This window comes from Mucilaginibacter ginkgonis (assembly GCF_009754905.2).
Classification (GTDB): Bacteria; Bacteroidota; Bacteroidia; order Sphingobacteriales; family Sphingobacteriaceae; genus Mucilaginibacter; species Mucilaginibacter ginkgonis.
The window spans coordinates 3,108,618-3,569,990 of the sequence record NZ_CP066775.1 but is presented as its reverse complement, the minus strand read 5'-3'; the positions used below and the strand labels follow the sequence as shown (position 1 = coordinate 3,569,990).

The 461,373-nt window shown below is 44.8% G+C and carries 428 protein-coding genes and 3 tRNA genes (2 of these 431 running past the window's edge); 215 read left to right on the top strand and 216 right to left on the bottom strand.

Annotated elements, in window-relative coordinates:
* On the top strand, window positions 1-875 hold the 3' portion of the coding sequence (locus tag GO620_RS16585; RefSeq protein ID WP_157525014.1) for an aspartyl protease family protein. The gene continues 313 nt to the left of window position 1, outside the view; 875 of the gene's 1,188 nt are visible here — the last part of the coding sequence; its start codon lies beyond the left edge, outside the window; the stop codon is at window positions 873-875.
* Window positions 876-949: 74 nt separating this feature from the next.
* Window positions 950-3,538, top strand: a complete 2,589-nt coding sequence (locus GO620_RS16580) for a zinc-dependent metalloprotease (RefSeq protein ID WP_157525011.1) — start codon at window positions 950-952, stop codon at window positions 3,536-3,538.
* 63 nt (window positions 3,539-3,601) lie between these two features.
* Here the strand turns inward: GO620_RS16580 and GO620_RS16575 are convergent, their stop codons facing one another.
* The gene (locus GO620_RS16575) at window positions 3,602-3,874 is read right to left on the bottom strand and encodes a hypothetical protein (RefSeq protein ID WP_157525008.1); all 273 of its coding nucleotides are present in this window, start codon (window positions 3,872-3,874) and stop codon (window positions 3,602-3,604) included.
* 363 nt (window positions 3,875-4,237) lie between these two features.
* Between GO620_RS16575 and GO620_RS16570 the strand changes: the two genes are divergently transcribed.
* On the top strand, window positions 4,238-7,240 hold the full coding sequence (locus GO620_RS16570) for a TonB-dependent receptor (protein ID WP_157525006.1): 3,003 nt from the start codon (window positions 4,238-4,240) through the stop codon (window positions 7,238-7,240).
* 16 nt (window positions 7,241-7,256) lie between these two features.
* On the opposite strand, the gene GO620_RS16565 is transcribed toward GO620_RS16570, so the two are convergent.
* Together GO620_RS16565 and GO620_RS16560 are read right to left on the bottom strand one after the other, a co-directional pair.
* Complete coding sequence (locus GO620_RS16565) at window positions 7,257-7,640, bottom strand: response regulator (RefSeq protein WP_157525003.1); 384 nt, start codon at window positions 7,638-7,640, stop codon at window positions 7,257-7,259.
* Between the two features lie 83 nt (window positions 7,641-7,723).
* On the bottom strand, window positions 7,724-8,281 hold the full coding sequence (locus GO620_RS16560; protein ID WP_157525001.1) for a biliverdin-producing heme oxygenase: 558 nt from the start codon (window positions 8,279-8,281) through the stop codon (window positions 7,724-7,726).
* 88 nt (window positions 8,282-8,369) lie between these two features.
* Between GO620_RS16560 and GO620_RS16555 the strand changes: the two genes are divergently transcribed.
* From GO620_RS16555 to GO620_RS16500, 12 genes are all read left to right on the top strand, one after another.
* Window positions 8,370-8,804 (top strand): lysozyme family protein, encoded by a 435-nt coding sequence (locus GO620_RS16555; protein WP_157524998.1) that lies wholly within the window; start codon window positions 8,370-8,372, stop codon window positions 8,802-8,804.
* A gap of 39 nt (window positions 8,805-8,843) precedes the next feature.
* Entirely contained in the window at window positions 8,844-9,389 is a 546-nt protein-coding gene (gene lspA, locus GO620_RS16550) for a signal peptidase II (RefSeq protein ID WP_157524995.1), read from the top strand.
* A 43-nt stretch (window positions 9,390-9,432) separates the two neighbouring features.
* Entirely contained in the window at window positions 9,433-9,855 is a 423-nt protein-coding gene (locus GO620_RS16545) for a cobalamin B12-binding domain-containing protein (RefSeq protein WP_157524992.1), read from the top strand.
* A complete protein-coding gene (locus tag GO620_RS16540; RefSeq protein ID WP_317198308.1) occupies window positions 9,828-10,640 on the top strand; it encodes an enoyl-CoA hydratase/isomerase family protein in 813 nt (270 codons plus the stop codon). Before GO620_RS16545 ends, GO620_RS16540 begins: the two co-directional genes overlap by 28 nt.
* Before the next feature lie 96 nt (window positions 10,641-10,736).
* Window positions 10,737-12,149, top strand: a complete 1,413-nt coding sequence (locus GO620_RS16535) for a sigma-54-dependent transcriptional regulator (protein WP_157524986.1) — start codon at window positions 10,737-10,739, stop codon at window positions 12,147-12,149.
* A gap of 1 nt (window position 12,150) precedes the next feature.
* Window positions 12,151-12,339, top strand: coding sequence for a hypothetical protein (locus GO620_RS16530; RefSeq protein WP_157524983.1), 189 nt, complete (start codon window positions 12,151-12,153; stop codon window positions 12,337-12,339).
* Window positions 12,340-12,431: 92 nt separating this feature from the next.
* Window positions 12,432-13,475 carry an AI-2E family transporter gene (locus GO620_RS16525; RefSeq protein ID WP_157524980.1) on the top strand — a complete coding sequence of 348 codons (1,044 nt, stop codon included), beginning with the start codon at window positions 12,432-12,434 and terminating at the stop codon, window positions 13,473-13,475.
* A gap of 109 nt (window positions 13,476-13,584) precedes the next feature.
* Window positions 13,585-13,851 (top strand): YtxH domain-containing protein, encoded by a 267-nt coding sequence (locus tag GO620_RS16520; protein ID WP_157524977.1) that lies wholly within the window; start codon window positions 13,585-13,587, stop codon window positions 13,849-13,851.
* Between the two features lie 44 nt (window positions 13,852-13,895).
* Window positions 13,896-14,252, top strand: coding sequence for a phage holin family protein (locus GO620_RS16515; RefSeq protein ID WP_157524974.1), 357 nt, complete (start codon window positions 13,896-13,898; stop codon window positions 14,250-14,252).
* The gene (locus GO620_RS16510; protein WP_157524971.1) at window positions 14,252-14,677 is read left to right on the top strand and encodes a hypothetical protein; all 426 of its coding nucleotides are present in this window, start codon (window positions 14,252-14,254) and stop codon (window positions 14,675-14,677) included. Before GO620_RS16515 ends, GO620_RS16510 begins: the two co-directional genes overlap by 1 nt.
* A 41-nt stretch (window positions 14,678-14,718) precedes the next feature.
* Window positions 14,719-15,369, top strand: a complete 651-nt coding sequence (trmB, locus tag GO620_RS16505; protein ID WP_200230382.1) for a tRNA (guanosine(46)-N7)-methyltransferase TrmB — start codon at window positions 14,719-14,721, stop codon at window positions 15,367-15,369.
* 3 nt (window positions 15,370-15,372) lie between these two features.
* Entirely contained in the window at window positions 15,373-15,702 is a 330-nt protein-coding gene (locus GO620_RS16500) for an MGMT family protein (protein WP_157524969.1), read from the top strand.
* Window positions 15,703-15,805: 103 nt separating this feature from the next.
* Here the strand turns inward: GO620_RS16500 and GO620_RS16495 are convergent, their stop codons facing one another.
* Window positions 15,806-16,165, bottom strand: a complete 360-nt coding sequence (locus GO620_RS16495) for a VOC family protein (RefSeq protein WP_157524967.1) — start codon at window positions 16,163-16,165, stop codon at window positions 15,806-15,808.
* Between the two features lie 59 nt (window positions 16,166-16,224).
* On the opposite strand from GO620_RS16495, the gene GO620_RS16490 reads away from it, so the two are divergent.
* The 4 genes from GO620_RS16490 to GO620_RS16475 all read left to right on the top strand — a co-directional run bounded on the left by GO620_RS16490 (window position 16,225) and on the right by GO620_RS16475 (window position 22,633).
* A complete protein-coding gene (locus GO620_RS16490; RefSeq protein WP_157524965.1) occupies window positions 16,225-16,788 on the top strand; it encodes a DNA-3-methyladenine glycosylase I in 564 nt (187 codons plus the stop codon).
* A 142-nt stretch (window positions 16,789-16,930) separates the two neighbouring features.
* On the top strand, window positions 16,931-19,744 hold the full coding sequence (gene polA / locus GO620_RS16485) for a DNA polymerase I (RefSeq protein WP_157524963.1): 2,814 nt from the start codon (window positions 16,931-16,933) through the stop codon (window positions 19,742-19,744).
* Window positions 19,745-19,946: 202 nt separating this feature from the next.
* Complete coding sequence (locus GO620_RS16480; protein ID WP_157524961.1) at window positions 19,947-21,371, top strand: glycogen synthase; 1,425 nt, start codon at window positions 19,947-19,949, stop codon at window positions 21,369-21,371.
* Window positions 21,368-22,633: a glucose-1-phosphate adenylyltransferase gene (locus GO620_RS16475; RefSeq protein WP_157524959.1), complete on the top strand. Its 1,266-nt coding sequence runs from the start codon at window positions 21,368-21,370 to the stop codon at window positions 22,631-22,633. Before GO620_RS16480 ends, GO620_RS16475 begins: the two co-directional genes overlap by 4 nt.
* A 53-nt stretch (window positions 22,634-22,686) precedes the next feature.
* Here GO620_RS16475 and GO620_RS16470 read toward each other — a convergent pair whose 3' ends face one another.
* The 4 genes from GO620_RS16470 to GO620_RS16455 all read right to left on the bottom strand — a co-directional run bounded on the left by GO620_RS16470 (window position 22,687) and on the right by GO620_RS16455 (window position 25,874).
* Window positions 22,687-23,364, bottom strand: a complete 678-nt coding sequence (locus tag GO620_RS16470; RefSeq protein ID WP_157524957.1) for a metal-dependent hydrolase — start codon at window positions 23,362-23,364, stop codon at window positions 22,687-22,689.
* A 21-nt stretch (window positions 23,365-23,385) separates the two neighbouring features.
* Window positions 23,386-23,697 carry a YbaB/EbfC family nucleoid-associated protein gene (locus GO620_RS16465; protein ID WP_157524955.1) on the bottom strand — a complete coding sequence of 104 codons (312 nt, stop codon included), beginning with the start codon at window positions 23,695-23,697 and terminating at the stop codon, window positions 23,386-23,388.
* Between the two features lie 104 nt (window positions 23,698-23,801).
* A complete protein-coding gene (locus tag GO620_RS16460; RefSeq protein ID WP_157524953.1) occupies window positions 23,802-25,016 on the bottom strand; it encodes a serine hydrolase domain-containing protein in 1,215 nt (404 codons plus the stop codon).
* A gap of 84 nt (window positions 25,017-25,100) precedes the next feature.
* Window positions 25,101-25,874 (bottom strand): DUF817 domain-containing protein, encoded by a 774-nt coding sequence (locus GO620_RS16455; protein WP_157524951.1) that lies wholly within the window; start codon window positions 25,872-25,874, stop codon window positions 25,101-25,103.
* A 98-nt stretch (window positions 25,875-25,972) separates the two neighbouring features.
* Here GO620_RS16455 and fumC point away from each other — a divergent pair, with 98 nt between their 5' ends.
* From fumC to GO620_RS16430, 5 genes are all read left to right on the top strand, one after another.
* The gene (fumC, locus tag GO620_RS16450; protein ID WP_157524949.1) at window positions 25,973-27,370 is read left to right on the top strand and encodes a class II fumarate hydratase; all 1,398 of its coding nucleotides are present in this window, start codon (window positions 25,973-25,975) and stop codon (window positions 27,368-27,370) included.
* 54 nt (window positions 27,371-27,424) lie between these two features.
* Complete coding sequence (locus tag GO620_RS16445; RefSeq protein ID WP_157524947.1) at window positions 27,425-27,931, top strand: fumarate hydratase; 507 nt, start codon at window positions 27,425-27,427, stop codon at window positions 27,929-27,931.
* Between the two features lies 1 nt (window position 27,932).
* Window positions 27,933-28,724, top strand: a complete 792-nt coding sequence (locus GO620_RS16440) for a S1/P1 nuclease (RefSeq protein WP_157524945.1) — start codon at window positions 27,933-27,935, stop codon at window positions 28,722-28,724.
* Between the two features lie 385 nt (window positions 28,725-29,109).
* Window positions 29,110-31,515, top strand: a complete 2,406-nt coding sequence (locus GO620_RS16435; protein ID WP_198173549.1) for a TonB-dependent receptor — start codon at window positions 29,110-29,112, stop codon at window positions 31,513-31,515.
* Between the two features lie 3 nt (window positions 31,516-31,518).
* A complete protein-coding gene (locus tag GO620_RS16430; protein ID WP_157524943.1) occupies window positions 31,519-32,670 on the top strand; it encodes a PepSY-associated TM helix domain-containing protein in 1,152 nt (383 codons plus the stop codon).
* Between the two features lie 115 nt (window positions 32,671-32,785).
* Here the strand turns inward: GO620_RS16430 and GO620_RS16425 are convergent, their stop codons facing one another.
* The gene (locus GO620_RS16425) at window positions 32,786-35,005 is read right to left on the bottom strand and encodes a transferrin receptor-like dimerization domain-containing protein (protein ID WP_157524941.1); all 2,220 of its coding nucleotides are present in this window, start codon (window positions 35,003-35,005) and stop codon (window positions 32,786-32,788) included.
* A 320-nt stretch (window positions 35,006-35,325) separates the two neighbouring features.
* Between GO620_RS16425 and ypfJ the strand changes: the two genes are divergently transcribed.
* Window positions 35,326-36,189 (top strand): KPN_02809 family neutral zinc metallopeptidase, encoded by an 864-nt coding sequence (ypfJ, locus tag GO620_RS16420; RefSeq protein ID WP_157524939.1) that lies wholly within the window; start codon window positions 35,326-35,328, stop codon window positions 36,187-36,189.
* Window positions 36,190-36,524: 335 nt separating this feature from the next.
* On the opposite strand, the gene GO620_RS16415 is transcribed toward ypfJ, so the two are convergent.
* The 4 genes from GO620_RS16415 to GO620_RS16400 form a co-directional block, all read right to left on the bottom strand.
* Window positions 36,525-37,136, bottom strand: coding sequence for a superoxide dismutase (locus GO620_RS16415; protein WP_157524937.1), 612 nt, complete (start codon window positions 37,134-37,136; stop codon window positions 36,525-36,527).
* Window positions 37,137-37,208: 72 nt separating this feature from the next.
* Window positions 37,209-37,685 (bottom strand): nucleoside deaminase, encoded by a 477-nt coding sequence (locus tag GO620_RS16410; RefSeq protein ID WP_200230363.1) that lies wholly within the window; start codon window positions 37,683-37,685, stop codon window positions 37,209-37,211.
* A gap of 486 nt (window positions 37,686-38,171) precedes the next feature.
* Complete coding sequence (locus tag GO620_RS16405; RefSeq protein ID WP_157524935.1) at window positions 38,172-38,507, bottom strand: tRNA-binding protein; 336 nt, start codon at window positions 38,505-38,507, stop codon at window positions 38,172-38,174.
* A gap of 27 nt (window positions 38,508-38,534) precedes the next feature.
* Window positions 38,535-39,986 carry an ATP-dependent nuclease gene (locus GO620_RS16400; RefSeq protein ID WP_157524933.1) on the bottom strand — a complete coding sequence of 484 codons (1,452 nt, stop codon included), beginning with the start codon at window positions 39,984-39,986 and terminating at the stop codon, window positions 38,535-38,537.
* Between the two features lie 107 nt (window positions 39,987-40,093).
* Between GO620_RS16400 and GO620_RS16395 the strand changes: the two genes are divergently transcribed.
* Window positions 40,094-41,284 (top strand): class I SAM-dependent rRNA methyltransferase, encoded by a 1,191-nt coding sequence (locus tag GO620_RS16395; RefSeq protein WP_157524931.1) that lies wholly within the window; start codon window positions 40,094-40,096, stop codon window positions 41,282-41,284.
* A 425-nt stretch (window positions 41,285-41,709) separates the two neighbouring features.
* Here GO620_RS16395 and GO620_RS16390 read toward each other — a convergent pair whose 3' ends face one another.
* The 7 genes from GO620_RS16390 to GO620_RS16360 all read right to left on the bottom strand — a co-directional run bounded on the left by GO620_RS16390 (window position 41,710) and on the right by GO620_RS16360 (window position 48,226).
* Window positions 41,710-43,101: a hypothetical protein gene (locus GO620_RS16390; protein WP_157524929.1), complete on the bottom strand. Its 1,392-nt coding sequence runs from the start codon at window positions 43,099-43,101 to the stop codon at window positions 41,710-41,712.
* Entirely contained in the window at window positions 43,082-43,648 is a 567-nt protein-coding gene (locus tag GO620_RS16385; protein ID WP_157524927.1) for a hypothetical protein, read from the bottom strand. The genes GO620_RS16390 and GO620_RS16385 overlap by 20 nt, the downstream gene beginning before the upstream one ends.
* The gene (locus GO620_RS16380; protein WP_157524925.1) at window positions 43,645-44,205 is read right to left on the bottom strand and encodes an RNA polymerase sigma factor; all 561 of its coding nucleotides are present in this window, start codon (window positions 44,203-44,205) and stop codon (window positions 43,645-43,647) included. Before GO620_RS16380 ends, GO620_RS16385 begins: the two co-directional genes overlap by 4 nt.
* Before the next feature lie 358 nt (window positions 44,206-44,563).
* Window positions 44,564-45,100, bottom strand: a complete 537-nt coding sequence (locus GO620_RS16375; RefSeq protein WP_157524923.1) for an AAA family ATPase — start codon at window positions 45,098-45,100, stop codon at window positions 44,564-44,566.
* Between the two features lie 3 nt (window positions 45,101-45,103).
* Window positions 45,104-45,730, bottom strand: a complete 627-nt coding sequence (gene pnuC, locus GO620_RS16370; protein WP_157524921.1) for a nicotinamide riboside transporter PnuC — start codon at window positions 45,728-45,730, stop codon at window positions 45,104-45,106.
* A gap of 114 nt (window positions 45,731-45,844) precedes the next feature.
* A complete protein-coding gene (locus GO620_RS16365) occupies window positions 45,845-47,893 on the bottom strand; it encodes a M13 family metallopeptidase (protein WP_157524919.1) in 2,049 nt (682 codons plus the stop codon).
* 90 nt (window positions 47,894-47,983) lie between these two features.
* The gene (locus GO620_RS16360) at window positions 47,984-48,226 is read right to left on the bottom strand and encodes a helix-turn-helix domain-containing protein (RefSeq protein WP_157524917.1); all 243 of its coding nucleotides are present in this window, start codon (window positions 48,224-48,226) and stop codon (window positions 47,984-47,986) included.
* 421 nt (window positions 48,227-48,647) lie between these two features.
* Here GO620_RS16360 and GO620_RS16355 point away from each other — a divergent pair, with 421 nt between their 5' ends.
* Genes GO620_RS16355 through GO620_RS16345 form a run of 3 tightly spaced genes read left to right on the top strand, consistent with a single transcriptional unit; the run spans window position 48,648 to window position 52,329 of the window.
* Complete coding sequence (locus GO620_RS16355) at window positions 48,648-49,787, top strand: acyl-CoA dehydrogenase (RefSeq protein ID WP_157524915.1); 1,140 nt, start codon at window positions 48,648-48,650, stop codon at window positions 49,785-49,787.
* Between the two features lie 44 nt (window positions 49,788-49,831).
* Window positions 49,832-51,064 (top strand): peroxiredoxin family protein, encoded by a 1,233-nt coding sequence (locus tag GO620_RS16350; protein ID WP_157524913.1) that lies wholly within the window; start codon window positions 49,832-49,834, stop codon window positions 51,062-51,064.
* Between the two features lie 20 nt (window positions 51,065-51,084).
* A complete protein-coding gene (locus tag GO620_RS16345; protein WP_157524911.1) occupies window positions 51,085-52,329 on the top strand; it encodes an arsenic transporter in 1,245 nt (414 codons plus the stop codon).
* A gap of 132 nt (window positions 52,330-52,461) precedes the next feature.
* Here GO620_RS16345 and pepT read toward each other — a convergent pair whose 3' ends face one another.
* Entirely contained in the window at window positions 52,462-53,700 is a 1,239-nt protein-coding gene (gene pepT, locus GO620_RS16340) for a peptidase T (protein WP_394368542.1), read from the bottom strand.
* A gap of 57 nt (window positions 53,701-53,757) precedes the next feature.
* Between pepT and GO620_RS16335 the strand changes: the two genes are divergently transcribed.
* From GO620_RS16335 to GO620_RS16320, 4 genes are all read left to right on the top strand, one after another.
* Window positions 53,758-54,114, top strand: coding sequence for an MmcQ/YjbR family DNA-binding protein (locus GO620_RS16335; RefSeq protein WP_200230352.1), 357 nt, complete (start codon window positions 53,758-53,760; stop codon window positions 54,112-54,114).
* A 117-nt stretch (window positions 54,115-54,231) separates the two neighbouring features.
* Window positions 54,232-54,531, top strand: coding sequence for a GIY-YIG nuclease family protein (locus GO620_RS16330; protein ID WP_157524907.1), 300 nt, complete (start codon window positions 54,232-54,234; stop codon window positions 54,529-54,531).
* A gap of 62 nt (window positions 54,532-54,593) precedes the next feature.
* A complete protein-coding gene (locus GO620_RS16325; protein ID WP_157524905.1) occupies window positions 54,594-56,339 on the top strand; it encodes a M14 family zinc carboxypeptidase in 1,746 nt (581 codons plus the stop codon).
* Window positions 56,339-56,953, top strand: coding sequence for a rhomboid family intramembrane serine protease (locus GO620_RS16320; protein WP_157524903.1), 615 nt, complete (start codon window positions 56,339-56,341; stop codon window positions 56,951-56,953). The genes GO620_RS16325 and GO620_RS16320 overlap by 1 nt, the downstream gene beginning before the upstream one ends.
* Before the next feature lie 43 nt (window positions 56,954-56,996).
* On the opposite strand, the gene GO620_RS16315 is transcribed toward GO620_RS16320, so the two are convergent.
* On the bottom strand, window positions 56,997-57,980 hold the full coding sequence (locus GO620_RS16315; RefSeq protein ID WP_157524901.1) for a hypothetical protein: 984 nt from the start codon (window positions 57,978-57,980) through the stop codon (window positions 56,997-56,999).
* A gap of 99 nt (window positions 57,981-58,079) precedes the next feature.
* Here GO620_RS16315 and GO620_RS16310 point away from each other — a divergent pair, with 99 nt between their 5' ends.
* The 5 genes from GO620_RS16310 to GO620_RS16290 all read left to right on the top strand — a co-directional run bounded on the left by GO620_RS16310 (window position 58,080) and on the right by GO620_RS16290 (window position 63,094).
* Window positions 58,080-59,234, top strand: a complete 1,155-nt coding sequence (locus tag GO620_RS16310) for a dipeptide epimerase (RefSeq protein WP_317198307.1) — start codon at window positions 58,080-58,082, stop codon at window positions 59,232-59,234.
* 68 nt (window positions 59,235-59,302) lie between these two features.
* The gene (locus GO620_RS16305; protein WP_157524899.1) at window positions 59,303-60,040 is read left to right on the top strand and encodes a DUF6515 family protein; all 738 of its coding nucleotides are present in this window, start codon (window positions 59,303-59,305) and stop codon (window positions 60,038-60,040) included.
* A gap of 190 nt (window positions 60,041-60,230) precedes the next feature.
* The gene (locus GO620_RS16300) at window positions 60,231-60,911 is read left to right on the top strand and encodes an OmpA family protein (RefSeq protein ID WP_157524897.1); all 681 of its coding nucleotides are present in this window, start codon (window positions 60,231-60,233) and stop codon (window positions 60,909-60,911) included.
* A gap of 152 nt (window positions 60,912-61,063) precedes the next feature.
* The gene (locus tag GO620_RS16295) at window positions 61,064-62,125 is read left to right on the top strand and encodes a hypothetical protein (protein ID WP_157524895.1); all 1,062 of its coding nucleotides are present in this window, start codon (window positions 61,064-61,066) and stop codon (window positions 62,123-62,125) included.
* Window positions 62,126-62,176: 51 nt separating this feature from the next.
* Window positions 62,177-63,094: a Gfo/Idh/MocA family protein gene (locus tag GO620_RS16290; protein WP_244139431.1), complete on the top strand. Its 918-nt coding sequence runs from the start codon at window positions 62,177-62,179 to the stop codon at window positions 63,092-63,094.
* 146 nt (window positions 63,095-63,240) lie between these two features.
* Here the strand turns inward: GO620_RS16290 and GO620_RS16285 are convergent, their stop codons facing one another.
* A complete protein-coding gene (locus GO620_RS16285) occupies window positions 63,241-63,720 on the bottom strand; it encodes a DUF6702 family protein (RefSeq protein ID WP_244139430.1) in 480 nt (159 codons plus the stop codon).
* A gap of 54 nt (window positions 63,721-63,774) precedes the next feature.
* Between GO620_RS16285 and GO620_RS16280 the strand changes: the two genes are divergently transcribed.
* Together GO620_RS16280 and GO620_RS16275 are read left to right on the top strand one after the other, a co-directional pair.
* Window positions 63,775-64,365, top strand: a complete 591-nt coding sequence (locus GO620_RS16280) for a HupE/UreJ family protein (protein ID WP_200230339.1) — start codon at window positions 63,775-63,777, stop codon at window positions 64,363-64,365.
* Window positions 64,362-66,695 carry a M1 family metallopeptidase gene (locus GO620_RS16275; protein ID WP_157524891.1) on the top strand — a complete coding sequence of 778 codons (2,334 nt, stop codon included), beginning with the start codon at window positions 64,362-64,364 and terminating at the stop codon, window positions 66,693-66,695. Before GO620_RS16280 ends, GO620_RS16275 begins: the two co-directional genes overlap by 4 nt.
* A 179-nt stretch (window positions 66,696-66,874) precedes the next feature.
* Here GO620_RS16275 and GO620_RS16270 read toward each other — a convergent pair whose 3' ends face one another.
* Window positions 66,875-67,267 carry a DoxX family membrane protein gene (locus GO620_RS16270; protein WP_157524889.1) on the bottom strand — a complete coding sequence of 131 codons (393 nt, stop codon included), beginning with the start codon at window positions 67,265-67,267 and terminating at the stop codon, window positions 66,875-66,877.
* Window positions 67,268-67,344: 77 nt separating this feature from the next.
* Between GO620_RS16270 and GO620_RS16265 the strand changes: the two genes are divergently transcribed.
* The 3 genes from GO620_RS16265 (at window position 67,345) to GO620_RS16255 (ending at window position 71,940) form a co-directional block, all read left to right on the top strand.
* Window positions 67,345-68,013: a hypothetical protein gene (locus GO620_RS16265; protein WP_157524887.1), complete on the top strand. Its 669-nt coding sequence runs from the start codon at window positions 67,345-67,347 to the stop codon at window positions 68,011-68,013.
* A gap of 38 nt (window positions 68,014-68,051) precedes the next feature.
* Entirely contained in the window at window positions 68,052-70,118 is a 2,067-nt protein-coding gene (gene ispG / locus GO620_RS16260) for a (E)-4-hydroxy-3-methylbut-2-enyl-diphosphate synthase (protein WP_157524885.1), read from the top strand.
* A gap of 85 nt (window positions 70,119-70,203) precedes the next feature.
* Entirely contained in the window at window positions 70,204-71,940 is a 1,737-nt protein-coding gene (locus GO620_RS16255) for a thiamine pyrophosphate-dependent enzyme (protein ID WP_157524883.1), read from the top strand.
* On the opposite strand, the gene ispF is transcribed toward GO620_RS16255, so the two are convergent.
* Window positions 71,937-72,419: a 2-C-methyl-D-erythritol 2,4-cyclodiphosphate synthase gene (gene ispF / locus GO620_RS16250; RefSeq protein ID WP_157524881.1), complete on the bottom strand. Its 483-nt coding sequence runs from the start codon at window positions 72,417-72,419 to the stop codon at window positions 71,937-71,939. The genes GO620_RS16255 and ispF overlap by 4 nt on opposite strands.
* On the bottom strand, window positions 72,416-73,597 hold the full coding sequence (gene porV / locus GO620_RS16245) for a type IX secretion system outer membrane channel protein PorV (protein ID WP_157524879.1): 1,182 nt from the start codon (window positions 73,595-73,597) through the stop codon (window positions 72,416-72,418). Before porV ends, ispF begins: the two co-directional genes overlap by 4 nt.
* 225 nt (window positions 73,598-73,822) lie before the next feature.
* On the opposite strand from porV, the gene GO620_RS16240 reads away from it, so the two are divergent.
* The gene (locus GO620_RS16240; RefSeq protein WP_157524878.1) at window positions 73,823-75,472 is read left to right on the top strand and encodes an SUMF1/EgtB/PvdO family nonheme iron enzyme; all 1,650 of its coding nucleotides are present in this window, start codon (window positions 73,823-73,825) and stop codon (window positions 75,470-75,472) included.
* Between the two features lie 68 nt (window positions 75,473-75,540).
* Here GO620_RS16240 and GO620_RS16235 read toward each other — a convergent pair whose 3' ends face one another.
* From GO620_RS16235 to GO620_RS16090, 30 genes are all read right to left on the bottom strand, one after another.
* The gene (locus tag GO620_RS16235; protein WP_157524876.1) at window positions 75,541-76,041 is read right to left on the bottom strand and encodes an acetyl-CoA carboxylase biotin carboxyl carrier protein subunit; all 501 of its coding nucleotides are present in this window, start codon (window positions 76,039-76,041) and stop codon (window positions 75,541-75,543) included.
* Window position 76,042: 1 nt separating this feature from the next.
* Window positions 76,043-76,702: a DUF4159 domain-containing protein gene (locus tag GO620_RS16230; RefSeq protein WP_157524874.1), complete on the bottom strand. Its 660-nt coding sequence runs from the start codon at window positions 76,700-76,702 to the stop codon at window positions 76,043-76,045.
* Window positions 76,699-77,406 carry a 16S rRNA (uracil(1498)-N(3))-methyltransferase gene (locus tag GO620_RS16225; protein WP_157524872.1) on the bottom strand — a complete coding sequence of 236 codons (708 nt, stop codon included), beginning with the start codon at window positions 77,404-77,406 and terminating at the stop codon, window positions 76,699-76,701. Before GO620_RS16225 ends, GO620_RS16230 begins: the two co-directional genes overlap by 4 nt.
* Window positions 77,407-77,456: 50 nt before the next feature.
* Complete coding sequence (locus tag GO620_RS16220; RefSeq protein WP_157524870.1) at window positions 77,457-78,794, bottom strand: hemolysin family protein; 1,338 nt, start codon at window positions 78,792-78,794, stop codon at window positions 77,457-77,459.
* Window positions 78,795-78,803: 9 nt separating this feature from the next.
* Entirely contained in the window at window positions 78,804-79,349 is a 546-nt protein-coding gene (locus tag GO620_RS16215) for an inorganic diphosphatase (RefSeq protein WP_157524868.1), read from the bottom strand.
* 19 nt (window positions 79,350-79,368) lie between these two features.
* Window positions 79,369-80,013 (bottom strand): DedA family protein, encoded by a 645-nt coding sequence (locus GO620_RS16210; RefSeq protein WP_157524866.1) that lies wholly within the window; start codon window positions 80,011-80,013, stop codon window positions 79,369-79,371.
* 54 nt (window positions 80,014-80,067) lie between these two features.
* Window positions 80,068-81,453: an NADH-quinone oxidoreductase subunit N gene (locus tag GO620_RS16205; protein ID WP_157524864.1), complete on the bottom strand. Its 1,386-nt coding sequence runs from the start codon at window positions 81,451-81,453 to the stop codon at window positions 80,068-80,070.
* Between the two features lie 38 nt (window positions 81,454-81,491).
* The gene (locus tag GO620_RS16200; RefSeq protein WP_157524862.1) at window positions 81,492-82,973 is read right to left on the bottom strand and encodes a complex I subunit 4 family protein; all 1,482 of its coding nucleotides are present in this window, start codon (window positions 82,971-82,973) and stop codon (window positions 81,492-81,494) included.
* Window positions 82,974-82,988: 15 nt separating this feature from the next.
* Window positions 82,989-84,896, bottom strand: a complete 1,908-nt coding sequence (gene nuoL / locus GO620_RS16195) for an NADH-quinone oxidoreductase subunit L (RefSeq protein ID WP_157524860.1) — start codon at window positions 84,894-84,896, stop codon at window positions 82,989-82,991.
* Between the two features lie 173 nt (window positions 84,897-85,069).
* Complete coding sequence (nuoK, locus tag GO620_RS16190; RefSeq protein WP_157524858.1) at window positions 85,070-85,399, bottom strand: NADH-quinone oxidoreductase subunit NuoK; 330 nt, start codon at window positions 85,397-85,399, stop codon at window positions 85,070-85,072.
* Window positions 85,399-85,896 carry an NADH-quinone oxidoreductase subunit J family protein gene (locus GO620_RS16185; protein ID WP_157524856.1) on the bottom strand — a complete coding sequence of 166 codons (498 nt, stop codon included), beginning with the start codon at window positions 85,894-85,896 and terminating at the stop codon, window positions 85,399-85,401. Before GO620_RS16185 ends, nuoK begins: the two co-directional genes overlap by 1 nt.
* 60 nt (window positions 85,897-85,956) lie before the next feature.
* Window positions 85,957-86,454, bottom strand: coding sequence for a NuoI/complex I 23 kDa subunit family protein (locus GO620_RS16180; RefSeq protein WP_157524854.1), 498 nt, complete (start codon window positions 86,452-86,454; stop codon window positions 85,957-85,959).
* A gap of 5 nt (window positions 86,455-86,459) precedes the next feature.
* Complete coding sequence (nuoH, locus tag GO620_RS16175; RefSeq protein ID WP_157524853.1) at window positions 86,460-87,509, bottom strand: NADH-quinone oxidoreductase subunit NuoH; 1,050 nt, start codon at window positions 87,507-87,509, stop codon at window positions 86,460-86,462.
* Window positions 87,509-88,507: a 2Fe-2S iron-sulfur cluster-binding protein gene (locus tag GO620_RS16170; protein WP_157524852.1), complete on the bottom strand. Its 999-nt coding sequence runs from the start codon at window positions 88,505-88,507 to the stop codon at window positions 87,509-87,511. The genes nuoH and GO620_RS16170 overlap by 1 nt, the downstream gene beginning before the upstream one ends.
* A 43-nt stretch (window positions 88,508-88,550) precedes the next feature.
* Complete coding sequence (locus GO620_RS16165; RefSeq protein ID WP_157524850.1) at window positions 88,551-88,907, bottom strand: four helix bundle protein; 357 nt, start codon at window positions 88,905-88,907, stop codon at window positions 88,551-88,553.
* A gap of 34 nt (window positions 88,908-88,941) precedes the next feature.
* Window positions 88,942-90,294 carry an NADH-quinone oxidoreductase subunit NuoF gene (gene nuoF, locus GO620_RS16160; RefSeq protein ID WP_157524848.1) on the bottom strand — a complete coding sequence of 451 codons (1,353 nt, stop codon included), beginning with the start codon at window positions 90,292-90,294 and terminating at the stop codon, window positions 88,942-88,944.
* Complete coding sequence (locus tag GO620_RS16155) at window positions 90,294-90,821, bottom strand: NADH-quinone oxidoreductase subunit NuoE family protein (RefSeq protein ID WP_157524846.1); 528 nt, start codon at window positions 90,819-90,821, stop codon at window positions 90,294-90,296. The genes nuoF and GO620_RS16155 overlap by 1 nt, the downstream gene beginning before the upstream one ends.
* Entirely contained in the window at window positions 90,814-92,025 is a 1,212-nt protein-coding gene (locus GO620_RS16150) for an NADH-quinone oxidoreductase subunit D (protein ID WP_157524844.1), read from the bottom strand. The genes GO620_RS16155 and GO620_RS16150 overlap by 8 nt, the downstream gene beginning before the upstream one ends.
* 5 nt (window positions 92,026-92,030) lie before the next feature.
* Window positions 92,031-92,537 carry an NADH-quinone oxidoreductase subunit C gene (locus tag GO620_RS16145; protein WP_157524842.1) on the bottom strand — a complete coding sequence of 169 codons (507 nt, stop codon included), beginning with the start codon at window positions 92,535-92,537 and terminating at the stop codon, window positions 92,031-92,033.
* Window position 92,538: 1 nt separating this feature from the next.
* Window positions 92,539-93,081: an NADH-quinone oxidoreductase subunit B gene (locus GO620_RS16140; protein WP_157524840.1), complete on the bottom strand. Its 543-nt coding sequence runs from the start codon at window positions 93,079-93,081 to the stop codon at window positions 92,539-92,541.
* A gap of 115 nt (window positions 93,082-93,196) precedes the next feature.
* Window positions 93,197-93,568, bottom strand: a complete 372-nt coding sequence (locus GO620_RS16135; protein WP_157524838.1) for an NADH-quinone oxidoreductase subunit A — start codon at window positions 93,566-93,568, stop codon at window positions 93,197-93,199.
* A gap of 73 nt (window positions 93,569-93,641) precedes the next feature.
* Window positions 93,642-95,312, bottom strand: coding sequence for a tetratricopeptide repeat protein (locus tag GO620_RS16130; RefSeq protein WP_157524836.1), 1,671 nt, complete (start codon window positions 95,310-95,312; stop codon window positions 93,642-93,644).
* A gap of 28 nt (window positions 95,313-95,340) precedes the next feature.
* Complete coding sequence (locus GO620_RS16125; protein WP_198173548.1) at window positions 95,341-96,258, bottom strand: PstS family phosphate ABC transporter substrate-binding protein; 918 nt, start codon at window positions 96,256-96,258, stop codon at window positions 95,341-95,343.
* Window positions 96,251-96,484, bottom strand: coding sequence for a hypothetical protein (locus tag GO620_RS16120; RefSeq protein ID WP_157524832.1), 234 nt, complete (start codon window positions 96,482-96,484; stop codon window positions 96,251-96,253). The genes GO620_RS16125 and GO620_RS16120 overlap by 8 nt, the downstream gene beginning before the upstream one ends.
* Before the next feature lie 10 nt (window positions 96,485-96,494).
* A complete protein-coding gene (locus GO620_RS16115; RefSeq protein ID WP_157524830.1) occupies window positions 96,495-97,322 on the bottom strand; it encodes an energy transducer TonB in 828 nt (275 codons plus the stop codon).
* 37 nt (window positions 97,323-97,359) lie between these two features.
* Window positions 97,360-97,890, bottom strand: a complete 531-nt coding sequence (locus tag GO620_RS16110) for an ExbD/TolR family protein (protein WP_157524828.1) — start codon at window positions 97,888-97,890, stop codon at window positions 97,360-97,362.
* A 4-nt stretch (window positions 97,891-97,894) separates the two neighbouring features.
* Window positions 97,895-98,509: an ExbD/TolR family protein gene (locus tag GO620_RS16105; RefSeq protein WP_157524826.1), complete on the bottom strand. Its 615-nt coding sequence runs from the start codon at window positions 98,507-98,509 to the stop codon at window positions 97,895-97,897.
* A gap of 78 nt (window positions 98,510-98,587) precedes the next feature.
* Window positions 98,588-99,424: a MotA/TolQ/ExbB proton channel family protein gene (locus tag GO620_RS16100; RefSeq protein ID WP_157524824.1), complete on the bottom strand. Its 837-nt coding sequence runs from the start codon at window positions 99,422-99,424 to the stop codon at window positions 98,588-98,590.
* A 275-nt stretch (window positions 99,425-99,699) separates the two neighbouring features.
* Complete coding sequence (locus tag GO620_RS16095) at window positions 99,700-100,038, bottom strand: translation initiation factor (protein WP_157524822.1); 339 nt, start codon at window positions 100,036-100,038, stop codon at window positions 99,700-99,702.
* Window positions 100,039-100,044: 6 nt separating this feature from the next.
* The gene (locus tag GO620_RS16090; RefSeq protein WP_157524820.1) at window positions 100,045-100,929 is read right to left on the bottom strand and encodes a diacylglycerol/lipid kinase family protein; all 885 of its coding nucleotides are present in this window, start codon (window positions 100,927-100,929) and stop codon (window positions 100,045-100,047) included.
* Window positions 100,930-101,142: 213 nt separating this feature from the next.
* Between GO620_RS16090 and metK the strand changes: the two genes are divergently transcribed.
* Window positions 101,143-102,393, top strand: coding sequence for a methionine adenosyltransferase (gene metK / locus GO620_RS16085; protein ID WP_157524818.1), 1,251 nt, complete (start codon window positions 101,143-101,145; stop codon window positions 102,391-102,393).
* Window positions 102,394-102,446: 53 nt separating this feature from the next.
* Here metK and GO620_RS16080 read toward each other — a convergent pair whose 3' ends face one another.
* Complete coding sequence (locus GO620_RS16080) at window positions 102,447-103,307, bottom strand: restriction endonuclease (RefSeq protein ID WP_157524816.1); 861 nt, start codon at window positions 103,305-103,307, stop codon at window positions 102,447-102,449.
* Window positions 103,308-103,335: 28 nt separating this feature from the next.
* Here GO620_RS16080 and GO620_RS16075 point away from each other — a divergent pair, with 28 nt between their 5' ends.
* A complete protein-coding gene (locus tag GO620_RS16075; protein WP_244139429.1) occupies window positions 103,336-103,929 on the top strand; it encodes an NUDIX domain-containing protein in 594 nt (197 codons plus the stop codon).
* 291 nt (window positions 103,930-104,220) lie between these two features.
* Window positions 104,221-104,955: a lysophospholipid acyltransferase family protein gene (locus tag GO620_RS16070; RefSeq protein ID WP_157524814.1), complete on the top strand. Its 735-nt coding sequence runs from the start codon at window positions 104,221-104,223 to the stop codon at window positions 104,953-104,955.
* A 46-nt stretch (window positions 104,956-105,001) separates the two neighbouring features.
* Here GO620_RS16070 and GO620_RS16065 read toward each other — a convergent pair whose 3' ends face one another.
* Both GO620_RS16065 and GO620_RS16060 read right to left on the bottom strand, forming a co-directional pair.
* Window positions 105,002-105,727, bottom strand: a complete 726-nt coding sequence (locus GO620_RS16065; RefSeq protein WP_157524812.1) for a LytR/AlgR family response regulator transcription factor — start codon at window positions 105,725-105,727, stop codon at window positions 105,002-105,004.
* 2 nt (window positions 105,728-105,729) lie between these two features.
* On the bottom strand, window positions 105,730-106,743 hold the full coding sequence (locus GO620_RS16060) for a sensor histidine kinase (RefSeq protein WP_157524810.1): 1,014 nt from the start codon (window positions 106,741-106,743) through the stop codon (window positions 105,730-105,732).
* Window positions 106,744-106,949: 206 nt separating this feature from the next.
* Here GO620_RS16060 and GO620_RS16055 point away from each other — a divergent pair, with 206 nt between their 5' ends.
* Window positions 106,950-107,156, top strand: a complete 207-nt coding sequence (locus GO620_RS16055; protein WP_157524808.1) for a hypothetical protein — start codon at window positions 106,950-106,952, stop codon at window positions 107,154-107,156.
* 254 nt (window positions 107,157-107,410) lie between these two features.
* Here GO620_RS16055 and GO620_RS16050 read toward each other — a convergent pair whose 3' ends face one another.
* From GO620_RS16050 to GO620_RS16035, 4 genes are all read right to left on the bottom strand, one after another.
* Entirely contained in the window at window positions 107,411-107,761 is a 351-nt protein-coding gene (locus GO620_RS16050; RefSeq protein ID WP_198173547.1) for a transposase, read from the bottom strand.
* Window positions 107,762-107,841: 80 nt separating this feature from the next.
* Window positions 107,842-109,200 (bottom strand): M20/M25/M40 family metallo-hydrolase, encoded by a 1,359-nt coding sequence (locus GO620_RS16045; RefSeq protein ID WP_157524806.1) that lies wholly within the window; start codon window positions 109,198-109,200, stop codon window positions 107,842-107,844.
* A 136-nt stretch (window positions 109,201-109,336) separates the two neighbouring features.
* On the bottom strand, window positions 109,337-111,013 hold the full coding sequence (locus GO620_RS16040; RefSeq protein ID WP_157524804.1) for a M56 family metallopeptidase: 1,677 nt from the start codon (window positions 111,011-111,013) through the stop codon (window positions 109,337-109,339).
* Window positions 111,014-111,015: 2 nt separating this feature from the next.
* A complete protein-coding gene (locus tag GO620_RS16035; protein WP_157524802.1) occupies window positions 111,016-111,387 on the bottom strand; it encodes a BlaI/MecI/CopY family transcriptional regulator in 372 nt (123 codons plus the stop codon).
* A gap of 142 nt (window positions 111,388-111,529) precedes the next feature.
* On the opposite strand from GO620_RS16035, the gene GO620_RS16030 reads away from it, so the two are divergent.
* A complete protein-coding gene (locus GO620_RS16030) occupies window positions 111,530-112,924 on the top strand; it encodes an MBL fold metallo-hydrolase RNA specificity domain-containing protein (protein ID WP_157524800.1) in 1,395 nt (464 codons plus the stop codon).
* Between the two features lie 26 nt (window positions 112,925-112,950).
* Here GO620_RS16030 and GO620_RS16025 read toward each other — a convergent pair whose 3' ends face one another.
* Together GO620_RS16025 and GO620_RS16020 are read right to left on the bottom strand one after the other, a co-directional pair.
* Window positions 112,951-113,325 carry a DoxX family protein gene (locus GO620_RS16025; protein ID WP_157524798.1) on the bottom strand — a complete coding sequence of 125 codons (375 nt, stop codon included), beginning with the start codon at window positions 113,323-113,325 and terminating at the stop codon, window positions 112,951-112,953.
* Window positions 113,326-113,335: 10 nt separating this feature from the next.
* Entirely contained in the window at window positions 113,336-114,079 is a 744-nt protein-coding gene (locus GO620_RS16020; RefSeq protein WP_157524796.1) for an SDR family oxidoreductase, read from the bottom strand.
* Window positions 114,080-114,168: 89 nt separating this feature from the next.
* On the opposite strand from GO620_RS16020, the gene GO620_RS16015 reads away from it, so the two are divergent.
* Entirely contained in the window at window positions 114,169-114,519 is a 351-nt protein-coding gene (locus tag GO620_RS16015) for a winged helix-turn-helix transcriptional regulator (protein ID WP_157524794.1), read from the top strand.
* A gap of 9 nt (window positions 114,520-114,528) precedes the next feature.
* Here GO620_RS16015 and GO620_RS16010 read toward each other — a convergent pair whose 3' ends face one another.
* A complete protein-coding gene (locus tag GO620_RS16010; protein ID WP_157524792.1) occupies window positions 114,529-115,950 on the bottom strand; it encodes an SDR family oxidoreductase in 1,422 nt (473 codons plus the stop codon).
* Window positions 115,951-116,045: 95 nt separating this feature from the next.
* Between GO620_RS16010 and GO620_RS16005 the strand changes: the two genes are divergently transcribed.
* The gene (locus GO620_RS16005; protein ID WP_157524790.1) at window positions 116,046-116,465 is read left to right on the top strand and encodes an acyl-CoA thioesterase; all 420 of its coding nucleotides are present in this window, start codon (window positions 116,046-116,048) and stop codon (window positions 116,463-116,465) included.
* Window positions 116,466-116,506: 41 nt separating this feature from the next.
* Here GO620_RS16005 and GO620_RS16000 read toward each other — a convergent pair whose 3' ends face one another.
* Window positions 116,507-118,741 (bottom strand): FG-GAP-like repeat-containing protein, encoded by a 2,235-nt coding sequence (locus tag GO620_RS16000; RefSeq protein ID WP_157524788.1) that lies wholly within the window; start codon window positions 118,739-118,741, stop codon window positions 116,507-116,509.
* A 157-nt stretch (window positions 118,742-118,898) separates the two neighbouring features.
* A tRNA-Phe gene (locus GO620_RS15995) sits at window positions 118,899-118,971 on the bottom strand.
* A gap of 144 nt (window positions 118,972-119,115) precedes the next feature.
* Between GO620_RS15995 and GO620_RS15990 the strand changes: the two genes are divergently transcribed.
* Both GO620_RS15990 and GO620_RS15985 read left to right on the top strand, forming a co-directional pair.
* Window positions 119,116-120,411 carry a (Fe-S)-binding protein gene (locus GO620_RS15990; RefSeq protein ID WP_157524786.1) on the top strand — a complete coding sequence of 432 codons (1,296 nt, stop codon included), beginning with the start codon at window positions 119,116-119,118 and terminating at the stop codon, window positions 120,409-120,411.
* A 108-nt stretch (window positions 120,412-120,519) separates the two neighbouring features.
* Entirely contained in the window at window positions 120,520-121,287 is a 768-nt protein-coding gene (locus GO620_RS15985) for a (Fe-S)-binding protein (RefSeq protein ID WP_244139497.1), read from the top strand.
* On the opposite strand, the gene GO620_RS15980 is transcribed toward GO620_RS15985, so the two are convergent.
* Window positions 121,288-121,767, bottom strand: coding sequence for a hypothetical protein (locus GO620_RS15980; protein WP_157524782.1), 480 nt, complete (start codon window positions 121,765-121,767; stop codon window positions 121,288-121,290).
* Window positions 121,768-121,815: 48 nt separating this feature from the next.
* Between GO620_RS15980 and GO620_RS15975 the strand changes: the two genes are divergently transcribed.
* The 3 genes from GO620_RS15975 to GO620_RS15965 are packed head-to-tail and all read left to right on the top strand — an operon-like array spanning window position 121,816 to window position 123,066.
* On the top strand, window positions 121,816-122,301 hold the full coding sequence (locus tag GO620_RS15975; RefSeq protein WP_157524780.1) for an ABC transporter ATPase: 486 nt from the start codon (window positions 121,816-121,818) through the stop codon (window positions 122,299-122,301).
* A gap of 2 nt (window positions 122,302-122,303) precedes the next feature.
* Complete coding sequence (locus GO620_RS15970; RefSeq protein ID WP_157524778.1) at window positions 122,304-122,591, top strand: YciI family protein; 288 nt, start codon at window positions 122,304-122,306, stop codon at window positions 122,589-122,591.
* Window position 122,592: 1 nt separating this feature from the next.
* Window positions 122,593-123,066 (top strand): OsmC family protein, encoded by a 474-nt coding sequence (locus tag GO620_RS15965; RefSeq protein ID WP_157524776.1) that lies wholly within the window; start codon window positions 122,593-122,595, stop codon window positions 123,064-123,066.
* A 404-nt stretch (window positions 123,067-123,470) separates the two neighbouring features.
* Here GO620_RS15965 and mtgA read toward each other — a convergent pair whose 3' ends face one another.
* The 5 genes from mtgA to GO620_RS15940 form a co-directional block, all read right to left on the bottom strand.
* Window positions 123,471-124,166, bottom strand: a complete 696-nt coding sequence (gene mtgA / locus GO620_RS15960) for a monofunctional biosynthetic peptidoglycan transglycosylase (RefSeq protein WP_157524774.1) — start codon at window positions 124,164-124,166, stop codon at window positions 123,471-123,473.
* 160 nt (window positions 124,167-124,326) lie between these two features.
* The gene (rplI, locus tag GO620_RS15955) at window positions 124,327-124,770 is read right to left on the bottom strand and encodes a 50S ribosomal protein L9 (protein ID WP_157524772.1); all 444 of its coding nucleotides are present in this window, start codon (window positions 124,768-124,770) and stop codon (window positions 124,327-124,329) included.
* Window positions 124,771-124,786: 16 nt separating this feature from the next.
* Window positions 124,787-125,047, bottom strand: a complete 261-nt coding sequence (gene rpsR, locus GO620_RS15950; protein WP_157524770.1) for a 30S ribosomal protein S18 — start codon at window positions 125,045-125,047, stop codon at window positions 124,787-124,789.
* On the bottom strand, window positions 125,047-125,409 hold the full coding sequence (gene rpsF / locus GO620_RS15945; protein ID WP_157524768.1) for a 30S ribosomal protein S6: 363 nt from the start codon (window positions 125,407-125,409) through the stop codon (window positions 125,047-125,049). The genes rpsR and rpsF overlap by 1 nt, the downstream gene beginning before the upstream one ends.
* 291 nt (window positions 125,410-125,700) lie before the next feature.
* The gene (locus GO620_RS15940; protein WP_157524767.1) at window positions 125,701-125,895 is read right to left on the bottom strand and encodes a hypothetical protein; all 195 of its coding nucleotides are present in this window, start codon (window positions 125,893-125,895) and stop codon (window positions 125,701-125,703) included.
* Here GO620_RS15940 and GO620_RS15935 point away from each other — a divergent pair.
* On the top strand, window positions 125,885-126,880 hold the full coding sequence (locus tag GO620_RS15935; RefSeq protein WP_157524766.1) for a zinc-binding dehydrogenase: 996 nt from the start codon (window positions 125,885-125,887) through the stop codon (window positions 126,878-126,880). The genes GO620_RS15940 and GO620_RS15935 overlap by 11 nt on opposite strands.
* A gap of 128 nt (window positions 126,881-127,008) precedes the next feature.
* On the opposite strand, the gene ffh is transcribed toward GO620_RS15935, so the two are convergent.
* Window positions 127,009-128,337 (bottom strand): signal recognition particle protein, encoded by a 1,329-nt coding sequence (gene ffh, locus GO620_RS15930; RefSeq protein ID WP_157524765.1) that lies wholly within the window; start codon window positions 128,335-128,337, stop codon window positions 127,009-127,011.
* A 138-nt stretch (window positions 128,338-128,475) separates the two neighbouring features.
* On the opposite strand from ffh, the gene GO620_RS15925 reads away from it, so the two are divergent.
* On the top strand, window positions 128,476-130,941 hold the full coding sequence (locus GO620_RS15925; RefSeq protein ID WP_244139428.1) for a DUF5916 domain-containing protein: 2,466 nt from the start codon (window positions 128,476-128,478) through the stop codon (window positions 130,939-130,941).
* On the opposite strand, the gene GO620_RS15920 is transcribed toward GO620_RS15925, so the two are convergent.
* From GO620_RS15920 to ruvX, 6 genes are all read right to left on the bottom strand, one after another.
* Window positions 130,942-131,994, bottom strand: a complete 1,053-nt coding sequence (locus GO620_RS15920; protein WP_157524761.1) for a DUF3078 domain-containing protein — start codon at window positions 131,992-131,994, stop codon at window positions 130,942-130,944.
* Window positions 131,995-132,044: 50 nt separating this feature from the next.
* Entirely contained in the window at window positions 132,045-132,803 is a 759-nt protein-coding gene (locus GO620_RS15915) for a hypothetical protein (RefSeq protein WP_157524759.1), read from the bottom strand.
* Between the two features lie 58 nt (window positions 132,804-132,861).
* A complete protein-coding gene (locus tag GO620_RS15910; RefSeq protein ID WP_244139427.1) occupies window positions 132,862-133,776 on the bottom strand; it encodes a glucosaminidase domain-containing protein in 915 nt (304 codons plus the stop codon).
* Between the two features lie 173 nt (window positions 133,777-133,949).
* Window positions 133,950-134,477, bottom strand: coding sequence for a glucosaminidase domain-containing protein (locus GO620_RS15905; RefSeq protein ID WP_157524757.1), 528 nt, complete (start codon window positions 134,475-134,477; stop codon window positions 133,950-133,952).
* 3 nt (window positions 134,478-134,480) lie between these two features.
* Window positions 134,481-135,119 carry an O-methyltransferase gene (locus GO620_RS15900; protein ID WP_157524755.1) on the bottom strand — a complete coding sequence of 213 codons (639 nt, stop codon included), beginning with the start codon at window positions 135,117-135,119 and terminating at the stop codon, window positions 134,481-134,483.
* Between the two features lie 106 nt (window positions 135,120-135,225).
* Complete coding sequence (ruvX, locus tag GO620_RS15895; protein ID WP_157524753.1) at window positions 135,226-135,642, bottom strand: Holliday junction resolvase RuvX; 417 nt, start codon at window positions 135,640-135,642, stop codon at window positions 135,226-135,228.
* Window positions 135,643-135,784: 142 nt separating this feature from the next.
* Between ruvX and GO620_RS15890 the strand changes: the two genes are divergently transcribed.
* The 5 genes from GO620_RS15890 (at window position 135,785) to rmuC (ending at window position 141,030) form a co-directional block, all read left to right on the top strand.
* On the top strand, window positions 135,785-136,924 hold the full coding sequence (locus GO620_RS15890; RefSeq protein ID WP_157524751.1) for a DNA polymerase III subunit: 1,140 nt from the start codon (window positions 135,785-135,787) through the stop codon (window positions 136,922-136,924).
* A 2-nt stretch (window positions 136,925-136,926) separates the two neighbouring features.
* Complete coding sequence (locus GO620_RS15885; RefSeq protein WP_157524749.1) at window positions 136,927-138,432, top strand: PSP1 domain-containing protein; 1,506 nt, start codon at window positions 136,927-136,929, stop codon at window positions 138,430-138,432.
* Between the two features lie 71 nt (window positions 138,433-138,503).
* Window positions 138,504-139,025, top strand: a complete 522-nt coding sequence (locus GO620_RS15880) for a gliding motility lipoprotein GldH (RefSeq protein ID WP_244139426.1) — start codon at window positions 138,504-138,506, stop codon at window positions 139,023-139,025.
* A 44-nt stretch (window positions 139,026-139,069) separates the two neighbouring features.
* Entirely contained in the window at window positions 139,070-139,321 is a 252-nt protein-coding gene (locus GO620_RS15875) for a hypothetical protein (RefSeq protein WP_157524747.1), read from the top strand.
* Between the two features lie 344 nt (window positions 139,322-139,665).
* On the top strand, window positions 139,666-141,030 hold the full coding sequence (gene rmuC / locus GO620_RS15870) for a DNA recombination protein RmuC (RefSeq protein ID WP_157524745.1): 1,365 nt from the start codon (window positions 139,666-139,668) through the stop codon (window positions 141,028-141,030).
* Window positions 141,031-141,279: 249 nt separating this feature from the next.
* On the opposite strand, the gene GO620_RS15865 is transcribed toward rmuC, so the two are convergent.
* Complete coding sequence (locus GO620_RS15865; RefSeq protein WP_157524743.1) at window positions 141,280-141,753, bottom strand: DUF4920 domain-containing protein; 474 nt, start codon at window positions 141,751-141,753, stop codon at window positions 141,280-141,282.
* A gap of 209 nt (window positions 141,754-141,962) precedes the next feature.
* Here GO620_RS15865 and GO620_RS15860 point away from each other — a divergent pair, with 209 nt between their 5' ends.
* From GO620_RS15860 to GO620_RS15845, 4 genes are read left to right on the top strand one after another with little or no spacing between them, the layout of a single operon-like run.
* On the top strand, window positions 141,963-144,770 hold the full coding sequence (locus GO620_RS15860) for a TonB-dependent receptor (RefSeq protein ID WP_157524741.1): 2,808 nt from the start codon (window positions 141,963-141,965) through the stop codon (window positions 144,768-144,770).
* 11 nt (window positions 144,771-144,781) lie between these two features.
* On the top strand, window positions 144,782-146,176 hold the full coding sequence (locus GO620_RS15855; RefSeq protein ID WP_157524739.1) for a hypothetical protein: 1,395 nt from the start codon (window positions 144,782-144,784) through the stop codon (window positions 146,174-146,176).
* Window positions 146,177-146,193: 17 nt separating this feature from the next.
* The gene (locus GO620_RS15850) at window positions 146,194-147,534 is read left to right on the top strand and encodes a histidine-type phosphatase (protein ID WP_157524737.1); all 1,341 of its coding nucleotides are present in this window, start codon (window positions 146,194-146,196) and stop codon (window positions 147,532-147,534) included.
* Between the two features lie 6 nt (window positions 147,535-147,540).
* Complete coding sequence (locus GO620_RS15845) at window positions 147,541-148,185, top strand: DUF47 domain-containing protein (protein ID WP_157524735.1); 645 nt, start codon at window positions 147,541-147,543, stop codon at window positions 148,183-148,185.
* Here the strand turns inward: GO620_RS15845 and GO620_RS15840 are convergent.
* Both GO620_RS15840 and GO620_RS15835 read right to left on the bottom strand, forming a co-directional pair.
* Window positions 148,182-149,381, bottom strand: a complete 1,200-nt coding sequence (locus GO620_RS15840) for a GAF domain-containing sensor histidine kinase (RefSeq protein WP_198173546.1) — start codon at window positions 149,379-149,381, stop codon at window positions 148,182-148,184. The genes GO620_RS15845 and GO620_RS15840 overlap by 4 nt on opposite strands.
* Window positions 149,382-149,480: 99 nt before the next feature.
* Window positions 149,481-149,909, bottom strand: a complete 429-nt coding sequence (locus GO620_RS15835) for an SRPBCC domain-containing protein (RefSeq protein ID WP_157524732.1) — start codon at window positions 149,907-149,909, stop codon at window positions 149,481-149,483.
* Between the two features lie 211 nt (window positions 149,910-150,120).
* Between GO620_RS15835 and GO620_RS15830 the strand changes: the two genes are divergently transcribed.
* Window positions 150,121-152,664 carry a zinc-dependent metalloprotease gene (locus GO620_RS15830; RefSeq protein ID WP_157524731.1) on the top strand — a complete coding sequence of 848 codons (2,544 nt, stop codon included), beginning with the start codon at window positions 150,121-150,123 and terminating at the stop codon, window positions 152,662-152,664.
* Window positions 152,665-152,716: 52 nt separating this feature from the next.
* Here GO620_RS15830 and GO620_RS15825 read toward each other — a convergent pair whose 3' ends face one another.
* Both GO620_RS15825 and GO620_RS15820 read right to left on the bottom strand, forming a co-directional pair.
* Complete coding sequence (locus tag GO620_RS15825; RefSeq protein WP_157524730.1) at window positions 152,717-153,409, bottom strand: response regulator transcription factor; 693 nt, start codon at window positions 153,407-153,409, stop codon at window positions 152,717-152,719.
* The gene (locus GO620_RS15820; RefSeq protein WP_157524729.1) at window positions 153,409-155,253 is read right to left on the bottom strand and encodes a sensor histidine kinase; all 1,845 of its coding nucleotides are present in this window, start codon (window positions 155,251-155,253) and stop codon (window positions 153,409-153,411) included. Before GO620_RS15820 ends, GO620_RS15825 begins: the two co-directional genes overlap by 1 nt.
* A gap of 135 nt (window positions 155,254-155,388) precedes the next feature.
* On the opposite strand from GO620_RS15820, the gene GO620_RS15815 reads away from it, so the two are divergent.
* Window positions 155,389-156,270 (top strand): hypothetical protein, encoded by an 882-nt coding sequence (locus GO620_RS15815; RefSeq protein WP_157524728.1) that lies wholly within the window; start codon window positions 155,389-155,391, stop codon window positions 156,268-156,270.
* 612 nt (window positions 156,271-156,882) lie between these two features.
* Here GO620_RS15815 and GO620_RS15810 read toward each other — a convergent pair.
* A complete protein-coding gene (locus GO620_RS15810) occupies window positions 156,883-157,248 on the bottom strand; it encodes a DUF3127 domain-containing protein (protein ID WP_157524727.1) in 366 nt (121 codons plus the stop codon).
* A gap of 75 nt (window positions 157,249-157,323) precedes the next feature.
* On the opposite strand from GO620_RS15810, the gene GO620_RS15805 reads away from it, so the two are divergent.
* The 4 genes from GO620_RS15805 to GO620_RS15790 all read left to right on the top strand — a co-directional run bounded on the left by GO620_RS15805 (window position 157,324) and on the right by GO620_RS15790 (window position 161,131).
* Window positions 157,324-158,496 carry a THUMP domain-containing class I SAM-dependent RNA methyltransferase gene (locus GO620_RS15805; protein WP_157524726.1) on the top strand — a complete coding sequence of 391 codons (1,173 nt, stop codon included), beginning with the start codon at window positions 157,324-157,326 and terminating at the stop codon, window positions 158,494-158,496.
* Complete coding sequence (locus GO620_RS15800) at window positions 158,497-158,997, top strand: hypothetical protein (RefSeq protein WP_157524725.1); 501 nt, start codon at window positions 158,497-158,499, stop codon at window positions 158,995-158,997.
* Window positions 158,998-159,128: 131 nt separating this feature from the next.
* Window positions 159,129-159,533: an RNA recognition motif domain-containing protein gene (locus GO620_RS15795; RefSeq protein ID WP_157524724.1), complete on the top strand. Its 405-nt coding sequence runs from the start codon at window positions 159,129-159,131 to the stop codon at window positions 159,531-159,533.
* 230 nt (window positions 159,534-159,763) lie between these two features.
* Window positions 159,764-161,131, top strand: a complete 1,368-nt coding sequence (locus GO620_RS15790; RefSeq protein ID WP_157524723.1) for an NHL domain-containing protein — start codon at window positions 159,764-159,766, stop codon at window positions 161,129-161,131.
* 3 nt (window positions 161,132-161,134) lie between these two features.
* On the opposite strand, the gene radA is transcribed toward GO620_RS15790, so the two are convergent.
* The 4 genes from radA to GO620_RS15770 all read right to left on the bottom strand — a co-directional run bounded on the left by radA (window position 161,135) and on the right by GO620_RS15770 (window position 165,685).
* Complete coding sequence (gene radA / locus GO620_RS15785; RefSeq protein WP_157524722.1) at window positions 161,135-162,598, bottom strand: DNA repair protein RadA; 1,464 nt, start codon at window positions 162,596-162,598, stop codon at window positions 161,135-161,137.
* Between the two features lie 156 nt (window positions 162,599-162,754).
* Window positions 162,755-164,305 carry an Rne/Rng family ribonuclease gene (locus GO620_RS15780; protein WP_157524721.1) on the bottom strand — a complete coding sequence of 517 codons (1,551 nt, stop codon included), beginning with the start codon at window positions 164,303-164,305 and terminating at the stop codon, window positions 162,755-162,757.
* Window positions 164,306-164,519: 214 nt separating this feature from the next.
* Window positions 164,520-165,380: a tetratricopeptide repeat protein gene (locus GO620_RS15775; RefSeq protein WP_157524720.1), complete on the bottom strand. Its 861-nt coding sequence runs from the start codon at window positions 165,378-165,380 to the stop codon at window positions 164,520-164,522.
* An 8-nt stretch (window positions 165,381-165,388) separates the two neighbouring features.
* Window positions 165,389-165,685, bottom strand: a complete 297-nt coding sequence (locus GO620_RS15770; protein ID WP_157524719.1) for an HU family DNA-binding protein — start codon at window positions 165,683-165,685, stop codon at window positions 165,389-165,391.
* 160 nt (window positions 165,686-165,845) lie between these two features.
* On the opposite strand from GO620_RS15770, the gene mutY reads away from it, so the two are divergent.
* From mutY to GO620_RS15755, 3 genes are all read left to right on the top strand, one after another.
* Window positions 165,846-166,910 carry an A/G-specific adenine glycosylase gene (mutY, locus tag GO620_RS15765; protein ID WP_157524718.1) on the top strand — a complete coding sequence of 355 codons (1,065 nt, stop codon included), beginning with the start codon at window positions 165,846-165,848 and terminating at the stop codon, window positions 166,908-166,910.
* 12 nt (window positions 166,911-166,922) lie between these two features.
* On the top strand, window positions 166,923-167,318 hold the full coding sequence (locus GO620_RS15760; protein ID WP_157524717.1) for a single-stranded DNA-binding protein: 396 nt from the start codon (window positions 166,923-166,925) through the stop codon (window positions 167,316-167,318).
* Window positions 167,319-167,478: 160 nt separating this feature from the next.
* A complete protein-coding gene (locus GO620_RS15755; protein ID WP_157524716.1) occupies window positions 167,479-168,291 on the top strand; it encodes a trypsin-like peptidase domain-containing protein in 813 nt (270 codons plus the stop codon).
* A 4-nt stretch (window positions 168,292-168,295) separates the two neighbouring features.
* Here the strand turns inward: GO620_RS15755 and GO620_RS15750 are convergent, their stop codons facing one another.
* Both GO620_RS15750 and GO620_RS15745 read right to left on the bottom strand, forming a co-directional pair.
* A complete protein-coding gene (locus GO620_RS15750) occupies window positions 168,296-169,582 on the bottom strand; it encodes an MFS transporter (RefSeq protein ID WP_200230328.1) in 1,287 nt (428 codons plus the stop codon).
* Between the two features lie 110 nt (window positions 169,583-169,692).
* A complete protein-coding gene (locus tag GO620_RS15745; RefSeq protein WP_157524714.1) occupies window positions 169,693-171,870 on the bottom strand; it encodes a S9 family peptidase in 2,178 nt (725 codons plus the stop codon).
* 57 nt (window positions 171,871-171,927) lie between these two features.
* Here GO620_RS15745 and GO620_RS15740 point away from each other — a divergent pair, with 57 nt between their 5' ends.
* Window positions 171,928-173,454, top strand: coding sequence for a serine hydrolase (locus GO620_RS15740; protein ID WP_157524713.1), 1,527 nt, complete (start codon window positions 171,928-171,930; stop codon window positions 173,452-173,454).
* A 362-nt stretch (window positions 173,455-173,816) separates the two neighbouring features.
* Here GO620_RS15740 and GO620_RS15735 read toward each other — a convergent pair whose 3' ends face one another.
* The 7 genes from GO620_RS15735 to GO620_RS15705 form a co-directional block, all read right to left on the bottom strand.
* Window positions 173,817-174,059 (bottom strand): hypothetical protein, encoded by a 243-nt coding sequence (locus tag GO620_RS15735; RefSeq protein ID WP_200230313.1) that lies wholly within the window; start codon window positions 174,057-174,059, stop codon window positions 173,817-173,819.
* A gap of 109 nt (window positions 174,060-174,168) precedes the next feature.
* On the bottom strand, window positions 174,169-175,470 hold the full coding sequence (locus tag GO620_RS15730) for an amidohydrolase (RefSeq protein WP_157524712.1): 1,302 nt from the start codon (window positions 175,468-175,470) through the stop codon (window positions 174,169-174,171).
* Between the two features lie 52 nt (window positions 175,471-175,522).
* On the bottom strand, window positions 175,523-176,638 hold the full coding sequence (locus GO620_RS15725) for a PepSY-associated TM helix domain-containing protein (RefSeq protein WP_157524711.1): 1,116 nt from the start codon (window positions 176,636-176,638) through the stop codon (window positions 175,523-175,525).
* 9 nt (window positions 176,639-176,647) lie between these two features.
* Complete coding sequence (locus GO620_RS15720; protein ID WP_157524710.1) at window positions 176,648-178,807, bottom strand: TonB-dependent siderophore receptor; 2,160 nt, start codon at window positions 178,805-178,807, stop codon at window positions 176,648-176,650.
* A 105-nt stretch (window positions 178,808-178,912) separates the two neighbouring features.
* A complete protein-coding gene (locus GO620_RS15715) occupies window positions 178,913-179,296 on the bottom strand; it encodes a hypothetical protein (protein WP_244139425.1) in 384 nt (127 codons plus the stop codon).
* Window positions 179,297-179,399: 103 nt separating this feature from the next.
* Entirely contained in the window at window positions 179,400-181,487 is a 2,088-nt protein-coding gene (locus tag GO620_RS15710) for a prolyl oligopeptidase family serine peptidase (protein ID WP_394368563.1), read from the bottom strand.
* Between the two features lie 293 nt (window positions 181,488-181,780).
* Complete coding sequence (locus GO620_RS15705) at window positions 181,781-182,209, bottom strand: SRPBCC family protein (RefSeq protein WP_157524708.1); 429 nt, start codon at window positions 182,207-182,209, stop codon at window positions 181,781-181,783.
* A 102-nt stretch (window positions 182,210-182,311) separates the two neighbouring features.
* Here GO620_RS15705 and GO620_RS15700 point away from each other — a divergent pair, with 102 nt between their 5' ends.
* From GO620_RS15700 to GO620_RS15665, 8 genes are all read left to right on the top strand, one after another.
* The gene (locus tag GO620_RS15700; protein WP_157524707.1) at window positions 182,312-182,998 is read left to right on the top strand and encodes an HAD family hydrolase; all 687 of its coding nucleotides are present in this window, start codon (window positions 182,312-182,314) and stop codon (window positions 182,996-182,998) included.
* Between the two features lie 580 nt (window positions 182,999-183,578).
* Complete coding sequence (locus GO620_RS15695) at window positions 183,579-185,144, top strand: M20/M25/M40 family metallo-hydrolase (RefSeq protein ID WP_157524706.1); 1,566 nt, start codon at window positions 183,579-183,581, stop codon at window positions 185,142-185,144.
* Window positions 185,145-185,324: 180 nt separating this feature from the next.
* Window positions 185,325-186,269 (top strand): GLPGLI family protein, encoded by a 945-nt coding sequence (locus tag GO620_RS15690; protein WP_157524705.1) that lies wholly within the window; start codon window positions 185,325-185,327, stop codon window positions 186,267-186,269.
* Window positions 186,266-188,938 carry a TonB-dependent receptor gene (locus tag GO620_RS15685; protein WP_157524704.1) on the top strand — a complete coding sequence of 891 codons (2,673 nt, stop codon included), beginning with the start codon at window positions 186,266-186,268 and terminating at the stop codon, window positions 188,936-188,938. Before GO620_RS15690 ends, GO620_RS15685 begins: the two co-directional genes overlap by 4 nt.
* A gap of 17 nt (window positions 188,939-188,955) precedes the next feature.
* Window positions 188,956-189,339 carry a ribosomal maturation YjgA family protein gene (locus GO620_RS15680; protein ID WP_157524703.1) on the top strand — a complete coding sequence of 128 codons (384 nt, stop codon included), beginning with the start codon at window positions 188,956-188,958 and terminating at the stop codon, window positions 189,337-189,339.
* A 68-nt stretch (window positions 189,340-189,407) separates the two neighbouring features.
* Window positions 189,408-189,914: a GbsR/MarR family transcriptional regulator gene (locus tag GO620_RS15675; RefSeq protein ID WP_157524702.1), complete on the top strand. Its 507-nt coding sequence runs from the start codon at window positions 189,408-189,410 to the stop codon at window positions 189,912-189,914.
* A 63-nt stretch (window positions 189,915-189,977) separates the two neighbouring features.
* Entirely contained in the window at window positions 189,978-190,886 is a 909-nt protein-coding gene (locus tag GO620_RS15670) for an SRPBCC family protein (protein WP_157524701.1), read from the top strand.
* A 111-nt stretch (window positions 190,887-190,997) separates the two neighbouring features.
* Window positions 190,998-191,312 carry a luciferase domain-containing protein gene (locus tag GO620_RS15665; protein WP_244139424.1) on the top strand — a complete coding sequence of 105 codons (315 nt, stop codon included), beginning with the start codon at window positions 190,998-191,000 and terminating at the stop codon, window positions 191,310-191,312.
* A 73-nt stretch (window positions 191,313-191,385) separates the two neighbouring features.
* On the opposite strand, the gene GO620_RS15660 is transcribed toward GO620_RS15665, so the two are convergent.
* Window positions 191,386-192,564: a glycoside hydrolase family 88 protein gene (locus GO620_RS15660; RefSeq protein ID WP_157524699.1), complete on the bottom strand. Its 1,179-nt coding sequence runs from the start codon at window positions 192,562-192,564 to the stop codon at window positions 191,386-191,388.
* 219 nt (window positions 192,565-192,783) lie between these two features.
* Here GO620_RS15660 and tkt point away from each other — a divergent pair, with 219 nt between their 5' ends.
* The 8 genes from tkt to pgi all read left to right on the top strand — a co-directional run bounded on the left by tkt (window position 192,784) and on the right by pgi (window position 202,704).
* Complete coding sequence (tkt, locus tag GO620_RS15655; RefSeq protein WP_157524698.1) at window positions 192,784-194,796, top strand: transketolase; 2,013 nt, start codon at window positions 192,784-192,786, stop codon at window positions 194,794-194,796.
* A gap of 4 nt (window positions 194,797-194,800) precedes the next feature.
* Complete coding sequence (locus GO620_RS15650) at window positions 194,801-195,259, top strand: RpiB/LacA/LacB family sugar-phosphate isomerase (protein WP_157524697.1); 459 nt, start codon at window positions 194,801-194,803, stop codon at window positions 195,257-195,259.
* On the top strand, window positions 195,256-196,383 hold the full coding sequence (tal, locus tag GO620_RS15645; RefSeq protein WP_157524696.1) for a transaldolase: 1,128 nt from the start codon (window positions 195,256-195,258) through the stop codon (window positions 196,381-196,383). Before GO620_RS15650 ends, tal begins: the two co-directional genes overlap by 4 nt.
* Complete coding sequence (locus GO620_RS15640) at window positions 196,380-197,003, top strand: HAD family hydrolase (RefSeq protein ID WP_157524695.1); 624 nt, start codon at window positions 196,380-196,382, stop codon at window positions 197,001-197,003. The genes tal and GO620_RS15640 overlap by 4 nt, the downstream gene beginning before the upstream one ends.
* Before the next feature lie 264 nt (window positions 197,004-197,267).
* Complete coding sequence (gene gndA, locus GO620_RS15635; RefSeq protein ID WP_157524694.1) at window positions 197,268-198,662, top strand: NADP-dependent phosphogluconate dehydrogenase; 1,395 nt, start codon at window positions 197,268-197,270, stop codon at window positions 198,660-198,662.
* A gap of 22 nt (window positions 198,663-198,684) precedes the next feature.
* Window positions 198,685-200,196, top strand: a complete 1,512-nt coding sequence (gene zwf / locus GO620_RS15630; protein WP_157524693.1) for a glucose-6-phosphate dehydrogenase — start codon at window positions 198,685-198,687, stop codon at window positions 200,194-200,196.
* Entirely contained in the window at window positions 200,196-200,927 is a 732-nt protein-coding gene (gene pgl / locus GO620_RS15625; protein WP_157524692.1) for a 6-phosphogluconolactonase, read from the top strand. The genes zwf and pgl overlap by 1 nt, the downstream gene beginning before the upstream one ends.
* Before the next feature lie 127 nt (window positions 200,928-201,054).
* Window positions 201,055-202,704 carry a glucose-6-phosphate isomerase gene (gene pgi / locus GO620_RS15620; protein WP_157524691.1) on the top strand — a complete coding sequence of 550 codons (1,650 nt, stop codon included), beginning with the start codon at window positions 201,055-201,057 and terminating at the stop codon, window positions 202,702-202,704.
* 34 nt (window positions 202,705-202,738) lie between these two features.
* On the opposite strand, the gene GO620_RS15615 is transcribed toward pgi, so the two are convergent.
* Window positions 202,739-203,629, bottom strand: coding sequence for an SH3 domain-containing protein (locus tag GO620_RS15615; protein WP_157524690.1), 891 nt, complete (start codon window positions 203,627-203,629; stop codon window positions 202,739-202,741).
* A 165-nt stretch (window positions 203,630-203,794) separates the two neighbouring features.
* On the opposite strand from GO620_RS15615, the gene GO620_RS15610 reads away from it, so the two are divergent.
* Together GO620_RS15610 and GO620_RS15605 are read left to right on the top strand one after the other, a co-directional pair.
* Entirely contained in the window at window positions 203,795-204,709 is a 915-nt protein-coding gene (locus tag GO620_RS15610; RefSeq protein ID WP_198173543.1) for a sugar phosphate isomerase/epimerase family protein, read from the top strand.
* A gap of 66 nt (window positions 204,710-204,775) precedes the next feature.
* Window positions 204,776-205,486, top strand: coding sequence for a ThuA domain-containing protein (locus GO620_RS15605; RefSeq protein WP_157524689.1), 711 nt, complete (start codon window positions 204,776-204,778; stop codon window positions 205,484-205,486).
* Here GO620_RS15605 and GO620_RS15600 read toward each other — a convergent pair.
* From GO620_RS15600 to GO620_RS15590, 3 genes are read right to left on the bottom strand one after another with little or no spacing between them, the layout of a single operon-like run.
* On the bottom strand, window positions 205,473-206,072 hold the full coding sequence (locus tag GO620_RS15600; RefSeq protein ID WP_157524688.1) for a nucleotidyltransferase family protein: 600 nt from the start codon (window positions 206,070-206,072) through the stop codon (window positions 205,473-205,475). The genes GO620_RS15605 and GO620_RS15600 overlap by 14 nt on opposite strands.
* Window positions 206,059-207,201, bottom strand: coding sequence for an XdhC family protein (locus GO620_RS15595; protein WP_157524687.1), 1,143 nt, complete (start codon window positions 207,199-207,201; stop codon window positions 206,059-206,061). The genes GO620_RS15600 and GO620_RS15595 overlap by 14 nt, the downstream gene beginning before the upstream one ends.
* A gap of 13 nt (window positions 207,202-207,214) precedes the next feature.
* Window positions 207,215-208,108, bottom strand: a complete 894-nt coding sequence (locus GO620_RS15590; RefSeq protein WP_157524686.1) for a UbiA family prenyltransferase — start codon at window positions 208,106-208,108, stop codon at window positions 207,215-207,217.
* Window positions 208,109-208,168: 60 nt separating this feature from the next.
* Here GO620_RS15590 and GO620_RS15585 point away from each other — a divergent pair, with 60 nt between their 5' ends.
* From GO620_RS15585 to GO620_RS15550, 9 genes are read left to right on the top strand one after another with little or no spacing between them, the layout of a single operon-like run.
* Complete coding sequence (locus GO620_RS15585) at window positions 208,169-208,699, top strand: YceI family protein (protein ID WP_157524685.1); 531 nt, start codon at window positions 208,169-208,171, stop codon at window positions 208,697-208,699.
* Between the two features lie 5 nt (window positions 208,700-208,704).
* A complete protein-coding gene (locus GO620_RS15580; protein ID WP_157524684.1) occupies window positions 208,705-209,808 on the top strand; it encodes a type III polyketide synthase in 1,104 nt (367 codons plus the stop codon).
* 3 nt (window positions 209,809-209,811) lie between these two features.
* Complete coding sequence (locus GO620_RS15575; protein ID WP_157524683.1) at window positions 209,812-210,936, top strand: NAD(P)/FAD-dependent oxidoreductase; 1,125 nt, start codon at window positions 209,812-209,814, stop codon at window positions 210,934-210,936.
* 7 nt (window positions 210,937-210,943) lie between these two features.
* Window positions 210,944-211,642, top strand: coding sequence for a methyltransferase domain-containing protein (locus tag GO620_RS15570; RefSeq protein WP_157524682.1), 699 nt, complete (start codon window positions 210,944-210,946; stop codon window positions 211,640-211,642).
* A 9-nt stretch (window positions 211,643-211,651) separates the two neighbouring features.
* Window positions 211,652-212,716, top strand: a complete 1,065-nt coding sequence (locus tag GO620_RS15565) for a sensor histidine kinase (protein ID WP_157524681.1) — start codon at window positions 211,652-211,654, stop codon at window positions 212,714-212,716.
* A gap of 46 nt (window positions 212,717-212,762) precedes the next feature.
* A complete protein-coding gene (locus GO620_RS15560; protein ID WP_157524680.1) occupies window positions 212,763-213,413 on the top strand; it encodes a DUF47 domain-containing protein in 651 nt (216 codons plus the stop codon).
* 1 nt (window position 213,414) lies between these two features.
* On the top strand, window positions 213,415-214,428 hold the full coding sequence (locus GO620_RS15555; RefSeq protein ID WP_157524679.1) for an inorganic phosphate transporter: 1,014 nt from the start codon (window positions 213,415-213,417) through the stop codon (window positions 214,426-214,428).
* Window positions 214,429-214,454: 26 nt separating this feature from the next.
* Complete coding sequence (locus GO620_RS17245; protein WP_244139423.1) at window positions 214,455-214,616, top strand: hypothetical protein; 162 nt, start codon at window positions 214,455-214,457, stop codon at window positions 214,614-214,616.
* Between the two features lie 23 nt (window positions 214,617-214,639).
* Entirely contained in the window at window positions 214,640-215,182 is a 543-nt protein-coding gene (locus GO620_RS15550) for a DUF4197 domain-containing protein (protein ID WP_244139422.1), read from the top strand.
* A gap of 3 nt (window positions 215,183-215,185) precedes the next feature.
* Here GO620_RS15550 and GO620_RS15545 read toward each other — a convergent pair whose 3' ends face one another.
* The 7 genes from GO620_RS15545 to pdhA all read right to left on the bottom strand — a co-directional run bounded on the left by GO620_RS15545 (window position 215,186) and on the right by pdhA (window position 223,817).
* Window positions 215,186-215,950 carry a hypothetical protein gene (locus tag GO620_RS15545; RefSeq protein ID WP_157524677.1) on the bottom strand — a complete coding sequence of 255 codons (765 nt, stop codon included), beginning with the start codon at window positions 215,948-215,950 and terminating at the stop codon, window positions 215,186-215,188.
* A gap of 29 nt (window positions 215,951-215,979) precedes the next feature.
* A complete protein-coding gene (locus tag GO620_RS15540; RefSeq protein WP_157524676.1) occupies window positions 215,980-216,549 on the bottom strand; it encodes a DUF6252 family protein in 570 nt (189 codons plus the stop codon).
* 153 nt (window positions 216,550-216,702) lie between these two features.
* Window positions 216,703-218,481, bottom strand: a complete 1,779-nt coding sequence (locus tag GO620_RS15535) for a DUF885 domain-containing protein (RefSeq protein ID WP_157524675.1) — start codon at window positions 218,479-218,481, stop codon at window positions 216,703-216,705.
* A 52-nt stretch (window positions 218,482-218,533) separates the two neighbouring features.
* Window positions 218,534-220,375: an energy transducer TonB family protein gene (locus GO620_RS15530; RefSeq protein ID WP_157524674.1), complete on the bottom strand. Its 1,842-nt coding sequence runs from the start codon at window positions 220,373-220,375 to the stop codon at window positions 218,534-218,536.
* Window positions 220,368-220,937, bottom strand: coding sequence for an RNA polymerase sigma factor (locus GO620_RS15525; protein ID WP_157524673.1), 570 nt, complete (start codon window positions 220,935-220,937; stop codon window positions 220,368-220,370). Before GO620_RS15525 ends, GO620_RS15530 begins: the two co-directional genes overlap by 8 nt.
* A gap of 153 nt (window positions 220,938-221,090) precedes the next feature.
* On the bottom strand, window positions 221,091-222,791 hold the full coding sequence (locus GO620_RS15520) for a pyruvate dehydrogenase complex dihydrolipoamide acetyltransferase (RefSeq protein WP_157524672.1): 1,701 nt from the start codon (window positions 222,789-222,791) through the stop codon (window positions 221,091-221,093).
* A 30-nt stretch (window positions 222,792-222,821) separates the two neighbouring features.
* On the bottom strand, window positions 222,822-223,817 hold the full coding sequence (pdhA, locus tag GO620_RS15515) for a pyruvate dehydrogenase (acetyl-transferring) E1 component subunit alpha (protein ID WP_157524671.1): 996 nt from the start codon (window positions 223,815-223,817) through the stop codon (window positions 222,822-222,824).
* 275 nt (window positions 223,818-224,092) lie between these two features.
* Here pdhA and GO620_RS15510 point away from each other — a divergent pair, with 275 nt between their 5' ends.
* Window positions 224,093-224,653 (top strand): C40 family peptidase, encoded by a 561-nt coding sequence (locus GO620_RS15510; RefSeq protein ID WP_157524670.1) that lies wholly within the window; start codon window positions 224,093-224,095, stop codon window positions 224,651-224,653.
* 79 nt (window positions 224,654-224,732) lie between these two features.
* On the opposite strand, the gene GO620_RS15505 is transcribed toward GO620_RS15510, so the two are convergent.
* The gene (locus GO620_RS15505) at window positions 224,733-224,921 is read right to left on the bottom strand and encodes a hypothetical protein (protein ID WP_157524669.1); all 189 of its coding nucleotides are present in this window, start codon (window positions 224,919-224,921) and stop codon (window positions 224,733-224,735) included.
* Between the two features lie 63 nt (window positions 224,922-224,984).
* Here GO620_RS15505 and GO620_RS15500 point away from each other — a divergent pair, with 63 nt between their 5' ends.
* Together GO620_RS15500 and GO620_RS15495 are read left to right on the top strand one after the other, a co-directional pair.
* Window positions 224,985-225,926, top strand: coding sequence for an SPFH domain-containing protein (locus GO620_RS15500; RefSeq protein WP_157524668.1), 942 nt, complete (start codon window positions 224,985-224,987; stop codon window positions 225,924-225,926).
* 426 nt (window positions 225,927-226,352) lie between these two features.
* Window positions 226,353-226,919, top strand: coding sequence for a DUF922 domain-containing protein (locus GO620_RS15495; RefSeq protein ID WP_157524667.1), 567 nt, complete (start codon window positions 226,353-226,355; stop codon window positions 226,917-226,919).
* Between the two features lie 101 nt (window positions 226,920-227,020).
* On the opposite strand, the gene GO620_RS15490 is transcribed toward GO620_RS15495, so the two are convergent.
* Window positions 227,021-229,705: a ligase-associated DNA damage response DEXH box helicase gene (locus GO620_RS15490; protein WP_157524666.1), complete on the bottom strand. Its 2,685-nt coding sequence runs from the start codon at window positions 229,703-229,705 to the stop codon at window positions 227,021-227,023.
* 45 nt (window positions 229,706-229,750) lie between these two features.
* On the opposite strand from GO620_RS15490, the gene GO620_RS15485 reads away from it, so the two are divergent.
* Entirely contained in the window at window positions 229,751-230,386 is a 636-nt protein-coding gene (locus GO620_RS15485) for a hypothetical protein (RefSeq protein ID WP_157524665.1), read from the top strand.
* Between the two features lie 49 nt (window positions 230,387-230,435).
* Here GO620_RS15485 and GO620_RS15480 read toward each other — a convergent pair whose 3' ends face one another.
* The 4 genes from GO620_RS15480 to GO620_RS15465 all read right to left on the bottom strand — a co-directional run bounded on the left by GO620_RS15480 (window position 230,436) and on the right by GO620_RS15465 (window position 237,789).
* Entirely contained in the window at window positions 230,436-233,270 is a 2,835-nt protein-coding gene (locus tag GO620_RS15480; protein ID WP_157524664.1) for a M16 family metallopeptidase, read from the bottom strand.
* A 53-nt stretch (window positions 233,271-233,323) separates the two neighbouring features.
* Window positions 233,324-234,448 (bottom strand): acyltransferase family protein, encoded by a 1,125-nt coding sequence (locus GO620_RS15475; RefSeq protein ID WP_157524663.1) that lies wholly within the window; start codon window positions 234,446-234,448, stop codon window positions 233,324-233,326.
* Window positions 234,449-234,632: 184 nt separating this feature from the next.
* A complete protein-coding gene (gene nagB, locus GO620_RS15470; protein ID WP_157524662.1) occupies window positions 234,633-236,552 on the bottom strand; it encodes a glucosamine-6-phosphate deaminase in 1,920 nt (639 codons plus the stop codon).
* A gap of 43 nt (window positions 236,553-236,595) precedes the next feature.
* The gene (locus tag GO620_RS15465) at window positions 236,596-237,789 is read right to left on the bottom strand and encodes an ROK family transcriptional regulator (protein ID WP_157524661.1); all 1,194 of its coding nucleotides are present in this window, start codon (window positions 237,787-237,789) and stop codon (window positions 236,596-236,598) included.
* A 143-nt stretch (window positions 237,790-237,932) separates the two neighbouring features.
* Here GO620_RS15465 and GO620_RS15460 point away from each other — a divergent pair, with 143 nt between their 5' ends.
* Window positions 237,933-238,781, top strand: a complete 849-nt coding sequence (locus GO620_RS15460; protein WP_157524660.1) for a beta-1,6-N-acetylglucosaminyltransferase — start codon at window positions 237,933-237,935, stop codon at window positions 238,779-238,781.
* Window positions 238,782-239,121: 340 nt separating this feature from the next.
* Window positions 239,122-240,198 carry an AAA family ATPase gene (locus GO620_RS15455; RefSeq protein ID WP_157524659.1) on the top strand — a complete coding sequence of 359 codons (1,077 nt, stop codon included), beginning with the start codon at window positions 239,122-239,124 and terminating at the stop codon, window positions 240,196-240,198.
* A gap of 907 nt (window positions 240,199-241,105) precedes the next feature.
* Here GO620_RS15455 and GO620_RS15450 read toward each other — a convergent pair.
* Both GO620_RS15450 and GO620_RS15445 read right to left on the bottom strand, forming a co-directional pair.
* Window positions 241,106-242,428 (bottom strand): amidohydrolase family protein, encoded by a 1,323-nt coding sequence (locus tag GO620_RS15450; protein WP_157524658.1) that lies wholly within the window; start codon window positions 242,426-242,428, stop codon window positions 241,106-241,108.
* A 19-nt stretch (window positions 242,429-242,447) separates the two neighbouring features.
* On the bottom strand, window positions 242,448-245,585 hold the full coding sequence (locus tag GO620_RS15445; RefSeq protein WP_157524657.1) for an amidohydrolase family protein: 3,138 nt from the start codon (window positions 245,583-245,585) through the stop codon (window positions 242,448-242,450).
* 693 nt (window positions 245,586-246,278) lie between these two features.
* Between GO620_RS15445 and GO620_RS15440 the strand changes: the two genes are divergently transcribed.
* Window positions 246,279-246,725: a cytochrome B gene (locus GO620_RS15440; RefSeq protein ID WP_157524656.1), complete on the top strand. Its 447-nt coding sequence runs from the start codon at window positions 246,279-246,281 to the stop codon at window positions 246,723-246,725.
* An 8-nt stretch (window positions 246,726-246,733) separates the two neighbouring features.
* On the opposite strand, the gene GO620_RS15435 is transcribed toward GO620_RS15440, so the two are convergent.
* Window positions 246,734-247,318 (bottom strand): hypothetical protein, encoded by a 585-nt coding sequence (locus tag GO620_RS15435; RefSeq protein WP_157524655.1) that lies wholly within the window; start codon window positions 247,316-247,318, stop codon window positions 246,734-246,736.
* 287 nt (window positions 247,319-247,605) lie between these two features.
* On the opposite strand from GO620_RS15435, the gene GO620_RS15430 reads away from it, so the two are divergent.
* The 4 genes from GO620_RS15430 to hflX all read left to right on the top strand — a co-directional run bounded on the left by GO620_RS15430 (window position 247,606) and on the right by hflX (window position 252,150).
* Complete coding sequence (locus tag GO620_RS15430) at window positions 247,606-249,015, top strand: anthranilate synthase component I family protein (RefSeq protein WP_157524654.1); 1,410 nt, start codon at window positions 247,606-247,608, stop codon at window positions 249,013-249,015.
* 37 nt (window positions 249,016-249,052) lie between these two features.
* Window positions 249,053-249,757: an anthranilate synthase component II gene (locus tag GO620_RS15425; RefSeq protein WP_157524653.1), complete on the top strand. Its 705-nt coding sequence runs from the start codon at window positions 249,053-249,055 to the stop codon at window positions 249,755-249,757.
* A gap of 139 nt (window positions 249,758-249,896) precedes the next feature.
* Complete coding sequence (gene trpC, locus GO620_RS15420; RefSeq protein ID WP_157525149.1) at window positions 249,897-250,679, top strand: indole-3-glycerol phosphate synthase TrpC; 783 nt, start codon at window positions 249,897-249,899, stop codon at window positions 250,677-250,679.
* 286 nt (window positions 250,680-250,965) lie between these two features.
* Window positions 250,966-252,150 (top strand): GTPase HflX, encoded by a 1,185-nt coding sequence (hflX, locus tag GO620_RS15415; RefSeq protein WP_157524652.1) that lies wholly within the window; start codon window positions 250,966-250,968, stop codon window positions 252,148-252,150.
* 144 nt (window positions 252,151-252,294) lie between these two features.
* Here hflX and GO620_RS15410 read toward each other — a convergent pair whose 3' ends face one another.
* Both GO620_RS15410 and mqnB read right to left on the bottom strand, forming a co-directional pair.
* Window positions 252,295-253,185, bottom strand: a complete 891-nt coding sequence (locus tag GO620_RS15410; protein WP_157524651.1) for a menaquinone biosynthesis family protein — start codon at window positions 253,183-253,185, stop codon at window positions 252,295-252,297.
* Window positions 253,186-253,244: 59 nt separating this feature from the next.
* Window positions 253,245-253,970: a futalosine hydrolase gene (gene mqnB, locus GO620_RS15405; RefSeq protein WP_157524650.1), complete on the bottom strand. Its 726-nt coding sequence runs from the start codon at window positions 253,968-253,970 to the stop codon at window positions 253,245-253,247.
* Window positions 253,971-254,044: 74 nt separating this feature from the next.
* On the opposite strand from mqnB, the gene GO620_RS15400 reads away from it, so the two are divergent.
* Together GO620_RS15400 and folE are read left to right on the top strand one after the other, a co-directional pair.
* Window positions 254,045-254,461 carry a 6-pyruvoyl trahydropterin synthase family protein gene (locus tag GO620_RS15400; RefSeq protein WP_157525147.1) on the top strand — a complete coding sequence of 139 codons (417 nt, stop codon included), beginning with the start codon at window positions 254,045-254,047 and terminating at the stop codon, window positions 254,459-254,461.
* 5 nt (window positions 254,462-254,466) lie between these two features.
* On the top strand, window positions 254,467-255,108 hold the full coding sequence (gene folE / locus GO620_RS15395; protein WP_157524649.1) for a GTP cyclohydrolase I FolE: 642 nt from the start codon (window positions 254,467-254,469) through the stop codon (window positions 255,106-255,108).
* Here the strand turns inward: folE and GO620_RS15390 are convergent.
* Window positions 255,052-255,342, bottom strand: a complete 291-nt coding sequence (locus GO620_RS15390; protein WP_157524648.1) for a hypothetical protein — start codon at window positions 255,340-255,342, stop codon at window positions 255,052-255,054. The genes folE and GO620_RS15390 overlap by 57 nt on opposite strands.
* Window positions 255,343-255,471: 129 nt before the next feature.
* Window positions 255,472-257,271 (bottom strand): M61 family metallopeptidase, encoded by a 1,800-nt coding sequence (locus GO620_RS15385; RefSeq protein WP_198173542.1) that lies wholly within the window; start codon window positions 257,269-257,271, stop codon window positions 255,472-255,474.
* A gap of 125 nt (window positions 257,272-257,396) precedes the next feature.
* Between GO620_RS15385 and GO620_RS15380 the strand changes: the two genes are divergently transcribed.
* From GO620_RS15380 to GO620_RS15355, 6 genes are read left to right on the top strand one after another with little or no spacing between them, the layout of a single operon-like run.
* Window positions 257,397-257,828, top strand: a complete 432-nt coding sequence (locus tag GO620_RS15380) for a MarR family winged helix-turn-helix transcriptional regulator (RefSeq protein WP_157524647.1) — start codon at window positions 257,397-257,399, stop codon at window positions 257,826-257,828.
* A gap of 14 nt (window positions 257,829-257,842) precedes the next feature.
* Window positions 257,843-258,928, top strand: coding sequence for an efflux RND transporter periplasmic adaptor subunit (locus GO620_RS15375; protein ID WP_157524646.1), 1,086 nt, complete (start codon window positions 257,843-257,845; stop codon window positions 258,926-258,928).
* Window positions 258,929-258,932: 4 nt separating this feature from the next.
* Window positions 258,933-262,055: an efflux RND transporter permease subunit gene (locus GO620_RS15370; RefSeq protein WP_157524645.1), complete on the top strand. Its 3,123-nt coding sequence runs from the start codon at window positions 258,933-258,935 to the stop codon at window positions 262,053-262,055.
* A gap of 4 nt (window positions 262,056-262,059) precedes the next feature.
* Entirely contained in the window at window positions 262,060-263,382 is a 1,323-nt protein-coding gene (locus GO620_RS15365; RefSeq protein ID WP_244139421.1) for a TolC family protein, read from the top strand.
* Window positions 263,383-263,424: 42 nt separating this feature from the next.
* Window positions 263,425-263,796 (top strand): response regulator, encoded by a 372-nt coding sequence (locus tag GO620_RS15360; RefSeq protein WP_157524644.1) that lies wholly within the window; start codon window positions 263,425-263,427, stop codon window positions 263,794-263,796.
* Window positions 263,797-264,645, top strand: a complete 849-nt coding sequence (locus GO620_RS15355; protein WP_157524643.1) for an N-acetylglucosamine kinase — start codon at window positions 263,797-263,799, stop codon at window positions 264,643-264,645. It begins immediately after the preceding gene.
* 110 nt (window positions 264,646-264,755) lie between these two features.
* Here GO620_RS15355 and lnt read toward each other — a convergent pair whose 3' ends face one another.
* Entirely contained in the window at window positions 264,756-266,381 is a 1,626-nt protein-coding gene (gene lnt / locus GO620_RS15350) for an apolipoprotein N-acyltransferase (RefSeq protein ID WP_157524642.1), read from the bottom strand.
* 403 nt (window positions 266,382-266,784) lie between these two features.
* Between lnt and GO620_RS15345 the strand changes: the two genes are divergently transcribed.
* The 3 genes from GO620_RS15345 (at window position 266,785) to thrC (ending at window position 271,254) form a co-directional block, all read left to right on the top strand.
* The gene (locus GO620_RS15345; RefSeq protein ID WP_157524641.1) at window positions 266,785-268,425 is read left to right on the top strand and encodes a TldD/PmbA family protein; all 1,641 of its coding nucleotides are present in this window, start codon (window positions 266,785-266,787) and stop codon (window positions 268,423-268,425) included.
* Window positions 268,426-268,429: 4 nt separating this feature from the next.
* Window positions 268,430-269,770 (top strand): TldD/PmbA family protein, encoded by a 1,341-nt coding sequence (locus tag GO620_RS15340; RefSeq protein WP_157524640.1) that lies wholly within the window; start codon window positions 268,430-268,432, stop codon window positions 269,768-269,770.
* A 173-nt stretch (window positions 269,771-269,943) separates the two neighbouring features.
* Window positions 269,944-271,254: a threonine synthase gene (thrC, locus tag GO620_RS15335; RefSeq protein ID WP_157524639.1), complete on the top strand. Its 1,311-nt coding sequence runs from the start codon at window positions 269,944-269,946 to the stop codon at window positions 271,252-271,254.
* A gap of 74 nt (window positions 271,255-271,328) precedes the next feature.
* Here the strand turns inward: thrC and GO620_RS15330 are convergent, their stop codons facing one another.
* From GO620_RS15330 to GO620_RS15310, 5 genes are read right to left on the bottom strand one after another with little or no spacing between them, the layout of a single operon-like run.
* Window positions 271,329-271,538: a hypothetical protein gene (locus GO620_RS15330; RefSeq protein ID WP_157524638.1), complete on the bottom strand. Its 210-nt coding sequence runs from the start codon at window positions 271,536-271,538 to the stop codon at window positions 271,329-271,331.
* A gap of 11 nt (window positions 271,539-271,549) precedes the next feature.
* Window positions 271,550-272,212 carry a phosphatidylserine decarboxylase family protein gene (locus GO620_RS15325; RefSeq protein ID WP_157524637.1) on the bottom strand — a complete coding sequence of 221 codons (663 nt, stop codon included), beginning with the start codon at window positions 272,210-272,212 and terminating at the stop codon, window positions 271,550-271,552.
* 19 nt (window positions 272,213-272,231) lie between these two features.
* Window positions 272,232-273,068 carry a phosphatidate cytidylyltransferase gene (locus GO620_RS15320; protein ID WP_157524636.1) on the bottom strand — a complete coding sequence of 279 codons (837 nt, stop codon included), beginning with the start codon at window positions 273,066-273,068 and terminating at the stop codon, window positions 272,232-272,234.
* Window positions 273,065-273,283, bottom strand: coding sequence for a putative signal transducing protein (locus GO620_RS15315; protein ID WP_157524635.1), 219 nt, complete (start codon window positions 273,281-273,283; stop codon window positions 273,065-273,067). The genes GO620_RS15320 and GO620_RS15315 overlap by 4 nt, the downstream gene beginning before the upstream one ends.
* Window positions 273,273-274,208, bottom strand: coding sequence for a CPBP family intramembrane glutamic endopeptidase (locus GO620_RS15310; RefSeq protein WP_157524634.1), 936 nt, complete (start codon window positions 274,206-274,208; stop codon window positions 273,273-273,275). Before GO620_RS15310 ends, GO620_RS15315 begins: the two co-directional genes overlap by 11 nt.
* A 39-nt stretch (window positions 274,209-274,247) precedes the next feature.
* Between GO620_RS15310 and dusB the strand changes: the two genes are divergently transcribed.
* Both dusB and apaG read left to right on the top strand, forming a co-directional pair.
* Window positions 274,248-275,237 carry a tRNA dihydrouridine synthase DusB gene (gene dusB / locus GO620_RS15305; RefSeq protein ID WP_157524633.1) on the top strand — a complete coding sequence of 330 codons (990 nt, stop codon included), beginning with the start codon at window positions 274,248-274,250 and terminating at the stop codon, window positions 275,235-275,237.
* A gap of 38 nt (window positions 275,238-275,275) precedes the next feature.
* A complete protein-coding gene (gene apaG / locus GO620_RS15300; RefSeq protein WP_157524632.1) occupies window positions 275,276-275,662 on the top strand; it encodes a Co2+/Mg2+ efflux protein ApaG in 387 nt (128 codons plus the stop codon).
* Window positions 275,663-275,723: 61 nt separating this feature from the next.
* On the opposite strand, the gene GO620_RS15295 is transcribed toward apaG, so the two are convergent.
* From GO620_RS15295 to GO620_RS15285, 3 genes are all read right to left on the bottom strand, one after another.
* Window positions 275,724-277,790, bottom strand: a complete 2,067-nt coding sequence (locus tag GO620_RS15295; RefSeq protein ID WP_244139420.1) for an LruC domain-containing protein — start codon at window positions 277,788-277,790, stop codon at window positions 275,724-275,726.
* Between the two features lie 383 nt (window positions 277,791-278,173).
* Window positions 278,174-280,312: an LruC domain-containing protein gene (locus GO620_RS15290; protein WP_157524630.1), complete on the bottom strand. Its 2,139-nt coding sequence runs from the start codon at window positions 280,310-280,312 to the stop codon at window positions 278,174-278,176.
* A gap of 268 nt (window positions 280,313-280,580) precedes the next feature.
* Window positions 280,581-281,306 (bottom strand): zinc metallopeptidase, encoded by a 726-nt coding sequence (locus GO620_RS15285; protein ID WP_157524629.1) that lies wholly within the window; start codon window positions 281,304-281,306, stop codon window positions 280,581-280,583.
* Window positions 281,307-281,355: 49 nt separating this feature from the next.
* On the opposite strand from GO620_RS15285, the gene GO620_RS15280 reads away from it, so the two are divergent.
* Window positions 281,356-282,522, top strand: coding sequence for an NAD(P)/FAD-dependent oxidoreductase (locus GO620_RS15280; protein WP_200230298.1), 1,167 nt, complete (start codon window positions 281,356-281,358; stop codon window positions 282,520-282,522).
* A gap of 245 nt (window positions 282,523-282,767) precedes the next feature.
* Here GO620_RS15280 and GO620_RS15275 read toward each other — a convergent pair whose 3' ends face one another.
* Window positions 282,768-284,075, bottom strand: a complete 1,308-nt coding sequence (locus GO620_RS15275) for a UDP-N-acetylmuramoyl-tripeptide--D-alanyl-D-alanine ligase (RefSeq protein ID WP_157524628.1) — start codon at window positions 284,073-284,075, stop codon at window positions 282,768-282,770.
* A gap of 135 nt (window positions 284,076-284,210) precedes the next feature.
* Here GO620_RS15275 and GO620_RS15270 point away from each other — a divergent pair, with 135 nt between their 5' ends.
* Complete coding sequence (locus tag GO620_RS15270) at window positions 284,211-284,546, top strand: hypothetical protein (protein WP_157524627.1); 336 nt, start codon at window positions 284,211-284,213, stop codon at window positions 284,544-284,546.
* On the opposite strand, the gene GO620_RS15265 is transcribed toward GO620_RS15270, so the two are convergent.
* Window positions 284,541-284,873, bottom strand: coding sequence for an eCIS core domain-containing protein (locus tag GO620_RS15265; protein WP_198173541.1), 333 nt, complete (start codon window positions 284,871-284,873; stop codon window positions 284,541-284,543). The two genes, GO620_RS15270 and GO620_RS15265, sit on opposite strands and share 6 nt — an antisense overlap.
* A 70-nt stretch (window positions 284,874-284,943) precedes the next feature.
* Here GO620_RS15265 and GO620_RS15260 point away from each other — a divergent pair, with 70 nt between their 5' ends.
* From GO620_RS15260 to GO620_RS15240, 5 genes are all read left to right on the top strand, one after another.
* On the top strand, window positions 284,944-287,448 hold the full coding sequence (locus GO620_RS15260; RefSeq protein ID WP_157524625.1) for a M14 metallopeptidase family protein: 2,505 nt from the start codon (window positions 284,944-284,946) through the stop codon (window positions 287,446-287,448).
* Between the two features lie 401 nt (window positions 287,449-287,849).
* Window positions 287,850-288,698: a methylated-DNA--[protein]-cysteine S-methyltransferase gene (locus tag GO620_RS15255; RefSeq protein ID WP_157524624.1), complete on the top strand. Its 849-nt coding sequence runs from the start codon at window positions 287,850-287,852 to the stop codon at window positions 288,696-288,698.
* Entirely contained in the window at window positions 288,698-288,964 is a 267-nt protein-coding gene (locus tag GO620_RS17390; protein ID WP_157524623.1) for an Ada metal-binding domain-containing protein, read from the top strand. The genes GO620_RS15255 and GO620_RS17390 overlap by 1 nt, the downstream gene beginning before the upstream one ends.
* The gene (locus GO620_RS15245; RefSeq protein ID WP_157524622.1) at window positions 288,954-289,550 is read left to right on the top strand and encodes an alpha-ketoglutarate-dependent dioxygenase AlkB family protein; all 597 of its coding nucleotides are present in this window, start codon (window positions 288,954-288,956) and stop codon (window positions 289,548-289,550) included. The genes GO620_RS17390 and GO620_RS15245 overlap by 11 nt, the downstream gene beginning before the upstream one ends.
* A 19-nt stretch (window positions 289,551-289,569) precedes the next feature.
* Window positions 289,570-290,031, top strand: a complete 462-nt coding sequence (locus tag GO620_RS15240; RefSeq protein ID WP_157524621.1) for a DUF4268 domain-containing protein — start codon at window positions 289,570-289,572, stop codon at window positions 290,029-290,031.
* 43 nt (window positions 290,032-290,074) lie between these two features.
* On the opposite strand, the gene GO620_RS15235 is transcribed toward GO620_RS15240, so the two are convergent.
* The gene (locus tag GO620_RS15235; RefSeq protein ID WP_157524620.1) at window positions 290,075-290,389 is read right to left on the bottom strand and encodes a ferritin family protein; all 315 of its coding nucleotides are present in this window, start codon (window positions 290,387-290,389) and stop codon (window positions 290,075-290,077) included.
* A 74-nt stretch (window positions 290,390-290,463) separates the two neighbouring features.
* On the opposite strand from GO620_RS15235, the gene GO620_RS15230 reads away from it, so the two are divergent.
* Window positions 290,464-290,913 carry a phosphatidylglycerophosphatase A family protein gene (locus GO620_RS15230; protein WP_157524619.1) on the top strand — a complete coding sequence of 150 codons (450 nt, stop codon included), beginning with the start codon at window positions 290,464-290,466 and terminating at the stop codon, window positions 290,911-290,913.
* A 41-nt stretch (window positions 290,914-290,954) separates the two neighbouring features.
* Entirely contained in the window at window positions 290,955-292,838 is a 1,884-nt protein-coding gene (locus GO620_RS15225) for a sensor histidine kinase (protein ID WP_157524618.1), read from the top strand.
* On the opposite strand, the gene GO620_RS15220 is transcribed toward GO620_RS15225, so the two are convergent.
* The 4 genes from GO620_RS15220 to GO620_RS15205 are packed head-to-tail and all read right to left on the bottom strand — an operon-like array spanning window position 292,822 to window position 294,726.
* Window positions 292,822-293,049, bottom strand: a complete 228-nt coding sequence (locus GO620_RS15220; protein WP_157524617.1) for a hypothetical protein — start codon at window positions 293,047-293,049, stop codon at window positions 292,822-292,824. The genes GO620_RS15225 and GO620_RS15220 overlap by 17 nt on opposite strands.
* A gap of 54 nt (window positions 293,050-293,103) precedes the next feature.
* Window positions 293,104-293,403 carry a hypothetical protein gene (locus tag GO620_RS15215; RefSeq protein ID WP_157524616.1) on the bottom strand — a complete coding sequence of 100 codons (300 nt, stop codon included), beginning with the start codon at window positions 293,401-293,403 and terminating at the stop codon, window positions 293,104-293,106.
* A gap of 28 nt (window positions 293,404-293,431) precedes the next feature.
* On the bottom strand, window positions 293,432-294,565 hold the full coding sequence (locus GO620_RS15210) for an AI-2E family transporter (protein ID WP_157524615.1): 1,134 nt from the start codon (window positions 294,563-294,565) through the stop codon (window positions 293,432-293,434).
* Window positions 294,565-294,726 (bottom strand): hypothetical protein, encoded by a 162-nt coding sequence (locus tag GO620_RS15205; RefSeq protein WP_198173540.1) that lies wholly within the window; start codon window positions 294,724-294,726, stop codon window positions 294,565-294,567. Before GO620_RS15205 ends, GO620_RS15210 begins: the two co-directional genes overlap by 1 nt.
* A gap of 106 nt (window positions 294,727-294,832) precedes the next feature.
* Here GO620_RS15205 and xth point away from each other — a divergent pair, with 106 nt between their 5' ends.
* Complete coding sequence (xth, locus tag GO620_RS15200) at window positions 294,833-295,603, top strand: exodeoxyribonuclease III (RefSeq protein WP_157524614.1); 771 nt, start codon at window positions 294,833-294,835, stop codon at window positions 295,601-295,603.
* On the opposite strand, the gene GO620_RS15195 is transcribed toward xth, so the two are convergent.
* The 6 genes from GO620_RS15195 to gap all read right to left on the bottom strand — a co-directional run bounded on the left by GO620_RS15195 (window position 295,604) and on the right by gap (window position 306,058).
* Window positions 295,604-297,751, bottom strand: a complete 2,148-nt coding sequence (locus GO620_RS15195; RefSeq protein ID WP_157524613.1) for an ATP-binding protein — start codon at window positions 297,749-297,751, stop codon at window positions 295,604-295,606. It lies immediately after the preceding gene.
* A gap of 85 nt (window positions 297,752-297,836) precedes the next feature.
* Window positions 297,837-300,353: a PAS domain S-box protein gene (locus GO620_RS15190; RefSeq protein WP_157524612.1), complete on the bottom strand. Its 2,517-nt coding sequence runs from the start codon at window positions 300,351-300,353 to the stop codon at window positions 297,837-297,839.
* A gap of 80 nt (window positions 300,354-300,433) precedes the next feature.
* Complete coding sequence (locus tag GO620_RS15185; protein ID WP_157524611.1) at window positions 300,434-302,707, bottom strand: ATP-binding protein; 2,274 nt, start codon at window positions 302,705-302,707, stop codon at window positions 300,434-300,436.
* 180 nt (window positions 302,708-302,887) lie between these two features.
* Window positions 302,888-304,078: a phosphoglycerate kinase gene (locus GO620_RS15180; protein ID WP_157524610.1), complete on the bottom strand. Its 1,191-nt coding sequence runs from the start codon at window positions 304,076-304,078 to the stop codon at window positions 302,888-302,890.
* Between the two features lie 499 nt (window positions 304,079-304,577).
* A complete protein-coding gene (locus GO620_RS15175; protein ID WP_157524609.1) occupies window positions 304,578-305,012 on the bottom strand; it encodes a GNAT family N-acetyltransferase in 435 nt (144 codons plus the stop codon).
* A gap of 35 nt (window positions 305,013-305,047) precedes the next feature.
* Window positions 305,048-306,058, bottom strand: coding sequence for a type I glyceraldehyde-3-phosphate dehydrogenase (gene gap, locus GO620_RS15170; protein ID WP_157524608.1), 1,011 nt, complete (start codon window positions 306,056-306,058; stop codon window positions 305,048-305,050).
* A 90-nt stretch (window positions 306,059-306,148) separates the two neighbouring features.
* On the opposite strand from gap, the gene GO620_RS15165 reads away from it, so the two are divergent.
* Window positions 306,149-307,723, top strand: coding sequence for a hypothetical protein (locus GO620_RS15165; protein ID WP_157524607.1), 1,575 nt, complete (start codon window positions 306,149-306,151; stop codon window positions 307,721-307,723).
* A 68-nt stretch (window positions 307,724-307,791) separates the two neighbouring features.
* Here the strand turns inward: GO620_RS15165 and hemA are convergent, their stop codons facing one another.
* Window positions 307,792-309,018 carry a glutamyl-tRNA reductase gene (gene hemA / locus GO620_RS15160; RefSeq protein WP_157524606.1) on the bottom strand — a complete coding sequence of 409 codons (1,227 nt, stop codon included), beginning with the start codon at window positions 309,016-309,018 and terminating at the stop codon, window positions 307,792-307,794.
* Between the two features lie 147 nt (window positions 309,019-309,165).
* Between hemA and GO620_RS15155 the strand changes: the two genes are divergently transcribed.
* Entirely contained in the window at window positions 309,166-309,579 is a 414-nt protein-coding gene (locus GO620_RS15155; protein ID WP_157524605.1) for a DoxX family protein, read from the top strand.
* Here the strand turns inward: GO620_RS15155 and GO620_RS15150 are convergent.
* From GO620_RS15150 to GO620_RS15120, 7 genes are all read right to left on the bottom strand, one after another.
* The gene (locus GO620_RS15150; RefSeq protein ID WP_157524604.1) at window positions 309,576-312,935 is read right to left on the bottom strand and encodes a glycosyltransferase; all 3,360 of its coding nucleotides are present in this window, start codon (window positions 312,933-312,935) and stop codon (window positions 309,576-309,578) included. The genes GO620_RS15155 and GO620_RS15150 overlap by 4 nt on opposite strands.
* A 78-nt stretch (window positions 312,936-313,013) precedes the next feature.
* On the bottom strand, window positions 313,014-313,157 hold the full coding sequence (locus tag GO620_RS15145) for a FeoB-associated Cys-rich membrane protein (RefSeq protein ID WP_157524603.1): 144 nt from the start codon (window positions 313,155-313,157) through the stop codon (window positions 313,014-313,016).
* Window positions 313,158-313,219: 62 nt separating this feature from the next.
* Complete coding sequence (locus GO620_RS15140) at window positions 313,220-313,600, bottom strand: VOC family protein (protein WP_198173539.1); 381 nt, start codon at window positions 313,598-313,600, stop codon at window positions 313,220-313,222.
* A gap of 77 nt (window positions 313,601-313,677) precedes the next feature.
* Window positions 313,678-314,601 carry a ribosome small subunit-dependent GTPase A gene (gene rsgA / locus GO620_RS15135; protein ID WP_157524601.1) on the bottom strand — a complete coding sequence of 308 codons (924 nt, stop codon included), beginning with the start codon at window positions 314,599-314,601 and terminating at the stop codon, window positions 313,678-313,680.
* Window positions 314,602-314,625: 24 nt separating this feature from the next.
* On the bottom strand, window positions 314,626-315,873 hold the full coding sequence (locus GO620_RS15130; protein WP_157524600.1) for a multidrug effflux MFS transporter: 1,248 nt from the start codon (window positions 315,871-315,873) through the stop codon (window positions 314,626-314,628).
* A gap of 64 nt (window positions 315,874-315,937) precedes the next feature.
* Window positions 315,938-316,291 carry a type II toxin-antitoxin system PemK/MazF family toxin gene (locus GO620_RS15125; RefSeq protein WP_157524599.1) on the bottom strand — a complete coding sequence of 118 codons (354 nt, stop codon included), beginning with the start codon at window positions 316,289-316,291 and terminating at the stop codon, window positions 315,938-315,940.
* Window positions 316,284-316,541 carry a hypothetical protein gene (locus GO620_RS15120; protein WP_157524598.1) on the bottom strand — a complete coding sequence of 86 codons (258 nt, stop codon included), beginning with the start codon at window positions 316,539-316,541 and terminating at the stop codon, window positions 316,284-316,286. The genes GO620_RS15125 and GO620_RS15120 overlap by 8 nt, the downstream gene beginning before the upstream one ends.
* 245 nt (window positions 316,542-316,786) lie before the next feature.
* Between GO620_RS15120 and thrA the strand changes: the two genes are divergently transcribed.
* On the top strand, window positions 316,787-319,237 hold the full coding sequence (gene thrA / locus GO620_RS15115) for a bifunctional aspartate kinase/homoserine dehydrogenase I (protein ID WP_157524597.1): 2,451 nt from the start codon (window positions 316,787-316,789) through the stop codon (window positions 319,235-319,237).
* The gene (locus tag GO620_RS15110) at window positions 319,237-320,175 is read left to right on the top strand and encodes a homoserine kinase (RefSeq protein WP_157524596.1); all 939 of its coding nucleotides are present in this window, start codon (window positions 319,237-319,239) and stop codon (window positions 320,173-320,175) included. The genes thrA and GO620_RS15110 overlap by 1 nt, the downstream gene beginning before the upstream one ends.
* On the opposite strand, the gene serS is transcribed toward GO620_RS15110, so the two are convergent.
* Window positions 320,172-321,443 (bottom strand): serine--tRNA ligase, encoded by a 1,272-nt coding sequence (gene serS / locus GO620_RS15105; protein ID WP_157524595.1) that lies wholly within the window; start codon window positions 321,441-321,443, stop codon window positions 320,172-320,174. The genes GO620_RS15110 and serS overlap by 4 nt on opposite strands.
* 117 nt (window positions 321,444-321,560) lie before the next feature.
* Here serS and rsmI point away from each other — a divergent pair, with 117 nt between their 5' ends.
* From rsmI to GO620_RS15090, 3 genes are all read left to right on the top strand, one after another.
* Entirely contained in the window at window positions 321,561-322,235 is a 675-nt protein-coding gene (rsmI, locus tag GO620_RS15100; protein ID WP_157524594.1) for a 16S rRNA (cytidine(1402)-2'-O)-methyltransferase, read from the top strand.
* Between the two features lie 2 nt (window positions 322,236-322,237).
* Window positions 322,238-322,831 carry a GNAT family N-acetyltransferase gene (locus GO620_RS15095; RefSeq protein WP_157524593.1) on the top strand — a complete coding sequence of 198 codons (594 nt, stop codon included), beginning with the start codon at window positions 322,238-322,240 and terminating at the stop codon, window positions 322,829-322,831.
* A gap of 187 nt (window positions 322,832-323,018) precedes the next feature.
* Complete coding sequence (locus tag GO620_RS15090) at window positions 323,019-323,792, top strand: IclR family transcriptional regulator (protein WP_157524592.1); 774 nt, start codon at window positions 323,019-323,021, stop codon at window positions 323,790-323,792.
* A 4-nt stretch (window positions 323,793-323,796) separates the two neighbouring features.
* On the opposite strand, the gene GO620_RS15085 is transcribed toward GO620_RS15090, so the two are convergent.
* Complete coding sequence (locus GO620_RS15085) at window positions 323,797-325,971, bottom strand: T9SS type B sorting domain-containing protein (RefSeq protein WP_157524591.1); 2,175 nt, start codon at window positions 325,969-325,971, stop codon at window positions 323,797-323,799.
* Window positions 325,972-326,311: 340 nt separating this feature from the next.
* On the opposite strand from GO620_RS15085, the gene GO620_RS15080 reads away from it, so the two are divergent.
* From GO620_RS15080 to GO620_RS15070, 3 genes are all read left to right on the top strand, one after another.
* Window positions 326,312-328,741, top strand: coding sequence for a TonB-dependent receptor (locus GO620_RS15080; protein ID WP_244139419.1), 2,430 nt, complete (start codon window positions 326,312-326,314; stop codon window positions 328,739-328,741).
* 115 nt (window positions 328,742-328,856) lie between these two features.
* The gene (gene pafA / locus GO620_RS15075) at window positions 328,857-330,524 is read left to right on the top strand and encodes an alkaline phosphatase PafA (protein WP_157524590.1); all 1,668 of its coding nucleotides are present in this window, start codon (window positions 328,857-328,859) and stop codon (window positions 330,522-330,524) included.
* A gap of 89 nt (window positions 330,525-330,613) precedes the next feature.
* A complete protein-coding gene (locus GO620_RS15070; protein WP_157524589.1) occupies window positions 330,614-331,237 on the top strand; it encodes a thiamine phosphate synthase in 624 nt (207 codons plus the stop codon).
* Here GO620_RS15070 and GO620_RS15065 read toward each other — a convergent pair.
* The 3 genes from GO620_RS15065 to GO620_RS15055 all read right to left on the bottom strand — a co-directional run bounded on the left by GO620_RS15065 (window position 331,231) and on the right by GO620_RS15055 (window position 334,441).
* Complete coding sequence (locus tag GO620_RS15065) at window positions 331,231-332,334, bottom strand: AI-2E family transporter (RefSeq protein ID WP_157524588.1); 1,104 nt, start codon at window positions 332,332-332,334, stop codon at window positions 331,231-331,233. The two genes, GO620_RS15070 and GO620_RS15065, sit on opposite strands and share 7 nt — an antisense overlap.
* 72 nt (window positions 332,335-332,406) lie before the next feature.
* On the bottom strand, window positions 332,407-333,660 hold the full coding sequence (locus GO620_RS15060) for a pyridoxal phosphate-dependent aminotransferase (RefSeq protein ID WP_157524587.1): 1,254 nt from the start codon (window positions 333,658-333,660) through the stop codon (window positions 332,407-332,409).
* A 43-nt stretch (window positions 333,661-333,703) separates the two neighbouring features.
* Window positions 333,704-334,441, bottom strand: a complete 738-nt coding sequence (locus GO620_RS15055; protein ID WP_200230285.1) for an acyl-CoA desaturase — start codon at window positions 334,439-334,441, stop codon at window positions 333,704-333,706.
* A gap of 174 nt (window positions 334,442-334,615) precedes the next feature.
* On the opposite strand from GO620_RS15055, the gene GO620_RS15050 reads away from it, so the two are divergent.
* Window positions 334,616-335,200, top strand: coding sequence for a hypothetical protein (locus GO620_RS15050; RefSeq protein ID WP_157524586.1), 585 nt, complete (start codon window positions 334,616-334,618; stop codon window positions 335,198-335,200).
* Window positions 335,201-335,260: 60 nt separating this feature from the next.
* On the opposite strand, the gene GO620_RS15045 is transcribed toward GO620_RS15050, so the two are convergent.
* On the bottom strand, window positions 335,261-335,650 hold the full coding sequence (locus tag GO620_RS15045) for a hypothetical protein (RefSeq protein WP_157524585.1): 390 nt from the start codon (window positions 335,648-335,650) through the stop codon (window positions 335,261-335,263).
* 311 nt (window positions 335,651-335,961) lie between these two features.
* On the bottom strand, window positions 335,962-336,324 hold the full coding sequence (locus tag GO620_RS15040; RefSeq protein ID WP_157524584.1) for a hypothetical protein: 363 nt from the start codon (window positions 336,322-336,324) through the stop codon (window positions 335,962-335,964).
* 81 nt (window positions 336,325-336,405) lie between these two features.
* On the opposite strand from GO620_RS15040, the gene dtd reads away from it, so the two are divergent.
* From dtd to GO620_RS15000, 8 genes are all read left to right on the top strand, one after another.
* Window positions 336,406-336,864, top strand: a complete 459-nt coding sequence (gene dtd, locus GO620_RS15035) for a D-aminoacyl-tRNA deacylase (protein WP_157524583.1) — start codon at window positions 336,406-336,408, stop codon at window positions 336,862-336,864.
* 7 nt (window positions 336,865-336,871) lie between these two features.
* Window positions 336,872-337,198, top strand: a complete 327-nt coding sequence (locus tag GO620_RS15030; protein ID WP_157524582.1) for a nucleotide pyrophosphohydrolase — start codon at window positions 336,872-336,874, stop codon at window positions 337,196-337,198.
* Between the two features lie 85 nt (window positions 337,199-337,283).
* Complete coding sequence (locus tag GO620_RS15025; RefSeq protein ID WP_157524581.1) at window positions 337,284-338,084, top strand: SDR family oxidoreductase; 801 nt, start codon at window positions 337,284-337,286, stop codon at window positions 338,082-338,084.
* Between the two features lie 2 nt (window positions 338,085-338,086).
* Window positions 338,087-338,278, top strand: coding sequence for a hypothetical protein (locus GO620_RS15020; RefSeq protein ID WP_157524580.1), 192 nt, complete (start codon window positions 338,087-338,089; stop codon window positions 338,276-338,278).
* The gene (locus GO620_RS15015) at window positions 338,279-338,740 is read left to right on the top strand and encodes a 3-hydroxyacyl-ACP dehydratase FabZ family protein (protein WP_157524579.1); all 462 of its coding nucleotides are present in this window, start codon (window positions 338,279-338,281) and stop codon (window positions 338,738-338,740) included. It abuts the gene before it with no gap.
* Window positions 338,737-340,008, top strand: a complete 1,272-nt coding sequence (locus GO620_RS15010; protein ID WP_200230273.1) for a beta-ketoacyl-[acyl-carrier-protein] synthase family protein — start codon at window positions 338,737-338,739, stop codon at window positions 340,006-340,008. Before GO620_RS15015 ends, GO620_RS15010 begins: the two co-directional genes overlap by 4 nt.
* Entirely contained in the window at window positions 340,008-340,259 is a 252-nt protein-coding gene (locus tag GO620_RS15005; protein WP_157524578.1) for an acyl carrier protein, read from the top strand. Before GO620_RS15010 ends, GO620_RS15005 begins: the two co-directional genes overlap by 1 nt.
* Window positions 340,259-340,894 (top strand): 4'-phosphopantetheinyl transferase family protein, encoded by a 636-nt coding sequence (locus tag GO620_RS15000; protein ID WP_157524577.1) that lies wholly within the window; start codon window positions 340,259-340,261, stop codon window positions 340,892-340,894. Before GO620_RS15005 ends, GO620_RS15000 begins: the two co-directional genes overlap by 1 nt.
* A 40-nt stretch (window positions 340,895-340,934) precedes the next feature.
* Here GO620_RS15000 and GO620_RS14995 read toward each other — a convergent pair whose 3' ends face one another.
* The gene (locus GO620_RS14995; protein ID WP_157524576.1) at window positions 340,935-341,903 is read right to left on the bottom strand and encodes a c-type cytochrome; all 969 of its coding nucleotides are present in this window, start codon (window positions 341,901-341,903) and stop codon (window positions 340,935-340,937) included.
* A 132-nt stretch (window positions 341,904-342,035) separates the two neighbouring features.
* On the opposite strand from GO620_RS14995, the gene GO620_RS14990 reads away from it, so the two are divergent.
* Window positions 342,036-342,233 (top strand): KTSC domain-containing protein, encoded by a 198-nt coding sequence (locus GO620_RS14990; RefSeq protein WP_157524575.1) that lies wholly within the window; start codon window positions 342,036-342,038, stop codon window positions 342,231-342,233.
* A 23-nt stretch (window positions 342,234-342,256) separates the two neighbouring features.
* On the opposite strand, the gene GO620_RS14985 is transcribed toward GO620_RS14990, so the two are convergent.
* Window positions 342,257-343,537 carry a replication-associated recombination protein A gene (locus tag GO620_RS14985; protein WP_157524574.1) on the bottom strand — a complete coding sequence of 427 codons (1,281 nt, stop codon included), beginning with the start codon at window positions 343,535-343,537 and terminating at the stop codon, window positions 342,257-342,259.
* Between the two features lie 38 nt (window positions 343,538-343,575).
* Between GO620_RS14985 and GO620_RS14980 the strand changes: the two genes are divergently transcribed.
* Together GO620_RS14980 and miaE are read left to right on the top strand one after the other, a co-directional pair.
* Complete coding sequence (locus GO620_RS14980; RefSeq protein ID WP_157524573.1) at window positions 343,576-344,220, top strand: DNA-3-methyladenine glycosylase family protein; 645 nt, start codon at window positions 343,576-343,578, stop codon at window positions 344,218-344,220.
* Complete coding sequence (miaE, locus tag GO620_RS14975) at window positions 344,217-344,816, top strand: tRNA-(ms[2]io[6]A)-hydroxylase (RefSeq protein WP_200230265.1); 600 nt, start codon at window positions 344,217-344,219, stop codon at window positions 344,814-344,816. Before GO620_RS14980 ends, miaE begins: the two co-directional genes overlap by 4 nt.
* Here miaE and GO620_RS14970 read toward each other — a convergent pair whose 3' ends face one another.
* From GO620_RS14970 to GO620_RS14950, 5 genes are all read right to left on the bottom strand, one after another.
* Window positions 344,817-345,182, bottom strand: a complete 366-nt coding sequence (locus GO620_RS14970) for a response regulator transcription factor (protein WP_157524571.1) — start codon at window positions 345,180-345,182, stop codon at window positions 344,817-344,819.
* Window positions 345,183-345,260: 78 nt separating this feature from the next.
* On the bottom strand, window positions 345,261-346,865 hold the full coding sequence (locus tag GO620_RS14965) for an FAD-dependent monooxygenase (RefSeq protein ID WP_157524570.1): 1,605 nt from the start codon (window positions 346,863-346,865) through the stop codon (window positions 345,261-345,263).
* Window positions 346,866-347,576 (bottom strand): SAM-dependent methyltransferase, encoded by a 711-nt coding sequence (locus GO620_RS14960; protein WP_157525133.1) that lies wholly within the window; start codon window positions 347,574-347,576, stop codon window positions 346,866-346,868. It lies immediately after the preceding gene.
* Between the two features lie 202 nt (window positions 347,577-347,778).
* Window positions 347,779-350,940 carry an ATP-dependent helicase gene (locus GO620_RS14955; protein ID WP_157524569.1) on the bottom strand — a complete coding sequence of 1,054 codons (3,162 nt, stop codon included), beginning with the start codon at window positions 350,938-350,940 and terminating at the stop codon, window positions 347,779-347,781.
* Window positions 350,941-351,000: 60 nt separating this feature from the next.
* A complete protein-coding gene (locus tag GO620_RS14950) occupies window positions 351,001-351,714 on the bottom strand; it encodes a hypothetical protein (protein ID WP_157524568.1) in 714 nt (237 codons plus the stop codon).
* Between the two features lie 102 nt (window positions 351,715-351,816).
* Between GO620_RS14950 and uxaC the strand changes: the two genes are divergently transcribed.
* The gene (uxaC, locus tag GO620_RS14945; RefSeq protein WP_157524567.1) at window positions 351,817-353,217 is read left to right on the top strand and encodes a glucuronate isomerase; all 1,401 of its coding nucleotides are present in this window, start codon (window positions 351,817-351,819) and stop codon (window positions 353,215-353,217) included.
* A gap of 147 nt (window positions 353,218-353,364) precedes the next feature.
* On the opposite strand, the gene GO620_RS14940 is transcribed toward uxaC, so the two are convergent.
* Together GO620_RS14940 and GO620_RS14935 are read right to left on the bottom strand one after the other, a co-directional pair.
* A complete protein-coding gene (locus tag GO620_RS14940) occupies window positions 353,365-355,179 on the bottom strand; it encodes a serine hydrolase domain-containing protein (protein ID WP_157524566.1) in 1,815 nt (604 codons plus the stop codon).
* Complete coding sequence (locus GO620_RS14935; RefSeq protein ID WP_157524565.1) at window positions 355,166-356,812, bottom strand: amidohydrolase; 1,647 nt, start codon at window positions 356,810-356,812, stop codon at window positions 355,166-355,168. Before GO620_RS14935 ends, GO620_RS14940 begins: the two co-directional genes overlap by 14 nt.
* Window positions 356,813-356,918: 106 nt before the next feature.
* Here GO620_RS14935 and mutL point away from each other — a divergent pair, with 106 nt between their 5' ends.
* The 5 genes from mutL (at window position 356,919) to cysS (ending at window position 363,459) form a co-directional block, all read left to right on the top strand.
* Window positions 356,919-358,775, top strand: a complete 1,857-nt coding sequence (gene mutL, locus GO620_RS14930; protein WP_157524564.1) for a DNA mismatch repair endonuclease MutL — start codon at window positions 356,919-356,921, stop codon at window positions 358,773-358,775.
* Between the two features lie 131 nt (window positions 358,776-358,906).
* Window positions 358,907-359,662, top strand: a complete 756-nt coding sequence (locus GO620_RS14925; RefSeq protein WP_157524563.1) for a rhomboid family intramembrane serine protease — start codon at window positions 358,907-358,909, stop codon at window positions 359,660-359,662.
* Between the two features lie 266 nt (window positions 359,663-359,928).
* The gene (locus GO620_RS14920) at window positions 359,929-360,822 is read left to right on the top strand and encodes a rhomboid family protein (protein WP_157524562.1); all 894 of its coding nucleotides are present in this window, start codon (window positions 359,929-359,931) and stop codon (window positions 360,820-360,822) included.
* Complete coding sequence (locus tag GO620_RS14915; RefSeq protein WP_157524561.1) at window positions 360,823-361,935, top strand: endonuclease/exonuclease/phosphatase family protein; 1,113 nt, start codon at window positions 360,823-360,825, stop codon at window positions 361,933-361,935.
* A gap of 63 nt (window positions 361,936-361,998) precedes the next feature.
* Window positions 361,999-363,459 (top strand): cysteine--tRNA ligase, encoded by a 1,461-nt coding sequence (gene cysS, locus GO620_RS14910; RefSeq protein ID WP_157524560.1) that lies wholly within the window; start codon window positions 361,999-362,001, stop codon window positions 363,457-363,459.
* Window positions 363,460-363,661: 202 nt separating this feature from the next.
* Here cysS and GO620_RS14905 read toward each other — a convergent pair whose 3' ends face one another.
* The 4 genes from GO620_RS14905 to GO620_RS14890 are packed head-to-tail and all read right to left on the bottom strand — an operon-like array spanning window position 363,662 to window position 368,292.
* Window positions 363,662-365,203: a DHA2 family efflux MFS transporter permease subunit gene (locus GO620_RS14905; RefSeq protein ID WP_157524559.1), complete on the bottom strand. Its 1,542-nt coding sequence runs from the start codon at window positions 365,201-365,203 to the stop codon at window positions 363,662-363,664.
* 10 nt (window positions 365,204-365,213) lie between these two features.
* A complete protein-coding gene (locus GO620_RS14900) occupies window positions 365,214-366,272 on the bottom strand; it encodes an HlyD family secretion protein (protein ID WP_157524558.1) in 1,059 nt (352 codons plus the stop codon).
* A gap of 27 nt (window positions 366,273-366,299) precedes the next feature.
* A complete protein-coding gene (locus tag GO620_RS14895; RefSeq protein ID WP_157524557.1) occupies window positions 366,300-367,652 on the bottom strand; it encodes a TolC family protein in 1,353 nt (450 codons plus the stop codon).
* Entirely contained in the window at window positions 367,636-368,292 is a 657-nt protein-coding gene (locus GO620_RS14890) for a TetR/AcrR family transcriptional regulator (RefSeq protein ID WP_157524556.1), read from the bottom strand. Before GO620_RS14890 ends, GO620_RS14895 begins: the two co-directional genes overlap by 17 nt.
* A gap of 182 nt (window positions 368,293-368,474) precedes the next feature.
* On the opposite strand from GO620_RS14890, the gene GO620_RS14885 reads away from it, so the two are divergent.
* Window positions 368,475-370,946, top strand: a complete 2,472-nt coding sequence (locus tag GO620_RS14885) for a PIG-L family deacetylase (protein WP_157524555.1) — start codon at window positions 368,475-368,477, stop codon at window positions 370,944-370,946.
* A 392-nt stretch (window positions 370,947-371,338) separates the two neighbouring features.
* Here GO620_RS14885 and GO620_RS14880 read toward each other — a convergent pair whose 3' ends face one another.
* The gene (locus tag GO620_RS14880) at window positions 371,339-372,190 is read right to left on the bottom strand and encodes a fumarylacetoacetate hydrolase family protein (RefSeq protein ID WP_157524554.1); all 852 of its coding nucleotides are present in this window, start codon (window positions 372,188-372,190) and stop codon (window positions 371,339-371,341) included.
* 197 nt (window positions 372,191-372,387) lie between these two features.
* On the opposite strand from GO620_RS14880, the gene rimP reads away from it, so the two are divergent.
* The 3 genes from rimP to infB are packed head-to-tail and all read left to right on the top strand — an operon-like array spanning window position 372,388 to window position 377,038.
* A complete protein-coding gene (gene rimP / locus GO620_RS14875) occupies window positions 372,388-372,855 on the top strand; it encodes a ribosome assembly cofactor RimP (RefSeq protein ID WP_157524553.1) in 468 nt (155 codons plus the stop codon).
* Window position 372,856: 1 nt separating this feature from the next.
* A complete protein-coding gene (gene nusA / locus GO620_RS14870) occupies window positions 372,857-374,101 on the top strand; it encodes a transcription termination factor NusA (RefSeq protein WP_157524552.1) in 1,245 nt (414 codons plus the stop codon).
* A 57-nt stretch (window positions 374,102-374,158) separates the two neighbouring features.
* A complete protein-coding gene (gene infB / locus GO620_RS14865) occupies window positions 374,159-377,038 on the top strand; it encodes a translation initiation factor IF-2 (protein ID WP_157524551.1) in 2,880 nt (959 codons plus the stop codon).
* 74 nt (window positions 377,039-377,112) lie between these two features.
* On the opposite strand, the gene GO620_RS14860 is transcribed toward infB, so the two are convergent.
* From GO620_RS14860 to GO620_RS14820, 9 genes are read right to left on the bottom strand one after another with little or no spacing between them, the layout of a single operon-like run.
* Window positions 377,113-377,622: a DUF4142 domain-containing protein gene (locus GO620_RS14860; protein ID WP_198173538.1), complete on the bottom strand. Its 510-nt coding sequence runs from the start codon at window positions 377,620-377,622 to the stop codon at window positions 377,113-377,115.
* Between the two features lie 10 nt (window positions 377,623-377,632).
* Window positions 377,633-378,634 (bottom strand): SDR family oxidoreductase, encoded by a 1,002-nt coding sequence (locus GO620_RS14855; protein ID WP_157524549.1) that lies wholly within the window; start codon window positions 378,632-378,634, stop codon window positions 377,633-377,635.
* Window position 378,635: 1 nt separating this feature from the next.
* Complete coding sequence (locus GO620_RS14850; protein ID WP_157524548.1) at window positions 378,636-379,418, bottom strand: alpha/beta hydrolase; 783 nt, start codon at window positions 379,416-379,418, stop codon at window positions 378,636-378,638.
* 15 nt (window positions 379,419-379,433) lie between these two features.
* Window positions 379,434-379,613 carry a DUF6496 domain-containing protein gene (locus tag GO620_RS14845; RefSeq protein WP_157524547.1) on the bottom strand — a complete coding sequence of 60 codons (180 nt, stop codon included), beginning with the start codon at window positions 379,611-379,613 and terminating at the stop codon, window positions 379,434-379,436.
* A 4-nt stretch (window positions 379,614-379,617) separates the two neighbouring features.
* Entirely contained in the window at window positions 379,618-379,782 is a 165-nt protein-coding gene (locus GO620_RS14840) for a DUF3606 domain-containing protein (RefSeq protein ID WP_157524546.1), read from the bottom strand.
* 18 nt (window positions 379,783-379,800) lie between these two features.
* A complete protein-coding gene (locus GO620_RS14835; RefSeq protein ID WP_157524545.1) occupies window positions 379,801-380,385 on the bottom strand; it encodes a DUF4142 domain-containing protein in 585 nt (194 codons plus the stop codon).
* Window positions 380,386-380,419: 34 nt separating this feature from the next.
* On the bottom strand, window positions 380,420-381,199 hold the full coding sequence (locus GO620_RS14830) for an SDR family NAD(P)-dependent oxidoreductase (RefSeq protein ID WP_157524544.1): 780 nt from the start codon (window positions 381,197-381,199) through the stop codon (window positions 380,420-380,422).
* Between the two features lie 26 nt (window positions 381,200-381,225).
* The gene (locus GO620_RS14825) at window positions 381,226-382,080 is read right to left on the bottom strand and encodes an SDR family oxidoreductase (protein ID WP_157524543.1); all 855 of its coding nucleotides are present in this window, start codon (window positions 382,078-382,080) and stop codon (window positions 381,226-381,228) included.
* A 17-nt stretch (window positions 382,081-382,097) separates the two neighbouring features.
* Complete coding sequence (locus tag GO620_RS14820) at window positions 382,098-383,255, bottom strand: zinc-dependent alcohol dehydrogenase (RefSeq protein ID WP_157524542.1); 1,158 nt, start codon at window positions 383,253-383,255, stop codon at window positions 382,098-382,100.
* 121 nt (window positions 383,256-383,376) lie between these two features.
* On the opposite strand from GO620_RS14820, the gene GO620_RS14815 reads away from it, so the two are divergent.
* Complete coding sequence (locus GO620_RS14815) at window positions 383,377-383,862, top strand: YetF domain-containing protein (protein ID WP_157524541.1); 486 nt, start codon at window positions 383,377-383,379, stop codon at window positions 383,860-383,862.
* Between the two features lie 2 nt (window positions 383,863-383,864).
* Here the strand turns inward: GO620_RS14815 and GO620_RS14810 are convergent, their stop codons facing one another.
* Window positions 383,865-386,129 (bottom strand): sensor histidine kinase, encoded by a 2,265-nt coding sequence (locus GO620_RS14810; RefSeq protein ID WP_157524540.1) that lies wholly within the window; start codon window positions 386,127-386,129, stop codon window positions 383,865-383,867.
* A 165-nt stretch (window positions 386,130-386,294) separates the two neighbouring features.
* Here GO620_RS14810 and GO620_RS14805 point away from each other — a divergent pair, with 165 nt between their 5' ends.
* The 5 genes from GO620_RS14805 to GO620_RS14785 all read left to right on the top strand — a co-directional run bounded on the left by GO620_RS14805 (window position 386,295) and on the right by GO620_RS14785 (window position 388,367).
* Complete coding sequence (locus tag GO620_RS14805) at window positions 386,295-386,963, top strand: response regulator transcription factor (protein ID WP_157524539.1); 669 nt, start codon at window positions 386,295-386,297, stop codon at window positions 386,961-386,963.
* A gap of 124 nt (window positions 386,964-387,087) precedes the next feature.
* A complete protein-coding gene (locus tag GO620_RS14800; RefSeq protein WP_157524538.1) occupies window positions 387,088-387,405 on the top strand; it encodes a hypothetical protein in 318 nt (105 codons plus the stop codon).
* Window positions 387,398-387,682 carry a response regulator transcription factor gene (locus GO620_RS14795; protein ID WP_157524537.1) on the top strand — a complete coding sequence of 95 codons (285 nt, stop codon included), beginning with the start codon at window positions 387,398-387,400 and terminating at the stop codon, window positions 387,680-387,682. Before GO620_RS14800 ends, GO620_RS14795 begins: the two co-directional genes overlap by 8 nt.
* Before the next feature lie 104 nt (window positions 387,683-387,786).
* Window positions 387,787-388,119, top strand: coding sequence for a single-stranded DNA-binding protein (locus GO620_RS14790; RefSeq protein ID WP_157524536.1), 333 nt, complete (start codon window positions 387,787-387,789; stop codon window positions 388,117-388,119).
* Between the two features lie 26 nt (window positions 388,120-388,145).
* Entirely contained in the window at window positions 388,146-388,367 is a 222-nt protein-coding gene (locus GO620_RS14785; RefSeq protein ID WP_244139418.1) for a helix-turn-helix domain-containing protein, read from the top strand.
* Window positions 388,368-388,442: 75 nt separating this feature from the next.
* Here the strand turns inward: GO620_RS14785 and GO620_RS14780 are convergent, their stop codons facing one another.
* From GO620_RS14780 to GO620_RS14770, 3 genes are all read right to left on the bottom strand, one after another.
* The gene (locus GO620_RS14780; protein ID WP_157524535.1) at window positions 388,443-388,625 is read right to left on the bottom strand and encodes a hypothetical protein; all 183 of its coding nucleotides are present in this window, start codon (window positions 388,623-388,625) and stop codon (window positions 388,443-388,445) included.
* Between the two features lie 62 nt (window positions 388,626-388,687).
* Window positions 388,688-390,415 carry a S41 family peptidase gene (locus GO620_RS14775; protein ID WP_157524534.1) on the bottom strand — a complete coding sequence of 576 codons (1,728 nt, stop codon included), beginning with the start codon at window positions 390,413-390,415 and terminating at the stop codon, window positions 388,688-388,690.
* Window positions 390,416-390,436: 21 nt separating this feature from the next.
* Complete coding sequence (locus GO620_RS14770; RefSeq protein WP_157524533.1) at window positions 390,437-390,652, bottom strand: hypothetical protein; 216 nt, start codon at window positions 390,650-390,652, stop codon at window positions 390,437-390,439.
* Window positions 390,653-390,769: 117 nt separating this feature from the next.
* Between GO620_RS14770 and GO620_RS14765 the strand changes: the two genes are divergently transcribed.
* On the top strand, window positions 390,770-391,351 hold the full coding sequence (locus GO620_RS14765) for a porin family protein (RefSeq protein WP_157524532.1): 582 nt from the start codon (window positions 390,770-390,772) through the stop codon (window positions 391,349-391,351).
* 77 nt (window positions 391,352-391,428) lie between these two features.
* Here GO620_RS14765 and GO620_RS14760 read toward each other — a convergent pair whose 3' ends face one another.
* Together GO620_RS14760 and GO620_RS14755 are read right to left on the bottom strand one after the other, a co-directional pair.
* Window positions 391,429-391,626: a hypothetical protein gene (locus GO620_RS14760; protein WP_157524531.1), complete on the bottom strand. Its 198-nt coding sequence runs from the start codon at window positions 391,624-391,626 to the stop codon at window positions 391,429-391,431.
* 72 nt (window positions 391,627-391,698) lie between these two features.
* A complete protein-coding gene (locus GO620_RS14755; RefSeq protein ID WP_157524530.1) occupies window positions 391,699-392,394 on the bottom strand; it encodes a 3-keto-disaccharide hydrolase in 696 nt (231 codons plus the stop codon).
* Between the two features lie 110 nt (window positions 392,395-392,504).
* On the opposite strand from GO620_RS14755, the gene GO620_RS14750 reads away from it, so the two are divergent.
* Complete coding sequence (locus GO620_RS14750; RefSeq protein WP_200230257.1) at window positions 392,505-393,404, top strand: glycosyltransferase family 2 protein; 900 nt, start codon at window positions 392,505-392,507, stop codon at window positions 393,402-393,404.
* Here GO620_RS14750 and GO620_RS14745 read toward each other — a convergent pair.
* Together GO620_RS14745 and GO620_RS14740 are read right to left on the bottom strand one after the other, a co-directional pair.
* On the bottom strand, window positions 393,391-394,479 hold the full coding sequence (locus GO620_RS14745; protein ID WP_157524528.1) for an acyltransferase family protein: 1,089 nt from the start codon (window positions 394,477-394,479) through the stop codon (window positions 393,391-393,393). The two genes, GO620_RS14750 and GO620_RS14745, sit on opposite strands and share 14 nt — an antisense overlap.
* 93 nt (window positions 394,480-394,572) lie before the next feature.
* A complete protein-coding gene (locus tag GO620_RS14740) occupies window positions 394,573-395,241 on the bottom strand; it encodes a porin family protein (RefSeq protein ID WP_157524527.1) in 669 nt (222 codons plus the stop codon).
* Between the two features lie 117 nt (window positions 395,242-395,358).
* Here GO620_RS14740 and GO620_RS14735 point away from each other — a divergent pair, with 117 nt between their 5' ends.
* Entirely contained in the window at window positions 395,359-397,077 is a 1,719-nt protein-coding gene (locus tag GO620_RS14735; RefSeq protein ID WP_157524526.1) for a glycoside hydrolase family 3 protein, read from the top strand.
* A gap of 11 nt (window positions 397,078-397,088) precedes the next feature.
* On the opposite strand, the gene GO620_RS14730 is transcribed toward GO620_RS14735, so the two are convergent.
* The 3 genes from GO620_RS14730 to GO620_RS14720 all read right to left on the bottom strand — a co-directional run bounded on the left by GO620_RS14730 (window position 397,089) and on the right by GO620_RS14720 (window position 401,232).
* Entirely contained in the window at window positions 397,089-398,759 is a 1,671-nt protein-coding gene (locus tag GO620_RS14730) for a glutamine--tRNA ligase/YqeY domain fusion protein (protein WP_157524525.1), read from the bottom strand.
* A gap of 150 nt (window positions 398,760-398,909) precedes the next feature.
* A complete protein-coding gene (gene pdeM, locus GO620_RS14725) occupies window positions 398,910-399,572 on the bottom strand; it encodes a ligase-associated DNA damage response endonuclease PdeM (protein WP_157524524.1) in 663 nt (220 codons plus the stop codon).
* A gap of 106 nt (window positions 399,573-399,678) precedes the next feature.
* Window positions 399,679-401,232 carry a trypsin-like peptidase domain-containing protein gene (locus GO620_RS14720; protein WP_157524523.1) on the bottom strand — a complete coding sequence of 518 codons (1,554 nt, stop codon included), beginning with the start codon at window positions 401,230-401,232 and terminating at the stop codon, window positions 399,679-399,681.
* Between the two features lie 176 nt (window positions 401,233-401,408).
* Between GO620_RS14720 and dapF the strand changes: the two genes are divergently transcribed.
* The 17 genes from dapF to GO620_RS14635 all read left to right on the top strand — a co-directional run bounded on the left by dapF (window position 401,409) and on the right by GO620_RS14635 (window position 418,916).
* Window positions 401,409-402,194, top strand: a complete 786-nt coding sequence (gene dapF / locus GO620_RS14715) for a diaminopimelate epimerase (protein ID WP_157524522.1) — start codon at window positions 401,409-401,411, stop codon at window positions 402,192-402,194.
* 144 nt (window positions 402,195-402,338) lie between these two features.
* Window positions 402,339-405,233: a DEAD/DEAH box helicase gene (locus GO620_RS14710; protein WP_157524521.1), complete on the top strand. Its 2,895-nt coding sequence runs from the start codon at window positions 402,339-402,341 to the stop codon at window positions 405,231-405,233.
* Window positions 405,234-405,297: 64 nt separating this feature from the next.
* Window positions 405,298-406,143 (top strand): dienelactone hydrolase family protein, encoded by an 846-nt coding sequence (locus GO620_RS14705; protein WP_157524520.1) that lies wholly within the window; start codon window positions 405,298-405,300, stop codon window positions 406,141-406,143.
* Window positions 406,144-406,220: 77 nt separating this feature from the next.
* Entirely contained in the window at window positions 406,221-407,180 is a 960-nt protein-coding gene (locus GO620_RS14700; protein WP_157524519.1) for a hypothetical protein, read from the top strand.
* A gap of 62 nt (window positions 407,181-407,242) precedes the next feature.
* Window positions 407,243-408,307, top strand: coding sequence for a glycosyltransferase family 2 protein (locus GO620_RS14695; protein WP_157524518.1), 1,065 nt, complete (start codon window positions 407,243-407,245; stop codon window positions 408,305-408,307).
* 40 nt (window positions 408,308-408,347) lie between these two features.
* The gene (locus GO620_RS14690) at window positions 408,348-409,583 is read left to right on the top strand and encodes a PP2C family protein-serine/threonine phosphatase (protein WP_157524517.1); all 1,236 of its coding nucleotides are present in this window, start codon (window positions 408,348-408,350) and stop codon (window positions 409,581-409,583) included.
* A 33-nt stretch (window positions 409,584-409,616) separates the two neighbouring features.
* Window positions 409,617-410,225, top strand: a complete 609-nt coding sequence (locus GO620_RS14685; protein ID WP_157524516.1) for a ribonuclease HII — start codon at window positions 409,617-409,619, stop codon at window positions 410,223-410,225.
* An 83-nt stretch (window positions 410,226-410,308) separates the two neighbouring features.
* Window positions 410,309-411,388, top strand: coding sequence for a glycine cleavage system aminomethyltransferase GcvT (gene gcvT / locus GO620_RS14680; RefSeq protein WP_157524515.1), 1,080 nt, complete (start codon window positions 410,309-410,311; stop codon window positions 411,386-411,388).
* 66 nt (window positions 411,389-411,454) lie between these two features.
* Window positions 411,455-412,168, top strand: coding sequence for a 2-phosphosulfolactate phosphatase (locus tag GO620_RS14675; RefSeq protein WP_200230249.1), 714 nt, complete (start codon window positions 411,455-411,457; stop codon window positions 412,166-412,168).
* A 93-nt stretch (window positions 412,169-412,261) separates the two neighbouring features.
* Window positions 412,262-412,744: a hypothetical protein gene (locus tag GO620_RS14670; RefSeq protein WP_157524514.1), complete on the top strand. Its 483-nt coding sequence runs from the start codon at window positions 412,262-412,264 to the stop codon at window positions 412,742-412,744.
* Window positions 412,745-412,756: 12 nt separating this feature from the next.
* Window positions 412,757-413,656 (top strand): hypothetical protein, encoded by a 900-nt coding sequence (locus GO620_RS14665; RefSeq protein WP_157524513.1) that lies wholly within the window; start codon window positions 412,757-412,759, stop codon window positions 413,654-413,656.
* Window positions 413,657-413,659: 3 nt separating this feature from the next.
* Complete coding sequence (locus tag GO620_RS14660) at window positions 413,660-414,808, top strand: beta-ketoacyl-ACP synthase III (RefSeq protein WP_157524512.1); 1,149 nt, start codon at window positions 413,660-413,662, stop codon at window positions 414,806-414,808.
* Between the two features lie 401 nt (window positions 414,809-415,209).
* Window positions 415,210-415,617: a hypothetical protein gene (locus GO620_RS14655; RefSeq protein ID WP_157524511.1), complete on the top strand. Its 408-nt coding sequence runs from the start codon at window positions 415,210-415,212 to the stop codon at window positions 415,615-415,617.
* On the top strand, window positions 415,607-416,617 hold the full coding sequence (locus tag GO620_RS14650; protein WP_157524510.1) for a BtrH N-terminal domain-containing protein: 1,011 nt from the start codon (window positions 415,607-415,609) through the stop codon (window positions 416,615-416,617). The genes GO620_RS14655 and GO620_RS14650 overlap by 11 nt, the downstream gene beginning before the upstream one ends.
* Window positions 416,611-417,366, top strand: coding sequence for an ABC transporter ATP-binding protein (locus GO620_RS14645; protein WP_157524509.1), 756 nt, complete (start codon window positions 416,611-416,613; stop codon window positions 417,364-417,366). The genes GO620_RS14650 and GO620_RS14645 overlap by 7 nt, the downstream gene beginning before the upstream one ends.
* Window positions 417,366-418,643 carry an ABC transporter permease gene (locus tag GO620_RS14640; RefSeq protein ID WP_157524508.1) on the top strand — a complete coding sequence of 426 codons (1,278 nt, stop codon included), beginning with the start codon at window positions 417,366-417,368 and terminating at the stop codon, window positions 418,641-418,643. Before GO620_RS14645 ends, GO620_RS14640 begins: the two co-directional genes overlap by 1 nt.
* 9 nt (window positions 418,644-418,652) lie before the next feature.
* Complete coding sequence (locus GO620_RS14635) at window positions 418,653-418,916, top strand: phosphopantetheine-binding protein (protein WP_157524507.1); 264 nt, start codon at window positions 418,653-418,655, stop codon at window positions 418,914-418,916.
* 8 nt (window positions 418,917-418,924) lie between these two features.
* On the opposite strand, the gene GO620_RS14630 is transcribed toward GO620_RS14635, so the two are convergent.
* The 3 genes from GO620_RS14630 to GO620_RS14620 are packed head-to-tail and all read right to left on the bottom strand — an operon-like array spanning window position 418,925 to window position 421,538.
* The gene (locus tag GO620_RS14630; protein ID WP_198173537.1) at window positions 418,925-419,299 is read right to left on the bottom strand and encodes an ApeI family dehydratase; all 375 of its coding nucleotides are present in this window, start codon (window positions 419,297-419,299) and stop codon (window positions 418,925-418,927) included.
* Window positions 419,299-420,339, bottom strand: coding sequence for a beta-ketoacyl synthase chain length factor (locus GO620_RS14625; protein ID WP_198173536.1), 1,041 nt, complete (start codon window positions 420,337-420,339; stop codon window positions 419,299-419,301). The genes GO620_RS14630 and GO620_RS14625 overlap by 1 nt, the downstream gene beginning before the upstream one ends.
* Complete coding sequence (locus GO620_RS14620) at window positions 420,339-421,538, bottom strand: beta-ketoacyl-[acyl-carrier-protein] synthase family protein (protein WP_157524505.1); 1,200 nt, start codon at window positions 421,536-421,538, stop codon at window positions 420,339-420,341. Before GO620_RS14620 ends, GO620_RS14625 begins: the two co-directional genes overlap by 1 nt.
* Window positions 421,539-421,668: 130 nt before the next feature.
* Here GO620_RS14620 and def point away from each other — a divergent pair, with 130 nt between their 5' ends.
* Window positions 421,669-422,238 (top strand): peptide deformylase, encoded by a 570-nt coding sequence (def, locus tag GO620_RS14615; protein WP_157524504.1) that lies wholly within the window; start codon window positions 421,669-421,671, stop codon window positions 422,236-422,238.
* On the opposite strand, the gene GO620_RS14610 is transcribed toward def, so the two are convergent.
* The 3 genes from GO620_RS14610 to GO620_RS14600 all read right to left on the bottom strand — a co-directional run bounded on the left by GO620_RS14610 (window position 422,235) and on the right by GO620_RS14600 (window position 424,449).
* The gene (locus GO620_RS14610) at window positions 422,235-422,876 is read right to left on the bottom strand and encodes a hypothetical protein (protein ID WP_157524503.1); all 642 of its coding nucleotides are present in this window, start codon (window positions 422,874-422,876) and stop codon (window positions 422,235-422,237) included. The genes def and GO620_RS14610 overlap by 4 nt on opposite strands.
* Window positions 422,877-422,993: 117 nt before the next feature.
* A complete protein-coding gene (locus GO620_RS14605; RefSeq protein ID WP_157524502.1) occupies window positions 422,994-423,272 on the bottom strand; it encodes a NifU family protein in 279 nt (92 codons plus the stop codon).
* A 94-nt stretch (window positions 423,273-423,366) separates the two neighbouring features.
* On the bottom strand, window positions 423,367-424,449 hold the full coding sequence (locus GO620_RS14600; RefSeq protein WP_157524501.1) for an Mrp/NBP35 family ATP-binding protein: 1,083 nt from the start codon (window positions 424,447-424,449) through the stop codon (window positions 423,367-423,369).
* 126 nt (window positions 424,450-424,575) lie between these two features.
* Here GO620_RS14600 and GO620_RS14595 point away from each other — a divergent pair, with 126 nt between their 5' ends.
* Both GO620_RS14595 and GO620_RS14590 read left to right on the top strand, forming a co-directional pair.
* A complete protein-coding gene (locus tag GO620_RS14595) occupies window positions 424,576-426,753 on the top strand; it encodes a transglycosylase domain-containing protein (protein WP_157524500.1) in 2,178 nt (725 codons plus the stop codon).
* Window positions 426,754-426,907: 154 nt separating this feature from the next.
* On the top strand, window positions 426,908-427,537 hold the full coding sequence (locus GO620_RS14590; RefSeq protein WP_157524499.1) for an NAD(P)H-dependent oxidoreductase: 630 nt from the start codon (window positions 426,908-426,910) through the stop codon (window positions 427,535-427,537).
* A gap of 245 nt (window positions 427,538-427,782) precedes the next feature.
* Here the strand turns inward: GO620_RS14590 and GO620_RS14585 are convergent, their stop codons facing one another.
* Together GO620_RS14585 and GO620_RS14580 are read right to left on the bottom strand one after the other, a co-directional pair.
* Window positions 427,783-428,115, bottom strand: a complete 333-nt coding sequence (locus tag GO620_RS14585) for a hypothetical protein (protein WP_157524498.1) — start codon at window positions 428,113-428,115, stop codon at window positions 427,783-427,785.
* Between the two features lie 167 nt (window positions 428,116-428,282).
* Entirely contained in the window at window positions 428,283-428,735 is a 453-nt protein-coding gene (locus tag GO620_RS14580) for a 3-oxoacyl-ACP synthase (RefSeq protein ID WP_157524497.1), read from the bottom strand.
* 92 nt (window positions 428,736-428,827) lie between these two features.
* Here GO620_RS14580 and GO620_RS14575 point away from each other — a divergent pair, with 92 nt between their 5' ends.
* Window positions 428,828-429,409 carry a YdeI/OmpD-associated family protein gene (locus GO620_RS14575; RefSeq protein WP_157524496.1) on the top strand — a complete coding sequence of 194 codons (582 nt, stop codon included), beginning with the start codon at window positions 428,828-428,830 and terminating at the stop codon, window positions 429,407-429,409.
* Window positions 429,410-429,414: 5 nt separating this feature from the next.
* Here GO620_RS14575 and GO620_RS14570 read toward each other — a convergent pair.
* The 3 genes from GO620_RS14570 to GO620_RS14560 form a co-directional block, all read right to left on the bottom strand.
* Window positions 429,415-429,491: transfer RNA gene (locus GO620_RS14570), tRNA-Pro, on the bottom strand.
* A 50-nt stretch (window positions 429,492-429,541) separates the two neighbouring features.
* Window positions 429,542-431,308: an ATP-binding protein gene (locus GO620_RS14565; RefSeq protein ID WP_157524495.1), complete on the bottom strand. Its 1,767-nt coding sequence runs from the start codon at window positions 431,306-431,308 to the stop codon at window positions 429,542-429,544.
* A gap of 39 nt (window positions 431,309-431,347) precedes the next feature.
* Window positions 431,348-433,363: a PAS domain-containing sensor histidine kinase gene (locus tag GO620_RS14560; RefSeq protein ID WP_157524494.1), complete on the bottom strand. Its 2,016-nt coding sequence runs from the start codon at window positions 433,361-433,363 to the stop codon at window positions 431,348-431,350.
* 291 nt (window positions 433,364-433,654) lie between these two features.
* Between GO620_RS14560 and GO620_RS14555 the strand changes: the two genes are divergently transcribed.
* Window positions 433,655-434,464 carry an SDR family oxidoreductase gene (locus GO620_RS14555; protein WP_157524493.1) on the top strand — a complete coding sequence of 270 codons (810 nt, stop codon included), beginning with the start codon at window positions 433,655-433,657 and terminating at the stop codon, window positions 434,462-434,464.
* A gap of 91 nt (window positions 434,465-434,555) precedes the next feature.
* Window positions 434,556-435,881 (top strand): MFS transporter, encoded by a 1,326-nt coding sequence (locus tag GO620_RS14550; RefSeq protein WP_157524492.1) that lies wholly within the window; start codon window positions 434,556-434,558, stop codon window positions 435,879-435,881.
* A gap of 116 nt (window positions 435,882-435,997) precedes the next feature.
* Here the strand turns inward: GO620_RS14550 and GO620_RS14545 are convergent, their stop codons facing one another.
* Entirely contained in the window at window positions 435,998-436,441 is a 444-nt protein-coding gene (locus GO620_RS14545) for a hypothetical protein (RefSeq protein ID WP_157524491.1), read from the bottom strand.
* Between the two features lie 98 nt (window positions 436,442-436,539).
* Here GO620_RS14545 and GO620_RS14540 point away from each other — a divergent pair, with 98 nt between their 5' ends.
* The 9 genes from GO620_RS14540 to GO620_RS14500 all read left to right on the top strand — a co-directional run bounded on the left by GO620_RS14540 (window position 436,540) and on the right by GO620_RS14500 (window position 447,923).
* Complete coding sequence (locus tag GO620_RS14540; RefSeq protein WP_157524490.1) at window positions 436,540-439,866, top strand: DUF4175 family protein; 3,327 nt, start codon at window positions 436,540-436,542, stop codon at window positions 439,864-439,866.
* A 1-nt stretch (window position 439,867) separates the two neighbouring features.
* Window positions 439,868-440,290, top strand: a complete 423-nt coding sequence (locus tag GO620_RS14535; RefSeq protein ID WP_157524489.1) for an ATP-binding protein — start codon at window positions 439,868-439,870, stop codon at window positions 440,288-440,290.
* Window positions 440,290-440,724, top strand: coding sequence for an rRNA maturation RNase YbeY (ybeY, locus tag GO620_RS14530; protein WP_157524488.1), 435 nt, complete (start codon window positions 440,290-440,292; stop codon window positions 440,722-440,724). The genes GO620_RS14535 and ybeY overlap by 1 nt, the downstream gene beginning before the upstream one ends.
* Window positions 440,725-440,789: 65 nt before the next feature.
* On the top strand, window positions 440,790-441,305 hold the full coding sequence (locus GO620_RS14525) for a glutathione peroxidase (RefSeq protein ID WP_157524487.1): 516 nt from the start codon (window positions 440,790-440,792) through the stop codon (window positions 441,303-441,305).
* A gap of 192 nt (window positions 441,306-441,497) precedes the next feature.
* Window positions 441,498-442,151 carry an NAD-dependent epimerase/dehydratase family protein gene (locus GO620_RS14520; protein WP_157524486.1) on the top strand — a complete coding sequence of 218 codons (654 nt, stop codon included), beginning with the start codon at window positions 441,498-441,500 and terminating at the stop codon, window positions 442,149-442,151.
* Window positions 442,148-444,013 (top strand): ABC-F family ATP-binding cassette domain-containing protein, encoded by a 1,866-nt coding sequence (locus GO620_RS14515; RefSeq protein ID WP_200230238.1) that lies wholly within the window; start codon window positions 442,148-442,150, stop codon window positions 444,011-444,013. The genes GO620_RS14520 and GO620_RS14515 overlap by 4 nt, the downstream gene beginning before the upstream one ends.
* Window positions 444,014-444,268, top strand: a complete 255-nt coding sequence (locus tag GO620_RS14510; protein ID WP_157524485.1) for a CBU_0592 family membrane protein — start codon at window positions 444,014-444,016, stop codon at window positions 444,266-444,268.
* 36 nt (window positions 444,269-444,304) lie between these two features.
* Entirely contained in the window at window positions 444,305-446,167 is a 1,863-nt protein-coding gene (gene mnmG, locus GO620_RS14505; RefSeq protein ID WP_157524484.1) for a tRNA uridine-5-carboxymethylaminomethyl(34) synthesis enzyme MnmG, read from the top strand.
* 265 nt (window positions 446,168-446,432) lie between these two features.
* The gene (locus GO620_RS14500; RefSeq protein ID WP_244139417.1) at window positions 446,433-447,923 is read left to right on the top strand and encodes an Ig-like domain-containing protein; all 1,491 of its coding nucleotides are present in this window, start codon (window positions 446,433-446,435) and stop codon (window positions 447,921-447,923) included.
* Here the strand turns inward: GO620_RS14500 and GO620_RS14495 are convergent.
* Window positions 447,910-448,425, bottom strand: coding sequence for a gamma carbonic anhydrase family protein (locus GO620_RS14495; RefSeq protein WP_157524482.1), 516 nt, complete (start codon window positions 448,423-448,425; stop codon window positions 447,910-447,912). The genes GO620_RS14500 and GO620_RS14495 overlap by 14 nt on opposite strands.
* 89 nt (window positions 448,426-448,514) lie before the next feature.
* On the opposite strand from GO620_RS14495, the gene GO620_RS14490 reads away from it, so the two are divergent.
* Window positions 448,515-448,587, top strand: a tRNA-Gly gene (locus GO620_RS14490).
* 5 nt (window positions 448,588-448,592) lie between these two features.
* Here the strand turns inward: GO620_RS14490 and nadB are convergent.
* Window positions 448,593-450,185, bottom strand: a complete 1,593-nt coding sequence (nadB, locus tag GO620_RS14485) for an L-aspartate oxidase (RefSeq protein WP_157524481.1) — start codon at window positions 450,183-450,185, stop codon at window positions 448,593-448,595.
* Window positions 450,186-450,595: 410 nt separating this feature from the next.
* On the opposite strand from nadB, the gene nadA reads away from it, so the two are divergent.
* Window positions 450,596-451,588 (top strand): quinolinate synthase NadA, encoded by a 993-nt coding sequence (nadA, locus tag GO620_RS14480; protein ID WP_157524480.1) that lies wholly within the window; start codon window positions 450,596-450,598, stop codon window positions 451,586-451,588.
* Between the two features lie 14 nt (window positions 451,589-451,602).
* Here nadA and GO620_RS14475 read toward each other — a convergent pair whose 3' ends face one another.
* Together GO620_RS14475 and GO620_RS14470 are read right to left on the bottom strand one after the other, a co-directional pair.
* Window positions 451,603-452,175, bottom strand: coding sequence for a hypothetical protein (locus tag GO620_RS14475; RefSeq protein WP_157524479.1), 573 nt, complete (start codon window positions 452,173-452,175; stop codon window positions 451,603-451,605).
* 89 nt (window positions 452,176-452,264) lie between these two features.
* The gene (locus tag GO620_RS14470) at window positions 452,265-453,692 is read right to left on the bottom strand and encodes a DNA/RNA non-specific endonuclease (protein ID WP_157524478.1); all 1,428 of its coding nucleotides are present in this window, start codon (window positions 453,690-453,692) and stop codon (window positions 452,265-452,267) included.
* A 139-nt stretch (window positions 453,693-453,831) separates the two neighbouring features.
* Here GO620_RS14470 and thiL point away from each other — a divergent pair, with 139 nt between their 5' ends.
* Window positions 453,832-454,869, top strand: a complete 1,038-nt coding sequence (gene thiL, locus GO620_RS14465) for a thiamine-phosphate kinase (RefSeq protein ID WP_157525125.1) — start codon at window positions 453,832-453,834, stop codon at window positions 454,867-454,869.
* Between the two features lie 120 nt (window positions 454,870-454,989).
* On the opposite strand, the gene carB is transcribed toward thiL, so the two are convergent.
* Complete coding sequence (gene carB / locus GO620_RS14460) at window positions 454,990-457,809, bottom strand: carbamoyl-phosphate synthase large subunit (RefSeq protein ID WP_157524477.1); 2,820 nt, start codon at window positions 457,807-457,809, stop codon at window positions 454,990-454,992.
* A 307-nt stretch (window positions 457,810-458,116) separates the two neighbouring features.
* Here carB and GO620_RS14455 point away from each other — a divergent pair, with 307 nt between their 5' ends.
* Window positions 458,117-459,511, top strand: coding sequence for a Gfo/Idh/MocA family protein (locus GO620_RS14455; protein ID WP_157524476.1), 1,395 nt, complete (start codon window positions 458,117-458,119; stop codon window positions 459,509-459,511).
* A gap of 6 nt (window positions 459,512-459,517) precedes the next feature.
* Here the strand turns inward: GO620_RS14455 and GO620_RS14450 are convergent, their stop codons facing one another.
* The 3 genes in view from GO620_RS14450 to GO620_RS14440 are tightly spaced (at most 54 nt apart) and all read right to left on the bottom strand, a layout consistent with a single transcriptional unit that may run on beyond the window.
* Entirely contained in the window at window positions 459,518-460,513 is a 996-nt protein-coding gene (locus GO620_RS14450; protein ID WP_157524475.1) for an energy transducer TonB, read from the bottom strand.
* A 54-nt stretch (window positions 460,514-460,567) separates the two neighbouring features.
* Window positions 460,568-461,053, bottom strand: a complete 486-nt coding sequence (locus GO620_RS14445) for an energy transducer TonB (protein ID WP_157524474.1) — start codon at window positions 461,051-461,053, stop codon at window positions 460,568-460,570.
* Window positions 461,047-461,373: the 3' portion of a toxin-antitoxin system YwqK family antitoxin gene (locus GO620_RS14440; protein ID WP_157524473.1), read on the bottom strand. It continues 231 nt past the right edge of the window; only the last 327 of its 558 coding nucleotides appear in the window; its start codon lies off the right edge, out of view — the gene reads right to left on this strand; its stop codon occupies window positions 461,047-461,049. Before GO620_RS14440 ends, GO620_RS14445 begins: the two co-directional genes overlap by 7 nt.

Genomic DNA, 461,373 nt, shown 5'->3' with positions numbered 1-461,373 from the left:
AGAACCTTTCTGCCGCAGTGCTGCAAAAAGACAGGTTTGGGTTATCCAACTACGCCGGCATGCCAATACATGGTTTGTTAGGATACGATTTCTTCAACAGTTTGGCAGTCAAATTCAGCTTTTGGGATAGCACCATGATTGTAGCGCGCACTGGCGCTATAAAAGCTTTGCGTAAAGGTTTCAAGTTGCCAATAATTATAGACCAAAATAAACCTTACGCTACGGCAAAAGTACAATATGCTGAATACCCGGAAACAGATGCCAAATTGGTTGTGGATTTTGGCGCAGGCCATTCATTGCTGCTAGATAATTATATCCGCAATAATACCCTTCCTCAAAAGTATATCAAGGCAAATTTAGGTGTAGGGTTGACCGGCCCGCTGGAAGGTTTGCTTAGCCGTGTAGCAATGCTCAAAATCGGCAAATATGAATTCAAGAATGTGATAACGTCCTTTCCAATTGTTGATACCGCCGCCAACCGGCGTTCCATTGACCGGGATGGTAACCTGGGTTTAGGGATATTAAAGCGGTTTACATTAATTGTCGACTACCAGGGTGGATTTATTGACCTTAAACCTGCCAAAGACTTTAAAGCAGCTTTTGAGCATGATATGAGCGGCCTTGAGTACTATGGCGATGGTGATGATTATAAAACGATCATTATCAGTCGTGTCGAACCCGGGTCTGCTGCAGATGACATTGGTCTAAAGAAAGATGACGCCATTGCGGCCATAAATTTTAAATCCGTTGCTGACCTGTCTATCGAGCAGATAGACAGTTACTTTAAGTCGGGCGACGACCGCAGCTTGTTGCTTGACGTATACCGGAATGGTAAACGCGGCAAATTCATTTTGACGCTCAAAAAACGTATCTGAAATAATACATCTAAGCCGTTGCATTTTTTTGCCCGATAATATATTTTTACGGTTCTGGTTAATTTAAACTTTACATGAAATTAAGATCAACCCAAGTGTTTTATAGCGCTGCTGCTGCCGCGCTTCTATTTGTAGCGGCTTGTGCTACCAAAAAACAAGCAAATCAAACCTTAACGGTACGGACAACCGCTACTCCTACAGGAACTACAGCTACCGCGACCGTTGGTCCCGGTAAAAAAGAAGGCATCAAAAAATTTGGCGATGTTATCAACGGAAAGGTTGTTGGCGACAAAGGCCTGTTTACCGTTTACAAAGCTGACGGTAAATACTACTACGAAATCCCGGATTCTTTATTGGGCCGCGAAATGCTGGTAGTAACCCGCTTTGTTAAAACTCCAGCACGGTTAAAAACCTTTGGCTCGCAGTATGGCGGCGAAGAAGTGAATAATCAGGTTTGGAAATGGGAACGCCACGACAAGCAGATCTATCTACGCGTGCCAAGCTATTCTGTGCGTGCAGACAGCACCAGCGACATGTACAGGTCTGTAAAAAATTCTAACCTCGACGCTGTTTTAGCAGGCTTTGACATTAAAGCTTATAATAAAGACACTACCGGTGTTTTAATCGATGTTACTGATTTCTATAACGGTGATATCCCTGCAATAGGTATCCCTGACGAAATCAAGAAAGCGTACAAAGCAACTGCTATTGATGCAACGCGTTCTTATATCGACACCATTAAAAGTTTCCCGATAAATACCGAGACACGCACACTTAAAACGTATCGCGCGGCAGAGTCGCCAACGGATAACAGCAATGCTTCAATTACATTTGAATTGAATACTTCAATGCTGCTGTTGCCAAAAACGCCTATGAAAGCGCGTTTATTGGATCCGCGTGTTGGTTTCTTCGGCCAGCGCCAAACAGATTATGGCACAGACGCGCAACGCTCTGAAGTTACTGCTTACATCCACCGCTGGCGGTTAGAACCAAAAGACCCTGCTGCTTATGAGCGTGGCGAATTGGTTGAGCCTAAAAAGCAAATTGTTTATTACATAGATCCGGCTACACCTAAAAAATGGGTACCATATCTTATAATGGGTATCAATGACTGGAACAGGGGTTTTGAAGCGGCAGGCTTTAAGAACGCTATTGTTGGCAAACCTGCACCAACACCCAAAGAAGACCCTGAATTTAGCACAGAAGATGCGCGTTATAGTGTAGTGCGTTACTTTGCTTCTGACGTTCAGAATGCTTACGGTCCGCATATCTCTGACCCACGTACAGGCGAGATATTAGAAAGCCACGTGGGCTGGTACCACAATGTAATGAGCCTGGTACATGATTGGTTTATGACCCAGACCGCTGCAGTTAATCCAAATGCTCGAGCTGCTAAATTTACTGATGAGCAAATGGGCCAGCTGATCCGCTTTGTGTCATCACACGAGATTGGCCATACCCTTGGTTTACCGCATAACTTTGGTTCAAGCTATGCATATCCCGTAGATTCTTTGCGTTCTAAGCATTTTACAGATAAACATGGCACCGCGCCTTCTATTATGGACTATGCACGCTTTAATTACGTAGCTCAGCCCGGCGACGGTGTAACACACATGTACCCGCAAATTGGCGAGTATGACCTTTGGGCTATTAAATGGGGTTATAGCTGGTTCCCGGGCAACAAAAATGCCGAGCAGGAAAAAGACATCCTTAATCAATGGACCATCCAACGCGCAGGTAACCCGTTATACTATTACGGTCGCCAAGGCACAAGCTTAGATCCGCGCCTGCAAAGCGAGGATCTGGGCGATAATGCTATGAAAGCAAGTACTTATGGTATTGCCAACCTGAAACGCATTTTGCCTAACCTGGAAAAATGGACCTACCAAAAAGGCGAAGATTATGATGACCTGCAAACCATGTACGGACAGGTAATTACCCAATACGGCCGTTATATGGGCCACGTAACCATGAATATTGGCGGCTTAAGCGAAAACTTTAAAACTTATGATCAAAAAGGCGCGGTTTACACCCCGATCGCTAAAAACTTACAGCATGATGCAGTAGACTTTTTAAACAAGCAATTGTTTACTACACCTTACTGGATGATCAACAATGCCGAGTTAGCTAAATTTGATAATGGCGTTGTGCTTAACCGTATTAAATCTATTCAGGTTAATACATTGGGCAGCGTGTTATCATCGAGCAGGTTAGCCCGTTTATATGACAACCAGGCAAAATATGGTTCAACAGTTTATTCTGTTGCCGATCTATTTAACGATTTACGTGGCGGCCTGTTTACCGCAGGCAAACCTGACGCGTTTAAACGTAACCTGCAACGCGGTTATATAGAGCAATTAAAAGGTTTGCTGAATGAAAATACCAGCCCAAGCTTCCCCGGTGCAACACCTGCTCAACTGGCTAACGCCGGCCTTACCCCTATTAATACAGACCTGTCTGATATTAAACCAATGGTACGCGCCGAGTTAAAAAAACTTGATGCTAGCTTGCCTAAAGGCGGTGACGCCATGACTGCTGCACATTATGCAGACCTGCATGGCCGTATCAAAGAAGCGCTTAACCCAACAAGACCAATAGTTAACGTTGGCCCGGGCGGTGCACAAAGAGGCATCCAGGCTGCAGAACCTGATACTGAGTTTTAATAAGACTAATCGCTTATAGAAAAACGCCCCGCAAAAACGGGGCGTTTTTTATTTATATATATGCTATTTTAACTGACTAAGATTTTCATAGAATGCCGACTGCAGATCGAGCAGTGAGCGCACTTTCAGCTTTTCACCATAGGTGTCAAACGCAAGAAAGCGTGCTTTGTCCGGCGTTTTGTTGTTTTGTTTTTCAATGAAGTTAAACGTCTCGAAAAAGTAGTGACGCGTGGTGGTATCGCGTTTTTTGTCTACATCCGTACGGTTTAATCTAAAACCAACGTTTTCTATCCAGCTATGCACACGGGTTTGCAATGAAGCGCCTAAATGTTTCATAATTAACTGATTGAACTTTACTTAACGGTACTATCAATAAATGGTTTCGTTCATTTTTAAACCATTTGAGAGTTTCATTAAGTAGTAGTTTTATCATGCGTGCGCTTTTGATTTAAACGGTCAAAATATTCACACTGTATAATCAAGACGCCTTAATTTTCTACTCCGTTAAACTCCGCGATTAGTTTTTCATAAAAATCATAAACTTTTAGTATTGTTTTTTGCTTATCAGTCAATAAGTTATAAAGCCGTCTCGAAAATTGTGTAACAATAATATGCAGCGGACATTTAATATTAAACAAAATCGAATTTTTGCAGTCAAGCTGATATTAACCATAAAAGCTTAGTGCGCAATTGAACAAAATGAAAAAGATTATACCCCTGCTGATAGCAATTATTTCTTTAACCGCCTTTAACAGCATGGCCCAAACCCGGGCAGTAGTCGGCACTGTAATAGACACTACAAAACAAACTGTGATCGGTGCCGTGGTGACATTAACTTCTGACCAAAAAGACAGCACCAACACCACAACAGATGTTAACGGCAAGTTTAGCTTCTCTAATATTAAAGGAACAAGGATTAACATTACCATAAAATCTATAGGCTATACCGGTGTACTTAAACACTTTACGCTTGATGTTGCAAACCCTACTGCTAACGTGGGTACTATTGTGATGCACTCATCAAGCACTGCGCTTAACGAGGTAAAAATTGTAGGGCAGACAGTGCCTATTGTAGTTAAGGAAGATACGGTAGAGTATAAGATAAGTTCATTAAACCTGCGTGCAAACGCAACGCTTGAAGACGCCCTTAAAAAAGCGCCGGGCGTTGACGTTGACCCAAGTACAGGCGCTATTACCGCGCAGGGGCAGTCTGTAACTAAGGTACGTATCAATGGTAAAGATTATATGGGTGGGGATGTAACATCACTCACCAAAAACATCCCTGCCGATCTGTTAGAGAACGCCCAGATCATTGACGACTACGGCGATCAGGCCAACCTTACCGGCATCAAAACCGGCGACCCAACTAAGATACTTAACGTAACCATTCGTAAAGACCGCAACTACGGTACGTCATTACAGGCAACAGCCGGCGATGGCAGCGACTTGTTGCCTTCACCGCAAAAAAACGGCAACCGCTTTTTGGGTTCTTTAAACCTTTTTAACTTTAAAGGCGACAGGCAGATCACCGTTTTAGGTAACCTTAACAACACTAATCTTAGTTTATTTTCTTTCGGCACCGTTGGTGGTGGCGGCGGTAACTTCGGTGGCGGCGGTGGTGGCGGCCGTGGTAATGCTGCCCGTACAGGCGGCGGCGGTGCAGGTGGCTTTGGTGGTGGCTCGCCTGTAACGCAAACAAATGGTATCAATACCACGCGTTCTATAGGTGTAAACTTTAGGGACCAGTGGGGTAAAAAGGTATCGGTTTATGGCAGCTACAGCTTCCAGGATAATGATGTTTTTACAACCAGTATCTCTCAACAAAAGAACACTTCGCAATTCCCCACTAACACTAATCAGAATAGCGTAGAGCGCGATAACAACATTAACCACCGCTTTAACTTTAACGTCGAGTGGCGCCCTGACACTTCTAACTACTTTAAGTTTACGCCAAACTTTACTTATGGCCGCACCAAAACAAACTCTGTAGACAGTTTGGTTAGCCAGCAAACATCGCGTACTACAGGCAACCTGTATACGGCCAGCCAGTACAGTTCAGTTACTAATGCGACATCAACCGCGCCAAGCGGCGGTATCACGTCGCTGTACTTCCATAAGTTTAATGGCAAGGGTCGTAATATGTTTATCAATTTTGCTTTTAATGCAAGTAAAAGCGACTCGTATCAAAATCCTATATACACTTACGCGGTAGGTATACCACTTGCGCCACTAAATCAGCAGGTAACCAATAACTCTACTACCAGAACTTTCAGCACTAGCCTTTCTTATAACGAGCCTTTAAGCAAGGTATCCTTCCTGGAATTCAATTATGCCTATAACCACTCCTATACTTCAAGCGATAGAGAGACAGATACGTTAAGCACAGGTGGTACGTATAATTTTTACCAGAGGTTGAGCAATAACTATAATTACACCTTCACTACCAACCGTATAGGGTTAAACTATCGGGTTGTAGAGAAAAAATATAACCTTGTTGTTGGTGCCGGTATCCAGCCAAATACCCTGGACGGGCACTCCGTAACTACCAATACATATACACACGTTACCACACTTAACTTCTCGCCGCAGGCCAGGTTTGTGTATAACTTCGCCCGCAGCAATTCCCTTAGCTTTAATTACAACGGTACAAGTAACCAGCCAAGTTTTAACCAGCTGCAGCCTGTAATTGATTACTCCAACGCGCTGTATCCGGTGCAGGGTAACCCTAATTTGAAGCCATCGTTTGATAACAACTTTTCGCTTAGGTATAACAAGTTTAGTCTGCAAACCGGCAATGTTTTATTCGCCAACCTTACTTTCGATGCAATAAGCAATAACGTAGCAACCAACGTAATTACAATACCTAAGAGCGCGGCTATTGCGGCTAGCCCAACTTATCGAACATTACAAAACACCAACTTAACTACCTATCAAAACGCGGATGGTTACTACAGTGCACGTGGTTTCTTCGCCTACTCTAAACCATGGAGCAACCGCAAATACACCTTATTTGGCAACATCAACGGATCTTTCACCAATAACGTTGGTTACGTAGGCAACGTCGACTCTGCCACTGCGGTGCTGACCACTCAAAAGAACATTGCAAAAAACTGGAACGTCACGCCAGGCCTCCGTTTCCGCGTCGACCTGACCGACATTTTAGATATACAAGCGGTGGGTAGCTACGGTATCAATAAAACCAGCAATACCGTAAACAGTGCATTGTTAAATGCAGCGTCAAACGTACGTACACTTACGCTGGGTGTGAACGGCAAAAACTACTTCTGGAAAGACTGGACCTTGAGCTATGATTTCCAGCATTTAACCTATTATGGGTATACGATACCGGTTAAAAACCCTAACCTGCTTACCGCGTATGCAGAACGCCGTTTTCTTAAAAACAACGCGGCAACCATACGCTTGACAGTAGTAGATATCTTTAATCAGAACACCGGTTTTTCAACCACAACAACAGCTACGGCTATCACACAAACCAACACCAACCGTTTGGGCAGATACGCTTTGCTAACATTTACTTACAGGCTGCAAAAATTCTCTGGGCGTAGCACCATGCCAACAAATGATGGTAACCGTTTTAGAAGAGATGGCAATGGCGATCGTGGAGGTGACAGGGGCGGACAAGGAGGCCCTCCGGGTGGAGGTTTTGGCGGCCCGCCTCCGGGCGGCCCGGGGATCGAATGATCCCCGCTTTAAGACTTTAAACTTGTTTAGATTTTTGAAGAACGTTGTTGATCACATTGGCCAACTCGTCCAGGTCGAAAGGTTTAGCCAGGTAGGTTTCTGCACCTGCATGCTCGGCTAATAATTGGATGTCGCTGTTTGCAGAAAAGTAAATAACAGGGACATCTTTAAATTTTTCTGATTTCTTGAGGGTTTGCGTAGCGATAATGCCACCTGTATCCGGGATCCAGTTATCCATCAAAATAACCTGCGGCTCAATGCTTGCTACCTTCTCTACTATGTTATTGCAATCTGTAAAAGTGTGTACCTGCCAACCCTGTTCTTCCAGGATGTAAGTGCAGATAGATAGAATGTCCTCATCATCATCAAAAATGATGATCTTTTTAGTAGAGTCCGCCATAGGTAGTATTAGATGAAAACAAAACTAATTATTAAATTTAAAAGATAAAATTTTTTGTAGCGGGCACGACTTAGCCGGATTGATCAGGCAACCGACTTTTTAATCCATGCATCAAACCCTGCAAAGGTATCGTTGGCAGACCGGATGATCTCTTGTCCATCGTTTTCAGGCAGGTTGTTCAGCGCCGCTTTGAAAATGCCCCACATTTTGTGACTGGCTTCGCCGTACCCGTTAAAGAAAGACAAACCGTTCTGCAAGCCCAACTTACTCGATATCATTTTACTGATGATGCTTCCACCAAGTGTTGAACCTTCTATTACGTATAACGCGCCGAATGCCTTTGCAGTATCGTCGATCAGTGGCAGGTCGGCACCGGTAGCTTCTTGTACAGGCGTACCGCCAAGGCTGGCGATATCATCAGCAATTGCATCAGTTTTACGGCGATGATTGTAATCTGGTAATTGGTCTTTTCCAATGTATTGATCTATCACCTTCTCTAATCCGCCAAAATAACCATAGAACAGTTGCAGCAGGTTAATGTAATCTTGTTCTGTGGCGACGGATTTAATTTTGCCGACAAGTAATTTTTCTAATTGCTGGTGATTAGCTAAGGTTTGTTCTTTGAGATTATCGCTTAACATTTTTCAAAAGGTAAGCCGCTAAAATAAATACAATAACTTTAATGCACGAGGCGCCAAACTTGGTTAACTTTAAGCAAGGATAATTGAGATGGAATTCGACCCGGAAAATCACGTAAATAAACTTTGCGCTCAGGGAATGCTGCTGGAAGGCGAAGGCAAGCCGGAAGAAGCTGCAAAACTTTTTACCCGGGCGTGGAACGAAGCAACAAATGACCGCGAGAAATTTACTGCGGCACATTACGTTGCCAGGCATCAAAACACAGTAGCCGATAAATTGTACTGGGATACAACAGCTTTGCAATTTGCACAACGCATAGACAGTCCCGAGGTTAAGGCAGTGTTACCGTCACTGTATCTTAACATCGCGAAGGGTCACGAAGACCTTGCTGATTTCAATAACGCGCGCAAAAATTATGATCTTGCTTTAGCGCATGCACAATTTTTACCTGCCGACGGTTACGGCGACATGATACGGTCCGGTATAACCCGCGGGTTAACGCGCGTGAAGGATGCGACACGCTAAAGCATTTCTTAAATTGCCTCATGTACTGTAATTTGCGCCATGCGAGCTAGAAAAGTGTTACGAAGCGTCCTCATCATTGCGCTTATTGCAGTAAACATCGGCTGCGACCAGGTGTCTAAAAGCATCATCCGCGACCGGGTATCTATTGACACCAACCTGCGTTATCTTAACGGGCACTTTTTAATTACCCGTGCCGAAAATACCGGCGCCTTTTTGAGCCTTGGCGACAACACCACCGGCCCTTTGCGGATAGTGTTTCTGTCGCTTATACCCGCCTTGCTGCTTATATTCAGCATCAGCTACCTCATCAGGAATAAAAACGTACCGGCTGTTACACTGATCGGTATCTGTTTTATAGTAGGCGGTGGCATCGGCAATATTTTCGACAGGATAGTGCACGGTTCGGTAACAGATTTTCTATACCTCGATTATCATCCCTTCCATACGGGCATTTTTAATCTGGCCGATGTTTCCATCACGGTGGGCGCGCTACTTATCCTCATAGGCATCAATTTGAAGAACCCGCCGAGGTTTCTGGCAGGCCGTAAACAAGAAACGGTTACAGCAGATAGTTTAAGCGAATAATAGTTTTGTATTTTTATCCTGTACCAAATCAACTCGTTTTTACATGAGTGAACACCAATTTAACCGTCCTATACGGGTTTTAGTAGCTAAAGTAGGCCTTGACGGTCATGACCGCGGGGCACGTGTTATTGCCACCACGCTTCGCGACGCAGGTATGGAAGTGATCTACACCGGCTTGCGCCAGACACCCGAGATGGTGGTAAATACTGCTTTACAGGAAGATGTGGACGCCATTGGCATCTCCATTCTTTCTGGCGCGCACATGACTGTTTTTCCAAAGATCATTAAGCTGATGAAGGAGAAGCAACTGGATGATGTGCTGCTAACAGGCGGTGGCATCATCCCGGATGATGATGCGGCAAAGCTAAACGACATGGGCGTGGGCCGGTTATTTCCCCCGGGCACAACCACCACCAGTATAATAGATTACATTACCAGTTGGGTACGTCAGAACCGCAATTTTTAAGCAAAGCCATGAGCTACCAGAATATACTTGTTGAAACTAACGATCGCGTTTGCGTAATCACCATTAATCGAGAAGCAAAACTAAACGCCTTAAATAAAGATACACTCGCAGAATTGCACACCGCTTTTGAAGCAGCGTTCGCAGATGCGCAGGTTGGCGGAATCATCCTGACAGGCGCAGGCAAAAAAGCTTTTGTTGCAGGCGCAGACATCAGCGAACTTACCGAGCTAAATACATACAGCGCCACCGCCATGGCTACCGGCGTGCATGATGATGTGATGAACCTGATAGAGAATGGCCCCAAGCCCGTAATTGCAGCCATTAACGGTTATGCCTTGGGGGGAGGTTTGGAACTGGCAATGGCCGCGCACATCCGCATTGCTGCTGATAATGCCAAAGTGGGCTTACCCGAAGTCACACTGGGGCTTATTCCCGGCTATGGCGGCACACAGCGATTAACGGCATTGGTTGGCAAAGGCAAAGCGCTGGAAATGATCCTGACTGCCGATGCCATCGACGCGCCGACAGCGCAAACTATAGGTTTGGTAAACCAGGTTGTGCCTGCCGATGAATTGCTGCCTAAAAGTGAAGAAATACTGCGTAAGATATTGTCACGCGCGCCCTTAGCTGTCGCGAATGCGATAACTGCCATTAACGCCGCCGGAACTACAGATGGCTACGCTACAGAAATTTCGGGCTTTGCAGGCTGCTTTAATACAACGGACACACGAGAAGGCATAGCCGCTTTCTTAGAAAAGCGCAAACCGGTTTTTACAGGGAAATAAAAGTTATGCCGGGTTGAATTTGCTTGCATAAAAAAATTTGATAAACTTGTAAGCATACAACAGTGCCATCCCCCTTGGCGCGTATTTATAGCTGATATGAAGAAGATCCTCATCGTAGATGATGAAGTAAGTGTTGGATTGCTGCTTTCTAAATTCCTTACCAGAAATGGTTTCGAGGTTGCGGCGGCTACCAGCGGCGCCAGCGGCATGGAGTATTTGCAGCAGGGTAACTTTGATCTTGTTCTGTGCGATTTCAGGCTGGAAGATACAGACGGGCGCGAGATGCTTAAAAACATTAAATCGCAATACCCGCAAACTGGGGTAATTATCATCACCGGGTATTCTGATATCAAAATGGCGGTCGAGCTCATAAAAATGGGTGCTTACGATTACATCACAAAGCCATTATACCCCGATGAGATCCTTAATACCATTAACAAAGCGATAGAAACCCACCATGCCTTGTTTGAAGAACCGCAGCAGCAGCCCGCGGCAGTACGGCCATCTAAAAGCGATGCAGATAAACCCGATCTTTTAGGATCTGAGTTTGTGGTTGGCAAAAGCAAAGCATCAAGGGAGTTGCTTAAACAAATAGAGCTGGTTGCTCCAACTAATTACAGCGTAATTATCCTGGGCGAAAGCGGTACGGGTAAAGAGTCGGTAGCGAAAAGTATACACCTTAACAGCCCGCGCCGCGATGAGCCTTTCATAGCGATGGATTGCGGCTCGCTCACTAAAGAGCTTGCTCAAAGCGAGTTCTTTGGCCACGAAAAGGGCTCATTTACAGGCGCTTTGTATACTAAAATTGGCCATTTCGAGATGGCTAACGGCGGCACGCTGTTCCTGGATGAGGTAGGCAACCTGTCTTACGATATCCAGGCAGCTTTACTTCGTACCGTGCAGGAGCGCAAGGTAAAACGCATTGGCAGTACCAAGGAGATAAATCTTGATGTGCGCATTATCGTTGCCACTAATGAAAACCTTACTGAAGGCATCCAAAAAGGTAAATTCAGGGAAGATTTGTACCACCGGTTTAACGAGTTCTCTATTTTTATGCCACCGCTTAGAGATCGCGAAAGCGACATTATGTTGCTGGCGGAGCACTTCTTACGCATATCGAACCAAGAGTTAGGGCGTGATGTAATGGGTTTTTCTGACGATGTGGTAGAATGCTTTATGAATTATCGCTGGCCGGGCAACATTCGTGAAATGAAGAATGTGATCCGCCGCGCCGCATTACTCACAGAGGGCGATATGGTACAGGTAAAAGCCTTACCGCTTGATATATCTACCTACACCAAGTCTGTAGTGGCCGAGCGTGCCGTTGTTGAAGAAACCGCATCTGTTAACCGCAGCGATCTTAAAAATGCCGCGCTCGAGGCAGAATATGACACGATTTTACGCGTGCTGCGCGAAGTGAACTTTAATAAATCTAAAGCGGCAGAAATATTAAACATCGACCGTAAAACGCTTTATAATAAAATGAAGGCTATAAACCTGGGTAAATAAGATGGCAACCGAAGGCACTAACGAATTTCTTATCCACGAGATACGCAACCAGCTATCAAATATAACCCTGTCTGCAGTACAGCTAAAACACGAATTGCCTACCATAGATACCGATATGGCTTTTTATGTAGACACCATTATGGCAGGCTGCAACAAGATAAATGATCTGTTAAAGGACATGAACGAGTAGCCGCCAACAATAAGGCAGTTTTCTTGTTATCGTAGCATTCAGTTTATTTTCCTGAACTTAAGAGCGAATTATTTTCATTTGCCCGCACAGGCATGTCGGTTTTTAACTACCAACAACGTAATAACATCATACTGGTCAGCATAATTGTGCTTGGCTGCCTGCTGCTTTACGCGCTTAGCTCAATATTCAGCGCCATACTGGGAGCGATAGTATTGTTCACCATTTTCAGGCCGGGCTATTTGTACCTTACAGAAAAACGCAACTGGAATCCGGCCATCACGGCGCTGTCTTTCATATTCGTATCGCTCATCGTGATCGTGATCCCTTTCCTGCTGCTGAGTTTTATGATCATTGATAAGATCTCGGCATTGCGCGACAACCCCGAATTTGTAAATGATCTTATTGCAAGGGCCAACAAGTTTGCCGGCTCTACTTTTAATAAACCCCATTTGGTAGACAATTTTATAGGCAAGATCAGCACCTATGCTTCAGATCTGTTTCCGTCTGTACTGAGTGGGGCTGCCAATATTTTGTTTACACTGCTGGTATTGTACTTCCTGCTATACTTTATGTTTACTCAGATACGCCAGTTCGAGGCAGGCTTACTCAAATACGCGCCGTTCCGTGAGCAGGACGCATTGAAATTCGCGACCGCGTTAAAAAGCGCAACCTATTCCAGCGTATTAGGTCAGGGCATCATATCGGTAGTTCAGGGCGTGTTATTAGCTAACGGGTTTTGGATTGTGGGTATCCCCGATGCTATTTTCTGGGGCGTTATCGGCACATTTATATCTTTTTTGCCTGTGGTGGGCGCGCCAACACTGTCTATCCCCGCCGGGTTATATTTAATGATGACAGGGCATAATTTCGCGGGAATTGGTATTATGGTTTACGGCCTGCTGTTTATTGGCAACGTTGATAACGTATTGCGCATGATGATCAACAAGCGCATCGCCAATACGCACCCCATTATTTCTATAGTCGGTGTATTTATCGGTTTACCATTATTCGGTATTTTGGGGCTGGTATTTGGGCCGGTACTGCTTTCTTATTTCCTGCTCCTTGTGGAAATTTATGAAACTAACCGTTTAGCGGCCGATAGGTTGGAAAGGCTGAAAACCGGATCGGACACTTAGCGCTTTTAAGAATAATATATTTATTATACCCAAGTGGTGATACGTCTTCGGCGAAGAAAATTACCTTGCTTACCAAACAATTTTTCAACTTAAAAATTATACATATACTATGAAGGACAATTCAAAAACCGTTTTAGCACTGCTGGCTGGTTTAGCAGCGGGCGCGATCTTAGGCGTTTTATTTGCACCGGATAATGGTTCTGATACACGCGAAAAATTATCAGATTCTTTAAAAGACATTACAGATTCAATTAAAGACACCGCCGGCCGCGAGCTGCAAAATTTGCTGGGTGTTAAAGACCGTATAGTGTCTGATATTAAAACTAAAATAAACGGCGCAGACGAAGAGTATCAAGACGATCTTGAACACGCCTAACCAATAATAGATATTGCTTTAAAAGCACGCTTACCTGTTAAATAATGGAACAAGAGAAAGAAGAGAAAAAGCAATATCCGCCTATTGTTGATCAATTGCGTGAGTATGCCGAAACGCGCATAAAACTTGGCAAGTACAAGTTTATTGAAAAAAGCACATCGGCAGTGGCAGGTTTGATCACCCAGTTGGTTGTAGTAATATGCCTGTTGCTAACTTTCCTGTTTGCAAGCTTTACGCTGGCACTTTTTCTGGGAAGTTTGCTGCACTCCTATTGGCAGGGTTTTGGCATTGTGGCTTTGCTATATCTTATTATAGCCTTAATTTTTATCGCAATGAAAGAGAGGATAAAAAAGCCTTTAATAAACATGTTTGTGAAAATGTTTTTTAGCGATAACGAATAATGGATTTAGCCGTAAAAAATATAACCGACCTGCAAAGCGAGATCATTCGCCTGGAGAAACTAAAACAGCAGCAGGAGATGGACTTAAAGGAGCGTTTTAACAGTCCGTCGTCTATTTTCTCTGCTTTTAAAAGTTTGTTCCCCGAGCATAACGGGCCAAAAACTGGCAGCATTTTTAATCAGGATATCTGGGGGCTGCTGTCTCGTGTTGTTCTACCATTTGCGCTAAATAAAACGCTGTTTAAGGGTCAGGGCGTATTAGTTAAAACTTTGGTTGGTCTGGTATCGCAAAAGGCCTCGTCTTATATCAGCGAAGATTCTGTAACCGGCGTTTGGGATAAAGCCAAAGATTTGGTGACCGGTATTTTTAAAAAAGCAACTCACAAAGCCGAACAAGAACATCCTGTTAAATCGGCAGTGTTGTAAACGCCTGCTAAAACTTTACTTTTGCACTTTTTAAACTAAGAGTGGGAAAAGATAAGTTAAAGCGATTTGCAGAGATTAAAACCTTTGCTAATGTATTACAGCTGGACGCCGGCAAACCCTTTAAGGGCAATTGGGCAAAAGATTTTTTCAAGAACAACAACCCTGTAGTTTTAGAACTGGCTTGCGGCAAAGGCGAATATACTGTTAACCTGGCACAGCTTTTCCCTGAAAAAAACTTCATAGGAATAGACTATAAAGGCAACCGAATTTGGCGTGGTGCCAAAACCGCTGTAGAAGAAAATATCCCTAATGTTGCTTTTTTGCGCATACAAATAGAAAACATTAACGAGTACTTTGCGCAAGATGAGGTGGATGAGATATGGATCACCTTTCCCGATCCGCAGCCGCAGATCAGCCGCGAAAAGAAACGCTTAACCTCTCCGCGCTTTCTTAATTACTACAAGCAACTGCTAAAACCCGGTGGATACATTAATCTTAAAACCGATAATGACGGCCTGCATGCTTATACCGCGGAAGTGATCGAAAACAATGGCTTGAAACTTTTCGCCAAAACCGAAGATGTGTATCACTCAGAGTTTTTAAACGAAGTGCTGTCTATCAAAACCTATTATGAAAAGAAATATTTACAGCACGATAAGAACATCAACTATTTAAAGTTCTCTTTAACTTAGTGCATGGCTTACGATAAATTCTTTGAGCACATTTACGAAGTTACCCGCCAGATACCCGAAGGCAGAGTTACCTCTTATGGTGCCATTGGCAAGGTGCTCGGAGCAGGAAATTTATCGCGAATGGTGGGCCGCGCCATGGGCGAATGCGGCAAAGCGCATCCCCCGGTACCCTATTATCGTGTGGTTAACAGTACCGGCGTTCTAACCGGCGACCCTTCGGCCGCGCACCGCCGTCAGGAATTACTCGAGGCCGAGGGAATTGTGATCAAAAACAATAAGGTTCAGGATTTCAAAAAAGTGTTTTGGGACCCGGCAAAGGAGTTGGATTATTAGTTGATTTTGATTGTCATGCTGAGGCCCTCGAAGCACAACAATCAAAATTTCCCTCAGCGCTTATGCTTCGAGAGCCTTAGCATGACGCAATGGGTGATTACCCTCACGCATACTCCAGCAGCTCCATTCTGTTACCAAACGGATCGACAAATGAAAAACGGTTGCGGCCCGCGATTGGCCTTTGTTTTTGAATTATCACGCCACGCGCTTCTAAAAGCTGCCTGGCAGCCTCAAGATCAGTTATTTCCATAGCAGTGTGGCGTATGGTTAAGGGTAAAGTTTCTTCTACGCCAATGTGCAATTCTATATCTGCCAGCGCAAACCAAATACCTTGATCTTTTAACTCAGGCGGGCGGGTAATTTGCATTAGCCCCATCACATCCCGGTAGAAATCGCGTGCCTCTTCCAGCCTGCTTTCAGGCACGCAAATATGGATATGGTCGGCGCGCTTAAATTTTATCATTAGGCAAAGATAAATGTTGATGTTTATTGGTGCTATGCAAACGATAGCTATCTTTAGCTATGACTAAATCTGCCAAAGAACCTGTCCGTTGCGCCTGGTGCGGTACCGACCCGCTGTACATCAAATATCACGACGAAGAGTGGGGCAAGACCACGCATGATGATAAAACACTTTTCGAATTCTTAATACTGGAAGGTGCGCAGGCAGGCTTAAGCTGGATCACTATTCTGCGCCGCCGCGAAGCCTACCGCAAAGCGTTCGCCAACTTTGATGCAAAAAAAATAGCGAAATTTACAGAAGGCGACGTTGAGCGACTTATGAATGACGAGGGCATCATCCGCAACCGCGGCAAGATCACATCCGCGATCACAAACGCTAAACTGTTCCTTGAGATTCAGAAAGAGTTTGGCTCATTTGATAAATACCTGTACAGCTTTATGCCCGATGGTAAACCCATCAATGAAGTTCCGGATGGCCTCAAGGCTACCTCTCCCCAATCTGACGCGATAAGCAAGGACATGAAAAAGCGTGGCTTTAAGTTTTTTGGCTCAACAATTTGCTACGCGCACATGCAGGCTACGGGCATGGTAAACGATCATATTGCCGGGTGTAATTTTAGGTAGTATCAGATTTCCCCGTTTGGATTTTTGATCACACTGATTCCAATTGATAATACCTATTTTAATAACTTTACCGCTCACAGCTTATCGGATCAATGTCTCACAATCGGTGCGATCATTAGATAATCGGTGTAATCCTTAAATCATGAAGAAACTTTTTTTACTGGATGGCATGGCGTTGATGTACCGCGCCCATTTCGCGTTAAGCAAAAACCCGCGCTTTACATCCGGAGGGCTAAATACTTCGGCAGTGATGGGCTTTACCAATACCCTGCTTGATGTATTGAAAAAAGAGAACCCAACGCACATGGCCGTGGTTTTTGATACCGACGCGCCAACCGAACGCCATACAGATTTTACGGACTATAAAGCACACCGCCAAGCCATGCCCGAAGACCTTTCGGCAGCTATGCCTTATGTGATCAAACTGATCTTAGGTTTTAATATCCCTGTGATCACTTCTGATGGTTATGAGGCTGACGACATTATTGGTACACTGGCCAAAAAAGCCGAGCAAAAAGGCTACCAGGTATATTGTATGACGCCCGATAAAGACTTTGCCCAATTGGTGTCTGATAATATCTTTATCTATAAGCCGTCGCGTATGGGCAGCGACATTGAGATATTAGGTGTAAAAGAAGTGAAGGCCAAATGGGAAGTTGATGATGTTTGCCAGGTAATAGATATACTTGGTCTTTGGGGCGACGCGGTTGATAATATACCGGGTATCCCGGGCGTAGGTGAAAAAACAGCCAAATTACTGATCAAGCAGTACGGTTCTGTAGAAAATATTATAGCCCACAGCCACGAGCTTAAAGGCAAGTTAAAAGAGAATGTAGAAACCTATGCAGAACAAGGCCTGCTTTCAAAAAAGCTTGCTACAATTTTATTGAACGCCCCCGTTGAACTAGACGAGGCCGGCCTGGAAATCTGCGCACCAAGCAAGGATTTGCTTGAGCCATTGTTTGCTGAGTTAGAATTCCGTACGCTGGGACGCCGCGTATTTGGTGATGATTTTTCAATTACAGAAATAAAAGCAGTTGGTGTACAGACAGATCTTTTTGGCAACGCAGTAGCCGCCGGCCGTACTACTCTCACTGTTGATGTTGCAGACATACATACCCCAGAAGAACCTGTTGTTGCAGGCAAGAACATCGAAAATACAGAGCATACTTACCATTTGGCAGATACGCCCGAAGCACGGGCAGAACTTGTAAATCTTTTAAAGCAGCAAAACAGCTTTTGCTTCGATACAGAGACTACCGGTACCGACGCCAATCATTGCGAACTGGTAGGCTTGTCATTTTCTATCAAGGCAGGAGAAGGCTGGTATGTTCCTATCCCGCATGATCAAACAGAAGCTAAGACTATTGCACATGAGTTTAAAGAAGTGCTGGAAAATGAGCAGATCGCAAAGACAGGTCAAAATATCAAGTACGATATTTTAATGCTTAAATGGTACGACATTAACGTAAAAGGCGATCTTTTCGATACCATGATGGCGCATTATGTGCTTGACCCGGATACACGCCATGGCATGGATATTTTGTCTGAAAATTATCTGGGCTATAAACCAGTGTCCATTACAACACTCATTGGGCCCAAAGGTAAAAACCAGTTGAGCATGCGCGATGTGCCCATCGAACAGATCAAGGATTATGCTGCCGAAGATGCTGATATTACCTTACAGCTGAGAACCGTTTTCGAGCCGAAGATAAAACAGGCCGAGGCCGAAAAGCTAATACACGAAATAGAACATCCTCTCATTTACGTATTGGCTGATATGGAGTTTGAAGGCGTGCGTATAGATGAAGAAACGCTTCGCGATTTTTCAAAGCAGCTGGAAACAGACTTGGTGGGTTTAGAAAAAACAGTTTATGACAAGGCAGGTGTTAGGTTTAATATTTCGTCGCCAAAACAATTAGGCGAAGTACTATTTGAGAAATTACTGCTCGACCCTAAAGCCAAGAAGACAAAAACAGGCCAGTACCAAACCGGCGAGGATGTGCTGCTGGCCTTAGCAAACAAGAGCGACATCGTTCGAGACATTCTCGATTTCCGTCAGCTTCAGAAACTTAAGTCAACCTATGTCGACGCGTTACCTCAATTGGTCAACTCAAAAAGCAAGCGTTTACATACCTCTTATAACCAGGCTGTCGCCGCTACAGGCCGCTTAAGTTCAAACAATCCTAATTTGCAGAACATCCCTATCCGTACAGAGCGCGGTCGCGAAGTGCGTAAAGCATTCATTCCGCGGGATGACGACCACGTATTGGTTTCTGCCGATTATTCGCAAATAGAGCTTCGTTTGATCGCCGAGATCAGTAAGGATGAAAACATGCTCGACGCCTTTGCCAAGAACCTGGATATCCATACCGCGACCGCTGCAAATGTTTATGGCATTCCGCTGGAAGAAGTAGACAGCACGCTGCGCCGCAACGCAAAAGCCGTAAACTTTGGTATCATTTATGGGCAGTCGGCATTTGGCCTGTCGCAAAGCCTGGGCATTCCGCGTAAAGAGGCCGGCGATATCATTCAGCAATACTTCGAACAATTTTCGGGCATTAAACGCTACATGAGCGACACCATGAATTTTGCCCGCGAAAATGGCTATGTCAAAACCCTTATGGGCCGCCGCCGGTACCTGCGCGATATCAATTCGGCCAACCAAACGGTACGCAGTTTTGCCGAGCGAAATGCCATAAACGCGCCTATACAAGGTTCGGCCGCGGATATGATCAAGATAGCTATGATCAACATCCATAAAGAACTAAAAGTGCAGAAACTAGATTCCCGCATGACCATGCAGGTGCATGACGAGTTGGTTTTCGACGTTCCGAAACACGAAGTGGAAACGGTAAAGCCGATAATAGAGCATTTTATGAAAACGGCGATAAAAACCGAAGTACCAATTGTAGTGGAAATTGGTGTTGGCACCAATTGGCTCGAGGCGCATTAATCTTTAGTGTAATAACTAAGTAAGTGGTGTGCTGTTACAACCAACAAAACAAATGTCATGAAGAGGCTCTCGGAGCACAACATTTGTTTGTTTTTGCTTTTGACATGCCTCGAAACCCCATTAAAATCTTATTGGGTGACCATGTTACTCCTATTTGTTTTTGTATAAAACTTTTCTACCTTGACAGCATTATAACCTGTAAATGAGAGTTTACCACCTTAGTGCCGAGTGCTATCCTATTGCCAAAGTGGGTGGCCTTGGAGACGTTGTCGGCGCGTTGCCGAAGTACCAAAAACTGGCCGGCATTGATGCGGCCGTTGCCTTACCATACTACAATCGCAACTTTGTACAGGAACATAGCTTTGACGTTGTTTTTCGCGCTTCAACGCTGATGGGCGGCCGCAGGTATGAATTCGAGATACTAAAGGAAAAGCATGATACACTTGGTTTTGAGCTTTATCTCATCTACGTTCCCGGGTTGTTAGACCGAACAGAGGTTTACAGTTACCCCGACGAGCGCGAGCAGTTTATCATTTACCAACTGTGCTTTTTAGACTGGATCAATTGGTCGCAGCAAACGCCCGACTTAATCCATTGCCATGACCATCATACCGGTTTAGTGCCTTTTCTTTTACAGCATTCGGCGTTGTATAAAAGGCTGGCAAATGTGCCAACGGTTTTCACGATACATAACGGGCAATACCATGGCGCATTTGGCTGGGAGAGGGTAAACCTGCTGCCCGAAATTGACATGTGGAAAGGCGGACTCCTGGAATGGAGTGGTGGCATTAATCCGCTGGCATCTGCCGTGAAATGCTGCAGCAGGTACACAACAGTATCGCCAAGTTACTTGCAAGAATTGCAGGTAAACAGCAATGGACTTGAATACCTTTTCTGGGTAGAGCGTGCAAAAGGGCAAGGAATCATCAACGGTATAGATACCGAAGTTTGGAACCCGGCGACAGATAGTATGATCGCCGCTACTTATACAGCCGACAAACCTGACGCCGGCAAGAAGAAGAATAAGGAAGCATTGTGTAAGAGGTTTAACTTATCCACAGACAAACCCTTGGTATCTTTCATCGGCAGGTTAGTTGGCGAGAAAGGCGCAGACATGATACCCGAAGCGTTAGTACGTAGTATTGAGCAATACGCGGGCGCCTTAAACTTTGTGATACTGGGCACAGGTGAGGTGGATGTCCAGGAAGCATTAAAAGCGGTGTCAGAACGTTACCCTGAAAATTGCCAGGTATTCATTGGGTATAACGAAGAACTGTCGCATCAGATCTATGCAGGCTCAGATTTTTTGCTGATGCCCTCGCGTGTAGAGCCATGCGGATTAAACCAACTATATGCGCTCCGTTATGGCACCGTGCCGATGGTACGTAGCACAGGCGGCTTAAAAGATACGGTGATAGATTACAGCCAGGCAGACGGCTATGGCATCGCCTTTGCAAACGCAAGCGCCGATGATATGATAACAGCGGTTGGCCGTGCTTTAGAACTTTATAAGAACACAGCGCAATTACAGTTGTTATGTAAAAGAATGATGGCGCTTGATTTTTCATGGAACAAATCGGCTGCAGAATACATCCAGTTATACCAATATTTAACACCGAATTTATGATATCAAAAGTAATGAGCATTGTGCTGGGAGGTGGTCAGGGAAGCCGCCTTTCGCCATTGACAGCCACCCGGTCAAAGCCGGCTGTGCCAATCGCGGGTAAGTATCGCCTGGTCGATATTCCTATCTCAAACTGTTTGCACTCGGGGCTGCACCGCATATTTGTGCTCACGCAATTTAATTCGGCGTCGCTTAATAAGCACATCAAAAACACTTATCACTTCAGCAGTTTTAGCGAGGCATTTGTAGACATCCTTGCCGCGGAGCAAACACCTAACAGCGCTACCTGGTTCCAGGGAACTGCAGACGCTGTACGCCAAAGCTTACACCACCTGGCGGTACATGATTTTGAGTATGTATTGATCCTATCGGGCGACCAGTTGTACCAGATGGATTTCGAGGACATGATCGCTAAGCATATCGAAAAAAAGGCAGAGATATCTATCGCGACCATCCCGGTTAGCGCCAAGGATGTACCGGGGTTCGGTATCTTAAAGGTAGACCATGATGCCAATATTACAGCATTTATCGAAAAGCCAAAATCTGACTTCGAAAGCTGGGCGGCAGAAGTAAGTCCCGAGATGCAGTCGCAGGGCCGTATTTACCTGGCATCTATGGGTATCTACATTTTCAACAAAAGCGCCTTATATGATCTGCTGAATTCTGACCCGGACCGTACCGACTTTGGTAAGGAGATAATCCCGCAGTCTATTGAGACGCATAAAACCGTAAGCTATCAGTATGAAGGCTATTGGGAAGATATCGGTACTATCCCTTCTTTCTTTGATGCAAATCTTGACCTGACGGACGACATCCCGAAATTCAACCTGTTCGATAAAAACCATATTTACACCCGTTCGCGCATGTTGCCGCCATCCAAAATATCAGGCACGCACATGGAGAAAACTATCATCGCGGACGGCTGTATCATCAGCGCGGCGAAAATTTATCGCTCTATAATCGGTATCCGCATGCGTATCGGGGTTGATACCAACATCGAAAGCTGCTATGTGATGGGCAGTGACAGCTACCAAACGCTGATAGAAATAGCAGAAGCGAAAGAAAAAAACCTGCCGATTATGGGCATTGGCGACCGTTGTATTATCAAAAACGCCATCATAGATAAAAACTGTTACATAGGTAACGATGTACGCATCAATTGCGGCCCCCCGCTTGCCGATGGCGATTACGGTGATTACACCAGTCAGGACGGTATAGTGGTGGTTAAAAAACGCGCAGTGATCCCTAACGGAACTGTGATATAATCGAATTCTCTGGTAATATAAAAAGGCTCATCATTTGGTGAGCCTTTTTTATTTTACAATTCCAGAGACGTGCCGATATCCGGCAACTGCAGGTTTAAACCTGCTTTTATGAATTTAGAATGCGCCTGTTCCTTATCGATCTTTATCACAGGGAATGAGTCGTAATGCACACCCATAACATTTTTGCAGTTTACAAAATCGGCGGCCTTAATCGCATCATCAATGCCCATGGTGTAGTTATCGCCAATAGGAAGAATAGACCAGTGCAGGTTTTCGTCTTCCAGCAGTTTCATATCATAAGTTAGCGCTGTGTCGCCGGCAAAGTAAATATTCTTGCCCTCGTTGCTGTAGATCACAAAACCTGCAGGGTTGCCACCGTAGCTGCCATCGGGCATGCTGCTTGAGTGTATGGCATTTACCATTTTAACCCGCCCAAAATCGAAATTAAAGCTGCCGCCAATATTCATGCCGTGTGCTTCAATGCCTTGCTTGCCCAGCCAAGTAGCTATTTCGGCAATACAAACCACTTTCGCACCGCTTTGCTTTTGGATGGCAACAAGGTCGGCAACGTGGTCGCCGTGTCCGTGGCTTAGCAAAATATAATGTGGCGTAATAGTGCTCACGTCAATGTGTTTGGCCAATTCGTTAGGGGTAATAAACGGATCGAACAATATTTTAATGCCATCGGTTTCTAACTCAACCGTAGATTGGCCATAATAGATAGCTTTCATAAGTAGATGGTTTTGTAGATTTTATTTAAACAGGTCGCCCAGGTTGCCCAAGCCGCCAAGCATATCTTTTGCCATAGCGGCTTGTTCAGATTGCGCGATATTGTCGGCTTGTTCCATGGCTTTATTAAGGGCTACTACCAGTAACTCTTCCAGTTCTTCACGGTCTGCCTGTTGGTAAAACTGGTCATCGATAGTAACCAACTGAATCTCTTTATTGGCTGTCGCGGTTACCGTAATTTTACCGCCTTCGGCCGTGCCGATAACAGTTATCGCGTCGAGTCTTTTTTTAGATTCTTCGGCTTTTTGCTGCGCCTCAAATAGTTTGTCGAACATATATATAGTGAGTAGTTGATTATGTTATTAAGTTGATTGGTTTTAAAAAGTTTTCAGATTTGGCAGAAACCGTTTACCATTCACCGCTCACTACTCACCCCTTCTTACTGATCATCCGTAGTTTCACCTGTGCCTGAGTACGCCCCCTTGCGGATTATCGGCGTACCTACCATTTTGTACAGGTCGTCGAGATGCAGCAAGCTGCCGTTTACTACGTTGCCTAATAATACAATAACAATGTCGCGCTTTAGATCGCGTACAAATATGTGGCGGAACCCATGCCACCAGCCGGTATGGTAAACCACTTTTTCGCCGGGTGCATCAAATGTGCGCCACCCGTAACCGTAACCGAAATGGCCGTGTACCAAAGGGTTGCGGTTAACATATGCAGAATCTTGCGTTGCCTTGCTGATGAGCCTGTTTGCCCGCATAGCGCGATCAAACATATATAAGTCGCCAACAGTGCTGTAGATGCCTTTATCGCCCACGGGGCCATCCAGAAAATTTTGTGCGACAGAATATTTCCAGCTGTTGCGATCATGCCCTACAACATCAACCGGGATCTTATCATACGTAGCTTTTGAGTATACATCGGTATGATCCATGCCCGATGGTTTAAAGATGTTCTCTTTCATGAACTGGGCGTACGGCACACCGCTTACTTTTTCTATGATAGAACCCAGCACCATAAAGTTGGAGTTATTGTACAGAAAGCGTTTGTCGGGTTTATTAAATGGTGCAGGTTTGTATTGCGCAATCATATCCATTGCCTGCTGGTTGGTAATGCCCTTACGCTGATTGCGGTGCTCGCTGCGGTATATACCGTCTATGAAATACACGTAATTCATCATGCCCGACCGGTGCGTAAGCAGCAACCTTATAGTAATTCCGGCGTAAGGAAAATTAGGAAAGAAATCCCCCACGTCCTGGTCCAGCTTGAGTTTGCCGCGTTCCATCAGCATCAAAATAGCGGTAGAGGTCATGGTCTTTGATACCGATGCCAGTTCAAACCTCGAATTGATCTTCAGACTGTCGCGGGTAAGGTGGTTGGCCCAGCCAAGCGCGTTTTCATAAATGATCTTACCGTTTTTTGCAACCAGCACGTTACCGTTAAAATTGCTCACTTGGTGCAGGTGCTTCATAAAGGCATCTATCTGCGGGTCGGCCTTTTTAGGGTCATAGCGCAGCGTTTTGATCGGGTCTGGCGGCGGCAGTGATTTACCATCGGGCGCGGTGCCGGTTTTGGGTGCAGATGAGCAGGATAAGAACAGGAGAACGCTGCAGGTTGCAGATATAATTTTTGAGGGGTAAAATGTCATCGAAAAATACGTCGCGTTTTAACTAATGCGAAAGTGGGAATTTATAAAGGGGATAAAAAGAATTGCCTTAATAAGTTTTTAACATTATTGCTGATAGCTAATGTCCTTTTTTAACATTTTAAGTTCTGCAACTATGATGTAGCTAACAATCACTAAAAACGCCCACGAGCTTATTTTGTGATAATCTACCATCGCCCAGGTCTTGTGCTGATAAGCATACTTCCAGGCGCCGAAACGCGTGGCAACATTTTCTGCCAGCCAAATAAAAAACCCAATCAACAAAAAGCTAACTATAACCGGCATGCGGTAAGGTTTTTTGTTAATATGGAAGATAACTTTTGCCCGGAAAAAGAGCAATAAGATCAACACGCCGATGTAATAGCGTAGATCAATGATATAGTGGTTGGTGAAGAAGTTTATATAGATCATGGCGCCAACAATTCCCACGGGCCAATGCGGCGGCCACTCAACCATTTGTAGATTAAAATTACGCCACGCCTGGCATAGGTAACTGGCAACGCTGGCATACATGAATCCACTGTACAAAGGTACCCCGCCAATTTTTGTGTAAGCGAACTCGGGATATGACCATGAACCTATCCTGACTTTGAACAATTCCATGCACAAACCCAATAGATGGAACACGCAGATCACCAGCACCTCATCCTTTGTTTCTACTCCTGTGTAAAACAATATAGACTGGATAAGCAGGCATGCGATCAGCATAAAATCATACCGTGGAATGACACCTGCAAACAAATGCGACACCGCCAGGCAACCGAACACCAGGAAAGGAAATATGCATGAGCAAACCTGCAGTTTAAAAAAGGTGAAAAACCATTTTAGAGACTCGGACATATTTGCCAGCAAGATATGATTTAAGCAAATTCCTTGTTTCTATATTCTTGATTCTTGCGTCTATTCGGCTAACTTTACCGCGCAAACTGCTATCAATTATGAATTTCAGAACAGAACATGATACCATGGGCGAGGTACAGGTACCTGCCGATAAATACTGGGGCGCACAGACAGAACGCTCGCGAAATAACTTTAAAATTGGGCCAGCGGCTTCTATGCCGAAAGAGATCATAGAGGCGTTTGCTTACCTGAAAAAAGCCGCGGCTTATACCAATACCGACCTGGGCGTTTTGGCTGCTGAAAAGCGCGATCTGATAGGCCAGGTTTGTGATGAAATATTAGCCGGAACACTCGATGCAGAGTTCCCGTTAGTGATCTGGCAAACCGGCTCAGGCACACAATCTAACATGAACGTGAACGAGGTGGTGGCCAACCGCGCGCATGTGCTGCAAGGCAATCAACTGGGTGAGGGTAAAACCTTTATCCATCCTAATGATGATGTGAATAAATCGCAATCGTCTAACGACACCTACCCTACTGCCATGCACATAGCGGCATATAAGGTAGTGATGGAAACAACCATCCCCGGTGTGGAGAAACTGCGCGATGTATTGAAGGCAAAATCAGAAGCATTTAAAAATGTGGTTAAGATTGGCCGCACGCATCTGATGGATGCTACCCCCTTAACTCTTGGCCAGGAATTTTCGGGGTACGTTTCTCAATTAGATCACGGCTTGAAGGCTTTGCGCAACACGCTTGAGCATCTTTCAGAATTAGCCCTTGGTGGTACCGCTGTGGGTACCGGTATCAATACCCCAAAGGGTTATGACGTTAAGGTTGCTGAATATATCGCACAATTTACAGGTCTTCCGTTCGTAACTGCTGAGAATAAATTTGAAGCACTGGCCGCGCATGACGCTATTGTAGAAACGCATGGCGCACTTAAGCAGATCGCGGTTTCGCTGATGAAGATCGCCAATGATATCCGTATGCTGGCATCAGGGCCGCGCTCTGGTATTGGAGAGATACACATCCCCGACAATGAGCCGGGATCTTCTATTATGCCGGGCAAAGTGAACCCAACGCAGAACGAAGCGGTTACCATGGTGGCTGCCCAGGTAATGGGTAATGATGTTGCGATTTCTATCGGCGGTTCTAACGGTCATTACGAGCTGAACGTATTTAAGCCGGTGATGGCCGCTAACTTTCTACAATCGGCAAGGCTGATAGGTGATGCATGCGTTTCCTTTACCGACCATTGCGCCGTTGGCATCGAACCGAATTACGATGGTATCAAAAAGCACCTGGAAAACTCATTGATGCTTGTAACCGCGCTTAACCCACATATAGGTTATGAGAACGCAGCCAAGATCGCTAAAACGGCTTTGAAAGAAAATAAATCGCTGCGCGAAGCCGCCATTGGCTTAGGCTTACTAACCAGCGAGCAGTTTGACCAATGGGTTAAGCCTGAAGACATGATCGGTAGTTTGAAATAAAAAAGCCTCCCGCCTCACCCTAATCCCTCTCCAAAAGGAGAGGGACTTTTTTAAATGTATACAAGACCTTTAGCCCTTTACCTTTCAGTTTTAACCTTGCTGCTTACCCAAGCCTGCTCGTTCAATCCGCCATTGCAGCAAAAGGGCGAAGCGGTAGTACAGGGTATCTGGCAGCAGGATACTTCGGCGGTTAATAAAGTATTGGTCAACTTTCAAACCTATAACTTCAAGTTCAGCTGCGATTCTTTTTACGTCGAACAACATAATTTTAGCAAGGTAAACTATGGGGCGGATACCTGTATGCGCAGTGGTAAATGGACCGAGTATGCTAAAGGGACGTATGAGTTGAGGCATGACACGCTTACCCTTAAAGGCCAGTTTTGCAATCCCAATTTTAGCTTGAAAAAAGAAGGCGGCTGTTTCCGCTTTGGCAATTATGAAGAGTCTTTTAAGATTAAAAAAGAAGCAGATTCTGTTTACCAATATTTAAATTTGTCGGCAACAAACGCCTTCAAAATCCATCGTACAAAAAACATCACCTGCATACCAAAACCATTGTAAAATGAAATTATCTATCAAAAACATTATCGCGGCAATCGCCATCATGTACCTGCCGCTTCAAAGTATGGCATGGGGACAAGAAGGCCACCGCATTTGCGGCCAAATCGCCGACAGCTATTTATCACCAAAGGCGCGCAAAGCGGTCCAGGCTATTTTAGGGAACGAGTCGGTTGCGATATCAAGTACCTGGGCCGACTTTATCAAGTCTGACCCTGACTACAGTTATTTGTCGTCGTGGCATTATATCGACTTCGATTCGCCGCTTACCTACTCGCAAATGGTAGATTTTTTGGCGGCTGATAAGAACGTCGACGCGTACACCAAACTACAATTCATGATAGGCGAGTTAAAAAAGCCAAACTTGCCGAAAAAAGAAAAGCTGCTTTATTTACGCATGGTTATCCATGTGGTAGAAGATATCCACCAGCCAATGCATACCGCTAAAACCAGTGATAAAGGCGGCAATGATGTTAAGGTAAACTGGTTTAACGAGCCCAGCAATCTCCATTCTGTTTGGGACAGCAAGCTGATAGACTTCCAGGGATTAAGCTATACGGAATATGCCAACTGGATAAACCACACAACAACTGCAGAACGTGCCGCGTGGCAAAAACAGCCCATCAGTCAGTGGATATATGATTCGTCGGTTATAGCTAACAAGATATATGCTGAAACTAAGCCCGAAGACACACTTAACTATAAATACAATTTTAAGTTCATTGATACGGTTAACCAGCAAATGTTAAAGGCAGGTGTTCACCTGGCAGGTTTGCTTAATCAAATATTCGGATAAGCGATATCGATTAGAAAATTACGGAGGCGAACTATCACAGGTTCGCCTTTTTTATTTCGTTTAGCGTAATCTGCAATTATCCCTTTATTGACCCGTCAGCTAACGGACGGGTGTAACATGTTACACTTTCCCGCTAAATGCCGACTTATTAGTATCTGACATGATATTGTCAGCACCGTAACTGGTTGACAATCAGTAAGGCATATTCTTGTCAGTGTAACAGGTTTACGAATTTTTTGCTCAAAATTGTCACATGCTGTAACATGATGTGACACTTTTTATTGGTTGTTCGAAGCCAAATTCTGTAGAAATCCTGAATATTTTATTTGCGTTTTTAAACAATAAACCTACTTTTGCGCCATTGTTTATAATTAGTCTAAATAAAATGAATTCGACTTTTACCAAATTTACACACGCGCTAATGGTGATCATGCTGTTTATGGCATCGGCATCATTCGCTCAAAAACTCAGAGGAACTGTTAAAGGATATATCTTTACCGCAGACAACAAACCGGCAGACAACGTAAGCGTTGCATTGCGCGGCACGTCATATGGCACCATCACCAATACCGATGGCTATTTTGAATTAAAAGCTCCAGAAGGGTCATACCAGATTACGCTTACCCACGTAGGCGTACAGCCAAAAACCTATAATGTGCAGATCTACTCAGGCCAGACCGTAACCTTGCCAAACACCGTTATCAACGCAGATAATGCTTCGCTTCGCGAAGTAAGTGTGAGCGGCAGCAAGATCAACAAGTTTAAATTTAAACGCAGCGAAACCGTAGCCAAGATGCCTTTGGATAATCTTGAAAATCCGCAGGTATACAGTACCATTGGTGCCGATCTGATGATAGAGCAATCGGCCTTTACCGTTGACGACGCGGTTAAAAACGCGCCCGGCTTACAAACCATGTGGAATGCCACAGGCCGTGGCGGCGATGGCGGCAGCTATTACAACTCGCGCGGTTTTATCCTGCAAAGCCAGCTGCGCAACGGCGTGGCAGGTAACGTAACCAATACCATCGACGGGGTAAATATAGACCGTATAGAGGTGATAAAAGGCCCTTCTGCAACGCTGTTCGGCAGCACCTTAACATCATATGGTGGCTTGATCAACCGCGTCACTAAAAAACCTTATGACACTTTTGGCGGCAGCGTTTCTGTAACCGCGGGTAACCTCGATTATAAACGCGCCAGCTTTGATGTGAACACACCGCTTAACGCGAGCAAAACTCTGCTGTTCAGGTTAAATGGCGCTTACACTTACCAGGAAGGCACACAAGACAACTATTTTAACCGCAGCGGCGCAATTGCCCCGGTATTTCTCTACAAGGTAAACGACCGTCTGAGCATACAAGCCGAAGCGGAATTACTTTATGGTAAAAACTCTGCACAAGCGTATTTCTTTTTCCCTTACGGTGTAAATGTATCAGCGCTGGGCGCAACCACGCCTGAGGGTTTGGGCATAGATATTCATAAATCGTACTTCGACAGAAGCCTTGCTCAGAATACCCGCAACACCAACTTTGTAGGTACGGTTAATTACAAGATATCTAACAGCTTTACCTCACAAACGGTAGTAACAACTACCCAAAGCTACTCTAACGGTTTTAACCCATACTTTTACCTAAGCCCGGGAAAGATCATTGGCCGTTACGATCAGTCTACCCTTAACAGCATCAGCAATAACACAGAGGTACAAGAAAATATTAATGGCGATTTCAGGATTGGCGAATTACGCAACCGTTTATTGATCGGCCTGGATTATTTCCATGTAAATTCTAAACAAATGTACCTGGAAGGCTTTTTTGATAATGCACCGTTGAACAATACTTTCAACTACAGCAATTTTAATTATGCCAACTTTGGCAGTGTGTATGCCGGCGGCGCTACACCAACTAACTCATATCCTTACTATTACAAAACCAGCACTTACAGCGCTTATGTTTCTGATGTGCTGAACCTGACAGATCAATTGAGCGCGCTTGCCGCATTACGCGTTGACAATTTCCATAACAATGGCAGCCAGAACCCTTTTACAGGCGCCATCAGCGGCAATTATAACCAAACCGCGCTTTCTCCAAAATTTGGTTTGGTGTTCCAGCCGGTTAAAGACCAGGTTTCTTTATTCGCCAATTATCAGAACGGTTTTACCAACGTAACCGGGACAACTTTTGACGGTAAGACCTTTAAACCACAGCAAGCAAACCAGGTTGAAGGCGGTGTGAAACTGGATATCTTTAATGGCAAATTAAGCACTACCCTAAGCTACTACAGTATTAACGTAACCAATTTGGTTAGGGCCGATGTTGCACACCCTAACTTCTCTATTCAAAACGGAACGCAACTGAGCAAAGGTTTCGAAGCCGAAGTTATTGCCAACCCTTTTGCAGGTTTCAACCTGACCGGTGGTTTCGCTTACAACGACTCTAAACTAACCGCTGCCGATGCAGACGTAGAAGGTCGCAGGCCAAGTACCGCTATGTCGCCATACTCTGCAAACCTATGGGTAAGCTACCGCTTACAAGACCCTGTGCTTAAAGGTTTAGGCGTGGGCTTTGGCTTAAACTACGCGAGCGAAAACCACATTGTAAACAGTGTTAGCCAGGGTGTGTTTAGCTTACCGGCATACACTATCTTAAGAGGTTCACTGTTCTATGATCAGCCTAAATACAGATTAGGTTTAACCGTTAATAACCTTACAGACAAGGCTTATTATATTGGCTACACCACCATCAATCCGCAAAATTTAAGGCAATTCCTGGCAACTGCTACCTTTAAGTTTTAAAAGTTGACAAGAACTAAAAAGTCCATATTATTTATTCATCGCTGGCTCGGTTTCATTACCGGGCTGGTGGTGTTTATAGTGAGTATTACAGGTTGCATTTTTTGCTTTCAGGACGAGATACAGGATGCCATGCACATCTATCGAAAGGTGGAAGTGCAGAGCAAGCCTTTCCTTCCGCCCTCGATCCTTAAAAAGAAAGCCATTGCCATGTACCCGGGCTCTACGGCAACCTATATTTACTATCTGGCAAATAACCGGCCGGCATACGTGTTGGTGTCATCAAAAAAAGATGGTTACATGGGCGTTTATTTTAACCCGTACACTGGGCAGTATACCCATACAGAAAACTACGCCAAAAACCTGTTTATCATCGTAGAATACATTCACCTTTACCTGCTGCTGCCGCCTAAGATAGGCCAGATGGTGGTTGGTGTATCGGTGCTGATATTTGTGGCGATCATGATCACCGGTATTATTTTGTGGTGGCCTAAACGCAAAAGCGACCGTAAGCGCAGCTTTACCATAAAGTGGGGCGGCCGCTGGCGCAGGGTTAATTATGACCTGCATAACGTGCTGGGCTTCTATGCTACCTCAATCGCTATTGTACTGGCCGTAACGGGATTATCCATTTCATTTCAATGGGTAACAAAGGGTATAAACAAAGCGGTTAATTTAGGGAAAGACTATCCTGTCGAAAGTTTGTTCCCTGTATCCGATTCGCTTGGCAAAGCTAAAGCTGTAAAGCATTCCGTCGCGGATAGCGCGTTTAGATATGTGCAGAAACGTTCGCCAAACGGACAGATGTTTTTGATTGCCGATGACGAGTCTGCCGCCGGAACGGTGAGCCTGACCGCTTATCAAAAGTCCATGAATTTTGGCTGCCAGGACAATTATATATTTGACCGTTATAACGGAAAATTGCTTAAATATTTGCCGAATGCAAAAAAGAGCCCAGGCTTGAAGCTTAACGACCTGAATTACGATATCCACGTGGGCCAGGTTGGCGGCATTACCACCAAGATCATCGCATTTTTAGCCAGCCTGATATGCGCGTCTCTGCCGATAACAGGCTTTATTGTTTGGCTGGGCAAACGTAAAAAGAAACCAAAGGGCAAGGCCTTAAGGCACCCGGTGAAAGCGAAAATTACAGTTTAGTCTGCCAATCTTCTTTGTGAGCCCGCGATAATGGGAGAAGCAATCTCGTAAGATTAACCCTATACCGTTTGAGATTGCTTTGTCGTTTACTCCTCGCAAAGATGTTTTGTTGATATCACGGAGCCGGATTCGCACCCAGATAATTAGCCAGTTTGGTAATAGCCCCTGCAGCCCCGTCTATTTGTTTCTTGGCTTCCGCCCAGTCGCGTTGCTCAATTGCTTCGCGGATACCGGGTAATGTTTTTACGCCGTAGCCGGTATAAAAGCCCGGCGCATACAGCGCATGCTTGAACCATGGGCGCTTAGGCAATCCGTCAACCATTAGCAATTTCTGCTCTGCATGATACAGTTTTTGGTTAAGCGCGTCATCATCTTTACCGGCAGCAACAGCTTTTTCGTAATTAATGCCCAACTGATCTGTGCTTTGTTTCAGTGCTTGCAATGCGGTTTTCAGCGGACTAAAATCTATCGCAGGTACTTCAGACTTCGTCTCGGGCTGCGGCAGATGTTTGTCGGGGTCGTAAGACAGGCTGTAATTGTTTGCCTTGATGAGCTCGTTGTTCATTTTTGTAGTCTCGCGCATTTGGTTAGCCAGCTCTGCAACCTCTGTGCTGTAACCATCAATGGTTTTGTACAAACTGCGAAAATCAAATGGCAGCACATCAGCATCTGCAATGCGCAACGTCGCGCGCCCCGCGACAGACGCCAAAGCCGGGCCATACATAAAATTGTGGTCCTTAAAACGCGAGTAGCTATCGTAAGAGTCATAGATGGAATGGTAGTCACCGCTGCCCTCTTCACCGCCAAAGCCCAGGTCGATAGTAGGGATCGCCAGGTGTTGCAAAAACCCAGTATAGTCAGACCCTGAGCCCAATGCTTCCATGTGGTCGATATCGTCGGCTAGCAGCTCTTTCTTCTTTTTCACGGATGACGCCGCCACCACTTCGCGCGCTTTTTTGCGCTCAAAAACGCTCACTTTATATTGCGGGTCTAAAACTGTTTTCTCGATCTCGGTCATCATATCCTCCAGCGCGTGCGAGCCGCCCGCATTAAGGAAACCGCGGCCGTTGCTATCAGAGTTGATGTAAACTACTGCCTTTTGCTGCAGCTCTTTGGCATGCTCTTCAGCATACTCTGTAGACCCAATGAGGCTTGGCTCTTCTCCGTCCCAAGAACAGTAAACGATAGAGCGCTTTGGCCGCCAGCCTGTTTTCAACAGGTCGCCCATGGCTTTTGCCTCATCAAGCATGGCCGCCTGACCGCTGATGGGGTCGCTGGCACCGTTTACCCAGGCATCGTGGTGATTGCCGCGCATTACCCACTCGTCGGGATATTTTGAGCCTTTAATTTTGGCGATCACGTCATAACAAGGCACCATATCCCAGTTAAATTCAAGCTTTAAATGCACGGTTGTTTTACCCGGGCCTACGTGATAGGTAATGGGCAAGCCGCCGCGCCAGTCGGCCGGTGCGACAGGGCCCTGCAACGCTGCCAGGAATGGCTGCGCATCGTGGTAACTGATTGGCAGCACCGGTATTTTCAATATGGTTGGCGCCTGCAGGCGGTCTATACGTTTGGCATCTTTTGTTGCACCCTCGCCAGGGGTAAGCGGGTCACCGGGGTAGATCACCATATCCAGCACCGATCCGCGCTGTACACCATACTCACTTTTGTAAGCGCCTTTTGGATACACATCGCCCTGCGAGTAACCGTCATCTTTCGGATCTGAATATATGATACATCCAATAGCGCCATGCTCATAAGCCACCTTTGGTTTTATACCGCGCCATGAGCGGCCGTATTTAGCGATCACTATTTTGCCCTTTACATCCACTCCCATTTTTTGCAGCTGGTCATAATCATCGGGCAGGCCATAGTTTACAAAGACCAGCTCACCGGTCACGTCACCGTCGGCACTCCATGCGTTATAGGTAGGCAACTGCCCTGCCTGGCCCGATGTGGCATCTTCTGCCAAAGCAGGTTCTTTCAATACGGCTGTGTAGGCAGTCGGGCCGGTCATTTCCAGTACCCGTGTTTTTGGCGTAGGGAACAAAACGTTATAGGTTTCTATGTGCGCGTCTAACCCGTAGCTTTTATATTTCTGCAGAATAGCGTCGGCAACCGCTTTACCACCCGGCGAACCCAAATGGTGCGGAACGGCGGCCAGTTGTTTGATATTTTGACCGATACGTTCGGCGCTTAGTGATTGATCGAATTGCTTTTCACGGATGACTTCTTGCGCCGAAGAAGCCGCCGAAAAGCCCGTAATGGGCTTGTCTTGTGCTTGTGCAAGTGTGCCTAAAGCCAGTAAACTAAGGGTAAATATCTTTTTCATGTGCCGGTATGAGTTGAGAAAGCTGAATTTATTGATTTTATGGCAGTTAGCAAGCGGCACTGGGATTTTTGCAAAATTTGCAATTATATGAAGCAAGAATCAAAACGAATAAGGTACGTGCGTTAGCGATTGAAACGGATAGCCCGCAATGAAGCGCAGCGCAGTGAGGACTATGAGTGGAAAGCGCGGGCTCGTCAGTTGACGGGCAACGCCCAAAAATGAACGAACGTTTATTCAAATTGATAATATCCGTTGCGACGCCCTAATTGACCCTCAACAAAAACACCGCATCCCTGTTATCCTAAAAAATCCTGAAAATTATGCAATGGTTCGGCGGTCGCGAGAGCGATAATGTAGAAGAAGGCAGCAGCAGCGGCGGTGGTCGCGGGTTTGCCTTTGGCGGCGGTATTTTAGGCCTTATTGGCGTGGTGATCTATATTTTTACCGGCATTAACCCAAGCGGCCTGTTAAATGGCGGTAGCAATAATAACAGTCAGCAACAGGTTAACGCACCCGTTACCGGCCCCGAGAGTGCCGAGAAGAAACAAGCGCGGCTGGTACTTGCCGGTACAGAAGAAGTTTGGGACAGCCTGTTTACCGCGCGAGGAAAAACGTACGAAAAACCCATACTGCATTTCTTTACCGGGCAGGTTGACGCGGGCTGCGGCTTCGCTACCTCTGCAACGGGCCCATTCTATTGCCCGCAAGACCGCAAAGTTTATATAGACCTGGACTTTTATGACGAATTAAAGAACCGCTTCGGCGCACCGGGCGAGTTCGCGCAGGCTTATGTGATAGCGCACGAGGTTGGCCATCACGTGCAAAATTTGTTAGGCACTTCGCAAAAAGTAGAAAATGCCGAGTCGCAGGCCGGCAGCGATGCCGAGCGCAACCGCTACTCGGTAGCCTTAGAATTGCAAGCCGACTTTTATGCCGGTGTTTGGGCGCATTACGAAAACCTGTACCACCAGAATGGCTTAGTGCTTAACAGCAGCGACATTGCATCGGCGTTAAACGCTGCCAAACAAATTGGCGACGACCACCTGCAGCAGCAGGCCGGCGGCAGTGTAGAACCGGATAGCTTTACTCACGGAAGTTCTCAGCAGCGCATGTACTGGTTTAAAAAAGGTTTTGATACCGGCGACCTAACCCAGGGGAATACGTTTAAGGAGATGGGGTTGTAAGGCCTCTCCCCAACCCTCTCCAAAGGAGAGGGAGTTAAAAAGCCGGTCTGCGTTAGGGACAGAAGCACTTCGACAAGCTCAGTGTAAACTCCTGCGCAGTAGACACAGCGTATAGCCCGACCCGGTCACGATAACCATCGGGGAGAGGGTAACGTGGATTAATCCTTACGATAAATTCTTACGGCTATTAAGCTACAGCACCGGCGGGATTGCCGTGTCGTTGAGATTAAACGCTGCAATTCCTTGCAATGACTTCAATTTCATATTTGTATTAGGCCAAAAAAAAGCCACCCGCTTTTGACGGATGGCTTTCTCTGTTATTTTGAGCTGCTTAATTAAGCAGTTGCTTTTTTGTACAGCTCTGCTACGTGGTTCCAGTTTACTACGTTCCAGATGGCTGCCAGATAATCGGGGCGGCGGTTTTGGTATTTTAGATAATACGCATGCTCCCAAACGTCAATACCGAAGATCGGTGTGCCCTTAACTTCGGCAATGTCCATTAACGGGCTGTCCTGGTTTGGGGTAGAAATCACAGCCAGTTTTTTATCGGCAGTGACGATCAGCCATGCCCAGCCAGAACCAAAACGGGTAGCACCCGCCTCGTTCACTTTGGTCTTAAAATCGGCAAATGAACCGAAAGTGCTTTTAATGGCATCGCCCAAGGCACCGCCAGGTTCGCCGCCACCGTTTGGTGTTAGCAATGTCCAGAACAATGAGTGGTTATAATGGCCGCCGCCATTGTTACGCACAGCAGCCGGGTACTTAGATATATTTTTAACGATCTCTTCTATGCTGCTGTTAGCCTCTGGTTTACCTTCCAATGCTTTGTTAAGGTTGGTAACATAAGCCTGGTGGTGTTTGCCATGGTGAATTTCCATGGTCATTTTGTCGATATGCGGTTCAAGCGCGTCTGTGGCGTAAGGTAACGCAGGAAGTTCAAATGCCATAATGCTATTTTTAAAGGTTAAAGAATGTTCACAAATATAATGGCCTGTGGCACTTATTTGTTCTAATAAATGTCAAGTTTTGTTGCGCCTGCTTTTAAAGAAATCGCGCACCAGTTGGGCACATTCGTTCTCGCGGATGCCACCTGTGATCAGCGTTTTTGGATGGGTAATTTTCTGATTGATACGGCCGAAACCCATACGTGCATCGTAGGCGCCAAACACTATCCGCCCAACCTGGAACCAGTAACTTGCACCGGCACACATTACACAAGGCTCCAGGGTTACATAAAGCGTACAGTCAGGCAGGTATTTGCCGCCTATGTAGTTGGTGGCCGCGGTTAGCGCCTGCATTTCGGCATGTGCCGAAACATCGTTGAGCCGCTCTGTCAGGTTATGCCCCCTGCCAATGATCTGCCCTTTACAAACCACAATGGCACCAATGGGTATCTCGTCCTCGGCGAGGGCCAGTTTAGCCTCGCGAAGCGCCTCATTCATAAAAAAATCGTCGGGCGAAACGGTAGCGTCGTCTTCAAAATTGATGTATCGCACGGTGGATGTTGATAGTGGTGGTAAAAATAATAAGAATTATATATGCTGTGAGACTATAAATTGGAGGTGCTTTGTTGAAGATGAGTTTGCTGGTGGATGTAATTGAAGATTTTTGATTTTTACAAAGTGTGAGATAAAATTGTTTAAGGTTTATTGTTTTGGCAATATGATCTTGTATAGGATTTAAAAAAAAAGATAGCGCAGCATTAACAGGTTAATATTATGGCGTTACCCTCCGTCTTCGGGTCGCGCTATTCGCTGCAAGTCCTCTCCCGCTATGCAGCGGGATGCGGGCTTTTCGCTACTATCGCTAACGCGGCTTTGCACGCCATAACGACAACATTAAGGGTTTAGGGACAGCCGGGCCATCCGCTGTATCTGCTGCGCAGGAGTTTATCTGAGCTTATCGAAGTGCTGCTGTCCCCAACGCGGCTTGTTTGAAGGATTTTTGTCCCCTCTCCTTCGGAGAGGGCTAGGGTGAGGCTTCTATATCAACCTGCTCCCATTTGGCACAGGCCGCTCAATAGCAGCCAGTACGATCTCTCCGTTCTCATCCGCCAGGCCGGTCACCAAAAACTCCGAGATAAACTTACCGATCTGCTTAGGCGGGAAATTGATGACCCCTAATATCTGCCTGCCAACAAGTTCTTCTTTTGTGTAACGTTTAGTAATCTGCGCACTGCTCCACTTTACTCCGTGTTCGCCAAAGTCTACTTGTAATTTGTAGGCAGGTTTACGCGCCTCGGGGAAATCGAGCACTTGCAGGATAGTGCCCGCGTGGAGCGCTACTTTTTCAAATTCGCTCCAGGTAAGGAAGTGCATGGTAGTCAAATGAAAAGCGAATAATCCCTACAAAGCAGCCTCCATAATTTCAATTGATGTTCTTAGTTCTTCATCTGTATACACATTTGTAGAAGTGGGATGGTGTATACCATTACGCACAAAAGTAGGTAAACTACAGCTATTGGCTTTTCCTTTCCAAGGTTTATTTTTAGCCAACGCTAAGTGTTTTATAAAAAACTCGGTGTCGAAGTTTTTTAGATTGATCCTACTTTCATCTTCTAAATTTCTCTCTTGAAACGCTTCGTGCAATCTCGAATATAATTCGTTATGATAATCACTACTTGGTATGTCAAACACTTTATAAGTCGCGCCAGCGTAAGTTGTGATTTTTTCATCAAATTTTTCTATAACAGTTACTTCTTTACCGTCTTTGTCATCATGAACCTTTGATACTTTGTAATTCCTGCTCATATCCTTTTTATCGGCCATGTAGTTAGAATGAGTGGCAAAAAAAACTATGTTATTTCGCATGTTTTTCGTAATTGTTATTAACTCATCTAATAAATCGATTTGTGCTCTAGGGTGAAGGTGAGTTTCTGGTTCGTCAATCAATAAAATAGTGCTATTAAGATTTTGAGTTTTATTTTCAGCTGAAATCGTAAGTAGAAATGAAACGAATTGCGCAAAACCATCACTTCGTTGATCAGCTGTTTTTGCTATTGCTTTACTATTTAAGTCGCGAACATGAAAATTTATCTGTCCGTCAGAAATATCGAAAGTTATTTTAATTGGATGCTTTTTCCATATGGCATTTATATGCGCTGATACTGCATCACTCAAATTATCTTTAAGCTGCTCTCGTTCTGTCGATTCACTGATTAAGGCGATTCTTTCTTGTATTTCTAGTGGGGACTTCATGCCTGCCAGCGCAAAACAATTTTGTAGAGGCACAGATACCGCATTTGGGTCGGCAGCAAATTGTGATAAATTAATTGGTTTAGAAATTAGAAATCGCTCATCGGGAGTCCAAAAGACTGTATCATGTGCTTTTTCGAAAACAAAATCTGTCAAAGCCGCCTCGATACTTTCTTTTACTTCTGATGACGCATTAAGTCTAAAAAAATCTATATCATAATTATATAAAGTGTCACGATCATTATAATCATGTCTTATAATAAGTTTCACATCTTCCAAATAGCTATCCTCACTTGTAAAACTGGTCACACTGGAAAGATGCTTTTCCTTTGCGATTTTGACTTCGCTTTTACTAAGTCGATAACTAAAAATTATTTGTATTGATTTAGATCTATCTCTAAAGTCCTTCTTTAAAGGCAACAATTCCCCTTTTTCATTTTTCAGGCCGCTATTATAAGCGAGTGCTTTCAGTAGAGTTGATTTTCCCGCTTCGTTGACTCCTAATAAGCCGTAGGTATAACTCTTATCAGTTAACTCGTCAATCGTGATTGTCAAGTCTTTAATACTTCTGTAATTTAGGATTTGTACAGATATTAATTTCATGACTTAAATATAGTTATTTCTTGATCTGATTAATAATAGAATAAAAGACTCAAGGGACTTTAACACCTTTGGTGAATTATAAAAACTTAACCCCTTACCTTTGCCCCATGATCGATGTCATCCTTAAAAAAGGAAAAGAAAAAGCTGTATTACAAAAACACCCCTGGGTATTTTCGGGGGCAATAGATAAAGTTAAAGGCAAACCTGCCAATGGCGATGTTGTTCGGCTTATTGATACGCAAGACCGCTTTATGGCGTATGGGTTTTATAATGATCAGTCGCGGGTGGCGTTGCGACTGCTGGAGTGGAACGAGGATGTGCAGATCAATGCCGAATGGTTTCGCAATAAGGTGGCAATAGCAGTTAAGAGTAGGCAGGAGCTACTTGCCGACGGCACTACCAACACTTGCCGCTTGATCTTCAGCGAAGCAGATTACTTGCCAGGGTTGATCGTCGATAAGTATGCGGATTATCTTTCACTACAGATACTGACATCGGGCATAGAGAATAATAAAGCGACCATCATCAATGCGCTGCAGGAACTGTTAAATCCGGCGGGCATATTTGATAAGAGCGACGCGTCATCGCGCGGGCATGAAGGTATGGACGCCTCAGACGGAGGCGTACTGGCCGGCAACCATCCGCCCGAAATTGTGGAAGTAAAAGAAAATGGTATCACTTATGGCATCAACATCGCCGAAGGCCAGAAGTCGGGCTTCTATTGCGACCAGCGCGACAACCGGCATATTGTAGCCACGCACGCCAAAGGCAAAAAACTGCTTGATTGCTTTTCTTACACCGGCGGCTTCTCGCTCAACGCCTTGAAGAATGGCGCGGCGCAGGTGATTAGTGTAGACAGTTCTGCATTGGCCATTGAAACGCTGAAGAAAAACATCAGCCTTAATAATTTAGACGATTTGAGATTTACTGCCATACAATCTGACGTTAACAAGCAACTGCGCCGGTTTAAGGAAGAAAGCGAGACATTCGACGTGATCGTACTGGATCCGCCAAAGTATGCGCCATCACGTTCCGCGCTCGACCGTGCATCCCGTGCTTATAAAGACCTTAACCGCATAGCTATGCTGCTGCTTAACAAAGGCGGGCTGCTGGCCACATTCTCGTGCTCGGGTGCTATGGACATCGACACATTTAAACAGGTGCTGGCCTGGGCAGCGCTCGATGCCGGCAAAGAAGTGCAGTTTATCTATCAATTCTGCCAGCCGGAAGACCACCCGGTAAGGTCGTCTTTCCCTGAAGGGGAGTATTTAAAAGGGTTGTTGTGTAGAGTGATGTAGCGGAAGTGTGTAATTGCAAAGAGCGAAACTACACAGCATTACCTTAGACTTCTTTACAGCGCTCATTCGCCGCTAAGGCTCGCTACTTTTTTCTTAGATAAAAAAGTAGCCAAAAAATCAAGGCAGAAAAACGCTTCAGCCCGCTCTGTCGTTTTTTAACGCTTTTTCGGTTACGGCCCGAAAAAGCTAAAACGCCATTCACCCCATCGCGGGCCTGCCTTTTCTGCCGCCCCCACCGCTCGTTATGTTAGTTCTTTTCACTCAAACCCGTTGCTCATGCTAAGTTTTGTTCCCTCTCCTTTGAAGACGGGTTTGGGGTGCGGTAATTATCATGAAGAGAATCGTGGGTTAGGCCATGACGAACCAACCCCGCGGAGCATCGCGCGCCGCGGGGTTTTAACTAATTATATAACGCTGAGAAAAAATTATTGGGGGTCGTCGAACTTCACGTCGGTATAGTGCCCTTTAATCGTAATGGTTTTGCCGGTACTGCCTTTGCCAACCGTGCCCTTGTAAGTTTTGGTTGAGGAATATCCCCTCGTTACGTCAGGAGTGGTTTCTGTTACTTTAACACCATCATTACCATCGTAAATAAAGTTGCCCATTTTGGTGTTCACGTCAAAGTTGTAGTCGTCTTTAACATTTACCAGCACTTTGGTATAAGCGGCATCAACGTTAAGGTTCTTTACATTCACCAACTGGCCTACCTTAAACCCATTGCCGTACCTTACAGATATATCTCCTGCCGACTTTAACTTATTAACCACGCCGGATGACGAGTTCAACTTTGCATTCAGGTTATCCGCCGTGCCAATGTTCATATTTCCGTAGCTCACGCTAACTGCACCGCTATTCAGATTCTCTATGTTGGCATCCCCAAATCTTACGGTCACGTTGTTCTGCGGGTTGGTTAACTGTGCAGCATTTAAATTGCCGTAGCTTAAATTCACCGATACTTTGCCGCTCAGGTCGGGCGTTTTGATACTTCCAAACCTGTTTTTGATCACTATGGGGCTTTTGGCAGGCATGTAAACAGTATAATTAACTTCTGTTTTACGGATATGGTTATTGCCCGACCAATTGTTGTTATTATCATCATCAATAACGGTTTTGAAAGTCACTGTTGACGATGTCTTGCTGTCTGCTATACTTACGCCGTCAAGCAGTTTCTGTGCCTTGGCATCATCATCGCCTACGGCTTTGATCTCCACATCTACCTTAACTTCGTTCTTGTTCCAGGTGTTTATGGTTACCCTCCCGTATGAGTTATCGATAGATATATTATCGTCACGGTCTACTGAATAAGATTTGGTGTAATTTTTAACCTTCTCTTTAGCCTCGCCGCTGGCTATTCGCTTGCGAATGTAATCGTCGCCTTTAGTGCCGTTGTAATAAAAATTCTGCCGGTTTGAGGTGATGCCCAAGCCCTTAGACTGTCCCGAAACATTGTTGTCATCAAAATGGTACTGAAAATTTTTAAGCGACTCAAAGCTTTTGTCTTTTAACTTGATCCTCATTTCAGACATACGTTCCGAGTTTTTGCGTAACTCATCTGTACGCAGTTTACTCATCTTGGCGCGCAAGTCGTTCATCTGCTGCTGCAACTTCTGGTACTCTTTACGATAAGTGCTATCCTGCGGCGAGAATACTTCTATCGCCATCGGCGTGTCAAACGTGCTGTTAAAAGCGAACACCTGCGCCGGTTTAACCGTCATGGTTTCTGTTACGGTATCAATGCGTTTCTGGGCCACTGCCATGCTTGCTGCCGTTACGCCGATAAGCGTGATAATGGCTTTGTTAAATATTTTTAGATCCATTGTCGTTTTGATTTTTATAGTCACTAAACTGTTGTATAACCTGCAGCTGCTGATTTAAAACCTCTGTCTGTATCTGCAAGTTCCGGATCATTGCACGTAACACACGCTCCTGGTTTGGAGAGGTTTTCAGCTGGCTGGTTAGCTTTTTATATGACGAGTCCATTTTGGCTATCTCGCCGTTAAATTCTTTATAAAGTTGGGGGTCTATTTTAGCCACCTCTTTTAATTCGTTCCGCTTTTCCTTTACAAGTGATGCGTAATGCACCTGCTGTTTGGCGTACTCGGGGTTAATGGCCGCAAGGTTTACGTTTGCCGTTTTGCTCTGCGTTTTTAAGTATATACCAAAGCCAACACCCATAACTACTATGATCGTCGCGGCTACGCGCAGCACAAACCCAAGCGAAAACGTTTTGGCTTCGCGCTTTTTAGCTCCATCAACGCCTAAATCAAGCTTGCTTTCTATGCCTTCCCAAAGGCCCGGGCTTGGTTCTAAATCGTCAAACTCTTCGCGGTTGTCATGAATAAAATTGTCTAATCGCTTGCTCATGCTACCTTTCCTTTCTGCTTTAATATGTCGCCAAGTTTTCTTTTGGCCCTCAGGAATTGCGTCCTCGAGGTGTTTTCTGTTATGTTTAAAATTTGTCCTATTTCCTCGTGGTCGTAGCCTTCTAATAAATAAAGCGACAGCACCACCCTGTACCCTTCGGGCAATAGCTTCATGGCCTCTTTTACCTGCGCCACCTGGTATTGCATATCTTCGTCGTCAAAAACTTCTTCATCGGCGATATTCTCCATCTGCTCGCCATCCATATCTACCAGTTCCAGCCGTCGCTTGCGCAATAAGTTGATGGACCGGTTAACCACAATTTGCTTTATCCACAGCCCGAATGTGGTTTCCTGCCTGAAGTCTTTCAGCTTGTTAAACGCGTCCAGGAAAGATTCCTGCAGCACGTCTTCCGCTTCGGCGACATTACCAACAATCCGGAAGGCCACATTAAGCATCGCCTTGGCATACAAACGGTAAAGTTCGTAGCATGCCTTTTTACTTCCCTGCTTGCACTCGGCAACCAACTGGTAATGCTTGTCTATGTAAACTGCTTCCAACTGTGATATTTAAGCTTTCTGAGATAAGAGACACGCCGATTTTTACGACGTTGCATGAAAGCTAAAAATAATTTAAGAAAATTGGTACAGCCGTTTAAGCCTAAAGTTGAGGCATATTCAAATGTGTAATCATAGGGTGAAATGAAAATGATCCTAGTGATTACCTTAAGCAGAGGGAGTAGTAGAAGGTTAAAGAATAAAAAGGGTTGAAAAATTACAATTTCATTTTGGGGCGTTGCCCTCGTTGCACTCGGGTCGGGCCATCCGCTGTATCTGCTTCGCAGGATGACGCTACTGTCCCTAACGCGGGCACAACTTATGAGTAGTTCTTTGGTATGTTGTCCTCAACTAACTTCGGTTAAGTTGATGCCGACTTTAAAAACTGTTGGATTGCCCCTACCGCACTATCGTACCTGTGTTGCCCGGTACCGGATATCAATCGGTAATCAACTTTTAAGTCATTCAATTCCTTATACCAGACCGACATGAAGTGCTCACGCATGTGCGGGAAATCGCGCAGGGGGTCTTCTTCCCAGGGCAGGTCGATGTTGAGCAACAGATAAAAATCGTAATGGTGGCGGGCCAGTTCATCTATCACTTCTTGCGGCGAGCGACCGAATGTGTAATCGCTCCAGATCTTTACAGTGATGAAGGTGGTATCGCAGATAAGTATCTTATTGGCTTGCGGCAGCAATTCCTTTTCTAAAGCTAGTTGGCCATGAAACATGTTGATCTCGTCCTGCCAGGTGGGCGGCTCGGTCAGTTTTGCGCAGTAATCGCGGGCGTACTCAGGCACCCAAACCGTATTGAAGTGCTTAGCCAGATAGGCAGACATGGTAGACTTACCCGTCGATTCCGGCCCTACAACGGCTATTTTGTAGATTTTGTCGCTCATCCTTTATTTAGCGATTTGCTTTTTGTAATCCTTCCGCCAATCAACAAAGCCTAATATAGCGATCAACACATAAACAGCGTACATAAATGCGGTAGGCTGCAGGTCTTTTACAATGTAAACGCCCACGTATATTACATCTACAAAGATCCATATTAGCCAGGTTTGCAACACTTTACGCGCCAGGAAAATCTGACTTACTATACTGCAAGCGGTGCAAAAGCTATCCAGGTACGGGAATGCTGCGGGTTGATAATGTAATACCGGCGCTAGGGTAATTAGCGTATATCCTAATACCGGTGTAACAACCAACATGGCAATTACAGACCAAACGATCTCTTTCCTGGTAATCCATGCAACGGGGACTTTCACGGCTGTTTTCGGTCGCCTGCTCCAGTAATACCAGCCGTAAATGTTAGTGCCTAAAAAATAAACCTGCAAACCCATATCGGCGTAAAGACGCGCATCGTAAAATATAAAGATGTACAGCACTACGCTGATTATGGCTAGTGGCCAGTTCCAGATATTGTTGATGGCCGCTAAATAAACACACAGCAAACCGGTGATTACCCCGGCGAGTTCTATGATGCTTTGGCCCTGCCACCAGGCAACAAATGAGTGAAAGAAGTGCATTGTCTTCGATGTGCAGATTTGATGATGTGCAAATGTGCAAATTTTTGAAAGTGCAGATATTTATTATTCAATCAACGGCACTTCTTTTCATTTGCAGATTAGCACATCAAATGCTTACCAGATCTTTACCCTTTTATCCGGATCAACCCACATCTTGTCGCCTTTCTTTATATGGAAAGCGTCGTAAAATTCGGGCACGTTGCTCATAGGTCCGTTAACGCGTAAAAACGCAGGCGCGTGAACATCGGTCACTATCTGGTTCTTCAACGCTTCTTCACGCTCGTGGCCTAGCCAGCCTAAGGCGTAACCTAGAAAGAAACGCTGCATAGGGGTTAGGCCGTTTATCTTTTTGCCCTCTTTATATTGTTCTGTCTTTTTAAATGCATCCACACCTATAACTATACCCCCCAAGTCGGCAATGTTTTCTCCCTGCGATGCTTTGCCGTTAACGTGCAAGCCAAATACTTCGAAGTTATTAAACTCGTTGATGATGCCTTGCGCGCGTTGGGTAAACTTAGCCGAATCCTGCGGCGTCCACCATGCCTTTAAATTACCTTTAGCATCGTACTGTCGGCCTTCGTCGTCAAAGCCGTGCGTTATTTCATGGCCGATGGTTGATGCTGCCGCATAGCCATACACTACCGCGTCGTCCACGTCCTCGTCCCGTGCACCCGGAATGGTAAACTGCGCGGCAGGCAATACAATCTCATTATTAGACGGGTTGTAATACGCATTATAGGTTTGCGGGGTCATGTCCCATTCAGTACGGTCTACAGGTTTGCCTAATTTAGCAGCTTCGCGTTTATGCCAGAAGACATTGGCATTGATCACATTACGCACGTATGGATTTTTGACGATCTGCAAGTCAGAAAAATCTTTCCATTTGTCGGGATAACCCACCTTAGGATTAACGGCAGACAGCTTGTCTAATGCCTTTTTCTTTGTCTCCGGGCCCATCCAGTCCAGTTTCTCGATATGCTCTTTAAAACTGGTACGGATAGCATCAACCAATTTCACATAACGCTCTTTGGTTTTTGCCGGGAAATATTCTTTCACAAAAAGCTGACCCAGCACTTCGCCCATCAGGCTGTTCTCGGCATCTATCACCTGTTTCCAGCGTGGCAACTGCGCCTTGCGGCCAGATATCACGCCGCCGTAAAAACGGAAACTTTCATCCCGAAACGGTTTACTTAACTGGTTGCTAAATTCAGAAACCAAATTCTTACGCAGATAAACTTTCCAATCGGCAATGCTGTAAGTAGTTAATGCTTTAGATAACGCACGATAATATTCGGGCTGGCCAACTATTACGGTGTCCACGCCTTTATAGTCCATCTTGTCGAACAGATCCTTCCAATCGATTTGCGGAACCAGCTTAGTCAGTCCGGCAAGCGGCATTTTGTTATAGTTCTTATAGGGGTCGCGCAGGTCTTCAAGCTTGCGCGAGCTATCTGCTAAAAATTGCTCAAGCGCATAAGTTTTGGCGGTACCGGCAGTTGCGGCACCCGTTTCCAGACCCGAAAGTTTCAAGACTGCAGGTAAATGTGTTTGCTGATAATCCGTCCTTATCTTAACACTTTGCGCATCCTTGTTAAAATAGTAATCGCGGTTAGGCAAGCCAATTCCGCTTTGATACAGCTGGAGCATCATCTTATTACTATTCTTTGCGTCCTGCCCAACATAAGCGCCTATTGGCGTGGTTACACCCATGTTGCTTAGGTGTGCAAATTCATCAAGCAGGCCTTTGAGGTCTGTTATCTTATCTATTTGTGCTAATTCGGGACTTAGCGGCGAGATACCTTGCTTTTCAATTTCAACGGTATCCATACCGCTATAGTAAAAGTCGCCGATCTTTTGGGTGTTACTTCCCTTGGCGGCATTGGCTTTCAAAGCATCCTCATTAATTTTTTTAAGCCGGTCGCGCAACTCATCATTTACTAAGTTGCCAATGCCCCAGCGGGCATATGCAGCCGGAATAGGATTTTTCTTTATCCAGCCGCCATTGGCGTATTTGTTAAAATCGGCGCCGGGGCTTACTGTACTGTCGATGTTTTTGATAAGCACATCATGCGCAGCATAGTTTGCATCATTGTTTCCATTTTTACAAGCAGCCAAAAGCGAGGCCGCTACGAATGCAAATGACAAACAAACGTTTGTTTTCATATACAATGTAGTTAATTGTGTACAGATTTTTTTGAGCCTGTATAGTAAATAGGATTTAGAAACAGGCTTGGGTACTAAATGTAGTCAATATTAATAGATGCCCTCAAAAAATCCGGCTAAAGAAACATCAAAAAAGTAACAGATCTTGCGTAAAGTATCCAGGCGGATATCAATTTTCCCTGACTCTATGCGGGCAATATTGATATTTGTTTTGCTATAAAATTGATCTTGTGTAACCTGGCTTTGTTTACGCAGGCGCTTGATCTGTAGTGCAACTTTTTTCTTAAACGCTTCCTCGGATGTTGTAAGATATTCAGAATCAGTTAATAACATAAGGGGTATGTAAACTCATAATTAATGAAAGGTATCAGCTTTGCAAGTGCTATGATTGTTATTATAGCTAACAACTCATATTTAAAGTTAAAATAAAATTTTATTCATCGTATCTATCATATTCGTTACGAAACTAAATTTTTTTTGGCTTCACTTTTGTATATATCATCCCGACTCTACATCTCAAGTAAAAACAAACGACCCTGCATCTACCTGTAGAAAACGTTTTTTAACTGTAGAAGAATTTAAGTTTTGAATTCTCAGACGCCCAAGCTGAGGTTTTTTTGTTCTTTGTTTTGGGTTTAATCAATAGTTTAAATTAATTAGGGGAAAGGGAGCTTCGCAAGAGCTCTCTTTTTTTGTTTACACCTTTTTACTATGCATACATAGTATTACATTTGATTTTGAACCAATACAAACCATGGATTTTAATTATACCGAAGAACAATTAATGATACGCGATGCTGCCCGCAACTTTGCGCAGCAAGAACTTAAACCCGGCGTTATAGAGCGCGACGAACATCAAAAATTTCCGGCAGAGCAGGTTAAAGCCCTGGGCGAACTTGGCTTTTTAGGTATGATGGTATCGCCTCAATACGGCGGTGGCGGCATGGACAGTATCTCTTATGTACTGGCTATGGAAGAGTTGTCTAAAGTAGACGCATCCGCATCTGTTGTTGTTTCGGTAAACAATTCCCTGGTTTGTTACGGCATAGAAAAATACGGCACAGAAGCCCAAAAAGAAAAGTACCTGGTACCGCTGGCCAAAGGCGAGGTCATCGGTGCCTTTTGTTTGTCTGAGCCCGAGGCCGGTTCTGACGCCACTTCGCAGCATACCACGGCCGAAGACAAGGGCGACTACTACCTGTTGAACGGCACCAAAAACTGGATAACCAACGGTAACTCTGCATCGGTTTATATAGTTATCGCCCAAACGCATCCCGAATTAAAACACAAGGGTATTAACGCTTTTATTGTTGAGAAGGGGATGGAAGGATTTACAGTTGGGCCCAAAGAAAATAAGATGGGCATCCGTGGATCTGACACGCACTCGCTTATGTTCAGCGATGTAAAAGTGCCAAAAGAGAACCGCATTGGTGATGATGGTTTTGGTTTTTCATTCGCTATGAAGACTTTGGAAGGCGGCCGTATAGGTATTGCTGCACAGGCTTTGGGTATTGCCGCGGGTGCCTATGAGCTGGCTTTGGCTTATTCTAAAGAACGCAAAACCTTCGGTAAGCAATTATCAGAGCATCAGTCAATACAATTTAAGTTAGCCGATATGGCTACCGAGATAGAGGCGGCGCGCCTGCTGTGTCTGCGGGCGGCATGGTTAAAAGACCATCATCAGCCATACGGGCATGCCAGCGCCATGGCTAAACTTTATGCTGCGGAAACAGCCATGAAAGTTACCACAGAGGCTGTGCAAATACATGGCGGTTACGGCTTTGTTAAAGAGTACCATGTAGAACGGCTAATGCGCGACGCTAAGATCACCCAGATATATGAAGGCACATCAGAAATTCAGAAGATTGTCATATCGCGCGAGGTGTTAAAATAAGATTGTCTATTTATTACCTTTGAGATGCATACATCTCAAATCCTATGAAAAAAAGCCTATATCTGCTGCTGGCAGCTACACTTATATTTAGCGCCTGCACAAAACCGCATCACCTTAAAAAAGGTATTTGGCGCGGTGTGTTAACCACAAAAAACGGTGACGGCATTCCTTTTAACTTTGAAATAAAGGATACCGGGGGCCATAAGCAGATGGTGATCTTTAACGGTACTGAAAGGTTTAAGGTTGACAGTATAAAGCAGGACGGCGACTCGGTGTTTATTAAAATGCCCTTATTCGATTCTGAATTTAAACTACAGTTTGCCGACCATGGACTACAAGGCAAATGGATAAAACACCTGGGGCAAAAAGATGTGGCTATGGATTTTAATGCAAAGCCCGGCCTTGACTACCGTTTCTTTAAACATGCGAAAGAGCCACGCATTGTCACGGGGCGCTGGTCGGCAATATTTGAAGGCGATAAGCCGGATACCACAGTTGCTGAATTTAAACAAAGCGGCGATAATGTTACGGGAACCTTTCTGACCACTACCGGCGACTACAGGTATTTAGAGGGAACCGTTCATGGCGGCAAATTGCTGCTATCCTGCTTCGACGGAGGCCACGCATTCCTGTTCAAAGCCGATTTAAAAGGCAGGGATACCCTGGTCAACGGTCAGTTTTTTGCAGGTTATACAAGTAAAACTGCCTGGAACGCTGTACGAAATGAGAAAGCAAAACTACCCGACGCATATAGTCTTACCGCGTTAACGCCGGGTTATAAAAAACTTGACTTTTCTTTCCCTGATGTAAATGGCAAAAAGGTGTCGTTAAGTGACCCGCAGTTCAAAGATAAGGTAGTAATTGTAGAGATCATGGGATCATGGTGCCCTAACTGCATGGACCAGACCGCTTACTTGGTAGACTATTACAAAAAGTATCATTCACGCGGCGTGGAAGTTCTGGGTCTGGCTTACGAGCGTACAAAAGATTTTAACAAGTCTAAAGCATCTCTAGAAAGAGAGATACAGCACTTCAACATCCCTTATCCGTTGCTGATTACAGGATACACAAACGACAAAAAAGAGACTGCCGCAAGCTTGCCAGCCATCAGTAATTTTATTGGTTTTCCTACCACTTTGATCATTGACAAAAGTGGAAACGTGCGCAAGATCTATGCAGGTTTTAGCGGCCCCGGTACCGGTAATTATTACACCGAATTTATTGCGGGTTTTGAAAAACTAACTGACGATCTGCTGGCAGAGAAAACACATGGATAAATTTGTGGTTATGCACACCTATGCATAGCCTCATCTTTATAATCTCTTTTTTAGCCGTAGCCGGAATTTTAATTCGCCCGTTTCACTTACCCGAAGCAGTTTGGCCTGTTTTGGGATCTATAGTTTTAATAACCTTTCAACAAATTTCTTTTAGGGATGGCCTAAACGGCATCTCTAAAGGCTTGGATGTTTATTTGTTCCTGACAGGAATGATGCTGCTGGCCGAAACCTCTCGCGAAGTCAGATTATTTGATTGGCTGGCAGCACATGCCACAAATGCCGCCAAAGGCTCGCCCGCCAGGCTATTTCTTTTAATATACCTGGTGGGAATTGTTGTTACAGTATTTCTTTCTAACGATGCCACCGCGGTTGTGCTTACTCCGGCTGTCGCAGCTGCGGCACGAGCAGCGAAAGTTAAAAACCCATTACCCTTTCTATTGATATGCGCTTTTATTGCTAATGCCGCTTCGTTTGTGCTGCCGATAGCTAACCCCGCAAACCTGGTAATCTATGGCGAGCATATGCCTGCGCTATCTCAATGGCTGTCACTATATTTAGTGCCATCTGTGGTGTCAATTATCGCCACTTACATTTTATTGAAATTCACGCAGCGGAAACAACTTGGTACCTCAATCGAAAATAAAATTGATGTACCCGAACTTAGTCCCGGAGGTAAAACAGCGCTTGGGGGCATTGGTGTAGCAGCAATAGTGCTATTGATCGCTTCTGCCTTGAACTTACAATTGGGTCTGCCAACAATTATAGTGGGTGTCACCATATCCGGCATAGTGGTTTTGATATCAAAGCAACACCCCATCACCATCATCAAAGGGGTATCGTGGTCGGTGTTGCCGTTGGTTGCAGGGCTGTTCGTTATCGTAGAGGCATTGAACAAAACACCACTGATACATGATATAACAGCCATGATCAGTACAGGCGCTGCGCATAGCATTACATTGGTAACCTGTGGAAGCGGTATCGGTATCGCACTGGTTTGTAACGTGGTCAATAACCTGCCGGCCGGACTTATTGCCGGGAACATTGTACAATCTGGCCACCTGCCGGGGATTGTGAAGCAAGCTGTACTAATTGGTGTCGACCTTGGGCCAAACCTTTCTGTAACAGGCTCGCTTGCCACCATCCTATGGCTTGTTGCGCTCCGCCGCGAAAACCTGATGTGCAGTGCATGGCAGTTTTTAAAGATCGGGGCGGTGGTAATGGGTGGCGCGTTGATCGCAACGTTAGGGGTATTGTTCTTTAGTTGATGCGTCTTCTTTACGTCATGCCGAACTTGTTTCGGCACCCCACTCGTTTAATTATCCGGCTTATGCAGCGACTTGTCTTTTGGAGTGCCGAGAAAATCTTCAATAGCTATCGGGACGGGATGGTTTCAATATCTAACTATACTCTTCCCACACCTGCACCAGGTTTATAATTACCTCTACAGCCTTCTGCATGTCCTGAACAGAAACCCACTCTTGTTTACCATGAAAGGCATGTTCACCGGCAAATATATTGGGGCATGGCAAACCCATAAAAGATAAACGCGACCCATCTGTGCCGCCACGGATGCTTTTTAACAGCGGTGTAAGCCCCGACCTTTGGATGGCCTCCAAACCATAGTCAGTAATGTTTGGGTATTGGTCAAGCACCTTTTTCATATTGCGGTACTGTTCTTTTATATCTAACCGGTAAGTTGCTCCCGCGAAATCACTGATAACATTGTCTGCAATTTGCCTGATCACATCAGCATGTTCTTTCAACTTATCATCTTCAAAGTCGCGAATGATAAAGTCAATAACCGCTTGCTCGGCATGACCCGAAACTCCGACAGGATGCACAAAACCTTCAATGCCTTCCGTACCCTCAGGCGATAGTTCGAAGGGTAATGTGGCGATGATCTTACCGGCAATTTTAATGGCGCTTTGCATGTTACCTTTCGCAAAGCCAGGATGGGCGCTAATGCCATTGATGGTAAGCCTGGCACCATCGGCAGAGAATGTTTCGTTTTCAAAATGCCCCGCGCTTTCACCGTCCATAGTGTAGCCAACCTCGGCGCCCAGTTTTGTAATGTCAACCTTATCTACTCCCCTGCCTATTTCCTCGTCGGGTGTAAACAAAATCCTGATCTTGCCGTGCTTTATTTCGGGATGATTAACTAATTGATAAGCCGCGTCCATGATCTCCGCCAAACCCGCTTTGTTGTCTGCACCTAACAACGTAGTGCCGCTGGCGGTGATAATATCATTGCCGATCTGGTTCTTCAGATCGGGGTGGTCTTTTTGTCTTAACACCTGGCTGTTGTCATCAGGCAAAACCAAATCTTCACCCTGGTAATTACTATGAACAATTGGCTTCACGTTTTCGCCGCTGCAATCAGGCGAGGTATCCATGTGCGAGCAAAAGCATAGCACAGGCACATCTTTGTCTGTATTAGACGGAATGGTGGCGTATACGTAACCATGATCATCCAATTCGGCATCGGCAATACCAATTTCCTTTAGCTCTTGAACTAGCAGCCTGCCCAAATTCTTTTGCTTTTCTGTAGATGGGCAGGTTGGCGAGTTTGGGTCGCTCTGAGTATCTATGGTTACGTAGCGCAAAAAGCGATCGGCTACTGTGAAAATGAAAGGCATGCTCATAGGGTAAATATATTTGTGCAAATTAGGGCATTATTATTTTAAAGAAAACCGGTGAACGTAGAAACATTGCGCAATTACTGTCTTAGGAAACCTTCGACAGACGAAGGCTTGCCATTTGGTGAAGACACGCTGGTTTTTAAAGTAGCCGGCAAAATCTTTTTGCTTATAAGCCTAAGCGAAGGCAACCGGTTTAATGTAAAATGCGACCTCGAACTAGCCGTAGAACTGCGCGACCAGCACCCCGAAGTCATCCCCGGCTACCACATGAATAAAAAGATGTGGAACACCGTTTATATGGATGGCAACCTTACAGATAAACAGTTGAGAGGGATGATAGACCATTCTTATGACGAGGTAGTGAAGACTTTGCCAAAGAAGGTTAGGGAAGGCATTGTAAATACTGAGTAAAGACCGTTGATTGTTAGATGATTACAAATTTGTTAAGACATAAACCGAGATGTCATTGCGAGGAGTTCCGATATTAATCGGAACGACGCGGCAACCTCGTAGCTATAAAAGTTAGCGATGTTAAACGAGTACCATACATACATAATAACAAACAAGGCTAACACTGTTTTATACACAGGTGTTACAAGCGACTTACGGACAAGAATTTGGCAGCATAAACAAAAACTACATGTCAAAAGCTTTTCTGCAGGGTACAATTGCAATAAATTAGTTTACTACGAGACCTTCATTGCTACTGATGAGGCCATAACAAAAGAAAAACAACTAAAAGCAGGTTCGAGAAAAAGGAAAATTGATTTAGTATTAAAATCAAATCCTGGCTGGAAAGATTTGAGTGAAACTTGGTACAACGATTAGCTAACTACGAGGTTGCCGCGTCGCTACGCTCCTCGCAATGACATATTTTAGAAATTATCATTATGAAACAATTATTAGCTCTAATAATAACGATCCTATTCTCAACCATTACTTTCGCCCAACTCACTCCATTTGAGCAGCACGCCGATAAAAACTATACTGCCAACTACAGCGAGGTAATCACTTACTATCGCCAACTGGCCAATAAATATCCGCAGATGAAAATGATGGATATCGGCTTGACAGATGCCGGTAAACCGCTGACGTTAATTGTACTGTCAAGGGATAAGGCGTTTGATCCGGCACTGATCAAAAAGCAAAACAAACGGGTGCTGCTCATCAACAACGGCATCCACCCGGGCGAGCCTGAAGGCATCGACGCCAGCATGATGCTGACCCGCGACCTGCTGAAGAATAACAAACTGCCAAAAGATGTAGTGCTATGTTTTATTGCCGTGTACAATATCGATGGTATGCTGAACCGCGGCGTATCGCGCATCAGTCAAAACGGACCGGTGGCTTATGGCTTTAGGGGCAATGCCCGAAACCTTGACCTTAACCGCGATTTCATTAAAGCAGATAGCAAAAATGCTTTGGCCTTTATGCAGATCCTGAATACCTGGCAACCCGAAGTTTTTCTTGATAACCACACCAGTGACGGCGCAGACTATCAGTACGTAATGACGCTGATTGAAACTCAAAAAGACAAACAGAACCCCATATTGGCAAAATATACGGCAAAGACCTTATCGCCCGAACTGTACCGCCGTATGAAGACAAGCGGTTACGAGATGATCCCTTACGTAGAAAGCGAAAAGGGTACCCCAGACTCAGGAATTGTTGCATTTATTGAAACGCCGCGCTTTTCTACAGGCTATACGGTTCTACATAACATCATTAGCTATGTGACGGAGACGCATATGCTAAAGCCTTTTGACAAGCGGGTGTATTCTACCTACTATTTTATGCAGCATCTGATCGACGTTTGCGAGCGCGACCATGAACTGATTGGCAAATTAAAGAAACAAGCAGATGACGCCGTTAGTAATCAAAAAGAGTTCGCCCTGAACTGGGTTTTGGATGAGAAAAACTATGATACCATCACTTTTAAGGGTTACGAAGCCGGGCACAAAGCCAGCGACATTAGCAGCTTACCACGCTTGTATTATGATCGCTCCAAACCGTGGACCAAAACCATAAAATATTACGACAACTATAAAGCGACTACCAAAGCAGATAAACCAATTGCCTACGTAATTCCGCAGGCATGGTGGAAGGTGATTGACCTGCTGAAAATAAACAAAGTGGCTATGAGCCGCCTGGCACATGACACTACTTTACACCTGCAGATGTATAGCATCGCCGACTTTAAAACTTCGCCACGGCCTTACGAGGGGCATTACATCCACAGCAATGTAACGGTGATAGGCAATAACGCTGATATTAAGTTTCATGCCGGCGATTACGTGGTGTACACCAATCAGCCAATAAACCGCTACATTGTAGAAACATTGGAGCCGCAGGGTGTCGACTCGTTCTTTGCCTGGAATTTTTTCGATTCGGTTTTAGGGCAGAAAGAACACTACTCCGACTATGTTTTTGAAGACATCGCCGCTGAATATTTAAAGAACAATTCGGAAATGCGCAAACGCCTTGACCAGGAAAAAGCCTCCAATCCTAAACTGGCAGCAAGCGCTTCCATGCAATTAGAGTGGGTTTACCACAACTCGCCATGGTTCGAAAAAACCTATCTTCGCTACCCGGTAGGCCGTTTGCTTACCAACATTAAATTGGACCTGACTAAATAATGCAAGAGTATTTTACCTACGCGCCGGTAGCTTCGGTCATTTTCGCGGCAACACTAATAGCTTCATTGCTGGCATTTTATAACGAAGAACTGCATCTTAAATGGATGCTGCATCCCTACAGTATCAATCGCGGTTCTAAATTTTACACCGTGATCACCAGCGGCTTCATTCACCGCGACTGGAGCCACTTGCTTTTCAATATGATCAGCTATTATTTTTTCGCGTTCAGGCTCGAGACGCGGTTAGGCCATTGGCAGTTCGCCGTCCTTTATTTTGCAAGCCTGGTGTTAAGTGATCTGCCATCTATCCAAAAACATAAAAACGACATTTGGTACCACAGCCTTGGTGCATCCGGGGCCATTAGTGCAGTGATCTTTAGCGGGATACTATTCGATCCATTGGCTGGCATGTACCTCATGTTTATCCCTATCGCCGTACCTGCAATCATCTTCGGGGTATTGTATTTAATTTATTGCTGGTGGGCTTCAAAAGCCAGCCGCGATAACATTAACCACGATGCACACTTGTTTGGCGCCTTAAGCGGCATAGCTATTACCATTATTTTAATGCCCGGGGTGATACCTTTGTTTTTAAGGCAATTGGGTGCGAGGTAACGTGCGTTATTCCAGCCCTTTCTAAAGGAGACGGCATAACAAACTACTTCGGTAAGGCAACCTCTGCCCTAAACCCACCTTCATCATCAAACAAAAAGCTCATAGGCCGGTCGGGGTCTTTGATGATCTCAAATAGTAAGATGTTCCATTTTTTCCAGAAACTCTCCAGCACCTGGCCATAGGTTTTAGTTTGCCATTCGTCAAAGATAGGTTTCATGCTATCGCCGCGTAACGACGTTGCTTCTATATAGACATCATCTCCTACCGGCATAATATCATAATTAGGCAGTCGGTTAAACAGGTAAGCTGAGTAAAATACCCTTGCCGAAAACTCTTCGAACTGAATTGGGTGCAGCTTCTGGTGTTTTATGTTTTGGTAAACCTCGTCTTGGTAACGGCTGATCACGCCGTTATCCTGCAGGCAGATGACGATGCCAAAATCGTTTATTCGCAGCGAGTAGGTAACGGTGCTTATCTCATCGCGGTAATTGAAGTCGCCCTGTTCATTGTCTACTTTAAAGATGAATAGGCTAAAGGGTTTAAAATCTTCAAATATCACCGGCAGATTAAGGCTTTGCAGCATAACGTGCAGATTGGTAAAGCGCTGCAATATGGATTGCGACACGCTGAACTCTTCGCCCTCGGCGTGCTGTTGGGTACGGGCAGCATGCAGCTCATTAAAGATGACCCCGAAAAGCCACTTCCCTATCCATTGAAACAACTTCAGTTCATCAAGCTTTACTACGGCGTCATAACCCGCTGCAAAAGCTGCTTTTATCTCGCGCTCCAGCGGCTCAACGTATTGCTCATTGGCAGCAGCGCTGCAAGGCAGCATTAACTGTTTATAGGTACTAAAACTATCATCCAGCAGTTTAAACGGCTTATCCTCCAGGTTATATTTGGTCATCAGCCATTGCGGAAACACATGCACATGCTCTTCAGAACTGGTTAATGGTTTGCCCGTGAGAAAGCAATGTTTTTTACTGGCGGCAAAATTTTGAAGAGGATAATAAAGTTGCGGAGGCATGCGGCAAAGATAGGGTCATTGACGATAGAGACAAGAAGTTTGAGTTGTGGAAAAGAATAAAGTGACTCATCAAAAAAGTACATTAATAATTTTGAGACCATGCAAAATGGTTTGGGCGTTCCCACCTTCGGTGGATCGGGCTATCCGCTTTATCTGCTTCGCAGGATGTCGCTGCTATCCCTAACGCGCTCAAACATTCGCCTCAATTATCTACATTTGAAACCAATCATGAAACTCAGCTACCAACCCTTTGAACTGGAGCTTCGGCACCGTTTTACCATAGCTAAATTTTCCCGCACTTCAACCCCGCTTATGCTGGTGCAGGTAGAGCACGAAGGGCAGATAGGTTACGGCGAGGCATCAATGGTGCCTTACATGGGCGAAAGTTATGATACCGCCACCGCTTTCCTCAATAAATTAGATATGGGGCGGATAAGGTTTCCGTTTAGTTTTGACATGATCACCAGCTATCTGGATAGCATAGCGGCAGGTCAGCCTGCTATCAAAGCAGCTATTGACATTGCCTTGCATGATCTGGATGGCAAACTGCAAAATAAACCCTGCTGGCAACTCTTAGGAACCGAACCCGCCCGAATGCCCGATACCAGTTTTACCGTTGGGATTGACACGCCAGAGGTATTGCGCGAGAAAATAAAGGGCGGCGACGATTGCGAAATCATTAAAGTTAAACTGGGCAGAGATAATGATAAGGAACTAATTAACACAATCAGGTCTATCACTGGTAAGCCGCTTTTTGTAGACGCCAACCAGGGATGGACGGACAGGCAGAAAAGCCTGGAGATGACGCATTGGCTGCATGAACAAGGGGTGCTTTTAATTGAACAACCCATGGCAAAGACCGACCCGGAAAGTAACGCATGGTTAAGCGCCCGCAGCCCCGTCCCTATTATTGGCGATGAGGCTGTACAGCGTTTGGCAGATGTTGGCCCTGCAGCAAACGTTTACAACGGCATCAACATAAAGCTAATGAAATCCGGAGGGACGCACGAGGCTAAGCTGATGATCAATAAAGCCCGGGAATTGAATTTGAAGCTGATGATTGGCTGCATGAGCGAGACCAGTTGTGCCACCTTAGCCGCAGCAGCCCTTGCCCCGCAATGCGACTGGGCCGACCTTGACGGGCCTTTCCTTACAGCGAATAACCCTTATAAAATGCCTCAGTTTACTGATGGTAAATGGGTGTTAAATAACCATGCGGGTTTGGGCCTTGAGCTTGCAGAAAATATCCATTAAATATTAAAAGCGGTTAAACCTTTTGTTAATCGCATCGTCTAATAAGTAAACAATTCTATAATACCCCAATGAAAACTTTTTCTTCTTCCATTTTTAAGATCGGCCTTGCAATGCTGATCATGTTTGCTATATCTACAACTACAATGGCTCAGCGTGGCGGCCGCGGGGGCGGTGGTTTCCGTGGCAGTGTTGGCATCCGTGGCGGTTTTGGCGGCGGCTACCGTGGTGGCTTTGGTTATGGCGGCCCACGCGTAGGCGTAGGGTTTGGCTACGGCGGTTTTCGTTCGTATCCAAGAGTTGGCTTGTCAATCGGTGTATTACCATATGGCTACTACCCATTTAGCTGGGGCGGCAATCCTTACTTTTATTATGGCGGTGCATTTTATGCGCCTTATGGTTCATCATACCAGGTGGTAGCTCCGCCGGTAGGCGCAGAGGTACCTTCGCTTCCATCAGGGGCTAAGCCTATTAATATCGATGGTGTTCAATATTACGAGTTCAACGGCGTTTATTACAAAGAGGCTATTACCCCCGACAATAAAAAGGTATATGTAGTATCCGGCAAAGATGGTGTGTTGAACACCAATGCAGATGGCACAGTTAGTCCGGATGTAACGGTAGACCAGCCTCAGGACCAGATGCCGCACGTGGGCGACATGACTGACAAATTACCCGACGGATCGCGCAAAGTAAGCCTTAACGGTAAAAGGTATTGGATAACACCGGAAGATATTTACCTTGAAGAGGTAAAAACCGATAACGGCACAAGCTATCGTGTGGTAAGCGTTCCGGGTAACGAGCAATAAAAATCCCAGTAAATTATATCAAAGGAGCATCAGCAGGGTGCTCCTTTTTGTTATTTTCCGCTTGTCCATTTAAGCATCAGTACAACTAAGCGGACGACACTTGCAACTCATACCTGATACCCGATATTAAAAGATAAAACCCTTTGGCATTTAGTTTGTACTTGTAACTAATATTTCAAGATACTTACCAATGAAAAACAGAACAATCAAAACAGCATTCTTCGGCATAGCGATAGCTTCGGCATGTGTTATAGGCCAGGGCTGTAACTCTTTTACAAAGACACAAAAAGGCGCAGCCATAGGCGCGGGCGCGGGTGGCGCTGTAGGCGCATTTATAGGCAAAAGCGCGGGTAACACCGCCTTAGGTGCTATTATTGGCGGCGCTTTAGGCGGTACAGCAGGTGCTTTAATAGGCCATAAGATGGACAAACAAGCCGCGGAAATTCAGCAAACTGTGCCCGGTGCAACGGTATCCCGCGAAGGCGAAGGCATCGTAGTAAAATTTGATTCGGGTATATTGTTCGATGTAAATCAAACCGCGCTTAAGGGTGCAGCGCAAACTAACCTGGATAAGCTGGCAACATCACTGCAGAACAACCCGCAAACCAATATCATGATCATTGGTCATACCGACAATACGGGTAGCGACGCTTATAACCAGGATCTGTCGGTTCGTCGTGCCGAAGCGGTTAAAGCATTCCTTACATCTGACAGGGTAAGCGGTTCACGCTTGTCTACTACCGGTAAAGGTGAATCCGAGCCGATAGCCGATAATACAACTGCCGATGGCCGCGCTCAAAACCGGCGTGTCGAGATTGTGATTGTGGCAAATGACCAAATGAAGTCAGAAGCGAAGCAGCAAGGACAATAATTGTTAATGGTAAAATGACATGTAAACCCTGCGCTGTATGCGTGGGGTTTTTTGTTAAAACACAGGCGTTATTATCTTTCAACATCCCGCCGAACTATTAAAATAAATTAGGCATATTGCCGCATATTAATTCAACCTCCATTCAAAAAAGCATGAGTGTAAAGTCTTACCTCTTATCGGGCTCTTTAGCCCTTGCCACCGTAGTATTATTTAGCAATTGCAGCAACGGCAGTAGAAGCACTACCACTAAAACAACTGAGAAAACTACCACAGAAACCAAGGTAGTTGAAACCGATACACTGGGCGTTGTGAAAGAGCATTACCCGCCGCTCGATAAAGCTAAATATGATACTTTGATGAAGCGGTTAGCCAACGGCGATACCAGCGGAAAGTGGCCTGTTAAAGGCGCTCCTTACCCGATGGATGGCGCGATACTACCGTTTAAGCGGGTGGTTGCATTTTACGGTAACCTTTATGCTAAGAAGATGGGCATTTTAGGTGAGTTACCGCCTAACGAAATGCTGGCTAAATTAAAAGGCGAAGTAAAAAATTGGGAACGTGCCGATCCCACTACTCCTGTACAGCCTGCCTTGCATTATATAGCGGTGGTTGCCAGCGGCAATGCCGGCAAAGACGGTAAATACCGTAATCGCATGCCATTTAAACAGATAGACAGCGTGTTGGTGCTGGCTAAAAAAGCGCATGCCATAGTTTTCCTTGATGTACAGGTTGCATTGAGCAATATCCATACAGAACTTCCTTTATTGGAGAAATACCTGATGATGCCGCAAGTGCATTTCGGCATGGATCCCGAGTTTTCTATGAAAGACGGCAGCCTGCCGGGCAAAAAGATCGGCACTTATGATGCCGCTGACGTTAACTACGTATCTGGCTACCTGGCTAACCTGGTGACTAAATACCACCTGCCTCCAAAAATTTTAATCGTACACCGCTTTACTAAAAAGATGCTGACAAACTATCAGAATATTAAACTGCGTAAAGAAATACAGATGGTGATAGATATGGATGGCTGGGGTGAACCTGATCTGAAGACAGGTACCTATCGTTACTTCATTCACCACGAGCCTGTACAGTTTACCGGCTTCAAACTGTTCTACAAGAACGACATCAAAAAGAAACCAAACCACATGCTGACACCGGCAGAGGTGATGAAAAACTACAAACCACACCCTATTTATATCCAGTACCAGTAAATAATGGTGAGGTGGGGCGTTATAGGTTGCGGCCGAATTTCGCACCGCTTTATGGAGGGGCTAGCAACCTTGCCGGAAGCTAAATATGTTGGTGCATGGTCTCGGAGGGAAAGTTCTGTAAATGACTTCACAGGAAGGTACGGCGGCAAAGGGTATCCCTCACTCGAGGCACTTTTAGGCGATACTGCGATCGACGCTGTGTACATCGCTACCCTCCCTGATAGCCATATGTATTACAGCATCGCTGCATTACAAGCGGGCAAGCATGTGCTTTGTGAAAAACCGGCAGCGGTAAACGTTAAGCAGCTCGACGCAATTTTAAACGTTGCAAAACAAACCGGCAAGCTATGGATGGAAGGCATGAAAACACCTTTTTTTCCGCTTTATGAAAAACTTAAGACGCATCTGGAAAACGATCCAATAGGTGATGTCGGCTTTGTGCGGGCCGGGTCATCCGTTGCAGGCCTGGAGCCAAACCACCCGAATTTTAGTTACCAGGGAGTAGGCGGGAGCATCATGGGCGTTCTCCCCTACGAGGCGTTTTTAGCTTTCGATTGGTTGGGAGAGATGACGCAGATCAACACCATGGGTCAGTTTAGTGGCAAAGAGATCGATATGTTTGCCGTAGTGCAGTCAAGGCACCTTGATGGCTATGCGCAGCTTTATTGCGGCTTCGATCTTCATGGCAAAGGCGACGCGTTAATCAGCGGCACTAAAGGCCACATCACAATCCATAAAAACTGGTGGAACCCGGTAAAGGCTACGATAGATTATCTCGACGGCCGCATTGTGGAATTGGAAGAGCCATTTAGATCGGGCGGGTTGCAATACGAAACCGGACACTTTTGTAAGGCAGTAGCCGACGGACGGACAGAAAGCCCTGTCATCACCCATCAACTTTCGAGGCAAATGCTTGGTATGCTCGATGCTGCCCGTCAGCAGATTGGGTTGAAATTTGAGGGGGAATAAAAAGAAAAAATTATAGTTTCCGCTTCCTGTAATTCAAAGCGAAGCGAAGAATCTTATTCAGTGTTATGTTCTAAATCAACGCATCAAATGCTTCGACAAGCTCAGCATGACAACGCGGGGTGCCATTAGAAACAAACTCGTGAACGTTAAAAACTAAAACTTGCATCCGCGTCAGGGTTATCTAGCTTTGTGCTTTTCCGCTGGCCGTTAACCGTTGCATGGATCATGTTGATCTGCTCGGGATGGGCAGTAAACAGTAAGTCGTCATGTACTGTCACCGTTTTCGCTTTATCTACGCCCTTCACCTCAAAGTAGCTCCATGCGCCGTCTTCCTGTATTTCATAACCCACGAAATTTAAAGGTAAAGGCTTACCATCAGCTCTAATTTCCAGGTGCTTTTTTACATAATCGGTAATCAAACGGTTTACCGCGGCTTTGTCAACAGGTTTAACAATGTCTATATGCGTATGATTTATCCGGTTTAATTCGCGCTCCAGATCGTCATAAAACATGCGGCAGCTTACTTCAACAGCTTGGGTTTTGGGGTTGAAATTAATTTCGGTAACGCTTACATAAAATGGGTGCAAGAGCAAAAGCCAAAAAGTATTTATAAAGGAGATTATCATGTGTGTTATCAAACTTAAATCAAAATACGCTAATATTAAGCTTTAATTATACCCGTGCAGGATTTTGGATTATATTTCGAGTTAGGCTGGCAGCACATTTGTAACCTGCAAGGCTATGATCACATTATGTTTGTGGCTGTTTTGTGCGGTACATATTTATTAAAGGATTGGCGCAAAGTACTTATACTTGTTACTGCATTTACCATTGGGCATTCCATAACCCTGGCGCTTAGCGTCCTCAGTATCATCCGCATCAACAGCTCAATAATCGAATTTTTAATTCCGGTAACCATAGTGATAACCAGCTTACTCAATGTTTTTAAAAAACAAAAGAGCAATACCACCATGAAGATCACTTATGGCCTGGCTTTATTTTTCGGGCTTATCCATGGGCTTGGTTTTTCTAACTACTTAAAAAGCTTACTGGGTACAAGTACCAACATTACTGCCCAGCTGTTTGCCTTTAATGTTGGTTTAGAATTTGGGCAGGTAATAATTGTGCTGGCTACACTATTCATCTCTTATTTGTGTATCAATCTTGTTAAAATGAACCGTCGCGATTGGATAGTTTTCCTTTCATCGGCTATATTTGGTATTGCACTAACGATGTGCATAGACCGTTTTCCGCTTATAAAATTCAGATGAAGAAATTTTACATTTTCTTTCTTGCTTTAACCGCTGCCGGCAGTGTTTTGGCACAGCCAAACAACAATCCAAAATCTAACCACGGCAATAAGTTCGAGCAGTTGGGCACTATGCTCAGCACGCCAAACGAGTATCGTTCGGCCTCCGGTGCGCCCGGTCCAAAATACTGGCAACAAAAGGCCGACTATGATATCACTGCAACGCTTGACGATGATAAGCAACGCTTAGACGGCTCTGAAACAATTGACTATTACAACAACTCGCCCGATCCGCTCACATACCTGTGGATACAACTAGATGAAAATCAGCATAAAAAAGATGGCGAGAGTGCTAAGTTTGATGAGAGCCGCATGAAAGACAAGATGACCTTGCGCGAGTTGCAGGGCATTATGGGCCACAACCTTGATCTGGGCGATCATATAGTAAGTGTAAAAGACGCACAGGGAAACGCGCTTGACTATACCATTAATGAAACCATGATGCGCATTGAGATGCCGCACACGTTAATGCCGGGCGAGCGTTTTAAATTCAAGATCGTTTGGTGGTATAATATTTCTGACCGTTTGACCATTGGCGGACGTGGTGGTTACGAGTATTTCCCTGAGGATAAGAATTACCTGTACACCATGGCCCAATGGTATCCGCGCATGGCCGTGTACAGCGATTTTCAGGGCTGGCAAAACAAGCAGTTTACCGGCCGCGGCGAGTTTGCTTTAACGTTTGGCGATTTTAAGGTAAGTCTTAACGTACCCGCAGACCATTTTGTAGGCGGAACAGGCCAATGCTCAAACTATGCGCAAACGCTCACAGGCGCGCAGCTTAAACGCTGGGAGCAAGCACAAACCGCTAAAGAGCCTGTGGAAATTGTAACCCTTGCAGAAGTAAAGAAGCAAATGCAAGGCCATGCCACAGCTCGGAAAGTGTGGCAGTTCCATGCAGAAAACGTACGCGATTTTGCTTGGGTATCGTCGCGCCGTGTGGTTTGGGATGCTATGAGCACCCAAATAGATGGCGGCAAAAAGGTTATGGCCATGTCTATCTATGGGCCGGAAGCATACCCGCTGTACCGTCGCTATTCAACCAAACTGGTCGCACATACATTAAAAGTATATTCTAAACATACCTTCCCTTATCCATATCCGTGTGCCACATCCGTTGAAGCATCAAATGGTATGGAGTACCCAATGATCTGCTTTAATAACGGCCGTGCCGATAAGGACGGCACGTATAGCGAAGCAGTTAAATACGCCATGACGGGTGTTATCATCCACGAGGTAGGTCATAATTTCTTCCCGATGATCGTTAACTCTGACGAGCGCCAATGGACCTGGATGGATGAAGGATTGAATACTTTCTGCCAGTTTTTGGCAGAGCAGGAATGGGATAACCACTACCCCTCTCAGCGCGGGCCAGCATATAAGATCGTTGATTACATGAAGCTGCCGCCGAACGAACTGGAGCCGATCATGACCAACTCTGAAAACATCGTTCGCTTTGGCCCGAATGCCTACTCAAAACCTGCAACTGCCTTGAATATTTTACGTGAGACGGTTATGGGCCGCAAACTGTTCGATTATTCGTTTAAGACCTATTCGCACCGGTGGGCATTTAAGCACCCAACACCTGAGGACTTTTTCCGTACCATGGAAGATGCATCTGCCGTTGACCTGGACTGGTTTTGGCGCGGATGGTTTTATGGTATCGATCCGGTCGATATTTCGCTGGACAGCGTGAAGTATTACCGCATGAATACCAAGAACCCGGAAGTTGAAAACACTTACGACCGCGCACAATTCGATCGCAACCTCGACAACATTAGCTCAAAACGTAATAAAGACGAGGGTATCAAATTCGCTGTAGAGGCAGACACATCTTTAAAAGATTTCTACGGTAAATGGGACCGTTTTGCAGCAACACCGCTAACCAAGCAAAGCTACCAGGCCATGTTTGACGCCTTAACCCCTGCAGAGCGCGCTATGTATCAATCGAAAAATTATTTCTACCAGTTAAGCCTGAGCAATAAGGGCGGCTGTGTTATGCCATTGATCATCGAGTGGACGTACGCGGATGGCACAAAAGAAGTTGAGCGTATCTCGGCCTACATATGGCGTAAGAATGAAAGCAATATAACCAAGGTGTTTGCAAAATCTAAAGAGGTAAAGAATATAAAGATTGACCCTTACCGCGAAACCGCGGATATCGATGAGAACAACAACTCATGGCCAAGGGAATACGCGCCATCAAGGTTCGAGCTTTTCAAAAGCCAGGAAGGCATAAGGGGCGCATCATCAGGCACCAACCCGATGAAAGAATCTATGAAGAAACCATAACAAGAAAGGCCGCTGATCAGCGGCCTTTCTTGTTTAATTAGAAATTGTCTTCCTAAACTTGTTTCGGGATCTCATAAGCAAGTTTTTAGATTCTACTTTGGGACGCCGGGTCAATCTTGATAATTATCAGGACGGCATGACATTTAAAGTTAGGAAAGCCCTTTCCTTTAAAGCAGGCACTATACAGTCGGATTCGTTGTAAATATCGGCTTGTAATATTTGCCGTAAGCAAATCCTAAAAACAAATGGATCAGCAATAAAACTACGCCCATCGGCATACCCGCAGGTGCCAATATGGTGTGGTACAGAAAGATGTTAACCGTTATTGGAAAAAGCACCAGAAGAAAGAACGCGGTACAACGATTGATCAGTAGAAAGATTCCGCAAATGATCTCAATTACTTTCATGTATTGAAAGAAGTACCCACTGCCAAATAATCCGCCCGAAAATGCTGCGGCTTTGGCAGGTAACACCGGCTGCGGCATTGGTAAAAAGTGAAAAAAGAATTGCAGGCCGAATACAAGAAATACCAGCCCCAACAGTGTTCGCAAAATAATTACAGTGATCTTCATGTCGAAAAGTTAGTAGTTGTTAGTGTTAATTCTTAAAGGTAAAAAGAACTTGCTGTAAATCAATATATTTGGTTGCCATGGAAAATCAAAAACCCTACCGATCTAAAAGAAAAGACATTCCCGCAGGCCACCACCCAAATGAAGTTTATGTGCTTCGGGACTGGAAAGAATATATCGGCGAGTCGCTGCTTATTGTATTCAGCGTGCTGCTTGCTTTAGGCGTTACAGAAGTGATCAACTATTTTCATGAAAGAAGTGAACGGCATGAAATGCTCGTTAACATAAAAGATGAGTTGATCAAAAACAGGCATAACACAAAACTTCAATATGCCTATCAGACCAAAGTTTTGGCGACGATAGATTCGGCATTAAAAGATAAAAGATTTCAGCAGGAGATTGTAAATGACGACCATTTTTTCGTCAATAAGATCGCTCCGGAAGGCATCATGTACAAAGACCTGGACGATGTTGCCTGGCAGGTCGCCAAAAGCCATAACATTGCTTCAAAAGTGAGTATCAATACAATGACCATGTTTTCTGACATCTATGATAACCAGGCTAGGATAGTTAAATTGGAAGATGAAGCTGCTCACGTATTATTAGCTCCCGAGTCGAGAAACCCTGCCAACGCGCATCTTACCCTTACAATTTTGAGAGATGAGTATAAAGGCTGGTCTTACGAGCGTACACCGTCGCTCATAAAAAAATATGACGAAGCGATAAAATTACTGGAAGACAATCTTTAAGTGTTTGCCCCTGGCAATCATTATCTTTGCATCGCGTTATGGATGCAACATCAGTAAACATACTTCCCGGCAAGTACTGCAATTCTTTAACAGATTATTCGCGCTTTGTTACGCGGGAAGTTAAGATAGGCGATGTGGCAATGGGTGGCAATAACCCTATCCGTATCCAAAGTATGACCACTACCGATACCATGGATACCATTGGTACTGTAGAGCAATCCATCCGGATGATCGATGCCGGCTGTGAGTATGTACGTATTACCGCGCCGAGCATAAAAGAGGCGCAAAACCTGGCTAATATTAAGGCCGAACTGCGCAAACGCGGCTACTCCACTCCCCTTGTTGCCGACATTCACTTTACCCCTAACGCTGCAGAAATTGCCGCGCGCATTGTTGAAAAGGTGCGGGTAAACCCGGGCAACTACGCCGACAAGAAGAAATTCGATCACATTGAATATACTGATGCCGAATACCGTGCGGAATTAGAGCGCATAAACCAGAAGTTTACGCCGCTGGTTAACATCTGTAAGGAATACGGCACTGCGATGCGCATTGGCACTAACCATGGTTCGCTAAGCGACCGCATCATGAGTCGTTATGGCGATACCCCGCAAGGTATGGTTGAGTCGGCGATGGAATTTATGCGCATGTGTGAGGCGCTTAACTATTACAACCTGGTCATTTCCATGAAAAGCAGCAACCCGCAGGTGATGGTACAGGCATACCGCTTGCTGGTGCAAACCATGGTTGCCGAAGGTATGAATTATCCGCTGCACCTGGGCGTAACAGAAGCCGGCGATGGTGAGGATGGCCGCATTAAATCTGCAGTTGGTATAGGTACTTTGCTTGAAGATGGTTTGGGCGATACCGTTCGCGTTTCTCTTACAGAAGAACCCGAGGCAGAGGCGCCTGTTGCCATTGCGCTTGTAAATCGTTATTCATTGCGCGCTAAGAAGATTCAAGAATTAAGAAACAAGAATCAAGAGGTCAACTCCCTCCCTCCTGGGGAGGGATGGGGTGGGGCTAGTCACTCTCCTTACGAGTATAAAAAACGCGAAACGTACGAAGCCAACGCTTTCATAGGTGATCACATGGTTCCTCGCGTGGTGCTCGACTTATCTAAAGCACATCTTAAAGACCCGGCAGTTTTAAAAGATGCCGGTTATCTATACTCTCCTGTTCTTGACAAGTATAACATGGCCGACCAGTCGGTAGATTTTGTTTACATGGCCGACGAGTTACCCTCGTTTAACTTCCCGGGCAATTTAAAGCAGCTCTATAATTACGCAACCTGGAAAACACTTAAGAACAAAACCAATTGTCACCCGCTGTATACACTACAGGAGTTTGTTGACGCGGATGACAGATGTTCGGCGTTAAACTTTGTCCGGATAACCAATGCTGATCTGGATAATGACCTATTTGGCCGCATACCACTCGCTAAAAATCTGATCTTCGTTTTAGAGACCACCGAACTTCATGGCATGGCAGACCAGCGTCAATTCTTTTTCAAGCTGGAAGAGTTTGGTTTAGATTTACCGGTGATCGTAAAACGGAGCTATGCTTTTGAGACGGAAAGACCGGAAGACGGAAAGACGGAAAGCAATGAAGCCCTCTCCTTCAGAGAGGGTTTGGGTGAGGCGGTTACAGAACTTCAACTCTTCGCCGCTACAGACCTCGGAGCTTTATTGATAGATGGTTTTGGGGACGGTATTTGGATAGACGCACCGCAGTTGCCTCCATCGGTTATCACATCAACTGCTTTTGGGGTATTACAGGCTACCCGATCAAGAATTTCTAAAACAGAATACATCAGCTGCCCAAGCTGCGGCCGCACATTGTTCGATCTGCAAGAAACTACTCAACTGATCCGCAGCCGTACCAGTCATTTAAAAGGACTGAAGATCGGCATTATGGGCTGCATCGTAAACGGACCAGGCGAAATGGCTGATGCTGATTATGGCTACGTAGGCGCCGGCCCGGGTAAGATCACCCTTTACCGTGGCAAAGAAGTGGTAAAGAAAAACGTGAATACAGCAATCGCTGTCGATGAACTGATAGACATCATTCGTGAGGATGGCAATTGGGTTGAACCGGCAATTTAACATCCTGAGTTCACTTACTCCTAATCATTCTGCAATATTCAAAACCCCATCCTGCTTTCCGGGTTGTTCTATCAAAGAATAACACATGGCACAAACAGTTGCAGAGCAGTTGGTAGATATGCTGGTTAAAGCAGGCATCAAACGCATATACGCCGTTACAGGCGACAGCCTAAATGAAGTTAATGATGCGGTTCGCCGTAATGGCGAGATCCAATGGATCCACGTTAGGCATGAAGAGGCAGGCGCTTACGCCGCCGCAGCAGAAAGCGAATTGAGCGGATTAGCCTGCTGCGCCGGCAGCAGCGGCCCCGGCCATGTGCACCTTATTAATGGTTTATATGACGCGCACCGAGCAGGGACACCCGTTATTGCCATCGCTTCAACCGTAATGTCTACCGAGTTTGGCACCGAATATTTCCAGGAAACCAATACCATAAAGCTGTTTGAAGATTGCAGCTGCTACAATCAAATAGCCACAACGCCCGCGCAATTGCCACGCATGCTTCAATCGGCTATTCAAAACGCCTTAGGAAAAAAAGGGGTCGCGGTGCTTGGCTTGCCGGGCGATCTGACTAAGATGGATGCCGCTGAGATCACATCGTCCACCATAAACTTTGTAACAAAACCGGTGATCCGCCCCGCTGATAGCGAACTGGCTCAGCTTGCCGCCCTGATTAATAAATATGATAAGGTGACTATCTTTTGCGGCATTGGGGCCGTTGAAGCGCATGACGAGGTGGTGGCTTTATCTCAAAAGGTTCATGCACCGGTAGGTTATTCATTCCGCGGAAAAATGGGTATCCAGTACGACAATCCAAATGAAGTGGGCATGACCGGCCTTCTTGGCCTACCATCGGCATTTCATGCCATGCACGAGTCGGAGTTGTTGTTACTTTTGGGTACCGACTTCCCATACGCGCAGTTTATTCCGGATAACATTGCTATCGCTCAACTGGATACCAAGCCCGAGCGTATAGGCCGTCGCGCAAAAGTTGAATTAGGTTTGTGCGGAACAACAATTGATACTTTGCAAGCATTACTGCCACTCATCGAACAAAAAAGCGATGATAGCTTTTTAAAAACGCAATTAGAGTTTTACGGCAAGGTAAAGGACAACATGCAAACTTACGTGGATGACAAGGGCGGAAAGGAATTGATCCATCCCGAATTTGTTGCCGCAACTATTGATAAATTGGCTAAAAAGGATGCTATCTTCACGGTCGATACGGGCATGTGCTGCGTATGGGGCGCAAGGTACATCAACGCTACAGGCGGGCGAACCATGTTAGGTTCTTTTAATCACGGCTCGATGGCAAACGCTGTTCCTCATGCTATTGGGGCGGCGTTAACCTGTCCCGACAGGCAGGTAATTGCCCTTGCGGGCGACGGCGGCGTGTCTATGCTCCTTGGCGATTTAGCAACAATAGCGCAATACAAATTGCCGGTTAAGATCGTGGTATTCAATAATCGCTCTTTAGGAATGGTTAAGCTGGAAATGGAAGTTGCAGGTCTTCCCGACTGGCAAACCGACATGGTTAACCCCGACTTTGCATTGGTTGCCCAAGCCATGGGTATTAAAGGCGTTACTGTAAAAGATCCTGATCAGGTTGAACAAGCCCTGCGTGAAGCGTTCATGTACCCCGGGCCAGTTTTATTAGATGTCTACACAGACCCTAACGCGTTGGCCATGCCACCAAAAATAGAATTTGAGCAGGTAAAAGGTATGGCGGTTGCCATGAGTAAAATGATATTAAACGGTGATATGAAGGAGGCACTTGATACCGTCAAGTCTAACTACAAGCACATAAAAGATTTGATCTAAGCTTTCTCGATGAGGCATACCGCGTAAGCAACAACGCCTTCTTCACGGCCTATAAAGCCAAGTTGCTCATTGGTAGTAGCTTTAATTGAAATATCTTCGATGTCAATTCCTGCAGCTTTGGCGATGTTTTTTTTCATGGCATCGGCGTGAGGATTTATCTTCGGGGCCTCCAGGCAGATCATGGCATCTATATTACCAATTTGCCAGCCTTTGTCGTTTAGCAAAGCAACAACGTGCTGCAGCAATATTAAACTGCTGATGCCTGCCCAACGCTCATCTTTGTTAGAGAAATGGTAACCTATATCGCGTAAGTTGGCCGCGCCTAAAAGCGCATCACAGATGGCGTGTAATAAGACGTCCGCGTCCGAGTGCCCAAACGCTCCCTTGTGGTAATCAAGGCGTACCCCGCCTACAACAAACGGATGATTTTCTTTGAGCTGATGAACATCAAACCCAAAACCTACACGTATTTTACTCATCTGTTACGTCCCGAAGGGAAATTAACCAGCAGGGTAAAACGCAAGGTGGAAGCAAGCGGACTTTTTTGCTGGCTTGCAGCTATGTAAGCAAAATCAAGGTTGAAAGCATTGTACCTGAAACCTGCGCCAAGGGTTAAGTATTGCCCTGTTCCTTTCAGTGGATTTTGATAAAAGTAGCCTGCACGTAAAGCAAATTGCTTGTTGTACCAATACTCTGCGCCCGGCGATATGGCAATCTCTTTTAACTCCTCGCTAAAGCCGCCTGGTGCATCGCTGAATGAGCCGAAAATACCCGATACCACAGAACGGTCGTCGTTCTTACCGCTGGTAATGTTGCCGTTCGCATCGCGGATCGGTGGCGTTGGCACCAATAGCTTGTTGATATCAAAAGTAAACGTAAACTGGTTGTCCTCGTCTATGTCCAAAGTTTCTGCCGCACCAATTTTCAGATTAGTTGGCAAAAAGTATTTTGGACCGTTGCTGCTATAGCTTATACGGGGGCCTATATTAGAAATATTTGTCCCAAAAGTAAATTGCGACGGCACGCCGAACAATTGCCCCGGCTTACGATAATATAACGAAACATCGGCAGCCACATCATTACCCGGCGTAGTTTGCGGGCCACCGGTGACAGAATTATTGTACAAGCTGGAGTGGATATAACGCAGCGTTAAACCTAATGAAAAGTTGTTGCCAAACTTTCGGGCAAAGGATCCATCAATAGAAAACTCATTAGGTGTATATGTACCCTGATCCTGCTGAAACTCATCTGTTAACTGTATCGCACCTAAGTTGAAATACCTTACAGACATGCCCAAGGTATTGCGCTCATCCAGTTTGTGGGCAAAGCTTAAAAAAGAGAGGCTGATATCGGGTACCAATGTGCGCAACCAGGGATTGTACGATAAAGATACTGCATTGTTATCTTCCAGAAAAGCGAGTTTAGACGGGTTCCAAAAGTTGGCATTTACATCCGGTGAAAGTGCTACGCCGGCCTCGCCCATAGCTCCGGAACGTGAATCGGGGGTAACAGCTAAAATAGGCACGCCTACAGCAATCGCGGTTGGTGTTGTACCAGAAGTTGTTGTACCTGTGGTTTGCGCGCTTGCCGCAAAAGGAAATGCTGTAATAACAGCTGCAACCAAACCCTTAAAATTACCTCTGTAAAACTTTTTCAATGACGATCAAAAATTTTTAAGCCGCGACAAACAATATTATCCTTAATTGTTCAGTTTATCAAAGATAAATTAAACAATTAACTTTCGTACACGGTAATTTATTGTGCTTTAATAACTAAATGTAATATTTTCATATTGGTCGGTGCAATGTCACCGTTCATCGCAGCTATTAATTAATAATTGAAATTTGACTATCTTTACGTTCCGATTGATCATATATAAACTATGAAGATTCAATTTACAAAGCTTGCCATAGTGCTGTTAGGAGTGGTGGCCTTTATGAGCAGCTGTAGTAAGAAACAAAGTTCGCCTAAAACCGGCATGCGTTATAACGACCCTAATAACGGCGGTTTCCAGGTTTTCAAGAAAACACACCCGGCTCCCGGTCCGGGTTTGGTTGCGATTGAAGGCGGTACATTTGTTTTAGGTGGCAGTGCCGACCAGGATGTAACTTATGAATACAATAATGTGCGCCGCAGAGTAACTGTAGGTTCTTTTTATATGGATGAAACTGAGGTTTCTAACGTAGATTGGTTAGAATACCTGCACTGGGACGCGATCAATTTCCCTCAGGACCGCGAATTGTATTATGATGCTTTGCCTGATACGTTAGTATGGCGTCGTCCGTTATCTTATAATGAACCTTTTGTGTATAACTATCTTCGTCACCCTGCCTACCAGGATTATCCGGTTGTAGGTGTAACCTGGGACCAGGCACAAGAATATTGTATATGGCGTACAGACCGCATGAATGAAAACATTTTGCGTAATGGCGGCCAGTTAGCAAGCTGGAAAGACGCTGCCGGTAAAGGCGGTAACGGCACACAAGCTGCGCCCGCAGGTGGTACACCTTTTAACACAGACATCTATCTTAACGGCCAGATCAAAGGCCAGGGCATAGATGGCAAAAAAATGATGCCGGACCTTAATCCCCGTGCGACAGCGGGAACGGCAGGTGGTAAACCTAAACGTACAGTTATTATGGAGGATGGTATACTTAAGCAAGGCTATCGTTTACCTTCTGAAGCTGAATGGGAATATGCCGCCTTAGGTTTGATAGGCAACACCGATTACGAAAACATTACTGATGGCAAAATGTACCCTTGGAATGGCATGGGTGTACGCTCGCCAAAGAAAAAGACACGTGGTTTAATCCTTGCTAACTTTAAACGCGGCGAAGGTGACAATATGGGTGTTGGTGGTTACTTGAATGATAAAGCCGATATCACTGCCCCTGTACGTTCTTATGTACCTAACGATTTTGGCTTATATAACATGGCCGGCAATGTTAATGAGTGGACAGGTGATACTTATCGCCAAACGTCATTTGAAGAGGTTGAAGATTTTAACCCTTTCCGTGGTAACGAATTTAAGGATAAACGCTTAGAAGATCCAACCAAAGGTCAGTTAGCAAAAGATAAATACGGTCGTCCTATTTACGACCCGGCGAAGGCGGGTAAAAAGCAGAAATGGAGTGAATTAGTTGCTCAGCAAAATGGCACCGCTACCCAAAATAATGCTACTAATTTGCCTGCAGGTATTGCTACAAATCCGGTAGGTGCTGCAGGTACCTCGCCGCAGGCAAACAAAAGTGACTTAGCCGGCAAGCCTTACAATCCAGACTTCAGAGGGTATGCTGATACCGTAAGTTCTGTGCTTTACGGCACTACAACTTTAGCTAATGATCATTCTAAAGTTTATAAAGGCGGTTCATGGAATGACCGTGCTTACTGGTTAAACCCGGCAACCCGCCGCTTTATGAATGAAGATGATGCCAGTGCCGAAGTTGGTTTCCGCTGCGCCATGTCTATGGTTGGTGCAACGCAGATCCATCCAAACTCGGGCCCTAAGTTTAAGGTACGCAAAAGCAGATAAGCCTGCCTTTACATATAAACAAAGAAGCCCGTTCAATTGAACGGGCTTCTTTGTTTATAATAGTCTGATTATTGATTGAAGGCGATAAGCACTTGCCCTTTCTCCACTTTGTCGCCCGGTTTAATTTTGACAGATCTTACAACAGCTTCGCCCGGCGATTTAATGATATTTTCCATTTTCATCGCTTCAAGTACAAACAGGTTGTCGCCTTTTTGTACAGTATCACCTTCGGCAACCAGCACTTTCAATACCAGGCCTGGCATCGGCGCCTTCAGATCGTCAACCTTGGCAGAATTTAGATTGCTCATACCCATTTGCTCCAGCAGCAGATCAAATTGGTCTTTAGCTGTAACCGGGTAAGTATTGCCATTTACTTTTATTACGGCTGTTTTTTGAGTCGTGTCGAAGCTTACCACCTCGGCATTGTAAGATTTGTTATGACTGATGACATGAAAGCTGTTATTGCCCGTTTGAGCGATGTCTGTCAAAACAACTTCGTCGTTTATTTTAAGAACGCTGTTATTTTTTTCAACATCAAACTTCCGATCATTGATGGTAATTTGTAGCATACTATTTTGTTAAAGCATATTGAACTAAATTAGCACCCATTTTGAGAGCCTTCGTACGTGTCTCCTGCGTATCACCGGGATAGGTGCCATAATCTTCCCAACCATTGCCTAAATCGCACTGATAATCATAAAAGCAAACTATTCTGCCTTTGTATATCAACCCAAATCCCTGCGCCCGTTTGTTGTCATGTTCATGCACTTTAGGCAAACCGTTTGGAAAATCATATTGCTGATGATAGATAGGGTGATTTAGTGGAAGTTCCACAAAATCCAGTTCGGGAAATACCTTTTTCATCTGCGGGCGGATGAACTGATCCAGGCCGTAGTTATCGCAGATGTGCAGAAAGCCACCACCCGTTAAATACTTGCGCAGATTGCGCACCTCCAGGTCAGAGAAGATCACATTGCCATGCCCCGTCATAAATATAAACGGGTAGTTAAACAGTTCGGCACTGCCGGCATCGACTGTTTCTTCCTCAGCAGCAAAATTTGTACGCAGGTTTATGTTACAGAACTTAATGAGGTTGGTTAAAGCGGTGCGGTCACCGTACCAGTCGCCACCACCATTATATTTCAGGCGTGCCAGTTTGTACGACGGCTTATTCGTGAAGCTTAGCAATGATAAACACGCTATTGTCGATATAATAGCAAACTTCCTCATCGGTTTAAAAAATTGACCTCGAAACAGGCTTCCAGCGCAGCAGTTTCGGTCCGCAAGCGGCTTGTTCCTAAAGTTATGGCTTTGTAACCGTTCTGCAATGCTCTATCTATTTCGGTCGGGCTAAAGTCGCCCTCCGGCCCTATCAATATTAATGACTTGCCTCGGGGTTGTAGCACATCGCGCAAATTAAATTTTTCACCTTCTTCGCAATGTGCGATAAATTTTTGACCCTCAAATTTTGTGTTTACAAATTGATTGAATGCTAAGGCCTTGTTTAACACCGGGTGGTACGCTTTCACCGATTGCTTAATAGCCGAAGTGATAATTTTGTTAAGGCGTTCGATGTTTGCTTCCTTACGTTCCGACCGCTGGCAGATGATAAGGGTTATCTCATCTATACCAATTTCGGTAGCCTTTTCAAGAAACCATTCCGTACGCTCAATATTTTTCGTTGGCGCAATAGCAATGTGCAGATAGTGGTTGCGCTTTTGATATTCTTGTTGTTGAGCGGTAATTTGCAGCAGCGTGCGTTTTGGGTGCGGATCCTGCACAACGGCTTCATAAAAACCACCTTTGCCATCTATTAATTGCAACGCGTCGCCTGCAACCATGCGCAATACACGTATAGCGTGTTTACTTTCTTCTTCGCTAAGCTGACAATGAGATTGAGAGGGTGTAATATCCGGCGTGTAGAACAACTGCATCAAAAGTAAATATAGACTTTATCCTAACACCCCGAGCGTTTAGGAGAGTATTAATGCTCGTCGTTAGTATCTTCTTCGTTAAGGAGCAACTCCAATTTAACCGACTCTATATTCTGTTCAGATTTACGCAATACAGTTATATTGTAGCCGTCCGCTTCCCGGTGCTCACCCACATCCGGTATCTTACCAAACACCTCGCCCAACCAGCCCGATACAGTGTCAAAGTCGCCGTCCTCGGGTAGATCATGTGGCAGGTGGCTGTTCACATCATATATAGATGCAAGCGCGTTGATGATAAACTCGCGATTGTTGATCTTCTCAACAATGGGCTTCTCTTCGTCAAACTCATCCTGGATTTCGCCGACCAATTCTTCAACGATATCTTCTAACGTCACCATACCCGCAGTACCGCCAAATTCATCGAGTACGATGGCAATCTGTATGCGCTTTTGCTGCAATTCGGCCATCAGATCATTTATCTTCTTAGTCTCCGGAATAAAATACGGCTTGCGGATGATCTCTTTTAATTCTACAGGCTGGTTGCGTGCCAGTAGGGCAAGCACATCCTTAGCATGTAAAATACCGATGATCTTATCGATAGTCTCATCATAGACAGGCATACGCGAGTAACCTTCTGTAATGATCATTTCTAACAGATCTGTGCCTGAGCTTGTGCAATTGATGCCCGAGATCTTGGTACGCGGCACCATGATATTCTTAACTACACGTTCGTTAAAATCAAACACGTTTTTGATCAGTTCGTGCTCATTTGAATCCAGCGCACCACTCTCTTTACCTTGTTCAAGAATATATTGCAATTCTTCGTTGCTGTGATGCGCTTCCTCACCTTGTATCGGTTTTACACCAAATAGACTGAGAATAAAATTGGCAAATGTATTAAGTGCCCAGATAAACGGCCTGAATACCACAAAGAAAAATCTAAGCGGTAGCGACACCGTCATTGCGGTGCGTACAGAACGCTGTATGGCAAGGGTTTTAGGTGCCAGTTCGCCAAATACAATGTGCAAAATCGTTATAGAAATAAACGCCACAACATGACTGGTACTAATGATAAATGACGACGTAATAGTTAACCCAAATAATGAGAACAGGTTAAGCATCACATTTGTGGCAACACTTTCGCCGGCCCAGCCCAAACCAAGCGAAGCGATAGTAATACCCAACTGGGTTGCAGCCAGATAGCCGTCCAGATTATGTACAATACCACGGGTAATTTTGGCCAGCCGGCTTCCGGCCTTTGCTTGTATCTCTATCTGCGAACCGCGTACACGAACGATGGCAAACTCCGCGGCCACAAAAAAGCCGTTGAGTAGCACCAGGAAAATGGTAAGGAATATCTGAAAACCGCTTATCTCGAGGGGGCCCATTAACTTATTTTATCGGTGATCAGGATAAGTCTTAGTGTACAATTCAAGACTTTCCTGTATTACTTTATGCGCGTAACGCCTGCCTAGCAGATGTTCAATGGTCACGCTCTTGCCTTCTAAAGATTTATAATCCTGGAAAAAGCGTACAATTTCTTTCATAGTGTGCGGCGGCAACTCGTTCAAGTCGTTAATATAGTTAACAGACATATCATTTTTAGCAACAGCGATAATTTTATCGTCCTGCTCGCCATTATCTACCATGTGCATCACACCAATAACCTTAGCCTCTATCATAGACATAGGATAAACATCGATAGAGCATAGAACCAATATGTCTAAAGGGTCATGGTCATCGCAATAAGTTTGAGGGATATAGCCGTAATTGGCCGGATACATTACTGATGAAAAAAGAACACGGTCTAACTTTAGTAGGCCCGACTCTTTGTCTATCTCATATTTCGCTTTAGATCCTTTCGGGATCTCGATGATTGCATTTACTACTTCGGGTAATTCTTCGCCCGGTGAAACCTGATGCCAGGGGTGTTGTGTACTCATTTATATATTAAAACTGTTATTATGCGTGTTCTTCATCCTTGCTTGCAAACCCTTTTCTGAAGAATGTTAGCAAGAGCGGGATGGTAGTAACTGTAATCAATCCCAGCACTATGTACTGCAGATAATTTTTTAATTCGGGGTATCGCTTACCTAAAAAATAACCTGTAAGTGTAAGCGTTACTACCCAGGCCAAACTTCCTATAATGTTGTATAAAGTAAATTTCCCGAATTTAACTTTTACAACACCTGCAAAGATAGGCGCAAATGTCCTTATTATAGGGAAAAATCTGCCCAATATTAACGCCATGCCGCCATACTTCTCGTAAAAATGCTCTGCTGCCACAACGTATCGCTTCTTAAAAAAAAGTGAATCATCGCGCTTAAATAGCATCGGCCCGGCCCTGTAGCCAAACCAGTAACCCATATAATTGCCTAAAATTCCTGCTATGATCAGCGATGATACCAGTACATAAACTGATACATCTAACACACCTGTGGCGCAGAAAAGGCCTGCCATAAACAGCAAGTAGTCGCCCGGTAAAAAGAAACCGAAAAACAAACCTGTTTCTGCAAACACAACTATAAGTACCAGGTAAAAACCACCCTGGCTTATAATAGTTTTGGCATCGGTTATATTATGCAGGTGTTCCCAGAAGCTTTCCATTCACAATATTCGTAAAACTACAAATATTAAATCGAAATGTTGGGTAAGCTATTGTTAAATGAATGACGCGATGAAGCCGGGATATACACCAATGATAAGCGTAAGCAATGCCGATAGGCCAAGCACGAAGCTGAAATAACCGGGCACTTCTATCTCTGTTTCATTACCTACCCTAAAGTACATGGCTATGATAACCTTAAAATAGTAATAGATACTGATAATCGCGTTTAATACTGCTAATACTACCATCCATACATGCATACGGCTAAGCGCCGCAGAGAACACAAAGAATTTGCCGATAAAGCCGGCTGTAAGCGGTATACCGGCAAGGGACAGCATGGCAATGGTCAATACAGCTGCTAAAAAAGGATTGCGTTTGCCTAGGCCATCAAAGCTTTCGAAGTTATCATTACCATGATTCTGCTGAATAAGCAGCAATACGCCAAACGCAGCAATAGACGCTATAGAGTAAGCAGTTGCGTAGGTAAAGACAGCGCTGTTAGAACCCGAACTTATGGAAACCACCGCAAATAATAAATAGCCCGCGTGCGATATACTCGAATAAGCTAGCATACGCTTGAAGCTATGCTGATACAGCGCAGTGATGTTGCCGACAAATAAAGTAATAACGGTTATGCCTGTTAACACGGGTACCCAGTAATCGGACACGGTTACGAAGCAAACGGTAAACAATCTCAAAAATGCTGCTATGCCTGCGGTCTTAACAACTGTTGACATAAAGGCTGTAATCAAAGTAGGCGAACCTTCGTAAACATCGGGTGTCCAGAAGTGAAAAGGCGCTGCGCCCAGTTTAAAGCTTAAGCCGATGATGATCAGCAATATGCCGGTGTAGAAAAGATATACAAATTCGCCGTCGCGCGGATGGGTGATGATCCAATCGCGGATTACCGTCAAATCAAAAGAACTGGTTGCGCCATAGATAAGCGTTATACCGAACAGCAAAAAACCGGTTGAAAACGCACCCATCAAGAAGTACTTTAATGAGGCCTCGTTAGATGCAATGTCGCGTTTACGGATACCTGCCAGGATATATAAACTCACAGACATGATCTCGATACCGATAAACAGCATCACCAGGTTGTTATATGATACCATTACGATGATACCCGCTAAAGCGAAAAGTATGATGGCATAATACTCGGCAACATTGCTGCTTATCTTCTCAAAATAATCTTTTGATAGCAATAAAATTAGTACGGTACAGAAGATGGTAATTACAGAAAAGGCTATCGCGTAATTGTTAAACAACATCATACCGCTGTAAACAGGTGCCGGGAAGGTATTCCACTCTTTGATGGCCAAACCTGCAGCCGCAAGCAAGCCTATCACCGTAACAGGCAGCAATGCATTTTTGGCTTTATACAAACCTAAATACAATAACAGTATGGGTAAAACAGATATCAGTATTAAGGTATTCATTCTATAATTTTCGCAACAAGCTTTATCTGTTGATTTCCTTATTTAGTAATTGCCTCAAGGGCGCCATTAACAATCTTAGTATTTACGGTCTTCACCAGGTCCATAACAGCAGCGTCTGACAGGTGCATTACCGACTGCGGGTAAATCCCTAAAAAGATGATCAACGCGCTGATGCAGCAAAGCACCAATTTTTCATTTCCGGTTAAATCTGTGAAAAGCACAGTTAATTCATTCGTTTGGCCCTGCATTACATTTTTGTACATGCGCAGCATATAAACCGCACCAAAAATGATAGTTAAGCCGGCAGCTGCACTTAAAAATATGTTGTATTCGTAAACGCCGTTAAGCAGTAAGAATTCGCCGATAAAACCATTAGTTAAAGGCAGGGCTACAGTTCCCAGAAGGACGATCAAAAACGCGATAGCAAATTTAGGCGCAGCAGATGCGATGCCGCCCATTTGGCCAATATCGCGGGTATTTAGCCTGCGGCTGATGATGTCCCAGATGAAGAACATGCCCACAACGTTTATGCCGTGGTTTAAACTTTGTATCAATGCACCTTGTACGCCCGACGCGGTCCATGCAAAAATACCGGCAGCAATAAGGCCAACGTGCGCAATGGACGAGTAAGCAACCAGGCGCTTACCGTCGCGCTGTTTAAATGCGATGATAGAAGCATATATAATACCAATAACGGCGAGTGTAATGATGATATACTGGTATTTATCAAAAGCATTTGGTGCAACGGGTATCATCCAACGGATGGCGCCATAAACACCCATCTTTAGCATAATGCCTGATAGCATCATAGTGCCGGCTGTAGGTGCTTCAGTATATGTATCGGGCTGCCACGTATGGAACGGAAACACAGGCATCTTTATAGCAAATGCCAGGAAGAAAGCCCAAAATACAAACGACTGTTCCTTTAATGATAAATGCAGGTCATAGAAATGATTGATATCATATGTACGCTGCGGGGTTTGCAAGTGCAGGTAAATAATTGCCAGCAGCATAAATAGAGAACCGGCAAATGTGTAGATAAAGAACTTAAGTGTGATCCTGATCCTGTTCTCGCCACCCCATAAAGCGCAGATGAAGTAAATTGGTATCAGCGCGGCTTCCCAGCCAACGTAGAATAGGAAACCATCTAAAGCAGTGAATACAACCAGCATGCCGGCCTGCATAAACAGTATCAAGGCATAAAAGATATTGGCGTTCTGCTGCGGGCGGTTAAAGCTTGATAAGATAATAATGGGCACTAATAACACATTAAGCAGCACCATTATTAAGCTGATACCATTCACACCTGCAGTAAAATAAATGCCCAGTTTAGGCATCCACTCTGCATCAGTAACGAACTGGACACTACTATCCGGAACAAACTTAGTGATCATTACCCCGGCAACAACCAGCTCTGCTACCGCGAAAAACAAAGCAGCGTATTTGGCCGCGTCATTCTTCAGCAGGTAAACTATTACAGCTGCTACAAGAGGTAAGAAAATTAATATACTAACTGTCATTTCTAATACGCGTTTCTAAAATTTTAAACGGTAAAATAAAATGGCAATGATACCTATCACCATCATAAATATGTAAAAGCCCACATTACCGGCTTGCAGTAAACGCAATCCCTTACTCGACTCTACGGTACCATTTCCTAAGCCGTTCACCAACCCATCGATACCCATTTTATCAACCACTTTATAGAAGAAAACAGATAAAGCATCAAGCGGCTTGCGGATCAAGAAATCATACAGTTCGTCTATGTAAAACTTATGGTAAGATAAGTTCGCCAAAAGCGGGCGCTCTTCTGTATCAGCAACAGGCACGTGCTTGTTCTTTATGTATTTAACATAGGCATAGAACAACGCTATAAACGCCGCGCCAACAGAGATACCCATTAAAAGCCACTCTGTAGATGGCTCGGTTTCGGTATGTGCCAGCAAAGGTTCAGACAGTTTGAATACAGGTTCAAGCCAATTTTGCAGCCAATGGTTGCCCCCCATAATGTGCGGCACGTTAATGAAACCACCAACTACCGAAAGTATAGCTAACACGATCAACGGAACAGTGATGCTCCACGGCGACTCATGCAAATGATGTTCTTGTTCATGCGTTCCGCGGAAACTGCCTGAGAATGTCAGGAACAACATCCTGAACATATAGAATGATGTAAGCATAGCACCAATAACACCCAGCACATACATGGTATGGCTGCTCTCAAACGTATGCGCTAATATTTCGTCCTTAGAAAAGAAACCGGAGAACGGCGGGATGCCGGAAATAGCAATAGTTCCCATCAGCATCGTGGCAAAGGTGATGGGTAATTTAGTACGTAAACCGCCCATTTTGCGTATATCCTGCTCATTGCTCATGGCATGTATTACAGAGCCTGCGCCCAGGAACAATAAAGCTTTAAAGAACGCATGGGTAATGACGTGGAAGAACGCCCCTGTATAAGCTCCAACACCCAAACCCAAAAACATATATCCCAACTGCGACACCGTTGAATAGGCCAATACTTTTTTAATATCTGTTTGCGTAAGCGCAATAAGCGCGGCTAATAACGCTGTTGCTAAACCAACAATAGCTATTACATGCATGGTAACCGGCGACATGCTGAAAATCACGTTCGCTCGAGCGATCATATAAATACCCGCGGTTACCATGGTAGCAGCGTGGATCAATGCCGAAACAGGCGTTGGACCAGCCATCGCGTCGGGCAGCCAGGTGAATAACGGTATCTGTGCAGATTTACCTGTTGCTCCTACAAACAGCAACATACTGATCAGCGTAATACCCAAAGCAACATGCGGACCTTGCAGGCCACGGACTTTAGGAAAAATATCAGCGTAGCTTGCGCTGTTAAAGAAGTGTATCAGCAGGAATATAGCGATGAGAAAACCCAGGTCGCCAATGCGGTTCATTACAAAAGCCTTTTTGGCTGCATCAGCATAATCACCGCTGGTAAACCAAAAGCCAATAAGCAGGTAAGAGCATAAGCCTACACCTTCCCAGCCGATGAACATTACCACAAAGTTTGACCCCAATACCAGCAGCAGCATGAAGAAAACGAAAAGGTTCAGGTAAGCGAAGTACTTACCAAAACCTTTGTCGTGGCTCATGTAACCGGTAGAATACAGGTGGATCAAAAACCCAACTCCTGTAATAATCAGCAGCATAATAGCGCTTAACTGATCTACCAGGAACGCAAACGGAATATTGAATACGCCAACCTTTATCCAGGTAAAATAGGTTACGTTAATAGGCTGACCTGTTGAGTTGATCTGTGCAAATGCAGAAACGCTTAAGCAAAACGACGCCAGGATCACCAGACTACCAATAGTACCAATTACGCCTTTAGAAAGCACATTACGCCCAAGTCCGTTGATCAGGAAACCTGCCAACGGCAAAATAGGTATAAGCCATAGATAATTGTTCATTTGTATATGCTGCGCGTATTACTTTTATTTTATTCTCTTAACTGTCATCCATATTCTGTAAGGAATCTTATGCATAAATGCACTTACTGAATAAGATTCTTCACTCAGTTCAGAATGACAAACTTTTATTTCTCACTTGGCTCCCTCTCCTTCGGAGAGGGTTGGGTGAGGCCTTACCATTTTAACCTGTTCAACACATTTATATCTGTCGAATTAGTGTTGCGGTATATCATTACAATTATGGCTAAGCCAACCGCAACCTCCGCGGCAGCAAGCGCCATTACGAAAAATACAAATACTTGTCCCGATGCATCACCCTTATACACCGAGAATGCTGCTAAAAGCAGGTTCACCGCGTTCAGCATCAATTCAACCGACATAAAAATCACGATGGCATTGCGGCGGATCAATACGCCTGTAACGCCTATCGCGAATATGATAGCGCAAAATAAAATATAGTGATTAAGCGGAACGGCCTGTATAGTTTGTGTGATGTTTCCCATTATACAGTTGCTTTTTCTTTTTTAGCTAATAAAACGGCGCCCACCATTGCTGACAGTAACAGCACCGATGATACTTCGAACGGCAATAAAAACTCGCCGAATAATACTTTACCTAAATTCTTAACCAAACCCAAATCGGGGTTGGTTAATATTACCGGCTGCGATGCGCCTAAAGCTTTAACAGACGCGATGATAGTTACAAGTAAACATCCGCCTGCTACAACACCTGCAATTTTTGCCAGATAGTGCTTACCGGGCTCTGTATCTTTGTTCAGGTTTAGAAGCATCATTACAAATAAGAATAACACCATAATGGCGCCCATGTAAACTATAAAGTTTACAATGGCCAAAAATTGCGCGTTCAACAAAATGTAATGGATGGTGAAAGTAAAGAAGGTGAGGATGAGGTACAGTACGCTATGCACAGGGTTCTTGGCAAAAATTACCAGGAGTGCAAACACGATAGATAAAAACGCGATGACGTAAAATGTACTCATTAATCCTATTTAAAACTCAACTCGCCGCCTTTTTAAAAGACGGGCAAATTTATAAACTTCTTATTGATTTAGCGGCGCTTCAACCAATTTGTCTTTTCCGTAGATAAAATCTTTCCTTAAAAAATCTGTCGGCACTATGTCGCCGTCTAAATATATAGCCTCTTTTGGGCAAGCTTCTTCGCACAATCCGCAGAAAATGCAGCGCAGCATATTTATCTCATACACAGCCGCGTATTTTTCCTCGCGATATAAATTCTCTTCGCCAACCTGGCGCTCTGCAGCCGTCATGGTAATTGCCTCAGCCGGGCAAGACAAAGCGCATAAGCCACATGCGGTACAACGCTCGCGGCCTTCTTCGTCGCGTTTAAGTGAGTGCATCCCTCTAAAATTTTCAGAGAACTCACGCTTTTGCTCAGGATACCGTATGGTCACATCCTTTTTAAAGAAGTGGCTAATGGTGATACCCAAACCCTTTAATATAGCAGGCAGATAAGCACGCTCCCAAAAATTGAGCGGCTTTACATCCAATACTTTTCGTTTACTGCTTAATGGTTCCATCTATGCTATTTAAGAAAAGTAATTACTAATCCGGTTAATACAATGTTAGCGATAGCCAACGGAATTAATGTGCGCCAGCCCAAATTCATCAGCTGGTCATAGCGGAAACGTGGTATTGTCCAGCGTATCCACATAAAGAAGAAGATAAACGCGAACACCTTCCCGAATAAAATAACTACACCCAGTATAGCAGATATATTGCTACCAGCGTGCGCTGCAACCCAATCCATAAACGGATAGTTGTAACCACCAAAATAAAGCGTCGCCATTACTGCCGATGATATGAACATGTTGATATACTCAGCAAAAAGGTAGAAACCTAACTTCATTGATGAGTATTCGGTATGGTAACCGCCAACCAGTTCAGTTTCGCACTCAGGCAAGTCGAACGGGCTGCGGTTAGTTTCGGCGAACGCGCAAACCATAAATATTAAAAAGCCAAGCGGCTGTTTAAAGAAGTTCCAGCTGAAGTAGCCGTTTTGCCAAAAGCCATGTTGCTGCTCGGTGATCTCTTTTAAGCTAAGCGTATTTGTCACCAGCAATAAAGCTATGATAGACAAACCCATCGAAATCTCATAGCTGATATTTTGCGACGCTGCACGTATAGCCCCAAGTAAAGAGTACTTGTTGTTTGACGCCCAGCCACCTATCATAATACCATAAACACCCAGCGATACAACTCCAAAAATGTAAAGAATGCCTACGTTAATGTCTGTAACCTGCAGCGGGATCACCCGGCCTGCAATTTCAATCGACTGCCCCCATGGAATAACCGCGGAACCGATACAAGCCGTCATGATGGCTAATGACGGGCCCACAATGAAAAGCAAACCGCTTGCGCGTGTAGGGATGATCTCTTCTTTCATGAACATTTTAGCACCATCTGCCAAAGGCTGAAGGATACCAAACGGGCCGGCACGGTTAGGGCCTACCCTGTCCTGAAGAAATGCTGCAACTTTACGCTCAGCGTAGGTAGAGTACATGGCTACCAGTAAGCTTATCAGGAATATAACGATGATAAGCCCGAATTTTATAAGAATATCTGCAACTTCCATTATAGCCTGGTCTCCCTGTCAAATTGTTCTTTATTTGCCTCTTGCAGCAGCGGATTGGTTTTCACCACTGGCAGCGGCTTTAATGTATCGTAATGGTTAGATGAAATAACCGACTTGTTTGAAATCTTACGCGGCCCTTCAATTACCCAATCAGCTGTTTTCTTTTTGTCGAAACGGCACTCATTGCAAATGAATTCCTCGACCTCGCCGTAAACATCCTTGCGGGCAGTAACGCGGATCACATCCTCCCCTTTGTACCAAAGTGTAACCTTACCATTGCATTTTTCGTGATTGCAATCGCGGTGTGCCTCAACAGGTTTGGTAAACCAAACACGGTTTTTAAAGCGGAAGGTTCTGTCCGTTAATGCGCCTACAGGGCAGACATCGATTACGTTACCGGAAAAGTCGTTGTCGACAGCCTTTTGTATATAGGTTGATATTTCTGAATGGTCGCCGCGGTTTAACACACCATGTACGCGTTGCTCTGTAATTTGGTCTGCAGTAAACACACAACGGTAACATAGGATACAGCGTGTCATGTGCAACTGTATCTTATCGCCGATGTCTATTTTTTCAAACTTGCGGCGGTCAAACTCATAACGGGTTTTAGCAGCACCGTGCTCATAACCTAGATCCTGTAAGCTGCATTCACCTGCCTGGTCGCAGATAGGGCAATCCAACGGGTGATTGATCAGTAACATCTCTACCACACCTTTGCGCGCTTCGATCACTTCGGGCGAGGTAATGTTTTTCACCTCCATGCCGTCCATAACAGTTGTACGGCAGCTGGCTACCAGCTTGGGCATAGGGCGCGGGTCTTTTTCAGAACCTTTGCTTACCTGCACCAAACATGTACGGCATTTACCGCCACTGCCATCCAATTTAGAATAGTAGCACATGGCCGGCGGCACCACATCGCCACCTATTTGCCTTGCAGCATTAAGGATAGTTGTGCCCGGCTCAACTTCAACAGGTATACCGTCTATTGTTACTTTCATTATCTTAATTCAAAAGGAAAAAATCAAAATTCAAAAGCTTCCTTTATCGTTGTGTATTTATGACTATCGAAGCGATGATCTTTGAAAGCTCATCGGCTTCTTCAATCAATATATTTAACTCTTGTTTTCTCTCTTTAAGTACTGTGTCTCTCACAAGACAAAGCCAATATTTAGTTTCATTGGCAGACTTCAAAGCAATGATGTAAAACTTTACAAAGTCCCTTTGCGAACTGCCGGATTTCGCTTCCACTATGTTAGCTCCTATCGAAGTTGCACTCCTAAGAAGCTGATCAAACATCGAAAAGTAAATTCGATCATAACTTAACGTTGAAATGAAATTTACAATGTCTTTCGAAAATCTGTAGCACCGGTGCTTTATATCGAAAGGCTTTTCACTCAATGTTTATGCTATTTTGAATTTTTACTTTTTAATTTTAAATTTCCGTTACCAACGGATCTGCGTAATGCGCTAAACCGTAATTGCGCGTTGTCGCTTCCGAAGCATTGGTCACATGCCATTCAAACTCGTCCCTGAAATGGCGGATAGCACTGGCCACCGGCCATGCTGCCGCGTCACCCAGCGGACATATTGTATTTCCTTCTATTTTCTTTGATACATCAACCAGCAGGTCCATGTCGCTCATTCGGCCTTCACCATGTTCTAAACGGTGTAGTACCTTCTCCATCCACCCCGTGCCCTCACGGCATGGCGAACATTGTCCGCAACTCTCATGGTGATAAAAACGGGTAAAGTTCCAGGTATTGCGCACAATGCACTGGTCTTCATCAAAAGCAATAAACCCGCCCGAACCCATCATGGTACCGGTAGCAAAACCACCGTCGGCCAGCGACTCGTAGCTCATTAAGCGTGCTTCATTGTTCGCCGTTTTGAAGAACAAGTTGGCAGGCAAGATCGGTACTGATGAACCACCGGCTACAACTGCCTTTAAACGTTTGCCGTTGGCAATACCACCGCAATACTCGTCAGAGTAAACAAACTCCTCGCAAGATAAGCCTAGGTCTATCTCGTAAACGCCCGGTTTCTTCAAATTACCACCTGCAGAGATCAGCTTGGTACCTGTGCTGCGGCCGATACCTAATTTTGCATACTCGTCGCCGCCATCACGAATGATAGGCACAACGGCCGCGATCGATTCCACGTTATTTACCACAGTTGGGCAACCATATAAACCTGCAATTGCAGGGAACGGGGGCTTAATGCGCGGGTTGCCACGTTTACCTTCAAGCGATTCTAACAAAGCCGTTTCCTCACCGCAGATGTAAGCACCACCACCCGGCTGCACGTACAACTCAAGGTCGTAACCGCTGCCTAAGATATTTTTGCCTAAGAACCCCGCGTTTTTAGCTTCAGCTATAGCCTTTTCAAGGATGCGTATTTGCGGCATCATTTCGCCGCGTACATAAATGTAAGACACATTAGCGCCCAACGCAAAGCTCGATATGATCATTCCCTCTATCAACAAATGAGGGATATAGGTCATCAGATAGCGGTCTTTGAAAGTGCCGGGTTCAGATTCGTCAGCGTTGCAAACCAGGTAACGTGCTACACCTTCGGGTTTAGCCAAAAAGCTCCACTTCATACCCGTTGGGAAACCTGCACCACCACGGCCGCGTAAACCGGATTTTTTAACCTCCTCTACGATCTCGTCCGGACTAAGCGTTTTCAACGCTTTGTCAACGGCATCGTATCCGCCTTTAGAGCGATAAACATCAAAAGTATTGATGCCGGGCACATTGATATGTTCAAGTAATAATTTGCGTGCCATCAGTTATTCGCTTTTGCTTTAAGATCAACAATTAACTGGTCTACAGACTCAGGCGTTAAATTTTCGTAGAACGTATATTCGGGGCCTATCTGCAACACAGGGCCAAAGCCGCAGGCTGCAAGGCACTCCACACCCCGCCAGCTAAACAAACCGTCGGCGGTAACTTCACCTTCCTTAACACCCAGCTTTTCTTCCAGGTGGTCCATTATCTTTTCGGCGCCCACCAGGCAGCAAGGGCCGGTACGGCAAACTTCTAATAAATATTTGCCTTGCGGGCGCAACAGGTACATAGTGTAGAAAGTAGCAACTTCATACACTTCTATAGGTTCTATTTGCAGATATGCGGCAACTTTATCCATTGCCGGAACGCTAAGCCAGCCAAATTCGGCCTGTACATCGTGCAGTATTGGCAACAAAGCAGACTTCTGCTGCTTTTCGGGATAACGGCTTACCTTATCTGCAAACTTGCTTAACAGATCTGCCGAAAACTCTGCATTAACATTTGTATTGTGTTCAACTTTAAGCATCTAATTCTCCGGCTATAACGTTTAAACTACTCATGTTAATAATCGCATCAGATAATAGCATACCACGGCTCATTGGCGCATACATCTGGTAATTTATAAAACTTGGCCTACGGAAGTGCAAGCGGTACGGTGTACGGCCGCCATCATTCACCAGGTAAAAACCTAACTCGCCATTAGCACCTTCTACGCTGTGATAAACTTCGCCAACAGGCGTTTCTATCTCGCCCATCACAATTTTAAAGTGATAGATCAGCGCTTCCATGTTGTTGTACACTTCCTCTTTTGGAGGCAGGTAAAACTCCGGCACGTCCGCGTGGAAAATAGCAGGGTCTTCTTTAGCGATCTTGTCAAGGCATTGCTGTATCATGCGCATGCTTTGCCACATTTCTTCGTTACGCACCAAAAAGCGGTCGTAAACATCGCCGGTATTGCCTACGGGAACTTCAAAGTCCAGATCGTCATAAGAACAATATGGATTCATCGCCCTTACGTCATAGTCTACACCTGTAGCACGTAAAATCGGGCCGCTCCAGCTGTAATCCAAAGCAGTTTCCGCACTTGTAGCTGCGACACCGCGCGTACGGTCTATAAATATCCGGTTACGGTTAAACAAGTTTTCAAACTCCTTTAATACTTTCGGAAAATCGTCCAGGAACTTGCGGATCTTGTTAAAAGCGATATCATTAAAGTTGCGCTCGAAGCCGCCTATACGGCCAATATTGGTCGTAAGGCGCGAGCCGCAAACCTCTTCGTAAATTTCATAGATGGCCTCACGGTACTCCATCATATAGAGGAAACCGGTAAACGCGCCTGTATCTACACCCAATACACCGTTACAAACAATGTGGTCTGCCAAACGGGCCAACTCCATTACAATAATGCGCAGGTAATCTACACGTTTTGGGGTTTGAATATTCAATAGCTTTTCTACAGTCATGTGCCAGCCCATGTTATTGATAGGCGACGAACAGTAGTTTAAACGATCTGTAAGCGGGGTGATCTGGTAAAAAGGGCGGTGCTCTGCGATCTTTTCGAAAGCGCGATGTATGTAACCAATGGTAGATACGCCGCTCACGATGCGCTCGCCGTCTAACTGGATCACGTTCTGGAAAACGCCGTGCGTAGCCGGGTGCGTCGGGCCCAGGTTAAGGGTCGATAGCTCGGTCTGCGGGTCGTTATCGTTAAATACGAGTTGGTTTTCCATTTATATTATCTTCCGAAAAAGTAATCTTTTTTATCAACACGGTTCGGGTCTTCCAGCGGATATTCGCGACGCATCGGGAACACTGTCATATCGTCTACATTCAATATCCTGCGCAGATCCGGGTGGCCTTCAAAATTGATCCCAAAGAAATCATAGGTCTCACGTTCCATCCAGTTGGCGCCGCGCCAAACCCGTGTCGCCGAAGGGATGTTCAGGTCGCCATCGGCCATAAACACTTTTATGCGTAAACGTACATTATTTACCAGGCTATGCAGGTGATAAATAACGCCTATCTCTTTACCGGTTTGCTCGGGCAGGTGGATAGCGGTCAAATCTGTGAGGTAAATAAATTGCAGAACGGCATCTGTTTTTAACCAGGCCAGCAATTCAATAATATTTTCGCGTGTAGTTTCAAAGGTAAGCAGGTCATACGGCATGCTTACGTTGGTAACAGTTTCACCAAATTGGGCGGTAACTTTTTGCAGTAATTCTTCGTTAGTTATTTTACCCATTTTACTGTATCCCGTATTTAGCTAGTAAGGCCTGGTATTCAGGCGTGTCGCGGCGGCGCAAAGATTCGGTCTGTACCAGTTTCTGGATATTCATAAAACCATCGATAATCCCTTCGGGACGCGGCGGGCAACCCGGAACGTAAACGTCTACAGGTATAACTTCATCAATGCCCTGCAAAACAGAGTAGGTATCAAATATACCACCGCTTGATGCGCAAGCGCCAACGGCCATTACCCAGCGCGGTTCTGCCATTTGCAGGTATACCTGACGAAGAACAGGAGCCATTTTTTTAGAAATGGTACCCATTACCATCAGTAGGTCTGCCTGGCGCGGCGAAAAACTTAAACGCTCTGCACCAAAACGCGAAAGGTCATAATGGGAACCCATTGTGGCCATAAACTCTATACCGCAGCATGATGTCGCGAATGGTAAAGGCCATAATGAATGTGAGCGCGCCATGCCTATTGCCTTATCCAGCGATGTGGCAAAAAATCCTGCTCCCTCTACTCCCGGTGGTGCGTCAACTATTTTTATATCACTCATTGAAATGTTCCAAAAACGATATTATACCTCAAAAAAGGCATGCCAAAATTACGAATAATAAGAAAAGATAACGGCGGTTTAGCCGTTGTAACTGATATTTAGAATTAATCTAAACTTACTCCCAGTCGAGCGCACCTTTTTTGATGATGTAGATAAAACCCAGCAGCAAGGTGGCCATAAAGATGAACATCTCGATGAGCCCGGTCTTACCCAAGTCGCGAAAATTTACAGCCCAGGGATACATGAAGATCACCTCGACATCGAATAATACAAATAAGATGGCGACCAGGAAATATTTGATAGAAATAGGTGTGCGCGCGTTACCGATTACCTCGATACCCGACTCAAACGGAGTCAGTTTATCTTGTGTGTTACGCTTTGGACCAAGTTTATGGGTAACAAACATGGTGGTAACCACAAAACCAATAGCCACCAGCATTTGAAATATGATAGGCAGATAATTGATCGGTAAACTTTGTACTTCCATGGGTGCAAATATAGCAATGCCTTGTAACAAAAAAAGGCCTCTTTTCAGAGGCCTTTAAGATTATATTGATGTTTTATTTCTTCAGGAAAGCTTTAGCCTGACGATTGGTTGGATCATACTCGTAAGCTTTATTAAAGTTCTCTGTGGCTTTGGCCATATCTTTTTCTTTGTACTGAGCAAAGGTACCCAGGTATGCATAAGCATTAGCCAGATTTTTCTTATCTGCATCAGTAACACCCTTTGTAGTTACTATCTGAATGTATTTTTCGTAGAACGGCTTAGCCAAACCTTTGATGTTCTGACGATCTGCATCCTTAGTATCATTTACATAGGCTCTGTAAAGCGCCACAGCCGCGATAGGCGTAGTAGCCACTTTTTCGATATGTGAAAAAGCAGAATCAGCTTTGGCTAAATAAACTGTATCGGCCGGTTTGTGGGTTTTGTCGTCATAAGCGTAATAATAGCTTAGGCCTTCGTTCAGGTAATCCTGCAGTTTGGCACCTTTAGTATTATTGATATAGCTTTCATAAGCCTGGCCGGCTTGTGCATATTGTTTTTTCCCGTAGTAGTTCTTCGCTATTTCGGCAAATACATCAGCGTTTGTAGAATCCAAGCTGTAAGCCTTACGCAGTGACTGTATGCCTAACGAGTCGGCACCAGTTTTAAGTTGCAGGCGGCCAAGGTACAAGTAGTCGCGCGGGATTACACGTTTTGGATCTGCCTTGCTTAACCAGTTGTTCATGGCGGTTAAGCCGGCCTGGTAGTCACCATTCTCATAAGCTGAATAACCTAAGTAACGATAGATACGCAAGTTAGAGTTAGCAGATGATGACAACGCGGCCGCTTCTGTTTGTAAGGTCTTGTAATCACCAGACAAAAGCAAGAAGTCGGCATAACGCATACGCGATTCAACCGAAAGGTCTGTCAAGCTTAAATATTTACGATAGTTGTCAGCAGCTTCCTTGATCTTAGCAGATGCCATTTTAGGATCTGTTTGCGCCCAGCGTAAGTCGGTTTCAGCCCATTCACGATAAGCCGGGCCAAAGTTTGGATCAACGCTCAGCGCTTTTTGAAATTGCTTTTCAGCATCTTCAAAGTTGTTTGCGTATTTCCAAAGCACACCCACAGATACGTTAGCCACTGCAGAATTGCCATTTAAAGTAAGCGCGTCTGAATAATATTTGTAAGCCTCATTGCTTTTTAACTGGCTGCGGTACGCATCGCCCAAGGCAATATCAACGTCGGCGTCTTTGCTGTTTACTGCCAATCCTTTTGATAATACCGCAATAGCCGCGTTAGCATCAGCTGCAGGAACAGCGGTTGCACCTGCAACAGGTAGCAGGTATGCTTTGCCTACATAAACAAAGGGCTTGCTGTCTTTTCCTGCCAGGGTTGTTGCCTGGTTAAAGTTAGTGGTCATAGCCGCACGGTCTTTCTCCAGACGTGCAACTGCACCTAACCCTGCATAGTTAAGCGCGGATTTTGGGTTGGCAGCTATACCTTTATTGAACACTGCTTTTGCAGAGTCTGAGTAGTCTTGCAGTGCGTAAACCCAGCCTAAGTAAAAGAAATTATCTGCGTTTGTCGCTTGTGTATTGGTCAGGTTTTTAAGCATTGATTTAGCCTTTTGATACTGTTCTGCATCAATGGCTTTCTTTGCATCGTTAAGGCTCTGGGCGCTAACGGTAGAGCCTGCCAAAAGCAGGGACGCCGCGCTGTAAGCTATTTTACTGTTTAGTTTCATGTTTCGTCCTTGTATGTATAGTTAGTTGTTAGTTCTCTTTCACGTTTATGTTTCGCTGCGGAATGGTTACCGGCAGCAAGCCCGATTTCAGGATGATACGCTGCCCCCTTTCGCCTGAAAGGAAATCCTGAAAACCGCGGCCCAGGCCTAATTTGCCTGTGCAATTTATCACATATAATTTACGGCTAAGCGGATATTGATTAAGGTCGAGGGTTGATTGCGAAGGTTTATAATATTCCTTGCCAAAATCTTTGCTGCCTTCATCCTTAACGCCCACGATCTGGACGTTGTCTACCGCTTGCTTATAATCTTCGTCGGGGTCGTTTAACCAGCTAAAACCAATTATACCAATAGCATCGGTATGTAAGTTTACATAGTTAAGCACCTCTTTGTTTGATTTTAACGCGTAAATATTTTTACCGTTAAAATTGATATTTCCTGCAAACGTCTTTAAATATCTTACCAAACTTCCGTTCGGGTTATCAAAAACGATATTCTTAGTTCCTTTAGTATCACCGTTCAGCATCTTTTTAAGCTGGCTGACAGTGATGGTGGTATCATTTGAATTTTTGTTGACAATTAATGCCACCGCATCCACCGCGAACGGAACAACCTGCGCCGTTAATGTGCGCTTCTTTATAATGTGCACTTCATTGCTGTCCAGCCCACGCGAAAGTATACCCACCCTTACACTATCATTGAGCAACTGACGGAGAACGCGGTTCTCTGTCATGTAGTTTATTCTAGGATCCGCTGCGGTATAAATGGCCTTGAACACATAAGCCTCTTCATCCAATATGGGTTTAAAAGACTCATCAGCAGCAATGGCTACAGAGCCACTGTTTACGGTATCTTCCGCGTCAGACTTACTTTTCACCTTCTGTGTACAGCTAATTATTACTGTTATGACAGTTGCGAAAGCCAGTAGTTTAATTCCCTTATTCATCGGGGTCTTTCTTAAGCAGGCGTGAAAATCTAAGTATTGCATAAATGATAATGAGTATACCAATGCCTACACGCTGCCAGGTTTTAAATGGCAAACGGTCTGCCATTGGCCCCCAGAATATTACCATAAGGCCAAATGCTAGAACGCAGACAAAAGTAGTTGCGCCTAAAATAAGCAAAAATCGCCTTTTGAGCGATTTTTGCTTTTCATCCATTCTGTATGACATGAAGATTTTATTACTGATCCTGTAGCGCGAAGCTGATAGGAATAGTATACTGTTGCCTTACCGGCTTACCGTTTTGGATACCCGGTTTCCATTTAGGCGATGATTTTAATACACGTACGGCTTCCTCGTCGGTACCGCTGCCTAAACCTCTTACCACTTTAATGTCTGTAAGAGAACCGTCGCGTTCAACAACAAACTGGCAGATTACACGGCCTTGTACGTTATTTTCGCGGGCAACGGCCGGGTAGCGGATGTTATTACCCAAGAATTTGTAGAACTTATCCATACCACCTGCAGGTTCTGCAGATTGCTCTACCGAGGTAAAGATCTTGTTAGGGTCTTCTTCTACAACTTCTTTGATGTCTGATTTACCCACCGGCTCGTCGATACGGATCTGCGCGTTAGGATCACCTTTAACATCCTGCTGACCTGGATCGGCAGTTTTTAACTCTGTGATAGTTGGTGGATCTTTCTCACGCACCTCATTATCCGGCTTTACTACCGGAGGCGGGAAACGCACCTGGTCTATCTTCGGTTTTGGTGGTTCCGGAGGCGGCGGAGGTGGCTTTTTGGTTTGATCTACCGGTGGCGGCGGCTGCAGCACCACGTCTGTTATCTTTACTTTTTCATCCGGTTTTGGGATGAACCCCTTAATGATATTTATAATGGTTGGCGCAGAGATCAACAGCACAAATACAACTATCGCTATTACCAAAGACTTGTTGGTGTTCTTTGGGTTTTCTTTACGTAGTTCATATGCGCCATACTCCTTGTTCCGACCTTTAAATACCACATCAAGCCACTCGGGGTTTAATATGTCTAATTTTGATCCTAACATGTTTTAGGCTTTTAAATTTTATTGTTAACTGATACGGTTAGTATAACCCTTGTTTTTTAAGCTCGGCAACCTCGGGTTCTGATATATCAACTATACCATAGCTTTGGATGTTGGTGATAGCCATCTCGTCAAGTATGTTAACCATGTTCTTGTAAACAGATTTATCACTTGGTTTAATGATTACAAACATGTCTTTGCCAGACGCCGCTTTTACTTTAGCTATATTATCTAACAGGGTTTTACGGATACCGTTTTTCCCAAAGTTATCAACCGTTGGTGCAGATTTGCCTGGCTCGCCAATGTACCACTCTATCTTGTCATTGCTGCCAAGTAAGATGGTCATGGTGCGCGACGCTGCTACAGCCAGCTGGTCTGTTTTCTTCTCGTCCTTATCAGGCATGGCAAGGTCCATTGCTTGCGGCTTGTTAAGGGTGGTGGTAAGCATAAAGAAGGTGATAAGCAGGAACGCTAAATCCACCATAGCGGTTAGATCCACACGTGTCGAAGCTTTTTTACTTCTAACCTTACCGCCTTTATTGTCCTTGGAGGAGGTGTCTAATTCTGCCATGTCTTTATTTTTTAGGAGCCTGTTTTAAAGAGGTAATTAAACTAAACTTGTTAACTTTTTGCTTTTGCAAAATGTCTATTACCTTTTTAATGGTAGGATACTCTTCTTTACTGTTACCTTTTATAGACAAACGCATCTCCTGGTTGTTCAACGCAACGTTGGCAATGCGCGATTCGCGGATCCAGTTAAACAACTCGTTGCTTACAGAGTCTGTAGGGATACCCGGTTGCTTATAAGCTTCTGCCTTGTCACTTTCCAGGTCAAGGTATTGTTTCATCTGGTTCATTGGTACGCCAACCGCCTGTAAGTTGCTATAGCGTCTTTTTTCGGCATCTGTAAAAGTGATACCATATTTAGACCCCATTTGCTCAAGGGCTTGTACACGTACCTTAGCACCGGTAATGTCATAAAACACTTTACCAGAGCCTACAACCAGAGTGGCAATATTTGTTTCGGGCAGTTTAATGGTAACCGATGAGTTTGGAGTATCAACCGGCACCGGCTCTTCTGCCTTAGGTTTTGCTGTTAATATGAAAAACGTAAGCAACAAGAACGCAACGTCGCACATGGCAGTCATGTCTGTTACCGTACTTTTTCTTTTGATTTTTACTCTTGGCATAATCTCTTTAGTTAAATATTAGGTTTAAGGATAAAATATCCCGCCCCGCAAGGGGCAGGATCAAACTAAACTCTAATATTATTTTTTGTGAGACGCAGCAAATGTTTGAACGATGCTGAAACCTGTCTCGTCAATTGCGTAAGTCAATTTATCAATTTTAGATGTAAAGATGTTATACATGATAATTGATAAACATGAAGTTAAGATACCGATAGCGGTATTGATCAACGCTTCTGAGATACCAGATGCTAACTGGGCAGAGTTACCGGCACCACCGCCGCCGCCTAATGAAGCGAACGCCACGATCATACCACGTACTGTACCTAACAGACCTGTCAATGTACCAATTGATACCAAAGTAGCAAGGATAGTTAAGTTTTGCTCAAGCATTGGCATTTCTAACGCAGTAGCTTCTTCAATGTCTTTTTGGATAGCCAAAGTTTTTTGGTCAACGTCAAGATTTGGCTCTACTTCCATTTCCTGGTATTTTTTAAGACCTGCTTTGATAACGTTAGCAACAGAACCTTTTTGTTTGTCGCATTCAGCTTTAGCAGCTTCGATGTTACCGGTGTTTAAGAAGCCCTGGATACGTTTAACGAACGCGTCAACGCTGCTTGTACCAGATGCTTTACCGATAACGATAAAACGCTCGATAGAAAAGATAAACACTAATAACAGGTACGTGATCAGTACCGGTACAATTTGACCACCTTTGTGTATAACGCCAAAGTAATCGCCTTCTGCCGGCTCACCTTCCGGGTTACCGCCTTTAAAGTGGCTTGGATCGCCAAGGATGAACATGTAAATTAAGATTGCCACAACTAAGGCAATAGGGATAACCAGTGTAGCGAATGCCGCCGATGTTCCTGAGCTTTCCTTTTTAACCGGTGTAGTTGGTTTTGGTGCGTTTGCCATTACTTTTAATTTTAGTTTAGTTTTTGTTTATAAATGTGTAGTTAATTAATGTGCCGTTTATAAGGCCGAATAACAAATCTAATATTTTAGTGCGATAAAAGTTGCAAATGAAATTTCTTAATAATTATTTATCACAAACTTAAATCGGGCACAAATAGATAAACATACCGGCCTGCAAAAAATTGTTTGTTACATCAATTTTTTACAATGAAAACTATTTTTTTTAAAAATAGCAAGCTAATAGAGATAAAAACTCTGTAACTATGGTGATATAGTTATCCGCCCGCTTTTTTAGCCTTATATTTTTCTTGTACCAGCATGTTGAGCACTTTATCCCTAAAGTCGCCCTGTATCAATATCTCGCCGTCTTTAACAGCGCCGCCTGTACCACATTTAGATTTTAGCGCTTTGCCCAATGCTTGCAGATCATCGTCGGCACCAATAAAACCGCTTATCCTGGTTACCAGTTTGCTGCCTCCCTTTCTGTCGAGATATATTTTAAGGTTTTGCTGTTGCGGAGGTAGTGTCTCCTGATCACCAGTATGTTGTTGCTGATAGGCAAAATCCGGATCGGTGGAATAGATAACTCCCGTAAAGTTCTTGTTTTTGGCCATTTTTACTTAACTGAAATCTTTACCAACTATTATATTGAGTGATGCGGGCTTTATTTGCACTTCAATTTCCTTGCCCAAGGTTATTGGCTCGCCGTCAATATGTACCGGACCAGGCTCATCGCGTGTTACCGTGATCTGTTTTCCCTTTATCACCTTAACATATTTAGAACTTTCGGCCTTTTTAAAAAACATACGCAATCCCATTTCAACGAACCGGTAAAGCGGGAAGGGTTTGATAACGCATACATCTATCAATCCGTCTTGTACAGATGCTGTCGGCGATATATGCGCGTTATTGCCGTATTGTGAAGAATTGGCAAAGCTGAGCATAAACGCATATGTGCTTTGTACATTACCATCTATATTGATATTATACCTGTGCGATTTATAATTAAGCACTTCGCTGAATGCCGAGCGTACGTAGGTAAAAAAACCGCGGTGTTTATGGCGCGCAAATACATCTGCAATGTGCGCATCAAAGCCCATGCCCGCCACATTGAAGAACCACTTGCCGTTCAATTGTGCCCCGTCTATAGTTTGGGTATTTAAGTAATTAAAGCTTTTGATAGCCCCGGCCGTGTCCATTGGGATCTCCAGAAACCTGGATAAGCCGTTGCCGGACCCGTAAGGCAAAATGCCGAATGTTTTACCGGTACCAACCATAACAGATGCGATTTCATTCACTGTGCCATCACCCCCAACAGCAACTATGATGTCAAATTTGTAAATATTTTCTAATGCGATTTTTCCGGCTTGCTTTGGTGCATTTGTAAAAATAATATGATGTTCAAATATATTACTATCAAGGTTTTCACTGATCAATCCCGGCACCTGATCTTTAGATTTACCGCCCGATATGGGATTAATAATGAATAAGATATTTTTTTTCAAGGGATATATTTAAGCGCCAAAAGTAAACCTTATTTGGGTTTAAATAAAAGTGTTTTAATTTTGCCCACGGAAGTGGACTGATTTAAGTGTAAAGGCTGTTACAACGCTTTGCCCGAATTGCAACCACATTAAAAAGTGCTAAAATCGCTTCTTTTTCAGATTGCCCTGCAGATCTCTTCCCAGTTTTTTTCGTATATCTGATTTATTAAAATTATGCCGTACTTATTTACCTCAGAGTCTGTATCAGAAGGGCACCCGGACAAAGTAGCCGACCAGATCTCAGATGCTTTAATTGACAATTTTTTGGCCTTTGATACAGAATCTAAAGTTGCTTGCGAAACGTTGGTAACCACAGGCCAGGTTATCCTTGCCGGCGAAGTAAAATCAAAAGCTTACTTGGACGTTCAAAAGATCGCGCGCGAAGTGATCAACAAAATAGGCTATATCAAAGGCGAGTACATGTTTGACGGCAGTTCTTGCGGTGTATTATCTGCAATACATGAACAGTCGCCCGATATCAATCAGGGTGTAGACCGCCAGGCAAAAGAAGAGCAGGGTGCGGGCGACCAGGGTATGATGTTTGGTTATGCCACCAGCGAAACTGATAATTATATGCCTTTGGCCTTAGACATAGCTCACGCTTTGTTATTAGAACTTGCAGCCATCCGCCGCGAGAATGGCGAGATCAAATATCTGCGTCCTGATGCTAAATCGCAGGTAACACTGGAGTATGACGACAATAATCAACCTGTACGCATCGACGCGATTGTGATCTCTACCCAGCATGACGACTTTGATGAAGAGGCTGCGATGCTTAAAAAGATCAGTGACGACATCATCAGCATCCTAATCCCACGCGTAAAGGCACGTTATCCAAAATACGCGCATTTCTTTAATGACGCGATCAAATACCACATTAACCCAACCGGTAAGTTTGTGATAGGTGGCCCGCACGGCGATACCGGCTTAACAGGCCGCAAGATCATTGTTGACACTTACGGTGGCAAAGGCGCTCACGGTGGTGGCGCGTTTTCTGGTAAAGACCCGTCAAAGGTTGACCGTTCTGCAGCTTATGCTACCCGCCACATTGCCAAGAACCTTGTTGCTGCCGGCGTAGCAGAAGAGGTACTGGTACAGGTGTCTTACGCTATCGGTGTTGCACAGCCAATGGGTATTTACGTGAACACTTATGGTACAGGCAAAGTTGGCCTGTCTGACGGCGAGATCGCTAAAAAGGTAGAGTCTGTATTTAATATGACGCCTTACGCAATCGAAACCCGCTTTAAACTGCGTAACCCGATCTACAGCGAAACTGCAGCTTACGGCCACTTTGGTAAACCAAGCACAACAGTTACCAAAACCTTTACCAGCCCCGACGGCCAGTCTGTAACAAAAGAGGTAGAATTATTTACCTGGGAAAAATTAGACTATGTTGATAAAGTGAAAGCCGAGTTCGGTTTGTAATTTTATCTCTGTTGATATAGAAAAGGCACTCAGAAATGGGTGCCTTTTTTGGTTTAGTTGAATTGGTCGAACCAATTACCGTTAATTGTTATATTTTCAATAAGTTCAATTTCAACACCTAATTTTAATTCCTTTAATTTTTCACACAATAAATCGCCGTTTATCAAATCAATGGCAGGTGCTCCATCCCGAGTTGCTTCTTTTTCAGCATCGCGAGTAAAAGTTCCTGTAGTAATAAATAATCCTTTATCTGCGCGCCCTTGCATTGCACCTCTAAAATCTCTTAACTGGCTTGCGCTTACGGAACTTTTATATCTCTTGCATTGAAAAATTACGTGAAAACTTAAAAATCCGTTAATTCTTACAATTCCTTTTCCATCTATCCCTCCATCACCGGTTTTGCCCTTTACTTCTACCTGAATAAATCCACTTTCTCTTAAAAGGCGTTGAGTTAATCTTTCAAATGCGGATGGTGTGATTTGATAAAGCTTATTTAATAACTCACCTTTCCAATCTAAAATCTCGTTGTCGGATTCGGTGTCTAATTTGACTTTTATTAGGGCATCATCTACAATAGTGGTTTTATCATTTGATCGCCGCCTCTTCTCAATATCTAAAATATTAATATCACTTAGTTTTATGTTTGGATTTTTTAAAGCCCAGACACTTCTCGCCGAATTTTCTAAATATCCATCCATTTTTAATACCGACCTTGCCCAAGCAAGACGATATTCTAATTTAGTACGTCCGTCGGTATGTTGTATCGAGAGAACGCGTTCGGGCAGTTTCATATCCTCATATACCTTTTCATTAATCTCTTCAATGCTACCTGATCCTCCTAATTGCATCAAGGCTTTCACAACGGGTTTGTATAAATCATGAACTTGTGGCAATCCGGGATACTTCTTTTTCATAACAGTAAATATATATCTATCTTTTGAAATGGCTACTAACAGGACTTATCTTCGCCCCATGCATCACCTTAAAGAAAACCCCTGGAAGATCAACAGCGAGAAAGTTATTTATGACAACAAGTGGATCGGTCTTACAGAATACGATGTGACCAACCCCTCCGGCAACCCCGGTATTTATGGCAAGGTGCATATGAAAAATAAAGCCATTGGTGCGCTCCCGCTCGATGAAGAGATGAATACTTACCTGGTTGGTCAATACCGCTTTACGCTGAATCAATACAGTTGGGAGATGCCCGAAGGTGGTGGCGATTTTGATGTGCCGCCGCTGGAAAGTGCAAAACGCGAATTACTTGAGGAAACAGGGCTGAAAGCCAAATACTGGACCGAGATACAGCAAATGCACTTGTCAAATTCGGTTACCGATGAACATGCCATAATATTTCTTGCCCGCGGGTTGGAACAGTTTGAAGCTGAGCCTGAAGACACAGAACAATTAATTATTAAGAAGATTCCCTTCGCCCAGGTATACCGCATGGTTTGCAACGGCGAGATCACCGACAGTATGACCGTAGCTGCTGTGCTGCGTGTGCAATTATTAATACTGGAAAACAAGCTTCCATAAATACTCGATTTCTAAAAAGGAACTGTTTCAGCAGGTGTTTCACTGGCAGCAGTTTGTCAGTGTTTCACTGCGTTAAAAGTGCGGGTTTTGTGGTCTAGTGACAAAGTAGTGCTTGCAGGTAAACGCTGCAACAAACTGTTAATCAATAAAAAGCGATATAGTGTCACATACTTAAAAGTAAGGACACATGTGTTTCAACTGTTTCAGGTGAAACAGTGAAACAGCAAGGTGTTTTACAAACGCTTATACTCTTTTTCATTTAGTACAAAAGCATAACTTTGAGCCGTCGAAATGAGAAGAATTGCCGGAATTATACTTACGCCGATACACTACCTGGTGTTTGGTTTGCTGCTGGGTATTTTTGAACCTGTGCAACGCCTGGTTTATAAGTTTGGTGGCTATAATGCACACAAAAGGATTGTAGATACGCTTAACGCCTGCCTAACGTCTACTTATTATATCCTTTTCAACAGGGTAACATTTAAACGGCTGGAGTTGCCTAAAGGCCGTTCTTTTATATTTGTAGCCAACCACCAAAGCATGTATGATATTTCGCCGTTGATCTGGAAACTGGGGCCTTACCATGCCAAGTTTATTTCTAAGATAGAGTTGGCCAACGGCATACCCTCTATATCCTATAATCTGCGTGTGGGCGGTGGCGCGAACATTGACAGGAAGGATCCGCGCCAGTCGATCAATGAATTGATGAAACTGGGCAGCCGTATGAAAGAAAATGGCTGGTCTACCATTATATTTCCCGAAGGCACCCGCTCTAAAACCGGAAAGGTAAAAGCTTTCCAATCCGCAGGTATCGCTACCATCCTAAAAAAATGCCCCGATGCATTAATCGTTCCCATCGCTGTAGAAAACTCATGGAAGATGGTGCGTTACGGCATGTTTCCACTCAGTACATTTGAACATTTAAAGTTCACCATGCTGCAGCCTATAGAGCCTCAAAAAGGCGCTGTAGAAGAAGCCGTTAAACATGCAGAAAACCAAATCAGGGAGTTTATCGGGCAAGCTTAGCCCTCAATATATCCGTGCAATCACTTAAAAATCAGTGAAATCTTAATCAGATATTCCTGTCCTCTATCTGCTTGAAGAACAGGTCGCGGTAGGTATCGCCAATAGGAATAATTTTATCGCCGATGCTGATGCGGCTACGTTCAATGCTATCGATCTTATTGAGCGCCACTATGTAAGACTTATGCACACGGATAAAGTGCTTTTCGGGCAGAGCATCTTCCATCTTCTTCATGTTCTGAAGGGTAATGATGCGTTCGTCTGGAGTAAATATCGAAATGTAATCTTTCAAGCCTTCTATAAACAGGATATCGTGCAGATAAACCTTTTGAATTTTATGCTCGGTTTTGACAAAGATAAAATCGCTTAAAAAATCATCATAAGCGGCGGGGCTATCGTCTTTAGATTTAACAACTGCCGGGCTTATCACCGACTGTGCCTTTTGCGCAGCCTTGTAAAAACGATCGAAAGCGATAGGCTTAAGCAAATAATCAATAATGTCCAGTTCGTAGCCGTCAAGGGCATATTGCGGGTAAGCCGTGGTAAGGATCACCTTAGTTTTACCATTGGCTATCTTTAGAAATTGCAGGCCGGTTAGTTCGGGCATTTGCACATCCAGAAATACCAGGTCAATGCCGCCCTCTTGTACCAGGGTAAGCGCCTCTATAGGGTTGGTCATCGCTTTAACCAATTCCAGAAACGGCACTTTGGCGATATAATCCTCCAGTATGTGCAGCGCAAGGGGCTCGTCGTCAACAACCAGGCATTTTATCATGGCTATAAAACTAAAGATAATTCAGAAGAATAAGTGTCGTCGCCGTTCTCAATATCTAATTGGTAGCGGCCGGGATACAAAAGCTTCAGCCGGCGTTGTACATTGTTTAAACCAATGCCCCCCACCGCGTCGCGGTTGTGCGCATGCTTTTTGTTAAACACGTAAAATGTGAGGTGCGAATCGGTCACCGTTAAACGGATAAATATAGGGTGCTGCGGGTCATTCACAATGCCATGCTTAAAGGCGTTTTCTACAAAGGAGATAAGAATGAGCGGCACTATTTGCTGGCTGGTGATCGCCCCTTCGACGGTATATTCTATAAATGCTTTTTGCCCATAGCGGATCTTCTGCAGTTCGATGTAATTTTCCAGGTATTTTAGTTCCTTGTCCAGCTCCACTTTATTGTCATTGCTTTCATAAAGCATATACCGCATTATTTCAGACAGTTTCAATACAGCCTCGGGCGTAGTTTCAGACCTTTGATAAGCCAGCGAATAAATGGTATTGAGCGAGTTGAAAAGAAAATGCGGATTGACCTGCGATTTTAGAAAAGAAAGCTCAGCTGTTAGGCGCTGGTTTTCCAGGTCACGCTGTATACGCTCGTTGGTAAACCAATCTGTACCGAATTTGAGCAGTACGCTAAAGAAAATAAAAGTTAATCCCGTTAAAACCGTGTTGAGCATATAAAAGCCCATGGTGATCACTTTACCTCGCTCTGTGATCAGCAAGTAAGACCTGAATGTTAGCGCAATTCCATACTTACCAAATCCAAGCAGTATTAATGTAACCAATACTACCAAGGCATACTGACCAAATTTTTTGCGGTTGAAAAAGAATGGGATATATACCAGCAGGTTTAAATAGAAAAGACCAATATTGATAATGCCGAAGCCTACAAAAACTATCGCAGTTTCTTCCCAGCCCATCTTGCTATTGCCATGGATCACCAGGGAGAAAAAAGAAACTATGGCGACCCAAAAGAGGCTGTGCCACGCAACCTGCTTACCTGCTTTCATTGGTTTAAATATACGTTAAGGCCCTTAAGCACGGTTTTATATTATATCTACCACTCGGTTTGACCGACGAACGCCCCATTTGTTACGACAAACCTTTTTGTGGTTGCTGGTGCCCGTTCATCTATAATTAGTGGCTGTTGGTATAATAGATTTTAGCAGGAAATTATTTAGAAGTTCCTTTGTTGAGTCAAATCACAACAAACAAAATGAAAAAGTTTATTAGCTCTCTTAATCCATTTATCCTTTTACTGATCCCGGTATTGGTTGCATTGGTTATGGGTATCAACTACCAGTTTGAGCAAGCTAAAGAATTTACCGCCGGCAGTAACATTGCACACGCAACATCACTTTTCCAGAAAAGTGTAGGAGTTGTTAAATTGGTGTGCGAAGTTGCTCAGCAAAAAATGTGGTAACTATATCAACCTACATTTTTTGATAATATCATGTAGAGACGCAATAACTTGTGTCTCTTTTTTATTTCATCTTTATTTAAACTGCGGGTCGTTTTTCCCTTTTTCTAACCAATTGCGAGGGTTTTGATATATATAATGCTTTACATTTTCATGTTCGGCGGCATCTCTTATAATTCTGTCGTAATATTTTGATTGCCAGCTAAAGTCGATATTATTTTTTGTAGCTTATGTTTTAATGGACGCTTTGTATCCTCTTACGATCGATGCAAGATTATTACTTTGGCTACCAAACTTGTTGACATTCCAATTTGCTTTATGAGGTTTATGATGAATAATATGCCATGCAGGTGATTCGGCATAATTACAAAATCATCCAATTCGACAAATGAAAAATGTTTAGGAATTTCAAGCCAGTTTTTAAAGGCAATATTTGCAATTTCCGTTTTCTGTAGAGACACAATATGTTGTGTCTCTACGATGTCTCCGAAATAATGAGTTTTATCTTTTGTACAAATGGTGACGAAATACAATCCGTTTGATCCATAATCCCAGTTAGGTCTTCTAAAAGATGTAGTTCTATATTTATCACGAAATTTTTCGCCCATTTCTTGTAGAGACTTAATATTTTGTGTCTCGTAATTTGAATTTTTGAATGCGGTGACGTGACACGCAAGGTATTGCGTCTCTAACGCTCGGGTTTCGGGTAAACCATCTGGCTTTCATGGCCTTCGGCGTCTACCGCCTGCACCGCGAACAAATAATTATCTTTAGAATAATCAACTGTGGCGGTATTACCTGTAAAATAGAATTTCTTTTCCCAATACGGGCTTATCGTTTCGCGCATCAGTACATAATAGCCTGCAGGCTTTTTGCCGGCCACCGGCGTTTCCCATTTTAGGGTAGTTTTATTAGTGAGACCTTTAGTTGTGACCACAACGTTTTGTGGCTGCGCAGGTGCCATAGCCAGGTTGGCTAGTACCGAGAGGTTCATTCGCGCCACTTTCTGAATATAATCATAATCGGCAGCATCCGGCACATCGCCGTAGTCCACTCCGTTCTCTTTGCGCACGTTCTGGTGCTGGCGGTTAAAGTCTTCATTCATTTCCGTAAAGCGCACCGCCGCGAAACCGTTTTGCAAAAAAGGTGTGTGGTCGCCGCCGCGCAAAAAGCGGTCGCGGCGGTAGATCATCTTCACGTCCAGCTGCTGTACGTAACGTTCGCCAATTTCTTTAATGTAACGGGCCAGTTCGCGTGAGGGGCTGTCATTCTCGCCGCCGTTGCTGATCAATGCCGCGAGTGCACGGTCATTCCCCGGCTGACTCAACACAGAGGGCACACCATCGCTGAACACACGCACACTGCGGTTATCTTTCAACCCGGTTTCAAAGCCATAAGTATTGCCAACTATATCGTTGTTCAGCATGGCGTCAATCATCCAGCCCTCGGCCTTGGCACGCTTAGCCAGATTGCCCGAGCCATTCAAGCCCTGCTCCTCACCCGCCACAGTGACGAATATGATCGTGGCCGGGAAACTATGTTTGCTCAACACCCTTGCGCATTCCATTGAAACTGCTGTACCCGAGGCGTCGTCAACAGCGCCGGGGGCGTAAGACTTCGCGTCCATCACATCATTAACCCGTGAGTCATAATGACCGGATACCATAAAAATACGCTTGTCATTTGGGTCAGAACCCTTTAAAATGGCCAGCACGTTTTTCAGGATGGTTGGTTTGTCGAACCTTCCGCCTGCCGGCGTCTCGAATGTATCAAATTCTACATGCATGCGCCCGCCCGATGCTTTGGCGTATTGTTCAAATTCGCTTTTTATCCAATTACGTGCGGCACCAATTCCTTCTGTTTTGCTGGTAGTGTCGCTCAAGGTACTGCGGGTTTTAAAACTCACCAGTTTGCGCACTGTAGCTTCTATGTTTTTTGACGACACCTCATCTACCATTTGTGAAATGGCAGCATCGGGCTTAATAGTAACAGGTTGCGCAAACGCAGGTGCGGCAAACAACAGCGGAAGTAAATATTTGAATTTCATGACTTTGCAAAGATTGATCTGCAAAATAATATTTACGTTTCAGAAACGCTATCCGAAACAAGAATTTTACCAAGCCTGCAAAACAAAAAAGCCAGGCACCCTGCCTGGCATATACCATACTATTAAAGGTTAATTGCTATTTCTTCAGCGTGATCCTGATTTGATCTTTTGTAACGTCACTTCCTGGTTTAGCTTTAATGATATTTATACTTTCAATATGATTCGGGTCGATGTCTTTCATGCTTTTCACTTCAACACCATCAACAAAATAAACCGGGCTATATGGGCCTGTAAGGCTCATATTATATCGCTTACCTGTAGTGTCAACATAAATGCTCATCGGCACTCCTGAAGGTGAGGCAGGCGGCGGAGGGGCATCACGACGAATAATGGTTACTATCTCGGCGGGTCTTCTGTTTGTCGGTGGTGCAGGTGGCGGCGGCGCATCATGAGTGTTATTTGTCGAAGGCTTAGGCATGTCCTGTAGTGAAAATTGAATTGGGATGGTGTATTGTTGACGAACAGGCTTGCCATTTTGCTTGCCTGGAGTCCATTTAGGGGCAATTGATAGCACGCGGACCGCTTCTTCATCTGTACCGCCACCAAGGCGCCTTACTACTTTCATATCACTGAATGATCCATCTTTTTCAATAATAAATTGACAGATTACCCTTCCCTGAATATTATTCTTTCGCGCTTCAGCCGGGTAATGTATATTACTACCTAAAAAACGGTAAAACTCTTCCATGCCATTTGCTGGTTGAGCTGATTGCTCAACAGAAGTAAAAACACGGTTATCTTGAGTGGTATCTGCATCGGCAACAGGCTCTGCGAGACTTAACGTTTCATTGGCGTCGGTAACAAGTTTTTGCTCGGTTAACTTAAGAGGTTCGTCAGACAACAAAGGCGCTATAACTTGCTGCGTTACTGCTTGTGGTTTAAGGTTTAACACTTGCGTGGCCCTTTGCGAAACTTTATTAACGATAACATTTGTTTTAGCTGTTGCGGATGACAGGATCACCATCAGGGCAAACAGCGGCGCAGACAGCCCGTATTTAAACAAGGCTGTGCGCTGCGAAGGATTTTTGTGTAACATCATGATACGTTGTTTTAGTAAACTATGGTTAAAAAAAGAGTTAGCTAATTGGTTAACCGGCAGCCCCACGGTCTGGCTAAGCAGCAGCATGGCATAGGTTTGCTTTTCTGTACCGCTATTCACTATTTCGCTGTCAGCAATAAATTCATGGATGGTTTTTATAGCCTTACGGTACAGGTATACTATCGGGTTAAACCAGTTAACGATGGCAACAAATTCTATCAACAGCACGTCTGCAGAGTGCCATTGCCGGGCGTGCACATTCTCGTGGTCAGAAATTATGCCGGCCTCGGGCAAGTTCTTGTCCAGTTTCACTTTATTAAAAAATGAAAAGGCGGCACCGGTCGAAAGCTTATTGAAGGCATACCTTAGTTTCAGAAAATATACGCACAGCCTTGTGATTAGCACCAATACGCCAGCTACGTATAAAGCGGCAAGGGCCTGGCCTAAGCTAAAACTACTATCAACCTGTGTATTACCGCTAGTAATGTTCACCACATTAAGCATGTATATGGTCTGGTTAATGCGCTGCGTGATGAACAGGTTTCGCAACCAGTCAGCTTGAATAACAGGTATTACAAACGACAGCACAGCAGAACCGATAAGGTAAAGCCGATTGAGCCTAAAAAATGTTTCGCTGCGCAGCAGCAATGCATAAAAGCCGTAAAACAACAGCAAATACACATTCACGAGTAAAAGATATTGCCACCAGGTCATGATTATTTTTGTTTAAGTTCTTCAATCAGTTTTAAGATCTCATCGGCCTCTTTCATGTCAATCTTTTCCTTTTTCACAAAAAAAGAGAACATGCTCTGCACCGAGTTGTCGAAGTAGCCGCTCAGCAATTTATCCGTCGCGAAATTCTGATACTGTTCTTTACTCACCAGCGGATAATACTCGTGGCTTTTGCCGTATGCTGTATGGCCTACAAATCCTTTGGTTTCCAATATGCGGATGAACGTCGAAACCGTATTGTAAGCAGGCTTTGGCTCGGGCAGTTGTTCTATCACATCTTTTACATAACCTTTTTCAATATCCCAAAGCACTTGCATCAGTTGCTCCTCGGCGCGCGTTAATTCTTTTAGTTCCATAGCTTTAAGTATGCTGTTCTTTAACAAAAACCGAATCTACTAAATAATTAGTTAAAGCTAAAACTAATATTTTAGTTGTGCAAATTTTTTTTCACAGAACTTTTATTTCGCTGTGCAGTTTAATACAGACCAATTTCAACCTATGTATATAACTTTTCATGGCGCCGCGCGGCACGTAACCGGCAGCAAACATTTAATACACTTAAATAACGATACCCAAATACTATTAGACTGTGGCATGTTTCAAGGCATGCAGAATGCCGACGACCTGAACGGACATTTTGGCTTTGTGCCCGAGAAGGTAGATTATATGGTACTCTCTCACGCGCATATTGACCATTGCGGATTGATTCCGCGATTGGTTGCCGAAGGTTTCAAGGGCCCAATATTTTGCACCCCGCCTACCATGCACCTGGCCAGGATATTACTGGCCGACTCGGCACGGATACAAGAAAGTGATGCCGAGTTTGATAACAGGCATCGGCATGGCGGTGACGAAACGCCCCCACTTTATACCGAAGAAGATGCCATGAACGCGCTGCACCAATTTAAGGTAGTTGAGTATGGTGAAGACTTTGACATTTCGCCGGATATAAAACTGCGCTTTACAGACGCGGGTCACCTGCTGGGCAGCGCTGCTGTACACCTTTCCATTAATGAAGATGGCAAGACTACCAATATTACTTTTAGTGGCGATGTAGGCCGTTATGGTGATATGATACTGCGCAGCCCGGCTAAGTTTGAGCAGGCTGATTATATACTATTAGAATCAACTTACGGCGATTCGCTGCATAAAGACCTGAAGCCTATAGAGAATGCTCTGCACGATGTGATACAACACACTTGTATGGTTAGGCATGGCAAGGTGATCATCCCGGCTTTTAGTGTAGGCCGTACCCAGGAATTGCTTTACGCTTTAAACGCGCTGGAACTTGATGGCCGCTTGCCCGATGTGCCTTACTATGTGGACAGTCCGCTGGCTGATGAAGCTACGCAAGTACTTAAAGAACACCCAGAGGTTTATAACAATGAGGTGAAAAAGGTAATGCAAACCGATGCAGATCCTTTCGACTTTAAAGGCTTGCACTTTATAAAAAGCACGCAGGAATCTATAGCGCTTAATGACGACCCGCGACCATGTGTCATCATATCCGCGTCGGGTATGGCAGAGGCCGGCCGGGTGAGGCACCACATCAAAAACAACATCGGTCAGGAAAAAAATACCATTCTGATTGTTGGCTACTGTGAACCATCATCGCTGGGCGGGCACTTGCTTAACGGCGACAAAGTAGTGCGCATTTTCCATGAAGAGGTTGATGTGAAAGCCGATGTGCGATCCATAAAATCTATGAGCGCGCACGGCGATTATGAAGACTTGCTAAAGTTTGTATCGTGCCAGGATCCGGCTAAAGTAAAGCAGCTGTTCCTTGTTCATGGCGAATACCCTGTGCAGCAGCACTTTGCAGATAAGCTAAAAAAGGCAGGTTTCGAAAATATAGAGATACCATATCAGCATCAAAAAATAGAATTGGAGTAGGCATTCGCCTACTCCAATTCCGTCTGTTAGAATTTCCGCGCTAACAGCCTTTGGCTTAATTCGTCAAATCTTATAACCGCTGCTATCCAGATCACGGCTTCGATAGCCATTGGAAAAAGGATGTTTTGCTGATGCTGCAAATGGGTAGCTATGGCTCCGCCCAGGTAAGACGATAGCAGCAAGGTGCCTAAAATCCCGGTACGCGGTATAGCAAACAGGATAACGGAACTTATCTCGATCAGTCCGAGGATACGATAGGTTTCTGCCGAGATACCAAACGATTTGGTCATCACTAAAGCATGCTCACTCCCAATTATTTTATCAGAAGCAGAGGCAGTCAGCATAAACGAAATGATTGCGGTTAATACCCAGCCTGTAATTTTCTTCGTTTTCAAATTCATGATAATCATATTAAAGGGCCATACCGCCGTCGATAAAAAATTCGGCGCCGGTAATAAATGATGAGGTGGTGTTATCAGATAAATATGCAACCAGCTTGGCCACATCATTTGGCGTACCCATTTTGGCCAGAGGCACCTGGCCAATGATCATGTCGCGCATACTTTTTAGCGTAGCATCGTCCATACCAAATTTGCCTTGCATCTCTGTTTCGGTTGGCCCCGGATTTACTGTGTTGACCCTTATTTTACGAGGTGCCAGTTCCTTTGCGGCTATCTTTGCCAGATGGCTCATTGCCGACTTACTTGCGGAATAGACCGAACTATTTGGCATATTGAGTGCTGTATTGCCAGATGCCAGGAAAACTACAGACGCGCCATCGTTTAAAATCGCCAAAAACTTTTGAAGCGTGAAAAAGCTGCCTTTAAAGTTTACATCCATCATTGTATCAAATTGCTCTTCAGATGTATGCGCTATCGGCATGAAAAAAGCGACGCCGGCATTAATGAATAGCACATCTACTTTTCCAACAGTGTTGCCAACTTCTGTTACTAGTTTGTCGATGTCAGTTAGCTTAGATTGATCTGCCAACACGCCTTTTACACCCAATGTTGCTGCAGATGCATCAAGCGCATCTGCGCGTTTGCCTGTGATTATCACTTGGGCGCCTGCATCCTTAAATTCTTTTGCTGTTGCGTAGCCTATACCGCTGTTGCCGCCGGTTATTACAACCACCTTATTCTCAAAATTTTTCATATCTGTAAATTTTATACAAAGATGCAAGACGGGTAGTGTATACTTGTAATCAATTACAAAAAGGTAAGTAGTTACACAGAGGATAGTATATGAAAGAAAAAGGTAAATCGCATGATGATTGCAGCCATGTTCATTTGGCAATTCAAGACACGTTATATGTGGTTAACGGCAAGTGGAAGCTGCTGATACTCTCCATTCTGATAAATAACGGCACAAAACGTTTTGGCGAATTATCACGCGAATCGGGCATTTCACCACGCATTTTATCTAAAGAATTACAAGAATTGGAATTGAACCAACTGGTTACGCGCAAAGTGTGCGATACTAAGCCTGTTACCGTAGAATACAGTGCCACCGCCTATGCCGGAACATTGAAAGAAGTAATAGATGCCATGATCCGCTGGGGCGAGAACCACCGGAAAAGGATATTGAGCCAATAACCCGTGTACTTACTCCACAATCTTGCTCAGCATGCCTTTAAATATAAAATGGTGAAAAGGCAGCATGCTGTACCAATACAACCTGCCGGCAAGCCCTAACGGGCGAAAGGTTGCGGTTTGGGTCATGCAGTTGTTTTTATCCATCTTAAACTCAAGCCAGGCTTCGCCGGGAAGTTTCATTTCGGCATAAAGAAGCAGGCGTTTGTCTTCACGGCTGGATAATATTACCCGCCAAAAATCCAGGGCATCGCCCGGCGATACCTCTGCCGCGTTTTTGCGCCCGCGGCGCAGGCCTACCCCGCCAAACAACCTGTCCAAAAATCCACGGAAACGCCATAGCCAGTTGGCATAGTACCAGCCGTTACGGCCACCGATGGCGAACATGCGGTTCAAAGCCTTTTGCGGATCTTTTGCTTCCTGTATCTGGTTATCAGTAAAAACCCCGAACTTGGGTATTTCTATGTGCTTGCTCAAGCCTTTGGCAAATATGCGGTTATCGCCCGCGTCATTCCAGCTGGACAGCACCAGGTTTTGCTCAATCTTTTCGAACGCCATGTTAATGGCTTCTTTATAAGGGATAAGTTCGATATTCAGACGACTTGCCAGGTCGTTCTCTTTAGGAATAACATCTACTTTCATGCTATCGACCAGATTTTTAGCCAGCGTGTATGAAGTAGATGTAATAAAATACAACCAAAACGAGGACAACTTTGGGGTAAAAAACGGCACGGTTATGATCCTCCTTTTTAGCTTTCTCACTTCGGCAAACTGCATAAGCATTTGCTTATAGGTAAGCCTGTCGGGGCCGTAAATATCATAGTGCTCATTGTAAGTATCCTCTTTATTCAACACGCCCGATAAAAACTGGATTACGTTGCGTATCGCGATAGGCTGGCACCTGGTCTCTATCCATTTTGGTGCGATCATCAAAGGCAATTTTTCTACCAGGTCGCGAATGATCTCGAAAGATGCACTGCCCGAGCCGACAATAATGCCTGCCCTTAACGCGGTAACTGGCACCTTGCTCTTACGCAACTCTTCTTCAACCGCTTTGCGGCTGGCCAGATGCTTACTCAACTTATCTTTATTAACAATACCGCCCAGGTAAATGATCTGCCGCACATTGGTCGAATCTATAAAATTTACGAAGTTCTGCGCTGTTTTTTGCTCTTCCTCGCTGAAATCGCCGCTTGCAGCATCCATGGAATGCACCAGGTAGTAAGCCGCGTCTATGTTTTTAGGCAGATCTTTCAATGAAGACGGATCAGAAAGGTTACCTTCTGCAACCTCTACCTGTTCTGGTTTGTATTTTTTGACGTCGAGACGGTCCTTATCGCGCACAAGACAAACTACCGTGTGCCCGTCTTCCAATAGTACCGGCAATAACCTACGGCCTATGTAGCCGGTGGCGCCTGTAAGCAGTATCTTCATAACTGATTAACAGCGGGATGCAATAAATGTTAACACGTGGCAGATTATTGATTTTTATGTGTAGTGACCGGCTATCTTAGCGGTACACATTTATTATGCTACCAAACTATCAGATAAAGCTTCGCTGGTCAGACCTCGACCCTAATTTCCATTTACGGCATAGCCGTTATTATGATCTGGCATCGCAATGCCGGTTAGAGGTACTGGCTAACTACGGACTGACCGTGAAGGTAATGGAAGATCAGCATTTTGCACCGGTGCTGCTCCGCGAAGAATGCGTTTTTATGCGTGAGATAAAATTTACAGACACCGTCTATATCAAGCTGACGATTGTAAGCGTATCCGAAGATGGCTTGAAATGGACCATCCTGCATGAATTTATTGACGATAAGAATAAAACCAAGGCCAAACTCACTGTCGATATCACCTGGCTTAACGTACAAACCCGCCGGCTGGCTAAACCGGTACCGCAACCGGCTTTGGATATGTACCACGCCCTGATGGCGGATCAATAATTGTAGTACCAACAGGAATGGTAAGCTGATGGGGCATTTATCTACATAGGCATAGACATACCCATCTGCTGTATCTTCGACTTAAACGTTAGCTTATTCAATTTTATCACCTTAAAATTTGATTCGCCTTCTACCAGATGTAAATATTGATTCGGCTTGATGTTTTTAAAATGTTGCGAGGTGTTGCTGCCCGCCCAGGTAATGTCGATCTCATCTATGATCTTAGCCGTGCCGATGCCAATTTCTTGCCGCAACGGCGACGAACCGAAGCTGCCACCGGAGTTTACGTCTTTATAAACAGAACGCTTTTTACCGTTTTCTGTAAACGTTACTTTAATGTGGCTCCCAATTGCTGCCTTATTTGCCTTTTTCCCTTCTAGCTTCAGACTAATCCAGTTATTATTATTTTGGCCGGGATTTACATACAATGAGCTGGTATAAGAGTCGCCTTTATAAGCACCGCCCATTTCAATAAAAATATCCTGCAGGCCTGTATTACGTAGATCTGCAAACGCGACAGCGTGGCCTTTTTGCAGGTTACCGATGCGCGATGATGTGGTTACATCTGCAAATTTTTTTCCATCTATGTTCATGAACAATTTATTTGGCACAAGTGATTTGAAGCTGGGGTTACCGGTTCCGAAATACATATCCGGCCACCCGTCGTTATTGATGTCACCAAAATTGGTACCCATTGCAAATACCACTTTATCAAGGCCGGCGCTTTTTGTAACGTCTGTAAATGTGCCGTCGCCATTATTCTTAAAAAGATTTTCATAACCAGCGCCAGGTACCTGATCTCCACTTGCCTCTGCCCCGGCAAAATATCCAAGGTTTTTTTCGTTATTGAAGTCCCCGGCAATGATATCGGGCCAACCGTCATTATTGTAATCAAAGAAAAAAGTGCTGAAGGTTTTAGACACGGTATTATTTATACCTGCTTTAACAGTTACGTCTTCAAAATCTACCAGTTCACCTTTCTTTCTTTTATTTTTAAGTAAGCGTTTACCATCAAGGCACGATAAAAAAATATCGGGCCAGCCATCTTTATTAAAATCAGCAGACACCGCACCTTTCACATACATCAACATATCGCAATGCGCCTGCGCCGCCTTATTAGTGAAAGTCCCATCATGGTTATTTATAAAAAGCGCACACGGGTGGGGGCCGCCCTCGTCTAACCATCCCAAATTTTCGTAACCCACAAAAAGATCAAGCCACCCATCGTTATTAAAATCGGCCCAGGCACACGTTTGCGTAGGATGAAACGCAAGCAACCCGCTCTCAATGGTGACATCGGTGAAGGTGCCGTCACCGTTATTTCTTAGTAAAGAACTTGGTTGGTTCCCATACCCCTGGCCGCGCCATGCGCCACGCATTACGTAGATATCAATGTTGCCGTCGTTATTATAATCTGTTTGGGTAATATTTAGTCCACCGGTGATACCTGTAAGCCCGCTATTCTTAGTAACATCTGTAAACGTCCCGTTTTTATTACTTCGGAAATAATGCATTGGGTCGCTCAATCCCCAGCCCGAAGTAATAATGTCCAGGTAGCCGTCATTATTAAAATCATCAACTATAACACCACCAGACATGCCGTTAATATCAAGGCCAAGGTCTGCAGCCATATCCTTATATGGCTTTACTTTATAAGCGCCATCGTTGTTCAGGCCTTTTAACAGAAATTGAGCGGGTACGTCTTGCGGATAACCACCCAGCGTCATGTATGCAATATTCAGCAGCCACTTTGACTCATAGTCCTTAGGGTTATCTGTGAGCAGTTTCTTGTAAATTTCTATTGCCTTGCGCGATCCGGTTTGGATTTTATGCAGCCCGCCGTCTTTGATCGGGAAAATACAGGACGAACCATTGTGGTTTTGCATACAATTGGTACGTTCGCCTAATCGCATGTATGCAATTGCCATATCAGAAAGTGCCTGCGTTTTGTACATAGGCGGCACCTTATTTATTACACTTTCATAAATGTTTACGGCGTCTTGTTCACGGCCCGCTTTTAGCAATAATTGGCCCTTTGTAAGCTTTAATTGAACGTTATCCTTATTTTTTGCTAACATTAACAGCGAGTCTGTTTGCTTTAGCAAACTCTCATAATTAAAAGGATTTTTGGGATTAGCATCTAACGCAGCCTGGTGCTTCAAGATCGCGATCATTTGCTCATGCGATGATTTTTTACAGCTGAACAAAATGCCCAAAACAGCTATGCCTGCCAGGATAAAAAATTTATTACAAATGCCTTTCACGAGCGATTGCATGGGGTTGTACAATCCGCTAAAAATAACGGCACGGCGAACGATATTAAAACAATTGAGGTAACAATTTCATAGATGAAATTTTGAATTATAAAAAGTTATATTGAAGAGAAGGCATAAAAAAACCCCTTAGTGATAACTAAGAGGTTTGCGGTTGCTGTGGTACCAACTGGGATCGAACCAGTGACACAAGGATTTTCAGTCCTTTGCTCTACCATCTGAGCTATGGTACCGCCCTTTTGGGGACTGCAAATGTAGCGTCTTTTTTTGTTTATCTCAATTTTTTTTGAATTTTCATCAAATCACAAATCAACGCGTATCTGTTAGTGTTGGCAAATTGGGGCTAATAGTTAACTTAGCACATTGTAAACCTTTTGATGATAGGCCAGATCCTGTTTTTATTAATCCTTGCTGCTGCCGTTGCGTTTTTTACGCGTAATGCCGGTAAGATACGTCGTAACATTAAATTGGGCCGGCCGCTTGACCGAAGCGACAACCCTGCCGAGCGATGGAAAACAATGGCGCGTGTAGCCCTTGGACAAAGCAAAATGGTTAAGCGCCCTTTTGCGGCTTTACTGCATGTATTTGTTTACGTGGGCTTTGTGATCATCAATATAGAGGTGCTTGAAATATTGATCGATGGTGTATTTGGTTCGCACAGGGTTTTTTCTCAACCATTAGGCAGTTTATATGGCTTGCTTATTGGCGGTTTTGAGGTGCTGGCATTATTGGTGCTGATATCATGCCTAATTTTCCTGGCAAGGAGAAACATTGTAAGATTAAAACGTTTTACAGGCATTGAAATGACGGCCTGGCCAAAAGGCGATGCCAACTATATTCTCATAACAGAAGTATTGCTCATGGCCGCGTTCCTGACCATGAATGCCGCCGACCACAAGCTTCAGCTATTGCATTTCGGCCATTATTTACAGGCGGGCAGTTTCCCGGTAAGTGACCTGCTGTCGCCTTTGTTGCCTGCCGATACTAAAGCTTTGGTGATTATAGAGCGCGGCTGCTGGTGGTTCCATATTATCGGTATCCTGGTATTTTTAAATTACCTGCCCTACTCTAAGCATTTTCACATCCTGCTGGCATTCCCAAACACGTACTACTCAAAACTGACACCTAAGGGCCAATTCAATAATATGGCATCGGTAACAGGCGAGGTAAAAGCAATGCTTGACCCATCATTCGTTCCGGAAACCGCAGAGGCATCGCGTTTCGGCGCAAAAGATGTTACCGACCTTACTTGGAAAAACCTGATGGATGCCTATACCTGCACCGAGTGTGGCAGGTGCACCAGTGTATGCCCTGCAAATATTACGGGCAAACTACTTTCGCCGCGAAAGATCATGATGGACACCCGCGACCGTGTTACCGAAATTGGAAATAACATTGACAAGCATGGCAAAGACCATCAGGACGGGAAAACATTATTGCATGATTATATCACTGCCGAGGAATTATGGGCCTGCACAACCTGCAATGCATGCACAGAGGCTTGCCCCGTGAATATAGACCCGCTAAACATTATCGTAGAGATGCGCCGTTATCTGGTAATGGAAGAGTCACAAGCGCCAACAGGTCTCAATAACATGTTCGGCAACATTGAAAATAACGGCGCGCCATGGAAATACGCTGCCGCGGATAGGTTTAACTGGAAACCCCTTTAATTCCCCTAAAGGGGAGGTCATAAAATGGATAATATTATAAAATCCGAAATTGCGAACAGCCCCCTCTCCTTTGGAGAGGGAAGGGGTAAGGCCCTAACTGTTCCCACCATGGCCGAAATGGTCGCGGAAGGCAAAACGCCTGAAATTTTGTTTTGGGTGGGTTGCGCAGGCTGTTTCGATGAGCGTGCGCAAAGTATTACGCGCAGCATCTGTAAAATATTGCAGCATGTAGGCATCAGCTACGCGGTGTTGGGTACAGAAGAAAGTTGTACCGGCGACCCGGCCAAACGCGCCGGTAATGAGTTCTTGTTTCAGATGCAGGCCATCACCAACATCGAGATACTAAATGCTTACGAGATCAAGAAAATAGTAACGGGCTGCCCGCACTGTTTCAATACCATCAAAAATGAATATCCGCAATTGGGCGGAAGCTATGAGGTGATCCACCATACGCAGCTGATACAGCAGTTGATAGACGAAGGCAAACTTAAAACCGAAGGCGGCGAAAGCTTTAAAGGCAAGCGCATTACCTATCACGATGCTTGTTACCTGGGTCGCGGCAACAACGTTTATGAAGCACCCCGCAGCGCATTAGAAATTCTGGATGCCGAACTTATTGAAATGAAGCGCTGCCGCAGCAACGGCTTGTGCTGCGGCGCAGGTGGAGCGCAGATGTTTAAAGAACCCGAACGCGGCAACAAAGACGTAAACATTGAGCGTATGGAAGACGTGCTGCAAGCTAAGGCAGATATAGTAGCCTCTGCCTGCCCATTTTGCATGACCATGTTGCGCGATGGTGTGAAAAACAAAGAGAAGGAACAAGAAATACAGGTACTGGATATCGCTGAGATAACTGCGCAGGCAAACGGTTTGTAGCTATCTCCTCTCCTTAAAATAGATCAACGCCTTTCTTAAGCTATCTAACCTATCGGGATCCATATTTTTTACAGGAATGCTGAGCGTAGTTGCCATTGAATCTACGTTACCTTTAGGATCGTCGTAGGTTTGAACGATGATGTCGTCTGCATTTGCCTTTAATTTTAAGACACCCTCATTTACGTTACCAAGGTAGTCCATATCCTTAAAGCGGTGCAGCTGAAAAGAATAGTACTCCTGCTTCCCATTAGTGTAGGTTTTACGGAAACGAACAAAAGCGTCACTAGTAAGCGTTAGCTCCCACTTCTTTAACTTTACTTCGGCGGCGGGGTCATAAGCGTAAGTCAGACATTTATTGCCCCAGGTGATCCACTTCTGCTCATCGGGGGTTACAATAAATGATGCAAACGATACTCCAACGCCCAAAATGAAAATGGTGTAGAACAGGTAGTTGTATCTGCGTAAAACTTGCTTCAGCATGGTCATGGACACGATAAGTCCAAATTAATAATTTGATAACTTTGCGATATGGAATTTTCTCAACAATCCAGGGTTTGGGTCTACCAGGCAAACCGCGAATTTACCGTTACCGAAACGAATGAAATTCAGCAGTATCTTAACCAGTTTACTGCAGGCTGGGCCGCGCATGGCAATCAACTTGCCGCGGGTGCAGAAATACGCTACAATAGGTTTATTTTGCTTTTTGTTGATGAAACACAGGCTGGCGCAAGCGGCTGTTCCATAGATAAGTCGGTTAACTTTATAAAGCAATTGGGAGAGCGCTACCAGATCGACTTTTTCGACCGGTTTAATCTGGCGTATCGCGATGTGGATAAAATCAAGTCGGCGTCGCGTGATGAGTTTGAACAGATGGTAAAAGATGGTACTATTACGCCGGATACCATTGTCTTTAACAACACCATCCAAAACGTTGACGAGCTTCGTACGAAATGGGAAGTGCCTTTCAAAGAAAGCTGGCATGCCCGTCTATTTGGCAACCTAATCCCGGCTTAATCATGTTCATTATCAGCATTACCTACGTTAAACCGCTCGAAGAGGTAGACAAGCATATGGATGCGCATTGGGCATTTTTGGAGAAGTATTATGAAGCAGATGTGTTTCTAATATGGGGACGCAAAGTCCCGCGCGTTGGCGGTATCATAATCGGTCAGGCTGATAGCCTGAAGATCATGCAGAAGATCGCGAATGAAGATCCGTTTGTTACAGAGGGCGTGGCCACTGTTGAAGTAACAGAATTTAATGTTTCTAAAGCCAAGCCTGGTATTAAAGAATTGCTTAGATAATATGTCTGGGCAGCATACTTACTCAATAAGCACTAATTGGACAGGTAACAAAGGCATCGGTACCAGCGGGTATCGCGATTACGATCGCAACTTTGCCATTTCCGCAGAGAATAAAGCCGTCATCAACGGCTCCTCGGATCCGGCGTTCTTGGGCGACCCGACCCGCTACAACCCGGAAGAAATGCTGCTGATGTCGCTCTCAAGCTGCCACATGTTGTGGTACTTGCATTTATGCTCTGCGGCCGGTGTTGTTGTAACCGATTACCAGGATAAGGCCACCGGTATTATGGAAGAAACTGCTAACGGCAGCGGGCACTTCACTTCAGTCTTACTAAAGCCGGTTGTTACAGTTGCAAATGAGTCGATGGTAGTTAAAGCGAATGAACTACACCACAAAGCCAATGAAATGTGCTTTATTGCCCGGTCGGTAAACTTCCCGGTGAAGCATGAAGTGAAATGTATGGTTAGGATTTAATAAAACAGCCTATAAAATCTATAAGTTCTTTTGTCTTAGCAACAAAAGAACCAAAAGTGCCAAGTCAGCGCAAGGCTTCTTTTGCCGCACAAGGCCTTTGCCCTGCAAAATATTTTTGCAGGCCCTCATCACACAAGCCCTCAGTAGCGCAAAATATTTATCACCGAAGCTGCGCGCTGACTTTTAAAAGATGGAGAATTGTTGGCACTGGCTTTACAGCACCGAATAATGCGGCCTCAGTCTGTGCGGCGATCACAGGCCCTGAAAACTGCAAACCCATTGTAGCACAGGGTGCAGCCGCGAGTTCTTTTGGTTACTTTTCTTGACGGTCAAGAAAAGTAACATTAAAAAAACTATTCAGCAAATGAAGAACATCACAGCGCAATATAAGTGCAATACTAATCTTAAAAATCCAATGGCCCCAATCTTCTCATATTCTTCCTGATCAGATATTGTCGGTGCCGCACATAAGTACTGGGATTAGTGGGCGACCATTTCAGCGGGTCAGGAAATATTGACGCGATAGCCGAAGCCTTGTACTTATCTAACTGGGCAGCGTGCACATGAAAGTAAGCTTGTGATGCTGCCTCCACACCATATATACCGTCGCCCATTTCAATAACGTTGAGGTATACTTCCATAGTGCGCCGCTTGCTCCAGAATACCTCTATCAGCATAGTAAAGTAAGCCTCAAACGCTTTACGCACGTAAGACCGGCCCGGCCATAAAAAAACGTTTTTAGCGGTCTGTTGGGTAATGGTACTGCCGCCAATTAATTTATGGCTGTGCTTACTCATGTTGTTGTCAATTGCCCGCTCCATGGCTGCAAAGTCAAAACCGTAGTGATCCAGAAATTTCTGGTCTTCGGCGGCAACGGCTGCACGCTTCATCGGGTCGGCAATGCTATCAAAGGCTACCCACTTCTTGTCAATTTTCCAGTCTTTACCATCGGCCTTGCGCTCAAAACCGCGGGTGATCATTAACCAGGTAACCGGCGGATTTATCCAGCGTGTAAGCACCACCCACAAAATGGTGATGCCGAAAAACAGCAGGAAAAACAGCTTTAGGAAATATAATACTAAACGGCCTATGCCTTTCATTGAGCCCCCTCTAAATCTCCCCGGAAGGGAAGACTTTGATTTATTGTGCTAAAATAAAAAAGGTGCTTAGCAAAATGCTAAACACCTATAATTTTATTTAAGCCCTGCCTCTCGGAAAGATCCCGATGACTATCGGGACGAGATTCGAAATGCTTGCTAATTACTCAGCAACTACCTCGAAAGGAACTTTAACCTTAACTTCTTTGTGCAGGTTTAAGTTAGCGGTGTATTCACCAACCATCTTAGGCTCCTGGTCAAAAGTAATACGGCGACGGTCAACGTCAAAGCCTTGTTTCTTCAAAGCATCAGCCACCTGGATGGTGTTGATCGCACCGAAGATCTTACCGCTCTCGCCTGCCTTAGCACCAATAGTTAATTTAACATTCTCCAGTTGAGTAGCCAACGCGTCGGCATCCTTGCGGATCTTGTCTTGTTTAAATTGTGCTTGTTTAAGGTTTTCTGCCAAAACTTTACGAGCAGATTCTGTTGCCAGAATAGCTACACCCTGAGGGATCAAAAAGTTACGGCCATAACCTGGTTTTACTTTAACGATATCGTCTTTTTCGCCCAGGTTTTTTACATCTTGTTTTAAAATAACGTCCATTTTGTAATCCTCCTGTTTATTTTAACGAATCTGTAACGTAAGGTAATAAACCAATATGGCGTGCACGCTTAACAGCTTGTGCCACCTTACGCTGAAATTTTAAAGACGTACCTGTTAAACGGCGTGGTAATACTTTACCTTGGTCGTTAACGAATTTTAATAAGAAGTTAGCGTCTTTGTAATCAATGTATTTAATGCCATTCTTTTTAAAACGGCAATATTTTTTACGGTTGTCCTCTACTTTAGGGGCGGTAACGTATTTAATTTGCTCTGCCATTAGTTTGCCTCCTCAGTTTTAGCCGGTTTTTTGTTGAATGCACCACTGCGTTTTTTGTCATTGTAAGCAATGGCATGCTTATCTAGCGCAATAGTTAAGAAACGCAAAACGCGCTCATCACGTCTGTATTCAACTTCAAGTTTGTTAATTAAATCACCCGGAGCCTTAAATTCAGTTAAGTGATAGTACCCTGTAGATTTTTTCTGGATAGGGTACGCTAGTTTTCTCAAACCCCAATTATCCTCCTGGACAATTTCGGCTCCGTTATCTTTTAAAAGTTTGCTGTATTTGGCTATTGCCTCTTTAGCTACTTCTTCTGATAACAACGGGGTAAGAACGATCACGGTTTCGTACTGTTGCATTGTGTTGCTATTGTTTTTAATTATTTACCCGCTCTAAACGGGGTTGCAAATGTAGGCATAAGTTTTTATTTCTCAAAGCGTTGCTTAGAAAGGTGAACGGTAAATGGCAGAACGGTGAACGGTTTGAAAGGTAAAGGGTAAATGGGTAACGGTAATATTCTATAATCATTAAGACGAGCTCATGTCATGTAACCCTTCTCAACACTTCGACAGACTAAGTGTGACATTCCCGGGAGGAAGAGTTCTAAAAAGCGGCTATTCCCCTCTCGAGAGGGGTTAGGGGTATGTTTATTATGGCGTTCCCTTCACTTCGCTCGGGTCGGGCCATCCGCTGTATCTGCTGCGCAGGATGCCGCTCCTGTCCCTAACGCAAATTCCCTTAAATAATTCCCTCTCCTTTGGAGAGCGTTGGGGAGAGGTCAAACCGCCATCTATTAATTTTGTATTTACTTTATACTTGCTACCCAAACTCCCTATGAAAGCCATCGTTCTGGAAAGTGCCGAAAACCCTATCGTTTATAAAGACGTAGAAACGCCAAACCTTACGCCGGGCGAAGCATTGGTCCAGGTTAAAGCTGCGGCGTTAAACCGCCGTGACTTCTGGATCACCATTGGCAAATATGCAGGAATAAAATACCCTTCTATTTTAGGGTCGGACGGTGCTGGTATCGTTACCGAAGTTGCCGACGAGAAAGACAAGAATTGGATAGGCAAAGAAGTGATCATCAATCCGGGTAATGACTGGGGCGACCACCCCGAATACCAATCCAAAGACTTTAAAATATTAGGTTTGCCGGATAACGGCACTTTTGCGCAGTATGTAAAAGTTAAGGTCGACAATCTGTATGACAAACCGGTCCACCTCAACTGGGAACAAACAGCCGCATTGCCCTTAGCCGGGCTGACGGTTTATCGCGCTTTATTCACCAAAGCCCGCGCTAAATCAGGCGACAGGGTTTTAATAGTCGGCGTGGGCGCAGGTACCGGCAGCGTCGCTTTGCAGTTAGCTGTTGCCGCGGGCTGTAAGGTTTTCGTCACATCTGGCAGTGGCGACAAAATAAAACAAGCCCGCAAACTAGGTGCGGCAGCAGGCGTGAACTATAAAGCGCAGGATTGGGCCGAAGAGTTGAAACATCTTGCGGGCGGTTTCGACGTGGTGATAGACAGCGCCCTTGGCGATGATTTTGAAAAAGTGATAGGCTTATGCAATCCGGGAGCGCGTATCGTTTTCTTCGGCGGTACGGCAGGAAACATACCGTCTATTAATGCCCGTCCGTTGTTCTGGAAGCAGATTCAACTGATCGGTACCACCATGGGTAACAAAGAGGATTTTGAAGGCCTACTGCAAATGGTAAACGACCATAAGATTATACCTGTTGTTGATGAGGTATTTGCGCTTAAAGATGCAGCGAAAGCTTTTGACAAAATGAAGGAGTTAAGCCAGTTTGGGAAATTGGTGTTGACTGTTTAAAATTGCGAACCAATATGTCATTGCGAACCAACGAAGTTGGTGTGGCAATCCGAGCATAAATTAATGTCCTTAAAGATTGCCGCGTCTCTGCGCTCCTCGCAATGACAAATAGGTGGTATCCCCGTTCGTTACATCTTCGGCATCCTACGCATCATATTCGCCATAGCAGCCGGGTTGCTCATTTGCTTCATCACTTTACGCATATCTTCAAACTGTTTTATCAGGCGGTTAACTTCTGTTAAGTCTGTACCCGATCCTTTTGATATACGTACGCGACGGCTTTGATTGATACTGTCAGGGTTTTCCTTTTCGAATGGCGTCATTGAATTAATGATAGCTTCAATTGCTTTGAACGCGTTATCGTCAACTTCAACATCTTTCATCATTTTACCTACGCCCGGTATCATACCCATCAGATCTTTCATGTTACCCATTTTTTTGATCTGCTGTATCTGACCGTAGAAATCGTTAAAGTCGAACTTGTTCTTACGGATCTTCTTCTGAAGCTCGGCTGCTTGTTTCTCGTCGAATTGCTGTTGGGCGCGCTCAACCAAAGAAACCACGTCGCCCATACCAAGGATACGCGAAGCCATACGGTCGGGGTGGAAAACGTCAAGCGCTTCCATCTTTTCGCCGGTACCAATAAACTTAATTGGTTTGTTAACGACAGATTTAATAGACAATGCAGCACCACCACGTGTATCGCCATCTAGTTTGGTTAACACCGCGCCGGTAAAGTCAAGGCGGTCGTTAAATACTTTTGCAGTGTTTACGGCATCCTGCCCTGTCATGGCATCAACCACAAATAATATCTCGTGCGGGTTAGTGGCAGCCTTAACGCGCTCTATCTCCTGCATCATGGCTTCGTCAACAGCTAAACGGCCGGCAGTATCAATGATCACTACGTTGTTACCATCTTGCTTCGCTTTAGCAATACCTTCGAGCGCAATGGCAACTGGGTCTTTAGATTCGCGGTTGGCGTAAACCGGCACGCCAATCTGGCCACCTAAAACTTCTAATTGATCTATCGCTGCAGGGCGGTAAATATCATCAGCAACCAGTAGCGGCTTCTTTTTTAACTGCGTTTTAAGATAATTAGCCAGTTTACCGGTAAAGGTGGTTTTACCTGCACCGTTAAGGCCGGCTATAAGTATAATGGTTGGTGATGATTTAAGCTCAAGTTCTGCCGTGCTGCCGCCCATCAGTTCGGTCAACTCATCGTTCATGATCTTGGTAAGCAACTGGCCCGGCGATATGGAGGTAAGTACGTTTTGGCCCAAAGCCTTTTGTTTGACGTCATCTGTAAAGGCCTTTGCGGTTTTATAGTTAACGTCGGCATCAAGCAATGCCTTGCGGATCTCTTTCATGGTCTCTGCCACGTTGATCTCGCTAATAGTACCCTGACCTTTTAATACCTTAAACGCCCTGTCGAGCTTATCCGAAAGATTTTCAAACATATCCTAGAACCCTAATTCACTAATTTTTGGCTTGCAAAGTTATCATTTTAAATCAACCTGTAACGCAGCCAGTGTCGGGGACGCCTCAGATGTTAAATTTTACGCACGCTGTAACTTTCTCATTCGCAAAAGCATCTTATGGACACATTGTCCATGAAGCTGAAAATATCTCTCACTTTTTTGCTGACACTTTTTATAGCAGCGGCTTTTGCCCAAACAGGCAATAGAAAGTATGCTGCCGTGAAAACTTCGCTTGTGCCTAAAATTGATGGTGTTTTAGACGATGAGGCTTGGAAAAATATTCCAATAGCTACCGACTTTGTACAGCTACAGCCTAGTGCCGGCGTTCACGAAGCGCATGACGAACGTACCGAGGTGAAGATCATGTACGATGATAAGGCTGTCTACGTTGCCGCGCGCATGTACGAGAAATCGATGTCGGCTGTAGCAGCCGAGTTATCCGCCCGCGACAGCATCGCCAATGCGGATATTTTCGGGATATTTTTGGATACCTATCTTGACCGCATCAACGCCAGCGGGTTTATTGTTTCTTCTTCGGGCGTGCAATTCGATGCCAAATATTCGCAGCAGGGAAATGAAGACCCATCATGGAACGCCGTTTGGTACAGCGCCACAAAAATAGACAGCCAGGGCTGGACCTGCGAAATGCGTATCCCCTACTCAGCTTTGCGTTTTTCTGAAAAAGATGTGCAAACCTGGGGCATGAACCTGATCCGCCGCAGGCGCTTTGCCAATCAACAGCAATTATTCTGGAACGACATCGACCCAAAAAAAAACGGCTTCATCAACCAGGAAGGCGAGATGACCAACATCCAGAAAATACACCCTCCTGTACGTCTCGGCTTTTACCCCTACGCTTCAGCTTTCGTAAATCATTATCCCTATAATACGGCAGGCATAAAAAACACCACCAGCTCTATCGGTGGTGGCATGGACATCAAATACGGCATCAACGCTGCCTTCACGCTCGACTTAACGCTCATCCCCGATTTTAGCCAGGTACAGTCTGACAACAGGATCTTGAACCTTACGCCCTTCGAAGTGAAGTATGCAGAGAACAGGCCCTTTTTTACTGAAGGCACAGAGTTGTTTAACAAGGGCAACCTATTTTACTCCCGAAGAATTGGCGGCCAGCCTATAGACTATAATACTGCTTATAACAACCTGGGCAAGAATGAGGCTGTGCTGAGTAACCCTTCGGAAACGAAATTGTATAATGCCATCAAATTTTCCGGGCGCACAGCTAAAGGTTTGGGTATCGGTGTGTTTAACGCCATTACGGGCACCACAAATGCTGTTGTACAAGACACGGTTACAGGCAACACACGCCTGGTGCAAACAAGTCCGTTGGCAAATTATAATATCATCGTACTTGATCAGAACCTGAAGAATAATTCGTCGGTTACGCTTATCAATACCAATGTTAACCGTTTTGGCAAGGATTATAATGCCGATGTAAGCGCGTTCCTGTTCAGCCTTAATAACAAAAAGAACTCATACAATTTTAGCGGTTTCGGCAAGATGAGCAACCTTTTTTATCCTGACCATACATCGACGGGATATGCTTATGAACTTGGCGCAGCGAAAACCTTAGGAAACTTCACCTGGACATTTAAGCAGGACCTTGTCGATAGCAAGTTTAGCCCTAATGATCTGGGCATCTTGTTTAACAACAATTTCCTGGACCACGACCTGCAGTTTATCTATAGCAATTACCATCCGAAAAAATATTTTACGAGCTGGTACATTTACACAGAGCTATATTATTCGCGCAGGTACTTGCCAACTGCCTACCAAAACTTCAACTACTTTAATGAGCTGGGGCTGACGTTCAAAAATCAATTGCAGGCCTATTTAGATTTGAGTATAAAAGCCGCGGGCAATGATTTTTATGAGCCCAGGGTAGCAAACTTGATGTTTATACAACCGGCAAGCCAGGGAACAGGCATCACGTTAAGGACCAACGCTGCTAAGAGATTATCCGGCGGCATGCAATATTTTTATCGTGCGTTTAATACGTACGGTGCGTACGGTTACGATGCGCGATTATACTATTCTTACAGGGTAAACAATCACTTCTCCTTTGGGCAGGATGTTACTTACAGTCCGCGGGTCAACAATACCGGTTTCGCTACGCTTGATTCTGAGGGCACAAATCCAATTTTTGCTTTGCGCAACGTACAAACTATCCAAAATATTTTTAAGGTGAAATACACCTTTACCAGCACCATGGGCATTACATTAAGGGCACGGCATTACTGGTCTAAACTGGATAACAAGCAATTTTTGAACCTGGCTTCAGATGGCAACCTTACCGAAATCGGCCTAGCCAAATTCAATCATAACGTAAACCAGAACTATAACATCTGGAATGTTGATATGCTGTACTCGTGGGTATTTTCGCCGGGCAGCGAACTAAGCATCTCTTACAAGAATTCGTCTTTGACAAATATCCTCAACCTCAGAAACAATTACTTTTCTAATTTAGGTGACACCTTCACCGCCCCATCAAACAATAACTTTTCCGTTAAGGTGCTTTATTATATAGACTACCAGGATCTGCGCAAAAGGAAACATTCCTGATCAGGGGAATTTATAGATCACGCCCAAAGCTAAACTCTCTGAAGCCTGTATCCGTTCTGATGTATTTTTATCGTAAAGCGCAGTTCCGTTTATTGTTACAGCGATCAGCTTGTTAACATTTGCTGTAAGCACCACATCCAGGCGATGGTCAATATTCTCGGGTAACCGGGCGTACGGGATGAACAAGGTATACCGGGTGTTAAGGTGCATATTGGTAGCAATGTTCTTGTCAAAAATAGCCACAGCCTGAAAAGCCAGTTCATTTAAAAAAGTCTTACCCGGCGTAACACCGTAATTAGCAGGCTGATTATGATAAATGGTAGTATCTAACACGAAAGTTTGCCTGGCAGTACCGGTGCCTAAACGCAGATCGAAAACCTTACTGGGTTTATATTCCACACCGACAGATTCTGTAAGATAGCCGGGAGCCATGAAACGCGAAATGAGGGCGGGAGGTGTTACGCCGTCATCAAAATAGGTAAAGCCTTTATCAAATTGCGATTCAAAGCTTACAGAACCGAAAAAGAACCACGTTTTTGACAGTTGCGATGAGAACTTGTTATCAAAAAATATCCTGTCGTTTGTTTTGCGGCTCTCACTGCCCGCGTTGCGCGCGCGGCCATAAAGCAATAGCAGTTCGCCGGTATAATCAAAAGACCCCTTTTGATACTCTGTTTTGTAGTCAAAGTTGCCGCTAAGTGCAAGGGAGTTTACACCGCCGGCAGCCCAATTGTCGCTAAAAGCCGCCTGGTTAAAGTTTAAGCCAAAAATTATCCATTTGCGCCAATAGGAAACTTTGTAGTCAAGCAGCGAAACAGGAATGAGGTTGGGTTCTACCTTGAAGGGCTTTACAGGTATTGGCAACCTGAACTTGCTAATATTGATACGGTACCTGTTGAGCAAGTTGGTGTCTATCTTGACCGTGTCGACACGCTTCAGGCTATCCACAACGCGCAAACTATCTGCCCGGCGAAGACTATCCGCAATCTGGGCGTTAGTTTTAATTGAGAAAAAACACAGAACAACAAAAAGTAAGGCAGTACTTTTTAACATTAAGGCAAAGAAACGCAAAAACAGGTTTTATTAAAAGTTAAATTCAAACTTCAGGGTTTTGGCGCAGGTTGTGGGGTTACTAATTTAGGCAGCGTGAACGCGCGCGGGTTACGCTGATACCTGCGGTAATTTATCTTGATAGCTTGTATATAGTCGTAATCGTTGGCGCTCATGGTTAAGTAATAACTCGGGCGGTATTTTTGCATAAAGTCGGTAAGGCGGGGCTCCTTTAAGCCGGTCACATTAGCCACCAGTGTTTTGGTAAACCGATAATCAACTAAATTGTCGTGGTAATCGCGCTCAATGATTGTTCGCAGATGGGCCGCGTTTCTGCCGCTGCGGCTCAAGGCATTCCAAATCGCGTCAATACCTATACCCGCTCCGCCATAAGGCGATACATTCAGATAATCGTGCGTATCCAGGGAGCCGTAAACCTTATTGTACTCCTTTTTGGTAGCAGCTAATCGCTGCTTGGGCGATGCCATGGTATCAAATATGTCTACCTGTTTCAGCATAATACTGTTAGGCTTCAGAAAAACCAATAAAGGGCCGTAGCTTTTTACCGTTACCGTATCGGTAACGTAGTTAGTTTTGAAAAATGCAAGTTTATCGCCGGGACGGGCAACAATATGAAATTCTGCTTTAAGACTGTTATAGACAGCTGTTTTTGTACGAAGATTTGTGATGTTCACCAGCGCGATACGACCCTTGGTGTCGGTATCATATATAATGCCATCTATCTGCTTATCCTGCGCAAGGGCCTTAAAAACACAGCACAGAACACAAAACAGAAGAACGTATTTTCTCACGGCACTAAGCTACTATAATGGGGTAAAACGTTATCAGCTTTTAACAATAATTAACAGGCTATGGCGCTACCACCAGCTTTTGACCGAGTTTGATATTGTTATCGGTCATGTTATTCAATGCTTTTAGCTGATCAATTGTAACACCAAAACGGCGGGAAATGTTGTATAGTGTATCTCCTGCTACAACTGTGTAAACTTTGTTGGCAGGCAATGGCGCATTGGCTGTAGCGATGGAATCTTTGGCAGCCTTGCCGATATTGTTGTTGATCTGGCTAAGCACACGGTCTTCGCGTCTTATCTTTTGGATCTCACCTTCCGGACGGTCGTACGCGTCGAGGTTGTATTTCTGGATAATGTTGGTGATCAGCTTTGGATAGTTTGGGTTGGTTGCATACCCGGCATCTTTTAAACCTTGCGCCCAGCCTATGTAGTCGTTTTTGTCTAGCTCGAACAAGTGCGCGTAACGCTTTCGTTGTAAAAATTCTGAATGATCGCGGAAAGAAGATTCGGGGTTTTTGTATACCCGGAAACAATCGTTATGCTGATCGTCATCTTTATAGTAGCCTTCTCCTTTCCAGTCGGTAGTGCATTTAATACCGAAATGGTTATTTGCATAACGGGCCAGGTCGCCATTACCATTACCCGATTCAAACAGGCCTTGTGCCAGTGTAATACTTGCGGGTATGCCATATTGGTTCATCTCCTGAATGGCGATGGTCTTAAAGCGGTCGATATACTGCAGGGCGGTATAAGTAATATAGCCGCCGCTTGGCTTTTCGGCTTGCTCACGGATGCGCTCATTATTCTTTTCGGCAAAGTTATCGGCCACAGGAGGCTCTGCCGATGGATAATTTGGCCTGTTGGTATGCACCAGTTTGCGGTGCGACGAGCAGGAGGTGAAGAGGAGAAAGAGACAAATAACTGCAACCCCCCAACCCCCTGAAGGGGAAGTATGTTTTATAGATAAATCCATTTATTGAAAATCACGCCCCGGCAAATTAAAAACAAAAAATGTCATCTCGAACATGGTGAGAGATCTTCTAAAGCAGCCTAAGCATTTTCAGAAGATTTCTCCTCATACTTCGTCAAAATGACATTGTGTTATAATAGCAAGCTATGTTCCCCCTTTAGGGAGTTAGGTGGCTCTTACTCCACGTTCTTAGCCGGCTGCTCTGCTTCCGGCTTCTCATCGTAGTCGTTAAGGTTATACTTGCGAATCAAACCTAAAACCTGCGCACCCCATTTACGGCTCGCAGCATAACCACTGTGTTGTATGCCTTTAACCCAACCTAAATAATCATAATGGGTAAATTTATCGGCCAGGTGGCTAAATTGCTTACGCTGTGTCATTACACGGGCAAAGTCTGCAAAAGAGTCGTCGTCAGAATCATACTGCTTGTATGACGAATGGATCTTCTTTTTACCTACAAGTGAGGCCTGGCTTTTACCCTTCATGCCGAAGTGATTATTCATGGTACGGGCAATTTTGCTGTTACCATTACCACTCTCATGCATGGCAATTGCCAACACGATACTTGCAGGCACACCACTTTCATGCATAATGCGCACCGCATTATCCTTAAACTTTTGAATGTATGACTGTGAAGTGTTTTTTTGCGCGAAAGCGCCAAATGAGGTTACTAATAGAAATACAAACAGTAAGATTTTCTTCATAATTTACTTTTTTCGAATGAGCAGTATGCCATCGCGGACAGGAAGTATCAGCTTCTCTACCCTTGTGTCTTTGGCTACCAGGTCATTCAGTTTGCGGATATTTTGTGTATCGGCATCATTTGCTTCGCCATACACCTTTCCCTTCCACAGAACGTTATCAATTATAATTAAACCTGCCGGTTTTACTTTTGGTATAACGCTTTCAAAGTAGTTGATATTGTTCTTCTTATCGGCGTCGATAAAAACAAAGTTAAACAAATTGTCTTCGAATTTCAAAATCCTGGGCAGCGCTTCGCCCATGTGCAGCCTTATCTTGTCGCCGGTTTTGGCCAGTTCAAAGTTCTTACGGATCAGCGGTTCCATCTCCGCATTCGCCTCTATCGTATCTAAAACGCCGTTTTCTGCAAGCCCTTCAGCCAGGCAAATAGCCGAGTAACCGGTATATGTTCCGATTTCTAAAATTCTTTCGGGCTGCATCATTTTACTCAGCATACTTAGCAGCCTGCCCTGGTAATGGCCCGACAGCATGTGCGGCTTAAGCACCTTCACATACGTTTCGCGGTTGATGGTCTGCAAAGCCTCAGGTTCAGCGTCACAATGGTTATCAAGATAGTTTTGAAGATTTAGATCGAGGATTTCCATCCTACAAAGATAAAGCCCCGTCCCGCCTGCTTCAAAGGAGAGGGCTTTAATTTATTTTGGGACAGCGTTCAACTCCCTCTCCTTTGGAGAGGCTCGGAAGAGATCTCTATAAATATGCTTTCCTCTCCAACCACCCCTGCAGCAATATCGTCGCCGAAATATTATCCACCAGCGCCTTGTTCTGCCGGGCTTTTTTATTGATGCCGCTTTGCAATATCGCTGCCGATGCCATTTTAGAGGTAAAGCGTTCGTCGAACATTTGCACCGGAATATCGGGGAAGGTTTTCTTTAATAAATTCACAAATCCCTTAACATGTGGCGCCGACTGTGAGGGTGTGCCATCCATTTGTTTCGGATCGCCCACGACAAAGGTTTCTACCTGCTCTGTTTGCAGGTACCGCTTCAAAAAATCAATGATCTGATTTGGGTGAATGGTATCCAATCCGTTGGCTATCATCTGCAGCGGGTCTGTCACCGCTATGCCTATGCGCTTTGTGCCGTAATCAAATGCCATTACTCTCATTAGAGAAGATATGAGATTTGAGATGTGAGATTTGAGATAGCTATCGGCATGCTATCAAAGATAAACAACCATTGTATCGTAAACTAATTTTTGTCTTGGTTCCCGGCTCTTGATTCTTGGCTCTATTTGCTACCTTGCACCAATGCAGTTCAAAGAAATAGTCGGTCAGGATGCAATTAAACAACGTTTAATTAATTCGGTTACAGAGAACCGGGTAAGCCATGCGCAGCTATTTTTAGGTCCCGAAGGTGCGGGCGCTTTGTCGCTGGCCGTAGCGTACGCGCAATATTTATCGTGCGAAGACCGCCAGCCTGGCGACTCATGCGGGGTATGCAATTCGTGCCGCAAATACCAGAAACTGGTACACCCCGACCTGCATTTTTCTTACCCGTTTTTTGCCAAACATAAAGAGGATACGGCTATTACTTTCATCGAGCAATGGCGCGAAGCTTTTTTAGCCAATCCGTATCTTAATCTGGATATCTGGCGGGGATACCTGGATGCCGAGAACAAGCAAGCCAACATCAATATTGCCGAGTGCCATCAGATCATCAAGAAATTAAGTTTTAAGCCGTTCGAGTCGCAATACAAGATACTGATCCTGTGGTTGCCCGAGTACCTGGATAAAACCGGCAACTCACTGCTGAAGATCATAGAGGAGCCCCAGCCAAATACCTTGTTCTTGCTGGTTGCCCAAAACCAAGACCAGATATTGAATACTATCCTGTCCCGTACGCAACTGATAAAGATCCCTTGCTTAAGCTACGGCGAGGTTAAAGATTATCTCGTAGAGAACGGTCAGCCGCAGGGATTGGCAGAACAGGCAGCTTACCTGAGTAATGGAAACCTTACAGAGGCTATCCAATCGCTGCAAAGCCATGACGATAACCACCACACCTTATTTTTACAGTGGTTGCGTTTATGCTTTGCCAACAAGGGTTTAGAGATGATAAAACTGGTCGATCAGATGGCAAAACTTGGCCGCGAAAACCAAAAGAACTTCTTGCGTTACGGCGTCAGCTTTTTGCGTGAGTGTTGCCTGTTGCAAACCGGTGGCGAAAAATTAGTGCACCTGCCGGCAGAAGAATTAGATACGGCACAAAAAATGGCGAAAGTTATTTCTGTCGACGCGGCTGCGGCTATCACTAAAGAATTGGAAAAGGCGCATTATCACATCGAAAGAAACGCTAATCCAAAAATCTTATTTTTAGATGTATCTTTACAGATTGTAAAGTGCTTACATTTTAAATCGCTCCCGAAAGGGACTCAATATATAACCTAAATATGGGATGTGGAAGTTGCTCAACAGGCGGTTGTACGCCTGCAGGGTGCAAAAGTAACGGCTCATGCCTCACCAATGGCTGCAGCAAACTGGATGTTTACGATTGGCTGTCTAACATGGATATGCCATCAGCATATAAAGCCTTTCCTATTGTCGAGATCAAATTCAAAGGGTCACGCAAGGATTTCTATTTAAATACCGACAACACTTACCTGGAAAACGGCGAACTGGTGGTGACCGAAACGCCAACCGGCGGCTTCGATGTGGGCCACGTTTCTGTGACCGGCGAACTGGTGCGCATGCAAATGGTTAAACGCCGCGTTAGCGAAGAAAGCGTTTCTAAAAAGATACTCCGTAAAGCTACCCCTGCCGACGTTGATAAATGGAAAGCGGCTAAAGACCTGGAGTGGGAAACCATGCACCGGGCACGCAAATTGGCTTTAGAACTTGGCTTGCAAATGAAGCTGAGCGACGTTGACTACCAGGGCGATAAATCAAAGGCAACGTTTTATTATACTGCCGAAGGCCGGGTGGACTTTCGTGAGCTGATCAAACGTATGGCAGAGGCATTCCGCATACGGATAGAGATGCGCCAGATAGGTATGCGCCAGGAAGCAAGCCGTTTGGGTGGTATCGGATCATGCGGCCGCGAGTTGTGCTGCTCTACCTGGCTTACCGATTTTAAAACGGTATCTACATCCGCGGCACGCTATCAAAACCTGTCGCTTAATACCCTGAAACTTGCAGGGCAATGCGGTAAGCTAAAGTGCTGTTTAAACTATGAGTTAGATACTTACATGGATGCGCTAAAGTACATCCCTGATAATGTAAATTACCTGAAAACTAAGAAAGGCGATGCCCGCCTGCAAAAGACAGATATCTTTAAAAAGCTGATGTGGTTTACTTACCCGGGCGGCGAGGATTGGATTCCCTTGCATATTGATAGGGTAAAAGAAATTCAGCGGATGAATAAAGAAGGCGAGTTGCCCGAAGATCTGGGCGAGCCTGTTCAGCTGGAAGAGAAAGCAGCCGTTAAAGTATTTGATTACGAAAATGTGGTTGGCCAGGATAGCCTTACCCGCCTGGATGATCGCAACCGTAACCGCAATAAGAATAACAACAACAACCGCAATGGCAAGCCGGGCAACAACCAGCCCCGCGACGGCCAGCGTAATGACCGAAACCAGCGCGGTGGTAATAACGAACGGCGCGCAGATAACCGCAACCAACAGCGCGACCAACGCCCGGCGGATGGCGAAGCAAATCAGCAACCGCGTCAGCAAGGCGGCGGACAGCAAGGCGGCGGAAATAACCGTAATCAACAACAGCAACGCCGGGGCGACGAAAACCCTAACCAACAGCCACGCCAGCTAAATGCAGGTCAGCAGCAAGGGGGCGAACGCGCAGAAGGGAGCAATAATAACCGACGAAATAACAACCGCAGGCATCGCGGCAACCGTAATAGGCCAAGGCCGGGGGGCGGCGGCACACCGCCTGCAAGCAATTAAATTACTTTCGTCATCCCGAACTCGTTTCGGGATCCCACCAGATATACAAGTAATGTTATCGAGATAAGAATATGGAAGACCTAAGAATGGGATGCCGAAACAAGTTCGGCATGACCTTTATTCCTTGCAAATCTTTAGCAATCATATTATTGTCAATGACAGGGTTCCTTTCAGGCTGCACCGATCCAAACGTGGTTATAGATCAAACCAAAGAAATAAGCAATCGCAACTGGTCTTATGTCAATAAGATCAAATACGATGTAAACATTACCGATGCTGATGCCCGTTATAACCTGTACCTGAACTTGCGGGTAACCGGCGATTACAAATACGCAAACCTTTTTACGCTTGTAAGTCAGCGCGGACCGGATGGCAAGAAAAGTGTTGTCCGTTATGAATTTAAATTGGCCAACCCCGATGGCGAGTGGCTTGGCAAAGGCACAGGCAATATTTACAATTACCAAAAACTGTTTCTGCCCCAATACAAATTCCCTGCAAAAGGTATTTACCATATAGAGATAGAGCAGAACATGCGCGATAATCCGTTACGCGAGGTAAGCGATGTGGGCTTGCGTGTCGAGAAAATAAAGTAAAACTGTTTTCCGTAAATGGCTGTTGTCTTTTGAAATAAACTGCCATGAAAAAGCTGCTGATAATCGCTTCTGCCGTAATTACAATAACTGCCACCGCTTGCAACGGCAGTAATAAAACAGGCGGCGCAACCCGCGATTCAAGCGCGAGCCACGGCTATTCGGGCCCCTCAAATAACGGCGGGGCAGGTGGCAGCAGCGCATCAATAGGAGCGTCGAGCGTTGGTACGGATACCAGCAAAACCGGCAAATCTACCACAGAACCAACTGTTGATACCGCGGTAAAAAAGAAACCATAAACACTACCATTTTGGCAGCACATGTACGGGTGGCCATCGCCATAGGGGCGGCTATTTGTTATGTTAAGTAGCAATTGCAACTCGCTTATAATCAATGATATACAACTACGTTACTGGTTTTGTCGACTACAAATTTGACTTATAAGTCATATTACTTGCGTTCATCGCCATACTATCGCCACCCCATCGCCATGTGCGGCTCCTGCAACCGTTAGGCTACAAAATCTTTACAGACAAAAGTGGACGCTTGCAGAGTGATATAAAATCCTGTATGCCTGAACGATTCCTAAAATTTTTATTAAGTACGATTTATAACTACATTCGTTTGCTAATTTTATTATCAAATGGATGTGACCATACTAATTGTTGCGGCTTTGGTTTTGGTAGCGGGGATAATCCTTATGCTGCGATCTGCCAAGGGTTCTGATAAGGACGAAGCGAGCCGTTTAATTGCCGATAACAATAACCTTCAGATCGCGCTGGCCCGGGCAGAGGAAAAGGCAACTGCTTTTCAAAATGAGCTTATAAAGAATGAAGGGCGTTTTGAAAACGAGAAGAGCAGCCTTATAGCAGACTTGAGTAACGAACGTTCAAAACTTGCGCAAGCATTGCAAGCCATTGAGCGCGCAGAGGCTACACAACAGGCTCAACAAGAAAAACTGCAGGAACAAAAAGCCGAAGTAGAAAACACACGTCTGCACTTTCAGCGCGAGTTTGAAAACATTGCAGAAAAACTGTTAAAGGAAAAATCAAAGGAGTTTACAGATGCTAACCGCCTAAACCTGGATAACGTCCTCAGTCCCCTGAAGCAAAATTTAAAAGCCTTTGAAGAGAAGGTTGAGAAGGTTTACAATGTTGAAGCCGCCGAGCGGAATATCCTGAAAGGCGAGATCAATAAATTGATGGAGCTGAACCGACAGATCAGCAATGAAGCCAGCAATTTAACCAAAGCACTTAAAGGCGATAACAAAAAGCAAGGTAACTGGGGCGAGTTTATTCTCGAGAAAGTTCTGGAACGCTCGGGCCTGACCAAGGACCGCGAATACCGGCTGCAGGCGGCGCACCAATCGGCAGATGGCAGCCGATATCAGCCCGACGCTATCATTGACCTGCCCGACAATAAGCACCTTGTCATCGACTCAAAAGTTTCCCTCATTGCCTATGAGAAACTGGTGAATTGTGAAACTGATGATGACCGTAAGCTATTTGCCCGCGCACATGTAGAATCGCTGCGTGGCCACGTGCGCAATTTGTCAGACAAAAATTACCATGGCTTGGATAAAGTCAATTCGCCCGACTTTGTGTTGCTCTTTGTGCCGATCGAATCGTCATTCAGTTTTGCAATACAGGTAGATGCCGACCTGTTTACCGATGCTTGGGAGCGCAGGGTAGTAATAGTTAGCCCGTCTACCCTATTGGCAACCTTGCGTACCATTGCCGGGATGTGGAAACAAGAGCACCAAAACCATAATGTGATGGAAATTGCCCGCTTAAGCGGCGATATGTACGATAAGTTTGCCGGGTTTTTAAAGGACTTTGAAATTGTTGGACGAGGTATAAGAACAGCACAAGACAATTACGACGAGGCCGTGAAGAAATTATCAACCGGTCGCGGCAACTTGACAAGTACTGCTGAAAGGATTAAAAACCTTGGTGCTAAAACGAATAAACAGATCGATAGCAAGTATCTGATTGAGGAAGCGGAGTAATTGGCTTTGTAAGTTTCATTGTTGGTGACAACACCAACAATGGCTCTGATAGTAAAAATTTGTCATCTCGAACGCAGTGAGAGATCTTCTGCTTAATACATTTTCGCGCTATATTACAGAAGAAGATTGCTCCTCGTGCCTCGTTGAATGACAAATTTAGTGAAGAGATCTTCTGCTTAATACACTTTCGCGCTACACTAGGGACGAAGATTTCTCCTCGTGCCTCGTCGAAATGACAAACTTTATAAGTCATCTATTCACCATCAACCCTTTAACTTCAAAAGTTAAACGTCGCTTTGGGTCGGTTTTATTGTGGTGCTGTTGTTTACCACGCACTGTGTCACCAGCCATGTGCTGCAGGTCGTCTGCTATAAAATCTTTTTGAGCTACGCCCTCAATGATCACTTCGCGCCCTTTAATATCTTTTGGCAGGTTTACGTTCGCATCTTTAAAATGGGCCGCGATAACTTTGCCGTTCCCCGCGTCCATATCAAACCAGCCCCCTGCACTTTTGGCCACGTTCAATATCTTGCCTATGATGACTGTTGTTGTGCGTGTGCGCTTACCCATAAAAGTTTCAATTTTATCAGCTGGCATGCCGCCTGTTACAGATGGCTTAGTGCCAAAAACCATCCCATGAGGCAACGGTGTATGGTGCTGCGCAAATGCGCAGTTTGCCAGAAATATGATGAAAAGGATGAGAAAAGTATTTTTCAAATTCATATGCGGTTAACAACAAGCCATTTAAATCGTTTTTACATTTTAATGCGTCAAACAGACACTTGTTTCCAAAATGTTAATTCCATGTTTTTTTTATGTAACCTACCGCTCTTAATTGTCCGGCAATCTTATCTATAATTTATAATTGGTTAACACACTGTTTATTATGAGCATATACGTGCAGCGTTTCTTTGCGGGTATTAAACGCCCTTATGAAACGTATTTACCCCCTACTAATTTTATTACTACTAGCTACTGTAACTCAGGCGTTTGCCCAGGGAGTTATTAAAGGTAGCGTGATCGACCAAAAAAACGGAGAACCCCTGATTGGTGCTACTATCTCCGTTAAAAATGAATCGACCGGAAAAAAGATCTCAACCAGCGTTGGCCTTGACGGAAGCTTTGTTTTCCGCAATCTTAGCGCGGGCAGTTATGAAGTTGAAGCGCACTATGTGTCTTACAAAGACGAGAGCAAACACGTAACTGTAAGAGACAATGAAACTGCTACCGTAACCTTAAACCTTGGGGTTAAGAGCCGCGAGCTTACAGAAGTAAGTATTAGAGGACGTGCTGCCGGCGGCTCAGACCAATCTGCCCGACGGGTAGAACAACGCTCTGACCAGATGCTGAACGCGGTATCCGCGCGCAGTATCGAAGTATCGCCGGATATTACGGTTGCCAACGTTACCCAGCGTGTATCGGGCGTTTCCATTCAGCGCAGCAACAACGGTGAAGGCCAGTACGCCATCATCCGCGGTATGGAGAAACGGTATACCTATACGTTGATCAACGGTTTTAAGATCCCGAGCCCGGATAATAAGAACCGTTACGTACCGCTAGATATCTTCCCGGCCGACATTATTGACCGCCTGGAAGTAAACAAATCGCTAACCCCAGGCATGGAAGGCGACGCTATTGCCGGTGGCATTAACCTGGTACTAAAAGAAGCCCCCGAAGATTTCACCGTTCGCGCTAATTTGGGCGTTGGCCTTGCACAAAGCAATATTGACCGTGGTTTCACGAAATTTGGCGCTAACAGCAATACATATCGCTCGCCACGTATTTTAAACGGCGACAATTACAATGCTAATATTGGTGATTTCTCAAACGCTGGTCAGCGGTTTAGCACCTCTAAATTACCCATAGGCGCCATAGGCAGCCTAAGTATAGGTGGCCGTTCTGCCGATAAAAAATTCGGTGCATTGGTATCGCTAAGCTATCAGGATGTAAACAAAGATACACGTGGCGTATTCTTCCAGGGCGATGTTGACCCGGTAACAAACGCCCCTGTCTTGACAGATATCATCGCGCGTCGTTACAGCACCCAGCAAGAACGCACAAGCGCCATAGCCCGTTTAGACTACCGTTTTAATAACCGTAACAAATTGATTTTCGACGGTGCATTTATTAATCTGGCACAAAACCAGTACCGTTATTCTTCTGATACCAGCCTAAACCTGGCTCGCACAGGGATTGGTCAGGGCCGTGTTACAGAGGCGCCCCGCAGTATCCGTAACGTGCAAAAGATCTACAATTTCTCTTTGCATGGCGAGCATAAGCTAACCGATAATTTGGCCATTAATTACACCGGTATTTATTCAAAGGCGACCAATATCGAAAACAGGTATTCGCTGGCGCTCATTACCGGCCGTACATTACAGGCGAACGGCTCTGTATTGCAGCAGCCCACAACGATCGACGCGTTAAAGGGTCAAACGCAAACCTTTGCTTATAACACAGACCAGGACAAAAGCGGCTTCCTGAATTTAGTTTACTCGCCGAAAATCGGCAACACTGTTGTTGATTTCACTTTCGGCGGGATGTATCGTAACAAAACCCGCAACAGTACCTATGACCAATATACTTTAGGCTTGCCGCTAAGCAACTCTACCCAAACTTATAACGGTAACATAGATGCAAATACATTCGCGGTATCAAGTTTACAAGGAACGGCGTCAGACGCGCTGAACTACAATTTCACCGAAAATATCGGCGGCGCTTACGCCCAATTCAAATTCCAGGTTGGCAAATTGCAGGCTATAGGTGGCGCTCGTTATGAGCATACCAGTCAGAATTTTGTTGACGGACTTCCGGTTACGCAAGCGGGCAAAACAGGTTCTATCAGTTATTATGATGTATTACCAAGCTTAAACTTGAAATACATGATAGACAGCCGCCAAAACCTTCGCGCGTCTTACTACTCTGCCATAAGCCGCCCTAACCCATATGAGTTAGTGCCGCACACAACCGGCGACCCCGACGCGGATTACCAGGAAGTTGGCAACCCCTCATTGAAACGCGCTACGGCTGATAACTACGACATCCGTTATGAGTTTTTCCCTAAAGGTTTAGACCAGTTCCTTGCAGGTGTGTTTTATAAACGCATTTCAAACCCAATTGAATACTCATTGGTAAAACCGGGTACCGGCCTTGATTACGTATTACAGCCTGGCAACTTCGGTAACGCAAATAATTACGGTTTTGAATTAGATGTGACCAAGTATATCCGCCACTTCGGGGTACGCGCGAACTATGCTTTTACCCAATCTGATATTACTACAAGCAAACAGCAGAAATTTAAAGACGCTAACGGTAATAATACATTCCGTTTAGTTGACCAAACCCGCCCTCTGCAAGGCCAGTCTAAAAATATAGGCAACCTGTCATTCCTGTACAAAGACACCAAAAGCGGTTTAGACGCGCAGGTATCGGCGGTTTACACAGGCGAACGCATCAACAGCGTTTCACCTTACCTGGATAATGATGTATGGCAAAAAGGTTTTGTAACGCTCGACGTTTCTGCCGAGAAGAGGATCACCAAACACTTCTCTATTTACGCTAAGGCTACCAACTTAACCAACACACCTTTCGAGCTATTTATTAAACAACCTTATCCGCCGCTAGGCCCTGCAGGCACTACCGGCCAGGCAATTGAGTTACAATCGGCAGGTAAGAACACATTTGTTCGTAAAGACACCTATCAGCAATACTACATACTTGGGGTACACTATAAACTTTAAGAGTTAACAACATGAAAAAGAATTTACTTTACATTATCGCTGTGCTAACCCTGGGTTTAGCATTCAGCGCATGCCACAAGGCCGAGTTAGTAAACATCTCTCCGGCGTTGGTATCTACGGCAAACGCCATCACTTCTGATACCTTAAAAGGTACCATTAAAGGCACATTGCTTAAAAACAAAACCTATTACTTTAAAAGCGATATCACTGTTAATGATGGTGATACCCTTTTGTTGCAAGATGGGGTGCACCTTATCGCTATTGGCGATGGCCTTACCCCGGCTACTTCGCCCGAGATATTTATGCACGGCACATTCATCAGCTTAGGTACTTCTGATAATCCGAACTTCATTACCACTAAAAATGCAGCAACATTGCACGCCGAGGCTGCCGCTCAAAAGTATGATAACGCCTTATTTGGCTGGTGGGGCGGTATAACTTGTACCCCTGCCGCAGCGACTGCATCGAAACCTAACCCGCAGGGTGGCGACGCGATCATCAAGTGGACGCATATCGAATTTGCAGGCGCGAACGCTGGCAGCGCTGATGATCAGTCTTTTTACGCAACCGGCTCGCCACGTTATAACATGTATTTCGCGAACATTACCAAAAACCTGATCATTGAGGATTCCTGGTTCTTTGGCGCGAAGGATGATAACATCCGTGTGTCTGGTGGTAAAGTGTCTATTATGCGTAACACCTTTGAACTTTGCGGCGGTGTAGGCGGCGAGTTTTTTAACATGAAAAGCGGTACTGTTGGCGACCTTGCTTATAACATGTGTATTGGCGCTGCAACAAACGCTTTAAAAGCATCAGACGCGGGCACTACAGGTGTACAATGTAATGTAAATATGTACAACAACACCATGGTTAATTGTGGTTTCCGCCAGACTAAGACAGGCCGTGGTGGTTCTATCAATTATGAAAAAGCCGCACGCGGAAAGATATATAATAACCTGATCGTTAACTGCCGCTTTGGCATCCGCATTACCAGTGACGCCGACGTGCCAAACGTTGCTTACAACAATACCGGTTTTTACGCGTACTCTGCTGCTATTGCTGCTCAGTTTTATTCTGTGGACGGCATAGGCGTTAAACAGTCAGGCGATATTCTATCAACCACACCACAAGCCAACAACCCAATGTTCTATGGTTACGATGTAAACACCTATAACTTTACAGCTAACCCGGGCCCAATTGTTGCCAACCTGCAGCCTTATTCTTTAATTGCCATTAACACCGGCAACTTTAAGTTGCAAGGCAGCTCGCCCGAAATTGGTAAAGGTAAAACAGATTTTACACCGCTTGGCTCTGTAACTACAACAGGTATTTATGGTACAACCATCACCGCTCCGGGTAAAGACATTGGCGCTTACCAAAATGACGGTACCGGCAATCAGCACTAAAACCTGATATTTGCTTAATGGCAAAATTTAAAATATTAGTGGTGATATTACTGGGCAGCTGCTTTCACAAAGCAACTGCCCAGTCTTGTAATACAGCATACCTGGGTACAAAGACGCTTTATAAGACACCGTCAAAAGCAAAGCGAGATATCCCTTCAGGTTTTAAGGTTGTATTTGTTAACCACCTTAACCGGCACGGTGCGCGGCATTTAACAAAGGATGTAAATACCAGCTTTGCCTGGGGATTTTTAAAAAAAGCAGATAGCCTGCAAATGCTTACCCCCGATGGCGTACGCTTGTGGCAAACTATTGTAAAGCTAAACAAGGTTGAGCATGGCAACGTTAAAAACATATCCGGCGAAGGCAAAACAGAGTTGTATGAACTTGGCGAACGCTTATACAATAACTACTCCGAAGCATTTAATAAGCCGGTTAAGATCAACTTCGCCATCACTAAAGAGATACGCACCCGCCAAAGTGCAGATGCTTATTTAAAAGGCCTGAAAAGCAAAATTAAAGACAGTATAATTATCACCGACCGGGTTGATGACACTAACCTTCGCTTTTATGATCTGTCGCCTGCTTATACCAAATACGAAACTGAAGGTGCTTGGATTGCCAACCTTGACAGCCTTAAAGTACAACTAAAATTGGCTGACATGGAGCAACGCATAGCAGCCCGGTGGCTAAAGCCTGCATTGCTACAGGATTTAAAAATTGCGCAGACGGATAAGCTGATCAGCGATGTGTTTGGCTTTGAAAGCATTGTTTACTCCGTAAAGGATGAGATAGGCGCGGCAGGATTTAGCTTTACTGACGTAGACCTATCGACGTTTTTCACTTGCGATGAACTTACTGCCTTAGGCAAAATTGACGCGGCTGAGGGTTACTATCAAAAAGGCCCCGGCTTGGACAATAATGGCATACAGGTAAAGATCGCTGCCCCGCTGTTGGCCGATTTCATTAAAACTACGGACGCCTTTATCAAAGCGCCTAAATACAATGCCGAACTACGTTTTGCTCACGCGGAGACAGTTTCGCCGTTTGCCGCGATAATGGATGTAGAAAACGCAAGCAAACATGCGGCGTCATCTTTGGACATAGATAAGACATGGAAACCCGGCGATATCATCCCGCTAAGTGCAAACATAGATTGGGTACTTTACAAAAATGCTAAGGGAAAGTATCTTATGAAATTTTTGCTCAATGAAAAGCCGGCTAAGATCAACGGTATAAAGCCCGCCACCGGTTATTACTTTGACTGGCAGATCGCAAAGCAGCATTACCTCAAAAAATTAATAGCCCTGGGCGCTTTTTTAAATGGTAATATGAATGAGTATCTTTCGGGACTCAAATAATTGCTGATGAAGACAAGCTTATTCGGGCGGATAATGCCCGGTAACAATAAGACATTTTTTAACCTGTTTGATGACGCGGCGGCGACGGCGCTGGAAATGGCCAGCCTGCTTTATCAGTCTGTTTCTTCAGCAAACCCGCAGGACCTGAAGATGAACTTTAATGTCATCAGCCGCTTAAAAGAGAAAGGCAATAACATTAAGCGCGAAATGTATGCGCTGTCCGGCCAGGCTTTCATATCTCCATTTAGCCGCGATGATATGTACGCTTTGTCATCAGCACTGAATACGCTTTCAGATTTTATAGATATCGCTTCCCGACGGGTTAACTTTTACAATATTGTTGTGACCGAGCCTGTAAAGGAATTGGCCGGGCTGATAGTGGATTGCTGCAGCGAGTTAACAAAACTAATTGTCGAGCTACAGGACATTTCACAATCTGAAGTGATCGAAGCCCACGTAGAAAACATCAAAAAATTAGAGCACCAGGCAGACATTGTCAACAATAAAGCCATGTCCGCACTTATAGAAAAAGAAACAGACCCGCTGGAGATCATGAAATACAGCGAAATATTCTCGGTCTTAGAGCGCGCTACCGACAAGTGCGAACTTGTGGTGAACGTTATCGAAACGGTTATCGTTAAAAACTCTTAAGTCAGGTTTTCGGGCTGTGGCAGGCTTACGGTAAAGGTGCTCCCCTTGCCAGGCGCGCTTTCAATGCGCATAGTGCCGTCAAGGGTATCAACTAAATGCCTTACCAGGTTAAGCCCAAAGCCGAAACCCTGTTCGCCGCCGGTACCATCTGTAGATTTGCCTTTACCTTGCAGTATTTGCGCAATTTTTTCCTGGCTCATGCCTACACCGTTGTCAGTTATCGATATCAGCAGGGTATTTTGATCTGCCGCGGTTACCATGCTCAAATCAACAGTTATCCGCCCATTTTCGGGGGTAAACTTCATCGCGTTAGAGATGATATTGCCAATGATTTGCAGCAGTTTGTTTTTCGAAAAAGGAATGTTCTGTCCTTCGGGATGTACTACTATTTTAAAGTCGATATTTTTATTCACCGCCTGTGGTTCATATAACTCCCACAGTTTTTCTTTAAGTAAACCTAAATTAAATTCATATTGCCCGGGCTGTGCGGTTTGCATTTTACGCTGGTCGGCAGTTAAAATATCATTAGCTAATTCAAGTACGGAATTGGCGCTTTTATCAATCATCGACACGTATTCCAGCACCTCGTCCATGGTGCCGTCTTCGCCCTGTTCCTGTATCATGTTAGCGAGTCCGATAACACCACTCAGCGGTCCGCGTATGTCGTGTGCCACACGGCGCTTACTCTCATCAACCTCTTTTAAACGGTAATGAAGGTCTTTGATGATCTTGGCGGTTTTTAGCCGCGTTACAATTTCTTGCGCAATGATCTTCAGCATTTCGGCTTTCTCGCCGCTTATCTGGTGTTCTTGTGCATCTAAAACACAAAGTGCGCCAATGTTTTGACCATCAGCAGTGAGCGGTACGCCGTAGTAGTATCGTAACTGATCGCCTCCTTTTACGTAATCTTTATCTGCAAAGCGGTCGTCCCCGGCAAGATCTTTCACTTCAAATGGATCATCACCGGTTATAGTGTATTGGCAAACGCTGTCTTCGCGCGGCATGGAGCTAACGGCAAAACCTTTGCCCGAAACAGACCACTGCGTGTAATTGTCGATAAGATTAATGATGGAGATAGATGTACCGGCAATCTTAGCGGCCAGCGTGCTTAAGTCTTGAAAATCATTTTCCAAACTGGTATAATCAACATCCAGTTCGGCTAGAGTTAGTACCCTGTCCATTTCGTTTAAGGGCATAGGCGCTGTAGTATTCATCATAAAAGGTAGTGTCGTAGTAGCTAAATACTAACGATTGTAAAAGCAAAGTAGTTTCAGCAACACTAATTTACAAAATTTTTAATTGTCCGTGTTCTCTATGTATCGTTTAAAACTCTGATGCACCGCCTCGCAGAATTTCAGCTGCATTGCGGATGGAAGCTCTGCAACGGGTTCAAAATGTTCGGTTATCGTGACCGGATTGTAGCCGCTAAAGTGTACCTCACTCTTGCGGCCGTCTGTAAGTGTGTAGGTTAGTAACTGTTGCGGGATCACCTTATCGTAATAGCCTTCAAAATTAAAATGTTCACCGCCGTCTTTCTTCGCCATCGCAAACAGAAATCTACCGCCTTCGCGAACGTCGTTTTCTACGTGCAAATTTTCCCAATCGGCATCGCAGTTATTCCATTGTTTAATATCGTCGGGATCATTCCAGCAATTCCATACTTTTTCAAGCGATGCTTTAATTTCAACAATGGCTGTCAGAACGTTTCGGCCTGGTTTGTTCATAATTTATGTAGTTTAAAGCAAATATAGTCCGCTGTTCAACCACGATTAGGGGAAAATACCGACAAACTAAGCAGTCAAAAGCGACAAGATTTGAATAATTTGTAACTGATTGCCCAAAACCGTAACATTTTCAATAGAATAAATTGATATATAATCTTTTAAAGCAAATAATTTCTATTTTTCCTAAACACAACTAAACTAACTATTGACAATGAAGCATTATTTACCCTTAACAGCGCTTGCTATACTATCCTTCAGCGCAACAGGTTATTCGCAAAACCGCGGCGGCGGTGGCGAAGGCGGTCCACGTACTACGGAAAACCGTCCGCCTGCATCCATCGGTTCATTCACCCAAAACTTCAAGAAGTATGATGGCTTCTTTAACTTTTATTATGACGAGAAGAGCGGTAAGGTTTACCTGGAAATAGATAAGTTTGGTACAGACTTTTTGTATTTCCGGTCGTTGGTTGATGGTGTGGGCAACGGCGGACCTGAACGCGGACAGGCTTCATCTGTCATCACTCGTTTCACACGCGTGGGCCCGAAGATATTTCTGGAGCAGCCCATAAGCAATTACCGCGCAGTTAATGGCAATGAGGATGAAAAGAAGGCCGTAGAAAACGCTTTTGCCAAATCTATTCTCTGGGGCTTTACCCCTGCGGCGGTTGACGGCGATAAGGTTTTGGTAGATTTCACACCATTCCTGGTTCGCGATGCAAGCGGCATAGGTGCAACTATCGGTACCGGGCGTGGTAACCTGGGTAGCGCGATCGCGGCGGGTAACAGAGGCGGAGGCGGTGCCGCAGGTGGAGGTTACCGTTTAGACGACAGCCGGTCTGCCATTTACATCGACAATACAAAAAACTTCCCCAAAAACAGCGAGTTCGAGGCGGTGCTTACCTTTACGGGCGGTAGTGCCGGCGGTGGTTTTGGGCGCGGAGGAGGTGTAGCCGCCGACCCTACAGCGGTTACCTTCCGTATGCACCAGGCACTTATACAACTACCTGATGATAAGTTTAAGAAACGCAAGTTTGACCCGCGAAGCGGCTTTAACCAGTTTAGTTATTATGATTTTTCTGCTCCCATTACCGAGCCGATCCTTAAACGATTTACTGCACGCCACCGGTTAGAAAAAAAGACCCCCGGCGCGGCAATGAGCGAACCTGTTGAACCGATAGTATACTATATTGACCGTGGAGCGCCTGAACCTATCAAATCTGCTTTAATTGAGGGTGGGTCGTGGTGGAACCAGGCGTTCGAAGCGGCCGGTTACAAAAACGCGTTCATCGTTAAGGAACTACCTAAAGATGCAGACCCGATGGATATGCGCTACAATGTGGTGAACTGGGTTAACCGCTCGGGTAGTCCGGAGAGGGCATTCTCTTACGGCTCGTCATACATAGACCCGCGTACCGGAGAAATACTAAAAGGTGTAGTGACCCTTGGCTCTGACCGTCACCGCCAGGATTACCTGATAGCCGAAGGCTTACTGCAGCCATATGCCGATGGTAAGCCGGTTTCGAAAGCGATGGAGCAAATGGCGCTGGCGCGCATCCGCCAGTTATCAGCGCATGAGATAGGCCATACACTTGGCCTATACCACAACTTCACCAGCAGCACACATGACCGTGCGTCTGTAATGGATTACCCGTTCCCGCGCTTTAGCATGAAAGCAGATGGCACAATAGATGTCTCGAACGCTTATGCGAAAGGCATTGGCACTTGGGATAAGCGAGCGATAACCTGGGGCTATTCTGATTTTCCAAAAGGATCTGATGAAAATGCCGCGCTTGACAAGATCATGAAGGAAACGCTGGCACAAGGACACATCTTTATACCGGATATCGGCGGCGGCGTTCATCCGCTATCGCACCAGTGGGATGATGGCGTAAACTCCGTTGATCAGCTGACTAAATTGATGACCATCCGTCGTCACATCTTAGATAATTTCTCAGAGAAGGCCATCCGCGAAGATGCGCCCATGGCAACCCTCGAAGAAGTATTGGTACCGATGTACCTGCTGCACCGTTACCAAATAGAAGCGGTAGCTAACTCCATTGGCGGACTGTATTTTACACATGCGCTAAAAAACGATGGCGAAACCGTTACAAAAATGGTAGAGCCGGCTGAACAATGGCGCGCTATCGACGGACTTATCGCTACAATAAGCCCAGATGCCTTGGCTTTACCAGAGGCTTTGATCGCTAAGATTCCGCCGCGCCCTGTAGGCTACCCATCTACCGTTGAAACTTTTGGCGGCCATACAGGGGTAACCTTCGATCCTATTGGTGCCGCCGAAACCGCAACCAACGCGACTTTAGGCTACCTGCTCGACGCCAATCGCGCGGCAAGATTAATAGAATTTCAGTCGCGCAACGGCGAGCAGCCGGGCTTTATGCCAATGGTAGATAAATTATTAGCTGCCACCTGGAAGGCACCGCTTGAACCGGGTTACAAAGGCGAACTACACATTTTGGCGAATAACCTTACGTTAAAATATCTGCTGCAATTGGCGGCAAACACCCGTGCAGGTGAAAACGTACGTGGTGAAGCGTTGCTTAAAATAGCCGAGCTAGCCGAATGGATGGGTGGCAAAGCATCAACATCATCACCTAAGCAAAAAGCTGCAATGTACTTTGCACTGTCGCAAATAGATGAGTTTAAAAAGAACCCTGACAAATTTCAGCCTGCCGATGCTTTAGACATGCCGCCGGGTGCACCTATCGGTATGCCGAGCAACGAATTTGAATGGTAGCCCTAAAATGATTACAGAATATTTTAAACCCCTTTTCTATGAAGAGGGGTTTTTAGTTTACCAGAAGTTTGTAGCCCCGGCCATGCACGTTGATGATCTCAACAGCCGGGTCTTCTTTAAGAAACTTGCGTAGTTTACTCAGAAATACGTCCATACTGCGACCGTTAAAATAGTTATCATCGTGCCAGATGTTCAATAAAGCTTCTTCGCGGGTGAGCACCTCGTTTTTATGCAGGCATAACAAACGCAGCAATTCTGCTTCTTTGGTGGAAAGCTTTTGCTGATTGCCGTTATTGGTAATTAACTGCTGCGTAAAGTCGAAATGATATTTACCGATGTCGAATTGTGACTGCTGTTGTACATCCTTTTTGTCAGGCGACGAAGCGCGTTTCAGCAGCGCGTTTATGCGTAACAGCAATTCCTCTATGCGAAAGGGTTTGGTGATGTAATCGTCGCCCCCTAAGCCAAAAGCCTGGGTTTTATCTTCTATCATGCCTTTCGCTGTCGCGAATATGATAGGCACATCAGCGTTTATTTTGCGTATTTCTTTGCCTAAAGTGAAGCCATCTTTTTTGGGCATCATTACGTCGAGGATCAACAGATCATAGCTTGATTTAGTAAACTCACGCAGACCCTCATCGCCGTCTTTGCTTAGTACCACGTCGAACTTGCCTTTTAACTGCAGGTAATCCTGTAACAGCAAACCCAGATTAGGATCATCCTCCACCAGTAGTATTTTCTTCATTAAGCAAGCGCAAATTTTAATTCAAACTCAGACCCTTTATCTTTTTCAGACCGTACCCCGATGCTGCCGTTCAATCGCTTAACAATGGTGTTCACATAACTAAGCCCCAAACCGAATCCTTTCACGTCATGCAAGTTGCCGGTAGGCACGCGGTAAAACTGCTCAAAGATCTTGGTCTGCTGGTCGCGGCTCATGCCAATGCCTTCATCTGCTACACAAACCACAATCTGGCCATCGGCATTCAACGTGCTTATGGTAATCTTCGGATCCTTGTCACTGTATTTTAACGCATTGTCTATGAGGTTGTATAACACGTTTGAGAAATGCAGTTCATCGGCCATAATAATGCTGTCGTCAGCTTCTAAGTGCATTGTTGTCTGAGCATTGTACTTTTGCAACTTCAGCTCCATGCTATCAAGCACGGCAGCCACCATCTCGTTCACATCAACCGGTTTAACATCCAGTTTAAAGTCGTTCTTTTCTATACGGGCAATATTCAGCACGCGTTCTATATGGCTGCCAAGGCGCGCGTTTTCTTCATAAATGATGCCGGCAAGTTTGGCCACCCTCGTCCTGTCTTCGGCAATTTCCACATCTTTTAGCGCTTCGCTGGCTATCATGATTGTGGATACAGGCGTTTTAAACTCGTGGGTCATGTTGTTGATGAAATCTGTCTTCATCTCTGATATCTTCTTCTGTTTTAATATAGAGAAGATGGTATAACCAAAGCACAATATTAGCACCAGCATCAATGCCCCGCTTGTAGCCATGCTGTAAGTCATGCGGCTAAGTAAGAAAGAACTTTTTTGAGGAAACGTGATCCTGATTTTACCCGGGTCACTTACTACTTCCTTACCAAAAATTGGCATCTCATAGGTATTTGCCGCCAGGAAAGAAGGCTTGCTGCCGGTGTCAAGCGCGCGGGAAAATATCAGCGAATCATTATTAGCCGTGCTTACTTCGTAACTGAAAGGCAGAGTTATACCCTTATTTTGCAGTTCCAGGCGTAAGACAGAATCTATCCAAACAGAGTCGATACGTTTCTCAAGCGGTTTACCTGCGCGCTGGTATTCCATAGCCAGATTTTGTATAACACTTGGCTGCTGCTGCGGCTTTTGTGATCTTGGCAGGTTGGCTAATGAGTCTGTCGCTAGTATTTTTTTTACCTGACGAATTTGCCGCTCCTTTTCTTTACGCATTTGCAAACGGGCCCACTCGGGGTTAATTTGCGGTATGATCATAGTTTGCGGGCCAAACTGCGGGTCTATATATTGATAACGTATCGTATCGAATTTAGAAAGCTTGATATGACGCTTCTGCATGGCATGCAGCGGCGAAATGATTTCGGGCATCATCCGCCGATGTACTATGCCGTACTCATCTATAAATTCAGAGACGTTTATCTTATAGTTTACAGAACCCTCCTGTGCTAAAGTGTAGATTTCGTCGTCCAGCTTATTACTTAAAATAATGTGCTTTAAACTATCGCGAAGCAAAGCGATGTGCCGCTGATGCGCGGTGTTTTTTTTGCGCAAAGCAGAACTATCTGAGATAACGGTTTTGTTGCCTAACGTACTGCTGTGTATACTGCGCACCATCAAATTATAATTGCGCTGGCGCATATCCCGCTCATCATTGGCACGGGCTTTTTCGTTTAAAAAGTTTATAGCATCAACGCGGGCAACTTTGTTTACAACTGTGTTAAGTGCTTCTTTTACAGAATGGTCAAACAAGTCTACCTGCAGGGAATAAGCCTGGCGCAGAAAGTACAGCTGCATAAACAGCACGCCTAACAGCGCGAAGCCCATGAGTCCTATAATTAAAACAATGCTTTTCTTCTTCATTATTTGCCAAACAAAAATATTTTAAAAAGCTGTGGCACAGATTAGCTTTAACAAATTTTAACATTTTTAAGCAGCCAGTTTAACACATTGGCGTTATGTTGTTTGTTACATTTGAGAAGTAAAACTATATACAACATGAAATTACCCCAAATAACCGCGAAACCAGGCTTCGAGCTTGTTTTTGCATTGAGCATTGCCGCCATCTTCGTTATCCCATCGGTCGTGATGGCACAAAGCCAAAAGAATACAGAGATCGTTATTACCAACGGCGATACTGTTATTAACGGAAAGAACATTAAAACCTTATCGCCGGCAGAGCGCGCAAGCGCAATGACCGACATGAATAAGCTAAAGGGCGATGGCCAGCGCAGACGCGTGATTATTGAGCGCCGTATGGATGGCGTTCCGGGACAACCGCCTATGATTGCAGGCGATGGTATGGCGCACCAATATGGCGACTACGTTGGCGGTGCTGCAGTACAAAGGCCAATGCACTTGAGACCTTTAAAGGATAGCGTTAAAACAATGACGTTTTCTTTCAGGACAGATGGAGACAATATGATGCCACCGCCGCCTGCAGGTGATCGCCCGATGCGCTTACGTTTTGACCGGAATGACGGACCAGTCCGTAACCGCGATTGGAGAATGAGCCGCCGCAACAGCCAGCGCTTTAGCTATTCTAATACGGATGCTAACGGTGTAAGCACAAACATCAATTACAGCGTTACAGAGCCAATGACCGATGAAGCAAGTGATGATAAAAAAGTTTTGGCGATAAGCGACATTAAGTTGGTGCCTGATTTTTCTACCGGTAAAACCACATTATCCTTTAACCTGCCTGCAAAAGCAGCCACTACAATTGAATTTATCAACAGTGATGACAAGATAGTTTGGAGCGACAGGGTAAATACTCAAAGCTTTAGCCGCTCATTTCCATTGCCATTAAATGGCATGTATAAGCTTGTTGTTAAACAAGGCAGCAAATCGGTGACTAAAAATATAATGAAGGAGGAGTAAAAGCCTCACCCAACCCGTCTCTAAAAGAAGAGGAACAAAAGCCTACAGCAAAGCCCTTTAAATTTTAAATGGCTTTGTTATAATAATCATGTCAAAGGATATCTTCAAATTTCCGCTTAAAAGATTCTCCCTAACATCTTTGCAATCCAACTTACAAATGCCACAATGAATACAGTAATTAAAGGATAAACCACTAAAAGTACATATCCATATACGACGGAGACTGAAGATAATGTTATAGCAGAAATTAAATAAAAAACCCATGATTTTATTTGCTTCCGCGTATAAATAAGGCCTATGAGTGAATAAGCATATAGATAAATAAACAAAAACAATATTGCGGTAATTATAAGGGTATACAATCCTCCAGTGAAGTAAATACCTGCGCCGAAAATTAAAATAACCCCGCCATTTAAAATTTTGAGTTTTTTTTCATCAGACAATAAAGACATAGAACCAAGATAAAGATTAATAATAAAGAACCTCCCCCTTTTTTTTTTTGGGGGGGGGTTGGGGAGAGGTCAAACTTATAAAAGCAAAGCCCTTTAAGAAGATCTTAAAGGGCTTTTTATTTTAAAGTCCTCTCCTTTGGAGAGGATTTAGGTGAGGCTGTTAAAACGGCAGATCGTCGTCATCTGCAGATGAGGTTAAATCTACAGGCGGAGCATATTCCGGAGCAGATGAACCTGCAGCGCCACCGTCAATTTTATTGATCTTCCATAACTGCAAAGAGTTAAAGTACGTTTTTTTGCCGGTTTTATCTGTCCATGGGCGGCCTTTTAAGTTAAAAGACACATCAACGTTATCACCCACCTGAACATTATCAAGCAAATTGCAACGGTCTTGTATCGCCTCAAATTTCAGATACTCAGGGTATTGAGGATTTTCTATATATTCTAAGATCAGTTCTCTTTTCTTAAGGGTCTCTGTAACCTGTTGGGTTGGCGACACTTCGTGTACTTTGCCTTTAATATCCATCTATGAAACTTTTAAAATGTAAAGTTAGCGTTTAACAAATAAAGCTATAAATTTTTAATTATAAATTCGCCGTTAATGAATGTTTTTGATACAGAGAGTAAGATCATTATTACCTGCAATAAAAGGTTATCGCCTTACTTGCAGAGCGAAGTTGAGGGTCTGGGTTATACGGTTGATCGCGCTTTTGCAACCGGGGTTGAGCTTAAGGGCACAGTGAATGATTGCATCCCGTTAAATCTTAACCTGCGCTGTGCAAGCCAGGTGCTGTATTTACTTAAAAGTTTTACCGCAGCCGATCCCAAAGAACTTTATGACAACCTGGTACAGATCGAGTGGGAAAAACTGATCGATTTTTCCGGCTATTTTTCGATCACATCAAACGTAAATAATGAGCATATTTTAACACCGCTTTTCTCTAACGTAAAAGTCAAAGACGCGGTAGTAGACAGGATAAAATCTGTAAAAGGCATCCGCCCAAATTCTGGTGCAGATCAAAACAAAGCGGTGCTGCATCTTTATTGGCAAGACGACCGCGCGGATATATTCATCGATACTTCCGGCGAAACTTTAGCAAAGCATAGTTACCGCAAAATACCAGGTAAAGCGCCTATGTTGGAGGCTTTGGCCGCTTCAACAATTATGGCTTCTAAATGGGACAGAAAAAGCAACTTCATTAATCCCATGTGCGGATCGGGGACTTTGGCAATAGAAGCCGCCCTGCTGGCGACTGAAAAGCCGCCGGGTTTCTTCAGGATGAACTTTAGCTTTATGCACTTTCTGGGCTATGACGAGCAGGTTTTCTTTGAGCAACGGCGTGTCTTAAAGGACAAGGCTATTAAACAACTTGACTTTAAGATCATCGCGACGGATATATCTGATGATGCAATAGAAGTGTCGCGTAAAAACGCAAAAACAGCGGGTGTAGAACATTTAATAGATTTTGCTGTTTGTGATTTTGCCGATACCGAAGTGCCTGAGGGTACAGGAGTGGTGATGTTTAACCCCGAGTATGGCGAGCGGTTAGGAACACACACCAAACTCGAGATCACTTACAAACGCATCGGCGACTTTTTAAAACAAAAATGCCGTGGTTACACCGGATATGTGTTTACCGGCAACCCTGATCTGGCGAAGAAGATTGGCCTTACAGCCAAACGCAGGATAGAATATTATAACGGAAAGCTTGATTGCCGTTTGCTGGAATATGAATTGTACGATGGCAGCAAACGAGAGCCCAAAGTAATTTAAATGAAGAGATTAGTAGTATTGGCAGCCGCCGTTATGGTTTCAATATCGGCAATGGCGCAAAAAGAATTGGCTTTTCCGTTTCAGGGAGGCCAGGAGGTGATGAATTCGTTCTTTAAGCAAAATTTTGAGCCGACAAATGATATTACTAAAAACGTTGCGGCCGGCCTGGTGATGCTAAAGTTTACTGCTGACATAGATGGCAACATTAAACGTATTGTGGTCTATTATGCCGATGATGTAGCCATGGCGCAGCCAGTTGCAGATCTGCTTAAAAAGACAGACAAAAAATGGATCATTCCGGATCATGAAAAGCAGCATGATTTTTTATTGCCCGTAAGCATCAATTATAATTTACCGGCTATAGGTCAGCAAGCCATCAAAAGAAAGTATCTGCAGTTCTACGCAAAGCGCAGCCCGCTGTTGACTAATAACCAGATTCCGCTTGATGCAGCAACTTTATTGCCCACTGTTACATTAAGTTACGATGCAGTTTTGCAATGAACTGAAAGTGAATGGCATTATTCATCTAAAAAAATTGTTAAAAAATAAATATTAAGTTTTTTAATCAAGTTTATCTATATATTGCAACCGAAAAATGGCCTGAAAGCCGAAAACGTATTAAACTAAAATTAATGAACATTTTTGTAGGAAGTCTGCCTTACTCGTTAAAGGAAGAAGATTTAAAAGAATTATTTGAAGCTTATGGCGAAGTAAGCTCTGCTAAAGTTATTATAGACAGAGAAACCGGACGCAGCAAAGGTTTTGGCTTTGTTGAAATGAGCGATGACGAAAGCGGTCAAAAAGCTATCGACGGCCTTAACGGTGTTGAAGTGAGCGGTCGTAGCATTGCTGTAAGTCAGGCCGAAGAACGCAAAGCGGGCGGCGGTGGCCGTAGCGGCGGTTTCGGTGGTGGCCGCAGCAGCGGTGGTTACGGCGGCGGCAGCCGTGGTGGCAACGGCGGCGGTTACGGTGGCGGCAGCCGCGGCGGTAACGGCGGTGGTTACAATAAAGGTGGCAACGGCGGCAGCCGTTACTAAATAACAAAGCCCGGTAATGAAAATTGCCGGGCTTTATTCTTAAACTCTGCCCGGTGCAGATATTGACGCTGTTGTAATCACAACGGCTTTTTTTATTTAAGGGCGATGCTGTTTTGTTAAAATTAGTTAAAGCAGATTTTTATAATCTCTATAAAAGCTTTAAATGTTATTTTTGAAGCACTATTAGGTATGGTAAAATTATGCCATCCCTTTAATTCAAAACAGATACAGTGAGACAATTTTTACCCCTCCCTATAAAGCTTGCAACCCTTGTAGCTTTTTTCGCATTAACTATTACTGCTTGTAAAAAAGATAGCACTACTACAACAGCGCCGACCATCTCAACCGGAACGCTGCTTACAGATGTGACAACTACAAGCTTCACGAGCGCTGGTGTTGTAACAGATTTAGGCACAAGTGCCATAACGGAAGTTGGCTTGGTTTACAGCTCTGCAAACCAATCGCCTACTACCTCTGATACCAAAGTAGCAAATGCCGCTTTGGTGGCAAACTATGCCATAACTATCAGCAACCTTACGCCGGGTACAACCTATTACGTACGTGCTTATGCAACCAGTGCGGCCGGTACATCTTATGGCAGTACAGTAAAAGTTACCACTCAAACTGCAGCTACCGCAACCGTTGCAACAGTTAGCACTTTTGCCGGAAGCGGCACAGCCGGATATGTAGATGGTGGCGCACTTGCCGCACAATTCAACAATCCGCAAGGTATGGTGGCAGATGCCCAAGGGAATATTTATGTATGCGATCAGTTTAACCACCTAGTTAGAAAAATTACCCCGGCCGGCGTGGTAAGTACTTTTTGCGGCAGCGGCGCGCTTGGCCATACAGACGGTCCCGCAGCAACAGCAGCTTTTTACAGCCCGTATGCGTTGGCAGTTGATAAACAAAACAACCTGTATATGACAGACCAGGGCAATAACCTGGTTATCAAAATAACCCCTGCAGGTGTCGCTACTACCTTGGCCGGATCTGGTATTGCGGGCTATGTTAATTCTAACACCGCTTTAACCGCGCAATTTAATGCACCACGCGGTATTGCTGTAGACGCGTCGGGCAATATTTACGTGGCCGATTCTAATAACAGCCGCATCCGCATGATCTCGACAGCCGGTGTGGTAACTACTTTTGCCGGTGGTGGAATTGGTTTTACAGATGATACCGGCGCCCTGGCGCTTTTCAGAACACCAACAGGTTTGGCATTTGATACTAACGGCAATTTATTTGTAGCCGATTATGGAAATTACGCCATTCGCAAAATAACCAGCGCAGGTGTAGTAACTACGGTTGCAGGTAACAGGTCCATCACTACCCTTATCGGCAACCCTAACGCCATCGCGATAGATGCTGCCAATAACCTATACATTGCTGATGGTACCGGCCGTGTGCTGCGCTTACAAAACTCGTCAGGTATCTTAAACAGCATAGCAGGCAGCGCCAGTGTATACGGTTTTGCCGACGGCACAAACACTGCTGCTAAATTTAATGTTCCGACTGGCATTGTTACTGTTGGTGGCGCGCTATATGTTGCCGATTACAACAATAACCTCATCCGTAAAATAACGATCACTAATTAAGGGTTAACCGAATAATAGGTTAAATACCTCATCGATCCCGGCAACAGGAATGATCTCGATGGTGTAGCGGGAAAGATCTATCCGTTGTTTATCTTGTTTGGTAGAGGGTAAGTTGTATTTCGAGATAAATATTTTTTCGAAGCCGAGTTTCTGTGCTTCAGCAATACGCTGTTCTACGCGGTTGACCGCGCGTATCTCTCCCGACAGTCCCAACTCACCTGCAAAACAAGTTTTAGATGGGACGGCAATATCTTCGTGAGAGGATATAATGGCCGCGGCAAGTCCCAAATCTATTGCGGGGTCTTCTACTTTTATACCACCGGTTATATTCAGGAATACGTCTTTAGCACCGAGTTTAAATCCACACTTTTTTTCAAGGACCGCTAAAAGCATGTTCATTCGGCGAGTGTCAAAGCCTGTAGCCGACCGCTGCGGCGTTCCGTATGGCGATGTACTCACAAGTGCCTGCGTCTCGATCAGCATTGGGCGCATACCCTCAAGCGTTGCTGATATGGTAATCCCGCTCAGAGCTTCATCTCGTTGAGAAAGCAATATTTCTGAAGGGTTAGATACCTCCCTCAACCCTACCCCTAACATTTCATAAATACCCAATTCTGATGCCGAACCAAAACGGTTTTTGATGCAGCGCAAAATACGGTATACATGGTGCCTGTCGCCCTCGAACTGTAGAACCGTATCAACCATGTGCTCCAGTATCTTGGGGCCGGCTATCATGCCATCTTTGGTGATGTGTCCAATTAATATTACCGGCGTGCCGCTTTCCTTTGCGAAACGCAGCAGTTCGGCCGTACATTCACGCACTTGAGATACGCTCCCCGGCGTCGACTCGATATGCGATGAGTATAGCGTTTGTATCGAATCGATTACCACCAGATCCGGCTCTGTTTGCTCTATTTGTTTAAAGATGTTTTGGGTAGAGGTTTCGGTAAGGATGTAACAACCCCCTCCGCCCCCTGAAGGGGGAACCGCATTTCCGCTTCCAAATTCAACTCCCCCTTCAGGGGGTTGGGGGGTAGCGTTTAGCCTCTCAGCTCTCATCTTTATTTGCTTTTCGCTTTCTTCGCCGGATACATATAGCACTTTAAGTCCCGGCATATTCATGGCCAACTGTAACATTAGGGTAGACTTGCCTATCCCTGGCTCGCCGCCGATCAATACCAGCGACCCGGCTACAATGCCGCCGCCAAGCACGCGGTTAAATTCCTGATCGGGTGTGGCAAAACGGTGCTCATCTTGTACAGCTATATCGCCAACCGCGACCGCTTTGTTAGACCGTTGCTGAGACGTCGAATTGGTGGCTTTCCAATCGGGCACAGATGAGTTTGGCTTTTCAATAACTTCTTCTACAAAAGTGTTCCACTGCTGGCATGCAGGGCATTTGCCCAGCCACTTCGGTGTTTCGTAGCCGCAGCTCTGACAGAAGTAAGTTGTTTTAGTTTTGGCCATTCTTTAAATGTTCAGATTTGAAGATGTGCAAATGTGCGGATTAAAGATAAGATAATTGCTAATTATTTTAGTTAGATTACGCTGCATTAAAAATAAAAAGCCTTCCGTTTCCGGAAGGCTTTTATTTGCACATCTGCACATATTCTCATTTGCACATCAAAGCTTGATCTCTTCTTCTTTCGAGTTGAAGAAGTGAAATTCTGTGATCTGATAAGCAGGGCTGCTTTTTACTTTGATCCACTGGTGATATTTAAAGTACCATTTCATCTGGCGGTTAACCAGTCCTTTTTTAATGTAGGCTTCTAAATAAGGGTGCACGCAAAGCGTAATATTTTTCTCATTCTGTTCTACGAGAATGTAATTGAAATTGGTTTCGATATCGTCTAACAACAATATCGACGGGCGAATAGCGCCGGTACCATGGCAGGTAGGGCAAACTTCGCTGGTAACGATGTTCATCTCGGGCCGCACACGCTGACGGGTAATTTGTACCAGACCAAACTTACTTGGCGGCAAAATGGTATGTTTCGCACGGTCGTGCGCCATTTCATCGCGAAGAAAGTCGAACAGATCTTTACGGTTTTGCGGCTTATGCATGTCAATAAAATCGACTACCACAATACCGCCCATATCGCGCAGACGCAATTGACGCGCAATTTCTCGGGCTGCCTCTTTATTTACCTGGAAGGCATTTTCTTCCTGGTTTTCTTTATTAGCAGTACGGTTACCGCTGTTCACATCTATAACGTGCAGGGCTTCTGTATGCTCGATAACCAGGTATGCGCCACCAGGCAGATTTACGGTTTTACCAAAAGCACCTTTGATTTGCTTTTCGATACCGTAATGTTCAAATATCGGGTCCTTGTGCTTATGCAGGCGGACAATGTCTTCAAGATCCGGCGATATCTCATGAACATAAGACTTTATCTCTTCAAAGATGCTGGTCTCGTTTACATAAATACGCGCAAAATCGGGGTTAAGGATATCCCTTAACAGGGTCGAGGTACGGTCTATCTCGCCCAATATTTTTTTAGCCGGTTCTGTTGCCGGCAACCGCGTCATAAAGGTTTCCCACTTCGATATCAGATCGAGCAGGTCCTTCTGTAATTCTACTACGCCCTTATTTTCGGATACTGTACGGATGATAACGCCAAAATGCTTTGGTTTTATACTTTCCACTATTTTACGCAGGCGGGTACGTTCTGTATTGCTCTTTATCTTTTTAGAGATAGAGATAGTTTCTGAGAACGGCACCAGCACCACGTAGCGGCCGGCTATAGATAAGTCTGAGCTTAAACGAGGCCCTTTGGTAGAGATAGGTTCTTTAGCTATCTGCACCGGTATGACTTGGTTCTTTGCTAAAACCTCTGATATTTTGCCCGATTTGCTGATATCAGCATCAAGCTTTATCTGATCGAGCAGTTTAGACTGGTAGCTGCCGCCGCGGACCTGCTTGGTAAGTTTAAGCAAGGTTTGTACCTGCGGGCCTAAGTCAAGGTAATGCAAAAACGCATCCTTATCATAACCTACATCAACAAAAGCAGCATTAAGGCCCGGCATAATTTTCTTTATGCGGCCCAAATAAATATCACCAACAGTATAATTGTTGGTGGCTTGCTCTTTATGAAGCTCTACGAGTTGTTTATCCTGTAATAATGCAATAGTAGCCCCGTTGGGGGTTGAATCGATAACGAGTTCTTTTATCAACTGCTACTCCATTTCTTTAATATGCAGCCTTGCCGCATAGGTAAAACAAATACATAAAAAGTTTACCTGCCTAAGGGGCAGGTAACAAAGCTAAAATAGCTTATTTCTTTTTGTGTCTGTTTTTTCTAAGACGCTTTTTGCGTTTGTGGGTAGCCATTTTATGGCGCTTACGTTTTTTACCGCTTGGCATAATTGTAATTTTTTTATGGGTTAACTAATCTTTTAATTCTTTTATAAACTGATCAATGCGCTGGCCAAATGCCGGGTCGGGCATCAGGTCTTTACATCGTTCATAGGCTGCAATGGCCTCTTTTTTCATGCCCAGCTGTTTATAGCTTTCGGCAAGATAAAACAAAGGTTCAACCTCTGCCTTTTGCGCGATAACGGTTTTAAAACGCGCTACTGCTTTATCATACTGCCCGCTCTTCATGGCAAACTGGCCAAGGTTAATGTTGGCGTTGCGGTTAGCAGGATCTTTCTTTACCACATCGAGCAGTAAGCTGATACCCTGCATCGGGCTGGCGGCACCACCATTTACATAAGCGATACCTAGACCTGTTTCCGCGTCCAGGTTTTCAGGCTGCAGTTTACGCGCATGCTCAAATGACTCTACCGAGTTTTGTACATATGCAGGCTGCACTAAAGTGTCTTGCGTAAACTTATACGCGTCATTAAACCTATTACCCGCGTTTAACCAGTTGGTAAAACTGTTGTCTTTGCGGGCAAGGTCCAGGTAATAAAAACCTGCAGGGGCCGGCTGGTTAACATCGTCCCATTGCTGGGCCAGTTGTTTTTGCAGGGCAGTTTTGGCGTTAGCATCGGGCGCCTTACTTAGCTTTTGTTCAAGTTCGGCAATTTTACCTGCCAGCGAAGGGCCTATGGCCGCTTTAGCCGATGCCGAAATCGCTTCGACATTTACCTGTGTTACCGGCCTCACAGCCGTGGCACCTGTGGCAACACCATTGCGGTGGCTGCTGTCATCTTTGGGCTTTACAAGCCCTTTAACAGGTAAAGAATACAAATAGCCCATTACAGCCACAACGGCTACAACTACAACTATTTGTTTCTTATTCATCACCTAAATTATTTTGATTTGGTTTTGTTACCGGTCTTCACCTTCTCTACGAAAGTTTTGGCAGGTTTAAAACTTGGTACAAAATGTTCCGGTATTATTATGGCAGTATTTTTAGAAATATTACGGGCTGTTTTCTTAGCTCTTTTCTTAACAACAAAACTACCGAAACCTCTCACATACACATTCTCGCCACTAACCATCGAAGTTTTTACAACCTTGAAAAATGCTTCGACAGTCTCTTGCACATCAATCTTTTCTATACCGGTCTTGGTTGAGATCTCAGTTATTATTTCTGCCTTGGTCATACTCTATTTTCCTTTATTTTTTTGTTAACTACTTAACTGTTTTGGGGTTGCAAAAGTATGGGTTTAAACGGAAACGCCGAAATAAAACCCGCATTTTTTTTGAAGCGTAACAAAATGCATACAAGCTCTTTTAGGGCGCAATAAGTAAATTTGTTATTCTATGAATTTTTCTGACACGCTGATCAACTGGTACCAGTCTAACAAACGCGATCTGCCCTGGCGCAACACTACAGACGCATACATTATCTGGCTGTCAGAGATCATCTTACAGCAAACGCGTGTGGAGCAGGGCATGCCCTATTTCTATCGCTTCGCAGAAAAATATCCAACCGTTACAGATTTTGCCGCCGCACCGGAAGATGACATTCTAAAACTGTGGCAAGGCTTGGGGTATTACTCGCGCGGCCGCAACATGCTGGTTACCGCCAAACTAGTGAAAGAACAACATGGCAATGTATTCCCTAACAGATATGACGAGCTGATCAAACTTAAAGGCATTGGCGAATATACGGCTGCAGCTATATCATCCTTCGCGGCTAATGAAGCAAAGGCGGTGGTAGACGGAAACGTTTACCGGGTGCTGTCGCGATATTTTGGAATAAATGAGCCTATTAATTCAACAACGGGCAAGAAGATATTTCAGCAAACAGCGAATGATGTTTTAAATAAAGAACACGCAGGACTTCACAACCAGGCGATAATGGAATTTGGCGCAATGCTGTGCAAACCTAAAAACCCAGCTTGCGGCATATGCCCCGTAAAAGAAGGGTGTTATGCATTTATGCACAATGCTACCACGGCACTGCCGGTTAAACTAAAGAAGCTTAAAATACGGGAGCGATTTCTCTACTATTTCCTTGTAACGGATGGCACCCGGATATTGCTTAATAAACGGGGCGATAAAGACATCTGGGCAAACATGTATGATTTACCATTAATAGAAACAATAGAGCCAGTAGTTGTAACTAAGATGGTACAATCAAACCAGGTAAAAGACAGGTTTGGTAACAAAATATATGTAAAATCTGTGGAAGGGCCTCACAAACACTTGCTTACCCACCAAAGATTAATGGTAACCTTTATTACTACTGATACAAAACCGAATAAAATGGAAGAAGGGTGGTTTTATACAGAAGTAGAAAATTTAAATAAATTGGCTTTGCCTAAAATCATTTTTATATTTTTAACTAAATTTTTTAAATTCAAATTTAATTCTCCCGGTTAAGCGTAAACGATAATGTCTGGAATAAACAAAGTAATACTTGTTGGTCACTTAGGTAAAGATCCCGAAATACGGCAGTTAGAAGGTGGAGTATCTGTAGTAAGTTTCCCTTTGGCAACTTCTGAAACCTTTAACAAAGACGGCCGTAAGGTAGAGCAAACAGAGTGGCATAACATAGTAATGTGGAGAGGACTTGCTGAAGTTGCATCTAAATACTTAAGCAAAGGCAAGCTTGTTTATCTGGAAGGAAAGTTGCGCACCCGCTCATTTGAAGATAAAGAGGGGATCAAGAAATATACAACGGAAGTTGTGGCCGAAAATTTTACAATGCTGGGCCGCAAAAGCGATTTTGAGGGCGAAAGCCAAAAAGCAGATAAAACCGAAGAGTCTAACCAGGATTTGCCTTACTAACTAACCAAACATAAACCGAAGCCCTTGCCTGATCTGGCAAGGGCTTTTTTGTTATGACTATTCCTGGTCGTTTTAAAAAAAGACGTCATCCGCGTAACCTTTGAAAAAGTGTAGGCGTATACTCCTTTTACAATTATACACACGCCAAATTAAACTGAACATGAGGAAGGTTATTTTAGCAGTATTACTGCTGGGGGCTTGTCGGCTTTATGCACAGCCAGTAAAAGATTTGGGTAAGTACAGCTACCTGTGCTTTGCGGTTAATAATAATAAAACCATTAATGGTACCTGTTTCTTCTACAAGTCTAACAAAAACTTATACCTGGTTACCAACTACCACGTTTTTTACGGCGCTGATATTTTAAACCATACCCGCATGCTCAATGTGGATACGTTGCGGATAAGCTACACCTCTACTAAAACCAATGAGCAGAAATTTTTTAAAATAGCAAACCGCACAGACTCTGTTCAATACTTTAACCACTATGACTCGCCGGACCTGATGGCAAAAAAGATCGTCACTGTTCCGGACGATATGGACGTGAATTGCATTAATGATTTGGTGGAGCCATCCTTCTTTAAAGAAAAGCCTGAATCGGTTGTTGTGTTCGGTTATCCTGCATTGATGAACAAGATCAAAGCTGCAGATGCCGTTGATGTGCAGAAGTGCTATCTTACAGGAAACATCGGGTCGGGCGATGTAAACAGCTTTGACCAGGCGCTTTCGACATGTTGTGATCAAAAGAATTTGCGTAAAGTGAAACGAAAGATAGACGGAAAAGAATTTCAAATGCAGATGACCGCTTTGCCCGGCTTCTCGGGTTCGCCGGTATATGGTAAATTCTACAAGAATGGCACCTATCAGTATAAGTTCATTGGGGTAATGTTCGCTTCGGACATCGTCAACAACACCTCGGTGGCCATTAACGGAAAGACATTTGCTGATTATATGAAGACATGCTCTATGGAATAGGCGGCTACGTTGCTAATTGTTTAGCTGGCCTTAGCAGCCATTGAATACAGAGCGCAGTCGAGATTACCAATCCGCAAGTGACCCCTATTACCGGTGCAGTTGTGACACGCATTGCCAAACCGGATATGTAAGCACCCAAAACATCGCACAAATTTACTACCGCCATGTAGGTTGTAAATTGTGATGCCTCAACTTTTTTAAGGCATAAGGCCATTAAGACTGGTATAGCTGCGATGCTGTACATAGGGTCGGCAAGGCTGTAAATGAGCATGCCGGTTACGCTTAAGCTTTTGTAGTGCCACCACATGCCCAACAAGCCAAAGAACAGCAGAAATCCGCAGATGGCATAAGTGACAATGCGCAGCATGCGCGGCGCGCCAAGCCTGTCTGCAAATACACCGCCGCACAACACCACAACAACTGTTACCAGGCTTCCCCAAGTGCCTTGCAATATAGACAGGTTATTATCGTCCCAGTGGAGGTTGTGGATAAGATGGAAAGAAAACGACTTTATAAAAACGCTAAGGCACAAATAAATCAGCGCGATGACGCTAAACGTTTTTAAGCTTATCTTATTTACAAAACCATTGTACAACTGTCTGAATAGCCATTTCAAATCGGGGTTATCATCTGCTGATACCGCCGCTTTCTCTATAGGTTTGGTATGAAATGATGGTATGTAACTATCCTCGCGGTCAACTTTAATGATGTAAGTAACAACAGTGAAGATCAATAGAAATATTACCTGCGCAGCGGCGGCATAGTAAAAACCATAAAAATGTACCAGTGTAGAAAATACCGCTGCACCGATAGCCACGCCGCAAACCATACCTACACGCATAAACGCGTTGATGCGGCCCTGTTGGTTTACGGGCACTATCGCTATAGCAAGCGCGTCTACACTGGCGTCCTGAACAGACGCAAAAATGCTGTGCGTAAAAAAAATGGCAAGAATGACGTGCACCTGCTTTACAGGGTCATGAACGAACAATAACGAGGTAAGTGTTAGCAGGGCCAGAAACTGGGAAAAAATGATCCAGTGCTTGCGCAAACCCATCAGCGAAAACTGGTAACGGTCTATCACCGCGCCCCAGATGAAGTTAATGATCCACGGGATGCCGATGATGGCATCAAAAGAGCCGATCGTCAATGCGTCTACGCCTTTACCAATAAGATAATTGGCCAGCGCCGTCAGCGCGAAGCCGGCCGGCACGCCCTGCATGGCATACAGATAAAAGAAAGTGAAATAACGCAAGGGAGCGCTATTCCTCAGTATTGGAAGGCTTATCAATTATAATTGGTATATATCTGCATATTAAGTATTCCTTTTCAGAAATCTTTTAAACGCATAATATAATTACAAGCAAATTCACCCCTTTAAGTTGTGCAGGGGAGGTTCGCTTATCGCGCCCCCGGCGGACAGTGTTCTTTTAGATAATTAGTGTAAAGTATTCTCAAATGCGCAGTAGTACCCGCTCCTTCAGAAATAGAGTGGGTGCGGTTTGGATAAGACATCAGCTGAAATTGCTTATTGTTTTTCACCAACTCATTTATCAACTGCTCCGCATTATTGTAATGCACATTGTCGTCGCCTGTGCCATGTATATACAACAGATTACCCCTTAACCCCTTAACGTGACTAATAGGTGAACCTTTTATGTAAAATGAGCGGCTTTGTTCGTCTGTAGGCACGCCCATGTAACGCTCCTGGTAAATGTCATCGTAAGTCAGCTGGTTTGCCACCGCGGCAATGGCTATACCCGTTTTGTAGATCTCGGGATATTGAAACATCAGGTTAAGGGTTGACGATCCGCCGCCGCTCCATCCCCAAACTGCTACGCGGCTGGTATCGGCATAAGGCCATTTTAACACTTCTTTTGCACCCATCGCCTGATCGCGAATGTTTACCACGCCGATGTTTTTATAAATCGCTTTACGCCATTCGCGCCCTTTTGGAGCGGGCGTGCCCCTGTTGTCCAGCGAGACATATAGGTAACCATCTGCTGCCATGCTGCCCTGGTATAAACGGTTAAGCGGATTGTAGTAGATGTCTGATACCGTTTGCGAAGCAGGCTCGCCGTAAACATAAAATACTACCGGGTACTTTTTAGCCGGATCAAAATCTTTGGGTTTTACCACCCATCCGTCAAGCGTTACTCCGTCTACGGTAGTTACCTTAAAAAACTCGGCATTGCTTTTAACAGGGCTTTTACCAGGTATAATCTCGTCGCCGCTAATATGGTTATGATCCTGCAGGCTAACATATTCTTTCACCGGCATAGTGGTTATATTGGTAAAGCTGTGAACAGCTACCGCATTATCCGGTGAAATCTCATACCGGTGATAACCGTTCTGCGAAACAGGTGAAACTCGCTCGGCCTTGCCGCCACTAAGGCTTGTTTTGTAAAGGAAGCGTTGGGTAGCATTTTCAGGCGAGGCAATAAAATAAAGTAACTGATTCTTGTTATCAACAGAGACAATTTGCATTACATCATAATCTCCCGGTGTTAAAAGTTTTGCCTGCCCCTCGCGGTTTATGCGGTAGGCATGCTGCCAGCCGTCTTTTTCGCTCAACCAAACAAATGATTTGCCATTATCTATCCAATCCCAACCCATTACTTTATTACTCACTTCTACCCAGGATTTATCCTCATCGCGGAAGATCACCCGTGCAGTAGCGTTAGAAACATTGCAAATAATGATGCGGCTTTGGTTTTGTGCGCGGTTAAGTTGCTGTAAGATCAATTCGTTTGAATTACCGGCCCACTCCATGCGCGGGATATAGTTTTGTATAGCATCGCCGGGCACGTTCATCCATTTGTTTTTCCCTGTAGCTACATTCACTACACCAATGCGGCACGCGCTTGGATTAACACCCGCTACAGGATATTCAACCGGTACGGTATGCGAATAAACCGAGTCAGTAGTGTTCAGCATCAGGTAGTTGGGTATAGTTGTAGCATTGATTTGCCAGTAGGCGATAGACGTCCCATCGGGCGACCAACGGAACCCATCACGGCAGTCAAATTCTTCCTCATAAGCCCAATCGAAAGTGCCATTTATCAGCTTTTTTGTACCACTGGTTGTAAGCGGTTTAATGAAGCCCGTCCTCAAATCCTCAACGTAGATGTTATGCTCACTTACATAGGCAACCTTCGACCCGTCTGGCGATAGCTTGGCAAACATCAATGACGACGAAGGTTTGCCTTTACCCAGCTGTTTCATGGCACCATTTTTTACATTGTATAGCCAATAGTCACCGCGTGTGTATTGTCGCCAAACTTTCCTGGTGTTGGTATTGATCAGCACATTGTCGCCGGCATCGGCAACCCTGAAGTTTTCGATACCGATAGTATCACCTTTTTTTATAACCAGCTTACTACGGTTAAGAAAGATTTGCGCGTTTTTAGGGTCGCGGACGTCTTCATAAACCAGGTTGCCCTTTTTTACATCATAGTAATGATAACCATCTTTGCCCCATTGAAAATTGCCTACCTGTGCATATAATTGTGTTTTGCTTATAGTCAGCATCATAATAAAGCTTAAAAGCGCGCCGATCTTTAAATTTTTTTTGTGCATTACATCAAATAAAAGAGATAACCGTTATAATTTGGAAGGATTTACTGCTAAATATAGATGAAAAAATTTGCTCTGCTTTTCCTGCTTTCATTTTTTGGTTTAGTTGCCGGTGCGCAAAATGCGAATCGCAGCAAGTTCGTTTCAGACAGCCTTGACAACTACATTAACCGTGCATTGACCAACTGGCGCATCCCTGGCGCAGCTGTTTGTATAGTTAAAGACGGGCGCATTGTAATGATGAAGGGTTATGGCATCAAAGAGTTAGGTGTGCCGACTAAGGTTGATCAGAACACGCTTTTTATGATCGGCAGTAACACAAAGGCTTTTACCGCCACCGCGCTTGCCACCCTGCAAGCCGACCGTAAATTATCCCTCGACGAAAAAGTGACCAAATACATTCCTGAGTTTAAACTGGCGGACCCCTTGTCGACTCAAATGATCACCGTACGCGACTTGCTTTGCCACCGATTGGGATTCCGCACCTTTCAGGGGGATTTTACCTACTGGACCAGTAGCCTCACACGAAACGAGGTGATGGAAAAAATGGACCATGTAAAGGCGCCCTACGCGTTCCGTACCAAATGGGGGTATACCAACGCCGCGTTTCTGACGGCAGGCGAGATCATTCCGCGGGTTACAGGTAAAACATGGGAACAATACATCCGCGAAAATATTTTTGTGCCCCTGGGCATGAGCAATACACTTGCCCTTAGCGCAGACTTGCCAAAGGCGATCAACAAGGCATCGGCACATACCATTACCGATGGCAGGCTGATAGCTATCCCATTCCCGCAATTGGATAACCTTGCCCCTGCGGGTGCTATCAGTTCTTCGGCACAAGACATGAGCAAGTGGGTGATGACTTTGCTGAATGATGGGAAAGTGGGCAGCCGTCAATTGATACCGGCGGATGCTATCGAAGCTACTCGCGTTCCGCAGGATGTGGTATCAAGCGGCAAGCGATTGACAGGGGAAAGCTTCTTCCAATTATATGGACTTGGCTGGTTTTTGCAGGATTACGAAGGCAAACGACTGGTGATGCATGACGGTGGTGTTAATGGGTTTGTCTCATCGGTAACCTTGGTGCCGGAGGACAAACTTGGCATCATTATCCTCACCAATTCAGACCAAAACGAATTGTATGAAGCCCTGCGCTGGGAAATTTTGGACGCTTATCTAAAACGGCCATACCAGGATTACAGCAACAAATATCTGGAAGGCTTTAAGGCAGACATGACTAAAGAACTGCAGCGGACCAATAAACTGCGCGATTCTGTGGCATTGAACTTAAAACCGTCTTTGCCGCTGCGCGAATATGCAGGCAAGTACACTAATGACCTTTATGGCAACATGACCATAACACAGGGCGAGAACAACGAATTAGAAATGCGCTTAGAACATCACCAGCGAATGTTTGTCAAACTGCAATCGCTGGGAGGCAACCGCTTCTACGCAACTTTCTCTGACCCCGAATTTGGCAAGGCTGTTTTCCCTTTCGAAGTACGTAACGGTAAAGTGGTTGGCGTACGCGTCAAAGTAGCCGACTTTATAGAGTACGGGCCATATGATTTTAAGAAATTGTAAGGTGATGTGCAGATGGGAAGATGTGCTCTTTCATTTGTCATTGCGGGGCACGAAGCAATCCCAGCATAAAATCATCACAAAAGATTGCCGCGTCGCTGCGCTCCTCGCAATGACAAGGTGGAAATTTGTCGTATAAGGTATTACGCGCATAATCCGGAAATATTGAAATTGCATCCTGAGCGCAGCGAAGGATCTTATGCGCTGGTGCTAATAGGTGGCCAATCCATTATTCCTTTTTAAGAACTTCTTTTCGCTACCACAAGCGTCCCTGCTTGTGGTAAATCGCGAGCAGTTTAGTGAAGGCAAAAGTTTAAAGCAAATATCTACATCATGATTAAATTCAATGTTACTTTCTTTGACCGTCAAAGAAAGTAACCAAAGAAACTCGCGGCTGCACCCTGTGCTACAATGGGTTTGCAGTTTTCAGGGCCTGTGATCGCCGCACAGACTGATGCCGCATTTTTCGGTGTTGTTAATTCAGTGCCAACAATTTCCGCGTTCGAAGCGTCAGCGCGCAGCTTCGGTGATAAATATTTTGCGCCACTGAGGGCTTGTGTGATGAGGGCCCGCAAAATATTTTGCAGGGCAAAGGCCTTGTGCGGCAAAAGAAGCCTTGCGCTGACTTGGCATTTTTGGTTCTTTTGTTGCTAAGACAAAAGAACGAAATAGACCAAGAAAAATGGTTCGTTAATATGCTATAATGAATTAGACTTATTACTTCCCTCCCATATAATCAATCGTCAAATCGCATAACGCTTTAACACCAAGAGTAAATCCGCTTTCATCGATATAAAAATCAGGAGTGTGGTGCGAAGGTGCCTTTAACGGGTCCTGGCCTTTAGGCATGCCGCCCAGGAAGAAGAAAAGCCCCGGCACCTTTTGCTCAAAAAAGCTAAAATCCTCTGCACCGGTCACCGCAGGGCGCAGCAACACGTTTTCTTTGCCTGCAACGGCCTGCAAAGTCGGCAGCATTTTATTGATCAGTTCGGGGTTGTTGTAGGTAACCGGGTAGTGGTTGCTGTAAGGGATCTTTACTTCGGCAACGGCGCCGTTGGCTTCAGCGGTTTTTGTTGCAATGCGTTTTACATTCTCTATCAGCATCTTTTCGTCCTGGTCACTCAGCGCGCGAATGGTACCAAGCATTTCCACCTTCTCCGGAATAATATTAGAGCGGTTGCCGCCATTGATAGCGCCAATGGTTACCACCGCGCCGTTCTCAGTTACATTAAGGTTACGGCTCACAATGGTTTGCAGGTTGTTGATGATCTGTGCCGATGTAACTATCGGGTCAATACTACTCCATGGATAGGCACCATGAGCCGAACGGCCTTTTACAATGATCTGCATATCGTTAACAGCAGCCATTGTGCCGCCCGGGCGGTAGCCTATCTTTCCTACTTCTGTCTGAGAATTGATGTGCAACCCAAAAATAACATCCACTTTGGGGTGCTCTAATGCGCCTTCCTTGATCATTAGCTCCGCGCCGCCCTGCTCACCCGCCGGCGGGCCTTCTTCTGCAGGTTGGAAGATAAACTTCACTGTACCATGCAAATCATTTTTCATGGACGACAGCACAGATGCCACACCCATTAATATAGCCACGTGGCTATCATGCCCGCAGGCCGCCATTACGCCAAATTCGTTGCCGTTATACATGGTGCGCACTTTAGACGCGAAGGGAAGGTTTACCCTTTCTGTAACCGGCAATCCGTCCATATCTGCACGAAGCGCCACAACCGGACCAGGTTTTCCGCCTTTTAATATTCCGATAACGCCTGTTTTAGCCACGCCGGTTTTCACCTCGATACCCAGAGATGTAAGGTGTTTGGCGATGATGTCAGCAGTACGTACTTCGTGGTTACCCAACTCCGGGTGTTCATGAAAGTCGCGCCGCCAAGCAATCACCTGCTTCTCCAGCTCGTTTGCTTTTTTGTTTACAACTGCTTGCAAAGCACCTGTTTGCGCAATCGCGCTTGCAGCGTGTAACGTGAATATCAGTAAGCAAAATTTCTTCATATCTATTAGTGGTTAGCTAACCCGTAAGATATGGATTAATTTGAAAATGCAATTATCCATTTACTTTTGTACGGTAACGCCTGCGTCGTTTTTTTAACCACAATAACGCGCCTGTAACAGACAGTATTCCCGGCAGTAATCCAAAGAATACGTACAACCAGCGCACGGCATTGCCGCCATAACTGCCTATGTGCAGGTTGTATATTTCCGTGTCTATCCGCTTGTCATAGTTCTGCTTATCAATGTCTATCACCTTTTTAAACGCACCCGTTTGCGGGTCGAATGTTACCGCGCTGGCCTTTCCTTTTAACAAGCAGAACCGGGTATCTGGCATTTGCCCCCGCACCAAAATCTCCTGGCCCGTGACGCATGGAATGTTTACCGCTATGGGCTTAAACCCGGGCGCGATCTGCAACGAACGCTTAACCAAATCATCTATATTAGCCTTTACCAAATGATTTGAATGCGGCTTTTGCAGCTGCCAGGTTTTGGCGGAGAAGTGTTCCTTATTCATCCAAAAACCGGTGATGAACAATATGGCCGTAGATATAATAGCCCAAACCCCGACGATGCGGTGCAGCGAAGATATTGCCGAGCCTGTATTCTTAAACCTCAGGCCCGCTCTGAACCTTAATGCATCCCAAAAGTGTTTTCGGTAAATAATAATACCTGTAACAAGCGAAAGCAGCATAACCAACCCTATCAAGGCGGTAAACAGCATACCGGGCATGCCTAATTGCAAACTGTAATGAAAAGAATATAACCATCTAAAAAACGACGGGCCTAAATTGCCGTAACTACCTTCGCTTAATACCTTTCCGGTATAAGGATCTACAAAAACGAAGTACAAATAATTGTCGGTAACATGCTGCTGATTTTTGTACAGCATAAACTCGTAAGTGTCATATTTATCGCTCGGAAAATCGTGCAGAACGATCTTTTTTAGGTTTGGATGTGTGCGTACCAACTGACGGTAAATGCTATCTGCCGATACGATAGTAGCTGAGGGCTGCACATGATGCAATTCCGGATTACAATAGCGGTCAAGGTCGGTGCGGAACATGAGCATACTGCCGGTTATGCCAAACAGCAGGAAAAATATTCCTGCTGTTATGCCCAGCCAGCCATGCCACTTAAAGGCCAGTTTGGTGATCTGTGATTTGGTCATGGCCAAAAGTTAAAAACTGTAACCAATACTTACCCTGTACTCACGCGGAGGGTATGGTACATAAGCATATAAACCTGTTGGATTAATAGCTACCGGCGTTATCCACGCACTGCCGTAATTAAGCCGGTTCAAAATATTGTTTACAATGCCATTTACTGAGAACCTGCTGTTAGACCAGCCGATGCCACCATCAAGCCTGAATATGGGCGCTATGTTCAACCCATTTTCCTGCGAATATCGCCCGGCCCTGCCTGTCTGCAATTGATAGCCTCCTGAAAGCGCAAACCCGCTAATTGATTTTAAAGGCAGCTTGTAGTTAAGCCAGGTATTTTGGATATGCTTAACACGATAAGGCGCAGGTAACCCGATAAGTGTGGCGTTGGCATCTTTAGAGATATAGGCATCGGTGTACGCGTAATTTATCACGCAGTCAAGCCCTTTTACGATCTCGCCCTTCAGGTCGAATTCTATACCTTTTGAGATCGTTTGCCCTATTTGCGATTGCAGATTAGTTGCCGGGTCCGTCACAATAATATTATTGCGCGTGATGCGATAAACCGATAACGTGGTATTCCACTTGCCATTTGCCCAATCCTTCTTTAACCCTGCTTCAAGGTCTTGCCCTCTTAATGGCGCAAAAAGTCCGCCGGTAGCGCTGATGCCGCTTTGCGGCGTAAAGGTTTTATCGAACAATGCATAGGCAGAGAAATTATTGGTGAGTGAATAATCGAGGCCGAGCCTTGGCGTGACAACCGTATTAGATACGCCTGTCACCGTTGGTATGGCTATGCTGCTTGTTGATGTAGTTAGGCGGGCAGCAATGGTAACGCGCAATCTGTCATCCAGCATATTCAGTTCGTCCTGCGCATATGCTGCGCCATATCGCACTGCCGACTTGTTGGTAGCAATGTCTGCAAGTTTTCCCTGCTTAACATTCGCGTCGAAAGGTATTCCGTAAACGGGGTTGTTTACGTCAAGCGGGTACAATGCCTGATTAGCGGTAGGGTCATTATAACCCGAGTAGGCCAGCAGGTTTTTGTTGTTGTAATCCAACCCGGCAAGTATTTTATGGGTGATGGCACCGGTTGCAAATTCACCATTCAGAAATGCTTGCGCGGCAAAAACACTAGTGTTGAACTTCTCGTAAGTGACCCGCCTTTGCAGCAGGTTTGGTGTCGCGGGCGTATACTTCGACACGAAAAAATAACTGCCGGTTAAGTTATCTGCCACGTATGTTGCCTTTGCCGTTAGCTGCCATTTGCTGTTAAAGCTATTGTGGTAAGTTAGGAATGCGTTGTTTTCAAATGCCTTTGTCGGCGTGTTGTTGGGGTCGGTTATACTAAAATCAGTTGGCAAAGATCCAAAGCCGTAAGGCGTAAATACCGTTAGCAGGTACTGCTTAAATTGCTGCTGAGTGTAAATATATTCAGCAGAAATATAGGAGTGCTCATCGATGTTATATTTCAACACCGGGTCGATAACAAGTTTATCATTGAAAGCAAACTTTTGAAACGACTTAGCCTTTTGGCCTGTTACATTCAGGCGGTATTGCCATTTTTTATCGTCGTTTAGGTTATCGTCCAAATCCACAGAAAGCCTGTACAGGTTAAAGCTTCCTGCAGTGAAGTTAATATGGTTATTATTTGTGCCGGTGGGTTGTTTGGTCACCAGGTTAAAAGATCCTGCGGGGTCACCAATGGCGTTTACATACCCGGCCGGGCCTTTTATGAATTCCATTCGGTCTATGATCGAGGCGTCTTCGGGCGTTGGGCCATAATAGATCATAGATACATCCATGCCGTTGCGCAAGGTGTTCACGGCAGCGCCACGCATAAATATGAATGGGTTGTAAAAATCGGCGGTGTTGTTACGCATGGCGCCGCTCACGTTGCGGGTAATGCTTTCGCTGATGTTGATGGCCTGCTGATCGGTCAGCACATCCTTGTCAACTTCCTGGATATTCTGCGGAAGTTTGAGCAGCGGCGTTGTCAGCTTAAGTGTATTTGACGACCGATCTATCTTATAGGTTTTGTAATAGCGCGTGGTAACCGTAACTTCTTTGAGATTATGGTTTGTAGAATCTTTTTTAGTTGTGTCCCGTTTGGTCGACTGCGCTAAAAGAATATTAAAAAAGAATACTAATGGTATGGTAGATAAATATTTGTACATAATGAGATAGTATCCCGCGAAGCGGAAATAATAATAAAGCAAACGGCTTTAGCCGATGCAAATAACAGATGGATTTGATTGACCCTTAAGCCGGATGGCTTAGAATTACGCTATCGCCTTTGGCGGACGGAAGATACTATCGAGGTAATGGTTGGTATACAGATAAGTATAAGCGGCAAAGTGTTGATGCGCTTGGCTTATAATTTTTGGCTGAATAAATCCAATGATTATTGGCTGCTGGAAAAACGAAACCTCTAAGCGGTTAAGATTATCTTTTGCCGATTGCTTGCGGTCTTCTTCTTCGGCTTGCTTAATTTTTTTGATGAAATAGCAGCGACCGTTGCAATGCAGCCATGGCCTGTTTTTATTGATACACAGTTTTTCTGCTATGTACTTTTGGTTTAGCTCGAAACCTGCATATACAAAGTACCGCGAAAAATTGCCGCCGATAAGCGACAGCAGTACGATGATAGCGATGAGCTTTTTCACGCCGTAAAGGTATGGTTCAAAGAAGCAGGAATCAAGATGCAAGAAACAAGATAAATTAAATCTGTCTCTTGGTTCTTGGCTCTTGGTTCTTGGCTCTAAATAGCTACCACTTCACGCCCATGTTTTCGAACATAAACGCCCACTTGTCTGCCTGCTGGTTGATCACCTGCTGGGTAGACTGTCCTGCGCCGTGCCCTGCATTAGTTTCAATGCGGATAAGTACCGGTGCCGGGCCTCTTTGCATTTCCTGCAAACGGGCAGCAAATTTGAACGAGTGCGCCGGAACTACGCGATCGTCGTGGTCTGCGGTGGTGACCATAGTGGCCGGGTAATTAGCAGGTTTTATATTATGGTACGGCGAGTAGTGATACAGGTAGTTAAACATTTCTGCATTATCTTCGGCGGTGCCATAATCATAAGCCCAACCGGCACCTGCAGTGAATTTATTATAGCGCAGCATGTCCATTACACCAACCGCGGGGAAGGCAACCTTGCACAGGTCGGGGCGCTGGGTCATAGTAGCGCCTATGAGCAAGCCACCATTACTGCCGCCCGAAATCGCCAGGTAATCTTTAGAGGTGTATTTATTTTTGATGAGGTATTCTGCAGCGGCAATAAAGTCGTCAAACACATTTTGCTTTTTAAGTTTGATGCCTGCACGGTGCCAGGTTTCGCCGTACTCGCCGCCGCCGCGAAGGTTTGGCACGGCATAGATGCCTCCATGCTCTAACAGCACAATGTTACTGGTACTGAATGCGGGGGTAAGGCTTACGCCAAAACCACCGTAAGCATACAGCATGGTTGGGTTATGGCCGTTCATTACCGTACCTTTTTTATACGTGATCACCATCGGGATGCTGGTGCCATCTTTTGATTTATAGAATACCTGTTTAGATTCATACAGCGTTGGATCGAACTTTACATCTGGTTTTTTAAATACTGTAGATGCGCCGGTAGTAATGTCGTATTTGAAAATGGTTGGCGGGTAAACGTAGTTGGTAAAGGTGTAGTACATTTCCTTTTCATCCTTTTTTGAACCGAAGCCGCTTGCGGTACCTACTGCCGGCAGCGCAATGTTATGTTCCAACTTACCGTTCATGTCGTACTGCTGCACCAGCGAGGTTGCATCCTGCAGGTATTCGGCAAAGATCTTTCCGCCACCGGTACTTACGCTCAATGCATTTTTGGTTTGGGGGATCAGGTCTTTCCAGTTGTTAGGTTTTGGGTTGGCAAAATCTACAGTTACCACGCGGTGATTGGGTGCGTACAAATTGGTGTAGATATACAGCTTGCTGCCCACATTGTCTATCACGTTATGTTCATTGTCGAAGTTATTTACCACGGTGACAATAGCACTGTTGGGCTGGCTCAGGTCCTGAACGTACAGTTCATTACCCGTTGTGCTGTTGGCAGCTGTGATCACCAGAAAGCGTTCATCTTCGGTTAAATAGGCGCCAATATACCGGCGCTGGGTTTGCTTCCCGCCGAAGATCAGTTTATCTGTACTTTGCGATGTGCCCAGTTTATGGTAATACAATTTATGATATTGGGTCATGCCGCTTAGCTGGCTGCCTTCTTTTGGTTTGTCATAACTGCTGTAGTAAAAGCCATCATTTCCTTTCCAGGCAATGCCGCTGAATTTTACATTGCGCAGGGTATCTCCAACCTGTGTAATGTCTTTTGTATTGAGCACTATTACTTTGCGCCAGTCGCTGCCGCCTTCTGATATCTGGTAGGCCGACAGGCTGCCATCCTTGCTGAAGTCGAGGCCTTGCAGTGAGGTAGTACCATCCTTTGAAAATTTGTTGGGGTCGAGAAAAACCTCAGGCGCGCCGCCGTTTTTTTGACGATAAACCACACTCTGGCTTTGCAGCCCGCTATTGCGCGAGTAGTAGGTCCACTCGCCTTGTTTACTTGGCGCGCTGAACTTCTCGTAGTTGAGCAGCACTTCCAGGCGCTGGCGAATGGCATTGCGGAACGGGATCTGATCCAGGTAAGCGTGCGTCACCTTGTTCTCTGCCTGCACCCAGGCTTTGGTATCTTCGGCGCGGTCATTTTCTAACCAGCGGTATGGGTCGGGCACGGTAGTGCCGAAATACGTATTCACGGTATCCACTTTACGGGTTACCGGGTAAGGCAAAGTTTTGATCATGTTTTGGGCGAAGGCGCTGCTGCCGATGATAGCCAACATAGGTAAACAAAGCAGGTTTTTGGCGTTCATGGTTTGTTTGATTAATTGTGAAAGCGGCGGTAATTTAGAAAAAATACTGACATGATGCTTCGGGTGTAACATGTGACAGTTTCTCTACAAATACTGACTTATTAGTATCTGACAAGGACTTGTCAGGGCTGCAAACGCCTCATTTTCAACCATGCACAATGGTGTCAGTGTTTCAGATTCGCCATTTTTTCTCGAAAACTGTCACACATTGTCACAGGGTGTGACAGTAGTAAATTGGTGGAAGTGGGGAAATAAACGTTATCTTACCCCGCCTTCTCCAAAAAGTCCGGTAGTGATTTACCGACGATATAGTTCCAGCCTTGCGAAAAGCTTTCGCGGGCAAAGTCTTTTTCTTTAGGGAAGGTTTCCAAACCGGTATGTATCAGTTTTACGCGCGTAGCCTTGCCGTATGGCGTGAGCAGCCAGCTTACTATCGAATAGCCGGAATATCCGTCGTAGGTCCATGTATGGCTTAGCTTAGCGCCGCGTTCAACTTCCAGCACTTCGCATTTGTGCAGGTAGGTTTTGTCTTCAGAACCGCCGGTGAACTCAAACTTATAACCAACCTCGGGCTTAAATTCGGCCAGGTCAAAATACCACTGCTTCATTTCATCCTTATCGGTAATGGCTTCCCAAACTTTATCTGCCGGGGCGTCCATAGTATGCTCAATAACAAAAGGTTGTGCTTCCATAAGGCTAAGCTACCTTATAGCTGCCACGTTAAAAAACCGAAAGTAAATTTTATATCACAGGCACTATGCAAAACGGCTTATTAGTATACTTGCAGCGTGGAAATGAAACACATAAAAGTGGTGGCGTTCGACGCCGACGATACGCTTTGGGTTAATGAGCCATACTTCCGTAAAACTGAGGAAGCATTTTACAAACTGCTGGAAGGTTACGCCTCGCTGCATGACATGGAGCGCGAACTGCTGAAGACCGAGCTGGATAATATCCCGCTGTATGGTTACGGGGTAAAGGGCTTTGTGCTATCCATGATAGAAGCGGCCATGCGCATTACCAACGGGACGCTTACCCAGGAAACCATTGCGCAGATCATTGTACTGGGCAAAGCCATGCTTAACGAGCCGATCGAGTTACTGGATGGCGTTGAAGATGTGCTGAAGAACCTGCAAGGCAGGTACAAGCTGGTTGTGGCCACCAAAGGTGACCTGCTCGACCAGGAACGTAAGCTGCGCAAGTCTGACCTTACCAAATATTTTCACCATGTAGAGATCATGTCGGAAAAGGATGATGCCAATTATTTGAAACTGATCAGACATCTGGATATTCAGCCGCAGGAACTGCTGATGGTGGGTAATTCCCTGAAGTCGGACGTGCTGCCCGTGCTCAACGTTGGCGGTTATGCCATTCACGTGCCTTACCACATTACCTGGGTGCATGAGACGATTAATCACACGGTGGAAAATAAAAGGCTTGCAACGGTTGAAAGTATCGGTGAAGTGCTGAAGTTTTTGTAAGCCCATTAGATCGTCATTGCGATACGCTGCAAGCGGAGAAGCAATCCCCGACCTACAGGGCCGGTTTGCTGTATTTAGATTGCCACGCAGATTGGATCAATAGATGCTCATAATCGGATACTACTTGCGCACATTGACCCCTCCCTAACCCTCCCCAAAGGGGATGGAACTAAAAACTGCCTGGCTTATTTGTTTAAAACGGTTTGGGAAGCGGTTGGCCTGCGTTAGGGATAGCAGTGAAAACCCCGCAAGCCGCAGAGCGGCTGAGGAGTTGCAACGAATAGCCCGATTGCGCAGCGGGAACGCCCAAAATCTTCAGCTAGTACAACAATTCTAATTTTAAGGTCTATAGTTTTTGTTGAAGAGTGTATACGTAAAGAGATCACACCACCCTATAACTTATTTAGCGCATAATCCCGATAGCTATTGGGATTCGCTCTGCTCCTGAATGACATTTATTTTTTTGCTCATAATTGCAACCATCTCTCCCCGGCAAATTTGTAACACATTTGTTAGCGCTGTCCCTAAATTATTGACAGCTAATTTGATATGTTTGTTTTCGCACATTAACTAACTTAACATGAAGAGAAATCTACTTTTAACAGCGCTCTTAGCAGCTTCGGTATTTACCGGCGCTTACGCGCAAGAGGCTGTAGACCAGGATATGGTCAACAAGATCCGCGAAGAAGGCTTAAACCATTCGCAGGTAATGAACACGGCTTTTTACCTAACGGATGTATCAGGTCCGCGGTTATCAGGTTCGCCGGAGCTGCGCCACGCGCAGGAATGGGCAATGGGCCAGTTGAAAACCTGGGGCATGAGCAATGTGGCCTTAGAGCCCTGGGGAAAATTTGGTAAGGGCTGGGACGTTCAGAAAAACTATGCTGCCATTACCGTTCCGTATTACCATGCTATAATCGCTATCCCTAAAGCATGGACACCGTCTACCAACGGCCCTATTAAAACTGACGTGGTTTTGTTGAAGGTTGATACCGTTACAGACCTTGACCAATACAAAGGCAAGCTGAAAGGCAAGATAGTGATCATGGATACCAAGACCACTTTGGCCCAGGGCTTAAAACCCGATCTGACCCGTTATACCGACGAGGAACTGGATAAAATGGCGAAAGCTGGTCCGGAGCAGCCACGCGGCCCGCGCCCGGGTAATGCAAATAATTTTATTGAGACCCGCCGCCGTATGATGGCTATGCGCACAGCCGTGTCGACTTTCCTGATGGACGAAGGTGCAGCACTGATACTTAGCCAGGCCCGCGGGACAGACGGCACGGTGTTCACTACGAACGGTGCATCTTATGCAGAGGATGCAAAACCTGTTCTTCCTGAATTGGAAACCAGCGGCGAAGATTACCTGCGCATTGTGCGTTTGCTAAAAGGCGGCATCAGCGTACAAATGGAAGCCGATATCCAAACTAAGTTTTATACAGACGACCTGCAAGGTTATGACGTAGTAGCTGAAATACCGGGTACAGATAAAAAACTGAAAGACCAGTTGGTAATGCTTGGCGGCCACTTTGATTCTTGGCATGGCGGAACCGGCGCGACTGATAACGCAGCAGGCAGCGCAGTAATGATGGAGGCTTTGCGTATTTTAAAAACAATTGGTTTTAAACCAAAACGTACCATCCGTTTAGCATTATGGACTTCAGAAGAGCAGGGTTTATTCGGGTCACGCAACTATGTGTTAAACCACTTTGGCGATCCAAAAACCATGACTTTGAAGCCCGAGCAGGCAAAAGTTTCGGCATATTATAACCTGGATAACGGTACCGGAAAGATTCGCGGCATTTACCTACAGGGCAACCAGGCGGCCGGACCGATATTTCAAAGCTGGCTGGCTCCGTTTAAAGACTTAGGCGCAAGCACGGTAACCATCGGCAACACAGGCGGCACGGACCATTTGTCTTTCGACGCGGTTGGCATCCCCGGCTTCCAGTTTATCCAGGAGCCTATGGATTACAACACCCGTACACACCACAGCAACCAGGATACTTATGACCGTTTAAGCGCCGACGATCTGAAACAGGCAGCAACTATAATTGCTTCGTTTGTTTATAATACATCGCAGCGCACAGATATGATACCCCGAAAAGAGTTACCTAAACCGCCACCGGCAGCAGGTAATTAAACCAGAATAACAATCGAGAAACCCGGCATAGTCCGGGTTTTTTTATGCCCTTAACTTTCGCGAGGCGAGCCGCTGCGAATGTTAAATTTTGTTAAGGAATGTTAAAGCGCTTTGTTTAACTAAACCATTAGTTATATTTGGTTTCAACTTAATTTATTTGAAACCAATTAATTATCACTAATGAAAAAACTCAACCTAATTTTTGCGGCACTATCTTTAGCCGGCACCGCATTGGCACAAAAGCCTGAAATGGCCCAGGCAATAGTACATTATAACTTTACACATGTAAGGGACACTACCAACCGCGAACATCCTTATACAGAAAAGATGACGCTCTTTTTAGGCCCTACGGCAAGTGTGTACAGAAGTTACGACAGAAAATTGCAAGACGCCATGATGCGCCAGCAAGCCGCAGAACAAATGGCGGCACAAAAAGGCAGCGGGCAGGTTACCTTAAAACTTACCGGCAACCGGCCGACTACCCGCGCGGAAATATTCCAATTCCCGACAGTGCATAAAATGTACCGAAAAGAACAATTGTTGGCCACCATGTACCTGATAGAGGATCAACTACCGATTATTAACTGGAAGATAAGCGCTGACACTACCTCATTCGGTACGCTGCATTGCCAAAAAGCAACAGGCCATTTAGGCGGGCGTGATTATACGGCTTGGTTTTGCCCCGATCTGCCGTATCATACCGGCCCGTGGAAATTAAGTGGCCTGCCCGGACTTATCGTGGAAGCGTATGACGCAAAAAAGGATGTAATATTTAAGTTCGATGGCATGGAAGAGGCGAAAGCAACGCCGGTAACTGAAACTACTACAAGCGCCAACCCCGACCAGATAAAACTAATCGGAAGCGATAGTAACAAAGACCCTAATCTGATCGCGCTGCCCGCCGACGCCGCTAAGACCACAGACAAGGAGTATACCAAATTGCAGGAAGCGATGCGTAAAGACCCCCAGGCATTTATGGGCAGTATGGGCGGCGGTATGCGTATGATGCCGCAGGGTGGCGCACCATCTTCACCCTCACCCGGCATGCCTCAATCTGTAAATATAATATCGGCGCCGCGAACTGCTGCTACAAACAATCCGTTAGAATTACCCGAGAAGAAATGACCTGCATCATAAAACATCTTGCTGTACTCATTTTTTGGGTGCTGATGGGGATGGTTTGCCATGCGCAAACTGTTAAAGGCACTGTGCAGGATAGCTTGGGCAAACCTGTACCCTACGCCACCATCAGCCTTAAAAATACGGGTAACCTCATCCTTTCTTACACCACAACTACAGAGAAGGGGAATTTTGAAATATCCGTTCCGAAGGGTGCAGACAGAACAGGTTTGCGTTTAGAGGTAACATCTGTCGGCTTCAAAAAAGAAACCAGGCAGGTGCAGGACCTTTCGATCGCCTATAACTTTAAGTTGGCTGCAGCCATTCACCAGCTGCAAACAGTCACCATAAAAGACAAGAACCCAAGGCTGCGTGTAAGCGGTGATACATTGAGTTACAAGGTGTCTGACTTTACCAACCCCCAAGACCGCGTAATCGGCGATGTCATCAAAAAACTGCCGGGAATAGACGTTGATAAGAACGGCAAGATAAGCTATAATGGTAAGGCTATATCAAACCTGTACATTGGCGGCGATAACCTGCTTGATGATAAGTATAACATCGCCACCAGCAGCATCCCGCATGGTGTGGTAGACCAGGTGCAGGTAATGCAAAACCACCAGCCTATAAAAATGCTGCAGAATAAAGTGGTGAGCGACGATGTCGCACTAAACCTTACCATAAAAAAAGAAGCCAAAATGCAGGTGGTCGGTCAGGAAACCATAGGCGCGGGGCTGCCCGGTAATTACTATGCAGACCTTAATGCCATGGCTTTTAAAGACAAGTATAAAGCCATCAATTATTTTAAGGGTAACAACGTGGGTATCGATGTAAGCAACGATCTGATCGCCCATAACCAGGAGGCTTTCATGTCGAGGTTAGATAATGACAGGCCTGGAACAATTTTGTCTTTAGGCACCGCCGGGGATCCCGACCTGCCGCGAAGCCGTTACCTGCTCAACCGTTCGGGTTTGCTTAATCTCAATAACCTTGTCACCATTAAAAAAGAAGTGCAGCTGCGCGCAAATATTTCTTATTTCCGCGACAGTCAGCGGCAGGATTATCGCAAGCTGAGCGAGATCTATTTGCCAAATGATACGGTGCGGTATTCGGAAACTCAGGTTAATAAAAACCGGCCAGACATTTTGCACGCGCAGTTTATGCTGAACATGAACAAGAGCAAATATTATCTTAATGATAACTTCTCTGCCGATTATAGTCATTACAAAGGCTACTCGTCGCTGGTGAGCAACGGCATACCCGTGAACCAGGTACTGAGCGATAACCTAACCAATTTTAGCAATGAGTTTGACTACCGGCAAACCTTAAAGGGCAATACCATTGTAAATCTGTACAGCTACATTAACCACTCCACGGAACCGGAAAACCGCGTCATCGACCCCAACCTTAACCCTTCGGTCTTTAATAACAATATTGCCTATAATCAGCTTACCCAAACGGCCAATATCCCAACCTGGTTCAGCAATAATTATCTATCCTTAGCCATTCCGCGCGATTGGGTAACGCAGACCTATAAAGCGGGAATAACATCACAAAGCCAACAATTAAACTCGGCACTCTCTGTTACGCAGTTAAATAACTCAGTGAACCTGCTGTCAGACAGTGCATTGAACCATTTAAACTGGTCGAGGCAAAAATTTTACACTGAAGCGGTTTATGACTTCCCCGGTACGAAACTTAAAGCCAATATTACACTGCCGCTTAGCCTGCAAAACACCAGCTACAATGACAGCTTTTACAATTTGGATGAACGGCTGACAAGGCTGTACTTCAGCCCGACCTTGTTTGTGAAGTACATGACCGGGATTGAAAATTTTGTTACGGCAAATTATTCGCTTCGTAATAATATCGGCAATATCCAGGACGTGTACCGGGGTTACATACTCACCAATTACCGCAGCCTGTATGCCAACAACGCCGATCTGAGCGAAAGGCAAACCCAAAACGCGTCTGTAGGGTTTAACTATCGCAAGGCTATTGTACTTTTTTTCTTTAGTCTTAACGCGGGTTATACACATGTTAATATCAACAATATCGCCTCGAGCGTTATCACCAATAATATCACCCGGCGCATTGTGCTGCCGTTTGATAACAACATCAACAGCTGGAATTTTAGCGGCAATATCAGCAAATATGATTTCGGGTTGAAAACTACATTCAGCGCCGCGGCAAGTTATCAAACCACAAAGCTCAACCAAATTCTCAACAGTCAGATCTTGCCCTACACAACCAGGTCAACGCTGCTGTCCTTCGGTGCCGACACCCGCATCAGCCCGAAGGTGAACACGTCGTATCATGCCGATTATCTGATCACAGAAAGTAATTCTTCGGCAGTGGCGGGCAGCAACAAATTTCAGCGGCTTACGCAAAGGGCGTCAGTAAACTACAACCCAACGAATAACTTATTTTTATCGCTTTCCGGCGACTATTATTATACCCATCAACCGGGCGCGAATGATCTGAAGTATCCGTTCGCAGATGCCAGTCTGCGCTATCACTTCCTGAAAACTAAGCTCGATCTGGAAGTAACCGCGCAAAACCTCCTCAATACGCAAAACTACACGGCCGTTTATCTGTCGGCCAACGTATATTCGGCAAGCACTTATACCATACCCGGAAGAATCTTGTTAGCTAAAGTGCTGTTCAATCTTTAAACTGATCGACTGAGACTATGATGTTTCGATTTAACCTCAAATATTTCCTCTGGACTGTAGCGCTCTTCCTTACCGAGGTGGCTATCGCGCTTTACATACACGACGCGTTTATCAGGCCTTACTTCGGCGATTTCCTTGTGGTAGTATTGATCTTTTGCTTTGTAAGATCGTTCTTTAAAACACGGCTCGTGCCAACACTCATCGGCGTTTTATTATTTGCCTATCTTATTGAAACAGCCCAATACTTTCATATTGTAAATGCGCTTGGCCTGCAGGGAAACCGGCTTGCAGAAACCGTTATCGGCACCGGGTTCTCATGGGTAGATATGCTGATGTATACGCTTGGGGGGATGTTTCTTAAGGTGATCAACGTTAATGATAAGAACCATTTGCCCGCCTAAAAACCCTTATTTATAAATTTAATTTTCAATATTTTTTGAAAGTTCAATTTTGATAATTAGGTTTATACATGGATCTGCCAGAAGCGAAACATAAATTTATAGAGGCCTGGGGTAAGCTAGGCTCTGAATGGGGCATTAACCGCACCATGGCACAAGTACATGCTTTACTATTGATAACACCCGGCGAATTATCTACAGAAGGAGTAATGGCCGAACTAAGTATATCTCGCGGTAACGCTAATATGACTCTTAGGAATTTGATCGGCTGGGGACTGGTAGAGAAAAGACTGCGTCCGGGGGAACGTAAAGAGTATTTTTGTTCGGATAAAGACACCTGGACAATTGCCCGCCAGGTTGCTAAAGAACGCCGAAAACGTGAGCTTGACCCTGTTCTTAAAATATTAGGAGAGTTAAGTACACTTAAAGGGGACAATAAGGACCCTGTATTTAAAACCTTTCATAAATCTGTGACTGACATTAACAATCTTGCTAAAAACGTCGATAAAACTCTAGATATAATGCTAAAGGCAGAAGAGAGTTGGTTTTGGGGCTCAATTGTAAAAGTTTTTAAATAACTTTTTTAATGATGTCTTTCAAGAATTACTGAAAGTTTAATATTTACCTAACATCTTTATTACATGCAAGTTTTAAATTCAAGAGCAGACGGTTATGTTTTCGCTAACCTTTTTGCAGTGGTGGTGATCAGCATAACAAAACATTTTATGCCACCCTACATAAATGGTGTCCTTATCTTTTCAGAGTTTATTATCATTCCGTTGGTCATGGGGATTATAAGCTCGTGGTTTTGGCGTGATCTTAATTTATCCAGCCGTCAATTATTGATGTCCGGCTTTTACAACACACTACTAGCTATTGCCTTTAGTGCCATGTTTTTAGGCGAAGGAGTTATTTGTCTAATTATCGTGTCACCGTTAATATGGGTTTGCATAAGTGCCGGCACTTTCGCGGGGCGTTATATGTTTAAGAGGGACAACAATAATTTGAATTTCAGCATACTATCGCTGCTGCTTTTCATTTATATGATGGATGTGCGTTCAACGCATGACTACCAAAACGAGGTTTCCGACGCAATGGTTATAAACGCACCTGTGAGCGAAGTTTGGTCGCATGTTGTCGCATTCAAACGTATCAATAAGGAGAATAATTTTTGGCTATTTAAGGTTGGGATGCCAAGTCCGGTTCAATCAACTGTTGACGGGTATTACCTCGGCGCAAAACGCAAATGTATTTTTAGCAATGGTTACACTTTCGATGAAAAAATTTCGACGTTTGAGATTAACAGAAAACTTACCTTCGATGTAACGCACCAACCCCGTGATCCCGAAATAATGGGCCATATAGACATATTACGTGGCCAATTTTTGTTAAAGGACAACGGCGACAACACCACAACACTTATTGGCAACAGTTGGTACAAGCTATACGTCTTCCCTGTTTGGTATTATGATATTTGGGCAAAAAGCATTACGCGCAATGTGCATTTACGCGTAATGGAACATATAAAAGAACTAAGCGAAGCAAAGTAAATGTTCAATTTTATAGTTCGGCATCTTGGTTTCCTAAAAATCTTTCCTGGCTTAGCCATCCTTTTTGATAACTGGCTAAAGATATATACATTAATAACGCAGCCACACCTCTTGGACTGGCTTGATGAAATTAAGCTAGAGGTTAGCGAATGGGATGGTGTAACGGTTTGCACACATAAATATGGTGGTATACAGTTTAATAAAGGCGATAAAGAATTAGGGCATATCCATAGTAATGGGTTGCTCGATATCCTACTAAATCGCGCCTTGAAACAACAACTAAAGACTGGCAATAGAATACAAGACCATCATAAATTCAAAAATTCCGGATGGATAAGTTTTTACTTACGCGAAAAAGACGACATTACTTATGCGCTTAAACTTTTAAGGCTTGCAGAGAATAAAATAACAAAGCCGGTCGAATAGTGTAAAAAGGATTATTAATTGATTTAACGCCACTTGCATGCCTCAATAAACAGATCTGAACGTTGCAATTGCTTTAATGATCTATTTCTACACCCTTCAACCGTGTCAATGCCTCCATATAGTAATAGTCTGCATAGGTAAGCGGCACGTCAACTTCGCTTTTGGCGGGCAAGTGTCCAACGCTGTGCTGCAGGATAAACCCGCCATTAGTCCCCCCAGGTGCCAGGTACGGCGACGAAGACAAGGTTTTCAATATCGCTTTTGCATTGCTTAGATATTTTTGAGCTATTGCCCCACTGTTATACTTTCTTAATTCCAGCAATGCCGATGCTGTTATAGCTGCAGCAGATACATCACGCAAAGCATTGGGTATGTTAGGCGCGTTATAGTCCCAGTAAAGTATTTTGTCTGATGGTAAATTAGGATTATCTAAAATAAACGATGCGATATGGTTCGCCTGGTCGAGGTATTTTTGATCATGCGTTTCGCGATACATCACCGTATAACCATATAAACCCCAAGCCTGTCCTCTTGCCCACGCCGACTCATCCGCATAACCCTGTGCGGTACCCTTATGCTTCACTGCACCGGTTTGCTCATCGTAAGTCAGCACATGATATGAGCTATGATCCGGCCGGAAGTGGTTCTTCATGGTTGTGTTGGCATGGGTAACGGCTATTTTATAAAAGCTAGAATCGCCGGTAACCTTTGTCGCCCAAAACAGCAGTTCCAGGTTCATCATGTTATCTATGATCACCAGAAAATCGCCGGGCTTGCCGTTCCATGAGCGTATGCAGCCCACCTTTGGGTCAAACCGTTTGGCAAGCGATTTTGCACTGTTTATCAATATTTGCTTGTATTCGGGCCTAGGATCTATTTTTAAAGCATTCCCAAAACTGCAATACATCATAAACCCTAGGTCGTGCGTGCCTGTATTATATTGCTCTTTGGCAAGCAACCCTAACATGCGATTGGCCTCAGTTAGGATTGCCGGATCCTTTGTTTCCCGGTAAAGCTGCAGTAAAGTGCCCGGATAAAAACCACTGCACCACCAACCCGAGTCGCTGGTGCCTAAACTATCGTTCACCGCAAAGTAAGTCTTAGGAAACCTTTCTGCAGGCAGACGCCTCATCAAAACTTTGTACTGGGCGGCGGCGGCCCTAAAACGCTCTGCGTAGTTTACCTGCGCATTCGATGAGGCAATCGTTGCTAAAAATAAAAATACAGCCGCAACAGTTACTTTTAATGTCATGTTCAAATCACTTTCAGTTGGTCTTTTTTACTCGTTGGCTGTCTCAAACCGCCATTGCGTCAATTAAACACATTACTAGTACTAAAAGCGCTATGGTGATTATATTTAAATGACAAGCCCGTAAAACAAGATAAATTTTACGCGGTTAAACATAGATATAAATAGTATAAATTAGCCACTTCAAAAAGTTTTAACATTCTACCATAATCCCCCTTTTTTATGTCGACCGACAATTCGAAGAATATTGCAGAGTTAAGTGTAAATACATTACGGATGCTGTCCATAGATATGGTACAGAAAGCCAATCAAGGCCACCCCGGCTTACCTTTGGGTGCCGCGCCAATGGCTTATGTGCTATGGAATAACTTCTTAAGGTTTGATCCGAAAGAACCTAAATGGCCAAACCGCGATCGCTTTGTTCTATCGGCGGGCCACGGCTCTGCATTGTTGTACAGCTTGCTGCACATGTATGGTTATGATCTTTCTATGGAAGATCTTAAAGGGTTCAGGCAATTAGGCTCACGCACTGCAGGACACCCCGAGTCGACGTTGACACCTGGCGTAGAAGTTACTACCGGCCCGCTGGGGCAAGGTTTTGGCAACGGTGTAGGTATGGCAATGGCTACCCAGTTTTTGGCAGCCACTTACAATAAAGAAGGGCACGACCTTGTTGACCACTATGTTTACAGTATTGTAAGTGACGGCGACCTGATGGAGGGCGTTGCTTCTGAAGCAGCATCACTTGCAGGCCACTTGAAACTTGGCCGTTTGGTCTATTTATACGATGATAACTCTATCTCTTTAGACGGTCCAACCAGTGAAGCATTTACTGAGAACGTTCCTGAAAGATTTAAAGCTTACGGATGGCATGTGTTAACCGTAGACGATGGTAACGACCTTGATGCGTTAAAAGAAGCTATTGAAACAGCAAGAGGTGTGCTTGACCAACCGTCATTGATCTGCGTAAAAACAGTTATCGGTTTTGGCAGCCCGCAGGAAGGTACCAATAAGGTTCATGGCGCAGCATTGGGCGAAGAAAACGTTAAAAAGACCAAAGAGTTCTTTGGCTGGGACCCTAATAAAACATTCTTCATTCCCGATGGTGTGCAGGAGCACATGAGCGAAGCTGGTAAACGTGGCGAAGAACTGCATAAAGAATGGAAAAATAAATTCGAAGAATTTAAGAAAGCATATCCTGACGAAGCTGAGCTATTTGCGCTGAGCGAAGACGGCAAATTGCCCGAAGGCTGGGACAAAGACATGCCTACATTTGACCTGGCTAAACCTTTAGCAACCCGCCAGGCATCGGGCAAAGCGCTTGAGCAGCTACGCGTAAATATTCCATGGTTACTAGGTGGTTCTGCCGACCTTGCAAGTTCGAACGAAACACCGGGTAAAGACGGCAGCGGCGCGTTCCAGCCGGGTAATTATGGCGGCCGCAACCTTTGGTATGGCGTGCGCGAGCATGGTATGGGTGCGGTAATGAATGGTATTGCCTCTTATGGCGGCACTAAAGTTTATGGTGCAACCTTTTTAACGTTCTCAGATTACATGCGCGGTTCGATCCGCCTGGCTGCTTTAACCAAGGCGCCAGTAACTTATATATTCACTCACGACAGTATCGCTTTAGGTTCTGACGGGCCAACCCACCAGCCTATAGAGCAGATATCATCTTTGCGTTTAACACCAAACTTAACCGTGCTACGCCCTGCTGATGCTTACGAAACCGTTGAGGCCTGGAAAATAGCTGTCAGCAGATTAAAAGGGCCTGTTGCTTTGATCTTATCCCGCCAGGTGTTGCCCGTGTTAGACCAGAATAAATACGCACCTGCCAGCAATGTTTGGAAAGGTGGTTACATTTTAAAGGACAGCGATGGCCAGCCCGATGTAATTCTAATTGCTACCGGCTCTGAGGTACACCTGATCCTGGAAGCACAGGAAAAGTTAGCCGCCGAAGGTATTAAAGCCCGCGCGGTAAGTATGCCGTCATTTGAGATATTTGATCAGCAGGATGAGGCTTACCGCGATTCTGTTTTGCCGCCAAACCTTAAAAAACGCGTGTCTGTAGAGGCCGGTGTTACTTTAACCTGGTACAAGTACGTTACAGAAGAGGGAACCCCGATCGGTATCGATCGATTCGGAGAATCAGGCGACGGCGATGCAGTAATGGAACATTTCGGTTTCACTACAGACCATGTGATTAAAGCAGCTAAGGCTTTGCTAAAAAAATAACAAAATGGAAATAGGCATAGCTGCAGATCATGCCGGTTTTGAGCAAAAGAACTTACTTTTGCCTTTGTTAACCGCCGCCGGTTACCAGGTGAAAGACTACGGCGCGTCTGTGTATAATGCAGACGATGATTATCCTGACGCGGTTTTGCCTCTGGCTCAGGCTATTTCCACGGGCGAAATAAAACGGGGCATTGCCATCTGCGGCAGCGGCGTAGGCGTTTCTGTGGTGGCTAATAAACTCCCCGGCGTTCGCGCGGCCTTGGTTACAGAAACGTATTCGGCACACCAGGGGGTTGAGCATGACGACATGAACCTGCTTTGCCTTGGCGGCAGGGTTATTGGCCCTTCACTTATCTGGGACATTATAGAAACCTATCTTAAAGCAACTTACATTGGTGGTGGCCGCTTTCAGCGCCGCCTCGATAAAATAATAGCGATAGAAAATAAACACATAAAACCATGAAAAATCCATTAGCACGTATACCCGATTTTGGGCAGAGTATCTGGCTCGATTATATAAAACGCTCATTCACCCGCGATGGCAGCTTAAACAAAATGATTGATGAAGATGGCCTTCGTGGCGTAACTTCAAATCCTGCTATTTTTCAGGAGGCATTTGCCAAAGGCGATGATTATGATGAGGCCATTTCGACCTACGGTAAAGAAGACATCTCGGCCGAAGACCTTTTTCTGAAAATTGCAATTGAAGACGTGCAGGAAGCTGCCGACGTTTTCAAAGGCGTTTACGCCGACACCAACGCATTAGACGGCTACGTTAGCCTGGAGGTGTCGCCATCTTTGGCTTTACAGACAGAAGGTTCTCTAACAGAGGCCCGTTCGTCATGGAAAGCGCTTGACCGCAAAAATGTGATGATAAAGATACCGGCTACCAAAGAAGGTATACCTGCCATAAAACAGCTGATCAGTGAGGGTGTTAACATCAACGTTACCTTATTGTTTAGCTTGCAACGCTATAAAGCTGTTGCAGAAGCTTACGTAGAAGGTTTGGAGCAGCGTTTAGAACAAGGCGGATCTTTGGAGAACATCGCTTCGGTTGCCAGTTTCTTTTTGAGCCGTATAGATACCGCGATAGACCCGATGCTGGAAAAAATAGCTGCAGAAGATCAGCAAAAAGCTTTAGTAGCTAATCAGCTTAAAGGTAAGATCGCCATTGCCAGCGCCCGCGATGCTTACCAGATCTATAAAGACGTTTTCAAAAGCGAACGTTTTGCCAAACTTGAAGCACATGGCGCTAAACCACAGCGTTTACTTTGGGCAAGTACCAGTGTAAAAAACAAGGCTTATGACAGCCTGATGTATGTGGAAGAATTAATAGGCCCTGATACGGTAGATACTGTTCCAAAAGACACGTTGGATATTTACCGTGAAAAAGGTCAGCCTGCATCACGCTTAGAAAATGGGCTGGAAGAGGCCCGCTACCAACTTTATCAATTAGAGACAGTTGTGGGCATAAACCTTAATGACGTGACTAAACAACTGGAGGAAGAAGGCATAGAAAAATTCATCAAGCCTTTTGATACCCTGATGGATACGCTTAAAGAAAAACGCAAACAGGTTACTTCATGAGCAACAGCCCTTCCATAAAATCATTGTTTCTCGATTTTGGCGGGGTGTTGCTTACCAATGGCTGGGACAGGAATTTAAGGGCAAAAGCCGCTGAACATTTCTCGATCGACCTGGCGACGATGAACGACCGTCACCGCGTGATATTCGATGCCTACGAAGCGGGAAAGATGACGTTAAATGAGTATCTGCATTTATTGTTGTTTTTTGAACCGCAGAGTTTCAGTGCCGAAGAATTTAAGCAGTTTATGTTGGCAGGTTCGGTAGAATTCCCGGATATGGTGCAGTTGATAAAAGACGTTAAGCAAGCTAATGGCTTAAGTACCGTAGCTGTTAACAATGAAGGCCGCGAACTAAACCAGTACCGCATCGCAAAATTTGGTATGAGAGAGTACATAGATGTATTCGCATCGTCTTCTTTTGTTGGTGCCCGCAAACCCGATAAGAACATTTACCTCATCGGCTTAGACCTGGCGCAGGTAAAGCCGCAAGAGGTGGTCTACCTTGACGATCGGGACGTCTTTATACAAGTGGCTAAACAGTTAGGCATAAATACAATTCATCATACAGACATCGAAAGCACAAAAAAACAATTGCAGGACTACGGGCTCAAATTAAATTAATTGAAAACAAAATAGCGTTAGCGATAGCAGTCCTTCAACAGGCTCAGGATAGACTCCAAGCCCATCGAGGAAAGCGCGGGCCGCGAAGAGGCAACGCCAAAATTAAAACTATAATTATCGATTTGATTATTTATTAGATAAATAAAAATTATCGACACGTAACATAAATTCATTCTTACATCAATTATAAATCATACGACAAGATTGCCGCGCTATTGCTCGCAATGACATAACAAAATATTAACCTCCCTATAAATACCTACCATGAAACAATACGAATTTGGCATAGTTGGCCTTGGCGTTATGGGCCGCAACCTGCTTTTAAACATAGCCGACCACGGTTACGCGGTGGCAGGCCTGGATCTTGACCAGGGCAAAGTAGATGCTCTGGCAAATGAAGCAACAGAAAAGCAGGATGTGAAAGGCACTACGTCTGACAAAGAATTTGTTGAGATGCTGAAGACACCCCGGGCTATACTATTGCTGGTGCCGGCAGGGAAACCGGTTGATTCGGCTATTGCCGGGCTTGTACCATTACTGGCAGAGGGTGATATCATTATTGATGGTGGTAACTCTTACTTCCCCGATACAGACCGCCGCATAAAAGAACTTGATGAAGAAGGCTTGCATTTCTTCGGAATGGGAATCTCTGGTGGCGAAAAAGGCGCGCGTTTTGGGCCAAGCATGATGCCGGGCGGCGATCAGGACGCTTATAAACGCCTGCAGCCGATTTTCGAGTCTGTAGCAGCCAAGGTAAACGGCGAACCTTGTGTTACCTACCTGGGAAGCGGCTCGGCCGGCAACTATGTTAAAATGGTGCACAACGGTATTGAGTATGGCATTATGCAGTTGATATCAGAGGTGTATGATATTATGAAACGCGGGCTGGGTTTTGATGACACCAAGTTGCAGCAAACTTTTGCCCAATGGAATGAAACAGAGTTACAATCATTCCTGATAGAGATCACCGGCATTGTTCTAAATAAAAAGGATGATGAAACGGGCCGTCCGCTCATCAATATCGTGTCTGATGTTGCGCGTGCAAAAGGTACAGGTAAATGGACATCGCAAAACGCGATGGACTTACAGGCGCCTATCCCTGTGATTGACGCGGCGGTTGCCATGCGCGATCTGTCTAAGTACAAAGAAGAACGCGTTGAAGCGTCTAAAAAACTAACCTGGGATGGCAGCGAGGGCAGCATCGATTTGGATCATATTAAACATGGCTATTACTTTGCCATGTTAACAATTTACGCGCAAGGCCTGGAACAGTTGGCCATTGCCGACAAGGCTTATAACTACGGCCTAAATCTGGCAGACATTGCTAAGATCTGGCGGGGTGGCTGCATCATCCGCGCGACTTGCCTGGAAGATTTTATGCAGGCTTATGTGAAAAACCCTTCGCTGCCAAACATAATGCTTGATAACAAGATAGGCAAAGACCTGTTAAACCGCCAGGAAGCAATAAGGGCTGTAGTGAAATATGCAGCCGGTAAAGGTATTCCGGCCTCAGCATTCATGTCGGCTTTGAGTTATTTTGATGCCTACCGCAGCGAAAAATTACCTACTAACCTGGTGCAGGCACAGCGCGACTATTTTGGCGCCCACACTTACGAGCGCACAGATAAACAAGGCACCTTCCATACCCAATGGGATTAATTAGCTGTTACACACCCCTACCATGAAAAAAGAAAAAGAAGTATCGCCTACCATCATAGTCATATTTGGCGGCACGGGCGACCTTGCAAAGCGAAAGCTGATACCGGCTTTCTATAATTTATATAACGACGGCTGGATGCCCGACAAGTTCGCGATAGTTGGTTTGGGCCGTACCGAACTTAATGACGACCAATACCGCGACCGTTTGTTTGAAGGCCTGACAGATTTTTCGCGCAGCGGCAAACCGGCCGACGATAAATGGAAGGTATTCAAGGAAAGTATTTCTTACTACATATCAGACATAGATCACCCGGCCTCATACAAAGGTTTAGCAAAAAAGCTCGACGCCATTGACAAAGAGTGGGGCGGTCGTGCAAACCGACTGTTCTACATGTCGGTGGCACCACGATTTATCGCCGCTGTGGCTACGCACCTCAATGAATCCGGGCTAACCTCTATTCCCGAGCAAGACCGCATCGTGGTTGAAAAACCTTTTGGCCATGATAAAGAAAGTGCCATCGAGCTCAACAAGTTACTGGTAAGCAAATTCCAGGAGCAGCAGATCTACCGCATAGACCACTATTTAGGTAAGGAGACGGTACAGAATATCCTGGCCTTCCGTTTTGCCAACGCGCTGTTCGAGCCGCTTTGGAACCGCAGCTATATCGATTATGTGCAGATAACTGTTGCCGAGCAGGTAGGCGTTGAAGAACGCGGCGGTTACTATGAAAGCGCGGGGGCGTTAAAAGACATGATCCAGAACCACCTGCTGCAATTAGTATGCATGGTAGCTATGGAACCCCCCATATCTTTCGATGCTGAAGAAATACGAAACCGTAAGGTAGATGTGCTGCGCGCTATCCGCAGGTTTACTGCCAATGATGTAAGCACCGATGCCGTACGCGGGCAATACGCTGCAGGCTGGATGGAAGGCAAAAAAGTAGTTGGCTATCGCGAAGAGCCTGAGGTAGCGCCTGATTCTAATATTGAAACCTTTGCAGCCATAAAATTTTTCATTGATAACTGGCGCTGGCAGGGGGTTCCGTTTTACCTGCGTACCGGCAAACGCCTTCAGGAAAAAACATCTTCAATCACCATACAATTCAGGCCGGTGCCGCACTCAACCTTCCCGCAAATGCAGGCAGAGGCGTTGTCGCCGAATAGGCTGACCATCAACATTCAGCCGCAGATGGACATTCGCTTAAGGTTCATAGTCAAGAAAACCGGCATCGAGATGGAATTGAATCCCGCAGAGATGGTATTCGATTACAACAGCTCAAAGGAATCGCCTGAGGCATATGAAACCCTGTTATTGGATGTAATGACCGGCGATACCACCCTATTTATGCGTTCTGACCAGGTGGAAGAGGCTTGGGACGTAATAACCCCGATACAAAAAGCATGGGAAGGCCGCACCTCATTGTCTTTCCCTAACTATGCTGCAGGAACCTGGGGGCCAGAAACTGCGGAAGCGTTGATCGCCCGCCAGGGCCATACGTGGGCTATCAATTCGCACCCAAAAACAGAAAAATAATGGCATCAACAGTAAAGATATTCGACGATAAGAACGAGATCAGCACGGCATGTGCTAAAATGTTCACAGACCTTGCGCAGAAAGCCATTGCAGAAAACGGCAAGTTTGTTGTAGCGCTGACAGGTGGCAGCTCGCCGGAGACGTTGTACAAAGATCTGGCAGAGGCATCCTACAAAGAGCAGATAGACTGGAGCAAAGTTTTTGTGTTTTGGGGCGATGAGCGGTGGGTGCCTTTAACCGATGATAAAAGCAACGGAAAGATGGCAAACCGCACGCTGCTTAATAAAGTCCCTGTACCAAAAAACCAGATCTTTTACATGTGGGCAGATAAGGATGTGAGCCAATATGCAGAAGAATATGAAAATGCTATTCGGGAGGTTTTGGGTGACGGAATGAGGTTCGACCTGATCCTATTGGGCATGGGCCCGGAGGGCCACACCGCGTCGCTTTTCCCATATGAGCCTGTTCTGCACGAAGAGACGAAATTGGTGGATGCCTATTATTTGAAGTCGCAAAACATGTACCGCATAACATTTACCGCTCCGCTGATCAACAAAGCTAAAGAGATCATCCTGATGCTGTACGGTAATGAAAAAGCCGAAGCTTTATATGAAGTTTTGGAAGGCGAGCGTAACCCCGACCTGTATCCGGCACAACTGCTAAACCCCGTAAACGGGAATATTACCTGGCTAATAGATAAAACAATAGCTAAGGATCTAAAAAAAGAATAATTAAGACATGACTCCCCTCTTGAGAGGGGTTTGGGGGTGTGTCCTTTTACAATGATTACACACCCCTACCACTACACTGCCCACTGCGCTGCCCTCTCAAGAGGGGAATTTAAAAATAGAACACAACATGTTACCTATAAAAGACCCAACCACCACTGCCGCCTGGAAAGCATTGCAGCAGCATTTTGATAAAAATAAAAGCCAAAAAATTGCCGACCTTTTTGCCGGCGACGAAAAGCGCTTTGATAAATATTCGTTTCAGCTCGACGACATCTTTGTAGATTTTTCAAAGAATCGGGTATCAGACGAAACGCTTGGCTTGCTCATACAACTGGCAGAACAGTGTGAAGTGAAACAGGCTATCAACGCCATGTTCAGCGGAGATCTGATCAACCAAACTGAAGGACGATCTGTATTGCATACCGCTTTGCGCAACTTCTCGGGTAAACCGGTCATGTCTGAAGGTAAGGATGTAATGCCCGACGTATTAGCATCGCAAGCTAAAATGAAGCAATTTTGCGAAGAGATACATAACGGCACCCGCACAGGCTACACAGGTAAAAAGATTAAGTACATTGTAAATATCGGCATTGGCGGCAGCGATTTAGGCCCGCTAATGGTAACCGAAGCGCTTAAACCCTATTGGGTTGAAGGGATGGAAGCGCATTTCGTGTCGAATGTAGATGCCACCCACATTGTTGAGGCTTTGAAACTTGTCGACCCTGAAACTACACTTTTCCTAATCGCGTCTAAAACATTCACCACACAAGAAACCATGACCAATGCCGAAACGGCCAAAGAATGGTTTCTACAAACCGCTAAAGATGAGAAGTTCGTGGCGAAGCATTTTATTGCCTTGTCAACTAACGAAGAGGGTGTTACCAAATTTGGTATCGACAAAGAAAACATGTTTGTGTTTTGGGATTGGGTTGGCGGTCGTTACTCTTTGTGGAGCTCCATCGGGCTTTCTATCGCTTTAATGATCGGTTACGACAATTTTGAGCAACTGCTTAAAGGCGCTTACGCGACAGATCAGCACTTTCAAACCGCGCAATTTGGCGAGAACATTCCGGTATTAATGGCGCTGATCAGCCTGTGGTACTTAAACTTTTATGGCGCACAAACTGAAGCTATTTTGCCGTATGACCAATACATGTACCGCTTCTCTGCTTACTTTCAGCAGGGTAACATGGAAAGTAACGGAAAGAGTGTGGACCGTGCAGGCAACCATGTACACTATCAAACCGGGCCTATCATCTGGGGCGAACCGGGCACCAATGGACAGCACGCGTTTTACCAGTTGATACATCAGGGTACTTTATTGATCCCTTGCGATTTTATCGCTCCGGCTATTTCGCATAACCCCGTTCGCGATCATCATCAGAAACTAATCTCTAACTTCTTTGCGCAAACGCAGGCCCTGATGAACGGTAAATCAGAAGATGAGGTTATTACTGAATTACAGAAGCAAGGCAAATCTGATGACGAGATCAAAAAGCTGGCACCGTTCAAAGTATTTGAAGGTAACCGCCCAACCAACTCTATCCTGATAAAAGAAATTACGCCATTCTCGTTAGGCGAGCTGATCGCGCTTTATGAGCATAAAATATTTGTTCAGGGGATTATCTGGAACATCTTCACGTTCGACCAGTGGGGAGTAGAACTGGGCAAGCAGTTGGCTAGTTCAATTCTGCCTGCTTTAAAAGACGATGGCGAAGTGTCATCTTACGACGCGTCAACCAATGGCCTAATCAATAAGTATAAGAGTATGCGATAAAATTGTAGAGTCGCAAAATTTTGCGCCTCTACATTTATTGTTTTACTAGCGCCCATTTAGGCACATAACCGGTCCCATTTGCCAAGGCCACTTTATAAAACAGGCGGCCTTTTTGCAACACCTTTACTTTAGCATTAGCGGCCAAAGTAGAGACAACCGGCGACATGTAATCTGCCAGTTGGTGCATGTAAACAGAGTCGCGCAGATTATTTTTTAGGTAAGTAACATAGCTGCTATCGCGTTGGGTTGTTGATTTTACCAATATCAAGTGTTTAATTGGCGCTTCTGCAACTACTGGTTTTGGCCTGGCAGTATCTTTCTTTATTATCACGGGCTTAATTGCAGCAACTGTTACCGGTTTAGCAATGGCAGGCTCCGCCGGTTTAATTTTATTAATGCTTTGTTTTGCCATGTTTGCCGTAACTACCGTGGCTAAGGCTGCTGTTGCAGGCTGTGGGGTAATTTTTGCCGGTGCAGTAACCTTAGGGCGATTACGAGCGATCAAGGCCCTTGTATGTTTCTTATGCTTGTGATGTTTCTTTAGTGCCGGCATAGCAGCGGCGGTCTCAGGCTTTGCGTCCACCTTGGTGGATTTGTGGCTATTGATCAGGTTCACCAGGTAAAACCCAAGCAAGCCTGCAATTAAAAGTATCGAAATCGCGATGAAAGCATTTGTAGTCTTTGCCTTAAAACGGGCTAACTGCTTCAGGTGCGCCCGCTTTAATGTTGCGTCATAGGCCTTGCGTTTCCCCGGATTGCTTAAAATGGAATAAGCATCGGTTATTTCGTTGAAATGATTTTGAAGAAAGCCGCTGTTGTCACCTTCTGCCGGCTTTAACTTGGCCGATAAAGTTTGATAAGCGGCATCTATCTCCGCCGCGCCCGCAGTTTTCGCAATGCCCAGAATATAGTAAAGGTCTTTCATCTTGATTAGTCGGATTAATTAGTTTCTGTATGATTAAAAATATTGCGCTTAGTTTAATCGCCCCCTAAGGTATTTTATCATTTCCTGAAAAAATATACGGTTACCTATTGCGTATTTAAGACACAATGTTGATATATTTAGCTTTCTCAATTAAAACCTAACATTGTGATAAACAGAAGAAACTTCCTGAAACAGGCTGGTATGCTTGGTGCGGGCACCCTTGTACTACCGGGCGCGGCCAAAGCATTTTTCGCGGCCCCGCCACATGCCCTTGGTGTACAATTGTTCACCTTATTTAACACCATAGATGCCGACGTTGCCGGCTCATTGGCCAAGCTAAAGGCTATCGGCTACACAGAGATCGAGTCGGCATTCAGCAAAAAGCCCAACTACTACGGTATGTCGCCAAAAGAATTCGCGGCGCTTTGTAAAAGCCACGGATTAAGCTGGAGATCGCATCACGTGCTGGGGGCGCCATTTAAATTACCTCCGGGAACCAAGATGCCATTAGACGCGCAAGGCAAACCACTTAAGATCACCGGACTTAAAAACCTGAAGGAAGACATGCAGGAACTGGTTGACCAGGCCGCAGAAGGAGGCATACAGTATTTAGTTTGTGCTAATATACCGACAGCATCGATGGCAGAGCTACATGACGCGCAGGAGATATTGCACCGCACCGGCGAGGCTTGTAAAAAAGCCAAACTGCAGCTATGTTATCACAACCACGATATGGAATTTGTGCAGGTTGAAGGCAAATTGCCTTATGACATGCTGCTGGAAGTTGACGCAAGCCTGTTGAAAATGGAACTTGACCTGGCATGGGCTACCTATGCTAAAGTAAACGTACCCGAATTGTTTAAAGCACATCCCGGCCGTTTCCCGTTACTCCACGTAAAAGACATTAAGGCCGACAAAACTTTAGAGCCGGTAGGTGAAGGTATGGTTCCGTTCAAAACCATTTTTGCACACGCGGCGACAGGTGGTGTTAAGCATTATTTTGTAGAGCATGACATGCCTGCAGATGCTTACGCCAGCTTAAGCACCAGTTATAAAAACTTACGTGCAATGGGCATATAAAATGCCTCTTGCTTAAGCCCCTCTCAAACAGAGGGGCTTTTTGATTTTCCAAACAAACCCACCATTATGAAAAGGTGCATTTTTGTAGGCGCGCTTCTGATCTGCTTAATCGGCACTTCATACGCGACTTCCGTATTGGTGTTCAGCAAGACGAAAGGTTTTCACCATGCCTCGATACCGGCAGGTATAGAAGCAATCTATAAATTAGGCCGTGAGAATAATTTCTCTGTTGATACCACGACCAGCGCTGATCTTTTTACTGCCGACTATCTTAAAAAGTATGATGCAGTTATATTTTTAAACACTACGGGCGACGTACTGAACGATACGCAGCAGGTCGCGTTTGAGGTATACATTCGCAACGGACATGGTTATGTAGGTGTGCACGCCGCTTCAGACACGGAGTACGGCTGGCCATGGTATGGCAAACTTGTTGGCGCATACTTCACCAGTCACCCAAACCAGCAGAACGCAACGTTTCACATTACTGACCGGAATTTCATCGCCACAAAAAACCTGCCCGAGCATTGGCAACGGTTTGATGAGTTATATAACTTTAAAGACATTCAGCCTGACTTGCATGTGCTGATCACCATAGATGAGTCGACCTACACCGGTGGCACAAATGGCAAGTTTCATCCTATGAGCTGGTACCACAATTACGATGGCGGCCGTGCATTTTACACCGCCTTAGGCCACACCGACGAATCTTACAGCGACCCGCTCTTTCTTGGCCATTTGCTGGGTGGAATTAAATATGCTGCTAAGATGAAGTAAGATTGATGAGTTGACGATAGTCGCTTTCGGTATCTATGTCTAAAGCCGCGCCTTCAAAAGCTATCGCGATGACGTCCTCTCCATTATCAGCGATTAATTGCCTTGCGCCCTGATCGCCGCGCAATGTCGTGAGCTTATCAAAGTAACGTTCCGGGAATAGTGCAGGAACACCTTTGACCGACTCATATTGTGTTGCCACTATTTTGTCCGGGTTTGTGGTAAACGTCGAGGCAAGCTTCTTTAGGTGGTCTGATGTGATGAGGGGCTGGTCGCAGAGCATTATCAAAACACCTTTCGATTGACCTTCCATTGCAAATTCAACCCCTGCTTTTACAGATGACGCCATCCCAGTTTGCCAGTTCCTATTTTCAACTACAACCACATCTTCTGACGAGATCGCCGTTGCCACTTGATCATGATTGGCACCCGTTACCACCACAACCTCATTGCAGCCGCTATCTGCCGCGGTTTGGACTTCGTGACCAATAAGTATCGTGTTATTGTACGTAAGCAATTGCTTTGGCTTTCCCAATCGGGACGAGTTACCTGCCGCCAGGATGACTATGGTGAAGTTATCTGGCTGCATAAGCTATAACCGATTCCGGCTTGTGGATAGGGCCGTCTAAATCGCGGAGAAAGCCTGCCGGGTGCCCGTTTCTTATTGTTACCAACTCCGCCATAATCGCGACTGCTATTTCCTCAGCAGCCTCTGCGCCTATATTTAAACCAACCGGGCCAAATACCTTATCGACAAACCCGGAAGGAATGATATGGCCTTCGTTGTGCAAATCGTCAAGCATTCTGTCCTTCTTCTTCTTAGGCCCTAATATTCCGATGTATTGAACTGAAGGCTTATTGATGAGTGCTTTTAAAACGGCAAGGTCATAAATGTAATTATGGCTCATCAATACAGCGAAACCGAAGCTATCAACTCCCTGTTCTAACTCACCCACTTTGACACAGCGTAAATTGGCTGCGCCCGGAAATCGCTCAGGTGTGACCAGGTTTGCCCGGCCATCAACGATATTCACTTTCCAGCCTAAGTTTACAGCAAGCTTCAATAATGGCTGCACGTCATTACCCGCACCGTAAATGGTTAGCTGTGGAGCCGGTTTAAGATTTTCAAAGAAAATCTCTATTTCTTCTCCATCTATTGAAAGGCTTTGCACTACAGATTGCCCGCGGGCGAGTGCCTGCCTTGCTTCAATAGTTAGCAGTGCTTCTAATTGCTTATTCAGTTCGCTTTGTGTAAAGATTGCACCTGCGGTAACAAGCATTACCGCCCCTGAATTATCCTCCGGCTGCTGGCGCTTTAAGAAAGTTGTCAACACTGCCGGCTCATTCGCGTCTGCAGCGACCCGAAGCAACTCCATTGCTTTATCACCGGTTTCAACGGGCTCTATAAGCACATGTACTAGCCCCTGGCAGCCTAGCTGGGCGCCTTGTTCCAGGTCATCGTCCAGGTCAAGGCTGTCATAAATTACAATTTCGGGCTTGCCTTGCTGCATTACCTTCAGCGCCCTGCGGCGGGCATCGCCTTCCAGGCAACCACCGCTTATGGTGCCCGTAAGCTGGCCCGTATCTGTGATAAGCATACGCGCACCCGGCCTGCGATAGGCCGAACCCTCTACCTGCACAACTGTAGCCAGCGCACATTGCCGCCCTTGCTTTAGTTGCTCGTCGCAAGCCAATAAAAGTCGCTGCAGTTCGGTCATGTAATAAATGTAGTTAATTACTTGTTAACCTGATGGCCATAAGCCCCCCAAAGTAGAGGAGCATACATCCCGCGCTGATAAAATTCATGCGCATCGCGTATTTAAAATTTGCGTTCGATGTTGATTTACCCACCTTGTAAAACCAGTAATTGAAATAAACAAAAATTGGTGCAGAACAGATTAAAAAGCAATACAACGGCATTAACGATACTTCGCGCCAGTATAAATATGTAAGCAATATCGCGGTAGCGAACAGCGCCCCCGAGAACATGAACGAACCTTTATATCCTAATAATATGCTGATGGTTAGGTCGCCGCGGCGGCTGTCTTCATCATGCTGATAAACCTGCGTTAGCGGGTATGATGCACCGATCAGGCAAGAACATATCGCGCCGGCTATTATAAAGTGGGCATTCCACCCGCTAAAAACACTGGTCCCGGCCAAAGCGGCAAAGGTGCTCCAATAAATGAAGCACCCCTGAAAAATAAATACCGTAAGAAAACTCACAATGGGATATTTCTTTAACCTGGTTGCCGGGTGGCTATATAACTTCGACGTGATGCCATAGAATAATACGGCGAAAGCAAACTCAACACTAACCAGAAAACTTAATCCAAAAGCCAGTACTTCAATAAAGATGGAAAAATAATATAGGCTGATATCTACTTTGGGCGGCTTTTCTAACAGACCTATACTTTGTTCATCGCGGTCAAAATAACTGTTGTAACCATTGCTTGCAGGGAATGCCAGCGCGTGCCAGATAAAGAAAATGAGAATGGCTTTAAACGCATCAAACTGCGGAACCTGGCTAAGCGCGAAACAGAATACCGGCATTAAAAAAAGCGAAAACACAAAACGTAAATGCGCGATAGCCGACCTGCTGGGCAATAAATGTTTCAGCACCATTAAACTAAAGTAACAATACTTCCGTCAATTATTTATTAAGTTTGAAGCCAATCCTACAACATGAAAAAATACTTTTTTATTGCGATCATATTCATTGCCGCAGCATCTTTAGCTCAAGTTAAACAAACAGTAACTAAATCGACTGTCACCTATGAGATCAAAAATATGGGAATTAACACCCATGGAAATTTCAGCGGGTTAAAAGCCGATATCAATTTCGATGAAAAGCATTTAAGCACTAGCAGCATAGAGGCCAGTATAGACGCTACCAGTATTAATTCTGACAATACAATGCGCGATAACCATCTTAAAAGCGAGGATTATTTCGATGTAGCTAAATATCCAAAGATCACCATGAAATCCGTTTCGTTTAAAAGTAAAGGCGGCGGCAACTATACCGGCATTTTTAACGTAACTATTAAAGACAAAACAAAACCTGTTGAAGTTGCATTCTCTTATACAGACGGTAGCAAAACAGGTGTTTTTAAAGGCAGCTTTACGCTAAACCGCAAAGACTTTGGTGTTGGCGGCAGCAGCATGATGCTGGCCAATGAAGCCAAGGTTGACATAACCGCAGAAACGAGTAAATAAAAAACATGAGCAGCTGCATAAGCGCAATTGGAACAGCAAATCCTAAAAATAAGCTTAAGCAGCAAGATGTGTTCGGTTTTATGGCGAATGCTTTTGGCCTTGACGATACAAACCGTGCGCGCTTACAGTCCATCTATGATCATGCGGGCATAGACACCCGCTACTCTGTCATCCCCGACTTTGCTTTTACAGATGTAAGCGACTTCACCTTTTTTGAAAAGAACGAAGCCTTAGAGCCATTTGTGTCGACCGATAAAAGGTTGCAATTATATCAGCGCGAAGCAATAAATATTGCGGCAGCAGCTGTTGCAGACTGCCTGGCAAATTACAGTAAAGACATTTATAAAGAAATCACACACCTTATTACGGTAAGCTGTACAGGCATGTACGCCCCGGGGCTGGACATAGATCTGGTTGAAAAATTAGGATTGAACCGACATACCGAGCGTACCTGCATTAACTTTATGGGTTGCTATGGCGCTGTAAACGGGCTTAAAACTGCAGACTATATTTGCCGCGCCAATCCACAAGCAAAGGTACTCCTGGTAAGCGTTGAGCTTTGTACGCTTCATTTTCAGAAGGTTAATACATTGGATAATTGGGTGGCCAACTCTTTGTTTTCTGATGGCGCCGCTGCGGCATTAGTTCAAAATAGTGATTTGTCGGAAGGATTGGTACTTGAACTGGAAAGTTTTTACACCGAGTTTTTGCCCGAAGCGAGCGCCGAGATGGGCTGGTATGTGGGCAACACCGGTTTTGAGATGCGCCTTACCTCAAAAGTATCTAAGCAAATCAAAAAGCATATTGGCACAATTACTAATAACCTGCTTGCGCATGTCGGTTTAACTTATGCTGATATTACTTCCTGGGCTATTCATCCCGGCGGAAAAAAAATATTAGAGGCCGTTGAAGAAGCACTTAATCTGCCCGAAGAAAGTAATGCAGCCGCCTATGAAGTGTTGCGCAATTATGGAAACATGTCGTCGGCCACAATCCTTTTCGTACTTAAAGAGATGCTAACCAAACCGTTTGTAAAAGCGGGAAAGGTTCTTAGCTATGCTTTCGGCCCCGGTCTCACTGTCGAGGGCATGGTTTTACAAAAGCGCTAAACAATGGCAGATGTTATCATTGTCGGCGGTGGATTGGCGGGTTTATTTAACGCTATTTTGCTGAACCGTGCCGGCCTTGTTGTAACCCTCATTGAGCGGAAATCTTATCCCTTTAACCGTGTTTGCGGCGAATATATCTCTAATGAAGTTTTGTCTTTTTTTTACTCGATGGATATTGATGTACACGCTTTGGGTGCATCTTCAATTAAAAAACTTGAGGTTACGGCGGTATCAGGCACAAAGCTAAGCCAGAAGTTAGACCTTGGCGGTTTCGGCTTGAGCCGTTACCGTTTCGACAATTTCCTGTATGAAAAAGCAAAAGCCGCCGGAGTAAATTTCTTAACAGGAACGCGCGTCGAAAATATAGAGTTTAATCAAGGCACCTTTGAGGTAACCGTTCCCGGCCAAACGTTAACCTCACCTTTGGTGATCGGCGCGTTCGGCAAACGCTCAAACCTGGATCAAAAACTTCAGCGCAAGTTTTTTTACAAACGCAGCCCATACCTTGCCGTGAAGTTTCATGTTAAGGTCGATTTTCCGGATGATCTTATCCAATTGAACAATTACCATAACGGCTATTGCGGTATAAGCAAGATAGAGGAAGACCGTCATTGTATGTGTTACCTAGCCCACCGTGATGACCTGCGCAAGTATGGTTCGCTGCCGGCTTTAGAACAGAACGTAATCCTTAAAAATCCTTACCTAAAGGAGATATTTGACCATGCTGATTTTCTGCTTGATAAGCCAGAAGTGATCAACGAGATATCGTTTCAGAAAAAGTCGCCGCTCGACGGTCATATTTTAATGAGCGGCGACACCGCAGGTATGATAGCTCCGCTTTGCGGCAACGGCATGACCATGGCCATCCATTCTGCAAAGATCTTATCAGAGATCATCATCAAACATCATCGCAAAAACAATTTCACAGACCTGGCACGAAAGTCAATTGAAACCGAATACCTTAAAGCCTGGGATGAGCAATTTGCTAAAAGGTTATGGACTGGCCGGCAGTTGCAGAAACTATTTGGCAATAACCGCATGACTGCTATCACCTTAAATGTACTGAACGCGCTGCCGCCTTTGACGCGTTATATCATCGGTAAAACACACGGGCAACCGTTTGTTTAATACCAATATGGTCAATCTAACACACCGGTCGGTAGAAAAAGAAGTAATGGACGATTTCGGGCTGCCTTCGGCAGAGATCGACCCTGTGTTGCAAGGCCTTGGTCAAATGAACAAATTATTTGGCGGCCATAAGGCGATCATTAAGGCGTTAAAGAAAGTTCCTTTACAAAATGGCGACGTCATTGCCGATTGGGGCTGCGGAGGCGGGGATATGCTGATAGCTATTGCAGATTGGGCACAAAAAAATAACATAAACATAAAGTTGCAGGGCATCGATGCAGCGCCCGCTGCTATTAAGTTTGCGCAGCAGCAGTCTGTTACTTACAACAATATAAGCTACCGGCTGGCAGATGTACTTGTTGATGAGTTTAACGAAGCAATTTGCGATTACGTGATCTGTAATTTGTTTAGCCATCACTTTACAAATGATGAGTGGATAAAGTTGGTTACCGGGATGAAGTTTGCTGCCAAGAAGGCGGTTATCATCAATGATCTGCACCGGCACAGGGTTTTATATTATGCAGTGATCGCTATAACCCGTCTGTTTACAAGCAACAAAATGGTGAGGATAGACGGTCCTCTGTCAGTAAAGAAAAGTTTTAAGCGCAGGGAGTTGGTCGATCTGTTAAATCGTGCAGGAATCAAAAATTACAGCCTGCGCTGGTTGTGGCCATTCAGGTGGCAGATCGTTATTTATAAAAGCTAAATTTAAAGCATGAAATTCAGGGTGCTCATATTCATTAACGCGCTGGCTGTGGCTATCACGGTGTCGTGCGTTAATTACTATTTCAAACATAGCTGGTACGATTTATCTATCGCTTTTGGCGTAACGTTTATCAGCAGTTTCGTTGTATTTTATTACTTAATTGAAAAATACGTTTACTCAAAGATCAAGCTGATATACAAGCTCATACATAACCTCAAACTCGGCCGCGATCTGCGCGACGCGCTAGGAGAAGGCACCAGTGCCGACCCGATAAATGATGTAGAAAAAGAAGTTCAAGAGTGGGCGGTTCAAAAAAAAAGCGAGATAGACGTTTTGCGTGGCCAGGAGAAATATCGCCGCGAGTTTCTATCAAACATCTCGCACGAGTTTAAGACGCCGCTTTTTGCCATTCAGGGTTACATAGAAGCCATAGAAGACGACGACTTGGAAGATCTGGACATGACGCGCCAGTTTCTGCGAAAAGCAGCAAAGAATGTCGACCGGTTATCTCAGCTAATCAAAGAACTGGATGAAATATCTAAGCTCGAATCCGGAGAGATACCTATCAACTTTACCCGGTTTAAAATAAATGACCTGATAAAAGAGGTTTTTGAAAGTTTGGAATTGAAGGCTCAGAAACATGATATCAAGCTCGTGTTCAAGCAAAAATATGACGATGCCACCTGGGTAAATGCGGATAAATCCAAGATCAACCAGGTGCTGGTGAATCTTATTGACAACTCATTTAAGTACGGCAAACCTGGCGGCACTACGGCTGTTAGCCTGTTTCAACTACATGACCAGGTGCTGGTAGAGATAACTGACGATGGTAATGGAATTGAGGAAAAAAACCTGCCGCGTTTGTTCGAAAGATTTTACCGTACTGACGCGAGCCGTTCACGCGATATTGGCGGCTCCGGTCTCGGTTTGGCAATCGTAAAACACATTATCGAGGCGCATGAGCAAACTATAAGTGTTAGAAGTACTGAAGGAATTGGCTCTACTTTTAGTTTCACTTTAGAAAAAATTAAACCACAACTGCCATTTCCTAATATCCCCGGCCTTAACAGTTAACATTAAATTAACATTGTTGGCGTACCTTTGAACAAATTGAATTACAATGTCTTTGAACAGCATATTCCAGTACTTTGTACCAAAAGATCAAAAAATATTCTTTCCATTATTTGAGCAGGCTGCAAATAACGTTGTAACAATGGCTACCGTTTTGGTAGAAGCTGTCAATTCCAATAACCTGGCAACGCGCGAGGAGTTATTCAAGCAAATAGATAAACTGGAACACAAAGGTGATGAAATAACCCACCAGATCTACCTGGAGTTGGGAAAGAACTTTATTACTCCTTTTGACCGCGAAGATATACACGCTCTTGCGTCCGCGGTTGATGATGTGGCAGACAATATACAAGGATCTGCAAACCGTATGCTGCTTTACCGGGTAGAAGAATTATCAGACCCAATGCTTAAGCTGTCTGACCTTGTTTTGCAAGCGGTTAATGACTTGGAAAAAGCTATCCGCGAATTAAAAGACCTTAAAAATGTTAGGGCTATTGCTGATTCATGCATCCGCATCAATAGCGTAGAAAACCAGGCCGATTATATTTTTGACCGTGCTGTTGCCGATCTTTTCCTGTATGAGAAAGACGCGCTTAAAGTGATCAAGCATAAAGAGATCTTATCTGCATTGGAAACTGCTACAGACATGTGCGAGGACGCGGCAAACGTGATGGAATCTATTTTGGTTAAAAACGCGTAAGATGGCCCAGGTTACTACGCTTCTTGTTGCCGTTATTTGTCTGGCGCTCATATTTGATTTCATCAATGGTTTTCATGACGCGGCGAATTCTATTGCCACTATCGTATCTACCAAGGTGCTCACGCCATTCCAGGCCGTGTTATGGGCAGCCGCGTTTAATTTCCTGGCTTTCTTCTTAGTAAAGGACCATAAGGTTGCTAACACGATAGCCAAAACGGTGGTAGAACATTACATAACCATGCATGTAATTTTAGCCGGACTTATCGCGGCTATTACCTGGAATTTAATTACGTGGTGGTTTGGTATACCGTCAAGTTCATCACATACGCTAATAGGGGGCTTTGCCGGCGCAGGTATGACACATGCGCTGTATATGCACGGTAACCCGCTTGCGGCGGTCGATTTAAAGCCCATTTTGGTGATCATCGCTTTTATATTCCTGGCACCGATCATTGGCTTGCTGATAGGCGTTGTCATTAATATTATCATATTGCATATCTGTAAACATGCAAGGCCTGTAACAGCCGAACGCTGGTTTAAAAGATTGCAGCTGGTTTCTTCAGGTGCGTTGAGTTTTGCCCATGGCACCAATGACGCGCAAAAGGTAATGGGTATCATTTACGTGGCGCTGGTGTCTCAAAAAGTAATTGGCAGTGGCGCTGCTATGCCCGAGTGGATACCACTTGCCTGCTACTCAGCAATCGCCTTAGGCACCATGTCCGGCGGTTGGAAGATCGTAAAGACAATGGGCACCAAAATTACAAAAGTTACTCCGCTGGAAGGTGTAAGTGCCGAGACCGCAGGCGCCATCACACTTTTTATAACCGAGAGGTTCGGTATCCCGGTATCAACCACACACACCATCACCGGTTCAATCATTGGCGTGGGCTTAACCAAAAGAGCTTCTGCCGTGCGCTGGGGTGTTACCATCAACCTCATATGGGCATGGATCATTACCATTCCTATTTCGGCTTTGGTAGCGGGGTTGGTTTACGCGCTTATTCAAATATTTTAAGCGGCTGTTAAACCAAGGGATAGTAAATGCGTTTTGTTTACTATGAAGCATACAACGCGTTGTCTCGCAGTTTACCTGATACTAGCCATCTGCAAACCATTTACCAAAACATTCGCGCAGCTATCCATCCCCGGCAATACAGAAATAGTTGCAGGCTTAAAGCAGGCGCTACAGCAGGGAACCGTTAAAAGTTCTGATCAGCTATCCGCTGTTGACGGTTTTTTTTGCGAATGCCGCGGTAAAGATCCTGCTTCCGCCGGAAGCCCAAAAAGCAGAAGCCACATTGCGCCGGCTTGGCTTTGGCAAGTTATGCGATAATGCCATACTCTCTTTAAACCGTGCTGCCGAAAGTGCCGCCGCGCAAGCCAAGCCAATATTCATTGATGCCATTAAGCAAATGACCATTCAGGATGCTTTAAATATTTTGACCGGCAACAAAGACGCTGCTACGCAGTATTTCAGGCGGGCAACTACAATAGCTTTGACAGCTAAATTTAAACCTGTAATCCATACCAGTCTTTCTACCGCGGGCGCGGCAAACATTTACGGCCAATTAGCAACCCAATACAACCGTATACCGTTTACCTTCAACAAGATTAACCCCGATCTTGATGACTACGTAACTGCAAGATGTATCGACGGCTTGTTTTACGAAATAGCGTTGGAAGAACTAAACATCAGGCAGAACCTGTCGGCGCGAACAACGCCGCTGCTGCAAAAGGTTTTTGGCTACTTTGATAAAAGAAAGCAGTAAGCGCTAGAAAGAGAAATCGATCCCTAACGTGGTTTGGAATGCATTGTAAGGCTGTCGCGTTACGTACCGGGCTGCTGCGGGGTTATTTATGGCATCGCTGTTAACATGCGGCCCTTCAGATTGCAGGTAATTGCCTTTTAACACAAAGCTAAAGGTATCGTCAACACGATAACGAATTGCTGCGCTGCCCCCGTAAGCCAGTGAACTGCCTTTAGCGCTTCTTTGATAAAAAGCTGCTGTCTGTGCAGGTGCACCGTTCAACTGCATGGTAATTTCTGGAGTAGTAGTGGTTGTCAGCGCTCCGCCAAATGCGCGTAAGTCAACAACAAAACCTTTCCAAACCGGGATAGAATATTGTGGACCTATCAAAAACGCATAGCTTTGGTAGCGGCCTGTTATACTGCCTGTAGCGCCGTCAGCTTTGTAGGATACTGCATAACCTGTAGAAATGTTGGTAGCATCATCCTGGCTAAACTGGCCCTGATCCTGATAAGAAACGGTGGCGCCAATGGCCAGATTTTTATAGAAATACACAGCTCCGTCAAGACCAAAGTTGATTCCCCTTTTGGCATAACCTGATTTATTATTGTTGTAATCAGTCGACTTAAAATCGCCAAGCGGCGAAGACAGCCCGCCAAACAAACCTATATAACTATGTACATATTCTTTTACCTCTTTTGCTTTAGCGGGCGGCGGGGTTGTAGTTTGCGCCATGGCATTAGCACCTGTTAACACAGCAATAGAGAATAATATATGGGTAAACTTCATGCGTAAGCGGAGTTGAGAATTGAATAGCATTAGTTGCTGGTGTAGGTATAAGGCAATTTGTTAAACACACCGCTGGCCACGTTAGATACATCTACCGAAGTAATATTGCCGCTGGCATCTGTGTTAACCTTCCTGGTCACAAAATTAAAGGTGCCGGTAATTACTTTCGCTACAGAGTCAACAGCAGTAACTACTATGGTACCGTCGCCGGGGCTTACGTTACCGCGTTGTATAAAAGCGTAGTTGCCGCTTGCATCCTTTTGCTGCAAAAATAATTGTGTTACTACGTTAGATGTGTTATCAACCGTATAAGTGCCAATATTAAAACCCGGTGTGTTAGAATTATTGTTGATGCGTACAGCCAGGTTCACGCGCTTTTGAGCAACTGTGGCAACGCAGTTGAACACTTTGGTTTTTGCCGCGGCGCTAAAGGCGACAGTAGTGCTAATAGTATCCGTTGGTGCCCAAGTTACACCATCAATTACTGCCTGAAGCTTTATGTTTGGATTACCAACTGTTGCCGTAACAGTTGTTTTGGTGCAACTCTGAAAAATGGCTGCCGAGGCAAGGAATATGAAAACAAGTAAAAATCTATTCATTACGTAAGTATGGCCGGCCTTATGATGGCAAAAACCATTGATTTGCAAAAATATGAATGTTAAGTGAACTACGCATGAATAAAACGCAGTTTTAACATTTAATAACAAATGCAGCCCGCTATCGAGTGGCACATTTGTTACACTTAAAGCAACTTACTTCTGCGTTTTGATCCAGTCGTTCATCTTGGCGTCCAGTACTGCTAAAGGCATAGACCCGTCTTTTAATATCTGGTTATGAAACTCTGCAAGGTTAAACTTTTTGCCCAGTTGGGTTTCTGCCCTGTTGCGCAGCTCGCGGATCTTTAATGCCCCGATCTTATAGCCTAGTGCCTGGCCGGGTATAACCATGTAGCGCTCTATTTCGGCAGTAGCGCCTTGTTCGCTTATGGCTTCATTATCCATCATATATTTAATGGCTTGCTCACGGGTCATGCCTTTGGTATGGATAGCAACGTCTACCACTAAACGTATAGCGCGGTGAATCTCGTCGCCAAGCGCGCCCATGTACTGATACGGATCTGTGTACAAACCCAGCTCTTTTCCTAAAGACTCGCAATACAACGCCCAGCCTTCTACATAGGCATTGTCAAACCCAAAACGGCGGAACTTAGGCAGCGATGTATTTTCTTGTGTAAGTGATATTTGATAGTGATGGCCCGGAATGGCTTCATGCAAAAACAGCGACTCCATACCCGATGTAGTATTGAACTTTGTCGCGTCTAAAATCGGCACATAGAAAATCCCCGGCCTGCTGCCATCCGCGCTCCCCTGGTTATACTCTGCACTGGCGGAAGCGGCACGGAATGCCTCTGTCTGCCTGATCTCAAAAGGCGTTTTTGGCACATGGTTGAACATCTTCTTTAGATTAGGCTCCATGCGCTTGTGGATATTTTCAAAAGCAGCTAATACCTGGCCTGGCGTAGTGTAAGGCATAAATTTCTTATCTGTCTTCATGTATTCGAAGAATGCCTTGAGGTCGCCCTTAAAACCAACGGCGTTTTTGATGCTGTCCATCTTTCCGCGGATGCGCGCAACCTCGCTCAAACCTAATTGGTAAATGCTATCCGGAGTCTTCTCAGTTGTAGTCTGTTGCCTTACCAGGTATCGGTACATTGCCGGCCCATCGGCAATTGACCCATAACCAGAAGTTGATCTTGCATGTGGCAGGTAAGTGCTTTTTAGATAAGCCGCAAGTCCTTTGTATGTGGGAATAACGATGCTGGTGATCGCGCTTTTATAGGCGCTGGTCAAACGTTTTTTGTCATCGTCAGAAAAAGACTTCGGGAGTGAATCTATCGGCCCGTAAAATAAACTTTTCTCGGGCGCGGCAACAACCATCGCTTCCATCTGCGGGATCATTTTTACTACCAGGCTTTTAGGCAGCACATCGCCGGCTTTAACACCTTTATCGAAATTAGCTTTCGCGGTATCGGCCCAATTTTTAAATGCGGCTAAACGCTTAAGCCAGTTATCATAATCCTTAACGGTCTTGAATGGCTGCGCACCTGTGCCTGAACCAAACTGTCCGATGGTTATTGGCAGTGCATAGAACTGGTTAAAAGGCATATATTCAAAATGGTGCTTAAAACCATCAAGGTTAATATTCATCTGGTACAGAAAAATATCATACGACAGTTTATCACCGTCATTCAGATCGTCGCGTTTATAAAGTTTTATCCTTTCCAGGTAGTTGCTATAAAATCTTTTGGCTTTTTGGATAAACGCAGCGGATCCGTCATTGGGCAATTGATCGTTATAGCGGTTATCTCCGGCGGCAGTAGCTTCTAAAGGATATAACTTTAACCGGTCTTCATAATACTCATCAAATAGCTTTGCCAGCTCTTTATTGTTAGATGACAGGTTGATCTTAGCGGGATGCTTGCACGAGGCAACGACGATTGCCAGCATAAGGAGAATGAATAACTTGCGCATTCGGGTGTTTATTTGGTCAGGTAATTATACAACAACGGTGACAGTATAACAACTAAGGCGTTACCTTGAACTTTACTGTTATCGTTTCGGGCTGATTATTAGTGTTGTGTACCCACTTCAGCTGGTCGCGTATTACATGGACGGCTTGCGTATCGGCCAGCGCGCTAACACTATCTTCTACCTTGATGTCAGACAAAGAATTATCACGATTGACGGTAAACTTCACTTTAACGGTACCTGTCTTGCCGTCGGCCGATTTGATCTTTTGATAGTTTGACAATTTATCCCAACCTATAGCCGGATGAGCACTGTCATCAAATGGTGTGAAATTTAAGCCATGTATATAACCATCGTATAAAGAAGAGTTTTTTTCTTCTAAAATGATATCGAAACGTTTACGGCTTTTAACGCGCACTTTTTGTGTTTTATAACCACTGCGGCCAACGTATAGTTCATCATCTTTATGCGCTACGATGTCGAATTCGCCATCGGCCTCTAAACGGTGCTGAATGTCTTCGGTTTTGTTCCACATTACCACCTTGGCAACAGGTTGTCCCGTTAGTATAGACACCACTCTGCCTTGAAGTAAAATAGGTGGGCCTGTACGTTTTGCCTTCCGTGCGGCAGCGGCTTTTCTGTTAGCCTCAAGTATGGCACTGTCTGCAGGGTTCATCTTATCCTTTAACGTTGACGAGGTTGTAAAAGGGATATCATCAAAGCGGTCTTTAACAGGCGTTGGTTCGCTGTTTAATGACGAAATATCGCGGCCACGCATGTTAGCACCTGCTGATCCGTTGACAACTTTTGGTTGAACCGGGCCACCCGTTGCGGCTTTCCTGGAGTTTAAATTCTTTTGCGCGACCAGTGCTGAGTCCGGCTTGGCAATACCCGCAGGAACTTTCGTAATGACCTGCGCTGGTGGGGCTGATTTTTGCACGCTGACCGTAGACACCACCACATCGCTCGCCGGCGGAATGATCACTGTTGTTTCGTTATGTTTTTGTATCAGCTGCTGCATGGCAGTAGGCTTTTTTTTCGACTCGATCACTACAGGTTTCTGCTCCTTTAGCACAGGAGGCGACACCGTAATTGGTTTCGTAGCAGCGCTATTGAGTGCTGTGCCCGGGATATTTTTTGCTGTATTAGCTGCCTGCTTATTTGCAACTTTCGTGGCCGGTGTATTGACAAGCGCCGCAGTTGTTATTGTAGCAGGCTTTAGTGTGAGTGACCTGGTTACAGCTATTTTGTCTGTCGATGGCTTTTCTGCAGATAAGGACTGCGTGCTGGGTTGAGTTGCCTGCCCGGCCGACATCCTTTTTCGCAAAGCATAAGGCATCCTGTTTAAATCGGCGATGACCGTGGATGGATGTACGCTGCCGGCGGTCGGGTCTGCTTTGCGGGCAGGTTGTGATTGTTTATTTAACGTATCCTTTTTTTTTTCGGCAGAGTCACGCCTGAGTGAATCGAGCGTATGCAGGCTGACATCAACCTTTCTGACCGTATCTTTTTTAATCGTATCGACCGGCACAACGCTCATAACAGCGGGACCTTGTATCACAGGCGGAATTTCTGCTTTTTTGTGTTGCGGAACGCCGACCAGTATCCACCATGCAGCTACTAAGGCAAAACCTATTACCGCTATAGTAGCGATGATAAGCAGGCGCAAATTAAATGGCCGCTTTTCTTCTTCATCAAACCCTATCCTGATCTTCAACCTTTGCTTAAGTACATCAAGGTTCTCTAATTGGCTCTCGCACGCTGAGTAGCCTTCAACAGCATCCGCCAAAAAGGGGTCATTCAGCGTAGCACGCTCAAATAGGTGCATGGCATGCGCGTCCAGTTCGCCACGCAGGTACTGCTCTATAGTTAATATGTCGTTACTGCCGTTAACCACCGTTGTTCTCCATGCAAATTTTTAGGTTGCGCTTACCATTTTGAATAAAGCTTTTAACCTCATTCATGCTAAAGCCCGTATTTTCTGCAACCTGTTTATAGGTTTTCTCTTTTAAATAAAACAAGCTTACACATTGCTGCTGCTGCTCATTTAGCTTGGCCATGCACTTGTCTAAACTCATAAAGTAACCTTCCTTATCGCCATCTTCAAGATGCTTTTCAAAGGCAGATTCCATAACGTCGTCCAAATTTTCGAACTTAAACCTGTAACCCGCCCTTATCTGCATTAGGCAATGGTTACGGGTAAATACGTAAAGCCAGCTCTTAAAATTTTTGATCTCGAACTTATTTACCTTAATGGTAAGTCCTTCAAAGATCTGCATTACCGCGTCTTTACTCACCTCTTCGTCGCCCAGGTATTTAAGGCACACACCAAATACAAGCGGCATGTATTTTTCAAAAAGATCACCCAGGTAAATAAGGTCGCCGCTTTGCCGGAAATGCTCCAGCAACACTTCGTCACTTACCTCGGTAGGTTTCGATCTTTTGCCAAACCAACTCATTTACAGCGTAAAATAATTTTTTTCGGTGGTTTATGAAAATCGGCTGTAACTTTTGCCAATGGATTGCGTATGCGATGCCTCAATCAAGAAATATCCGGCAATAAAAAAGCCCCGTCTATTTGGACGGGGCTCTGATATTTTAAGCGGTTCAGCTTATATAAGCAACCTTACCGGCTCTTCTAACAGATTTTTAAGGGTTTGCAGGAATTGTGCAGCAGTAGCGCCGTCAACCACGCGGTGGTCCGAACTTAGCGTTACTTTCATGACATTACCCGGAACAACCGCGCCATTCTTAACAACCGGTATCTGCTGTATACCGCTTACCGCCAGGATACAAGCGTTAGGCGTGTTAATGATGGCAGTAAATTCGTCAACACCGAACATACCCAAGTTTGATATGGTAAAGGTTGAGCCTTCCATCTCGGCAGGCTGCAGTTTTTTGCCTTTAGCCTTCTGCGCAAACTCTTTTACCTCAACAGAAAGGTGGCTCAAAGTTTTACCATCCGCAAATTTGATAACAGGTACCAATAGGCCTTCGTCCACAGCTACGGCAACGCCAATGTTTACATGCTCATTAAAACGGATCTTATCTCCTAACCAGGATGAGTTAATTGCCGGATGTTGTTTCAATGCAACCGCGCAAGCCTTAACTACAAAATCGTTAAATGATATTTTAACAGGAGCAACCTCGTTTATTTTGCCACGTGCCGCAATAGCCGCGTCCATATCGATAGACATAGTCACATAGAAGTGCGGAGCCGTAAACAAGCTTTCTGATAAACGCTTACCAATGGTTTTACGCATTTGCGTAACCGGCTTCTCGGTAAATTTCTCTTCGCCTAAAACGGTTGGTAAACTTATCGGCGCTTTAGCTTCTTTCGCAGGGGCAGCTTCTTGTTTCTGTGCTTCTTCTGCGTGCTGTTTATTTATGGTTTCGGTAGATGGTGTGAACTCTTCTACATCTTTTTTTACAATTCGGCCATTCTCTGCGCTGCCTTTAACATCATTTAAGTTAATGCCTTTATCCTTTGCGATCTTACGCGCAAGCGGAGAGGCTTTAACACGGCTATCATCGGCATTAGATGTTTCTTTTGCAGGTGTTGCAGCCGGCGCAGCATTGTTTTGAGCAGCAGGTGCTTTATCTTCTTCTATGGGTGCTTCCGCAGGGACCGCAGCGGTCTCACCGCCGCTTTGAAGCAAAGGAGTAATATCGGTACCTTCTTTACCTACTATAGCAATGATACCATTTACAGGAACACCTTCGCCTTCCTTTACACTCAGATATAATAAGGTACCTTCTTCATAGCCAACCACTTCCATGGTGGCTTTATCGGTAGCTACATCAGCTAAAGAATCGTCAGACTTGATTTTATCACCAACCTTAAAGTTCCACTTTTCAATAACGCCTTCAGTCATGGTGTCGCTAAGGGCCGGCATGCGGATCACCGTTGCCGGAATGCTTGAAAGATCGACCGCAGGCTTTGCAGCTTCTGCAGGCTGTTGTTCTGCGGGTGCAGATGAGTTTGCATCTGCCGATGGTTGCGGCGCGGGAGCTGCTGCAGTATCGGCAGACTTAGCAGCGCCTTCGCCCTCAAGGGCAGCTTTGTAATCTTCGCCCTCTTTACCAAGAACGGCAATTACCTTGTCAACCTCGGCAGCAGCACCTTCTTCTACGCCAATATATAACAAAGTACCATCCTGGTACGACTCGAAGTCCATTGTTGCCTTATCGGTTTCGATTTCGGCCAACAGGTCTCCTGATTTTATTTTATCGCCAACTTTTTTATGCCACTTAGCAATAACACCTTCGGTCATGGTGTCGCTCATTTTGGGCATCTTTACTACTTCGGCCATTTCTTACAGATAAATATTTGTAGGGTGTTATTAGTCCATTATATAAGGGTAATCTTTCTGCACATACACATCTGTGTACAACTCAGAAGGATCTGGCCATGGCGACTCTTCAGAAAACTTGACTGACTCGTCTACCTGTGCCTTTACTTTAGCGTCTATCTCTTCAAACCATTTCTCGTCGGCATAACCCTCCTTTTCAATGGTTTGTTTAACTATCTCTATAGGGTCTTTAGCTTTATAGCTTTCTACCTCTTCTTTAGTACGATACTTTTGCGGGTCAGACATGGAGTGACCTTTGTAACGATAGGTACGTATCTCAAGGAAAGTTGGGCCTTCGCCTGCGCGTGCACGATCAACTGCCTCATTCATGGCATTGTGGACTGCAACCGGGTCCATACCATCAACCGGAGATGACGGGATGCCATAAGGTATACCCAATTTGTAAATATCAGTTTCTATAGATGTACGCTCAACAGAAGTACCCATGGCGTATCCGTTGTTCTCGCAAACAAAGATCACCGGCAGTTTCCATAAAGCAGCCATGTTAAAAGTCTCGTTCAAGGCACCCTGGCGTACGGCACCATCACCCATGTAAGCAACACAAACGTTATCTGTACCGGCATATTTCTCGGCAAAGGCTATACCTGCACCCAGCGGGATTTGGCCGCCCACAATGCCATGACCGCCAAAGAACTTGTTCTCTTTGTCGAACATGTGCATCGATCCTCCTTTACCTTTAGAGCAACCGGTTGCTTTGCCATATAATTCGGCCATTACAGCATTAGGATGAGTTCCTTTTGCCAAAGCATGAGCATGGTCGCGATAAGCAGTGATCAGGCTGTCTTCATGTTTCAACACAGACATAGTACCGGCCATAACAGCTTCCTGACCTATATATAAGTGGCAAAAGCCCCTGATTTTTTGCTGTCCGTATAACTGACCCGCTTTTTCTTCAAATTTGCGCATCAGCAGCATAGACTCATACCATTTAAGATAGGTGTCTTTATTTATCTCGATCGAGCTCATTTGCTAAACAATTGTGTTATTCTTTATAAAGGAAGGCAAATCTAAATATATCCGCCGAATAATCGAAACTGCATTAAGTTTGTTATTAAATATATACACAGGTGACAATCGCCTGCCGGCTATTTAACTAAAAGCTGTGGATAATTAACCTAAAATTTATTTTCTTTCTGATTTGCATTGTTAGGGGAAAACTATAACTTTGTACTCAACAATAGACACCAGTGTCCAGTTTAATAAACGAATTGTTGTTACTGACCCAACAAACTACTGATTAAATGAAGAAAATTGTCCTTGCTATTGCTCTGTTTACAAGCGTTTTAAGCGCTCAAGCCCAAACAAAAAGCGTTCCAGTTGAGAAACCTGCCGAAGAAGAACAAAGCCTTGCTAAAGACTATTTTTCACAAGTAATGGGAGTTGCCCTTTCCGCAACATCAAACGTTAAGCTGTTTCAATTTGTATACGACTGGATAGGTACCCCTTACCGTTTCGGCGGGCAGACCAAAAGAGGTATTGATTGCTCTGCCTTTACCAAAGAACTTTATACCAACGTTTTTAACTTAACCATCAAACGCAGTTCACGCGACATTTTTAGCATGGTTAACCCTGTTGGTAAAGATGAGCTGAAAGAAGGCGACCTGGTTTTCTTTAAAATACACAGCCGCAGCATATCACACGTTGGTATTTATTTAGGCGATGGCCGTTTTGCACATGCATCTATGAAAGGTGTGGCCATTAGCAACCTGCAAGACCCATATTACAGCCGTTATTTTTATAAAGGCGGCCGCTTGTTAGATACCTTTAAAGACCAGCTCGAAAAATCAAGCGACGTGCAGTAATTGCATACATTATCCAGACCTAATTATAAATCTGATATATACCATTAACCCTCTCTGCCGAGAGGGTTTTTTTATGGAATTATTTGGCGTTATCCGTAGTATTGCGCACCAAGCCCATACCGGAGAAGAAGAAGATTATTGAGATGATACCTACTACAATAAGTGTGGTGTATTGGCCGCTGTGCTGAATGATCTCCACACCGGTGTAGATCAAGCCAATAATACCTAAAATGGTAAGGATGGCGCCGAATGTACGTTTTAAGTTCATAGTGATTTGTTTGAAAATGATTAACTTAACTGAAATTATAGATATAAAATTCAATAGCATATAATGACAACTTCTGCAATTTTGTTTTACTTATTACTGGTGATTATTATTGTCACTTTATACTCTTGCGCGGTAACCATTCAGCAAGGCACCATCGGCGTAATAACCGTGTTTGGCAAATACCGCCGCATAATGCTGCCCGGCTTAAACTTTAAGGTTCCGTTTGTAGAGCAATTGTATACCCGCATTTCTATACAGAACCGTTCCGTGGAGCTGGAATTCCAGGCCGTCACTATAGACCAGGCCAATGTATATTTTAAAGCCATGCTGTTGTACTCAGTCCTTGATCAGCAGGAAGAAACCATTAAGAATGTGGCTTTCAAATTTTTAGACGATCGTAACCTCATGCAGGCCCTGATACGCACCATCGAGGGTTCTATCCGTGCTTTTGTGGCAACTAAAAAACAAGCAGATGTACTGATCCTCCGCAAAGACATCGTTGAGCATGTAAAGGAACAGATAGACCAGATACTGGAAGGCTGGGGTTACCACCTGCAAGACCTGCAGTTGAATGACATTACCTTCGACGAGGTGATCATGAAATCTATGAGCCAAGTGGTGGCTTCAAACAACCTGAAAGCCGCTGCCGAAAATGAGGGCCAGGCGTTGCTAATCACCAAAACCAAAGCTGCAGAAGCGGAGGGTAATGCTATAAAGATAGCCGCCGAGGCCGAGCGCCAGGCATCGCAACTGCGTGGGCAGGGAGTGGCCTTGTTCCGCGAGGAAGTGGCTAAGGGTATGACCGTTGCCGCCAAAGAAATGTCGCAAGCCAATATGGATACTTCTGTGATCCTGTTTACCATGTGGACCGAGTCGATCAAGCACTTCGCGGAAAACTCGCAGGGCAACGTGATCTTCCTGGATGGCAGTGCCGAAAACATGGAGCGTACCATGAAGGAGATGATGAGTTTGAATATGCTGCATCAGACGCAGGAGAAGAAGTAGCTGTTGTTGCATATTATTAGAGCTGAATGAAAGGGTCGCTTGTATTGCTGGTGATGTATGTTGGCATAGTGCTTTTATCAATAGCTGTAAGGCGGTTAACTATCAACATAAAATCTTATTGGGCATACTTAATTCTACCTCTTTACTTAATTGCCATTGGTATTTATGTCTATCTTATGTTCTGGCTGACGGAGTATCTAAGAGATAAAAAAATCTACTTAGATATGGGGCATGCTGACATTGGCATATTTTTACTCTTTATAATTAGCTGCGTTACTTCACTAGCCTTTATAATCAATATAATCTTAGTGCGGCAAAATAAAAAGGTGTAATAAAAGATTTATCGCTTTTAAACGTTCTTCATCAAACGGAGTCATAACAAGGCTACGCTACCTGATTAATTTAATTTTTACTATTGATTAAACAATGACGTTGAGATTTGTGAGGGTGATCTGTGTGATCGCTGTTGTGTTTTTTGCCGGCTTGCGCTCCGTAAACGCGCAAGCCTACCGCCAACTTTCCTCTTTTGATTTTAAGGGCACGCCTATGCCCGGGGGCTATATCGCTTACACCAATTGTTCTATAGATTATACCTACCAACCCGTTTGGATGGATGGTTACTACAAGCTTAAGATCAACGTAAACGTGCAGGTAAATAAAAACCGCAGCTGGATAGACCGCAGCAGAGTGAATAACCCCGAGATGCTTGCCGAAGTGCTGAAACATGAGCAGGGCCATTACATTTTCGCTTACATGATGCAGCAGGAAATGATGGATGCCGGAAACAAAATGCGCTTTGGTAATGACTATGACAAACAGGTTTCCCTGGTGCTAAACCGCATCAAAAACAAATACAAACAGCTTAACGACGATTACGACGACGATACCGAGCACATGACCAACCACGTGCAGCAAAAAAGCTGGGACATGTATTTCAGGCAGTCGCTGGGCAACCGCTATGCTAACGTGGTTACGGTAAGCCAAGCCAGATAACATTTATATAGGCGTCATTGCGAGACCGGGACGGGAGAAGCAATCTCATCATAGCCAAAGAGTTTAAGTCGGGAATTGCCACCCTACGCGTGACCTTGGGTTTATCCTTTCTTTTTAATACTCCTGGTCCTCAGCGTGTAACCCCGTGGCGCAGTAAAGCCATGGCGTTTCGGCTCTTCGGGGCGCTCCTCTTCGGCTTTGTTCTTTTTGCGCGGGGTTACTTCCACGTCATAATCGCGGGCCATTTTAGTTACCCGGTCTTCCAGGCTTTCGGTGGTAAGTTTCTCGCGCAGGCTGTCAACCATTATCGGGAAGGCAAACGGCGTTGGCCGTTCAATTTCTTTAACAACCACGTCTTGCTTACTGATACGCTGCAAGGCGATGCGCAACCGGAACTCTTCTAACTGGAATGCCAGGGCCTCGTTGTACGCCTGACGCACCAATAGGTTGTTTGGCTCATATTCACTAAAAACATCAAACAACAATGAAGTTGAGGCCTGCAAATGCCTGTTTTTAACCGGCTGTCCCGGGTAGCCCGTAAACACCAGCCCACCAATGTGTGCAATATCCCTGAAACGGCGGCGCGCCATTTCATTGGCGTTCAGGCTGTGCTGTATATCTTCTAACAGGTTATGGATAGTAAACAGGTCCTGCTCCAAGGCTTCCTGAAGCCAAACGTCGTCATCGGTCAGCAACTCAAAGCCATAATCATTCATGGCGATGGAGAAAGTCGCCGGCTTTATTTTCGAAATACGGTAGGCAAAAAGTGACGCCATACCCTCATGTACCAGCCTGCCTTCAAAAGGATAGAATAACAAATGGTGCCCTTCGCGCGACTTGAACGACTCGATCAAAAACTGATGGCTTTGCGGCAACACCGACAGTTGCGACTGCAGATCGAAAAGTGGTTTAAGCGCGATAACTTCTTCGTCTTTCTCAATGCCACGTGCAACCTCGTCCAGCTTATCACGAAATACCGCCGCCAGTTGTGATGATAAAGGCATCCGCCCGCCCAACCAACTTGGTATCAATCCCTTTTTAGCATTAGACTTTTTGACGTTCGCAGTCATCTCCTTTACGTTCACAAACTCCAGACTGCGGCCGGCAAACCAGAACGTGTCGCCCGGTTTAAGTTTAGAAATGAAGTATTCTTCAATGTTACCCAGTGAACCGCCATGCAGCAGTTTTACCCGTAAACTTACCTCGCTGGTGATAGTACCGATGCTTAAGCGGTGCCGCATAGCCACCCGGCGGTTGTTTACTTTATAAACGCCATTCTCTACTTCTACCTTTAAGAACTCGTCATACTGCGATAATGTGCTGCCGCCGGTAGTAATGAAGTCCAGCAGTTGGCCGAATTCTTCGCGGCGCAGGTCGGCGAAGGCGTAAGTACTTTTTATTTCCTCGAACAGTTCATTAGCGCGGAAACCATCAGACACGGCCAGCGTCACCATATACTGGATCAGTACGTCCATTGCCAGCAATATTGGGTCGCGGCTTTCGAAATTGCCGTTAATCATGGCCTGTTTCAGCGCCGCGCCTTCTAATAATTCTAGTGAGTGAGTCGGAATAAACCATACCCGCGAGGTCGCTCCCGGGTGGTGCCCGCTGCGGCCGGCACGCTGCATAAACCTGGCAACGCCTTTTGGACTGCCCACCTGTATGACAGTATCAACCGGTCTGAAATCGACACCCAAATCCAGGCTTGATGTGCACACCACCAATTTCAATGCTTGCGCGTGTAAGGCCTGCTCTACCCAATTACGCAGCTCGTTGTCCAGCGAGCCGTGGTGCATGGCCATGATGCCTGCATATTCAGGATAGTTATCTAATATGGCATGGTACCAAATCTCCGACTGGCTGCGGGTATTGGTAAAGATCAACGTGGTATTGCTTTTAGCAACAATGTCCATCACCTCGGGCAATAACGCTAAACCAATGTGCCCCGTCCACGAATAGCTTTCTATATTCTGCGGAATTACAGATTTGATGACGATATTCTTCTCAATATTAGCCCTGACCATCCGTATCTGCTCAGGCGGAAAGCTATTACCTAATAGCACTTCGGCAGCTTGCTCCAGGTTACCAATGGTAGCAGAGATACCCCAGATCTTGAGCTGGGAATTGTGAGTGGTGAGCTGTGGATTGTTCGCGAAAAATGGGTTATTGCTGATGCTTACCTCAGCACCTTCTCCTTTAGAGAGAGCAGAGGGAGAGGTCAGATCTCTTATTAACCCTGCCAGTTTCCTTATTTTACTCAAGCCAAGCTCTACCTGCACGCCGCGTTTTGTTCCTAACAACTCGTGCCATTCGTCTATAACTACAACCTCCAGGTTTTGAAAGATCTTTGGGTAATCTTTTTGCGCCAGCATCAGGTGCAGGCTCTCGGGGGTGGTTAACAGCACTTCCGGCAGTTTACGTTTTAGCGCTTGCTTTTCAGCCAATGGTGTGTCACCTGTTCGGGTGCCTATCACCCACGGAATATCCAGTTCATCGCAAACTTCCTGCATGGCCTTGCGGATGTCGTTTGTCAAAGCGCGCAATGGCGTTATCCAGAGCATACGTAAACCATTGTTGGTGCGCTTTTGATAGGCGTCGGGATACTTGTTGATATAACCTTCCAGAAATGGCAGAAATAACCCGAATGTTTTACCGCTTCCTGTAGGTGCGTTCAGCAGGCCAGAATAGCCATTCAGGTACGCCTCTTCCATTTCTAACTGAAACGGAAATTGCTTCCACTTTTTGGCTTTGAACCAATCTCGTATAACCTGCTGTCCTTTAGTCATCAACTCTAAATACATAAACGGTACAATACTTGTTTATGTTGAGCCATGTTACGCAAATTTTTCCTGTTCGCCACATTGCCTTTAATAGCAGCATGCTCGTCTGCCCACAACGAGAAGAAAATTACGGATACCGACTCGACCGCTGTAGCAGCGGTAGAAGCCAAAATTGAAGCACCGTCTCCCGCGTACCTTATCATTCCGGGAAAAAGCATCGGCAACACGCGCCTGAATGAAAACTTAGATTCTGTTATGGATAAGTTAGGCCGCCCCGACAAGAGCGACGCGGCAATGGGCTCGTCATTCCATACCTGGTTTGCCAAACATGATACGGCAGATTATCAGACAGATATATTTGCCCATCACAATTACGACGGCAAACATGACGATATCAGCTATGTCAAAGTGATCCGCGTTACATCGCCTGCATTTAAAACCGCCGAAAATTTACATACCGGCTTAGCCATACAAGACATTGCCCGGCATTTTAAGCTAAATCATGTTGCTACATACACCAGGGGAGCAGACAGCCTAAAGGTTTATTACGACAGGCAAGCGGGCATCTCTTTCGAGATCGATAATACAGGGAAATGTACGGGCATAACAGTCCATCAGGCCGGGGACAGCACCATGACTTACTTATCTCTATATCCCGACAGGAAACGGGTAGATATAAAAAAGTAAAAGAGGCGCATTCGCGCCTCTTTTACTCAATAACCTGTGCGGATATTTTTTACTTCTTCTCCGGATATAATACAAGATTGATTTGGTTCGCGCCAAAATATTTGTTGGCCGCATCCTTGACAGTTTGCGGTGTAACCTGATCCAGGTTTTTGATATGATCGTTGATCAGATCGGGATTTGTGCCATTTTGAGCCGACCCTGTTAAATAGGTAGCCCAGAAATTGTTCTCTTTCAACTGCACTTCGGTCGAACGTTTTTCTTCGGCAGCGAATTTTTCGATGTCGACTTTCTCAGGCCCGTTTTGCTTGATCTTGGCGATCTCTTCCATCGCGGCGTTGATCAGCTTATCAACGTTAGCCGGTGCACAGCTAAAACTGATAGTAATATTATAACGGCCAACCGGGATTTTGCTGTAAGATGCCTGTATGCGGGGTGAATAAACACCGCTTTCCTTCTCGCGCAGGCGTTCTATTAATTTAATATTTACAACCTCTTCTAAGGCATCTAATTGCAGGTTGTTGGCTTCGTTATAATCGTAGTTGCCGGTCCACACCAGGTCGACAACGCTTTTATCGCCAATGCCTTTGTAAACACTTTTGGTAAACTTGCCCATTGGCGTGCGTATGCCCAGGTCTTTATACGACTGATGTTTTGCATCGGCAGGTAAACTGCCCAGATATTGTTCAAGCAATGGCTTTATTTTCTCCGGATCGAAGTTTCCTACAAACGTAAATGTGAAGTCGCCGGCATCTGCGAAGCGCTCTTTGTAGAAATTATAAGCCTTGTCCAGGCTTACTTTATCCAACTGGTTAGCGGTAGTGGTCATCCGGCGGAAGCTATGATTGCTCAGTACAGCGGTAACCGTATCGCTAAATACAGACTGCGGGTCGAGGCTGCGGTTTTGCAAAACACTGCGGTATTGCTCCACATTAGATTGCCAAACATCAGCATCTTTGCGCGGCTGTGTAAAGTACAGGTACACCAATTGCAACGCAGTCTCCAGGTCTTTCGGTGAAGTACTGCCGGCAATGCCCTCGGTAGTTTCGTTTATAAACGGCGTGATGGAAACATTTTTACCTGCCAGCATTTTACTTAATTGAATTTGCGTAAGCTGCCCAACACCACTGCTGGCAATAACGCCATCCGCAAAATTATCAGACACAAAATCGGCATCAGGTGCCAGAGACGTGCCGCCGAAACTAAACCCGCGGATCAATATTTCATTGTTTTTAAAGTCTGTAGGTTTCAGGATCACCTTTACGCCATTGCCAAGCGTAAGCATGGTAGTACCTACAGCGGCATCTTTTGATTCCGACGCCACCTTTCCGGGCGCCGGCAGCTTCTCTATTAAAGGTTTATTGCTCACATTATCTACATAAGCTGTCACCTTGTTACGGCTGTTCACCCAGCTTAAAACAGTAGCCTCTGCCGGTAGTTTATCTTTGTCTTTGTCTGCAGCCATGATGATCACATCGCGGTTTTGGTCGCTGATAAACTTGCCGGCAAGTGAGTTGATATCGGCTAATTTGATACCGGCCAGGTGTTGTTTGTAGAAATTATATTCCCAATTGATACCGGGTATGGGTTCTTTTTGCAAGAAGTTACGCTGATATTCGCCGACAAAAGACACGGATGGTGTCTTGTCACGCTCGCGCCATTGATTTTCCATGGCGGTCATTGTCGACTCTTTTGCACGGGCCAACTCAGTTTCGGTAAACCCAAACTCGCGTGCACGCTCTGTCTCGTCGAGTACGGCATCGATAGCAGTCTTTAATTTATCTGCCGATTTTGCCACGGCAAATTCTGTCAAGGCATCTTGCCCGCCCAAAAATCCACCATAATTTACCTGACCGAATAGATAAGGCGGATCTGCTTTTTGCGTCAGTTCGCTTAAACGGTTGTTAAGCATCGCGTTAAAAAGGGCAACTTTTATGTCGCGCAGGTAACCGGTTTCCGTATTGTCTTCAACCTTAGCATGCTTAATAAAGATTTGCGCCATAGTGTAAGGGAATTCCTTATCGGTGGCGATCTTTACCTTAGTTCCGGCGCGGAAAGGCACGTTGTATTTGGTCCTCAGTTTTTCTTTTGCCGGATTTTTTAAGGCCGAAAAATTTTGTTTGATCAACTGCTCAACCTGCTTAGGATCAAAATCACCTACAGCCACAACAGCCTGCAGATCGGGCCTGTACCAGTCGTGGTAAAAGCTCTTTATCGTTTCGGGTTTGAAGTTATTCAGGATGTCTACTTTTCCTATCGGCAAACGCTGCGCATAGCGCGAGTTGTTTAATACCACAGGCAGCCATTGCTGCTGCAAACGCTGCTGTGCGTTTTTCCCGCGCAGGCGCTCCTCTTCCAAAACCACACCGCGTTCGCTATTGATCTGGTCTGTGTCGAAGCTTACGTAACCTGCCCAATTGGCCAGGATCGAAAATCCTTTTGCAAATACCTTCGCACTGTCTGTTGGCAATGGTAATTGGTATACTGTCTCGTCAAAGCTGGTATAAGCATTTAAATCCGCACCGAATTTTACACCCGATTTCTGCAGATAATCTACCAACTGGTTCTTCGGAAAATCGCGGGTTCCGTTAAATGCCATGTGCTCTGTAAAGTGCGCAAGGCCTTGTTGTGCATCGTTCTCTAAAACAGAGCCTGCCTTATTTACCAGGTAAAGCTCTGCACGGTTTTTTGGCTGAACGTTTTTGCGGATGTAGTAAGTTAAACCGTTTGGCAAATTGCCAATGATAACCGCGGGGTCAACCGGTATTGGCTTACCTGTATTTCCAATAGCAACTTTTTTAATTGTAACAGGTCTTTTTTGCGCGTATGCGCCTGTTCCTGCTACCAGTAAAACAGCAGCACAAGCATATAAACTTTTAAGATTCATTTGTATTGGGTCGTTTTAATTAAGGTCTAAATAACGTGATTCAGTCGGGACAATTACACGCGTATCAAAATTTTATTGCGATATAGCGGGTACATGATCAGCCAGGTGATAATTACCAGACTAAGCGCAAAGAACATAGACGCGTTTATAGGAGAAAAATTCGGCGCGAACACAACCTGGTTATAGTAAGACATCGCCTTTACAACCTTACCATCGTGATGTACTTTTATCAGGTTGATCAATCCCGGCCAGATGTCTATCAGGATATAAGCCGCTATAGAATTGGTGCCAAATACCAGGAATGGCCACAACAATTTATTATGCTTGTTAACATCGACCACCCAATAGCAAAGTGTTAATCCTAATGTTGACAGGCCGCCGGCATACAGCACAAACGAACTGGTCCAAAGCGCTTTGTTGATGGGGAAGAACAGGTCGATGAGCATACCTAACAATACGGCTACAATTCCGTAAACAAACAGCCATACGGTTTTGGTTGTCTCGTCGCGGTCGGTGCGTTTTATCCAGGTGCCTACACGTATACCGAATATTGCGGTGCCAATTGCCGGCAGTGTACCCAGCAACCCTTCGGGGTCCCAGGTTTTTGATGACCGCCATAGGTGGTTGGTGCCAAACACTAACCTATCCAGCCATGCACCCATGTTAGTTTCAGGGTCGAGGTTAGCTGCATGACCATCCGGAACCGGGATAAATGTCATGATGATATAATAGCCAACCAAAAATATCCCGAAGAGCCAATCCTGCGTTTTTTGATTTGTTTTTACATAGATAACAGTGGCTATAAAATATACTACAGCTATGCGCTGCAACACGCCCGGGAAGCGCAGGTGGGCGAGATCTGGGTGGTAAAACATTTGAATGCCCCAGGCAATGAGGATCAGCATCACCATACGCCTGAAAGCGTTTAAGATCAGCTTGCTATGGCTTATCGTTGCACGCTTGTTTTGCATAGCATAAACAATGGCTACGCCAACCATAAACAAGAAGGATGGGAAGATCAAATCTGTTGGTGTACATCCATTCCACACCGAATGCTCTAGCGGCGCATAGACATGGTCATTACCGGGGTTATTTACCAGTATCATTGCGGCAATAGTAATACCGCGGAAAATATCGAGAGAAAGCAGACGGGGGGCTTTAACAGTTGTTCCGGCCATAATTAGGGTTGGTTTAATCAGGTGTAATGTAAGGGATTTGGAGGGATTTGTCAAGCGCTGTTATGACCGGTCATGCCGAAACAGTTCGGCATGACAAGATGGGCATTACATGGAATAGTAGATATCCGGGCGGCAAGCACCGGTCACAAATTCAACCAGCGCCCGCCCGGGTGAGAGATCTTACTTAAAATTTATACCGCACAAAGGCTTCCATCGCGGCATATTCTGCCAGGCCAAGTTCGTCATAACAGCGTGCGGTTTCGCGGTTGCGGTCCTCGGCACGCACCCAAAACTCGCGGGCGTCATCGCCCGGGAAAACCGGTCTGTCCTTTTGCGACTGATGTTTAAATATGGCGTTGCGTTTGCGCAACACCTCCTGCGGAGAAAGTGGCACCGCCATTTCAATTTCGTATGTTTTAAACTCGTGCCACGCACCGCGATATAGCCACATCCAACAATCTTTAACCCACTCTTCTGTTTGTGCTAACCTTTGTAAAGCTTTTAAAACTATGTTAAAGCACACTACGTGGGTGCCGTGCGGGTCTGCAAAGTCGCCTGCTACAAATACCTGGTGTGGCTTTACTTTTTGGAGCAGTTCCATGGTTAACTCCACATCCTTGTCACCAACAGAATTTTTTTGTGTTTTACCGGTTTCATAGAAAGGTAAGGCCTGAAAATGGATGTTTGAATCGGGCAAGCCTGCAAAACGCGCGCCTGCGATAGCTTCACTTTTGCGTATAAAACCCTTAACGTTACGTATCTCCTGAGTGTCTATCTGGTTAGGCTGCTTAACAGCGAAAAAAGACCGCATGCCATCATAAACTTTATGCAGGTCTGCGCTGTCGTCGCCGCGGCTCTCGGCAAAGTCAATCGCGAATTCCATATAGCGCAGCACATCATCGTCCCACACTGCAGTATTGCCAGATGTTTGATAAGCCACGTGCACATCGTGGCCCTGGTCTACCAAACGGATGAAAGTACCACCCATAGAGATCACGTCATCGTCCGGGTGCGGAGAAAAAACTATCGAACGTTTTTTTGCCGGATTAGCGCGTTCCGGCCGTTGCGAATCGTCGGCGTTTGGTTTACCACCCGGCCAGCCGGTAATGGTATGTTGTATCTGGTTGAAGATGTCTATGTTGATGTCATATACCGGCCCCTGCTCTACAGCAAGTTGTGCCATGCCATTATTATTATAATCATCTTCGGTAAGCTTTAAAATTGGTTTTCTGACATTTGTAGCTAACCAGATGACGGCTTTCTTTTTTAGCAGGTTGTGCCAGACACAGTCCTTAACCAGCCATGGGGTATCAAACCGGGTAAGTTCAGAAGCGGCACCCTCATCCAGAACAAACTCTACATTATCTGATAATTGCAGATACGTTGCAGGAACCTCTCCCGAGATTTCTCCCTCAACTGCCTTTTTAACTATAGGTGCCTTCTTTTGGCTCCAGGCCATCAGGATGATCTCACGGGCCTTAAAGATTGTTCCCACACCCATGGTGATGGCTTTTGTAGGTACGTTTTGCTTGCCACCGAAATCGCGGGCGGCATCGCTGCGTGTCAGGTCGTCGAGGGTAACCAGCCTGGTGCCCGAATTTGGCGCCGAGCCGGGCTCATTAAACCCGATGTGGCCTGTACGCCCTATACCCAATAACTGGAAATCCAGTCCGCCATACTCTTCTATCAGCCTTTCATAGTTAAGACAAAATTCGGCCACGTCTTCCTGCGGCAAGGTGCCATCAGGGATGTGTACGTTGTTTTTATCGATATCGACATGATTGAATAAATTTTCATTCATGAACGTCACGTAGCTTTGGGCAGCGTTTGGCTGCATCGGGAAATATTCGTCGAGGTTAAATGTGATCACATTCTTGAAGCTAAGCCCTTCTTCTTTGTGCAGGCGTACCAGTTCTGCATAAACCGCTATTGGGGTTACACCGGTAGCCAAACCCAAAACTGCCTTCTCGCCACTCTCGGCTTTAGCTTTGATCAGTTTTGCAATACGGGCTGCGACAGTAACTGATGCCGTACGCTGGTCGGGGTAAACGGTTACCGGCAGTTTCTCATACCGGGTCTCTTCAAGAAGATTTAAACGTGCCATAATTTTGTTTTTGTGATCGTCTTCGCGGCAGCTTACCGGCTGCCTATTTATTCAATTTAAAGTTATCCATTACTAAAACTGCCGCACCAATCAGCTCCGCATCAAAGCCAATTTCTGATATTTTGAGCGATGTGTTACTCACCAGCCGCGGAATGCAATATTTATTCATGGCCTGCTGAATGGGCGCCTGCAATATCTTGCCTACCCGGGCTCCACGGCCGCTAAGCACAATGGTCTCGGGGTTCATGATGTGCGCCAGTATCGCCAGCGCCTTGCCGATTTTATACCCGGCTTCAGCTAACAAGTCTATGGCGAAATGGTCGCCGCTGTTGGCGGCATCCATAATGGCATCTCCGGCAAGTTTATGCGGGTCGTCTGTAATATGTTTCAGGCTGGTGATCTTGCCTTCTTTAATACCTGCTATCGCCTTTTGGGCAACCGCCAGCATAGACGCTTCAACCTCCAGGCACCCGCGTTTACCGCAGTTACATAGTTCGCCATTTTCTGATAAGGGGATATGGCTCAGTTCGCCTGCAAAGCCATCATGACCACGGAATAACTTGCCGTTGATGATCATCCCCAGGCCGATGCCCCACCCCAGGTTGATTACCATTACTTCTTTTTGATCTTTTGCCGCGCCAAAGCGCTGTTCTGCAAGGGCCACCAAACTCGAGTCGTTATCAATAACCACAGGCAAACCCGTTGCCTGGCCTATTACCTCTTTAAGGTCCTCGCCCTCGGCATCCAGGTAAGAGTAATTGATCCCCTCTTTAATGTTTACAAAGCCCGGCATGCCAATACCAATGCCGGCTATTTTACTTTTGGCTACGCCCGAACTTTTGATGTACTCGTTAATGATCTCAATTAGCCGTTGCAGCGACTTGGTATTTTTAAAGAGGGTAAGCTCTACCTGCTGCACATCGGCGACAGGTTTGTTGTGCATATCCAAAAGGCCAATGCGCAGCGATAACTGGTCCATTGCAACGGCCAGGACATATATAGCGTCAGGTTTTATGGAATATAGTAACGGGCGGCGGCCTCCACTCGACTGCGCGAGGCCCTGTTCTATGACAAGGCCGCCGGCAGTGAGCTCGTTGATTGATTTCGTAATCAGGGGTATGCTTTTATTCAGCCTGGCGCTGATATCGGCACACGACAATTCATGGTTAAAATAAAATTGCTTTAAAACTTTATCGGTCAAGCCGTCTTGTTTCTTAGCCTTTGCTTTCGCTTCCATGTATCACAAACTTAACAAATCATTTTATCAACTTCAAAATACTTTTTAAAAAAATTTAAAAAGTATTTATTTGTTACCGAATGAACAAAACATTGGTTTTAAAAAGTTGTACTTTGTAACACTATCTAATTCAGCCTTTAACTGTGAAAATTGCTCATCTCATTTTAGCCCATAGAGACCTGGCGCAGGTTGCCCGTCTTGTAAAACAAATTGCCCATCCCGGAAGCTTTGTTGTTATCCACATTGACAAAAAGTGCGACATGCAGGGCTTCCTGGAACTTGAAAAGCAACCTGACGTTTACTTAATGAAAAACCGCATCGACGTAAATTGGGGTGGGTACAGCATTGTTGAGGCTACGATCAATGGACTAAGGGCGATCGTAGAGTTGAGGAGGGAGTTTGACTTTGTAAACCTGATCAGCGGGCAGGATTATCCTATAAAACCTATCGCCGAATTCAACGCCCTGCTTGAAGAGAACAAAGGCAAGTGCTTTTTTAACTATTGCCTGCCGGGCGAACCCTGGCTGGAAGAAGCGCAGCAAAAGATCAACACCTACAACCTTACCGATTGGAAACTGAAAGGAAAATACGCCCTTCAAAAATTGCTGAATATAGCATTGCCAAAAAGGACAGCGCCTGCCGGTTATACGGTCATCGGTTTCTCTGCCTGGTTTACTATTGATGCAGAGGCTACGCGATACATCCTTAAATGCTGCGACGACAAGCTGCCGATCACCGGCTTCTTTAAATATAGCTGGGGCAGCGACGAGATGTTCTTCCAGACGCTTATCTATAATTCGCCCTTGAAAGATAAAATGGTTAACCACAATTACAGGTATATCGACTGGAGCGAGAAAAACCCGCGGCCTAAAACCCTTACCATGGCAGATGCACCTGCTTTAAAAGCAAGCGACGCATTCTTTGCCCGCAAATTCGACCAGGATGCCGAAGTGCTGGATTACATCGACCAAAACTTATTGAGCAATAGTTAGTTATAACCAAACTTATCTTATATTTATAATTCCACTCGCCGACACCGGGACAATACATAAAACGAAACGCCGCCCAACTATTGAGCGGCGTTTTTTTGTTCGCAACGTTGGGGTGTTTCACTGTTTCAAGTGAAACAGTTGAAACACTTGTCCCCTACTTTTAAGTATGTGACACCATCTTGCTCTTTGCTAATTTTCAACGCTTTACAGCGTTTACCTGCAAGCACTACTTTGTCACTACCAAGGCAAAAACGGGCTTTGAAACAGCTGCAGTACTGACAAAACACCGCCACCGAAACACACCAAACCGCGTGGTAACTTTGGAGACATCCAATTACAAATGTCGCACAACTACACTCCGCCTCACCATTATTTTGAACGCCCTATGGAGATAGAGCTCATCCGTTCCATGTGCCAGAAACGGCCAGCACCTGTAAAAGCCGAACCGATCGGTACGGCAGAAGATGGCTTTATCACCAAGAAAGCTTCGGAATGGCTTGCCGAATCCGATAAACTACCCGATGCCAAAATGCTGTTCGACAGGTTTTGGTATGAAAATGAACTTTGCATCCTTTTTGCCGATACCAACACGGGCAAATCTATACTGGCCGTGCAGCTGGCAGATTCGATCAGCAGGGAAAGCTGCGTAGGTAATTTCGAGTTGACCGTTAGCACGCAAACGGTTTTGTACATCGATTTCGAATTGTCTGCCAAGCAGTTCAGCACCCGCTACTCGGACGGGGTTTATGGCATGTACCGTTTCGGCGATAATTTCTTACGCTCGTCTGTAAACCCCGATGCCAAAGGCGCCCATCGCTTTAAGAACCGGGGCGAGTATATCATCAACGCGCTGGAGAATGCCATCCTGAACGCCAAGGCCAAAGTGCTCATCATCGATAATATTACCTGCCTGGGCTCGGGCACGCATGGTGCATTGCCTGCACTGAACCTCATCAGCCAGTTGCAGGACATTAAAAACAAATACAAGATCTCCATACTGGTTCTGGCGCACACCCCCAAACGTAACGGCAGCAAACCCATATCTCGCGACGACCTGCAGGGCAGTAAGATGCTCATCAATTTTTGCGACAGCGCGTTTGCCATTGGCGACAGCGCTACACAACCCGGCCAGCGCTACCTTAAGCAAATAAAACAACGCAACACTGCAGAAACCTATGGCCCCGACAACGTTTGCCTGTGCAGGATAGTGAAGCACTACAACTTTCTGCAATTTGAGTTTACAGACCAGGGCATAGAAACTGACCATTTGCGGCCAAGGTTAATAAACCTGACCGCCGAGGTTGAGCAAAAAATAATAGAACTGCACGCCGAAGGCCAAAGCATACGCCAGATAGCCGCGCAAACGGGATATTCTGCTTCGCATGTGTATAGGGTGTTGAAGGGGGCGGGGAAGTAATTGGCTAACCATACTTCTTTCCGGATGTTGCCACTTTAATGTGAAATGCAAATCAAATCGGCAAATACCGAGGTTGTCATTGCGAGGCACAAAGCAATCCGTTAGTGACATTCTTAAGATTTTATGCTCGGATTGCCGCGTCGGCTACGCTCCTCGCAATGACATAACTAGTGATTTGTCCTTTGAGATTGCCGTACTTCGATAAACTCAGTAAAGGCTCTGATTCGCTCGCAATGACGCATTGGGGGATTAATGTTGGCACTGCATTAACGCCACCGACAAATGCCGCATCAGTCTGTGCGGCAACTACAGGCTTTGAAACAGCACAACCATTGTAGCGCAGGGCGCAGCGGCGAGTTTCTTTGGTTACTTTCTTTGACGGCCAAAGAAAGTAATGAGCCCAAGCGGCAAATGAGCGCTCATTGATTTGATTGTCCTTTGAGATTGCTTCGCTCCGCTCGCAATGACGAACTGGGTTTCAATGTTGGCACTGCACTAACTCCACCAACAAATGCAGCCTCAGTCTGTGCGGTGAATACCACACTTGAAAATAGCAGAACCATTGTAGCGCAGGGTGCAGCGGCGAGTGTTATTCACCGTTGTTTATTTTTGAAGGCGTTCATGAGATCGCTCCGCTAAGTTCTTTGTTGCTTTCTTTGACGGTCAAGAAAAGTGACAGAAAGATTTTACTGCATTAGCGCATAAGATGCTTCGACAAGCTCAGCATGACAAGGAGGATTATTCTTTGAGAAGTAATTCTGTTCCCTCCCTTCCGGGGAGGGTTAGGGTGGGGCTTCATCGATGAGATGCTTCGACAAGCTCAGCATGACATAACGGTTTTAAATATTCAAGCCAACAAAAAAGCCGCCCTGATCTACAGGACGGCTTTCTATATTGCGATTACGGATTACATCTTAGTCGGTATGCCGTATTTATCGCTGTAGCGTTTGTACAGCATTTTATGCCAACTGTTTAAGTCTATGCTTTTGCCTTTTATGTAAGCGTTCTTCACGTCAAGAGTCAGCATGTCTAAAGCGTCGCCGTCAGAGATAAACAGGTTAGCGTCTTTGCCGGTCTCTAAAGTTCCGGTTGTTTTGTCTATACCTAATATCTTGGCATTATTCAGGGTGATCATAGATACCGCCTGCTCTTTGGTAAGGCCGTAACCAACTGCTTCGCCTGCTTCGAACGGCAGGTTGCGCTGGCGCCAAAAACCAATACCGGTGAGCCCGTACAAAACACCGCCTTCCTGCAGCAAGTGCGGCAATTTATAGGGCAGGTATACGTCGTCTTCATCCTTATCGGGCAGTGTCTGAGTTTCTTTAAGGATAACAGGAACATTGCTTTGACGCAGCAGGTCTGTCACCAGGTAAGATTCCTTACCGCCAACTATTACCGCGCTTATACCGAACTTTTTAGCGAAAGCAACCGCCTGCTCAATTTCCTTTGCGCCATCAGCGTTTACGAAAAGCTTTTTAGTGCCATTGAACAAACCGGCCATAGCGCCAAGGCGCAGGTTGTTAACATCGTGCTTAGGGTCTACCGAGTAAGCCTGCGCTTGTGTAAACAAAGATGTTAAGTTATCTATCGCTTTTTGAGCGATCTCTGAAGGCGACTCGGCAGGTGCAGCGCCCGGGAATTGGAAACCACCCCTGCGGCCACGGCCTGCGCGTGCCACCGGCCAGGTAATGTGCATGCCGATGTCTTTTTTGTAAGCCGCGTCTTCCCAGTTCCAGCCGTCGAGCATCATTACCGATGACTGGCCAGCTACGATACCACCTTCGGGAGTTGGCTGTGCCAGCAAGATACCATTCGCGCGAACGGTAGGGATCACTTTCGAGTCGGTGTTATAGGCGATCAATGAGCGAACATTAGCGTTGATATCGCCTGTTTCAGAATCATCGGCAGTTGCACGTACGCTTTCTGTTTCTACCAAACCCAAAGTTGTGATAGGGCAAATAAAGCCGGGATAAACTTGTTTACCTGTTGCGTCAACGATGGTAGCGCCTGCCATTGATGGCGCGGCACCCTCGCCAACCGCGGTGATTTTACCTTTGTCAAAGGCAACGTAACCATTGTTTATCACTTTGCCATTGCCGATGTGTATAGTTGCGCCGGTAACCACAACAGGGCCTGCCTGCGGTTTAGCCGGAACAATGTTTGGCTGTGCCAGTGCAACCGCTGCACCTAAAAGCATCCCGCCAAAGCTTAATAATATTTTCTTTTTCATGTGTTTGTCTTGTGAAGGTTTACTTTTTGTTTTGCTCTGACAATAAGTTAGCAGTTTGCGTTGCCGCGTTGATCATGCCATTGTAGCTATCAGCCACAACGTATGCGCTTTCTTCCACGTCGTCGCAAGTGTACATCTGGCGGCGGCGAGGCGCACCAACACGTTGTGTAGCACTGCCTGCACTTTTAGAAGCCAGCATTTTCTGAATGATACGGGCCTCTTCGCCTTTCAGCTCTTTCTGGCGGGCTTCGTCCTGCGCGTAATCCCAATAAGGCACGCCATCAACATAAGTTTTCTCTGCTACCGCGTAAATTGACAGCGGGTTGGCAGACCAAACCACCAGGTCGGCATCTTTACCAGCTTTTAAGCTGCCCACACGGTTATCAATGTGCAGCATTTTTGCCGGGTTAAGGGTTACCAGTTTCAAAGCGTCTTCTTCGCCCATTTTACCATAAGTCACAGATTTACCTGCTTCCTGGTTAAGGCGGCGCGCCATTTCGGCATCGTCAGAGTTAATGGCTACGTTTATACCTTCAGAAGCCATGATGTTGGCATTGTAAGGGATAGCGTCCTGCACCTCCATTTTATATGCCCACCAGTCAGAGAAGGTAGAGGCGTTGATACCGCGGGCCTTCATTTTGTCGGCCACTTTGTAACCTTCTAAGATGTGGGTAAAGGTGTTGATCTTGAAGCCCATGGTGTCTGCCACGTGCATCAGCATGTTAATTTCAGACTGTACATAAGAGTGGCAGGTAATGTGGCGGGTATCGTCAAGGATCTCGGCCAAAGCTTCCAGCTCCAGGTCGCGGCGCACATTGTTACCTTTTACTGCACGTGCCGCTTTGTATTCTTTCGCACGGGTAAAGGCGTCTACATACACTTGCTCAACACCCATACGTGTTTGCGGGAAACGGATGTTAGGGCCGGTTGGGGTAGCACCGTTACTTTGCTTAACGTTTTCGCCCAGCGCGAATTTGATGAATTGCGGAGCATTCTCATATTTCAATTGCTCCGGAGTAACGCCCCAGCGGTGTTTGATGATATAGTTTTGCCCACCGATCGGGTTTGCAGAACCGTGAAGGATCTGAGAGATGGTAACACCACCCGCCAGCTGACGGTACAGGTTAACGTCGGTTGCATCCAGCACGTCGCCGATGCGTACTTCTGAAGTTACCGCTTGTGTACCTTCATTGATACCGCCTGTAGCCGCGATGTGGGAGTGTTCATCAATAATACCCGGCGATATGTGTTTGCCCGTAGCGTCGATAACTTTGGCACCACCTGCAGCCAGGTTTTTACCTACCGCTTTGATCTTGCCGTTTTCGATCAATACATCCGCGTTTTGCAGGATGCCTTCTTTCTCGTTGGTCCAAACGGTAGCGTTTTTAAACAGAACGGTCTCGGCTTTTGGCACATTTACGTAACCATATGCCGCGAACGGATAAACCACAGGACCAACAGGCGCGGCAACACGCGCGCCGCCTTGTCCGCCCGGCATATTCATGCCTGCAGGGCCAAAGCCCGGCCGGCCATTGCCACCTGCCGGAGCAGGGCCGCTGTAAACCGCGCTCCAGTTGAATGAGCTGCCGTCAGGGGCAACACCGTTACCGCTTAAAGTAACCGGTTTGTTGTCTGCTAAATAGCCGCTTAAGCGGATGACGCCATTCGGTTTATTTTTTAGGTCAAAGTAAATGTTTACCAAATCGCCATTACGAACAATGGTTCCTTGCGCGCGGGCGCTGTCTGCACCTGTACGCTCAATGCTTACAGTGTATGATCCCGGTGTACCACCGATGCGAAGATTAGTATTGGCAAAAAACGGATTGTTGAATGCGTAGGTGCCGCGGATATCCTGCACATCCATTTTAGCAACTACATATTGGCGGCCTTCTATCCAGTTTTCGTAGATGATGTTATCGCCTTTAAATAGGTCGTCAGAAGTGATGATGAAGTTAGCCAGTTTACCTTTGGCTATCGTACCCACGCGGTCGCTTACGCCAAGCATTTCGGCCGGAGTTTCTGTCAACGCTTTTAAAGCGGTGGTTTCTGTAAGTCCATTGGTTATCGCGCTGCGAACGTTGGTCCAGAACTCTTTAGCGCTGGTTAAACCATAAGAGGTAAGCGCAAACCTGATGCCTGCTTTTTCCAAAGCTGCTGGGTTGGTCGGCGCCAGTTCCCAGTCTTTTAGTTGCTCAAATGTAATGTTACGCGCCTCGATAGGGTCCTCAACATCATAAGTTGCCGGGAAGTTAACCGGGACGATAAAGCTTGCACCGGTAGCCTTTACAGCAGCAATGTCCTGGTATTCTTTACCGTCAGACTTCATGATATATTGCTTGCCGAATTCTTTGGCAATTTTATCGGCACGATAAATGCTTTGCAGGTCACTCACTTCAAATATTTGCGGGATATCCTGCGTGCGGTTAAACTCCTGCAAAGAAATATTATACTCTTCCTTTTGGTTTTTGTACCAGGCAGCGTCAAGGTATGTCTGGCGGATCAACGCGATGGTACCCATCAATGAAGACGGATAGTTGGTTGCAGCAGTACCTTTGCTGAAAGAGTAGTGCGCGGCAGCGCGGTCGCTGATGATCACCTCATTGTCGCGCTCATCGCCCAATGAAACCACTACTGAAGTACCGCGGGCGATACCGTCATGTACCAATGACTGCACTGCACCAAAGCCGTTACTTTTAAGATCTTTTGAACTGATCGCGTTAGCGTGAAACATGCTGTTGGCATGCACATCCGGGCGGATAGCCTCATTCCAGCCAAATGCACCCGGCTTGGTAGAGATGGGGGTGTTTACACGGCCAAACCCACCAAATGCGCCGCCACCTTGCTGGCGTGGGGCCTCGGGCATACCGTAGGTAGTGTATGCGTCAACCAGTCCGGGGTAAATGTATTTACCTTTAAGGTCAACGGTTACATATCCTTTAGGGATCACCAAACCTACACCTACCGCTTCTATAATGCGGTCTTTAACTATTAATGCCGCACCTTTAAGCACCTGCCCCGGGCTGGTAACTATAGTGGCATTAATGAAAGCGTACTGCCCCGGCCGCACATCCCACGCGCCGTTAACCGGGAAGGTTTGCTGCGCATAAGAAAAGCTGGTTAACAACAGGGCAAAGAAAAAGAGTAATTGTTTCTTCATTTTGCGTTTAATTTTCGAGTTTAATTGGCTCTAATGTATTTAACATTTTATTTAAAGTGAGATAATATCCTCATCATCATACATTTGTTACAGCATTTTTTTCATTAGGCTATAAATTGTGGTTATAAGGCAGGGAGTTTTAGGATAGATTTCTAATTCTTTATTTCTTTGCTAAGAATTTCCGGGTTTTTAAATAAGTGGTTTTTAACCAAGTCTTTGAGGGTTCGAGGGACGGTTATATCTTAATAGTGCCGGAAATGATGTTGGGCGTTGCTCCATCTTCGATGAAGCCGCGCTATTCGCTGCAAGTCCTCGGTCTCCGTTAGCTAACGGATCCCTGCGGGCTTTTCGCTGCTATCGCTAACGCGGCTAAGTCCTCTCTCTTCCGGGGAGGGTTAGGGTTGGGCTCTACAATTCGATCCTTAACGCAACGTATCTAAGAATAAGCTATTGGCATTGAATCAACGACACCGAAAAAATGCGGCATCAGTCTGTGCGGTAACTACAGGCATTGAAACGTGCAGAAACATTGTAGCTCAGGATGCAGCCGCGAGTTTATTTCATGAGACCGCTTCGCTAAGTTCTTTGGTTACTTTCTTTGACGGGCAAAGAAAGTAACATCTAATATAGAACTCAACATTGTGTCTAAAGGTTAACCTCACATTCCCTATCTTCGCTGCACAATACATCATCATGAACGCGTACACCATAGTAAAATACCTGCACTCGGGACTTAGATTTGTAGTGGCCATCTTATTACTGCTTGCCATCGTCAACGCGCTTATCGGCTGGTTAGGCAATAAAACCTATACCAATGGTAACAGAAAACTTAATCTGTTTGCCATGATATCGGCGCATACACAATTGCTCGTAGGCCTGGCGTTGTATTTCATCAGTCCGTTTGTGCAGTTTGGTGCTAATACTATGAAAGATAGCGCTACCCGCTACTGGACGGTAGAGCACATCAGCATGATGATATTCGCGATCATCCTCATCACCATTGGTTATTCTCGGTCTAAAAAAGCGCAGGAGCCTGCCTCTAAACATCGCACGGTGGCTATATTTTTTACGTTAGCCATTATTGTGATCATCGCCGCGATAGCGCAAAGCCACAGGCCGATGCTGGGCATCAGCGCTTAAAATTTGAGTTAAAAACGTGTGGTGTCGGGCTGCTGCTGTTGTTGCTGCGGCTGACCCGGTGGCGTTGTGGGCTGATGGAACTCGCGGTCGGCAGCGGTATCTAAGCTGGCAGGCAGCGGCAACGGCTCAAACTTTTTAAATGTGTCGCGCTTTTTTGTAGGGTCTTTGTAAACACTATCCTGCTTGTTCACAACCCTGGTTATTTGCGCGTCTGTTGTGCCAATGGCAAAGAAAGTTTCGAACGCGCCAACGAAACTATGGCCGTGCGCAGAAAATTTGCCAAGAAAGATAAGGTTAAATTGCTGCTTGCACTGGTCTTCCGCAAAGCCGTATTTTGATTTCACATGCGCTTTAAAACTTTCAAAGCTTGGGTTGGTGAACACCATTACTATTAAAAGAACAAGCAGCCCGCGCTTTATGTAAGCTTTTTGCCAATAAGCGTTGTTAAAGCTATCCTCATAAGTTAATACTGTTTTGGCATAGTCAACTTCGCTTTCATGTTGCTGCATCTTAGGCTTGTTGGCCTCCCGTGTTTTGATCAGATCTTCTTTACTCCCAACTAACCAGCCAAAGTTTTCTCCAAACCACCCCATTTATCAGCTTAAATGTTATCCGTTTTAAACATAACAACAATTTTAAATAATTAATTGCGTGCACCTCACCTACGAAATTTTAACACGAAAAAATTTGCACAATCAAATAACTTTATAATATTTGCCTCTGCATGTTTAATAAATCAGCAATAACCAAATACTGGTGGCTTCATAATTCTATGATTGCCGGATCTGATTATTAACTGGATTTACTAACCAATTGTAAACCTGATATGAGCCCGGCAGCAACCACTGCCGGGTTTTTCATTTATATATTTTGACACTTAATGACGACATTTAACATACATACCACCGCGAAAAAGCTGCTTGCCGATACTACAACTCCGGTGAGCATTTTTTTACGGCTGCGCGATGTGTTCCCTAATTCTTTATTGCTGGAAAGTTCTGACTACCACAGCCGCGAAAACAGCATGAGCTATGTTTGCTGCGAACCTATTGCGGGAATAAGGTTGGCAGATGGAATTTTAACCAAAAGCTATCCCGACGGCACAAACCGCACTTTTACTGCCGGAAGCTTTGACCTTACTGATGAGATCGCGGCGTTTATTAATGATTTTAAGGTTGATGATAACGCGTCAAAGATCATATCGAATGGCCTGTTCGGTTATTTTACCCACGAGGCTGTTGAGCATTTCGAGACCATAAAGTTGAAAACCGTTGAGGGTGACTATCGGAAGATACCAGAGATGCAGTACCACATATACAGGTACATTATCGCAATAGACCATTTTAAAAATGAGTTATACATTTTTCAGAATCAGCCTGCAGGGCAGCAAGAAAATGGCGGCCTGGAAAAGGTAGAATATCTGATCAAAAACAAGAATTTTCCAGAGTATCATTTTGAGGCGAAGGGCGAAGAGCAGTCTAACTTAACAGATGATGGCTTTAAGCAGGTAGTGGAGAAAATGAAGCAGCACATTTACCGCGGCGATGTTTTTCAGATCGTGCCGTCAAGGGCCTTTTCACAAGAATTTTTAGGCGACGAGTTCAACGTCTATCGTGCCTTACGTTCGGTCAATCCGTCGCCTTATTTATTCTATTTCGACTATGGCGATTTCAGGATCTTCGGTTCATCGCCGGAAGCGCAGATCACTATCAAGAACCGCGTTGCCAGCATCTATCCTATCGCGGGCACCTTTAAACGCAGCGGCGATGACGAGCAGGATGCTGTTACCGCCCGTAAACTGGAAGAAGACCCTAAAGAATCGGCAGAGCATGTGATGCTGGTAGACTTGGCACGAAATGACTTGAGCCGCCATTGCACGGATGTGGTGGTTAAAAAGTTTAAGGAGGTGCAGTATTACTCGCACGTGATCCACCTGGTATCAGAAGTGAGCGGCAAATTGCGCGACGGCGTATCCGCTTTTAAGGTAGTAGCAGATACCTACCCGGCCGGGACCCTTAGCGGTGCACCGAAGTTCCGCGCGATGGAAATTATTGACGAGAACGAAAACATAAAACGCAGTTTCTATAGCGGCGCCATAGGGTATGTGGGCTTTAACGGCGACTTTAACCACGCCATAATGATCCGCTCCTTTTTAAGCAAAAATAACACATTGCATTACCAAGCCGGGGCAGGTATTGTTGCCGACTCGGTTGCCGAAAATGAATTGCAAGAAGTAAATAACAAAATAGCTGCCCTGCACAGGGCGTTGAAACTGGCGGAGGAACTTTAAACCCCCTAACCCCCTGAAGGGGGAAATTAAACACAATATGGAAGATAACAATCATAGTGGAAAACATAAAGCAAACACTCCCCCTCTAGGGGGTCGGGGGGTTAATGATACTTCCCGTTCAGGATACCGGGCGGCAAACTCCCCCTTCAGGGGGCTGGGGGGTGCCGATAAAATTTTAATTATAGACAACTACGATTCATTTACCTATAACCTGGTACACCTGGTTAATGAATGCGGTATGGATTGTGAGGTTTGGCGTAACGACCAGTTTGAACTGGCAGATGTGGCTGCTTACGACCGGATCATCTTGTCTCCCGGACCGGGTATACCGTCAGAGGCCGGTTTGCTGCTGGATGTGATAAAACGCTACGCGGCAGAAAAGCGTATTTTTGGTGTATGCCTTGGCCAGCAGGCCATAGCCGAAGCGTTTGGCGGTTCGTTGTTGAACCTGGGGAGGCCAATGCACGGTATCGCGACGCCTGTAAAGGTTGTTGATGAAAATGAACCCTTGTTCCGGGACTTACCTGGGTATATCAAGGTAGGCAGGTACCATTCGTGGGTGGTAAACCCTGCCGACCTGCCCGAAGATCTGCACGTAACAGCGATAGATGAAAATGATGGCTCGGTTATGGCGGTAAGGCACAAAAAATGTGACGTTATCGGCGTGCAGTTTCACCCGGAGTCGATATTGACCGAGGGCGGTAAAAAAATGATGGAGAACTGGTTAAATGAGACCCCCTAAAAAGGAATGTCCGCGATTGTCATTGCGAGGAGCGTAGCGACGCAGCAATCCCGTCGCAATAAAAGAAATTAACAACCTACGGGGATTGCCGCGCCAACAAAGTTGGCTCGCAATGACAAGGTTATTATTGATAGGATTAATGAACATACTTGATAAAATAGTGGCGCACAAAAAAAGTGAAGTCGCTGCAGCGAAGAAGCGGTTCTCTTACATGTTTTTAGAGGAGTCGGAGTACTTTACGTGCCCCACGCATTCTTTTAAAGAATTTTTGACCGCGCCCGACCGTACCGGTATTATTGCTGAGTTTAAAAGGAAGTCTCCCTCTAAAGGTGTGATCAACGATGATGTAAAGGTAGAGGATGTAACCATGGGTTACAACGCCGCAGGTGCTTCGGCACTTTCTGTACTTACTGACAACCACTTTTTTATGGGCCGCAAACGCGACCTGACGAAAGCCCGCTTAGTAAACCAGATACCACTGCTGCGCAAAGATTTTATGATTGACGAGTACCAGATAGTAGAAGCGAAAGCTATCGGCGCCGATGTGATCCTGCTTATCGCAGCAATCCTCTCTCCGGAACAGATCAGAACATTTGCTGCCCTGGCCAAAAGTTTAGGCTTAAGCGTTTTGCTAGAAGTGCACAATCTTGAAGAGTTAGAGCGCAGTATTGAAAGCAACCTTGATGCTATCGGCGTTAACAACCGCAACCTTGCCGACTTTACGGTGTCCGTCGAGACGTCTTATCAATTGGCCAAACATATTCCTGAGGAGTTTTTAAAGATATCTGAGAGCGCCATTAGCAATCCGCAAACCATTAAGGAACTAAAGCAGGCAGGCTTTAACGGCTTTTTGATCGGCGAGAACTTTATGAAGGAAGCAGACCCAGGCAAGGCAATGGCGGAGTTTGTGAAAGAGTTGTAAACCCCTAACTCCCTGAAAGAAAAAATTGTTTTGCGGCTTTGCAAGTCGCGTTAAGCATAGGAGCGGTTACCGTTTGCTTGCAAACGTAAAAGCGCATAGCCCGACCCGATCCCGATGACTATCGGGAGAAGGGGAACGCCCAAAAATTGCTTACCTGCCATTGCATTGTCCCGATGTCTGTCGCTAATAAATAGCCCCTCTCTATTGGAGAGGGGTTGGGGTGAGGCATCACCTGCCATTTTGTACCGCTGTTAACAATGGCATTAGTATTGTAACTTTAACATTAATGAAGCAAAAATTTTATGATACTGCTGTGAAGCAGGAACGTGCTGTTCTGGTTGGGCTAATTACGCCCGACATGACCGACGAACAGTCTAAAGAATATCTGGAAGAGCTGCAATTTTTAGCGGAAACCGCCGGCGCTAAAACCGAAAAATGGTTTACGCAGAAATTGCAGCGCCCCGAACGTGCCACTTTCGTAGGCACGGGTAAACTGGAAGAGATCACGGCTTATGTAAAGTCTGAAGAGATAGATATGGTGGTGTTTGACGATGAACTCTCGCCATCGCAGCTACGAAATATAGAGAATGAGATAGGTGTCAAGATACTGGACCGAAGCAATTTAATCCTTGATATTTTTGCAGGCCGTGCGCAAACCGCTCAGGCAAAAAGCCAGGTCGAACTTGCCCAGTTACAATATCTATTACCCCGCCTTACCCGCTTATGGACCCACTTGGAGCGGCAAAAAGGTGGTATTGGTATGCGCGGCCCGGGTGAAAGCCAGATTGAGACCGACAGGCGTTTGATCCTGAATAAAATTTCACTGCTTAAGGACAGGCTAAAAAGCATTGACAGACAGAATGAAACCCAGCGCAAGAACCGCCATCAACTGATAAGGGTGGCATTGGTAGGCTACACTAACGTAGGCAAGTCTACCATTATGAACATGATCTCCAAGTCGGAGGTATTTGCAGAGAACAAGCTTTTCGCTACGCTGGATACAACGGTGCGGAAGGTGGTGATAGAGAACCTACCTTTTTTACTTTCGGATACGGTAGGGTTTATCCGCAAATTGCCTCACCATTTGGTAGAGTGTTTTAAATCGACATTAGATGAGGTTCGCGAGGCAGACATTCTGATCCATGTGGTAGATGTGTCGCACCCCAATTTCGAAGACCAGATACGTACGGTCAACGAAACCCTGAAAGACCTTGGCGCTATTGACAAACAGATCATCACCGTTTTTAATAAGATAGATGCTTACGAACCTGTACAAGTACACCCCGGCGACGAAGCGCACAAGCTAACCATCGACGAGTTTCAGCAAAGCTGGATGGCTGCGAATAATAGTCCGGCGATATTTATCTCTGCTTTGAAAAAGGAAAACGTAGATGAATTTAGGAAGATGCTGTATGATTATGTGATCGCCCTGCATACCGAACGGTATCCGTACGATCATTTGTTGTATTAGGGTAAGCCTCACCCCGGCCCTCTCGGAAGGAGGGGGAGCTAAGGAGCGATTAAAAGATTTGTCATGCTGAGCCTGTCGAAGCATTGTGCAATATAGACCCTTCGACAGGCTCAGGGTGACAGAACGGGTTAAATCCAATTGAAACTACTCTGTCACATACAAATTCAACCCGGATGGTAGTGGAGGAATGATCCTTTCCTCCGTTGCTTTAGCAAAAAGGGTATCAATGGCTCTACGTCCTTCTTCGCCGAGGTTTATCGAGTATTTGTTAACATAAAGGTCGATGTGCTTGTACATCACTTCTTCGCTCATTTCTTGCGCGTGCGAGCGAATGTAGTCAAGCCCCGATTTGGGGTTAGCAAACGCATATTCTACGGATTTCCTGATCAGCCGGTTAACTTTTAATTGCACATCCGAGGTCAGCTTGCGGTTGATGACAATACCACCTAGCGGGATGGCACAGCCGGTTTGCTGCTCCCAATAGTCGCCCAGGTCGATGATCTTTTTTAAGCCATTGTTTTGATAAGTGAAGCGGTTTTCGTGGATGATCAGGCCAACGTCGATCTCGTCATTCAGCAAGGCGTCTTCAATTTTAGAGAAGACAATTTCCTGTTTATTGGTCGCCTGCGGAAAAGCCAGGCTTAGTAAAAAGTTGGCAGTGGTGTATTTACCGGGGATGCCAATTCTGAGATGTGAGATTTGAGATGTGAGATGTGAGACATACTCTCCAAATGACAACTCCTTGTTCTTCGGAGAGGGTTGGGGAGATGTTTTCGATATCAGCATCGGGCCCACGCCGAAACCCAAGGCGCTGCCTGCATCAAGTAACGCGTATTTATCAGCCGCGTAGGCAAAAGCATGGTAGCTGAGTTTAGTGATGTCCAACGTGCCCGCAAATGCTTTGTGGTTCAACGTTTCCACATCATCATAAAATACGTCGAATTCTAAACCTTCGGTGTCAATCTTGTGGTGGATCAGCGCATCGAAAATAAAGGTATCATTAGGGCAAGGCGAAAAGCCGAGGGTGAGTTTCATAGACGTTGTAGGTAGTAAGTTAGATGTTGTGAGTATTGTCAGGAACTTAAATGAAAACACTACGTATTACGTAATATGTTCAACATTTCCACCGCAAATTTATTCAGATTTTTAACGGCAAGACCTATCTGCCAGGCATCGCGATTCCGCTTTTCTACATAATTTGACACCGCCCTGATTTGTACCCCCGGCACACCCGCTTTTTCGCAGGCATAAAAGAAGGCTGCACCTTCCATACTTTCCAGTTGCGGGTTTAGCCGGTCAACAACGGTCTGTATCGACTTTTCGTTGCCGTGAACTTTATTGACCGTTATTGCCTTTACCTGCGGAATATTTAAAAACGGATGCCCGTTGGGTTTATAGGTAACATCGCCGAATCCCAAAGTATCCAAAGGAATAAATGCCTCGTCGTCTTCGGCGCCCATTTCCGTAAAGGTGTCTTCTACAATTTCTACTACATTGCCAAGGGCAATGCGGCGGTCAAAACTGCCGGCTATACCGAGGTTAATTACCAGGTCGTAATAATTTGACGCCAGATGCACCCCCAGCGCGTAAGCCGTGGCCACCATACCGACGCCGGTGACAAGATATGAGGCCTCACTCTTGCGCTCTCCAAAGAGGGTAGCAAAAGCTTTATTTTCCGGCTCCCTCTCCTTTGGAGAGGGCGGGGGGAGAGGTCGGGCCGAATTTTCACGTCGATATTCAGCATTCGACATTTGATATTCAGTATTCTCTATCAACGGCCTTATCTCTGCCTCAGTTGCTGCTACAATTAATAATCTCATGGCTATTTCTTACGCCTAAGATAAAACAAGCCGCCTTTAATTGTTTTGTATATTTGCACCAATTACAAGGTATGATGATATACATAACGCGCAAAGAGCATTTTAATGCAGCCCATCGCATGTACCGCGACGAGTGGAGCGCAGAAAAAAACCTCGAGATATTTGGAAAATGTGCCAACCCCAACTGGCATGGCCACAACTACAATTTGTTTGTGACGGTTAAGGGACACGTAACTCATGAGACCGGCTACCTTATAGATCTTAAAGAGTTAAAGGTTATCATCAATGACTATGTAATAGAAAAACTTGACCATAAGAACATCAATATGGATGTAGATTTTATGAGAGGCAAAATGGCATCGACCGAATTGCTTTGCATAGAGATCTTTAAGCAGTTAAAACAGCCTATCGAAGCTTACGAAGGAGTATTTTTGCACTCGGTAAAACTTTTTGAAACTGAAAATAACAGTGCCGAATATTTTGGCGACTAACCAATATGGAAGACCAATTTGATGACATACCTGACCGCGATCAGGGCATAAACGGCTATCATAAAATAGACCGTTATAACCCTGAACTTATAGAAAAGCTAAGCGGCAACTACCGCGATGTGTTAACGCAGATAGGCGAAGACCCACAGCGCGAGGGTTTACTTAAAACGCCAGAACGTGTGGCTAAAGCACTGCTGTTTTTAACTCAGGGGTATGATCTTGACGCTAAAGAGATCTTAAACTCCGCCATGTTTAAAGAAGAGTATAGCCAGATGGTGGTTGTTAAAGACATTGAGGTATATTCTATGTGCGAACACCACATGCTGCCATTCTTTGGCAAGGCGCATGTAGCTTACATACCTAACGGTCATGTGGTGGGATTGAGCAAAATTCCGCGGGTAGTTGATGTTTTTGCGCGACGTTTACAAGTGCAGGAGCGTTTAACCAATGAGATCCGCGACTGCATTCAGGAAACGTTAAACCCAATGGGTGTAGGTGTGGTTATAGAATGCCGCCACTTGTGCATGAGCATGCGCGGTGTACAGAAACAAAACTCGGTTACAACCACCTCTGCCTTTACCGGCGAATTTTTAAAGGAAAAAACCCGTACAGAGTTTTTGAATTTGATCACCGGGAAATTGTCGTAAGTACCCCATCCAACCATTTCCAAATGAGAGGGCTTTAGCGAGGCGGTCGGCGTTATATCCGCGCGCGCATATTAAGGATGGTTCAGAGCCTTTAGGCATGGTCATGTCGACTATTGACATGGCGCCGTTAGTTTCTTCGGCTGACACCAGGACAGAAAAATATCCGCCGTGGTAATCGCGGAAATGCTGATCAACTATTAATTGTGCCGTAGGGTTTTGGATTTGTGTATTCATTTTTCTTGTGATTTGCATTTAAGACGCACAAGAAAAGAGGGACGTTACAGGAAATATGCAAAACGTCGTTTCAAGGAATGTAATGACGAAGCAATTTAATAGTTATAGCGCTTGACGAGCTTTACCTAATTACAAACTCAGCCATTTTTTTCTTACGGCCAGCTGTTCCGCGGATGGCGAGTCGACACTCACGATCTTTGCTTTGATATCGGCATTACGCAGTAAAGTCACCGTAAGGTCCAATGGGCGACCATCTCGTAAAACCGAAACCAGAATATGGTCGCCTACATTTTTACCGTCGAGCATGGTTTTTACATCGTTCACAATTTTGCCGTCGATGGTTGTAATTTCGTCGTTTACGTTAATACCGTCTATCCAAGCTGATGTTCCGCGAAGTACGCCGGTAACTTTAACAGAATTCAATGTGTTGACGCCTTTTATTCCCAGTGTCGGCACATTTGCAGATGCGTTCTCATCGATCAATTTATAACCGGCATAACCCAAATACTTGTCATAATCGATCTTGTCTAGTCCGTTAACATATTTCGCATAAAACTCATCCAGGTTCTTACCGGCGAATTTTTCCAGGCCTTCCTTAAACTCTTTGTCGGTATAACCGCGCTTCAAAGTTTTGTAGTACTGCTTGTACATATAGCGCATCACATCATCAAGGCAATACTTCATTTTAGAATCCTTGATGATCTCAAGATCCAGCAGTAAGGCAGCAATAGAGCCTTTGTTGTAATAAGATATTGCTGTGTTAGCTGTGTTCTCGTCGGGGCGGTAAGCCTTGATCCACGCGTCAAAACTGGCTTGCGACAGGGGCTGAATTTTCGCACCCGGAGTATTTTCCACTACGTTGATATCAGCTGCCAAAACGCCCAAATAGTTTTCGGTCGAGTAAAGTTTGGTGCGGTGAACTATAAGATTATCATAATAGGCGGTAAAGCCTTCGGCTATCCACAGGTCGGTGGTGTAGTTTTCTTTATCATAATCGAACGGCCCTAAGGCTATGGGGCGCAAACGTTTCACATTCCACAGATGGAAGTGCTCATGCGCTACAAGGGATAAGAAACCTTCATAACCTGCATCGGTGTTGTAGTTGTTGCGCGACGCACCCAAAACGGTCGAGCTTAAATGCTCAAGTCCGCCGCCACCCTTTAAATAATTGTGCACAATGAATGTATAATGCTTGTTAGGGTTCTCGCCATAGATAGCAGTCTCCAATTCTACCACATGTGCCATGTCTTTTTTCAGGCGTTCTTTGTCGTAATTGCCGCCGCCATACATCGCCACTTCGTAGTTAACGCCCGCGGCGGTAAAGCCAAACACATCCTGGTTGCCCACTTCTATCGGCGAATCGAACAGAATATCATAATTCGGAGCAGTGCGTGTAAAAGGATCGTTGCCAACCATCTCTAAACTGGTCGACACTTTGTTCCATCCTTTATAAGGGGTGATATGGATAGTCGATGGGTGCTGCAGCATGCCGTCGGGGTATAAAAACATACCCGAGGTTGAAAGAAACGCGTGGGTAACATCTATAAAGGCTGTCCGCACGGATATCTCGAAGCAATACATGCGGTATTTAACCTTAATTGTGTTTACGCCTTGGGTGGTAACCCGCCAGATATTTTTGCGCGTCTTTAAAAATGGTAATGGTTTGCCCAATGCACTCGCGCCAAAGCCCTCAAGGTTCTTCTCGAACTCGCGCACCAGGTAAGAACCCGGCGTCCATACCGGCATCTTCAGATCTACGTGTGGCTGTGCCAATCCGCTTATGGTCATTTCTATATCGGCATAATGCGCCTGCGGTTCAGAAAATGACACTTCGTATTTTATCTGCACTTTATCTGCAGCAATCGTTTTTTTAGTGGTAGTGGTCATAAGCGCGCTTAAAGCAATGGCAAAGATTGCAAAGGTTTTCATGGCGGCAATTTATAAAAATGAGGTGGGTTTAGCGTATTGCCGGCAGACAATAGCTAGAGCGTGTAAAATGGTTGATACATGCAACTATCTAATATAAGCATGCGTTAATTTTAAATCCGCTATTTATGATTGTAACAGAACCACTTTCGCGTAGGCTTATGCACTTTGGACGGGTATATATGCATGCCCTGGCCAAGCAGGTACACCACCTGGACATTAACCGCTACCACGATATCCTTGCTATTATTTACCTGCACAACGGGCAGCTAACGCAAAAGGCTTTAGGTCAGATGCTCGATAAAGACAAGTCATCCCTGGTGAGCATCATAGATCTGCTTACAGAAAAAGGATACGTTTACCGCGAAATAAACCCTGCAGACAGGCGCGAACAGTTATTAAAAATTACCGCCAAAGCAGAGCAGGAAGTACCCGAGATCATTAAGGCGTTTGACCACCTTAATAAGACCAGTACCCAAAGTATAACAGCTACAGACATTTCCATATTTAATAAAGTACTGGCCACTATGGAAGCCAACCTAAAACAACAAACCATATAGACCACACATACCCCATGAAAACTAGATACATTGTATATATAGCGCTGGCACTGGTTGTCGGTTACCTTATATTCAACAAACTGCACGGCGGCAAAGACAAAAATGGCCAGGGCGGCCCTACTGCCGACGCTAAGGCCGGCGGCAAAAAGAAAGGCGGACCGGTACCGGTTAATGTGATGATAGTGCACGATACATCGGTTACTAACAGCATTGACCTTACAGGTTCGATAGACCCAAACGAAAAGGTTAGCCTGATAAGCCAAACCGCAGGCAATATTACCGGCATTTATTTTAAAGAAGGCGGCCGCGTAAGCAAAGGCCAGGTGCTGGTAAAAGTTTATAACCAAGACCTGGTGGCGTCTTTGGCGCAAAACCAATATCAGATAACACTGGCCAAGCAAAATGAATATCGCAACCGCATCTTATTGCAAAAGGAAGCGGTAAGCCAGCAGGAATATGATACTTCATTATCAAGCTATAATTCATTAAAAGCCGCAGGGGATGTTATTAAGGCGCAAATTGCTAAAACAGTTATCCGCGCACCGTTTTCGGGCGTAATCGGCTTGCGTAGTATAAGCCCGGGTGGTTACTTATCACAATCAACTCCAATAGCGACACTGGTTAATACCGACCCGATGAAAGTAACCTTTAACGTGCCCGAGCGTTATGAACCGCTGATAAAACCGGGCAGCAAGATCACCTTTAACATTGCCAGCTCTAAAAAGAATTTTGCGGCGACGGTTTACGCGATAGAGCCGTCAATCGACCCAACGTCCAGAACACTAACCATCCGCGCAAAGGCGCCAAACCCTAATGGAGAGATAACCGCCGGCGGTTTCGCAAAAATAAACCTAACGCTTGACCAAATACCTAGAACCGTTATGGTGCCTACAGAGTGTGTGATACCTAACATAAAAACTAACCAGGTTTATCTGGTGCACAAAGGAATGGCAGTAGCTAAGAATGTAGAGACAGGCTTAAGAACTGATACCAAACTTGAGGTGACTAACGGACTTAAAACGGGTGACAGCCTTATTATATCGGGCCTAATACAGATACGCGGCAAGTCTCCGGTAAAAATTATAAAAGTTATAAAATAGCCCCATGAGTTTATCCTCAACCAGTATAAAACGCCCGGTATTGGCAACAGTGCTATCTGTGGTGATAGTAGTGTTCGGCATCATAGGGTATAAGTTTTTGGGTGTGCGCGATTTCCCTTCTGTCGATCCGCCTATCATATCTGTAAGCACTTCTTACTCGGGTGCCAATGCCGAGGTTATCGAGTCGCAGATCACAGAACCCCTGGAGAAAGCGATCAACGGTGTGCAGGGTATTCGTAACATATCGTCAACCAGTAGTGTGGGCGCCAGTAATATTACGGTAGAGTTTAACCTGGATGCCGATCTGGAAACCGCGGCGAATGACGTGCGGGATAAGGTATCGCAGGCGCAGCGCCAATTACCGCAGGATATTGACGCGCCGCCGGTAGTAACGAAAGCCGATGCCAACGCCGACCAGATCATTACCCTTACGGTTAGCAGTAACACCCGCAACATTATGCAGGTAGATGATTACGCCGAAAACGTTTTGCAGGAAGCTTTACAAACCATACCGGGTGTAAGCTCGATAAACATACAAGGGCAGCGCCAGTATGCGATGCGCATCTGGTTAGACCCTAATAAGCTATCGTCTTATGGACTTGCCGCCTCAGACATTCGCGACGCGATTAACAATGGCAACGTAGAGCTACCCGCGGGTAAAATAGAGGGTAACAATACAGAGCTTACCGTGCGGGCTTTGGGTAAAATGTCTACTCCGAAGGAATTTAGCGATCTGATCATCCGTGCAGACAGCAACCGTGTGGTGCGCATGAAAGATGTGGGTTACGTGGTGATGGGTTCTGCAAACGAAGAAACGTCGCTTCGCGAAAGTGGTGTACCCGAAGTTGGCCTTGCCCTGGTGCCACAACCCGGCGCCAACTATGTACAAATAGCCAAAGACTTTTATAAGCGGTTAGACCAGGTAAAGAAAGACCTCCCTCCGGATATTACGGTTAAGGTGGCACTGGATAACACGCGTTTTATCAACCAATCGATAGACGAGGTTGAAGAAACGCTGATCATTTCTTTTGTGCTGGTGGTAATCATTATCTATCTGTTCTTCCGCGATTGGCTTATCGCCTTCCGCCCGCTGATAGATATACCTGTATCGCTGATAGGCACCTTCTTCATTATGTACGCCTTTGGCTTCTCCATCAACATCCTTACCCTTTTGGGTATCGTGCTCGCTACAGGCCTGGTGGTGGATGACGGTATCGTAGTAACGGAAAACATCTACAAAAAAGTAGAAGCCGGCATGGCTATTCGTAAAGCGGCGTTCGAAGGTTCTGCAGAAATTTTGTTCGCGGTTATATCTACGTCGGTTACGCTGGCGGCGGTGTTTCTGCCTATCGTCTTTCTGCAGGGCTTTACCGGAAGGTTATTCCGCGAGTTCGCTATCGTGGTGGCGGGCTCTGTATTAATATCGGCTTTCGTGTCGCTGTCTTTAACACCAATGCTTAACGTTAAGCTGATCCGCAAAAACCAAAAGAAATCGAAATTCTACGAGAAGACTGAGCCATTTTTTGAACGCATGACCAATGCCTATACAGAAACACTGGTCAACTTTATGAAAAAGCGGTGGATCTCTATCGTGATCATGGCGATATCTTTAGTGATCATTGGCATACTGGTGAAAACAACGCAATCTGAATTGGCGCCTTTAGACGACCGCAGCTTATTGCGTTATCAGGTTACCGGATCTGAAGGTGCGACGTATGATTTCATGAGCAAATACATGGACCGGGTTTCTAAACTGGTAGATGACTCCATCCCCGAAGCCAGTGTAAATATCTCGGTAGTGTCGCCGGGGTTTGGCGGTAACAGTTCTGCTAACTCGGGTTTTGGCCGGGTGGGTTTGGTCGCCCCTGACAAACGTACCCGTACGCAAGCACAACTGGCAGAGTGGCTGACTAAGAAGTTAAAGAAATTTTCAGATGCGCGGGCCATTGTGGTTCAGGAACAAACCATAAGCGGTGGTGGTAGTGGTGCGCGTACATCGCTGCCGGTGCAGTTTGTTATCCAAAACCAGGATTTTGAAAAGATACGGAAGGTGCTGCCCGAGTTCTTTGCCGAGGTTAACAAAGACCCGGTCTTTGCCACGCCCGACGTTAACCTGAAATTTACAAAACCCGAGCTAACGGTTACCACAGACCGTGACCGTGCGCGTGATTTGGGTGTAAATGTAAACGACATCGCGTCGGCCTTGCAGCTTTATTATTCAAACGGGCGTTTAAGTTATTTCCTGCTAAGTGGTAAACAATACCAGGTAATTGCACAGGTAGACCGCGCCAACCGCGACCAGCCCTTAGATTTAAAATCGGTATACGTACGCAACTCGCGCGGACAGTTGATACAGTTAGACAACGTAGTTAAAGTCGCCGAAGATGCTACTCCGCCGTCTATCTATCACTTTAACCGTTTCAAATCGGCCACTATACAGGCAGGCCTTGCGCCGGGATATACTGTAGGCGATGGCATCAACGAGATGAATAAGATCGCTGCCAAAATGCTCGACCCAACTTTCAGTACCGCGCTAAGCGGCCCGTCGCGGGATTATGCCGAAAGCTCATCAAACATCTTATTCGCGTTCGGCTTTGCATTGTTGTTGATCTACCTTGTATTAGCCGCTCAATTCGAAAGCTTTATAGATCCGTTCATTGTGATGTTTACTGTGCCGTTGGCTATCGCTGGCGCGTTCATTTCGCTTTGGCTGTTCAACCAAACGCTCAATATCTTTAGCGAGATCGGCATGATCACGCTGGTAGGTTTGGTAACTAAGAACGGCATTCTTATCGTAGAATTCGCCAATCAGCGTATGGAACACGGTATCTCTAAATATGAGGCCGTGGTTGAGGCAGCAACCGCGCGTCTTCGCCCTATCTTAATGACCAGTTTAGCGGTAGTACTCGGTGCGGTGCCCATTGCTTTTGCACTGGGTGCCGGCGCTAAGAGCCGGGTATCGCTGGGTATTGTTATTATGGGTGGTATGTTGTTCTCATTAATGCTTACGCTTTACATTATTCCCGTAATGTATGTGATGTGCGCGCCAAAAACGCGCCGCGATCCCGAAACTGAACCTATAGATGCAGAACCTGCTCCGCAACCAAAACTGATTGAAAACCTATAACAGCATGAAAAAGAAAATAAGCTTTTTACTATTGATGTGCTGTTTCATCATCAGCAAAACAGCCTTTGCGCAGCGCGACAGTACTTTGTTGTCTTTAAAGCAAGCAGTAGAGATAGCATTGCAAAATAACTACAACATAAAACTGTCGCAGAACAACTCCAGCATTGCGCAAAACAATGTGACTTTGGGTAATGCCGGCATTTTACCTACCGTAAGCGGAAACTTTACGCAAAGCAACAGTTTGCAGAATACGGTACAAACACGTGCAGATAATACGCTAAACGTGATCAATAACGCCAACAATACTAATACCAGTTACGGCGCTAACCTTAACTGGACTATTTTCGACGGGCTTAACATGTTCGCCAATTATGACGCGCTTAAGCAACGCAACTTGTTAGGTCAGGTACGCTTACGCGACACGGTTCTTACCACCGTGGCTAATGTGATGTCAACGTATTATGAACTGGTAAGCCAGTACGAGCAGATCAAATCTCTAAAGGGAGCCTTAAATATTTCGGGCACGCAATTGCGCTATGCTAATGATAAATTCAGTGTTGGGCGTGTTTCAAAACTGGATGTGTACAATGCCCAAGTAAGTTATAACACGGATACAGCGGCATACATTGCGTCGAAGCAGCAGTTCAAAGCCAGCCAGATTGCGCTTAACCAATTAATGGTGCGCGACCTGCAAATGGAATTTAAGGTGGCAGATACTATCATCGTTGATCAGAACATACGGCTTGGAGATGTGCTTAACAAAGCGCAGGCAGAAAATCCTGCTATCCTGGAATCGCAAATAAGTCAGCGTTTATCGGAGATCAATTTAAGGCAGGTCAGGTCTACACGTTATCCAAATATAGGTGTTAACGGCGGCTATGCCCGTGGGAATAGCAATACGCCTGCCGGTTTTGCCCGCCAGCAGCAAACCAATGGTTTTACCTACGGCCTGGTAGCACAGATAAACATTTTTAACGGCTTTAATCAGTGGCGCCGGGAACGTAACGCCAAACTGCAGATCAATAATGCGGGTATCAATGTAAATCTTACAAAACTGAATGTAAACGCGCAGATAAATACATTATTCAGCAGTTATTTATCGGGATTGGATCTTATCAAATTGGGCGAAAGCAATGTGCAGCTTGCCCGCAAAAATTTAGAGATCTCTCTTGAGAAGTACCGCCTGGGGACTATTACACCTCTGGAAATAAGGGAAGCGCAACGCAACTACCTTGATGCACAGGTGACTTTCTTTAATGCGCAGTACCAGTCTAAAATTGCCGAGATAACACTAAAGCAAATAACCGCCAGCGTAGATTTTCTGTAAAATGCTTTTAAACAGGCTTATTTTTATATTTTTGGTATAGATATGTATAATACCTGCTTGCTTATAGATGATAATTACATAGACAACTATGTTACCCGCCGCATTTTAGAAAGTACCAATTTTGCCGCGGACATCGTCGTCAAGCAATCAGCAAATGAGGCTATTGCCTGGTTAAAAAGCGGCAATGCGATCCCCGAAGTGATATTCCTTGACTTGCGCATGCCTACCATGAGCGGTTTTGATTTTTTGCGCGAGTTTGACAAGCTGGAGATCGAGAACAAAAATGGCATAAAAGTTTATATGCTATCATCTTCTTTAGATCCAAGCGATGTAAAGCGCTCAGCCGAGAATAAGTACATCACCCAGTTCCTCCACAAACCTATCACCCAAAAAATTTTAGAAGAACTGGCTTAAATGATACTTGTTGCCGATAGCGGATCGTCTAAAACAGATTGGCTGCTGGCTGTTCCCGGTCAGGAACCGTTAAAGTTTCGGTCTAAAGGTTTAAATCCATATTTCCACAACGAAAAACAGATCGTCAAGATCCTGCAGGACCAGGCTGCCGACCTTATAGCACATAGCAATGAGATAACAGAGATCTATTTTTTTGGCGCAGGCTGTTCCAGTCCCGACAGGCACGAGATCATATCGAATGCCCTTAGCCAACTATTCACTAAAGCATTCATCAGCGTCGATAGCGACCTGCTAGGCTCTGCGTACGCCACTTGCGGCCATCAACGGGGCTTATGTTGTGTGTTGGGTACCGGTTCAAATATCTCTTATTTTGATGGCGAAGATATCCATGCCGGCAAGCACGGCTTGGGCTTTGTGTTAGGCGACGAAGGCTCGGGTACGTGGTTCGGCAAAAGTTTAATTACCGACTATCTGTATGGTAAGATGCCTGCCGATATAGCTCAGCTATTTAAGGAGCATTATAACCTTACCGTGCAGGATGTTATGTATCATGTATACCAGCAACCTAATGCCAATACCTATTTGGCATCTTTCGCGCGTTTTTTAGGCAGCATTACAGATACAGCTTATGCTAAAGGGAAGATAACCCAAGGCCTTAACGAATTCATAGAAACCAACATCAAATCGTACCCCGAATATCGAGACTACAAATGCCATTTTGTGGGCTCAATTGCTTCGGTTTTTGCGGATGAACTTACCAGGCTATGCAATCAGCAAGGCATTACCGTGGGAAAGATCATGAAGCATCCGGTAAATGATCTGTTAGAATTCATTCTGGATAGAGGGTAACTGAGGATAAAGGAGGAAGGACAAAGGATCTAAGAATCACTGGATGCAAGAGCCATTAAACATATTCGAGATTGCTTCTCCGCTGTTGGCGTATCGCGATGGCGTTCGTGTTAGTTGATCGTTTTAATTCTCTTCACAAGCCTCACCCTCGTTGCCATCCATATCATCGCTATTACCGCTAAAAAGCAAGCGACATACGCGATATAATCCCCGTGCTTCGTGTAAAACGTCAGGTCGGAGTTTAGATTAATGTCTTGTTTGATCGCTGTGCGTACCCACCAGCCGGTACGTTGAACCACATCTCCACGCTCATTAATGAAAGCGGAGATGCCGGTATTGGCAGACCGGGCCACCCAGCGTCGGTTTTCTATAGCGCGCAGTTTGGCATAGTCAAGGTGCTGATCTTTGCCGGATGTATTTTCCCACCACCCATCATTGGTGATAATGGCGATAAACTGTGCACCCTTCTCAACCGACCTGGCAACATATTCGCCCCAAATAGATTCGTAACAGATAACCGGGTCTGAACCTATGCCGCTTTGCGAGTAAAACACACCCGCGTCGGGCTGACCCGCGTAGCTTCCCGCCGCACCTCCCAAATGCGCGAATACCGGCTTTAAAAAGGATAACTGGCTGAAAGGAATAGTCTCTGCACCCGGCACCAATTTAGATTTGTGATAGAATTGAACCTTGTCGCTATTCTCTAAACTTAGCGCCGCGTTGTAGCTATCGAAAAACTGCCCGCCGGGCATGGGGCTGGCAGTTATTGTTGCCTGGTTATTAAATATTTTAAACGTCTCTGCCCCGGTGATCAAGTTGGCGTTCTTGTACTTATTTAAAAATGATTTTACCTGCGCATAAACAGGGCTCGTGTTGATGTGTTCTTCGTCTAAAGCCGGATCAGGAATGGCCGTTTCTGGCCAAATAAAGTATTCTGTATTGGCTTGAGCCAATGAGTCTGACAGGTGTGTCAATGTAGCAATCTGTTGATACACAGGTATGCTGAATTCTTTGGCATAGGGATCTACGTTTGGTTGGACAACGACAATGTCCGAAGGGTTTCTTTGCTCACTGAAGGAATAGTATCTGGCCAATGAAATTCCCGCAGGCAGTATAACTGCTAATGCCACCGAAAGGATAGTAAACTTTCTTGTGCGGGCGGTTTGCGCCTCAAGCAATCCGCGGTAATAAAGGAAGATCAAAATATTAACCAGCCATATCCAAACTGTACCACCGTAAACACCGGTATATTCATACCATTGCACTAATTGATGGCTTACGGCGAAGCCGTTACCCAGAGTCATCCATGGGAATGCCAGCGGCCAGGTTTGATGGATGTACTCGTACCCTATCCAAAAGCAAACTAATGCCACCAAACTGATATTGCGGTTGGCCGCCACACGCATGCGGTAATAAAGCCAGCAGGCGCAGGCTATCAATAGTGGTCCCAGTGAATACGGAATTAGACTAATGGGTATGGCTATCAAATCGCCTACCATTTTTACCGAATTGTACACCCAGTAGATGGACAGCGTATTCCATACGAAAAACCCTATAAACGCTACGGTAAATATTTGCCTGCCTTTTTTGTCTGATGCGGAGCCGATGATGTTTTCTATCGCGACGAGCATTGGCACCAAGCCAACGAATAAAAGTATGTTCATAAACCGCGACGGCGGCCAGCCAAGCCACATCAGCAAGCCGGAGAATATTGCGAGGAGAATGTTTTTTTTCATAAGGATCAGTTAGCTAATTTATATAAACCTTTTGATATGGATTTGCGTGAGCATAAGATCCTTCACGGCGCTTTGGATGACAAGCTTTTAAGCGTTAGCGATTGCAATGAAAAGCCCGCAGTGGCAACAGTTCGTTGGGACGAGGACTTGTAATGAAAAGCGCGGTCCTGCTACGCAGGCAACGCCAAGAAAATTTTTGAAATGAATGATCATCAGGTTGACCGATATTCTTATTCAAAACTAATATTCCACTCCCCAATTAATTCGACCAACAACAACTGATAGAAAAATAGATATCTAATTCTATCCCTTGCTTTTGTAACAAAACAATTGATATATTTAGCCAACTACTATCTGACCGATTTCTTGTAAGTCTTATTATTCACAATTTAATTCCATCATTTTGAATAGGAAAAATTTTATCTATCTCACCGGTATGGGCATTGGTGGCGCCATGCTAAAAGGCATCCCGGTGATAGGAGCGCCTATTTCGGTAGAGCAGGCGCTGGGCGGGGGCATTGATGTGGCGCTCAAAAAACGTATGGCAGATGTTGCCCTTACTGCGGCCCGTGCTAAAGGTGCAACCTATACAGATGTACGCATTGGCCGTTACCTGCGCCAGTTTGTAGTAACCCGCGAAGAAAAGGTACAGAACGTAGTCAATACCGAAAGTTTCGGCATGGGTATCCGTGTGCTGGCTAACGGCTGCTGGGGCTTTGCCGCGGTTGACAAGTTAGACAACGATAGCATTGCAAAAGCGGCGACTGCTGCCGTTGCCATTGCTAAAGAGAACGCGCGTATACAAAGCGAACCGGTTCAGCTGGCGCCGCAAAAAGGTTACGGCGAAGTAAGCTGGAAAGCGCCTATCGAAAAAAACTCTTTCGAAGTGCCGATAAAAGATAAGGTAGATCTGCTTTTGAAGGTGAACGATACTGCCATGAAAGCGGGTTCTAATTACGTTACCTCGATCATATTTTCTGTTAATGAGCAGAAGTATTTCGCATCATCAGACGGTTCTTACATAGACCAGGATGTCCACCGCATCTGGCCTACTTTTTACGCAACTAAAATAGATACGAAAACAGGCAAGTTCCAGACACGCAACGCGTTAAGCGCGCCGAGGGGTTTAGGCTATGAATACCTGACGCCAAGTGATAGCGAAAAAATTAAAGGTATGCCTACCCCACTTTACCGCGACAGGTATGATATGATTGAAGATGCAGGCTTTGCAGGCGCGCAGGGCGGCGAAAAAATTGCCGCAAAATCTGTAGAGCCGGGCAAATATGACCTGGTGCTGGATCCTTCCCACTTGTGGCTAACTATTCACGAGTCGGTTGGCCACCCTACAGAGCTCGACCGTGTGCTGGGCTATGAAGCCAACTTTGCAGGTACCAGCTTTTTAACGCTTGATAAATGGAAGTCTGGTAAGTTTAATTTCGGCAGCAAGAACGTAAATATCGTTGCAGACAAACTCCAAAAAGGTTCATTAGGCGCGGTTGGGTATGATGATGAAGGCGTTAAATGCGGCCGGTGGGACTTGATAAAAGACGGTGTTTTAGTTAACTACCAAACCATTCGCGACCAGGCGCACATTATCGGGCTGAATGCTTCGCAGGGATGCTGCTACGCAGATAGCTGGAGCGACGTGCAGTTTCAGCGTATGCCAAACGTGTCGCTACAGGCAGGCAAAACACCGCTTACACAGAATGACATGATCAAGAATGTTGAGAAAGGTATCTACATAGTTGGCGACAGCTCTTTCTCAATAGATCAGCAGCGTTACAACTTCCAGTTCAGCGGTCAGTTATATTATGAGATCAAGAATGGCAAGATCGCGGGCATGCTAAACGATGTTGCCTATCAATCAAATACCCAGGAGTTCTGGAACTCATGCGTAGGTGTTTGCGACCAAAGCGACTACCGTTTAGGCGGTTCATTCTTTGACGGCAAGGGCCAGCCCCAGCAGGTAAGCGCTGTGTCGCACGGCTCGGCAACGGCAAGGTTTAATGGAGTTAATGTTATCAACACAGCAAGAAAGATTTAAGATCATGGCAATATTTAGTCAGGAAGAAGCGCAGGCTTTAATGAAGAAGGCGCTTAGTTTTTCAAAAGCCGATGAGTGCGAGATCAGCTTTAGCGGATCTATCGGCGGCAACATACGTTACGCGCGCAATTCGGTGTCTACCAGCGGCAGCGTTAGCCAAACACAAATGGTAATTGCTTCTGCTTTTGGCAAAAAGCAGGGTACAGTTACCTTAAATGAATACGACGACGCGTCGCTGGAAAAGGCAGTTCGTAAATCGGAAGAGTTGGCGCAATTAGCGCCGGAGAACCCGGAATTTATGAACTATTTAGACCCGCAAACCTATGACCCTTTGAACCCAAAACTTTACGACGCCAAAACCGGCGATATGCCGCCAAAGATTCGTACAGATATGGTTGCACAAAGTTTGCAGGTAGCTAAGGATAACAACCTTACCGCGGCGGGCTTCTTACAAAACCAGGGCGCGTTCAGCTCTACCATGAACTCGCACGGCTTGTTCAATTACAACAAGTCGAGCGATATTAATTTCTCGATTACCTTGCGTACGGCAGATGGCAAAGGTTCCGGTTACGCTTCGCGAGATTTTGAGGACTATAACGACATGGATACCTTGAAGCTTACAAAGATCGCGGCACAAAAGGCTACAGGTTCAGTAACGGCCCGCGCAATTGAGCCGGGGAAATATACGGTGATCCTTGAACCTTCGGCAGGCATTGTGTTGCTGGAACAGCTTTACGGCGGACTTGACGCACGTAGTGCCGACGAAGGCCGCAGCTTTTTAAGTAAAAAAGGTGGCGGTACTAAACTTGGTGAGCAATTGGTGGATCCCCGTGTAAACATTTATTCAGACCCGATGGACCCGCGCCTGCCAACAAGTAACTATACCGGCGATGGCCAGCCCGCAGTGAAACGCAGCTGGATAGAAAAAGGCGTGGTGAAAAACCTGTTCTATTCGCGCTATTGGGCTAAGAAAAAAGGTGTTCCAGAAGTGCCATATCCGGGAGGCTTTATCATGGATGGCGGCGACCAGTCTTTAGAAGATCTGATAAAAGGAACAGAAAAAGGCATACTGGTTACCCGTTTGTGGTACATTCGCCCGGTTGACCCGCAAACTTTACTTTATACCGGCCTTACCCGCGATGGTACTTTTTACATAGAGAACGGACAGATCAAGTTCCCGGTAAAAAACTTTAGGTTTAACGAGAGCCCGGTGATCATGCTCAACAATCTGGAAGCGTTGGGCAAAACGGAACGCGCAGTAAGCGGAGAGTCTTTCCAAAGCGCTTTGATCCCGCCAATGAAGATCCGCGACTTTACATTTAGTTCGCTGTCAGACGCGGTGTAGGAGCCTCACCTAAATCCTCTCCAAAGGAGAGGACTTTAAAACACATCCTTAACAAGCCCTTTAAGATTTTCTTAGAGGGCTTTTGTTTTGCCCTTTTCTATCTCCCACTCCTTTGGGAAGGGCTGGGGTGAGGCATATTTCACTATCTTTGAAACTCATCGCAAGCGCTATAAATGGATTTTTACAGTACCAATAACCCCGATCTGCGGGTAGGATTTAAGGAGGCCGTGTTCAACAGCATGCCCCAGGATAAGGGTTTGTACATGCCTGTAACTATTCCGCAATTACCGGCAAATTTTATTGACAACTTGGATGAGTACACGCTTTCCGAGATTGCTTTTCATGTTGCTTCTGCATTATTAGAAGATGCTATCCCTGCAGATGACCTGAAAGCCATTATTAACGATGCGATCAACTTTTACGCGCCTGTAGTAAAGCTTGGAGACAATGTTTATGTGCTTGAGCTTTTCCATGGCCCTTCGCTCGCATTTAAAGATTTTGGCGCCCGGTTTATGAGCCGTGTAATGGGATATTTCCTAAAAGACGGCGAAAAGGTATTAGACGTTTTAGTGGCCACCTCCGGTGACACGGGTGGCGCGGTAGCGTTAGGCTTTTTAGGCGTTCCGAATACACGGATAACCATTCTCTATCCAAAAGGTAAAGTAAGCCCTATACAAGAACAGCAATTGACTACCAATGGCCAAAATATTCGCGCTATAGAGATCGACGGCACTTTTGACGATTGCCAGGCGCTGGTAAAACAAGCCTTCGGCGATGCCGAACTAAATGAAAAATTCAGGCTCACATCTGCCAACTCCATTAATATTGCCCGGTTGATACCGCAAACGTTTTATTATTTCAATGCCTATGCCCAGCTATTGCGCGAAGGCAAAAGTAAGGTTGTGTTTGCTGTGCCGAGCGGAAATTTCGGCAACATTGGCGCAGGACTATTGGCTTGGAAAATGGGCTTGCCTGTTGAACATTTTATCGCAGCAACCAATGCGAATGATACTGTTCCGCAGTTTTTAAAATCAGGAAAATATGAGCCAAAGCCGTCGGTGCAAACGTTGTCTAACGCTATGGACGTTGGCAACCCAAGCAACTGGGTGCGCATCATGGATATGTTTAAAGATGATCTTAAAGGTCTCAACCAGCAGATCACCGGCTATAGTTATACGGATGCAGAGACAGAGACGACCATAAAACAGGTTTTTGACAAATACAATTATGTGGTTTGCCCGCATACCGCTATTGCCTGGAAAGCTTTGACCGATTGGCAAGCAGACAACACCAATGATGAGGTTGCAGGTGTATTCCTGTCTACTGCCCATCCATGCAAATTCCCGGATGTGTTTACGCCTGAAATTGCGGACGCTATAGAAGTGCCGGCATCAGTAAAGGATTTGGAAGGAAAACCAAAACAAACAGTGGTATTACCGAATGATTTCGATGCTTTTAAAAGTTATCTGATTAAAAATGGATAGTTTGTTGCAGACCTTCTAATAAACAAAAAGCCCCATCCGCAAAGCGGACGGGGCTTAAATATTGCTTTGTAGAATTAAGCTTTCTTCTCAGCTTTAACTTCTTCTTTTTTATCTTCCTTATCGGCGCACTTTTTTGAGCATGACTTGCCCGGTGCCAGTTTCATCATGGCTTGTTCTTTCTTTTCCTTTTTCTCTTTTTCTGCCTGCTTGTCTTTATCTGCAGCGAAGGTGTTTATCGCGCTGATTGAAAATGCAAGCGCCAGCATCAATGTTAATTTCTTCATATCTTAATTGATTATTCGGCTAATTCGGCAAGGATGGTACGTCCACCCTTTACCACATCGCCAATGTTTACGTTTACCTTGGTACCTAAAGGTAAGAAAATATCTACCCGAGAACCAAATTTAATAAAGCCAAACTCCTGACCTTGTGCAACTTCATCGCCTTCTTTTACATACCAAACAATGCGCCGTGCTAAAGCTCCGGCTATCTGGCGGAATAGTACCGGCGTTCCGTTGCTATTCTCGGTCATAATGGTTGTACGCTCATTTTCGGTAGATGATTTTGGGTGCCATGCTACCAGGTACTTACCGGGGTGATACTTAAAATACTTGATCACACCGCTTATAGGGTTGCGGTTAACGTGCACATTTATAGGAGACATGAATACAGAGATCTGCAGCCTGCGATCATTTAAAACTTCTGTTTCGTCAGTTTCTTCGATCACTACCACTTTGCCGTCAGCAGGGCAAAGTACCTTGGTCTCGTCTGTCGGGATGTCAAAGAACGGACTGCGGAAAAACTGCAGAATGATGACAAATAATAATGCCGACAGTATATAAATAAACCATTTTAAGGCCATTGCCTGCGGAAAATAAAATTGTATTACCGCGTTAAGTACAAATATGAAAAGCACCGTAAGTGCTATCGAGGTATATCCTTCTTTATGTATGGTCATGATATATTAAAACGTAAAATTACGAATTTGAAATAAAGTACAGGTATGAGTACACAACCGGGGCAGCAAGCAGTAAGCCATCAAACCTATCAAGCAAGCCGCCATGCCCGGGCAATATGCCGCCACTGTCTTTGATGTTCAGGCTGCGTTTAAACATCGACTCAACAAGGTCTCCCAACGTCCCTACACAGCCGATGATCACCGCCATAGATACCCACACGTTCCATGTTAGTTCTGTAAAAAATATGCTTAACACATAACCCGCAATTGCCGCTATCAGCACGCCACCAAAGAAGCCTTCCCAGGTTTTCTTAGGCGAATGGCGCTCGAATAGTTTTGTACGGCCAAGCCATCTGCCACTCAGGTAAGCTCCTGTGTCGTTGCTCCAAAGCATGATGAGAAATGCCATCGGGATGTGATTATTAAAGCCATTACCTGCATATGCAAGCGCGTGGAAAAAGCTCCAGGGCAGTGTCGCGAATATGATCCCTAAAAAGGTAAAGCCAATATTGGCAAATGGTTTGTCATTCGTTTTAAATAACTCCGCGACAAAGATGCCGCCTAAGGTCACCGGGAGGATGAAAAAGAACTTGTTTACCTGAAACGTGAAATCACCCGGGTTTGGTAAAGATGCCTTATAATTCAGCAATGCGAACGCGGCATATATCACCACACAATTTACGTAACCTAATACCTCGTTAGGTTTGTTGCCCGCTTGTTTACTAAGCTTATTAAACTCTTTCAGGCATAATAGAGACAGCATAAGATAGAAGAAGCCGAAAGTTGGTGCACCGGCCAAAACCGAAGCGATCATCACTAATACAAATAAAACACCGGTTATAGCACGCGTCCTCATATTGCTAAATCAATCTCATTTAAAATCATTAATTCCAGTGCCTGGCTAAAATCGCCTTTATGCACATACACTTCTACGCTGCCAAAAGCCCCGTAAGACGAGTCCTGCTTGTTTAGCAGCACGGCGTCAAAACTATTGCTCACCAGCATTTGCTTCACCAATTCGCTGCGGTAAAAGTTTGTACTGCTAAATATCTTCACCCAATCAATCTCCATCTGTAAATAACTTCTTTTTGCCGGCAATGGCTATATTCCTGTACGTGAAAAGCAAACTCACAACCAACACAATACTCATAATGTATATGGGCATATTAAAAGATTGTGCATCATCAGGGTTGGTTGTGATTGTCTTGTGCTGATACAAATACGTGGCTACCACTGCCAACGCATTATTGATAAAATGCGCCCACACAGATGACCATACGCTTCCGGTCCAATAAACAAAATAACCGAAGAAGACGCCCAGCATCAGCCTTGGCAGAAAACCAAAAAACTCCATGTGAAAGGCGCTGAAAAGTATCGCTGTGATCCAGATAGCTATGTGATGGTTTTTTGTCCAACGCAAAAATATGGTTTGCAAAACCCCTCGAAAGGTTAGCTCTTCAACCACCGCCGTAACCCCTGCTACTAAGAATAATGCTTTGATCATGTCCCAGGGCGTATCCATTTTTAAAAGCAGCTGTGTCAGCTTTTCAAGCTTCTGTTCAGAATCGCGCATCCACTGCTCAATACCTTTCAAAAAAGGGGGCAGGCTAAGTTTTTGATTCATTACTGTTAACTGCTCCATTACAGGCAGCGAGAAGAACATGATCATCAGCGTAATAAATATCAACTGCCATGGAAAAGGCCTGCTCCATTTCAGGTAGGTCTTGGGCTCGCGAGCAACTACATAAGAGAAAAACACCGGCGCGATAAAAAGCGGCAGCGTAGTGCCAATAACCTGTAATACCCATAAGGCTTTTGCAGCCTGCGGATCACTTACCGTTAAATTAGCAATATCTATAAGCGTGTCTTTGCCGTAAGCAATAGCCACAACGGCACCGGCTAAAATGTTGCCTGCAAACACGGCAACCAATACACAAAGTACAAAAACAAGGAACTGAAAGGCAGGTCGCATCGGGCTGGTAGCCGTTTCTGTCATAAAAGGTATAAAATTTGTATTTTTGCACTAAGATACTGCATGTCTGTACAAATTGGAAATATTGATTTGGGCGAATTTCCGCTCCTGCTGGCGCCGATGGAAGACGTGAGCGATCCGCCTTTCCGTTATGTATGTAAGCAAAACGGCGCAGACATGATGTATACCGAATTCATCTCATCCGAGGGATTGATCCGCGACGCGGCCAAAAGCCGCCAAAAGCTGGATATTTTCGAGTACGAGCGTCCGATAGGCATTCAGATCTTCGGGAGTGACATTGACCACATGCGTGAGGCCACAGAGATAGCTACCCAGGCCAACCCCGATCTGATGGATATTAACTATGGCTGCCCGGTTAAACAGGTGGCCTGTCGGGGGGCTGGTGCAAGCCTTTTGCAGGATATCGACAAAATGGTGGCCATGACCAAAGCTGTTGTAAATGCTACCCACTTGCCTGTTACCGTTAAAACGCGCTTGGGTTGGGACGACACTACCAAAAACGTATATGAAGTTGCCGAGCGTTTGCAGGATGTAGGGATTAAAGCACTTACCATACATGGCCGGACACGCGCGCAAATGTATAAGGGTGTTGCAGATTGGACACTGATACGCGAGATCAAAAAGAACCCACGCATTAACATTCCGATATTTGGTAATGGCGATATCGACTCCCCTGAAAAAGCTGCCGACTGGCGCCTTGAGTATGGTGTTGACGGTATGATGATAGGCCGTGCCGCCATTGGTTACCCATGGATTTTCCGTGAGATAAAACATTACTTTAAAACAGGTGAACACTTGGAAGGCCCAACCATTGCGGAACGTATAAATGTGTGCCGCACGCACCTGCAAAGGTCTGTAGAATGGAAGGGCCCAAAGACAGGTATCTTTGAAATGCGCCGCCATTATGCCAGCTACTTTAAAGGCATAGAAAACTTTAAAGAATATCGAATGAGGCTGGTTCAGGCACCCACCGTGGACGAGGTAGAAGACATTTTGGCCGAGGTGCATGATAATTACGCCGTGATGGCTTGATTATTGATTGGCAATCAATAGATTTACACTTTATCGCTATGACCACTACCATTACAGACGGCGTAAAAGTTTCTGTAGAAACGCAATATCAGCCCGAATATTCGAGCCCTGAGTCGGATCACTTTATGTTTGCATATAAGATCAACATAGAGAATTTGAGCAATTATACCATTCAGTTGCTGCGTCGCAGATGGGACATATTTGACTCGAGCGGTGTACACCGTGAAGTAGAAGGCGAAGGTGTGGTAGGCGAACAGCCGGTTATCCAGCCGGGTGAATCACACGAATATGTATCCGGCTGTAACTTTAAAACCGATATGGGCAGCATGAAAGGCGAATATCAGATGATTCGTACGATGGACAACACGCTATTCGAAGTGCAGATCCCCGAATTCTTTATGATCGTACCATACCGTTTAAATTAAGTATCCCGCATTAAACATAACAAGAAAGGCCTCCCAATCGGAGGCCTTTCTTATTTGTCATTTATTTGGTGTAGAGGTTGTTGGTCACCCTAAAGCCAGATAGTAAGCTGCTGTACCAATCGGTAAAGCTGGTACCACCGCTTGCTGCCCAGTCTGCAAAGTGCGGATATGCCGAAATGATGTTTACACGCTCGAGCGGATAAGTGTAATCACCAGAGAATTGAACCGCCCATGGCCAGTTCTCTTTAGACAGATAATATCTGCCTGTGGCCAGGTTCGAGTTATCATCACCTGTACCAAACAGGGTTTTATCTGCCTTATCTGTTGGCGGATAATTAGCCATGTGGGCTTCATAACCACGTTTAAGGTTACAAATAATGAATGGGTTGATAGAGTAGAAATTGCTTACCGGCACCGGGTTGTTAAAGTTAACCTGCACATGTGCGGTAGAACTATTTACCTTGCCCAGCTCATTTAAGGTATTGATAAAGAATGTGCCGTTAGGATTGCTCACCAGGTTGTTGTAATTATCGAACGGAATAATAGTCGCATAACTTTGGCCGGCTTCTACACCGTTAGATGCCAGCGTAATATAGTTGCTTGTTAACTGCTGGCCGGTTACAGATGTTACTGCCGATGACGCTACCGGTATTTGTAAACCAAAACCGTCTTTGAATGAGGCACCTGCAGCAGCAACCTGGAAATCGCCCTGCATGTCAACCACCTGGTTAGATGCGTTACAATCAAACGCGTATCGGTATTTAACCACCAGGTCATTCATGTCATAATCGCCTTTATTAGGGAAGTTATCTTCGAAAGCGTAATTACCAAATGTTGTTGCCGACGGATAGTAGTAAACATATGCCCGGTTCGGGTCGTTCGGGAAAGCGTCTTGCGTATCAGGCACACCGTCGCCATCTGTATCGCCGCCTTTGTCTATCGCCACAACACCTGTTGCAGATATTGCGCTGCCGGTTGATGAGGTAACATAATAAACAAGGTCATTAAAATCGTTGTCGGAGCCTTGTCCCGATGCACGACTGATATCTTCGAAACCTGCTAGGAAAAGGTTATTCACATTGTCATAAAGTAAAACCTGATGTCTTCTCAGAGAGGAGGTCGACTCGGGGTTCAATGCGTCCTGAGAATAGAATTTAGTGCCGGTAAGACTTATTCCGTAGTTACCGTTGCTTTGTACCCATGCATTCTGCAATAAGCAAAAAGCTATTGTAGTACCAGCCTGGAAAGTGCCGAGTTTTACTTTATTGCCTGCAACCAAGCCACCACCCGAACCTGACGCGCTGGCGTTAGGGAAAACCATGGTTACCTTATTAATACCATCATTATTGGTACCGCCGCTTGTTGCGCTTGGCGGGTTGCTCGTAGAATAGCTATACCATCCAAGCGTATTATAATAGCCTGCACCTTCAGAAACAAACGTTACGTAGATATCAGCTGTAGCTGTTACGTTGATCACATTCACCGCAGTTGTAGAAATGTATTGCGGATGCAGATCCGGAACAGTTGAACCTTCAGGCAATGAAGCGTTAATGTAAGTTAACAGCGATGCTGGAACATTGTCATTGTTAGCCTCTAAATATTTAGGCACACCCGCGCTTATCGGCGAGTTAATTGCATTTGATGTTGACGTATATGGCGATGGGTATCCGTATTCTGTAGTCGACGAGCTTTGCGTTTGCTTGCTTGATAACGAAGTTAACGTCGAAACAGAAGTTGGCGTAATGGCTTGTGGCACAATGTCGCCGCTAAACGCGCCTGTACCGCCAATGGTCGCGGTAACAGTTGTTCCGTTGATGTTTGCCAGGGCATTTCTTAATATACCAACATAAGCCGGATCGATAACGATTTGCTTGTAGCTGGCAGGGATGCTCACTGTAGCGTTAAGTGTACCACTTTTAGTGGTAACACCTTTAAAAACGGCTGAGGTAGCATCATCCGGCAGGTAAACGCTTACCACTACGCCTGCTAAAGGAGAGTTATCATTCGCCTTTAGCGTTAAATTAAGCGTAACATTTTGGGTAGTGCTAAAATTAAAGCCATCAGGGGCAATTTTATTTACCGGCGCTGTGGGCGTTACAGGCGTCGTACCGGTATCAGTAGTTGTCATGGTATCCTTCTTACACGAAGCAAGTACGGCAACTCCAAGAATTAAAAAACAAGTACAAAATTTTTTCATACGGGCGTTTAAAGCAATTTTAGATAGTACAGAACAGCGAAGCTTAGAAATCGCGTTAAGGGGGTCGCGCCTAAACGTTATTAATTAAGGGGAAATACCAGCCGGCGGGGTAAACAGCTGTATTACATGTCTAAAATAATAAAAAACAGATAGTTGGCGTAACAGCGTTTTATTTTCTGCGTTAATGTGACACAAATAACTTTTAAGGAAAATAATTATCGCCTCGAAGCAAATTTATCACCCGCGATAATTCTCCTACAAGCAAAAAAGGCCGTTATGACTATCATAACGGCCTTTTCATTTTTAAAAGCTTTTTACTTGGTATACAAGTTAGAATTTACCCGGTAACCAGACGCAGTGTTGCTGTACCAGTCGGTAAAACTGCTGCCGCCGCCTGCTGCCCAGTCTGCAAAATGCGGGTAGGCAGAGATGATATTTACACGCTCAAGCGGCCATGTAAAATCACTCAGGAACGAAACCGCCCAAGGCCAGTTTTCTTTTGACAGATAGTAACGGCCGGTTTGCGGATTGGATGTGTCGTCACCTGTACCAAACAGCGTTTTATCGGCTTTGTCGGTTGGCGCATAACCTGCCTGATGAGCTTCATAGCCCCTCTTCAAATTACAGATAATGAATGGGTTGATCGCCGTAATGTTTGAAGAAGAAACAGGTGAGGTAAACGTAACCTTTACGCTTGCAAAGTTACTGGTTACTTTTGCAGGTGCAGCCAGCGTGTTTATAAAGAAGCTGTTATCGGCATTATTGGCCAACGCGTTATAGTTATCAAACGGAATGATGGTAGCATAGGTCTGCCCCGCTTCTACACCATTTGACGCTAACGTAATATAATTGCTGATCAATTTCTGCCCTGTTACTGAAGCTACTGATGATGATGCCAGCGGCAGTTGTATACCGAAACCATCTTTGAATGATGCACCGGCCGCGTTAACAGCAACATCGGCAACCATGTCCACTACCTGGTTTGACGCGTTAAGCTCAAAAGTGTAGCGGTATTTTACAATTAGGTCATTCATATCATAATCGCCCTTGTTAGGGAAATTATCTTCGAACGCATAGTTTCCGTAAGTAGTTGCTGACGGATAATAATAAACGTAGGCGCGGGTTGGATCATTAGGAAAAGCATCCTGTGTATCAGGCACACCATCACCATCAGAATCGCCACCCTTGTCAATAGCTGCAACGCCTGTTGTTGAAATAGCGCCCGGGTTTGATGAATTCACATAGTAAACTATATCATTAAAATCCTGGTCAGAACCCTGTCCGCTGGTGCGGTTGATATCTTCGAAACCATAAACAAATACGTTGTTCACGTTATCATATAACATAACCTGGTGGCGCTGTAATGATGAATTACTCTCGGGGTTCAATGCATCTTGGGAATAGAATTTGGTTACACCAGTATTTACGTAATAATAATTAGTACCCTGGTAGTTATAAGTGCTCCATGCGTTTTGCATTAAACAAAATGCAACTGTAGTACCGGCAGTGAAAGTACCGATCTTAACACGGTTGCCTGCCACTAAACCACCACCCGAGCCAGATGCGCTGGCATTTGGGAATATAGCAGTGATCTTATCGATACCACGATTGTTTGTGCCTTGAGTAGCGTTTGTTGGCGGGTTATTAGTAGGATAGCTATACCAGCCTAAAGTATTTAGGTAACCGGCACCTTCGGATACGAACGTTACATACAGATCTGTAGTAGCAGTAACTTTGATTACGTTAATAGCAGTATTGGAAATGTATTGCGGGTGCGTATCCGGCACGGCAGAACCTTCGGGCAATGAGGCATTGATATATGAAAGCAGTGAGCTTGATATAGCGTTATTTGTAGGATCAAGATATACCGGCACACCATTTACAAGCGGATTAGCAATGGCATTGCTGGCATCATATGGCGACGGGTAAGCATAATCAACAGATGTAGTTCCATTTACGCCAACTCCTTTGTAAGCATTTGGCTTAGCGGTAACGGTTGGTGTTACGGCCGGTGCAACAACGTCGCCTGCAAAACCCGAGAAACCACCTATCACCACATTACAAGAAACACCATTGATGTTCGCCAGGGCATTTCTCAATAAACCAACATAAGCCGGATCAATGATCAGCTGGCTGTACTGGGTTGGAACGTTTATAGTGGCCGTGATCTCGCCATTACGATTAGTAAGGCCTTTAAAAACCGAGGTCTTAGCTACGGCAGTATCCGGAAGATAGACGCTAACCACAACACCCGATATCGGGTTGTTATCATTGGTTTTTAATGCGATGGTTAAGTTTACAGATTTTGTAGTGTTAAAGTTGAACCCATCAGGAGCAATTTTAACATCAGATGTTGTACCCGTGCCGGTCTGAGTGCCGGTGTTATTGTCTTTTTTACAAGAAGCAAGCGCTGCGACGCTAATAACAAGTAAATAGGTAAAGATTTTTTTCATAAAAATATTTTCAAGCCAAGTTTTACACCAAATTTCGTTCCAACAGCTACAAATGGCTATTTTAGCTATACCAACGCAGCATTTACCTTAATCATCGTGAATAGTGCGGACTATGCGCCTATAGTTGGGGAATTAATTCAACAATTTCTTTAAAACGCCACGAAATTAACCATAAAGCGTCACGGCTAACTACGCATTTCCACTTGTAACGGTTTCGTTACCCTTTAGTTAAATTTCTGCCGTTCAATTGTTAAGGCTAGGCCACCCATTAGTTGCGGCGGTTCAAAAAGGAGATGTAATAAAGCAGTGCAGCAAGTGAACTTAAAGCGGCAACAACATAAGTCATTGCGGCCCACCACAGTGCATCTTTAGCCTGCTCATGTTCACCATTGCTTTGCATCACCGTATTATTGGAATTAAGCCATGCCAGGGCGCGGTTACTGGCGTCAAATTCTACAGGAAGCGTAACAAAGCTAAAGAAGGTAACCAACGCCAAAGCCACCACGCCTATCATTAGAACATAAGGGTTACCTGCAAACGCGATAAGCATTACGCCAATAAACAAAGTCCACTGTACAAGTTTAGATGCCACATTAATGGCAGGAACGATAGCGGTTCTAAAAGTAAGCCAGCTATAGGCCTTAGCATGTTGCAGAGCATGGCCGCACTCGTGGGCCGCAACGGCAGCAGCGGCAACGCTGCGGCTGTAATAAACATCGGGGCTAAGGTTTACAGTTTTATCCTCGGGATTATAATGATCTGTGAGCTGGCCTTCAACCGAGATCACTTTTACATCATAGATATAATTATCGCGCAGCATTTTCTCAGCTACTTCTGCACCACTAAGGCCGGACAGTAATGGCATTTCTGCATACTGCCGAAACTTGCTTTTAAAGCGGCTTTGTACAACGAGGCTGATAATGAATATGGCGATCATCAATAACCAAGCCGAGCCGGTGTTGATAATCAGTATTACCCATGCTAAAGTTGTCATTCTGTGATTTTTATTTTTATAGGTCAAAAAGTATTCCGAAGTTCAAACCGTGTCAGGTACAAATGATAACTATTCTTACTGGGAAAGATCAGCTTTTGTTGATGCCGCCGATATAATTGTTATTGGCAGCGGACTGGTTGGGCTTAGCGCCGCGCTGCATCTTAAAACGCGGGAGCCCAACTTGCGGGTTACCGTTCTCGACAGTGGCTTCTTACCAAGTGGTGCCAGCACAAAAAATGCCGGTTTTGCGTGTTTCGGGACAATTTCAGAACAACTGGCCTACATCAACAAAGCGTCAGAAGATGAGATGCTGCGTTTGGTTGAATACAAATATCGCGGTTTACAAAACCTGAGAAATTTATTGGGCGATGACGCGATCCGCTATGAACAACATGGCGGTTATGAATTATTTAGCCGATGCGAAACCCACAATGCACAACAGGCTATCGAAGCTATCCCACGCTTAAATAAGCTGATATCGTCGGTCACCGGCGATACTGACATTTATGCAGTAGCCGATGAAAAAATCACCGGGTTTGGCTTTAGGGGTGTCAAATATATCATCCGCAATAAGTATGAAGGCCAGATCAATACCGGTCTAATGATGCGGGCGCTTTTAGCAAAAGCGCAGCAAAGCGGAGTGCTCATCCTCAACAATTGCCAAGTGCAAAATATTGAAGACACAGGTGCAGGACTAAACGTCGTTACCAACAACGGGATTTTCAAAGCCCCAAAGGTCATAGTTGCCAATAACGCCTTTGCCAAAGGGTTGTACCCGGAATTAGATGTAGTACCCGGCCGCGGGCAAGTAATTGTCACTAAACCAATTCCCGGGTTAAAAGTTAAAGGCACATTTCATTTCGACGAAGGCTATTACTACTTCCGTAATGTTGATGACCGTGTGCTCTTTGGCGGCGGCCGTAACCTTGACATTAAAACGGAAGAGACTACTGAATTCGGCCACACATCTGTTGTGCAACAACAATTAGAAAACTATCTCAAAGAGATGATCCTGCCGGATCAGCCGTTTGAAATAGATATGCGCTGGAGCGGCATTATGGGTTTTGGCAGCGAAATATTACCCATTATAAAAGAACTGCAGCCGAACATTTTTTGTGCCGTGCGCTGCAATGGCATGGGCATAGCAATGGGCAGTTTGGTTGGCAAAGAGGCTGCGGAGTTGGTAATAGGAAGGCAAGAAATGCCAGATAGTTAAAGGTCGTCCGACACTGAGGTTATGTTCTTTTGTCTTAGCAACAAAAGAACCAAAAATGCCAAGTCAGCGCAAGGCTTCTTTTGCCGCACAAGGCCTTTGCCCGGCAAAATATTTTGCAGGCCCTCATCACACAAGCCCTCAGTGGCGCAAAATATTTATCACCGAAGCTGCGCGCTGACGTTTGAAAAGAAGTAATGAGTCATGAGCGGTGGGCATGGCAGAATTACAATACAACATAAAAACCGTCAAAACAACTCCACCAATCGTTCTAACGCCATACCGCGCGAACCTTTAAGTAATACTGTAGCGTTGGTAACGGGTTGATCTTTTAGCGTATTGATAGCTTCTTCGGTAGTGGAAAAGAATTCGGCATCGAAGCCGTCTTTTTGATCGTAAAAGGCTTTTCCGATAAATAAGCGGCGGCTAGCCGGTGCAGAAATGGCCTTTTCGATTATTGAGCGATGCTCTGCCGGAGCGTCATCTCCTAATTCGAACATGTCGCCTAAGATCATTACTTTGTTAGCAGCGTCCATGGTCGCTATGTTCTCTATAGCCAAAGCCATACTGCTTGGGTTAGCATTGTAGTAATCGCAAATGAGCACATTGGTAGCGGTTTTGGTTATTTGCGACCGGTTATTGCCTGGCGTATACCCGCTTATGCCCGCGTTGATCTCCGCGTCTGTCATATCAAAGAAACTTCCTATGCAAACAGCGGTCAGGATATTCTCCATGTTGTAAGCACCGGTCAAGTTGGTGGCAACCTCACTTACCTCTCCGCCTTGCTTTTGCCATTGCAATACTACGTAGGGCGTATTGCTTATTAGTTTACCATTAATAAAGTTTTCTTGGTTGTCATTTGTCCCGTAGCCAATCACCTCATCGATTCCGCGGATGTTTCGCATACCCGCTAAAATTTCATTGCCAGTGTTGGCGAAGATCACTCCGCCTGTTTTCTGCAGATAGTCATACAACTCGCCTTTGGCGATTTTTACACCCTCGGGCCCGCCGAAGCCTTCCAGGTGCGCTTTGCCCACATTAGTAATAAGCCCATGTGTTGGCTGTGAGATCGTGCACAGCATCTCTATCTCTTTCTGATGATTGGCACCCATTTCAATTACCGCCATCTGGTGATCGGCTGTTACAGATAGGATGCTTAAAGGCACACCAATGTGATTGTTGAGGTTTCCCTGCGTAGCATAGGTTTTATACCGCTGTGACAGCACAGCGTTGATGAGTTCTTTGGTGGTGGTTTTACCGTTAGTTCCGGTAAGGCCTATTACCGGGATCGTCAATTGTTTGCGATGGTACCGCGCCAGGTCCTGCAATTTGCCAAGTACATCATCAACCAAAATGTACTGCTCGCTTACGCGATATTTAGCGTCATCTATGATGGCGTACGCGGCACCCGCAGCGATAGCCTGTTCTGCAAAAGCGTTCGCATCAAACTTATCACCCTTCAATGCGAAGAATAAACTGCTCGGTAATATTTTGCGGGTGTCTGTACTTATTTGCGGATGTTGTAGATATATCCGGTAAAGCTGCGAGGTTTCCATTTTGTAAATATACGTTGGTAGCTGCCTTGCTCCCAATCGGCAATAATTTTAAAACATGGCGAACAATTGAACGTTGGTAGATATTATTGCTCATACCGGCGGCGCTCCAAATGTCTGCGGGATAAATTTATCTTGATGAACCCATTTTTTATAACACTTGAAGACGGCAAGGAATTAAAGATCATCCCGGAGACAAAAGTTTTTATGGACGGCCATCCCATAATAACGCACGACTACAGTGTGTATAGTAAGCAACGTGAAGACAGTGAACTTTTCGCTAAAACCGGCACATCAACAACTGAAGATAAAACCACCAACCCAAACTATATGGGTATGATCACATTTGAGGAACCCGGCAGGTATTTTAGCTACACCAGGGATAGTATTCAGCAGTTATCTTCGGAAGAACTGAACGAAGTAATTTCGCAGATCACAGAGCACCGCGAAAAGCCGGAGAGCTGGAACCTATAAGGTTTTTCGTTCGATTGTCGCTTTCCCCATCCTGTCTGCCTCTTGTTCCAGAGTTGTATTATCATTGATCATTTCTGTCTTTGCAGCCTTAACCGGTTTTACTTTACCTGTCCTTTGCTGAACTACATGCCAGGCTTCGTGCGGCAAATGCTCTTCTTGCCCGGGCGCTAAGTGTATTTCTTTGCTATAAGAGCCTTTGGCAATAGACAACTGCGCAGGTTTTTCAGAATTTGTATGAACCTTTACTTCGCTTGTATCCATTCCCGATAGCGCTTCGATGCCTGTTCTTAGTTGAACGAACGCTGCGCTTTTTTCTTTCTTTGGCATGTGCATTAGTTTGATACTAAGCTACATATTATCGGCAAAAAATTGTTTCTTAGCTATCTCATCACATTTTATGCAAACGAAGATCTACGCCTTTTTACTATTTATCTGCGTTAGTGCAGCGGCCCTTGCTCAGCAAATACAATCGCCAGCGCAATTTTTGGGTTATACCCTGGGCAGCCAGTTTACGCCGCATCATCGCATTGTTGCTTACGCGCAATACCTGGCTCAGAATTCTAAAAACCTAAAACTGGTGCAGTACGGCACCACCAATGAAAACAGGCCACTGTATCTCGCATTTATAGCATCCGACGAAAACATAGGGCGGTTAGAAGACATCCGCCAAAACAATCTTAAACTAGCGGGAATGCTGCCGGGGGGCGGGCAAACCAATGGCCCCGCAGTGCTTTGGTTAAGTTACAATGTGCACGGTAACGAATCATCGAGCAGTGAAGCGTCTATGCAAATGCTTTATGATCTGCTCAATCCGTCAAATACCCAAACCAAAGAATGGCTAAAGAATACCGTGGTAATTCTTGATCCATGCCTTAACCCCGACGGCCGCGAACGCTACATCAATTTTTACAATTCGGTGCGTGGCAACCAGCCCGACCCTAATCCGCAATCGCGGGAACACATGGAACCATGGCCGGGCGGCAGGATCAACCATTATTATTTTGACCTTAACCGCGACTGGGCCTGGCAAACACAAAAAGAAGTGCAGGCAAGGCTGGTTTATTACAACCAATGGCTGCCGCAGGTGCATGTAGATTATCACGAGCAAAGCTATAATGCACCATACTATTTCGCGCCTGCGGCAGAGCCTATGCATAAAGACATTACTGCATGGCAGCGGGAATTTCAGGTTCTGATAGGCAAGAATAACGCGAAATATTTCGACGCTAAAGGCTGGACGTATTTTACCAAAGAAGAGTTCGACTTGCTGTACCCATCTTATGGCGACACCTACCCAATTTACAGCGGTGCCATAGGCATGACCTTTGAACAAGGCGGAAGCGGCGCCGGCGGCTTAGCAGTAATTACGCGGAGCGGTGACACTTTGACCCTTGCAGACCGCATATTGCATCACAGTACAACCGGGTTAAGCACTTTAGAAATGGTTTCGGGCCATGCGCAAAAATTACTCACTGAGTATAAAAAGTATTTCGACGCCAACAGAGCAAATCCGCCGGGCGACTACAAAGCTTATGTGGTGAAAAACGACAACGAGGACAAGATGGCCAAACTTGCCGCCATGCTCGCCAGGAATGCCATTACCTACTCGTTCGGCAATAACAAAGACGCGTCGGGCTTTAATTATTTCAGCAATAAAACAGAGGGCTTTCACATTGGGCCAAATGATATGGTCATCAACGCCGCCCAGCCCAAAGCAGTGTTGTTAAATGTGTTAATGGAGCAAAAAACGTTCATGACAGACTCTAACACTTACGACATTACTGCCTGGGCTTTGCCGTATGCTTATGGTTTAAAAACATACGGGGTAACAAGTCCGGTGGCAGGTGGCAGTAATGCCGCTCATACACAACCAACTGCGGCAAGGCCTGCAATTAGTAACGCTTACGCTTATGTGCTGCCCTGGAAATCTTTGGCTGATGTGCGTTTCCTTGCCGATCTGCAAAAAGCACACATCAAGGTACGTTACGCCGAAAAACCTTTTGAAGCGGCGGGTAAAAAATTTGACGCAGGAACGCTGATCATCGCCCGCGCGGGCAATAGTGCCGACTATGATAGAACGGTTACGGATATCGCGATAAGGAACAACCGAAATTTAACCGCGCTGACTACAGGTTTTGTAGATAAGGGTGCCGATTTTGGCTCAGGCGATGTGCATTATCTAAAACAACCGCGCGTGATGCTGCTATGCGGCGAAACTACCAATGCCACAAGCGTTGGTGAAGTGTGGCATTATTTCGACCAGCAGATAAATTACCCGGTTAGTTTGGTAAAACTGACGGATCTGAACCGGGTAAAACTTTCGGATTTTGATGTGATTATCATGCCCGATGGCAATTACAACGAGCCGCCGGTAGAGAAACTGCAAGGCTGGATCCGCGATGGCGGCAAACTAATAGCCCTTGGCGATGCTGTAACCGCCCTGGCTGGGCGTAACGGATTTGGCGTAAAAAGAAAAGAAGACAAAAAAGATGACAAGGCTGATGCGAAAAACAAATACGCCGCGATAAAAAGCTTTGACGAGCGTAGTCATGAAGCGATCCGCGGCTCTGTTCCCGGCGCTATTTACAAGATCAATATAGACAATAGCCATCCGCTCGGCTTTGGCTATCCTAAATATTACTACACCATAAAGCTTGACGACACGGTTTACGATTTCTTAGGCGATGACGGCTGGAACGTGGGTACTATAAAAAAGGATGGCTATGTTGCCGGCTTTGTTGGCCAGCAGGCGAAAGTTAAAATCGCTGATGGTATGCTGCTTGGCGTACAAAGCATGGGGCGCGGTTCGGTAGTGTACATAGTAGACGATCCGCTGTTTCGCAGTTTCTGGGAAAACGGCAAATTGCTATTTGGCAACGCGGTATTTATGGTCGGGAATTGACCTTTCAACTAGAAGAGGCTGTATACGTCATCTACCAGGTAAGATGTCGTAAGCGTAAGTATTTCCGTAAGATTTCAACACCTAGTGATATGGCGATGCGGGTGGCGATGCTATGGCGATGAAGGCGGATTTATGCCTCTTAAACCAGTTTTTTACTTAATGGTAATTCGCCTAATTTTTTAAATATCTGAAGATTACGAAGTTAAACGCTTGTTTGCTTTTGGCAGGATAGCCCCCCTATGGCATCGCCACCCATCATTGATTTTGCACACGACTACTTGTGGAAGTAGCAGACACACCTTTAGATCGGTTAGCTAAAATGAGATTCTAATAACAACGCAAGAATCGGGTTTCATGGCCTCTGTTTCCGGGATATTTTTGTATCATTAAATATCAAGATAATGGAAACGCAACAAGAATTAGATTACAACCGCATAGCAGCGGCCATAGACTTTTTAAGGCTCAATTATAAATCACAGCCTTCGTTGGATGACGCGGCCGCGCACATTAATCTTAGCCCATTTCACTTTCAGCGCATGTTTAAGGACTGGGCGGGCGTTACACCAAAACAGTTTTTGCAGTACATCAGCCTGGAACATGCCAAGTCGTTACTAAAAGATAAAAGTGCTACGCTTCTCGACGCTGCATTCGAAACCGGCCTATCAGGCACCGGCCGCCTGCACGACCTGTTTATGAAAATAGAAGGCATGACACCCGGTGAGTATAAAAATGGCGGCGAACACCTGCACATCAATTATAGCTTCGCCGAAAGCCCATTTGGGAAGTTACTTATTGCGTCGACCATTAAAGGAATTTGCTATATGGCATTTGCAGATGAGGACGAGGAAACAGCATTTGCCCAGTTATTTAAGCTTTTTCCGAAAGCCCGGTTCCACAATTTTTTAGATACCATACAGCAAAACGCGTTGTACATCTTTACCCAAGACTGGAGTAAACTACCCGAAATAAAACTTCATTTAAAAGGCACACCCTTCCAACTAAAAGTTTGGGAAACGTTACTCACAGTACCCATGGGGGGCTTAACATCTTATAATGGTTTGGCCAATAAGATCAACAGCCCGACTGCAAGCCGCGCGGTAGGATCGGCAGTTGGCGATAACCCGGTTGCATTTTTGATACCGTGCCACAGGGTGATACGCTCTACCGGCGAAATAGGCCAGTATCACTGGGGCAGCAACCGCAAAAGCGCAATGATAGGCTGGGAATCGAGCAGGGTTATAGGAGCGTAATGATCCGTCACCAGGATCTGGGCGAGACGCAGTTTTCCCGCAACAGAAATCTTTTAAAATTGGTTAGACAGGGGAAGCTATCTATCGGAGGGAATCATATAGATAAAATCTATGGACGGTTAAACTGCAAGTCTGGTAAGCGAATGAATGTTCAAAACCGGGTATTCTTTACTGATGAAAACGAAGCCTTGCAAGCCGGTTATCGCCCTTGCGCGCATTGTATGAGGGAAAAGTATAACAAGTGGAAAAATCAGAATGGAAAGTAAGCAAATAATTAACCTGCTGCCTTACGACGGACAGGTAGACTATTATGGCATTGTGCTCGACGAATTGGAGGCCAACAGGTACTTTGACATCTTGCTCAATAACATCGATTGGAAGAACGACGAGGCGATCATATTCGGTAAGCACTTTATAACCAAACGTATGGTAGCCTGGTACGGCGATCAAAGCTTCGACTATAGCTATTCGAACAAAACACGGCGGGCTTTGCCCTGGACTAAAGAATTGCTGGAATTGAAGGCACTTACCGAAAAGTATACGGGTGTGATCTACAACTCGTGCCTGTTAAATTTATACCACGACGGCGACGAAGGTATGGGCTGGCATAGCGATGATGAGCGGGCGCTGGGTAAAGATTCCTCGATCGCGTCATTAAGTTTTGGTGCCGAACGAAAGTTCGCACTGAAACACCGGGTGACCAAAGAGGCTACATCGATAATGCTGCAGAACGGCAGTTTATTGGAGATGAAAGGCACCACACAATCACATTGGATACATAGCCTGCCAAAATCAAAAAAGGTGAAAGAGCCGCGGGTAAACCTTACTTTCAGAACCATGATACCGCAGTGATTTTGTTTATTTGCGGTTGATGTATTCAAAAGAGCAGGCATCGCAACTAAAGCAGGCATTCTGGACGGCTTTCGGGCAGTATATGTCGCCGGTGCTTTCTGCCGAAGGGTTAAAGATAAGCTGGATCAATTATAAAACAGGGATCAAACACTTGTATTTCCGGATGCAGGCGGATAAGTCGTCGGCGAGCATCAGTATTGATATCACCCATCCCGACGCAGGTATCCAGGAATTATTCTTCGAGCAATTTTTAGAGCTGAAAAACATCCTCCGCAGTTACCTGAACGAAGACTGGGACTGGCAGCTGCATAGCACCGATGAGTATAGCAAGACCATTACCCGCATCAGCAAAACGATTACCGGCGTAAATATTTTTGAGCAAAGTAACTGGCCGCAATTGATCTCTTTCTTCAAACCACGCATCATTGCCCTCGACGAATTCTGGAGCGATGCCAAATACAGTTTTGATGCGTTGAGGTAAGGCCTCACCCCGTCCCCTCTCCAAAGGAGAGGGGTTATTAAATCTATTCCGAAGCTTCTTCGCCTTTCTCGCCAAGCTCAACAATGTCGCCTTGCTTAAACAAAATGGCTTCAAGCGTTTTGCGCCACACCTCCTTCTTGCGTAATAAAAACTCCAGGTCCATGCCAAAATGTTTAAACTCTTCGTGCTGGGCGTTTTGCATAATGGCCTTTGCATCCTTGTCTTGCTCAACGCTTATGCGCTGTTCGTACCAGTTAATGGCTTCAGCTTCTTCGCATAAAGAAACTATCATGCGGGCAAATGTGCGGGTTTCGCTGCTAAGCTCTTCGGGTGGCTCGTGGTATTGTTCAAATCCCATGGTTGTAAAATTTACTCAATAAGCATGTTATAATCGCTTTTGTTTGCTGCGCTAAGTTTTATATAATTACCTATATGAATAAGGCTATCGCATCATGCCTGGGAATCGGCTTTATAAAAGGCGGTGGCACTATTGCGGCGGCCGTATTCTGTTTGCTCATCTGGCTTTCATGGCGAATTGACGTTGCCAACTTCCAGGTACTATTTGCTGCTGCTACATTGCTAATAATGCTTTTAGGTATCTACGTAGGTAACCGCGTTGAAGCAGATTGGGGCAAAGATAGTTCGCGTGTGGTGATAGACGAGGCCGCCGGCATGATGGTGTCTATGATCTTTTTACCGCACAACATCTGGCTGCTAATAGCCGGGTTTGTAATGTTCCGGTTTTTTGATATTCTGAAACCACTGTATATCCGCAGGCTTGAAGCCTTGCCCGGCGGACTGGGTGTAATGGCAGATGATGTTTTGGCCGGCATCTACAGCAATATTTTACTGATCGTTCCCGTTGTAATCTTTAAATTGTAGATTCGTTAGGTAGGCATTTTTCTTAAAATCTAGCTTTAAGTATGCTGCAAGTTACATTACCCAACCGCGTAAATAAGCGCATGTCATATGTAATGGCAGCGCTTGCCTTGTCGCTGGGGTTGGTAGGCTTATGCGGTTGGATCTTTAACTCGGTAGAGCTGCGCAGCTTCTTATCAAACGGCGCGGTGATGATGGCCAACTCGGCCATCATGATCATCATCGGTGGCACAGCGCTCATTTTATTGAATGGCGGTTACGTTAAAACCGTACGTATAATTGCCGGGGTCATTTTTATCTTTTGCGTTTTAATAATTGCCGAACATCTTTTTGGCATCGATTTTAAAATAGATAACTGGCTTTTCAGGGACATCTACTCGAATATTGATCAGCAGCCCGGCCGTACCTCTCTGCTTACAGCCATCAATCTCTTACTTATTTCAAGCGCTGTATTGCTGGTAACTTTCGACAGGTTCGATGCCAGCCAGTTGGTATGCGCTGTCATGTTCCTTTTAGTTTACGCAGCCTTAGTAGGTCATATATTTGGGATTACCGGCCTTTACAGTTCCGGCGATTACGCGTTACCGTTTCACATTGCATTGGGTTTGCTGCTTATGATAATGTCGCTTGTGTTTTACCAGTCGGACAGAGGTTGGATAGCAACTTATTTAACTTATTTAAAAGGCCGCAACATTGCCTTATACCTGCTTAGTTACCTGCTTTGCGCCGCCCCAATGCTGGTGGCTTTTTATCTTTTCGTATTCAACCGCAACGGTTTTTCTCCGGCTTCGGGAATTATTGTACTTATCATCCTATCAGCCTTTATAAGCCTGCCCGTCGCTTATCTTACCATGCGCCGCTTTAACCGGATGGACAGCGACCTGGAAACAACAACCGAGCGTTTGCAAATGGCCCTCAATGCGGCTAAACTCGGCTCATATGATCTTAACCTCGAAACCGGGCGAATGGCGTGCACACCGCAATGCAAAGCTAATTACGGGTTACCACCCGATGCCTCCTTTAACTTTGGCGACCTGTTTAACGCCATTGTGCCTGAGCATCGCGAACGGGTGCGGGCCGAGGTAAACACCGCCATTGATAACCATGCAGATTATGCCGCCGAATACCAGGTAACCTGGCCCGATGAATCTGTGCACTGGGTTAAAGCATTCGGTAAGCCGCAATACGATAAAGACGGCACTGCAGTTTCCATAGTTGGTGTAACGATAGATATAACCGGCCAGAAGGAGTTAGAGGCCAAGAAAGATGCCTTCATCGGCATGGTAAGCCACGAACTAAAAACGCCGCTTACATCTGTAAAGGCTTACCTGCAGCTTGCCACAAACCTGGCCGAGAAATCTGAGGAACGTACCATTGTAGACATGCTTACCCGTGCCGATGTACAGGCTAACAAAATGAAAAACATGGTGCAAGGGTTTCTGGACGTCACCCGCCTGGAAAATGGGAAGCTAAAACTGGACCGCGAGATGTTTGACGTGAAAACCATGCTCGAAGAAACGATCGAGGAAGTGAGGCTGCAGACAGAAAATAACGAAATTGAGCTTAAAGGATGCGAAAGCATTTTGGTGTACGGCGACCGGGACAAGATAAGCGAGGTGGTGACTAATCTGCTCACTAACGCTATAAAATATTCACCGAAAGAAAGCCCCGTTGTTGCCGAATGCAAACGTGATGGCGCCTGGTGGCAATTCTCCGTGACAGACCAGGGCGTAGGTATTAACCCAAAAGAGCAAAAGAAACTATTCGAGCGTTTTTATCGGGTGCAACGCCCGGAACACCGCATGGTGTCTGGGTTTGGTATAGGCCTTTACCTTTGTGCCGAGATCGTAAAACTGCACAAAGGCAAAATAGGCGTTCACAGCGAAGAAGGTAAAGGCTCTACCTTCTACTTTACAATCCCGGTTTAGTGTTTCTTACTTTCACCGGAACAGTTTGCAGTCTGTATCTCTTCTTTACCTGGCAGATGGTAAAGTTCAATGCCCAGATTATGGCACCGATTATCGCGGCAATGATCAATGCGAAGATCACGCCTGCTTTGAATGCGTCTTCCATTAACCCACAGCCCGAAAGCGTGGACATTAATATCAAGGCCAGGGCGCCTAAGGAAATCTTTTTCATAGGTCTAAATTAAAGTATTAAAGGCCCTCCGCCAGAAGCGAAGGGCCTAATGGTTTATTTTTTAGGATCGTCTACCAGTTTAGATTTGCTGATATAGATCTTTTTTCCGCGGGCATTAACCCAGTAGTAATGCGAATGTTTGTTAATGTAAACTGTTTGACCGTTTGGTGCAACCTTACCTTTGTAAACTTTATCGCCAACAGCAGCTGTGCCTTTTACGGCAACTTCTGCGGTCTTGTTACCAATTTTATTGATAGTACGGCCTACGCTGCCTTTTGAAGAGGTTTGCGTTTGCGCCATTGTGCTTAACGACAGCAGCAGTGCCGGTATCGCTAATAGTTTTAATTTGTTCATGGTAGATATGTTATTTTAATAATGAATGCTATTCTGCGATCTTCACTTTTTTACCGTTAGCGGTTAACCTCGTCGCCAGTTTATTTTGTTTTAGATGCTCATCACCCAAAATAATACCCCAGGGCTTCAAGCTCTCCACCCTGTCAAAAATGATCTTCAATACGGCAATGACAGGAATGGATAAAAACATCCCCGGTATCCCCCATATCATCTCTCCAATAATTACGCCAAGAACGGTAATCAGCGCATTTATTCTCACCTTTGAGCCTACAACAACAGGCAGCAAAATATTACTGTCTATCAGGTGCGTTACAACCAGCGTTACTACCACCAATATTACTTTACTGGCAACGGTAGCCGTAGCAAAAGTGATGAGTGAACTGAGCAGCAAAGCCGTAAATATGCCGATGTATGGGATGATGTTCATCAGGCCGGTTAAAAGTCCAAGCAGTATGGCATATTTGATACCCAGCAACCAGAAAGCGATGCAAACCATGGCAGCTACTATGGCCATTTCAATCAGCAAGCCAATTATGTATTTACGGATGATGTACTGTACCTGCTCTATGATGTCATGAACGGTAGTTTTATTTTCTTCCATAAATACCGACTCAAAAAATGCCATGATCAATGAGCGGTACAGCAAAAAGAAAAAAGTATAGATAAAGGTAAATACAAAGAAAAGCAGCAGCGATGACAGCGATATCAGCGTAGCCCCAACAACCGCGGTGCCCGATGCCATGATCTTACTGGTTGCTGTATGCACATAGGTAAGCTGCTTATGGGCATTAATGTGGAATGTTGTCGCGATCCAATTCTGCAGGTCACCTAAAGATTTGCTTAGCTGATCCTGGAATTGCGGCCAGTCATTGGCCAGATCGCTTACCTGCGAACCAATAACGTAAAGTACGCCGCCAATGGCAGCCAGTAAAAGAAGCACAGACAGCATTGACGCCGCACTGCGCGGCAACCTTACTTTAAATTCAAGAAATTGCGCTAGCGGCAACAGCAATATAGAAAACAGGCAGGAAAATATAAGCGGTGATAATATCTCTTTCGCTACAATTACAATGTATGTTAGCGAAATAAGAATAAACAGCACCGATGCCATTTTTACATAGAACGGTAACCCTTTAAGGCTTTGCAGGTCTTTACCGGTCATTATAGTATCTTGGACACTATCCAGATAATAAGGGCAAGAATTACCACAACAATGATAACGCCAACCCAAACACCGGCTTTAAAAATGCCTTCGATAACAGAACAGCTGCTTAACATCATTACCATTAATGCCAACAGACCCGGAATGGAAAATTTTCTCATGATTTTTATAATTTAGATACCCAACATACATTCACACAAAATAGTTTTTAATCACAACTATTAAGTTCATATTTAAGCACTTCTGACTTGTTTAAAAATACCACCAATGAAAATCGCGACCTATAACGTTAACGGAATAAGCAGCCGCCTGCCGGTATTACTTAGATGGTTAAACGAAACACAGCCCGATGTTGCTTGCCTGCAGGAACTAAAAGCGCCGCAGGAAAAATTCCCCGAAGAGGCGTTGAAAGAAATAGGCTATAGCGCGATATGGCACGGGCAAAAAAGCTGGAACGGCGTTGCGATATTGACTAACGGCGAGCCCGCCAAAGAACGCTGTCGCGTTTTACCCGGCGATGCAGAGGATGAGCATAGCCGCTATATAGAAGCAGAAGTTAACGGGCTGATCATCGGCTGCCTTTACCTGCCCAACGGCAACCCCGCGCCCGGTCCTAAATACGATTATAAATTAAGTTGGATGGACCGCTTTAACGCTCATGCTGCGGAGCTGATCAAAGGCGGCACGCCTGTTATCCTTACCGGCGATTACAATGTGATACCAACCGGATTTGATGTTTATAAGCCGGAGCGCTGGACGGAAGATGCACTGTTCCGCACTGAAACCCGCGAGTCGTACGAGCGCATAATAGCGCAGGGCTGGACGGACGCTATCCGCAAACTGCATCCTACAGAGAAGATCTATACGTTTTATGATTATTTTAGAAATGCTTATGGCCGCGACGCCGGGTTACGCATAGACCACTTCCTGCTGAGCCCAAACATTGTTGACAGGCTAAAAGCAGCAAAAGTTGACCGCCATGTACGCGGCTGGGAAAAATCGAGCGACCATTGCCCGGTGTGGATCGAAATAGATTAATTATTTTAGCGGGATGCTAAAATAGAAAGTAGCACCCTCGCCCTGGTCGCTGTCTACCCAAATCTTGCCATCATGGCGGTGGATGATCTCGGCACAAAGGTATAAGCCAATACCAAAGCCGGAAATAGTGGTCATATGGGTACCTTCTACACGGTAATAACGCTCGAATAGCTTTTCCTGATCGGCTTTTGCGATACCCATTCCCTGGTCTTTTACGCTCACTACGGCAAAGCCGTTTTCAGTAATGCAGGCCACATTGATAGTGCTTAATGGCGGCGAGTATTTAACCGCGTTACTGATAAAGTTATTGATCACCTGGCCAATCTTGTCTTTATCTGCGTAAACAATGGTTTTCTCAACCGGGGCAAAAATGATATTATGGCTGGACACTGTGGCGATGGTCTCATCTTCGGCCTCAAAGATAAGATCGGCTATGTCAAACTCTTGCTTATCCATATGGATCTTGCCCGATTCAAGCCGCGAAACATTCAGGAAACCATTGATCATGTTGGTCATTTTTTTGATCTGCTTAACAGATTTAACCAACGCTGTGAGGGTTTTCTCATCGCCTTTATCGCGGGCCCGCATTTCCAGCATTTGCAGGTAGGCGTTAAGCGAAGTAAGCGGTGTTTTCAACTCATGGCTTACCATGCCAATAAAGTCGTTCTTACGCTGTTCGTCTTTCTTTTGTTCAGTAATATCTTGTATTACACCGTAAAACCACCTGCTATCGCGATCGGCATTATAAAACACGCGCCCTACAGAACGCAGCCACCTTTTTTGTTTGGTGAGCGTATCCGTTACTGTATACTGCATATCGCAAGGCAGATCGTTTTCAATAGCGTCTTGCAAAGCACTTTGTGCGTAGTCATGAAACTCGGGGTCGATGTTGCTAATAACCTGCGATGTGTCCACCTCACCGGTGGCCGGCAAATTATATAACTCTCTAAACCTCGAATTGACTATAAGCTGATTGGTAGCTATCTCCAAATTAAATATACCCAGGTTGGCTGCTTCTACTGTAAGTCGCAGGTTATCTTCGCTTTTGCGCAGATCTTCTATTGCAACAAGCAGCTGGTCGCGGTTTTCCTGCAACTCCTCATTGCCCAGCCGCACCTCCTCATTACTTGCCAGCAATTCTTCATTAACAGCTTCAAGCTCTTCTTTTTGTTCCTGTATTTTGTTCCGCGCATCAACAGCGGGAGTAATGTCGCTTACACTAACCAATATCGAGGTGACATTACCGTCAATATCAGTGATCGGATCATAGCTGAAGTCTACGTATATGCTGTTTATCGTGCCGTCGGGCTGATTTACGTCAACAGGTATTTCAGGAAAACCAATGGCTTTGCCTGTTTCCATCACAGACTGCAGATAACCCGGGAAAGGCTGCCCCTGCAGTTCGGGGAACACATCCAGTAAACGCCTGTCAACAACCTGGTCCAATGTGCGTCCCCAAATATCTAATACAGTTTGGTTAGCTGTTTGGATGATAAAATGCGGCCCGTTAAACACGGCCATCCCTATGGGCGTGGTTTGCACCATGGTTTTAAAACGGTGCTCGCTGGCCTGCAGGTCTTTATTCAGCTGGCGGGTATGGTCATAAGCAATGCGCAGCTCATCATTCACAGAAGAAATCTCTTCATTCATTGCAGCCAGCTCTTCGTTAGAAGAATATAATTCTTCATTCGCTGCCGACAATTCTTCGTTCAGCGCACGTTCGCTGCGCTCATTTTCTTCAATGATCTTGTTGGCCCGTATGCGTTCGCTTACTTCTGTTGTGGTATGCAGAATGCAATAGGTTTTCCCGTCTTCGCCGGGGATAGCGCGGTATTCAAAATCGAAATAAAAAGTTTGCAGTTCACCATCTACTTCCAGCCTTGCTTCTACATCCTTTCCGGTTAAAGTTTCACCTGTACGCCACACATTTTTAAGCATGTCTATAAAAGGCTGACCCTCCAATTCGGGTATAGCCTCTTCAATGGTCATGCCTATAACGCTGCTGTCTTTTCCCCAAATACGTAACAAGGCGTTATTGGCCGACTGGATATACAGCTCTTCGCCAGTGTAAATACCGGTAGCATCTTTTGACAGAGTAAGAATGTTAAATAACGCTTCGTGGCTGAGGCGTTTTTCAGGATCGATCATTGACAGGTAGATGCAGCTAAATCAGTTAAACAATAATCAATTTTGACTACGGAAACAAAGCTATAAATTAAAGTGTTTAAACTTTTTAAATTTTTTCGGAAGCGCTTAAAGGCAGTGTAAACCAAAAGGTACTGCCTTGCCCCAAGTGGCTGTCTACACCAATTTCGCCGCCGTGGCGTTTTACAATTTCAGCAGAGATGTACAAGCCCAAACCTAACCCCGAATACTGGCTGCCGGTGTGGTCTGCGCGGTAATATCGGTCGAATAGGTGCTCCAGTTTTTCTTTGGGGATACCCGGCCCTGTATCCCGCACGGATATTTTGGCGTGATCGCCCTCCCGTTCTGCCTTCAGAAATATTTCAGTCGATTCAGATGCATACTTCACCGCGTTGTTTACAAAGTTTACGATAACCTGGTCAACACGCTGCTCATCGGCAAAAACTTCCAGGTCGCGGTCGCCTTCAAACACCAATTGATATTTGCCTTCTAATCTTACATGCGTGCAGCAACCATCTAACAATTCGGCAACAGAGAAGTTGGTTTTGTTAAGGGTCATTTGCCCTTCATTCATACGCGTTGCATTCAGCAGGTCATCTATCAATGTGGTAACCTTATTTGTACTCTTCGCCGCCTGGTCTATCATTTTTGGCAGCATTGGCGAGTCTGGCTTGTCTTTTAAACGCGATAGCAGTTGTACAGCTCCTTTAAGCGCAGTGATCGGCGTCTTTAATTCGTGACTTGCAATGCTGATAAAATCATCCTTACGGCGCTCTGCGTCTTTTTGCTCTGTAATATCGGCGCATGATGCAATATAACCTGCAAATGTACCATCGGGCCTGAAACGCGGCTGACCGTTAGCCAGCAGCCAGCGATAATCGCCGTTTTTATCCCGTATCCTAAAATCCCCGTTAAACTCTATCTTGTCCCTAAAGGCATCCAGATAGATTTTCAGGTAGCGGTTTCGGTCTTCGGGGTGAAGCAGGTCTGTCCACCCAAATTCAATCAGGTCTGCTAATGGCCTGCCCGTCATGTCTGTCCAGGCTTTGCTGAAATAATTGGCTTTACTGGTCTCGTCACTCACGGCGATAAGGATCTTAGAACCCTCTGCCATGGTGCGGAAACGCTCTTCACTTTCCAGTATATTATTTTGCGCTTCCATTTGCGGGGTAACGTCCATCACCACACCACGAAATACATTGTATAAACCTTGCGTATCTGGCATGATCTTACCCATAGAGCGCAGCCAAATTATCCTTCCGTTATCAAAACGCTGCTGCTGATAGGTTATATCATAGTCGCCGCCATCTGAAATCGCTTTTTCGATTTCCTTAACTATAAGTTCGCGGTGCGCTTCTGTAACCTGCGCAATAGCCTGGTCATAGGTCATCAGCGTGGCGCCTTTATAACCAAATATGTCGGCTAAAATCTTGTTATAGGTTAACGCTTTGGTTTCGGGGTCTATTTGCCAGGTGCCGATGTGCGCCGCTTCAACGGTGAGCCGTTGCGCTTCTTCGTTCTCTTGTAATTGACTGTATAGTTGCTCGCGGTTGCCCCGGCTCACGTCCAGCTCGTGATTGGCTAAGGCCAGTTCCTCGTTTTTGGCAGCGAGGTCATCGTTGGCGGTTTGCAAGTCGGCGTTAAGCTGCTCTGCCTTTTTGCGGGCTAACACCTGCTCAGTCACATCTACCGCGATATCGATAATGCCGGTTACCTTACCATCCTCAATAATGGGCGTGTAGGTAAAGTCGTAAAACCCATTTTCCTCAACCCCGTTACGGACCAACGTTACCGGCGTGTCGTAACCATAAACAGGTTTACCGGTTTGATATATTTCTACCAGCATATCATATGCGGCTTGGCCTTCCAATTCGGGCATGGCTGTTAAAAGCGACTTGCCAATGATATCTGCCGACTTGCCCAGCAACTGCAGCATTGGCTGGTTAGCAACCTCAATAAGTAAGTTCGATCCCCTGAAAACGATAGTTGCCGCGGGCGATTGATCTATGAAAGTCTTCAAACGGTTCTCACTCTCGGTAAGTATCGCGTTAAGGATATTAACCTTTTGCTGAGCGTCTTTAAGCTGCTCGTTCATCACTTGCAGTTCGGCGTTTTGCCTGCGCAGGCGTAACTTATCTATTACCTGCCAGCCCAGCATACGCAAAGCATTGATCTGCTGGTCTGTCAGCTTTTTCCGTTCCTGATCTATCACGCATAGTGACCCTAACGCAAAGCCATCATCGTCAACCAATGGAATGCCTGCGTAAAAATTAATGTTGGTTGGCCCGGTTACAAGCGGGTTATCTGCAAAGCGCGGGTCTTCCTTTGGGTTTTCTACAATAAGCAGATCGTTAGGGCTGTTTATAGCATGCGCGCAGAATGAATATTCGCGGGCGGTTTCTGTTTCTGACAAGCCCTTGTGCGATTTAAACCACTGGCGGTCTTTATCTACAAGGCTTATGAGGGCAATTGGCGTCCCGCAGATCACAGATGCCAGTTCTGTAAGCTCGTCAAAATCTTTTTCCTCCATACTGTCCAGAATATGGTAGGAGTGCAGCGCTGCTAAACGCTCCTGTTCATTCTCAGGTATAGGTGCTGCAGGCATTATGAGGGGTCGAAATAATGGTTAAATATAACTAAGAAAGCGCAGCAAAAAAGACTGAAGTATTATATACGTAAACTAGACTATTTTGTTACAGCCGGCAGTGTAAACCAAAAGGTGCTACCCTTACCAATGACACTGTCCACACCAATTTTTCCATTGTGGCGTTCAATTATTTCTGCACATAGGTACAGGCCAATACCAAAGCCCGAGATATGAGATGTCTGTACGCCTTCTACCCTATAGAAGCGGTCAAATAATTTGTGCTGGTCCTGCAATTCTATCCCCATGCCCTGGTCTGTAACGCTCAATTTCACTTTGCCATTTTCGGCCACACAATTAACGGTTATGGCCGTGCCGGGCGATGAATATTTTGCGGCGTTGCTAATGAAATTGCTGATGACCTGTCCTATTTTATCTTTATCAGCATTGATGCCGATCGACTCGCAAAGTTCAAAAACCACATTATGGGAAGTTACGATTGTTTTGGTTTCTTCCGCAACCTCTTTAAGCAGGTCGGCTATATCAAATGGTGTTCTGTCGATAAATATCTTTCCAGATTCCAGGCGCGACACGTTGAGAAAACCGTTGATCATTTTGGTCATCTTTTTCACCTGCGCAAAAGACCGCTCCAGCGCGTTTGCCGAAAAAGAATCATCTGATTTTTTAGCTTTTCCAAGCAGCAATTGTAAATATGCGGCTAAAGAGGTGAGCGGTGTTTTTAACTCGTGGCTTACCATTCCAATAAAGTCGTTCTTTCGCTGGTCATCTTCCTTTTGCTCTGTGATCTCAATTACTGTACCTATAAACCTAAGCGGTTTATTATCTGCGTCAAACGATACCTGACCTATTGCCCGCACCCAGCGCAGCTTCTTATCTTCGGCACCGACAGTACGATATTCCACGTCATATTTACCGCCGCTTAGCTCAAAGTTATAAGCATCTGCAACGGCTTGCAAAATGCGATTTCGGTCATCCGGGTGAAGACCGGTTACAAAATCTGCAGAATAGGTGACTTCGATGTTCGGGCTGATACCAAACAACTCTTTACAGCGATCATCCCATTCTAATTTGTCGTTAACAACGTCCAAGTCAAAGGTCCCTAAATTGGCAGCGGTTTTAGATAATTGTGCCGTCTCAAGAGAAACTGTGAGCTTATCATTTAAAGCCAGGTACTCGTCATTACGGGTTGCAAGCTCCTCGTTAGTGGCAACAAGTTCTTCATTAAGTGCAATGTGTTCATTGCTTAACGTATGGAGCTCTTCGCTGGTAACACTTAATTCTTCATTTAAGGCTATCAGCTCTTCGTTAGTGATCTTTAACTCTTCGTTTAATCTTTGATGCTCTTCGTTAAGGTTGGTTAATTGTTCATTGGTAGCTAAATACTCTTCGTTTAAGGCATTTAAGTCGAAATTAGATATCGCGAGATTTTCATTCAAGGTTTCTTTCTCTATCCCTACCCTTGTTAATTCGTCATTAGCGGCCAGGTACTGATCATTCAATAATGCCAGTTCCTCATTTGTTACGGTTAGTTCTTCGTTAAGGTTTTGACGCTCGGCAGCCAATTGATTCAGCCGTTCATTGGCAACATTTAAAAGATCGTTTAGAGTGGTAAGGTCAGCGTTAGCTGTATTTAGTTTCTTGTTTCTTTTTTCGCCATCAATGTTAGCCAGGTTCAAGTTCTTGTTAGCAGCATCTAGCTCTGCATTGGCATTTTTATAAGCCGTGTTATCTGCAGTAAGTGCCGCGTTATCTATAGTTAAAGAGTCATTATCTGCATTAAGCCTAGCGTTATGAGCAGCAAGAGCGTTTTTGTCTGCAGTCAAAGCATCCTTATCTGCAGTAAGCGCGGTATTACTTACAAAAAGCTCCGCATTATCCGCCTGCAGCGCCGCATTACCCTCGGTCAGCATTTTATTCAGCGTGTTATAGCGATCGCTTTTCTCGTCCGACAATCTTTTATACGCTTGTATATCTGTAACGTCTGCAGCGGTATGAAGTATGGCGTGCGTTTTGCCATCCGCATTCAACAGCGGCTGAAATTCAAAATCGAAATAAGCAGTGCTTAGGTTGTTGTCTAAAACAAAATTTACTTGTCTACCGGGAATCAGCAACGGCTTCCCGGTATCCCATACTTTTTGTAAAAGTTCGCTTATCGGCTGCTCTTTTGTTTGAGGAATTGCTTCCAAAAACGATTTACCGATAACATCTTGTCCCTTACCCCAAATGCGTAGCATGCCGTCATTGGCGAACTGAATATTCAGATTTCTATTTGTGTAAATGGCCGTGGGCGTATTTGCTGTCGCAAGCACAGCCAGAATTGCATCTGAACTTAAATTGGGATTAATATCTGTCATTAATTAGGGTGAATGAACATACGAAAATAAATAATATTTCTTGAAAGTAAAGAACCCTGCCAAGTTTTTGACAACACTGTAAGCGGCATCAAAAAAAATAAGCAGGTAAAATTCAATAGATTACAAAAAAAGAAAGCCCCGCTGTAAACGAGGCTTCTTTAATTTAATAGAAAATTATTCTTATTCGTTAATTGCTTTAACACCGGGTAATTCTTTACCCTCCATGTATTCCAGCAAAGCACCGCCGCCGGTAGACACATAGCTTACCTGGTCGCTTAGGCCAAACTTGGCAACTGCAGCAGCCGAATCGCCGCCACCAATTAAGGTGTAAGCACCGTTATCGGTTGCCTTAACCAGGGCTTCGGCAACAGCTTTGGTCCCTTTGTCAAAGCTCTCCATTTCAAAAACTCCCATCGGGCCGTTCCACAAAATGGTTTTTGATTCTTCTATAACCTTGCTAAAGGTTTTAACTGTTTCGGGGCCGATGTCGAGGCCTTCCCAATCTGCGGGTATTTCTTTGTTTGACGATACACGTGTGTTCGCATTGTTATTAAAATCGTCGGCAATGATCGAATCGACAGGTAGATATAGTTTCACACCTTTTGCTTCGGCTTTCTTTACCAGTTCGAGCGCCAGGTCTTGCTTATCTGCTTCCAGCAGCGACTTGCCAATTTCGCCGCCCTGGGCTTTTGCGAAAGTATAAGCCATGCCCCCGCCGATGATGAGGTTGTCTACTTTTTCAAGCAGCTTCTCAATCAATTCAATTTTATCAGAAACCTTTGCACCGCCCATGATGGCGGTAAAAGGCTTTTCGGCATGGTTAAGTATCTTTTCGGCATTCTCCAATTCACTCGCCATCAGGTAGCCAAAGTATTTAGCTTCAGGGAAAAACTGCGCGATGATAGCCGTTGAAGCATGGGCACGGTGAGCTGTGCCAAAGGCATCATTTACATATACATCGCCAAGTTTTGACAGCTTTTCTGCAAAAGCCTGGTCGCCTTTCTCTTCTTCTTTATAAAAACGCAGGTTCTCCAATAATAACACTTCGCCTGCTTTAAGATCTTTTGCTTTGCTTACCGCTTCTTCGCCGATGGAATCATCTGCAAACTCAACCTGTTGGCCTAATAAGTCTGACAGGTGGCTGACAATATGTTTAAGCGAGTACTTATCTGTCGGGCCTTCTTTTGGGCGGCCCAGGTGCGACATAAGGATAACAGCGCCGCCTTCTTTTAAGATCTTTTTAATAGTTGGCAGGGCCGCGGTAATGCGGGTATCGTCGGTAATGTTAAAGTCTTTGTCGAGCGGAACATTGAAATCTACCCTGATAAGGGCTTTCTTGCCCGAAAAGCTAACCTGGTCTATTGTTTTCATAATTTAAGATGTGTAAGCGGTGCCAAATGTGGCAAATAATTTTGGATTGTCTTAATCAGAAATTAGAGAATTACAGAACCGGCCGATTTGTTTTCTTGTGACGCTGATAATTGATTAAGAAGCAAATAAGTCTTAGTGGCATGCGCTTGCCAGTGTAACACCTGTTACAGATGTGTGACACTTTTCTACTAAAAAGCGGCAAATGTGGAACACTGACAAAATCGTGCATCGCTGATAAACAATTAGTTATCCCGCTGACAATTTTGTGTCAGATACCGGTAAGTCTGTATTTAGCGGGAAAATGTAACATGTTACACCCTCCGTCAGCTTGACGGATCAGTGAAATCGGACCTTTCCATAGGCCTTTGAAGTTTAACCTCTCCGTGGCCTTCTCCAACGTAAGACCTCTCCCTAACCCTCTCCGAAGGAGAGGGGACAGCTTCGGTTACAGTTAGACTTTACTAGCCCCCTTCAAAGGAGAGGAGATTGCTTTAGGTTATTATTGAATTTTAAGATACATTTTAAAGTGCGGGCCAATGCCTGCGATCTCAAATTCGGGAGAAATGATTTCAAAGCCTAAACCTGAATAAAACTTCACAGCATTTTTACGGGCATTGCACCAAACGTAATTTGCGCCTTGCCCGCGCAGATAAACGATCGCGAAGTTTACCAGTTGGTTACCTATGCCTTTGCCGCGGTGCGACGTCGATGTAGCCATACCCCTTAGCTGGTAACCCAAACCGGGATAATCTTTATCGGGGTTGATTTGAAATGACGCGATGCACACCAGCTGCTCACTGGCAAAGTAACCTAAATGAAATGAGCCTTCGTTGGTGTCGCCGGGCCAGCGGCATTCATCTAAGGTTAAACGGCCTTCTCGCAATACTTCGTTGCGCAGTGGTAGTACATCATCGGCAGAAATGAATTTTATCATGACCTCTCCCCAACCCTCTCCAAAGGAGAGGGAGTTTACAATTGATTACTGATTTTAATTCTTGCTTGTATTTTCAATACCAAATCAGCCAGGCGGCTGGAATATCCCATCTCGTTATCATACCAGCCTACTACTTTGGTTAATCCGCCTACAACAGAGGTCAGCTGCGAATCAAATATACAGCTATGCGTGTTGCCCAATATATCGGTCGACACAATAGGGTCATCGGTATACTCCAGTATTCTGTGCATAGCGCCATCGGCTGCAGCCTTAAACGCGGCGTTAATTTCATCAACCGTTGCCGGCTTATTCAGCTCACAGGTGAAATCTGTAAGAGAGCCGTTAAGTACCGGCACGCGTATGCCGGCACCGCCTAACATACCCTCTAAATGCGGAAAGATAGTCGTAATGGCTTTTGCCGCACCTGTAGTTGTTGGAATAATTGATGCCGAAGCTGCCCTGGCCCTGCGCAGATCTTTATGCGGCGCGTCATGCAGGTTTTGGTCGCCGGTCATGGAATGTACCGTGGTAATATAGCCTTCCTTCACGCCCCAGTTATCGTCAAGCACTTTTACCATGGTAGCTACATTGTTAGTAGTGCACGAGGCATTGGATAATATCTTCGAACTCAAATCTACCTGGCCATCATTAACACCTAAAACTACGGTCGCCACGTCTTTACTCGCTGGTGCGGAAATGATCACTTGTTTGGCACCCGCATCTAAATGTCTTTGCGCGCCTTCAGCAGAGGCAAACTTGCCGGTCGATTCTATTACCAAGTCGATGTCCAAATCTGCCCACGGTAAATTTTGTGGTTCGCGCCCGGATAGAACTTTTATTGTTTTGCCGTCTATCAACAGGCTATTCTGGTCAAAGGTAACATTGCCGCCAAAGCCCCGGTGCACCGAGTCATACTTGAATAAATGTGCAAGTGTAGTGGTTTCTGTGATATCATTTATGGCTACAACCTCTATATCCGGCTGCTGCAAAATGATCCGTAAAAATATGCGGCCTATACGCCCAAACCCATTAATAGCAATTCTCATTCTCTGGTTAAAACCGCAAAATTAAACAAAATGGCAGGGATGTAACCCATTGCCCAAACCCCTACAAACTTTTATGGTAAATTTGCAACAATGCACCTATCTGAAAACAGCCTTGTTAAAGTCATCTTTGCCATATTGGTACTTGCCACCGTTTTGGCGGGGGTAGGTATTTACCTGCACCCCATGGCGCTTTTTCCGGATCCAAGCCGTGGTTTCCTGGTAATGCAAAGCATGCAGCATGGCAATGCCTTTAACACCCTTTCAGTTCCAGATCCGCAGAATATATCCAACAACGTAAATGAGTTTATCAGCTGGTGGTCGCCGGGGCAATACTTGCTGCCCTACGCATTCATCAGCCTGTTTCATATAAGCATCGGGCAGGCCAGCGCACTTACAACTATTCTTTGCGAAATTTTAGGCTTATTTGGCTTTTACCAATTTTTCAGGCAAGCCGGATTTACTAAAATCATTTCTATAGTCAGCATAGCTTTTATAGCCAGCCAGGTTTTTTACTTTATCCCGTTGGTATTTTATAATGGCGGCGAGGTGTTACTTTTCGGCTTCGCCGGATGGTTTTTATATGGATGCCTTAAGCTGCGCAACCCGCGCAACTGGGAAATGGTACTATTCATCATTTTAACCGGGTGGATAGGTTTCGTGTGCAAGTCATCTTTTATATGGATCTACGCCGCCGGTTTACTATTTATATGGATCAGGTCATCTAAGCCGGGCTTATTCGCCATACGCGGAATTGCAAATGGGTTATGGATAGCTATTCCGGCTGTTGTTTCATTCGCCGGGATTTACTTCGGCTATTTGTCGCGCGGCTTAACGCCAACATCAGAAGGGCATAAAACTAAATTGCTATGGGAGACTTTTGGGTTTCCGCTTGCGTCGCCGATACTATCCGGTTTTTCAATAGATGAAATTAGCCATGGCCTATTGTTCCACCCAGATGGGCCCATGTTTACCTACACCGTGAGTGTTTTTATCATTATCGCATTAGCTATCGCCAGTGTGCTTCTCGTAAAAAGGATTGTTAAACTATTGCCCAGTACAGATTACAGCCTAATGCTTGTAACGGTTTATGTAGTATGTGTGCTGTTTTTTGGCTGGTCATTTTTCAGGCAATTGGCCATATCTTATGAGGGGCGGCATTTCCGTATCATGGGCTTACTGCTCATCCCCGGTGCGGTGTACCTGGTTAGCAAATTGATAAAACCTTACAGGGTCTTATTCTCCGCTGTTTGGTTGGTGATTCTTCATGCCGGCATTTCATTCGCGGTTGAGGGTTACGATCGTAACAAAAACGAAGAAGCACGCGGCAACACAGGGCTTGCCCAGCAGTTTTTGGATCAGGATGCTTTGGATGAAGTCATCCGACTGGACAATACAAACAACAATGCCATTTTTGTCTTTATATCGCCCGATCTGAGTTTAGAAATTCAGCATAACCGCACGATCACACTGGAGCCCATCGGCCCGCAACTGCGCGTAAACTATAACGATTATCAGCATTGCGGCCATGCTGGACCACTATATATCATCTTGCCCGCAAGTTACCGGGGCGCCAAAGCGACTATGATCTGGAAATCTTTTGAAGATTATAAAGGATTTAAATACACGCAGCTAAGCGACGACTATATTATGTTCAGTGCAAAGTAGATATCCGGCGATAACAGGGTTCTACGCTACTCTCCGAGAGCTACCGGAGCTGAATGACAAGAAAGGATCTAGTTATTATTGATGAGGATCTCTTTGGCCATTACCATGGGTACGCTGATGTACTTTTTTTCCATGTAATTGATCACCTTTTCTAATATCTCGCGCGATTGTTGGTCAAGCCCCTGTACTTCGTTTGCGAAAACCGTATTCAACGCGTTGTGGCGTATTTCTTTGATCTTCTCCGGAACGCAGCGCATGGCTACTTCAACACGACGAAGTTTTAATTGGGGAATAAATTCGCTGATATTCTCCTCAATGATACGCTCTGCATGAACCAATTCTTCATAGCGCTCCTGCATATTCTTTTTGGCTACTTCTTTGAGCGAGCGTACCTCGATATAGTTAACCGGGAAATTTAGGATAACCTCGGGATCAACGTCATTAGGGATGGCAAGGTCAACAACCGTCTTTTTATCTGTTTCGCCCTGAAGCAATGACGTATAAATTTCTGTAGTGATAACCGGCTGAGTAGCAGAGGTACAGGTTATAATAATATCAAAACCTTGTTTGTAGTTCTTTAACTCCCCGATAGTATAAGCAATACCATTAAGATCCGCTGCCAAAGCCTGCGCTTTTGACAACGTACGGTTAAACACCACAAAGTTTGAGTACTTGTGCTTTTGCAAGTACTTAGAAATATTTTGGTTGGTTTCGCCGGCACCGATAATGAGGATACGCGCGTTTGCCGAAAATTTCAACTCCTTTAGCTTGCGATAAGCCAAAGAAACAACCGATATAGGGTTCTTAGAAATATTAGTGTGCGTGTAAACTTCTTTAGCAGCCTTAACCACGCAGTTCATCACCATACGTAGATAGTCGCCGGTAAGGCCTGCCTGGCGGCAGCCTTCATAAGCTTTGCGCAACTGTGCCAGTATCTCCTTTTCGCCAACTATTAAACTTTCCAGCGAGCATGAGGTACGCAGCAAATGGTTCAACGCGTCATGATCTTCATAAATAGCGGCGGCGTCTAAAAACAACTCGGTATAGCCCGGGCACATGCCAATGTTCAAGGCATGGAAAAACTTGCGGGCAAAATCACGATCGATGGTTTGTTCTGTAGCCATTACAAAAGCTACGCGGTTACAAGTACCCAGGTAAAATATTTCGGGGATGCCAAATTGCTCTTTTACACGCTGCAGCTTCTCGGTCAAATTTTCCTGGCAGATCACTAGTTTTCCCAGTTCCTTCAGTTCAATTTGTTTGTGTGTAAAAGCTATTACCTTTAGATATTTCAATTTGGCTTACAATTTGACCCAACAAAATTACATTACCGCTTTAGATGGTATGTCAACACTTTGTCAAAGGCATTTAATTTAGAACGATTACAAATAGACATCTAAAACTTGTTTTAAATCAACCAATCATAGCTTTTCAAACAGTCCATGAATCGACCTAAGCAAGTCAGCCTTATTATAACCATCGTCTTTTATATCGGTGCCGGCATCAATCATTTTGTTCACCCTGATGGATATATCAGCATCATTCCGCATTATATTCCATACCCGGTAACCATGAATTACATGTCCGGCGCGTGCGAGATCGTATTCGCGATTTTGGCTATTTTCAAAAGTACCCGCCCAACAGCCGGCTGGCTTATCGTGTTAATGTTAGCCGCTTTTATACCTGTACACGTGACAATGGCAGTGGATTCGCCACTGCATTTAGGCAAGATCTTAGTAACCCCATTTTGGGCATGGGTAAGGGTTTTATTTCAGCCGGTATTAATGTACTGGGCTTGGTGGAGTACCCGCCTCACCCCAACCCTCCCCGAAGAAGAGGGAGTTTACGTTCGCTAATTCGGCGCAGTTTGCTTAACGCTCACATTACCCGTGCGCTTTAAAACGCCCCAGGCACTTAGTTCGCCTTTCATGGCCTTACGTACAGATTTAAACAGTATGTAATACATTAGCTGCCGCCAGATAAATCGCTGCGGAATGATATAAAGTAATTTGCCGTACTTTTCGCGCTCCAGGCGGAAGGCAATTGCCGCTACAATACAATCGATCACAATGAAGGCGATATAATACGCGAGTATCTTGAACGGTTTATCGCTGAAAAGCCCGAATATCATCATTAAGTCGGCCAGCGGTGAAAAGAGCGGCAGGATGATCTGGAATATCAAGATGTTGGGCATACCTACCATGCCAAAGAATTTGTATTTCTTATTCAGCAGGGCGTCTTTATTTTTCCAGAAACTTTGAATAACGCCAAAACTCCAGCGGAAACGCTGTTTTAACAATGCGTCCAGTTTCTCAGGCGCCTCGGTATAGGCCACAGCTTCGGCACAATTGCGTACGATGTAACCTTGTTTTAGAATGCGCATCGTAAGGTCGCAATCCTCTGCCAGCGTATCTGTAGTAAACCCACCGGCCCTGTAAATTGCCGATTTGCGGAATGCCCCGATAGCACCCGAAACGACTGTAATGCTATTCAGCAAGTCAAACGCCCGGCGGTCCATATTTTGGGCGGTGATATATTCTATCGATTGCCATTTGGTAACCATGTTATTCTCATTACCCACCTTTACAGTACCTGCCACAGCGCCCACATCCTCACCCTCAAAATAAGTCATCAGATGATAAATCGAATCGTTTTTGAGCTGCGTATCCGCATCTATACAAACCACATAATCGTGCCTTGCGTGGTTGATACCAAAGTTTAACGCTGATGCTTTACCGCCGTTTGGTTTGGTTAACACCTGTACGGAAGGATGGTTACCGTATGCCGCTTCTACAATAGCGAATGTTCTGTCCTTAGATCCATCGTCAATAAAAATGATCTCCAGTTGCGGGTATTCCAGCTTCAATAAACTTTCGATCGTCTTTGTAGCAGTAACCTCTTCATTATAAGCCGGAACGATGATACTTACCGGCGGGTTTGTGGTATTTGCCAGCCTTTCGGGCGTAGTCTTTTTATCTTCATAGCGCTGCCTTAACGCTAGTATGCCTATCATAATGATGCGGCCTACGGCCAGGAAGATAGCCAGATAAAACAAGTAGGTGATGAAGATATTACCCACAAAATACCCGGTGATAAAAAAGTTATACAACCTGCCGGTAATGCCGCTGTTCGCGTCATCCCTTATGGGCGGCATCAGGTTTTCTTTAGATGTATGGATAACATCCGCTATGGTTGTAAACTGATAGCCGTGCGTTTTAAAATAATGAATGATGCCCGGCAGTGCTTTTACCGTCTCTTCCCGGGTGTCTCCGCCGGCGTCATGCAGCAAGATCATCGAGCCTTTGTCGCGCAATTTAATTGTACGTGCAAGAATGCTGTCGGCAGTAACACCGGGCTGCCAATCCCATGGGTCTATCGATTCACCAATGGTAATATAGCTTTGGCGGCGGCTTTCTGCTACCGGTATAACCTCTGCCAGTGTTTGAGGTTCGGCATCTGCATTGAATGGCGGACGGAACAATATCGTACTTCGTCCTGTCACAGATTCTATAAGCCTGCGGGTAGCATTCAGCTCCAGGTTTACACGGGGGATGCTAATGGTTGATATATCCGGGTGGAAAAATGTGTGATTGCCTATCTCGTAACCCTCATCAAACTCCCTTTTAAGGATCGGGATGTTTTTTTCGGCCATTACACCTACCACAAAGAACGCTGCGGGCACATTTTCTTTCTTTAAGATGTCAAGGATGCGCGGTGTAAAATCCGGATCGGGACCGTCATCAAATGTAAGCACGACTTTTTTTGGTGCCGAACCGTAACGGCGGATCACATACTTAGTAGGCAGATCTACGTACCGCTGATTGGTAATAGTATACGTAGACGTATCCATCGTTACCGCGATAGTGCCTGTCTTAGGTCGTGTAATCAAATCCAATACTTCACCATCGCCATCATAATCAATCCGGTTATTTAACCCGACTGTTTCCAGGCGTTTAATATCTACGCCCGTTTTACGCAAAGAGTCTGTCGACAGGTTTTTTTGAAAGAAGGTCCACAACCGGGGATCTTCGGCACCTAAACGCCAAAGGGCAACCCCACCGGTCGCCCAATCGTCCGCCATGCGGATGACATTGAAATTGGTGGCCGCGTCAGTAAAATATATATTGTGATCAAGCCCGTCTTTATCTGTATAGCCAAAATGCAGGTTGGCCGAAGACGGATCATAGACAACAGTTTTATTATTTTCTTTAGCCGTGCTTACCGCCTGCTGATAGCCTATAGATTTACCTACGCTGCTTTGAGGCCAATCATACCCTCCACCCGCTACAGTTAAAATAACCTTGTTACTTGGCACCTGATTGCAAACCCTGTCAAGAATTTCCTCTACCCAGTGTTGGTTAGATATGTCGCCCGCGTTGCTGCTTTCGTTGTGCTGGTCTATCGCCATCACAAACAGAAAGTCGTTTATTTTTTGAAGTGTGGGCAAGTCATATTGGTCGTCCTCCGGAATAACATTTTGCGTAACTAAAAATCCGGCGTTATGTAATGTATTATAGAGCTCTGTTTCAAACGCGATAAAGTTTTTGTCCTTGCGGTTAAGGATATCGTCCAGCGTAAGGTTAACGCCACGCAGTTTGTATTTTGAAAGCTGGCCTAAAATGCTGTTGATAAATGTCGACCGTAGTTTTTTTGTTTTAACGATCCGCATAACATCCTTGCTGTCAAAGCCGCCTAATGAATCTACGTAATTTGATAGCGACATTACAATTGGCTTGTGATACTTCTTGTTGATGTTCATCAACCCGGTATCTATCACCGCGCGAATAGTGTCGGCATTAGGCTTTACATAAAAACCTTCGGACACTACCATATCCAGGCGGCCAATATGATCTACCAATGAGTTATAAGCCTGCGGTTCCCAGGCCCGGTAAAAGCCGGCATTAATGCGGTCTTTATTATTGGGCTGTTTTAACTGATGCAGTTTCCGGGCGCGGGCAAGGGCATGTATTTCTTCGACCTTAATTTTAAAATCTTTAAACTTCTTAGATCGCTTTAACTGGTCAAGCTCTTCTTTGCTGAATTTTTTCGCAACCGGATCGAGGTTTGGCAGGCTTGGATAAGTGGTAGAAGTGATAGCAACTATTGAAGCGATAACCGCGCTGACAATGAGAATGATAATGGCCCTGCCCGACCATTTAAAGCGGTTCCATCTGCTTGGGTTATCTGATTGAAATATCTGCTTCTCAGCCATTAATGAACTAAACTTCTGCGAAAGTTAAAGGTTTGCCCTGAATATTTAATGAATAAGTAACGCCCTGACAATTAAGCATCAAGGTTTGATATCAGAAAAATCGACGCCGCATTTGCAGTTTCCACCGCAAGCTTTCTTCGCGGTCATGCTCTTATACATAAGCCTTCCGATATAAAAGACAGCCGCGCCAAAAAGCAATATGATGATAATGGTCTGTACCATGGTGTTGTAACAGCTATAAACGCTTAAGGTGATGCAAATATTGTAAAAAATTAACTGACGTGTTACACAGACGTTACCCACCAAATATTACCGACCGGGTCTTTAATACCTGCGCTGCGGCCGTAAGGCATATCATTTGGCGGCATAACAGAAATGGCGCCTTCATCTAAGGCAACTTGGTATACAGTGTCGCAGTCATCTACATAAATAAACATACCGGCAGTTTGCGGCGGGTAGTTGTCTGTGCTATCTGCCAGCATGATCACGCTTTGGCCGACGGTGAGTTCGGCATGCTGAATGGTAAATTCGTCGCGCATGTGCCGTTCGCCTTTTTCTTGAGCGCCGAAAACCTTTTTCATAAAGCTGATGAACCGCAATCCGCTGGGAACGATCAGGTAAGGCATAATTTGCTGGTAGTCTCCGGGGAAGTTTACATTTTTCATGGCTTGCATGGTTGGTTAATAACATTATTGAATTAGCAGATTAATCTTCGTTCACATATGCATATCAATGCCTTACATCAACTCCTTGTATCGTTGCCATTGTAAATGCTCAAGTAGCTTTCATATCGCGAAGGCTCGATCTCACCATCTTCTAAAGCTGCCATAACTGCACAACCAGGCTCGTTAATATGCCTGCAATTATTAAAACGGCAATCGTTCATACGCTCGCGCATCTCAGGGAAGAAGTGGCCTAATTCCTGCTGTTCAATATCTATAACGCCTAACTCCCGAATACCCGGCGTATCAATGATGAATCCTCCGCTGGGTAGCTCAAACATTTCGGCGAAAGTAGTGGTGTGCATGCCTTTGTCGCTCCAGTCGGATATTTCGTTGGTACGCAAGGCCAACTCTGGTAATATGGCATTCATCAGGCTTGATTTACCCACTCCGGAATGCCCGCTAAAAAGACTTATCCTATCTTTCATCTCTTCTTTTAGCTTGGGTATGTTGGTACCTTCCAGGGCTGACACTTCGAAACACGGATAGCCAATGTTTTCGTAAATGCTTTTGTAATCAGCTAGTATTTCTAATCCTTCATCGCTAAAGAGATCAAGTTTGTTAAACACCAACTTAGCGGGGATATCATAAGCCTCGGCTGTTACCAGGAAGCGATCGATAAAGCCTAATGAAGTTCTTGGCGATGCCAACGTAACCACCAAAAATGCCTGGTCCAGATTGGCAGCGATGATCTGCGCTTGCTTGGAAAGGTTTACCGATTTACGGATAATATAATTCTTACGATTATAGAGCTTGGTGATCACGCCAGTGTCCTGGTTACGTTCCAATTCTATATCTACCCGGTCGCCAACGGCAATAGGGTTTGTGGTGGTAATGCCTTTGGTCCTGAACTTGCCCCGGATGCGGCAATCTACAGTTTTGCCGTCTGGTGTTTGCACGCGATACCAGCTGCCTGTAGATTTAGTAACAACACCATTAAGCATAATGGCAATATTAACTAAAAAATGCTAATGGGTTACTACAGCGCCATCGTCGGGCGCTTCTAAATGCTTAATCCCGCTGGTGCCAATAAAATAAATAAGCACCGCAATTATACAAGTGCTTAACATTAAAGCTGGAATAGGCACAAGTGTTTTAAAGCTAACCAGACCGGTTAAGGCCGAAATAGCACCTGCTATGCCTATCTGAATAAAGCCCAATAGAGCAGATGCACTGCCTATGTTGCTTTTAAACGGTGCCAGGGCTATTGCTGACGAATTAGAAGCCAAAGAACCCAGCGTGCCCAGCATCAATAAAAACATACCAATGGCACCGTACATGCCCAGCCAATCGTTCCACTCGGCAATTAGAAATATTACAGCGATGCCAACCTGCACCAACATGGCAGTTTTAAATATCTGGCCGCTCGAGAATCGCTTAAGAAAAACGATGTTCATGCGGTTGCTGGCAATAAAACCGAAAGACAACAATGTAAAAATCAGCCCAAAAGCCTTCGGACTTAGTTTATAGTGGTCCATGAAAATGATTGGCGAAGCAGTTACGTAAACAAAGAGGATCGCGAAAGCAAAATTACCCGCTAACGTAAAGGTTATGAACTGACGGTTGCAGAATATCTTCCAGAACGTAGTGATGATCGGTTTAGGTTTTAAAGAAACAGTTTTATCCGGAAGCGCGGACGGTGGCAAGAAGAAGATCACCAGCGCGATCAATACCAAAACAACGAATATCAATATCGCGAATACCCATTGCCAGCCGGCCACAGAAGCAACAAGCCCCCCAAGCGAGGGAGCTGCTAATGGAGATATTCCGATAATCAACATGATAGTAGAAAATATGCTGGCGCTTTCCTTCACCGGATAAAAATCGCGAACCATGGCTAGCGCGGCTACAGCAGCAACGCTGCCGGTAAGGGCCTGCATAAAGCGATATGTTATAATTTCTTCAACGTTATGCGCCGTCATGCAAAGCACACTCGAAACGATGTATAAGCCTAAACCAAAATACAGTGGTCGGCGGCGGCCGAAACGGTCTACGATGGGGCCATAAATAATCTGCCCGATAGCCATGCCCGCAAAGTAACTGGAGATAGAAAGGGAAACCTGGTTTATAGTAGCGTGCAGATCTTGCGCGATATCTTTAAATGCGGGAAGGTAAAAGTCTATCGAAAAAGGATCGATGGTAGCGAGCAAACCCAGGATAAAAATGATTAGGGTTTTGTTTCGTCTTGCTTCTGCGATATCGGCTGAGGTAGTCATGCTGTGCAAAGGTAAGATATGACAAGTGTGAAAACGTTGCCGCAAGAAAACTTATGAATTTGGTTTAATACAGATTTAGCACTGCCCTTAGTGTCTTTTGCACCTGTTTAATTTTGTCGTCGCTTAAACGGCCTATACGCTTTTCTAATCGGGTATTGTCTATCGACCTTATTTGATCACAAATGATATACGAATCTTTTTCAAGACCGTTAATATCATCAGGCTTTACAGCGATCCTTAATGCCGTGACACCCTGCCTATGCTGTGAAGAAATACCGCAAATGATTGTTGATACATGATATGCGTGGTTTAACAAGTCAGCCTGTAACACCAAAACCGGGCGTGTTTTTCCAAGTTCAGTACCATCAGCTTTACGCAAGTCGGCTATCCAGATATCAAACTGCTGAATTTTAGTCATTGAAATGCTTTTCCATGTCTTCTTCAGCAGCGCTTTCAAATTCGGCGTTTAGTTCTTTGTCCGGATCATATTTATTCAATAAGCCTACTTCTTCAGCGATTTGCTTCTCAAAACTTAAGCGATCTTGTAAAATGTTATATTCTTCTATTGCTTTTTTTATATAAGATAGCCGGTTAACCTTTTTCGCTTTTACTTGCTTTTCTGTTTCTTCAAACAATTTGTCGTCAAGTTTTAATAGAATACTCTTCATGATATATAAAATTAGATATACGAATGTATATATGCAAGCTTATTTAAAATATACCTTGCTATTTTAATGTTTATAACCTTACTTAGCAGCGCAAAAGCAAATGACTATTAACAACACCATCACCTGGATTATTATGACCACATGCACAAAGCGTGGAGGAAGATAACCCTATGGTATAAATAAAATAAAAACCAACAAGGCGCCTTCCTCCACAAACGAGGAAGGCGTTTTTGTTTAAAATACTTATGAAAGTTTTAAAATTCGGTGGTACATCAGTAGGATCGGCAGAAAGTATCAATACACTGATAGACATCCTAAAAAGAGAAAGTCAGGCAGAACAAAAGCCCGTGTTTGTATTGTCGGCTATGAGCGGAATCACAAATCTCCTTGCAGAAACAGCAGAACAGGCCGCACTTGGCGAGAGTTTTACCGGCAGACTGGCCGATCTGGAGATCCGCCATTTCGACGCGGTTAAAAAACTGGTTGACATCCACAACCAAAACCCGTTGCTTACCAGGTTAAAGATCTACTTCAATGAGTTAGAGGATTTATTTCAGGGGGTATTAACACTGCGCGAACTGACACCCAAAACCCGCGACTTGATATTAAGCTACGGCGAAAAATGTTCGGCGTTGATGGTGAGCCGCATAGCGTTACAATCCGTACCGGGTGCATTATTTGTTGATGCAAGCACGCTGGTAAAAACAGATAGCAGCTTTGGACAAGCAAAGGTTATTACCCAATTGACTGATTTGCTGATTCAGGAATTCTACCGCGAAAACACCGACAAGACACTCATTGTAACGGGATTTATTGCCAGCGACGATGCCGGCAATATCACAACTCTTGGCCGCGGCGGCAGTGATTATACGGCAGCCTTATTTGGCGCGGCATTAAATGCAGAGGCTATAGAAATCTGGACAGATGTAAACGGCATGATGACGGCTGATCCGCGCATTGTTAAAAAAGCTTTTTCGCTGACGGATGTTACTTACACAGAAGCGATGGAACTATCCTACTTCGGTGCAAAGGTTATTTATCCGCCGACTATGATTCCGGCATTTCTGAAGCAAATACCGATTGTTATTAAAAACACCTTCGAGCCGGAGTTTGAGGGAACTGTGATCAGCGGTAAAGCGCAGCCATCGGGTCATCCGATAAAAGGTATATCCTCCATCAATCAAATCAGTGTGATAAATCTCACAGGTAGTGGCATGGTAGGCAAAGCGGGTTTTAGCGGCAGGTTATTCTCGCTGCTGGCGCGCGAACAGATCAATGTAATATTGATCACGCAATCATCGTCCGAGCATACCATAACTTTTGCCGTTCACCCGGCAGATGCCCCGAAGGCGAAGGCGCTAATCGAGCAAGAATTTGAGTTAGAACTATTAGCCAAGAAATTAGAGGCTGCGCATATTGAAGATGATTTGGCAGTACTAGCCGTTGTAGGCGAAAATATGAAACAAACACCGGGCATGTCTGGCAAGTTGTTTCATGCACTTGGCCGTAACGGGGTTAATGTAAGGGCGATAGCGCAAGGATCGTCGGAGTATAATATCTCTGTGATCATATCTGCTAATGCTTTGTCAAAGGCATTAAATGCCGTGCACGACGCGTTCTTCACAGAACTTAATAAAACGTTACACGCCTTTTGCCTTGGTACAGGAAATATTGGTAAAACGCTTTTCAAGCAACTATACAACCATAGCAAACAGCTGCGCGAGAAAAATAAAATTCAGGTTAAGATTGCCGGCATTAGTAATAGCCGTAAAATGACCTTCAATGCCGAAGGCCTATCCTTGCAAAACTGGGAACAAAACCTGAACGAAAAGGGCGAAGCCGCAAATATAGACGAGTTTTTTGACCGCATGGTAGGTATGAATTTGCCCAACTGCGTGTTTGTTGACAATACAGCCAGTCCGTTACCGGTTGCTTTTTATGAGCGGGCCTTTAAGGCGAATATTTCGGTAGTCACCTGTAATAAGCTGGCAAACTCATCAGGGTACGCGCAGTACAGAAACTTTAAGGACACCGCAATACAGCGCGGGGTAGATTTCTTTTACGAAACCAACGTAGGTGCGGGTTTACCAATTATCAGCACATTAAAAAACCTGATGGTGAGCGGCGACCATGTACAACGCATGGAGGCTATTCTTTCGGGCACCATATCTTTTATTTTTAACAATTTCAAGGGGGATGCCAGTTTTCATGATGTGGTTAAAATGGCACAGGAAGCTGGCTATACCGAGCCCGACCCAAGAGATGACCTTCGTGGTACCGATTTTATGCGGAAAGTGCTGATCCTTTCGCGCGACTCCGGCTATCCAATGGAAGCAAGTGATATACAGATAGAAAACATCCTGCCGCAATCGTGCCTTGATGCTCAAACTGTCCCCGACTTTTACGCCGCCTTAAAAGCGGAAGATGCCTATTTTAACGAATTGAAGGAACGTGCCGAACGCGAGAAAAAAGTGTTGCGCTACATTGGCAAGCTGGAGAACGGCAAAGCGGTGATCAGTTTGCAAATGGTAAATGAAAATCATCCGTTCTATATGATGTCGGGAGCGGACAACATTATTGCATTCACAACAGATCGTTATTATGAACGGCCAATGGTAGTGAAGGGACCTGGTGCGGGAGCAGAGGTAACCGCGGCAGGCGTATTTGCCGATTTGATAAATGTGGGGGCAAATTAATGGAATCGGTTCATGTTTTTGCACCGGCTACCGTAGCCAATGTCGTTTGCGGCTTCGATATTTTGGGCTTCGCAGTTGAAGCACCAGGCGACGAGGTGGTGATGCGAGTAACCAGCAAACCCGGCATCATTATAAGCAAAATAACCGGCGACAATGGCCGGCTGCCGCTTAACCCCGAAAAGAATACAGTAAGTGTAAGTGTACGGCATTACTTACAAAGCGTTGGTCGCAATGATCTTGGCCTGGATATAGAACTGCACAAAAAGATGCCAATTGGCAGCGGATTAGGTTCCAGTTCGGCAAGTACTGTAGCAGGACTCTTTGCAGCTAAAACTTTATTGGGCGATACCCGGGATGCAGCAGAGTTGCTTCCGTTTGCTATTGAAGGGGAGCGAATGGCTTGCGGCCACGGTCATGCCGATAATGTGGCACCCGCGCTAATGGGGGGCTTTGTATTGGTACGCAGTTACGAGCCTTTAGAAGTTATCCGTTTGCCTTTTCCTAAAGACCTGTACTGCGCTATCATCTTTCCCGAGGTAGACGTACCAACCCGCGAGGCCCGGCAGATCATCCGTAATAAGGTAGCACTTAAAGACGCGGTTACACAATGGGGAAATATCGCAGGATTAATGAGTGGTTTATATACCAACGACATCGACCTGATGGGCCGCAGCATGCAGGATGTGCTCATAGAGCCCGTACGTGCCATGCTGATTCCGGACTTTTATAAAATGCGCGAGATAGCCATGGACAATGGGGCGGTTAGCTTCGGCATTTCAGGATCAGGGCCATCTGTATTCGCATTCACAAAAGATGCCAATACTGCACATAAAATCACACAAAATATCCAACAACATTTGGCGGATATCAAAATCGCTTCGCAAACTTATGTTTCCGGAATTAACGGTGTTGGACCGAAAATTTTAGGACAGCACTAGTCGATCCACTCAAACCGGGTATACGGCACCAGCACCTCAGGTATTTTTATACCTTTTTCTGTCTGGTTATTTTCTAACAAAGTAGCAACAATACGCGGCAAGGCAAGTGCGCTGCCGTTCAAAGTATGGGCTAACTGGGTTTTACCTTCCGCGTTACGGAAACGCAATTTTAAGCGGCTCGCCTGAAAGGTTTCAAAGTTTGATACTGACGAAACTTCCAGCCAGCGTTGTTGCGCGGCGCTCCAGGTTTCCATATCAAAAGTAAGTGCAGATGCAAAACTCATGTCGCCGCCGCATAGCCTAAGCACGCGGTATGGTAACTCCAATTTTTTCAGCAAGCCTTGCACATGTTGGCTCATTTCTTCTAATACCTGGTAAGAATCGTCCGGATGAACTACCTGTACAATTTCTACTTTATCAAACTGGTGCAAACGGTTTAATCCACGCACGTGTGCTCCATAAGAACCCGCCTCGCGACGAAAGCACGGTGTATAGCCGCAATTCTTAACCGGCAATTCTTCGCCTTTAAGAATTACGTCACGGTAAAGGTTGGTAATTGGCACCTCGGCAGTAGGTATCAGATACAAATTATCCTGCCCTACAAAATACATTTGCCCTTCTTTGTCAGGCAATTGCCCGGTACCAAAGCCAGATGTTTCGTTAACCATTAATGGAAGCATACGTTCAGAGTAACCTGCTTTTTCAGCCTCGTCTAAAAAGAACGCAATCAACGCGCGCTGTAATTTTGCGCCTTTACCTTTATATACAGGAAACCCTGCGCCGGTGATCTTAACCCCTAACTCAAAATCTATAAGGTCATATCTGGCCGCCAGTTCCCAATGTGGCAAAGCGTTCTCCGGAAGATTTGGTTTCTCGCCATGCTCATAAGCCACTTCGTTTTCTTCCGGGGTTTTACCGTTGGGCACAGAACTGTGCGGCAGATTAGGTAACAATACCAGTTTTTGCTGCAAGTCTTGTTCTATCTGCATTAACTGCTCGCCAAGCGTTTTTATCTCCTCTTTGAAGCTGCCTGTTTTAGCTTTGATGGTTTCGGCTTCTTCTTTTTTGCCGGTACGCATCAAATCGCCGATTTGTTTTGCGGCCGAGTTAGCTTCTGCAGAAATAGTATCCAGTTTGTTTTGGGTTTGTTTGCGTTGGTCATCCAGGGCAATAACCTCGTCAACCAATTGGATGTCTTTAAAATTTTTAACCGCCAAACGTTCCAAAACCTGTTCCCGGTTTTCGCGGATATAATTAACTTGCAGCATTGTCTCTATTTTGAAAGGCAAAGATATATATTCAGTTAGCGGTTTTCAGTTGTCGGTTGTGAGATTTTCCGCTGCGACAGATCTGATAACAGGCAACACCCAACTGACAACCGAACTATGAACGGCAAACTCTATCTCGTCCCAACACCTATTGGCAACCTGGAAGACATGACGTTTAGGGCAATCCGCATATTAAAAGAATCCGACATTGTTCTGGCTGAAGATACCCGCACTTCCGCACCATTGCTTAAACATTTTGGAATAGAGAAAAGAGTGTTTGCCCATCATCAGCATAATGAGCACCAATCATCAAATGAGATCGTCAGGTTTTTAAAAGAAGGCAAAAACGTGGCATTGATCTCTGACGCAGGAACGCCCGCCATTTCTGATCCCGGCTTTTTTTTAGTGAGGGAGGCTTTAAAGAATGAGATCGCGGTTGAGTGTTTACCGGGGGCTACGGCGTTCGTCCCGGCATTGGTCAATTCCGGGTTTCCAACAGATCGCTTTTGCTTCGAAGGATTTTTACCTGTAAAAAAGGGGCGTCAAACCAAATACAAGCAACTTGCAGAAGAAGAGCGTACCATCATTCTATACGAATCGCCGCACAGGCTGATTAAAACACTCGAAGAGTTTGCGACGTATTTTGGGCCGGATAGAATGATTTCTGTTTCGCGCGAGTTGACCAAGATGTTCGAAGAGACAGTACGTGGCACAGTTGAAGAAGTAAAGGTCTATTACGATACCCACCCGGTAAAGGGCGAGTTTGTGATCTGCATAAAAGGGAAAGACTAAATATGAACCTGGATTGTAGCCAACAATATATTTTAGAAGACGAGCGCGTTTTGTTGCGTCCGCTGGAGTGGGAAGACATTGAACACCTGCGCCATTTTGTTGTTGAAGAGCCTGAAATCTGGAGGTTTTCCTTGATGGCGATCAATTCTGTTGATGACCTGACGGAGTATGTCAATATTGCTGTACAAAATCGTGCGAAAGGTCTTGAATATCCTTTTATTGTTTTTGATAAGGCAACGCAACAATATGCAGGCTGTACCAGGTTTTATGATATTCAAAACATACATTCAACTTTACAATTGGGCTACACCTGGTATGGCAAAAACTTTCAGGGCAGCGGTTTGAACAAACACTGTAAATATCTCTTGCTGCAATTTGCATTTGAAACTTTAGGGGCCGAAAGACTCGAGCTAAGGGCCGATTCCAAAAACGATCGAAGTATAGCCGCCATGAAAAGTATTGGCTGTACTGTTGAAGGAATTTTGCGCAGTCATATGCTTAAACCGGACGGTTCACGCCGGAATTCGATCGTTCTGAGTATCCTTAAGGATGAGTGGATATCAAGGATAAAGGCTTTGCTGCAAACCAGACTTTAAGGCAAAAAGTGTTTTTTATTCCGTAGTCCGTAATTCTTAGTTCACATATTGAATACACAGATTGTTTGACATACGTTTTTGTTATAAAAAATGTTTCATGCACTTTGAAATATAATTTTGAGTTGCGAAATTTATGGTCAGATTGTGAACAAACAGTCTAAAATACTATAGCCGCTCCGAATTAAGTATGACACCATCGCAAGGCACTCAAGCGCTCTCGAGAGCGTTTAAAGTTTTAAAAATCGTTGCACAAAATGGCGGCGAAGCCACATTAAACCATCTTATTACTAAGAGCGGTCTTAACCGCACAACTACTTACAGGCTGGCTATGGGCCTGGCGGCTGAGGGTATGTTAAGAAGTGTTAGCGGAAGTTTTGTTTTAGGCCCCGAATGCTACATGCTTGGCATAATTGCAAACCAATATTACGGCATAAACGGCTTGGCTGCTGATGCGGTTAGCAGGCTTGCCCTGAAAAGCGGCGATTCGGCATTTTTCTCTTTGCGCAGCGATCGCTATTCTGTGTGCCTTTTACGCGAAGATGGCGACCATCCTTTAAAAACCATGTCGCTACAACCCGGCACACGGCATCCTCTTGGAATAGGCGCCGGCGGTATTGCTATTCTTGCCGTTTTGCCGGATAAAGAAATAGACGAGATACTTTACGCGAATACAGAAATAATGCGCATAAGCTACCCTAACTTTACTGCAGGAAGTATCAAAATAGCTGTGTCTGACGCGCGCGCGAAGGGTTATTCCTTTAACAAGGGAAAGCTTACCCCGGGCTCATGGGGTATAGGCGTAGACATTAAAGACCCGCGCGGAAATGTTTTAGGAGCGCTTAGCATCTCAGCCGTGCTGATGCGTTTGCAGGAAGAACGTCAAAAAGAGTTAAGCGCTTTGCTGCACAAAGAAAAACTGCTTCTCGAAGAAAAACTGCGTCAGGCCGAATCGCCAAGGTAACCAACTATCTGATCAGTGCGATATACCCCGATTTGATGACCTGCTTTTTGCGGAAGGTATCATATGTGTCACACACCCAGTAATAGGTACCCATCGGCAGATCAGACCCGTTCATTTTCCCATCCCAATAAATGCCGAGATCTTTGGTTGCAAATACCAGGCTGCCATTGCGGCTATAAATTTTAAAATAATTCACCGTCGCGGCGCCCTGCATAGCAGTAGTCGCAAAATCGTTCACGCCATCGCCATTTGGGGTGAAGGCGGTTTTGATTAATAGGTTCACCTCATCCGGCTCGTTAACGGTTACATTTATTCCCTTGATAATAGTGCAACCATATTCATTCGTCGCCAAAACGAAATATCTGCCAGACTGTGTGATTTTGTTGTAAGCGGGCAAAGGGGATGTTGCGAGGCTATCTGCAAAATAATTATAAGTATAGCCCGGTAATTGCGTAACGGAAAGGCTAAGGTCTACCGTTGCCGGATATTTTACAGGGGTGATGTCGGCAAGCGTCAATGTTGCAGGTGGGGTGAGTGTCGCTTTAACCGGCGCGGCAACCAATGATGGGCAGCCTAAACTATTGTAACCTAAAGTATAATAGGTACCGGCTTGGGTTACAGCGTTTGCATTATCTAAGGGTATGGTAGCCGTGGCATCCTTAAAATACTTGTAAGTGGCAGCGTACTCATCACCGGCATTATATTTAATGTTTGTGATGTCTAAAGGAGAGCAGCCTGTAATATCTTTTGGTTTTACTTTCGGCCGCTCGACAATGGTTACAGTTACCGGTACAGCACTTGTGCAGCCCAAACTATTGGTCACTTTTATGAAATACACTCCGGCTACATCTACGGCTTTAGGGTTGGCAACAGGCTGCAGCAGGTCAACGTCTTTAAAAAATGCATAAGTGTTATCCGGGCTGTAGCTTATTAATTTAGGGTCTGTTATATCTACAGTTAGCGGCGCGCATACAGCATCAGCAATAATGGGTGCGTTTGAGGGTGCCGGTATTACGTTAATATCTATAAACTGAAGGTCTGTACAACCGTAAGAATTTGTAGCCCTAACATAGTACCGCCCCGAAGTTTTAATTTTCTGCGGATTGCGAATGGCAGTATTTTCTGCTGCGTCGACGTAATATTTATAGGTTAAGCCTGCCGAACTTCCGGTAAAGTACTTCGGATCTGTTAAATCGGCGCCGTCAGATTCGCAAACCGTGGCATTAGGCTGCAACTGATAAATAAATGGCTCATCTATTTTATGTACCGTGGCATTGAACGACGCGGTGCATCCCGCGCCAACCCCGGATGTGGACACGACATCAACTGCATATTTTGTTCCGTCTGGCGGAACCGGGGTTATCGGTAATTGCCTTCCATAGCCTAAGATCTCCGGATTGCCTGCCAGGTGCCAATTATAACTTCCAAAACCCGGCGGGGCGGTAAGCACTACATAGTTAGAGCCGTTACATACGTTACTGCCGGTTATAGGATCGCGGTTCAACAAACAGGGATCATCAAATGCCAAATAGGCATAACCGAAATGTGCACTATAAGTACAATCGTTCGTTGTAAAGTCAAAGCGTACTTTGTGTCCGGCCCGGCCGCCAAGATTAACAGCAACGGTAGACCAGTCCCGATACTCCACCTGACCATTACTGGATTTTTGGAAATCACCAAGGCCATCACCCGAAACAAAATCGTGGGTACCGCATTGAACTTGTTCATTTGCCGTCAGGTCGGTTAGCTTGACTGAAAAACGTGGTCTCTCAAATTCCGAGTGATTTGTTAATTGCAGTACTACTGCATAATAATAAGTAAATACATAGTCCTTTTTATCTGCCGGAATGGTATAAGTATATGAGACCTGTTCTGCCTGTGCACCTGCACTTTCATTTCCAAGCTTAATGGAATATTTGTTACCACTAGGGCTTACTACTGAAAAATTTCCGTAATAGTCTTTTCCGGTATCAGAGTTAGTTATAATAGTTTGTCGCCCACCTACCGGCCCTTGACCTGTAAAAGTAATTATACCCGACTGGTTGATAGCGCCGGTTTGACAATTCCAGTTAGTGAAATTTCCGTAACTGAAGTCGATATTCTCCGGGCAAGTTTGTGCCCGCAACACCCCTACACCAATAACGGTAGCAAATAAAGCCAGCAGGAACGTAAATTTCATCTTAATAACAGCACTTTAAATCTTAATCGGCGTTGTGAAAGATAATACAGAGCTAATTTAGTTTATAAAATTTATATTTGTGCCATTCTTTAAGGGGTGCCTTGCTTTGGTTGCAAACAAACTGCAGATTGTTTACCAAACTGAAAGACAGGCTGAGATCATACCCATTATCCCCCGTCCCCCTAAAGGGCAGCAATAGTAAATATTGTTCTCCCCTTCAGGGGCGGGGGGTATGCACCTGATCCGGGTAATGCCGGCGTAGGGATGAGGTAAAAGTTAAGTGTACTGCCGGTTTACACCCTTACAGGCAGATGGTTTAACTAGTGTTATTATTTACATTTTGAAAAATTTATTATTGGCGACCATCGCCTTGCTGTTTGCGTATACCGCATCGGCCCAAATTGTGCTATCCGGTAAAATTACCGATGGCCAAAACAACACGCCCCTGCCGGGCGCAACTGTAACTGTCAATGCACGCTCGGTAGCTGCGGATGCTGCCGGTAATTACCGCACCGCAGATCTTGCCGCCGGAAATTACACTATTAAGGTGAGTTTCATAGGTTTCAAAACCGTAATCGAAACCGTTTATTTGGCCGATAGCCGTAGGCTCGATTTTTCATTGACCACAGCTAATGTATTGGATGATGTAAACATAGTTGCCACGCGTGCCAGCCGCAACTCGCCAACGGCCTTTACGAACCTCTCACGAAAAGATATTCAAAAAAACAACCTGGGGCAGGATCTTCCTTATCTGCTCATGCAAACGCCGTCCGCAGTAACCACTTCCGATGCAGGGGCCGGCGTTGGGTACACAGGTATCCGCATCCGTGGGTCTGACGGTACGCGGGTAAACGTTACAATAAACGGCATCCCATACAATGATGCGGAAAGCCAGGGCACCTATTTTGTAGACCTGCCCGATTTTGCATCATCGGTAGACAACATCCAGATACAGCGCGGCGTGGGTACATCAACCAATGGCGCGGGCGCATTTGGTGGCAGCATCAATATTCAAACCGCTGTAAGGCGCGACTCTGCTTATGCCGAGTTAAACAATGCTGCCGGATCTTATGGCACCGTTAAAAATACAGTAAGCATTGGCACCGGGTTGCTGGATAACCATTTCGAGTTTGATGGCAGGTTGTCGCGCATCAGGTCTGATGGGTATATCCAGCGATCTGCATCGGAATTAAAATCTTACTTTTTTAGTGGCGCTTACTTCGGCAAGAATAACAGCCTGCGATTAAATGTCTTTTCAGGACAGGAAAAAACGCACCAGGCCTGGAATGGTGTAAACGCCGACAGCGTGGCTGCCGGCAATCGCCGCTACAACGAGTTGGGTTATATAGCAGCCAACGGAACGTACTATCCAAATCAAACGGATAACTATACCCAAAACCATTACCAGTTATTGTACAATCAGCAGGTAAGCGATCAATTTAGCTTTGGCGCAGCATTGCATTATACCAAAGGCTTAGGTTACTACGAAGAGTATAAAAATGATGCTTCTCTGGCAGATTATGGCCTTATACCTGTAACTATTGGCGGCGTAACAATCACCAATACCGACCTGGTGCGTAGGTTGTGGCTAAAAAACGACTTTTACGGGGTTACCTACAATTTAAACTACCAGCCTACCACCCAATTTAAGTTGCTACTAGGCGGCGCTTACAATGAGTATAAAGGCGCCCATTATAACAACATAGAGTACACAGCGCAATCGGCAGGTATATCCCCGGATTATGAATACTCGCGCAATAATGCTAAGAAAACGGATTTTAACACATTTCTTCGCGCGGAGTATGAGACGGACAAGTTTCTATTATATGGCGACTTGCAATACCGGCACGTATATTATTCTTTCCTCGGTTTCGACAGAAACCTAAACAACGTGCAACAAACTGTTGGCCTCAACTTTTTTAATCCTAAGGTCGGCATCACTTATAAACTTAATAGCGACAACAACCTATATGCGTCGTTTGGCGTTGGCAACCACGAGCCAAACCGGGATGATTACGTAAACTCTACGCCTTCTAGCAGACCGAAGGCAGAAACACTTTATGACTGGGAGGCAGGCTACCGCTTACACACCGGTATATTTAGCGGCGGTATCAATGGGTTTTATATGTTGTATGATAACCAGCTGGTACTTACAGGTTCGCTTAATGATGTTGGTGAAGCTATCCGCACAAACATAAAAACAAGTTACAGACGCGGAGTGGAAATAGACGGCCGGCTAAAGATCATTCCGCAATTGGTGTGGGCCGCTAATGCCGCCATCAGTAGTAACAAAGTAGAAGGCTTTCAGCAATACCTTTTTAATTACGATACCAATACCCCTGTAGTGACTAGTTACGGCACTACAGACATCGCCTTTTCGCCAAATCTTGTTGCTAACAGCGAGTTAAGCTTTCATCCTCTTGCGAACGGCGAAATAGCTTTAATTAGTAAATATGTTAGCCGCCAATATTTGGATAACACTTCGAACATAAATCCAACTGGTGTACCATCAGCAGGAGCGAGCTCGTTCGCACAAAATCGTTATCTCAATAGCTATTTTGTGAACAGTTTAAGATTGAACTATAATTTCAGCATCAAAGCGGTGAAGAATATTGGCATCACCGTGCTGGTAAATAATATCTTCGGCGTGAAATACGAATCTAACGGTGCAACCTATCCGGATATCGAAGGTGGCAAAGTAGTTAACTACAATTATTTTTATCCGCAGGTCCCTACTAACTTTTTGGCATCACTTAATTTAAAATTTTAGAACGCCGGCCAGTCCTCCCCTTTAGGGGAGGATTAAGGAGGGGTAGCGTAACACAAAAATCACTATTTGTTTAAATATCATTTGGCATATTTACGTTCTTAAAACCCCTCGATAAATGAAGATCAGTCATTTTGCCCTTGGCGCGTTAACGCTTTTAAGCACAGCCACACTTGCCCAGAAAACAAAAAAAGCAATTGTTACACCTGCAACAGGTGTTGCCAGGCCCAAACTGGTAGTTGGTATTGTGATAGACCAAATGCGCTGGGACTACCTATACCGTTACTATGACCGTTATCAGGCAGGTGGTTTTAAGCGTATGCTTAACGAAGGTTTTACATGCGAGAATACGCAGCTAAACTATTTGCCCACCGAAACCGGGCCCGGCCATAGCTGCATTTATAGTGGCTCTGTGCCAGCTATACATGGAATCGCCTCTAACGATTGGGTGATACAGGCTACCGGCAGGCGTATGTACTGCGCTGCCGACTCAACGGTGCAAACGGTAGGCAGCACATCAAACGCGGGGCAAATGTCGCCACGCAATTTGCAGGTTACTACTATTACTGATGAGTTACGGTTAGCAACTAACTTTCGCTCGAAAGTGATCGGCATTTCTTTGAAAGACAGGGGCGCTATTTTGCCTGCAGGTCACACCGCAAACGCATCTTACTGGTTTGACGATGTAAGCGGAAACTGGATCAGCAGCACCTATTACATGACAGATCTGCCGGCTTGGGTCAAAGGCTTCAACACGGGGGGTGGGTTGCAAAAATATCTGGGCCAGAAATGGGACACCATGTACCCGCTGAGCACCTACGTGCAAAGCACTGCGGATAATACCGCTTATGAAGGCAAATATCGCAATGAAACATCGCCGGTATTCCCGCATGATATGGCCTTGATCAGCAAGGATAAGAATTATAGCGCCATTCGCAGCTCTCCTTATGGTATTAGTTTTACCTTAGACTTTGCGGAAAAAGCGGTTGAAGCAGAGCAATTGGGCGCACACCCGGTTACAGATTTCCTGGCGGTAAGCTTATCATCTACAGATTATGTTGGCCATCAGTTTGGGCCTAACTCTGTAGAAGTTGAGGATGTTTACCTGCGTTTAGATAAAGACCTGGCAAGATTTTTCAGCTACCTGGATGCAAAAGTTGGTAAAGGCAACTACGTAGCTTTTTTAACTGCCGATCATGGTGCGGCGCACAACCCGCATTTTTTACAAGACCACAATGTACCTGCAGGTTATGTAAACGCCGGCGCAATGGCACGCGATCTTAACACCTTGCTGGAAAAAAAATACGGTGAAAAAGGCATCGTGATTGATGCCAGCAACTTTATGATCAACTTAAATAATGTGCTTATCGCTAATAAAAAGCTAAATACAGATGCCATTAAGTATGATGTGATAGAATGGCTTAGCAAGCAACCATCGGTACTTTATGCCGTAGATATGGCAAACGCGCAGAACACCAACCTGCCGATTTGGATTAAGGAACGGATAGTTAACGGTTATAATAAAGAAAACAGCGGCGCCATACAACTTATCTTAAAACCGGGCTACTATGGCGGAAGCCCTAATGCAACAGGCACTACGCACGGTACTTGGACTATTTACGACACGCATATTCCCTTACTATTTATGGGTTGGGGCGTGCAACACGGCTCATTGGTGCGCGAAACAAACATGACTGACATATCTGCAACTTTAGCAGCGCTATTGCATGTGCAAATGCCCAATGGCTGCATAGGTAAACCCATTACAGAGGTGATTAAGAAATAGTATAGACGATAGGCAATAGACCATTGTCCATAGACCATAGAAATTTAAACCATGGTCTATGCACTAGCACCTGTGGTCTGCAAAGCAAAATGAAGAAATACATCTCCCGTTTCCATTATCTAACGCAAGATCTACCAAATCGAAGTCATGCGGAGCAAACGCAAATAGCTTGCGAGAATGGTGCAAACTGGGTGCAGTATCGTTGCATGAGCAAAGGTGACGACGAGCTGATTGCAGAGATTAATGAGGTGGCCGCCATCTGTGATGATTGGGGTGCTACACTTATTCTAACCAACCATTATCATCTGCTTGACACGGTAGATGCGCAGGGCGTACACATCGAAGATTTTGATGCCGACCTGGTTAAGATCAGGAAAATTATTGGCGATGATAAAACATTAGGCGCGTCGTCAACCAATCCGGAACGATTACTGTTTGTGCAGTCTTTAGGCGTAGCCGACTATAGCGGTTACGGGCCGTTCGCCCATACTGATACCAAGCCCAACAATAAACCCCTCCTTGGTTTTCAAGGCTACCGGAACCTGGAAAAGTTAGACATTCAAATTCCTGTTATAGCCGTCGGCGGCATACAAGTGGCTGATGTTAAATTGTTAATGGATACCGGCATACACGGTGTTGCTGTATCCGCAGCCGTGAATTTAGCGATTGATCCGGGTGCTGCTGTCAAGGCGATCTACCAATCGGTTTATTGATGTTTTAGCAAGGGTGCTTCACCAACTACGGGCCGGTCGTCTACATTGCCATCTTCCATTTTATTAATATAGAGTTCTTCTACCAAAATGAAAACGATGGCCAGTAAAGGCACGGCAAGGATAATTCCTAAGCCGCCTGACAATGTTCCCATAATTACCTGGCTGATGATGGTTAGTGCCGGGGGCATATTGATCATGCGCTTTTGCACCAGCGGTGCCACAATGTTGTTAACTATAGTTTGCGATACGATGTAGATAAGTGCGACAATAATACCTGTCCCGGTTCCTTCGGTAAGGCCCAGTAAGGTTCCGGGTACCATAGCGATAATGGCACCAAAGTTTGGTACCAGGCGCAACATGCCCGTAAACAAGCCCAATACTAAAGCGGCAGGTATACCCATAATGGTAAGCCCGATGGAGATCATGGTGGCTAAAACGACCATGGTGAGTATAGTGCTTTTTACCCAACCCTTTAAGGAGGCACTTATCCTGCTAATGATGTGCCGGGCAACAGGTTTACGTTCCGGAGGGAACAGTAAAATGATGCCATCTGTATATAACGCCGGACTCACTGTAAAAAAAATACTGAGCAACAGGATGATATAAAGATTACCCAACACGCCAAAACTGGTACTGAAGAAACTCTGCACAGTACCCATCATTTTTTGTGAGTTAGTGCTGGATAATGCCTCCAGTACCTGCTGCCCGGCAGGTGATTCTGACAGTTTTTGTTTAACGTTATTAATCGTGCCCGGAAGGCTGCGTATCAATTGGGCTATCTGTTGCTCAATGGTTGTGCCCATAAACCACAATAGCACACCTAAAATAGCAAACGACCCAACAATGGATATAACCAGGGATATACCAGGTTTTAAACGTAACCGCCGTTGGATGATGCCGCTTAACCCGTTAAAGTAAATAGAGATGAGCGACCCCGCCAAGACCATTAGCAACACATTGAAGGCAACACGCGCTATAAGAATTACAATGACCAAAAGCGCAATAATGGCAACAGTTTGCCACACCTTTTGAATGTAGGTTAGCTCTTTTTTGGTTGTCGGCTCGTGCAGTTCGCCGGGCGTTCTGGTTTTAGACACTTATCGGGATTTAAACATAAGGACATTATTTATTCCTAAATGTTTTGGTCGATCCCAAATTCAACGTTTTGCTTAGTTCAAAGCGGCTAAAGCGGTTTTGATACGTGGTATCATCGCCTCAATCTCTTGCTGTGAACTGGCACCCACAGAAGCGCGGAACCAGTTTACATCGCCTCCGGCACCGAATGCAGAAAATGGCACCAATGCAACTTTGGCTTCACTGATCAAATAGAAGTTTATGTCTGCAGAACTCTCTAGTTTTTGTCCGGACGGAGTAGTTTTACCGGCGTAGTCAACCTTAACGGTAAGATAAATGGCGCCCATCGGTTCGATGGCGTCAACGGCAAAACCTTCAGCCTTTAATTGCTGAAAGCCATTGAATAAAGTATCCAGGCTTGATTTTATGCGGTTTTTAAAGCTTTTAAGGTAGTTCTCAACAGGTTGAAGTGTCTTAATAAACTCGCTGGTAGCAACCTGCTCTGCCTTTGGCGCCCAGGCGCCCATGTGACCAACTATAGAGCGCATCTGCCCGATCAATTTTTCGGGACCAAAACCCCAACCCACACGCACACCGGTAGCTGCAAAGCATTTAGAGATACCGTCGATGTAAACGGTGTAGTCTTTTAACTCGGGGCGCAGGCTGACCGGGTCTACATGCTCTTTACCAAAGGTAAGCTGCGAATAGATCTGGTCATACATAATGTACAGCGGTTTATCATTCGCGCCGCGTGTCTTGTTTTCTTCGATAATCAGATCGCAAATTTCTTCCAGGTCCTTTTTCTCGAACATGGTGCCTGTTGGGTTCAACGGCGAGCACAATGCCAATAAGGTTGCGCCTTTTAAGTGCGGGGCAATCTCCGCTGCCGTAGGCATAAAGTTATTCTCGGCACGGGTAACTACCTGCACTTCCTCTGCACCGGTAAGCAGGCAATAGTGATTATTATTCCATGACGGTACAGGGTAAACCACCCTGTCGCCTTTATCTACCAAAGCCAGAAACGTTGAATAGATCAACGGGCGCGAACCGCTGGCGATCAATATTTGATTGGGCTGATAGTACAGCCCGAATTTGCTTTTTAAAAATGCGGAAACCTGCTCGCGCAGATCTGCTATACCATCCGCGGGCGGGTAGTTAGTTTGATTGTGATTATAAGCATCAACAATACCTTCTCTTAACTCTGACGGAATCGGATAGATTGATGGGTCAAAATCGCCGATGGTTAGGTTTGCGATCTGTTCACCTTTGCGGCGCAATTCATTGATCTCATTACCGATCTTGATGATCTCTGACCCCTTTAAGCTTTGAGAAAGTTGTGATGTTTTCATATTTACAAGTCTATAGTCAATTGCCCTAGACCATTAAGATTTTCTAATTATAAATTGGTTTACGCAGTTTAATGATCCGCGCCCAGTGCATTAGCTTCATTACTGGGTAAACAGGATCTATCTCGAACCAGCGTTTGCCAAAGTTGGCGCTGTTAGGGTGCTTATGATGATTATTTTGAAATAACTCGCCCAGCATCAAAAAGTCGAAAGGGGTAGTGTTCTTAGACTTATCGTTATTATCATAGTTGGCATAGCCATATTTATGGCCGCACCAGTTTACGATAGCGCCGTGGATAGGGCCCATCATAAAGTGGATCGGCAATAACAAATACATCCACCATTGTGTAGCAAATACCACGTAAAATGCTACGTATAACAGGCCGAAGATGATGCGGCTGGTATAGGTAGAACCATAATAGTCCAGCAGATGCCACTCGGGGTAATTGCCTTTAAAACGCGCCTCTGGCTCCCTCAATCGCTTTTCGTGCTCGCGAAAACTCAAAACAGTACGCCACATCATCTGGAAAACATCTGTAAAAAAGTGCGGCGAGTGCGGGTCCTTTTCGGTATCACTGTAAGCGTGGTGTTCGCGGTGCATAATGGCATACGCGCGCGGGTTTAAGAACGACGAGCCCTGGCAAATAAAGGTCATCACGTGGAATATGCGCTCAGTTACTTTATGCGTAGTAAACATCTTATGCGACGCATAGCGATGCAGAAAAAATGTCTGGAAAAAGAGCGACAAGAACCAGTGCGACAAGAAAAATATAAGAATGATCACTTAAGTCTTGATTGGATTTTGTAAAGTCTGCAAAAGTAGCAAAAATAGATGGCAATGCAGCAGATATCGGCTTTTTAACACAGCCTTAACGATAGTTACGAAATTAACTTTCAAGTGGTTTGTAACGCTCTTTTAATGGCATGCGTCATACTGTCAAAATAATTTGTAAGTAGTATGAAAAAACTTTTAACCTTATCACTTTTTGCCTTGTTATATGCAGCATCTTGCACAGTGCCACAAGATGTTGAACCGGTAATCACTAACAAAATATTATACACCGTTCCTGCCATAAGTATTTTACGCTATGGCAGCACCCCTGTAATGGATGTAGACAGCGATGGTGTCGCAGACATTGTAGGTGGCGTAGAGTTGAATTCTGTTAACAATAACACTACCATGCTTACGCTTTACAAAATGGCGCCAACTGCAAATGTGCAATTGCTTATGGATGCACAAACAGAAGCTTTCGCTTTCCATAAAGATGATGTAGTGCAAACTCAACAAGATGCGCCGCTGGTTTGGCAGCACAGCAGCGCGTTGCTGTTTCAAAAATCAAGTTCTACAGGTACGGTTAACCGTACAGGGAACTTTACAAATCCCAATGTGCAGTACCTGGCCTACCGCTTAAAGAAAGATGACAAATGGTATTATGGCTGGGTAGAAATGCAATATGTTGTTATAGCAGGGCAAGATCAGCTGGTTATTTCCAGAACGGCGTTTAATACAGTTGCAGACCAGCCGCTGACAGCCGGCCGGTAAATAAAAAAACCGGTTGCTAACGCGGCCGGTTTTAACTATAGGTAGATGTATAAATGATGTTTATGCTTGTTGTTCAATAGCTGCGGTCAGCGCGTCTATCAGTTTGGCATCCATGTTAGTGCCTAATAAAACTTTCCAGCCATCGGTGTTACGCTGTAACCAGCAGATGTTTGATTCGGGGTTTAAGCTGCTGCTTAAAGCAACTTTGTAAACCGGAGTACCATAACCGCTTTGTGTTGATTGTACTTGAGTACGGTGCAGGTTTTGTTCGTAGCTGAAGGTGATAGTAAAAATACCATTGGCTTTTTTTGCCGGTTTTACAGAAGGCGCAATTGCTATGCCGTCGCCAACGGCTTTCGCGTGGCTTTCAACTGCTAATCTTGATTTGATCTTATCTGTTACCAATTGCATGGCAACGTTCTCTGATTTTTTTATTGCTGTAACCGACATTGTTAATTATTTAAATACTGCTATCATCAGCGGTGCCGAATTAATTACAAGTTTTATACCATCAATTTTAAAACCCGGCAAAACATGATTTCGGTCTAATTAAAAATTTTTATAAGTAGTATTTCTACAGGTCTATCATTCAAAATTTAAACAGAATTGATTGATTATCAGCATAAGTGCGGGCTATGAAATGTGTTTAAGTAATTTTAGCTAAGCCAATAACGATGTTGCTACACCTATACGTTGTGTGAATAAAAAAAGCCACACCTTTATTTAGATGTGGCTTAAAAACTGTACTAAAGTGCGTTACCTCATAGCGTAGGAAAATAAGTTTCTGCCTTTTTGCCGATAAAAGGCAAAGGTCTTTCAACGCCATTTAAAGCGTTTATGATGCCAACAATTGCCAATATAAAATAAACAATGTTAGCGATGTTCATAATGTAAGCAATGAATAAAGCACCTGTCAGCACCAGTAAAATTCTTAACACTATGTAGATAAGCAGAAATACAATAAACATGTATAACCCTTGCCGCAAATGATAGCTGCCTAATGAAGTCCTGCGTCCCTGGTGAAAGCCGAAATAGCCAATAAGCCAGCCAATAAATGTTAAATAGCTTAGTATCGCTACTATTTTGCCTTCGCCGCCTGCAGTTGTAGGGTTGTTTAATTCCATGGTTAGTTATTTTACGTACGATAACTTATGCCGCGGTCAAAAGTTTTAAATGCTATCTTTATAAAGTCGGGTCTAAAATCAATGAGAGCAGTTGTACAGCGAGTTATAGAAGCCAGTTGCAAGGTAAGCGGCAATATCACCGGTGAAATCGGCTTAGGTTTTTTAGTGCTGCTCGGCATCGAAGAAACAGATACCGATGAAGATCTGCAATGGCTTGCGCAAAAGATTGTGAACATGCGGGTTTTTGGCGATGAAAATGCCCTAATGAACAAAGCACTGGCAGATGTAAACGGAAATATCTTACTCATCTCGCAATTCACCTTACTTGCACAGACTAAAAAAGGCAACAGACCATCGTTTATCCGCGCGGCGAGACCGGAGCAAGCTATGCCTTTATATGAGCGGATGATTACCGAACTTAACAAGTTCCTTGGCAAACCCGTTGCTACAGGCATTTTCGGTGCGGACATGAAGATCAGTTTAGTTAATGATGGGCCGGTAACTATTATGATGAACACCCGGGACAGAGACAATTATTAACGAGATTATGACGATAGATGAAGCCCAAACCCTTGTAGACAATTGGATTAAAACCACAGGTATCCGGTACTTTAACGAGCTGACTAATACCGCCATTTTGATGGAAGAGGTTGGTGAGGTGGCCCGCATTATGGCACGGCAATACGGCGAGCAGTCCTTCAAAAAACCTGATACAGAAGTTAACCTTGCCGACGAGATGGCTGATGTTTTATTCGTGCTGATCTGCCTGGCCAATCAAACCGGCATTAACCTTGCCGACGCGTTAGAGAAAAACCTCCAGAAGAAAACCATTCGTGATATGGACAGGCACCGCAACAATGAGAAGCTTAAGTAGCGGTCTTGAACCCTGTTGTTTCTTAACACCCGGTTCTGATTTAATCCTTAAATTTTATTTACTTTGATGTCAGTTTTTATAACGGGTGGATACAACTTTACAATTTAAAGGTCTTTGGGCAATAATACTTGGCGGCTCCGGCGGCTTTGGATTCGCGTCTGCAGAAAAGCTGGCTGCCCATGGAATGAATGTTGCCGTTGTGTACCGTGAAATGGCTGCTGCAGATAAACAGGTGAGGCAAAGGTTTGCCCACTTAGCCGCGAAAAATAATGTGGAGGTGTTACCATTTAACATAAATGCCTTGACAGATGATGGACGCACCGCATTTATGAATCAATTCTCTGCAAAAGCGGGTTATGGAAATGTGAAGGTATTGGTACACGCGATAGCACGGGGTAACTTAAAGTCTTTAACCTCTGCAGGAGATGAAAGCACACTTACCGCCGAAGATATAGAGTTGACGACTTACGCCATGTCTAACAGTTTGCTGGATTGGGCTAACCTGCTCATCGGCAAAAAAATGTTCGTAGAAAATGCGCGTATTATTGGCTTAACCAGTGAAGGTTCGCACAAATACTGGGACGGATATGCGGCGGTATCAATGGCCAAAGCATCGCTCGAAAGTTTGTGCACTTATATGGCAGTAGAGTACAGCAAATTTAAGATCAACACCAACGTAATTCAGGCCGGGATTACCGACACTTTTTCGTTACGGAAAATCCCCGGACACGATCAATTGATTGACATGGCTACCAAACGCAACCCGTATGGCCGCATCACCCAGCCCCAAGATGTTGCTAAAGTTGTTTATCTTTTGTGCACTGATGAAGCAAACTGGATCAACGGTTCCATCATTCACGTAGACGGAGGAGAGCACTGCCGGTAGTTATGAAAACCATATCACAGCAAAACCTAAACATATGTGCTTTGACGGCCGTATTTGGCAGTATCCTGATTGATAGTACTATCAGGTTTTGGACGTACACCGCCATATTCATCGCAATGTTGCTGATATTATTCGTTATAAAGCGCTTTAACAAGCGCCCTGCCGACATTAAAACATCTTCAGAAACTAAATAGATGTACAAAAACATACTAAACCTTCTACCTTATAAATCGTCTTTTAGGTTCGTAGACCATATTTACTCTTTGGATACTGACGGAGTGAGCGGCGATTACACCCTGAGAGAAGATGCCTTTTTTTACGAGGACCATTTTGTAGGCAACCCGGTTACACCGGGTGTCATCATCACAGAGATTATGGCACAAATAGGGCTTGTGGTACTGGGGATATTTTTAATCATGCATGAAGGCGATGTGTATGATGCGAGTGATGAGCCAATGTTTCCATTACTCACGTCGACAGATGTCGCTTTCAATAAAGTGGTTCTTCCGGGTCAAAAAGTGATCGTGAACTCAAAGAAAGTATATTTCAGGTTTGGGAAGTTAAAGTGTGATGTAGAAATGCTGGACACCAAGGGAGAGCTTATTGCCAGAGGAATATTTTCGGGCATTATTAAAAACGCGGGATTTAAGAAGTGAGCAGGCGGGTTGTTGTTACGGGTATGGGTGTTGTATCGCCGAATGGTGTAGGGATACCTGCTTTTTTAGATGCGATACAGCAAGGCAAGTCGGGCATTAGGTTTGTACCGCATTACGAAGAGTTAAGGTTTAGCTGCCAGGTTGCTGGGGTGCCGCCGTTTGACTGGGAAATGCTGCGTGATTATATATCTGAAGTAAGCTTTTACGGTTTAAAGGCACGGGGCATTGGATATGGGTTAGTTGCCGCAATAGATGCCTGGAAAGATGCCGGCTTATCTACGGAAACAGAAGAACCAATCTGGGACACCGGTTGCATTTTTGGCAACAGCGTTGCTGATACCGAGGCAATGAAAAACGTGATCACCCGCGTTGACAACAAAGAAGCAAAAAAATTAGGATCGCGCGTGGTGGAGCAATCCATGAACAGTGGTGTTACCTCATATATCTCGGGTAGGTTGGGTTTGGCAAATTCAGTAATTACCAACTCTGCCGCCTGTGCTACAGGCACTCAAGCCATCTTGATGGGTTATGACCATATTAAAGCGGGCTACGCCAAACGTATGCTGGTAGGGAGCGCAGAATACGTAGATACCTATGTATTCGGTTCTTTCGACTCGATGCGGGTTTTATCCAGAAAATTCAATGACGAGCCGGAAAAAGCGTCACGGCCAATGAGTGCCAGCGCCGGCGGATTTGTACCAGGATCGGGTGCGGGTGCTCTAGTCATTGAAGATCTGGAATATGCCCTTGCACGTGGCGCAAAGATATATGCCGAGATACTGGGCGGCAGTAACAACAGCGGTGGCCAGCGCCAGGGAGGGTCCATGACAGCCCCGAACCCCGCCGGTGTTACGCGTTGTATAGAAGAAGCAATTGAAAGATCGGGTATAGATCCCAAACATATAGATGCCATAAGCGGGCACTTGACAGCAACAATGGCCGACAGGCAGGAGATACAAAATTGGTGTACAGCATTAGGCCGCAGCGGTGACGATTTTCCTTACGTGAATTCGCTTAAATCAATGATAGGCCATAGCCTTAGTGCCGCAGGTTCTATTGAAAGTATAGCGGCAATTTTGCAGATAGTGCATGGTTTTGTGCATCCTAATATCAATCTGGAAGACCCAAATCCGGGTATTAGTGAACTGATCAGTACTAAAAGTTTGCCAACTAAAATGGTGAAAACACCAATAAATTTCGTTGCAAAAGCTAACTTTGGCTTTGGCGATGTAAACAGCTGCCTTATTTTTTCAAAATTTGACAACTAATGACGAGAACAGAGATACTTGAAGAGTTAAAAAAAGTACTGAATCCTTATACTACTGAGAAAGAGGCACTGGCTAACATTAACGAAGAAACCGACCTTATTAAAGACCTGAAGATCAACTCTGCAAATTTGGTAGACATCATTATCGATGCAGAGAATAATTATAGCATCGAGATAGATTACGATTCTGCAGATAAGATGACTAACGTGGGCAGCTGCATCGACGTTATTTCAGAAAAAATGGCGCAGTAATGCTTAGCATCGGCAACGACATTGTCGATCTAAACTTCATTGATCCGGAACGCACGGGCAGTATTAAATTTTACTCCAAAATACTTTCAAAAGCCGAACAGGACCAATATCAAAGACTGCCGACCGATACCATTTCCTTTGTCAACTATGTTTGGATGCTTTGGTCTGCTAAAGAAGCTGTTTACAAGCTACAGAAACGGCATCAATCCGGACTGATTTTTTCGCCCACCACTTTAGAACTGGAATTTTTAGAATTTAGCCAAGAGCAAAATGCCACGAGTGGCATACGTTCATGGTATAAATTTGTCCACTATGCCGATACCGATGAAATTCTATGCCAAACCATCATCACCCAAAATTTTATTCATACAGTGGCTGCCTCGTCATTTAACGCTGATGACGTTCTCATCGATGTTCAGCAAATTGACACTACTGAATATTTACATCAATCTGCCGCGGTAAGATCACTGCTTGCTCGTAAATTAGTGGAAATGATGCCGGGAGCAAATATTTCTTTTTCAAAAAAGCCTGCCGGTTACCCTGTTATCTTAAACGATGGCTTAGACACCGGCCTAATCGCTTCATTTGCTCACCATGGCAATTACGTAGCTTACGCAATAATAAACTGTAAATAAAAGTGATGGCCGTAGCCATCACTTAATTAATATCAGCGGTTTAGGATCTTTTAAATTTTACGACTTTGTTTTTTATCGGCTTCAGGCTGTGCAGGTAAGCGTAAATTGCGCCAAGGTCAGTTGGCTTCATACCGGCATACATGTACCAGGGCATCACGGTATTCACATCACCTTTACCTAATTTTCTTGCTGTTGCCGCTTTCCCGTCAAGTGATTTAAACCGCTGCACAAACATCTCTTTGGTCCAGGTACCGATGCCGGTTTCCGTATCAGGCGTAATATTGGCTGAGGTTAACACACCTGCAGGCTGCTTAAACTCCATTCCGCCGCCGAATTCCGTTCCTGCAATTTTTGCGCCGTGGTCAACTTTACTATGGCAGTCAACGCACCCTGCTGCATTCACCAGGTAGCCACCATATTTTACACTATCACTTTCTGCCGGTAACTTTCCCGGGTTCGCCTTATGCGGCATTGTGTTGACGATAAAATTCACCGGAAAATCCAATTGTGGCGCAGGCACATCTTTATTAATGGCAGGTAGGGTGCGCAGGTAAGCAATGATGCTGTAGACGTCTTCCCGGTCCATCAAGCCAACGTGCTCCCAGGGCATAAGGGGGAATAACGCTTTGCCGTTGTTGTTAACGCCGGTGGTTAATGCGCGATAAATTTCTCCGTCTGTCCAGTTGGCTAACTTGTAAGGGGTAATGTTAGGTGCATAAAACTTGCCCGGGAAACCCATTTGCTGATCAAATTTTTCACCTCCGGCGCCAAGGCCACCTATCATAGGTCCTGCGTATGAACCCCAGTCGCGCGTACTGTGGCAGTCCATACATACCGAAACATGGTTAGCCAGATAGTCACCCCGTTTAATACGCTCGGCAGTACGTTCTATTTTTATTTTAGGGGCTTTGCCAGTATTAGGAAGCGCAACCTTCACAAAGGTACCAGCGGCAATGATAATTACAATTAATGCGGAAAGGATGATACCGATCACTTTTAGTGCTTTCATATTGTGATAATTAAGGCTTTGGGTTGAGCAAAGCATTTAAAAAAAGTAATAGACGCAACACATAGTGTGTATGTTACACTAAATATTTAAAAAAATTTCAAAGCTTTTTAGGTTGAATGGCGTTGTACAAATATGCCGTCGAGCGTTGTGGCACACATGGATTACAATGAGCAATCAAAAAATTTGCGCATTACTTATACCAGCGGGATGGTGTATGATTATAAGGATGTGCCGCAAAGGGAGTATAATCAAATGCTTGCAGCCCAATCAAAAGGGCAATATTTAAACTACCATATTAAGGGTAAGTACAAATACAGAAAAGTTGGATAGTGCTTTATTTGGGGTGCGGCGGCTTAATACCCATACCTTTTCCCCCAAAGCTTCTTTAGTTTCTCTTTGGCTTCGTTTTCCCGTGCATTGTTGCCCGGTTCGTATAGTTTGGTTCCCCTAACAGCCTCCGGAAGAAAATCCTGGTCTATAAAGTTATTTTCAAAAGTATGTGCGTATTTATAGTTCTTGCCGTAGCCAATGTTCTTCATCAGCTTGGTTGGCGCGTTACGTAGGTGCAGCGGCACGGGCAGGTCTCCGGTTTGCTTTACCAAAGCCATAGCGGCGCCGATAGCCGTTGTAGCCGAATTACTTTTAGGAGAGGTTGCCAGGTATATAACAGTTTGCGAAAGAATCAATTGCGATTCCGGCATACCGATTTTGTTGACCGCCTCGAAACAGCTTTGGGCAAGCAATAGGGCGTTCGGGTTAGCGTTGCCAATGTCCTCTGATGCTAAGATCAGCATCCTGCGGGCAATAAAAAGCGGGTCTTCACCGCCGGTAAGCATCCGGGCCAGCCAGTATATCGCGCCGTTGGGGTCACTGCCACGCATAGATTTGATGAATGCCGATATAATGTCGTAATGTTGCTCTCCCGTTTTGTCATACAGCGCCATATTTTGCTGCACATGGTCCAGAACTACATCGTTCGTGATGGTGATGTTCCTGGTATCAAAAGCATTGATGAGTAACTCGAATATATTCAGCAATTTGCGCGCATCACCGCCTGAGAGCCGCAGTAACGCTTCATGCTCTTTTATTGTAATCTTCTTTTTGCTAAGGACTACATCTTCCTTTTGCGCTTTCTTTAGCAAATCAAGCAAGTCCTGCTCTTCCAGATGCTGCAAAATGTAAACCTGGCATCGCGATAGCAAAGCCGATATTACTTCGAAAGAAGGGTTCTCCGTTGTCGCGCCTATCAGCGTAACAATGCCACGTTCAACCGCCCCTAAAAGTGAGTCCTGCTGTGACTTTGAAAATCGGTGTATCTCATCTATAAACAAAATCGGCAAGGTCTCACCCTCCTGCTTAAGCAACGATGCCTTTTCAATTACTTCGCGCACATCTTTCACCCCGGAATTTATGGCACTAAGCGAAAAGAATGGCCTGTAAAGGCTCTGCGAAATGATGTAAGCCAAAGTGGTTTTACCAACCCCGGGCGGCCCCCAAAAGATCATTGACGGCAGCGATCCCGACTCGATCGCTTTACGGAGCACCGCACCAGGACCAACCAGATGCTGCTGACCTACATAATTGTCGAGCGACTTAGGCCGCATCCGTTCTGCCAGCGGTGGTAGGTTATTCATACAGTAAATTTCGGCAAAGAATGTGAAATTTGCGAGTAATGTTTTCGACGTTTAATCAAGAAAGCTTCCACTCGATTTGTGACACCCTTGCGGCAAAAGATGCAGACCTAAAACGGATCATAGACAATTACGGCTACCCGCCAATGTGGTCAAGGCCAAATACGTTTGAGTCGCTGGTACATATTATACTGGAGCAGCAGGTGTCCTTAGCCTCTGCCCTGGCGGCTCTGAATAAACTTAAGGAAGCCGTACAAGAAATTACGCCTGCGCGGGTCTTGCAGCTTAGCGATGCTGAATTTAAGGCTTGCTACTTCAGCCGGCAAAAAATGGCTTATACGCGTTGCCTGGCTGAAGCAATCTTTAGCGGGCAAATAAACTTGGAGGCCTCTGAAAACACGACCGACGATGAAGTCCGTCAGGTATTAATCTCGATTAAAGGCATTGGCAACTGGACGGTAGATGTTTACCTGATGTTTGTTTTGCAACGTGCGGATATTTTCCCATCCGGAGATTTAGCAGCAGTGCTTGCATTCAAAAAGTTGAAGCAATTGCCAAAAGAAACTACCAAAGACATGCTTATTTCGCTGGCAGAACACTGGCGCCCTTACAGAACGGTTGCTACTATGCTGCTCTGGCATTTTTATTTAAGCAGCCGCGGCAAAACAATATCTTTGCCTTTGTGAGTGAGAGAACCATTTTAAAGCTGCAGTTGCCAACCGACCCGCAATGGGTTAAAAATGTAGTTGAAGGTAATATCGAGGAGATACTAACCGATCACGCTTTTTGCGAACAAAAGGCAGCCACCAACGCAATTACTTTAATCGTTCAAAACCCTAACCTGAGCGACTTGGTGCAAGAAATGGCATTACTTGTGCAAGAGGAGATGGATCATTTTAAGCGTGTGCACGACATTATTATTACCCGCGGCTATGTACTAGGCAAGGAGCGTGCAGACAGCTACGTAAAAGAACTGGCCAAGTTTGTAATTAAGGGAGGAGGACGCGAGCAGCAGCTGGTAGAGAAATTACTTTTCTCTGCAATGATAGAAGCCCGCAGCTGTGAGCGCTTTAAGGTACTGTCAGAAAATATTGATGATGAAGAACTATCTGCCTTTTACCACGAATTAATGATCAGTGAGGCAGGGCATTACACTATGTTCCTGAAGTTTGCTAAAAAATATGCAGGCAGTATTGACGTAGATAAGCGTTGGGCAGACTTTTTAGCGTACGAAGCTGAGGTTATTAAAAATTACGGTAAAAGCGAAACTATCCACGGATAATCATGCCGCCAGCTGAACTTCAATTCTATGCAGCAAGTCTTCCATATCGAAAGGCTTCGACACAAAATCATTAGGCGCCCCTTTTTCGAACATTATGCTGTAGGCATTTATATTTGCCGAAATTAATATGGTTGGTATTAAGCTGTATTTGCCTTCGGCCTTGAGTGCCTTACAAACGTTACGGCCGTCTACACCAGCAAGCATTACATCCATAAGTATAAGGTCCGGCTCAAAGGCGTCTATTTCCTCAAATATCTTATCAGCACGACCAAGAGGCCTTACTTCGTAGTTATCACTTTCAAGCATTATTTGCAGGGCATCTAATATCCCCGGGTCATCATCAATGACCAGAATCCGTTTCTTCATTTTAAAAGGCCGCATCTTCATATACGTTTTATCAAAACGCAAGGATTGTGCCAAATGAATATTTTATAATGCTGGTAATTAAACAGTTGACTTTGAGTTTATCAAAGCTGTGTTGATGAGGTAGTTGTTGACAATGCCCAAATCTGCACTGTCTGCTATAAGGCCAATATAATTGTCCGGCCGTATAATGAGCGTCTTAATGTGTCCTGCTTTTATTTCAAAAGCGTTAAACACTCCATCATTTCTAGTCGAATATGGCAGGTAAAAGAAGTTTAACACTGCACCAAAACTCTGGGTGATCCATTTAGCATACCGGTGCAGTTCCTGTTCGCCAATAGTGCCCATAACGATCATGGTAAAACCTGCTTTTGTACACCATGCATGCAGGTCTGTTTCAATCTGCTTCTTTTCGTCGTATATTTTAAGGTAGGGTAACCGGTCGCCTGCTTTGATGTGCGTTGCCTGGCTAAGGTGAAGATTTATTTTACTGTCGCGATAGCTAATGCCAATTTGCGATACACGCATAAACAATGCTTTAGTAAAGCCGCTAAAACTCCACAATGTTTTTAGCAACGGCGGCATCAAAAACCGCTTAAATAGCTGCGCGCCCCATGAGGTAGACATGGTTATGTTAAAAAGTCTGTCGGTGGTTTTCAATAATGTTTTAGCTACCGGCATCCGTTCCGCCGCGTAACTTGATAGGATAACACGCATTAGCGAACCGTTAATTACACCACCAAGTTTCCATGCCAGGTTGTAAGCATCCTGTAAACCTGTGTTCATACCCTGCCCGCCAACGGGAGAATGGATGTGCGCCGCGTCGCCAATCAGAAAGCAGCGGCCCTCTTGAAATTTATCCGCCATGCGATGACTAAGTTTGTAGATCGTAAACCAATTGTTCCTTTTAACAACGGTTGGGCTACCTTTAATCTTTTCGATCACTGGCGTTAGATCTTCGAGCCTGATGTCGGGCTTGTCTTCCAGTTCTTTCGGCAATGCACCTATGATGCGATAGCTATCCTTGTCAGGGCTTGGGAAAAAGGCAGCGAAGGATCTGTTGTTAAAATACAGGCTCACCGTATCGTCGCTTTTATCAGACACAACATCGGCCAGGTAAAATTTATGCTGATAGGTATCGCCTTTAAAACTGCTACCCAAACTCTTCCGGACAAAACTGTGCGCGCCATCCGCACCAACAACCCAGTCAGCAGTGACTGTGATAACGCTTTCCCCGTTTGTAAGCTTAGTTATAACTTTGGCACTATCTTGCTGTAACTCGGTCAAGGTTGTATTCCAATAAACCGGTAAAGCATTTTGGGTAAGGTAGTTTAGCATATCCTTTTCATTTCTGCTCTGCGGATACATAAACAAGTACGGATAAGGTGTTAAGCCGGCACCTGAGTCGGTGATCGGGAACGTACCCTGTTCGTTCCCATCGAAAAAGAAACGCAAACCCCGGGATGGCCTGCCGCCTTTCAGCACCTCATCAACAATACCCATTTGACGATAAATCTCCATCGACCTTGCCTGCACAGCAAGTGCTTTTGTTTTGTCTGTAGGCCCTTTTTTGCTATCAATGATAACAGCGCGAACGCCGCAACGCAACAGTTGCGCTACCATCATCAAACCCGACGGCCCGGCGCCTATAATCAAAACATCGGTATGCTGATCTGATAGCATCATTTATGCATGATAAAGCAAAAAGATAACAGGTTGTTTATGGAGATCGGGAATTTGTTTCTTCCAGGCAGCAATGTTTTGCGTTTTCACCATTTCAGTTTCTGCGGTCAAATTAGCAGCTATACAAAGCCGGGTTGTAGGTGCGCATGTTTTTAGGATATCATCTAGCAACGCGTTATTACGAAATGGTGTTTCAATAAACAGTTGGGTCTGTTTTAATCGGATAGCTGTTGACTCTAATTGTTTGATCTTTCGGGACCGATCTGCTTTGTCAATTGGTAAGTAGCCATGGAAGGTAAAGCTTTGCCCGCTAAATCCCGACGCCATTAGCGCCAGCAGGATAGAACTTGGCCCAACCAATGGGACTACTCTGATATTTAAACGGTGAGCCTCAGCGACGATATCCGCACCGGGATCTGCAACGCCCGGACAACCGGCCTCGCTCATCAGGCCCACATCTTTACCGTATAACAAGCCTGTGAAAAATTCCTTTAAGCTCGTGTTGCGGTTGTGCTTTCCATAATCGTGGATTATTAATTCGCTTTGGGATGTTTTTAGTCCGGCCTCTTTCAAAAAACGCCGGGCGGTTTTTTCATTCTCTACAATGTATTCGATGATGGCATTTATGGTATTGATCAAATAAGGCGTAAATGATTTGGCCGATGCGTTTTCTGCTAAGGGTACGGGAATGAGGTATAATGTTCCGGTTGGCATATCCAAAGATAGTTCATGGCGAACTCGTTTCGGCATCTCATATTTAGGATTCTGCAAAGTGAAACGGCCGCTTATACCTTGAACGACTTGGTATGATGGGATTTTTTATTGTGTATAAATATGCCTGTGAAATGCCGAAACAAGTTCGGCACGACAGTGCTATTGAGAAATCTATCAAAAATTTGCAGACAATAGATTTTATCTATTCTTCATCTACTTCTAATATCTTGTCCGGCTGCTTGAAGTTTGTGCGCACAAAACGGCACCAGTCGCAATCAGCTTTGCCGCAGCCGATGTTAAACTCATGATTCATAATCTTTTGATACGTATCCTTTATTTGCGACTTAACCAATTCCTCGTCATGCGGACTAATTACTAATTTTTCCTGGATGTATTCGCCCGGCGACAGCGGTTCAATAAATTCAAACATGGTTGCAACAGCATACCAGTCGTTGGTTTTATCGTTATCTACAAGTAATTTATAGAACACCCCCTGGCGCCAGTAGTCTCCGCCGTTTGGATGATCCGGATCGGGACGGTTTAATTTCTCACGGGCGTATTTAAACTTTCCGGTTTTATAATCCACGATGGTTACCTGGTTGCCTACAAATTCTATTTTATCAAGGTTGCCTTTTACAGGCACGCCTTCTATAGCCATATTTTTTATGGTGCGCTCTGTCACTGCAATTTTATTCCATTTAGGCACATGCAATTCGTAATAATCAGGCAATATCTTTTCACCATAACTTAAACGCAACTTAAATTCCTCGGCGGTAAAAAGATCATTGTTGCGGTACATATACCAGCGAAACTCGCGCAGGAATTCATCTGTTGTCGGGAACTCGTCTCCGTTGTCTTTCAATTTTCTAAACACCCTGTTTAATGCGAAATGCACTGCCGACCCAAACGCGGCTGAAGCACTCAACCCGGATGGTACACGTATCAGATTCTGAAAATAAAATTTGAGCGGACAGTCCAAGTAATTGTTCAGATGGGAAACAGATAGCGTATAATTCTGTAATAGAATGGCGATATAGTTTTTATCTATAAGTTCTACGGTTGGCTTATCATCTTCGCTAAACTGTGTTGAAAAATACCTAAACAAGCTATCTGCATCTACCTTGGGGTACTGCACCTTAAGGTGTGTTTGCGCCAATATTTCACCGACAAATTGTGACGCTTCCAGGTCTTTCCCTTTTTTATCTTTTGCCGGATAGGAAACGTACAAGTGCTGTTTAGCCCGCGTAAGCGCTACATAAAACAACCTGCGCGATTCTTCACGCTGCGCGTTTTCATCGGCAGCAGCCTGCATTAACGTGTCAGGATAAACAAATCCGGCGTTGCGGCCTTTGCTGTCCCATACCCGTTTGTTGCTGCCGATCAAAAACACATATTCAAACTCGAGGCCTTTGGAACCATGAGCGGTAAGGAAATTTACGCCATTTTCTGAATAGATGGTTTGATTAAGATCAAGCCTGATGCCGTTATCCTTCATCAACTCAATGGTGGCGATAATATCTTTCAGCCTTGTGCCGGCTTTTTTGCGGTGTTCGTCCTTAATAAAATTAAAAAGGTTATTCAGCACCTCCATGTGCCACCCCTTATCAGCTTGTTTCATGATATAGGCCAGGATACCCAGCCGGGTGATCACTTGTTGAAACAGTTGCTGTAGGCTTAAACTGGCGGCCGCCTTAAGTAGCTCTTCAATGTCCTGCACCAATTGCTTCATGCCTGCGTTTTGTACTGCGTCGAACAAGCCCGGCTGCTGTTTTGGGCCGCTCATATCCGCCACATAGCGGCGGATGGATGTTTTTTGTTTACCCTCGGCAACCCCGTAATTTTCTTTCGATACGGCAATGCTGGCGCGGGCAATATCAATCGGGCTTATCTCGAAAAAATCATAATGCATGATTTCAAACAACAGGTCATCGCCGCTGTAAGGCGAGTCGAACTCTTTTGCCAGGTAGCTGAGTATGGTGATGATCTTTTCCCCAAAAGGCAGTGTCAGTATATCTATTTTTCGTTTAGTATTTACCGCTATTTTTTGCATGTCCAGGTAGTGGATCAACTCCTCTGCCTGGTTATGGTTGCGGTATATGACAGCTATCTCGCCTGGAGCAACACCGTTTTGTATAAGGCGTTCAATTTGATTACCCACATCTACTAACTCGTGGTCTACATTTTCATATTCCCGTATTTCTGGCTCTGCGGCTAAACTGTCAAAGCGCGGATGCGATGCTTTAAGATTTTTATTCAGCTTAAGTTGCCGGGTTAATCGCTCCTGATTGTTATCGATCAGGATTTTGGAAATATCCAGTATCGACTGATTGGAGCGGTAATTATCTTTTAGCACTACGGTCTTTAACACACGCTGGTAGTCATTTGCAAAGTCCATAATGTTTTTCATGTTAGCACCCTGGAAACGGTAAACCGACTGGTCGTCGTCGCCAACAATAAAAACATTAGGTGTATCCCAATAATCCAGCAGATGCTTCAATAATGTATTTTGCGAGCCGCTGGTATCCTGGTACTCATCAACCAAAATATATTGATAGCGCTCCTGGTATCGGCGCAGCAGGTCTGTATTTTCACGGAAGGCGCGCAACACCCACAAGATCATATCGTCATAATCATAGCGGTCATCGCGTTTCATCTTGGCCTCGTAGTTGGGATACTCCCCTACCGCGGCTAGCAGTTTAGCCATAGCATCTGCAGCCTTATCTATATCTTTTTGTTTTGGATCGCCAACCTTAATGCCCTGCTTCGGGTTGGGGCGTTTATAAACAAATTCTTCCCGGTTCGGCAAGTCTTCAAGATATTCTTTTACCGCCTGCCTAATATGTTCTTCGCTCCAGTTTTCTGTTTTAATGGTAGAGAACAAACGCTTCAGCCTCGGCGCATCGTAGTACCGGTCGCCTGTAAAACGTTTTAACAAGTGATCGTTGGCGAAATCGTCCACCAACTCGCGGAAAAGCATGGCAGCCTCCAGATCGGTTAAGGGCTCCAGGTTGTTGCGGCCAAAATAATCCAGGTTTTCCTGTATCACTTCGTTGCAAAAAGCATGGAAGGTGTAGATGCCTATGCGGTAAGCTTCTGGGCCGATGAACTCAAACAGACGTTTTCGCATAGCCACCGCCCCCGCATCGGTGTATGTCAAACATAGTATCTCGTCTGCCCTCGCGTCTGTATCCAGCAGAATTTTGCCAATCCGTGCAGCCAGTATCTGCGTTTTACCCGTGCCCGGACCGGCCACTACCATAACGGGCCCGTCAGTTTTATTTACAGCCTCTAACTGTTCAGGATTAAGTCCGTCAAGAATTTCTTTGAATTTGGCGTTGTAGCGTTCAGCGGGCGATAGGTTCATACGTTAAAGGTATAAAACAACCAGCGTGCTAAAAGAATTAGTTTTGGTTTTTTAGCAGTCTTACCTTTTTCTAAGCATTGCCAGTAATTGCAGGCAATTTTTATTCAGGTCTTTCAATTCTGCCTGCATATAGTACTGCTGCGATATTTTCATTTCAATCAGCTTGTTGCGGTATTTTTCTATCAAAGCCGCATTATAACTAATCAACGTCTTATTTGCTTGTTTTGGATGCAAAGCGTAATCGAGCTTGAAAATATTCTGCGCGAATTGCACACAGTCTAATGCCGCATCATTGTTAATGGTGGATTGCAGCGATATATCCTTTACTTTATCATAATAGTTCGACACACTGTCCGCAAGCGACTGATTACCTATCAACCGAAAGTTGCCGGAGTTGGTAAGCTGGTTTAACGTACGGTCTGCAGAACTAAATATCGGGATGGAGGTAGCGTACTTAAAAAAGAGATGATAAACAGTATCTACGTTTGATCGCTTTGCAGATACCATTGCTAACTGATTGAGTAATGAGTCCTGCCCTTTTTGTATCGTTGCGCCGGCAGTCATCACATCAGCAAGTTTAGCCGAATCCTGTTTCAGATCGATATATAAACTGTTTAGATAATTTTTCTCTTTGCTGCTGTCAGATAAATGTTCGCGCAGGTTTTCCGCAATGAACCCAAGAAATACAGCTAAAAAGATCATAAGCCCTTCTAAAAGGTAATCTTTGAACTTTTTATGCTTACCATGAGGCATCCCGGGGTGATGTGCTTCCATAACTAAATTTTATTTTGCGATTTTAGCGGTTGATGTAGCTATCTGTAAATATAAATTAAATTAGACATAGCACTCTTATCAAGAATATTAAAAGACCAGGCAATGAAAGCTTTTTTAGACGATAATTTCCTGCTGCCCAATACTGCTGCCGAACGATTATATCACGATTACGCGAAAAGCATGCCCATCGTCGATTATCATTGCCACCTGTCGCCGCGGGACATCGCCGAAAACAAACAGTTTAAAAACCTAACCGAAGCCTGGCTTACCGGCGACCATTATAAATGGCGGGCTATGCGGGCTAACGGTGTCAACGAGGCGTATATAACCGGCAGTAGAAGCGATTTCGAAAAATTTGAGCAATGGGCATACACCGTGCCGTACACATTGCGCAACCCGCTTTATCATTGGACACATTTAGAACTTGCGCGGTATTTTAGTGTGACGGACCTGTTATCGCCTACTAACGCGAAACCGATTTATGATAAGTGCAGTGAGCAGTTGCAACAAACAGATATGAGCGTTTGCGGGCTGATCCGGAAAATGGATGTGCGGGTAATCTGTACTACAGACGATCCACTTGACGATTTGGGCTACCATCAGCACATACAACGTTCCGGGTTTGAAGTAAAAGTGTTGCCTACCTTCAGGCCTGACAAAGCGATGAATGTTGATGATGTGCCTGTGTTGAATGACTACATAGATAAACTGTCGGCCTTAACCAACCTTGGCATCAGCACTTACTGCGATTACCTGCAAGCGTTGAAGAGCCGACACGATTATTTTGCCGAGCGTGGATGCAAGATGGCAGATCATGGGCTTGACCGTATTTACGCCGAAGATTTTACAGAACCTGAAATCAAGCAAATCTTTGATAAGATAAGGGGCGGCGGGCAACTAACTTCTGATGAATCAGCAAAGTTTAAGTCGGCTTTGTTACTGCAATTCGGGCTGTGGAACCATGAGAAAGGCTGGGTGCAGCAATTTCATTTGGGCGCGTTGCGCAATAACAACACCCGGGCTTTTCGCACTCTTGGGCCCGATACCGGCTGGGATTCGATAGGCGATTTTAGTCAGGCACAGGCACTTTCGCGCTTTTTAGATAAGCTGGATACTAATGACCAATTGGCCAAGACCATTATTTACAACCTCAACCCTGCGGATAACGAGCTAATGGCAGCAATGATCGGCAATTTCAATGACGGCTCTGTGGCCGGAAAAATCCAGTTTGGTTCGGCTTGGTGGTTTATGGACCAAAAGGATGGCATGACGCGGCAATTGAATGCATTGTCTAACATGGGCTTACTGAGCCGCATGGTTGGCATGCTTACCGACTCGCGCAGTTTTCTGTCTTTCCCGCGGCACGAGTACTTCAGACGTATCTTATGTAGCCTGTTAGGAACGGATATTGAAAATGGCGAACTACCAGGCGATTTTGAATGGATAGGCCAAGTGGTTAAAAATATCAGTTATCACAATGCGGAAGAATATTTCAAATTTTAGCCAGCCTCAAATGTTTTGTCATTCAGAGCGCAGCGAAGAATCTTATTCAGCCTGGCTTATCATTGCCCGCTTAACCCTTCGACAGGCTCAGGGCGACAACCCTGATTAAAGTTCATTGGTTAATTAGAAATGTTTTTTCGAATCAGTCTACATCCCCTTCGCTATCGCTTCATAAATGGTATCCATTATACGCGGGCGGATATTAAGCTGCAATAGTTTATCGGTGACTTTTGGGTTAACCCTGTTTGACAGGAAGATATAAACGAGGTTCACTTTCGGGTCTACCCATACACAAGTGCCTGTATAACCGGTATGGCCATAAGTCCCTTCATTTGCAAAGTGTGATGGGTAATGACTTTCAGCGATCGGCCCCCACCCATCGAAACCCAGGTCGCGACGGCTGGCTTGCGACTGTCGTGTGGTGAATTTCTCGACAGTTTCCGGTTTAAAATACTGAACGCCACCGTAAGTGCCTTTGTTCAACAACATCTGAAAAAGGATCGCCTCGTCATTGGCGCTGCAAAAATACCCTGCATGGCCCGACACGCCGCCTACCATGCCGGCGCCCTGATCATGTACGTAACCTACCAGCAAAGTGTGGCGGAAGTAAGTATCATCTTCCGTAGGGACGATCTGGTTGCGGGTAAAACGCTGACGTGGTAAAAATCCCGCCGTCTGCATCCCAAGCGGTGTATAGAAATTTTGCTGAGCGTAAATGTTTAAAGGTGTAGAAGTAATGGTTTCTTCTATCTCCTTCATGAAATACATACTCAGGTCGCTATACACATAGTTGCCACGGGTACGAAGTGCGCTGTTCAGCATCTGCGGCAACATAAAATTCTTATAGTAATCTTTGATCATGTAGTAGCCGTCGGCCACCTTGGTTGGGTAAGCTGCAGATGAGTCAGCACTCCACTCGCCGGGTTTTACATGTTCGTAAAACGGAATGTACGGCGTTAATCCCGCCGTGTGTGTTAACAACTCACGAACCTTAATATCATTCTTATTCGTTGCGCGCGCGATGGTCAGGTATTGGCCCATTGTGCCGTCAAGATCCAGCTTGCCCTGCTCATAAAGTGCCATCGCTGTTGGCGTTGTCGCCGATACTTTAGTCACCGACGCCATGTCGAAGATATCGGTTACTTTTTCGGGGAGCGCGCCTGCATCGTAAGTGTGCGTACCATAGGCTTTGTTAAAGATCACTTTGCCATCTTTGGCTACCAGCACCACGCAACCGGGCGCTGCATGGTTGGCAATGGCTTCCATTGCAACTGCATCAATGTTTGCCAGGTTATTTGAGTTGATGCCAACATCTTCGGGTACAGTGTACTGCAAACGTATCTTAGCCGTACTAAATCCCGCGCCAATGTTATATTTCGATGAAAAGCTGCTTTTTAATTTCTGCGTTGTCGCAACTCCGCCAAATGCAACTTGGGGTAAGTATTGAGCGGTTACAGGTGTGGTCTTGTCAGTCCAAATTATTGGCGCGGTAACCCCGTTCAATACAGAGAGCGCCCTGCCTGCGCCATAATACGCAACAACCACTTTTTTTATGCTTTGAAAAGATGTGATCAGGCTTACAAGCGCAGGATTATTAATATCTGATTCCGTCAACTCGAAGATTACCGTATTATATAACTTAAGGTCTTCGCCAAGGGAGGCTATTTTACCTAAATAATTGTTGCCGTTAAATGGGGTGACTTTGGCATACTTATTCGCTAAACTATCAAAAACAGTAGAGTAGTTGTAGCTAAAGTGGACGGCTGCGATGTTCGACTTATCTAATTCCATTAATGGAACCGTGCCTTTTTCATTGTTTAACAGAACGGTAGCATTAGCAGCATCTTTAGTTTGTGAAAGGAATTGCTGATTGCTGATGCCGGGTTGCTGTGCACAGGCGGTTTGGACAGCGGTTATACCCAGTAACAGCGCTATGAAAATGCGCTTCCTATTTCTTCTCATAAACTTTTTCACCATTGATGTATGTTTTTAACACTTTAACTTTAGGGATTTCGCTCCCCTTAATTTTCATTATATCCTGATCGAGCATTACAAAATCTGCAAACTTGCCCTTCTCAATACTGCCCTTTTCTTTTTCTTCAAAGTTAGCTTTCGCCGCCCATATCGTTATACCACGTAAGGCTTCGGTACGGTCTAAAGCATTCTCTTTTTGAAAACCCGCCACCGGAAACCCTTTCAGATCTTTACGCTCGGTGGCAGCATAGAATGTATAAAGCGGATTGATATTTTCCACAGGAAAGTCTGTACCTAATGGCAGCCAACCGTTTTGTTTCATCAGGTTCTTGTAGGCATAGGCTGTTTTTAACCTTTCGGCGCCTAAACGCTGGCCCGCCCAGTACATATCAGAAGTAGCATGTGTAGGCTGTATAGAAGGTATCACATTATATTCGCCAAAGAGTTTAACATCCTGCGGGTTAACGATCTGTGCATGTTCTATCCGCCAGCGCCTGTCATTTTTACCTTTAAGCACTTTAGCGTAAGTATTCAATATGACGCGGTTGGCCGAATCGCCTATGGCGTGCGTGCACATTTGAAATCCTTTTTCCGCGATCTTTGCTGCTACATCTGCGAAATGCTGCTGACTGCTTAGCAGGAAACCGTTCCAGCCTTTACGATCGGCATAAGGTTTAAGCAAGCATGCACCACGCGAACCTAACGCGCCATCAGCATACACTTTAAAAGCGCGGACATTCAGTCGTGGGGTTTTATAAGCGCCGCGTTTAAACAGGTACTCGTAATTCTCAGGCGCGTCGCTCAGCATTACATAAATACGCATCTTTAAAAGGCCTTTGTGCTGCAGTTCGGCGATAGGGTTGATGAGTGTGTAAGGCAATCCGCAATCATCAACTGTAGTTAGTCCTACAGCAAAACAATTGCGCTGTGCGTCGGCAAAAGCTTCCTGCACCATTTGCTCGGTCGGCTGCGGCATTTTATGGCGCACCAGGCCTACAGCGTTGTCCACCAGAATGCCGGTAAGTTTTCCGTTGACGGTTTCAATCTGCCCGCCTGCAATTTTTTGGTCGGGTTTAATGTTGGCAATGTTCAGCGCAGCCTGGTTAACTATTGCTGCATGGCCGTCAATCCGCTGCAGCATAACCGGTCGTACAGGGAAAAGGGAGTCCAGTTTTGCTTTGGTAGGATACTGTTTTACTTTCCAATCGTTTTGGTCCCAACCACGGCCGATGATCCAGCCCTCAGGGTTGCGCTTACCAAATGCCGAGACCGAATCAATGATCTCATTCCAGCTTTGCGTACCTTCCAGGTGCGCCTCCTGCAAACCCATGCCATATTGGTAAAAGTGGGTATGCGCATCGATAAAGCCTGGGTAGATAGCTTTGCCGCCGGCATCTATCACCTGTTTGGCCATGTAGTTTTTTTCAAGAGAATCTGCGGAGCCTACCGCCGCTATTTTTCCATTGCTGACCACTATCGCGTCTGCTATGGTAAATGCACTGTCTACCGTATAGATCTTTGCGTTCTTGATCAGTAAATCTGCATTAAATTCCTTTTTTTGACAGGATACGGTAGCCGCTATCACAAAAAACGACAGCAGATTTTTTAGGCGGATAAACATAGGCGATGGACTGAAGTGTAACTATATACAACTATCAGAAGCTAAAGTTATGGCTTCAAAGTTTTAATTTAGCATCCTGAAAAGAAATTGAGGGGAAATTTTTTAAATGGTTGATATTATACAGCTTTTGCCCGATTCGGTCGCGAACCAGATCGCTGCCGGAGAGGTGGTGCAGCGGCCTGCATCTGCGGTAAAAGAGCTGGTAGAAAACGCGATAGACGCCGGCGCAGGCAAAATTCAACTGATATTGAAAGATGCCGGCAAAGCTTTGATACAAGTGATAGATGACGGCTGCGGCATGAGCCTTACCGATGCACGCATGTGCTTCGAGAGACATGCGACGTCAAAAATCAAAAAAGCCGAAGACCTGTTTTCCATTCGCACCATGGGTTTCCGTGGCGAGGCAATGGCCTCTATCGCTGCCATTGCACAAGTAGAATTGCGCAGCCGCCGCCACGATGATGAACTGGGGACCTGCATTATCATCGAAGGCTCTGAAGTGTTAAGCCAGCAGCCTTGCGCAAACCCTGCCGGCACCTCAATCGCGGTCAAAAATCTATTTTACAACACTCCTGCAAGGCGCAACTTTTTAAAAAGCAACCCGGTTGAAATGCGTCATATCATAGACGAGTTTCAGCGTGTGGCTTTGGCCAACCCAAAGATATTTTTTACACTGCACCACGACGGTCAGGAAGTTTTTCATCTGCCGGGCACCACACTTAAGCAACGCATTATACATCTGTTGGGCAATAATTACAACCAGCGTTTAGTGCCTGTTGAAGAAGATACTACAATCATCAAGCTTCGCGGGTTTATTGGCAAACCAGAATTTGCGCGCAAAACGCGTGGCGAACAATTCTTTTTTGTAAACAATCGTTTCATAAAGGATAATTATTTAAACCACGCCGTGCTTACTGCCTACGAGCAATTATTGCCTGATGACAGCTTCCCCATGTATGTGCTGTTTATCGAAATAGATCCGGCTAAGATTGATATAAACGTTCATCCTACAAAGACAGAGATCAAGTACCAGGATGAGCGGTCTATCTACGCCATTATCCGTTCGGCGGTTAAACGTTCACTGGGCTTATACAACATTACCCCATCGCTGGATTTTGACCAGGAGAATAGCATCGGGCATTTAATTACAGAAAAACCACTGGAGCAAATCGTTCCACCAACGATAAGTTTCAACCCGGATTTTAATCCGTTCTCATCGCCATCATCTACGGTACCAAGAGTAGAAAAATCTTATAGTGGCTATGCAGATAAAAGCGGCATCCCGCAAAACTGGGATACCTTATATGAAATAAGCAAAAGAGATAGCGAAGAGCAGCAGGTTATTGAACATCATCCGGAAGCTGTGAAGATAGACGATGAGGCACTGATTAAAACCAGTGAACGGCAGCTGTTCCAGATACACAACCGTTACATTCTGTCGCAGATAAAGTCAGGTTTTATGCTGATAAACCAGCAACTGGCCCATGAGCGTATTTTGTACGAGCGCTTTTTGCTGCAATTGGATAATCATAGCGGGTTAAGTCAGCAAAGCTTGTTTCCTGCAACGGTAAGCCTCAATAGCAGCGATTATGGCTTGTTAAAAGAATTGCTGCCGGATATACGCAACCTGGGATTCGACATACGAGAGTTTGGACCGAACACCGTTATCGTGGAGGGTATACCTGCAGATATAAACCATAACGACGAGCACCAATTGTTAGAAAGCCTTCTTGAAGGGTTTAAAAACAACATGGCCATCTTAAAGTTAAACAAGCGAGATACGCTAGCCCGCACATTAGCACGTAACGGTGCTACCAAGGCGGGCACACGTTTAAGTATGGACGAAATGAACCTGTTGATAGATCAGCTTTTTGCGTGCCAGTCGCCCAACCAGGCGCTGAACGGCAAACCGGTTATCAGTACATTTACCATGGCAGAGCTGGCGGAAAGGTTTGAGAAGTAACTAAAGAAAATTAAAAACCTGTTATTGCAAGGAGCGCAGCGGCGCGGCATTCCTATAGGACGTATTTAGCTGAGATTGCTTCGTCCCTCGCAATGACATAAATGTATAACATGCCCACAAGGCAATAAACTATGAGCGCATACAGGCAAAACCCTTTAGCCAATATACCCCCGGTGGTAAGAAATCTGCTGATCATTAACGTGATCTGCTTTCTGCCATCATTGATCTTCAACGCTGATAACGGAGAAAAGTACATCCAGCTGTTTGGTGTTTATTATTTCAACTCGCCGCTGTTCCGGCCGTGGCAAATCATTACGCACCTGTTTCTTCATGGTGGATTCGCACATATATTCTTTAACATGTTTGCGCTGTACTCTTTTGGTATGGCTATTGAGTATACGCTGGGGTCTAAACGCTTTTTCAGTTTCTATTTCATTTGTGGCTTGGGCGCCATTGCCTTGCAGATGGCCGTTCAGGCTTACGAAGTTCATGCCCTGACAGGCAGTTTCGCGCCAATGCATGGTCACGGCATACCTACAACATTTGGCGATTTGCAAAGCATGCTAAACGTACAGCTGAGCGAGGGTGGACTAAAGAAACTTTCTGAGATCTACTTCGCGCCGATGGTTGGTGCATCGGGCGCCATATTCGGTTTGCTCATTGCTTTTGGTATGCTGTTCCCAAACGCCGAGTTGATGATCCTGTTTATTCCCGTGCCGGTAAAGGCTAAATACATTATTCCGGTTTATGTGATAATAGAATTGGTTTTGGGTGTCGGTCAATTCTCAGGCGATTCGGTAGCACACTTTGCCCACTTGGGTGGTGCGATACTCGGCTTTATTTTAATAAAGATTTGGCGCGTGCAACGGCCGGAGAATTTCTTTTAAGACGCTAAATTTTGCCCCCTCCCCAACCCCTCTCCGAGGGAGAGGGGGCATAACCCTTAGAGAACGTGCTCTCCTTTTGGGAGGCAAGAAATGATTCCTAATTTGTCCTTCTGAAGAAGTGAAGAATTTTATGCGCAAATGCATTTTTGTATAATATCATAGGTTCACTCGATAATATAGGCTTTTCTTCCACCAAATTGTAACATTATTTAGCATCCAATCGTTCAAATTAAAAAAGACGTAAGTTTACCTACCTGCCAAATACTATGAACAACTTCTGGACCGATATCAAATACAAGCTTTTCAACTCGGGCAGCAAGCTTGGGCTGCTTATCGGCATTAACGTTTTTGTTTTCCTGCTCATTAATATACCATCGGTTCTCGAGCAGTTGTTCGTTACCGGATTAGGTGCACAAGGTATTATAAAAAGTTACGCGTTCGAATACCTGGCAATGCCGGCATCGCTACCAAAACTATTAGCCCGGTTTTGGACACCCGTAACCTACATGTTTATGCACGATGGGATATTTCACATTCTGTTTTACATGCTATGGCTGTACTGGTTGGGGCAATTGTTCGAAGAATACCTGGGCCAAAAGAAAACCATATTTCTTTATCTGGCCGGCGGTTTATCAGGGGCTTTGTTTTATCTGGCGGGCTTTAACCTTATCCCCGCCTTTGCCCACTCGCCGGAAGCATTGGCGATGCCGATTGTTGGCGCCAGTGCTGCGGTTATGGCCATTGTTATCTCTACAGCTACATTGTTGCCAGACTACGAACTATACTTAATGTTCATCGGTCCTGTAAAATTGAAGTGGATAGCCATATTTTATGTGGTCATAGATTTCTTGGGCATCGCCGGGCCAAACGCCGGCGGCGAACTAGCACATTTGGGTGGCGCGTTGTTTGGCTTTATTTATATGAAGCAGTTGCAGCGCGGCAATAATTTAGGTGCGATACTATCAGGCGCATTTGCGCCAAAACCCAAAATCAAGGTGGTTAGTAATAACTCCGGCTATCAACGTAGCCGAAAAACTGTTCATATAGCTCCGGATCAGGATGAAATAGACCGCATACTTGATAAGATTTCGCAATCGGGATACGAGAGCTTAACTAAAACAGAAAAGGAAACGCTTTTCAGGGCGAGCAAAAACGATTAGATGAAAAAGAAGAAAAGATCGACCGGCTTTTTCACAAAACTTATACTTGCCATTAATATTTTTTTTGCCGCTTGTCTGCTTGTCAGTTACCTGGCACCTGTCTTAGATCCGCAGCAACACTGGGTCATCGCCTTTTTTGGGCTGGCATATCCGCCCGTATTATTAGTCAACCTGTTATTTATTGTTTACTGGCTGTTTTTTAAATGGTGGTATGCGGGCCTTTCTTTAGTGTGCATTTTGGCGGGCTACAATATCCTTCAGGGCAGTTTTGGCTTCCATGCGGCAAGAGATTATGTTCAAAAAGAGTCGCGCGAGGCCATAAGGGTAATGACCTACAATGTTCACTCTTTTAAAAAATACGGTAGCGATAATGACAAGTCGACCAAGCATGAGATTCTAGACATCATTCGCGAAAGGCAGCCCGACATCCTGTGTTTTCAGGAATTTTACACACGCTTTAAAGGCGAATATGCATTGCAGGACAGCATTAAGGATATCCTGAACGCACATGTATACTTTGAGGCCTTCCCGAAGCGGAACTTGTACGATGCCCATGGTGTGGCCATTTTTTCTAAATATCCTATTATTGGTAAAGGTGTGATCAAAATATCTGAAGACTGGAACCCCAACCAGTGTATCTATGTCGACATTAAAAAGAAGGATAAGATAGTGCGGTTCTACAGCGTGCATTTTAAATCCATCGGTTTCGACCCTGAAGATTACCAAACGCTCGACAGTGTATCGCAAAAAGGAAAAACAGACATGCGTTCGGCCAGGCGCATCGGTTCTAAACTTAAACAAGCTTTTAAGGCACGCAGTATACAAACGAAGCTGGTTAAAGATCAATTAGCAATGTGCCCGTATCCATACGTAATATCCGGAGACTTTAACGACACACCATCCTCATACGCTGTGCACCAGATGGAGCAGGATATGCAAAATGCCTTCAGGGTTAAAGGCAGCGGACTGGGCCGTACTTATAATGGCGATTTCCCCAACTACCAAATCGACTATATTATGGCTGGTCCGGGTTTTAACGTTTTAGATTATACGGTTATAAAGAGAAAACTGTCTGACCATTACCCTGTCTACAGCGACGTTTTGTTGAAGTGATGTTCAGGCGCTTCTCAAAAGGAGAAGAGTTGGGATGAGGCCTAAAAATCGTAAGTTTGCCGCATGACACAAAGGTTATTTATCTACAATACCTTAACACGTACCAAAGAAGAATTTAAGGCAATAGACGCGCCGCATGTGGGCATGTATGTTTGTGGTCCTACCGTTTACAGCGATGTGCATTTGGGCAATTGCCGTACTTATATATCGTTCGACCTGATATTCCGTTACCTTACCCATTTGGGTTACAAGGTACGCTATGTGCGTAATATAACCGATGCCGGCCACCTTGAGGATGACAGCGATACTGGCGAAGACAAGATCTCGAAGAAAGCCAAGCTGGCTAAGGTGGAGCCGATGGAAATTGCCCAGACGTACACCGTAGGTTTTCACGATGTACTGCGGATCTTCAACACCTTGCCGCCAAGTATAGAACCAACCGCTACCGGCCACATCATCGAGCAGATAGAGATGGTAAAAGAGATAATGGCCAACGGTTATGCTTACGAGGTAGATGGCACTGTTTATTTCGACGTCGAAAAGTATAACCAGTCGTTTAACTATGGCGTGCTTAGCGGCCGTAACCTGGATGATTTGCTGACTAATACCCGCGCGCTTGGCGGTCAGGACGAAAAACACGGCAGGCTGGATTTTGCCCTTTGGATAAAGGCAAAACCCGAGCACCTGATGAAATGGCCTTCGCCATGGGGAGTAGGCTTCCCGGGCTGGCACCTGGAGTGCTCTGCCATGAGCCACAAATATCTGGGTAACCAGTTTGATATCCATGGCGGCGGTTTAGACCTGGTGCCAACACACCATACTAATGAGATAGCGCAAAACGAAGCATGCTTTCATAAAACGCCGGCGCATTACTGGGTGCATACCAACATGCTGACCGTTAACGGGCAAAAGATGTCAAAATCTTTAGGTAACAGCTTTTTGCCGCACGAATTATTTACCGGCGATAACCACATCCTAAATAAAGGCTATAGCCCCATGACGGTGCGCTTTTTTATGCTGCAGGCACATTATCGCAGTACGCTTGACTTTGGTAATGAAGCGATGGAAGCTTCAGAGAAAGGCTTTAAGCGCCTGATGAATGCTGTCACATTACTGGATAGTTTAAAGGCCTCTGCAACAACGGATGTAGATATAGCACCTTTACGACAAAGGTGTTATGATGCACTGAATGACGATTTTAACAGCCCGGTATTAATTGCCGAACTGTTTGAAGCATCGCGAATCATCAATTCTGTACACGATGGCAAAATGGCTATCGATGAGGAAAACCTGGCGGAGTTAAAATCAGTAATAGAAGATTTTGTGACCAATATTCTTGGTTTAAAAAACGAGCAGGCCGCTGTTGACGAGTTGCCGCAGGTGTTGGAGTTTATGGTAAACCTGCGCAGCGAGGCAAAAGCCAACCGCGATTACGCTACTTCTGATAAGATACGCGATGGTTTACAGAAAATAGGCATCCAGCTTAAGGATAGTAAAGAGGGCACAACCTGGAGTAAAATTTAGTTAGGCCTATTAAAGCTTTAAAGAAATTACCTATTTGTTACGGCGGGTGTTTGGTTTTTTAAAACTAAAATGTTTAATTTTAGGACTTAGATAAACACCTTCGGTTCCATTATACACGTGATTGTGCACGGGAGGAAAAATTATTTTTAATTGTATTTTTTTCAGAGAAACCCCGCTTGTTAAGGCAAGCGGGGTTTTCTTTTTAGTGGGCGTCTGTAGCTGCCTTTAATTTCTTAAATGGCTGCAAATACAATAACGGTATGGAGAACAGCATCACCAGGCCTGACAGCCAGTAGGCATCGTCATAAGTCAATAAAAGCGACTGTCTGGTGATAATACCTTCCATAGCACGGTAAGCCATAGTTGTAGCGTCAGACATGCTATGGCCAAGTCCCATAAACCTGTGCACATAACCATTGAAACGATCTGTAAATACAGGGTTATATTGGTTAATATAGGTAAGCAGGTTGCTGCGGTGTAAACCTTGCCGGTTGTGTATTACGGTTGTTAAAACCGCGATACCAAATGAGCCGCCCAACTGGCGCATCATGTTGTTCAGGCCTGAGCCCTGGCCAACTTCGGGGCCTTTAAGGTCGGCCATTGCAAGGGTGGTTAACGGTACAAATAATAACGCCATACCCACACCACGGATCAATAAAGGGATCAATACATCATGCTCACCTGTTGCCAGTGTAGAGTGGCTCAGCATATTGGTAAACACAAAGAACAAAAACATACCTATCGTCGCCATAAACTGGGCCGGTATACCCTTATTAAGCATCTTGCCAATAAACGGCATCATGGCTATGGTACACAAACCGCCGGGAAACAATAGCTCGCCCGTTTGCTGCGCGTTAAACCCAAGCAGGTTCTGGCAAAATACCGGGAAAACGAACACCGAGCCGTACAAACCAAAGCCAAGTATAAACGAAGTAAACATCCCCACCGCGAAACTCCGGTGCCGCATAATGCTAAAGTTCACCACCGGGTGACTGGTGCTCAGCTCGCGCCATAAGAACAGCAGGAAGCCAAGAATAGCCGCGATACTTAATATCAAGATGTAAGTTTTTGCAAACCAGTCCTCATCCTCACCTTTTTCTAACACGGTTTGCAAACTACCTACTGTGATAGCGAGTAGAATAATACCCCACCAGTCAACAGGCTTACCCGTGTCTTTGGGTGTTTCATTAACAAAGGTATAGGTACAGAATGCCGCCAGTGCACCAACCGGAATGTTTACATAAAATATCCATGGCCAGGAGTAGTTTTCTACTATCCAACCGCCAATAGTTGGGCCTACTGTCGGTCCAACCACCGCGCCTAACCCAAATAAGGCTGTTGCCGTGCCAATTTGCTCACGTGGCCATGTCTCTATAAGGATGGCTTGCGCGGTTGATATCAAACCACCGCCGGCAAAGCCCTGCAATATCCTGAAGATAATCAGCTCATTCATGGTATGCGCGTTACCGCACAGGAATGACACCAGCGTAAACATCACGATAGATGCCAGGAAATATTGCTTACGGCCAAATCTGCTGCCCAGCCAGCCCGACATGGGCAGTACTATAACGTTGGCTACCGCGTAACCAGTTACCACCCAGGCAACATCGGTTAATGTGGCACCCAGGTTACCCTGAATGTGCGGCAGCGCCACGTTTACGATAGTGGTATCAATCAGCTCCAGCAAAGAAGCCACGATAACCGTTATCGTTATGATCCATTTTTTAAAGCCGGTTTCAGCCATTATATCTCAATTAGTCTTTTGTAACAACAGATACGTTTACGCTCATACCCGGGCGCAGTTTATCCATGGTTGCCTTATCGGCACTTATTTTAATTTTCACAGGCACACGTTGCACTACTTTAACAAAGTTACCTGTAGCGTTATCCGGTGGCAATAATGAAAACTTGGCGCCAGTGGCCGGAGAGAAGTTATACACCGTACCTTCCAGTTTCAAGTCAGGGTAAGCATCAACCTCTACATCAACTTTCTGCCCGTTTTTAATTGTGGTAAGCTGTGTTTCTTTAAAGTTTGCAGTGATATATAAGCTATTGTCATTTACCACATTGAACAACGTCTGACCCGCCTGAACCAACTGGCCTACCTGTATGCTCTTTTTAGAAGTTACACCGCTTGCAGGCGATTGAATGGTGGTGTATGACAATTGCAGTTTCGCGTAGTCAACATCTACCTGCCTTTGGTTTACACCAAGGTTAGTTACCTTCAATTGGTTGCGTGTAGTGCTGATCTGTTCTGCAGCGGCTTTGTACTGATCTTTCGCAGCCTGCAGGTTTGCTTGTGCTACCTCCAAATCAGATTTTGCCTGGTCAAATTGTTGTTTGGTGATAGAGCCGTCTTTCACCAGGTTGGCGTAACGTGCGTAGTCTTTCTGCGTTTTTTCCAAACGTGCCTGCATAGTTGTTACATTCGCCTTCGCGCTTGCAGCGTTTGCGCTGGTTTGGTAAATCTGCGATTCACCAACACCTATACTGCCGCTTGCACCTTTTTGCGCAGCAACGGCTTGCTCTAATTTAATTTTATAATCGCGGTCGTCTATTTTAACTAAGAACTGACCTTTGTTAACGTGCTGGTTATCCTCGAAAGCGATGCTGTCTACATAACCACCAACACGTGCTACCACCGGGCTAATATCGCCATCTATCTGCGCGTCATCAGTATCTACGTGTTTGCTGTAATAAATATATTCCTTTATCCCGAAGATGATACCCACCAGCAGTACGATACCTAATATGATAGGTACTACCTTGTTGGGTTTCTTTTTAGTTTCTGTTGATTGTTGTTCTTGTGCCATTGTATTTCTTCTGTGTGTGATTGTAGATTATTTATTAAGGGTTCCGGTTGATTTTATAAGGTTGTAATACGCCAAACCTGCATCAGCTTTAGCAATCTCGAGATTGATCTGAGCCTGGTATAATAATGTACGCGCGTCAACTCTGTCTGTAGCCGTACCGGTATTGTTTTCATAACGTGATTCCTGCAACCTGTTATTTTCTGTTGCCTGATTGATAGAAGTTTGCAGCAGGTTGATCTTGTTAACGGCCGCTAAATAATTTTGATAGCTGGTGTTTACTTCGTTCTTTACATTATCTATCGCGATGTTTTTGTTGATCACTGTCTGGTCGCGTTGGATGTGCGCTTCCGCTTCTTTGTTCTTATTGGTCCAAAGCGTGCTGAAGTTCCATGACAATGTTGCGCCGAATGTTAGTGGCGTGATGTAATTGCCTGTTGTTGGGAACGGGTTTGCGGCAATGTCTACATAATAAGCACCCGCTGTCGCGGCCAACCTTACAGACCTGTCTGCACGTACACTTTTAATATTGCTTTCTGCAACCTCTGTCCGCAAGCCTAATTGTTTAATATCCGGGCGGGCAGCTATGGCGGTATCCAGATAATTTTGAAGCGGAGCTACAGTAGTCGCAGCGGCAGGCAAACCGGCAAGGGTAATGGTTGTACTCTCCGGCAAACCAAGCAAAATGTTCAGGTTGTAATTGATCACTTTGCGGTTACTTTCCAGGTCAATGCCATTCAGCTCGATATTCGAGCGCTGCAGTTGAAACCGCAGCACATCATTTTTAGTAACCAAACCCTGGTCAAAAAAGCGTTGTGCCTGGTGAATTTGCTGGTCTACCGAACTTAAGTTCTGCTGTACAACTTTCTGGCTTTGCAATACCTTGTACAGGTTATAATATTCGTTGATGATGGCAAAAGTGATCTGATCCTTGTCGTTATCAACGTCGAGGCGTGCAACCTTTACTAATAAGTCGGTTGACTCTTTCGCATATCTTAGTTTTCCGCCTGCGAAAAGTGTTTCACTTACGTTGGCGATACCCAAGTTGGCATTAGCGCTCTTCGGCAGGAATATGCCATTCTCGCCAAAGTTTAAATGGTTGGCAGGTATTTGCGCGCGGCTGTACATAAAGCTAACACTACCTGTTGGCAACGCGCGGTCTTTAGCCTGATTGTACTCAGACACGGCCTGGTCAATTCTCGATTGAGAAAGTTTAAGGGTTTTGCTGTTATCCAGGCCAAGTTTAATGGCTTCCTGTAAGGTTAATGCCCGCTCTTGCGCGCTGGCAACGTTGCTGTATAAAAGTACAGCTGCAAACATCCAGCCGTACCGGCTTAACATTTTGCGGGTGATGGTAAAAAATTTATTAATTCGAGTGGTCATCTGCTTTTACTAAATAAGGTTTTAAAAGTTTTCGTAGATATTGTTTAATGCGTGGTTTAAATTGTTGGTCCAGGTTTTCCTGATTCTGCAAGTCATAGCCAAACATCATTGACGAGATATAAGGCGTATTCATGATGTAGTTCTTTATGCCGTAGATGGTAGCCATTACAAACTGCACATCCACATCAGGCTTAAAGTATCCGTCTTTAATGCCATCGTTTAGCATTTCCTGAAACGAGGTAACATTGCGCAGCAGCAGGGTGTTGATCTGGTCTGTCAGCTCGCCCCGGCGGCGCATGCTTATCTCCTGGTAGATCAATCTCTGGAAACAGTTATTAGTAAATATCCTGTCCACCCAGGTATCAATGTACTTTTCCATTTTTTGCCAAGGCGTTTTCTCGCCATCGCCGTTTATTTCCTTCCACATCGCCTCATGCGATTTAAGCCTGCGTTCAAAAATGGCCAGGAACAAGCCTTCTTTAGAGCCAAAGTAGTAGTTCAGCATCGCCATGTTGACACCTGCCTCGGCAGAAATCATGCGTGTGGAAGCGCCATCGTACCCAACCTCAGAAATTATCCTTTCAGCGGCATCGAGTATAAGGTCTTTTTTATCCGTCTTCTCTTTCTCTGTTTTTAACACGGTGCAAAATTAATCAAACGATTGATTAATAAAATGTGTTATTGTCTTTCGATTGTCAACTAACACAAGGTTAGGCTAAATTTTTAATCGGTTGATTAATTTTAGATTATACTATTTGCAATAAAATTTGTTTTTCTTTAATGCAATAAAATTGCAGCCTAACAAAAATTTAACATCTCTCAATGACATACCTTTATAAAATAGCTGTTTTGCTGTTGTTTACACAAGCTGTATCGGCGCAAACGGCTGTTGTTTCTAACACCGGCGAAATAGAACAAAGCTTAAAAAAACTGAATGTTTTAGGTAGTATATTATATGTTGCCGCCCACCCGGATGATGAGAATACGCGCCTGCTGGCCTACCTGGCGCAAGAGCGCCATTACAGAACAGGATACCTGTCGTTAACCCGCGGTGATGGTGGTCAAAACCTCATCGGTACCGAGCAAAGTGAACTGTTAGGTGCAATACGTACGCAGGAACTTTTAGCAGCCCGCCGCGTTGACGGTGCTGAGCAATTTTTCACACGGGCTAACGACTTTGGTTTTTCAAAAGGCCCGGATGAGACCTTAAAAATTTGGGATAAAGAAAAAGTGCTGAGCGATGTAGTTTGGGTGATACGTAATTTTAAACCCGATGTAATGATCTGCCGTTTTCCAACCACCGGCGAAGGCGGACACGGGCACCACACTTCCTCGGCTATATTAGCGCAGGAAGCATTTACCGCCGCGGCCGACCCAAAACGTTTTCCCGAACAGTTGAAATATGTACAGCCATGGCAAGCCAAACGCCTGCTGTGGAACACGTTTAATTTTGGCGGCATGAATACCACTGCGCCAAATCAGCTTAAGATCGATGTTGGCGGATATAATCCGTTTCTGGGGAAAAGCTACGGCGAGATTGCAGCCGAAAGCCGCTCGAACCACCGCACGCAAGGCTTTGGTTCTGCAAGGCAACGGGGGCAGGCGTTCGAATATTTTAAAACAATCTTGGGCGAGGCGCCACAAACCGACCTGATGGATGGCGTAAACACCACCTGGAAACGCGTGAGCGGCGGAAGTGAAATAGCCGCCAACTTATTGGTGATCAGCAAAAACTTTGATCCTTCAGACCCCGGTCAATCTGTAAAAGCGTTGGTTAACCTTTTAAGCATGATAGAAAAAGTGCCAGACACTTACTGGCGCACGTTGAAAACCAAACAGTTAAGCGAACTGATAGCACAATGCGCTGGTTTGTGGATGGAAGCATATAGCGATAACGCAATTTATGCCAAAGGCTCAGACGTAAATGTGTCGGCGCAAATGATCGTCCGTAATGATGTGCCTGTTACTTTAAACGGTATCAGTTATAAAAACGCAGGTATTACCGGCAATACCCACGAAGGCCTTGCATACAATGTTTTGAAAACGGTGAAGCTGACCTACAAGGCAGATGACATTTCCGCGCCATACTGGTTAAAGTATCCGCACGGTGTTGGCGGTTACAGCACCGGATATTTGGATAGCACGGGTAATGAAGCGCAGCGCACTTTGCCGCAAAACATTGCGCCTTATATTCATGTAGCCTTTAATATTGCAGGCAAACCGATTGGTTATGATGTACAGGTTCAATTTAAATACGTAGATCCCGCACGCGGCGAAGTTTACCAGCCGCTGATTATTACACCTGCGGTTACCGCGAACGTGGCCAACAAAGACTACATCTTTAATACAGACAAGCCACAGTTTGTGCAGGTAAAGTTAAAGGCGTTTACCGGGGCAAGCGGCAACATCAGCTTAAAACCTGTTGCCGGTTGGAAGATCAGTCCGGCAAGTATTCCCTTTTCAGGCAAAAACAACGGCGACGAATGGACCGTGAATTTTGCAGTGAGCCCGGTGAGTATTTCACCTAAAATCAATACGCTCGAAGTTATAGTGAATGCCGATGGCGAAAAATCATCAGTAGGTTTCCAGCAATTAAGTTACGAGCACATCCCGACTATTACATTATTCCCACCCGCACAAGCAAAACTGGTAGATATAGACCTGAAGACGGCAGGTAAAAAGATAGGTTACATAAGAGGTGCGGGCGACCTGGTGCCCGAAGCGTTAGAACAGGTGGGGTACGACATTCATTACTTAACCGAGGCCGAAGTACTGGGCGGCAACCTTGCCGGATACGACGCCATTATAACAGGGGTGCGTGCTTATAATGTAAACCCGCGCATGGCTTACGAAAACCCTAAATTGCTGGAATATGTAAAAAATGGCGGCAACCTGGTAGTGCAGTATAATAACAATGTTGGCCTGGTGACTAAAGACATTGGCCCCTACCCATTTACGCCTTTAAACGTGCGCGTTACCGACGAAAACGCCCCGGTAACTTTTACCAAGGCCGACGCGGCGGTATTAAACTATCCAAACAAAATAACAGACGCCGATTTTAACGGCTGGATACAGGAACGCGGCTTATATTTTGTAGGTAACCTGGATCCGGCTTATCAAACGCCATTATCGATGAACGATAAAGGTGAAACCCCCGATAACGAATCTTTAATAATAGCCGAATATGGCAAAGGCAGGTTTGTTTATACTTCGCTGGCATTCTTCAGGCAATTGCCTGCCGGCGTACCGGGGGCGTACAGGTTGTTTGTAAATTTGATTAGTAAGCCAAAATAAATACATTCATGGTTGTCATTGCGAGACCTGACGAAGTCGGGTCGCGGCAATCCTAGCCGAAAGTTCGTGAGGAATTAGCACCCTTTATGCAAAGATTGCTTTCCCGAAATTATCTGGACTAGACGTGCCTCGCAATGGCAACTTATAAATTATTAACAATTAAAAGTGTCACCTTTTTTTGGATGCGTCAAAAATCATACTGTTTCACTGGCGCTAAATTGTCATGGCTTTTTCCCGTTTTTTAGCATTTACTGACAAAGTAGTGCTTGCAGGTAAACGCTGCAACATCCTGATGATCAAGAAAGAGCAAGATCATGTCACATACTTAAAAGTATGGAACAACTGTTTCAACTGTTTCAGGTGAAACAGTGAAACACCGGTCAGAGAACAGATCAACGGCTATAAGCCTTGACTACCTGCCGCTGACTGCCTAAACCATCAATACCCAGTTCAACAACATCGCCGGGTTGCAGAAACACCTGCGGTCTCAAGCCGAACCCGACACCTGCGGGCGTACCAGTCGACACGACATCGCCGGGCAGCAAGGTCATAAACTGGCTTATATAGCTGATCAGGTAGTTCACCCCAAAGATCATATCCCGGGTGTTGCCATTCTGCATTTGTTTGCCGTTCACCTTCAGCCAAACGTTCAGGTTGTTTATAGGCGGCATCTCATCCGGCGTGGCAATAAATGGGCCCATCGGCGCGAAGGTGTCACAGCCTTTGCCCTTGTCCCACGTGCCATTCCGCTCAAACATAAATGCCCGTTCAGACACATCATTATGTAAAACATAACCCGCGATATGCGCAGGCACATTGGCTTCGTCCGCATAACCGGTGCGCCTGCCGATCACTACAGCCAGCTCTGCTTCCCAATCGGTTTTGACAGAACCTTTCGGAATAATGATATTATCGTTCGGTCCGCTTAATGCCGTCGTGCTTTTAATAAATATAACCGGTTCCGAAGGTATAGGCGCGCCAACTTCAATTGCATGATCGCGGTAGTTTAAACCTATGCAGACTATCTTTGACGGCCTTGCCATCGGCGGGCCTAAACGAGTGCTGGCAGAAACTTCTGATAAACTTACGCCATCATCGATCAAAGTATTTAACCGGCTTAATCCATCACCGGCGAAAAAAGTTTCGTTGTAATCATTCACAAATGCAGATACATCAAAGCGTTTGTTATTTATAATGATGCCCGGTTTTTCCTGCCCGGGTTCGCCAAAGCGTATTAATTTCATAGCGGGGTAAAGCTATGCAAAAAGCCGTAAGCATATGACCGCACGCATTATGAATGGAATAAACTTCTCAAGGCATACCCTACCGCCCTTATGTTAATAACTTTTAAATTCAAAATATCTTTCTTACATTTGTATCATCTGAGAAGAGGGGGCCCGTTTGCCCCCTCTTTTTGGTTTTATCAGTTAAGCTTTTGGTGATGACGAATATTGAGAAGCGGGTTTCAGAACTGGTTGAAGAAAAGCTAGCAGAGCTGCCGGGCATATTTGTGGTCGATATAAAAATGCACGATAACGGCCGCCTTAACATTTTGTTAGACGGCGACAACGGTGCCGGCATAGATGCCTGCGCTGCCGTTAGCCGTTACGTTGGGTTCAAGCTTGAAGAAGAGAACACCATTGAGCAGGCTTATAATCTGGAAGTTTCGTCGCCGGGCATTGATACGCCGCTGAAACTTAAGCGCCAGTATTTGAAGAACGTTGGCAGGCAGGTAAGCATCAAACTGGCAGACGGCTCTAAAAAAGAAGGCAAACTGCTGGCCGCTGATGATGATGCCGTTACCATTGCAGAACAGATAAAAGTTAAAGGAAAAAAAGCAACAGAAGAGGCAGTAACCATCCCCTTCGAAAATATAACAGAAACAAAGGTTTTAATATCATTTAAGTAAGATGAGTGCACCAACCAGTATTAATTTAATTGATTCTTTTCAGGAATTTAAAGATTTCAAGAACATTGACCGCCCAACCATGATGAGCGTGCTCGAAGACGTTTTCAGAAGCATGATCAGGAAAAAATATGGCACGGACGAGAATTGCGACGTTATTGTCAACACCGACAATGGTGACCTGGAGATATGGCGTACGCGCCAGGTGGTTGAGGATGGCTTTTCTGAAGATGACGACCTGGAAATTGAATTAGCTGAAGCGTTAACCTACGATGAAGATCTTGAGGTTGGCGATGAGTATGTAGAGAACATCACCCTCGAAAGCTTTGGCCGTCGCGCTATTTTGGCAGCCCGCCAAACTTTGGTGTCTAAGATCCTTGAACTAGAGAAAGACGAGATCTTTAAGAAATATAAAGACCGTGTAGGTGAAATTGTAACAGGCGAGGTTTACCAGGTTTGGAAAAAAGAAACCCTTATCCTTGATGATGAGGGTAACGAGCTATTATTGCCAAAATCTGAGCAGATACCTGCGGATTACTTCAAAAAAGGCGATAACGTTAAAGCAGTTGTAAGTAAGGTTGATATGATGAACAGCAACCCTAAGATCATCATTTCACGTACCGCTCCTGAGTTTTTACAACGTTTGTTCGAGCTTGAGGTTCCTGAAATATTTGACGGCTTGATCACTATTAAAAAGATAGTTCGCGAACCGGGCGAGCGTGCTAAGGTAGCGGTTGAATCATATGATGACCGTATAGACCCTGTTGGTGCGTGCGTAGGTATGAAGGGTTCGCGTATACATGGTATAGTTCGCGAGCTGAAGAACGAAAATATAGACGTGATCAATTACACCAATAACCTGCAGCTATACATTCAGCGTGCGTTGTCGCCGGCAAAGATCACATCGATCAAATTAAATGACGAGCGTAAAACCGCAGCGGTTTACTTAAAGCCAGACCAGGTGTCATTAGCTATTGGCCGCGGCGGTCACAACATAAAACTGGCCGGAAAATTGACAGGTTATGAAGTTGACGTTTATCGTGAGATAGACGAGCAAGAGGAAGATGTGGACATCGAGGAGTTTGCAGATGAAATTGAAAGCTGGATCATTGACGAATTTAAACGCATTGGTCTTGACACTGCGAAATCAGTATTGTCGCTATCTGTTGCCGAATTGGTAAAACGTACCGACCTTGAAGAAGAAACAATTAAAGATGTGTTAAGTGTTCTGCAAGCCGAGTTTGAATAATGGTTAAGCGGAATAAAAAACGTATTTTTGCATAAAATTTAGAGAAAGCAGTAATAAATGTCAGAAGACAAATCAGTAAAATTATTTAAAGCAGCAAAAGAACTAAACATTGGTATTGGTACCATCGTAGATTTTTTGGGTTCAAAGGGTTACAAAGTTGAACGTCAGCCTAATGCCAAACTAGATGCGGATATGTACAATACCCTGTTAAAGGAGTTTGCCGCTGATAAAATTATTAAGGAAGAAGCCAAGCAGATCAACATCGGTAAAATACGCCGCGATGAGCCTGGCTATGTTCCCGAAAAACCTACTGATCACCCTCATCATCGCAAAGATTTTGAGCACGAAGAGATATTAATTAAAAACGCGGGCAATTATTCTGCCCCGGCCGAAAAGCCAAAACCACAGCCGGAACCTGCTGCCCCTGCAGCGCCTGTAACCCCGGCTGCTTCTACAGATACAGAAGAGGGCGCACTGCCCGGTGTTAAAGTTGTTGGTAAAATAGACCTAAACAACCTTGGCAAACGTAAAGCAGAAGAACCTAAACCTGCAGTTGCAGAGGCTGCCCCTGCGGTTGAACAGCCTGCAGCAGAAGCACCTGTTGCTGAAGAAAAACCTGCGGTAGTTGAAAAACCTGCAACAGAAGCACCTGTTGCACCTGCAGCTCCTGTGGCTGAAAAGCCCGTCGCAGATGCAGCTCCCGAAACAGATGGCGATGGCGAAGTGATAAGGGCTAAGGCAGAAAGATTAAGCGGACCGAATATCATAGGTAAGATCAACCTTCCGGTTGATCCTTCTAAACGCGCAGGTGGTGCAGCCGGTAACGCTGCAGACCAAAAGCGTAAACGTAAACGTAAAGACCTGCCGCAAACAGGCGGTCAGCCGGGACAGCAACAGAATGGGCCGGGCAATGGCCAGCGCCCGCCTTACGGTGGTCAGGGCGGCAACCGCCCTGGCTTTGGTAACAGACCGGGCTTCGGCAACCGTAATGCACCATCAACAGGGCCTAAAGAAGAGCCTACAGAAAAAGAAATACAAGACCAGATCAAGGCTACACTTGCCCGCTTAAGCGGTGCAGGTAAATCAGGCAAATTTGCACAGCGGGCCAAATTCCGTCGTCAAAAACGTGATGATGTCGCCGCATCTGCAGAACAAGACGCTTTAGAGCAGGAATTACAGTCGAAGGTACTAAAGGTTACAGAGTTTGTAACTGCTAATGAGCTGGCATCTATGATGGATGTTGGCGTTACGCAGATCATCTCTACCTGTATGAGCCTGGGTATGTTCGTGTCTATTAACCAAAGGTTAGATGCGGAGACCCTTACTATCGTAGCCGAAGAATTTGGCTACCAGGTAGACTTTGTGAAGCCCGAGGATGAAGAGGTTGATCTGGATGAGGTCGACGACGAAGAAGACCTTTTACCGCGTTCGCCAATTGTGACCATCATGGGCCACGTTGACCATGGTAAAACCTCTTTGCTCGACTTTATTCGCAAAACCAACGTTATCGGTGGTGAAGCAGGTGGTATAACCCAGCACATTGGTGCTTATGAAGTTTCCCTGCCCGAAGATAAAGGAAAAATAACCTTCCTTGATACACCTGGTCACGAAGCGTTTACCGCTATGCGTGCACGTGGTGCCCAGGTTACAGATATTGTAATCATTGTTATCGCTGCCGATGACAGCGTGATGCCGCAAACCCGCGAAGCTATAAACCACGCACAGGCTGCAGGTGCGCCAATCATATTCGCGTTCAATAAAATGGACCGCCCGGGTGCCAACGCCGATAAGGTACGTGAGCAACTATCAACCATGAATATTTTGGTTGAAGAGTGGGGCGGTAAATATCAAACCCAGGAAATATCTGCTAAAACAGGTATGGGCGTGGATCTATTGTTAGAGAAAGTATTGCTTGAAGCCGAATTATTAGAGCTAAAGGCTAATCCTAATAAACGCGCTGTTGGTACAGTAATTGAAGCTGCCCTTGATAAAGGCCGCGGTATTGTTACGACTATTTTGGTACAAGCGGGCACGCTAAAAGTTGGCGACCCTATACTTGCAGGTTGTTACAGCGGCCGTGTCAAAGCGTTGTTTAACGAGCGTGGCGCACGTATAGACAGTGTTGGCCCGTCCGGACCGGTACAGGTTTTGGGTATGCAAGGCGCACCAACAGCCGGTGATAAATTCAACGCTGTCGAGAGCGAGCCCGAAGCACGTGAGATAGCAAACAAACGTTTGCAGTTACAACGCGAGCAAGGCCTGCGTACACAGAAACACATTACGCTTGATGAGATCGGTCGTCGTTTGGCTATCGGTAACTTCAAGGAACTTAATATCATTGTTAAAGGCGACGTGGATGGTTCTATAGAAGCGTTATCAGATTCATTGCTGAAACTATCTACAGACCAGATACAGGTGAACATCATTTCTAAAGCAGTTGGTCAGATATCAGAGTCAGACGTATTACTAGCTTCTGCATCAGACGCGATCATCATCGGTTTCCAGGTTCGCCCTTCAGGCGGAGCGCGTAAACTGGCGGAGCAAGAGCAGATAGATATCAGGCTTTACTCTATCATCTATGACGCTATCAACGAGATCAAAGCTGCAATGGAAGGCATGTTGGCACCTACATTTGAAGAAAAGATCGTTGCTAACGTAGAAATCCGCGAAACATTTAAGATCAGCAAAGTGGGTACAATCGCCGGCTGTATGGTGTTAGACGGTAAAATCACCCGCAATAGCAAGATACGCGTAATACGCGATGGTGTAGTGATGCACACAGGCGAGTTAGCTTCCCTGAAACGTTTCAAAGACGACGTGAAAGAAGTAAATGCCAATTACGAGTGTGGTTTGAACATCCAAGGTTATAACAACATCGAGGTAGGTGATATTATCGAAGCTTACGAAAACGTAGAAGTGAAACGTAAAACAGCATAATATTAGCCTGAGCTTTTGAATGATAACAAGAAAAGGCAGTGAGTAAACTCACTGCCTTTTCTTAGCCGCCAAATTTATTTAGCGCTCATTTTCATCTCTATCTCTTTGATTTCCATTAAATGATGTCTTAAAGCAGGCAGCATATCCTGAGCAAACTTTCGCACGTCGGGGTCTTTGCCTACCGTAGCGTAGTTTTCAAATGTCTGCACCGTATTATTATGCGCCGACACCATCTTATGGACATACAGCGGGTCAATCTTATTGCCCGCCTCCATGAGTTGCAGATCGGGTTGGATGTTACCGGTTGCGGCTGGTGGTAAATTATAGCCCTTGCGCGATGCCAGTTGCATTAATTGTTGCTCCGAACGCGAATGGTCTTGAACCATCATCTTCGCGAAGGAGGTCACATCCGCATTATTAGATGATTTAAGCGCTATCTGCGCAGCGCTTACTTCTTGCAAGTTTCCAATGCTGGCAACGGTTAGAAAGTGTTTGGCGGTCGTATCCGGGTCCGGTTGAGGGATTTGTGCATGGGCACAGTATCCGAAACAACCTAAGATTATGGTAGTGATTATATTTTTCATCGCTACAAAATTATGGCTGGCCAACGCCACCTGATGAACCATAAACCTGACCGGTTGCGAAGCTTGCATCGGCTGCAGCCAGCTGTACATAAATAGATGCTAATTCTGCCGGCTGACCCGGGCGGCCAAGCATTGTCCAACTACCAAACATTTGCTGTTTGTCGGGTTGTGCTCCGCCGCTTATCTGCAACGCAGTCCAGATGGGGCCCGGTGCAACACCATTTACACGGATGCCTTTTGGTCCTAATTGCTTAGCTAAAGATTTTACATAATTCATGGTAGCAGCCTTGGTTTGCGCGTAAGCATACAGATCTGGTGACGGATCATACGCCTGTTCTGATGTTGTACCAATTATTGCCGACCCTGCAGGCAAATGTGGTAATGCTTCTTTGATGATATAAAACGGCGCATAGATGTTGGTTTTCATGGTAGCGTCGAATTCCTCATCTGTAACATCAAGTATAGACGGGAGCGACTGTTGCCTGCCGGCGTTGTTTACTATGATATCAAGTCCGCCTAGTTCGCTTAAAGCTTTCTGAACCAGTGTTCTGCAAAATGAACGGTCGCGTAAATCGCCGGGAATAGCTACAGCTTTACGGCCTTCTTTCCTGATCAATGCGATCACTTCGCGGGCATCGGCCTCTTCCGAAGGATAATAATTAATAGCAACGTCCGCTCCTTCGCGGGCGTAAGCGATAGCAGCAGCGCGGCCCATACCCGAGTCGCCGCCTGTAATTAAAGCCTTGCGGCCCATTAATCTGCCGGAGCCTTTATAAGACGTTTCGCCGCAATCCGGAACGGGATCCATTTTGCTTTGTAAGCCGGGCCATGGCTGGGGTTGGCTTCTGAATGGCGGTTTTGGGTAAAGTTTTGTCGGGTCGCTGATCTTTGTTGTTGTGTCGGCTTTTTCGCTTACACTGTTTGACGCACCTAACACCGGGGTTACTGCTGCCGCCGCAAGGGTTGTCCCTAAGCCGGCTATGGCTTGGCGGCGGGATATCTTATTTTCCATTTTAAATTTTATTGAGATTGTTATTCGATTGATCTTCTAACCAGTTATAAATACTGTCGGCTACTTCTTCCCAACCAGGCTGACCGCAGATGTAGTGTCCGCGATTAGGAAATTCCTGAAAGAATGTATGGCTATTAGTATCCGTATATGCTTCCGCGTTTTTTTGGTTCAACTCGGGCGGAATGATCTGATCTTTTTCGCCGCCGATGAATAGTAACGGGGCATGCGGCAGATCAAGATCTATCTGGCCGTCTTCGCCCATACAATCGCGCAGCACGTTGCGGCTGTCATGTGTTGCAAATGCTTCAAAAGCGGCGTCACTCTCCTCGCGGCTCATCGCATTACCAAACGACGCATAAAAGGTATCTGCATCCATCTCAAACGGGTCATTGCCCTTAAACGGATTAGCAATCAGGGCGCTGTTTTTCATAAAGCCCCAATCAAAAGCTAACATAGCATTAGGCGCAACAGAATCTATAGCCACACCCGCAAAGCCAATGCCCTTGCTGATCAATAATTGGACGATCAATCCGCCAACAGAATGGCCTATCAAAATGGGGTTGTCTAATCCTTTGGCAACAAAGGAAATCTCGTCAACAATCTCCCGTAAGTGCAGGTCGCCCAGTTGCGGCGACGGGTTTGCGCGCAACTGGCTCGGTTCACCTTCGTGATACGGCCATGCCGGTGCAGAACACTGGTAGCCTTTCGACTCAAAGTAGCTGATCCATTTCTCCCAACTCTTCGGGTTCTGGAACATGCCATGGATAAATAGGATGTTTTTCATAGGTAGGTAATGGTGTTAGTCTTTCTTTTTAGGAACCTTGGCGCCCTCTTTGCGCGCCTCGGATAACCCTATTGCAACAGCTTGTTTTTTACTGGTCACCTTCTTGCCGCTCTTGCCGCTTTTAAGTGTACCTTCTTTTTCTTCATGTACGGCCTTATGGACTTTTTCCTGTGCCTTCTCTGAATACTTGGCCATGATGTTATTTTTTTAATTTACTCTCAATTTTATTGCGCTGGTTACCTGTTTCCTTTTTTGTTTCCTTAAGCTTATCCGAAGATGTACCTTCTTTATGCGCTTCGTAATTTAACTCGTGGGGCTGGTTCGATACCGAATGGCGTTCCACTTTGCTGCCTTTTGTGCTCATGAGGTAGATTGATTAAAATTATGCTCCCAGTTCAGAAAGGATACGGCTTGTAAGCGCAACGTGCTCTTTAAAAACGGCAAGGGAAAGCGTAGCTAAATGTCGGCCTTGATTTTCTGCCGCGCCGGCCATTTTTCCTCTATTAATATAATTTTGAGCCAGATCGCGTAAAAATTCGTGGTTTTCTAACTGCGCCTTTATGTAAGCTTTATCAAACTCTGGTCCGGCGGGTGTTGATTTGATCTTTTCCAGTGTTGCTTTCGCCTTAGCGGTCATTGCAGGTACGGGTGTCCCCAAGTCTTTTAATACGCCGGTAACTGCTATAGCTTCGCCAAGTTCAAACCCGGCAAACTCTTTCGCATTTTTATTAGTAGCCTTTTGTACCGCTATCTGGCTAGTAACTAGTGATAATTCCGCAGGGCCGATAACGCCCATTCTAAATTCTTTTTCGTTAGCCGCAACCGGGCTGTTGGGTGCGCTTGCTGCCTCAGTTTCAAAAGACTGCAAAAGAGTCGCGCCAAAAGTTAGCGCTCCGCTCAATGCAACAGTTCCTGCAATGGATTTGGTGACAAAGTCGCGACGTGATGTTTTTTCTTCGGTTTTCATGTTATGATGTTTTTTAGTGAATGCTTTATAGTTATCATACAGGTTTTTGCTGTTCGTACAATTGGTGAGCGACCGAACTATCGGGCATAATGGTAGATGCGGTCACTTGGATCTTATTTTTTACACCTGATATTACCCTGTCTTCACCCGCCAACAGTGCTTCGTAGCCGTCCTTTGCTACATCTGCAGGGTCGGCCATTGATGATTTATCCTGCACGGCTTTGCTGTCATTCATACCTGCTTTGTTGAAGAAGTCGGTATCGGTAACACCCGGCATTAATGCGGTAAAGGTTACACCGCTGTCTTTCATTTCTTCGCGAACAGCGGTAGTGAATGAAAGCACGAATGCCTTTGTCGCGTGATACACTGCCTGCCATGGGCCGGGTAATTTACCTGCAACAGAGCCCAGGTTTAATATTTTACCTGCTCCGCGTGAGGCCATTTCTTTTGCGAAATGTTTGGTGAGGATGACGGTTGCACAAATATTGAGATGAATAATGCCCAGTTCGCGCTCCAATTCGTTTTCGGTGAACAAACCATACACGCCCTGGCCCGCGTCATTTACCAGTATTTCTACAGGCACGCTTACTTCCCGGCACAAGGCTTTTGCCTGTTCCATATCAGACAGGTCTTTAGCAATTGTTTGTACCTGTATGCCACTGCCTTGCAACTCAGATGCCGTTTGGCTTAATTCGTCTTCGTTGCGGGCAACAAGAATAAGATTATATTGATCATTAGCCAGCAATTTTGCCAGCTCTTTGCCGATGCCGCTGGTACCGCCGGTGACCAGTGCCCATTTTCCATTATTTTCCATAGCTGTGATGATTTCTTGTTTTGATGTTATCCGTTAACTACTTCTCCGCCATTTACATGTATTACCTGACCGGTGATGAACGAGGCATCGTCTGACGCCAGGAATACATAGGCAGGCCCCAGCTCTGAGGGCTGGCCCGCCCGTTTCATTGCCGTTTCGCTGCCAAAATTTTTGATCTTTTCTTCGTCAAAGCTCGACACAATGAGCGGCGTCCAAACCGGGCCGGGTGCAACGGCGTTGACCCTGATATTTTTCTCGGTAAGGTTGGTTGCTAATGAACGTGTAAATGTGGTAATAGCACCTTTTGTTGACGAGTAATCTATCAATGATGGCGACGAGCGGTAAGCGGTTACCGATGTGGTATTAATAATGCAATCTCCTGCCTGCAAATGTTCAACCGCGGCTTCTGCAAAGTAGAAGTAAGCAAAAATGTTGGTGCGGAAAGTAGTATCCAGTTGTTCCGGGTCAATGGCCTTTACATCTTGCTGGGGAAATTGCATCCCCGCATTGTTAACCAAGATGTTGAGTTTTCCGTATTGCTTTACCGTTTGTTCTACCGCGCTTTTACAAAAGACAGCATCTTTAACATCGCCTTTTATGAGTAAACATCTTTGCCCGGCTGCCTCTACAATCTTTTGGGTTTCCTGCGCATCCACGTCTTCGTCTAAATAAACAATTGCAATGTCTGCGCCCTCTTTAGCAAAATGCACACTTACCGCACGGCCAATACCGCTATCGCCACCGGTTATCAACGCCGTTTTGCCTTGAAGTTTCCCGGCGGCTTTATATGATGCCTTAATATACTCCGGCGCCGGATCCATTTGTGCCTCTATGCCCGGTTGCTTGTCTTGTTTTTGGGGTGTCTTTTCTTCGGTACTCATGATTGAATTATTTGAGATCACGGCTTTAAAACCACTTTCACACAATCGTCTTCTTTCTCGTCAAATATCTTGTAAGCGTGGGTTACTTCACTCAATGGCAGTGTGTGGCTGATGATATCATCCAATACAACTTTTTCTTCTTTAACCAAGTCGATTAGGTGGTCTATGTAATTCAATACCGGCGCCTGCCCCATTTTTAATGTTATGCCTTTGTCGAACAAGCGATGTAACGGAAAATTATCGTAAGGCGATCCGTATACGCCCATTATAGATACGGTACCCATACGGCGTACTGCTTTGAAGGCCATTTCTAAAACTTTAATGCTTCCTTTTTCGAAGTTCACTGTAGCCTTTACTTTGTCAAGGAAACTTCTCTCGGGCTCAAAACCCACGGCGTCTACGCATACATCCGCGCCCCTGCCGCCGGTCATCTCGCGAATGGCTTCAACCACGTCTACCTCGTGAGGGTTAAGCGTATCTACCTTGTTTACAGCTTTTGCTTTTTCAAGGCGGTAATTAACCGGATCAATCGCAATAACGCGCGATGCACCATTGACCCATGCAGCCTTCTGTGCCATCAGGCCCACCGGGCCAGAGCCGAAAATGGCCACAACCTCGCCGCCTTTTAGCTGTGCCCAATCTATTGCAGACCAGCCTGTAGGGAAAATATCAGTAAGAAACAATACTTGTTCATCTGTCATGTTATCAGGTACAACCCGCGGGCTGATATCCGCATAAGGAACTCGCACGTACTCTGCCTGGCCGCCTGAATAACCGCCATACAGATCTGTATATCCAAATAATGCGGCGCCTTTGCTATCCATCAGGTCGCCGTCAGGGCCATAATGTTTATAGTTGGAATTTTCGCAAGCTGGAGAGGCACCGTGGTTACAAAAAAAACAGTGCCCGCAAGCGATCGGAAAAGGAACCACCACACGGTCGCCACGTTTAAGGTTCTTAACCTCGGCACCAACCTCTTCTACAATGCCCATAAACTCATGGCCCATGATCATCGGTTCGGTTTGTGGCACTGCGCCGCTGAGAATATGCAAATCTGAACCGCAAATGGCTGTCGAAGTTACTTTAAGAATAACATCGGTAGCCAGTTCAATTCTTGGATCTTCGACCGTGTCGTAGCGGATATCGCCAGGTTTGTGAAATACTGCTGCTTTCATAATTTAGATGTTTTAGTTTTAGCAAAACCCGCCACTTATGCTATAGTTTTAATTAAGTTTTTTTAACATAGAGATAATTAGAGTAAGTTAGCGACTTTGCATTTTCTTAATAATTTCAAATATGACCCTAATAGAAATTTTCGGCGACGGCGAACACCTCAACATGCTGCAAATGAGCAGCAGAGGGATCGTCACATTCTTTATCGCGTTGATACTCTTCAGGGTATCGGGCAGGCGTTCGTCTGGACTTAAAACGCCGCTGGATAATATCATTATGGTATTGCTTGGCGCGGTGCTCAGCCGGGGCGTTGTTGGTGCATCACCTTATGTTCCGGTTGTAATGACCTGTTTGGCAATTGTGCTGATGCACCGCTTTTTTGCCTGGTGTGTGGCAAAGTATCCTAAGCTGGGATCCGTACTGGAGGGTGATAAAATTTTAGTTTATTATCAGGACCGCTTCATCAGGGAAAACATGATCAATAAAGAGTTCTCAAAAGAAGATGTGATGCAGGGCGTGCGCAAGGCAGCCCTTACAGAGGACCTGGAGCAGATAGATAAAATTTACATCGAGAAGAACGGCGAAATAAGTACCGTGAAAAAGATGTAATGCTAATTCTTTAATGGTATCACGATCTTTACTTGAGTGCCGGCGTTTGATATGATGTCGATATTTCCATTCAGGAGCTTTATCTTACCTCGGATAGATGCGAGGCCAATACCTTTGCGATCTTTTACTTCGTCACTTATGCCCTTGCCGTTATCTTTTACGGCAATTTCTATCTGTGTACTATTAATTATCACCATAACTGTTGCTTCTGTGGCCTCTGCGTGATTAACTACATTAAGCATCAATTCCTGCACTGTACGATATACCGCCAGCTGCAGATACCGTTCCAGATGGTCGCCACGGCCCCTGATCTTGCAATTGAAGACCACCCCATCTGACAGTTGCTGGCATATATCCTGAATTGCCGCGTTTAACCCGAACTCTTCGAGCACGGCGGGCATCAACTCGTGGGATATACGCCTGCTCTCTTTTATCGCGTCGCTTAATAATGCCGATGCGTAATTTTTCGCATCAGTAAATGTTTCATGGTCGTCGCTCTCGCTAAGGCCCGAGAGGCTGATCTTTAAACCATACAGCAACTGGCCAAAACCATTGTGCAAACTTTCAGAAATGCGTTTGCGTTCTTCTTCAAGAGCTGTAAGGGTTGATTGAAATACTTCCCGCTGTTGTGTTTCTTTTACGGACAGTAATTCGTTAGTCCGTAGTTGTACTTCATGCTGCAATTGCGCACGATAGCGCTTTTCTTGCTCCCTGTGCATATTTTCAGCATTTTTACTTTTAGTAATATCGGTAGCTGTACCAAACCACTCAGTGATTTCTTCGTCTACATTTAGTATAGGCATCGCCCTGGAGAACGTCCAGCCTATAGACCCGTCTGCACGGATAACACGATGCTCTAGTTCAAAAACCGACTTATTTTCAATGGCGCTGTTGATAGTGTTCCAAACCTGCATCCGATCTTCTGTCGGGATGTATTTATCTACCCAATTTGTACTTGGGTCTTCTGTATTAGGCAAAAACTCTTTACCCACCAGCGAACGCATTTCTTTCCAGTCGGCACTCATCTTGTAAACCACATCAGAAGTAGTATCTAAGAAAGTCCGGAAGCGTTCTTCTGATTCAAACAGCAGTCTCTCGCTGTTTTTCTTGTGCGTAACATCATTAAAAAGTATAGCCACACGATTTTTAGCTTTCTCTCCGAACGGGAAAGCATAAACCTGATACCAAACGCCACCTGCAAGATGAGCTGCCTGTTCTTCAAACCTTACGGCTTTACCGGTTTTGGCAACCTTAGCGTAGATCTTAAACCAGTGATCTTCATGCCGGGGTTCCAGCTCGCGCATTGTTTTGCCTACGGCGCCAATCAGGCCGGTTTGTTTTTCGAAGGCCGGGTTAGCTTCAATAAAGCGATAATCAACTGCTTTGCCGCCTTCATAGATCATTTCTATAATGCAGAAACCTTCGTCGACAGAATTAAAAAGCGTACGGTATTTTTTTTCGCTTTGCAGCATCGCTTCTTCAGAAAGCCTGCGGGCTGTTACGTCCCTAAAAATAATTACAAATTGATTGCCGGGTGTTTGCGCCGTTTTAAAAGCGTAAAACTCATACCATACTCCATCCGCAGCAGCATACTCCTCGCGCCGTGTAGGTTTGCCCGTTTTTACTACCTCACCAAAAAAATCACGCCAGTATTGTTCGTAAGGGGCAAGGCTGCTCATTAAGCGCCCCTTTGCAGACCGGCCTGCCATATGTATCGCGGCCGGGTTTTCCTCATGGTAAAACACATCTATACATTTACCCGCGGCATCAAAGATGGCTTCGGCCAGGTAAAACCCTTCGTCTATAGAATTAAAGAGCAGGCGGAATTTTTCTTCACTTTTCTGCAGTTCCTCTTCGGCCAGTTTGGTTTTATGGATATCTATAGCGGCACCAAACCAGCGTTCTACTTTACCATTTTCCTTTAACACAGGTTGATGCTGCACATGAAACCACCGGTACTCGCCATTGGCCGCGCGTATACGTTGCTCCAGCTCAATACCCGCACCAGTTTTAAATGCGGTTGCGAATTTATGGTGCACACGCGGCAAATCTTGGGGATGTATAGCGTCAAGCCATCCCCAATTCTGGGTTTGTTCTGCAGTTTGCCCTGTATAGGCAGACCAACGGTCGGTAAGGGTAATAACTTTTCCTTCAGTATCTGCTTCCCAGATCAACGCCGGCACCAGATTGGTAAGCGCGTGTAACCTTTTGGCTGCATCCGCGCCAGAAAGCCGGTTGGGCATCGGTTTTTTAGGTTCCTTCTTCATTTTCGGCTCAAAGGCTTTGCCTGGGTAACGCGTTGAAAAAATTTTGGGATTGGAACTGTAATACACAAAACTGGCAAAAAAATATAAATTACTTACGCCGATCAATATGTTTAGATATGAACAAGGTTATAACATTTTCGTTATACCTTGCATGATAAGCCGCGCATGAGAGATAGAAAAAAATCGCCAATTCGCATAGTACTTGCAGAAGACCACCAGATTGTACGCAACGGCCTGCGGCTGCTGCTTGAAAGCGAGGGAGAAATGCAAATTGTTGGCGAAGCAGAAAACGGCCTCGAGGTAATTAAGATGCTTGAAGGCGGCCTAGAGGCAGATGTATTGATAACCGACATAAATATGCCCGACCTGAGTGGTATGGACCTTCTGGAGAAATTACAAGAAACCACACATCACCTGCGCATAGTAGTGTTAAGTATGCTTGACAACCAAAAATTTGTCAATAAAGCATTTAATAACGGGGCATTAGCATACCTGCTAAAAAATGTCGCCAATGAAGAAATGGTCTTTGCTATAAAGCAAGTTTGTGCCGGTAATAAGTACCTCTGTAGCGAGATAGCTATTTCTTTGTTGAACAGGCAAATAAAATCTCCTGAGAAGAGCAATGCTACTATTTTTAATCTTCACTTAACCGACCGGGACGTAGAGGTTTTGTCCCTGATTGCCAATGGTTATACAAATGAAGAAATAGCCGACAAACTTTTTACCAGCAAGCGTACTGTTGAAGGCTACCGTCAAAGCCTCATCACCCGCTCCGGTGCGCGCAATATGGCAGCTCTCATAAAACTAGCCTGCTTAGACGGACTACTATCTTGAAAGTAAAATCCCCTGCTGCTAACATTCTCATTTTGCGTAAAAACCGCAGATTATTTTCGGTAATAATACTGTTTGCGTAAAAACCCATTGCAATATTTTCGTATTAGTTAAATCTGCCCCTGATATGAAAATATTACTCAGTCCTCAATTGCTGAGGTTTCTCCTCAATTACGGCTTCAGGTTTTGCCTGTCTAAAACCTCAAAATATAGCAAAAAGAGTAGTAAGATAACTATACTGCTTAAGCCTGTATTCACGAGGCCCGACATCCATAACCTGCCTGATGGCTATGACACCTATTTTAATATAGTAGTGGAACCTGCACAAATGGCCTACGGTATTGATGGCACTACAGTGCTTGTTAAGCTGGACGGTGAGACTTTTCTGGCATATGTAAAAAGCATTTTAATACCTATACCGGGTAAAAAGCTTAGCCATGAATAAAAAGGTGCTTATAGTGGATAATGATGCAGACTGCCTGGAAATTATGCGCGACGCACTCATTTGTTATGGCTTTGATGTGCAGGCCGAAGACGGACGAAGCGATGTTATAAAAGCGGTAGACGGCTTCTTGCCGGATGTGGTGCTGATAGACTATTTGCTTGACGGCATTAACGGGGGCGAATGGTGTGCGCAGCTAAAGAGAGATGCTTACAGATATCAGTTACCCGTGATTATAGTCTCTGCACATTCAAAAGTGATCAACTCTTTGGGCGACTAAGGCTGCGACGCTTTTATTCCTAAGCCTTTCGACCTTGACTATTTAGTAGATAAAGTACATGAACTAATTAATAGCAAATCCTTAAACCCAATCACAACCAGTTAATGAACAATAGCGGATGCGTAAACAAAGTAATACTTGCAGGAAAAATTACAGAAGACCCCTATTGGCTTGATGGCGGAAAGAACAAATGGCTGTGTTTTAAGTTATTAACTACAGAAAAACGTAGTAGCGCTAAGGGCGAAACTGTACAAGAAGAACTCCATCAGATAAAGGTACATGAGAATTGCCCCTCGTTAAGTAAAATACAGTTGCAAGTTAACGACATTATATATCTGCAGGGCAAGATACAGACCACGGCATTTGTTGACGGCGATAACCATAAACGTTACAAGACTGATGTAATAGCTAATAGCATAGACCAATGGGAAATTTAAAATCACGGAATCATTTCACAATCAATATGGAAAACGTAACCAACATCCTTACGGAGATTAAAAAGCAACGAATGGCTAAGGCTTATTCGCAAGAGTACATGGCCTACAGAATGGATTGTTCGCAGAACGCTTACAGCAAAATTGAACTTGGCCATACGAAGATAACCCTTATACAATTATTTAAAATTGTTGATGTGCTGGAGTTAAATCTGCATGAATTGATTGCGGGCGAGGTGCTTGCAAATTAATTGAACAAGAGCGTGAGTTGAGTAATAGTGTTTTAATTTAGTAAGAAAGCCCGCCGGTTAACCGGCGGGCCTTCATTATTTATTATCGTGATGTTTCTTAAGCTTCTTCTCTTCCTTCTTTTTTTCTTTCTCCCACTTTTTATGCTGCTTTTTTAATTCTTTATGCGTTTTATGGTGATGCGAGAACAATTGTGCATCGGCTTGCTGAAGACTAAAGGTGGCAACCATTGCCATGGCTATTACTTTTGCTGGTTTCATAACAGAGGTATTAAATGAGTATTAACAGCTTAACGCCTTAAACAAGAAATTTGTTTAACAGCTTATTGGTCAGCGATATCCTCGTTTTTCTTTGTACCCACTGATGCCAGTACAGGCTTGCCGATGACTTTATAGGCGCCCGCCCCGTTTAATACTGCAGCCACCTGCGCTTTATCCTGCATGGTTTTCACTGCCTGGGCAAGCTCTTTATCATATTTAAAGTTTACCTCGAAACGGCCTCGCTCATAGTAGTAGCGGTCGGCAATTTCATTTTCCAAAACCTGGGTTATCTCTTCGCGATGTATTTGCAAATCGTTTTTCTTGCTGTTGGTCAGTTTAGTTTTCAGCACATCGTATTCGGCTTGTATCTCACCAAATTCTTTTTCCTTGGTCGCTTCGGTTTTAAGTGTGGCCAGCAGTTTTTCGCTGTTAGTGTTGTATGAATAATCTTTACCGGCAAGATATTTCACAAAGTCGGCGTAGTCTGCGTCGGTTAGCTTAAAATTTGCAGCAGAAGGTATAGTGGCATGCGCTGCGCGGTACTTGTTTGCATAGTCAAATATCAGCAGCTTGCTTACCAGCGTTTGCGTGATCTGCGCAAAACGCTCCTGCTTAACCTGTATATCCGGATAAACTCCGCTGCCATCATAGACGGAGCGCCCGTTTTTGGTCTTGAACTCATGTAAAGATGAATCGGCCATACGCAACACACTGCCATCACTTTTGCGATGTGTGTAATCTAACGCCTGCACGCACCTGCCCGATGGAATAAAGTATTTGGCGATGGTAATCTTTACTAAACTATTATAAGGCAGGGTGAAAGTTTGCTGCACCAAGCCTTTTCCGTAACTACGCTGGCCAATGATCACCGCCCTATCCAAATCCTGCAATGAACCGGCAACGATTTCTGACGCTGATGCCGAACGATTATTTACCAGCACTACCAGCGGCAGATTAGGTTCTAAGGGAGCAATGGGGGTGCGGTAGGTAAAGTTCTTTTCTGTCACCTTGCCTTTTTGCGAAACCACCTGCACATCTTTAGCAACAAATAAGTTTACAATTTTTACCGCCTCCTGCAATATTCCTCCACCATTTGAACGCAGGTCGAGGATAAATCCCTGCGGATTATTTTTCTTTAAGCTGGTCAACGCGTTGGTTACTTCGTCGGCAGAGTTTTCTAAAAACTTGTCGAGTTTGATATAGCCCATATTTCCATCAACCATTCCGTAATAGCTTACGTTGGGCTGCTTTATCTCGTCGCGGAGGATGCTTTTTTCTACGGGCGCTTCATCGCCGCGCTTGAACAACAATTTTACGACCGCTCCCTTACTGCCTTTAAGCAGCTGGCTTACCTGGTCGTTTGTTTTGCCTGCAAGGTCAACGTCATTTATCTTCAGGATCTGGTCGCCGGGACGTACATCGGCCTTTTGGGCAGGGAATCCGGCAAAAACGCCTGACACGTAAATCTTTTTATCGCGGGTAAAAATACTGGCGCCGATACCGCCGTACTGACTGCTTACGTACTTAAGTTTATAATCTTCAATTTCAGACTCGGGTACGAACTCTGTATACGGGTCAAGGCCGTCAAGCATGGCATCAACACCGGTCTTAACCAACTTGGCCGAGTTGATATCATCAACATAATTGACATTGACCTCTTTATAAACCGAGGCAAAAACGTCGAGGTTCTTGGATATCTGGAAAAGATCTTCATTAAAACTCCAAATAGTTACAGCCAGGCCTAAAACGACTGCCGTGATACCCGCTCTGCGGTAAAAAGATCTTTTCATTATAACGCCTATGTATTGGCCTTACAGCCTATTGTTGTCGATATTAACCAACGCTTTTTTAAGCGTAAATATTACATAATCGCGGTCGCGGTCAACCAGTTTCTCCAGCCTGCTTATCAGTTCTTCTTCCCGCCCTGCGGAATATTGCAACTCATCATCCCGTAGATGGTTATATTTGCGCTGCAGTTTTATTTTAACCCTTTTCCAGTCATTATCGCTAATGGTTATTGCCGACATAGTTGTATGATTGTGAATAACAAAAATATGAAAATTTAATTCCCGCCGTTTTTATAGTACGGGTTTATTAAACCATGGCAAATAAATTACATCTCACAAACAACTAACACACCTCTTATGAAAAAGATAATCTTAAGCTTAGCACTCCTTACAGCGTTTAGTATTACCACAAAGGCGCAACTTATATTAGGCGTCAAAGCGGGCGCGAATTTCTCGCACATTAATACCGATCAATTTAATCAATCTACATTGACCGGCTATCAGGCAGGTATATTTGTGCGTGGCGGGCGAGGGTTTTTTGTACAGCCGGAACTTTATTTGAGTGGCACAGGCAGTAATTTTACCGTGCAGAATGCAGGAAAAACAGAAAACGCTAAAGTGCGCTTTACAAATATCAACGTGCCGTTACTGTTTGGCCAATCGTTTGGTAGCAGCTCGTTAAATTTCAGGATAATGGCTGGGCCTATCTATACCGGGATATTGAACATCGATCAAAACTTTTCTGACAACGCAAAGGCAACATACCAGGATATTGGCACTTACAAAACCGGCACTTTGGGTTTCCAGGCCGGCGCAGGCGTAGATGTTGGCTCTATAACATTTGATGCGCGCTACGAAGGCGGGCTAACGAAAGTAAACAGCGCTTACGGGCAAAGGCAAAACCTTTTTGCATTAAGCGTTGGGTATAAATTCTTGTAACGCGAATTAAAAAAATATTAACAACAAGAAAGGGTGCCCTGATTAGGACACCCTTTCTTATAATCGTTAAATACGTTTTAGAAATTCTGTTCTACATCGTCAAAGCTGCTTTTAGCGCGGGTGCTTAACCAAATATAGGTAAAGCCTAAACCAAACACAGCGCCAACAGGCAACCAAATGAAACCCTTGTCTATAATAGCGCCAACAAATACGCCGCAGATCATTGCTACCAGGTAGCAAATAGTGTTATAGTTTTTTTTGTCTTCTGTTGTCATGATGTTAAATGTAGGCGCAAAAGTAATGCTTAATTAAATGTCCCGCAATTAAATTGTTTACTGTTCTTACAATTACAGCGTTCTGATCTTAATGTTTTTAAAGCTCACTTTATGGTTGTGGTCCTGCAGCGCTATGTGGCCTTTAGGACACTTTGCAAAATTTGCCCAACTTTTGAATTTGCTGTTAAACAAAAGGGTGTTCCAATCAGCGCTGCCTATCTGCACGTCGATCACCTGCACATCATTGAGCCAAAATTTTAAATGACCATCTTTTTTCCATATCACTGCTTTGTTCCAGTCGCCCGCTGGTTTAACAGTATTTTGAGATGGCGCGCGCATATCATATAAGGATCCGGCAAGGTGTGTGGCCAGTTTATTGTCTTCGGCACCTTTGTCATCTAATATTTGCATCTCGATGCCGGAAAGATAGGTTTGCTTCAAAGTTGAATCTTCATGCACACCAAAGATAATACCGCTGTTACCTTCCGGTGATATGTTCCAATCTAAAGAAAGTTCGAAATTTTCATATTCTTTATCGGTCACAAGGTCGCCTTGGCCGGGCGCTGCAGGATCAAGGCTTAGCTCACCGTTTTTTACAGACCACGCCGCACTTGCAGTGGGTTTTAAATAGTTATGCCAGCCTGTTGTTGATGTTCCATTAAACAGCAGTTGCCATCCTTGCTCTCTTTCTTTGATTGTTAACTTATTTTGTGCAGATACGCTCACTGCAAGCAACAGTGCGCCAAGCGATAAGAATAATGGTCTCATAATAGGAAGTGGTTTCTTTTGAAGCCAAGTTAAAGGGTATCTGCCAATATCGCAACAGATGTTTTAACTTAGTCGCAATGCAATTGAACACGTCTAAAATATCAGTAGCAATGAGCACCTATAATGGTGCACGATTTCTGCGCGAGCAGATCGACTCTGTTTTAGGCCAAACGTATCGTTATATCGAGTTAGTGATCACCGACGACGGTTCGACGGACGGCACAATCGATATCATTAATGACTATGTAAAAGGAGATACTCGGGTTAAACTATATCAAAACCCGCAGAACCTGGGCTTTGTGCGCAACTTTGAAAAAGCAATCTATTTGTGCACAGGCGATTACATTGCGCTCTGTGACCAGGACGATATTTGGGAGCCGGATAAGCTGCAGCAGCTGGTAAATAACATTGGCGACAACATATTGATCTATCACGACTCTCAATTATTCAATGAGGAAGGATTGATGGTAAAGGTATCCGATGTTTTCAATATGTATGAGGGCGATAGTCCGCTTGCGCTTCTTTTTTACAACTGCCTATCTGGGCATGCCTTTATGTTTGATAAAAAACTGGCTACTTATCTTAAACAAAACGGCCCTTTCGACCCTGCATTTTACCACGACTGGTGGATAGCTTTTGTTGCGGCTAGTTACGGCAGCATAAAATATCTCGATAAAGTGTTGGTACAATACCGCCAGCACATGAATTCAAAAACAGATCTGATCAGGATAAGGGGCGAGATGGATAACTCGGGCCACCCGCGTTATTTTCACAAAAGCTTACCCTGGTTAAAAAAATGCTACACCGTTAAAGGAAAGTATCAGCAATTTATAGGCAAACTGATATATCTATTAGAGCACAAAACATGGCTCAATTCTTTTATCCTCTTATATCATTTGCTGAGCAAGGTTTCAACAACTAACTACATCGACCAGAAATCTGCCATTAGCAAATTAAACTTCCTGCGTAAGGCAAGTTTTTACAAAGTCCCGCAGGTCAATTCCCGGTAAGCCATTTCATGCGGGTTTTGTTAAGTAACGTTACAATGCCCCAGGCGAGAGCGTACACCATTATAAATCTAGCCAACAAATAAGCCAATACGAGGGGGAAAGACAGCGATTGTGCAGAGTGTTTAAGCGTTGGAAATACAAGGGGCACTATTGAATAAACCAGTATAAACTGCAGTAAGTAAATCCCATACGTAGTTTCGCGTGGCTTCAAGCGTTTTGTAAATGGGAACTCCCGGATGCTAAACAGCATAAAGAAGAAAGACATCGAGTACAAGATATTGCTTAAACGAAGGGTGTTGTAAGGATCGGCGCTGTTTGTATTTCTCAATATCAATGATTCGCCAACGCCGAGAACAAGAGTAATAAGTGTTAAAGCTATCCATACGCCAAGAGGAACCTTTTTCATCCATGCCTCCAGAGCATTTAAATGCTTATTAAATTGTGCACCCAGCCATAAAAAGAAAACGAACCCGAATATGGCGGTAGAGTGCAGTGGATCTATTACTTCGTAATAAATGTTTATTGCGTAAAGACAGGTAAAAAGCAAGAATATAGCACCCAGCCATCTTTGGTATAGCCACTTTTTAAAAATGAGCAGCAGGGTGATACAAATCAGAAAATTAGGAATAAACCAAAAGCTGCTATGCAGGTAAACCAATTTTAGCTGATCGATAATGGTGCTGCCAAAAGTGCTATCAAACTGACCATGGTTGAATCGCATAGCGATAAAAATGTCATCACCCAATAAAAATAAAAAGAATACGCCGCTCCAGATAAGCCAGGGAAGAAAAGTACTGTTCAGTCGCCGCTTAAGATATTGAACAGGCGTGTAATCGGTAAACTTTTCGCCGATAAGGAAACCTGCCAACAAAAAGAAACATACAGTACCAAATTTGCCAATCTGTGTTATGGTGGATAAAACGACAACCTCTGTAAAACTTTTTGGATGATAAATGTTAGATGGCAATGTAGTTGCGTGCTCCATTACTATGCTGATCATCGCTATACAGCGTATGGCGTCAACAAAAGCATAACTTCTTTTGGGCGTTGGCGTTTCGTTTACCAGATTTTTCATCAGCCTGCAATATTAACCTTTTAGAGGCAAAGCAAAAAAGCCACCCGCTTTTAAACGGATGGCTCACACTCACCACACTTTAATCACCAACACTTAAAATTTTATACCTAAACCTACCTGGAATACCGAGTTACGGTACGGCGGAACAGCTGTATTACCGTTCTCATTATTGCGGGTAAGGTCAATGTTATACCTTCCACGCAATTCTACGTTACGGCTTAAGTCAAAGCTAACACCTGCCACACCTGTGATCAGCGCCTTGTTATAACCATCGGTCGAATTGTTATAATTCAACCTGGTTGTCTGGTCTATCCCATTGTCAAATGTGTTACGGGTAGAAACCAAAAAGGATGCTTGCGGGCCTAACAAAAGGTTGAAGCCCGGCACTACGTGAAACTTAAGCAATAACGGCACATCAATGTAATCTGTACGCTGGCTATATTCGCCGCCCGGGGTAAGGGTAGTATAACCTTTTTGCGAATACAAACCTTCAATAGTGATTGACAGCGGATAGCTTACAGGTAAGTCGAAACCTAAACCGGCGTTTACGCCCAATTTGGTACGGGTGTTAAAATTATAACCGCTAGACTGGATAATGTTTGAAATATTCATACCGCCGATGAGTGTGAACGTTGGCCTGAAATTATTATCGTAAGTCTTAGTAGGCACTTTGCGCGCGCGATAATGCGGGCGGTAATACTGTGCACTTGCCGCCTGAACGATGAGCAGCAATGCAAAAGCAGAAAAGAAGAGTTTTTTCATATCGTGTTATTTAAAAATCTATTTTTAGAGCGCGCCGCCTTCAAAAGGTTTATTTAGGGTTAATTTTTTTAATCATTACCCAAACATTTTATGAGCGCGATATTTATAATAACCACTATGAGAACTACAAAAACGCTGTTTTTACAATTTATAATTTTTTTAATTTTTGGTGTGGCAGGCGGCGCATCGGCACAGGAAAACAGCTACATCAATTCACTTTCGGCCCAGAACCACTGGGTGGATTCCGTATTTAAGAAGCTAAATAAAAAGCAACGCGTTGCCCAGCTTTTATTTGTAAGGGCGAATACAAAATTGGGTCAGGCCTACTCAGACTCAGTAGGAAAAGTCATTAAAGACCAGCAATTGGGTGGCGCAGTTTTCTTCCAGGGCGGGCCGTTAAAGCAAGCTGTGCAGGAAAATATTTATCAGCAGTTGGTTAAGGTGCCTCTGTTAATAGCTATGGACGGCGAATGGGGTTTAGGCATGCGCCTAGATTCAACCATTTCTTACCCCTACCAAATGACACTGGGCGCTATACAAGACAACACGCTCATCTATAAAATGGGGCAGCAAGTGGCGCAGCAATTTAAACGCCTAGGTGTTCAAATGAACTTTGCGCCGGATATGGACGTCAACAACAATCCCGACAACCCGGTCATCAACTACCGTTCTTTCGGCGATGATAAGTATAAAGTAGCCGAAAAAGGTATCGCTTATATGCAAGGTATGCAAAGCGGCGGCTTGCTCACAACAGCTAAACACTTCCCCGGCCATGGCGATACCAATGTAGACTCACATCAAGACCTGCCACAGCTGCCCTTTTCCCGCACACGCTTAGATACGCTTGAGGAGTATCCTTTTAAACAAGCTATCAAAGCAGGGCTAAGCGGTGTTATGATAGCCCATATGAATATTCCAGCTTTAGATACAACCGCCCGGCTGCCATCTACACTGTCAAGGCCTATCGTCACCGGGATTCTGAAAGATTCGCTAGGTTTCAAAGGTTTGGCCGTTTCTGATGCAATGGAGATGAAAGGCGTAACCAAATACTTCCCGGAAGGAGAGGCTGATGTACGCGCATTTATTGCCGGCAACGATATTTTGGAGTTATCGGAAAATTCTGAACGGGCGATCAAGCTGATCAAAAAGGCTGTCCGCAAAAAGCAGATTCCTTATGAAGAATTTGAAGCAAGGGTAAAAAAGGTCCTGGCAGCTAAATATTGGGCCGGACTTACAAAGTATACACCCGTAGACACCACAAACCTCCACAATGATCTGAACCCGGCAGACGCGAAAGCGTTGGTACAGCAACTGGCAGATAACGCGATAACACTTTTAAAAGGTTCTGAAGTAATCCGGTCGCTTGATAAAAACAAAAAGACGGCGATAGTGAGTATCGGCTCGGATATGGTTACGCCTTACCAAATGCAGGTGGGACAATATTTTACCAATAACTCCATGATGTACGTAGGTAAAGATATTACCATGAATTACATGGATACTTTGTTGCACACCCTGCGCACTTATGACCAGGTAATTATCGGCATTCATGACAGCCATAGTCGCCCCGGCAGCAAGCTTGATTTTAGCCCGAATGTGAAGCAGCTGGTCGCGCAGGTAGCTACTCAGCCTAATACGGTAGTTAGCTTGTTTGCTAATGCTTATACAATTACCAGCCTGCCGGGCGTAGAAAAAGCCGCGGCATTAATAGTTGGATACCAAAAGGAAGCCTTCATGCAAAATGCCGCCGCAAAGGTGATCACCAAGCAATTAAGGCCAACAGGCAGGTTACCCGTTGCCGTTGGCACGTTGTATAAGAATGGCGCTGGTATGTAACAGCTTTCCTTTTAACTCTTGCCTTTTTGATTCACACTCCAGCCGTCTTTCAAAGTAACTGTGCGGTTAAACACGGGCCTATCTGGCGTGGAAGTAGTGTCTAAAGTGAAATAACCTTTACGGATAAATTGATACCCCTTACCCCGAACAGCGTTTAACAGATCTGGTTCTACGAAGGCGTTTATTATTTGCAAACTATCCGGATTAAGGTATTCTTTAAAGTCGCCTTCTTCGTTCGATGGGTCTTCTACCTTAAATAAGCGGTCGTACAGTCTTACTTCCGCGGTCTTTGCATGAGGAACGCTTACCCAGTGGATAGTACCTTTAACGTTTATACCGCTAGTATCGCTGCCTGAGCGCGACTCAGGTATGTATGTACAATGTATCTCTGTAATTTTTCCATCGGGGTCTTTAACAAAATTCTCACATTTAACAATGTAGGCATTCTTTAACCTCACCATAAGGCCCACGCCAAGACGGAAAAACTTTTTAGGCGGCTCTTCCATAAAGTCTTCGCGCTCTATGTAAAGCTCGCGGCTGAAAGGAATATCTCGCCCGCCATCACCACCTTCAACTTCAGGGTTGTTTTCACCGTGCATGGTTTCTTCCTGCCCTTCACGATAATTGGTAATGACCAGTTTAACCGGGTCGAGCACCGCCATACGGCGCCATGCAGTTTTGTTCAAATCCTCGCGAATGCAAAATTCCAGCAGGCTCAGTTCAATAATATTTTCGCGTTTTGCTACACCTATACGCTCGCAAAAATCGCGGATAGATGCCGGTGTATAACCACGGCGGCGCAACCCGCTAATGGTTGGCATACGCGGATCGTCCCAGCTCTCAACATGGCCTTCCTTTACCAACTGCAGCAACTTGCGCTTGCTCATGACAGTGTAGTTAAGATTTAGGCGCGCAAACTCGTACTGGTGCGAAGGAAAAATATCCAGCTTTTCTATAAACCAGTTATACAGGTCGCGGTGCGGAACAAACTCCAGCGTACAAATAGAATGCGTGATCTGCTCTATGGAGTCCGACTGGCCATGCGCGAAATCATACATCGGGTAGATACACCATTTATCACCTGTACGGTGATGGTGAGCATGTTTAATACGGTACATGATCGGGTCGCGAAGCAGCATATTTGGTGATGCCAGATCAACTTTTGCACGCAATACTTTTGCGCCATCCGGGTATGTGCCGGCTTTCATAGCTTCAAACAATTGCACATTTTCTTCAATACTGCGGTCGCGATATTGGTTGGGTTTGCCGGCTTCAGTCGGCGTACCTTTCTGTTGGGCTATTTCTTCGGGGGTGCTATCATCAACATAGGCCAAGCCTGCACGGATAAGTGCTAAAGCAAATTCATACAACTGATCGAAGTAGTCTGACGCGTAAAGTTCTTTATCCCACTTAAATCCCAGCCAGGCAATATCGTTCTTGATGCTTTCTACATACTCGGTGTCTTCCGTCACAGGGTTGGTATCATCAAAACGCAGATTGGTTTTGCCATTGTAACGCTGCGCAAGGCCAAAGTTTAAGCAAATAGATTTTGAGTGGCCGATGTGCAGATAACCGTTAGGCTCGGGTGGAAAACGTGTTAATACACGCCCGTCATTTTTTCCCTCGCGAATATCTTCCTCAACAATTTCTTCAATAAAATTCAACGATCTCTCTTCGCTCATAGCCTGTAGAATAAGCGGCAAATTTAGTAAAATTTAAAGGAGGGAGCGTCTGAACTCGAATTTATAGAATCGGTGAATTATGAGATGTAAAGGCAAACCGATTGCAACTATTCTTTAAATTCCGGGAATCTCATAAATTCGAATTAACACCTATACCGCTATCACCCGGTCATTAAGCACCCCATACACTTTATCTGCCTGCTGATGACGAATGGCAACTTTACCGGTAAATTTTCCGAAAGATGGCAGGATGGCTTGCCGCGCACCGAAAGTAAAACAAGGCAGCGTTACCGCTTGCCGGCCTCTTCCCTGTAGTCTTACTCCCGGATGAATATGCCCGCAAAGCACGTAGCCTTGGGCATTTGCCAGTTTATTTTCCTTAAGCGGATGATGCAGCATTAAAAACGGGCCGTACGACAACTCCTCAGGTGTTTCAATACCTAACAAATGGTAATGTTTGTCATTGATAATATCATGGTTGCCCTTTACCAATACAATGTGCAGTTTTGGAAATTGCGCGCGCCACAGCGCAAACCAATCCCAATCGGTATTTATCTCACTATGGAACAGATCGCCCAGAAATATGAGCTTAGACGGATTATATTGGCGGATCAGATCTGAGAGCACCGCCAGGTCTTCCTGCGCCATGTTTTGCGGAATGGCTATGCCGGCTTTTCTAAAATGCCCCGACTTACCCAAATGAACATCTGCAGCTATCAAAGCATTTTCCTGCTTCCAGTAAATAGCCTTCTCGGGCAATAATAAAAGGTCTTGATTTAATAGATTAAGCTCAGCCTCAGCACAGATCTTCATGGGGCAACAAAGATAGTGAATGCTATTTATATTAGCCAAACATCCCAGATACAAAAAAGCCCCTCACCATTGCGGTAAGGGGCTTCAGAAAATTTATTAATAACTATTACTGGGCTTGGAAACTATTGGTAAAGGTGGTACCGTCTGGGTAAATACCTGATATGGTTACCATGCCGTTACGCAGGTTAGTGATCGCCTTATCAATATCGGCAACGGTGTTAATTGGCTGCCTGTTGATGTTAAGAATGATAGTACCCACCGGCATTTCGGTATCGCTGAACAAGCCGCCCTCGCGAACCTGGGTAACGGTTACACCGCTGGTTACATGGTATTTTGCCTTCTGCGCCGCACTCAATGGCTGGAAGCTTGCACCTAATTTATTGTACAGTTCTTCGGCTGATTTTGAACGTGCGGTTGCAACCTTAGCTGCACCGGCGTCGGCTTTAAGGGTTACCGCGATATTGCGGGAACTACCATCGCGAACAATGGTCAGGTTTACCTTATCGCCCGGTTGCAAACGGCCTACGCGCTCTTGCAGATCAGATGATTCGTAAATTGTTGTACCATCTACCTTAGTGATCACATCACCTTTTTTAATACCGGCCTGTTGTGCGCCACCACCGTCAACTACATCGTTCACATACAAACCTGTTGTGTTTTTTACACCCAATTGAGATGCATTATCTTCGTTTAGTTCGGCAAAGTTTACGCCTATGTAACCGCGCTTAACACTGCCATACTTTTCAATATCATCCAGCACTTTTTTTGCCAGGTTAATTGGAATAGCAAAACCATAGCCTTCATAAGAACCAGTGTGTGATGCGATCGCTGAGTTAATGCCTATCAATTCACCTTTAGTATTTACTAAAGCGCCGCCGCTGTTGCCCGGATTGATGGCGGCATCTGTTTGAATGAACGACTCGATGGCGCGATTAATTTTTGGTGTTGCCGGCTGGTTGCGTGTCGGGCCAAAAGGATTATAGTTTTGATCATCATCGTCATTACGCTCGCTACCGATAATACCAATGTTACGGCCTTTAGCGCTAACGATACCTGCTGTTACGGTTGATGTAAGGTTAAAAGGGTTACCAACTGCCAACACCCATTCGCCAACGCGTACGTCGTCAGAATTACCCAGCTTTACAATAGGTAAGTTGGTCGCGCTGATCTTAATCAGCGCTAAATCTGTATTAGGGTCTGTACCTATAACTTTTGCCTGGAAAGTGCGGTGGTCATTGGTAGCAACGGTAATCTTGTCTGCTTTTTCAACCACGTGATTATTGGTTACAATGTATCCGTCGGGCGAGATGATCACGCCTGAACCCGATGCCATTTGCGGCGTACGCTGTTGCGGACGTATACGCTGACCAAACATTTGGCCAAATAGATCTTCCATCTGGCTTTCGCGGCCGCTAGATTGTGCAGAATAAGTTGTACGTATGTAAACTACAGCTGGCGTTACAGCTGCTGCAGCTTGCGTAAAATCAACCTCGCCTGCAGACGAAGCGATGGTATTCATTTTATTACTTGCGAAATATACTTTTTGGCGGTCTTCAAAGCTCATGCTATCCGCATCCTTTTTCTCAAATACCTTGTAGGTACCCAAGGCCATTGCGCCGCCCACAAAGGCTGTTAACAACGTTAGTCCTATCTTTCTCATTTTATCGTTTTTACTTTTAATTATTATAGAATAAAGCCTTCAAAATTAATACCATATAGACGATATCAACAATAAGATGTTATTCGCATTTTTGTTAAAAATTGTTAAAAATGTTTTGATGGTCAAACAAGACAAGATTTAACTGCTTGCAGAAACCATCTTTGCCCTTCCGAAACATGACGCTTAATTTCTATAAATACCAGGGTGCCGGCAACGATTTTATAATGGTTGATAACCGCGAAAATGTGGTAGATCATCATCGTCCCGCCTTTATTGCAGGCCTTTGCGACCGTAGGTTTGGCATTGGGGGCGATGGCATAATGTTCTTAGAAAATAAAGCCGGGTATGATTTTAAAATGGTTTACTACAACGCAGATGGTAAGCCTAGCAGTATGTGCGGTAACGGCGGCAGGTGCATTGTAGCGTTTGCGAAATATCTTGGAGTTATCGATTTCGAAACAAACTTTTTGGCAGTAGACGGGCCGCATTATGCCAAAATTTCAGAAAGCGGTGATTGGGTAAGCCTGCAAATGATCGACGTAGAGACTGTCACCAAAGACGGCGAGGCTTATGTTTTAAATACTGGCTCGCCGCATTACGTTTTGCAAACCGTGGGGTTAAAAGATAAAAATGTGTATGACGATGGATATGCCATCCGTAATAATGATATGTACGCTAAAGAAGGTATTAATGTAAACTTTGTTGAACCACAGGGCGATGGTTATTTTGTACGCACCTTTGAACGCGGGGTTGAAGACGAAACCTACGCATGTGGTACAGGGGTAACCGCGGTAGCTTTAGCAATGGCAAAGCACAATAACATACGCGGCAGTATTAGCACCCCTATTAAAGTTTTAGGAGGGAACCTCAATATCCGCTTTGACTACAACGGCAACCACTTCACCAACATTTTCCTGGAAGGCCCGGCTAAAAGAGTTTTTGAAGGCGAAATAAACGTTTAGCTATCTCTTGATACAAATTCCACTCTTGTTAACATCGTCTCCTGTTAACAAAAAAATAACGTTCTCCTCTTCTTGTTGCTGTAAATTCTGTTTACGTTTGGGTTTTTTCTTCTGCGTAATTTCTAATAATTTTTCAATTTACTAATGTTACGCGTCGACAGTACCAAACCTTGCAAGCTTATTTATTCAATTGCCAGGCATGATTACTTGTCGTACGTTATTGAACCTCACATTGTTCAGCTAAATCCAAACGGCGAATTCTCTTTAACGCATCAACGCCTTTTTACCAATACCGCAGAGGAGTTTAAACACTGCTTAGACGAGGCCGATATGAAACTAATCGGCATGCTGGAAGACATCGAGCAGGGTAATATCATCAAACGTTACTACAAGAAACCAATTCGACCGTACGAGTTTTTTGCCAAAATTTTTACAGAACAGATGTTCGACGTCATTCGGCCAAAGATCGAAAAACGACTGGGCGAGGTTTTAGAGAAACTTCGCGATAAGGAAGTATTCCTGATGAGCAAGGAAGGGTACCCGGCTGGCAAGCAATTGGGTATAGCAAGCCAGCCCGCAAGTGTGCTTTTCCACTTTAAACGTAACGAAACGGAGATCCGTTATTACCCAACCATAAAATATAACGGCATGAAGGTGGAATTCATGTTCCGCAATGCCGAAATCATCTCCAATAATCCCTGTTGGTTAATGCTCGACGATATTTTATATTACTTCGATAAGGGCGTAGATGGTAAAAAGCTGCAACCGTTTTTAAACAAGCGCTACATTGCCATTCCCCGATCGTCGGAACGTTCATATATGGAACGCTTTGTTGCACCATTGATCGAGAAGCACCATGTACATGCCGAAGGCTTCACCATCAATACGGAAAAATATGATGCAAAGCCGGTTGTAAAACCAATAATGGTAGATGGCGGCACCTCGCAACTGCAGTTATATTTTAAATACGCGGGTTATGTTTTTCCTTTCGGTGATGGACGGACAGTTTCTGTGCGTATAGATCACCACGGCGACGATTACACATTTCACCGTATTCGGCGTTCCGTAACATGGGAAAAAACCAAACTTGATTTCCTTATTAGCCTGCGGTTAAAGCCAACATCTTCCCTTTTCCAGAACCTCGAGGTTGATGAGCAAGCAACTGATATCGATTCAGGATTTTCCATGCTCGAGTGGTTAAACACCAATCACGATACGCTTGTCGCGGCCGGTTTTGAAATCGAGCAGCCGGAGGGCAGTAAACGATACCTGTTCGGCAGCAATAAGATAGACGTTCAGGTAAGCGAACGTAATGATTGGTTTGATATTTACGCGGTGGTTCATTTCGGGCCTTACCAGGTGCCCTTCATTGAGCTGAAGAACCATATTCTAAATCATAAAAAAGAGTTCATGCTGCCATCCGGGGAAATAGCCGTTATCCCCGATAGCTGGTTTTCGCAGTATGCCAACCTGCTTCATTTTAGCGAAGGCGGCTCAGATTTAAAACTTAAACGCCATCACATTGGCTTGGTAAACGAACTGGCCGAAGGTGACCTGGCCAGCGTTACCATGAACCGCAAATTGCAAAAGTTAAGCGATTTTGAGGAACTTGATGATGTTGACATACCCGCAAACTTTAACGGGATGCTGCGTTCATACCAACAGGCTGGTTACAATTGGTTTCATTTTTTAAAGAAATATCATTTTGGCGGTTGTTTGGCAGATGATATGGGGTTGGGTAAAACCATACAAACGCTTGCACTTCTGCAAAAAATAAAAGAGGATAACGCGATATCCGGCACAAGCAGCACCTCATTGCTGATCATGCCCACATCGCTAATTTACAACTGGATAAACGAAGCAAGAAAATTTACGCCCCAATTGCGGATAATGGTCCACACCGGTATGTTGCGCTATAAGTCGGCAGAAACATTTGCTAACTATGATGTGGTAGTTACAACTTATGGTATAAGCCGTATAGATATCAAACTGCTTTCATCATTCTTTTTTAACTACATTATACTTGACGAAAGCCAGAACATAAAAAATCCGTCATCAAAATCTTACCAGGCAGTAAAGCAGTTAAAGTCGCAATATAAGCTAATATTAAGCGGCACGCCGGTCGAAAACTCGGTGAATGATCTGTGGACGCAAATGTCTTTCATTAACCCGGGCTTGTTAGGTAGCCAGCAATATTTTTTAAATGAGTTTGTAACCCCGATAGAAAAGAAGAAAGACGAAGAGAAGGCGCGTCGCTTGCAAACTATGATAAAGCCTTTCGTGCTGCGGCGTACCAAAGAGCAGGTTGCCACAGAGTTGCCGCCAAAAACCGAGAACGTGTTTTACTGCGAAATGAGCGCCGAACAGTCAGAGGTTTACGACAAGATCAAATCTGAATATCGAAACGAATTGCTGCAAGGCTTGGATGACGGCACCTATGTGCAAAAACAAATACAGGTATTGCAGGGCTTAACCAAATTAAGGCAGGTAGCCAATCATCCCGCTATGATTGATGAGAGCTACGAGGGCGATTCGGGTAAATTTGAAAACGTGATTCATACCCTGCAAAGCGTTTTAGACGGCGGACACAAGGTGCTCATCTTCTCTCAGTTTGTTAAACAACTGGCTATTTACCGAACACATTTGGAGCAAAAGGGCATACGATATACCTATCTGGACGGCGCAACGCAAAACCGCGGTGATGTAGTAGAGCAATTTCAGGACGATGAGTCTACGCGCGTATTTCTCATATCGCTAAAAGCAGGCGGGGTGGGGCTTAATCTTACCAGTGCAGACTATGTGTTTATACTTGACCCGTGGTGGAACCCTGCAGCAGAGCAGCAAGCCATTGACCGTACACACCGCATAGGTCAAACCAAGAATATCTTTATCTATAAATTTATCACCAAAGACAGTGTAGAAGAAAAGATCCTGGCGCTGCAGCATCGCAAACTCAGCGTAGCACGCTCACTTATCACAACCGAAGAAAGCTTTATTAAGACGCTAACGGCTGAGGATATCCGTGAGATATTGAAGTAAGATGTTTTTGCAAGCTGTAAAAGCTATCTTTACAAATAACTCATTCATATCCACTCACATCTCCATGAAAAAACTAATCCTTCTCGTTGCTTTTATGGCAACAACAATTACCTCTTTTTCGCAAAGCAAAATGGCATGTTGCGAAAAGCCGACTGCGACAAAACGCTTCGCCATGCTGGCCTCGAATAAAAATTTTAGGATGGCACACGCCAACCCATTGAGAATAAAGTTTCAGAGCAGTATTGGTAAGTCATTCATGTACAAAACGTCTGACGGCAGAATGGCTAATGCTTACGAGCTTAAAGCCAAAAAGCCAACCAACAACTATTTATTAGTTATCCATGAATGGTGGGGACTGAACGATTTTGTAAAGAAGGAATCAGAAAAAATCTACAATGACCTGGGCAATGTTAATGTGATAGACCTTGACTTATACGACGGCAAAGTAACCGACAACAGGGACGAGGCGGGCAAGCTAATGCAAGGCGTTAAGGAAGACCGTGCAAAGGTGATCATTGAAGGCGCCATCGCTTACTGCGGACCCAATGCAAAAATTGCCATACTTGGCTGGTGTTTTGGAGGCGGCTGGAGTTTACAAACGGCTATGCTTGCAGGTGGCAAAGCAACTGCATGCGTAATGTATTATGGCATGCCGGAACAGGATATCAATAAATTGAAAACCCTGCATACGGACGTCTTAGGAAATTTTGCCGCTAAAGATCAGTGGATCAATCCTAAAGTTGTTGCACAGTTCGAGGCTAATATGAAAGCGGCGGGTAAAAAGGTAACGGCTTTTGAGTACGACGCCGACCATGGCTTTAGTAACCCAAGTAACCCTATCTATAATAGCTCTGCTACGCAATTGGCTTACGGGCGTACCATTGCCTATTTAAAAACCCGCGTGAAGTAGCATAAACGCACTTAACATTTAGGGAGCGTGCCGTGGCACGCTCTTTTTGTTTAATATTGTCACTTTAAACAGGACTGTTGACAACCCCGGCCAAAAAATTATTTTCATTTGCTGTCAAAGCCATCATTGTAGTTGTAGCCTTTGGATTTATTTATCATAAGGTAAGCAACAATGCCGATCTAGCGCAATTCAGGCACTTGATTCTGCCTGTCAAAAAAAGCTCCGTAGTGATTACCCTCACGGCTGTTATCGTTCTGATGCTGGCTAATTGGCTCTTAGAAGCCTTAAAGTGGAAATATCTTACCCGTGTGTTGGCACCAATATCAATCTATACCGCGGTGGAGTCTGTGTTCTGTGGTTTAACACTCGCCATCTTCACACCAAACCGCTTAGGAGAATATGGCGGGCGCGTAATGTTTTTACCCCCGCGTAAACGCGTGCATGGCGTATTTTCCATGGCTGTAGGATCATTCGCGCAAATGGTAATTACAAATGTCCTTGGCACTATCGCTATATTATGGTTTGGCTACCGGTTTTTGCATCCGCCAATCTGGTTGTATCTTGCCGCAATAATTGTTGGGGCAGTAATTGTTACTCTTTTTTTGGTCTTTTATTTTAATGTAGGCTGGCTGGTAACCATGCTTAATAACATCCCTTTCCTAAAAAAATACCATCGCTTTTTCGGTATCATGAACAGGTACCATTCGCATGAATTAGGCAATATCATGCTTTACAGCCTTGCGCGCTTTGCCGTATTTACTTTCCAATATTACTTGGTGCTGCATTTGCTGATACCTCAACTCGCTACATTCCCGATGCTGATGATGGTATTGATCTTATTTTTTATCCAGTCGATTTTACCGTCTCTGGATTTGCTCGATGTTGGCGTGCGTGGGTTAACCGCCGGTTTCTTTTTCCATTTTGTCACAGGGCAGTCCATTGCTGTGATCGCTGCGGTATCTTCGATTTGGTTTATTAATTTAATTGTACCGGCAATTATAGGTTCTGTGTTTGTATTTAAATTAAAACTCTTTTGATTGATCTGTACCTCTTATTAACGTGGGTTTTGGCCCTAGGCTATTTCAGCATCCTGTTATATATGACAAGGGGATGGTTGCGTTTGAAGCGCCCAAAATATTCAGGCAAGCCATTTAAGACAAGGGTTACTGTTTTAATTGCTGCCCGGAATGAAGAATCTGGGATAGCTGCCACCATCGAAGATCTGCTTGCTCAGGATTATCCAAAAGATCTTACAGAAATTATTATTGTGGATGACCACTCGACAGATAAGACCGCTGAGATAATTCGCGCTTATGCAGATCAGGGCATCAAGCTGTTAAGTATGACCGATACGCAAGTACTTAATTCATATAAGAAGAAAGCAATTACAGAGGCCATTGCGCTTTCTAACGGTGAGTTAATGGTTGCAACAGATGCAGACTGCCGCATGGGTACGTACTGGCTCTCAAAAATTGTTGCTTACTACGAAACCTATGATCCTGTAATGATTTCCTCGCCGGTTACCTTTTTTAAAGAGAAATCTTTTTTTGAACGGTTACAAACGCTGGAGTTTTCTTTTCTTATCGGCATCGGCGCTTCGTTTATCGGAAACAAGCGAGCTTCTACCTGTAACGGCGCAAACCTGGCTTACCGTAAAGATGTGTTTTACGAAGTTGGCGGGTTTAAAGGTATAGATGATCTGGCATCAGGTGATGATGAATTGCTGCTCCAAAAAGTTGCAGCAATTTATCCTGGCAAAATAGGCTTCTTAAAAGATCCGGAGGCGATAATTTATACTTACGCCAAGCACAACTTACGATCGTTTTTGCAGCAGCGCCAAAGATGGGCTTCTAAATCTACCCGGTACAACGACAAATCCATTGTAGCGTTAGGGGTTGGTATCTGGGCTTTAAACGTTTTATTACTACTGGGTGCGGTTGGCTGTTTTTTCTTTGAAGATTTTTTGACACCCTATCTGGCTATTTTGGGCCTCAAATTAGCTTTCGAAATATTATTTATAAGCCCGGTTCTGCATTTTTTTAAACGCCATTCGTTCTTGCCCATGCAACTTATCCTTTCGCCGGTCCACATCATCTATCTGGTATATGTAGGTTTGGCCGGTAATGCGCGCCCTTATGATTGGAAAGGCCGCACGGTTAGATAACCTAAATTTATTTACTATTTTTATGTTTCCCCTAAGGTAAATGACGCGTAACAAAATACCCGGTCAGGACGAGTTAATTGAACTGCTGCTCAAACGTCAGTCGGAATTAAATGCCCTGCTCGAAATAACGCGCGCTATTAATAAAAACACATCTACGCCGTTGCTGGTGCAGATGCTGGAGGTGATCCTTAAAAATTATCTAAATGTAGGCCGTTTTAGGTTCCTCACAGAAAAGAATGGCACATTTGGCTACACCTCTAAATACGGCGGTAAACCCGAACCAATAGCCCTGCTTGAACTGTTCTGCACCAAACTATCCAAAACACGCACCCCAACGGTAATTACAGAACGGCACGATCCGGTTTTAAAAAAGTATAGGTATTTCATCCCATTCTATCACAAAAGTAAAGTAGTCGCCTGCGCCCTTATCGGCGAGTTTGATACATCAGGCGAGATGCTCGACAACGACCTGAACTTTATTCAGGCATTGATAAACGTGATAGTGGTTGCACTTGAGAATAAGAAGCTTTTGAAAGAACGCCTGCAGTCGGCGCGGTACCAGCGCGAGATGGAACTTGCCGCAGAGGTACAGAACATGTTGGTTCCTATCAGGTCGCACAAAGACGAAACAGTACAGATTGGCGCCACCTATTTGCCTCACAATGAGATCGGGGGTGATTATTTTGACTTTATTCGCCTGAATAAAGATGAGTTTCTTTGGTGCATTGCAGATGTGTCGGGCAAAGGTATCTCGGCGGCCTTGCTCATGGCAAATTTTCAGGCCGGGCTACGTGCGTGGGCTACGGTTGACAATGATGTGAGCCGCGTTGTACAAAAGCTTAATAAGATCGTAGTTGACAACACCCGTGGCGAACGCTTTATTACGCTCTTTGTGGCACGCTATAATCAGCGTACAAGGCAGCTTAACTACGTGAACGCCGGCCACAACCCGCCTGTGCTATTCAGCAACGGCAAGGCCGAAATGCTTAAAGACGGTACAACCATGTTGGGCATTTTTGAAGATTTGCCTTTTGTAAATGAAGGTGTTTTAAAGGTTGAGCCCGATTCGCTTATCTTTAATTATACCGATGGCCTGATGGATTATGAGTTAAAGAACAATCAGTATTGGAAAGATGAGCATCTGCTTAACTTTGTTTCTGCTAATGGCCATCTACAACCCGACGATTTTAATAAAGTGCTGATGGTACACCTGCAGCAGGTTATCCGCGGTAAGGCTATAGATGATATCACTTTACTTACGTTGAGAATTTTCTAATAACTTTTACTTACTAAAACGGATATTTGTAAAATGCTATCGGCGCGTTATCAGAAGGAATTGTTGGAGGCGGGTTGTGACGAAGCGGGCCGCGGATGCTTAGCCGGGCCGGTATTTGCCGCAGCCGTTATTTTGCCGCATAACTTCAGGCACAAATTGCTTAACGATTCTAAGCAGATTCCCGAGGATATTCGCTATAAACTTCGCAAAGAGATAGAAAAGAAAGCGCTGGCTCATGCGGTCGCTTTCGTCGACAATAATGAGATCGACGAGATCAATATTTTAAACGCGTCTTTCCTGGCGATGCACCGTGCGGTGGAAAAATTACACCTGGAGCCAGAGTTTCTCATTATAGATGGCAATCGCTTCAATAAATACAAAGAGATGCCGCACAAGTGCATCATTAAGGGCGACTCGCTATACTTCAGCATCGCGGCTGCGTCTATACTTGCTAAAACATATCGCGACGATTATATGAAACAGATTGCCGCGGAACATCCCGAATACGACTGGCACAGTAATAAAGGTTACCCAACCATCAAACACCGGAACGTGGTTTTAGAAAGAGGCTTTACCCCTTACCACCGTCGCACGTTCAGAGTTACTGATCCGCAGATGGAGCTTTTCGAAGAGGTAGCGTAGGTTGATCAAACCTGTAACCGGGCTTCGCATCTGTTTCGAATTACACGTTGATAAACATTACATTTGCTCAACAAATTCGCAACATGAAAAACACCGCTTTAACAGATACCCACATTGGTTTAAACGCAAAGATGGTTCCGTTTGCAGGTTATAATATGCCTGTACAATATGAAGGCATAAATGCTGAGCATGACACGGTCCGCAAAAGTGTAGGTGTATTTGACGTGAGCCACATGGGCGAATTTATTTTGAAAGGCGACAACGCGTTGGATCTTATCCAGCGCGTAACCAGCAACGATGCCTCTAAACTTGTCGACGGCAAGGTGCAATACTCTTGCCTGCCCAACGAAGACGGCGGTATCGTAGACGATTTGCTGGTGTACCGCATAGATGATAGGACCTATATGCTGGTGGTAAATGCCTCGAACATTGAAAAGGATTGGAACTGGATAAGCAAATATAACGTGCAAGGGGTGGAGATGAAAGACATTTCAGACCGCACATCACTCCTAGCCGTACAGGGCCCTAAAGCTGCAGAAGCTTTACAATCGCTTACAGAAATTGACCTGGGGCTGATGGAATATTACAGTTTTCAAAGAGGCAAATTTGCAGGTGTCGACAATGTAATCGTTTCTGCAACAGGGTATACCGGTGCCGGCGGTTTTGAGATCTATTGCGATAATGAGAATGCAGGGCATATTTGGAACGAAATATTTAAGGCTGGCGCACCATTCGGTATAAAACCTATTGGTTTAGGCGCAAGGGATACACTGCGTTTAGAAATGGGCTTTTGCTTATATGGGAATGACATAAATGATACCACCTCGCCGCTTGAGGCCGGCTTAGGATGGATCACAAAATTCACCAAACCTTTTACTAATTCAGAAGCGCTGCAAGCGCAAAAAACCGAAGGTGTTAAACGCAAACTGGTGGGCTTTAAAATGATTGATCGCGGCATTCCTCGCCAGCATTATGAGATCGTTTCCGCTGATGGTAAAACTATTGGCGAAGTTACATCGGGTACGCAATCGCCATCATTACAATCTGCGATAGGCATGGGTTATGTAGAAACCGCTTTGGCCAAAGAAGGAACTGAGATTTTCATCAAGATCCGCGACAACCAGGTAAAGGCAGAGATAATAAAATTGCCATTCATTAAATAATTCCTCACTCCTATAAGGGAAAGGTTAATTGTGCTAAATAAATTAAGTTCTTCTCATTCCCCTTCGGTGTTAGCACTACACGTCTGCCTAAGTCCGGCCCTTATTCCGCTTTATAAGGTCGAAGAATACATCGTTGTCGTCATAGACATATTCAGGGCGACCTCTTCAATTTGTTACGGGATCGAAAACGGGGCAGAGGCTATCATACCTGTTGCCGAAGTTGCAGAATGTGCGGCTTACCGTGAAAAGGGCGCCGAGTTTCTGTTAGCTGCAGAACGCGACGGCAGCGTGGTTGAATGGTTTGATTTTGGCAATTCGCCATTTTCGTATACTACGGAAAAGGTGGCCGGCAAAACCGTAGTGCTTACCACTACAAACGGGACCCACGCGCTGCATTTGTCGCGGTCAGCCAAGAAGGTAGTTATCGGCTCCTTTCTTAACCTTACCTCGCTTTGCGATTGGTTAGGCAAACAACACGACAACATTTTACTGGTATGCGCTGGCTGGAAGAACAACTTTAACCTGGAAGACACCGTGTTTGCCGGAGCGGTGGTGAACCGGTTGAGGCTTTTAAACAAATACGTTTTGGATGATGCTGCCACGGCCGCGCTTGATATATATAATATGGCCCGTAATGACCTTGCGGGCTACCTTGGCAAAACGGCGCATAGCGAACGCCTTAAGAAACTGGGTATAGAAAAAGATATCGCGTTTTGTTTAAACGTTGACTTGACCACATCTATTCCTGTTTTAATTGGCGATAGGTTGGTGAAGCTGTAGGCTTACCCTTTAGCCGGCTTGCTAAACCTAACCCCATCGTCGAAATCAATCCTTGTACGCTTTTATTATAATCCTTATGTTTGGGAGTAACCTATGAATAAGGCCAATCTTATTATAACGCTCTTACTCACTATTGTTGTGGCCGCCAATGCGCGTTCCTGGCAGCAAAAGTTCGAGCGTTCTGCTTTTTACAAGGCCATGGCTTCGGGCAAGGTTGACGACGTTGATGAACAGCTTACTCTTGCGGGAAACACGCCAGGACACGAAGCTTATGAGGGCGTGTTGTTAATGCGCAAAGCAGGTTTAGTTGGCAGACCGAAAGACAAGCTTAAATATTTTAAGGCTGGCCGCCTTAAATTTCAAACAGCCTTTGCCGCCGACAGCAACAACACAGAATACCGTTTTCTGCGCCTGGCCATTCAGGAGAAAGCGCCTAAAATTGTAAAGTATCACAGCAATATTAACGACGATAAACAGTTTATTATAGCGCACTATAAAACGTTACCCCCCGTTGTGCAGCAAGCCGTTACCGAGTACAGCAAAACATCAAAAGTGCTGCACCCGGCCGACCTATAAAGTGCACCCATAATGAGCAAAAAAGTACTGGCAATATATTACACCCAATCGGGGCAAATGGCGGACATCATCAGCTCATTTACCGCGCCGTTGGTTGAGGCCGGCCATGATGTCGAGGTGGTGCAAATTTCAACTGTAGTAAATTTTGATTTCCCCTGGACAGGCAAACGTTTTTTTAGTGTAATGCCTGATAGTGTAAACGGGGTAGCTTACCAGCTGCAGCCATACGCGCTAAAAGAAGCCAAATATGATCTGGTGATCATTGGTTACCAACCTTGGTTTTTGTCGCCAAGCATACCGTCAAGCTCGTTATTGCAAGACCCTAAATTTAAAGCTGTCATTAAGGATACGCCCGTTGTTACCATAAGCGCGGGGCGCAACATGTGGCTAAACGCTTTCGATAAGTTAAAAAAACTGATAGACGCGGCCGGTGCCAAGCACGTTGGCAACGTGGCTTTGGTTGATAAGCACAGTAACCCGGTAAGCTTCGTAACCATATTCTACTGGATGCTAAGCGGCAAGAAAGAGCGCTATCTAAACATATTCCCTAAACCGGGTGTTAGCGACCAGGACATTGATAACACTAAACTATTTGGGTGGACTGTTGTCAAAGCTTTAGAAAGCGGCAGCTGGGCCGACTTGCAACTGCAGTTAGTTGCCCAAAAAGCGGCTGTTATCAAATATCCGTTAATGGTGATCGAGGGAAAGGCTAAATATATTTTTGCGGCGTGGGCTAAGATCATTGCAAAACGCAAAAATCAGCTGCCCTGGACCACAGCTTTTAAATACTATTTATTCGTTGCCCTGTTTTTAGGCGCGCCGATATTACTAACATTAGATACAATTTTGTTAAGACCCTTTACAGGCAACAAGATCAGGGCCCGTAAAAAACATTATTTACTACTGAACTAATTTATGTCTTCTAATTCTGTTTACATAACCGCTACTTCTGCATTTTTTCCGAACGAACCTGTCGCCAATGATGATATGGAAGCCTATTTGGGTTACATAGACGGCAAACCATCAAAATCAAAGAAAATTGTGCTGCGTAATAATGGGATTAAAAACCGCTATTACGCGTTGGAAAAAGGTGGCAAGTCTACGCATACCAATGCGCAAATGACTGCCTTAGCAGTGCGCGAACTATATAAAGATAAGCCTGAAACAATAAAAGACCTCGAGCTGCTGTCGTGCGGCACATCTTCACCAGACCAGATGATGCCAAGCCATGGTGTAATGACGCATGGCTGGTTGCCCGAGGCAGAAGCTATTGAAGTAGTTTCACCCTCGGGTGTATGCTGCGCCGGTATGCATGCGCTAAAATATGCTTTCCTTGCGATTAAAAGCGGCGAGGTTAAGCACGCGGTTGCAACAGGGTCAGAGCGGTTCTCCGGACTACTGGTGTCGGACGTTTTTGAAGAGGAAGCACAAAAGCTAAAAGAACTTACAGATAACCCTTACATCGCATTTCAAAAGGATTTTCTTCGGTGGATGTTATCAGACGGTGCATCTGCTTTTAAAATGAGCGACGAGCCTAATAAAGAAGGCATCAGTTTAAAGCTGGAGTGGATTGAAGGCGTGTCGTATGCAAACACCATGGAAACCTGTATGTACATGGGTGCCGAGAAAGAAGCGGACGGCACGTTGAAAGGGTTTATGGATTTTACACCCGAAGAGGTGATGAACCGTTCTATCTTTAGTGTGAAACAGGATATTGGCTTGCTAAGCGATAACATAGTTCCGCTGGGCGGACAAAAGATAAAAGAGATTTTTGAGCGCCGCGGCCTAACCGTTAATGATATCGACTACTTTTTGCCGCACATCAGCAGCGACTTCTTTAAAAGTAAGATATACGACCTGATAGAGATCTACGGTGGCGGCATTCCCTATGACAAATGGTTCATCAACCTATACACCGTAGGCAATGTAGGCGCCGCATCTGTTTACCTGATGATCAACGAGTTATTCAATAGCGGCAAATTGAAAGTTGGCGAAAAAATATTGTTATTGGTTCCTGAAAGTTCGCGGTTCTCATACATGTATGCCATGCTTACGGTTGTATAATTATGCTGTTAGCAAGAATCTTATATATAATTTTTTTTGCCGGATTAGACTTTGCTATTTATCGGTTTCTATACGATTCAAAGAACATAAACAAAAAAACGCTTCAAGTCTGCATAGTTGCTTATATAGCCATAAGTGTTATTCATACGGGTCTAATTCAAATGCAATACATGTTAACTCCAAATGAATACTTCACATCAAGTGTTCCGTTGTTGTTTTTTTTATTCTGTACTTTTTCGTGAAATTAATATACAAAAGACTTGATTACATGGAGGCGCGTGGCGTTTCCCAGGCACCGATTAACATTTTTAGAGCTTGCGTTAAAGTAGCTGTAGTTAAAGTGCCATTTTTCTTTTTTTTATTCGGACAGTCTATGTCAATAATAAATTTCTTGAGATAGCATGAAAAAAGAAGACGTTCCGCAAGACCTAAGCTCACTGGGTAAACTCACCCGCGAGGTTTGCTATGCGACCGATAGTGAAGGTAAATACACGACTGAACTTAGCCGTGGATGGGACGTGAAGATAGATGCGCTGGACACCGCATGGAGCGATATAGATAAGCGTATCGCAGATGCCCGCCAAAAGGTATTGAACAAAGAAGCCAGCCCGCTTTTATTTTTTATGGAATACAGGTTGATGGATCTTGCGCTGCTAGCCAGCTATACCGGCTTTTGGCAATGGCAAATTAAACGTCATTTAAAACCGGAAGTGTTTGACGAGCTATCAAATAAAAAACTGGAAAAATACGCCGAGGCGTTTAATGTTAAGGTGCAAGACCTTAAGCAAATGACCGTTAATGAAAGCTGATTTTGTACACCATCAATCAGCTCATTGCGAATCGGGCGTTACATCAGGCTTGCTGCAAAACGCAGGCGCTACCCAAATAACAGAGCCGTTGGCGTTCGGCATAGGTGCGGGTTTGTTCTATGCGTATATCCCATTGATCAAGATCAATAACGGACCTGCTATTGCTTTCAGAACTTTTCCGGGCCTTATCTTCAAGCGTACTTGCAAAGCGTTGGGCATTCCTGTTATCCAAAAGAAATTCAGATCCAAAGAACAGGCAGAAAACTTTCTCAAAGAAGCCTTGCAAAATAAGCAGCCGGTTGGCTGCCAGGTAGGGGTGTATTACTTATCCTATTTCCCTAAAGAATATCGCTTCCACTTTAACGCGCATAACCTGGTAGTATTCGGCCAGGAAGGCGATAATTACCTCATCAGCGATCCGATTATGGAAACGCCGACCAGCCTTACGAGTTACGAATTGGAACGCGTGCGTTTCGCTAAGGGTGCGTTGGCACCTAAGGGGCAGATCTATTACCCGGCTAAGCATGTGGAGGTGAATGACGACACCATCCGCAGGGCCATTAAACACGGTATTAAACAAAACATTAACAACATGCTCCGCATACCCGGTTGGTTTGCAGGGGTGGAAGGTATACGTTACACCGGCAAACGCATTAAAAAATGGCGCGATAACTTAGGTCTCCAAAAAGCAGGATTGTATTTGGCCCAACTGGTGCGCATGCAGGAAGAGATTGGCACCGGCGGAGGCGGATTCCGTTACATGTACGGTGCGTTTTTGCAGGAGGCCGACAACTTTTTGCCCGGCAAAGGGTTATCAGACATATCTAAGCAATTTACAGAAGCCGGCGACCTTTGGCGCACCGCTGCCGTTCAAGCAGCAGGAATTTACAAAGGCCGCATCGGTTCGCAAAAAGATTTTGATGTAATGAGCAACCATTTACTGCAAATTGCCGATATAGAAGAAAAGGCCTTTAAGGCGTTAAATAAGATTAAATGGTAAGCAGCACGGCTTTAGCCGTAAATATACAAGACCTTGAGTTTAACTATGAGAGCGACCTTGGCGTCCATATCAGCGGGCTTAACCTGCAGATAGCCAAAGGGTCGCGTTTTGGGTTGTTCGGGCCTAATGGTGCCGGCAAGACAACTTTAATGAGCCTGATGACCGGTTTGCTTACCGCTACTAATGGGCAGATCACACTGTTGGATAACCCGGTTTTAAAAAATAACAACAGCATTAATAAGGTCTTTGGGTTTATTCCGCAGGATTTTTCTTTTTACCAGGAATTGAGCCCGGCAGAAAATCTTGCGTTTTTTGGTGCATGGGCGGGTTTGGGAAAAAGTGAGGCCAAGCATCGTGCTGATGAATTGCTTAACATCTTAGGCCTCGAAGAGGTGCGCCATCAGCAAGTTGGCAAGTTTTCCGGCGGCATGAAGCGCCGCGTAAACCTGGCCATCGGTGTTATACACAAACCGCAGATCGTATTCCTTGACGAACCAACCGTAGGCGTTGACGTGCAAACACGCCATGCCATTATCGATTACCTTCTCAAAATTAATGAGGCGGGTACAACACTTGTTTATACATCGCATCAGTTAAACGAGGCCGAAGATCTTTGCAATGATGTTGCCATGATAGACGACGGGAAAATTATTGCTCACGGCACTATGCAGGGCCTGCTCGACGAGTATAAGCAAGCAGACCTGGAAAGTTTATTTTTAAACCTTACCGGCAAACGCTACCGCGACTGATGTACAAGCTTTGGGCAACTATAATTAAAGACACGAAGATATTGCTGCGCGATAAGGTGGGCATCGCGCTCATGTTTGTCATGCCTGTTGCTTTGGTGGTTATCGTCACCAGTATTCAAAACAGCACCTTTCAGCTAGTCAACAAAAACAAGTTAAGCACGCTGGTTTGTAACCGAGATACCGGTAAACTGGGCGGTCAGCTTATCGAAACGATGAACAAGATAGGCATGTTCAAACTCACGTCTGTAAATAAGGCAGAGAGCGTACAAGACATCAAACATCGCCTTAGTAATAAAGAAGCGTTGCTGGCGATCGAGATACCTGCCGATTATTCTCAAAAGGTAAATGCCAAGTCGAAAAATGTGTCCGGCAAGGCGTTAAACAGTTTCGGTTTACAGGGAGATACCGCCCAACAAAAGATCACTGCGTTGCCTATCAGTTTATATTATCAGCCGATCATTCAGGATTCATATCGCCGCTCCATTCAGGGTGCTTTAGGCAGCGCGCTGCAAATTGTAGAGAGCCGGCAAACGCTGCGTCAATTGTATTTCGATATTAATGAAAAACAGCTGCCTGCAAAACTCGAGGCAGACTTGCTTAATAACCAGGCGAATGTTAAAGAGGTGCCCGTGTCAATCGGCGATGCAACGGTTGTACCTAACTCCACCCAGCATAACGTGCCCGCCTGGACCATCTTTGCGATGTTCTTTATCGTAATCTCGCTAGGCGGCAGTATCGTTCGCGAAAAAACCAGCGGCAGTTTTATCAGGCTGCGCACATTACCAACCAACTTTACGGTGGCGTTAATATCCAAACAGGTCACATACCTGGCGGTTACATTCATCCAGGCACTGGTTATCTTTTCAATGGGCATTTGGCTGTTCCCGCTGATAGGTTTGCCCACACTCAACCTGCCGTCAGATTACTTCGCGTTGTTTGTAGTAACCTTATTGAGCGGATGGTGTGCGGTAAGTTATGCCATGGCGATAGGCGTTTTCTGCAACACACAGGAACAGGCTAACGGTTTTGGGGCGGTATCCATCGTCATTTTGGCCGCTATCGGCGGATTAATGGTACCAAGTTTTGCCATGCCCGACGCATTTAAAACAGCAGGGGCCATTTCGCCGTTACATTGGACTATTGAAGCATATTACAGGCTGTTTTTGGAAGGGGGCCAACTTCGCGACGTGTTTCAAAACCTGTTACCTTTGCTTATCATTACATTAGTCATTCAGGCGGTAGCATTTATCGGCCTTAAAAAGAAACACCTGGTTTAGGTATATAAAATGGAAAAAGAAGCATTAAAAGAAAAGTTAAAAGGCGAGATCATTAAGTTCTTAAACCTTACAGATCTTACCCCGGCAGATATAAAAAATGATGAGCCGTTGTTTGGCGACGGTTTGGGACTGGATTCTATCGATTCACTTGAGTTGATTGTTTTATTAAAGCGCGAGTACGGCATTACAATAAAAGATCCTAAAGACGGCCGCAAGATCCTGACAGACGTGAATTCGATGGCTGATTATATCGTCGAGCATCAAGCACAGTGATTTAATCTTCACTGATTATTGGTATTGGTTGTTTTGAAACTCCCCTGAAATTTGAAAGACGGAGCTTCGGCAATACTTAAAGTTGCTGTGACCTTCAGGTAATTATCTACAGCAGCGTATACTATTTTCAAAGCAATCCGCTGATTTTCTTGCGGCACAATCATCTGCAGAAATTTCATTTGAACAGCCTTAACTAATACCGAATCGGTCTTAAGAGATGATGCGAGCACATCTTTAATCAGTTGCACAATACACGCTCCCGGCAAGACGGGTTGATCGGGATAGTGCCCCTTAAAGATGGCATGGCTTGGATTTAGGGTAATATCCGCTGTGATCGTCTCGTCAATATGGTGAGCATGCTCAACATAATAAAGATCCCCCATCAACATGCAGATACCAGCATTAAAGACCAATACTTATTTTGGTATTGGTTGCAAATCAAGACTTTTTTAATCGTTCCTGATACATTGCCCACCGTCTTCGGCACGGCGCCCGCCGACACAATATTTGCGGCGAGCCAAAGCGCGAACGACGATGCAACCGGGTATTCGCCGCACAAGTGTTTAAAGTTTACCGTTTGCAGGCTGCTAAATATTCCCGCTTCTAATTCATCGGTAGCTATGTCAGTATCCTCATGGCCATTCCTGCCCGTCATCACCAGATCAATATCCGTCAGCGCAACATCGTTTTCTTTGAGAAACCAGGCAATCTCTTGCTCAATATTATCGGGCTTATAGTAAGTAGTAAACGCGTCCAAAGAGGCCAGCTCTTTACCAGATGCGGACTTCGTCAATAAGAAAAACGCGGCGCCCTCGCCGAAGATGGTTCCCCAGGTATGGTCGTACAGATTAGTGTTAACCACTTCCTTCTTAAAGATTCCAAAGCGGTTAAATATCTCAAAACTGATGTCAGTTACTTCTTCCGTCGCACCTACCAAAGCAGTTTCTGCTTCACATTCTGCAAATAATAACTTAGCATCCAGCAGAGCGCTTTCAAATGAAAAGCTCTTGTGCACAAAGGTATTGTTGTAGTTATGGCATTTAAGCCCTAGCGCTATCTGCGCGGCAACCGTGTTATGGGTTGACTGGATGAATGCCGTAGGCGGCAGCATCTCTTCTTGTTGTTCTATGATCCTCGTTATAAAAACACCGGTGTCTTCTACGCATCCGTAAGCTGTTCCGGTGATGATGGCGTCGGGCAAAGCGACTTCTGCTTTTTGCAGGCAATCGCTGGCCGCGGCAACCCCCATCTTAATAATGCGGCTCATGCGGCGAATCTGCTTCGGATCGATGTAGGGCTTATAGTCAGGTTCTATTGCCTTTAAACGAGCGCTGTTGTACGTAACAATGTTTTCCAAAAAAGGAATATCGCCAAAAGTTTTTTGCGGCGAAATGCTGGATGCGGCGCGGATGTACATCTTCATCAGGCCTTAGAAAATATTAATGAAGTACAATTACCGCCGAAACCGAATGAGTTAGACAGCACATGGTTAATTGGCTGATCCTTTAATAACGTAGTCTGCGGGGCAAATGGCATGTCTTGCATTTGATGTTCGAACCTAAGGTTAGGAAACACCAGGCCGTGATTTAACGCTAGTACAGAAAATACTGCTTCTATTCCACCGCTTGCACCCAAGGTATGCCCTGTAAAGGTTTTTGTAGAACTCATGGGCGGATAGTTGCCCTCAAACATACGTTCAACCGCCTTGCCTTCACTCTGGTCGTTATTAGGTGTGCCGGTGCCGTGCAGGTTGATATAGCTAATGTCTGCTGAATTAAGCTTCGCTTTAGCGAGTGCGCCTTGCATAGCCATTAATGGCCCGTCACCATCCGGCGAGGTTGCCGTTTGATGAAAGGCATCGTTCTTATTCGCATAACCGGCAAGTATAGCATAAGGCTTTTTGTCAAGCATCTGTGCGATCTTTTCAGAAACCAGCACCACATATCCCGCGCCTTCACCTATGTTTAATCCGCGCCTGTCCTGGTCAAAGGGCTTGCACAGATCGCGGTCGAGGATCATTAGCGTATTGAAGCCGTTAAGTGTGAACTTCGTGATCGCATCCGCTCCTCCGGCTACCGCGGCATCCAGCACCCCGCTTCTGATCAATCTTGCGGCATAAAAAATAGAATTAGCAGATGATGAACAGGCCGTGCTTATGGTTGTAACATAACTGTTGATGCCTAACTGATCTGCAACCAGCTCGGTAATATTGCCGCAGCCGTGGTTTCGCACATCCTCTAAATCGCCAGACTGCGGATCTTTAAAAAAATCCTCAACAAAACATTCGGTTTTATCCATGCCGCCAACGGTATTGGCAGAGATAAAGCCTATTTTGATTTCGGATAAATCCTTTATTCCCGAATCATCGAGGGCCTCCTTCGCGGCAACGCTGCTCAATAAAGCTGTTCGGCTTATGTTTGTATTCAGGCCCGCCCTTTCTGCAAGTTGCGCGTTGGTAAGCTTAACCTCGGCCACAGGGATCTCCCCTTTATGAACGGTGTTTAAATTAGATATAGCGCCAATCCCTGCTTCGCTATTTTTAAGCGATGCAAGGTTCTCTGCAACATTATTACCAATGGCAGATATTACACCTAAGCCTGCTATGTAAACCTTTGATTCCATTTATGCCTAAGGGGCAAATATGTAGTATTTACAGGTACAGGCAAAATATGTTTAGAAAATAGTAAGCGCGGGCATTTGTGGATGGCTACGCCATGTTCCTTATCCGCCCGTAAATCCCTATTTTTGCAGGATGAAACTTCCTATAGTCGCTTACGGCGACCCGGTATTAAGGCGTAAAGCGGTCGACATCGAAGAAAATGAGCCCGGCTTGCAGCAGTTAATTGCAGATATGTTTGAAACCATGTACGGCGCCAAAGGCGTAGGTCTTGCAGCGCCGCAGGTGGGTATGTCTAAAAGGTTGTTCGTGATTGATGCTACGCCTTTTGATGACGATGAACCTGCGCTTAAGGATTTTAAAAAAGTCTTTATCAACGCCGAAATTTTGGAAGAAACCGGCGAAGAATGGCCGTTCAACGAGGGCTGCCTCAGCATCCCTGACATTCGTGAGGATGTTTACCGCAAGCCGAAAATTGTGATCAGCTATTATGACGAAAACTGGCAGCTGCACGAAGACACCTTTGAAGGCATGGCAGCGCGCATTATACAACATGAGTATGACCACATTGAAGGCAAACTGTTCACCGATAAACTTACCCCGCTTCGCAAACGCCTGATAGAAAAGCGCCTTACCGATATTTCTAAAGGCAATATCAAGGTAGATTATAAAATGAAATTCCCGGCGGTTAAGAAAGGACGTTAGTTGCTGTTGCGGCTTTTGTCGCCGTCGGCAATCTGTTTGATCAACGTACCCCAGGCAATAGGATTAAGCAAAGGGTTTGGCTGCAGCGAATGCTGGTTAACAATGCTCATGTGCATTTGCTGGGCATTGAAAGATTGGATCTCTTGCGCGTCCCTTGGCAAAGTGCTCATCGCGGCAGCCAGCGCGCTGCGGCTTAAATTTTTTCGGGCGTTCTCCAGATCATCATCCGCTATCTTTAAGGTCAGAAAATCTTTTCTAAACTCATCTGTTGTAGCCCAGGGGAACACGCGCACCACAGGCAGATGAATGATCTGCGGTATCATGGCTATTTGCTTGGTAAAGCTTTTACTGTTCGCGTTAGCGGGTATGATCACAGTAACAGGTTCATAACCTATACTGGTAAAGCGGATGGTATCTTGCTCGTGCGCAACAAAGGAAAAGTAGCCTTTATAATTGGCCATATTCAATTGGTTGTGATAAGAAGCATTAGTAATGTTCACATATGGCACTATCACCTTGCTGCTATCGGCATTTACCACCAAGCCGGAGAACTGCACCAGCGGCCGTTCTGTGCTTTGTGCTTTTACTGCCAGGCAGAAAAACATCAACAAGATAAATATGCCTGATAAACGCTTCATTAACAAAGGGGCATCACTCAAAAAAAGTGCCGCAAATATACATATAGTTTGATTGCACTAACGCAAATACCGGCGTGGCGGTATGCTCAAAATAAGATTTTTAACAAAACTTAACAGTTAGCGGAGATTTTCGGGCAATACCGCGTTAGGGTCGTTAATATCGGTAAGATTTACCGCTTCAATTGCAGTAATTTCGGGAACAGCCTTTTTTATAGCTTGTTCAATACCTGCCTTAAGTGTCATGATGCTCATTGGGCATGAACCGCATGAACCCAGCAACTTTAACCGCACAACATTATCAGCAGTGATCTCTTCAATGGCCACATTTCCGCCGTCTGTTTCCAGGTACGGGCGTATGGTATCCAATGCTGCTTCAACTTGTTCGTGTAAACTCATTACTCAGATTTAATAAGTAAAGGTAATTATTTATTGTGATGGATAGAAATAGTGGTGTGTAGCCCTCGTGTCAATTCTGACCTGCCAAGTATAATTAAGAGTTCCGCGGTAATGCTCCTGCCTTTGCGTTCTCGATCGCAACCTGCTGCGCAACCCTGCCTGCAATATTTAGGAAAACTTGGCGCAGCGGGTTAGCCTCGTCCATCATTAACGGCTGCCCCGCATCGCCCGATTCCGCCACGCTTTTTACCAAAGGCATTTCGCCTAAAAATGGCGCGTCTATCTGGTTGGCAAGCTTTTGGCCCCCGCCTTGTCCAAAAATGTAATATTTATTTTCAGGCAGTTCCGCAGGTGTGAAGTAGCTCATATTCTCAATAATTCCCAATATCGGCACATTAATAGCGTTCATCATAAACATGCCGATGCCTTTTCGCGCGTCGGCCAAAGCCACATTTTGCGGGGTGGTGACAATCACAGCTCCTGTAACAGGGAAGGTTTGCGTAACCGTAATGTGTATATCGCCTGTCCCGGGCGGCAAGTCTACAACCAAGTAATCCAGTTCGCCCCAGTCGGCGTCATTAAATAATTGTTTTATAGCCGTAGAAACCATTGGCCCGCGCCACGGCACCGGCTGGTTCGGGTCTGTGAAAAACCCTATAGACAACAGCTTGATACCATATTTCTCGACAGGCTCTATCCGTGTTTTACCTTCAACCTGCGATGCGTTTGGTTTTGCGCCTTCCAGCCCAAACATGATGGGGATAGACGGTCCATAGATGTCAGCATCGATCAAGCCAACCTTGCTCCCCGCTGCCGCTAAACCAAGCGCCAGGTTTACCGCTACTGTAGATTTACCTACGCCACCCTTACCCGATGCAACCGCAATGATGTTTTTTACACCCGGTACGCCGGTATTTTTTTGCGTGGTTACACGCGATGTCATATTGATGTTCACCTTAACCTCGGGGCTTATAAAGTGACTGATCGCGTTACGGCAGGCGTTCTCTATCAACCCTTTAAGCGGGCAGGCCGGTGTGGTTAGTATTACAGAAAAACTCAGGTCATTATCATTTATCGCAATGTCTTGAACCATGTTTAAGGTTACCAGGTCCTTTTTAAGGTCGGGTTCCTCTACATGGCTAAGGGCGTCTAATACCTGTTGTTGGGTTATGGGCATTGTAATTTATGTATAGCGGGGCAAATTTAGCAAAACACGGGGTGTATGAGTTTGTTAGGGAAATAAAGCTTAGTCGAAATCGTTTTGATGCAGACGCTTTTTTATAAGTTTGATTAAATTATCTTAATGCATCGCCTCAATCCTAAATACATCCGTATTGCTCTTTTTGTACTTGCCGGTCTTGTTGTGTTGTTTATTATTGGCGGAAGTATAGTCTTTTCTAAGCGTGAGGCACTACTTCAAAGCGCCATTGCCAAAGCTAAAGCAAAAGCAAAGCGCGACTATAATTTAGATGTAAAAATAGGGAGTGCCAAGTTTACCGGGCTTAGTTCGGTCGCCTTTTCCAATATCTCCATCGTGCCTGATCAGCGCGACAGCTTGCTGCATATCGATACATTTAATGTTAGCGTAAAGGTTTTGCCACTCGTTTTTGGAACGGTTAAACTATCTGAAGTTACGCTGCATAACGGCTTTCTAAGCTTGGTAAGTAAAAACGGCGTACGCAATTTTGATTTCTTGTTTAAAAAGAAGAAAGACAGCACATCTACCGGTAAAGCAGACCTTGGGGTGCTGGCAAACAATGTTGTTAATGGTATCCTATTTAAAATTCCGGACGATCTGGACCTGAGAAACTTTAACATGAGTTTCGCGGATGACAGCAACACCGTTAGCCTGAACGCTAAAACGGCGCGGATCAAAAACGGTCAGCTTAATTCTACCATATTGGTGAATAACGGCGAGTCGACGTGGCACTTTGCAGGTAAAATGCAATCGTCTGATAAGAAAATTGACGTGAAGTGGTATGCAGACAACAAAAAGGTTGAGCTGCCGCTGATCGAAAAAAAATTCAGGCTGAAGCTAAACTTCGACACACTAAATACACGCCTGGTTAAGTTTGACCGCAGCGGTGGTGAAACACAGATATACGGTTACTACGGTATCCGCAATTTGCTGATTTATCATCCGGCAGTAACACCTAACAATATCGTGGTGCCAAACGGCAGCATCGATGCCAACCTGTTTGTCGGCGAAAACTTTATCCGCATGGATAGCTCTTCGGTGATCCGCATTAAAAACCTGGAAGCCCGGCCATATATCAAGTATACTGTTAAGCCGCACAAGATCTATGAGATGAAGATTAACACCGGGTGGATCGATGCGCAAAACCTGTGGAACTCTTTCCCAACGGGCATGTTCGACTCGCTGGAAGGAATGCGTGTAAGCGGAAAGCTGAATTACAAGCTTAACTTTTACCTGGACACTAAAGACCCGGATAATGTCCAGTTCGATTCCCGCCTGGACAAAGAAAACTTCAAGATCCTTAAATACGGCAAAACTGACTTCGACAAGCTGAACCACGAGTTTGTATATACGCCTTATGAAAAAGAGAAGCCTATGCCATCAAGGGTAATCGGGCCATCAAACCCATATTATACCCCACTTGAGAATATTGCGCCAGACTTGCGTAACGCGGTTATGACCGCCGAAGACCCATCATTCTATCGTAATAATGGCTTTGTGGAAGAGGCCCTGCGCAAATCTATAGCTACAGATTTTAAAGAAAAGAAGTTCAAGCGTGGCGGCAGCACCATCTCTATGCAACTAGTTAAAAACGCTTTCTTAAGCCGCCAAAAAACGCTCTCGCGAAAAATAGAAGAGATCCTCATTGTGTGGATGATCAATAATGCCGGACTGATGAGCAAAAACCGCATGCTGGAAGTGTATTTTAACATTATTGAGTGGGGGCGAAATGTTTACGGTATCGGCGAAGCCTCACATTATTATTTTGACAAATCGCCTTCACAGCTTAGCCTGGGCGAAAGCATTTACCTGGCCAGTATTGTTCCAAAACCGAAATCAGGATTATACGCGTTCTTATCAGACGGTTCTTTGCGCCCGGGTTTGCATGGTTATTTTAATTTGATAGGCCGTTTGATGGCGAAAAACGGAATGACCGAGCCCGATACAAGCGCTTACGGATTTTATATGGTGAGGGTTAAGCCAAGCCTGCGGCCTGCACCTTCGGTTGATACCAATCCTGCCGTTATAGATAGCTTGATGAAAGCGCCTGCCGATGACGACCAAACTGGCGTTGTACCAATGCCTGCACCTGAACCTGTGAAAACCGAAGAAAAGAAACCGGGCTTTTTCTCGCGCTTGTTTGGCGGCGGCAAACGCGACTCAACCAAAGACGTGCAGCAGGATAGTGCCAAGGCAGAGAAACAACGCCAGCGCGACTTGAAGAACGAACAAAAGCGTTTAGAAAAAGAACGCAAGAAACTACTCCATGAAAGGGGTTATTAAGCTGAACACAAAAATCGCTAATTAATTTCCATATCTTTTAGGCTAAAAGATTTTAAGGGCACAACCTTTGGTACATGTAGCAAGCAATGTGATGCTGTAGTGACCATAATAAATGTTGCAACGCATACTTTTGCCTTTATTGAAGGAAAAAATTATGTCGCTATTTGAAAAACTGAGCTGGAGGTATGCAACTAAAAAGTTCGATCCTACCAAAAAGATTGCCGCGGATAAATTACAACAAGTGCTTGACACCGTAAGGCTGTCGCCTTCATCAATGGGCTTACAGCACTACCGCATATTGATGATAGAAAACCCAGAAGTTCGTGCCCGGTTGCGCCAGGCCAGCTATGGACAAGCGCAAATTACAGACTCATCTCAAGTGATCGTTTTCGCGGCAGAAACCAACATAGATGCAAATTATGTGCAAGCCTACATAGACGAAATTGCAAAAACACGCAATGTAACACACGAAAGCCTCGAAGGCTTTAAGCAAAGCATGCTGGGTACGGTGAACAAGCTATCGCCTGAAGCAAAACTAACCTGGGCGCATGAACAGGCGCACATTGCTTTGGGGGTATTAGTCGCCGCAACAGCCGACCTTGACATAGACATTTGCCCGATGGGAGGTTTCGACAAACAGCAGTATGACGAGATCCTGGGTTTGAAAGAAAAGGGGCTAACCTCATCTGTTATTGGCGCTATTGGATACCGTGCAGCCGACGACCCGATGGGCGGTTTCGCAAAAGTGCGCAAGCCCGGCGGCGATCTTTTTATTCATGTATAACTGTTTCACTGGCAACAGTTTGTCAGTGTTTCAAAGGCTTAAATCGTACGGTTTTTGTAAGGTAGTGACAAAGTAATGCTTGCAGGTAAACGCTGCAACATCTTGATGATCAATAAAGAGCAAAATCATGTCACATACTTAAAAGTATGGAACAGGTGTTTCAACTGTTTCAGGTGAAACAGTGAAACACTTGCCAAAAAACAAGCGTCAATATCATAGCCGCTCCGGAAAATGGAGCGGCTTTTTTATTCCAGGTTTTTAATGAAGTCATCGGTAATGGCGTTACCGTCTGCCGCGGTATGCCGGCCGGGGTTGAAAGGGGTAACAACGATTTCGTCCCAGCGGGACAAAGCGTGCAGTGGCAGGTCTTCTGTGATCTCCAGTATAAACCATTGCTCTTTACCATCCCAGGTTAGCCGCATAGCTTCCATATTGTTAGACCATATCATGTAACGGCTGCCAAAAACCTCGTCGTTGGCCAGCTCATGAACGGGAGCATAACCCTGCAATATCAGTTTATCATTCAAGGCCGATTTTATTTCGCGGTATTGCCGTAGTATGATGTCTTGCTTATCCATGGTTTAAATTTTGGAGCAATAATCATTCCTTATAAAAAGAAATCCCCTAAGCACTCGCTGCCAGGGGATTCCAACCTAAACCTTATCACAATAGCAAGTGCAGAAGCACTTGCCGCATTTATAACGTAAAATATGGGTGATATTATATTGTCAACTTAATTTAGTTCCTACTGCACTTCTTTAACCTTATATATTTTGCCATTCATTTCAAATGTGTCGCCGGGCTTTTTACCTGTAAGCTTTTGCCCGATTGGTGACGCCTGCGAAACGGTGAAATAAGATGTGCCGGCTACAATCGCTGTCCCGGCGCTTACGGCTAAATAAAAGTTGCCATTGTCTGTGACTACTATACTGCCACCGTCTGCTGTCTTTGAAATGCCTGTGGTAGATATCCTGTTGAGCACAACCAATAGCTTGTTGGCTTCGTTCAGCAATGTGGTATTGCGGTTAGTTTCCTGCTGCAGCATTTCACGCCCGGTTTCATACTTATCGCCCGCGCTGCTTTTAGTATCTTCTGCAGCAGATTGCCGGGCAGATTCAATCGCGTCGGTCAGGATATCTACCCTGTTTTGGGCGTATGACCTGCAGTAGTTATATAGTTGTTGTTTAAGCTCATTCATTGGTAAGCGGCAATATGGTCAATTAAGAATTAGAGCTCACCAGATGTTGGTAAAGTTTTTTGATATTTGATTCGTAATCTTTACAGACCATCATGGCAAATCCCAAAGTAAATTTCTATTTCGATAAGGAAAAGAAGTGGCAGCAAGAAATTGAAACGCTGCGCACCCTCGCCCTCGATAGCGGCCTCGTGGAAGAATTAAAATGGGGCTGCCCGTGCTATACTCTAGATGGGGCCAATATTGTACTTATACATACATTTAAGGAATATTGCGCTTACCTGTTTTTTAAAGGATCCTTAATGCCAGACCCTGGCAACATTCTGATACAACAAACAGAAAATGTACAGTCGGCAAGGCAAATACGGTTTACCGGCAATGTGCAGGTCGTAGATATGACCGAAACCTTAAAAACCTATATAGCAGCAGCCATTTCCGTGGAAAAGTCGGGGGCAAAAGTCGAATTAAAAAAGACGGCGGAGTTTAAGATGCCGCAAGAGTTTCAATCCAAATTAGATACCATCCCGGCATTAAAAGAGGCTTTTGAAAAACTCACTCCGGGCAGGCAACGCAATTATCTGCTCCATTTTTCTCAGCCAAAACAATCGTCCACACGCGAGTCGCGCATCGAAAAAGCCATGCCGCTGATCATGAATGGCAAGGGATTGAATGATTAGGATTTTGGTCGGGATGGCAGGATTCGAACCTACGACCTCCAGCACCCCATGCTGGCGCGATACCGGGCTACGCTACATCCCGAAGATTTGTCGGAACGCAAATATATAAAATGCCTGTGACCAGTCACTATATTAACTAAGCGGCAAGCTGAAGTAAAAGGAGGAGCCTTTACCTGGTTCACTCTCTACCCAAATTTTACCGTTGTGGCGCTCTACGATTTCCGCGCACAAGTACAAACCGATACCAAAACCAGATACGGTGTGCATCTGGTGCCCCTCTACTCGGTAGTACCGGTCAAATAATTTGTCGATATCCTTTTGCGCAATACCCATGCCCTCGTCGGCCACGCTAACCTGAACATTGCCGTCGACAGCAATACAAGCTACCTGAACGTGCGTAGCGGGTGCGGAATATTTTAAGGCGTTGCTGATAAAGTTAGTGATCACCTGACCAATTTTGTCTTTATCGCCATTTACAACGGTGCTTTCAACGGGATGAAAAGTAATCCGATGGGTATTATTTGCCGGCACGGTTTCTTCTTCGATGTCTGCAAGCAGATCTTTCATATCAAACTGCTGATGATCGATATGGATCTTTCCCGACTCGAACCGCGACACGTTTAGGAACCCGTTGATCATCTTCGTCATCTTGCCTATCTGACGATTAGCCTTATCCAACGATGAGTCCAGAAAAGAGTCGGCATATTTGCCTGTGCGGGTTTGCAGTAATTGAATGTATCCGTTAAGAGAGGTTAGCGGCGTCTTTAACTCATGGCTTACCATGCCAATAAAATCGCTTTTACGCTGCTCATCTTCCTTCTGTTCGGTAATGTCGGCCATTAAACCCTGCATCTTTACCGGAACCCCGAGGTGATTTGTATAAACCTGCCCGGTTGATTTTAACCAGCGTACCTTGCGGCCATCTTTCGGCGTAATGGTATATTCAACCGTAAAGCTGCCTTTCTCTTCGATGGCTTTTTTAATGGTTTCGTCTACAATATCCCTGAAATCGGGAGACACCAATTCCAAAGATTCCTGGTAACTGATCTCCTGCTCGTGCCTTACACCATGCAAGTCGCGCGAGCGGCTGGTAATAGCAATAATACCCGTGGTAAGATCCACGGCCCACAGATCGATCAATGCCAGGTCTATCGCCTGGTTAAGGTTGGTGGTAACCTCTTTCAAGTTTTCGTACGCCAACTGCAACTCGTCACGGGAAGAGGTCAGCTCCTCGTTACTTGCAGAAATCTCTTCATTGGCAACTTCTAATTCCTGGTAGAGCATCCGCAACCGCGCTTCGCTTTGCTGCAACTGCTTGTTTGAGAAAATCAGCTGATTGTTTACGTTAACCAGATTGGCGCTTAACGCTTTCAGTTCGTTGCTTTTAGAGCGTTCCTTCTGCAACGAGGCATTTGCGTGTAACACCTCATCATCGGCAGCAAGGTTAAAAGAGATAAGATCGGCATACAGCCTGAACATTGCCGCGGTTTCAGAATTATCAATATTGGCAGGATTGGGGTCGATGGCGCAGAGCGTCCCAAAAAATTCACCATTCTTTCTATGGACTGGTACGGCGATATAGCTTTGCAGACCGTAGATAGCGGGCGTATGATGCTTGGCATAAACTTTATCGTTGGCCACATCGGCAATGATGATCGGCTGGCCCGACTGACGTACCTCGTGGCAAAGCGTGGTATCCAGCTTTAATTCGCTGCCGATCTCCAGACCGAAATTGATCTCATCATGCACGGCACAAGCCACCCATTTGTTTTTGGTAACGCGCACCACCACCGCAAAACCCATATGGGTAACGCGGCAAACCACCTCTAAAATGGCGTTGATCGCGGGGATGCGCCCAATTGCTTCTATATCTGCTTGTATACTTTCTTCTTCTCTCATCCGGGGTCTGCCGTAAATAAGGCTGTAAAAGTAAATGTTTTAAGCCAATGGCAGGGTAAAATAAAACGTCGACCCTTTGCCAATCTCGCTCTTTGCCCAAATATGCCCGTTATGCCGGCGCACTATTTCTGCGCTAAGGTACAGGCCAATACCAAACCCCGATATGGTTTGCATTTGCGGCGCTTCAACACGGAAAAATCGGTCGAACACCCGGTCAATATCTTTGGGGCTTAACCCGATCCCTTGATCTTTTATGCTAACTCTTGCCTCTGCAGTATTTGAACTGCACACCACTGTTACTTCTGTGCCGCGGGGCGAATATTTTAGGGCATTGTTAATTAAGTTATTGATCACCGAACCTATTTTGTCGGCATCGGCATTTACTAAAACGCCTTCACATGGCTCGTAAATAATTGTGTGTGTGTTTTGAGTCGTTTTAGCCTCATCCACTATTTCTGCTACCAGCAATGCAAGATCAAACCGTTTTATGTCTAAGCTTATTTTACCCGACTCCAACCGCGACAAGTTAAGGAAGCCGTTAATCAGGGTCGTCATTTTATTGATCTGCGCATTGGATTTCGCCAAAGCGTTCACCGTAAATGCATCACCCGCCTTTTGCGCGTTCACCGCCAGCAGTTGTATATATGCTTTAAGAGACGTGATAGGCGTTTTCAATTCGTGGCTCACCATGGCAATAAAGTCGTTCTTGCGCTGGTCATCTTCTTTTTGTTCTGTGATATCCAGCAGCGTGCCGGTAAGGTACGTTGGTGTGCCATCTATGCTATAATGCGGCAATGCGTTAAGCTTATACCACAACTTCTTTTGGCCCGATGCCGACTTCAGCTGAAACTCTATATTGAGTTTCTTTTTATTGGCGATGGCCTTATTGATCACTTGATTTATACGTTCACGGTGGCCGGCGCCTACGGTTTCTAAAAATGACTCAAAGGATAATTTATTGCCTATGGCGTTGACCAATTCAGCACCATTATCAGACATGGTGAATTCACCTGTGCCTAGGTCGGCTCGCCAGGTTATAATGTCTGCTGCTTCAATAGCCAGATTTAGGGTGTCACGGCTTTTAATTACTTCTTCATTGGCAAAGGCCAGTTCATCATTTGTAGAAGAAAGCTCTTCATTTATCAGCACAAACTCATTGTTAGTGCTTTCCAACTCGTGGTTTATAGCCTCAAATTCTAAATTGGTCGCCGCCAGTTCCTCAATCAATTTTTGCAACGCGGCCCTGTTTTGTTCTACCTCTTTGCGGGCTGCAACTGCTTTGCTGACATCGTTGACAGTAATTAAAACGGACTCGACGTTTCCTTCGGGGTCAAACAATGGATTGTAAGAAATACTCAGATAGCCACTGCTCTTGTTCCCATTCTTATCAGCGATCTCTATGAATACTTCGGACATGGTAACAGGCGCGCCGGAGTCGAACACACTGTAGATCATGGACGGAAAACGTCTGTCGATCTGATCCGGAAATATTTCTATCAGCGAGCGGCCTAAAACCTCCTCGCGTTTGCGCGACCAGATTTCCAGCATCGGGTCGTTCGCGATCTCCACTATCAGGTAGCGGCTGCGCAAAATGGTCATACCAACCGGAGACGACATAACCATTTGCCCCAGGCGGTGCTGACTGAATTCTACTTTTGCCAGATTTTTTAGTGTGCGCTCGGTAACATCATTGGCTGTGTGCAAAATGCAATGGATGCGGCCTTCGTGATTTTTTATCGCACGGTACTCAAAATCAAAGTAAACGGTTTGTTTTTTTTCGCGGTAAACAACCGGGACTTCCTGTGCCTGGTAAGTTTGGCCGGTACGCCAAACATTTTTTAAAAGATCTAAAAGCGGGTTGCCCGATAATATCGGAACGGCTTCTTCCAGTTTATGCCCGATAACCGTTTTATCTGCATGCCAAAATGCAAGCATAGCATCATTGGCGGCTTCAATGACCAGATCTTCTGTAGTATAAATAGCTGTTGCGTTGTGCGAGAGCGACAGAATGGCTAATAATTCATTGTCAGATAAAGACGGTCGCCTGGCAATCATGCAAAGTAGATGTATACCGATAAATATAAGTGATTTTATGAATTATCGGCTTTGATTGCTAAACCTAAAAGTTGTATAAAAATTAAAGCCCCCTCACACTCGCTGTTTGGGGGCTTTACCTAAACCTTATCACAATGTTAAATCCTAATGTATTTAACGGTGGCTAATATAGATTTTATTTTATGAAGTTTACATGAGCGCGCAATTATTTGATTTTTTGCTGCCATAGACTATACGCTAATTTTTGCATCTTTACGATAATTCTAATCAATTAACACCTCAAACCCCAAAATGAAAAAAGTAATCCTGGTAACCGGTGCGTCATCGGGCCTTGGGCTGGCAACGGCAAATGCGCTTGCAGAAAAAGGCCACACTGTTTACGGCACATCGCGCAATATCGAAAAAATTAAAGCTGTATCGTTCAAACCAATTGCGCTTGATGTTACCGATGATGCTTCTGTTAATGATGCAATTACTCAAATCATAAAGGCGGAAGGCAGGATTGATGTCTTAGTGAACAATGCCGGTAATGGCATAACCGGCCCGCTTTATGCAATGCCGGTCGACTTTGCGAAGAAGCAATTCGAGGTTAACTTTTTTGGCGTGGTACGAGTGTGCAGCGCGGTTTTGCCACACATGATAGAGCAAGCCAAAGGTCTGGTAATCAACATTGGTTCATTAGCCGGTTTGTTTGGGCTGCCATACCAGGGGCTGTATAGCGCATCTAAATTTGCAATAGAGGGATACTCTGAAAGTTTACGCATGGAGTTGCAGAACACCGGGGTAAAGGTTAGTGTACTTAATCCCGGCGACTTTAAAACTGATTTTACCGGCAACCGCGAAAAGGTTCCGTTTACGTTGAAGAACGAAAAATTGGAAGGCGAATTCAACGCTGCCGTTGCTGCCATGGAAAAAGATGAAAGCATTGGTGCCGATCCTAAAAAACTGGCAGCGCAAATTGTTAAGATAGTTGATAAGAGCAGCCCTGCCCACAGCTATTTGGTAGGCGCTATAGGGCAGACCATTGTGCCGACTTTAAAGAAAGTATTACCGGGTGGCATTTTTGTAAAGTTGATGAACGACCATTACGGAATTAAATAGAATATCGAATGTCCCATTTCGAATTTCGAACTAATTTTAGAGCGATACACCTTTTTCATTCGGTGTTCTCTATTCGATATTCATTATTCAAATGAGCGTGGTTCCCGAAAAAAACAACAAGCGCACCATCTGGGCCTGGGCCATGTTCGATTGGGCTAACCAAGCCTATAACATGGTGATCACATCGACCATTTTTCCTGCTTACTATGTCGGCATTACTGCTAATAAACATGGCGACACGGTCTCATTTTTCGGGCATAGTTATGTAAACACGGTATTGTCTAACTATATCTTGGCGCTATCATACCTGATCATTGTGGTGCTGTTGCCCATACTTACATCTATAGCAGATTATAAGGGTCACAAAAAAGGTTATCTGCAAGCATTTACGTGGTTAGGTGCACTGGCCTGCGCGGGCCTGTATTTTTTCACAATGGACAACTTCGAGTTCGGGATGATCTGCTTCGGCCTGGCTTCGGTAGGTTATTGCGGAGGCTTTGTTTTTTATAACTCATACCTTCCTCAAATCGCCACAACAGACAAGCAGGACAGCGTTAGCGCAAAGGGTTTTATTTATGGTTTTGCCGGAAGCATTGTGGTACAGATCATTTGCCTGGCCGTTGTAGAATTGCACGACAAGTTTGGTATAACAGAAGACCATGCGGCACGCGTTTCATTTCTAATCGTTGGCATATGGTGGATAGGTTTCTCTTTTATCGCCTTTTATCTATTGCCAAAAGGAACGCCAAATGCCGGTTCGCATCAATACAATGTATTTACAGGTGGGTTTAAAGAGTTAGCCAAGGTTTGGGAGAAGATAAAGCAACTACCATTATTAAAACGCTTTTTGCCGGCTTTCTTTTTTTACTCAGTTGGGGTACAAACCATTATGCTGGTAGCCGCGAACTTCGCCGCAAAAGAGCTTCACCTGCCTGACGAAAACTTGATCGCCATTATTCTCATCATCCAGGTAGTGGCCATTATTGGTGCCGCTGCAACCGCAAAGCTTTCCGCGAAATATGGAAACGTAAAAGCACTTACAGGCATTGTTGCGTTTTGGACGCTGATCTGTCTGGGTGTTTACTTTATCGCTAATGCTAATCAGTTTTACGTAGCGGCGGTGTTGGTAGGTATTGTGATGGGCGGTGTACAATCGCTGTCAAGGTCTACATATTCTAAATTTATTCCCCCTAATATTCCCGATACTGCATCTTACTTCAGTTTTTATGATGTTACAGAAAAGCTGTCAATAGTTGTCGGGCTATTTACGTTTGGCTTTGTAGAAGCGGTCACTCATGAAATGCGCGACTCCGCATTGGTATTGGATGGGTTCTTTATCATCGGCTTGCTGCTGTTAATGAGTCTTATCGCAGCGCAGAAAAGGGTTAAGGTGCAAGGGGTGGAAGCTGTTTCGTAAAATCACTGCGGCATGTTTCTTAGTCTCCTCTTTCGGCGGTCAAAAAAAGTAACGATTCAGCGGTGAATAGCATCTAAGAAATCTCGCCCTTTGAGATGCCGAATGTGCTGGCTCTTCTACAACATTCTTTTGCACTTTGCGATAAACCCGGTAACATCATAGATCAACAAATCACCGGAGTTTTCTATTAGATACACATCTTTCGAATTTTCAATGCTGATGTATTTGTTCTTTTCTTTACGCACTTCCATTGCAGACGGACCAATTTCGGGGTTGTCGTTAACACTAAGTTTTTTTTCTTTGAATGTAATTACCTGGATGTAGGTTTTTGGCCCTTTGGTTACTATCTGGTAAGCCACCTGATCGCCATTATCAGTTTTAATGTCTTCATCCAGCCACATGCCCACCAGGTGCGAAGTGTCAGCTTTAGTCACCATGGCAGTATCTTGTTTGGGTTTGTCAGTGGCTGTGGTCTTAGGTTGAGAACAAGAAACCCAGATGCAGGCGAAAAATACAGTGGTAGCAGCAATAATAGACGGGATTGGTTTATGCTTTTTCAAATTTTTGTATTTTGGAACGGGTGTAAATATAGCCTTACTATTTTACTCCTGACAATTACACGTGTATAGTTGGCGTTATCTTATCGCAACGTTTTTAAATGCAGCAAAGCAATTACCGGTTATTAATAGAAAAAATAGATGCCTTTATACGCAGGTACTATTTAAATAAGTTGCTGCGCGGACTTATCATTTGGGCTGCTGTCTTATTTTCTGGATATTTTATTGCAGCCTTAAGCGAATACTTTGGTCACTTTAACTCCGTTACACGCACCGTAATTTTTTACTTTTTTATTCTGATAAACGTTCTCATCGTAGTCGCGTTGGTTATGCCGCCCCTGTTGTTATGGCAAAAGTTGGGAAGGACCATAGGTCATGAACAAGCGGCAGAAATAATAGGGCGGCATTTCGCAGAAATAAAAGATAAGCTTCTTAATACACTACAATTAAATACCCTTGCAGGGCATGACGAGCATCACAAACATTTAATAGAGGCAAGTATCAATCAAAAAATTGACACTTTGCGCCCCGTGAGGTTTCCGTCGGCGGTAAACCTTCGGGCTAATCGAAAGTATTTAAAATGGGTTTTCATTCCGGTTTCTATAGTGGTCATTGTCGCTATTGCCGCTCCAACAATTCTGTCAGAAAGCACTAAACGCCTTGTAAAACATGACCAATATTTTGCGCCGCCTTTGCCCTTTAATTTCAATATCGAGAATAAATCTTTGGCCGTTACACAAGGAAACGATCTTGATCTGAATGTTAGGTTAACAGGTAATGAGTTCCCGTCTGATATTTATATTGAAAGTGATGGCCACGTTTTCAAAACAGAAAAGATTTCAATTAGCCGGTTTAAATATCATTTTAGTAACCTGCAGCAAACAACAAGCTTTAAACTTAGTGGTGGAGGTTATACATCGTTGAAATATAACATCCGCGTAACCGCCCGTCCATCACTATTGCGGCTGGATGCCCATTTAGCGTACCCTGCTTACTTGCATAAAAAAAATGAAACCTTAGCAAACGCCGGCGAGCTGACTGTCCCTGCCGGGACAACCGTTAGTTGGCGCATTGTAACTCAAAACGCTGATGCCGTGTTGTTTACGCTAAACAACGAACAGAAAAAATTAATTACATCCGATAAAGGAACGTTCATTTACTCTGCCAGGATGCTTAAGCCTTCTGCATATGTAATCGCGCCAATTAATGGTTCTGCGATTTCGGATTCGTCTGCTTACCACATTAATATAATAGCCGATGAAGCTCCTGCAATTGCTGTAGAAGAAAAACAAGATTCGGTAAGCATTAAGTCGCTTTACTTTACAGGCAAGATCCAGGATGATCATGGATTTAGCTCTCTCAAATTTCATTACAAAGTACAAACACAAGATGGCCGACAGTCTAGTTTTTCCCAACTAGTTAAAGCGGATTTAAGCGGCACATCATCATCATTTTTTTATTATTGGAATATCGCTGCGATCAAAGCTGCCCCGGGTGATCGCGTGAGTTATTTTTTTGAAGTGACCGACAACGACGGTGTGTCGGGGCCAAAGGCAACGCGCACACCAGAGCGGGAATTGTCTATTCCGTCGGAAAAACAGTTAGCGGCTCAGTTGAATGCCGGCTCGCAGCAGGTGAAACAAAAAATGGCGTCCGCGGCAAAAATGGCATCCCAGATAGAACGCGAATCTCAACGCCTTAATCAGATTTTACTGAACAAGCGCGATCTGACATTTGATGAAAAGAAACAGGTGCAGGACCTGATGGATAAAAAAAAGGAGTTAGACGCCTTAGTCAAAGAAGCCCAGGCAGAGAATAAAAAGAATGTTTATAACCGCCAGCAAAACCAACAACAAACTGAGCAGGTAACCAAAATGCAAAATGAGTTGGATAAGCTGATGGATAATCTGCTTGATGAGAAAACGCAGCAAATGCTCCAACGGCTGCAAGAGATGCTTCAGCAGGAACAGAAAGAAAGTACCCGGCGAGAATTGACCAAAATGCAAAGCGACAACAAATCGCTGAAAAAAGAACTGGACCGCATGTTGGAACTATACAAGAAGCTTGAGTTTGAACAAAGATTAAATGAGCAGGTGTCCCGGTTAAATGAGCTTTCGCAACAACAGCAAAAGCTTGCAGAGCAAACCGCTGATCAAAAGGTCGAAAGTAAAACCATGCAGCAAAAGCAGGAACAGCTTAAAAAGGATTTTGAAGGCGTAAAGAAATCACTGGACGACCTACAAAAATCTACAGCAGATGATCAGCAAAATAAATTTGATAGCCCAAAAGCGGATGAGCAGAAAATAGACCAGCAAATGGATGACGCCGGGATCCAGATCAGCAAGAACAACAGCAAAAAAGCTTCAGAGTCGCAAAAGCAAGCCGCGCAATCTTTAGAACAACTTGGCCGGAAACTGCAAAAAGACAATGAGGAAAAAGAGGGTGAAGAACTTAACATCGATGCCCGTCAGCTTCGTGGATTACTGAAAGACTTGGTAAACAGCTCTTTCGCACAAGAAAAATTAATGCAGACATTTAAAAGCACAAACGCATCTAACCCCGACTACGTAAATCTTACACAACACCAAAAGAACATAAAAGACAACCTCAAAACAACCGAAGACAGTTTATATGCGTTAAGTAAAAGGGTGCCGCAAATACAATCGACCGTAAATACAGAGATCACATCAGTAAATGACCGAATTACAAAGGCATTAGAAAAGCTGGGCGACAGGCGCACGCCCGAAGCGGTGAGCGACCAACAGTATGCGATGACCGCTATGAACAATTTGGCACTGATGTTGGATGAGGTGTTAGACCAGCTGCAAAACAGTATGAAAAATGCAAAAAGTGGCAAGGGTAAGTCAAAACAAAGTATGCAGCAATTAAGCCAAATGCAGCAAAAACTTAATAACAACATGCAGCAAATGCGCGAACAAATGCAATGGCAGGCGCTGCAAGGCCAGGGACAAAACCAGGCGAAAGGCCAGCATCAAAGCCAAAGCGAACAGTTTGCGCGTATGGCACGCGAGCAGCAGGCTATAAGGCAGGCGCTGCAGCAATACAATCGCGATGCGTTGAAAGATGGCAAGGGTAACCCGGGCGATTTGGATAAAATTGCCAAGCAGATGGAACAAACAGAGACGGATCTCGTAAACAGACGTATAACAGATGATGCAATTAAGCGCCAGGAACAAATAAAAAGTCGTTTATTAGAGGCAGAAAAGGCAGAACAGGAACGCGAGCAAGATAAACAGCGCTTAAGTAAGGCGGGCAAAAATATTCCGCCGGGCTATATAAAAGCACTTCAACAGTATGAAGAGAAACGTACCAAACAAACAGAACTGATTAGAAGCGTTTCGCCTGAGCTTAATTTTTATTACAAGCAAAAGGCTAAGAAATACTTTGAGCAAATAAATGGTAAATAGTATGCAAGAGGTTAATGTACAAGGAGCTAAGCTTTATACTTTGCAGCTCCCGTCTGTGACAGAGAGTATTACCGAACTTGAAAACCTGGTTGAAAAACTTGCCGACCAATTACAGGTTGGTGATGATACCTTCGCCAATATGATGACTTGCCTTAATGAAGCGGTTATGAACGCAATTATACATGGCAATGATTTCGATCCAAATAAGAAGGTATTCGTTAATGTTGAGATAGATGGCCGCACCCTCATCTGGACCGTAAGCGACGAAGGCGATGGCTTTGATTACAGCCATTTACCAGACCCTACAGATACATCAAATATTGAGAAGCTAACCGGTCGTGGGGTGTTCATTATCAAGCATTTAGCAGATCAATGCATTTTTAATACAAAGGGCAATGAAGTAGAACTTCACTTTAAGATCTAATGCCAGCCATTAACTTTTTTGAAGAGGATGTTTCGATAAACCTAAAGGGTAAGCTTAAGCTGAAAAGCTGGATCAAGTCGACTGTCGAAGCGGAGGGTTACAAATTAGCTGAGCTTAATTACATTTTCTGTTCTGACGATTACCTGATACAGATAAACCGCCAATATTTAAATCACGATACTTACACAGATATCGTTACGTTTGACAACTCTGAAAAAGAGGGACACATCACCGGTGACATCTTTATTTCCATTGAGCGGATAACGGAGAATGCCGGAAAGTTTGAAGTATCTTTTATAGACGAACTCTGCCGCGTAATTATTCATGGAGCCTTGCACTTATGCGGTTACAAAGACAAGAAACCCGCTGATAAAAAACTAATGACGCAAAAAGAAGACTTTTATTTGGCAAAGTATAAAGAATTGTCCGCCTGATTTTTACGTACATTTACGGGCCATTCAAATTGGCTCATTCCGATAATTATCAGATCAAATAAAACATGAAAACTTTAGCACTATTATTCGCCCTGCTTTTCGTATCAGCTCCATCATCAATTTTTGATTTTAAAAATCTGCACAACATTGATGGCGGAAAACTTTCTTTATCCAAATATAAAGGCAAGAAGATCCTTATCGTTAACACTGCATCCAAGTGTGGGTTTACTAAACAGTATAAAGATTTGCAGTCGCTCGCAGAGCAGTACAAAGACAAAGTAACTGTCATTGGCTTTCCTGCAAATAATTTTGGCGGCCAGGAGCCCGGTACCAATCAGGATATTAAAACGTTTTGTCACGACAATTTTAATGTTAGCTTCCCTATGAGCGGAAAAGTAAGTGTTTTGGGTTTGGATATAGATCCTCTATTTCAATATTTAACTACTGCTCCAAACCCTGATTTTACAGGTGATATTAAATGGAATTTTGAGAAATTCCTGATCGATGAAAATGGCAAATTAATTCACCGCTACAGATCACAAGTGACACCACTTGATCCGAAGATCACCAGCGCATTGTAATACGCAATTTTTAAGAGGGCCTCGCATTTTTGCGGGGCTTTTTTATTTCGTGGGCCCTTTTAATCAGTATCGTTTTATCAATCAGAGATTTGCAATTCTTAAAAACCACGCAATGTCCATTAATAATTGCATCTGTTTTAGAACCAATGCCTTACAGCCTCATGCTAAGTTTTCATACCTTTGCAAACTATCATGAGAAGGGCAATAATTGCAGGGGCGACAGGATTAGTGGGCAGTAATTTATTACAGCTGTTATTGCATTCTATTCAATATCAAGAGGTTATAGCGGTTACTCGTAAAGAAATTGCTGTGCAACACCCCAAGCTTATCCAATTGATCATCGATTTCGATAAGCTACATGAGCACGCTGCGGCTATAAATGGAGACGTTTTGTTCTCCTGCCTGGGCACCACAAAAACCCAGGCTCCAGACCCCGAGCAATATCGAAAGATCGAATTCAAGTACACAACCTTGCTGGCAGATATAGCTAAAAATAACGGCGCTCAGCAGCTGCATTACATCTCATCGATTGGCGCTGACATCAGTTCATCAAACTTCTATCTTAAGCTTAAGGGCGAGACGGAGTCTGCTTTAGCTCATTTAGGACTTAAGTCCACTCACATTTACCAGCCATCTGTGATAAAAGGCGGCCGCAAACAATCACGGCCGATGGAAATGTTTGTGATCGGCTTAATGAAAATGGTAGATCCCATACTTATTGGGAGTTTAAAGAAATACCGCAGTATAACTGCGCAAACTGTTGCACAGGCTATGTTTCAACAATCGCTTTCAACAGAAGCCGGCCTGTTTATCCATCCATCAGATCATATACAAAACTTAGCGTGAGCACATATTTATCAGGAGAAAATTTAGGTCACTCATTCCATGACAAATGGCTGTTCCGCAATGTTACTATAGGCATCAATAAAGGCCGCCGTGTTGCACTCGTTGGTGTTAACGGAGCGGGAAAGTCTACTTTGTTGAAAATATTGTCGGGTAAGCTCGTGCCAATAGAAGGCAAAGCAGTAAGAGCTAAAGATTTGAGGATAAGCTACTTAGATCAAGACCCTAAGTTTGATGGTAATGCGACTATTAGTGATTTTATTTTCAGTGCTGACAACGAACAACAGCAATTAATCCGTCAATACGAGGAACTGCTCGATAATGACCCTACAAATGAGGCAGCTATAAATAAGATCGCTGAAGAATTAAGTATGGCCGACGCCTGGAGTTATGAATATGAGATAAAACAAATTCTGGGCAGACTTGATATCCATCACCTACAGCAAAAGATCGGCACGTTGTCCGGCGGCCAGCGTAAGCGTTTAGCGCTTGCGGGCATGCTGATACAAGAGCCTGATGTATATGTGCTTGACGAGCCTACAAACCATTTGGATATAGATACGATTGAGTGGCTGGAAAAACTATTGACCGATGGTGGTAAAACCATCATTATGGTTACGCACGACCGGTATTTTCTTGACAACGTGTGTAACGAGATAATTGAGATAGACAATGTAAAGCTTTATACTTATCAGGGCAATTACCAGTACTATCTTGAAAAGAAAGCTGAACGGGACGCAACAGACGCAGCACAATATCAAAAGAACACGCAATTACTAAAAAAAGAACTCGAGTGGATGCGCAGGCAACCACAGGCACGCGGAACGAAGTCGAAGGCCCGTATAGACGCATTTTACGACCTTGAGGAAAAGACTAAACTTAGTCAAAAAGACAAAGTTCAGTTAAGTATTAAGACCGCCCGCCAGGGAAACAAAATTCTGGAGCTGGATCATATTGGTAAAAGCTTTGACGATCGTATAACTTTCACAGATTTTAGTTATGTCTTTAAAAAAGGGGATCGAATAGGCATTGCAGGAAAGAACGGCAGTGGTAAATCTACATTGTTAAATATAATTACAGGAAATCTGCAGCCAGATACTGGCGAAGTTGATAAAGGTGAGACAACAGTAATGGGCTATTTCAACCAGGCTGGGATTTCTTTTGCAGAAGACGAACGCGTAATAGACATTGTCAAGAACGTGGCTGAGTTTATCACTATGGCCGACGGCAAGATGATTACAGCGTCACAATTGCTAACCCAATTCTTATTTCCGCCTAATAAGCAATATGGTTTAGTGACTAATTTGAGCGGTGGCGAAAAGAAACGCCTGCAGTTGATGCGCATCTTAATGCAGAACCCGAACTTTTTGATACTGGATGAGCCGACTAACGATTTAGATATCGACACTTTAAATGTACTTGAGGAGTTTTTGATTAGCTATACCGGCGTTCTACTATTGGTATCGCACGACAGATATTTATTGGACAAATTGGTTGACCAACTATTTGTATTGCCGGGAACTGGCAGCGTAGATATCTATAATGGCAATTATTCTTCTTACCGCTTAGATATGGATTCAGAAGCAAAAGCTGATAAAAAGCCGATTGCCGCCGCACCAACTCCGGTTGCTATTAAACAGGACCAACATAAAATCAAACTTTCTTTTAAAGAGCAAAAAGAATTAGAAACTTTAGAAGCCGATATAGCATCGATCGAGAAAGAAATATCTAAACTTACGGAGATGTTAAATTCGGGTAGTTTAGATCACACCGAACTGTCGGAAACCGCTCAGCAAATACAAAACCTAACTAACAATATGGATGAAAAATCTATGCGCTGGTTAGAATTATCAGAAAGATCATAAATGAAATTATCAGACGTTTTAGCATCGGCAGGCGTTATCATATTATTGATAGCCTTTTTGTTGAATCTTTATAAAAAGCTTCCTGCGCAAAGCAAAGCATACACCCTAATGAACTTTATAGGCGCAATGCTTTGTTGTGTCTCATCTATCTTAATTAAGTTCTATCCATTCGTTGTATTGGAAGCTATCTGGGCAACCTTCGCTATACTGTCATTATTCGGTGTTCCACGTGGAACATCAAACGATAAAGATTAATTTTGTAATGTTCCACGTGGAACATTTAATAAAAGAATGTTTAAGAAATACGATGTTATAGTTGTTGGGGCCGGGCACGCCGGCTGTGAAGCCGCCGCTGCTGCAGCCAATATGGGCTCATCCGTGCTATTGGTCACCATGAATATGGGCACCATTGCACAAATGAGTTGCAACCCAGCAATGGGCGGCGTTGCTAAAGGCCAGATAGTGCGAGAAATCGACGCTTTAGGGGGTTACTCGGGCATTATTGCAGATAAGACAACTATACAATTCCGCATGCTTAACCTTTCAAAGGGGCCCGCAATGTGGAGCCCGCGGGCACAAAATGACCGCATGCGTTTTGCCGAAGAATGGCGTCTTGCTTTAGAAAATACACAAAACATTGATTTTTGGCAAGACATGGTAAGCGGGCTTATTGTTAAAGGCGGCAAGGTGAGCGGAGTAAAAACGTCTTTAGGCGCTGAAATAGAAAGCGACGCCGTGGTATTAACCAATGGTACTTTTCTAAACGGAATTATCCATATTGGTGAGAAACGTATGGGCGGTGGTCGCACAGGCGAAAAGGCTGCAACCGGCATTACTGAGCAGTTAGTTGAATTAGGCTTTGAGGCCGGCAGAATGAAGACCGGAACCCCACCGCGAATCGATGGTCGGACATTAAACTACAGTGTAATGGAAGAGCAATGGGGTGATGAAAACCCTGGTCGCTTCTCTTACACAGATGTAGAAATCCCTAAAGAAAAGCGTTGCTGCTGGATAACTTACACCAATCAGGAAGTTCATGACACCTTGAAAGAGGGTTTTGAAAAATCTCCAATGTTTACCGGGCGCATCAAAGGTTTGGGCCCACGTTATTGCCCATCTATCGAAGACAAGATCAATCGTTTTGCTGAACGCGACCGGCATCAGATTTTTGTTGAGCCCGAAGGATTCAACACAGTGGAGATCTATGTTAATGGATTTTCAACTTCTTTACCTGAAGATGTACAGTACCGCGCTCTCACTAAAATACCGGGTTTTGAAAACGCGAAAATGTTTAGGCCGGGTTATGCAATTGAATATGACTACTTCCCGCCTACTCAACTGAGCTTAACGCTTGAAACCAAATTAATCAGAAATCTCTTCTTCGCCGGCCAGATAAACGGTACTACAGGTTACGAAGAAGCCGCAGCGCAAGGTATGATTGCCGGCATGAATGCTCACCAAAATGTGCATGGCGGCGATGAAGTTATACTGCAGCGCAGCGAATCATATATTGGGGTACTTATAGATGACCTCGTTACTAAAGGTACAGAAGAGCCATACCGCATGTTTACGTCACGTGCAGAACACCGTTTGTTATTGCGACAAGACAATGCTGATATTCGCTTAAGTCCGCTTGGGCATAAACTAGGTCTGATCAGCGACAAGCGCCTCCAAAAAGTAAATGATAAAATTGCCGAATCCGACCATATAGTGGCTTATACTAAAGGCCGTTCAATTGAACCCTCGACTGTAAATAACTTGTTAGAGGAATTAGGCACTACCCCGCTCTCACAAAACGTTAAACTATTTAATGTGATGAGCCGCCCGCAGGTTGCTTTTACAGACTTGGTGAAAGCTGACACCCCGTTGGCGGATCTTCTTTCAAAGTACGATAAAGAAACTATAGAGCAGGCCGAAATAAAGATCAAATACGAAAGTTATTTTGAAAAGGAGATGGACATTGTGAACCGTATGCGCAAGATGGAAAATAATGACATCAACCCAAATTTTGATTATCAGCAGTTGCATTCGCTTTCAAAAGAAGCCCGGGAAAAATTAATGAAGATAAAGCCCCGTACATTAGGCCAAGCTTCCCGAATTTCTGGCGTATCACCATCAGATATTTCCGTTTTAATGGTTCATCTGTCTAAATAGTATATAAATAGCTGTAAATCAATAAATTATAAAATACTGTTTAAGAGGCATTATTTTTTATTTTTGATAACCCAATACTAAAAAAGAGTAAACCGCGCTATAAAGCCTAAAAATGCCCTTAAATAAACTTCGCTCATTATTGCCGACTTTTTCATGCTTGTTAATGGCATGTATTGGGCTATTTAGCTGTGCGAGTATCCAAAAACCTCAAGGCGGCCCCCGAGACCGTACTCCGCCGAAATTGTTGAAGGCAACTCCTGCTGACATGACACGTCACTTCAACGCAAAAAACATTACGATAGAGTTTGACGAATATTTTAAATTGTCAAATCAGTATTCAGAAATTGTAATGAGCCCCGCGATGGAGAAATCGCCTGAGTACAAGATCAGTGGAAAAAAGTTGGTGATTAATTTACGCGACACGCTACAGCCGAATACTACTTACACATTAAATTTTGGGAAGGCAATCGCCGACGTAAATGAAAGCAACGTTTTGAAAAACTTCACTTATGTATTTTCAACCGGTGAGCACATCGATTCACTTTCTGTTGCGGGTAATGTTACGAATGTAGAAACCGGCGAAAAGGAAAAAGAAGCAACCGTAATGCTTTTTCCCCTAAATCAAGATAGTGTTATGTTTGGCAAAAAGAAGCCGAGTATTTTTGCAACTACTGATAGCTCAGGTAATTTCTCGATCAACAATTTGCACGATGGTTATTATCGCATTTACGCGCTCAAAGAAGCCAGCCCAAATAAGATATATGATAATGACCAGGAACTTATAGGCTTTTTGAAAAACCCTATACACCTTACCAAAGATACATCCGGGATCGTGTTGAAATTATTTAAACAGCAGCCCGAAAAATTTCGAGTGGTTGACAGGAACTTTGACGGAGATGGTAAGCTTGCCTTTACGTTCAATAAGCCGTTGACAAATCCCTCGGTTAAAGTTGTTTACCCCCCTGGTGTGGATGAGTCAAAATATGTAGAGTTCAGCAAGACAAAAGATTCAGCAAGGGTTTATTTACGGAATATGGACTTCGACTCGTTGCGTGTAGCTTTCTTTGATAATGGCAAAGCACTAGACACAATTACGAAGAAGAAAGGCCGCAAAGAAACGTTTACACGTATAATAACATTTAGATATAACCTGGATAACGACGGCAGGCTTAAACCGGGTAGCGACTTACAGATCAATTCGATTTTGCCTTTAGAAAGTTTTGATCAGGGGCAATTTTCACTAACTGAAGATTCTGTACCGGTTAACTTTACCCTTCAAAAAGACGCTAACAATCTTAAGCTTCTCAACCTGAAATATCGGTTTAGAGAAAAATCCGATTATCAGCTAACTATAAATGAAGATGCCGTAACAGACATTTATGGCGACAAGAACAAAAAAACTTTTAAACGTTTTACGGTTAACAAGACAGAAAATTACGGGACATTAACGATCAAATTAAATGTACCCGATACTACAAGGGCCTACGTTGCCCAGGTATTGAACAGCCAAAAACAGGTTTTAAGAACTGTCAGTATGACTAAAAATACAGCTGTGGTTTTAAAGGATTTTCTGACTGGAAAATATCGCGTACGCATTATCTATGATGATAACCGTAACGACATATGGGACAGCGGATCTGTGAAAGGAGGCCGCCAACCGGAGAAAATATGGATCTATGAAAAAGAAATAAATTTACGTGCTAACTGGGAAACAGAAGAGTCTATCGATGTTCCGCGCGAATCTAACCTTCCATAAACCAGCCGGAATACATCACGTAGTTATCCGGTAGTTTGTCTAATAGAGCCCTTTGCTCATCAGTAAGAGGCTTTATTTTTTTTGCAGGTGTGCCGGCGTAAAGATAGCCGCTCTCGCAAACAGTATTTTCTAACACCACAGACCCCGCCCCTATTATCACATACTCTTCTACCACTGCATGATCCATTATAATGGCACCCATACCAACTAATGTATGATCTTTCAGCGTGCAGCCATGAACGATAGCGTTGTGGCCAATAGAAACATGATTACCAATCTCAGTAGCCGCTTTTAAATAAGTAGCGTGTATTACCGCTCCATCCTGGATATTGGTATTGTTTCCAACTTTAATATAATTGACATCTCCGCGCACAACAGCATTAAACCAAACGGAACAGTTGTTGCCCATAGTTACATCTCCAACTATAGTGCAATTATCAGCAATAAAGCAATCGTTTCCCCAACCAGGGTTTTTATTTTTTACAGGCAAGATCAATGGCATACTATCGGGTGAACGGTAAAAAGTGTAAAGGTAAACGGTTGCAGCTCTATTGAATTAATAAATTTATATTTACCTTAAATCATCAATAAGCGGAAATAGCTCAGTTGGTAGAGCATCAGTTTCCCAAACTGAAGGCCGCGGGTTCGAATCCCGTTTTCCGCTCTCATCTAAAAGACCGTATCCTCCAATACGGCAGCATGTTCAGGATAATCTGTGGTAAAATGCAAGCCCCGGCTTTCTTTGCGCATCATCGCAGACTTTACCACAATATAAGAAACCTGTATCAAGTTGCGCAACTCGCAAAGTTTAACGGATAGCTTGGTCTTTTTGTAAAATGATTCTGTTTCTTCATGTAATAAACCTAGTCGGCGCATAGCACGGTCGAGGCGGAAGTCTGAGCGTACAATACCCACATAGTCGTTCATCAACTTCTGCATCTCGCGCACATTGTGGGTAACCAAAATATCCTCGTTTGATAATTGTACACCATTCTCATTCCAGTCGGGGATATTAGCCGGTACACTATACTCTTCAAACTGTACTACGGCGTCTTCATAAATACGATGCGCAAATACCAAAGCTTCTAATAACGAATTGGATGCTAATCGGTTAGCACCATGCAAACCGGTGGAAGAACACTCTCCACAGGCGTATAACCGGTTAATAGACGACCGTCCCCAATGGTCTACCATAACCCCGCCGCACATATAATGGCACGCCGGGGATACAGGGATCATGTCTTTAGTCATGTCTATACCTATATCTAAACACTTAGCATAAATGTTAGGGAAATGCGCTAAGATGTCTTTTTTGTTCCGATGACGGATATCCAGGTAAACGTAATCTTCGCCCGACTTTTTGATCTCGTTATCAATCGCCCGTGCAACAATATCCCGTGGCGCTAAAGACCCGCGCGGATCATATTCCTGCATAAACTCGGTACCGTCCAATCTTTTTAATACTCCGCCAAAACCACGTACAGCTTCGGAGATAAGGAATGATGGATATTCGCCCGGGTTATACAATGCTGTTGGATGAAATTGGATAAATTCCATGTTCCGTACTTTACCCTTTGCCCGGTAAACCATCGCCACACCATCACCTGTAGCAATTGTCGGGTTAGTTGTAGTAGCATAGATATGTCCCGCACCGCCCGATGCCATTACTGTAATTCTCGATAAGATCTTATCCACATTACCATTTAAATGATTTAGCACATAAATACCGTAGCATTTAATATCGTCACTGTGCTTGGTAACCAGTTCACCTAAATGGTGCTGTGTAATCAATTCCACCGCAAAATAATGGCTGATTATTTCTATGTTAGGATGCTTATGTATCTCTTCGAGCAGTGCACGCTCGATCTCAAATCCTGTTATATCCTTATAATGTAATACTCTAAATTCTGAATGGCCACCTTCTTTCGCCAAGTCATATATACCATCATTAGTCTTATCGAAATTGGTACCGTAGTCAATAATTTCGCGTATACGTGCAGGGCCTTCTTTTACAACAGCCTCAACAACCTGGCGGTCACAAAGCCCGTCGCCAGCAATTAGCGTATCTTCTATATGCTTTTCAAAAGAATCGTCTTTTTTATCCACAACCACGGCAACACCCCCCTGGGCATATTTAGTGTTGCTTTCATCTTCGCTGGCTTTTGTAACTATCAGTACTTCACCATGTTTAGCTGCTTTAAGTGCAAAACTTAAACCGGCTATTCCGGACCCTATCACCAGGAAATCCACAGATCTTGTCATATTATAAGTAGTGTATGTGTAAAAGTACGGCTCTTGTTTATAAGCAGCTTAAAAGATGTTAATTTTGTGGGCGTAATTATTTAACAAGTTTTTAAAGCGTGGATAACTGTTGATGCGGCATATCGTAGCCGTAATTTATGAGCAACTTTTAAGATGTTTTAAGTGCTCCGTTAACATTTATCAACTAAATAAATAATTAACAAAAAGGTTTTTAAAGTTTATTTGCTCTTTATAAAATGGTTTTAAAATGAGCAACTTAACAAAATAAAAATGGCGGTGTTGTGTGGATAACATGCTGAAAAATGAAACTTCAAAAAAAAGTTAGTCTCATCATTCAACATAACTAACACCTTAACAAACAATAGGATTTATATTAATATTAAACTATTGTTTTTATTAGAATGTGAGAAATGGATACCTTAGAAGAAATAAACGTTAAAGGTTTTGCCGACGAATACATCGACCCGACGCTTGATCTTTTCGACGAAATAAGCCGATTAAAAAAAGAAAAGAATGCAGTTATACTGGCACACTATTACCAGGAAGGAGATATACAAGATATTGCCGATTATATCGGTGATAGTTTGGGCTTGTCTCAGCAAGCTGCGAAAACGGATGCCGATATTATTGTATTTGCGGGGGTTCATTTCATGGCAGAAACTGCCAAAATATTATCACCTAAGAAAAAGGTTTTACTACCCGATATTAAAGCCGGCTGTTCTTTGGCAGACAGCTGCCCACCACACCTTTTCAGGAAATTTAAGGAAGCTTATCCCGACCACCTGGTAATTACCTATGTGAACTGTACTGCCGAATTGAAGGCGATGAGCGATATTGTTTGCACATCGAGCAACGCGGTAGGTATTGTTAACAGTTTGTCACCAGAACAAAAGATCATCTTTGGGCCCGACAGAAACCTTGGTCGCTATGTAGCAGAAAAAACGGGCCGTGATCTGGTATTATGGAATGGTGCTTGTATGGTGCATGAAATCTTTTCGCGCGAGAAGATCACCAGGTTAAAAGAGCGCTACCCTGAAGCAAAAATTTTGGCCCACCCTGAATGTGAACAAGCCGTTTTAGATTTGGCCGATTATATAGGCTCTACAACGGGTATTTTAAGGTATGCGACTTCTTCTCCCGACAAGCAGTTCATCGTAGCTACAGAGGCCGGAATATTGCACCAAATGGAAAAAGATAACCCGGATAAGGAGTTCATTCCCGCACCACCTAATAATAATTGCGCATGTAATGACTGCCCGCACATGAAACGTAACACTCTGGAGAAGCTTTACCTGTGCTTAAAAAATGAAATTCCTGAGATATTGGTCCCCGAAGATATTATTGCTCGGGCGGTGAAGCCCATTGAAAGGATGCTGGAGATTTCAGCGGAATTGGGGTTGTAGTGCTTAAGGCGAAATTAATAGTTATTGAAAGCATACTCTAACCATGAAACTTTTCCATGAGTTAGTTTAATGTTTAACGTCTCATATGGATTAACAGTTCCATCTTGATCTAAAAATCGAATGAAATAAGGATTGTTATGATTTTTGCGGTAACTTAATCCATAGGGAAATTTTTCTTGCAAATACTTGACTTCAGTTCCAATTGTTATTGGGCTTAACATTTGGTTACGGAATTTTAAAAGTAAAGCCCATGAATCATTTGTTATCACGAAGCTATCAAGGTTGCCATCTGTACCGAAATAAAGTTTACCTCCTTTGTAAGTAAATACTTTATAATCATCTACGCCACCGATTTCCAGGTGTATTATTAATGGATATCCTAGCAATTTTAAAACAGTTTTTTTATTCAATTTAGAGAAGTCAATTTTCCTTTCCTGTGAGGGTATATAAAGCGCCATTGATTGTATCGCTTCCCTTTGCTCAAGGCGATAAGCGCGCTGTTCTTTTAAAGTTGTCTGGGCAAATAATTTACCGTCGTAGCGAATCAACGCGGTCAAAAAAATCAAAATAAAGAAGCTTTTTTTCATCTTATCTAAAATAAAAAACACCGATGGTAATTACCATCGGTGTCAGAGTTACTATATAAAGTTATTCACATAATCGTGGTATTCTAAGATCATGATCCGGCGTCTTTTTTAACCTCGATAGCGTCTTGTACAGACTGTGGCAAGGCTGAAAGTATATTCAAACCTGTCGCAGTTTCAATGCTGCGTACGGTTACAATGTATTTGTTCCAGTCACTGTCAATAGTGTTGATGTTTGGTGTATTAACCGCTATCACACGAGTTGTAGTAGATACACGTAATAAGTCGCCGTTACCTTTCGGCAAAATAACCGCCACTTTCCAAACGTTACTTGGTACGGTTACGTGACCGTTATTGATGGTATTTGCACTACCTAAACTACCGGTCCCCCCTGTTCCATAGCTGCCCATAATGATATAAACTTCGTTGCCTGCAGTAACCTGGTCACGCAGATAATTCTCAAGGTTAGCCCAGGTTTGCTGATTGTTTTGCGGCGCTTGCGGAATCATATTCGTCATTAGGAATGTCGACGAATTCGCATTTACAGAACTGGTACGGTCTGCAGACGGGCAGTTGTGTCCACGGTCAAATCCCGAACCTGAATAGCTGTTACTTTGAACCACATAGTCATTAGCTGGCAAACCAGTAAATCCAGCAAAGTTATCAAGACGTGCAGTCGCGTTTGTGTTGTTGGTGTTATCCAAATGCCAGCTTACCCAGTTAGGTGTGCCGCGGGTCGCACTGTAAGACTCTACATAATATCCCTGGTCAAGCAGGTAATTGTCTAACATTGCTGTTGTTGTTGTAGCATTTGATGGGTTTCCGAATAGCAAATTGCTGTTATCGCCGGTTGCAGGCGGTGCATCGCTGCCTACAGTTACACCGCGAGGCGTTGTCGCCTTTGCAGTGCTTGCAGTATCTACCGGGGCAGTATCGGGCACAGTAAGAACAATTCCAGATGCACCACGGCCTTTAAAAGTGATGTCATCAAAATTCAAACGCGTTTGCGCTGTACCTACTTTTTGAAATTTAAAGCGGACAGGGCCATCAGACGCGATACTTACAGAGTCTGTTGCCAATGCGTTTACAGTTTCCAAGTAGTCAGCTCCAACCTGAACATATGTTTTTCCTTTATCGCGCGACATGTACAACTGCCATGACGATGATGCGTCATTACCATATTTACCATGTTTAAAAACGATCTTATCAAGGTTGGCGACATCAAAGTTCATCGAAAAGCTTCCGGCACGTAACCGTATGCTCCAGTTGCCATTTTTTGCATCGCCGGCAATGTTACCTATCAAGGCATCATTAAAGTTCCATGAGCCTGTTTTAAGTGTAAGGTCGGCAGTTGCATAAGCAGCTTTGGTGCCTTGTTCAAAATCTTCTGTAACAGAATACGCTGTTTGGGTTACGGTCAGCGAAGGGTCCGAGGGGTTAGTAAATAACGCCGTGTCTTTTTTACAACTCGTAAAAATAGTCGCGGCTGCAAGTGTAAGTAGTAGAAATCCTTTTTTCATCAATTCAATTTTTATTTGAGTGTACGAAGATGCAGTGTTAAATGTTAACTTTTTGTTACGATTTTTAAGAATAGCGCAAGGCTGCGTATCATTCTTAATACAAAAGGCTGTAACAAATTGTATTTTTGCGGCTATGGACTTGTTTGAAAACACTGATAAAACCAATATAAATGAGTTAGGCGAATTTGGCCTGATAGATCACCTCACCAAAAACTTTGAGATCAAAAAAAGTACTACAGTAAAAGGTATTGGCGATGATGCTGCGGTGCTGAACCCTGGCGATAAAAAAGTATTGATATCAACTGATATGTTACTAGAAGGCATTCATTTCGATTTGGCCTATACACCGCTTAAGCATTTAGGATACAAAGCGATACAGGTAAACTTGAGCGACATTTTTGCCATGAATGCTATACCACAGCAGGTAACGGTTTCCATTGGTATGAGCAGTAAGTACACTTTAGAAGCTATTGAAGATCTATATGAAGGTATTTACGTTGCCTGCGAAAAATATGGTGTAGACCTGATCGGTGGCGATACAACCGCTTCTAAACAAGGATTGGTAATAAGTGTAACTGTTTTAGGTTATGCCGATGAAAAAGATATCACCTATAGAAATGGTGCCGAAGAAGGCGACCTGATATGCGTAAGTGGAGACTTAGGTGGCGCCTATGTCGGTTTGCAATTATTAGAGCGCGAGAAAATGGTTTATCTGGAAAATCCAAATATTCAGCCTGACCTGGAAGGCAAAGATTACATTGTTGAGCGGCAGTTAAAGCCTGAGGCGCGAGTGGATGTCGTGGATCTGTTAAAGTCACGCGGAATAAAGCCAACGGCTATGATCGATGTGTCAGACGGGTTAGCCTCTGAGTTGTTACACATTTGTAAGCAGAGTAATAAAGGTTGTAATCTGTATGAAGAAAAGATTCCCATTGACCCAATGACGTATGACACCGCCCGCGAATTTAATCTGGATCCGACTGTATGTGCGCTAAGCGGCGGCGAAGACTATGAATTACTTTTTACCATTAAACAAACCGACTACGACAAGATAAAGCATGATGTAGACGTGAGCATCATTGGTTATATAACTGAGCCGGCTGCCGGCTTAAACTTGATCTCGAAAAGCGGCCAGGTACATGAACTAAAAGCCCAGGGTTGGAACGCGTTTGAGTAATGAGAATTAGATAAATACCTCAACCAAGTCATTGCGAGGAACGTAGTGACGTGGCAATCACTAAATAAAAGAGCGGTGCTTAGATGGGCTCCGCTTTTTATTATGCACTGGATATTAAGCTTACCTGCTTAAATACATTGATTTCTCTTTGTATAAATGGCGGAAATACGGGTCCTGCAAATTTGGTATAAAACGTATGGCTTCACCCGTCGATTTCATTTCTGGGCCTAATTCTTTGTTTACTTCCGGGAATTTATCGAAAGAGAATACGGGCTCTTTAATGGCATAACCCTCTAATTTGCGCACAATGGTGAAATCTTTAAGCGTATTCACACCTAACATAATCTTTGCTGCAATATTGATATATGGCACATCGTAAGCTTTGGCGATAAATGGCACCGTACGCGATGCACGAGGGTTAGCTTCTATCACATACACCTTTTCGTCTTTTATTGCAAACTGTATATTAAGGAGACCTTTTACGTTAAGTGCTTTAGCTATTTTCTTAGAATAGCGGTCCATTTGTTCTAATACTGTGTCAGGTAGATCAAACGGCGGTAATACCGCAGATGAGTCGCCTGAGTGGATACCGGCAGGCTCGATATGCTCCATCATACCAATTATATGTACTTCCTCACCATCACAAATTGAGTCTGACTCTGCTTCTGCAGCACGGTCTAAGAAATGGTCTATTAATACACGGTTACCCGGCAGGTTTTTTAGCAGATTAACAACCGCGCGTTCCAGGTCTTCATCGTTGATGACAATACTCATTCCCTGACCGCCTAATACATAGCTTGGACGGACAAGAACAGGATAGCCAACTTCATGCGCTACTTCGATGGCTTCCTCCGCTGTTTCTGCGACGCCATATTTCGGGTACGGTATGTCCAATTCTTTTAGTAAGTCAGAGAAACGGCCTCGGTCTTCGGCAATGTCCATATCGTTAAAAGACGTACCGATGATCTTTATACCATGTTCATGCAGCTTTTCCGCCATCTTTAAGGCAGTTTGGCCACCAAGTTGTACAATTACACCTTCGGGTTTCTCCAAGTCGATGATCTCGCGAACATGCTCCCAGAATACCGGCTCAAAGTATAGTTTATCGGCCATGTTAAAGTCGGTCGATACGGTCTCAGGGTTACAATTAATCATGATGGCTTCGTAACCCGCTTCTTTGGCCGCTAATAAGCCGTGAACGCAGCTGTAATCAAACTCAATACCCTGACCAATACGGTTAGGGCCTGAACCTAACACAATGATCTTCTTTTTGTCAGATACTACGGATTCATTCTCGCCTTCGTAAGTCGAATAATAGTATGGCGTCTTTGCCGGGAACTCCGCAGCGCAGGTATCTACCATTTTGTAAACCCGATTTAGGCCAAGTTCTTTTCGGCGTTTGTAAACATCTTCTTCTGTAGTATTTCCGCCCAAAATCCACGCGATCTGCACATCAGAAAATCCTTTTTGCTTTACCGTATTAAAAATATCAACAGGAATATTATTGACAGAATAGCGGCGCAATTCGTTTTCAAAGTTTACTAATTCTTGTATCTGGTTTAAGAACCAGCGGTCTATTTTAGTTGCTTTGCGCACCGACTCGATAGGCACACCCAGACTTAATGCGTCATATACATGGAATAACCTGTCCCAGCTTGGGCGTTCAAGGCTTTCCATAATTTCTTCCAGATTACGGCTCTGGCGGCCATCCGCTCCTAGACCTGCACGGCCGATCTCCAGACTTTGACAAGCCTTTTGCAAAGCTTCAGAAAAACTACGGCCAATGCCCATCACTTCACCTACAGATTTCATCTGCAAGCCCAGGTATTTGTTAGCGCCTTTAAATTTATCGAAGTTCCAGCGAGGGATCTTAACGATCACATAATCCAGCGTCGGCTCAAAGTAGGCTGATGTTGTTTTAGTAATCTGGTTTTCCAGTTCGTCCAGGTTATAACCAATAGCCAACTTGGAAGCAATTTTCGCGATAGGATAACCTGTAGCTTTTGATGCCAATGCTGATGAACGGCTTACGCGCGGATTGATCTCGATAGCGATAATGCTTTCATCAGCAGGATTGACAGAGAATTGTACGTTACAACCACCTGCGAAATTGCCAATGGCGCGCATCATTTTTATGGCCTGGTCGCGCATGCTTTGATAACAGCGGTCGCTTAGGGTCATGGCGGGTGCAACAGTGATCGAGTCGCCGGTGTGGATACCCATCGGATCGAAGTTCTCAATAGAGCAGATAATGATTACATTATCGTTACCATCGCGCAATAACTCCAACTCATATTCTTTCCAGCCCAATACAGCCTGCTCAACCAAAACTTCGTGCGTTGGCGATGCCTGTAAACCGCGGCTAAGTGCGGCATCAAACTCTTCTTTTTTGTGCACAAAGCCACCGCCGGTACCACCAAGCGTGTAGCTTGGACGAATAACCAATGGGAAACCGATCTGCTGCGCGGCCTCTTTACCTTCAAGGAAAGAGTTAGCGATCTTTGATGTTGCTACACCCACGCCAATTTCTACCATCAACTGGCGGAAAGCCTCGCGGTTTTCTGTTTTTTCTATAGCAGCAATATCAACCCCAATAATGCGCACGCCATATTTTTTCCATAGCCCGCGCTCATCTGCTTCAATGCAAAGGTTCAACGCAGTTTGGCCGCCCATGGTAGGCAGCACCGCATCTATTTTCTGCTCCTGTAAGATCTTCTCTATACTCTCGCAATTTAACGGCAGCAAATAAACATTGTCGGCAATGACCTTATCGGTCATGATGGTTGCCGGGTTGCTGTTTATAATGGACACGGTGATACCTTCGTCTTTAAGCGACAAAGATGCTTGCGAACCGGCATAATCAAACTCACAAGCCTGGCCAATAATTATTGGTCCCGAACCGATGATCAAAACAGATTTTATAGAGGTGTCTTTAGGCATAGTCTTTAATTCAAAAGTTAAAAGTCAAAATTCAAAGGAAAGGCCCGCATTTGGGCAATGGACCATTGTCTATGAATTATTGGCTGTAAAAATCTATGCGCTCGAAGTATGGAAAACCGACTTCAGCGTCGGGATGCAAAGTTAGAATTTTAGGGAGTTACTGTATGTTAAATATTTAGATTTTTGCTTCAGCCTTTTTCATTGTAAAAATAATTACATTGTGATACCAATTAGCAGCCCTGCTTGCGCTTCCAAAACCGGCAAAAACTGCGATTTATAACTTATTTTAAATTTTACTGATATAACTATGTCTACAAACCGCCGTAAGTTTCTGAAGCAATTTGGCAGCACTATATTATTGTCGTCAGCCGGGCTAAGCAGCCTTGCTGCCAAAGAGGATATGGACCGCCGCATTCTATTTTCTGAAAAGAGGATAACAGCTAATGACAAGATACGCATTGCTACCATAGGCATGGGTATTATGGGGTTTAATGATACTTACGCAGCACTTACGGTGCCGGGTGTTGAATTGGCAGGGGTTTGTGATTTGTATACCGGGCGTTTACAACGTGCAAAAGAAGTATTTGGTCAGACCTTGTTCGTAACAAGCGATTACCGTCAAATACTTGATCGAAAGGACATTGACGCCGTGATCATTGCCACCAGTGACAACTGGCACAGCCGTATAGCCATTGAAGCAATGCGTAAAGGCAAGGCGGTTTATAGCGAAAAGCCGATGGTGCATTATATAAGTGAAGGACTGGCAGAAATACAAGCTCAAAAAGAAACTAAAGCAGTGTTTCAGGTAGGCAGCCAGCGGGTAAGCAGCGTAGCATATCAAAAGGCCCGCGAACTTTACCACAGCGGGGCTATAGGTAAGATCAACTCTATAGAGGCGTCATTTAACCGTCAAAGCGCTCTGGGTGCTTGGCAATATACCATTCCGCTTGATGCCGGGCCGCAAACAGTAGATTGGGCGCGGTTTCAAGAGCCTGAAAAAGTAAAGCACGACTACGATAATAATCGCTTTTTCCGTTGGAGAAATTACCGGGAGTATGGTACAGGTGTAGCAGGCGACTTGTTCGTGCATTTGCTATCCGGCATACACTTTATTACGGGCAGTAAAGGGCCGGATAAGATTTATTCCATAGGCAATACTGTATTTTGGAAAGATGGAAGAAATGTACCAGACGTAATGAGTGCCGTACTTGAATATCCTGATACCAAAGAACATCCGGCTTTTCAGGTTACTCTACGTGTCAATTTTATAAGCGGCGAGGGCGACCGTTCAACAACAAAAATTGTTGGAAGTGAGGGCGTAATTGATTTATCCGGTGAAGGTGACGGATTTACTTTGTACAAAAATAAGATGCCGGTGGCGCCAGGTATAGGCGGGTGGGATTCTTTGTTTACTTACCCAGAGGCCATGCAGAAACAATTAATGGCTAACTATAACAAAAAATATTCTGCAACGGATCAGGCGACACCAGCTACCGATAAAATATTATATCATGCTCCGGATGGCTACAACGCGTCAAATGATCACTTTGCGAACTTTATGGATAGCATCCGTACCGGCAAGCCGGTTGTTGAAAACGCCGTGTTCGGCTTTCGCGCGGCAGCACCATGTCTAGCCTGTAATGACAGCTACTTTGAAAACAAAGTGATCCATTGGGATGCAGAGAATATGAGGATAGTTTAATTACTATCACTGTAAATAAAAAGATATAGGTATTGAAAAATACTCCGTTCTCTTTATACCGTAATGCTCTGCAGGCAACCATGATGGGGTAAGCTTTATCGCTCTTAAAGCTTCTGCGTCCATTTGTGGATCTATGCTGTGCGTAACTTTAAAATTATCTGCCGATCCATCGGTATTCACCCGTAGAGTTATAACAACACTACCTTGGTGGTTCAACTCACGCGACCTGGCGGGATAACGCACTGTTGTGCCGATAAACCGGTAAAAATCTATGGGCTGTTGCCTAAAGCTTGCGTATTTTATACGTTTATCATATGTAGATTGCTTTCCTGCCGAATCCGTCGAAATCCCCTCTATTAGTTTGCCATTAATGTATCGTTCGGTAAACAATACCTTTTCTTTACTATCATAACCTTTCCACATACCCGCTTTCTTTCCGTCAATTACTTGTCCTTCTTCTGCAACATCGGTAAAAGCATCGCCGGCGCATTTAAAATAACCGTTGCCATTTATTACCAAAGCGTTACCTGTTGTATCGTATGCAGCTTGAAAAAGTGAATCGGGATAAAAAGCATGAAAATTGCGCTTTAAAAGGCTGTCTCTTGACATGTATGACATAACAAGATGCATTTTTCCTGACGGATAATATTTGTAAGCGTCGCCCTCGCGCCGGCCAGACACATACTTCTCAATTGATTTTCTTGTTCTGTTTGGATAAAAGCTGACAACTTGCCCTTCTAGTTTCAATGGGAAGACATTGCTGGATTTTCCAATCATTATCAAATCGCCTCCTTTTCCAAATTCTTGCACATCGTATAACTTCTCACTTTTGTCAGGCTCGGTAACAACAAGAATAATATCAGCAGAGTCTTTCGAGAATACTTCAGATGTTCTATCCTTTTTAAGGAAATAAACATTTTGTGCTTTTTCCTTTGTAACAGGTTTCTGAGCGACACAGAAAAGGGTAAATAATAATAAAATTATTGTGAAAAGATTTTTCATAGAAAAGCAATTGTTTTATATAAAATAGCATTTTTAATTTTCGCGCTGCCTTGGTCAAATGATAACGTAAACACCCCGGCCAAACGAGTGCTGAGGTTTACCAAAGCAAAAGAATATGGGTACAATGATTGATGAAGTAACGAGTTTTCCGTAATGTTTAGCCGGCAACCAGTTTTTCGCAGAAGAAATAGCGTTCAAAGCCTCTTCATCCATATACTTATCTCCATGAACCAGAATTTCATAATTTCCAGGCCTTCCTGTTTGATCTATGGTAAATTTTACAAGCAATTGTCCCTGGCGCTGTGCCGTAACTGACGGCATGGGATATCGTAACGTTTTGGCCAAATACTGCCAGAAATTGACTATGCCACCTTTGTAGTTAGCAGCAATCATTTGCACTGTGTAATTGTATTTATTCCCTGACGGGTCTATTGATGTACCGTTGATAAGCTTACCATTGTTGTATTCTTCATTGAATGACAAATTATAACGAATGCTGTGACCTTGCCATTTGCCGTCGCGCTTAAAATTGTTTACCAACCCTTCTTCTTCAATGTCCTTAAAAGACTATCGTATTTTGTTAAATGTCCGTAGCCATTTTCTAATGTGGCCTTGCCCGCAGAATCATAAGCAGCTTCAAATAGGGTATCCCTGTAAACCACTTTCCTTTTCTTTGTATCAAGGCTGTCCTTTTTTAAGCAATTTATTACATAACATACTTTACCATTGGGATAGTAGTAGTAACTTCTGCCAATACACTGCCCATCCTCATAATTAGTGATTAATTTTTTTCGCCCGTTGGCAAAGTAATGAATGCCCTGATCCTGAAGATAGGCCGGGTGTAAGGTAGAAGAGGATCC

Coding starts and splice junctions, on each gene's coding strand:
- GO620_RS16580 (WP_157525011.1), top strand. CDS start 950: ATGAAATTAAGATCAACCCAAGTGTTTTATAGCGCTGCTGCTGCCGCG.
- GO620_RS16575 (WP_157525008.1), bottom strand. CDS start 3,874: ATGAAACATTTAGGCGCTTCATTGCAAACCCGTGTGCATAGCTGGATA.
- GO620_RS16570 (WP_157525006.1), top strand. CDS start 4,238: ATGAAAAAGATTATACCCCTGCTGATAGCAATTATTTCTTTAACCGCC.
- GO620_RS16565 (WP_157525003.1), bottom strand. CDS start 7,640: ATGGCGGACTCTACTAAAAAGATCATCATTTTTGATGATGATGAGGAC.
- GO620_RS16560 (WP_157525001.1), bottom strand. CDS start 8,281: ATGTTAAGCGATAATCTCAAAGAACAAACCTTAGCTAATCACCAGCAA.
- GO620_RS16555 (WP_157524998.1), top strand. CDS start 8,370: ATGGAATTCGACCCGGAAAATCACGTAAATAAACTTTGCGCTCAGGGA.
- lspA (WP_157524995.1), top strand. CDS start 8,844: ATGCGAGCTAGAAAAGTGTTACGAAGCGTCCTCATCATTGCGCTTATT.
- GO620_RS16545 (WP_157524992.1), top strand. CDS start 9,433: ATGAGTGAACACCAATTTAACCGTCCTATACGGGTTTTAGTAGCTAAA.
- GO620_RS16535 (WP_157524986.1), top strand. CDS start 10,737: ATGAAGAAGATCCTCATCGTAGATGATGAAGTAAGTGTTGGATTGCTG.
- GO620_RS16530 (WP_157524983.1), top strand. CDS start 12,151: ATGGCAACCGAAGGCACTAACGAATTTCTTATCCACGAGATACGCAAC.
- GO620_RS16525 (WP_157524980.1), top strand. CDS start 12,432: ATGTCGGTTTTTAACTACCAACAACGTAATAACATCATACTGGTCAGC.
- GO620_RS16520 (WP_157524977.1), top strand. CDS start 13,585: ATGAAGGACAATTCAAAAACCGTTTTAGCACTGCTGGCTGGTTTAGCA.
- GO620_RS16515 (WP_157524974.1), top strand. CDS start 13,896: ATGGAACAAGAGAAAGAAGAGAAAAAGCAATATCCGCCTATTGTTGAT.
- GO620_RS16510 (WP_157524971.1), top strand. CDS start 14,252: ATGGATTTAGCCGTAAAAAATATAACCGACCTGCAAAGCGAGATCATT.
- GO620_RS16500 (WP_157524969.1), top strand. CDS start 15,373: ATGGCTTACGATAAATTCTTTGAGCACATTTACGAAGTTACCCGCCAG.
- GO620_RS16495 (WP_157524967.1), bottom strand. CDS start 16,165: ATGATAAAATTTAAGCGCGCCGACCATATCCATATTTGCGTGCCTGAA.
- GO620_RS16490 (WP_157524965.1), top strand. CDS start 16,225: ATGACTAAATCTGCCAAAGAACCTGTCCGTTGCGCCTGGTGCGGTACC.
- polA (WP_157524963.1), top strand. CDS start 16,931: ATGAAGAAACTTTTTTTACTGGATGGCATGGCGTTGATGTACCGCGCC.
- GO620_RS16480 (WP_157524961.1), top strand. CDS start 19,947: ATGAGAGTTTACCACCTTAGTGCCGAGTGCTATCCTATTGCCAAAGTG.
- GO620_RS16475 (WP_157524959.1), top strand. CDS start 21,368: ATGATATCAAAAGTAATGAGCATTGTGCTGGGAGGTGGTCAGGGAAGC.
- GO620_RS16470 (WP_157524957.1), bottom strand. CDS start 23,364: ATGAAAGCTATCTATTATGGCCAATCTACGGTTGAGTTAGAAACCGAT.
- GO620_RS16465 (WP_157524955.1), bottom strand. CDS start 23,697: ATGTTCGACAAACTATTTGAGGCGCAGCAAAAAGCCGAAGAATCTAAA.
- GO620_RS16460 (WP_157524953.1), bottom strand. CDS start 25,016: ATGACATTTTACCCCTCAAAAATTATATCTGCAACCTGCAGCGTTCTC.
- GO620_RS16455 (WP_157524951.1), bottom strand. CDS start 25,874: ATGTCCGAGTCTCTAAAATGGTTTTTCACCTTTTTTAAACTGCAGGTT.
- fumC (WP_157524949.1), top strand. CDS start 25,973: ATGAATTTCAGAACAGAACATGATACCATGGGCGAGGTACAGGTACCT.
- GO620_RS16445 (WP_157524947.1), top strand. CDS start 27,425: ATGTATACAAGACCTTTAGCCCTTTACCTTTCAGTTTTAACCTTGCTG.
- GO620_RS16440 (WP_157524945.1), top strand. CDS start 27,933: ATGAAATTATCTATCAAAAACATTATCGCGGCAATCGCCATCATGTAC.
- GO620_RS16435 (WP_198173549.1), top strand. CDS start 29,110: ATGAATTCGACTTTTACCAAATTTACACACGCGCTAATGGTGATCATG.
- GO620_RS16425 (WP_157524941.1), bottom strand. CDS start 35,005: ATGAAAAAGATATTTACCCTTAGTTTACTGGCTTTAGGCACACTTGCA.
- ypfJ (WP_157524939.1), top strand. CDS start 35,326: ATGCAATGGTTCGGCGGTCGCGAGAGCGATAATGTAGAAGAAGGCAGC.
- GO620_RS16415 (WP_157524937.1), bottom strand. CDS start 37,136: ATGGCATTTGAACTTCCTGCGTTACCTTACGCCACAGACGCGCTTGAA.
- GO620_RS16405 (WP_157524935.1), bottom strand. CDS start 38,507: ATGCACTTCCTTACCTGGAGCGAATTTGAAAAAGTAGCGCTCCACGCG.
- GO620_RS16400 (WP_157524933.1), bottom strand. CDS start 39,986: ATGAAATTAATATCTGTACAAATCCTAAATTACAGAAGTATTAAAGAC.
- GO620_RS16395 (WP_157524931.1), top strand. CDS start 40,094: ATGATCGATGTCATCCTTAAAAAAGGAAAAGAAAAAGCTGTATTACAA.
- GO620_RS16390 (WP_157524929.1), bottom strand. CDS start 43,101: ATGGATCTAAAAATATTTAACAAAGCCATTATCACGCTTATCGGCGTA.
- GO620_RS16385 (WP_157524927.1), bottom strand. CDS start 43,648: ATGAGCAAGCGATTAGACAATTTTATTCATGACAACCGCGAAGAGTTT.
- GO620_RS16375 (WP_157524923.1), bottom strand. CDS start 45,100: ATGAGCGACAAAATCTACAAAATAGCCGTTGTAGGGCCGGAATCGACG.
- pnuC (WP_157524921.1), bottom strand. CDS start 45,730: ATGCACTTCTTTCACTCATTTGTTGCCTGGTGGCAGGGCCAAAGCATC.
- GO620_RS16365 (WP_157524919.1), bottom strand. CDS start 47,893: ATGAAAACAAACGTTTGTTTGTCATTTGCATTCGTAGCGGCCTCGCTT.
- GO620_RS16360 (WP_157524917.1), bottom strand. CDS start 48,226: ATGTTATTAACTGATTCTGAATATCTTACAACATCCGAGGAAGCGTTT.
- GO620_RS16355 (WP_157524915.1), top strand. CDS start 48,648: ATGGATTTTAATTATACCGAAGAACAATTAATGATACGCGATGCTGCC.
- GO620_RS16350 (WP_157524913.1), top strand. CDS start 49,832: ATGAAAAAAAGCCTATATCTGCTGCTGGCAGCTACACTTATATTTAGC.
- GO620_RS16345 (WP_157524911.1), top strand. CDS start 51,085: ATGCATAGCCTCATCTTTATAATCTCTTTTTTAGCCGTAGCCGGAATT.
- pepT (WP_394368542.1), bottom strand. CDS start 53,700: ATGCCTTTCATTTTCACAGTAGCCGATCGCTTTTTGCGCTACGTAACC.
- GO620_RS16330 (WP_157524907.1), top strand. CDS start 54,232: ATGTTAAACGAGTACCATACATACATAATAACAAACAAGGCTAACACT.
- GO620_RS16325 (WP_157524905.1), top strand. CDS start 54,594: ATGAAACAATTATTAGCTCTAATAATAACGATCCTATTCTCAACCATT.
- GO620_RS16320 (WP_157524903.1), top strand. CDS start 56,339: ATGCAAGAGTATTTTACCTACGCGCCGGTAGCTTCGGTCATTTTCGCG.
- GO620_RS16315 (WP_157524901.1), bottom strand. CDS start 57,980: ATGCCTCCGCAACTTTATTATCCTCTTCAAAATTTTGCCGCCAGTAAA.
- GO620_RS16310 (WP_317198307.1), top strand. CDS start 58,080: ATGCAAAATGGTTTGGGCGTTCCCACCTTCGGTGGATCGGGCTATCCG.
- GO620_RS16305 (WP_157524899.1), top strand. CDS start 59,303: ATGAAAACTTTTTCTTCTTCCATTTTTAAGATCGGCCTTGCAATGCTG.
- GO620_RS16300 (WP_157524897.1), top strand. CDS start 60,231: ATGAAAAACAGAACAATCAAAACAGCATTCTTCGGCATAGCGATAGCT.
- GO620_RS16295 (WP_157524895.1), top strand. CDS start 61,064: ATGAGTGTAAAGTCTTACCTCTTATCGGGCTCTTTAGCCCTTGCCACC.
- GO620_RS16290 (WP_244139431.1), top strand. CDS start 62,177: ATGGAGGGGCTAGCAACCTTGCCGGAAGCTAAATATGTTGGTGCATGG.
- GO620_RS16285 (WP_244139430.1), bottom strand. CDS start 63,720: ATGATAATCTCCTTTATAAATACTTTTTGGCTTTTGCTCTTGCACCCA.
- GO620_RS16275 (WP_157524891.1), top strand. CDS start 64,362: ATGAAGAAATTTTACATTTTCTTTCTTGCTTTAACCGCTGCCGGCAGT.
- GO620_RS16270 (WP_157524889.1), bottom strand. CDS start 67,267: ATGAAGATCACTGTAATTATTTTGCGAACACTGTTGGGGCTGGTATTT.
- GO620_RS16265 (WP_157524887.1), top strand. CDS start 67,345: ATGGAAAATCAAAAACCCTACCGATCTAAAAGAAAAGACATTCCCGCA.
- ispG (WP_157524885.1), top strand. CDS start 68,052: ATGGATGCAACATCAGTAAACATACTTCCCGGCAAGTACTGCAATTCT.
- GO620_RS16255 (WP_157524883.1), top strand. CDS start 70,204: ATGGCACAAACAGTTGCAGAGCAGTTGGTAGATATGCTGGTTAAAGCA.
- ispF (WP_157524881.1), bottom strand. CDS start 72,419: ATGAGTAAAATACGTGTAGGTTTTGGGTTTGATGTTCATCAGCTCAAA.
- GO620_RS16240 (WP_157524878.1), top strand. CDS start 73,823: ATGAAGATTCAATTTACAAAGCTTGCCATAGTGCTGTTAGGAGTGGTG.
- GO620_RS16235 (WP_157524876.1), bottom strand. CDS start 76,041: ATGCTACAAATTACCATCAATGATCGGAAGTTTGATGTTGAAAAAAAT.
- GO620_RS16230 (WP_157524874.1), bottom strand. CDS start 76,702: ATGAGGAAGTTTGCTATTATATCGACAATAGCGTGTTTATCATTGCTA.
- GO620_RS16225 (WP_157524872.1), bottom strand. CDS start 77,406: ATGCAGTTGTTCTACACGCCGGATATTACACCCTCTCAATCTCATTGT.
- GO620_RS16220 (WP_157524870.1), bottom strand. CDS start 78,794: ATGGGCCCCCTCGAGATAAGCGGTTTTCAGATATTCCTTACCATTTTC.
- GO620_RS16215 (WP_157524868.1), bottom strand. CDS start 79,349: ATGAGTACACAACACCCCTGGCATCAGGTTTCACCGGGCGAAGAATTA.
- GO620_RS16210 (WP_157524866.1), bottom strand. CDS start 80,013: ATGGAAAGCTTCTGGGAACACCTGCATAATATAACCGATGCCAAAACT.
- GO620_RS16205 (WP_157524864.1), bottom strand. CDS start 81,453: ATGAATACCTTAATACTGATATCTGTTTTACCCATACTGTTATTGTAT.
- GO620_RS16200 (WP_157524862.1), bottom strand. CDS start 82,973: ATGACAGTTAGTATATTAATTTTCTTACCTCTTGTAGCAGCTGTAATA.
- nuoL (WP_157524860.1), bottom strand. CDS start 84,896: ATGAACAATTATCTATGGCTTATACCTATTTTGCCGTTGGCAGGTTTC.
- nuoK (WP_157524858.1), bottom strand. CDS start 85,399: ATGGGAAACATCACACAAACTATACAGGCCGTTCCGCTTAATCACTAT.
- GO620_RS16185 (WP_157524856.1), bottom strand. CDS start 85,896: ATGAGTACATTTTACGTCATCGCGTTTTTATCTATCGTGTTTGCACTC.
- GO620_RS16180 (WP_157524854.1), bottom strand. CDS start 86,454: ATGGAACCATTAAGCAGTAAACGAAAAGTATTGGATGTAAAGCCGCTC.
- nuoH (WP_157524853.1), bottom strand. CDS start 87,509: ATGGAAGTTGCAGATATTCTTATAAAATTCGGGCTTATCATCGTTATA.
- GO620_RS16170 (WP_157524852.1), bottom strand. CDS start 88,507: ATGAAAGTAACAATAGACGGTATACCTGTTGAAGTTGAGCCGGGCACA.
- nuoF (WP_157524848.1), bottom strand. CDS start 90,294: ATGGCACGCAAATTATTACTTGAACATATCAATGTGCCCGGCATCAAT.
- GO620_RS16155 (WP_157524846.1), bottom strand. CDS start 90,821: ATGCTTAAAGTTGAACACAATACAAATGTTAATGCAGAGTTTTCGGCA.
- GO620_RS16150 (WP_157524844.1), bottom strand. CDS start 92,025: ATGGAAAACCAACTCGTATTTAACGATAACGACCCGCAGACCGAGCTA.
- GO620_RS16145 (WP_157524842.1), bottom strand. CDS start 92,537: ATGGGTAAAATAACTAACGAAGAATTACTGCAAAAAGTTACCGCCCAA.
- GO620_RS16140 (WP_157524840.1), bottom strand. CDS start 93,081: ATGAGTGATATAAAAATAGTTGACGCACCACCGGGAGTAGAGGGAGCA.
- GO620_RS16135 (WP_157524838.1), bottom strand. CDS start 93,568: ATGGAAGTACAAAGTTTACCGATCAATTATCTGCCTATCATATTTCAA.
- GO620_RS16130 (WP_157524836.1), bottom strand. CDS start 95,312: ATGAAACTAAACAGTAAAATAGCTTACAGCGCGGCGTCCCTGCTTTTG.
- GO620_RS16125 (WP_198173548.1), bottom strand. CDS start 96,258: ATGAATAAGGGAATTAAACTACTGGCTTTCGCAACTGTCATAACAGTA.
- GO620_RS16120 (WP_157524832.1), bottom strand. CDS start 96,484: ATGTCATACAGAATGGATGAAAAGCAAAAATCGCTCAAAAGGCGATTT.
- GO620_RS16115 (WP_157524830.1), bottom strand. CDS start 97,322: ATGTTAGGATCAAAATTAGACATATTAAACCCCGAGTGGCTTGATGTG.
- GO620_RS16110 (WP_157524828.1), bottom strand. CDS start 97,890: ATGGCAGAATTAGACACCTCCTCCAAGGACAATAAAGGCGGTAAGGTT.
- GO620_RS16105 (WP_157524826.1), bottom strand. CDS start 98,509: ATGCCAAGAGTAAAAATCAAAAGAAAAAGTACGGTAACAGACATGACT.
- GO620_RS16100 (WP_157524824.1), bottom strand. CDS start 99,424: ATGGCAAACGCACCAAAACCAACTACACCGGTTAAAAAGGAAAGCTCA.
- GO620_RS16095 (WP_157524822.1), bottom strand. CDS start 100,038: ATGGCCAAAAACAAGAACTTTACGGGAGTTATCTATTCCACCGATCCG.
- metK (WP_157524818.1), top strand. CDS start 101,143: ATGCCGTACTTATTTACCTCAGAGTCTGTATCAGAAGGGCACCCGGAC.
- GO620_RS16080 (WP_157524816.1), bottom strand. CDS start 103,307: ATGAAAAAGAAGTATCCCGGATTGCCACAAGTTCATGATTTATACAAA.
- GO620_RS16075 (WP_244139429.1), top strand. CDS start 103,336: ATGGCTACTAACAGGACTTATCTTCGCCCCATGCATCACCTTAAAGAA.
- GO620_RS16070 (WP_157524814.1), top strand. CDS start 104,221: ATGAGAAGAATTGCCGGAATTATACTTACGCCGATACACTACCTGGTG.
- GO620_RS16065 (WP_157524812.1), bottom strand. CDS start 105,727: ATGATAAAATGCCTGGTTGTTGACGACGAGCCCCTTGCGCTGCACATA.
- GO620_RS16060 (WP_157524810.1), bottom strand. CDS start 106,743: ATGAAAGCAGGTAAGCAGGTTGCGTGGCACAGCCTCTTTTGGGTCGCC.
- GO620_RS16055 (WP_157524808.1), top strand. CDS start 106,950: ATGAAAAAGTTTATTAGCTCTCTTAATCCATTTATCCTTTTACTGATC.
- GO620_RS16050 (WP_198173547.1), bottom strand. CDS start 107,761: ATGGGCGAAAAATTTCGTGATAAATATAGAACTACATCTTTTAGAAGA.
- GO620_RS16045 (WP_157524806.1), bottom strand. CDS start 109,200: ATGAAATTCAAATATTTACTTCCGCTGTTGTTTGCCGCACCTGCGTTT.
- GO620_RS16040 (WP_157524804.1), bottom strand. CDS start 111,013: ATGACCTGGTGGCAATATCTTTTACTCGTGAATGTGTATTTGCTGTTG.
- GO620_RS16035 (WP_157524802.1), bottom strand. CDS start 111,387: ATGGAACTAAAAGAATTAACGCGCGCCGAGGAGCAACTGATGCAAGTG.
- GO620_RS16030 (WP_157524800.1), top strand. CDS start 111,530: ATGTATATAACTTTTCATGGCGCCGCGCGGCACGTAACCGGCAGCAAA.
- GO620_RS16025 (WP_157524798.1), bottom strand. CDS start 113,325: ATGAATTTGAAAACGAAGAAAATTACAGGCTGGGTATTAACCGCAATC.
- GO620_RS16020 (WP_157524796.1), bottom strand. CDS start 114,079: ATGAAAAATTTTGAGAATAAGGTGGTTGTAATAACCGGCGGCAACAGC.
- GO620_RS16015 (WP_157524794.1), top strand. CDS start 114,169: ATGAAAGAAAAAGGTAAATCGCATGATGATTGCAGCCATGTTCATTTG.
- GO620_RS16010 (WP_157524792.1), bottom strand. CDS start 115,950: ATGAAGATACTGCTTACAGGCGCCACCGGCTACATAGGCCGTAGGTTA.
- GO620_RS16005 (WP_157524790.1), top strand. CDS start 116,046: ATGCTACCAAACTATCAGATAAAGCTTCGCTGGTCAGACCTCGACCCT.
- GO620_RS16000 (WP_157524788.1), bottom strand. CDS start 118,741: ATGCAATCGCTCGTGAAAGGCATTTGTAATAAATTTTTTATCCTGGCA.
- GO620_RS15990 (WP_157524786.1), top strand. CDS start 119,116: ATGATAGGCCAGATCCTGTTTTTATTAATCCTTGCTGCTGCCGTTGCG.
- GO620_RS15985 (WP_244139497.1), top strand. CDS start 120,520: ATGGCCGAAATGGTCGCGGAAGGCAAAACGCCTGAAATTTTGTTTTGG.
- GO620_RS15980 (WP_157524782.1), bottom strand. CDS start 121,767: ATGCTGAAGCAAGTTTTACGCAGATACAACTACCTGTTCTACACCATT.
- GO620_RS15975 (WP_157524780.1), top strand. CDS start 121,816: ATGGAATTTTCTCAACAATCCAGGGTTTGGGTCTACCAGGCAAACCGC.
- GO620_RS15970 (WP_157524778.1), top strand. CDS start 122,304: ATGTTCATTATCAGCATTACCTACGTTAAACCGCTCGAAGAGGTAGAC.
- GO620_RS15965 (WP_157524776.1), top strand. CDS start 122,593: ATGTCTGGGCAGCATACTTACTCAATAAGCACTAATTGGACAGGTAAC.
- mtgA (WP_157524774.1), bottom strand. CDS start 124,166: ATGAAAGGCATAGGCCGTTTAGTATTATATTTCCTAAAGCTGTTTTTC.
- rplI (WP_157524772.1), bottom strand. CDS start 124,770: ATGGACGTTATTTTAAAACAAGATGTAAAAAACCTGGGCGAAAAAGAC.
- rpsR (WP_157524770.1), bottom strand. CDS start 125,047: ATGGCAGAGCAAATTAAATACGTTACCGCCCCTAAAGTAGAGGACAAC.
- rpsF (WP_157524768.1), bottom strand. CDS start 125,409: ATGCAACAGTACGAAACCGTGATCGTTCTTACCCCGTTGTTATCAGAA.
- GO620_RS15935 (WP_157524766.1), top strand. CDS start 125,885: ATGAAAGCCATCGTTCTGGAAAGTGCCGAAAACCCTATCGTTTATAAA.
- GO620_RS15940 (WP_157524767.1), bottom strand. CDS start 125,895: ATGGCTTTCATAGGGAGTTTGGGTAGCAAGTATAAAGTAAATACAAAA.
- ffh (WP_157524765.1), bottom strand. CDS start 128,337: ATGTTTGAAAATCTTTCGGATAAGCTCGACAGGGCGTTTAAGGTATTA.
- GO620_RS15925 (WP_244139428.1), top strand. CDS start 128,476: ATGGACACATTGTCCATGAAGCTGAAAATATCTCTCACTTTTTTGCTG.
- GO620_RS15920 (WP_157524761.1), bottom strand. CDS start 131,994: ATGTTAAAAAGTACTGCCTTACTTTTTGTTGTTCTGTGTTTTTTCTCA.
- GO620_RS15910 (WP_244139427.1), bottom strand. CDS start 133,776: ATGGATTTATCTATAAAACATACTTCCCCTTCAGGGGGTTGGGGGGTT.
- GO620_RS15905 (WP_157524757.1), bottom strand. CDS start 134,477: ATGAAGAAAATCTTACTGTTTGTATTTCTATTAGTAACCTCATTTGGC.
- GO620_RS15900 (WP_157524755.1), bottom strand. CDS start 135,119: ATGGAAATCCTCGATCTAAATCTTCAAAACTATCTTGATAACCATTGT.
- ruvX (WP_157524753.1), bottom strand. CDS start 135,642: ATGAGAGTAATGGCATTTGATTACGGCACAAAGCGCATAGGCATAGCG.
- GO620_RS15890 (WP_157524751.1), top strand. CDS start 135,785: ATGCAGTTCAAAGAAATAGTCGGTCAGGATGCAATTAAACAACGTTTA.
- GO620_RS15885 (WP_157524749.1), top strand. CDS start 136,927: ATGGGATGTGGAAGTTGCTCAACAGGCGGTTGTACGCCTGCAGGGTGC.
- GO620_RS15880 (WP_244139426.1), top strand. CDS start 138,504: ATGGAAGACCTAAGAATGGGATGCCGAAACAAGTTCGGCATGACCTTT.
- GO620_RS15875 (WP_157524747.1), top strand. CDS start 139,070: ATGAAAAAGCTGCTGATAATCGCTTCTGCCGTAATTACAATAACTGCC.
- rmuC (WP_157524745.1), top strand. CDS start 139,666: ATGGATGTGACCATACTAATTGTTGCGGCTTTGGTTTTGGTAGCGGGG.
- GO620_RS15865 (WP_157524743.1), bottom strand. CDS start 141,753: ATGAATTTGAAAAATACTTTTCTCATCCTTTTCATCATATTTCTGGCA.
- GO620_RS15860 (WP_157524741.1), top strand. CDS start 141,963: ATGAAACGTATTTACCCCCTACTAATTTTATTACTACTAGCTACTGTA.
- GO620_RS15855 (WP_157524739.1), top strand. CDS start 144,782: ATGAAAAAGAATTTACTTTACATTATCGCTGTGCTAACCCTGGGTTTA.
- GO620_RS15850 (WP_157524737.1), top strand. CDS start 146,194: ATGGCAAAATTTAAAATATTAGTGGTGATATTACTGGGCAGCTGCTTT.
- GO620_RS15845 (WP_157524735.1), top strand. CDS start 147,541: ATGAAGACAAGCTTATTCGGGCGGATAATGCCCGGTAACAATAAGACA.
- GO620_RS15840 (WP_198173546.1), bottom strand. CDS start 149,381: ATGCCCTTAAACGAAATGGACAGGGTACTAACTCTAGCCGAACTGGAT.
- GO620_RS15835 (WP_157524732.1), bottom strand. CDS start 149,909: ATGAACAAACCAGGCCGAAACGTTCTGACAGCCATTGTTGAAATTAAA.
- GO620_RS15830 (WP_157524731.1), top strand. CDS start 150,121: ATGAAGCATTATTTACCCTTAACAGCGCTTGCTATACTATCCTTCAGC.
- GO620_RS15825 (WP_157524730.1), bottom strand. CDS start 153,409: ATGAAGAAAATACTACTGGTGGAGGATGATCCTAATCTGGGTTTGCTG.
- GO620_RS15820 (WP_157524729.1), bottom strand. CDS start 155,253: ATGAAGAAGAAAAGCATTGTTTTAATTATAGGACTCATGGGCTTCGCG.
- GO620_RS15815 (WP_157524728.1), top strand. CDS start 155,389: ATGAAATTACCCCAAATAACCGCGAAACCAGGCTTCGAGCTTGTTTTT.
- GO620_RS15810 (WP_157524727.1), bottom strand. CDS start 157,248: ATGGATATTAAAGGCAAAGTACACGAAGTGTCGCCAACCCAACAGGTT.
- GO620_RS15805 (WP_157524726.1), top strand. CDS start 157,324: ATGAATGTTTTTGATACAGAGAGTAAGATCATTATTACCTGCAATAAA.
- GO620_RS15800 (WP_157524725.1), top strand. CDS start 158,497: ATGAAGAGATTAGTAGTATTGGCAGCCGCCGTTATGGTTTCAATATCG.
- GO620_RS15795 (WP_157524724.1), top strand. CDS start 159,129: ATGAACATTTTTGTAGGAAGTCTGCCTTACTCGTTAAAGGAAGAAGAT.
- radA (WP_157524722.1), bottom strand. CDS start 162,598: ATGGCCAAAACTAAAACAACTTACTTCTGTCAGAGCTGCGGCTACGAA.
- GO620_RS15775 (WP_157524720.1), bottom strand. CDS start 165,380: ATGAATAAGAAACAAATAGTTGTAGTTGTAGCCGTTGTGGCTGTAATG.
- GO620_RS15770 (WP_157524719.1), bottom strand. CDS start 165,685: ATGACCAAGGCAGAAATAATAACTGAGATCTCAACCAAGACCGGTATA.
- mutY (WP_157524718.1), top strand. CDS start 165,846: ATGAATTTTTCTGACACGCTGATCAACTGGTACCAGTCTAACAAACGC.
- GO620_RS15760 (WP_157524717.1), top strand. CDS start 166,923: ATGTCTGGAATAAACAAAGTAATACTTGTTGGTCACTTAGGTAAAGAT.
- GO620_RS15755 (WP_157524716.1), top strand. CDS start 167,479: ATGAGGAAGGTTATTTTAGCAGTATTACTGCTGGGGGCTTGTCGGCTT.
- GO620_RS15745 (WP_157524714.1), bottom strand. CDS start 171,870: ATGCACAAAAAAAATTTAAAGATCGGCGCGCTTTTAAGCTTTATTATG.
- GO620_RS15740 (WP_157524713.1), top strand. CDS start 171,928: ATGAAAAAATTTGCTCTGCTTTTCCTGCTTTCATTTTTTGGTTTAGTT.
- GO620_RS15730 (WP_157524712.1), bottom strand. CDS start 175,470: ATGAAGAAATTTTGCTTACTGATATTCACGTTACACGCTGCAAGCGCG.
- GO620_RS15725 (WP_157524711.1), bottom strand. CDS start 176,638: ATGACCAAATCACAGATCACCAAACTGGCCTTTAAGTGGCATGGCTGG.
- GO620_RS15720 (WP_157524710.1), bottom strand. CDS start 178,807: ATGTACAAATATTTATCTACCATACCATTAGTATTCTTTTTTAATATT.
- GO620_RS15710 (WP_394368563.1), bottom strand. CDS start 181,487: ATGTTGGCTATCATCGGCAGCAGCGCCTTCGCCCAAAACATGATCAAA.
- GO620_RS15705 (WP_157524708.1), bottom strand. CDS start 182,209: ATGGAAGCACAACCTTTTGTTATTGAGCATACTATGGACGCCCCGGCA.
- GO620_RS15700 (WP_157524707.1), top strand. CDS start 182,312: ATGAAACACATAAAAGTGGTGGCGTTCGACGCCGACGATACGCTTTGG.
- GO620_RS15695 (WP_157524706.1), top strand. CDS start 183,579: ATGAAGAGAAATCTACTTTTAACAGCGCTCTTAGCAGCTTCGGTATTT.
- GO620_RS15690 (WP_157524705.1), top strand. CDS start 185,325: ATGAAAAAACTCAACCTAATTTTTGCGGCACTATCTTTAGCCGGCACC.
- GO620_RS15685 (WP_157524704.1), top strand. CDS start 186,266: ATGACCTGCATCATAAAACATCTTGCTGTACTCATTTTTTGGGTGCTG.
- GO620_RS15680 (WP_157524703.1), top strand. CDS start 188,956: ATGATGTTTCGATTTAACCTCAAATATTTCCTCTGGACTGTAGCGCTC.
- GO620_RS15675 (WP_157524702.1), top strand. CDS start 189,408: ATGGATCTGCCAGAAGCGAAACATAAATTTATAGAGGCCTGGGGTAAG.
- GO620_RS15670 (WP_157524701.1), top strand. CDS start 189,978: ATGCAAGTTTTAAATTCAAGAGCAGACGGTTATGTTTTCGCTAACCTT.
- GO620_RS15660 (WP_157524699.1), bottom strand. CDS start 192,564: ATGACATTAAAAGTAACTGTTGCGGCTGTATTTTTATTTTTAGCAACG.
- tkt (WP_157524698.1), top strand. CDS start 192,784: ATGTCGACCGACAATTCGAAGAATATTGCAGAGTTAAGTGTAAATACA.
- GO620_RS15650 (WP_157524697.1), top strand. CDS start 194,801: ATGGAAATAGGCATAGCTGCAGATCATGCCGGTTTTGAGCAAAAGAAC.
- tal (WP_157524696.1), top strand. CDS start 195,256: ATGAAAAATCCATTAGCACGTATACCCGATTTTGGGCAGAGTATCTGG.
- GO620_RS15640 (WP_157524695.1), top strand. CDS start 196,380: ATGAGCAACAGCCCTTCCATAAAATCATTGTTTCTCGATTTTGGCGGG.
- gndA (WP_157524694.1), top strand. CDS start 197,268: ATGAAACAATACGAATTTGGCATAGTTGGCCTTGGCGTTATGGGCCGC.
- zwf (WP_157524693.1), top strand. CDS start 198,685: ATGAAAAAAGAAAAAGAAGTATCGCCTACCATCATAGTCATATTTGGC.
- pgl (WP_157524692.1), top strand. CDS start 200,196: ATGGCATCAACAGTAAAGATATTCGACGATAAGAACGAGATCAGCACG.
- pgi (WP_157524691.1), top strand. CDS start 201,055: ATGTTACCTATAAAAGACCCAACCACCACTGCCGCCTGGAAAGCATTG.
- GO620_RS15615 (WP_157524690.1), bottom strand. CDS start 203,629: ATGAAAGACCTTTACTATATTCTGGGCATTGCGAAAACTGCGGGCGCG.
- GO620_RS15605 (WP_157524689.1), top strand. CDS start 204,776: ATGAAAAGGTGCATTTTTGTAGGCGCGCTTCTGATCTGCTTAATCGGC.
- GO620_RS15600 (WP_157524688.1), bottom strand. CDS start 206,072: ATGCAGCCAGATAACTTCACCATAGTCATCCTGGCGGCAGGTAACTCG.
- GO620_RS15595 (WP_157524687.1), bottom strand. CDS start 207,201: ATGACCGAACTGCAGCGACTTTTATTGGCTTGCGACGAGCAACTAAAG.
- GO620_RS15590 (WP_157524686.1), bottom strand. CDS start 208,108: ATGGTGCTGAAACATTTATTGCCCAGCAGGTCGGCTATCGCGCATTTA.
- GO620_RS15585 (WP_157524685.1), top strand. CDS start 208,169: ATGAAAAAATACTTTTTTATTGCGATCATATTCATTGCCGCAGCATCT.
- GO620_RS15580 (WP_157524684.1), top strand. CDS start 208,705: ATGAGCAGCTGCATAAGCGCAATTGGAACAGCAAATCCTAAAAATAAG.
- GO620_RS15575 (WP_157524683.1), top strand. CDS start 209,812: ATGGCAGATGTTATCATTGTCGGCGGTGGATTGGCGGGTTTATTTAAC.
- GO620_RS15570 (WP_157524682.1), top strand. CDS start 210,944: ATGGTCAATCTAACACACCGGTCGGTAGAAAAAGAAGTAATGGACGAT.
- GO620_RS15565 (WP_157524681.1), top strand. CDS start 211,652: ATGAAATTCAGGGTGCTCATATTCATTAACGCGCTGGCTGTGGCTATC.
- GO620_RS15560 (WP_157524680.1), top strand. CDS start 212,763: ATGTCTTTGAACAGCATATTCCAGTACTTTGTACCAAAAGATCAAAAA.
- GO620_RS15555 (WP_157524679.1), top strand. CDS start 213,415: ATGGCCCAGGTTACTACGCTTCTTGTTGCCGTTATTTGTCTGGCGCTC.
- GO620_RS17245 (WP_244139423.1), top strand. CDS start 214,455: ATGCGTTTTGTTTACTATGAAGCATACAACGCGTTGTCTCGCAGTTTA.
- GO620_RS15545 (WP_157524677.1), bottom strand. CDS start 215,950: ATGAAGTTTACCCATATATTATTCTCTATTGCTGTGTTAACAGGTGCT.
- GO620_RS15540 (WP_157524676.1), bottom strand. CDS start 216,549: ATGAATAGATTTTTACTTGTTTTCATATTCCTTGCCTCGGCAGCCATT.
- GO620_RS15535 (WP_157524675.1), bottom strand. CDS start 218,481: ATGCGCAAGTTATTCATTCTCCTTATGCTGGCAATCGTCGTTGCCTCG.
- GO620_RS15525 (WP_157524673.1), bottom strand. CDS start 220,937: ATGAGTTGGTTTGGCAAAAGATCGAAACCTACCGAGGTAAGTGACGAA.
- GO620_RS15520 (WP_157524672.1), bottom strand. CDS start 222,791: ATGGCCGAAGTAGTAAAGATGCCCAAAATGAGCGACACCATGACCGAA.
- pdhA (WP_157524671.1), bottom strand. CDS start 223,817: ATGAGCTCGATCGAGATAAATAAAGACACCTATCTTAAATGGTATGAG.
- GO620_RS15510 (WP_157524670.1), top strand. CDS start 224,093: ATGAAGAAAATTGTCCTTGCTATTGCTCTGTTTACAAGCGTTTTAAGC.
- GO620_RS15505 (WP_157524669.1), bottom strand. CDS start 224,921: ATGAACTTAAAACGTACATTCGGCGCCATCCTTACCATTTTAGGTATT.
- GO620_RS15500 (WP_157524668.1), top strand. CDS start 224,985: ATGACAACTTCTGCAATTTTGTTTTACTTATTACTGGTGATTATTATT.
- GO620_RS15495 (WP_157524667.1), top strand. CDS start 226,353: ATGACGTTGAGATTTGTGAGGGTGATCTGTGTGATCGCTGTTGTGTTT.
- GO620_RS15490 (WP_157524666.1), bottom strand. CDS start 229,705: ATGACTAAAGGACAGCAGGTTATACGAGATTGGTTCAAAGCCAAAAAG.
- GO620_RS15485 (WP_157524665.1), top strand. CDS start 229,751: ATGTTACGCAAATTTTTCCTGTTCGCCACATTGCCTTTAATAGCAGCA.
- GO620_RS15480 (WP_157524664.1), bottom strand. CDS start 233,270: ATGAATCTTAAAAGTTTATATGCTTGTGCTGCTGTTTTACTGGTAGCA.
- GO620_RS15475 (WP_157524663.1), bottom strand. CDS start 234,448: ATGGCCGGAACAACTGTTAAAGCCCCCCGTCTGCTTTCTCTCGATATT.
- nagB (WP_157524662.1), bottom strand. CDS start 236,552: ATGGCACGTTTAAATCTTCTTGAAGAGACCCGGTATGAGAAACTGCCG.
- GO620_RS15465 (WP_157524661.1), bottom strand. CDS start 237,789: ATGGAAGCGAAAGCAAAGGCTAAGAAACAAGACGGCTTGACCGATAAA.
- GO620_RS15455 (WP_157524659.1), top strand. CDS start 239,122: ATGTCGCACAACTACACTCCGCCTCACCATTATTTTGAACGCCCTATG.
- GO620_RS15450 (WP_157524658.1), bottom strand. CDS start 242,428: ATGAAAAAGAAAATATTATTAAGCTTTGGCGGGATGCTTTTAGGTGCA.
- GO620_RS15445 (WP_157524657.1), bottom strand. CDS start 245,585: ATGAAGAAACAATTACTCTTTTTCTTTGCCCTGTTGTTAACCAGCTTT.
- GO620_RS15440 (WP_157524656.1), top strand. CDS start 246,279: ATGAACGCGTACACCATAGTAAAATACCTGCACTCGGGACTTAGATTT.
- GO620_RS15435 (WP_157524655.1), bottom strand. CDS start 247,318: ATGGGGTGGTTTGGAGAAAACTTTGGCTGGTTAGTTGGGAGTAAAGAA.
- GO620_RS15430 (WP_157524654.1), top strand. CDS start 247,606: ATGACGACATTTAACATACATACCACCGCGAAAAAGCTGCTTGCCGAT.
- GO620_RS15425 (WP_157524653.1), top strand. CDS start 249,053: ATGGAAGATAACAATCATAGTGGAAAACATAAAGCAAACACTCCCCCT.
- trpC (WP_157525149.1), top strand. CDS start 249,897: ATGAACATACTTGATAAAATAGTGGCGCACAAAAAAAGTGAAGTCGCT.
- hflX (WP_157524652.1), top strand. CDS start 250,966: ATGAAGCAAAAATTTTATGATACTGCTGTGAAGCAGGAACGTGCTGTT.
- GO620_RS15410 (WP_157524651.1), bottom strand. CDS start 253,185: ATGAAACTCACCCTCGGCTTTTCGCCTTGCCCTAATGATACCTTTATT.
- mqnB (WP_157524650.1), bottom strand. CDS start 253,970: ATGAGATTATTAATTGTAGCAGCAACTGAGGCAGAGATAAGGCCGTTG.
- GO620_RS15400 (WP_157525147.1), top strand. CDS start 254,045: ATGATATACATAACGCGCAAAGAGCATTTTAATGCAGCCCATCGCATG.
- folE (WP_157524649.1), top strand. CDS start 254,467: ATGGAAGACCAATTTGATGACATACCTGACCGCGATCAGGGCATAAAC.
- GO620_RS15390 (WP_157524648.1), bottom strand. CDS start 255,342: ATGAATACACAAATCCAAAACCCTACGGCACAATTAATAGTTGATCAG.
- GO620_RS15385 (WP_198173542.1), bottom strand. CDS start 257,271: ATGAAAACCTTTGCAATCTTTGCCATTGCTTTAAGCGCGCTTATGACC.
- GO620_RS15380 (WP_157524647.1), top strand. CDS start 257,397: ATGATTGTAACAGAACCACTTTCGCGTAGGCTTATGCACTTTGGACGG.
- GO620_RS15375 (WP_157524646.1), top strand. CDS start 257,843: ATGAAAACTAGATACATTGTATATATAGCGCTGGCACTGGTTGTCGGT.
- GO620_RS15370 (WP_157524645.1), top strand. CDS start 258,933: ATGAGTTTATCCTCAACCAGTATAAAACGCCCGGTATTGGCAACAGTG.
- GO620_RS15365 (WP_244139421.1), top strand. CDS start 262,060: ATGAAAAAGAAAATAAGCTTTTTACTATTGATGTGCTGTTTCATCATC.
- GO620_RS15360 (WP_157524644.1), top strand. CDS start 263,425: ATGTATAATACCTGCTTGCTTATAGATGATAATTACATAGACAACTAT.
- GO620_RS15355 (WP_157524643.1), top strand. CDS start 263,797: ATGATACTTGTTGCCGATAGCGGATCGTCTAAAACAGATTGGCTGCTG.
- lnt (WP_157524642.1), bottom strand. CDS start 266,381: ATGAAAAAAAACATTCTCCTCGCAATATTCTCCGGCTTGCTGATGTGG.
- GO620_RS15340 (WP_157524640.1), top strand. CDS start 268,430: ATGGCAATATTTAGTCAGGAAGAAGCGCAGGCTTTAATGAAGAAGGCG.
- thrC (WP_157524639.1), top strand. CDS start 269,944: ATGGATTTTTACAGTACCAATAACCCCGATCTGCGGGTAGGATTTAAG.
- GO620_RS15330 (WP_157524638.1), bottom strand. CDS start 271,538: ATGAAGAAATTAACATTGATGCTGGCGCTTGCATTTTCAATCAGCGCG.
- GO620_RS15325 (WP_157524637.1), bottom strand. CDS start 272,212: ATGACCATACATAAAGAAGGATATACCTCGATAGCACTTACGGTGCTT.
- GO620_RS15320 (WP_157524636.1), bottom strand. CDS start 273,068: ATGAGGACGCGTGCTATAACCGGTGTTTTATTTGTATTAGTGATGATC.
- GO620_RS15315 (WP_157524635.1), bottom strand. CDS start 273,283: ATGGAGATTGATTGGGTGAAGATATTTAGCAGTACAAACTTTTACCGC.
- GO620_RS15310 (WP_157524634.1), bottom strand. CDS start 274,208: ATGACAGAAACGGCTACCAGCCCGATGCGACCTGCCTTTCAGTTCCTT.
- dusB (WP_157524633.1), top strand. CDS start 274,248: ATGTCTGTACAAATTGGAAATATTGATTTGGGCGAATTTCCGCTCCTG.
- apaG (WP_157524632.1), top strand. CDS start 275,276: ATGACCACTACCATTACAGACGGCGTAAAAGTTTCTGTAGAAACGCAA.
- GO620_RS15295 (WP_244139420.1), bottom strand. CDS start 277,790: ATGACAACTACTGATACCGGTACGACGCCTGTAACGCCCACAGCGCCG.
- GO620_RS15290 (WP_157524630.1), bottom strand. CDS start 280,312: ATGAAAAAAATCTTTACCTATTTACTTGTTATTAGCGTCGCAGCGCTT.
- GO620_RS15285 (WP_157524629.1), bottom strand. CDS start 281,306: ATGACAACTTTAGCATGGGTAATACTGATTATCAACACCGGCTCGGCT.
- GO620_RS15275 (WP_157524628.1), bottom strand. CDS start 284,075: ATGGAAACCTCGCAGCTTTACCGGATATATCTACAACATCCGCAAATA.
- GO620_RS15270 (WP_157524627.1), top strand. CDS start 284,211: ATGAACCCATTTTTTATAACACTTGAAGACGGCAAGGAATTAAAGATC.
- GO620_RS15265 (WP_198173541.1), bottom strand. CDS start 284,873: ATGCCAAAGAAAGAAAAAAGCGCAGCGTTCGTTCAACTAAGAACAGGC.
- GO620_RS15260 (WP_157524625.1), top strand. CDS start 284,944: ATGCAAACGAAGATCTACGCCTTTTTACTATTTATCTGCGTTAGTGCA.
- GO620_RS15255 (WP_157524624.1), top strand. CDS start 287,850: ATGGAAACGCAACAAGAATTAGATTACAACCGCATAGCAGCGGCCATA.
- GO620_RS17390 (WP_157524623.1), top strand. CDS start 288,698: ATGATCCGTCACCAGGATCTGGGCGAGACGCAGTTTTCCCGCAACAGA.
- GO620_RS15245 (WP_157524622.1), top strand. CDS start 288,954: ATGGAAAGTAAGCAAATAATTAACCTGCTGCCTTACGACGGACAGGTA.
- GO620_RS15240 (WP_157524621.1), top strand. CDS start 289,570: ATGTATTCAAAAGAGCAGGCATCGCAACTAAAGCAGGCATTCTGGACG.
- GO620_RS15235 (WP_157524620.1), bottom strand. CDS start 290,389: ATGGGATTTGAACAATACCACGAGCCACCCGAAGAGCTTAGCAGCGAA.
- GO620_RS15230 (WP_157524619.1), top strand. CDS start 290,464: ATGAATAAGGCTATCGCATCATGCCTGGGAATCGGCTTTATAAAAGGC.
- GO620_RS15225 (WP_157524618.1), top strand. CDS start 290,955: ATGCTGCAAGTTACATTACCCAACCGCGTAAATAAGCGCATGTCATAT.
- GO620_RS15220 (WP_157524617.1), bottom strand. CDS start 293,049: ATGAAAAAGATTTCCTTAGGCGCCCTGGCCTTGATATTAATGTCCACG.
- GO620_RS15215 (WP_157524616.1), bottom strand. CDS start 293,403: ATGAACAAATTAAAACTATTAGCGATACCGGCACTGCTGCTGTCGTTA.
- GO620_RS15210 (WP_157524615.1), bottom strand. CDS start 294,565: ATGACCGGTAAAGACCTGCAAAGCCTTAAAGGGTTACCGTTCTATGTA.
- GO620_RS15205 (WP_198173540.1), bottom strand. CDS start 294,726: ATGAGAAAATTTTCCATTCCGGGTCTGTTGGCATTAATGGTAATGATG.
- xth (WP_157524614.1), top strand. CDS start 294,833: ATGAAAATCGCGACCTATAACGTTAACGGAATAAGCAGCCGCCTGCCG.
- GO620_RS15195 (WP_157524613.1), bottom strand. CDS start 297,751: ATGATCGATCCTGAAAAACGCCTCAGCCACGAAGCGTTATTTAACATT.
- GO620_RS15190 (WP_157524612.1), bottom strand. CDS start 300,353: ATGCCTGCAGCACCTATACCTGAGAATGAACAGGAGCGTTTAGCAGCG.
- GO620_RS15185 (WP_157524611.1), bottom strand. CDS start 302,707: ATGACAGATATTAATCCCAATTTAAGTTCAGATGCAATTCTGGCTGTG.
- GO620_RS15180 (WP_157524610.1), bottom strand. CDS start 304,078: ATGAAAACAATAGACCAGGTTAGCTTTTCGGGCAAGAAAGCCCTTATC.
- GO620_RS15175 (WP_157524609.1), bottom strand. CDS start 305,012: ATGATAAAATTCATTTCTGCCGATGATGTACTACCACTGCGCAACGAA.
- gap (WP_157524608.1), bottom strand. CDS start 306,058: ATGAGAATTGCTATTAATGGGTTTGGGCGTATAGGCCGCATATTTTTA.
- GO620_RS15165 (WP_157524607.1), top strand. CDS start 306,149: ATGCACCTATCTGAAAACAGCCTTGTTAAAGTCATCTTTGCCATATTG.
- GO620_RS15155 (WP_157524605.1), top strand. CDS start 309,166: ATGAATCGACCTAAGCAAGTCAGCCTTATTATAACCATCGTCTTTTAT.
- GO620_RS15150 (WP_157524604.1), bottom strand. CDS start 312,935: ATGGCTGAGAAGCAGATATTTCAATCAGATAACCCAAGCAGATGGAAC.
- GO620_RS15145 (WP_157524603.1), bottom strand. CDS start 313,157: ATGGTACAGACCATTATCATCATATTGCTTTTTGGCGCGGCTGTCTTT.
- GO620_RS15140 (WP_198173539.1), bottom strand. CDS start 313,600: ATGAAAAATGTAAACTTCCCCGGAGACTACCAGCAAATTATGCCTTAC.
- rsgA (WP_157524601.1), bottom strand. CDS start 314,601: ATGCTTAATGGTGTTGTTACTAAATCTACAGGCAGCTGGTATCGCGTG.
- GO620_RS15130 (WP_157524600.1), bottom strand. CDS start 315,873: ATGACTACCTCAGCCGATATCGCAGAAGCAAGACGAAACAAAACCCTA.
- GO620_RS15125 (WP_157524599.1), bottom strand. CDS start 316,291: ATGACTAAAATTCAGCAGTTTGATATCTGGATAGCCGACTTGCGTAAA.
- GO620_RS15120 (WP_157524598.1), bottom strand. CDS start 316,541: ATGAAGAGTATTCTATTAAAACTTGACGACAAATTGTTTGAAGAAACA.
- thrA (WP_157524597.1), top strand. CDS start 316,787: ATGAAAGTTTTAAAATTCGGTGGTACATCAGTAGGATCGGCAGAAAGT.
- GO620_RS15110 (WP_157524596.1), top strand. CDS start 319,237: ATGGAATCGGTTCATGTTTTTGCACCGGCTACCGTAGCCAATGTCGTT.
- serS (WP_157524595.1), bottom strand. CDS start 321,443: ATGCTGCAAGTTAATTATATCCGCGAAAACCGGGAACAGGTTTTGGAA.
- rsmI (WP_157524594.1), top strand. CDS start 321,561: ATGAACGGCAAACTCTATCTCGTCCCAACACCTATTGGCAACCTGGAA.
- GO620_RS15095 (WP_157524593.1), top strand. CDS start 322,238: ATGAACCTGGATTGTAGCCAACAATATATTTTAGAAGACGAGCGCGTT.
- GO620_RS15090 (WP_157524592.1), top strand. CDS start 323,019: ATGACACCATCGCAAGGCACTCAAGCGCTCTCGAGAGCGTTTAAAGTT.
- GO620_RS15085 (WP_157524591.1), bottom strand. CDS start 325,971: ATGAAATTTACGTTCCTGCTGGCTTTATTTGCTACCGTTATTGGTGTA.
- pafA (WP_157524590.1), top strand. CDS start 328,857: ATGAAGATCAGTCATTTTGCCCTTGGCGCGTTAACGCTTTTAAGCACA.
- GO620_RS15070 (WP_157524589.1), top strand. CDS start 330,614: ATGAAGAAATACATCTCCCGTTTCCATTATCTAACGCAAGATCTACCA.
- GO620_RS15060 (WP_157524587.1), bottom strand. CDS start 333,660: ATGAAAACATCACAACTTTCTCAAAGCTTAAAGGGGTCAGAGATCATC.
- GO620_RS15050 (WP_157524586.1), top strand. CDS start 334,616: ATGAAAAAACTTTTAACCTTATCACTTTTTGCCTTGTTATATGCAGCA.
- GO620_RS15045 (WP_157524585.1), bottom strand. CDS start 335,650: ATGTCGGTTACAGCAATAAAAAAATCAGAGAACGTTGCCATGCAATTG.
- GO620_RS15040 (WP_157524584.1), bottom strand. CDS start 336,324: ATGGAATTAAACAACCCTACAACTGCAGGCGGCGAAGGCAAAATAGTA.
- dtd (WP_157524583.1), top strand. CDS start 336,406: ATGAGAGCAGTTGTACAGCGAGTTATAGAAGCCAGTTGCAAGGTAAGC.
- GO620_RS15030 (WP_157524582.1), top strand. CDS start 336,872: ATGACGATAGATGAAGCCCAAACCCTTGTAGACAATTGGATTAAAACC.
- GO620_RS15020 (WP_157524580.1), top strand. CDS start 338,087: ATGAAAACCATATCACAGCAAAACCTAAACATATGTGCTTTGACGGCC.
- GO620_RS15015 (WP_157524579.1), top strand. CDS start 338,279: ATGTACAAAAACATACTAAACCTTCTACCTTATAAATCGTCTTTTAGG.
- GO620_RS15005 (WP_157524578.1), top strand. CDS start 340,008: ATGACGAGAACAGAGATACTTGAAGAGTTAAAAAAAGTACTGAATCCT.
- GO620_RS15000 (WP_157524577.1), top strand. CDS start 340,259: ATGCTTAGCATCGGCAACGACATTGTCGATCTAAACTTCATTGATCCG.
- GO620_RS14995 (WP_157524576.1), bottom strand. CDS start 341,903: ATGAAAGCACTAAAAGTGATCGGTATCATCCTTTCCGCATTAATTGTA.
- GO620_RS14990 (WP_157524575.1), top strand. CDS start 342,036: ATGCCGTCGAGCGTTGTGGCACACATGGATTACAATGAGCAATCAAAA.
- GO620_RS14985 (WP_157524574.1), bottom strand. CDS start 343,537: ATGAATAACCTACCACCGCTGGCAGAACGGATGCGGCCTAAGTCGCTC.
- GO620_RS14980 (WP_157524573.1), top strand. CDS start 343,576: ATGTTTTCGACGTTTAATCAAGAAAGCTTCCACTCGATTTGTGACACC.
- GO620_RS14970 (WP_157524571.1), bottom strand. CDS start 345,182: ATGAAGAAACGGATTCTGGTCATTGATGATGACCCGGGGATATTAGAT.
- GO620_RS14965 (WP_157524570.1), bottom strand. CDS start 346,865: ATGATGCTATCAGATCAGCATACCGATGTTTTGATTATAGGCGCCGGG.
- GO620_RS14960 (WP_157525133.1), bottom strand. CDS start 347,576: ATGCCAACCGGAACATTATACCTCATTCCCGTACCCTTAGCAGAAAAC.
- GO620_RS14955 (WP_157524569.1), bottom strand. CDS start 350,940: ATGAACCTATCGCCCGCTGAACGCTACAACGCCAAATTCAAAGAAATT.
- GO620_RS14950 (WP_157524568.1), bottom strand. CDS start 351,714: ATGGAAGCACATCACCCCGGGATGCCTCATGGTAAGCATAAAAAGTTC.
- uxaC (WP_157524567.1), top strand. CDS start 351,817: ATGAAAGCTTTTTTAGACGATAATTTCCTGCTGCCCAATACTGCTGCC.
- GO620_RS14940 (WP_157524566.1), bottom strand. CDS start 355,179: ATGAGAAGAAATAGGAAGCGCATTTTCATAGCGCTGTTACTGGGTATA.
- GO620_RS14935 (WP_157524565.1), bottom strand. CDS start 356,812: ATGTTTATCCGCCTAAAAAATCTGCTGTCGTTTTTTGTGATAGCGGCT.
- mutL (WP_157524564.1), top strand. CDS start 356,919: ATGGTTGATATTATACAGCTTTTGCCCGATTCGGTCGCGAACCAGATC.
- GO620_RS14925 (WP_157524563.1), top strand. CDS start 358,907: ATGAGCGCATACAGGCAAAACCCTTTAGCCAATATACCCCCGGTGGTA.
- GO620_RS14920 (WP_157524562.1), top strand. CDS start 359,929: ATGAACAACTTCTGGACCGATATCAAATACAAGCTTTTCAACTCGGGC.
- GO620_RS14915 (WP_157524561.1), top strand. CDS start 360,823: ATGAAAAAGAAGAAAAGATCGACCGGCTTTTTCACAAAACTTATACTT.
- cysS (WP_157524560.1), top strand. CDS start 361,999: ATGACACAAAGGTTATTTATCTACAATACCTTAACACGTACCAAAGAA.
- GO620_RS14905 (WP_157524559.1), bottom strand. CDS start 365,203: ATGGCTGAAACCGGCTTTAAAAAATGGATCATAACGATAACGGTTATC.
- GO620_RS14900 (WP_157524558.1), bottom strand. CDS start 366,272: ATGGCACAAGAACAACAATCAACAGAAACTAAAAAGAAACCCAACAAG.
- GO620_RS14895 (WP_157524557.1), bottom strand. CDS start 367,652: ATGACCACTCGAATTAATAAATTTTTTACCATCACCCGCAAAATGTTA.
- GO620_RS14885 (WP_157524555.1), top strand. CDS start 368,475: ATGACATACCTTTATAAAATAGCTGTTTTGCTGTTGTTTACACAAGCT.
- GO620_RS14880 (WP_157524554.1), bottom strand. CDS start 372,190: ATGAAATTAATACGCTTTGGCGAACCCGGGCAGGAAAAACCGGGCATC.
- rimP (WP_157524553.1), top strand. CDS start 372,388: ATGACGAATATTGAGAAGCGGGTTTCAGAACTGGTTGAAGAAAAGCTA.
- nusA (WP_157524552.1), top strand. CDS start 372,857: ATGAGTGCACCAACCAGTATTAATTTAATTGATTCTTTTCAGGAATTT.
- infB (WP_157524551.1), top strand. CDS start 374,159: ATGTCAGAAGACAAATCAGTAAAATTATTTAAAGCAGCAAAAGAACTA.
- GO620_RS14860 (WP_198173538.1), bottom strand. CDS start 377,622: ATGAAAAATATAATCACTACCATAATCTTAGGTTGTTTCGGATACTGT.
- GO620_RS14855 (WP_157524549.1), bottom strand. CDS start 378,634: ATGGAAAATAAGATATCCCGCCGCCAAGCCATAGCCGGCTTAGGGACA.
- GO620_RS14850 (WP_157524548.1), bottom strand. CDS start 379,418: ATGAAAAACATCCTATTTATCCATGGCATGTTCCAGAACCCGAAGAGT.
- GO620_RS14845 (WP_157524547.1), bottom strand. CDS start 379,613: ATGGCCAAGTATTCAGAGAAGGCACAGGAAAAAGTCCATAAGGCCGTA.
- GO620_RS14840 (WP_157524546.1), bottom strand. CDS start 379,782: ATGAGCACAAAAGGCAGCAAAGTGGAACGCCATTCGGTATCGAACCAG.
- GO620_RS14835 (WP_157524545.1), bottom strand. CDS start 380,385: ATGAAAACCGAAGAAAAAACATCACGTCGCGACTTTGTCACCAAATCC.
- GO620_RS14830 (WP_157524544.1), bottom strand. CDS start 381,199: ATGGAAAATAATGGAAAATGGGCACTGGTCACCGGCGGTACCAGCGGC.
- GO620_RS14825 (WP_157524543.1), bottom strand. CDS start 382,080: ATGAGTACCGAAGAAAAGACACCCCAAAAACAAGACAAGCAACCGGGC.
- GO620_RS14820 (WP_157524542.1), bottom strand. CDS start 383,255: ATGAAAGCAGCAGTATTTCACAAACCTGGCGATATCCGCTACGACACG.
- GO620_RS14815 (WP_157524541.1), top strand. CDS start 383,377: ATGACCCTAATAGAAATTTTCGGCGACGGCGAACACCTCAACATGCTG.
- GO620_RS14810 (WP_157524540.1), bottom strand. CDS start 386,129: ATGAAGAAGGAACCTAAAAAACCGATGCCCAACCGGCTTTCTGGCGCG.
- GO620_RS14805 (WP_157524539.1), top strand. CDS start 386,295: ATGAGAGATAGAAAAAAATCGCCAATTCGCATAGTACTTGCAGAAGAC.
- GO620_RS14800 (WP_157524538.1), top strand. CDS start 387,088: ATGAAAATATTACTCAGTCCTCAATTGCTGAGGTTTCTCCTCAATTAC.
- GO620_RS14795 (WP_157524537.1), top strand. CDS start 387,398: ATGAATAAAAAGGTGCTTATAGTGGATAATGATGCAGACTGCCTGGAA.
- GO620_RS14790 (WP_157524536.1), top strand. CDS start 387,787: ATGAACAATAGCGGATGCGTAAACAAAGTAATACTTGCAGGAAAAATT.
- GO620_RS14785 (WP_244139418.1), top strand. CDS start 388,146: ATGGAAAACGTAACCAACATCCTTACGGAGATTAAAAAGCAACGAATG.
- GO620_RS14780 (WP_157524535.1), bottom strand. CDS start 388,625: ATGAAACCAGCAAAAGTAATAGCCATGGCAATGGTTGCCACCTTTAGT.
- GO620_RS14775 (WP_157524534.1), bottom strand. CDS start 390,415: ATGAAAAGATCTTTTTACCGCAGAGCGGGTATCACGGCAGTCGTTTTA.
- GO620_RS14770 (WP_157524533.1), bottom strand. CDS start 390,652: ATGTCGGCAATAACCATTAGCGATAATGACTGGAAAAGGGTTAAAATA.
- GO620_RS14765 (WP_157524532.1), top strand. CDS start 390,770: ATGAAAAAGATAATCTTAAGCTTAGCACTCCTTACAGCGTTTAGTATT.
- GO620_RS14760 (WP_157524531.1), bottom strand. CDS start 391,626: ATGACAACAGAAGACAAAAAAAACTATAACACTATTTGCTACCTGGTA.
- GO620_RS14755 (WP_157524530.1), bottom strand. CDS start 392,394: ATGAGACCATTATTCTTATCGCTTGGCGCACTGTTGCTTGCAGTGAGC.
- GO620_RS14750 (WP_200230257.1), top strand. CDS start 392,505: ATGAGCACCTATAATGGTGCACGATTTCTGCGCGAGCAGATCGACTCT.
- GO620_RS14745 (WP_157524528.1), bottom strand. CDS start 394,479: ATGAAAAATCTGGTAAACGAAACGCCAACGCCCAAAAGAAGTTATGCT.
- GO620_RS14740 (WP_157524527.1), bottom strand. CDS start 395,241: ATGAAAAAACTCTTCTTTTCTGCTTTTGCATTGCTGCTCATCGTTCAG.
- GO620_RS14735 (WP_157524526.1), top strand. CDS start 395,359: ATGAGAACTACAAAAACGCTGTTTTTACAATTTATAATTTTTTTAATT.
- GO620_RS14730 (WP_157524525.1), bottom strand. CDS start 398,759: ATGAGCGAAGAGAGATCGTTGAATTTTATTGAAGAAATTGTTGAGGAA.
- pdeM (WP_157524524.1), bottom strand. CDS start 399,572: ATGAAGATCTGTGCTGAGGCTGAGCTTAATCTATTAAATCAAGACCTT.
- GO620_RS14720 (WP_157524523.1), bottom strand. CDS start 401,232: ATGAGAAAGATAGGACTAACGTTGTTAACAGCCTTTGTGGGCGGCGCA.
- dapF (WP_157524522.1), top strand. CDS start 401,409: ATGACGCTTAATTTCTATAAATACCAGGGTGCCGGCAACGATTTTATA.
- GO620_RS14710 (WP_157524521.1), top strand. CDS start 402,339: ATGTTACGCGTCGACAGTACCAAACCTTGCAAGCTTATTTATTCAATT.
- GO620_RS14705 (WP_157524520.1), top strand. CDS start 405,298: ATGAAAAAACTAATCCTTCTCGTTGCTTTTATGGCAACAACAATTACC.
- GO620_RS14695 (WP_157524518.1), top strand. CDS start 407,243: ATGACAAGGGGATGGTTGCGTTTGAAGCGCCCAAAATATTCAGGCAAG.
- GO620_RS14690 (WP_157524517.1), top strand. CDS start 408,348: ATGACGCGTAACAAAATACCCGGTCAGGACGAGTTAATTGAACTGCTG.
- GO620_RS14685 (WP_157524516.1), top strand. CDS start 409,617: ATGCTATCGGCGCGTTATCAGAAGGAATTGTTGGAGGCGGGTTGTGAC.
- gcvT (WP_157524515.1), top strand. CDS start 410,309: ATGAAAAACACCGCTTTAACAGATACCCACATTGGTTTAAACGCAAAG.
- GO620_RS14670 (WP_157524514.1), top strand. CDS start 412,262: ATGAATAAGGCCAATCTTATTATAACGCTCTTACTCACTATTGTTGTG.
- GO620_RS14665 (WP_157524513.1), top strand. CDS start 412,757: ATGAGCAAAAAAGTACTGGCAATATATTACACCCAATCGGGGCAAATG.
- GO620_RS14660 (WP_157524512.1), top strand. CDS start 413,660: ATGTCTTCTAATTCTGTTTACATAACCGCTACTTCTGCATTTTTTCCG.
- GO620_RS14655 (WP_157524511.1), top strand. CDS start 415,210: ATGAAAAAAGAAGACGTTCCGCAAGACCTAAGCTCACTGGGTAAACTC.
- GO620_RS14650 (WP_157524510.1), top strand. CDS start 415,607: ATGAAAGCTGATTTTGTACACCATCAATCAGCTCATTGCGAATCGGGC.
- GO620_RS14645 (WP_157524509.1), top strand. CDS start 416,611: ATGGTAAGCAGCACGGCTTTAGCCGTAAATATACAAGACCTTGAGTTT.
- GO620_RS14640 (WP_157524508.1), top strand. CDS start 417,366: ATGTACAAGCTTTGGGCAACTATAATTAAAGACACGAAGATATTGCTG.
- GO620_RS14635 (WP_157524507.1), top strand. CDS start 418,653: ATGGAAAAAGAAGCATTAAAAGAAAAGTTAAAAGGCGAGATCATTAAG.
- GO620_RS14630 (WP_198173537.1), bottom strand. CDS start 419,299: ATGGGGGATCTTTATTATGTTGAGCATGCTCACCATATTGACGAGACG.
- GO620_RS14625 (WP_198173536.1), bottom strand. CDS start 420,339: ATGAAGATGTACATCCGCGCCGCATCCAGCATTTCGCCGCAAAAAACT.
- GO620_RS14620 (WP_157524505.1), bottom strand. CDS start 421,538: ATGGAATCAAAGGTTTACATAGCAGGCTTAGGTGTAATATCTGCCATT.
- def (WP_157524504.1), top strand. CDS start 421,669: ATGAAACTTCCTATAGTCGCTTACGGCGACCCGGTATTAAGGCGTAAA.
- GO620_RS14610 (WP_157524503.1), bottom strand. CDS start 422,876: ATGAAGCGTTTATCAGGCATATTTATCTTGTTGATGTTTTTCTGCCTG.
- GO620_RS14605 (WP_157524502.1), bottom strand. CDS start 423,272: ATGAGTTTACACGAACAAGTTGAAGCAGCATTGGATACCATACGCCCG.
- GO620_RS14600 (WP_157524501.1), bottom strand. CDS start 424,449: ATGCCCATAACCCAACAACAGGTATTAGACGCCCTTAGCCATGTAGAG.
- GO620_RS14595 (WP_157524500.1), top strand. CDS start 424,576: ATGCATCGCCTCAATCCTAAATACATCCGTATTGCTCTTTTTGTACTT.
- GO620_RS14590 (WP_157524499.1), top strand. CDS start 426,908: ATGTCGCTATTTGAAAAACTGAGCTGGAGGTATGCAACTAAAAAGTTC.
- GO620_RS14585 (WP_157524498.1), bottom strand. CDS start 428,115: ATGGATAAGCAAGACATCATACTACGGCAATACCGCGAAATAAAATCG.
- GO620_RS14580 (WP_157524497.1), bottom strand. CDS start 428,735: ATGAATGAGCTTAAACAACAACTATATAACTACTGCAGGTCATACGCC.
- GO620_RS14575 (WP_157524496.1), top strand. CDS start 428,828: ATGGCAAATCCCAAAGTAAATTTCTATTTCGATAAGGAAAAGAAGTGG.
- GO620_RS14565 (WP_157524495.1), bottom strand. CDS start 431,308: ATGAGAGAAGAAGAAAGTATACAAGCAGATATAGAAGCAATTGGGCGC.
- GO620_RS14560 (WP_157524494.1), bottom strand. CDS start 433,363: ATGATTGCCAGGCGACCGTCTTTATCTGACAATGAATTATTAGCCATT.
- GO620_RS14555 (WP_157524493.1), top strand. CDS start 433,655: ATGAAAAAAGTAATCCTGGTAACCGGTGCGTCATCGGGCCTTGGGCTG.
- GO620_RS14550 (WP_157524492.1), top strand. CDS start 434,556: ATGAGCGTGGTTCCCGAAAAAAACAACAAGCGCACCATCTGGGCCTGG.
- GO620_RS14540 (WP_157524490.1), top strand. CDS start 436,540: ATGCAGCAAAGCAATTACCGGTTATTAATAGAAAAAATAGATGCCTTT.
- GO620_RS14535 (WP_157524489.1), top strand. CDS start 439,868: ATGCAAGAGGTTAATGTACAAGGAGCTAAGCTTTATACTTTGCAGCTC.
- ybeY (WP_157524488.1), top strand. CDS start 440,290: ATGCCAGCCATTAACTTTTTTGAAGAGGATGTTTCGATAAACCTAAAG.
- GO620_RS14525 (WP_157524487.1), top strand. CDS start 440,790: ATGAAAACTTTAGCACTATTATTCGCCCTGCTTTTCGTATCAGCTCCA.
- GO620_RS14520 (WP_157524486.1), top strand. CDS start 441,498: ATGAGAAGGGCAATAATTGCAGGGGCGACAGGATTAGTGGGCAGTAAT.
- GO620_RS14510 (WP_157524485.1), top strand. CDS start 444,014: ATGAAATTATCAGACGTTTTAGCATCGGCAGGCGTTATCATATTATTG.
- mnmG (WP_157524484.1), top strand. CDS start 444,305: ATGTTTAAGAAATACGATGTTATAGTTGTTGGGGCCGGGCACGCCGGC.
- GO620_RS14500 (WP_244139417.1), top strand. CDS start 446,433: ATGACACGTCACTTCAACGCAAAAAACATTACGATAGAGTTTGACGAA.
- GO620_RS14495 (WP_157524482.1), bottom strand. CDS start 448,425: ATGCCATTGATCTTGCCTGTAAAAAATAAAAACCCTGGTTGGGGAAAC.
- nadB (WP_157524481.1), bottom strand. CDS start 450,185: ATGACAAGATCTGTGGATTTCCTGGTGATAGGGTCCGGAATAGCCGGT.
- nadA (WP_157524480.1), top strand. CDS start 450,596: ATGGATACCTTAGAAGAAATAAACGTTAAAGGTTTTGCCGACGAATAC.
- GO620_RS14475 (WP_157524479.1), bottom strand. CDS start 452,175: ATGAAAAAAAGCTTCTTTATTTTGATTTTTTTGACCGCGTTGATTCGC.
- GO620_RS14470 (WP_157524478.1), bottom strand. CDS start 453,692: ATGAAAAAAGGATTTCTACTACTTACACTTGCAGCCGCGACTATTTTT.
- carB (WP_157524477.1), bottom strand. CDS start 457,809: ATGCCTAAAGACACCTCTATAAAATCTGTTTTGATCATCGGTTCGGGA.
- GO620_RS14455 (WP_157524476.1), top strand. CDS start 458,117: ATGTCTACAAACCGCCGTAAGTTTCTGAAGCAATTTGGCAGCACTATA.
- GO620_RS14450 (WP_157524475.1), bottom strand. CDS start 460,513: ATGAAAAATCTTTTCACAATAATTTTATTATTATTTACCCTTTTCTGT.